We start from the raw sequence: 461,373 nt of genomic DNA, 5'->3' as shown, positions 1-461,373 counted from the left end.
TCGGCTCCTGCCCGGAGCCGGTCGTCGCGCCCCGCAGCAGCGGGCGTAGCGCTGGTCAGGCGAAAGGTCCCGTTCCGGTCAGCCGGTCAGCCCGGCGAGTGCCGGTAGCAGTTCGGCCAGCGCCCGGCCGCGATGCGAGGCCGCGTCCTTCTGCGCCGGGGTCAGCTGAGCCGCGCTGAGCTCACCGCCCTCTGGATGGAACAGCGGATCGTAGCCGAAACCGCCGTCGCCCTGCGGCGCGCGCGCGATGGTCCCCGGCCATTCGCCGCGCACCACGGTCTGCGCGCCGTCCGGTAGCACCAACGCGCACGCCGAGACGAAACGCGCGCCGCGGCGATCGTCGGGAACATCGGCGAGCTGTGCCAGCAGCAGGGCATTGTTGGCGGCGTCGTCGCCGTGCCGCCCGGCCCAGCGAGCCGACAGCACGCCCGGCATCCCGTTCAATGCGTCCACCGCGATCCCGGAATCGTCGGCGATACACGGCAACCCGGTCGCCTCCACCCCGTCCCGGGCCTTGGCCAGCGCGTTCTCCTCGAAGGTCGCCCCGGTTTCGGGCGCCTCCGGATAATCCGGGACATCGTCGAGCCCGACGATCTCGATCCCGGCGACGCCGGCCTCGTCCAGGATCCGGCGCAGCTCGTCCAGTTTCTTGGCGTTACGGCTGGCCAGCAGCACCCGGCGGGTCATTACTTCTTCTTCGCCGGTTCCGGAGCTTCGGGCAGCACGCCGGGATAGGGCAGCGCCAGCGCTTGTTTCTGCACCGCGAACAGTTGCTCGCAGCCCGCCAGCGCGGAATCCAGGAGCTTGTCGAGGGTGGAACGCGGGAAGGTCGCGCCTTCGCCGGTGCCCTGGATTTCCACCAAGGTGCCGGTATCGGTGGCGACGACATTCATATCGACCTCGGCGCGCGAATCCTCTTCATACGGCAGATCCAGCCGGACCCGGCCGTCCACGACCCCGACGCTCACCGCGGCGATCGCGCAGGAGATCGGCTGCGGATCGGCGAGCCCGCCCGCGGCGCCGAGATAGGTGACGGCATCGGCCAGCGCGACATAGGCGCCGGTGATGGCGGCGGTGCGGGTCCCGCCGTCGGCCTGCAGCACATCGCAGTCGACGGCGATGGTGTTCTCGCCGATGGCGGCCAGGTCGATACAGGCGCGCAGAGACCGGCCGACCAACCGGCTGATCTCCTGAGTGCGCCCGCCGACCTTCCCCTTCACCGATTCCCGGCTGCTACGGGTATGGGTGGCGGCCGGTAGCATCGCGTATTCCGCAGTGAGCCAGCCCAAACCGGAGTCGCGCCGCCACGGCGGTACGCCCTCGGTGACGCTGGCCGTGCACATCACCCGCGTCTGCCCGAACTCGACCAGCACCGAACCGGCCGGATGCGTGGTGAAACCTCGGGTTATCCGTACCTCGCGGAGTTCGTCGTCCGCCCTGCCATCGGCTCGTCTCGACACGGGCTCAGCGTAGTGGGGGCACCTCGTGCGTATCCGCCGGGGTCGTAGCGTCCGGTCGCCAACGCCGAGCCGGTACGGGACCCCGCAATCTGCCGACCGCTCGGGGGAGCGTGTCGGCCACGGGCCGGTGGCAGCGGTCCGCGACGGGGCGGAGACCGTTCACGGTGGGGACGTCGCATGATGAGGGCGTCCGTGCCGGGCTTGCGGTCGGCACTGGGGATGCTGCCGCGCGGCGGCGAGACGGGACCGAGCGTGCCGAGCACCGGCGCCGGAGTTACAAGTCGAAGGTCTCGCCCGGTGCCACCGCGTGCACGGGGCCGGTGAATTCGGCCTTTGCCTCGGCGATGACATCTTCGCGGGAAGTCCACGGCGGGATATGGGTGAGGAGCAGTTCCCCGACTCCCGCCGCGGCCGCGATCCGGCCGGCTTCGGTGCCCGAAAGATGTATGCCTTCGGGGCGATTCGCCGGATCGTGGGTCCAGGACGCCTCCGCCATGAGCACATCCGCGCCCTGGGCCAGTTCCTGGACTGCCGAGCAGACGGCGGTATCGCCGGTGTAGACGAAGGTGCGCCCGGCGGCGGTGACGATACGCAATCCGTAGGACTCCGGCGGATGGAACATCCGGCGCGCGGTGATGGTGTGGCCGGGACCGAACTCGACCGTGTCCTGCTCCGCCCACGGACGGAAATCGATCACATCGGACCAGTCGTCGCATTCACCGCCGACCTCGGCCGAAGCATTGCCGATGCGTACCGGAGCGTCCGACGGCCCGCGGACGATGGCCTGCCCGGTGGGCGGGGCGGGGTGGTAGCGCCGCCAGACCAGCAGGCCCGGGAGATCCAGGCAGTGGTCGGCGTGCAGGTGGGTGAGGAAGATATCGACCTCGCCCGGATCGGCGTATCGCTGCAATGCGCCGAGGATCCCCGGACCGAAATCGATGACCACCGGGGACATATCCGGGCCGGTGAGCAGATAACCCGACGCTGGGGAATCCGGGCCGGACACGCTGCCCGAGCACCCGAGGACCGTGAGGCGCATGTGCCCATGCTGCCACGATGTTTCCCGATTCAAGACCGCATCCCCCGAAAATACTGGCCGCATCCGCGGTCACCGGGTTGGGACGGATGTCCCGGTGCGCAGTTGCCGGCGGTGTCGACGTTCATCACTGGAGAGTACCCAGCCGGCAATGAGTCCACCCATTGCCCCGAAAAGGTGTCCCTGCCAGGAGATTCCGTCTTGACCTGGGAGAACGCCCCACAGCAGGGAGCCGTAGAAGGCGAGTACCACCAGGCCGAGCACGATCTGGCCGATCCGGCGCGCGAACCAGCCGCGGCAGATGAGATAGGTGAGCCAGCCGAAGACCAGCGAGGAGGCGCCGATATGCACGGAGTTGGCACCGCCGGTGAGCCAGGTGCCCAACCCGGCGACGATCCAGACGATCGCCGTGGCGGCCAGCCCACGGCCGATACCGGTGGCCAGTGTCAGGAATCCCAGGATCAGCACCGGCAGCGTGTTGCCGATCAGATGATCCCAGCCGCCGTGCAACAGCGGAGCGAAGAGGATGCCGTCGAGCCCGTGAACGACGCGCGGCTCGATCCCCGCGGTGCAATCGATGCAGTAGTCGATGATCGAATCCACCGATTCGATCGAATACAGCAGGACGACGAACGCGGCCATCAGCACCGCGGCGCGCGCCCAGGACCGCCCGGCGGTGAAACGCGGCCGGCCGGCCGGTGCGCCGGGGCCGGACCCGCCGCCGGGAGCCGGTCGGAGCGCCGAAATACGATCGGGGTCGAACGATGCGCCCAGGGGTGCGCCACCGGTCATGACGATCCTCCTCCTCGGCGCACCGAACCCGCTCCGCGCGCCCTACCCCGAGGGTACTGGGTTTGTGGTGCCGCCTCCGGGCACACCGATCGGGGCCCACGGTCGTCAACCATGGAGGCGACGACCCCGCCGGACGGCCGGCGCACGAGGGATCGGAACCCGCGCGCCGGACGCGCCGCAGTAACTCAAGCCCAGAGCTGGCCTTCGAGGCGTTCTTCGGCCTCTTCGAGGGTTCCGTCGTAGGCGCCGGTCGACAGATATTTCCAGCCTGCGTCGGCTACGACGAAGGCGATATCCGCTCGTTTGCCCGCCGCGACGACCTTGCGGGCCACGCCCAGTGCCGCATGCAGGATCGCGCCGGTGGAGATCCCGGCGAAGATACCTTCCTCGAGGACCAGCTCGCGGGTCCGGCGGACCGCGTCGTAGGGGCCGACGGAGAAGCGGCTGGTGAGTACCGATTCGTCGTACAGTTCCGGGATGAAGCCCTCGTCGATATTGCGCAATCCGTAGACGAGTTCGCCGTACCGGGGTTCGGCGGCCACGATCTCGATACCCGCGACCTTCTCCCGCAGGTAACGTCCGGTGCCCATCAGGGTGCCGGTGGTGCCCAGGCCGGCCACGAAATGGGTGATCTCCGGCAGGTCGGCGAAGATCTCCGGCCCCGTGGTCTCGTAGTGGGCGAGGGCGTTCGCGGGATTGCCGTACTGGTAGAGCATCACCCAGCCGGGGTTCGCCGCGGCGATCTCCTTGGCCTTGGCCACGGCCTGGTTGGAACCGCCGGCGGCGGGCGAATCGATGATCTCGGCGCCGAACATGGTGAGCAGCTGGCGCCGCTCCACCGAGGTGTTCTCCGGCATCACACACACCAGGCGGTAACCCTTGAGCTTCGCCGCCATGGCCAGCGAGATCCCGGTATTGCCGCTGGTCGGTTCGAGGATCGTGCAGCCGGGAGTGAGCCGGCCGTCGGCTTCGGCCTGTTCGATCATGCGCAGGGCCGGGCGGTCCTTGATGGACCCGGTGGGGTTGCGGTCCTCTAGTTTGGCCCACAACCGCACCGGCGATTCGCCCTCCCACTGCGGGGACAGATTGCGCAGGCCGACCAGCGGCGTATTGCCGAGCGTCGCGATCAGGGATTCGTAGCGCGCCACCGGACCGTCAGGCTCCGCCCGCGACGGCCGGCAGGATCGTCACCGTCGCGCCTTCGCCGACGGCGGTGTCGAGACCGCCGGAGAACCGGACATCCTCGTCGTCGACGTAGATGTTGACGTAGCGGTTCAGTTTGCCCTCGTTGAGCAGTCGCTCGGCCAGACCCGGATGGTTGGCTTCCAGATCCTCGATCACCGCGGCGAGCGTGGCCCCCTTGGCCTCGACTCGCTTCTCACCCCCGGTGTGGGTGCGCATGATCGTCGGGATGGACACGATGACCGGCATGGGTGCTCCTCGCTTGTTGTCTTCTCGGCAGTCGGTCGGAAGTTTTCGTGTTCAGGCGGTTTGGTAGGCGGCGACGATCCGCACCGGCTCCTCGGTGACCTCGCCGTCGATAATCCGGTAGCTGCGCAGTTCGTGCTGCTGCGGGTCGCGGGTCGAGATCAGGACGTAGTGCGCGCCCGGCTCGGAGGCGTAGGCGATATCGGTGCGGCTGGGATATGCCTCCGTGGCGGTGTGCGAGTGATAGATCACCACCGGTTCCTCGTCGGCGGCGTCCATCGCCCGCCACACTTTCAGCTGCTCACCGGAATCGAATCGGTAGAACGTGGGGGACCGCTCGGCGTTGATCATCGCCACGAATCGCTCGGGACGGTCGGAACCCTCGGGTCCGGCGATGATGCCGCAGGCCTCGTCGGGATGGTCGGCGCGGGCGTGCGCGACCATCGCATCCACCAGGTCGGCCCTGATCACGAGCACAATCGAACCTCTCCACACATCGTCTCGGCTCTCGCCGACCCATCACCCTCGACAACCGTCGAGGATATTCGCCTATTCCCGCCTCGTCGGCGCCGCCTCCGGCGGTGCGGAGTCGACCTTGCAGTGATATCGGTGCGGAAGTTCGGGAGGGAGCAGCCGGCGTGGATCGCGGGGCGCCACGGTGAGCCCCGAGTTCAGCGGCCGAACAGGTCGCTGTAGGACGGGATACCTGCCACCGTCTCCGCCGAGCGGATCGCATCGACGACCGCTCGTTCCACGCAGACCGCGGCGGCCGTGCACAGTTCGTCGAGCAGCGGGAGGTCGCCGGGGAACGTTGCCGGGAGGGCCGGCAGGTCCGGTGGTGTCGCTGTGCCGGTGGCCAGGGCGAAGAACGTATCGCCGTCGAGGGGGGAATGCGCCGGTCGCACGGCCCGGGCCAAACCGTCGTGCGCGGTGGTGGCGAGGCGGCGGCAGCCCAGGGTGTCGAGCGGGGCGTCGGTGGCGACGACGCCGATCGTGGTGTTGAGGACGGTGCTCTTGACCGGGAGCGCGTTGGCCGCGGCCAGTTGTTCCGGAGTGGCCGGTCGCAACCCGGCGAACTCGGGGCCGTCGGTGCCGACGCCCCACGGCAGCCCGGTCCGCGGATCGAAAACCGAGCCGACCGGGTTCGCGACGACCAGCGCGCCGACGGTGACCCCGGCGGCGATACCGTCGGTGTAGTGGATACTCGCACTACCGACACCGCCTTTGAGTGCGCCCGCCTGTGCGCCCACTCCCGCGCCGACCGAACCGCGCAGGAAATCGGGTCCGGCCGCTGCCGCGGCGTGATAACCGAATTCGGCGGTGGGCCGGGTGGACCAATCGCCGACCGGCAGATCGAAGATCACCGCGCCGGGCACGATCGGGACCACGCGGGCCGGATCGGCGGGGTCCATCGGTATGCCTTCGCCGTGTTCCTCCAGCCAGCGCATCACCCCGTCGGCGGCGGCCAGGCCGTAGGCGCTGCCGCCGCTGAGCAGGATCGCGTGCGCCTGCCGCACCGTATTGGCGGGGTCGAGCAGATCGGTTTCCCGGGTGCCGGGGCCGCCGCCGCGTACGTCCACTGCGGCGACCGCCCCGCCCGGCGCGCGGACCACGGTGCAGCCGGTGGCGGCGCCGGAACCGCGGGTGGCATCGGGATCGAGGACGTGGTGGTGGCCGACCAGCAGGCCGGCGATATCGGTGAGCGCGTTACGCGGTCCCGGGACGCCGGTCACGGGGCCATCGCCTGCAGTAGGGAATCCTGCATCCAGGTGAGCCAGTGGTAGACGTCCAGATGCGGGGCGCGGGGGTCGTCGGGCGGGAACTGTTCGGGGGTGTCGGCGTCGATTTCCAGGACCACGCCCAGGGCCAGCCGGATATCGGTGAGGGCGGCGAGCCAGGCGTCGGCCTCCTCCGGCGTCAGCGTGATCTTGCCGCCCTCCTCCGGCACGGTGCGCAGGACGACCCCGGCAGCCGCCAGTTTGTCGTCGATGATCTCCGGTTCGTGCAAACCGCGTAGCGCGCTGTTGAGATCGGCGCGGTCGGCGTCGGGGGAGCCGGGTTCGGCGCGGTGGAAATCGGGGAGCAACCGGGCCAGCCGGGGATCGTCCGGCGGGAGGGTGTTACCGCTGCGCAGACCGGTGAGCGCGGCGAGTTCGTCCTCGGGGGCGGACGCCGCTCGCTCACCCAGCAGGCCGGAAACCGCGCCCACCAGCGAACGCAGCACGCTCGCTTCGCGCGCGTCCATCTCCGACCGCAGCTTGAGACCGCTCAATGAGTTCTTCCGGCTCCATTTACGCACGTCGCTACGGTAACCGTCCGATCAGTCGTCTCGTTGCATGGTCGCCCACAGCCCGGCCGCGTGTAACCGGCGGACATCCTGTTCCATCTTGTCCCGCGAGCCGGACGATACGACGGCTTTGCCCTCGTTGTGCACCTTGAGCATCAATTCGGTCGCCTTGGCTTTGCTGTAGCCGAACAGCTTCTGAAAGATATAGGCGACGTAGTGCATCAGGTTGACCGGATCGTCCCACACCACGGTGACCCATGGGCGGTCCTCGGCCTCCAGGATCTCGGTGGCTTCCACGGCCTCGGGGGTCGCCTGTGCCGCCGACAACGTGGCGCCGGCGGCGCCTACGCGGACCTCGATCGTCCGGGAGCGGGGTGCTGTGTTGCACAAGGCCATGAAACCAAGGGTACGACGCGCGGAGTAATTCACAACACCCGGAGCAGGAACAATACGGCTGCGCCTGGCCGGTGTCGCGCCCGTGCCGGACTCGGGCCCCGCGGCCGGGAAGAGTCCGCCGGATGCGGGGCCCGGGCGGGCGTGGCAGGTGGACTGCGCGCCCGCGGGCCGGGCCTGTTTACAGTGACAACCGTGAACCCGTGCGATACCGCCGGCAGTACCGCTCTGCTGACCGACCAATACGAGCTGACGATGCTGGCGGCCGCGCTGGCCGACGGTTCCGCGGCGCGGCGCTGCACCTTCGAGGTGTTCGCCCGTCGTTTGCCGCACGGCCGCCGATACGGCGTGGTGGCCGGGACGGGCCGTTTCCTCGATGCTCTGGCGAGGTTCCGGTTCGGCGAGGCGGAACTGGCGATCGCCGCCGGGTTCCTGGACTCCGCGACCATCGACTGGTTGCGGGATTACCGCTTCACCGGTGATATCGACGGTTACCCCGAAGGCGAACTGTATTTTCCGGGGTCGCCGATCCTGTCGGTGACGGGGTCCTTCGCCGAATGCGTGGTACTGGAGACCCTCGTGCTGTCGGTCCTCAACCACGACAGTGCGATCGCGTCCGCAGCCGCCCGGATGGTGAGCGCCGCGGCCGGGCGTCGCATGATCGAGATGGGATCGCGGCGCACCCACGAACTGGCCGCCCCGGCCAGCGCGCGGGCGGCGTACCTGGCCGGTTTCCACGCGACCTCGAATCTGGAAGCGGTCCGCCGCTACGGAGTGCCGGGGGCCGGAACCAGCGCGCACGCGTTCACACTGGTGCACAGTGGGCCCGACGGCGCCCACGAGGTGGAGGCGTTCCGCAGTCAGGTTGCGGCGTTGGGCAAGGGAACCACGCTGCTGGTCGATACCTTCGATATCACCCGCGGTGTCGAGCGCGCGGTGGAGGTCGCCGGACCGGAACTGGGCGCGGTACGTATCGACTCCGGCGACCTGGGCGTGCTGGCCCGGCAGGTCCGGCAGCAACTGGACGACCTGGGTGCGGTGCACACTCGCATCGTGGTCTCCGGCGATCTGGACGAATATGCGATCGCGGCCCTGCGTGCCGAACCCGTCGATGCCTACGGGGTCGGTACGCAGCTGGTCACCGGATCGGGCGCCCCGACGGCGGGCATGGTGTACAAGCTCGTCGAGGTCGAGGGGCTGCCGGTGGCCAAACGGTCCAGTCACAAGGAGTCGCGTGGTGGTGCGAAACGGGCGGCGCGCCTGGCCCGGTCCACGGGGACGATCGTCGAAGAGATCGTGTATCCGGCGACCGGCCGGTACCCGGACCCGGGCGAGCTGGGGGTCCGCGAACTACCGGTGCCGCTGGTTCGCGGTGGTGAACTGCTCGACCGGCCGCCGCTCACCGAATCCCGTGAACTGGTGGCCCGCGGTCTGGTGAGTCTGCCCTGGGAGGGCCTGAAACTGTCCGGCGGAGACCCGGCGGTGCTCACCACTTTTGTGGCCTGACCGGCCGGTGCGGGGGAAACTGAAGGTATGGAACGCGCGCTGATCGTGGTGGATGTGCAGAACGATTTCTGCGAGGGCGGTTCGCTCGCCGTCATCGGAGGTGCCCGGGTGGCCGGGCTGATCAGCGAATATCTGCGCGACGCCGAGTACGGCGCGGTGGTGGCGACCCGCGATTTCCACATCGATCCGGGCGCTCACTTCTCCGCGACTCCCGACTACGTCGACAGCTGGCCGCCGCACTGCCGGGTCGGTACTGCCGGCGCGGAATTCCATCCGGAATTCGATACCGGCGCGGTGCAGGAGGTCTTCTCGAAGGGCGAGTACTCGGCCGCCTACTCCGGTTTCGAGGGCGCCGCGTCCGATGGCACGCCCCTCGCCGTCTGGTTGCGCACCCGGGGTATCACCTCGGTGGATATCGTCGGTATCGCCACCGATCACTGTGTGCGGGCCACCGCTCTGGACGCCGCCGCAGCCGGTTTCACCACCCGTGTGCTGCTCGGCCTGACGGCGGGCGTTGCCCCGGCAACGGTCGAATCGGCGCTGGCGCAACTCGGCCGGGCCGGGGTCGAGCTCTCCGGCACGGTCGCCGCCGGCTGAGTCCGGGGCCGGCGTGGTTGGGGCGTGTCGGTGCGCCGGGGCACAATCCGTCTATGACCGCGACCGGGGATGATGTACGCGCCTACGCTCTTTCGCTGCCGGGAACCAGCGAGCAGTTCGCCTGGGGGATGCCGATCTTCCGGGTCGAACGCCGGCTCTTCCTCACCCTTCCCGAAGACGAGACCTCGATGGCGGTGCGCTGCCCGATAGTCGACCGCGACGAATTGGTGGTCGCCGAACCTGCGAAATTCTGGGTCGCGGGCCATGAGACCGGGAACCCGTGGGTGCGGGTCCGGCTGGCCGCGCTCGACGACCATGAGGAGATGCGCGCCATCATCCTCGATTCCTGGCGGCTGGCTGCTCCGGCCGAACTGATCGACGGCCCGCGATGAGGCCGTCCTTTACCCGTCGCTGAACTCGGCGGGCCACCGGGCGTATCCACGACCTTGGAATATGCCGTGCCCGGACATGATCTCGGTGCGCGGGGGACAGGTCTGCGCGGTGACGCCTTGTCTCCATATGCTCGCGCACGTATATTCGTAGACGAGTAAGGAGGCGGGATGGCGAAGAAGCGCAAGGTGGGCAATCTGCTCGCGCTGGCCGTGCTCGCGGTGATGCAGGACGAATCCATGCACCGCTACCAGATCGCCGCACGGTTGCGCGAGTACGGCAAAGACCAGGACATGGACATCAAATGGGGGTCGCTGTACACGGTCGTGCAAAACCTGGCCAAAGCCGGATTCCTCGAGGTGGCGGGCAGCGAACGTGACGGCGCCCGGCCGGAACGGGTGATCTACCGGATCACCGGAGCCGGTCGCGCCGAACTCGTGGACTGGACCCGGGAGCTCATCGCCGAACCGGAGCCCGAACGCGGCCGCTATATCGCCGGCCTGTCGATCCTTGCAGTGCTGCCGCCGGACGAGGTGGCGGACCTGCTGGGCCGCCGGCTCGCGGTGCTGGAAGAGCAGATCGCGCAGGTGAAAAAGGAACTCGGCGATCTCTCCGCGAGCCTGCCGCGCCTATTCCTCATCGAAACCGAGTACGGACTGGCGGTCCTGGAGGCAGAGGCCGAATGGACGCGGGCCCTGCGTGCCGAACTCGTCGACGGCACATTTCCCGGCCAGGCGGAATGGCAGTCATGGCACAGCCGCGGCGGCGTGGATACCGCGCGTGCCCGCGAATACGTGGAAGGGGCTGATACCGACCACTGATTCATGAACCGGGCCCGATGGTGATGCGCCAACACCACCATCGGGACCGGATAACCGTCTCGGACCGTGCCCGCGCAACGCACACCCGGCCGCGAGTTTGGCAGAACACAGGATAACCGGGAGGCGGACGCAGGGGCGATCCGGCAAACAAGCAGTTCGGGCTCGGCTCGGTCCCGCAGCGACCGAGGCGAGCCCCGAACCGGCGCCGCCGGGGCGGCATCGAAAACCCTGCGCCGCCGGTGGCGGCACCGAAACAAGGAGTCCTCCTGTGTCCAGAACAGCAACCGCCCTGGTGATCGGCGGCGGAATCGCGGGGCCCGTCGCGGCCACCGCACTGCGTAAAGCGGGTATCGATGCCCGCGTTTACGAGGCATACCCGGGGCCGGCCTACACGATCGGCAGCGGGCTGGCGCTGGCGCCCAACGGTGTGGCCGCGCTGGATGTGATCGATGCGGGCGACGCGGTCCGCGATATCGCCGTGCCGGTACCCCGTATGTGCCTGTCCGTCGGCGGCAAACTATTGCCCGCACCCAGCCTCCCGGACCAGCCGCCACTGCAACTGGTCGACCGCGGGGAACTGCATCTGGTATTGCACGAGCGGGCCGTGGCGGCCGGCGTTCCGGTCGAATACGGCAAACGCCTGGTGGCCGCCGACCGCACCGCCGAGGGCGTCACCGCACGATTCGCCGACGGCAGCACCGCCACCGCCGATGTTCTCGTCGGCGCCGACGGGATCCGGTCGACCGTGCGCCGCCTGATCGACCCGGACGCCCCGGGCCCGGATTTCACCGGGATGCTCGGTTTCGGCGCCACCGTCGCATGCGATATCGCGACCCCGGCCGAAACGATCGTCTTCGCCTACGGAAAACGCGCCTACTACCTGTATTGGCCGCTGGGCGACGGCCGCATCGGCTGGGGTGCGAATCTGCCCAGCGCAAAGTACCTTTCGCTGACCGAAGCCCGCGAAACCGGACCGGAGCGCTGGCTGGAAATCCTGCGCGAAACCTACGGCGAAGACCATCCGGGCGGCCCGCTCGCCCGGGCGACTACGCCGGAGCAGTTGGAGGTCACCGGCGCACTGCACATCATGCCGCCTGTGCCGCACTGGTATCGGGACCGGATGGTCCTGGTCGGGGATGCGGTGCACGCACCGTCCAACAGTTCCGGACAAGGCGCTTCGCTGGCGATCGAGAGCGCGATCCAGCTCGCTCGCTGCCTACGCGATATCCCCGATCTCGATACGGCGTTCGCCACCTATGAACGGTTGCGCCGCTCGCGGGTGGAGGGTGTGGCGGCGCGGGCCGCGAAGATCAACCACAGCAAAACCCCTGGACCCCTTGCCCGCAAGATGATGCAGCTGATCATGCCGGTGATGGCGCGGACGATGAACCCGGAGAAACTGGCCGGCACCGAACAGCGCTACCGCATCGACTGGGAAAAGACGGCGGTGTGATCGCGTACCACGCAGGAAACCGTCCGGGCCGAGCAGACCGCAGCGCCACGTAATATCGCCGGTAATCGCCGCGGGTTCGGGAGGGATCATGCTGTTTCCGGTAATGGCCGCAGCCGCTGCCCTGCTGGGGTTCGTTCTGCAGGTCGACGTCGGGCCGCCGTGGAGCGTGGGGCCTTTCATCATCTCCGTGATCCTGGTGGTGATGACTGCCGCGGACCTGATGCAACGCGGTCGTAGGTCCCGGCGTGTGCGGAAGGGATCGGCGGCCCGGGGTGGCGTCGGCGTGGGCGCTTGGTCCCTCGGTGATTTCGGTGCCGGCGACGGCGGCGGCGCAGACGGGGGCGGGAGTTGTGGTGGTGGTAGCGGCTGTGGCGGTGGCGGCGGCGGTAGCAGCTGTGGCGGTGGGGGTGGTGGCGGCGGAGGCGAGTGACCTCCGCCGCCGGATCTCAGGACTCGAAGGGAACGGTGTTGCCCGCGGCGTCGCGGGTGCCGCTCACCTTCGCGATGGCCTCCGCCAGTTCGGCGCAGGTCAGCCATCTGCGCGGGGTGGTGTCATCGAGATTGCCGATCGTGTACCACTGCTCGGTTTCCCGGTAGCGGACCAGACCGTAACCGTCGGGGTCGAGGGTGATATCCAGGGCACCGGATATCGTCCCGGCTTCCCGGGTCATGACCGATGTCTTGTTCGGCAACTCGATGACTTCGGCTATTTGAACTCACCTCGTTTTATGCAGTCGTCCACGGCGGTGCGCAATGCCGTCTGTTCGTCCTTGTCGACGCTCAGGCCGTACTTTAGCTTGACCTGCACGTAATGCGAGATATATCCGCACCGGAAACTTCCCGGCGGGAGATAGTCGGCGGGGTCCTGGTCGCCTTTGGACCGATTCGCGGAGGGGTCGGAGGCGATGAGATTCTGCGCATCGTTGGCGATGCGGCGGCGGGTATCGGTATCCAGGTTCTTGGCCCCGGATCGCCAGGCTTCGGCGAGCGGGACGATATGTTCGGCGTCGACACCGGATGATTCGGTGATGAACTTGTAGGGCTTCAGTTTCCCCGTCTTGGCGTCCATGACACCGTAGGTGTCCTGCCAGCCGCCGCCTCTGCCGATCGTCAGATCGCAGGTTTTCGGGTCCAGGGTCACATCGCCGGTGGCGTCGCGCAGCATCATCACCTCGCGGGTGGTGCATTTGCTGTACTGGGCGAATTCGGGGCCGAAGCCGTGTTCGGCGGCGTTGTCGTCCCAGTGCGGGAACTTCTCCCGGCTGTAGCCGGTCATGGCGATTTCCGCTGCGACGGGGAGTTTGTCCAGCGCGGATTGCACATCGGCCGCTGCGGCGCTCGGTGCGTCCGCAGCGCCGGCGGCGGGATCGGTTGTGCTGTCGCGTCCTTCGAGGAAATAGCCGCCGGCCAGGACGATGACGATCAGGATCGGTATCGCGACGGCCGCGAATCTGCGTACCGGGGCGGGGAGTGCGGACAGTAGCGAATTCACCGCGCCACCTCCGCGAATCGGGCGCCGATGGGCGAAACGCCCGATTGTTCACATGTTTTGGGCTTCAACGAAATTCCTTGCCGAGGTGCCGGGATGTGCCGAGCGTCAAGCTACCCCGTCGCTCAGCTAACCCGAAGCTACTCTCGGATGTGAGATTCGGCATAGCCTGTCCACGGCACCATCCCCGAGTCGCCGTGCCGGCGCCGACTCGGGGATGGGCCTGCCACGAACGAGGGCTTGCGTACCGGCGCAATTCGCGGCCCGGTTGTCCGGACCGGGCGCCGCGCCGCCGCCGCGGGGCTTGATGAGGGGGAGTCCCGTGGTCGCCGGTGCGCCGGATGTGCTCGTCGTGACGTCTGTGGGCCGGAAGGTTTCCGGCTCGTGTGTGGTGTGGTGAACAATTCGCCACCGGCTGGTTCCCCCGGCCGGCGCTTCGTGAAAAGCATAGGGAATTCCCATAATTGGGAGCGAGCGGGGGGTGGGTTACTGCTCGGTTCAGCTCGCCGCCTCGTCGTCGGGAACGATCTGGGCGGTCGGCGGTACACCGGTATCGAGGAAGTGGATCAATCGCGCTATCCGGTCGGTGTGCTCCAGGCTGCCCGCGAGCCGGTGCCCGACCAGGGCGAGCGCAATGGCGGTATCGGTGGAATCGCCGGTGCTCGACAGTGCGGTGTGCAGCTTCTGGTTCAGTGCTTGCATCGCGGCGGGCGCATCCTCGCCGGCGGCGCTGTGCCGGCCGGTGGTGACCGCGTGTTCGGTCCGTGCGGTGGCCGCGACGGCGAGTTGGGCCATCGCACCGAGTGGTTCGAGAACCGCTGTGGCGGCGACCGGTTCGGGATGGCTGCGGTACACCTGATCGGCAACCCGGCTGAACAGGTGGCCGATGCGGGAGAGTTCGCCGGCGATCTGGATTGCGGTGACCACATGGCGCAGATCCCGCGCCACCGGCGCCTGGAGTGCCAGCAGGACAACGGTGCGGGCCTCGCAGGCGCTGTACATGGCCTGTAGACGTTCGTCGAGGGCGAAGACCTCGTAGGTCGCGGTGAGGTCGGCCTCGACGAGGGCGTCGGTCATGCGTTCGGCCGCCTCGTGGGTGATGCGGCACATCTGCGTCAGATCCGCGGTCAACGCGACGAGCTCGTTGGTGAACTGAGTTCGCACGGGGGAATTGTCGCCCATTGGGCCGACATCGGTCGAATGATCCGCTTATTCCGTGTGCGAGTTCGCGCGTTGGCCGGTCGGGACGGGCGCGCTTCGCACGATGTAAATTTGGTAGAACCTGTTCTCATTCACCGCAAACGTTCAGGTGGCGTGATACACAATCGGTGGTTGGCTATGCGTAGCGGTGTTTTTTCGTGGCCACTGTCACACTGCCGCAAATTTGTTTGTCACCTCTAGTAACGATTAGCTTGCTCTCCATTGGCATCGATGCCGGACCGGAGAGATTGAGCGCATGAACTTCACAACATTGCGTGCCCCCGTGGCGGTGTACGGATCTCGGCGATGACTCCCGAGAGCCATCCCGCGGCTATCGATACGGACCGGCCCGCCGGCCCCGCCGGACCGCAACCCACTCGCCGGACCGAAACCGCGCGGGAAATCGTCGGCAAGAATTTCTCGGGCACCATCGTGTCCTCGGTACGTACCTTCGGCCGAGGCGTCGGGATGGCCCGGGAATCGGTCGGCGGCGCGGTCTCCGATCTCGCCCGCGGCCGCTTCCAATGGCAGGAAATGCTGGTGCAGGCGTGGCGGCTGGTGACGGTCACTGCCTTCCCGGCCATCCTGATGGCGGTACCGTTCGGCGTGATCGTCTCGGTCCAGGTCGGCAACCTGATCCACAACCTCGGCGCCGATTCGCTGATCGGCGCCACCGGCGGGCTCGGAGTGATCAAACAGGGCGCGCCCCTGGCCACCGGCTTCCTGCTCGGCGGCGCGGGCGCCGCGGCGATCGCGGCCGACCTCGGCGCCCGCACCATCCGCGAGGAGATCGACGCCCTGCACACCATGGGGATCAGCCCAGTGCACCGGCTGGTGATCCCGCGCATGGTAGCGATGCTGCTGGTCGCGCCGCTGCTGAACATCCTGGTGATCTTCGTCGGGATCGTCGCCGGCTATCTGGTGGCCATCGGCGGGCAAGGTGTCACGCCCGGCTCGTACTGGGCCGCGTTCGGCTCCTTCACCACCGCCGCCGATGTGTGGGTTTCACTGCTCAAGGCGGTGATCTTCGGCTTCCTCGTGGTGATCATCGCCTGCCAGCGCGGGCTGGAAGCCAAGGGAGGCCCACGCGGGGTTGCTGATGCGGTGAACGCCGCGGTGGTGCTCTCGATCGTCGCCATCGTGATCGTCAACCTGGTCATGACCCAGGTGACCGCCATGTTCCTGCCCACCAGGCTGGCGTGATGGCGGCGACCTCGTACACCCCCAAGGGGCTCGGATTCCTCGCGCGGTACTTCCGCCGCGGCAGCCGGATCCTGGGCGCGGTGGATTCACTCGGTTTCGCCGTCGTGTTCTGCTGGCAGGTGCTGTCGTCGATTCCGCTGGCGCTGCGTCGCTACCGTGGCGAAACGCTGCGGATCATCACGAATATGACGTGGGGGCGCGGCTCGGTGATCGTCGGCGGCGGGACCGTGCCCATGATGATCGTGCTCGGGCTCGTGATCGGTGCGTCGATCGGGGTCGAATCCTTCGCCACTCTGGACATGCTCGGGATGGGACCGGTCACCGGGATCGTATCCGCCTTCGCGACCACGCGGGAGCTGGCGCCGATCGCGGCCGCGGTGGGTTTCGCCGCGCAGGCGGGGTGCCGGATCACCGCGGAGATCGGGTCGATGCGGATCTCGGAAGAGATCGACGCCATCGAAGCGCTGGGACTGCGGTCGGTGCCCTTCGTGGTGACCACCCGCGTCATCGCCGGAGCCATCGCGATCGTGCCGACCTTCCTGATCGCGCTGATCGGCTCCTACTTCGCCTGCCGCGGCCTGATCACCCTGGTGCACGGCCAGTCCGCCGGGGTCTACGACCACTATTTCTTCCAGTTCATCGCCGGATTCGACATCATCGCGGCCACGGTGAAGGTCGCGGTGTTCGGCATCGTGGTGATCTGCGTGCACAGCTATTACGGATTCTTCGCCACCGGCGGGCCCGAAGGTGTCGGTATCGCCTCGGGCCGTGCGGTACGTGCCAGTTTCGTCGCCATCATCGCCCTCGACATGGTCCTGACGCTCGTGCTGTGGGGATTCAACTCGGCGATCAGCTTCACGGGATAGGGACAGATGCCGAAGTACGGAATGCCCGGGGTCGCCGCCGGTCCGCGTAGTGCGCGGCGGGTCGGCGTGGTGGTCGTCGCGGTGCTCGCGGTGGTCACCCTGGTGGTTTACGGCTACCGGTCGATCACCGGCGACGACGGGTTGCGGGTCGCGTTGCGCACCGAGCATATCGGTGACGGCGTGGTGGCCGGAACGCTGGTGCGGGTGGACGGGGTGCAGGTCGGGGAGGTCACCGATATCGCGCCCGCCGGCCGCGGCACCCAGCAGATCAGCCTGTCCCTCGACGCGAACCGGTTGCACGGGATCGACGACAGCATGGTGGTGGATTACGCACCGGCCAACCTCTTCGGCATCAGCGAGATCGAACTCCGGCCCGGGGCCGGCGGCGCGCCACTGCGCTCCGGTGCGGTGGTGGACCTGACCGGCCGGCGGGCCGCCGATGTGTACGACGCCACCATGGGCGCGCTGCTGCGCAGTATGTCGCAGACCAGCGGCACCGTGTTCACCGCCGATATGGCGCGGGTGATCTCCCAGGCCGCCGCGGATGTCAAGGCGTTCACACCGCTGGCCGAGGCGCTGATCACGGCCGGGCGGGTGATCGCCGAACACCAGTCGATGCCGGCGAATGAACTGGTGGGGCAGTTGGGGCCGGCATTCCAGGGCGGCGGCCAGTTCGCCGGCGCCACCATCGAGGTGCTGGACCAGATCGTGGATATCGAGGTGCTGCGCACGAACCGGTCCGATTTCGACGCCGGAGTGAAAGCCCTGACCAGCGATATCCTGCCCGCCTTGACCGGCACCGTGAACAGTGCGAGCCAACTGTCCGGATACACCGATATGCTCGCGCCCACCTTGAACCTGCTGGCGTTGGCCGTGCCGGATCCGCAGCAGTCGGCTGCCGATCTGCGCGCCCTGCTCACCCGGTTGGGGGTCGCCTTCAAGGAAGGGCCCGACGGGCCGGTGCTCGACCTCGAGGTCGACGTGGACGGAGTCGCGGGAGGGCAGCGATGACCGCGCGGCGCGCCGCCTGGCGGCTGGCCCTGTTCGCCGGGGTGATGGCGCTGGTGCTGGCCCTGGTGATCGGGGCCATCAAACGGCCGGTGGACGGCGAAACCGAAACCCACCACGCCCTGTTCACCGACGCCAACGGTTTGAAAACCGGCGACGATGTGCGGATGTTCGGAGTGCAGGTCGGCAAGGTGGAGGCCGTCACCCTCGACGGCGACCGGGCGAAGGTCCGGCTCACCGTCACCACCGACACCCCCGTCTACGACAACAGCGTTCTGGCCATCCGCTACCAGAATCTCACCGGGCAGCGGTATATCGACCTGCAGCAGCAGCCGAATCCAGGGATGCGTCTCGCCGACGGTGCGGATATCGGCCCCGGACAGACCATCCCCTCGTTCGATGTGACCAGCCTGTTCGACGGCTTGCAACCGGTTCTGAAAACCCTGTCGCCGGAGGCGCTCAACCAGTTCACCGAAAGCATGCTCGCGGTGATCGAGGGCGACGGCGCGGGAATCGGCCCGGCACTCGACGCCATCGGCACGCTCAGCGAATACGCCGAGGATCGCCAGCACGTCATCGGAACCCTGGTGCGCAATATGTCCGATCTCGCCGAGCGGGTGGGCGGCCGGCTGTATCACCTCGTGCCGCTGCTGGCGCGGCTCACCGATATCTTCGAGGCGCTGCAACGCAATGTCGGCGGGCTCGCGGATTTCGCGATGAGCGCGCCGTCGGTCCTGGAACCGGTGGATCGCCTGCTGGCCGCACTGGGGCTGAGCCCGGAGATGGGGCCCGATATCGACGCGATGATCCGCAACCTCTTCCCCGATCCGCAGCAGGCACTCGACACTTTCGGCCGGCTGCCCGGTCTGCTGGCCGCGGTGGATACCGCGTTCCCGCGGACCCCGTCCGGTTTCCGGCCGGAGTGCAGTAAGGGCGAAGCCGAGGTGCCGGCCCCGGTGCGGGTCCTGATCGGCGGGCAGCAGGTGGCGATATGCAACGGATGACCACCACCCGGGTGAAATCGGCGCTCGGCCGCTGGTTCGATCGCGACCAGCCCATCACCGACGAACCCACGAAACTGCGTAGACAACTGCGGTTGGGGATCGCCGGCATCTGCGCGGTGGCGGTGCTGGGTGCGGCGGTCGGCGCGCTGTACGTGCTCCCGCTCGGGAAGAAGACCTACACCGCCGAACTCAGCGAGGCGCAGTCGGTGAAGGCCGGCGACGATATCCGGCTGGCCGGGGTCCCGGTGGGGGAGGTGGAATCCCTCGAACTGGAACCCGATCGGGTGCTGATGCGGTTCACCGTGGACCGGGACGTATTCGTCGGCGATCAGAGTTCGCTGGATATCCGCATGCTCACACTGGTCGGCGGTCATTACGTCGCGTTGTTCCCGGCGGGCGATGCCCCGTTGGGCGACAACCCGATCCCCGCCGACCGCGTCCGCCTGCCCTACAGCTTGATGGAGACGTTCCAGGACGCGACCACACCATTGCGGGAAACCGACGGCGACACCCTGCGCCGTAACCTCGCCGCCCTCGACACCTCCATCGAAGGCGCGCCGGAAACCCTGCGCAGTGTGCTGGACACCGTCGGCAGCTACCTCGACGCCATCGAACGCCAGCGCACCCAGGTATCGAACGCCATCGCAACCGCCGACGAATACGTGACCATGTACGACGGCGCGAAAACCGATCTGGGCCGGTTGATGGACAACGTCAATCTGATGGAGACGGTGCTGCTGGACAAACGCGCCGAACTGCGTCAGGCGCTCAGCTTGCTCAGTTCGGTGGTGCAGCGGGTGACGGCCCTGGCCCCGAGCTGGGATCAGACATTGCAGCCGAAGGTGCAGCAGTTGGCCGATGCGCTGCCCCGGCTCCAGGAATACGGCGACCAGTTGGAGCCGATGATCGCCTCCACGCAGAGCCTGAGCGCGAAACTGCGCGAACTGGTCGGGCCCGGCGGCGGCGTGCAGGTCGACCAGTCGGGGACCACGGTGACCGCGCCCGGACTGGATCCCGGCGCCGTCGTCTGCGTTCCGCTGCCCGGGAAGGTGTGCTGATGCCGAAACGGATGCTCGCCTCGCCTGCGCTGATGTCGATCGCGGGGGCGGTGGTGCTGGTGCTCATGGTGTGCGCCGCCTACGTGGTCGCGTTCGAACCGTTCAAGCAGACCCGCGCCTACTGCGCGATCATGCCCGACAGTATCGGCCTCTACCAGGGCAACCAGGTGTCGATGCGGGGTATCACGGTCGGTGCGGTGACCCGGATAGCCCCGGTGGGCGCGAAGGTGCGGGTCGATTTCGAGGTGGACGCCGATCATCCGGTGTACGCGGGAGCGGGCGCGACCACCGTATCGGACACCGTGGTCGCCGACCGGGAACTGGCGGTGCTGCCGGGTACGAACACCGCCGGCGAACACGATCCGGCGCAGTGCCTCACCAACACCCTCACCCCGAAGAGCCTCACCCAGACGGTGACCGCGCTGGCGGAACTGTCCGATCAGATCGGTGGCACCGAGAACCGGCCGAATGCGCTGGCGGGCGGTCTGGACGCGCTGGATTCGGCCTCGGCCGGCACCGGCCCGCAGATCAACGACCTGATCAACCAGCTGGGCCGGGTCCTGGAATCACCGGATGCCGATATCGCCCATCTGGCCGGGATATTCGACGCCTACGCGTCGGTGTCGAACAAGGTCGCTGAACACTGGGGTGACCTGAAACTGATGCTCACCCGGCTGGGGCCGACACTGCAGATGTCGCATGCCGAACTGCTCACGCCGGGGATCGAGCTGTTCGACGGCCTGCGCGAAATCCTGCCGATGCTCAACGATCTGTCAGTGATCCTGGCGGACCCGCTGATGTCCACCCTGGACAATCTGGTGCCGCTGGTGAAACTGCTTCGCGCCGATGTCGGGTCGCTGAGCGAAATCGTCGCCACCACACCGGTGTTGACCTCGGCGCTGCGCACCGTCACCGATCCGGCGACCGGTGCGCCCGGACTCACCTACGCACCGCCGCGGGTCGCGATACCGCAGCAGCACGCCGAGCAGGTCTGTGCCGCAGTGAACGCGCTGACGCCCGGACGCTGCGCCGGCGCGGCGAACGGCATGGTGGATGTGGATCTGGTGCGACTGGTTCTGGGATCGGCGGGTGCGCGATGACACGGCGAATTTCGTTCGATACGACCCGGCGGATCACCGTCGACCGCACCCGGTTGCGGCGCGGATTGGCGGCCTGCGGGCTCGCCGCCGCCCTTGCCGTCTCCGGCTGCGCGTTCGACCCCTCCGATATCCCCGTTCCCGGCGCCACGGTCACCGGCAGAAGTTATCCGCTGCGTATCGAATTCGCCAATGTACTGAACCTGCCCGCGCGCGCGAAGGTCATCGCCAACGGCGCGCAGATCGGCAATGTGGAAGAAGTCGAGGTTGTCCCCGGCGACGCGACCACCCCCGGGTATGTGGTGGTGGATATCGAGGTCGACGACGAGGTCGAACTCCCGGCCACCACGATCGCGGAATTGCGGCAGAACACTGTGCTCGGCGATATCCACGTCGCCCTCACCACCCCGCCCGACGGCTACCACACCCTGCTGCACCCCGGTGACACCATCACCCGCGACCGCACCACACCATCGGTCCAGCTCGAGGACACGATGGCCGCGATCGCCTTCTTCGTCAACAGCGGAGCGGTCGGGGACCTGCAGGACATCGTCAACCGGCTCAATTCGGTGCTTCCGCAGGATCCGGCGAAGACTCAGCAGATAGCGCAGGTGCTGGCCACGGACGCGGTCGATCTGGCCGCACATCTGGATCAGGTGGATCTGCTGCTGCACGGTGTGGCCGAGAACGCGGTGGTCATGCACGGGATCCAGGACGAGCTGGACAATATTCTGCGCCCCGAATCGGTGCAGCAGATGAACGACGCCACCGCGTCGATCGCCGAGGTGACCGAGATCTTCGGCGGGCTGGGCCCGGTCGGGCAGTCGTTGAGCTGGCTGGCGCCGCTGGCACAGTCCGGGGGTGCGGCCGCGGCGGCTTTCGTCCCGCTGGCCACCGGCGGCCCGCTGGATCTGCGGCAACCGTCGAATCTGAACATGCTGGTCGCGCTGCTGCGGGACAAGATCATCCCGTTCGTGGAGAACGGTCCGAAGGTGGATATCAGTGCTGTCCGTGCGCCGGGACTGTCCACCGACGACCAGGTGAACCGGATCATCGAAACCCTGCGCATGATCGGAGCCGTGAGATGAAACTGGGTCCACTGGCGTCGCTGGGCGGGATCGCGGCCATCACGGTGGTCGGCGCGAGCTACCTGACCTTCGGTGTGGTGCGTGCCGATCCGTTCCGTGACTACCTGAACGCCTCCCTCGTGCTCGAGGATTCCGGCGGTCTCGGTGTGGGCTCACCGGTCCTGCTCACCGGTATCGAAGTCGGCCGCGTAACCTCCGTCGATCGCGTCGCCGACGGTGTGGAAGTGGGTTTTCGGGTACAGGATTCGCACCGGCTGCCCGCCGACAGCGTCGTGACCGTCGAGCATCTGTCCGCGCTCGGCGAACCCTATGTCCAGTTCGCCCCGAAAACCGGCGCGGGGCCTTATATATCCGACGGACAGCGGCTGGAGTCGGAGGATATCCGCAGCCCGCTGTCGATCCCCGAGGCCGCCCGCATGGTGACCCGGACCATGAACCAGCTCGACCCGGAAACCATGGGGTCGCTGGTACGCACCATGAGCGAGGCCCTGCACGGCACCGACGCGGTCCTCCCGGAACTCACCCGCGCCGCCGACCTGCTCGCCGCGACCATCATGTCGCGCGAACCCCGCATCGCCGAACTGCTCGACAACTTCGAAACCGCCGCCGCCGACGCCGAATGGGCGGGCCCCGCCACCTCGGCGGCCGCCACCGAATTCACCCGCTTCGCCGAAGTTCTCGACGATTTCGTGGAATCGGTGGGCCGGGTCACCGGAGCGGAGGGATTTCCGGAGATGTATCTCGAAGAGGGGGGCGTGGTTCCGTTGCTGGAGCGCCTGCGCGCGGTCCTCGACGAGATCGGGCCCGAACTCGCCGCCCTGCAACCGGGCTTGGCCCCGCTCACGGACAGCCTGAACAGCGCCGCGCCCCAGGTGAACATCAGCAGCCTGCTCCAGCAAGCGCTGGCCAGTACGGACGAGGATTCCGTGCAGGTTCGGGTCGGGCTGAAATAGTTTTCGCTGGACCGGCGCGCTGCGTATTCTCCGCTCCGCGTTGCGGACTCACGGGTTACATCTGCTGCGGCGAATTCACCAGGTCCGCGCCGGAGCCGATGCGACCGCTGCGTGCCGGCGGCGAAATCCGGATGCGGCGAACCGCTGGACGCCGGGGTCGTCGAGTAATGGGCCGATATCGCGATGCGCGAATGGGTCTCATCGGCCCCCGCAGACACCGCGGCGGGTCACTGCTGTTCGTGGGCCTCCGGTTCGGGCCGGTCGAGGATGGCCTGTGTTCGGGTGTCGAGATCGCCGAGGGTGGAAAGCAATTGGAGCGCACCGAGTTCCGGGGGTGGTTCGTCGGCCATCTGACGTAACTCGGCCAGCACCGCATCGATATCGTCCTCCGGTGCCGGCCGCCTGCGCGGTGCGACCGGCGTATCGACACGTTGCCACGCGATCGCCTGCTGCCACCACGGATCGCGGACAGCCCACGCCCAGATGGTTTTACGGACCAGCGGCGCGTTATCGGTGTAGAGACGGAAGAACGCGTCGAGATCGCGATGTTCGAGTTCGAAGATCTCGTCCGGCAGGCGGCGGGCCCGGATATGACACATCGGCGCGCGGGTCACCTGCAGGGCGGGATCGCGCGGGTCCGGCGGCGTTTCCAGTATCTCGTCGAGAATGCTCTCGGTGAGATACGGGAGGGTGATATTGCCCGTGGTCACCTGTATCCGGGTGGCGCCGCGCGGGTTGTAGAGGCGGCGGGTCGCGACGTCCAGCACGGCCAGGTCGCGGTCGGCGGTGAGCGCCAGCAGGGCGCGCAGGCAATCGAACCGGTCGCGGACGGTGGCTTCCAGCAGAGCGCCCCGGGCCTCAGGGCGGCGGTGGACCCGTAAACCGGTCCCGGAACGGTGGATCAGGGTGCACACCACACCCACCGCCCGCTCCGGCGGACCGGGCTCGGGTGCTTCTACCAGGGACAGATACCGCTCGTACGCCTGCTCGGCCGAATCGAACGCGGCCGCCGGCAGTACGGCGAATAGAGAACTCACCCGCCCAGTACAGCAAAATATGCGACATATCGCTGGTTCACTTCGAATAAATCCCTGCCGGCCGTATCGGCCCAACGAGATACCACCGCTTCCGCGGCGACCGTGAGCAGAATCCGCTGTGGTGCTCGTGATCTCGGTACCACTCGCCCGCGACGGACCGCAGACGCTGTCGTTCCGAGCCTCCCCTCCGGGGGCGTAACAACAGCGTCGGCATCGGACGTCCGGTGCTGAGTTCGGGACTTGATCGTGGCTGTCGGCGAGGTCCGGGAACCGGAGGGTTCCAGCGGCAGGCACTCACCGGCCAGATCCGAGATGACCTGGCGTATTGCCAGGCCAACGGCTACGAGTTCGTGCTCATCACCGACAATGCCACTACTCTGACCCCTGAACTCCAGGCCCTGGTCGACAAGGGCGAGATCAATCACGTGAGAATGGATTTCCAGAGTTGACGCCCACCGACGACGCCTCCGCGACACGCCTGCTCGCCGGCTACCGGCAGGCCGGCGAGCGCATCCTTCGGCAACCCTCCTCACCGGAATGGTGGATCGAGTTCACCATCTTGCCCGCCGATCCGAACGGTGGAGACCAGCCGCTGCTGCCCACCGCTGACGGATGGTCCAGCCGGACCGGTTCGACACTGTACGGCCAAGTCAAGGCAGCGAAAGACCCCAGCCCGGCACTGGGCGGCGTGGTCCGATGGTGGCTGCCCCGCAGCTACGATGGCTGACTTAAAGTTCAACGCAGGGCCGCCCCCGGCTATCCCTGAACTGCACCTTCATCGTAGGACTGACCACCCGCCGAGTGGCTGTGCGACTTAAATTTCGTCAGATACCGGCGACGTCGGCCAGTTGGCCGATGCCGTAGGTGACGGCCATGGCCAGCGCGCCGCCGAATACTACCCGGGCCACCGCCCGCAGCCGGTTGCTGCCGCCGAGCCAGGCGCTGATCGAACCGGTCAGTGCCAGTGCGATCAGCACCGCGACGATGGTGACCGGGATCCGCGCCGTGGTCGGCGGCAGCAGGATGGCCAGCAGGGGTAGTAGCGCACCCAGGGTGAAGGCCACTGCCGAGGAGAACGCCGCATGCCATGGATTGGTGAGCTCGTCGGGGTTCAGGCCGAGCTCGGCTTCGGCGTGGGCGGCGAACGCGTCGTAGGCGGTCAGCTCTTCGGCCACTTGCCGGGCGGTTTCGGCGGACAGTCCTTTCGCGTGATAGATGGCGGTGAGCTCGGCCAGTTCGTCCGCGGGATCTTCCTTCAACTCCCGGTATTCCTGCGCGAGCAGCGCCGCCTCCGCGTCACGCTGGGTGCTCACCGAGACGTACTCGCCGACGGCCATGGAGATCGCGCCCGCGCTGACCCCGGCGATTCCGGCGGTGAGAATCGTGCTGGTACTGGACGCGGCTGCCGCGACCCCCACCACCAGCCCCGCGGTCGATACGATCCCGTCGTTGGCGCCCAGCACTCCGGCGCGAAGCCAATTGAGCTTGGCCGCGAACCCCGTCTGTGGGGGATATCGGTCCTCCGCTGCCTCGGTCATACCTGAAGGCTATGGCAAAAGCCTCAGGGAGGACCTGTTTACCGGCGTTACTGGGGTACTGCGTACAGGTAGAAAAGAGCGATCGTGACAAGGCCCATCGCCGGGGTGAGGACCCAGGTCTCCACTTTGTTCCCCGTGCGGGAGATGATCGGGACCGCCAGGCGCGGCTTCAACGGCCACAGCAGCGGGCAGCCGCGGTCGGTGAGGCAGTCGCCGACGATATGGATGAGAGCGCCCAGGCCGATGGCGAACGGGAGCCAGTACGGGGAGTCCGGGAGCCAGCGGTCCATCAGCACCGTGCCGCCCGCGGCCAGCAGGACGCACAGGCCCCAGGCGCGGAAGGAATCGCCGCGCGGTGTCAGGTGCAGGGCCCGGATGCCGAAGGCGAGCATGACGAAGATGACGCCGAGGGTGAAATATCTGCCCAGATAGTGCACGCCTGCCCAGGTCGCCCAGCCGGCGAGCAGGACGAACAGTAACCCGTGCGTGCCCTTGCGATGCCCACCGGCGACAGTTGCGACCCCCTTTGCCACCGCATTGCTCAACGGTCCCAGCGAATCCCCGATCGTGCCGCCCGGATGGTCGATATCGGGAAGCAGTGCCGCGCCTGCCGTGATCAACGCACCCAGGATCAATTCGAGCGCGCTGACATCGACAGGCCCGCGCACGAATTCCATCACCGGGACGGGTACGACGGTAGCGGCAGTGGCGAATGCCAAGGCGCCACTGGTGGCATGGGAATGGCCGAGCAAAACATCTCCCGGTATCAAGGTGCGATCGGACGTAGCGATCCAAGTTAGCAATCGATACCGACACCACCGACCGGCGCACGACGCGCCGAAAGCCCGCCGTCACGAGAAACGCCGTGCTGACGGTGATTTCGCGAGAAGGCCCCGGGTATCTCTGTACCTCGGCATCCATCGATGCAATGCTGGCGCGACCGGAACGCGGGTGGAGTGTTCCGCTTTCGGAGGGGGTGTCGAATGCGTGATGGCCGGCCGATTCTGTATCGGGTTCCCGATTTCGAACCGTCGACGGAGCCGTCCGGTGGGTTATCGGATGGGCCACTGCCGGCTGGAACTCGATCATCTGGACTGCCATCGTCGCGAACGCTATCGCCCGGGACGGCAGTGCCGGCATCAATGTCGACGGAGCCCCCGCCGGTGCGGGCGAGAACACGGAGAAGCGGTCGCGAGCCGGGGCCGACGCAGGACGGGGCCGGTGATGCCGTCTCACCCGCCCCGGTGGCGACCTGCGCACCCGCGTCACAACCTGGCGAATGCCGTTCTCGTATCGACCGTAAAACCCTGCGCGCCAATCGCAGCGCACCGGCGGGGATCCGGCGTGCGCACCGCGTCGCGCATACAGTCGGCGATCGCGCCGAACCGAGCGAAGCACGGGAGTTCGTCGCAAAGGCTCTGCGGATTCTCCTGGAGGTCCTGGACCGCCGCCGCCCGGTGGCGCAGCTCAACACCCTGTGCGAGTCCGCGCTGGTGCACACGGTCGGTGTTCTGGTCGCGGGCGATCACACCCCCAGCCGGGCACTGGGCGCCGCAGTACTCATCAAGTTCCAATTGTTCCCGGCCGACGACCACGCGTTCGAGCTGATAGCCATGTACCAGCGCGGCCCCCGGCGGCTCGCCCTCGCCGGCCGGGTCGAGCGCACCGCAACCGGTTGGAAGCTCACCGCCCTACGCCTGACCTGATCTGTGCGCCGGGCGTTACGCTCCGCGGATGGAATTGATCTGGCAGGGGGCCCAGAGCCGTGAATCGTTCTACGAGAACGAGGTCGCACATCGTGATCAGCTCGCCGACGCCGCGCGAAACGGTGAGTGGGACCGCGTCTTCGCGCTGATGACCGAGCCGGAGTATGGGAACTCGACCAGGGTCGGCGGCACGTCCGGGTTCGCGCCGCTGCACCAGGCCGCGTGGCACGGTGCACCCGCTGCGGTCGCCGATCGTCTGGTCGCGTTGGGTGCCTGGCGTACCTTACGCACCTCTGCGGGCGATACACCCGCCGATATCGCTGCCGCCTCCGGTGACAAGTACCTTCAACGCTCGCTGACACCCCGGTTGCACCGCACCACCGCGTCGGCCGTCCTGGCCCAACTCGAGGCGCAACTACACGCCCTCATCCTCGGCCGGGTCTATGAGCTGTGCCGCAAAGCTCGGTACCGGCCGCCGCAATTGGGCCCGCTGCTGGAAGAAGGCAACGACCGGATGTGGGCCCCGGTCCCCGGAATGTACGGGGGTTTCGCCATCGAGTTCGCCGACGACGCCGACGAACTGGTCGTGGACAGCTGGTGCCGGGTCGCCGGAGGGTCCGGACAGCGGCACCGGGTCCGGCGCAACGGTTTCGAACTGATCGAGTCCGGGTTCGTTTAGACCGCGATGAACAATCTTACCCTTCGTAATGTTCGCCGAGCCCGGATTCGCTGTCAGCCGCAAAGCTGGGAACGCCGGATTCGAAGCTCGGCCAAGGGCGGGTTCGCTGGACTGTGCGGGACGGGACCGGAGCACCAGGTCGATTCGCTTACGGATCCGGCTCTTGTCCGACTGTCCGGTATCGTCCGCCCAGCCCACGAGGCGGGGGAGCTTGCTCCGGCGCCGGATAGCCGCTTGTCTCGCTCGTCACAGGACACAGAATGCTATGGAGGGCGTTGGGCGTCATCTGTCTATCCGGAGCCGGGCGGGGATGAGTCGGGTCGGAAGGGGTCGAGATCCCAGGAATCCGTGCGGACCGCCGGGTGGGGGCGGGCATTTGTGGTTGCGGGGACAGAGGTTCGCGCGGCTGCATACCATGAGTGCGCGAGGCTCGGTTGATGGGAGAGCGTGATGAACGACAGTGCGGGCGTGGTGGATCCGAATACACCGAGTATCGCCCGGGTGTACGACTATCTGCTCGGGGGGAAGGACAACTACCCGGTCGACCAGAAGATCGGTGACCATTTCAAGGTCGATCTGCCCGGCTCGGTGGCCATTGCTTTCGGGAACCGGCAGGCGTTGGTGCGGGGTGTGCGGGATATCGCCCGCAGCGGGGTGAAACAGTTCATCGATCTGGGCAGTGGGCTGCCGACCGCGGACAATGTGCACCAGGTGGCGGCGCGATACGTCGACGGGGCGAAGGTCGTCTACATCGACAACGACCCGATCGTGCTGGCGCACGGCCGTTCGCTGCTGGCCACCGACGACCGCACCACGGTGGTCCGGGCGGATGTGCGCGAACCGGAGAAGATCCACAACAATGCCGAGGTGCGCCGGCTCATCGATTTCGACGAGCCGGTGGCGATGGTGTTCAGCGCGATCCTGCACCACCTCAACGACGATGAAGATCCGCGCGGTGTCGTTTCCTATTGGTGCGATCGGATTCCGTCGGGGAGCCAGGTATTCATTTCCCATTTCCGGTCCGGCGGTAATGCGGAGACCGAGGCGGCGGAACAGAAACTGCAGTCGACGTTCGGGCGTGGGCGGTGGCGCACCGACGAGGAAATCCGGGGGCTGTTCGGCGATCTGGAGATCCTCGAACCGGGAATCGTACCGGCGGTGCTGTGGCGGCCGGATACCATCGACGAATCCGATTTGCCGATGAGCAGTATCGGTTCGGCGGCGCGTGAACTGTCGGTATGGGATCAGCTCATATCGGCCGGCTTGGCTCGTAAACAGTGAGTGGGGAGACGATGTATCCAGGAACTGCCGGACGTAGGTATGTGGTCACGGGTTCGGCCTCCGGTATCGGTGCCGCGACCGCTGCCATGCTTCGCGAACGCGGTGCGCAGGTGATCGGCTGCGATATCGACGACGCGGATATCCGGGCCGACCTGTCGACTCCGGCCGGCCGGAAGTCGCTGGTGGACCAGGTCACCGCGCGGGGTCCGATCGACGCCGTGCTCGCCGTCGCCGGTGGCGGCCGGACCGGACTGCTGGAAACGAACTTCTTCGGCGCGGTCGCGACCCTGGAAGGGCTGCGGCCCCTGCTGGCGCAGAGCCCCGCGCCGCGGGCCGTGGCCGTATCGTCCACGTCGGCACTGTCCCCGATGGATGAGCGGGCGGTGCAGATGTGTCTCGACGGTGACGAGGCCGCGGCGGTCGCCTATCTCGATGCCGATCCGTCTCTGGCCGGGCCGGCCGGTGGATACGGTGTCGCGAAACGCGCATTGAATCGGTGGGTGCGCACGGTCGCGCCGGCACCGGAGTGGGCGGGGGCGGGGATCGCGCTGAATATCGTCGCGCCGGGAGTGGTGGATACGCCCGCCGCCGCGTGGATTTTCGCCGATGAGGCCACCCGGGAGGCGGTGGAATCCGCCGCTCCGCAACCGTTCGGGGGATTTCCCGGCCGGCCGGAATGGGTGGCCGAGCTGATCTGCTGGCTGGCCGGTGCGGACAACCGGTTCGTCACGGGTCAGATCGTTTTCGCCGATGGCGGCGGTGAAGCCGCTGCGGTCGGTGACGTGCACTGGCGCTGACCGCACGGCTTCGGTCGCGGCGAAAACCTGGTGCTTTTCCGGCGAGTTGGGGACAGACTCGTCGAATGCAAGCGCGCAGTGTCGGCGAGTTGATCGCCGCATCCGATGGTGAACGGGTGAAGTATCTGCCCTTCTGGGGGCACCAACCGCGTCCGGATGGGAGGGTCGGTGCGAATTGTCTGAGCCAATGGTGGCCGGTGCGGTTCACCGTCGACGGCGTGGATTTTGCGACAGCCGAGCACTACATGATGTGGCGGAAGGCGTTGCTTTTCGATGACCACGATCTTGCGGAAAAGATTGTGGCAGCGCAGCATCCGGGAGCGGCCAAGAAATTGGGGCGCAGTATCCGCGGGTTCTCCGACGAGACGTGGGAACGGCACCGGTTCGGCATTGTGGTGAACGGTAACCTGGCGAAATTCGGTCAGCATGAGGATTTGCGTCGATTCCTGCTGCACACCGGAAACCGGGTGTTGGTGGAAGCGAGCCCGGTGGACCGGATCTGGGGATCGGGTTGACCGCAGACGATCCTCGAATCGAAAGCCCGGCCGACTGGAAGGGGCTGAACCTTCTCGGGTTCGCGCTGATGGAGGCTAGGGAGATGTTGCGGGGCTGACCGGCCGCCGGATCGTTCCCGGGCCGAGCGGCCGTGAGAATCTAGCGGTCCTGATCGCGTGCTGTGGTGAGGTAGGGGCTGCCGGTTTTATCCCGATCCGGGATGTGTTTACGCTGCATGTCCGGATAGCGGCGGATCGGAGGACGGATGACCGGCGGAAACGAGCCGGCGAGCCGGCGGCGGAATTCCGCGGCGACCAGGGCCGCGATTCTGGAGGCGGCGCGGGAATTGTTCGCGGAGCGGGGCTACGAGCGGGCGACTGTCCGTGATATCGCGACCCGGGCGGGGGTGAATCAGGCTCTGCTGTTCCGGTATTTCGGGAACAAGGATGAGCTGTTCCGGTCGACGATGACCGATCGGGGCCGGTCGCTGCTGGAATCCGGGTCCGTGGAGACGTTGCTGGCCCGGTTGCTGGAGCAGGCGCTGGAGCCGGGTGCGGCGGCGGCGCACGGGAGCTGGTTGCAGGCGGCGTTGCGGTCGAGCGGGCACGAGGCGAGTGCGTCGGTGATACGCCGGGAACTGGGGGAGGAGTACATCCGGGCGTTGTCGTCGCTCACCGATGGCGCGGGCGCGGAGTTACGTGCCGACCTGTTGCTGGCCTGGTTGCTCGGTATCGGGATGGTGCGTTCGGTGCTGCGCCGGGAGCCGCTGGCCGGGGCCGATCCTGCGGAGATAGCGGAGTATGTGCTGCGTGCGGCGGGTGTGTTGCTGGAACGCAATGATCCGGGATTCCCTCCGGAATAACGGCTTTGCGTCGTTGACGCGTGATCCCGCACACCTTTACTCTGGCTAAGTAAGCAACTGCTTACATGGTCGGTCGTCCGGTCGCCGGACGCCGCGGAAGGGAGATCGCATGACCGTGAACACCGAGGTGCGCCGCTACCCCTTCGGTGCACCGACTCGTCTCGATATGGACCCGCTCTACGCAGAACTGCGCCGCGAAGAGCCGGTCAGCCGGGTCGAATTGCCCTACGGCGGCCAAGGCTGGCTGGTCACCCGCTACGACGACGTGCGCACGGTGCTCGGCGATCCGCGGTTCAGCCGCGCGGCGACCGTCGGCCGCGAAGACGTCCCGCGCGCCACTCCTGCGCCCGCGCAAGCCGATTCGCTGCTGAGTTTCGATCCGCCCGAGCACAGCCGGTTGCGCAAACTGGTGGCCAAGGCATTCACCGGCCGCCGGGTGGCGGAACTGCGCCCGCGCACCCGGCAGATCGTGGACGAGAAACTAGGTGCGATGGAGCAGGCCGGTTCCCCCGCCGATCTGGTGCAGAGCCTGGCGCTGCCGCTGCCGGTCACCGTGATCTGCGAAATGCTCGGCGTACCGGCCCGGGAACAGCATCGTTTCCGGGATTTCTCCGATGCGATCCTGTCCACCACCGCCTACACCCGCGAGCAGATCGAAGCCGCCCGGGCCTCGCTCGAGGGCTATCTCGCCGAGCAGGTCGCCCAGCGCCGGGAAAACCCCACCGACGACCTGCTCGGCGCCCTGGTCGCGGCTCGCGACAACGAGGACCGGCTGAGCGAGAAGGAACTGGTGAACCTGGGGGTCGGGATCCTCATCGCGGGCCACGAGACCACCGCCAACCAGATCGCGAACTTCACCTACATCCTGCTCACCCAGCGCGAATACTGGGACCAGTTGCAGGCCGACCCGGAGCTGGTCCCGGGCGCGGTCGAGGAACTGCTGCGCCACACCCAGCTCGGATCCGGGGGTGGGCAGCCGCGGATCGCGACCGAGGATGTGGTGCTCAGCGGGGTCACGGTGCGGGCAGGAGACGCGGTGTTCGTGCACACCCAGTCCGCCAACCGGGACGAAGCAGTGTTCGAGGATCCCGAAACACTCGATCTCACCCGGCAGCGCAATCCGCATATCGCGTTCGGGTATGGGGCGCATCACTGCCTCGGCGCGCAACTGGCGCGGATCGAACTGCAAGTCGCGATGGAAGCATTGCTGGAACGGTTCCCGGGGCTGCGGCTCGCGGTGCCGGAGGATCAGGTCCCGTGGAAGTCGGGGTTGCTGGTGCGGGGCCCGGAGAAACTTCTCGTGGCCTGGTGAACCGAGCGCCGTCGGCCGGGCGCTTCGCGGTGTCCCGCCGACGGCCGCAGCGGGGGCGCGCGGCAGCGCTCCTCGAGCTCCGGGCACCCGGTCGTGCTACGTCGCTTCCTGCCCGGGGGAGATGATCATGCGGTGGAAGCACACACGATCCTGTCCAGGTCCGTCGTAATCGGTGTGGATCGGTAGGCCGCCGCACTCCCGATCACCTGCTTCCAGCTCGAAACCCATGGCGCGGTGGAAAGCTATGGATCCGGTGTTGGTGGGCGCGGTGACCGCACGCACTTCCCGGCGGCCGCCCTCGGCGGCGCGCCGGAAGAATTCCTCGTACAACGCGCGCGCGACCCCCTGCCCGCGTAACCGCGGGTCGACCCCGATGAAATGGATATAGGCTTCGTCCTCGTTGTCGGCGGCGTAAAAGCCGACGAGAAACGCTGTGATTCCGGTGCCGTCCTCCCGGACGAGACTGGTGCGGGAAAAGAACTGCAGGAACAACTTGGGTAGTAGCAGCGAAAGCTCGCGGGCCTGTTCCGGCGTGCGTGAGTCTCCCCACCACTGCTGTACGCATTCGACGATCGTCTGGTGATCCGCCAGACGGGCCTGGCGCATATTCGGCATTCCTTGCTCCCTTCGGCTGGAGAATCCGACGACTCCGTACCCGGTCGGCGCGAAGCCGTGACGGATACGTCGCCGCTATGGCCTGTGTGGCGCGCTGGCCTCGTGCCGGCCGTGGTGTCGAACAATCGGTGTGGACTCGGATAGGTGAGGGCCGGGTGCGGTGAATATGCGGTCCAGTTGAGCGTCGATCAGTTCGAGGGCGCGCTCGGGGCTCAGTTGCCCGAGCAGGAGGCGGGTCTGTAATCCTTCCGCGGCCGCGGTCAGGAACATGGCTTCGCCGGCTGCGTCGATTCCCGGGGGCACGTGCCGGAGAGCTTGTCCCCGGGTGAGGAGGTCGGCGACCAGATCGGCCAGTGCCGGTGGAGCCGCGCGGGCCACGGCGGCGAGCTCGGGTTCGGTGAGAAAGCGGACGAAGTAGGCCGCGTACACCACATGTCTGCTGCGTCGTTCCTCGTCCAGCGGAAGCATTTCCAGTAGTACGCCGCGCACGATCGCGCGGATGCCGGGATCCTCGCCCAGGGCTGCCATGCGATCCCGGGCCTGTTCTTCGGCGTCGTTGTTGAGTATTTCCAGTGCGCCGAGCAGCAGTTGGTCGCGGGTGCCGAAGTAGTACTGCAGCAGGCGCGCGGACACTCCGGCTTCGGCCGCCACCTGCCGCAGGGTGACCTGCTCGAGTCCGCCGCGGACGGCCAGCCGCCACACCGCCTCGGCGATCTGGCGGCGGCGTAGTGCGTGGTCGACCTGTCGGGGCACGGGGTTCCTTTTGTCGTTCGGTCCTTCGGCCGGGCAATCCGTTGTGGTGCGATCGTATCAACGATGTTATGGTTCAATCGAACCATAAAGATGGTGCCGCGTCGTATCCGGCGCGTGGGTTCCCGGGCCGAATCGGGTCCGAAGGCGAAAGATGAGGGCGAATGCGTTACGTGACAGTGCTGATCGGTGGCATGGTGCTGCTGGTGCTCGGAGCCCAGGGCGCGATCAGGCTGCTGGCCGATCACGACAATTCCGGGTTGCTGAGCTGGCTGCCCGGCGGTTTCCCGGTTCAACTGCTGGTGTACGTGGTGCTGGCCTGCGTCGGAGTGCCGCTGGCGGGTTGGGGGAGCCGCAAGGCCAAGCAGGCGGGCGTTATCAAGTGATCCGGTACCGGTCCGCGGCATTGGTGCTCGCCGGGCTGCTGGCGGCGGCCGCGGCGGCCGGATGCGGTTCACCCCCCGGCTCGGGCGAGGAACCGCGAGCACCGGTGATCCACCTCGACACGGGCGCAGTGCGCGGAACCGAAGCCGATGGAGTGGCCCGCTTCCGGGGGATTCCCTATGCCGCACCGCCGGTAGGGGAACGCCGTTGGCAGGCACCGCAACCGCCGGAGAGTTGGCGCGGTGTCCGGGATGCGGCGACTTCGGGCCCGGTCTGCCTGCAGCCGGAGGCACCCGAGATGCCGCAGGGCCTCGACCAGAGCGAAGACTGTCTCACTATCGACGTGACAGCCCCGTCCGGAGACAGCGGTGCGGCGGGCCGGCCGGTCCTGGTCTGGATACCCGGCGGCGGTTTCGTCACCGGCGCCGGTTCGATCTACGATCCCGCCCGGCTGGTACGCACCGGCGACCTCGTGGTCGTGACGGTCAACTACCGGCTCGGCGTGTTCGGTTTCTATGCCCACCCCGAACTCCGCGGCAGCAACTTCGGGCTACAGGACCAGATCGCGGCCCTGTCCTGGGTGCGTGACAATATCGCCCGTTTCGGCGGCGACCCCGGCCGCGTCACTCTGGCGGGTGCTTCGGCCGGCGCCATGAGCGCCTGCACGCTGCTGACCGCACCCCCGGCTCGCGGACTGTTCCAGCAGGCGATCGTCGCCAGCGGTTCATGCGGAACCAGCCACCCCGCGGGAGCGTTCGGTGCGGCGGTCGGCGCCATCTCGACATGGCAACCACTGGACACCATCCAGCTCGCGGGCCGGTACCTGGCCGGCCGATTGGGCTGCCCGGATGTGGCATGCCTGCGGGACCTACCGGCGCAGGCTCTGCTGCCGCATACCGGCGGATTCCCGCTGCTGGCCTACGGCACCGAACTCGTCCCCGATGAACCGGCACGCGTATTCGACACCGGAAATCAAGCCGACGTCCCACTCCTCCAAGGCAATACCGCCGAACGAGCACATAGAATTCACCATGGCCGCTTATCCGGAACCGCTCACGGCCGACCGGTATTCCGCCCTGCTGCAAACTGCCTTCGGGCCCGCGGCCGCGGACGTCGAACAACGCTATCCGGCAACCGAGTTCACCTCACCCACCGCGGCGGCCGGGCGGGTATTCAGTGATTACGACTGGATCTGCCCGTCCTGGCGATCCGCCCGGCAGCACAGCACCAAGGCTCCCACCTACGCCTACATCTTCGCCGACGATTCCGCGCCGACCCCCGCCGGAACGCCGCTGCCACCTCACGTCCGACCGGCCACCGCGCACGGCTCCGACCTCTACTACCTGTTCGATTTCCCCACCGGTCCCGCGCTCACGCCCGGACAACAGGCACTCGCCGATCTTCTCGTCGGCTATTGGACCGTGTTCATCCGGTCGGCCGACCCGAACGGCGCCGACCGCCCCCACTGGCCCCCGATGGACGAACACAACGCCGCGATCAGATTCGGCGGCAGCACCCGGCAGGTCGATATGAAGGCCGGACACCACTGTGCACTGTGGGAGTGATCAGGACAGCCGGCCGCGCTGACTGCGTTCTCGGAAGTAGGCGTCGCCGCGGTGCGCTTGCCACTACCGCCGCGAACCGTAGGGCGTTGCGGGGCAGGACGTTGATGTCGGTGAGGCAGTCGCATGGGGCCGGCCTTCGGGGTCTTACGGTGACCGGCGGAGGCATGGAAAGACGACGACTCACCCGTCGTCGTGATCGGTGTCATCCCAGCTCCGCAGGGACTCCAGGACGCGCACGAGTCCGGTGGCGCGTCCGCTGAGCGAGTACCGGACGCGCGGAGGGAAATCTGCCCGGCGGTCCCGGTCGACGATGCCGGATGTGGTGAGCAGGGCCAACCGCTCGGCCAGCACCTTGTCCGATATTCCGGGAATGTCTGCGGAGAGCTCCTGATAGCTGCGTGGCCCGTGGAGCAGGGCCAGGAGCAGATGCGCGGACCACCGCTTGCGCAGTAACTCGATCCCGGTCTCGATCGGGCATCCCGGGCTGCCGGACGCCGGCAGTGGGACCGGACAGCGTCGCTGTACCTCGAGTGCCGGATCCCTCACTGTTTGGTGAGCCACGACATGCCTCCCTAGCTTCGTTGACGGTGATCATCCATCGCCAACACACGTCCGGTGCCAAACCATCCAGCAAGAGAGGTACCCATGGTTACCGAGCCCGAGCCGCAGAAGACCGAGATCGCCGAGGTCGTCGCACGACTCTTCCACGCCCTCGACGACCGGGACTGGGCGACCGTCCACACCGTCACCGCGGAACATATCGACGTCGACTACCCCTCTAAGCAGGGTGGTCCCGAGCGACTCTCCGCGCATGCCTTCGTCACCGGACTGCGCGAATTCCTGCCCGGGTTCGACGAGACGCACCATCTACTCGGGCCGATCGTCGTCGACCGGCCATCTCAGGAGTCGGCCACCGCTCGGTTCCACGCCCGCGTCACCCATCTCGTCGCCGACCAGGATGCCCCACTCTGGACGATCGGTTGCCACTACACCTTCGGCCTGACCTACCTGGACGGTTCGTGGCGGATTTCATCGTCGCGGGTGCGAGTCCTGTACGACGAAGGGAACCGGGATATCGAGCAGCTCGCCCGAGTCCGCGCAACGGCGCCGGGCTGAGCGCGGGAAGGTCAGGACAACCAGCCGCGCTGGTTGCGTTCCCGGAAGTAGGCGTCGTCGGCGTCGATCTCGGCCTGGGAGAGCCCACGTCGTGAGGATGTCGGAGGGGACAGTTCGCGCCGGGGTTGCGCGATGTCCCGGCGGGCCGGCTGCTGCGAGGCGGGTGCGCGGCGGGGTGCTGCTTGCCGGACCGTGCCGATGGCATGCTGGAGTCGCTGGACGATTTCGTCCGGCGAGCCGGGGGCGAGGGTGAACTCTTCGCCGCTGTGTTTGATCAGCAGGTAGCGGCCGTCCTGCGGGAGCAGGTCCATCCAGTGGAAACCGTGCGGGTTACCGGTGGGGCGGGAATCTACGGCCGGCCCGGCGAAGATACCGATCTCGCCGATACCCGACCGCGGCCGGCGCAGGATCTGGTTGATCTGCTCGACCCGCGATATCCGGCTCGGATGCCGGGCGTATTCGATCTGCCCGATATCGGACCGGGCCCCGCGGACCGTCGCGAACCGGCCCGGGGCGCAGCGCGGAAGACAGGCTACGAGCCGGGCCGCCAACTCGTGCGGGGCGCAGGTCTGCAGGTGGATATCGCCGCCGTACTCCTTCGTCGGGCCCGGTGCCTGGACGGCGAGGGTCGCGGAACGGCCGGTGATACCGGCATGGAGCCGCACCACTCGTTCGAAACCCCGGTCGTATGCTCCGTGCACTTCGACCCGGACCTGCGGTTCGAGCAGCACCTGCAACGCCCGGCGCAGATTTTCGTCCGATATCGCGGCGAGCCGCTGCGCCGCCGCCACCCGGGCCTGCTCGTATTCCGCGGCGGTCGGCGGCGTTTCGGTGGGCCCGAGCGGCAGAACTCGGATCGGGTACGGCAACCGGTCACGATCGAACCGGCGCACCGCCTGGATGAACATCTCCCCGTCCAGGCGCCACTGTAGGTCGTTCACCCGCCGATCACCCCGCCCGGAGGCAGTGCCGGTGGCTGGGTGCCGAGCAGTTCGCTACCGCGGTCGTAGATCAGGTAGTCGGGGATTTCGTGCTCGTCGTCCTCGTCCCGGTTGGCGCCGCGCGCACCCGGTGCCATCATGCCGGGCATTCCGGTGCGCCCGGCCCGGCCGGCGGTGTTCGCGGGCGCGGTCGCGGCAGGTGCGCCGACCGGTTTGTTCGGGTTGCCGCCGGGAACCGTCTGACCCGGGATATGCGGGGCGGTGGTTTGCGGGACACCCGACGGCGTACCCGCCGGGATGCCGGGAGTGCCGGGGGCGGTGGGCGACCCGGTCGTAAGCGAGGGGGTCGTCGGGGTCGTCGACTGAGGAGTTGTCGATTGCGGTGCAGTGCTCTGCGGCGTGGTGCTCTGCGGTTCGGCCGACTGCGGTTCGGTGGACTGCGGGTCCTCACCGGTCGGCTGCTGCCCCGGATCCCCGGTATTCGTCCCGGTATCGGTGCCGTTGTTGTTCCCGTTGGTGGTGTCGTTACCCGGCGAAGGGGTGGTGCCCGGGGGTGGTTTGCTGCCGTCGTCCACGGGTTTCACCGGTTCGGGCAGGATCGGGGTCTTGCGGTCTACTTCCTCCGCGCCAGGCTCGTAATAGGTGGTCATCACATGGCGAGCGGTTTCCTGGGCTTCGTCGGCGCGGTACTGCGGGGTTTTGAAAACATCGTCGTCGAGCAAGAAGTTGGTGACGCTGTCCTCCCACGTTTCGTCGTCTGGTTTGCCCACCGAAGCTTTGGCCTGGGCGAGATGGCCTTCGATCAGATCGAGACCGTGTGCGACCATCTGGAAACTTGCGGCCAGTGAGGCCATAGAGGTACTGAATTCCCGGACGCCGTTCACCGCGGCGGTGCCGGATTGCCCGTTCCACCCGGCTTCCAGGTCCTGGTTCACACCATCGAGAAACTGCTTATCTGCGTCGCGCAGCTTGGTAGTCAGATCCCGCCAGGCGGTGGCCTTGTCGTTGATGAGCGCTGAGTTCACCGTCTGGAGCGCATCCCAGATCTGCTGGTGCGTCATGGATCCGAAGCCATCCTCTTCCAGGATCGCCGGTGGCGCGAATTGCCCACTCCATTCACCGAGCAGCCCGGACCATTCCTTGCCGACCGCGACGCGGTCGTCACCCCATTTCTTGTCCTGGTCCTCGATGATCTGCTGGTCGGTCTCTTTGTTCTTCTCCGCCTCGTCGGAGCGCCACCACACCATGATCAAACACCCGCATTGCCCAGGGCACTGGACGTGGACTGATCGGTTTCCTCGAGCCGGCGGGCAGTCAGCTCGAAGGTTTCCTCCATGAGGGACACGATATCGATGGCTGTCTTCAAACGGTTGGCGGCGGAGTCCGCGTCGGCCACCGCCTTGTTCGCGAACTTGTTGCGAAGGTAGCCGGCCGAGCGCAGGCCGCCGAAACCTTCGACATATTGAAGTTGGTCGGTCATGATCAGCAGCTGCTCGAGCTGCGTCTTGTAAGCATGGCACCGGGCTTTGAGCTTGTCGCTGATGTCGGCTTCCATGCGAAGTTCACCACTCTCCGCCTGGGTCTTCATGGTCTGCCACTGCTGCAGCAATGTCGTCTGCTGAGTCTCTGCCACAATGTCCTCCCCGCTTCGATCTCCTGCTGCGCTGGCACGGGATCTCGTACCTCATGCCCACGGATAGTTCAGTCCGGCAGATAGGGCTCGAGTGTCCGAGCATGCTGAACCGCCAGCCCGCAGGGCGGCGACTCGGGGATCGAGTCGCGCTCGCTGTACTGCCAGCTGGCATAGACATTCAGCATCCCCTTCTGCATGGGGAGGCTGACATAGCAGAGGCGAATCGGGTCTTCGTTGCCGACAAGGTGGTAGGTCAGGCCCGAACGATCGTTGATCTGTACCGGTTCGATCCCGGTGACCTGCTTGTTTTCGTACACATCGTCTTGGGTGAACACCGTGGCCCCCACTCCGATGAAGTACGGGCCGTCGTTCGCCTGCCAGGTGCACATCCGCCATGCGGACTTATTGCCGGGTGCGTCGAAAACGCTACTTCGGGTGGCCGGGTCTGCGCCGGTTGCCTGCAGCGCGTCTGCCGACAGTTCCGAGCAGGGGTTCCACTCGACGTGTTGCTCTCCGGTGGTGGTACCCGTGCCACCGGCCGCCGGTTCTCCGTCGACAGCGCCCCCGCACCCGGCGGCCAGCCCGGCCACCGCTACGGCGACCATCACATTCCGCACGCCCCCTCGGCGCTGATTCTTCGCGGTGCGCATGCCCCTCCTGCCCGGCGTGTGAGCGGTCCACACGGATCAGTCTTGACGATACAGGTGGATTGCGGGCCCGGTTCGGCGACAGGATCATGTGTACGCGCTACCGGTGCCTGCCACGCAAGACTGATCGAAAGGCTACTCGCGTGCCCGAGCAGCCAGTTTGGGTCAGTACGAAACGGATGGACCGCACCGGAGAGTAGCTGTGAACGCTGCCCAGTCGTTCATGCTGAAGGCCAAGGTGGGGCCTGCTGGGTTCTTCGAATCTCGGACGCCGACACGGGAACAACCCAGCCAAGCGACTTCGACGCACTCTCCGGCATTGGAGCTATAGGTCGATTTGAACCATGCGGCACCGGCTAGTTCGTCGTTCACTGCTCGTACCTCCTCGCTACCTGTCGAAGCAGGTCCCTTGATTGTCGCTCATCCAGCGAGGCGTCGCGCAACGAGGCATGGATCTGCCGGTATTGCCGTACATCTGCCTGGTCCTCGAAAAACGTAGTGCTGGTGGTGCCCTCAACGTAGACCACCGGCGGTTCCGCTCCGAATTCGGTTCTGTCGGTCGGAAATTCCATGATGGTGTACGGAAGCACAGGCCGGATCTTTCCAGGGAACCCAGCGCTGAACGGCAGTATTCGTACATGCACATTGGCCAGCGTGCTCATATCTGCTATATGACGCAGCTGAGAGGCCATGGTTACCTGTGTTCCAACCCTCGTGTGTATAACACTCTCGTGAACAAGGAACTCCGCGGTGACGGGATTTCGGCGGCGCGTCAGAATTGATGCGCGCCGCATCCGCAGGGCAATTCGGCGCTCGACATCTTCTGATGAATCGCTCGGAAAGTAAGGTGCCTCGAAGGCCCTCGCGTACTCGACGACCTCGAGTAGCCCTGGCACGATCATCGGTTGGTAGAAATACAGCCGTTCGACGCTGGACTCCAGCCCGAGATACGTGTTGAACCCCGTCTTGATCAAGTGACGGTCGCCTATCCACCACGATTTCGTCGCCGATTGCTGGGCGAGGGTCTTGAGCTCGGCGATCTGCTCTTCACCCAGCTCGTACAGTAGGCCGAAACTTTCCACATCCCGCAGTTTTACCTTCTCGTTGTGCCCCTTCTCGATCCGGATGATCGAGGTCTTGCTCATCTCCATTTCCTGCGCGGCCTGTTCCAGGGTGAACCCCATCCCTTGCCGCGCTTCGCGCAGCGCCCGGCCCAGCTGCCGCCGCGGCAGCGTCGAACCGGGCTGATCCTCTCTCGCCACACCATCCCCTTCCTGGGCCGGTCCGGAAAAGCCCAGAGCGTGGTCCGATTCGGACGAATTCGATGTACGGAACGGACAAGCTCCAGGGCCTTCCCGCCGACATGAATTCGACTGTCCCGCTGGTTGATCCATACGGCGCGCCAGGAAGATAACCACATCCCGGCCGACCCGCGAAACCCCTTCGACCAGGAATGATGCCGAAAGTCGAAAATTTCCCTTCCGCCATGGAAGATTCCGCGGTGGAAGGCCCGAGCCGTCGCTGTCGCGTGTGCGGCGCCCCGTGACACCCCGGCGGATCTCAATGCCGCCTATGCTCACGAACATGTGTCACGCCGGGGTTCCTGGCCCATCATCGGTCAGGTCGCGAACTATCAGCACGGTGAGGTCTCCGCTTCGATGAGTACCGAAAGCGCCGAGATCATGACCGCGCAACGCCGTCCCGGCCGGGATTCCGAACGTGTCCCTTTCGAGTTGTTCGCCGTTGCCTTCCTGCTGGATATGCTGCTCCATATCGCCATAGGCGTGGCAGTCGGCGTCTACATCCGGCAATCGGCCGACCTACCGATCTCACCCCTCGTTGCCGGTGTCGCCGCCGGCATCGCGGCGTCGTTCGTGCACCGCACGCTGGTGCAGCGGTTCACTCGGACCACCGCGGGCAAGGCCGTATTCGGTCTCCAACTCCGCCGACTGGACGGCAGCTACCCGAGTCTGGGGCAGTTGGTGAAGCAATGGGTGATCGGCGTCCTGGCGACGATCGGGACTCCGATGAGACTGCTGAACTGACATCTGATGGATGTCTGTGCCGGCCTCGGTGGCGGATCCGATAGGACAGGCTTCCTGTGTTAGCTTGTGCTTCGATACGCTGAGTCGTGAAGAGGGGGAGGCGGGTTGGTGTACTACGGACTTCGTAGCTGCCCCGATAACTTCAACCGGCTGAACGTCTGGGCGCGGTCGTTTCCTGGCTCAGGTGCGCTTCCGGCGATCACCGTCGGGCCGCGATGTATGTCGTAACGAAGAGGTGTGAGATGACGGAAACAGTCAGAGCGGAATCGGCCGAGATTGCGGGGATGGGAGTTCTCCTGGGATCTATCGGAGTCGATCTTCACAATGCCTCGAACTACGTGAACACACATGCAGGACCCTCGGATAAGGCAATGGGGGAGATCCTCGCCGATTTCGTGCCCAAATGCGCTGAACTGCGTGATTTCACTTCGAAACGTTTCGGTCAATTCAGCTCTGTTACCACGACATCCGGTGCGAACCTGAATCGTGCAGCATGGATGTACCACGACCAGGATCAGCAGAACTACGCGGCATTGAATCAGGCGACGACCGAGTATCCGACAACTGCCCCGGCCGGTGCTGATGCTCCCGAGAGCGGTGTCACCGCAGCGTACGTGAACCCGGTGTCCTACACGCAACCCACAGCTATTTCGCTGTCGCCTCCGGACACTCTGGAAGAGGATATCGTTCGCGCGATCGAGGAAAAGACGGGCTGGCTGGGTGACTTCAATCAAGGTATCCGGCAGGCTACCAACAACGAGTGGAGCCCGCTTAATCAGCTGTTCGAGCCGTTGAGTGGGAATTGGAATGAACTCAAGCGGATCGGAGCGGCATACCGGATCGCCGGAGCTGCCCTGGAAGACAGTTCGAAGAACCTCTCCTGGGGCGTCAACAAACTCGGCCCACACTGGGACGGTCGCGCAGCGATCTCATTCGAAGACCACAGCCGAAACCTCAGTGCTGCCCTGGAATGGTGGGGGCCGGTCGGCAGAACAGTCGATTTCGTCATGGTCAAGCTTATTGATGAAGTCAAAAACGGCTGCATTGCCATCGCCAATAAGCTGAAAGATATGCTCGAGGCCGAGGTCGACACGTCGGACGGAAAGTCGCTGATAAAGTTCGCTCTCAAGAAGGTGCCTTTTGTCGGGCCCGCTTACCAGTTCGGTAGCTTGGTCAATATAGTCCTCAGCGTCTGGAATGCGATTAAGCCGATATTGGAAAAGATCAGAAATTTGGTCGCCTCGGCCAAGAACCTGCTGTCCAGCATCACCGGGAGCAAGAGTGGTGAACCAGGCAAGTTCGCGCAGCTCGACGAAACGCTCTCGCCGATCACTCAAACCGCGGTCAACGCTCAACAGGCGGCGATCGTGAGTTCAGATGTCGCGCGTATCGCCGCCGGCGCCGACACTCAACAGAAGGCACCACAACAAGGCTACAACGTCGGTGTCAACCCCTGGGAGAACGGATGATCGACCCGAATCTCGACCCCGAGATCGAAACACAACTGCGCTCGTTCCTGGCTTCTTCCGCGGACTTGGCTACCGCGACCATTCAGCTGGAGAACCTTTCACTCGACGACATCGTGCCGCCGATACGCGTCGACGAGAATTACATGTCGTTACTCGCGTCGGCTCCCTCTGCGTCAGCATCACTGCAGCAGTATGCGGCCCAGGTCGCGGCTGGATATTGCACTTGGCCGGAAATCGAATATCGCCTTGCGGCGGGTCTGCCACCAGAGGTGGTGGAATTGAAGTCGTCGCCGAAATACGTCTGGCAGTGGGGGGTGAGCGAACCGGATTCATCAGCACCGACGGCGAATCCGGCCGGCCCGGCATCGGCGCATACCGAACCACCTGCGCAGCGTCTTGATCGTCGGCGGCGCGCCGAGCCCGAAACAGTCGGCCCCAGCGACTGGCCGGACGAATTCGATGAATACCCCACGCAAAGGAACTGGCTTGTATAAATACGCCCGTCAACCCGGCGCGGTGGTTGTGTTTGCAACTGCGGTTGCGCTTGCCGCGGCAGGATGCGCCAGCGTCGATGATGCATCCGCGCCGGCGTCGAAGACCAGTGCCGATGCGGCAGCCGCCACGACGCCTGCGGCCCCGAGTGTGAGCGCGAGACTGGGGGTCGACCTGTGTACTCTGCTGTCCCCTGACGAGATATCGAACGCACTGGGACGGCAAGGGCTGGTGCCGAAACGCACCGTCGCCGACGGTGCCGGCCACGTGGTTGCAGAATCCTGTGACTGGGGATCCGAGACGGAAGGCTTCATATCTGTGGGGTGGATGGACGAACCGATTCCACAGTGGCAAGAGAACGAATACTCGCGTTTATTCACCGAAGCCACCGGACTTCGGACGACCGTCAACGACTGGGAGGGCAGATTCTGTGCCGTGTACGCTGAAAGGGCGAGCGGAAATATCGGGGTGACAATAACCCCGTCCGAAGAGTATCTGAAAAACCATCCTGTAAGTCCAGAAGATGGTACTTGCAGCCGGAACCAGGGATTGATCATTTCGGTCATTCAACGCGCGCAGGGCGCCTGATAACAGCGATCGAGGTGGACGGCGGGCATTTTTGCAAAGCCCGTCAGCGAGGCTGGCTGGTCTGAGAAGGCGAGATACCCTGCTCATGGGCGAGCGCGGACGTGATGTTCGCTGATCAGAGCAGGGCAACCGCTCGGACGAGGACAGTCTCGCTGGTGCGGATCGGCCCTGATACCGGTCCGATTCGTATGTGTGTGGTGGACGCGGCGTTCCGGTCGCTGGGCCGATGGACCGATCTGATCGGGTTGTCCCGCTGAACCCTTACTGCAGGACCTCCGCAGCGGACGATAACCCGCATGGTGGATCGATGCGGAAGTCCTTCGACAGGGCAACTACGGCAGCCGGTAGGTGGAACCCACAGCGCCGAACTGGGGGAGTGGCGTGCGGTGTGGCAGCGGGATCGGCAGCGGATACGGATCATCCGGCTGCGTAACGTCGCCGACGACCGCACTGTGGTCGCGGTCAGCGATCTGGGGGCCGCACCGGATCTTGCGGATATGCGTGAACGGTTCCCGGAACTGTCCGCGCTGTGGGATGTGGTCCGGCACCAGTTCTGGGTGCGGGGGATCGGCGGATGAGCGCGATCCGGTACCCCGATGACGAGTCCATCGACGAGATCACCGCCCGGTTCCTGCTGTCGATGCCCGCGAGTTTGCTGCCGATGCTGTACGGGTTCCGGTTCGACGGTGACGGTATCGATGCCGAATGCGCCGCCGTCGATCTCACCGGTGACCGGGGCGACGACGAACCCAACCCGATCCATGTGCGGGCCGCGCAGTTGCGGAAAGTGCTGGGGCCGGACATGTTCGGGTTCGGGCTCGTGTTCGTGGTGTGCGGTGATCAGCTCGACGACCGGCGGGAGAACCGGCATATCCCCGGACCGGTGCGGGACGCGGCCCGGCAACTGCCCGGTACCGGTGACCTGATCGTCGCCGTGGTCATGGATGCGGCGGGCCGGCAATGGTGGGCTGTCGCGGACCGCTACCTGATCGAACTGGACCCGGTGCGTATCCACGTGCCCGCCGTGGCGCCGGAGGAATGGCGGATACCCAAGACTCTCGATGCCTCGCTGTGGACCGCCGCTCTCGCGCTCGACGAAACCAACCACCCGCACCTCCTCCGGTAGGCAGAACACCTGAACAGCGGTGACGCACTGACTGTTCGAGATCGCCATCGGTTGCCGGACACCCCATGCGGGACGCCCTCGCGGTGCAGGGCCTACGTATGGCTTACGGTTCGTTTGCCGAGGTGCGGGGATGGTGGTCAGATCCCGGCAGGCTCGCGGACAGCATCGGCGACCGCGGGGCAATCCTTGCGCAGGATCTCGGAGTGGTTGCTGGCGACCTCGGCGCTGATTGTGACGTTCGGGTTGTGCGCGATGATCGGGTCGAGGAGCTTGCGCCCCTGTTCCATCTCATCGTTCTCGCTGCCGAGGCTGTCTCCGGTGGCCAGGACGAACCGTGCCGGGCCGGGCCGGCGGCAGCAGGAACCGCATCTTGTGAAAGAGCTTGCGGATCCGCTCGGCGCCTTCCTCACCGGTCAAGCCGTGCGGGAAGGCATCCACAGTCACCACGTCCAGGACACTGTCGGGGTTGCGGCGGCCGGATCCGCTGTGGGACACCACCGGCGCGGTGTCCTCGACCGGCACCATTGTCTATTTCGCCGCCGGATCGGTGACCAGGTGAAATGCAACTCCCCGAGCGTGGGAAGCGGATACGCGTCGATCGCCACGATGCCGGTCGTAGTGTGTGACCGGTCCGGAAAGTTGATCTCGGAAAGGGCATCCAACAGGTGCGTATTCTCAATCGAGCAACCAGGCTCACCCTTGCAGCAGGGGTAGTTCTCGCCGGATCGCTGGCGGTGGCCGGCCCGGCGAATGCCGACGCGCAGGCATCGTCTCCGATTGGAGCATGCGGCGGCAGTTACCACGAAATCGACCACCACGATATCCCCGGCGCACGCATCCACCTGCTCTACAACGGCACCACCAACTGCGTGGTCACGTGGAAGAACAACCCGGGAACCGCCTCTCGGCTATTCGCGTCCATTGCTAAACAAAACGCCGACGGAAACTTCACCAACTACATCCATGACGATGGCAACTTCACCACTTACGCCGGCCCTGTGAAGGTGAACGCTGCGGGCACGTGCATCGACTGGGGCGGCGGCACCTCCAGTTACACGTGGATGTCAGGCCGGTCACACTGCGGCTGATCGCCGCCGAGTGCAGAGAGGCCCGCACTTCGGCGGTGGATGATGCAACCGCGCTCAGGCCATTTCCGGCACCCGCAGGTGCGCGAGCGGCAATTCGAACTCGCGCACGTCCAGTGCCTCGACTCCGGCCTGCCGCGCCGCGTCCACCCGCAGGGAAGCCGACTGCTCCCGGCAAGCCCGCATCGCCGCCTCGCTCGCATAGCAGGTACACGAGACCGCGCGCCCCGACCGACGGTTGACCAGCAGGCTCGCACTACAGAACCCGTCCAACTGCTCCATCGCGGGCAAGGTGGCGGACTTGTAGACCTCCACGGCCGATTCGAGCCGGCTCGGATCGGTCTTCACCCAGGTCGCGCGCACACATGCCCCTTCGCTCACCCGGCGGACCCGATGCAGTCCGGCGATCTCCCAGTCCTGGATCTGCGCGCTGCCGCCGAACATGGCGAGCGCCTTGTCCCGCACCGGAGCGACCCGGTACTTACTCGCGTCCATTGCGTCCAGGGAATCCCACGAACTGGTGGCGATGGACCGCCCGGTAGTCCGGTCGACCATCAGGGACAACCCCACGCACCCGGGAATCGCCCGCAGTCCGGGCAGCACCTCGTCGCGCACGTACTCGATCCCGGCCTCGACAGCGGAGGGCCGCGCCTGGATTGTGGTAGATCGCGCGAACACGACCCACCCCCTCTCTGCTCGGGGCGGCACCCCGGTGGCGCCACCGGCCCCTTTCACCCTGCTACCCCAGCACCGCACAGACAAGAGGCAGCCGGTCGCCGTTTGACAACTCCAGGGTTCGCAAGCGGTCGCCGGTTCACATATCGACCATCACCCGGTGGAGGATCACGGCCGTCGCCGGAGTGACCACTGCGGCCGGTTTACGCACCCCGGGTCGGGACCGCGTTGCTACCGCGCCGGGTGATCCGCATCCGGCAGGTCGTCGAATTGCGCGCGGGCGCGTTCCACCTCGGGCAGGGTGGCTGTCGCCCAGTTCAGCAGTGCGTCGAGGAGGTCCTGTAGCGATCTGCCCAGCGGTGTCAGGCGGTATTCGACGGCGACGGGACGGGTGCTGGTGACGATCCGCTCGATCATCCCGTTGCGTTCGAGCCGCCGCAGCGCGGTGGTGAGCGATTTCTGTGTCACCACCGGTATGGCGCGGCGGAGTCCGTTGAAGCGCAACGGTCCGTGCTCGCACAGGGCGTCGAGGATCCGCAGCGACCATTTGTCGAGCACCTGATCGAGCAGGTCGCGGTGCTGTTGGGTGAGCTGCGGGGCCCCGGTGGTGGTTTCCGTCATGAAACCTAGTCTCGTTGAAGTTCCCTTCGGGCACCAGGTAGATATCGGATACCTGCTTCCACCAGCGAAAGGGACACCCATGGCAGTCCGGCTTCTCACCCCCGAAGGTATGTTCGCGCCCGTTCCGTATCACCACGTCTCGATCGGCACCGGCACCCGCCACGTGCACGTCGCCGGGCAGATCGCGCGCGACGCCGACGGTAACCCCGTCGCGACCGGTGACCTCACCGGCCAGGTCGCGCACGCCCTGCGCAGTACGGCCCGCGGCCTGGCGGGGGCCGGAGCGACGTTCGCCGATGTCGTACGCCTGCGGTTCTTCGTCACGAACTGGAGCCCGGACAAGTACGACGACTTCGTCGCGGGAATCGACAGCGTCGTCGGCGAACTGGGGATACCCCAGCCGTTACCGCCGCTGTCGGCGATCGGTGTGGACTATCTCTTCGAACCGGATGTGCTGGTCGAGGTCGAGGCGTACGCCGTGCTCGACTGATCTCCGCTACGGGACCAGGACGATTCTGCCGAACACCTCGCCGTCGTCCATCTTCCGATGCGCGAGTGCGGCTTTCTCCAGGGGCAGCGATTCGTGGACGACCGCCCGCAGGTCGCCGCTACCCGCTGCGGCCCACTGGTCGAGTTGTACGGCGCGGCGGGCGGACGGCGCGACCGTGTCCGCGCTGAAGGTCGCGAACGACAGCGATTTCACGAACGAAGCCAGCATTGCCGCGCCGAAATCCGCCGGCGGAAAGCCCGCGACGGCACCGACGGCGACCATACGGCCGTTCGGGGCGAGCTTGTCGAAGAACGCCGGCATATCCGGTCCGGAGATGATGTCGATGATGACGTCGTAACCGGTGGGGGCGTCGGCGCCGTCGCCGGAGCGGTCCAGGACGTGGGTCGCTCCGAGTGCGCGAAGCCGCGCGCCGCGCTCCGCCGAGGAGGTCGTGACGGCTACGGCGCGGGCGCCGCCGCGGGCCGCCAACTGGACCGCCATGATTCCGATACTGCCGGCGGCGCCGCGTATCAGCACGGCTTCCCCGGGAACGAAATGGGCGTGTGCCAAGGCGAAATGGGCCACCATCCCGGAGCTTCCGAGGGTGACCGCATCGGCAGCGGACATATCCGCGGGCAGCGGCAGGATCTCCTCGACCGGGGCGAGAGCCTGTTCCACATATCCGCCACCGCGACCGGTGAACGCCCACACATGCTTGCCGATCCACGAGGCGTCGACACCCTCTCCGACGGCGGTGACGGCTCCGGCGACCTCCGAACCGGGGATATGGCCTTCTTCGATGCCGTAGCCGGCGAGGGTGCCGCGGCGGATCATCGCATCGACACCGCCGACGCCGATCGCCTCGGCGGCTATCGTGACCTGGCCGGGGCCGGGAACGGGAGCCGGGATATCGATGACGGCCAGCCCGTCGGCACTGCCGAACGACTGGATGACGACTGCTTTCACTGTCACTCCTCGGTGTGGGTTCGGTCGGCGAGGAATGGATCGCCCCGCTCGTTTCCGACGCTAACGGACGCCCCCGTCCGTTTAGCTAAAGTGAGAGGGATGCCCGGTCATTTGACTCACTCGCAGCGCTCCGACGCCGAGAACAACCGCGCACGCATCCTCGATGCCGCCCGCACCCTGTTCGCCACCGCGGGGCTGAACGTGCCGATGCGGGAGATCGCGCGGCTCGCAGAGGTGGGGCCCGCCACCCTCTATCGCCATTTCCCGACCAAGGAATCGCTGGCAACCGAGGCATTCGCCGACCAGATGCGTACCTGCCACGCCATCGCCGACGAGGGCCTGGCCGATCCGGACCCGTGGCGCGGCTTCTGCCGCGTCATCGAGCGCACGTTCGACTTGAATGCGCACAGCCGGGGCTTCACCGAAGCCTTCATGTCGACGTTCCCGAACGCCATGGATTTCGCCGCGAGCCGGGAGTACGCGCTGAAATCGATCACCGAACTGGCGCGCCGGGCCAAGGAAACCGGGGACCTCCGCCCCGATTTCGTGCTGGACGACCTGATGCTGATGCTCATGGCGCACCGAGGTATCCAGCCCGGATCGCAGGCCGCCCGCAGCGCGGCTTCACGGCGCTTCGCCGCTTTCGTGATCGAAGCATTCCGCGCCACCCCGGAGTCCGCGCCGCTGCCGCCGGTCCCGCGGTTGACCCCCGCACCAGCGCGCTGACGCAGCCCGTTCCCGGATGCCGAGCCCCTGCGCGGTTTCCTCGACTACCTGTGGACCTCGATCGCGGCGAAGGCGCGGCCGCCCGTCAACCGAGGGCCGCCCCCACCGGCGGGCCGTGGGGTACCGACGCGCGCAGCGATGTGGTGGCCGCGCCGGCCCCGCAACCGCCGGTCCGATCGGGACTTCCGGGTGCCGGTCGGATGCGTGAGTGGTTTCGTAGGCGTTGGCGATCATGGCGGCTTGGAGGTGCCACAGACCTTCGGAATCGGCCGGATCCAGGCCGGTGAGGCGGGCGATGCGGCGCAATCGGTAGTCGACGGTGTTGGCGTGGACATAGAGGGCGCGCGCGGTGCGCTGGCGGTTGCGCTCATAGGCCAGATGTGTGGACAGGGTCTCGAGCAACTCGGGCTGGGGCAGCAGCGGGTCCAGGGATTTCGCCAGGCGGCGCCGGGCCGGGCCCGGCCGGGTGATCTGGTATTCCACGGCGAGATCGGCCATCCGATACAGGCGGGCGGGCCGAACGCCTGAACGAACTCGCCGGGACGCTCGCCCAGCTCCGCCCGGCAGTTCGTCAGGTCGCCGACGAACTACTCGCCCGCGCAATGGACCGCCGCATCCACGCCGACCTGCCCGAGGTCTCCCAGCAGCTGAGCCGCGCCACCCACGCCGAACCGGCGCCCGCCGACGACATCACTACACCGCGGTAGGACGCCGACGCTCGAATACATCCTCCGACAGCCGTCGAGCGGAGGCCGCCGGCGTGATCGTGCTGTGGGGGAGTTCACCCGACGCTCTGTTGCCCGCCGATTAGATAGTTGTCAATATTGACGAATGTCTAATTCGCGGATGTCGGTGTCACCGGTCGAGGGATGTAGTTCCGCGCCCAGGATTCGGGAACCGCTGTCGGCGGCGACGTCGGTGGAGCTGGCGGCAGTGTTCAAGGCTCTCTCGGACCCGGTGCGGTTGCGGCTGCTCAGTTCGATCGCTTCGCGGGCCGGGCAGGAAGCCTGCGTCTGCGACCTCTCCGAAGGTATCGAATTGAGCCAGCCGACGATCTCGCACCACCTGAAGGTGCTGCGCGGGGCGGGACTGCTGACCAGTGAGCGACGCGCGTCCTGGGTGTACTACCGGGTGGTGCCGGAAACACTGCGAAGACTCTCGGAGGTGTTGCTGGTGCAAAGCGGTGCGGCCACCGAGGTGGACGCGTGAGCACCGGCACTGCTCCGGGCGTGGTGGGCGGCCTGTCCACGCTGGACCGGTTTCTGCCCGTATGGATCGGGACGGCGATGGTCGCCGGGCTACTGCTGGGGCGGTTGATACCCGGACTCGGCGACTCTTTGGCCGCGGTGGAGATCGACGGAATCTCGCTGCCGATCGCGATCGGGCTGCTGATCATGATGTACCCGGTGCTGGCCAAGGTCCGCTACGACCGGCTCGACACCGTAACCGGCGATCGGCGGCTGCTGGCCGGGTCACTCCTGCTGAACTGGCTGCTCGGCCCCGCGCTGATGTTCGCGCTGGCCTGGCTGCTGCTGCCCGACCTGCCCGAATACCGCACCGGCCTGATCATCGTCGGGCTCGCGCGGTGTATCGCCATGGTGATCATCTGGAACGATCTGGCCTGCGGCGACCGGGAGGCCGCCGCCGTCCTGGTGGCGCTGAACTCGATTTTCCAGGTCGTCATGTTCGCGGCGCTGGGCTGGTTCTACCTCTCGGTACTGCCCGGATGGCTGGGGCTGGAACAGGTCACTATCGAGGCGTCGCCGTGGGCGATCGCGAAATCGGTGCTGATCTTCCTCGGTATCCCGCTGCTGGCCGGATACCTGACCCGCCGGTTCGGTGAGCGTGCGAAAGGCCGCGACTGGTACGAGACGACGCTGATCCCGCGGATCGGGCCGTGGGCCCTGTACGGGTTGCTGTTCACCATCGTGGTGCTGTTCGCCCTGCAAGGTGAGCGGATCACCGCCCAGCCCCTCGATGTCGTGCGGATCGCGATACCGCTGCTCGCGTACTTCGCGATCATGTGGGGCGGCGGCTACCTGCTGGGCGCGCTCATGGGCCTCGGCTACGAACGGACTACCACGCTGGCATTCACCGCGGCGGGCAACAACTTCGAACTCGCCATCGCGGTCGCGATCGCCACCTACGGTGCCACCTCGGGCCAAGCCCTGGCCGGGGTGGTCGGGCCGCTGATCGAAGTGCCGGTATTGGTCGGGCTCGTGTACGTATCCCTGGCACTACGCCACCGGTTCCGGGATTCCGGCGCACCCGTAGCAGCGGGACCGGATCACCGCGGAACCGAAGCCCGGGCCTGACCCCACTGCTCGACCGAAAGGGACCGCTGCCATGACCACACCCACCGTACTGTTCGCCTGCGTCCACAATGCCGGCCGCTCGCAGATGGCCGCCGGCTTCCTGACGCATCTCGCCGGGGACGCGATCGAGGTCTGCTCCGCGGGCAGTGCACCCGCCGGCACCCTGAATCCCACGGCGGTTGCGGCGATGGCCGAGGTCGGTATCGATATCGCCGGCCGGTCGCCGAAGATCCTCACCGCAGACGCGGTGCAGTCCTCGGACGTGGTGATCACTATGGGTTGCGGCGATACCTGCCCGGTCTTCCCCGGGATCAGCTACCGCGACTGGGACCTGCCCGACCCGGCGGGTAAAGGTATCGAGGACGTGCGGCCGATCCGGGACGAGATCCGCGCCCGGGTCGAAGCGCTCGTCGCCGAACTGCTGCGCGGCTGAACTCAGGCCGTCTTCAGGGGATCGTGCCCCAGGCACATCAACCGATGCCGGAACTGCGCGTCACCGGCCACCGGCTCCAGATCGTCACGGCGTTCCGCGGTGACCGTAGCCACCACGCGGCGCATGACCGTCACATCGTCGGTGGTCAGATCCGTCCGGCGTTTACCGAGAATCGCCAGGACCTGCCGGCCGATTTCGGGCCCGGACCGATCCGGTTCCCGTTCCGCCACCGCGCTCGCCGCTTCCGTGCGCAACCAATCGCCGAGCTCACGCGACGACATATTGACCACGCGGTGGAAATCGTCCCAGAGTTCGTCGTCCACCACTGATTCCGCCATGGGATCCACCTCCTGCCGATCAGCTCCCGCGGTTCTCGCCCAACTCCTCGACCACCGGGTTCGGCGGTACCACGCGTTCTCGTTCGGTCACCGTCGGATGCGCGTGATCGCGACTCTGCGCCGCGCGCTCGGCATCGGTGCGGCCGTCGTCGAGGCTCACCGACTGCAGCACTTCCGCGAGGTTGGCGTACTCCACGGGCGGGATGGCTTTCAACGCCCGCACCGTATCTCCGTCGGCGCCCGCCTCGGTAGCGCAGCGCACCAATCCGTCCTTCTCCGCCGGGAAATCGGCCTCCGAGAGCGCCCGCTGGATCCGTTCCACATCGGTTGTCACCATCACGAACCTTCCCGGGACGCCACCGCGACCCTGTATATATCTCGCTTGCGGCGCGGCAGTACCCGCCTGCGTTGCACGCAAACAGCGCGGGTCCGATATCGCGCCGCCGAGGTCACGGTCGGGTCCGCGCGCTCGGGGTGATCCGGGGGGCTCGCGCATTTCCAGCCGGCGCGGCACGTGGACTGCCGCAGCGGGTCGCCCGCGTACGCCGGTATCGCAACGCCGAATCGCCCGCCGTGGCGGTGCGACCGGCCGGCCGGCAGGGGCGATACCGCCGCGCTGTGCTGGGTCACGCGCGCAATCGCCTGCGACGAAGGCGATCGGGCCGGGGCAGCGCGGCGGGTGTTTCCGAGAGGAGACTCGGGGCATCCGGGGCGCATGGATACCGACAAATCATCCGGAAAGGGCCCCGAGCCCGGGGGCCGCACGCAGGTCGATCCGGGCGACCTGCGGCGACTGCTCGAGGCCGGGGCCGATAGTTGTCTCGTGCTGTCCGAGGGGCGAATGCAGATCCGGGAGGGCGCCCCGGGCGACGGTCTGGCCGTCGTCACGCGTGCGGACCTGATCGCCCAGCTGGGAGAGAGCCCGGCGGAGAACGATCTGGTCACCCAGGCCGCCCTGCTCGACAGTGAGGTCCGCTCGCTCGGCGCCTGACCGGCCCGGCTCAGGACGCCGGGCTCGTCGTCGCAGCGGTGCCGAGGCCGGCCACGAACCAGCCGGTCGCGAGCGCGGCGACTCGGCGTGCGCCTTCGCCGAGGATTCGATTTCCACCCCGAGATGGTTCACGCTGCCGCCCTGCCGGGGGCTCTCGATCAGCACGGGTTTCGGCGGCGGCTCGTCGAGCGCCAAATTTGCATATCCCCGCTTGCGTTTGGCGGGTCCGGTGCCCAACAGGGTCGAGTAGATTCCGGCCGCCTGCTGCTGCCGCTGACCGTCGGCCTTTTCCCGGTTACGCGAAGGCGGCCGAATTACGTGCCGACCACGCGGCGAACGTATGCGGTGCCCGGCCGAGGAGTCGTTCCACGTGCGGGCTCACCTGCCGCAGGGCGGGCGGCGGACTGCCGAGCATGTCCAGGGTGGCTTCCACCACGGGGGCGGGCATGAACTGCAGCATGCGCTCCCGGGCCTGTCCGCGCGACAGTTCGGTGAAGCGCACCGGTTCGCCGAGTGCCACGCCCAGGGCGGCGGCCTGCTGCCGCGGCGAAATCGCTTCCGGGCCGGTGAGTTCGTAGGTTTCGCCGCTGTGGACGTCGTCGAGTAGGACGGTGGCGGCCACCGCGGCGATATCGGCGGGATCGATCACGGGCAGGGCGATATCGGCGAACGGGGCCGCGACCATTCGTTCGCCGCGCACCGATTCCGCCCACTGCAGCGCATTGGAGGCGAAGTTTCCCGGCCGCAAAATCGTCCATTCGAGACCGGAATCCCGCACCGCCGCTTCCGCGTCCGGCGGATGATTCCCGGTGCCGACACCTTGCGAGGACAGCAGCACCACCCGGCGCCCGCCGGCACTGCGGACGGCATCCACAACCTCGCCGAGATCTCCTCCCGCGCCGAGAAATTCACCGGAGGTCAACAGGAATACGGTGCGTGCTCCGGCGAAGGCCGGTGTCAGTTCGTCGGCACGCAGCAGGTCGGCCCGCCGATACTCGACACCGGCGGGAAAATCCGCCGCCGCCGCTGTGCGCGATACGGCGCGGACCTGCGCTCCCGCCGCGGCCAGCGCCTGCACCAGGGGGCGTCCGACATTGCCCGTCGCTCCGGTCACCACGATCATTGCCATTTCCTTTCGACTTCGGTGACGCGACGCTACTATTCGAAAGACAGTAGGTACCTAGAGGAAAGTATTGGGAGTGGGGCGCTATTGTGACCGAAACCACAGCATGGGAACCTGCTGGAGATACCGCTCCGGAGAACGCCTGCCCGATCGCGCCCGTGGTCGATGTGGTGTTCAGCCGCTGGACCACACCGATCCTGTGGGCGCTGCACTATCGCGGGCCGCAACGCTTCGTCGAACTCCAGCGGCTGATCACCACGATCACGCCGAAGGTGCTGACCGAGCGGCTCCGGCAGCTCGAGCGTGACGGACTGATCACGCGCACTTACTATCCGGAGGTTCCGCCCCGCGTCGTCTACGCGATCAGCGAGCTGGGCAGCAGCCTGGCGCCGCTGTTCGCAGCCTTGGTGGACTGGTCGGGCAATCTCGAGAAAGTCGAGCGGGCCCGTAGTTCCTACGACGCCGCCCAGCCGTCGCGGCGAAAACGCTGATCCCGCGCTCCGCGGCGAACATTCGATCGCCTCGCCCGCGCATCCTGCCGCGAGGCTGACGGGCGGGCGGATGATCGCTGCCGATGACTGCGGCCGGCGCGAGGCTGCCTCTTACCGGGCCGGTGATTCCGGTCGGTCGCCGGTGCCGGTATCCGCCTTGGGAATGATGCTGATCATGCCGTTGGGCTCGAGATACGCGCGCGCCACCAGCATAGACGCTCGGCACACCGGACTGTGTCGATCATCCAGCCCTGAATGCCTGGAGAACGGGAGGTGGCGCTGCTGACGTCGAACCGGACGTGCCGCGTCGTCAGTTGTCTGTGGAACAGAGCAGGTGGCCGGCTCGGTGAGCAGTGTGTGGAGAAGATCAACGTGCGTCGCGCGGAAGCCGCTGCCGCAGGGTGGCGGCGCGGAGCGTGAGGTGGTTGCGTTCGGCGAGGTTCTGCGCTTGTGCGGCGGCCTCAACGTAGAGCTGGGCCGCGGCGGCGGTGTCGCCCGCCCGTTCGTGGAGGTAGGCGGCGGACGCGGTGTAGCGGGGGAGTTCCGGGTCGAGTTCGGCGAGTGCGGCGAGACCTGCCTGCGGGCCGTCCGCCTCGCCGACGGCGACCGCGCGGTTGAGCCGGGCGATCGGGCTACCGGTGAGCTCGACCAGCTCGTCGTACCACTCGACGATCTGCACCCAGTCGGTCTCCTCCGCTGTTTGCGCATCGGCGTGCAAGGCCGCGATCGCCGCCTGCGCCTGGTACTCGCCGAGCCGGTCGCGGGCCAGGGCTGCCTGCAGGATGGACACCCCCTCGGCGATCAGGTCGCGGCGCCACAACTCGCGGTCCTGTTCGGCCAGCGGCACCAGGCTGCCGTCCGCTCGGGTGCGCGCCGGGCGGCGGGCGTGATGCAGCAGAAAAAGGGCGAGCAGGCCCGCAACCTCCGGGTCGCCGGTAGTCGCGGCGAGCTGCCGGGCCAGCCGGATCGCCTCCGCGGCCAGGTCGATATCACCGCTGTATCCCTCGTTGAACACCAGATACAGCACCCGCAGTACAGTGCGCAGATCGCCGGGAGTGTCCAGCCGGACCTCGCTCACGGTGCGTTTGGCCCGGCTGATCCGCTGCGCCATGGTGGTTTCGGGGACGAGGTAGGCCCGCGCGATCTGGCGGGTGGTGAGACCGCCGACGGCCCGCAGCGTCAGCGCCACCGCCGAGGTGGGGGACAGGCGCGGATGCGCGCACAGGAAGTACAGCCGCAGCGTTTCGTCCACCGGTACGGCGGGCCCCGGGACCGGTTCCTCGCCGACTCGCAATTCCCGGTTGCGCCGCGCGGTTTCGGAGCGGGCCAGATCCACGAAACACCGCCACGCCGTGGTGATCAGCCAGCCCTTGGGATCGTCGGGTTGCTGCCGTGGCCACGTATCGACGGCGCGCAGCAGCGCCTCTTGCACGGCGTCCTCGGCGGTCGCGAAATCCGCCCCGCGGTGGACGAGGGCCGCCAGGACGCCGGGGATCAGGTCCCGCAGCCGGCCCGCGTCCAGCGCGTCGGTCATCACTCGGTGACGGTCGGCGGGGCGGTCAGGAAGGGGCGCACCTCGAGCCATTCGTGGATCGGCTTCCCGCCCGCGCCGGGCGCCGCCGACAGCTCACCCGCCAGTTCGACGGCGCGTTCGTAGGAGTCGACGTCGATGATCATCCAGCCCGCGATCAGATCCTTGGTTTCCGCGAACGGGCCGTCGGTGACGGGCGGTTTCCCCGCGCCGTCGTAGCGGACCCAGGCGCCTTCCGGGGCGAGAGCCTGACCGTCGACGAACTCGCCGGTGCGCTCCAGCCGATCCGCGAAATCCTGCATGTACTGCATATGCGCTTCGATCTCGGCGGGTGTCCACCGGTCCATCGGCACATCGTTGACCGCCGCCGGAGCGCCGCGGTAATGCTTGAGGAGCAGGTACTTGGCCATGGGATTCTCCCTTCGGATGTCCGACCCTGGTTGGTCGATCACACCTGGGACGGAGCCGTCACGACGTTCTCGACATCCGCACCGAAAATTTCCGGAAATTTTTTCCGAGGCGCTGCACCGACCCCGATCATGCCTCGCTCGGCTGCACGATGACGAACCCGTCACCGTCGAGACGCAGCTGGAACGCCTCACCGGAACCGCCGCGGACCATCGAGCCGAAACTCTGCGATCGATTCAGCGAGGTCTGCAGGTGCGCGCTCCAGCCGACCACCGCATCGGTGTCCACGAAAACCGGCGCCTGGGGATGCACCGGGATGATGATCGGCGTCCCCGCGCATACCAGCCCGAGCCGGCCCTGCCCGGTGAACACGCAGTTGAAAAGCCCGCCGCCGGCCATCCCGACGCCCTGCACCATGCGGATGTCGTATTGCAGGCTCGAATCGAACACCAGGATGTTGCGGCCGTTGATGGTGAGCGCATCGCCGGGCACCAGGTCGACCAGGAAACAGTTCCGGTCGAAATGCGCGAACCACGCTTCGCCCTGACCTCGCACCGACATCAACGGCACTCCCTCGCCCGTGAGCGCGCGCTGCAGGAACTTGCCGACCCCCTGTCCTTTCTTCTCGAATTGCAAGTTGCCGCGGAACGCGACCATCGAACCCTGCCGCGCGAGGCATTCCCCGTTCACGGCGTATTTCAATGCTTTCGCGCTCTGCGCGGTCAACCCGGGTGCGGTCGCGGGCTGGGCCATATGCTCGCCGGCGAAGATCTCACTCTGCATACCCGCGATCCTGCCGTAACTGCCCCCGCCGTGGGCCGGACCGGTGTCCGCGCCGCGCAGGGGCCGGTGTTCGGGCTGGTCGAACCGGTTGTGCCGCCCCCGGCTGTGCGACAGCCGGGGCAGCGGCCACCGGATTTGCGGCCGTCGTTGCCGAGATAGCGCCGCTGCCCGCGAACCGCGTTGTAACGAATTCGCATCAGTAGCCGAAATCATCACGAGCGCACACGTTTAGGAGTGTGACGCCTCGTCGGAGGGTATTCGGTAGATGGTCGCCCTCCGACGGCCGAGTTCGACGATCGAGAGAGTTCGCTATGCCTGGCTTCCTGAAGTACATCATCTTCCTCAACATGCTGAACACACTCGGAGGCATCTACACCACCTGGTGATTCCCGGGCCTCCTACCCCGATCGGTTAGATTGGCGGTTCCGGTGGAGCCGCGCCGGGCGCCCGGAGTGTCGAGGATAGGGGCCGTATGACGAAGACCGCGCTGGTGACGGGGGCATCGTCGGGGATCGGGCGCGCGACTGCGGCGCTGCTGGTGGAACACGGCTATCGCGTGATCGGTACCAGCCGCAACCCGGATTCGCTCGCGGCGTCGGCGCGGATTTCGGGGGTGGAATATCGCGCGCTCGATCTCACCGATCCGGCCGGTATCGAACGGTTCGGGCACGAGCTCGGACCGGTGGATGTGCTGGTGAACAATGCGGGCGAGAGCCAGTCGGGCCCGATCGAGGAACTGCCGCACGACGCCGTCACCCGGATATTCCAGTTGAACGTTTTCGGGGCGGTTCAGCTGACCCAGCTGGTACTGCCGGGAATGCGGGAGCGCGGGTACGGGCGGATCGTCATGGTCGGATCGATGCTCGCGAGTTTCCCGCTGGCCTACCGGTCCTCGTATGTGGCGACGAAGGCGGCGATCAAAGGTTTCGCGGATGCGGCACGGCTGGAGACGGCGCCGTTCGGGGTGTGGATCAGTACCGTCGAACCCGGCTCGATCGCGACCGGGATCGGCGAACGGCGTACGAAATACATCGCCGCGGATTCGGTGTACGCGGCGGATTTCCGGACGATGATCACCCACTTGGACCGCAACGAGCGAGCCGGTACCGGCCCCGACGAAGTCGCCCACACCATTCTCCGGGCGATTTCCGCGCGGAAGCCGAAACCGTTGTACGCCAAGGGCAGCCGGGCGCCGATCGTGTTCCTGCTGCGGCGGCTGCTGCCGGCGGCGGCGATCGAGAAGGTCGTCGCGCGGACGCATGGATTGAAACGCTGACGGCGTGAGCATGCGTTTGTCCGTGGGTTGCGCCATGTGGACGCATACCGCCTGGCCCGCGTCGGGTGACAAACTGCGCAGCTATGCGAGCTGGTGCGATGCGGTGGAGGGCAACACCACCTTCTACGCGGTACCGGCGCGGCGCACCGTGCAGACCTGGGCGCAGCAGACCGGCCCGGATTTCCGGTTCGTGATCAAACTGCCCAGAACTGTCACCCACGAACGCCGCCTCTCGGGCGTGGACGCCGAACTGGCCGATTTCCTGCACACCATGGAACCGCTCGGACCCCGTCTGCACGCACTGTGGGTGCAGTTGCCGGGGACGTTCGGGCCGAACGAGCTCGGGTCGCTGGCCGGGTTCGTCCGGAAGGTTCCGGCCGGGCTGCGGGTCGCGGTGGAGGTGCGGCATCCGGCGTTCTTCGCCGACGGCGACGCGGAGAACCAGCTCGAACGAGTACTGGGAAGGGTCGGCGCGGAATGGGTTCCGTTCGATACTACCGTCCTGTTCGCGGCACGGCCGGCGAGTCCGGCGGAGTACGAGGCGCAGTCGAAGAAACCGCGGTTGCCGCGGCGGATGCGGGCCCTCACCGATACCCCGATCGTGCGGTATCACGGCCGCGACCGCGCCGAATCCACGGTGGCGGGCTGGCGGCCCTGGGTGGAACAGACGGTCGCATGGTTGCGCGAGGGTCGTTCGCCGACGGTCTTCCTGCACACTCCGGACAATGCGTCCGCGCGCGATCTGGCGCGCCGTTTCCACGACGAGGTCCGCACCCACGTCCCGGATCTCGTACCGTTGCCCGACCCGGCCGAGACCGAACCGATGACCCTGTTCTGACGCCGTCACCGGCACACGCTGGTCAGTTCACCGCGAACAACGCCGCGGCGGCAAGCGTTTCGACCCAGAAGTAGAACCAGACCGGATAGAACGCGGCCGGAGCGTCCAGCACCCGCGAGATCGCCCGGCCGGCCGCCATACCGGCCAGCGCGACCGCGACCGCGAGAACGACGCCCCGACCCAGTTCACCGGTTGTCGTCGCGGACCAGACCAGCACGGCGGCGACCGCGAGACCGAATCCGCCGTACACCGCGCGCACCTCGGAACGCGCGGACGGGGTGCCCGCGGTGATACCGAAGGGCCGTACGAGCCGCGCGGGCGCGGCGAGGGCGTAGAGACCCATCCCCGTGAAGAAAAGTCCCGTCGCTGTCAAGACCACCGTCCGCACCATGCCTCCTCGCCGGCTTTCCGTGGCTCGATCATCGCGCACCGTGCGCATGGCCGCTTCCGGAAACGTGCGGTGGCGAGGCTCACCGAAGTGAACAATTGTTCTAGGTCATAGCCGGGTTATATAGCAGGGTATTGCTCTATAAGTGAGCGGATATTCGCACACCGTGGTAGAAATCGGCTGTAGCGAAGGGAAAACCATGCAACCGACCGATAAGCAGCGCGCCGCGCTGGAGATGATCTGCGATACGTTCCTGCCAGGGGACGGGCTGACCCTGCCCTCGGCATCCGAACTGGGCGCTGTGGATACCGTGTTGGCACTTCTGGCGCGCAACCCGCGCGAAGCCGAGACCAAACAACTGGCGACGCTGCTCGACCTGTGGGACGGCCCGCTGACCGGGCTGCTCGCCGGATGGGGTCCGCGGCGCTATTCGAAACTGTCGCAGCAGGACCGGGAGAAGGCGCTGCTGCGGCTCGGCGCATCCCGGCTCGGTGCCGTGCGCGCGGTGTTCCAAGCCCTCAAGCAGGCATCGCTGCTGGCCTACAACGTCACTCCGGGGCCGACCGGCGTCAATCCCCTGTGGAAACACCTGGGCTACGACGCGATTCCCGGCCCGCTCGCGAATGCGCCGCAGCCCGCGCTCGCCCCGCAGCGCATCACCGCACCGACGAGCCTGACCTGCGATGTCGTCATCGTCGGCTCCGGCGCCGGCGGGGGGACGGCCGCCGGTGTGCTCGCCGAAGCGGGTCTCGATGTCATCGTCCTCGAACGCGGGGAGTACTACGACGACAAGGATTTCGGGGCCGGTGAACTCGCCGGTCAGCAGCTGCTCTACTCGCCGGGCCCGCTCGCCTCCAGCGAGGGTCAGCTGGCACTGGTCGCCGGTTCCTGCCTCGGCGGCGGCACGGTCGTGAACTGGAGTACGTCGCTGCCCACGCCCGACCGTGTCCGCGAGGAATGGGCCGCGGTCGGCGCCAGGCAGTTCGCCGACGCCGAGTTCACCGAATCGCTGGATACGGTGCTGCGCCGGCTCGGCGTGAACGAGCGGCGCTCCACCCCGCTGGTCCGGGACAATATTCTGGAACGCGGCGCGCGGGCACTCGGCTGGCCCGTCGACCCCCTGCCGCGCAATGTCACCGATGCCTGCGATGCCGGCGTCGAATGCGGCCGGTGCGGCAGTGGCTGCCGGTTGGGCGCCAAACAGTCGGTGACCAAAACCTGGCTGGCCGACGCCGCCGCCCGCGGCGCGCGGTTGATCGTGGACGCGAACGTGCGGCGGATCGCGGTACGCGACAACATCGCCGAAGCGGTTACCGTGCGCACCTCGGCGGGGGTCGAGTTCGAGGTCCGCGCCCGAGCCGTGGTGGTGGCGGCAGGCGCGATCCAGACCCCTGCGCTGCTGCGCCGGTCGGGCCTGGGTAACAAGAACATCGGCCGCTACCTGCGGTTGCATCCGGCGGCGGCGGTTTTCGGGCTGTTCGACGAAGAAGTGCGACCCTGGGAAGGCGGCCTGCAGACCCGGATCTGCCGCGAGCACGCCGACCTCGACGGCAACGGTTACGGCGTGATCTACGAGACGGGCCCGCTGGCGCCCGGTTCGTCCACCGGATTCATGAGCTGGCAGGGTTCCGAGGACCATCGCCGCGTCATGCAGGATTTCGCGCGCACCAACGCCGTCGGCATCATCACCCGCGACCGCGACTCCGGTGCGGTGAAGGTCGACAAGAACGGTGAACCCACCGTGGACTACCGGATCTCCGACTACGATGCCGCGCACCTGCACACCGGAATCGAAGGCGCCGCCCGCATCCTCGAGGCGGCGGGCGCCACCCGGATCTTCTCCGGGCATCAAGCGGGCGTCTCCTTCGAACCGGGCGTGCGCGGCTCGCTCGGCGAGTTCTCGGCCGCCGCCGAGGCCGCCGGATACGGTCCGGGACGCTGCACGATGGGCGCCCTGCACATCATGGGATCGGCCCGGATGGGCGGCTCGGCGGAGAACTCCGCCACCGACCCGGACGGCGCGACCTGGGATGTGAAGAACATCGTCGTCGCCGACGCGTCCTGCTTCCCGACGTCTTCGGGGGTGAACCCGATGGTGACGATCGAGGCGATCGCGCATATGAACGCCACCCGCCTCGCCGCCCGGTTGTCCTGACCGGCGCCGCGGGAGGTCCGGCCCGATGGTCAGACCTCCCGCAGGCTGCGCGCGATGCTGTGCAGCAGATCGATATCCCGGGCCGGATCGATCGTGGTTTCGAACGGGGGCCGGACCTCCAGCCGGCCGTCGTCGATCAGATCGCCGACGAGAACCTTCGCCAGCGCCAGCGGCAGGCGCAACTGCGCCGAAATCTCCGCCACCGATTGCGCGGTCCGGCACAGCCGGATGATATCGACGTACTCGGGTTCGGTGCGTTGCGGCGCCAGCCCGGCACCCCGGTCCACCACCCTGGTGTCCAGGGTGAGCTCCCGGCGTCCCGTCGTACGTCCCCGCCCGCGGGTCACCGCGAAGAGGCGCACGATGGGACCGTCGTCGTCCTCGTCCCAGGGGTCCTCCGGCCCGTACACGGCTAGCGTATGCCGTTCGGATAGCCACGGACGGGGGCATGGGCGCCGGGCCGGTCGTGGGCGTGCATCGGCGGCCGGTCATGCGGCCCCGGCCGGCCGCGGTCACCCTGATGGGTGCGGGAATCGACACCCAGATGAGCGCCGACCTGCTGGACGGTGCGGTTCATCTCGTAGGCCACCATGCCCAGATCGGCGGAATCGGCGGCCAGCAGCGACAGGCACGCGTTACCCCCGGCCGCGGTGACGAACAGCACCGCCCGGTCCAGTTCCACCACCGTCTGACAGACCCCGCCGGCCCGGAAATGGCTTCCCGCGCTGCGCGCCAGACTGTGGAAGGCCGACGCCATCGCGGCGAACCGTTCGGCGTCGTCGCGGTCCAATCCGGAGGAATGTCCCATCAGCAGGCCGTCGGTGGACAGCAGCACCGCGGAATCGGCATCCGGTAGACCGCGGACCAATTCCTCGAGTAGCCAGCTGAGATCGGTGCGATTGGGGTTGGTCATCGTTCGCCTTCTCGTCTAGAGCGTTCTGGAGCATTGGGATCGGAGTACGGTGCGCGGCGGCCCGAACGGCTCCCGCGCGAGATCGCCGACATCCGGTTGCGGGCCTGCTCCGCGGTCCGGGGGCGCACCACATCCGGCTCCGGATCCTCCTCGCGGGCCGTTTGTTCGACGGCCTTGCGGTTACGGCGCGGCAGCGGCGGCCGGCCGGACCAGCCGGGATGGGCCGCCGGCTCCGCGTGCGGGTCCTGATACCTGATCTCGGAAGTGACGGGGTAGGCGTCCGAACCCAGCGTGCGGGAATCGTAGGGTGCCTCGTGCACCGGAGCAGTGGCGAAGGTGGTCGAGGGCGAGGTGTGGAAGGTGACGGACCCCGCGGACGTCGCACCGGCCATCGCGGGCTCGATCACCGGGGCGGCTTCCAGCGGAGGCGGCCCGCCCGGTTCGGTGAGCGCGGTCGGGATCAGGACGATCGCCTTGATTCCGCCGTACGCCGATTCGGTCAGACGCACCGAGATCCCCTGCCGGGCAGCGAGAGTGGCGACCACGAACAGGCCCAGGCGGGTGTCCCCGGTCAGTGCCGCGACACCGAAGTCCGGCGGTTCGGCGAGCGACCGGTTCCGTTCGGTGATCTCGTCTTCGGCCATCCCGAGACCCTGATCGGCCACCTCGATCGCCACTCCGCGCCCCACCAGGGTGGCCGATACCTCGACCCGGGAATCCGGCGGTGAGAACGCCGTCGCGTTGTCCATCAGTTCGGCGAGCAGGTGGATGAGATCGGCCGCGGTCTTGCCGACGACCCGCATCTCCGGCACCCGCCCGGTGTGGACGCGTGTGTAATCCAGGCTTTCCGCGGCGGCGGCCCGGATCACGTCCCACAGGGAGACCGGTTTACGCCAGCGCCGGCCCGGTTGTTCGCCACCCAGCACGATGAGGTTTTCCGCGTGGCGGCGGGCGCGGGTGGCGAGATGGTCGAGCTGGAAGAGCAGTTCGAGCTGGTCGGCGTTCTCCTCGCGGCGTTCGGCCTGATCCAGCAGCGCCAGCTGGCGATGGACGGCGAGCTGGTTGCGATGCGCCATGTTCAGGAATACCGCGTTGAAACCCGCCCGTGTCTTGGCCTCGGCCACCGCGGCCGATACGGCGGCCAGCTGGGCCCGGTTGAACGCGTCGGCGACCTCACCGAGTTCGTCGGTACCGAAGTCCAGTTGCGCGACCTCGGCGGTGGTGTCCACCTCCGCGCCGTCGTCGAGACGGCGCATCAGGTCCGGCAGGCGGTTGTCGGCCAGATCCAGGGTGTCGTTGCGCAGATGACGCATCCGGGCGATGAAGCGGTTGGCCATCAGCAGCGCGCCGAGGAAAGCCAACCCGGTGAGCAGCAGCACCGCGACACCGCCCAGCAGCGATTTCGCCGCCGTATCGTCGCCCTGTGCCCGGGCGGTGACGTGTGCGTCGTTGCTCTGGTCCTCCCAGAGCTTCAACAGGTCCGCGACGATCTGGCCGGACGCCTGCTGCCAGGCGGCGATATCCATGGGCAGCGGGGCCGGTTCGCCGGTGGAATCCGATTCGTCGGCGGTGCTGTCGCTGTCCGCGGATTCGGTGGCCGACCGGGGGCCGCCGGCCATGATCGCGTCCTGCATGGCGATCACCTGCCGATAGGGCTCGGAATCGGTGATCGCCCGGAGCTGCGCGAGCCGTACGTCTTTGAGGACCGCGCCGGAATACGTTATTTCGCCGCGGAATTCGCCGACATAGCGATTGAATTCGACCAGCTGGGCATCGTTCAGTTCGTTCAGCGTGAGCGCGGCCGCACCCAAAGTATCGGCTTTGGAGAGCGCGTCGGCCGCCCGCAGGGGTTCGACGCCGTAGCCGAGCGATATCGCCACCCCGGCGTCCGGGGCGACCCGGGCAGCCAGCATGGAGGCCCCGATAATCGTTTCGATCACCGCGCTGTAGAAACCGAACGCCTCGGGCCGGGGGATCGTGCCCGCGTCGACAGCGGCCCGGGTGGCGGGGACCTGGGCGAAGAGCTGCTGGTAACCGGCGATTTCGGCTTCGGCGCCGTCGGGGTTGAGCTGCTGTGCCGCATCACCCTTGGCGAAGATCTCCGCGAGCGCGATATCGGACTGACCACGGGCCGCGACCAGCGTCGGGGCCACACTCGTATCGCCGGCCAGCAGCAACAGCGAAAGCCGCCGCTCCTCCGCGAAGGCCCGCACCATCAGAATCGCCGGGCTGGTGGTGCTACTGGCCAGTTCGGCCCACTTCGTCGCGTCCCGCCCGGATCGCACCAGGTAGGCGGCGGCGCCGATACCGATGGTCAGCAACGCGATACTGGTGACGAGCACGATCGCGAGCAAACGGGTACGGATGCCGACCCGCCCTCGAGTGCGATTCGCTCCGGAACGCATTTTCCGCAGGAACGTTCCGGCGAGAGGTAGGCGAAATCCCAACGTAGACCCACTCATTCAGGGTGATGGGCCGACCGGCCGCCGGCCGGCCCATCCCAGCTATCCCGACATTGCGATAATTTCTACTACTTTTTTCCTCGCAATGCGCTTTGTCTGTCTCAGACTCTAGCGAACCCGGTGTACTCGGTGTCGCGGAAGCCGATATGACGGTTGCGCCGGCCCGCCCGGGATCAGCCCCCGCGCAAACTGTTCGCGATCGTCCGGAGCAGATCGAGTCCGGCGGCGTCATCGGGCGTCTGCACCGGTGCCCGCACATTCAGCCGGCCGTCATCGATCAAATCCCCGATCAAGACCTTGGTGAGCGTGAGCGGAACACCGAGTTGGGCCGATATCTCGGCCACCGACTGCGGAACCTGGCACAACCGGACTATTTCCGCGTACTCCGGTTCCGGTCGCCGCAGCGCCAGGCCGGAGCCGGCGTCGGCCACCATGGAATCCAGCGTGAGCTCCGCGCGTTCGCTACCACCCCGGCCGCGGGTCAACGCATACAGACGTACGACCGGGCCGGCGTCCTCCTCGTCCCCGGAAACGTTGTGCGGGCCGCTCATGGCTTCGGCTTGCCGTTCGGCTCGGTACCCGGCAGCCCGCTCACCAGATCCTCCAGCGGCCGGCTCCGGTCAATGCGCGCGGGAACGGTCATCATCACCTTCCTGTCGTGTTCTCTCGGATTCGGCCGCCTCCGGCGGCGTGCTGCGTCCCGACCGTGTACCGCCTTCGATAGCGGCCATGAGATCGCGTGCGTCCTCGGCGCTGCGGGGACGTGGTGCCCCGGTGGCGGGTTCGGCGGAGGGGACCGGTTCGGCGGTTTGCCGGTGCCTGCGGGGCAGCGGGGGCCGGGCGTCCGTAGCGGACTGCTGTGCTGCCTGCTCGGCAGCCGGCCGCGCGGATCCGCTGGGCTGCGTCGAGACCGGCGCCCCGGCGGGTCCGGCGCTGCCGTTCGATCCGGCCCCGTTCGCTGCGCCGCCGTTCGCTCGGGCGTCCGGCGAGCCACCGGCGTTCGTCCCGGCGTCCCTGGAGCCACTGCCGCTCGTACGGGGTTCTCCGGGGTTGCCGTTGTTCGCTCGGCGGGGTGCGGAGTCGCTGTTGTTCGTTCGGGGGTTTGCGGAGCTGCGGTTTTGGACCGGGGTGTCCGTGGAGGCGTTGTTGTTCACTCGAAGGGTTGTGGAGTTGCCGCCGTCCGGCCCGGGACGTGTGGGGCCGTTGTTGTTGCCTTGGGCGGTTGTGGAGTTGCCGTCGCTCGGGCCGGCGTCCGCGGTGCCGCCCGTGGCGTCGGCCGTGGCATCCGCGGGGTCGCCGGCGGCGGGCGTGTTGTGTTCTACTACGAGTTCGGTGGGGATCAGCACGACGGCCTTGACTCCGCCGTACACCGAATCCGACAGCCGCACCGACGCACCGTGGCGGGCCGCCAGCGTAGCCACGACGAAAAGGCCCAGCCGGGTATCGCCGGACAGCGTCGCAACCCCGAAATCCGGTGGCTGCGCGAGCAGTTGATTGGCGGCCACGATCTCGTCGGCCGACATCCCCAGCCCCTGATCCGCGACCTCGATCGCGACCCCGCGGCCCACCACGGCCGCCACGACCTCCACCCGGGACTTCGGCGGGGAGAACGCGGTGGCGTTGTCCATCAGCTCCGCCAGCAGATGGATCAGATCGGCCGTGGCCTGGCCGGTGATCAGCACGTCCGGGGCGCTTCCGGTGTGGATGCGGGTGTAGTCGACGGTTTCCGCCGCCGCGCCGCGGATCAGATCCCACAGCGGGATCGGTTTATGCCACACCCGGCCGGGGTTCTCGCCGCCCAGCACGATGAGGTTCTCGGCGTGGCGCCGGGCGCGGGTGGCCAGATGGTCCAGTTCGAAGAGCAGCTCGAGCTGTTCGGCGTTCTCCTCGCGGCGTTCCGCGCGGTCGAGCAGGGCCAGCTGTTTGTGCACGGCGACCTGGTTGCGGTGGGCGATATTGAGGAAGACCGTGCGGAAACCCGCCCGGGTCCGGGATTCGGCCACGGCCGCCGATACCGCGGCGACCTGGGCCCGGTTGAACGCGTCGGCCACCTCGCCGAGTTCGTCGGTGCCGAAGTCCAGGCGCGCCACCTCGGCGGCGGTATCGATCTCCGCGCCGCTGTCGAGGCGTCGCATGAGATCGGGTAGCCGGTGATCGGCCAGTTCGAGGGTGTCGCTGCGCAGCCGGCGCATGCGGGCGATGAACCGGTTGGCCACGAACAGTGTGCCCAGGAATGCCACCAGCGTGACGATCAGCACCACGATCCCGCCGATCAGCGACAGGCTCGCGGTATCCGTGCCTTCCTCCCGGGCGATGGCGTGCGCGTCGCGGCTCTGGTCCTCCCACAGTTTCAACAGCGCCGAGCTGAGCCGGGTGGACGCTTCCTGCCAGGCCGGCCCGGTCATCGGCAGGGTGGCCGGCCCGGATTGCGCCGTTTCGCCGGTTTCGTAATCGCTTTCGGATGGGAAGGGGCCGCGCAACACCATCGCGTCCTGCATGGCGGTGACCTGCTGCCAGTCCGGGGAGGAGGTGAGGGCGTGCAACTGGTCCAGCCGCGCGCCCTTCAGCACGGAGGCGGAATATGCCGCCTGCGCGCGGAATTCGCCGACGTGGCGGTGGAATTCGAGGAATTGCGCCGGCGTCGCGGTGCCGCGGGCGAGGCTCACGATCCCGAGGGTGTCGGCGCGCGACAGTGCCTCGGCGGCGCGCAGCGGTTCGACGCCGTAGCCGAGGGCGATACCCAGGCCGGCATCGGGCGCGACCCGGGCGGCGATCAGCGACGCCCGGAAAATGGTGTCGATCACGGTATTGAAGAATCCGAACGCTTCCGCACTGGGAACCGCGCGGGCGTCGATGGTGGCGCGGAACCCCGGAACACTGTTGTAGAGCGGGCGGAACGTCTCCAGTTCGGCGGCCGATCCGCCGGGATCGAGCCGCTGGGCCGCCTCGCCCTTGGCGATCGTCGCGGCGAGCGCGGTATCGGAACGTTCGCGCGCCGCCACGAGGGCATCGGCCGCGACCGGATCGCCCTCCAGGTACAGCATCGACAACCGGCGCTCTTCTTCGAAGGTCTCGACCATCGAGATCACCGGCGTGGTGGTGCTACTGATGAGGTTGGCCCACACCCGGGCCGCCAGGCTGTCCTTCACCAGATACCCGGCGGCGCTCACACCGATGATCAGCAGAGTGATATTGGTGACGAGCAGGATCGACAACAGGCGCATACGGATACCGACCCGGCCGCGCGTGACATCTCTACCGGAGCGGAGTGCCCGATTCCACGAGTCGGACAGATGCCGCCGTACAGCCACGATAGATCAACCCGTTCCAGGGCATGCGCAGACGACACCATGGTGATCGGCGCATATCACCCTAATGTTCCCGGCATTACCGTTGTCCGGCAATGCATCAGCTTCGGTCCAAACCATATCGAAGCATGCTGCCGAGACCGAGACGAGTCTCACCGAGCGGCCCGCTGGGGTATTGCGGTGACCCCGGCTACAGGCCGCTTGCCCGCTTCACGCCCGGACCACGGAAACACAGCACCTGATCGCCGTAGCCGGCCAGCGGCCGGGCCTCGGCGGCCTGGCGGATACCGCTGGCGGGCAGCTCGGTGAGTTTCGCGAACATGGTCGCGTTCCCGAAGGCCGAACGGATCTGCGTCTCCGAGGCGTAATCGGCGCCGTAGTCGGCGAGCTTACCGAAATCCAACGGCGCCAACGGCGTATCCAGCGCCACCGGCTCCGCCGGCCGCCCGAGCGCGGCATACTGGGTGGCCGCGCCCTGTTCGTACCAGCACAGCTCGTAGGCCAGGCTTTCGGTGCTGGTCACGCTCACCACCGGCCACTGCCGCGAGAGCCGGCGGGCCAGCGGATTCTTCGCCACCGGTGTGAGTTCCCATTTCAGGCTCTGCACCGCGACCCAGCTTCCCGATCTCCGCTCGATCAGCACGATATCGTCACCGAGTTCGGGGTTCGCGTTCATCTGCGGGTCCCGGGTGCCCCAATGCGCCTTGTCGACGCCGTGCGCGGTATTGATATCCACCGGCTCCGCGCCCGCCTCGGTATAGGCCGCGATGATCGCCGCCCGCACCTGCTGCACCGCGTCGGGCGCCGAGCACAGCACAGCGAGCGCGCCGAACGACGACCCGATCTCCACCGGTTTCGCCGGTTGATCCGGCATCGCGCCCGCCACCAGCGGCTTCAACCCGACCAGTGCCAGATTCCAGTTGATCTCCTCGATCGTCGCCAGATCACCGGCGCTCTGGTAGAGGATCTGCTGCTGGGTCAGATAACCGGCGCGCTCCAGCGTGCGGCATTCGAGTTTGCGCAGCGCGGACTGAGTTTTACCGGTGAAACCGATCTCCTCGATTTTCAGCGCGCGCAGTTGCGCGGCCATCGCCGCAGTGGTGAGCGCGGTATAGCGTTCGCGGTACATCGCCACCGCCTGTTTCCGCTGCCGGCCCACCATCAGCGTGCGCAGCAGCGTGTTCAAGGTGGCGAGGTATTTCCGGGACTGATCCGGATCGGCCGCGAACAAACCGGCCCGGATCCGCACCGCCTCGTCGGTCGCCACGACCGCCGCGCCCGGATCCAGCCGGCACAGCCAGACACCGCATTTCGACAGGCTGTCCGCGCAAGCACCCGCCGCATTCGGATGATCGTGTGCCACCTGGGTATAGGCATTACAGGCGTCACGGATGGTCGAGGTGGCCAGTTCCCGGTGCCCGATCGCGCGGGCCGCCTGCTCCAGCAGCCGCAGCGTGTCCTGCACCTCGTTGGCGAACTCCGCGGTGACCCGGCCCGCGGTGAACCAGCGCAACCGGATCCGCACCGCTTCCTGCGCGGGTTCCAGCGCCCCGGCCACCCGGTTGCGCACCGAACCATCGGTGCTGGTGGCCAGATACGCGGCGGCGAGTTCGGACAGACTGGTGGCCAGCTGTAATTCGGTTTCCGGTGTGCGGTCCCGGGCCGCGATCCGGTCGGTGGCCACCCGGCCCTCGATGGCGATCAGATCCATCGCGATCTCAATTCCCGCATCACCTTCCGCGCACGGTCCCTGCCGACCCCATCGAGTCGCGTGGCCGTAATCCGAGCATTCCTCGAAAGTCTGCCACAGGTACGGCACGATCAGCAGGCCTACCGGGACTTCTCCGGCAACAGACGGTGCGCGCCGCCGACCCGGCGCGCCCGGGTCAGCCGGCGGGAACGGTGGTGGCGCCGATACCGAGATAGAAAAGCGTGATCAGCAGCAGGAACCAGCCCGCGCCCTGCCAGATCGGCCAGGTGCCGCCGCGCCGCCACACCCGGATCGTCTCCACGAACGCCCCGATACCGCCCAGGAACAGCACCGCACCCGGACCGAACAGGACCGCCAGCTGCGCCGGCGTATCGCAGAGCAGCGAATCCGCGTCCCGGCACTGCGTCGTGGCCGACCAGATGGCGGTAGCCGCGCAGACCAGCGCGGCGATACCGAGGACCGTCAACGTGTAGCGCACAGCCCGCCGGAAACCCGTTCCGCTGGACCAGCGCTTCTCCGCATCGTTGATATTCGCCTGCTTTTCTACGTCGTCCGCCATCGCCCAGCCCTCCTGCCCGCTCGTTACCGGACCGGTCTCATCGCCCGCGGTATTGCCCGGATCGCGCGCGGCAAACGTGGCCCCGGGACCGGGGCTTACCGGGGGTGAGCCCAAAGTTGAGCAACTTCCCGGTTGGGCACTGTTATCGCAGGTAAAGAGTTGTTTATCAGGTTGCCGAACGCGAGTTGTCGGGAAGGTCGGGTGACCTGATGCTGGAGGTATGAACGCTCCAGCGCACCGCATGTACGCCGAGTTCCTGCCCGAGCCCTACCGGTCCGATTCCGCGGGCGAACCGGTATCCGACTGGTGGGAATGGAAGGGACGGCGCGTCCATTTGCTGCGCGCCGCGGTAGCCGATGCCCCGGTCCGGGTTCTCGCGATCCACGGCGCCGGTGGCTACTCGGGTCTGCTGTGGCCGGCGGTCGCGCTGGGTTTCCGGGAGAACGTGGATGCCACGGCCATCGACCTACCGCTGTACGGCCGGACGATCGAACCGGCCCCGGGCGGGGTGCGCTACGACGACTGGGTCGACCTCCTGTGCGATCTGGTGCGACAGCAAGCCGAGGTGGACGACCGCCCACTGGTGCTGTTCGGTGCGAGTATGGGCGGGATGCTGGCCTACGAAGTAGCGGCCCGCACCGGCGCGGTAACGCACGTCGTGGCGACCTGTCTACTGGACCCCGCCGATCCGGCGGCGCTCGCGACCGCGACCCGCTGGAACCTGCCGGGCCGGTCGGGTCCGCGGCTGCTGCGGTGGCTCCACCCGGTATGCGGCCGGTTCCGTGTACCGATCCGCTGGATAGCGCATATGGACAAGATGAGCCGTGATCCGGAGCTGTCACGACTGTGCGCGGCCGATCCGCAGGGCGGTGGGGCTCGGGTACCGCTCGGTTTCCTCAGCAGTTTCGCGGACTACCGGCACACCCGTCCGGAGAACTTCACCGCCGCACAGATAACCCTCGTGCACCCTGCCGCGGACGAGTGGACGCCGCCGGAGTTGAGCATCCGGTTCCTCGAACGGATTGCCGGCCGGTCCGAAATCGTGCTGCTCGGCAACTGCGGGCATCTTCCCGTCGAAGAACCGGGGCTCACGCAGCTGGCCGCGGCCGTACGCACGGTCCTCGCCGATGCGGTCCGGTCGGGGCGCTGATACCGGCGGCACCAGCCGTTCGTGGTCCGGTCAGGGCGCTGATACCGGCGGCGCCAGCTGTTCGACCATGGCGACGAGGTCGTCGGTGGTCAACGGATGACGGGGATGTACCCGGTGCACCTGGGCGTCGATCGTGTGCATGAGGATCCGAGCTGTGAGCGCCGGATCGGGGCCACCGCGACGGCAGCGGCGCAGGTGGTAGGCGAGTTCGTTCGCGAGATGATCCTCGAAAGCGTGGACGGCCGCCAGCTCACCGGCCTCCCGTAACGCGATCCGGTGCATCAAGGCGTGCAATCCGGGACGATCCCGGTGCAGCTCGGCAACCACGTCCAGCACCGCGCGAAGTGTCGTTTCGAATGGCGGCTCGGTGGCGCGCAGTTCGTCGAAGACGGCACCCAGCCGCTCCGCGGCCTCGGTGACGTGCCGACGGGCCAGCGCGTGCAGAATCGCCTGCTTGTCCGGAAAGTACTGGTACAGCGTGCCGATCGAGGTCCCGGCCCGCTCGGCGATGTGGTTGGTGGTGGTGGCCAGACCGTCGCGCCCGAACAACTGCGCCGCCGCTTCCAAGAGCGTATCGACGGTGAAACGCGATCTGTCCTGCCGCGGCGACCGCCGTACTCCGTCACTCCTGGGATCGGGAAATGCTCGTCGGCCATCCGGCGTGGGCATCTGTGGTCTCCGGTGTGGGGCAGTGGGCTCACTGCCGATTATCCGGCACCGGGCGGCTCGGAGGTGCGCGAGCCACCCGGTCGCCGGTGCCGGGTGTCTGCCTGGTCGCCGGTGCCGGGTGTCTACGCGGTCGTCGGTGCCGGATGTCTACGCGGTGGCCGGTGCCGGGGTCCGGTGTCCCGAAGTTTCCGATGTTCACAGATACTGGGCGCGTAGCTTGCCCTTGACCAGTTTGCCGGTCGGGGTGCGGGGGAGTTCGTCGGCGAAATCGATCGTGCGCGGGACTTTGTAGTGCGCGATACGGTCGCGCAGATAGTCGCGGAGTTCCGCGGCGAGGTCCGGTCCGGGTTCGGCGCCGGGAGCCGGCTGGATCACGGCCTTCACCGATTCGCCCATCTCCTCGTCCGGGACGCCGATCACGGCCACATCGAGAACCTGCGGATGCAGGGCGAGGGCGTCCTCGATCTCCTGTGGATAGATGTTCACGCCACCGGAGATGATCATGAACGCTTTGCGGTCGGTGAGGAACAGGAAACCGTCGGAGTCGATATAGCCGATATCGCCGGTGGTGGTCCAGGTCGGATGCTGCGAATGGATCGCCTGCTCGGTTTTCGCCGGATCGTTGTGGTAGGTGAACGGCACTTCCTCGCGTTCGAAATAGATCGTGCCGATCTCGCCCACCGGCAGTTCCGCGCCGTCCTCGCCGCAGATCCGGACCGCGCCCAGCCCGGCCGGCCCCACCGACCCAGGCTTGCGCAACCACTGCTCGCTGTCGATGAAGGTCGCTCCGTTGCCCTCGGTGGACGCGTAGTACTCGTGTAGCACCGGACCCCACCAGTCGATCATCTTCTGTTTGACCTCGACCGGGCACGGCGCGGCCGCATGCACGGCCACCCGCAGGCTCGAAACGTCGTAGCGCGCGCGGACGGCCTCGTCGAGTTTGAGCATCCGGACGAACATGGTCGGCACCCACTGGCTGTGGGTGACGCGGTAGCGCTCGATGGCCGCCAGAGCCTGTTCGGCATCGAAACGTTCCAGTACCACCAGCGTCCCTCCGAGCGCGTGCACCACGCCCCCGAACCGCAGCGGCGCCGCGTGGTACAGGGGAGCGGGGGAGAGGTAGATCGTCTCGGTATCGAACCCGTAGAGGGGACCGAAGACGGCGGTGTAGGTGTCACCGGGCGGATCGCCGACCTGCCGGTCCGGTAGCGGATGTTTGATCCCCTTCGGCCGCCCGGTGGTCCCGGAAGAATAGAGCATATCGGCGCCCCGCGGCTGATCGGCCAACGGTTCGGCGGAAGCGGCAGCCAGCGCTTCCTCGTAGGATCCGTGCCCCTCGACCGCGCCGCCGAAAGCCAGCCGGATCTGCACGCCCGGCGTTTCCTCGACGATCTTCTGGGCGGCCTCGCGCAGACCGGCCGACGCGACGAGCGCCCGCGCCCCGCAGTCGTTGACGATATAGCTGATCTCGCTCGGCGACAGATGCCGGTTCACGGCGGTGATGTAAAGCCCGGATCGCAACGCTGCCCAGTAGACCTCGTACACCTTCGGATCGTTCCCGGACAGCAGCGCGACGTGATCGCCCTTGCGCAGACCGGCGTCGTGGAGGTGCCGCGCGAGCCGGACGGAGTTGTCCTCCAGTTCCCGATAGGTCAGCGTCTCACCGGTTTCGGCCAGGATCACCGCGGGTTTATCAGGGAAACGATCGACATGCGCGCCGGGATACATACTGCTCCTCTACGGACGAAGCGATCGGTACACCGACCGCCGAGCCGATATCGGGACCGGCGCCGCGCCGCGGCCCGGACCCCGCCGGACATTCGCCCGGCCAGCGCGACATTAGCGGAAAGTGAACCGCAATTCGGCCGGTACGCCGAAACTCATCGGTACGATCCAGGGTTCGGACAGGAATCGGGTCCCGGGTGCGGCGACGGTGCTACCGGCAACGGATGCCGCCGAGTCCAGCGTGCCGCTGCCGGGAAACGTAGCGATGCAAGCCTGGTCCGTCAGGAGTCGAACGCTTGTGTGTGGCGACCCATCTCCGCGCTTCCGCGGTCCGGCGGGGCCGACCGGCAAGTCCGGACGGCCCGCCTCGAGTGGAGCAGGAACCCGCCGGGCAACTGCTTTGTTCAGGAGGAATCCCGGCTGTTCACGGTGGGAGGAAGGCAATCGGTGCCGGTTACGACGGTCCGGCGAGGAATGTGGTTACCAGGCTGTTGAAGAATTCCGGCCGCTCGCCTTGGACCCAATGCCCGGTAGCTGCTGGAAGGTAGACGTCGCAGTTCGGCATCCGGCGGGCGAGCAACTGCGCCCCGGAGGGTCGGTTCACCCGATCCTCCGCACCCCAGATCACCAAGGTCGGATGCGTGATCCGGCGCAGCCGGGGGTCCCGGGTGAGGTCCATCCGCAGCAGAGTGCGCGGTGCGGAGGGCCCGGACGGGCGGCGCAGCGGCGGGTTCGCGACGACCTCGGGATCCAGGCTCGCGCGATAGCGGAGGTCGATCATCTCGTCGGTGATGCTGCCCGGGTCGTGCACGAGGTATTCACGCATGAAGGTGGCGAGCTTGTCCCGGCTCGGACCGTCACCGCCGTAATAGGCGAGCAGCGCCCGCAAACCCGCGGTCGGCAGCGCCCGGGTGGTGCCGATACCACCCGGAGCGAGCAGAACCAGACGCTCGACCTTGCCCGGCGAATCCATCGCCATCCGCAACGCCGCGGCCCCGCCGTAGGAATTCCCGACCACGTGCGCGCTACGTAGCCCGAGTGTCTCCAGCAGCCCGCTCATGGCGGCCGCCAGATCGCCGAACGGATCGGATCGGTCGAGATACTTGCTCGACCGCCCGTACCCCGGCATATCCGGGACGATCACCCGGAACCGCCGAGCCAGCGCGTCGATGTTGTGCGCGTACGCCGCCGCACCGGACGCCCCCGGGCCGCCCCCGTGCAACAGCAGCACCACAGGACCGGAACCGGATTCGGCGCAGTAGATATCCCGTTCGCCGACCCGCACCGTTCGCCCGCCCTCGATCTCCGTCACACTCGACCTTCCTCCTCGGCGGAACCTGTCGTGAACGCTACGGAAGTCGTGGAAACCCCTGGTGCCGGGGCCGGTGAACGGCATACCCGCTGCGCGCGGAACAGAACATCTCGCCGACGCACCGACCGCGACCACACTCCGTGCCGCACCGATTCGGTGGGCGGATGTCGTGGGCGGTACCGGAGAGAGCAACCTCCGCAAGGCGGCAGACACCGGCGACGCATCGTTGATCGACCTGGCGATGCCTACTTCACAAGACGAGCCCCCTTGGTCTTCCCGGTGGCATTCCCGCCCCGTCCATCCCTGTGTATCCCTCGTAATTTGGAAGCGATCAACCGACGACGATGCGAAACATGTCAACGACTATCTTTATTACTGGAGCCCGAAAATGAATGAAAAACGCCACTTCCGCGTGTGAACATACAGGTCAGGAAGTGTGCTCCCCGCGCATGCGGGGATGAGCCCGGATCACCGAACTCGCCAAAGACGGTAGGGCGGTGCTCCCCGCGCACGCGGGGATGGTCCGTTGCGCGCGCTGGGCGGCTTCCTGTTCGGCGTGCTCGCCGCGCTCGCGGGGATGTCCCAAGACAGCGGTATCCAGGTACATCGTCCGCACGGGCTCCCACATAAAGTAAGATTGAGTCTTACTAAGTTTTCTTCTTACTTTGTGCTGCAAACACATGGTCGGGCCTTTTCGGCAGACCACAAAGATGACCGTGCAGCCACTGCACCTGGCGGACGTGCAAGAGATGACCGCCTTGTCTGCCACTGAAGCCGTGGACGCACTACCGATGACCTGGTCCAGGCTTGGCGATAGCGCGTGTGCGAAGTGCACAGACCATCGCCATGGCGCCGACACCTCGATCGCTCCATCATTCACGGTAGCGCCGGGAAGCGTCGGCGGAGAACGCATCTTCGTTGCCGGTACGCTGCGACGACCGCAGGTTTGACGATAGGCGCGCTGATGGCCGGTGCTGTGATCCCCAGAATGGGATTGTGATGTCCGGCCTGATCCCTCTCGCTGATTGCCCGAGACACTGCCTGGTTAACGCGGCGGCGGCGACGGGCTGGTTTCTTGTGCGTGAGCTCATTTCGGGCAGTTGTCGTACTCGCTGCGCAACTGCTTCTGCAGGGTGATCGCCTCTGGCGTGTAGTAAAGCTCCGGGCTCTGCTCACCGAGATTGTCGGCGTAATCGCAGCCCGCGACATGGACGGAACCCGCGAAGAAAAGGTCGGGATCGGGTCGGCTGGAATCGTTCCATCGCAGAAAGAACGGGTGGGCCGGGGTGACAGCGCTACTTTCGATGAAAGCGGAAAGGTCGGCGTGGACTTGCGTGGAATGAGCTGCATAGACTTGAATTTCGTTGATGTATCCGCCGGATACGGTGACTTTGCCAACCTTCAATGGTGACCGTTCCACAGTGCTACGGGCGCGGGCCTCGTCAGTGGGTCCGAACGGGAAGTCGATCTGCCAGTGGGTGGCGGCGGTTCGAGCTCGAAGACCCGAGGGAGAGTCGGCGGGCGGCAGACCAGTCAGTCGAAACGTCGGTGCGCCCCTGATGGTGGCGAAGACTCGGACTGCTCGATCGCCGAGTACGGAACGGACGGCGTGGAGTACCGCCGCGTCGGTGGCGTCCCCGACCCTCAATACGGCACTGGAAGATACCCGTTTCCAGCTGACATGTCGCGGTGTCGGCATCGCTGCGCGGATCTGCCAGAGGGTCCGCAGGTCGGCTGTGATGGATTCGGGCGATAAGTTTTCCTCGTTTCGCTTACTGGTGTGGTGTTCGAATGTCCAGTCGGCTGCCAGGAGGCGCATATCGCGGCTGTGCCGGGAGAAGTCCGTCCGGAAACTGTGAGCGATCCGTAGTGCGACAGCTTCCGCGTGGGCTGTGGATGCGTCCTTCTGCATCTTCACGCCGAGCGATACGAAAGTTCCGGCAGTGAAATCGTTGCTGTAGGTATCGAATACCTGATAGACCCCGGGCATCTTTTCCACTGCCTCGGCCAGTTCGCGGGCCTCGATCTCACGGTCCGGGGTGAGTGTGCAACCGCCGAGCCCCGTTACGGTGGCCGAGGCGACTACCGCCGCGACCGTGGAGCGCACGACCGTCCGCCGCACCGCTTTCGCTCTATGTGTCGGTATCGCACGCTTCATCCAGTGCATACGTTGAGCATCGCGCCGGTTGCACTGCGGCGAATCCGTGGAAAGCATCACAGTGGATCGGTAGAACTACTCGAGTGTCAGCTGGTATGAGCCGGGCGTCCCGTGCGTGGCCGCACAGGGCATCAAACCGCCTGGACCGCACCGAGTGACATCGCTGCACCCACCGGCTCGACATAATCCGTCCGGCGAAAACGGTGAGCTACGTCAGTCGTCTTTTCAGCTGGTGTCGGCGGTGGCGAAAGGAGTGCCGACGGGGCGGTACGCGGATAGGAGAATCATCATCCAGCGGCGCGGGGACTGCGGTACGGACGGCATTCGAGCAGTAGGAACAGCGGCCGGGTGAAGTTCTTGTTCCACCACGGATCGCTGTCTCGCTCTGCCTGGGTCGGATGGGGCTCTCGCAGGGCTGTGACCGCGAAGCCGGCGTCGGCGAGAAATGCGAAATAGGTTTCCAGGGAATAGAACTGCTGTACCGATGCCGCGGGGGAAAGCTCACCTTGCACCTCGAATCGCTGCTCCACTGTGCGTGTGCCGAAGTAGGAATCCAGCGACAGCCCGCCCGGTGCGGCGCGTTCGGCGCGGGACACATAGAAACAGGGATGCATACCGAGCAGGATCAGCCGGCCCGACGGCTTCAGAACCCGGGCGAACTCGTGGAAGCGCCGGCCCGGTTCATCGATACCGTGCGGCAGGCGGTTCGCCACCACCAAATCCACCGATGCGCCCGCAAGCGGGAGATCGGCGACATCGGCTACGCGATAGGTCGTTGCGGCCGGATCGTGGTCGGGGTGCGTACGCGCCGCGACCACGAATTCGGGACAGGTGTCCACACCGTGCACCTGCCGGGCCCCGCGTCGCACCAGTTCACGCGCGAAATACCCTTCGCCGCAACCTGCGTCGAGAACTACCTGGCCGGCGCAGTCGCCGATCATGTCCAGTAGCGCCGGATCGGTGAGCCGGGTCCGGAACGGATCGCGGTCCTCGCGCACGACCCTGATCCAGAACTCGGCATTCGCCGAATAGGCGTTCGCAATCCGCTCGTCCGCCACGATCACCCCTTGCCCGATTCTGCTGTGGGCTCCATTCTCACCGCACTCGGACCTATCGGGCGGGTGTTCGAATCACGGCCGTACTCCTGGAGGGATTCGAACCCCCAACCAACGGTTCCTGAAACCGCCGCCTCTGCCGATTGGGCTACAGGAGCATGCCCGCCGCGCTACCCACTGCGCCACACCGCGTTGTCCCGGGGCGAACCCGGAATATCATCGCCGAGGTTTCGGCGATATCGCATATCCGGCAGGAGTCGAACCCGCTGGCGTCGGTTTTGGAGACCGGGCCGCTGCCACCAGCTCGGATATCCGCGGAGCTTCGTCTCCGTGATGCTTCTATCATCGCAGGCGGGTCAACCGAATTTCCGGAGACGGATTTCGGGAAAGAACGCGCGCGCGAATATGTTTCGTGCTTGCCGGTACCGGTTACCGGGCGGAGGCCGCCGAACCGGCCTGCAAATCGGTGACGACCACGGGCACGATATCGAGCAGTTCCGGCCGGAACTCACCGCTGAGCGGGCTCACATTGCAGACCGTGGCGACCAGATAGACCCCGCGCGGGATACCGGTGAACGATCCGGTGACCTGGCCGGCGGCGGAAAACTGGACGCGCGGTCCGGCGGTGACGGCGCCGTCGGCGATCAGCCGCTGCAACAGGGCGAAGGCATCGGGTTCGCGGCCGCTGAGCGTATCGACGGCGGCGGGGGCGAGGACGGGCGCGGCGACGGCGGTGTTCACCAGGACGGTCGTGCATTCGCCGGGGATGACGGGGAAGGTGTCGCGCCGGTTCGGGACGCCGGTCACGGTGTAGTCGATCGTGGTTCCCGAAACCGTCGCGGAAAGGGAAATCGCCGGCGCGGCGTCCTGCGCGCCGGCCGTGGCCGGGAAGACCGCGGCGAGTACGGCCAGCACGAAAGCAGCGACGGCCGCGCCGATGCCGATACGGAAGAAGCCGGCCCGCACCATGGATGTCTCCTCTTCGGTCAGGTGCGCCCAAAGCTAGCAGAAAAAGGCTGGTCAGCGTGGTATTCCGGGCGGCTCGGCGGAGTTTTCGCGTTAGCCCGTCTGCGCCGGTCCACCGATCACAGAGAGGCCGGTCTGCTCGCCTACTCTTGTGATAGCAGGCGAACTACTCTTGCGATAGCAGGCTTTCTGGTCTGATGAACGCCGTTGTGGTTCCACGGTGTGAAGTGGACTCACCGCTGCATCGATTAGTCTGGCGGTATGTTCAGCAGCCGCTACCTCGTCAATTGGGTGGTGGCTTTTCTGCTGGTCTGGGGTGCCGCGTTCGGGTCGGTGCTCACTCAGCCCGATACGCGCAGCTTGTTGCTGGCCGGTTTGGTCGCTGTCGTCTCGGTCGCCGTGGCCTACCTCGTGGTGTGCCGGGCCGAAGACCTGCTGTTCGGGCAGTGCCGGACCGTGCGCGGGCCGACCGCCGAGGAGCAGCGGTTACGTGGCGCGTTCCGCCGGCACAGCCATCCCGATGTGGCCGGCCGGCCGCGGCCCAGAGCTCCCGGTCCCCGTGCGGGGACCGTGGTGCCTGCCACTTTCTGAGCGGTCCCCGCTTCCTCGCCTGGTCTATCTGTCCGAGGAAAAACGGGAGTACCCCTGTGTCCGAACCTATTCTGCAGGTCTGTGCGGCCGAACGCCGCTTCGGTGACCTGACCGTCTTCCGCGATGTCGGCTTCACTGTCGCCGCCGGTCGCTGCTGTGCGATCGTCGGTGCCAACGGCGCCGGTAAATCGACCTTGTTGCGCTGCGTACTCGGCCGGGACCGGCTGGACGCCGGCCGGATCACCGTCGACGGTCACGAGGTCGACGAAGCCGATCCGCATTTCCGGAGAACCGTGGCCGCGGTGAGCGGAGAAGACGCCACCTTCGCGCACCTCACTGTGCATGAACACCTGCAACTCGTCGCGATTGCGCATGGAACCACAGACCTGCATCGGGTAGCGAGTCGCGCGCTGGCCGAGGTCGGCTTGACCGCCGCGGCCGACCAGCTGCCGGTCACCCTGTCCAGTGGTCAGCGCCGCAGGTTGGCGCTGGCCTCGGCGTTCGTGCGACCGCGGCGGTTGCTGGTGCTCGACGAACCGGAGCAGCATCTGGACCGTGCGGGTCGAGCCTGGCTGGCGGGCGCCCTCGCCGCGGAGAAGGAAGCGGGTACCGCGATCCTGCTGGTCTCGCACGACCCGGACCTGGTGGCGGCGGTCGCCGACGATGTCGTGGACGGTGACCTGTGGCGCTGACACAAACCTCGCCCGTCGTTCCGGCCGCGCGCGAAATATATGCGCTGCGGCGCGGATTCACTCGAAGGCATGCCGTGCGGGAGAACCGGATGGGCACCGTGGTGCAGCTGGTGCTGGGTGCCTATGTCGTCGGTGGCGTCGTCTGGTGGGCCGCGACCCGGCCCGCCACCTTCGTGGGGTCGGTCCTGTTCACGGCGGAATCGGGGTGGACCGCCGGTGCGTGGGCGTTGTTCGCGGCGGCCGTCAGCGGTGGCCTGTTGCTCGCGCGGGCGTTCGGACCGGTGGGTGCGAGCGCTCCCGATGCCCTATGGTTGCTGTCCACGCCGGTGGATCGGGGCGCGTTGTTGCGCGTCCGGGCCGGTGCGGCACTCGCCGTCGGTGCGGCCGGCGGTACTGCTGTCGGTCGCCTCACGGCGTATATCGCGGGGGCGAACCAGTGGGGGCCGCTGACGGTGCTCGGCTTACTGGCCGGAGTGGTTGTCGTCGCCGTCGCGGTACTCGTCCAGTCGCGCAGACTTCCCGGGCCGGTACTTCCGCTGCTTTGCCGGCTCTTCGCATCGGCCGGTCTCGGGCTGACGGTGGCGGCGACGGTTCAGTGGACGGTCCCGGCGCTCACCACTTGGCCGGTCGTGCTCGTCGCGGCGGTTCCGGCGGCGGGGCTGGCGATATGGGCAGCCGCGAGCTGCCGGCACCTCAGCCGCGCGGATCTCGCTGCCGGAAGCGACCTCACCTCCGGGGCGCAGACCGCGCTGACCAGCTTGGACCCGTCGGTACTAGCCGGAATTCTGGAGGAACGGGCGTGGCGTCGGGTCGGCCGGTCGCCCACCCGGCGGCTGCCGGCCGGGCGTACCGCCGCGCTGCTCCGGGCCGACCTGCTGCGGCACCGTCGCCGACCCTCGGCCTACGCGGTCACCGCGGCGGTGGTGGCGGCCGTCTGGTTCGCGACCGGCATCGGCACCCCGCTGCTCGTCGCGTTCACCGGACTCGGCGGCTCCTTCTGGATTGCGATGCTGTTCAGTGCGGGCCTGCGCGATATCTGCGGCGACCCGGCACTGTGCGCGCTCCTGGGAGCCGGTGACGGTGCGCTCCGGTGGCCGATGCTCATCGTCCCGGCCGCCGCGCTCGGTCTCACGGCTGTCCTCACCGTCCTGGCCACCGGCCCGGCCGTCGCGGCGATCAGCACGATCGCTGCGGCTCTGGCCGCATACCGCATCAGGATACGTTCGGCACTGTCGTACGAGGGGCTGCTGCTGATCACGAGTGCCGGGCCGCTGCCGGTCGACCTGATCCGCCAGTTGATCCGTGGTCTGCCGATTCTCGCGGTCGCGGGCGTACTGCTGGTCTGGGTGATCTGAGCCGGGTGCGATACCGGAACGGCCTCGTCTCGGATGATTCGAGACGAGGCCGTTCTGCTGCCGGTGCCGGAAACTCGGCGCGGGAACGGTTTCAGGCCGGGCCGGGTGTGCCGCCTTGGATGGTGGTGGTGAAGGCGTCCCATTCCGACGGTGTGAAGACAAGGGCGGGGCCGGCCGGGTTCTTGGAATCGCGGACGCCGACCATTCCGCCATCGAGGAAGGCGGCCTCCACGCAGTCCTTGCCACCCGCGCTGCGGCTCGACTTGAACCACTTGGCCCTTGACAGGTCGACGTTCACGCTGAGTACTCCCTTGCTGCTATCTGCCTTATCAGGCGTTTGCTGGATGCAACGTCGAGCGACGATTGCCGGAGGACGTCATGGACGCGACGATACCGGCTTACATCCTTGGCCCGCTCCAGATACATGTCACCCGCATACGACTCGACGTACACGACAGTGGGGGATATTTCGCGACCTCGGCCGTCGTGGCCGAAGTCCAGAATTGTGAACGGACCGGTCGAGATGCCCGCAGGGAACCCCGCAGTGAAGGGGAGTACGGATACCGTCACGTTGGCGGGCATATTCGCCAAGCGGTTCAACTGCTGTCGCATCACCTTCGAACCGCCGACGGCGGTGCGCAGGACCGACTCGTGAACTACCAAATCCACACTGGCGGGCTTGGTTTTGCGTGTTATCAGTGCCTGGCGTTTGGTCTTGAGTTGGATATGCCTGTCCTGGGCCTCCGCGGTGACGTCCGGCAAGTAAATCTGGTCGAGCGTGCGGGCGTAGTCCGGAGTCTGAAAGAGCCCGGACAGCATGTCCGGGCGGTAGATGGTCAATTGCTTGGCCGAGGACTCGAGACCAACGTACAGATCGAAGTTACCGGACATGACATCGTCGAACGCTCGCCACCAACTCTTGCCTGCCGCTTGTTTCGCCAGACTGACCAATCCCGCGACCACTCCGGGATCGTCGATGCCGTAGATGCGGCAGAGCGCTTCGACATCGGGTACTCGGATACCGGTCAGTCCACGCTCGGCGCGGGACAGCGTACTGACCGACACCTGCAATATCGGTGCGACATCTTCGAGGTTCATATTCACCGCTTCGCGGGCCTCCCGCAGGTATCTCCCGAGTTGGCGGCGCGGCAGCGTGGTCGAATTGTCCACGGGCATGGGGATCCTCACTTTGCATATAACGTGATGGCCGTTTGCACTCGGCAAGAGCTTTTGCACGCCAGTGACAACCGCTCTGGCCTTTCGGAGCAGCTTTTGTGCAAATGCAGATCGCGCTTGTGCCGGCTTGTTGTCCAGTGATGTGCTCGGTTTACCCGACAGCCGGGAACCTCGGATCCACAAGCCGCCCACAAGATCCCCATCCCGGGCGCGACTGATTCGAGACAATACCGCGAATCGCCAGGAGTGCGCGCGGAAACGGCGATGTGATGCTCCGGCTGCCGGGCCCGCCGTCCGAATCCCTCCATTCGGAGCCGAGGTGACGGCACCCGATGTAGCGGCCCGCTGTAGCAAACCATTCACTACCGAAAGCCGAGTACTCCGATGACAGAGATACGCGCCCTGCCGTTCAGAGCCCCGGGGAGCCGGGCCATGGCCGCGACGTTGCGACTGCTGCACGCCGGGAAGACCTGGGTCACCGATGATCCCAGAATTCTGCGGCAGATCGCGGATGGCCTGCGAGCGCTCGACCATCCCACACCGCACTGCGGAAGCGAGAACCCTATCGGCGGGTACGCCCACGCACACCAGGTGATGGCCGTTCATGCCGGCCACCGCTGCCCGCGCTACGAAGCGGCACTCGAATACACGGCGAAAGCGCGACCATGACCGGACATCGGTCCGCCCTACGACGGGCGATTGTGTTGCGCAGAGCCGGTTACGACGGCCTGCAACTCGACCGGCTCGTCAGGTCGCATGCCCTCCGAATCGTGTACACGGTGGTCACTGACACGGGGGCGCAACTCGGCGCGCTGATCGCGATACAGCATGCCCTGGAACACGGTGCCGAGGTGATCGTGATCCCGCACCTCACCACCGAAGAGATACAGCGTGACAAGCATTGGCATGCGGTAACCACGCTCGCGGAGCTGGTGACAGCTCGCGGTGTGGTTTCGCGCGGTTCGTACGGCACCGCACATCCAGGTCACGGCAGCGGATGAAGCCGCTGCCCGCCTCTGCGCGGGCCCGCCCACCATGCCGGCGGCAGCGCGGCGGGTGCCGGGGGCGGTACCGTCACCAGACCGTGTACTGGAGCCAGTCGAAGAGAACGGCGAAATCGGACGGCCGCAGTCCCGTTCGGGCGTCCACACAGTGCAGCAGCGCACGGGCAGAGTGATTCGCCGCTACCCATTCCCGGTCACCATCGCCGATCTCGTCGTCGACCCAGATGAACGGCCTGCCCGCCGCACGATGCACCAGCGCGCGGGTCTTCCAGTGCAGGCCGAACCATGCGTCGACTCGATCATCGGTGCTGTCCGGCCGATCCAGTACATCCAATGGGGGCAGGCCGAGCAGCGGGCTCACCGAACGATTGGCGTCGTGCATCCAGGTCGTTGCCCAGATCAACTCACAGGGCAGTGCCGAGAGCAGGGGGCCGAGTGCAGGGTCGAGCCGGGCCAGGAGCGGATTGTTGCTCTCTGCATCAGGTGCCGGATGATTGGGATACCGGTCGCCCGGCTCGCCGAACGGGAGCAGCGGGCCGTCGACATCGAGGAACAATAATGGCCGGTCGACGGGGTCTTTCACCTGTGCAGGGTAACGGGAATCCGGCGAGAATGCGCCCACCTGCCGTTGTCTCGACCCAGGCCGACAGGGGCGGCACGACTGACCGGTTCGCTCTCCCGCACCATGGTGGGCGGGCGCGAACCGGTCGCGGGAAGGCTACGGCTCGTGCGCCGGAAGCGGGGCCCGGCGCGTGCCGGTCAGCGGTTGGCGGTGGCGCCTTCGGGATGCACCGGATGCTTGCCCTCGGCGAATTCCTCGACGATCTTCGCGCAGAACGCGGGCAGATCGTCCGGATTGCGGCTGGACACCAGACCCTGGTCGGTGACCACTTCCTCGTCGACCACGTTCCCGCCAGCATTGCGGATATCGGTCCGCAGGCTGGGGTAGGAGGTGAGGGTGCGGCCGCGCACCACATCGGCCTCCACCAGCGTCCACGGTCCGTGGCAGATCACCCCGACCGGTTTGCCGGTGGCGAAGAAATCGCGGACGAAGCGGACGGCGTCCGGGTCCTGCCGCAGTTTGTCGGGGTTGGTGGTGCCGCCGGGAAGCAGCAGGGCATCGAACTCCTGGGGGCTGCATTCGCCCACCACCCGGTCCACCCGGAAGGTGTCGCCCTTTTCGACGTCATGGTTCATGGCCTGGATCTCGCCCGATTTCAGTGACAGCAGGGTGGTGCTGGCCCCGGCATCCTCCACCGCCGACCGCGGCTGCACGAGTTCGACCTGCTCCACTCCGTCCGCCGCGAGCACCGCGACGCGCTGTCCGGTCAGATTGTGCTGCTGGCCCATACCTGCTCCTTTCCGAGTGTGGTTGCGATCCGCCCGCGAGCTACCCGGGCAGGTGCCGGTGAAACGTGGATTGCCCGGTGTCGTGGGCGCTCGCGGAGCCGGCCGTGGCGTGTGACGAGTACACCGACGGTGGCCGCGGTAACACCGGTATCGGTGATTGAGCGCCGCGGGGCCGGGTAGTCGCCCCGTGTCCGGCGCATCGAGCGCAACGAGAGAAAGGGCATCCGAGGATGAACGTCCCGATCAAGAGCACACTCGACCCGGAACAACAGCGCATCACCGGTGACGCGCTGCGCGCCAGCGTCGTCGACCTGATCGATCTGTCTCTGATCGCCAAGCAGGCACACTGGAATGTGCTCGGCACCCACTTCCGCTCCGTGCACCTGGCCCTCGACGAGCTGGTGAGCGCGGCCCGCGAGTTCACCGATTCCGCCGCCGAACGCGCCACCGCCATCGGCGTGAGCCCCGACGGGCGCGCGGCCACCGTGGCCAAGGAAGCGGCCGGGCTGCAATTCCCCGACGGCTGGCAGCAGGACACCGACGTGATCAATGCGATCGTCGACAACCTGGCCACCGTGATCGGCCGGTTCCGGCAGCGGATCGACGCCACCGAGAAGGCCGACCCGGTGACGCAGGACCTGTTCATCGAGATCGCGGCCCGGCTGGAGCAACTGCACTGGATGTGGCAGGCGCAGCTGTCGACTGCCTGACCACGTGCCGGTCCGGACGGCGGACGGCTGGGAACCGGCCGCCCGCCGATGCCGCTCGCCCGCGGACACGGTGCCGGCGGTAGCGGCTCCTACGCGCTATATGGCAGGCTCGACTGTCCGCGTCGAACACCGCCGCGGTACAGGTAGACAAAGTCGCCGCGGGACCGTGAGTCCGCCGGGGCGCGGTAGTCCCGGTGCTCCGGGGGGACAGGAGAGGCTCTGTGGTCCAGGTTTCCGGGGCGCCGTACGGAGTGAGCGCCGGGCCGGGCAGCACGCTGTGGTTCACCTCGGTGGCGACCGGTGCGGTCGGCCGGTACCGCGACGGCGAGATACAGACGTTTCCGCTGGACAATCCCGACGGGCAGCCGACCGTGATCGTGCCCGGCCCCGACGGGGCCATGTGGTTCAGTGAATTCCGCGGAGACCGCATCGGCCGGATCACCTCGGCTGGGGAGCTGGCCTGGTTCCCGGCCGAATCTCCGTACGGACTCACCACCGGGCCGGACGGCGCGCTGTGGTTCACCGAACTCCAGGCCGACCGTATCGGCCGGTTGGCCGGCGACGGGTCCATCACCCGTTTCCCAGCGGCCGGGATGCCATCGATGATCGTCACCGGTTCCGACGATGCGTTGTGGTACACGCTCAATCAGGGCAACGCCATCGGCCGCATCGAACCTACGGGCGCCACGACTGTGTTCCCGCTGCCCACCGAACAGGCCATGCCGGTCGGGATAACCCCGGGCCCGGACGGTGCTCTCTGGTTTGTGGAGATCGGTGCCGGCCAGATCGGGCGTATCGGCCTCGACGGCGAGATCACCGAGTTCCCGCTACCCGACCGCGCCGCCCGGCCCCACGCGATCATCGCGGGCCCGGACGGCGCCCTGTGGTTCACCGAATGGGCGACCTCGCGGCTGGGCCGCATCACCCTGACAGGCGAGATCACCGTGCGGGAACTGGCGGGTCGGGAACCGCACGGATTGGCGGCCGGCCCCGACGGCGCGCTGTGGGTGGCCATGGAATCCGGCAGCCTGGAACGTGTTCCGCTCTGAGATCGGAACGAGGCTCACGCCGATACGTGTCGGATGTTGTGTTCGCTCAGGTCCGGCGCGTGGCGTGCAACGGTCCGGTAGTCGGAATCGTCGTGTAGGACGGTCAGTCCGTGATGTGCTGCGGTTGCGGCGATCATGAGATCAACTGCGGAAGCACTGCGATGTTCGCCCGCACGTGACATTCGATATTGCACTGCGTCGATCCAGCGATCCGCGTGCTTGGGCACGGAAACCTGCGGGTACACATCGTCGAGCATTTCGCGAATCTCATCGAATTCGGCCGCATTGCGGGCGCTGTACAGGAACTCGGCGCGCTGCGGAAAGCATGAAGCCACTGTGCGGGCGATGATCGCCTCACTCCACGAATCTTGCAGCGTCTTGTCCGACAGGTAGCGCACCAGACCTGAGGTGTCCAACAGGTAGATCACCGGCCGCGGGCGGCCTTCTCGGCGCGGTGCAGTTCTTCCGCATGCCGGACCGCGTCCCAGTCGCGCGCGCGCTCCAGGTGGCGCGCCAGCTGTGCTGCGCGCTGTTGTTGCTCGGCGTAGTACCGCAGAGCCAGGTTCACGGCGTCTTTCTTGGTGCGTGTCCCGGAGAGAGTCATTGTGCGCTGTAGCGCGTCATCGTCGAGATCGATCTGGGTCACCGTCATTGCGCACCTCTTATGGGGGTAATGTTTACTGAAGCATACATGACCCACATATGTGCTGCTGTAACGCCGGTCTCGTCGATAGCAGACGGTCCCTTCCGGCGGCCGTCCTCAGCGGCGGGAGTTGTTCAGGTGGTTCTGCACGTCACCCGGTGTGGGTGGCTCACCGCACTGCATACCGCAGCGCCGCTCGATGGGCACCTGGGAACCATCGGGATAAGTGCAGCTCGCGCTGTCGCAGTTGTAGTCGATGCTGTTCGGGTCCATCGGCAAGGTTTCGGTGTAGTACGACCACGCGAAGGTGCCGGTGCCGGAGACGGGCGAACAGTAGACGGTCGTGCCGTCGGCAAGATGCCCGACCTGCCCCGGCGCCGCACAGTAACTGTGCAGTTCGACCTGTGGATTCGGGCCGTTGTCCGCCTGGACCCGGTCGAGGGTTCCGGGGAGGGCGGCCGCCGGAGCGGCGGCGAAGAAAAGAGCGGCGGCCCCGACGGTCGCGCCGAGAAGTCGGGGGCCGACGCGCTGGAGACAGGTAGTTGGTCTCATGGAAGTTCCGTTCTGTCGAGTTGGCAGAGCCGACCGGTCGGGTCGCCGTATCAGCTATGACGGCCGGCAGTGGCAATGCCCGTTCACCCGGGAGCGAAACATGAATGAGCAGGCTGCACGATCTCGGCCCGCTCGTATCGCACACGACGTGCGTGCACCGTGGGGTTGATGCGAAAGATTCCGGTGGTAACTACCTGAGCGATCAGATGCAGACTGCCGCGCTGCCCAGGGGAACACAGATTACGACCGACCCCGTCACCGGGACGACGGGCGACTGGACCTCGGATGTCGCGGCCGTTGCGGCGGGTGCCGCCATTACCCCGACGGCCAGGGCGAAGGTGGTCGCGGCGAATATTCTGGTGATTCTGGCTGACATGACATTTCCTCCGATTTGCTGAACCGCTGGTGTCACTCGCGCACGGCCTCAGTGTTCGCCGGTGGGGGCACCGATACCAGACAAGGAACCATCAATTTCCGCGTCCGGAATCACGGTTCCGTCGCTGCGCACGCCGGGATAGGTCGCGTCGAGGTCACGTGGACCGCATCCTGACATTCAGGTGCCGGCGGGCGGCGTAGACCAGAGCGCCCAGGGCGACAAGGAGCGTGCCGGTGACAACCGACTGTGCCGGCAAGCCGAAGGCGAGCACCAGGCACCCGGCCGTGCCGACTATCGGGACCAGCCGTCCCGGTCGCCCTTCCGACGGTCGCAGCGTCCAGGCACAGACGTTGGCGATCGCGTAGTACACCAGCACCCCGAACGAGGAGAAACCGATCGCCGCGGTGATATCGACGGTCGCGGCGACGACCGTCACCACCGCTCCGACGGCGAGTTCGGCGCGATGAGGTACCGCGAAACGCGGATGCACGGCCGCGAGAGCGTAAGGCAGATGCCGGTCGCGGGCCATCGCCAGCGTGGTCCGGGAAACCCCGAGGATCAATGCCAGCAGTGACCCCAGCGCGGCGAGAACCGCGGCCGCGCGCACCACCGGTGCGAGCCAACCGGCGCCCGCCGCATCCACCGCATCCGACAGCGGAGCTGTCGCCGCCGCCAACCCGTCCGGGCCCAGGGCCCGCAGTGCCGCGACAGCGACGAGCGTGTACACGACCACGGTGATCGCCAGGGCGAGCGGGATCGCGCGGGGGATGGTGCGGGCGGGGTCGCGTACTTCCGCGCCCAGCGTGGCGATGCGCGCGTATCCGGCGAATGCGAAGAACAGCAGGCCGGCTGCTTGCAGCACACCGCCTACACCGAGTTCGGTGCCGGCTCCCCGGTCCACTGTCGCGGTGTCACCGAAGCCCGCGGCGACGACCACCGCGACGAGTACGGCCAGTACGATCGCGACGATCACCCGGGTCAGCAACGCCGACTTCTGGATACCGCGGTAGTTCACCGTCGTCAGCGCGACCACCGCACCGGCAGCGACCGCATGCGCATGAGCGGGCCAGGCATAGACGCCGACCGTCATGGCCATCGCCGCGCAGGACGCGGTTTTCCCGACGACGAAACACCAGCCCGCCAGATATCCCCAGAACTGTCCGAGCCGTTCGCGGCCGTACACGTAGGTGCCACCCGACGCCGGGTATCGCGCGGCCAGCCGGGCAGACGACGTGGCGTTGCAGTAGGCCACGACCGCGGCTACGGCCAGCCCGAGCAGTAGTCCCCATCCTGCCGCCCGCGCCGCCGGTGCCAGAGCCGCGAAGATTCCCGCCCCGAGCATGGCGCCCAGACCGATCACGACGGCATCGGTCACGCCCAGGCTGCGCCGCAACCCGCCCGGGTCGGCCGCTGCGGAGGTATCGGACACCGTGCTCCCCTTCGCGCTCGGCCGGACCGGAGCGATCGGATCTGTTCGACGCTCGATGGTAGAGCGGGAAATGGGCGCGGGCAGCGTCCGGCGGCGCCTGTTCACCGCCGCGAGCCACCACCGTCACCTGCCCGTTCCGCCCCGGTACCGCCGCCGGGCCGGTCGGTTTCCCCGGCCGAGCGACCGTCGAACGGGCCGCGGATCGCCGATTTCGGCGGAACTTGTGTTGTGCGGGGTGTCGTTCGCCCGGTCCACCACCCGGAGCGGGCAGGGTTTGCCGCAACAGGGCCGGGGTAGCTCCGCGGGCAACGGGGCTTTGGACGCCCGGGCGGACCGAGTAGAGGAGAACGCCATGGCAGCGCCACCATCTCCAGCGAAGCAGCTCACCGCGACCCGGCCGTTTCCGGCGCGGCTCGGGCCCAAGGGCTCCTACCTGTGGAAGATGGTCACCACCACCGATCCGAAGGTTCTCGGGGTGTTGTATCTGGTGACGGCCACGGCCTTCTTCCTGATCGGTGGTCTGCTGGCGCTGCTCATCCGCGGCGAGCTGGCGCGTCCCGGGCTGCAATTCCTCTCACCGGAGCAGTACAACCAGCTGTTCACCATGCACGGCACGATCATGCTGCTGTTCTATGCCACGCCGGTGGTGTTCGGCTTCGCCAATGCGATCCTGCCGTTGCAGATCGGCGCGCCGGATGTGGCGTTTCCCCGGCTCAACGCCTTCAGTTATTGGCTCTATCTGTTCGGTGCCGTCATGGCGACCGCGGGATTCGTCACGCCCGGCGGCGCCGCCGACTTCGGGTGGACGGGTTACACACCATTGAGCACCGAGCAGTTCTCGCCGGGCGTCGGCGGGGACCTCTGGATCATGGGCCTGGCGTTGTCGGGGCTGGGCACCATCCTCGGCGCGGTGAACATGATGACCACGGTGATCTGCCTGCGCGCCCCCGGGATGACCATGTTCCGGATGCCGATATTCACCTGGAACGTGTTCATCACCAGCATTCTGGTGCTGCTGGCGTTCCCGATCCTCACCGCCGCGCTGATGGCGCTCGCCTACGATCGGCACCTGGGCGGGCATATCTACGATCCGGGTGTCGGCGGGGTGCTGTTGTGGCAGCACCTGTTCTGGTTCTTCGGGCATCCCGAGGTGTACATCGTGGCGCTGCCGTTCTTCGGCATCGTCTCCGAGATATTCCCGGTGTTCAGCCGTAAACCGATCTTCGGCTACACCGCGCTGGTTTTCGCCACGGTAGCGATCGCCGGGTTGTCGATGGCGGTGTGGGCGCACCATATGTACGCCACCGGTGCGGTGCTGCTGCCGTTCTTCTCGCTGATGACTTTCTTCATCGCGGTACCGACCGGGGTGAAGTTCTTCAACTGGATCGGCACCATGTGGAAAGGGCAGCTGACCTTCGAAACGCCGATGCTGTTCTCCCTCGGATTCCTGGTCACCTTCCTGTTCGGCGGCCTGTCCGGGGTGATCCTGGCGAGCCCGCCGCTGAACTGGCAGGTGCACGACAGCTACTTCGTGGTCGCGCATTTCCACTACGTACTGTTCGGCACCATCGTGTTCGCGACCTTCGCCGGTATCTACTTCTGGTTCCCGAAACTCACCGGTAGGTTCATGGACGAACGTCTGGGCCGCGTGCATTTCTGGACCACCTTCATCGGATTCCACCTGACCTTCCTGGTGCAGCATTGGCTGGGCGACGAAGGTATGCCGCGGCGCTACGCGGACTACCAGCCCGATGACGGCTTCACCGCGCTGCACACCGTCTCGACCATCGGTTCGTTCGTACTGGGCGCGTCCATGATCGTTTTCGTGTGGAATGCGTTCAAAAGCTATCGCTACGGCGAAGTGGTCACTGTGGACGATCCGTGGGGCGCCGGCAATTCCCTGGAATGGGCGACGACCTGCCCGCCGCCGCGGCACAACTTCTACGAACTGCCGCCGATCCGTTCCGAACGGCCCGCGTTCGAACTGCACTACCCGCATATGGCCGAACGCCTGCGCGCGGAATCCCATGCCGGCCGCGGCAGTAAAGAGGGGGCCGGCGCCGAACTTTCCGCACCACCCGCGGGGCCCGGCGGGGGGTAGCCGGCGACGGACTCGCGTACCCAGGTAACGGAACCGGGTCGCGGCCTGGGCGGCGGTGATAAAGAGCGAGACCGAGATGACCCCACGTTCCGGGCAGCGCCGCGGGCGACTACCGCGGCGCTGCCCGGTCGGGGGAATCGGGTCTGCGAGTTGCGCGGATCAGCCGGCCGCGGGGATGAACGCCTTCAACGGTTCGGACCCGGACTGGTCGTGGCCCCAGTACGCGTCGGCGGTGATCTCCTCGGAGGTGTAGTAACGCTCGTCGACGAGCATGCCGTCGGTGCCGAATTCGAGGTCCCAGCCGCCGGGAGCGCGGACATAGAAGGACACCATCTTGTCGTTCGTATGCCGGCCCAGGGTCGAAGAGATCGAGAACTCCTGGCGGTTGACGCGGTCCAGCGCCTGCCCGACCGCGTCGAGCGTGTCGACCTCGGTCATCAGATGCACCAGGCCGGGTTCCTCCGTCGGCGGGGCGGGGCACAGCGCGAGACTGTGATGGCGCTGGTTGAGGCCGAGGAAACGGACCCGGTTCAGGCCCTCTTCGTCGAGCCGGATCGAGCCGCGCGGCAGGAAGCCCAGCACCTCGGTATAGAAGGCGTACGATTCGGCGAACTTCGCCGTCGGCAGCACCACGTGTCCCAGGCCGTGCGGGCCGGTGACCCAGCGTCCGGCGAACGGAGTCACCACCGGGCTGTGGTCGAGCACCGGACCGTGGAACACCTCGAGCCGGGTTCCGGTCGGATCGTCGAACGCGATGGCCTGCTCGGCGTCGAGATAGGCGCTCTCCTGCCGGGAGAGCACCTCGACGGTTCGTCCCGAATTCTCCACTGCCTCGCGCACCCGCTGCAGCGCGAACTCGTCACGGACCTCCCAGCCGACAGCCAGCGCCTTGTCGGATTCGCCGGGCAGGACCGCGATCCGGGAGCGTCGTTCGTCGACGCGGGCATACAGTCCGTCCGGTTCGGGGCCGGATCCGACGGCCATGCCGAGGCCGTCGATGAGCAATTCACGCCAGCGCGCGATTTCCCGGGTCTGGATTCTGAGGTAGCCGAGCCCTCGTAGTTCAGTCATTTTCCTGGTCCTCGAACAGTGAAGGGATATCAGATCATTGCGCGGAAGGGACCCTGCGGGTCACCGCCGAGCTGAGCGAGAGCCGACGAATGGTAGATGACGCCGGGTACGTGGATGGCGTGCGTCAGGCCGACATGCGCATCGCGCCAGAACCGCTGCATCGGTGTCTTCAGATGCACCGCCGCGCCGCCGGCCCGGGCGAAGACCTCGTCCATCGCCCGCACCGCACGCCAGGCCGCCGAGACCTGGGTGCGCCGGCCGATCGCGCGTTCTTCGAAGCCGACCTCTTCGCCGCGTTCGGTCTTGTCCCAGAACCGGTCGACCGTTTCCAGCAGCGATACGCGGGCCGCGGAGATCTCGGCTGCCGCGTCGCTGATCGCGTACAGGACGTAGGGGTCTTCTTTGATGGGGACGCCGGTGACCTGCACCCGTTCCTTCTGCGCGGCGATATAGCAGGCCAGCGCGCCCTCGGTCATCCCGATCAGCGCCGAGGTGATCCCCAGCGGGAAGATGCACGAGAACGGGAAACGGTACAGCGTTTCGTCGCGGCCCGCGTGCCGCCAGCCGTTGCCGCTCAGCACGATCTCGGAGTCGATGGTGCGGTATTCGGGCAGGAATGCGTCCTTGACGATCAGATCCTTCGAGCCGGTGCCGCGCAGGCCGATAACGTTCCAGCTGTCCTGGTCGATGTCGTAGTCCGACCGCGGGAGCAGCACATGCAGTACCTTGCCGGTGCGGTTACCGTCCTTGTCGCCGACCGCGGCGCCGATCATGACCCAGCCGCAGTGGTCGGTGCCGGACGAGAACGACCAGCGTCCGTTGAGGATGTAGCCGCCTTCGACCGGGACCGCGATACCCATCGGCGCATATGGCGACGCCATCCACATATCGTTGTTCTCGCCCCAGACCTCCGCTTGCGCCTTGGGATCGAAGAACGTGAGCTCCCACGGATGCACGCCCACGATGCCGGCGACCCAGCCGGCCGCGCCGTCCAGCGCGGCGATGGCCATGGTGGTTTCGGCGGCTTCCCGCGGATGTGCCTCCAGACCGCCGTATTCCTTCGGCTGGAGCATGCGGATGACGCCCGAGTCGCGCAGATGTTTCGCGGTGCCGTCGGTCAGCCGCATGAGTTTTTCACCCTCGTCGGCACCGGCGCGGATCTCGTCCGCATGCTGCATGATCTTGTCCAGTACGTCGCCCATAATGCGGCTCTTTCTCGAAAACGCGGCCCCTCGCGGAGCCGGGAACTGTGTGGTGCCCTGTCGCCTGTGAGCACCGTGCGGTCGCGGTGCCCACAAGACTGTCAATGTCGAGGTGACGACACACCGAAGATTCCGTTCAGCGGAATGCCGCCGGACCCGATTTCGCCGCTATCGGTACACAGAGAAGCGGGCACCGCCCAGCGCACACCCGATATCCCGGAAGGATCGCCGTGACCGATACCGCAGAACTGGTCGCTTCCCTGCTCGAACGGGTGCAGGTCCTCGAAGACAAGGCCGCCGTCCACGAAGTGCTGACGGCCTACGGCCCCGCCGTCGACGCCGGTGACGCCGACGCCGTCGGCCGGTTGTGGGCCGAGAACGCGGTGTACGACATCGATATCCGGGTGCTGGAAGGCCGCGACGCGATCACCGAAATGGTGCGCACCGCACCGCATCAGGACTACCTGGCCGAAGGCTGCGGGCACCTGCTGGACCCGATCAATATCCGGGTCGAGGGGGATACCGCGGTGGCGACCTGCCATTCGCTGTTACTGCGCCGGGTAGCCGAGACGGATTCATTCCGGGTGTGGCGGGTCACCGCCAACCGTTTCGAACTCGTCCGGGTGGACGGATCATGGCTGATCCAGCGCCGCACCGCCCGGCTGCTCGACGGCAGCGCCGCCGCGCGGGAACTACTCGGCCGCGCCGGCCGGTGACCGCGCCGGCCGGCGCCTTCGGAGTCGCTGCCCGGTACCCGGGCGACGGATCAGTGCAGAGTGCCCTCGTGGACGGCGCGATCGAACGGTGTCAGCGGGGCCCCGGTACGTAAGGTCGTCGCGAGCGCGGGATCGGCCAGGTGCAGTCGTCCGATGGCGATGAGGTCGAATTCGCCGGATTCGATCCGGCGCTCGACCTCCGCGACATTGTCGACGACCGGCGCGGCTCCTGCGGCGCGACTGTCCCGCAACGGTTTGCCGAGCCCGACACTGCCCACCGCCATGGCGTGCGCACCGGTGAGCTTCTTGGCCCAGCCGGCCAGCGACAGTTCGCTGCCCGGGAACGCCGGTATGTCGAAGCGCCGGATACTGGCATCGAAAACGTCCACACCGGCGTCGGCGAGCGCGCCGAGGAGCACCTCGAGCTCGTCGGGGGTTTCGGCGATCCGGGCGGTGTAGTCCTGCTGTTTGTGCTGGGAGAAGCGGAAGAAAATGGGCATATCGGCACCGACGGCTTCGCGGATGGCCGCGACCACCGCGGCAGGGAACCTGCTCCGTGCCAGGAGGTCGCCACCCCAGCGGTCCGCACGCGTGTTGGTGTCGTGCCACAGAAACGAATCCAGCAGGTAGCCGTGCCCGCCGTGCAAGGCGATACCGTCGAAACCCAGTTCGGTGGCCGCGACCGCCGCGCGCACATAGGCAGAAATCACGTCGGCGAGATCGTTGTCGGTCATCGGCCGGGTGGGTGGTGCGGCGCGCGCGACGTACTCACCGGAATAGGACGTGGTGCCGGCCGTGCCCCACCGGCCGGACGGCCGCATCGGCGTAACGGCCGGGTCGACGTTCGTGCTCATCGCACCCCAGAGCGGACCCACATGCCACAGTTGCGGAATGATCCGGCCGCCCGCCGCGTGCACCTCGTCGACCACCGTCCGCCACCCGGCCAGTGCCTCCGCGCCGAACATGCGGGGGACGCGCCGGTTGTCGACGGCGGCCGGATGGTCGATGGCGACACCCTCGGTGACGATCAACCCCGTCCCGCCGGCGGCGCGGCGCCGGTAGTAGCGGGCGACATCGGGTCCGGGGACCCCGCCCGGCGACGCCGATCGAGTCATCGGCGACATGACGATACGGTTCGCCAATTCCAGGGAACGGACGGTCAGCGGCCGGAACAGCGCGGCGTGGTTGTCGGTCGTCGTGGTCCGAGAGCTTTCCTGAATGCCTTCCACGCTGTCAGCGTATGGTCGCCGAGAGATGGCGTACTGCCTGTTCTCGCTCAATGGAAGCCGATCAGGTGCTCGATCCGGTGGAGGGCTCCCCGCCGAAGCCCTCCACCGGAGCTCACCCGGACTGACCTGTCACCGGAGCGCCTCGTCGCGTTTGGTCTCAGCGACGCCGGGTAGGACGGCGCCATGCTGGTACGAAACGTCGCGGACGGGATACATCGACTGGCCCACGCCGATGTCAATGTCTATCTGATCGAGGACGATGACGGGATCACGCTGGTGGACACCGGGCTGCCCGCGACCTTTCCCCGCATCACCGCCGCGTTGCACGATATCGGCCGCACCCCGGCCGATATCCGCGCGGTACTGCTCACCCACGCGCATTTCGACCACGTCGGCTCGGCCCGGCGGGCCCGCCGAACCTGGCAAACTCCCGTCTACACCCACGAAGGCGACCGGCCGCTGGCCGCCCATCCGTACCGGTACAAGCGGGAACGCAATGTGCTGCTGTATCCGATCAAATACCCGCGCTCGCTGCCGGTACTGGGAAAAATGGCGCTGGCGGGCGCGCTGTTCGTCCGCGGGCTGAACGACACCACTCCTATGGAAGCCGGCATCCGGCTTTCCGTACCCGGCAGGCCGCGGGTGGTGTTCACGCCGGGGCACACCCTCGGTCACTGTGCCCTGCACCTGCCCGAACGCGATACCGTCATCTCCGGCGACGCACTGGTCACGCTGGATCCGTACACCGGCGGCACGGGCCCGCAGATCGTCTCCGGGGCGGCCACCGCGGACAGCCCCATGGCTTTGCAATCGCTGACCGAACTGGCGAACACCGGTGCCCGGTCGGTGCTCCCGGGGCACGGCGAACCGTGGTACGAGGGCATCGCGTCCGCCGCGGAGATCGCGTTGCGCGCAGGCCCGTCCTAGCGAATCGCGGCTGTGCTGGTAGCCGGCTTGTGCCACCGAAGGTCACGGCTTTACGCGCCGTGCAACCACGTACTCCGGCACGCCGGAAAACCGGCCTGTGGACTAGGGTGATCCGGATAAGAGTTCGGCCGGGGACAGTCCCCTATGGCTGATGCGGAGGAATGGTGCCGGGGCCAAGGTCGAATGGGAATCGGCAGCCGATGGTCGGGCGGGTCAGGGAGCGGCGAATCCTCGGGGACGCGATGGCGCTCGTCGAAGCCGGTGGGACGGCAGCGGTTTCGCTGGCCGGTGAACCGGGAATCGGCAAGACCAGACTGTTACAGGAAGCCTGCGATGAGGCTCGCGAACTAGGTTTTCGGGTGCTGGCCGGTCGGGCGACGGAATTGGAGAACGAGATCGCGTACGCGATGATCTCGGAAGCGTTCGAAGACGCGGTGCGCTCACTGTCCGAGCGGAAGTTACTGGATCTGATCCCCGCCGAACTCGCCGAATTGGGCCGGCTGTTCCCGTTTCTCGGCCGTTCGGCCGCAGCTGCCACGGCTGCGGAGCGTTGGCATTTTCATCGCAGCGTGCGGTCGGTACTACAACTACTCGCCGGGCACGCCCCGGTTCTCTTGGCGCTCGACGACCTGCACTGGACCGACCATGCTTCGCTGGAGGTGGTGGCGCATCTCCTGCGCAGGGCCGTACCGGGGTGTCTGCTCGTTCTCACCCATCGCACCGCGCAACTCCCGGCCGGACACGCCGGCGTGCTCGGCCGCGCCTTCCAGGACGGCGCGCTGTCCGCAGTGGAATTGGGTCCGCTTTCCCTTCCCGAGACGGCCGATCTGCTGGGTGACGTGGTGCGCGCCTATCGGCTGCCGGATCTGCACGAGGAGTGTGGGGGAAACCCTTTCTATTTGCAGGAGATGGCCAGGGCGCGGACCAATGCCGCGATACCCGACCCCGCCACATCCGGGCATCAGGTGCCCGCGCTCGTGCAGGCGGCACTGAGACTGGAAATCGAGGCGATGTCCCCGCCCGCGCAGCGGCTGCTGCACGCCGCCGCGGTGGCGGGGGAACCCTTCGATATCGATCTCGCGCTGGGAATCGGGGCCTTGACAAGCTCCGAAACCATCTCGGCGATAGACGAACTCGTGGCGACCCGGCTGGTTCAAGGCGTTGAATCCAGTGCCGGGTTGTACTTTCGGCATCCACTGATCCGGCGTGCGGTGTACGAACAGATCGGATACGGATGGCGGCGTGCGGCCCACGGCCGGGCGGCGACGATCCTCGCCGAACGAGGCGCCGATCCCTCCATTCGCGCTCATCACCTCGAACACAGCAGCGCTGTGGGGGACGAAAAGGCGATATCGGCGCTGGCGGAGGCCGGTCGCAGCGCCGCGCGCCGCGCGCCGCTCACCGCTGCACGCTGGTTCCGGGCGGCGTTGCGGCTCCTTCCGGCCGGGCAGTCGGATGCTCGTGGACTCGACTTGACCATCGCTTTGGCCGACGCGCTCACCTCGGTCGGCCGGCTCCGAGAGAGCCGGGAGGTGCTCGGGCGGGCGGTTGTCGACTTCGCCGAGCAGGCACCCGATGCCGATCGGGCGCGAATGCTGGCGATGCTCGCGGCCACCGAGCAAGGACTGGGAAATCCGGCCGAGGGCCGGCGGTTGTTGAACGCCGCCTTGGACCTGGTGGACCCAGGGAGTGTGGAAGCCGCCTCCTACCGCCTGGAATCGGCCAAAAGCAATATGTTCTGCGGTGACTGGGAGGAGGCCGTGAATATCGCGACCGCGCTGATGGAAACCGCCCGCGGGCATTCCGATCGCCGGCTGTCCCTGCTCGCCACCGCTGCGAACGCATTCATCGCATCCACTCAATTGGATACCCTGCGATTGCGGTTCGGTGTGGAATGTCTGGAAGAATCCGCACGAACACTGAATACGCTCACCGACTCGGAGATCGCGCCGGGCCTCCTCAACGGCTACAACGACGTGATGCTGGCGGCGGTGGTCTTCGAGCGGTGGTCGATGGCGGTGGACCACGCCGACCGCGGGATCAGGCTGTGCCGGGCAACCGGCCATGATCAGCATATGGCCGACCTCCTGCACTTGCAGGCGGTGGCTCAGTTGATGCGTGGGTATCCCGAGCCGGCCCTCGGGATAGTCGAGCAGGCTGTGGAGACCGCCCTGCTCTTGGACAACCCACCGTTGACAGCCATCACCGAAGCGACTCGCTGCTGGGTACTGTCGCTGCTCGGCCGCACCGAGGAAGCGCTTGCCGTGGGCGCTCGCGCGGTCCGGATCGCCGCCGAAGCGCCGCGGGACAAATATTCCCACCATCCGCCGCTGGCGTATGGCGCGGCGCTGATCGAGGCTGGTGAGTACGCACGCGGCCGGGAGCTGATCGTGACCCGGGGCGGCTACGGCAATCTGGGCGATGTCAATCCGACGACGATGTCCCCGTGGATGCGGGCCCTGGTCGACGCCGAAGTGGAACTGGGCGATATCGCCGCCGCCGATCGAATAGCACGGCAGATGCAGGTCGTTGCGGACGCGGCGCCGATGATGGCGGAGCGGGTCGGCGACGCCCTGTACGCGCGCGCACGTGTCGAGCTCGCGCGCGGAAGAGCGCAGCGGGCAGAAGAGCTGATCCGGGAATCGGTACTGCAATACGACCGGAGCGATACGGCCGTCTATGCCGCCAGGGCACGTTTGCTGCTGGGGGAGGTTTTGACCGAGAGAGGCGAAACCGAGGCCGCCGCCAGTGAGTTCGCGCTCGCGCTGGAAGTGGCGATCGAGCGTCATGCGGCCGGAACAGCGACTCGGGCGCGGGCTGCTCGTGCCCGGCTCGACGACACCGTGTCCGCGAGCGATCCCCACCATCTTCCGGCTGTCTCCGTGTTCGACCGGCTGACCGATCGGCAGCGAGAGATCGTCGGACGGGTGGCCCGGGGCATGACGAACCGTCAGATCGCCGCGGAACTGTTCGTCAGCGAGAAGACCGTCGAAGCGCACCTCTCGCGTCTGTTCGCCAAACTGAACGTCTCCTCGCGTACCGCGTTGGCGGCGCTGGCTGTCGCCGATTCCGTCCGGCGCACCTGACGGCTGTTCAGGGATTTCCCTACTTGTTTCGGAGTGTGGGCCGGACCGAAAATTCGAACGACGAAATATCGATGCTGCGGCAATCTGCGGCAGCAATGTGATTCGACGTTGCCGGAAAGGCTCTGACAATGACGGTTACCTCACCGACTTCACTCGCCACCGTTCCGCCCGGCCCGCGCGGAAAAATACGTAATGCGATTGCTTTTCAACGTGCGCCGCTGAAACTGCTGGCCCGAGCCGTGGCCGAATACGGTGACGTGGTCGCCGTCGAGATCCCCCGGATGCCGTTCGTATTGATCAATCATCCCGACCATGTCGATCGCGTCCTGAAGACACACCAGCGCATTTACGATCGTCACGGGCCGATGGCGGAGATGGCGCGCAACTTCTTCGGCAGCGGATTGGCCACAGCCCCCCGGCCGGGCTGGCTCGCCCAGCGACGGCTACTACAACCGGCGTTCCACCGAAAGCACATCACCGGTTTCGGTGGAGTCATGACCGGGACGATCGCCGAGACACTCGACCGGTGGGAATCCGTGCACGCGGCCGGCGGAGCCCTGGATATCGCCCACGAGATGAGCGCCATGACCCTGCGGATCGTGGTCCGCACGCTTTTCGGTACCGAGTTCCCGGAGTCCGCGATCCGCCGGTTCACCGCCGCGGTGGACACCGCGACCCGGGAGCTGGCCGCGTATATGCAGTTTCCGCTGGTCCCGCTGTCGGTCCCGACCCCCGGGCATCGGCGATTCCACGCAGCGATGGCAGTGTTCGACGAGATCATCTACGACATGACCGCCGAGCAGCGCCGGGACGAGAGCGACGACGGCAGCTTGCTGGCCTTGATGATTCAGGCCCGGGATGCCGATACGGGCGAGTCGATGGACGATGCGCGGGTCCGGGACGAAGTGCTCACCATGCTGTTCGCGGGCCACGAGACCAGTGCCAGTACGCTGGCCTGGGCCTGGTACTCGATCGGGCGGCATCCGGAGGTCGAGCAGCAGCTTCTCGACGAGGTCGACCGGGTCCTCGGCGAGCGGACACCGACCATGGCCGACGTGCCCGCGCTCGTCGTGGCCAAGCAGGTGATCCTCGAAACACTGCGGCTGTACTCCCCGGCCTGGCAGACGGTTCGGCAGGCCGGGACCGACGACGAGATCGGTGGGTTTCGGATAGCCGCGGGCACGCAAATTTTCTGGAGTTACTACCTCGTTCATCGTCACCCGGACTTCTGGGACGACCCCGAGCGCTTCGATCCCGGCCGATTCGCCGGTTCGAACGCGATCAACGGTGATATGCCCGGGTTCTACCCGTTCGGCGCGGGTCCGCGTCTGTGTATCGGCAACACTTTCGCTATGGCCGAAATGCAGCTGGCATTGGCTATGACCCTGCAGCGCATGCGGCTGGTGTCCACGGACTCCACCGCAATCCCGGCCCAGGCGGGCCTGACCCTGAAAATGGGACGGCGATTCACCGCACGGCCCGCGATGCGGCCGTCCCGATCCTGATCAGGGCCTCCGTCGAAGGATTTCCACGGTGACCGTTTCGGATCGTGGGCGCCATGCGGGAATGCGAAGAAGCCACCCTGTGGGGATAACCCTACTTGTCCGGCCGATTATTGCTCGAATAGTCTACAGCGCAAAGGGTTACGGCGAACAGGGCGGTTCCCGGGACGAGTTGTCAGTGGCGAATCAGGCGTCCTGAGTGGCATACGTAGTTTCGCCCACGAAAGAGTGAATCGGGTCTCGTTATGTCGAATAAAGTTACCGATACCGCCGTCTCGGATTCGAACACCACAGGATTCCCGGCTGCCTCCCAGGGGGTCGCTGCTGGTCGCGAGGGCGGGCATGGTGGGACCGAGTTCGTGGGCCGGGAGGCGGAGCTGCGCAGGGTCGTGACGCTGGCCCGCGACGGGATGCGACTGATCACTCTCAGCGGCCCGGCCGGAGTGGGTAAGACGAGACTGGCCGAACGGGTGCTGCGCGATCTGGCGCGAACGCCGCGCCATCGCATATATCGAGCGCGTCTGGCAGCGCTGCCCCGGGCCCGCGACGCCGAGGATCTCGCCGGGCATCTGCTGTCCTCGGTATTCGGCGCCACCCGCGCCGTACGTCCGGCGGTGCAAGGTCTGGTCGACGCGTTGACGGCCGCGCCGGGTGATCGTATGGTGCTGGCCCTCGACAATTGCGAACATGTGCTGAACGCGGTGTCGGCGTTGGTCGCCGGACTGCTCGACGCGTTGCCCGCGCTCACGATCATCGCGACCAGCCGGGAATGCATCGGCTGGGCGGACGAGTACATCGTCGCGGTGCCGTCGCTGTCCGCCTCGTCCGCGGTCGAGTTGTTCCACAGGCGGGCCGAGCGAATCGGCCGCCCGATGCCCGGCAATGCCGGCGGATTCGCTGTCTCCGCCGAAATCTGCCGTGCGGTGGAGAACAACCCATTGTTCATCCGGCTGGCCGCTATGCGCTTACTGCATGTATCTCCGGCCGGGCTGCTACGGGAGCTGACCGGCGGCGATGACGACAGAAGATTGCGGTGGTCGCGGTTTGCCGTGGTCGGTGCCGGATCGCGCCATCTGGGTGTAGGGGAGGCGATCGACTGGTCCTACCGGCTCTGCGATCGCTCGGAGCGAACACTGCTCGATCGGATGTCGGTGTTCGCGCCGGTATTCGACGAGGCCGCCGAAGGTTGCGGTGTCGAGTCGGCCGCTGTCGCTGCGATATGTTCCGATGGTGCGGTGGTCGTCGCACAGCAGGTGCCGCGGTTGCTGGAACGGTTGTCGGACAAATCGCTGGTCGGTGTGCGGGTTACCGCGACCGCCGTCCGGTACCACTTGGCCGGCAGCGTACGGCTGTACGCGGCGGAACGCCTCCGCGCCACGGATCCCGGAATGGCGGACGCACTGCCGCGCCGGTATCGCCGCTTCTACCGGGACTGGGTGCGCATTGTGCGGGATACCGGAACGGGGCCGTTCGGCGGGGACGGGAGGACGTGGATCCATGGTGCCGGTGGCGATGTCGTGCGCGCTGTGGCGACAGCACTGCCGGACGCGTCCGAACGGGTAGTGGGGTGGGAGATCGCCGAGGCGATGGCGTCGATTCTGTCGTCCGAGCCCACCACGGCGGATACCGCGTGGGCCGCCGGTTGGACGGAATTGTGCCGTGAGCTGGCGGCCGGAGCGCAGGAAGGTGCCGAGGCACTGCTGCGCCGCCTGGTCTCCGGCACGGCCGGCCCCGGAGATGGAAGCCTCTCACCTGCTACGACGTCATCGCTATGGGACCAACTGACTCCCGCCGAAGTGGCCGTGGCCCTGTTGGCCGCCGGTGGGCTGACCAATCGTGAGATCGCCGAGCGCCGCGGCGCCTCGGTGCGAACCGTGGATGCTCAGCTGGCGGCGGTGCGGGGCAAATTGATGATCACCCGCCGTACCGAGATTCTCGAGCATATGCCCCGGGACCTGGCACGCCCGGCGCACCTCGAACGTCGCCAGTAGTTCCACCGACGGCGGATTCCTTTGCGGCTTCAGAGCTCTGTCCCGACAGCCGGGTGGATCACGGGCCTCCGTGGCGCGCCTATGCGGTCAGGTGCGGGGAGGTGATCCGGCGGGATGTGCAACGAAATCTCGGTGCGCGAACCGATGCCCAGCTTCCGCAGAATGGACACCATATGGGTGTCGATGGTTCGTGGCGAATTCCCGCGGTGCCGTGCTATCGCGGAATTGGACCATCCCGCCGCCGCCAGGACGGCGATATCCCGTTCGGCGGAGGTCAGCTCGGTCCAGCGTGAACCGGTGGCGGTATCGATCGGTCGTGGCCGGGGCTCGAGACGCCGCGTGCCCAAAACCAGCTGCTGGACTTCGCAGAGCTCCGGCCGCAGTTTCCGGCCGGCGTCCTCGGCGTTCAGGTAGTCGGTCGCACCGAGAACCGCTCTGGCGGCGGCGATAGCGGAGGCGGTTTCGGCCAGCATCGGGCCCTTGCCCACCACCGAGTACCCGAGACTGCGCGAATACGTTTCGGCGCCACCCGCGAGGTGGGCGATATGCTCCGCAACCGTTCGGCGGCGCGGGTCGTCGTCCTCGATCTCGGTGAGAAGGACGCGCAGCGCCCACATCCGGATATGCAAACCCCAGATCATGTCCCACTGATGGCCGAGCCGGAGGCGGTGCGCCATGACGATTCTGCCTGTCGACAACGCCTCTGTGACCCGGCCCATTCGTGGCAGCGCGATGACGAGCTCCAATTCGGCGCAGGCCGCATTACTCACCGCGCCTCTCGCAGCGCAGATTCTGATGTTGTCCATGGCGAGCCGGGCGGCGCGGTGCGGAGACCCCAGCAGGCTTTCGGCGACCGATTCGACACAGCGGGCCATGAACGCGCCGAAATCGTCGCCGGCCCGCTCGAGCTTCCGCCGGGCCCGCGACAGGACAGGAATACAGCCGGAATCACCGTGCACATTCAAAAGAACGGTGCCGCAAGCAAATTCCACCGTTCCGGGAAGCCCGAAATCGGTCTCGGGACATTCTTTCCACGGTGGCGCTTCGGCGCCCAGGGTAGCGGCCCGAACACACTCCTCGACCAGCCGATCCGCCCTGTCCCCGGTGTTCTGAACGGCCATGAGCCAGGTCAGCTGCGCCATCGCCGCCAGATCGAGTTCGGTGTGTGGCCTGCCCGACGCTCTGCGCTGTGCGAGTGCCTGCTCGATCCAATACTGGATTTGACGCGTGCGACCGAATATGTAGGGAACTTGCATCATAGTCAGGCTGAGTGCCATGGCGAGGGTGTCGTCGGTATCGTCTTGCGCGAGGCTGTGATCCACCGCGGTGGCGATATCCGGCCACACCGTGCGAACCCAGTCCAGGAGTCTCGATTCGTCGGGTCCGAAATATGCGTGCTGGGCGTCGATCAGCCTGTCTCGGTAATATTTCCGATGCCGGTACGCGAGATGAGCTGTTTCGCCGGACGCGGTCGCGAACCGGCTCCGGGCGTAGACCCGGATGCTCTCCAAGAGAAAATAGTGGGTGCTCTCCGCGGAGCTGTCGGTCGATACCAGCGACCGGTCGGTGAGTTGTTCCAGCAGCGGAGGAATCGATTCGGCGGTGAGGTCCGAAGAATCGGCGCATACGGCGACGACGGCGTGGATATCGACACCTCGGTGTGGACCGGAGGGGTGCTCGGAACCGTTGCTGTCGTGCCCGGAGGCGAAGATGGAAAGCCGCCGCAGCAGAAGTTGCTCGTCGGCGGTGGCGAGATCGAAGGACCAGTCGATGGCGTTGCCCATATCGGTGTGCCGTGGGTCTATCCCGGTGCGCGCGCCGCTGGTCCAGGCCAACCGGCCGTCGGTGTGGTCCCCGGTCAGTTCGCGAAGCACATGGGCGGTGGGCCGGTGGCGCAGCCGCGCCGCGGCGAGCCGGATGTGGAGTGGGTTGTGGTCGACCCGTCGGCACAGGGTCGCGGCCGCCTCGGCGTCGTCGATCTCGCGGCCGACGCGTACGGCGTGATAGCGGAGCAGCGCCAGGGATTCCGCACTTGTCAGCGGCGGTACATGAACCAGGGCCTCGTCCGGCAGACCGAGCCGCTCCTGGCTGGTGGCCAGAACGGTCGACCCGGGTACCGCGTCGGCGAGCGCGGCCACGAGTCCGGTCACGGCGGGAAGAACATGTTCGCAATTGTCGAGGACGAGGACCGGATGGATACCGTCGGCGACGAGGGCGGCCAGCGCGTCACTGATCGTCCGGAACAGAGGCCGATCGGCGGAATCTGCGCCGCCGATCGTGGCGGCGATCTCCCGCTCCACAGGGCCCCCGGTATCGCCCTCGGCGACCAGGCGTGCCAGCGCCACCCAGAAAACCCGGGTGGTGCTGTCTGCGCGCAGCCGGTTGGCCGTTTCCAAGGCGAGGCGGGTTTTCCCTATGCCACTACCGCCGACCAGAGTGATGAGCTCGATCCGCTCGGTGAGCAGGATACTGATCCGCGCCAGCTCAGGGATTCGCCCGACGAAGAAACCCGCTGCCGCGGCCCCGATTCCGTGCTGACCCGGCTTACTGACCACGATGTCTCAGAGTAGAACGCGGGCACCTCGGCGACAATCGGCCATCGGGCTCTCGGCCCTCGGTGACCGGGCTTTCGTTCACTGGTGGGAAGTGTCTTTGGTTCGCCTGGCTACATTGCCGACGAGTTTGTACCTCGCGGCAGGAGTTCGTAGTGAGCCACTCTGATCGGGCCGCAGAGTCTTCGAGGCCGGATACGAGACCGTGCCGAACACACTGGCGTTCGCATTCCACGAACTCGGGCGGCGTCACCGTTCCGCCGGGTACGACCATCGTCTACTCGCCGTACGTATTGCACAACGACCCGAAATAGATTCCCGATCCGGCAAGTTTCGATCCGGACCGCTGGACCCCGGAATACCGGAAGTCGGTAACACGCAGCGGGGCGTTCCAGCCATTCGGTATCGGCAACCGCAATTGCATCGGCGAGCCGTTCGCCTGGCTGGAGGCCACCACGATTCTGGCCACCGTGGTGGCCCGGGTGCGGCTGGAACCGGTGGCCGGTGCCCTTCCCGTCTGCGGGGAGCCTCCTGGACCGGGTTGTGACGATGAACTCGTCTGTCCCGCACGATAGGAGTCCGGTGATGAGCGGCAAAGTATCCGTGTATATCGACGCGCTGGAAAAGGCCGCGAACAGCTCCGGCGGGGCCGGTGAGTTGCTGGGTGCCATCGCGTCGCGACTGCGGGAACGCACCGCCGCCCTACACGGGGCGTGGGGCGACGACAGATACGGCGAGCAGTTCGCCGAGGCATACATTCCGGCGCGGAACGCGCTCGCCGTGGGCGAAGGGGAGAAGCCCGGCGCATTACCGGGCCTGGCGAAGGTCTTCGAGGATATCGCGGATGCGCAGCGAGACGCCGCCAAGGTTCTGCGTCGGCAGGAAGACGATAACCGAGCCGGGTTTCGTGGGAACCAGGGGTAGCTGATGGCCAGTCCTACGGAAGTTTCCACGGCTGCCGAGGCGGGCCCCGACGATGCGCCCGATGTGGGTTTCAACCTCGGTGGACCACGGCAGCCAGAGGACCCGGATGAGCGTACCGACGTGCTCATTCGCCGCATCGCCGGTGAGCTCGCGACAGGGGCCCCGCCCGGGTGGACCCGGTTGCGAGCCGTTTTCGCCCTCACAGTCGCCGAGGAAGCGGCCGAGCTCGTCTACACCGATGGGGAATCCGCGGTACGCGCCCTACCTGCGGACTCCACCGTCCGGCTGGTACGCGAACTGCGCGCGCTCATGGCACATTCGGCCGCCGGTCCCTGGCTGCGCATGGTGCTCGACCAGACGGCCACCGATGCTCCCGAGGTCGTTTACGACTACGGGGACCAGCCATTCCCGCCCGGCCAGCTTTTCCCGGTAGAGGCGTATCTGGCCGACCTCGAGACCTTCCCGCGGTCGCGGCTGCCGACCTGGCTGGCGGCGTACCTGTATCACGACGGACATCAGATCCGCACACCGAAACAGGCCGCCGGCTCGGGGGGTGAGAATGCGGATACCAGCGATCGGCTGCCCCCCTTGCCGGTGCTGTGGGCGCGCTGGGTGATGCTCGCCGCTACCGACGCGGCGGCCGGCGGCGACAACGGCGCTCGGATCGCCCCCTCAGTGGGAATCTACGAGGACGGTGAACGTAACGGCGCCACCCTGTCGCTGCTGTCGGGCGGCCGGGCGGTGCTCTCGGGCGGCCGGGCCGACTGCGCGCGGCTGGCCGCCGCCTACCACGGCGAAGCCGAGTTCCCGGACCTGTATCGCGGCGCGCCGGTGTGGGTCACCGATGATGTGATGAACACGCGGGCCGGTCGCGGATTGCTGACCTTTTGCTATTGGTGGCAGGCCGGGCGGTGGTGGCACGGTGACTCCCCGAAGCCCGGGGCCGCCGAGATCGCCGTCCCCGACATCTGGGCCGAGGACAGCGTGGTCGGCCGGGTGCTCACCGCTGTCGATTCTGCCGCGGTACCCGGCGACTCGGAACTGCGCCTCGCCGCCGAGACCGTGCTCGGAGCGGCCGAATCCGGGCTGGTCACCCGGGATCTGCTGGAGGCGTTGTTCCCCGACCCCGAACGGTTCGATGTGGATTCGGCATTCGTCCAGTTCGACGCCGCAGGTCTGGCGGCGGTGTTGCTGACCCCGCTGCCTGCCGGGGATGCCGTCGATGTGGTTCGGGATTACATTCTGGAGCGCGGGCTGGAGACTCCCGGCTACCCGGTATCCGGACTGGTGGCCGAGCGGGTCAGTGTGGGCTGGATCGTCCAGGTGCCCCCGCCCGAAGGTCAGGTGATGCTCGGGCGGGCGGTGTTCTATGTCGCCGACGACGGGGTCATGGAACGGTCGTCGTCGTCGGTGGCGCCCTCGGCGTATCTGTCCGGATTCGAGATGCGATTCCAGCAGCGGCTCGGCGCGGTGGGCTGAGCATGGCGAAGGAGCACAGATGTCCAATGAACATCTGAAGGGTCAATTCCACGATATCCTCGACGGTTTCCGCCGTTCCATGGATGAAATCGCGGTGATCAAGGCGAAGCAGGCACAGTTGTTCGTCACCGGGTACGCGGAGGATAAACGCGTCATGATCCGGGTCGACGCACAGGGCGAAATCGTCGAAACGCTTTTCGCGGACGATATTTCCGATCTCACCTATGACGAGATAGCCGAGGCCGTCACCGCTGCCGCCCGCGCCGCGCGGGTGGAACTGACCGCACGTTCGGAGGAGATACTGCAGCCGCTGCGGGAGCAGCAGGCGAAGCTCCCGAGCCTCACCGATCTGGTCGCCGGTTTGTCGGAGGCCGGGAACTATGCCCCGGACCCGGCCGGACGTGACAAATCATCGGATGGTCCGGTGGCGGGCGAATCCGGGGTTCGTGAATCGCTGTGGTGAGGTAGGTCGGGCCTGATGGGTGCGACGTTGCCGGAGCCGTTGCAGGTTCTTTTGGGTGTGGTGGGTGGGGCGGAGTGGCCTGCGGGGGATGAGGAGTCGATGTGGGAGTTGGCTCGGGTGTTGCGGGGGGAGGCTGCTGCGTTGGCGGGGGCGTTGGAGGAGATCGAGGGTGCGCGGAAGGCGGCCTCCGATGCTTATCTTTCGGGTGCGGCGCGGGAGGCGATGGAGGGTGTTTTCGGTGAGATCGCGGGGTTTGTGCCGGGGGTTGTGGAGTCGTTGGAGGGGTTGGCGACGAGTGCGCGGGATACGGGGGGTGCGATCGAGACGGCGAAGATTCAGATTTGGAGTTCGCTGGTTTTGTTGGCGTTGGAGTTGATTTTATCGAAGTTTTTTCCGTTGACGTCGGCGGCGCAGGATGCGATGGCGATGGCGGCGACGCGGGTGACGTTGCAGGGTATTGCGCGGTTGTTGTTTGTGAATATCGGTGCGTTGGCGTGGCGGCAGGTTGTTCCGAGTTTGGCGGTGCGGGTGTTGGGTCATGGGTTGTTGGGGGCGTTTATCGGGGTGGGTCAGGATTTGGCGATTCAGAATTGGGAGGTTGCGCACGGTAATCAGAGTGAGGGGGTGCGGGGGGAGCAGGTGCTGGCTGCGGGTGCGGGTGGCTTTCTGGGGGGTGGTCTGGCGGCTGGTTTCGGGTTGGGGTTGCAGAGGTTGTCGTATACCGGTTGGGGTTTGGATAATTTGACGCAGCCCAGGACGTTGGGTTTGCAGATTGTGGTGGGGGGTGTTCTGGGGGGTGTGGGTGGTTGGTTGGGTGGTGGTTTGGTGACGGGGGATTTCACGTTCGATTATCGGATGATCAGTGCGGGGGTGGTGGGCGCGGGGGCGTCGATCGGTACTCATCAGGGTTTGGCGTGGGGTGCGGCGGGTAGGAATGATGGGTTTGTTTATCGGATTGCGAATCGGGTGGGGCCGGTTACCCGGTTGGGAATGATGCTCGGAGTCGATCCGGGTGAGGTTCCGGTGCGGGCACGCACACCCACGACGGTCGGTAGTGATCCGCGTCCGCAGGCCGGGCCCAGTGGTCGGCCCGCATTGGCCGCTCCGGGATTCCGGGAAACCGCGGTGCCCGGGACGGCACCCGGCAATCCGGGAGATGGTCCGCAGGCGTCAGCGGCCCGGACTACCACGGCCCCACGGATTTCCGGTCCTGCCGCACCGGCTGCGAGCCCGGCGGGAGCCACTTCCGCTCCGGTGCGAGCCCACGACTCCGGGGGGCCGTCCGGCCGAACGGCGACGCCCGGAACCGGCCCCGCTTTCACACCCGGTCGCACCGATGCCGGTGTCGCCACTGGCACGCTACGTCCGCACGCGGGTGCGGCCGACCAGTCCGCTACGCCGGGTACGTCGGCCCGGACCGGTGCGGGGCACCCCGACGCGCAGCATCAAACGGGCTCCCGAGCTGGGGAGCCGGGCCGTCTCGCCGGGCCACCGGACACGGCGAAGGAGCAGCCGGCAGCCAACGGCGAAGCCGCCCGGACAGCGGATACGAACGGACACGGACCGGTAGTCGCGGCGGCGCACCAGGACGCCCCGCCGCCACGAACCAGTGATTCGGCCGACGGGCTCACCGCCGCCACAGTGGCCGAGTCGGGACAACCGCGACCCGCCCATGCGGGTGTGCCGCCGGAGGTCGGTGTTCCTGGACAGCCGGGCGCTCCGGCGGAGTCGGGTATGCCACCCAGGCCGGGCTCGCCGCCCGAATCGAATTCCGCGGCCGAACCCGGCATCACCCGCCCCGGCGCTGATGAACCCGGGCGGACCTCGAACGATCCCGGCCGCGAGTCGACCGGTCGGCCGGGCTTCGCCGGCCCGCAGTCCCAAGAGCAGGCTCCGGGAGCTTCTGCACCGGTATCCACCCGGCCGACCGGGGCCGGGCCGACTCCGGGTGAAGGACATCTCGGCCAGTTGCGGGATATGCGGGTGGACGCGGTCGCGGTCGAGGCGGTCTTGCACGAGGCGTTCCGGACTTTGAAGAACGACGGACTCATTCAAGAGACCTATCGCAAGTGGTCGAAGCGCGTGCTCGCGGACGGGCAACGGTCTGGTCGGCAGGTGCTGCCCACAGAGGAAGCTGCAGTCGCTGCGCTGGACAGGGCAGCGCAGCGCGGTGTGACCATGCTGGACCCGGAGTACGCGCTGCTGCAGGCTTGGCGCAGCGCTGCTACCGGCGAACCGGTCGATATCACCGGACAGATCCGCCGGGTGCGTATCGCGGCGAAGCTCGGGATTCAGGAACCGGCAACCTTTGTGCGCGACGATCAATGGGACGATGCGATCCACACGGCGCAACGCCGGATCGACGAAGAACGAGCGGGAATGGGCGAGTCGCCGGACCCGCGTACCACCGCAGAACTCGACGGCCGCCAGGGGCTGGTCGATCTGTTGATCGTTCTCGGTCAGGCCGCCCGGCCCACACTTCTCGACGGCATACCGGTGGACCCGGACCCGGTGTGGTCGGTTGATCGCCTGGACGAACAAACCCCCGGCGGTACGACCTTCACCAGCCCGGTGCTGGAAGGTCGCATCGTGCCCCCGCCGGCTGCGATTTACGCGGGCCCGACACCGGACTCTTCGGGTCCGAGGCGGTCCGGTTCAGGTCCCGCGGTGAGTCGGGTCGATCCGGTCGCCGGCGCAGCGGCCGCCCCTCCGCTCGGCGCCGTTCGGGTGGAACCAGCCGCGCCCGTAGGCGGGGAACCTGTTCCGGTGGGGCGGGGAGATGTGGTCGTGGCTGCCGCGGTGCTGACACATATACCGGACGATCACGGTCGGGTGGGGCCGGTGATGGCAGCTCGGGTCAACGCTGTCGAAACGGTTCAGCGGATGGTAGAGCAACGGGATGAGCAGCTGCCGGTTGCTCTTGCCAGGCTCGGTGACGCGGAGCGAGCGTCTGCCGCGTTGACGGCGGAGAAGCTGAAACACGCGCGGATGGTGCTCAACCCGGTGAAGCCCGATCCGGCTGTCCCGGAGGATCACGAAGCGCTGGCGGAGATTCGCCGGCAGGAAGCCGTGATCGAGCGGTTGACCGAGGAGTTGGCCGCCATCCTGAGCGACGAGGTCTTCCGCGGTCCCGAGGTGGGCGTGGTGCCGCGAAGCGGTCCGGTCGCACGGGTGCTGCACGATCTGTACGAGGGGAGGCCGGTTCTTCCCCGGCGAGCGGACGCGCACGGATTACCGGCCGTGGCACGGATTCTCGAACTGATGCGAGAGAACGGGCAGCCGGGCGAGCGGATATCGCTGGTGGTGTGGCAGGGCAGCGATATCTGGGTCGCGGCTCTGGAGGGCGATACAGTGCTGCGCTTCGACGCGGAGCAGGATTCCTGGGTTCCGTTGGATGCGGGCATGGATCCCACGGGTGCGGAGGGTGTGTTCCTCAACGGGCAGGGGCCGTTCCATCCGGTCGGGTTGGAGGATTCTTCGGCCGCGGCCGGGGACGAAGGGTCCGCGGGGAGACCAGGTGACCGAGAGCCGGGTGCACTGCCTCCCGTCGTCATCGGACCGGATGGTGAGACGCGTTCCGATGCCCGGCCACCGCGGCTGTTGCCCAGCGATGTCCTACTGGTCGGTCGTGACGGGAGGCCGCCCGACCCGGCGGCGGGGACGCCGGTTGTGCGGTCGGACGAGGTGCCGGGCGGGCCCGCTGAGATCCGGGCCGAGTATCAGTTGGTGGCGGATACGGGTGCCGTCCGGCGGGATCAGGCCCGGACCGGTGCCTCGGACCCTGGTTTGGAGGGCTATCCCGTACCCCGGCCCCACGACCATCTGGATGGTTCGGATATACGTGCGAACGCATCGCGTCTGGACTCGGCGGGCCGGATCAGCGCGTTGTATGTGACGCGCAGGGCGGTGGGGGATCGAATTCTCCAGCTTCTCGCGAGCCTCGACATCGGGTGGGCGGGCAACCTGCGGGATCAGTCGGATAGAACCCGGCTACTCGAGCGTTCGAACGCGGTGGCGGACGCCGGAGATCAACCGGCTCGGAGGCAGGGGATCGAAGACCTGCGAGCTGAAGTGGCGCAGCTCGAGGAGATCGATGGGTTGCTCGGGCAATCCCAGGAGATCGGTCGGCGGATCTTTCAGGCCGAGATGGAATACGAGTACTATCGAACCGAATACCGACGGCTCGGCGCGAAGCTCGCGGATTCCGGCGAGCCGAGTGGAAACGATCCCGGAGGACCGCGTTCACGCATCGATGCTCGCGAGCTCGCTGCCGGTATTTCACGACTGCGTGAACTGCGAGAGCTTGCGCTCGATGCCGACGCTCGGGCACGACAGTATGAACGCCATCTCCTCGATGTGCTGGAAGCATATGAGGACTTGTACCGGATCGAATGGTCCCACCTGGACAACCATTGCGTTCCGGTGGCGACCATCGATTTCATCTGGCAATTCGGCGACCGTACTGTGGAGTTCGTAGATTGGGACACCAGTCTCGCCGGTACACCGGACTACATGATCGCCGCCACATTCGGAGCGGTTCTCGAAACCTTTGATGATCTTGCGCATATCACACGAGAGGCGGAATCACTTCCGCCTGGAGGTTCTATTGTCGTATTCGTATCGGGTCGCAATGGCTGGGCACATGTTTATCGCCTGATCAACAATGGTAATGAAGTTCTGATCCGGGATTTTGCAGGATGGCAGACGTATTCGGGAGATTTCCTCGAATCCGATCGGGTCACCAAGGTCTTGGGCATCGTTTTCATGGGAGAAGAGCCGCGGTTCCCGATATCGTCCGAAGCGCGGTCGGCGTTGAGGAGCTTGGCCACAGACGCCGAGGCGATCCTGAAAGAGAAATACGATCTCATTCAGCGTCGCAATGAAATGCGTGAAGATCTCATGAACGGTGTCGTGCCGGTTCGAATCGACCAGCTCCAGCGGATGGAACAGGGGATTCGCGACAGACAGGAACGCCTCGAAGCAATCGGCCGCGATGCGTGGAACTTCATCCGGCAGTCGAAAATACCTGAGCCGGCTGGGGATCCCGTCGCGGGACGAGACGGAGCAATCGGTGGTCGGGACCTGCAGTCGGTGGATCGGGCAGGGGCGCGAGGTGGGCTCCTGGATGGGCAGAGCCTGCCGTTCCGTCCGCTCGGTTCGGGGGGGCCGCGGGTCGAGGCCGGCGATGTGGGGCCCGGATCGAGGCCGGGCGAACAGCCGCCCGATGGTGGCCGCGGGCGTGCGGATGGCGGGTCGGGCGCGCCGCCGCCTCCGGGCCGGCTGCCGGGTGGGGACGACTCATGGCCTCCCGACAGGCTGGTGATCGGGCGGACCGCGGACTTCGACGGTGTCGAGGTGATGGGGGCCAGGCGGGTTTCCGCGGAGACCGTCGTGGTGGTGGAGCGGACGGTTCGGCGTTTGATCGAGATCGACCAGGGTGTGCTGGTGGGTGTGCGGTTCGAGGAGCTGGCGGGGGATGTGCTCGTGGTGGTGCGGGATGGGTGGTTGGTGGTGGACCCGCGGGCGGAGGGCATGCCGTCGGAGCGTTCGGGCAGCGGTTCGTCGTTGCCGCTGCTGTTGATCGAACAGTTCGGGGCCGCATTGATCGCGAAGCGGGACAGTGCTGTCGGTGAGCGGCCGGAAGCCGGCGAGAGGCCGGCAGACCGTGTCGCCGTGCCGCCGCGTGCTCGTCCGGCCGAGGGAAGTGAGGTGGATACGCCGGTTGTCGCCGGGCCGGACAGTGAAGTGCTGACCGAAGCCCAGGAGGACACGCGGAAGGCTCGGGTGGCGCAGGACGCGGGTGTTCCGGTGGAGGGGTATCGGGGCCGGGGGGTGCCGGTGGACACGGTGGAGATGCTGGTGCCGGTGGTGGCGGAGCTGGTGGCTCGGTACCCGGAGGTGTTGAAGGGGGTGCGGTTCGCGGAGTTGCCGGTGAACGACCGGGAATTCTCGACGGCGGTGCTGTTCGACGAGGCGCTCTGGGACGCCCGGGGGGAGGCAGGAGAGCTCCGCGACGGGTGGTTGGTGCTGGACCCGCGGGTAGTGGGCCTGCCGGTGTCGCGGACGGCGGCTGATATGCGGTTGCCGGAGTTCGTGACCCGCCAGTTCGCAAAGCTGTTGATCACCCGCCGGAGTATGGGGCAGCCGGCCGGGGAAGTGGTCGAGGCAACGCGCCGGGGCCTGCGGGACGTGGGGGTGAAGCCGGCGCCGAAAAGGGAGTGGAAGTCGTTCGCGCGGATACCTCTGGAGCAGGCGCTGGAGGAGGCCTTCGTGCGGGTGGAGCGGGACGGGCAGCGGATGGAGGATCCGTCGTTCCCGTACTACCGCGCGCTGGTCGAGGATCGCGACACCCCGGTGGATCTAGGGCGGGAAAGACGGTTGTGGGGTGCGGCCCAGGCAGCGGGTGTGCCCGAGCCGAGCCGGGTGCCGCCCGGACAGTGGCCTGAGGTGATCACCGGGTTGCGTGCCGAGCTCGACAACGCGGCCATGGAGAACGCCGCGCGGGGATTGGATCCGCATGCGTTGAAGGTGGTGGCCGGACTGCACGAGGATAGAGTCGGGCGTTTCGCGGCGTTGTTCGAGCTGGTGCACGGGAGACCCCCGCGGCCGGATGAAGTTCCGCGCTTGGTGGGGGAGTCGGAGCAGGGTAGCCGCCCGGCCGTCCGGGAGGAGCGCGCCCGGCACGGGGTCCCGGAGAATCGGTCGCCGTCCAGGAGCAGTACGTCGATTCCGCCGGTACGCGATCCCGGCGGTGGTGAGGTCGGCGATGCCACGTCTGGCGGCGGTGACGGGCAACGGACCGAGGCGGGAAGCCCGTTGGAGGCACGACCTTTGGTCGCCGCTGATCGTGAAGGGGGCCAGGTTGTCCGGTCAGAGCGGCGCTCCAACAACGTTCTGCTGGTTCGTCGTGATGGTTCGGTGCCTGATGCGGCTGGTGATCGTGGGCCGGGTGCGCCGCTGCCCCCGGGGCGGTTGCCGGGCGGGGATGATTCCGAGTCTTCCAACGGGTTGATTATCGGGCGGACGGCGGACTTCGACGGTGTCGCGGTGGTGGGGGCCAGTCGAGTGCCCGCGGCGATGTGGGATGCGGTGGTGCGCACGGTCGAGGGTTTGATCGCGAACTACCCGGATGTATTGGTGGGTGTGCGGTTCGAGGAACTCGAGCGAGGCGTGCCGGGGGTGGTGCGCGAGGGGGTGCTGGTGCTGGATCCGCGGGCAGCGGAGCCGGTGTCGGAGCTGGTGGTTCGCCTGTTCGCGGATGCTCTGATCGCGCGGCCGGCGCGACCGCGTGGGGGTGCAGGTTCGGTGGTGGAGCGCGCGGCCGGTGAGTTGGCCGGAGAACCGGTTGGGGGGCGCGATGCGGAGGCTTCGTCGGCGGCCGGTGAGCTCGGTGCCAGGGAACAGCTGGTGGCAAGTATCGGTTTTCGGGTCGAAGGATATCAAGACGTTCCGCTCGATGCGCTGCGTGAGTGGGTTCCGATGCTGAACAGGTTGGTCGGGCAGTCCCAGGATGCGACGAAGGGGGTGCTGTTCGAGCTGCCGGCCGAGCCGGGGCACGGTGTGCCGGGGGCCGAGGAAGGGGATGGTGCACCGGCCTTCGTTCGGGCAGGTTGGTTGGTGGTGGACCCCCGGCAGTTGCATGTTCTGCGGTACGCGGAATCGCATGAGCAATTGGCGCGCCGGTTCGAGAGTGAGCTTCGAGCCGACCGGTCGGGGTGGGAGCGACAGGTTCACGGGCTCCCGGACGGGGACGCGGATGCCGTGGCGGAGGTCGGGGATCGGCGGACCGGGACCCAGGGGGCGGAGGATCCGGTCGTCGTGCGCCGTGCCGATGAATCGGCGTCTGGATCCGACGAGCCGGTGGCTGCCGGTGAGCCGGATGTACTTGTCGCGACGACCGTACTGGCGCGGATGGGCGGGGATGCGGGGCCAGTGGGGGGTGTGATGTGGGCGCGATTGCAGGCTGTGGAGGCGGTGCGAAGCTTATGGGAGGCGGGGGATCCGCGGTTTGCGGAGGCGTATGCGCGGCTGCGCCGGATGGAGGTGGTCGCCGGCCGGTTGTCGGCGATGCTTCTCTCCGATGCGCGACTGCTGTCCGAGCCGGGTACGGGGTCGGGACCGCTTGGTACGCGTGCCGAGGTCGCGGCCACTGTGTCGCGGTTGATGATCGAGATGAATGCGTTGCTGGCGAACCCGATATTCACCACCGGTGCCGAGTATTCCGGTGTGAGTTCCGGTGTGGCGATGCGGGTGCTGCACGATCTATGGGGTAGTGCGTTGGTTGTTCCGGACCCGGCGGCCGCCCACGGGTTGCCGGGTGGGCCCGAGCTGATCCCGTGGATGGAACGGATCGGCGCGTCGGCGGTGGTATGGCAGGCCGGCAACGCATGGGTGGCGACGGTTCAAGGGGGACGGGCCTTCCGGTTCGACGCCGAGCAGTATTCCTGGGTCCCGTTGGATGCGGGGGCAGATCTGTCGGGGGCGAAAGGTGTGTTCCTGGATGGGCGGGGACGGCTGTTGGATCCGCCGGGATCGGAAGGGGCGGGTGAGGTAGGAGATGGGGGGCCGCCTGGTGCCGGCCCTGGGAATGGTGGGCTGAGTGTACGACCTCCTTTTGCCGGCGAACCGGAGGCCGCGGGGCCTGCGGTTGTCCGGCTGCGGGACCCGCATGGAGATGTTTCGTTGGTAAGTCGTGACGGTTCGATGCCTGTCACGGGCGGTGACGGCCGGCGGCAGGGACCGGGACCCGCGCCGGACCCACTGTCGGTGGATGATCCGACGCCTGATCGGCTCGACGCGCCGGCCTCCGGTTCCGTGGAGCCGATAGCCGCGGAGCGTGGGAGGACAGCGCCGGCCGAGTCCGAGGAGCCTTCGATCAGGCGCCGGTTGGAAGCTGCGGGGGTCCGGATCGAGGGGGACCCGCAGGTTTGCGCGCGGATGCTCGAGGCGGTGGGCGCGGTAGTGGAGCGATTGGTATTCCGTTATCCCGGGGTACTGCGGGCCCTACTGTTCGGCTCGTTGCCGCAGGACGGTGCCGATGCTGCGAGTATCGCGGGAGAGGGACGGTTGGTGCTGGATCCGCATGCGGTGCCACTGTCGGAGGCAGGCAGGCGAGAACAGGTGACTCGCCGGTTCGGCGCGCTTCTGGCGTCGCATGCGGAGAATGCGGTGCGGCGGGCGCATTCGTTCGCCGACTCGTTGCGGAAGCAGTTGCGGGAAGCGGGTGAGGAACGCGCTGGCCGGAATGAGTGGCGCAGGTATCGCCGGATGTCTTTGCCGGAAGCGGTGGTCGAGGCGTTCGAGTACGTCGAAAAGAATGGCTTCGACCTGGGACACCCGTCAGCGGCCTACTATCGCGCGCTCGTCGGTGATGCGGCATCTGCGCTGGACTTTCCGAGAGAACAGCGCCTGTGGCGGCTCGCTGTAGAAGCGGGAGTCCACGACCCACACCGCCTGAACTCCGCGGGTTTGGCGCGCGAGCTGGTGACATTGCTTGACCGGTTGGACGCGGATTCCGACCGTTTGACCGAGGAACTGCCGAATATGCCCGGCAGTGTGGCCGCGATTGTGGCGGGGATGCACAACGATCGTGTCGAGCGGTACGCGGCCTTGTATCAAATGATCCATGGTATACCGCCGCGCCTGTTCGAAACACCCGCTGAGATCCGAGGCTTCGACAATGCGGCATTCCGGTCCGGTGTTTCGGATGGCGAAGAGTCACCGTGGAAACAAGAAGCCGAAGCGCTGGCGGATGAACGTGCTGCGGATCTCGGAACCCGGACAAGAGCCGAGCTGCTGGTGCTCGCGAGTCTGTTCATCGACAAGAAGCACTTGGATATTGCTGTTGTCGCCGGCCAGGCCCGGCCCGAACGACTATACGGACTCAGAGAATGGGCAGGGTTTCTGGACGCGCTCGCCTACGCCCGCGCTCACCGGGGCCGGGATCTGTCCGTGCCCTTCCTGCTCGAGCTCCACCGCCGACTGACGCCGGCGTACGAGTCGCAAATCGGCGGTGTGTTGACTGATTCCGATCGTTACGCGCTGATGACAGAGCCACTGACCGAGCAGCAGAAGCTGGCGCTCGATGCCAATCCCTACGTTTCCTTCAACAGCAGGTACAGGCTGGACGGCGCCCAGGGCCGGTTGATCTATCCCAACTTCCCGCTCGAGAACACGGCGCTGCCCGGCAGCGACCGGCAGGAATCCTTCCTGCAGGCATTGTGCGATTGGTACAACGGTGTTCGTCGAGGGGCAGGCGATCCCTATGCGATCGCCGCCGCTCTGCAACGAATCCTCATATCTGTGCATCCGTTCGGAGACTTCAACGGCCGACTGTCGCGGATCGTCATGAATTGGGCGTTGGAGAACGCGGGTTTGCCGCCCAGCGCACTCTACGACACGAATTCGGATCTTTTTGTATCGCCGCAGGAGTGGGCCGCTGCCGTGCGTGCCGGAAGCATGCGGTACGAACGTCTCTTGTCCAGGGCTCGTCTGCTCGGACAGGATGCCGATCTTGTCCAACTCTTCGGCCTCGAGGATCTGCACCGGCGATACCGGCATTTCGATGGCCGGATCGCACCGTTCACGGAGGGAGACAATCTATACGGAGTGCTGGAACGCCTTTACCGCGATCTGGATGAATTCTTCGTCGAGCCCGAGGTGCATACCCGGAGGGAGACAGCCGAGCAGCCGGCTAACTCGCCGGAAGAACTGCTGCGTGGCGAACTGCGCGCGAAACTGGCCGCCGTCGATCGGTCCAGCGTCGATAGCCTGATCGCCGCGTTCTTCGGGGGCTATCCCCGCGACGAGGTAACCGATTTCTACGATGGCCGACGCTCCGGATTCAAGAGCCGCGAAGTGCTGCGGGCACAGATGACGGTGGCGGAGACGAACGGGCTTCGCGCCTTCTACTTGTCGGCCGATATCGCGAATCTCGGTGGCCTGAATTTATTCGCGTCGTTGCGCGGCGAATCGGCCAATGCGCACTTCCGCGCGATCACTGATATTTTCCGGTCGGTTCTCGAGGAGTCCGGGGCCGCGGTGGTGCCGATGCGCGTCGGGGGCGATGAGCTCGCCGCCGTGCTGGTCGGTCTCGACATCGCGACGGTCGAGGCGTTGCGCACGGAGACCGAACGGCGTGTCGCCGAATACGCTCGCAGCAACGGACTGTCTGATATCGAGCACCCGAAACACCCGGGCCGCCCGGCCTATCGAGGTGTCGGTATGTACCTCGGGTACGCGGAGATTCTGCCCGGAGCGAGCTTGGGCAGCGTATTCGACGCGGCGGATCTCGGAGTGGACCGCAGCAAGAACAGCCGCCTGCAGCAGTACAACGCGGAGACACCGGGACGGGTGGTGTGGTCCGGTAGGACCGATAATCCGCAGGTGCCGGAGCAGAACCAGGCGCCGGGCACCGCGGACCGCCCGAACAGCGTCGAGCCGGAAGCTATCCGATCACGACCTGTTCGCGTCCGGTATCCATCGCCGGACGAGGTGCGCCGTGACGAGCTGCGGACCGAACTCGCCGCTGTCGACCTGGATTCGGACGAAGCGGTGCTGGATGTGCTGTTCGACGCCGGTGGAATCGACGAGGTTTCCCAGTTGCTGGACGGTCGTGCTTCCGGGGTCAAGACCGCGGAACTGCTTCGGATGCTCGACTATGTGGCGAGGACGGGTGACTCGGCTCACGTAATTGTCGCGAAGATGTGGAACCTCGGGGGCCTGAACCAGCATTTCGCGAACCAGGCCGAGGTCACCAACCATCATTTCCGGCGGATCGCCGAGATCTTCCGGACAGTGGTCGAGGAAGCGGGCGGCTGGGCCGTGCCGATGCGGCTCGAGGGACCCCGGCTGGGCGCGAATGTGGCCGGGATCGACCCCGCTCGCATCGCGTCGGTCGCCGCGACCGTGGAGCACAGAGTCCGCGAGTATGCGCGGGAGCACGGGTTGGCGGATATTCCGCATCCGAAGAATCCCGAGGACCCCGGCCGCCGTGGTGTCCGGCTGCACGTCGGGTATGCCGAGGTCCGGCCGGGCGGTAACGTCGCCGAGACATTCGAGTCCGCGGAGCGCAGGCTGTCGAACGGCACCCGGGATGCCGTGGCCCGAAGTGCGGCGGTGACAGTCGTTGTCGATGAACGGCTTGCCAGGGCACCGGGCGCCGAGGTGCGCTCGGGCCAGGTGATCCGTTATCCCGGCGGCTCGTTGGCCGTTGTCGCCGAACCAGGTGATCATCTGCGCGCGCTGGCACGGGCCGCACGTCGTGATCCGGATGTCGCGCGAGCGCTGGCGGATGAATCCGTGCCGCTCGTCCAGGTGGAGGTGCCGCTGTTCGACGGTGGGCAGCCGCGCACATCCTCGTTGGACCGGGCCACTCTCGGGCCGGTCGAAGAGCCGGCGAGGACGGCTGCTGCGGATCTGCTCCCGGCACCGGAACTGCCGTTGCGTGATCGGCTGGCCGCGCTGGCCGATCTGGACCCCGCCCACGCCCGGGTAGTGCTGGAGGTGGTCCGGGGTCAGGTCCGCGATGTCCTGAGCGAGCGTGTGCGGGAGGCGTTCGCGATGCTGGGATCTGCCCCGCCGCGGTACTCCGTCGGTGATCGGGGCGAGGTGACCGATCCGGTATCTGCCCATCCGCGAGAGGTACTGGCTGCGCTACGGATCGCCGGAGTTTCCGACCACATGTATGAGGCGGTCGCGCGGTCGTTCGCCGAATTGCGGGCGGTCGATCAGCGTATTGCATGGGCAGACGCGGATCTGGTGGACTGGGTGCGCAGTGTGGGAAATTCTCCCGGACCGGTGGTGTTCCGGCGGCCACCCGCTGATTTCGCAGTGTGCGGGCAACTGGCTGTGGTGGCGCGTAACGCCTGGTATCACGATGTGCCGGGCAGCGTGGCAGTGCGGTTGCCGGATACCTCACAGAATTTCGCCGAGCCGATCGAGCCGGCGGGGTTCAGTTGGCTGGTCGGAGGGCATGCCAAGTATCTGGTGGGTGGGTTGGCCGAAGCGGCGGCGTTGGTGTCGGGGGCGGCAAAGGGACAGGATTTCCGGTCGATGGATCCGGCGGTCCGAGCAGGTAACTCAGGGCGGGCTGTGCTGGTGGTGCGGTCGGGGGCGGATGAGGGGAAGGCGGCTTTCGTCGTCAACGACGAGGGCACGATCAAGCTGATCGACCTGCAGAACGGAACCAGTACGACGCTCGGGGAGGAGGTGAACGGGGAGGGGGTATGGCACGGCGTCGAGCTGGACTCGATCGGCAATCCGGTGGACCCCATCCGTTGGCAGTCCCCGGACGATGACCGAGCTGTGCCTCCGGCCGAGGCTACCGCTGTCGAGGCCCGGGTCCTCGACAGACGGTTGCGGTTGCAGGTCGGTATCGGTGGGGATGGGAATCCTGCTTCGGACGGCACCGGTTACGGCAATAAACAGCCGACTCCGGCGCAGCTCGCGGCCGTTCGCGAGGGCATCCTCGCGCTGGGGAATGATATTCCCGAGAACGCGAGCCGAGAGCAGTTGTACGACATCTTGTCGGCGATGCTGACCGAGCATCAAGCGGAGGCCGTGCGGGTCCGCGAAGCCTTTGACCATCGGTTCTACTCCCAGACGGCGTACCGCGACCTGAAGTCGAGGCTGGGATTATTGGATGATCGTGTGATCGCGATCCGCAAATTGATACGCCAACTCGAAGGCGCACCCGTAACGATGGTGAGGCCGCGGGATTCCGCGCGGTGGGAGGCCGATTCGGTCGGCAATGTGACGTTCGCTTATCGGATCCGGGAAGCGATCGCCGGGGCCGAACCGATAGTGGAGATCCTGAAACACCCCGAAACCGACGATGCCGCCCGAGTAGATGTGCTCACTTTCGAGGACGGGTGGAAAGTGATTCGCAAGCATGTGCCGGGCGACGATGGTTCCGACAGCCGGCACGGGCGAATTTGGAAAGACGCCGAGAAACTGGCATCGCTCGTCGGTGAGGCTGTCGGCGCCCGTGTTCCCGCTGTGCACATCGTGGACCAGGTCGTTTTCATGGAATATATCGAAGGTCCAAGTGCTGCCGCCGCTTGGCTGGAGGTGGCGGGCCCGACGCGTCCATACGCGGCCGACAGCCGACAGATCGCCTGGCCCTACGCCCAGACGGCCGATGGAAGGCGAATCGGCCTATTGGACGAACTCATCCACAACGACGACCGCATCGCGGGCAACTGGATCATCAGTGGGGCCGGTCGATTGTTCGGTATCGATCACGAGCTATCTTTCCAGCACGGCGGCTACAGCCTCTTCGCCGATCGGATGCGGGTATTCGTATCCCTTTTCGGGCCGAAGTGGATGGACCCGCTCGGATCGGTCGGCGACTACTTTCCCGAAATCCGCGAACGACTCGAAGAGCTGCTACCTGATTTCGAGGATTACGGCCGAACTGGTTGGCACCGTGGCATTCTGGAGCTTCTGGACGCTCTGGAGGAGAGCGCGATCGATCGTGGCCGGCAACGGCTCGCGTGGGAGTTGGACCGTGACGGGGCCCGAGCATCCCTGGATGCAGCCCTGAGTAAGCTGCCCGAGGCGAGTCGACCGGACAATGCGCCGGCTCGATTGGAAGGTGTTGTTCAGTGGGCCCGTGCCAACGGCGCCCAGCAGGCCGTGGTCCATGAGCTGTCGGAAGCCGTCGCCGTGTACGAGGAGATCGTTTCTCGCATCGCGTCGTCCGATCGGGAAGCCGCGACGAGGCTCGTCGAACTCGACAACTCCGATGCACCGATTCTGAGCGCGGTCGAGTCCGAGGCCGAGAATGGAATAGCGCTGGGGCCTGCCTATATTCCGGGTAATCCGCTCGACGGAATGCATCTTCCGGATGATGCGAACTGTTTCGTACTGACCGGGTTCGCTGTCAACGATTTTTACTATTTTGTGCGAGAGGGCGTCCGCGCCATCGACAATTTGTCGATCGAAGTCGATTCCGCGGGCCTGCCTTTCGAGCTTGTGGAATGGTTTACGGGTGGCCGAACCGAGGATCTCGGCGATGTCCGTCAGGGGCGAGCACGGATTGCGAGAAGGCTGCTCGGAGGGCTGGACGATCTCCCCGATGGATGGCCGCATACGGGAGCAACCGACAGTATCGATGCCGGGACCAGACGTATGAACGCCATGCGCGGCATGATCGTAGTCGAGACACGCCGGGTCGAGCACGGGGTCATCCCTGGGCATGCGTACTTCGTGGGAAACCGCAATGGCGTCCTGCGGACTTACGACTTCGGCGGCCGGTACATCGGTGAGTTCGACCCCGGCAGGATCGATCCGGCCGTTGTGTCGGTGCACGTCGTCGAATTCACGAAACGCGGCGACCCTGCCGAGCCTGTGTTCGTCGATGGCGACGGTAGACCGGTTCGTCCGGTGGATGTCGGACCGGAAACTGTGATCCCCGAGGCTCCGGCTGATCCTGGTTCGCGACCAGGGGATGTCGGAAGCCTGCCTCCGGACAGCGACCCGGTCGGGCACCAGCTGGACCGACTCGACAGGCATTGGTCGGGTCTGGTCCGGCAATTGCCCGCGGCGCACCAGGCGCTGTTGAGCCGGATCTTCGCTCTCGATCCCGACGTGCAAGGTCCTACGCTGGACTATCTCAACGAAGTGCTCGCGGGAGATGGACTCGATCCGTCGTTTTTCACTCACGAGATCGCGGTTCTCGACCTTGTGCTGGCGATGCGCCCATTGCCCGAAGCCGTGGTTGTCTCCACCACCCTGGAAGTGAATCCGTTCGGCCGGATCGAGGGTCTGCAGAGCACCGAGACGGTGCTCACCGGATACCTGCGGACGGTACTGGGCATTGTGCCGTACGGCGACGACACGAATCCCTACCACCTCGAGATCGCCGTGCCGGCCGGTACACCCGCGTTGTTACTGGGTCCCCTTTCCCCGTTGGGCCGCTACTTCCCGGAGATCGTGCTGGGGCGTGATCTGGTGCTGCGGATAGACGCCGTGGATGATCGCGGTAATGGTTCGTGGTCGATTCGCGCGACCGTGGCTCCGCCCGTGGTCGCCGATTCACCGTCGAACTATCCGGTCGGGGCGATTCACCGGAGAGATGGTGGTATCGGAATCGATCTGGCCCCCCAGCTGGTCGAACAGGCTCATCCTGCGGTCGAAAGCCTGATTCGGGCGGATCCGTCGGTGGTCGATGTCCGCTGGCTCGGGATCGGACTGGCCTGGATCACCCGGTCGGGAGAAGGCCCGGTCATCGCCGTCGTGGCTCCCGAGCACACCCATATGAACGCGCTACGTGCTGCGGTCGTGAACATGCCGGAACAGTTCGCGCGGCTGGGACGCGAACGCATCCTCGCTTGGGAGGACAGCGGGGCGAAACGCGATCTGGTGTGGCATGTGCGAATTGATCCGGACGGGTCGGCGGCTTTCGCCGATTCGATCGATATCGACACATTGTTTCGGCTGGCGACGACCGCGGATATGGCTTCGGCACTGGTGGCGGACTTCCTCTCCGGGAAAGACACAGGAGCCATTTCGGGCCGCATCGATGACTGGCTGCTGCTGTTGCAGAGTCGCGAGACCTTGGGACCGGTCGTCGACGCTGTCATGTTCGTCGGGCCGGAGGGGTTCGCACTGCTGCCCACCGCTCACTGGAAACTGCTGGAGTACACCGACGACCATCCGCTGCCCGCGCACCATCCGGCAAGCACTCTGCGCAGGCTGGCTCGCCTCGACTACCCGCTACCGGGGTACCCGCCGGAGCCCGGGGCCGAATGGCAGCGGACACATGGCAGTCGGCCGCTTGCCTCGGTGGTAGTGCCTCTCGATGTGCTGCGTTTCGCTGTCGTGGTCGAACAGGATCCGGTCAGCAAGAAGTGGTCGTTGCACGAAGGCCCCGCCGGGCCCGCCCAGGAGGCCCTGGTAGATCGCCTGGGCGATGAGTCCGCCGATAGCCCGCAGGGCATGGCGAGACTGGTCGCGGAACATCTGAACGGTGGCAGGCTGGCAAGTGCCATGCCTCGGTTCCGTGGGCCGCTGCGGGATGTGGCCCCTGCCGCGCCGGGGACGATACCCGAGTCCGCCGAGCGGTCCGATACTGCGAGCAGCCCGGGAGAAGGAGCGATCGTACGGCTGGCGCTGGACACGCTGGCCGAGGAATACGAGAATTCCGGCGGAGCGGAATCACCGTCGGCGATCGTATCCTTGCGGAGGTTCGATTCCGCGGCGGCCGTGGTCGATCGGGTAGACGGCACGCAGCTGATCATCGTCGGTGCGGTCGAGGGGCGGCATGCGGAAACCATGCGCGACCTGATCAGGCGGCACAGCAACGAGTTCCGGTGGCTGCAGGACGCCCAGGGCGAGGTCCGCCATCTGCTGGTCCGGCCGGACGGCGAACCCGTCTTCCTCGATCCGTCGGTCTCGGACGGGCGGATCCGAATCCCTGAACCGCATCAGGTCCACGAAGCCATGGTCGCGGCATACCTCCGTTCGAAAGACGTCGTCGGGATCGGGATCGATTCTTGGGTGTGGCGGTCGCTTCCCGTCGAATTCTTCGTACCGAAATCCGGCTCGGTGGAAGGATTGCCCTCCGGCTTCCTTGCCCCTGATGCCCTGTGGCGCGCGATCGCGGTCGGCGGTGACGTTCCACCCGACCACACGTCAGCGCGAGTGCTGCGGGACCTCGCAGACTTCCGGCTGCGGATTCCGGCGCCGCCCGTCCGGGAGTTCTCGATCATGGGCCCCGTGGAACTCTGGGTGGTGACGGGTGCGCTGCGCTTCCCGGTCGTCGTGGAGTATATAGAGGGGGGCCGGTGGCGTCTGGACCCGCAGTCACGCGGAATCGCCCAGGACGCGCTGGTCGGAGAGTTCGGGAACATCGTTGCCCGGGATCCGGCGAAGCTGATGGAGAGGCTGGCGGCCGAGCTGGTCGGCGGTCGGGTCAAGGCCGCCCCGGCCGAGCATCCGGGGAGCTGGCCCGCATCCGCATCCCGGCCGGAGCGGGTGGCCGAACTCGAGCACAGCATCGGGCTCTTGGCCGACGCTGTTTCCCCTTCGTCGCCCGAGCTCGTCGCGGACACCTATGGGTCGCTCGCCGGCCGGCTCGAAGCCGAGTTGGCGACCCTGTCCGGAGCTCAGCTGATCGAGCGCCACTACTCGGTGCGGCGGCGCCATGGCGAGGCCGTAGCTCGCTACCGCGAGGTACTGCGGGTACTGGAGTTGCCGGACGAGGTGCTTCTGCTGGACCTGACCCGGGACGACTCCGGCGGCGAGCGAGTGCTCGCGGAACTGCGCGACCGGCTGCGCACGATCGAAGCGGCGCTGCGGGCCGCCGAGCAGTCCGGACGGTATCGAGAGCTGGCCCGGCAGGCCGATATCGTCGGGTGGTACCGGGCCGAGTATCCGCGCTCAGGCTTCGCGGAACCGTACTGGTTCCCAGGCCAGCAGGTGGCTCTGATCGCGGCGGCGAATTCCATGCGAGTTGCCGTCGTGGCGGTGGAGGGGTATCACGCGGTCGCGGAGCAGCGGTGGCGCGAGGCGGTCGATCCGGCGGCGCTGGAGAATCTCGCCAGCGGGTATTGGGTGGTGGACTGGCTGTCCATCCGCCCGGACGAGACCGGCGAGCGGGTCGACCGATTGGACCGGATCTGGCGGGAGGCTTCCGGGTTCGATGCGATGGCGCCCGCGATCGGTGTGGCTCGGCTGACCGCCGAAGCCGAGGCGCTGCGGGCGAAGATCGATATGCTCGAAGGTCCGCTGGAGCAGCGATACCGGACCGTCCGGGAACCGGTCCTGATCCAGCAGAGGTTCGCGGAGCTGGCCGCCCGGTCCGGCGAAAACACGGATTCCGGAACCGCTGGTGCGGACACGGGGGCCGGCGCTCCCGCGCACCACAACGCGGCGGTGGCGGCCGTGGTCGACGCGCTGGTGGTCGTGGTCGGGGGAGCGGCCCAGGTGGTAGCCGGGCAGGTGCTGCGTATCTCCGATGAACAGGGTTCGCTGAGCGTGATCGCCGAACCCGGAGATCACCTGCGTGCGCTGGCGCGGGCGGCCCGTAGCGACCCGGCGATCGCGCGGGTGCTGCAAGGGGCTCCCGCTCCGATCGTCTGGGTGGAAGTACCGGTCGATGGGACGGCCGAACGGCGCGTAACCGTCACCGACGGTCCGGTAGCCGCGCCTTTCGGCCGTCCCATCGACCGGTCCGCCGAGACTTTCTTCCCACCGGACGCGGGATCGCTGCGGGATCGGCTGGCCGCACTGACCGACCTCGATCCCGTCCATGCCCGGGTTGCGCTGGAAGTCGTGCGGGGGCAGATCAGTGATGCGCTCTCGGTCCGGCTGCGGGAGGTGTTCCCGGCTGCCTCCCAGTACGCGATCGGCGACCGCGGCGAAGTGGTGGACGTGGTGGCCGCGCAACCGGCGCGGACGCTGGAGGCCATGCGGCGTATAGGTGTCCCGGAGCATATCTACGCGGCGGTCGAGGCGGGTTTCGCCGAGCTCCGTGCTCTCGAAAGACACATCGCCTCGGTGGAAGCGGATCTCGCGGTGTGGCTGCGCGGCGCGGTGAGTTCATCCGGGCCGGTGCGGTGGGGGCAATCCGCGTTGTTCCGCGAGCCGCCCGCCGGCTTCAACCTGTGCGGGCAGTTGCTGGTGGTGGCGCATAACGCGTGGTATCACGACGTTCCGGGGAGCCGGCCGATGCGATTGCCGGCGACGCCGGTCGATCCGGGCGAGACCATCGCACCGCCGGCTTTCAGCTGGATGATCGGGGCACACGCGGAGTCGCTGCCTCGCGGGTACGCCGAGGCCTTGGAGTGGGTATCGGGCGCGGAGCCGGGCCAGGACCACCGCTCGGTCGCCCCGGAGGTGCGGACGAGCTCGTCCGGGCGCGGCATGATCATGTTCGAGGACGGTGGCGGGGAGACGGCAGCATTCCTGATCGTCAACGATGCGGGCACGGTGCGCGTCATCGATCTGGGCGCCGGCTACATCGGCCCACCGGCAGATCCGATCGATACGAGCGGCCGGTGGCACGGCGCCAGGCTGGACCGGCGCGGTGTGCCCGTCGATCCCATCGCCTCCGACCTCGCCGTGGAGCTACCGGTGGTCGACAAGACATTCCGGTTGCTGGAAGGAATCGGTGGGTCGGCCGGGAAAGATCCAATCGGTACCGGAGACAGCGGCATTCCCGCCGAGACCGCAATGCCGTACCCGGCGTCACCGCGCGATACGGTCGCTGTCCCCGATACGTCCGGCGCAGTCGAATTCGATTCGCCCGAATCGGTGCGGGCCTATGCGGACGAGCACTGGGGTCACGGCGCCGAACACCGGAGGCTACTGGATATCTACATCACCGAGGGCTCGGCGATAAACCGCTACCTGCGCGGTGACACCGGATGGCGCGATTCCACGATGAAGCCGTGGGCGGCCGCAGACGTCGACGCTATCGTTGAGCAGCTGCGCTCGGTGATGGCACCACTTCCCGACGCGGTGGTGGTGCGGCGCTATGTCGATGCCCGGTTCATTTCGGGTCTTCGCCGCGGCGACATAGTGCCCGAGTCGGCGTTCATTTCCACCATTGCCGACCCGGAGCCGCCGTTCTTCCTCGAACACAGCACCGGCATACTGACTTTGACAGTTCCGGCGGGAGTCCCGGTCGCTTTTCTACGCAATGGGTTCAACGAACTGCTGCTGACCGACGGGCTGAGCTGGCGTGTGATCGACTCTGTGACCAGCGACGACGAGACGGCGGTGCAGGTACGCGGCATCGTCGACTGGGACCCGCCACCGGTTGAGCCGCCGGTGCGCCACGGGAAACCACCGGAACCGGACACCGGCGCGGTTCATGATCATGAAACGCCTGTAGCCGAGCCGGCCACGGGCGTAGCCGACCGGCCGGTGGCCGCTCCCGCACCACTGAGTCCGCAGCGCGCGGAGGCAGTTCGCGCGGGCATCGCCGGGCTCGGGGAGCAGGTGCGCGCCGACGCCGGTCGCCGGGAATTGCGGGAGACGCTCGAAGCGATGCTGAGCCGGGAACAATCGGCCGCCGTGCACCTCGCGGACAGCTATGACCGGGCAGAGGTGCGGGCCGATGAATACATTGGCTCGATCTACGCCATGGACGACCGTGTGGCCGAAATACGCAGGCTGCTTCGTATGGTGGGGGTGGACGTCGCCGACGAGATCCAGCGGTCGTTGATTCCCCGGCCCGCGGATCATGAGCCGAGCGATATTCCGTTCGCCGATCGTCACCTCGAGGCGAGGGCACAGTCGGAGCCGACGGTGACCGTGCTCAAGCTGCCTGGGGACGGTCAGCTGTTCCGTGTCGAACTGCACACCTTCGACGATGGCTGGCAGGTGATTGCGAAAGTCGTCCACAGTGAGCCCGCCGCCGATCCGGAACGCCTCCGGCGTGATCTCGACGCTGAAGAGCTCGGGGCTCTTGTCGGCCGGACCGTGGGAGGTCCTTTCCCACGCGTTCATCGCATGGACGACGCCCTGTATATGGAATTCGTCGACGGGCCGGATGCGCTCGCGGCATGGAAAGCGGTCGCCGGCCCGACCCGATTGTTGGGGGGCACGGACGAAGAGATCGCGTTTCCTTACCTCAATTCCGCGGATGGCCGGCTGATCGGATTCGTGGACTGGCTCATCGGGAACGGCGACAGGAATGCCGCGAACTGGATCATCAACCAGTGGGATCGAATAGTGGGCATCGACCATGAAATGACATTCGGTTACAGACGGCTATACAGCTATTTCGCCGTGGGAATGAAGGCGCATCTGCCACTTTTCGGACCGGACTGGATCGATCCGGTCGCTCCCATGCGGGACTTCGCCGGCATGCGACAACGGCTCGGCGGACTGCTTCCGGAGTTCGAAGCCCGCGGGCGCGGCGACTGGCACCGGGCGATGATGGCCCGGCTGGACGAGCTCGAACGAACCGCCGTCGATTACGGTCGGTTGAGACTGTCCTGGGAACTCGAACATGCGGAATCTCGTGCTCGGGTCGAGGATTCGCTGCGCCGGGCGACTGCGGACCTGCCCGGGCGTCGCGTACTGCTGGCCGAGGCGATGGTGGCGCCCGAGTACACGATGCAGCGTTTGCGCACGGGCGGGATCCCAGGAGAACTGATTGCGGAACTCGCGGGCAATATCGGAGAGTACGGGAAGTCGACCGATCGGATCGAACTCGCGGATGGTGAGGCTGCCGGCCGCCTGCGTACCGTTGAGGCGGAAACCTACGCGCTCCACCGCATCGGAGACGAGCGGCGCAAGGGAGTAGAACTGGCTCCCGGCCATGTCCTCGGCAATCCTCTCGATGGCATGCACCCTCCGAACGACGCGAACTGTGTGGCGCTGGCCGGATTCGCCATCAACGACTTCTACCATTATGTGCGAAACGGGCGTCGAGCCATCTCGAATCTAGCGATATCGGTCGACCTCGATGGCTTCCCTTTCGAGGCGGTTGAATGGGTTATGGGCGGAAGGCTCGAAGGGTTCGCCGATGTCCGACAGGCCCGTGTGCGGATCGCTCGGCGATTGTGGTCCGGTAACGACGATCTACCCGATGGCTGGCCGGACGCCGACCCGGACGACGGTATCGATGCCACGACAAAAAGCAACAATCGTATGCGAGGCATCCTGGTCATCGAGGAAAGGCTTGTGGAAGGAAAGGCCGTTCCCGGGCACGCATATTTCGTCGGGAACCGAAACGGCGTACTTCGGCTGTATGACTACGGCACCCGCTTCATCGGTGAATTCGACCCGCGCAGAAACGATTCGCGGGTGGTGTCGATTCATGTGATCGAATTCCTGCCCACCGGTGATCCGGCCGATCCCCTGTTCGTCGATGCCGAGGGTCGACGAGTCCACCCGCTGGAAGCCGATCCCGATGCCGCGCTGCCTGCTCCACCGGTTTTCCGGTCGCCTCGTGTGCGGAAGCTGCTCGATATCGGAAGCCCACCGCCCGAAGGGTTCGAGACGACCGGGGTTCCGGATGGTCCCGAAGGCGACACCGGCCGTGGCGCCGAGCCGCTGATACGGCAAGGTCGGCCGACCGTCGACCTCTCGATAACCGATCCCAACCCCATGGAGATCGTGCTGCACAAGCTCGGCGAGCGGGTGGCCGACGTATCGGTGCTGATCGACCGGGGAGCCGGGATCGCCGCGCTCGGCGCCGAGGTGCGGGCGGGACAGCGTCGCTCGGTACTGGTGCCCGAGGACGCGCTGCGGTACCTACGGGAACAACCGGGGTGGTCGGCTCCGCGGGACGGCGAAGGCGCGCGCTTGGTGAACGACTCGTTGTCGGCAACGACTAGATGGGACGGCGGCCCACGGCTTTCGGATGCGCTGGCGCGTTCGTGGCAGCAGCCGGGCGGGCTTCTCCGAATCGCGAGCCTGCCCGACGTCTACGCGGTACTGCAGGAACGCGGCCGGCCGCAGGACCTTCTGTTCGCCGGGGATATCCGGGCGCACCTGCACGATCCCCGGCGGGCCCCCCTGCCGCCGCATATCCTCGCCCGGTACATGGACATGATGCGTGCGATCATGTCCGAGGCCGCGCTGGCCCATCCCGATGCGGACGTGGCGATCCGGCTGGCGGCCGGCGGATTGCACACCACCTACACCCTTTACGGGGAGCCCGATATCGGGCGTTTCAATCAGATCATCGGCGGCCTGGAGCAGCCCAGGTTTCTCGTTCCCGCTGCTTACCACAACGGCTTCGGCCTGCTCGCGGACGGGGCGGTGCTCCAAGCGCAGTTGCGCCGTATCGGCGCTCGTCCGGATGAGCAGTTGGACGCGGCCGCCGCCGACACCGCCAGCGACGCCGTGTACGGATTCGGTCGCCGTAGCGATAATCCGCTGGGATACGACGAGCTGCTTTCGGCACGGCTGCTGCGCGCCCAGGCGCTGGCCCTCGGCTATCCGCGGGAGCGAGCCGATCGCCTGTACAACATGGTGATGGGGTCGGGTTTCGATCAGGCGACAAAGCGGCAGGTCGGCAAATACGACCCGGATCCGCTGGTGCAGGGCGTCACCGCGGTCGATCTGTTCACCCTCGTGTCCACCTGGGCCATGGAGGACGCGCTGGCTATCGCCGTCGAGGACCTGACCTCGGCGCGCTTTTCGAAGGATCGGGTGCTCGGACAGGTTCTGGCCGAGTACAACCTGAGGATCCGCTCGCTGGAAGAGGCGATGGCAATTCTGGACACGTACGGCGACTACCGTCCGATCATCGACGGGGAACGGTCGGAGAAGACGCTGCGGCGACTGTTCATCGAACGCCTGCTCGGCAACCAGGGTTTCACGTTGGCACACGAGTTTCCGCCGACCTGGCAGCTCGTGGACCCCCGACTGCGTCAGATCAACGCCATAGCATCGAAGGCTTTCGCCGACGCTCTCGCCCGCACCGATGCTCGTGGACGCCCGATCTTCTCCTTCGTCCAGGTGCTGCGGACGGCGAAGGAGTTCGGCCACCGGATGGAGCAGTTGTTCGGACCTTATGGGTTCGAGCGTGTATAGCCCGCACTGACTCCCGGTTTGTTCCCGGCTGTGGGGAGTGAGCGTGCGGGGGTCGGGAAGATGAATTCGAGGCTCGGGTGCAGTGAGGTGGATTCTGGATGGCCGGTGGTGGGACGACCTGGCAGGGCCTGGTGGGCAGTGCCGCGAACGGCGAGATCCTCATCGACGAGGAGGTTTTCAACAAGCTGAACTCCGCGGTGTACGACCTCGTCGGTTGGATACGCGGGGTGCAGGAGATGGCGCGGGCGGTGCCGATTCAGCAGGTGAGCCCGTTGCCGGACGGCGCCGATGTGGCCCGGACCTTCGGCGTCAAGACCGCGCGGGGGCTGGCCGATGTGCTCGACTCCCATCTCACGGTGCTCACCGATATGGCTGATACCTTGCGCGCTGTCGGAACCCATTACCGATACACCGAATACCTTTCGTCGGATTCGCTGAGCAAGACCATCATGCACATGCCGCTACCCGAGGGCGTGCGGGACGTGCTCGTAGCACCGGAGAAGTCGTTTCTGCGGGACGCCGACACCGAGAAGGTCGAGGTGGGGTGGGTCGATCCGCAATCCATGACGTTCGACGAGCTGTTCGAGCTCGGAGCCGGAATAAACACAGTTTCGGTGAACGCGACCTCGGAGCTGTGGACCACGATGGCGGCGACATTGCGTAACTCGTTCGGCGTGTTCGATACCGCGGTCGGGTCGAAACAGGACCAGTGGCGTGGGGAAGGGGGCGATCGGGCGTTCGCGGCGGCGCGCCGATACGCCGACGACGTGAACAACCTGCTCGACGCCATGTCCGGGATCGTGGCCAAACTCGATGACGCGAGGGACGCGCTCGGGCAGACCGCCGGCGCGATGCCGCAAACGACCGATGTCGACGAACTGGTCAAATTCACGATGACGCCGGTCTACCAGTCCTTCATGCAGGCGCTGTACACCGGACCGCTGGGGGCGGCGGTCCAGCTGCCGAAACTCCCTCAGCCCACGTCGATGATCTCCGGAAACGGCGGTTCCCCGCCTCCGGGGGCGCCGCCCAGTGGGCCGGGCGCCGACCTCACCGACAACGACCGGCCCGGTGCCGGCCCGCGACCGGGGCGCGACGACGATATCGTCGGCGATATCGCCGAATTCGGCCCGGACGGACCCGCCGATCCCGATGCGAGTCCACCCGTCGACGGCGCCGATCCGCTGCCCGCCGACGACCTGCCCGGGCCTGGGGCCAGTACCCCGGGCGACCTCCCGGACGCCGGCCCGGTGTTCGGAGATTCCGTGGGAACTCCCCGTTCCGGGGATCTCGGCGATCCGGCGAATCCCGGTGCCGGAAATCTCGGGAACCCCGCCGGCGACCTCGGCCCGGCGGAACGCGGACTCGATCCGTCCGGGCCAGGTCCGCGAACCGGCGACCAGCCGGGATCACCGGTCGGGCCCGACTCATCGGTCGGGGGCCCGGGTGTCGCGCCGTATCTCGGTGGACCGGGCCCCACGCAGGCCACCGGCAATCCGTCGAATGCGCGGCCTTTTCCAGGCCGGGTCGGCGCTACCGGGCCGGGTTCCGGTAGCGCGGCACCCGCCCGGGCCGCCGAGCCGGTGCAGCGCCCGGCCGCGGCCCGCCCCATGGCCCGGGCCGGAATCGGCCCGGACGATGCGGTGCGGGCCGGCTCGCGCAGTGGGGTCCCCGGTGGGCCGGGCGCGTCCGGACCGGTGGCGGGCCGCCGCCGCGACGGCGAGGACGAGCAAGAACACAAATCCGCGGATTACCCGGAATCCGAAGAACCGTTGAACGAGGCGATCGGTCAGCTGCCACCGGTGTACCGGCCGGTGATCGACCGATGAGCCGGACATGGGCACTGACCGCGCTCGAGTTCGTGGTTTCCTGGGAGAGGACGGGCGAGCAGTTCCTGCCCGAACCGCTGTTCTACATCTCCGAAACCCGTCTGCTCGCCGACTCCGAACGCCGGAAGCGGGCGACCGCAGAGGAACTGCGGGCCCGCGGAGGCGGGCTGCCCGAGCCGGTCCTCGCCTGCCTGGCCCACCCGGATCTGCGGATCACCGTGGTGGGCGCGGATCGGCGCGCATCCGGCGAACCGAGCCGTCAGATACGGATGCTGGGCGTCCGGCAGGGACCCACCGGATACCTGGTGACCCAGTTACCGGGCGAATCGGCCCGCCGGGGCGGGGGTTTCCGCATCACCGAAGGTGACGCCGTGGAATTGGCGACGCAGGTGGTCACGGCCCTGCCCGCTGCCGCCCCCGGCCGGCGCGGTGAGATCGTGTTGCCGAGGGTGGGTTTCGAGCTCGATACGGCCGTACGAACGCGCGGCAACCGGTTCTTGCGACTACCCACCGCGTCGGAGGGCACGATCGATGTGGTCCAGGGCAGTTCGCGCTACGGTCCCCGTGGCATCGCCCGGCGGACCCTGCGCTGGCGCGATGTGGTGGACGACGGCCGTTACGCACTGGCCGGAGAGCGACCGGATGCCGCTACAGCGGTAGACGCGAAAGTCCTGACCGCAGCGGTGAACAACGCGGTCGCGCAGGTCGTGGCGTCCATTCGCGACGAGCGGACCTGAACGCCTTTCTCGCCCCCGCCTCCACGTTATCCCCTGCTGTGGGAAGTCTCATTGCCCCCGCTGGAAGCATGAAAAGCAAACGTTCACTGACCAAGGAGTGTGGGCGATGGGCGGGTCGATCGGCACCTGGAACTTCGACTATCTCGAGTTCGCTGTGCGCTGGGAGGGCCTGACCGGGGAAGGGCTGCCGAATCCGCTTATCATCACCACCGACATCGAATCCCACGATGCTTATATGACTGCCCGTCGGCGTGTAGCCGCAGAGATCAACACGCAGGACGATCCAGAGCTCGATGCCGTTCTTCTCGCGTTGACCCGGCCCGAAATCGTTGTGGAGATATTCGGAATCACAGCGCCGGATACCGGTGACGAGCGGGCGATTCGCGTTTATGCGGCGAGCGCCGGGGGGCGCTGCTTCACCGTGCGGCAGCGCCCGGGGAAGAGTATCTTTCACGCGGCCGGCTTCACCGTATCCGAGCACAACCCGGCTGCCTGGGCAGCGGATATCGTCGGCTTTCTCCCCGCCCTGGGGCCCGGTCGGCAAGCGATGGTTCCGCTTCCCGACCCTGACGGGCCGCAGGACATAACTGAAGGGATCGATTACGGCTACGGACGATCGGAATTCCGGGACTCGTTCGATGACAGCGCGACGGAGAACCACTCGGGTTACCTGGACAAACCGATCACCGGAGCGGGTTCGATCGATGTGATTCAAGGGCGTTCGATATTCGGTCCCGCTGGTCGGGGCCGGCGTGCCGTCGGCTGGCGTGATCTCGCTGACGATGGTCGCTACACCATCGTCTACCGGGCTCCCTGTGCGGCCAGGGCCGCCGATACCGCATCGTTCACGGCGCTGCTGACCGATGAAATCGAGGAGATTCAGTTGCTCGTCGACGACGAACGACGGAGTGTCCACGGATGACCCGCTTCCTGTGGGCGGAGCCGGCGGCGGGGGCCGACGATGGCCGGTAATCGAGATGGCCTGCAGCAGCTCGTACAGCAGGCGAAAGCCGCCAACCAAGGCAGTGGCAAGAACATAACGTTCGACCCGGGAGTAGGCCCGAAAGCTATTCATGCGCTGGAAGGGGCGAGTGCAGCACTGGAAACCATCGTCCGGAACGCGGGACAATTGAAGGTGCAGCAAGCCGAGTTCGGTAATATTTCAGGATTCGCCGGCCAGGAACTGAAGGGGATGTTCGTCGAGGAGAAAAAACGACTCGTCGACGGGCTCGAGGATTTGGGTGTCGCATTCGAACGTATGCAGGATCTCTTCTTTTTCACGAGCAAGGAATATCAGAGGACCGAAGCGGATTCGGCGAATGGCTTCAAATTCGAGGATAGTGTGCTCGACGATAATAAGAAGGCGTACAGATACGATAGTAAAGAACTGTCGGACCTGGTAGAGGGGCGGCGGTTCGCCTCCTCCGACATAGGAGCGTCGGGAGATATCCTCAAGGATAAACCGGAGAGCGGCGTCGAAGTGCGAAACGTAAAGGACGCGTCGTTGCTGCCGCCGAAGGACGCGATGATGCCGGTGCCGCTGGCCCAGTTGGCGGATACGATAAACCATGCACCGCTGGAGGCGGATTCCCGTCTGTGGTTCTCGATGTCTCAGCAAATGACGAAGCTGGCCGGGCAATTCACCGAAGATATGAACGGTGCCCTGAAGTTTTGGGAAGGGCGTGGTCAGCAGGGCGCCGTCGAAGCAATTGAGTCCTATATCGCGCATATGAAGGGCTTGACTCGAAGTATGACCAGTATGGGTGAGGTTCTCGCGTACACCGCCGGATGGCTCTGGGCCACCTGGAAGAATATGCCGGCAACTGGTGAGCCCGTTGATACCTCGCGTTCTGGGCGCACCAGAGAAAAGGTGTACGAGACCAACGGTGGCGACGGTGGTGAGCGGGGCGGGCGTAGTGTGCAAAAATCGTTGTCGGTAATTCGGATCGACTATGAGAACCTCTACCGGAAACCGATGGCTGCTTCATGGGTTCCGGTAGTCCCGGAGTACCGCAGGAAACCCGGCGCGGGGCCGCAGAAACCAGGCGATCAGGATCCGAAGAACAGCCCCGGAGACAAGGAAAACCCCGCTCCCGGCGCGAATCCGGGAGGAAACCCGGGCGCTGGTCCGACCGCTGGGCCCGCAGCTCCCCCTCAGCCCACGAACCCAGGCCCGACCGGGCAGAACGAAAAGCTGGACAAAGCCTTCGGCAACGTGGACACGGCCGCCAAGGACCTGCAGAAGAACTTGGACAAGATCGAACAGGGCGCCACACAGATTCAGAAGGGCCAGACGGCTATCGGCGACGGCGCCCAGCTCATCGCGCAGGGTAACCAGCTGAAACAGCAGGCTGCGCAGATGCGGGCGGCCGGGCGGATCCAGGAGGCCGATGCGTTGACGGCGCAAGGGCAGCGGTTGATCACCCAGGGGAGGGAGAAGGTCGACGACGGGCGGAAGCTGGTCACCGCAGGGCAGCGGGATATGAAAACCGGCCTGGCCGAGACCAAGAAGGACGCGAAGGAACTCGCCCGCGCGGAGAAGGCGCTGCGCGAGGCCGGAAAAGACTTGCCCGCCGAACAGCGGAAGTCCGTCGATCAGGCTGTCGACAACGCCGAGAAGTTCCGCGGATCCACGGTTGAGCAGGCCGAGAAGCTCACCGAGGATTACATCGACGCCGGTGATCAGCTCCTGAAGGACAGCAAGGATCTGCTGGACAACCCCGACCGGACGGAACCTGCCGCCACTGCGATCCCCGGCTCTGCCGCCGATCCCGCCGCGACCCCGGCACCCGGCGCGACCGCCGATCCCGCAGCGCCGCTCGCCCAGCCCGCGCCGACCGCGGACCCGGGAGCCACCCCGGGCGCGCCGCCCGCCGCGCAACCGGCGGCCGCCGTCCCGAATCCGGGCGACCTCGGTCTCCAGAACACCGCCCCCGGCACGACACCCGTGGCCGCACCGACCGACCCCGGCCTCACCAACCCCGCCGCGACACCGGCGAATCCCACCGCAACACCGCAGGCCGGTCCCGTGACCCCCGGCACCGGGCAGAACCCGTTGAGCCAGCTCGCCGGAGTGGCGCAGCAAGTGGGCAGTTTCGTCCAGCAGGCGGGACAGGGGCTGACCAACCTGATCCAGGCAGGCGCCATCCCGAACATGCCGCTTCCCGCGGTGCCCGATATCCCGGCCGCCCTGCGGGATCTCGGCGGGGGCGCGCCCCCGGGCGGGCTCGGCGGCGGCGGTGGGGCGCCGGGTGCGGGCCCCGCCGGGGTGCCCACCGGGCAGCCGCTCGCACCGGCCCGCGAGTTCGGGCCGAACATACCGGTCCAGACCAGCACTCAGGCCACCGGAGTGGAACCGCGAGCCGGAGTTCCGTTGGGAGCCCAGCAGCCGATGATGGGATCACCGGGTGCGCCGGGCGCGGGTGCGGGCGCAGGGCAGGGTGGTCAGGACGGCGAGCACAAGCGGCCGAAGTTCCTGCAGTCCACCGAACATCTCGAGGAAGCGCTGGGCGAGGCCCCGGCCGTGTACAAGGCGGTGATCGATCGATGAATCCGCCCGAACCCGAATACTTCACCGGCTCGGCGACCTCACGCACCGGCCTGGTCACCGTGCAGACCACGGAACTGGGTCTGCCCACCGCGATCTCGGTCTACGAGGTGGCACTACGCGGTGATCCGCATGTGCTGGCCGACGAGATCAAACGGCTGTGCCGGCAATCCGCCAACCGTGCGCGCCTGGCACGGCGCAACGCGCTGGTGGAGGCCGGTGCCGACCGTGAAGTGCTGGACCGGCTCGGGTTGCCCACGGCTGCGGAGGTCGCGCTCGCGGAGGAGGCCGACGAACAATACGGCGGCTACGACCCGGGTAGCTGGGTGCGGGGGTCCTATGGCTGAGCAGGCGAGTGTTCCGGGAAATGAGATCGATGCCGTGCAGGCGCGGCTGGTCCGGCACGCGGAGCGGCTGTCGGCGCTGCGGGATGAGCTCGCGGCGATCCGGGTGGCCGAGACGAGCGACGGGGGCGCGGTGACGGTGGTGGTCGACGGTAACGGCGCACTGGTGGATCTGACGCTGTCGGGGGCGATTGCCCGGATGCCGGCCGCCCGGTTCGAGCGGCAGCTGGTGGCGGCGGCTGCCGCCGCGGCCGAACGCGCTTTCGGAATCCAAGCGGCATTGATCGATTCGTTCAACAACACCGATTCGTTCGACGACACCTAGAAGAGGTCGACCATGAATGACATTCGCATCGTTCCCGATGCTTTCCGGCAGTACGGTTCCGTGAACGCGACCCAGGCGGTGACGGTGACGACCGCGGGCGCCGTGGACCAGGCGGCCACCATCGCGGCGGCGGCCCCGGTGTTCGGGCCGATCGGCGCGGATTTCCTGGCCGTGTTCGCGGCGGCGCAGGCCAATCACGTCCACGCGGTCGGGCAGCTGGCGGGGGTGCATGCGGCCGCCGCGGCCACCGCGGGGATTGCCGCGACGGCGGTGGAGATCACCGAAGCCGGGTCGGCCACGAGTTTCACCACCCTGCAGGCATGAACGCGATGCCCGCGCCGCTGGACCCGGCAGTGGCGGAGGTCCTGCGCCGGTCACCGGTGGGCCCGCTGGGCGGGCAACCGGTCGAGCAGGTGCTGGCAGGTCTGGGTGTCTCTCTCCCGCAGTTTCCGCCGCTACCGCCGTTACCCGGGTTGCCGCCGACGCCGGCGCTGGATCCGGTGGCATTGCTCGCGCCGATCACCGATATGCTCGGCCAATTCGGCTCCGGCCGGCTCGACCTGCTGGGCGGGGTGAACCCGCAGACGGTGCTGTCGCAGATCGTGAGCGGCCTCTCCCAGGTCGTCTCGCTGGGTTCGTCGGCTATCGGGCTGCTGTCCGGGCTGGCTGGGCAGGCGACCCAGGCGGCGGCGACCAAGAGCACTCAGGCGCAGTCGGACGCGGTGGAGATCTCGGCACAGGCGACGCAGATCAACACCATCGTGTCCGAGGCTGCGGCGGCGGTGCTCACCGGTAACGCGCAATTGGCGGCGATCGCGGCCAAACTCGCCACCACGACGGCGATGCTGGCGGCGGTCCCGGGCGGGCAGCCCGCAATCGCGGCCGCGGCGGCCACGGCGGCCGCCGAATCGGCGGCGGTGGTGGCGCAGGTTCGCTGTGTCCTGGAAGCCTGCAAATGCCAGATGGAGGCCGCCGGGCAACCGGTCGCGGTGACGAGCGCTCCGAATACCACGGCGGCCGGTGGTGGGCAACAAGGGTTGCAGCAGATCATGCAGGTGGTGCAACCGGTGGCCGGTTTGGTGCAGCGTGGCGTGCGGGAGGCCGAGCGGATCGCGGGCGGGCAGCACCCGCCTCGGGCGGCCGGCGACACCTCGAGCCCGTTGGCGCCGTACAGCGCCGGGACCGCTGTAGCCGGTGGTCTTGCGGCCGCAGGCGGGAACGCCACTTCGCCCGGATCGCGCACTGTGGCTGTACCGCGACCGTTCCAGCACAACGTCCTGCGGGCGAGTATGCCGATCCAGGCGGACATGGCCGCCGGAACCGGTACCACCAGCGCGGCGGTCCAGGAAAGCCGCACCAGCCAAGCGATGAACTCGGCGTCCATGATGCCGCTCGCAGGTCCGATGGCCATGGGTGCGCGGGCCGGGGATCCCGGTGAGGAACAGGAACATCGTCCTGTTGTCGCGGCCCGCGGCGAGGAGGTGAACGACACAGCGTTGGATTCGGCGACACCGGTGATAGGTGCAACCGACGAATTGTCCGAGCCGCCCGATCGAGCCCTCACATTGTGAACACCGGCCGATCGCGCATCAAAAACTATCCGCATACATCGAACATCCAAGGAAAGGAAGTGGAGAGATGACTACTCCCAACGAGACGGATCTGCTTCACGACAGCGTGGCGGTCGACAACGCGAAAAACGACATGTCGTCGTTCGTTGTCGACGCGATCCGCATCACGGCACGAAATCTGCAGGCCGATGTCGAGGCCTCGGCGCCGTCCTGGGCGGGCGACGCGCGCACGGCGTTCGTCGAATTCCAGAATCGGCTGAACGCCAGCATCGTCAATTTGAACAGCAGGCTGGACGAACTGACTGTAACCATGGGAACAGGAACGAAAAAGGTGCTGGCTCAGGAAGTCGACGCCTCATCGATGTTCACGAACTTGGCTCAGCAGGCCTGACCGGAGATTCCGAGTACACCACCGACGACAGGACGACAATGGCTGCAAATGATGGATTGACCCACTACAACCACGCGGGCATCGACGCGCTGGTTCAGATGTTGAACGGGCACTACGACGGCTTGACCCGGCACGAACAGTCGGCGAGAGACTTCGACAAGAAATTGATGGAGGTGTGGGGTGGCCAGGGCCATGCCGGTTACCAGCGCGCGTTCACGAACATGATGGCATCGCTCAACGAAATCCAGCAGGTGCTCGCGAAAGGTACGAGCAAGGTGGTCGAGGCGCAACTCGGAATGAGGCAAACCGACCAGCAGATCGCGGATATGTTCGAGCCTCTGTGAATTCGGGCAATTCGAACGGGCCCGTTCCCAGGAAGGGGCCCGTTCGCACGACCGCACTTCGAGGAGTGACCTCTTGCCTGCCCAACTGACCACCCGCGCCCAGGTCAACGGATACCGCTTCCTGCTGAAGCGGATTCAGCACGCCCTGGTGCGCCGGGATGTGCGGATGCTGCACGATCCCATGCGCGCGCAGATCCGGTCGATGGTCGTCGGGCTGGTGTTCGCGGTGCTGATCGTCGCCGGCTGCGCCATCCTCGGGCTGATTCGGCCACAGGGGCAGGTGGGGAACGCGAAGATCGTGACCGGTAAGGACACCGGTGCGCTGTTCGTCATGGTGGATGGCACTCTCCATCCGGTGCTCAATGCGGCGTCGGCGCGGTTGATCACCGGATCCACCGAGAAACCGGCGTCGGTCAAGGAATCCAAACTGGCCGAGTTCCCGCGCGGGCCGCTACTGGGTATCCCGGGTGCTCCCGTCGCCCTGCTCGGGTCGGCGTCGGACTCGCGGAATTCGCAGTGGAGTCTCTGCGAATCGACCACCCCGGTCGGCGGGCTGTCCCGGATCGTGGTGGCGGGCGCCCCGCGTCTCGACGAGACCATACGCCCGCTCTCCGGCGACGAAGCCGTGCTGGTGTCGGCGGCCGGTAAGAACTACCTGCTGTGGGACGGTCGCAGCGCCGAATTCGACCCGGGTAACGACGCGGTGACCCGGGCGCTGGGGTTGCGGTCGGGAACCCGGTTCCGGGAGGCCGGGGTGGGGCTGCTCAATGCCACTGCCCCCGTGCCGCCGCTGACCCCGCCGGTTATCGAGCGGGCCGGGCAGCCGGGACCGGTGCCGGGCACCACCATCGGTTCGGTGATCAAAGTGGCGGGGCCGGACAGCGCCGAACTCTACGTCGTGGTCGCGGGCGGCGTACAACGGATCACGCCGTTCACCGCCGAAGTGATCCGGTACGCGGATTCTCAGGGATTGAGCGAGGTTCCGGCGGTGCCGCCGGATGCGTTGCGCGGTGTCGCGGTGGTGGAGGAGTTGCCGGTGGGCCTGTTCCCGGCGACCCGACCGCGGATCGTTTCCCCGGACGTCCCGGTCGTGTGTGTCGCCTGGTCCCGGGCCGATACCGCGCAGACGGCGACACTGCGGTTGCTCACCGGGCAGATCTGGCCACTGCCCGACACGGCCGTACCCGCGGTCGCGGCGAGTGCCGGATCCGATACCGATCGTATCGATGCGGCCTATATCCGGCCCAGTTCCGGCGAATTCGTTCAGGTCACCGGGAACCTGCCGGACAGTGCGCGCCGGGGCGCCCTGTACTACATCGCCGATACCGGAATTCGTTACGGCATACCCGATCTAGCCACCGCGGAAATCCTCGGGCTGGGGCGGGAGCCGGCCCCGGCACCCTGGCAGATAGTCGGGCAGCTCGTCCCGGGCCCGTCGTTGAGCCGTGCCGCGGCGCTGGTGGCATACGACTCGCTCGCACAGGAATAGATGAAATGAACAATGTGCAAGAGGCCGCCGGTCCACCGGACCTGGAGCCGGTTGCGCTCAGCGAACCGGAATTGCGCCGGGTCTCGGTGATCGGCGGGAACACCCAGGTCGACCTGGGGTTACCGGCCACCGTGCCGCTGGTCGCGTTCATCGGTGAGCTGGTGGCGGTGCTCGAATCACGCAACGCCCCACCGGCCGAACCCGATGAGAACGCGCCGCAGGCGGCCGAGCACTGGACGCTGGGCCGGCTCGGGCAGCCACCGATCTCACTGGACGCGACCCTGGCCGAAGCCGAAGTGTTCGACGGTGATCTGCTGATGCTGCGCGCGGTGCGGTCGAAGGAGCCGCCGCCGCTGTTCGACGATGTGATCGACGCGGTCGCTCGGTTGACCGAGAGCGCGTTCCGGAACTGGAACGATACCGCGGCGCGCTGGCTCGGACTCGCCGTGGCGCTGCTGTCCACCGCGATGGCGATGGTGCTGTTCGCGACGTGCGCGGCACGGATCGCGTCGGGTGCGACAGCGATAGCTACCGGTGTCGCGGCGTTCGTGACGGCGGTGATCGTCGCGCGGCGGCACACGGTGCCGGGCGTCGCGGCGGCGCTGCTGCTGTGCGCGCTGGTGCTCTTCGGACCCGGTGTCGCGCTGCTGGTGCCGGGTGAAGTGGGTGGTCCGCACGCGCTGCTGGTATGCGCGTCCAGTGTGGTGGTGGCGGTGGTGATGTACCGGCTCACCGGGGCGGCCGCCACGATCGTGGCGGCGGCCCTGACGCTCGCGGTGTTCGGCGGGGTCGCGGCCGCAGTGCTGGTCTTTGCGCACGTCGATCCGGTGAAGATCGCGGCGGGTGGGGTGGCGGCGGCGCTGACCTTCGTCACGCCTACCGCTCAGCTGTCCCGGCTGGCGGCGAAACTGCCGGTGCCGCCGGTGCCCACCGCGGGCGGGGTGATCGACCCGGCCGATCACGAGCCCCGGCCGACCATCGAAGGTATCGGCGCGATCGGCGCGACCGCCCTGCCGTCGGCGAGCGGCCTGTCCGAGAAAGCGCGAGCCGCCAACCGGTTCCAGTCCGGGATGATCATCGGGGCGACGGTGGCGACCGGTGTCAGCGCATTCGTCGCCGCCGACCCGTTCGGGTCGCGTGAGTGGCAGGGCGTCGCCCTCGCCGCGATCGTGGGTGTGGTGCTGATCCTGCGCGGTCGCGCCTATGCCGATCTGATCCAGGCGGGGGTGCTGATCGGGGGCGGCTCGGCCACCTTGATCGCGCTGATGTTCGGCCTCGGTATCGGTGCCGGTGACGTGGTGCTCCCGCTGGCCGGCGCGCTGCTGGCGCTGGCGGCGGGTGCGCTCTTCCTCGGTGTGGTGGGACCGTCGACGGATCCGTCTCCGCTGGTCCGCCGGGCGGGGGAGTTGTTCGAATACGGGCTCATCGTCGCGATGCTGCCGCTGGTGGTCTGGATCATGGACCTCTACGCCCTGGCCAGGAGCATATGAGACGCCTTCGTGCGCGGGGCCGGTGGCGGGCCCTGGTGACCGTGCTGGCCTGTGCGATCCTCGCCCTCGCCTGGCCTGGCGCGACCTCAGGCCCGGCGCGCGCGATACCGCCGGCCATCGACCCTGCCCTACTACCTCCGGCCGGCCCGCCCCGGTCCCCGGAACCCGCGAAACAGGCGACGGTATGTCAGCGGTTGTCGCTGAGCGGGCCGCCACCGCGGACGGCGCCGCCGGCCCAGCGACCCCTCGATCTGCCCACCGCCTGGCGTTTCTCCCGGGGTCGTGGGCAGATCGTCGCCGTGATCGATACGGGCGTCACCCGCCACCCACGGCTGCCCCGTCTCATACCCGGTGGCGATTATGTGGCCGGTACCGACGGGACCGAAGACTGCGACGGGCACGGAACGCTGGTCGCCGGGCTGATCGCCGGACAGCCGAGCGCGGACGACGGGTTCACCGGGGTGGCGCCGGAGGCGGCGATCTTGGCGATTCGCCAGGTCAGTCTTGCATTCGAGCCCGCCGACTACAACCGCCGCGGGCTACCCGGCCAACTGGTGGCCGGTGGTTTCGGCACCACCGCGACTCTGGCTTCGGCGATCGTGCACGCGGTCGCTCTGGGGGCGACGGTGATCACGGTCCCCACGGTGGCCTGTGCCGCTGCCGGAACCGATCTGGCCGACGGGGCACTGGGCGCGGCGGTGCGATTCGCCTACGACCGCAATGTGGTGGTTGTCGCGGCGGCCGGCGATCTCGGCGACTCGGGTTCGTGCCGGACGCAGAACGACGAGACCGGGCTGGGCGCGGTGCGCACGGTCGCGAGCCCGGCGCACTTCACACCGTATGTGCTCTCGGTGGGTGCGATGGACGGCGGCGGCGCCGCGGCGGCATTCTCTCTCTTCGGTTCCTGGGTGTCGGTCGCCGCACCCGGCCGCGGAATCATCTCGCTGGACAGTGCCCCCGGTTCGGGTGGACTGGTGGATTCCGTGCCGGCGCGCGACGGTGTCCATCCGATCGAGGGCACGGGATACGCCGCTGCCTATGTCGCCGGTGTGGTGGCGCTCGTCCGGTCCCGATACCCGGAACTCACGGCAGGAGCAGTTATGGAACGGGTGATCAGAACGGCGCATTCGCCCGGTCCCGGCCGCGACAACCGGCTCGGTGCCGGGCTGGTCGATCCGGTGGCGGCACTGACGGCGCGACTACCCGAACGCGATGTGCACGAGGGCGCGGCCGAAGGCAGTCCGATCGCGGCGCCGGAGCCGCCGCCCTGGCGGGATCCGTGGCCCGTCCGGATCGCGCTGATCGGCACGATCGTATGCCTCGCAGGTTTGGCGGCGGGGCACGGACTGAGTCTGCTCTACCGGCGAGGTGAAGGAAAGAACGCTGATGAGTGAACCGAGCGCCCGGACACGACCCGGGCACACACTGCCGGGTGCGGAATGTGGGTGGCGGTGAACAACGACGGTATCGAGGGTTTCGTGCGGCAGGCGCGGATCGCGCCACCGCGGGCTCCGGGCGGTGATCTGGTGCTCAACCCGCCTCCCGAACTGCCGCGGCCCGTCCCGGGCAAACTGCTGATGAAACTGCTGCCGGTGGTCATGATCGTGGCCGTCGTCGGCATGATCGCATTGATGTTCGCCACGGGCGGGCGGGGCGTCCTGAGCAACCCGCTCATGATGATGTTTCCGATGATGATGCTGATCTCCGTGGTCGGGATGTTCGCCGGCGGGATGGGGCGCGGGGGCGCCAAGGGCGCGGCCGAGCTGAACGAGGACCGTAAGGACTATTTCCGCTACCTTTCGCAGCTGCGCAAGGATGTGCACAAGATCGCGGTCGAGCAGCGGGAGTCGTTGCTGTGGAGTCATCCGGACCCGGCCGATCTGCGCGCGCTGCTCGGCACCCGGCGGATGTGGGAACGCCGGCCTGGTGATCCGGATTTCGGGCACGCGCGGATCGGGGTGGGCAGTCACCGGATCGCGACCAAACTGGGCCGCCCGGAAACCGGCCCGCTCGAAGACCTCGAGCCGGTGTCGACGGTGGCGCTGCGCCGGTTCGTGCGCACCCACTCGGTGGTGCACCACCTCCCGACCGCGCTGTCGCTGCGCGCTTTCCCGGCGATCAACGTCGAAGGTGACCGCACCCGGACCCGGGCGCTGATGCGCACCCTCCTGCTGCAGCTGTGCGCCTTCCATGGAGTGGATCACCTGGCAGTGGCCGTCGTGTGCGCCGATCCGGATGGTCCGGAATGGGCGTGGGCGAAATGGCTGCCGCAGATCCAGCATCGCGAACTGCGCGACGGTATGGGCTCGGCACGCATGATGTACCACTCGCTGGCCGAACTGGAGACCGCACTGGCCGATGACCTGCTCGAACGCGGCCGATTCATGCGTAACGCCACCCCGACCCCCGGCCGCATGCACCTGGTGACGATCATCGACGACGGGTTCGTCAACGGCACCGAACGAATGGTCGCCGAATCCGGGATGGATTCGGTCACCGTACTGGATCTGACGGCGCCACCGGCCGGGCTGGCCGTACGGCGCGGACTGCAACTCGTCGTGACCGACGCCGGCATGCTGGCGGCGAAATCCGGACCAGATACCGAAGAGTTCGCGGCCTGTGATGTGGTATCCATCGCGGCGGCCGAGGCTTTCGCGCGCGCGCTGGCCCGCTATCGGATTGCGACGGCGGCGCAGTTGGTGAGCCTGGACGACCGGCGCGCCGACCCGGGATTGATGTCGCTGCTGCGGATCCCGGACGCGAGCCGGATCGACCCGCGGGTGGAGTGGCGGCCGCGTAACGCCCGCGAGCGGTTGCGGGTACCGATCGGTGTCACCCCCGACGGCATGCCGGTGGAGATCGACATCAAGGAATCCGCGGAGAACGGAATGGGTCCGCACGGGCTGTGTATCGGCGCCACCGGCTCGGGCAAATCCGAATTCCTGCGCACGCTGGTCTTGTCCATGGTCACCACCCATTCGCCGGATCTGCTGAATCTGGTTCTGGTGGACTTCAAGGGTGGGGCGACCTTCCTCGGCCTGGATCCGCTCCCACATGTGGCGGCGGTGATCACCAATCTCGAGGACGAACTGGCGATGGTCGACCGGATGCGCGACGCCCTCGCCGGTGAGCTGAACAGGCGGCAGGAGTTGCTGCGCTCGGCGGGGAACTTCGCCAATGTCACCGAGTACGAGAAGGCGCGCGCGGCCGGCGCGCAGCTCGATCCGCTTCCCGCGCTGTTCATCATTGTCGACGAATTTTCTGAATTGCTCTCCCAGAAACCGGATTTCGCGGATCTGTTCGTGATGATCGGCCGTTTGGGGCGGTCACTGCGAGTGCATCTGCTGCTGGCGTCGCAGCGGCTGGAGGAGAACAAACTCCGCGGCCTCGACAGCCACCTGTCCTACCGCATCGGTTTGCGGACCTTCTCGGCGAGCGAATCCCGCCAGGTACTCGGTATCACCGACGCCTACCACCTGCCCGGTGTGCCCGGGTCGGCCTATCTGAAAACCGATGCCGACGATCCGCTGCGTTTCAACGCGACCTATGTCTCCGGACCGTACACCCCGCCGCTGGGCGCCCGCCGGACAGCGGAACGGGTGGAGGGCCGGCAATCGGTCGAGGTGTTCACGGCCGCGCCGGTGGTTGTCCGCGAGCGCATCGAACAGACCGCGTCCGGCACTGTCGAACTACCCGATCTCGACGAGTTGGAGGCGATGCTCGCCGACGACGCGCCGCCGCCGTCGGAGCGCACCCTGTTGCAAGTGGTGGTCGAACGGCTGACCGGATACGGCCGGCCCGCGCACGAGGTCTGGCTGCCACCGCTGGACGTTTCGCCGACGGTGGATATGCTGCTTCCTCAGCCACATTGGCGCACACCAGAGAACCGCACCGGCGATCTGCGGCTGGCGATCGGCGTGGTGGACAAGCCGTACGAGCAGAAGCGCGACACCCTCACCATCGATCTGTCCGGAGGCCAAGGAAATGTGGCCGTGGTGGGTGGCCCCCAGTCGGGGAAGTCGACGACATTACGCACCATCATCATGGCCGCCGCCGTGACGCATACCCCGCGACAGGTGCAGTTCTACTGCATCGACCTGGGTGGCGGTTCTCTGGCCGGGCTGGCCGGGCTACCCCATGTGGGTTCCGTCGCGAGCCGGCTGGAGGTCGATCAGGTACGTCGCACGGTGGCGGAGATGACCACATTGCTCCGGCAACGGGAACAGCGGTTCCTGGCCCTCGGCGTCGAGAACATGGCTGCTTACCGCCGGCGGGCCGTGGACGGTGCGCAGGGCTCTCGGCGCGCCGCGGCGTCGGCCGAGGAAGACCGGTTCGCCGACGTGTTCTTGGTGATCGACGGCTGGGGTGCGTTTCGTGAGGAGTTCGAGGCGCTGGAGGGCGCGGTGAACACGATCGCTGCGCAGGGGCTCTCGTTCGGTGTGCACGTGGTCCTCTCGGCGGCCCGATGGCTGGAGATCCGCCCGGTGGTCCGGGATCAGATCGGCACTCGGATCGAACTCCGGCTCGGCGACCCGTCCGATTCGGAGATGAACCGGCGGGCCGCGGTGCACGTCCCGGTGGGGCGTGCGGGGCGGGGCCTCACCGCCGAAAGCCTGCACCTGCTGATCGCTTTGCCCCGGCTGGATTCCGAGGTGGACCCGGAGACGCTACCCGACGGGGTGGAAGCGGCTCGGACGCAACTCATAGAGCTTTACGGTGACAGCGGCGCGCCGACCGTGCGGATTCTGCCGGCGCGGGTAGACCGGACGAAGGTCGTCGCGGATGCCGAGGCCGCCGATATGGGCCTGTCCTGGACTCGGGTGCCGATAGGTCGTGCCGAATCCGAATTGCAGCCGGTGGTGATCGATTTCCACGCGCAACCGCACCTGATGATCTTCGGCGATGTCGAGGCCGGGAAAACCATGGTGTTGCGCAATATCATCACCGGGATCGTCGAGCGCTCCACCGCAGAACAGGCCCGAATCATTCTCGTGGACTACCGGCGCACCTTGCTCGGAGTTGTCGAAGGCCGCCATCTCGCCGGGTACTCGACCTCGTCGCAGACATCGATCGGGATGCTCGCCGAGGTGGCCGGTTATCTGTCGGATCGCCTACCGGGCGCCGATATCACGCCGCAGCAACTGCGCGACCGGAGTTGGTGGACCGGCCCGGAGATCTATGTGATCGTCGATGACTACGATATGGTCTCCTCCAACAATCCGCTGGTGGCGTTGCTGGAATATCTTCCGCAAGCGCGTGATATCGGTTTGCATGTGATCGTCGCCCGGCGTGCGGGCGGCGCGGCACGCGCGCTCTACGATCCGGTCCTCGGTGTGCTCAAGGACCTGTCCGTGGACGCCCTGCTGATGAGTGCGCCGAAAGACGAAGGGATCCTGCTCGGCGATTTCCGGTCCACCAGATTGCCGCAGGGACGGGCTGCGTTCGTCTCCCGCAGCCGTGAGACGGAGATGGTCCAGCTCAGTTACCTGCCGCCGGCGCAGTAGCCACCGATCCGCCGGCCCGGGCGGATCGGTCCGACCGAGGTGTCGTCAGTTCACTGTCGCCAAGACGATGTCGAGCGCTTTGCGCATATCCTCGGCTTCGATGCGCATCAGCTGGTCGGCGTCCAGATCGGCCAGCGCCAGCAGGTCATCGGCGTTGCCTCCGGCGAGGCGGAACTCGCGCTCCTCTTCGGCCGCCTCGATGATATTGCGGATGAACCGTCCGTTACCGGCGATATCTATTCCCCGGCGCGCCGATCCGCTCTGGTCGATCCGTTCCTGTTCATATAGTGCAGAACACGCCTGCACCACCAGTTCGAGGGCCGCTTCGGAGACGGTCGAATCCCGTTTCCCGGCGATCACCTGGCCGATGCGGCCCAATTCGTCCGGCGTGTAGGAGTCGAACTTGATGCGTTTGGCGAACCGTGACGCGAGCCCGTCGTTGGAGGCCAGGAACCGCTCGATCTCCCGGTCATAGCCGGCGATGATGACCACCAGCCTGTCCCGGTCGTTCTCCATCCGGGCCAGCAGCGTGTCGATGGCCTCTTGCCCGAACGCGTCGCCGCCGGACAATCCCGTCTGGACCAGCGTGTAGGCCTCGTCGATGAACAGCACCCCGTCCATCGCGCTGTCGATCAATTTCGATGTCTTGATTGCGGTGCTACCCAGATGCTGCCCCACGAAATCGCGACGGGTGGCTTCCACCACTTTGTCGGTTTTCAACAACCCGAGGCCGCAGTAGATCTTCGCGACGACCCGCGCCACCGTGGTTTTCCCCGTGCCCGGTGGGCCGGTGAATGCCAGATGCTGGCCGCGTGATGCGCTGGCCAATCCTTTCTCTGCCCGGACCTTCGCCAGAGCGGCTGTGGATTGCAGCTTCGCGACCTGAGTCTTCACCGCTGCCAGGCCGATCTGTTCGTCGAGTTCGGCGCGCGCCTCGGCCAGGATGTTGCGAGCCCGGTGCTCGTATGCCTTGCGCTCGAGATGGTCGCGGGACGGCGCGGATTCCGGGTCCCAGCGGTCCGCCCGGCTGTCGATCTGTTCCCGGCTGGTGATCGTGAGGCGGAAGGATGTATCGCCCAACGCGGCGGCGTTGGCGCCGAAATCGGGCGCCTCCGAGTAGACCTGCTCGAACAGGTTCCGGGCCTCGTCCTCCTGGGACTGCTCCCGCAGACACAGACCACGGCAGTACATGGCGGCGGTGCGGGCCGCCGGAACCGGGCCCGCCTCGGCCATCTCCAGCCGGCGGATCGCTTCGCCGAAGAGCCCGAGCTGGGCACATGCCGAACCCACCATTATGTGGGCGCCCGCTGCCATATAGGGGTCGTCCCATTCCGCCGATCCCGCCAATACGGTCATGACATCGGACCACCGTTGCGTGGTGTAATGCAGATGCGCCCGCACATACGCGCAAACGCGGGCGTCGATGCGCCGTTCCGGCCCGGCCGGTTGGGTCACGCGGTGCTCGTCGAGCTGATTCAGCAGTCGTTCGGCTTCGTCGTATTCACCCTCGGTGATCAACTGGTTCGCCTGGGCCAACCAGATTTCGACGTAGGTGGCCAGCGGGTAGTCGATATAGGCCCCGATGACGAAGCGGCCCGCCAACTCTCGCGGCCGCAAGCCGATCCGGCGCTGTTCCCGGAACAGGGTGGCCCCGCTGGTCCGGTGCAGGTTGAACAGGACCTCGCGGGTCACTTCGCCCGCCGCGGCGCGGCCCAGCCAGGCATCGCACATATCCGGATCCCACTCGGTTACGCGGGTGAACGCCCTTTTCGCGTAGTCGAGATCCCGTGTCGATTCCCGCCCGTCCACGACGAGTCCCAAGGAAAGGACGCCCGCGTCGAAAACTTGCTGCACCTGTCGGATGCCGGACATTCTCGGAACTCCCTGCGTTTGGCCGCCGTCTGAAAATCGTACGGAGATCGTCACGGAGAGTTCCCGCTGGTGGGAAAGCCGCCCGTTCCGGGTTTCTTCGGGACGCACGTAGGTATTTTTCTACTTAGGTTCCTCGTTCAGTTCGCCGATGCGCACGATTGCCCGCTGTTTCCAGAATCGTTCTGTCGGATGAGTGAGCAAGGACAGATGTGATGAGGGATGGGTCGAGGAAGCCGCGGCGTCCGCCCTGCGCCGATAACCCGGCTGGGTGGGACCTCGATGCCGGTAGCCCTCGTGATTGGCGAGAGGCGGTTCGGATCTGCGCGGACTGTCCGTTGCGGGCCCCGTGTGCCCGGCGGGCGGCCGCGCTGGTCAACGAGGGCTTCCCGCCCAAGAGCATGATCTGGGCCGGCGTGGGCTACGACTCGGAAGGCGGCTGTGTAGCGGATCTGGGGGCCTACCGCAGTAGTCCGCCGTTTATCCCGGTGCGCGACGAAGGGGGCATCCGGATCAGCCGCAGACCGTCGGATCAGGACTCGGCGCCCAGAGCTGTCGAGCGAGTCGATGCCCGGCCGGATCCGGTACGGCACATGCGCCGGATTCTGCTGCGGCCTCGGTTCGCCGCCGACGCCGGGCGCGAACAGGAGCGCGATGAGATATATACGTGCCCGACGGAGTCTCCGGAGTCGGCGGGAGCACGGTCGCGAAGGTAGGCGTTGTCGATACGCGCCCGGAGCCGTTCGGGCACGGCTGCTCCCTCCGCGCAGTGGGTCGGGCTGCGTATACCGACATCGAGTGGACGCAACCCCATAGCCCCGTCTGGCCGGCACACGGATCGCAGGCGCGGCGAGATCGGCCAGGAGATTCCCTCTGCTCCAGCACCACCGCGCGACGGCCAGAGCCTCGGCGCTGCCGTCTCCGGCTCGACCGGCGGCGGTCACCACTGGAGATGCTGAAGACACCCCCTGGGTATCGAGCCGGGGGTAGATTGCGGCCGGCATGTTGCCGCAGCTCAGCGACGTGAGGATGGGGCGAGGGCGATCGCAGATCCGCCAGGTGGTGTTCGAGTGGCGCTTGAACACCTTGCGGCCCGAGTGGGTGCGTTCACCGCCGTTCTGTGCGCGAGGGGGGACTTGAACCCCCACGTCCGTGGACACCAGAACCTAAATCTGGCGCGTCTGCCAATTTCGCCACTCGCGCTTGATGGTACGACCGTCCAAACTCTACCGGGCCGGGGCGGGATCGCGAAGACGTGGGCCGGAGTTTCGTACTGACCGGTAACCCGACCTGCGATTATAACGATACGATAAACCTCAATATGAGGGGTGCTCATGTTTCGCCGTGGTAAGTACGCGCCCTCACCTGCGAGTTCAAACATGAGGGTGGATCATGTTTCGCGTGATTCTGGTACAGATGTGCCTGAATACCGGCCGGTAAGTGGCGCGCGGGGCGGCAAACGTGAGGGTTCCCTCATGATTTTGTGGAATCCTCGCTCATATCAGGCCGTCGAGCGTGGGATTCCGCGCGCGGCCGGGAGCCGGGGACGTCTCCGCAGACCTGTCGCCACGAGAGAAAGTCGAAGCGTCTTGACGATTAACGAGAGCACCGCGTCCGGTCCCGGATACCGGGCGAACGCGACCGCGGGCCGGACTGTCTCCGAGACGAATCGCACGCCACTGCTGGACCAGTTGCGCGCAGGCACCCCCTACGCCCTGGCCTTCGGCGGGCAAGGGGCCAGCTGGCTGGGGGAACTGTCCGAAATCGCCCGCGACGCGGCGCTGGAGCCCGAGCTGACCACGCTGGTCAACGAGGCCGCCGCGCTGCTGGAGCCGGTCGCCGATCAGCTGCTCACGGTGCGCCCGGTCGGTTTCGACCCGGTGGCCTGGATGCTCGAGGACGATCTCGCCGACGACGAAGCCGACGCCTCCGGCGCGCCCTCCGAGCGGGTGCTGCGCTCCGCGGCCGTGTCGATGCCGGGTGTGCTGCTGACCCAGCTCGCCGCGCTACGCGCGCTCCGGTTACAGGGGCTGGACCCGGCGGAGTTCGCGCCGGTATCGATCGTCGGCCATTCGCAGGGGCTGCTGGCCGCGACCGCGGTCAAGACCTGCGGGCAGCGCGACGCGGAAATGCTGGCCATCGGTCAGCTCGTCGGCGCGGCGGCGGGACTGGTCGCACGCCGGCGTGGGCTGATGCCGGTCGGTGACCGCTCGTCGATGGTCGCGGTATCCAATATCGACCCCGACGAGCTGCGTGCCGTTCTCGCCGAGGTTTTCGAAGACGTCGACCCGCTGGCCGCGGCGGTGCTGTCGATCCGTAACGGGCGGCGTCGTGTAGTGCTCTCCGGCACCCCGGATGCGTTGCTGCGGGTCCGGCAGCGGTGCGAGCAGTTGCACGCCGAACAAGACCGCGAGCGGGCCGCCAAACAGCGCGGCGGTGCCGTGTTCGCGCCGGTGTTCGAGGACCTGGATGTGGATGTCGCATTCCATCATCCGGCGCTGGGCGACACCGTCGATCTGGTCTCCGGCTGGGCCGCGCAGTGCGGGCTCGATACCGAACTGGCCGGGCAGATGGCGCGCGACATCCTGGTGGAACCGGTCGACTGGGTGGCGACCGTCGACGAGATCGTGGGCGCGGAGGCGGAGTGGATCCTCGATCTCGGCCCCGGCGATCTGCTGTCGCGGGTCAGCGGCAGTGCCCTGAAGGGCAGCGGTGTCGGCATGATCGCCGTGGCGACCCGCGCCGGGCAGCGCAATCTGCTCACGCCGGGCGCGACGCCGGAGGTGGCGCAGCCGTGGACGGCCTTCGCGCCGAAGCCGGTGCGGCTGCCGAACGGGCGGATCGTGGTGGAGACCGCGTTCACCCGGCTCACCGGGCGGTCGCCGATCCTGCTGGCCGGGATGACCCCGACCACGGTGGACGCGAAAATCGTCGCGGCGGCCGCCAATGCCGGGCACTGGGCCGAACTGGCCGGCGGCGGCCAGGTGACCGAGCAGATCTTCGCCGATCGCGTGGAAGAACTGAAGCAGCTGCTGCACCCGGGCCGGCAGGTGCAGTTCAATTCGCTGTTCCTGGACCCGTACCTGTGGAAACTGCAGCTGGGCGGTAAGCGGCTGGTTCAGAAAGCCCGCGCGGCGGGCGCTCCGTTCGACGGTGTGATCGTCACCGCCGGTATCCCGGAGCTCGAGGAAGCCGTCGCGCTGATCGAAGAACTGACCGAGGTGGGGATCAGCCACGTCGCGTTCAAACCGGGCACCGTCGCGCAGATCCGCGCGGTGCTGCGGATCGCCGGTGAGGTGCCGGACTATCCGGTGATCATGCATATCGAGGGCGGTAAGGCCGGTGGGCACCACTCCTGGGAGGACCTCGACGATCTGCTGCTCGAGACCTACGCCGAACTGCGCACTCACGGAAATGTCGTGGTCTGCGTCGGCGGTGGTATCGGCACCCCGGAGCGGGCCACCGAGTACCTGACCGGCGCCTGGTCGGCGGCACACGGCTATCCGGTGATGCCGCTGGACGGTGTTCTGGTGGGCACCGCGGCCATGGCGACCCTCGAGGCGACCACCGCCCCCGAGGTGAAGCAGTTGCTGGTGGACACCCCGGGAACGCCGGATTGGGTCGGGGCCGGAACCGCCAGTGGCGGAATGGCTTCGGGACGCAGCCAGCTGGGCGCCGATATCCACGAGATCGACAATGCCGCCTCGCGGACCGGTCGGCTGCTCGACGAGGTCGCCGGTGACGCGGATGCGGTGGCGCAGCGGCGCGCGGAGATCATCGCGGCCCTGAACGCGACCGCGAAACCGTATTTCGGCGATGTGCCGGCCATGACCTACCTCGCCTGGCTCGAACGGTATGTGGAGCTCGCGGTGGGGCAGGAATGCCGCGCGGATTTCGATTGCGGGTCCGATCTCGGAGACGCGATCGCCGCCTCCACCCGTTCGGTCTGGCTGGATATCAGCTGGCGCGACCGGTTCGCGGAGATGCTGCGCCGGGCGCAGGCCCGCCTCGCGCCGGCCGATCGCGGTGCTATCGACTCCCTGTTCCGGGACGAGGATCTGGAGGACCCGGCCGCCGCGCTCGCGCGGCTGGCGGAGCAGTATCCGGCGGCCCGGCAGACGCTGCTGCACCCGGCCGACGTGCCGTTCTTCATCGCGCTGTGCAAGACGCCCGGTAAACCGGTGAACTTCGTTCCCGTGGTGGATCAGGATGTGCGGCGCTGGTGGCGTTCGGACTCGCTGTGGCAGGCCCATGATCCGCGGTACTCGGCCGATCAGGTGTGCGTTATCCCGGGCACCGTCGCGGTCGCCGGGATCACCCGGGTCGACGAGCCCGTCGGTGAACTGCTGGACCGGTTCGAACAGGACGCTGCCTACGCGCTGGTGCGCGACGGTGTCGTACCGGCGGCCGTCGACGCGCGCCGGGTCGCCGCGGTGACCAGCGGCCCCATCGACGTGGTGCTCGCGGCACCGGATATGAACTGGTCGGGCCGGGCGACGGTGAACCCGGTGCACCGGCTGGGCGATCTGCACGAGTGGGTCGTGGACGAGAAGGGCGCGGTGCATCCGCCGACCGGTGCCACGCTCGTGGAGACCGAGGGCCCCGAGGCCGAACACTCGTATGTGGAACTGGCCGTTCCGCTCGCCGCCGGCCACAGTGTCCGGATCCGGATCACCGTGCCGGTATCGGTGTACAACGGCGGGGCGCCGGTGGTGACCGAAACCGACGCCGACGCCGCCATGTCGGCCCTGCTGGCCGTCGCCGCCGGGCAGTCGCTGCCCGAGGTGAAGGGCAATATCGCGCACGTCAACCTGGCCTGGACGCCGGACCTGATCGCCGACCACGCCGGGGTCACCGGGGCCGGGCTGCCGGCGAATCTGAGCACCCTGGGCCGCACCGTGCCGGACGTCCTGGTAGGCGCGTGCTGGCCGGCGGTATTCGCGGTGCTCGGCGCGGCACGCACCGAAGCCGATACGAGCGTGATCGAAGGCATGCTGGACCTGGTGCATCTGGACCACCAGGTCGAACTGCTGCGCGAACTCCCCGATGCCACCAGCATTCTCGTGGTGCGCGCCGAATCCGGAACCGTGCTCGACACCGACCTCGGCCGCGTGGTCGAGGTGAATGTCACCGTCGGCGAGATGCGCGACCAGGGGCTGGACGTGGTGCCGCTGGCCCGCCTCGCCGAACGGTTCGCCATCCGCGGCCGCACCGGCGCGGGCGAGCTGACCGATCCGCCGCGGGCCGCGGGCACCGTGAGCGCCGACGCCGGCGAGACCCCGCGCCGCCGCCGCCGGGACGTGACCATGGTCGCGCCGCGCAGTATGGCCGCGTTCGCCGCGGTCTCCGGCGACCACAACCCCATCCACACCAGTGATGCGGCCGCGAAACTGGCCGGTCTGGGCAGTCCGATCGTGCACGGTATGTGGCTGTCGGCCGCCGCCCAGCACGCGGTGTCGGCGGTGGATCCGCAGGCTTCGGTGCCGGCGCGCACACTCACCGCCTGGACCACCCGGTTCCTCGGGATGGTGCGGCCGGGCGCCGAGATCGACGTACGGGTCGAGCGGGTCGCCGTCGACGCCGGCGCGGAGATCATCGAGGTGTCCTGCCGGGCCGGCGGGGATCTGGTGATGACCGCGACCGGGCGCACCGCCGCGCCCAAGACCGTGTACGCGTTCCCCGGCCAGGGCATCCAGAACAAGGGCATGGGCCTCGACGCCCGCACCCGGTCCAAGGCCGCCAAGGCGATCTGGGACCGCGCGGACAAGCACACCCGGGAAGCGCTCGGCTTCTCCATTCTCGCGGTGGTGCGCGACAACCCGACCTATCTGAAGGCGCGCGGTGTCGAACATCGGCACCCGGACGGTGTACTGCACCTGACCCAGTTCACCCAGGTCGCGATGGCCACCCTCGGTGTGGCGCAGGTCGCGGAGCTGCGCGAAGCCGGTGCCTTCGTGGAGGGCTCGCTGCTGGCCGGGCATTCGGTCGGTGAGTACAACGCGCTCGCCGCGGTCGCGGGAGTGCTGCCGCTGGAGGCCGTGCTCGAGGTCGTGTTCCAGCGTGGATCGGCCATGCACGAACTGGTGCCCCGGGATGCGCAGGGGCGCAGCGACTACCGGATGGCCGCCATCCGGCCCTCGCAGATCGGGCTGCCCGACGACGAGGTGATCGGTTTCGTCGCCGGGGTCGGCGAGGCGGCCGGGGAATTCCTCGAGGTGGTGAACCTGAACCTGCGTGGTTCGCAGTACGCCATCGCCGGCACCGTGGCCGGTCTGGACGCCCTGGAAGCCGAGATCGAACGGCGCCGTGCGGAATTCGGCGGGAAACGCGCGTTCATTCTGGTGCCCGGTATCGATGTGCCGTTCCATTCCACCGTGCTGCGCAAGGGCGTTCCGGAATTCCGCAGCAAACTCGAACAGCTGCTGCCGGCCGAACTGCATCCGGAGGTCCTGGTCGGGCGCTACATCCCGAACCTGGTGCCGCGGCTGTTCTCGCTGGAACGGGAATTCATCGCCGAGATCGCCGGTCTGGTGCCGTCGGAACCGCTGGCCGCGGTGCTCGCGGACTTCGACTCCTGGTCGCAGCGGCCCAGCGAACTGTGCCGGGTGGTGCTGATCGAACTGCTGGCCTGGCAGTTCGCCAGCCCGGTGCGGTGGATCGAAACCCAGGATCTGCTGTTCGGCGAACTCGGTGTGGAGCGGTTCGTCGAGGTCGGCCTGGGCGCCACTCCGACGGTCGCCAACCTGGCGAGCCAGACGCTGAAGCTCCCCGATTTCACCACCGCCACCGTGGAAGTCCTCAATATCGAGCGGGAGGCAGCGGTCGTCTACTCGACCGATACCGACCCGGCGCCCGTGGAGGAGCCGGTGGAGGAGGTCGCCGAAGCGCCCGCCGCGGCTGCTGCCCCGGCGCCTGCGCCCGCGGCCGCCGCCCCGGCGGCCGCCGGGGGACCACGGCCGGACGATATCGCCTTCACCGCGGCGGATGCGACCAGGGTGCTGATCGCGCTGTGGACCAAACTCCGCCTCGACCAGATCGGGCCCGTCGACACCATCGAGGGTCTGTGCGACGGTGTGTCCTCGCGGCGTAACCAGTTGCTTGTCGACCTGGGCTCCGAGCTCTCGCTCGGTGCCATCGACGGTGCCGCCGACGCCGATATGGGCGCGCTCTCCGCGACCGTGGAACGGCTCGCCCGCACCTACAAGCCGTTCGGTTCGGTGCTCAGCGATGCCATCGGCGATCACCTGCGCAAGGTGTTCGGGCCGTCCGGTAAACGCCCGGCCGCGATCGCCGAACGGGTGAAGAAGGTCTGGGAGCTCGGTGACGGCTGGGCCAGCCATATCACCGCCGAGGTCTCGCTGGGCACCCGCGAAGGCGCCAGTGTGCGCGGCGGTGATCTGGGCGGTCTCGTTTCCGGGACGCTCTCCGACGGTGCGTCCGTGGACGCCGCCATCGACGCCGCCGTCCAGGCCGTCGCGGCCCGCCGCGGGGTAGCGGTTTCGCTGCCCGCGGCCGGCGGCTCCGCCGGTGGGACCGTGGACGCCGCCGCGCTCGGCGAATTCACCGAACAGATCACCGGCAAAGACGGTGTGCTGGCTTCGGCCGCCCGCCTGGTCCTCGAGCAGCTCGGCTTGAACGAGCAGGTCTCCGCGGCGGAAACCACCGACGACGGCCTGGTCGATCTGGTATCGGCGGAACTCGGCTCGGACTGGCCGCGGCTGGTCGCGCCGGCCTTCGACGCTCGCAAGGCCGTACTCATCGACGACCGGTGGGCCACGGCCCGCGAGGACCTGGCCCGGTTGTGGCTGGGAGACGACGCGGAAACCGCGCAGCAGCCGGTGGACGGGTTCCGCGGTGTGGGTGAAGCCGTTGCCGCGCAGGCTGACTGGTGGCGGCAGCGGGCCGTGCACGAAGCCCGATCGGTACTGGCCGGGCACTACGAGCGGATCGCGACCGCGGCCCGTGACGAAACCGCCGCCGGCGAGTGGGCCGGCGAGATCGCGGTGGTCACCGGCGCCAGCAAAGGCTCCATCGCCGCCGCGGTCGCCGGGCGCCTGCTCGGCGGCGGCGCGACCGTGATCGTCACGACCTCCCGGCTCGACGACAACCGGCTCGGTTTCTACCGCGACCTCTACCGCGCGAACGCTCGCCAGGGCGCCGCGCTGTGGGTGGTCCCGGCGAATATGGCCTCCTACACCGATATCGACGCTCTCATCGAGTGGGTCGGCACCGAACAGGTCGACAACGCCGGTGGCGCGAAGATCAAAACCAAGGACGCGTTCACCCCGACCCTGCTGTTGCCGTTCGCGGCGCCGCGGGTCGCCGGTGATCTCGCCGATGCCGGCGCCCGCGCCGAAATGGAGATGCGGGTCCTGCTGTGGTCGGTCGAACGGCTGATCGGCGGACTGTCCAAGCTGGGCGCCGATCACGATGTCGACGCGAAACTGCATGTGGTGCTGCCCGGTTCGCCCAACCGCGGCCTGTTCGGCGGTGACGGCGCCTACGGTGAGGCCAAGGCCGCACTGGACGCCGTGGTCGCCAAGTGGCGGGCCGAGAAGTCGTGGGCGGCGCGGGTCACCCTGGTGCACGCGCTGATCGGCTGGGTCCGCGGTACCGGGCTGATGGGCCACAACGACCCCATGGTCGAGGCCGTGGAGAAGGCCGGTGTGCAGACCTGGTCGACCGGCGAGATCGCCGACGAACTGCTGAAATGGGCCACCGAACGGGCGCGTGCGGTGACCGCCGACGGCCCGCAGCAGATCGACCTCACCGGCGGGCTGGCCGGTGCGAAGCTCGATCTACCCGAACTGGCCCGGCAGGCGCAGGAGGCAGCGGACGCCGAGACCACCGAGGTCACCGCGGAATCGGACAGCCCGCGGATCGCCGCGCTGCCCGCGCCGCCGACCCTGACCTCGGCGCTGCCGGTTCCCGAATGGGGCACGGTGACCGCCGATCTCACCGATATGGTCGTGATCGTCGGCGCCGGTGAACTCGGGCCGTACGGTTCGGCGCGTACCCGTTTCGAGATGGAGGTCTCCGACGAACTGTCGGCGGCCGGCGTCCTCGAACTGGCCTGGACCACCGGCATGGTGGCCTGGGAGAACGATCCGAAACCGGGCTGGTACGACACCGAATCCGGCGACTACGTACCCGAAGCCGAACTGGCCGAGCGTTACCACGACGCGGTGGTCGAGCGCTGCGGGATCCGGCGGTACGAGGACGACGCCGCCATGGTCGACAACAGCAGCCCGCTGATGACCTCGGTGTTCCTCGACCAGGACCTGTCGTTCACCGTCGGCAGCGAAGCGGAGGCCCGCGCCTTCCACGCGGCCGCACCGGAGCATACGGTGATCACCCCGGTCGCCGACTCCGGCGACTGGACGGTGACCCGTAAGGCGGGGACCGAGATCCGCGTGCCGCGACGCGCGAAACTCTCGCGTACCGTCGGCGGCCAGATCCCGACCGGCTGGGATCCCACGGTGTGGGGTATCTCCGCCGATATGGCGTCCTCGATCGACCGGGTCGCGCTGTGGAATATCGCCTGCACCGTCGACGCGTTCGTCGGGTCCGGGTTCAACCCGTCCGAACTGATGAGCTGGGTGCATCCGAGCCTGGTGGCCAATACGCAGGGCACCGGTATGGGTGGTATGTCGTCGATGCGCTCGCTCTACGTCGACAACCTGCTCGGAGAGCCGCGGCCGAACGATATCCTGCAGGAAGCGCTGCCGAACGTGGCGCTGGCGCATGTGGTGCAGTCCTATGTGGGCAGCTACGGCGCCATGGTGCATCCGGTGGCCGCCTGCGCGACGGCCGCGGTATCGGTCGAAGAGGGCGTCGACAAGATCAAGCTCGGCAAAGCCGAGGTGGTCGTGGCCGGCGGGTTCGACGATCTCGGCATCGAGGGCATCGTCGGCTTCGGCGATATGTCCGCGACCGCGGATTCGGCGGCCATGAGCGCCAAGGGAATCAGCGACCGCTACTTCTCCCGCGCCAACGACCGCCGGCGCGGCGGGTTCGTGGAATCGCAGGGCGGTGGCACCGTACTGCTGGCCCGCGGTGATGTGGCGCTCGAAATGGGTCTTCCGGTGCTCGGTGTGGTGGCCTACGCGCAGTCCTTCGCCGACGGCGTGCACACCTCCATCCCGGCGCCCGGTCTCGGCGCGCTCGGTGCGGGCCGAGGCGGGCGGGAATCCCGGTTCGCCGCGGAACTGCGCAAACTCGGTGTCGGCCCGGACGATATCGCGGTGGTCTCCAAGCACGACACCTCCACCGCGGCCAACGATCCGAACGAATCCGAACTGCACGAGCGGCTGGCCGCGGCGATCGGCCGGTCCGACGGCGCCCCGCTGTTCGTGGTCTCGCAGAAGAGCCTCACCGGGCACGCCAAGGGCGGTGCGGCTGCTTTCCAGTTGATCGGCCTGTGCCAGGTGCTGGAAAACGGTGTGGTGCCGCCCAACCGCAGCCTCGACTGCGTGGACGACAAGATGCGTGAATACCCGCATCTGGTGTGGTTGCGCGAGGCGCTGCGGTTCGGCGACCGGTTCCCGCTCAAGGCCGGCCTGGTCACCTCGCTCGGCTTCGGGCATGTCTCCGGTCTGCTCGCGGTGGTGCATCCGCAGGCTTTCGTCCAGGCGATCGAACCGGGTCGGCGCGACGAGTACCAGCGCCGGGCACAGGAGCGGCAGCTGGCCGGCCGGCAGCGCATCGTCGAGGCGATGTGCGGCGGCGCCGCGCTCTACGAGCGTCCGGCCGACCGGCGGTTCGGTGGCGACGGTACCCCCGCCGCACAGATCCGCGGATTGGAAGCCGATGTGCTGTTGTCCGAGACCGCTCGCCTCGGTGACGGCATCTACCAGGTCGACGGCGCAGGTTGCGAGACCGGTCGATTCGTCGGCGGCGATACCGATGCCGCCGCGGCCGGCACACCGTAGGCTGCGCGACTGTGACCATCCTCGGAATCGGCTTGGACTTGGTGACCATCTCCGAGTTCACCGAACAACTGGAACGGGCCGGAACGACCATGCTCCGGGAAAGTTTCACCGCCGGTGAGCGGCGTTACTGCCAGAGCAAGGCCACCGATCCGGCCCGCAGTTACGCGGCGCGGTGGGCGGCGAAGGAGGCCGTGCTCAAAGCCTGGGCCTCCTCCCGCTTCGCCCGCCGCCCGCAGATCGGGGACAACCCGTACCCGCTGATCGAGGTGGTGAACGACGCCTGGGGCCGGCCGAGCATCAAACTGCACGGCCTGGCCGCAGAGTTCCTGCCGCGGGTCCGGGTGCACCTATCGCTCACTCACGACGGGGACACCGCAGCCGCCATGGTCGTGCTGGAGGATCCGGGTGAACTGGCCGACCTGATCGAAGGACGGTCGCCGGAGAACTGAGCAGGAAACAACGAAAGGCCCGGAGCGCCCGCTCCGGGCCCTTTCCGTATGCGCTGGTCCGGGTGTCCGGGCTCGGCTGTCCTAGTGCAGAATCAGGCATATGGCACGGACTCTGCCCGTCGGCGAATCGCTGCTGGTGCGTAGGGATTTCATCGACGATGATGCGTGGGCCGAAACCCTCGCGTCGGTCATCGCTTCCTACGACGAAGACACGATGACAGAACTGACACCCGTCGACGACGTGACCCTCGACGGGCTGAGCCCCGCCGAGCTGGCGGATCTGGTCGGTGACCGGGCCTATATGTTCCTCGCCGACACCACCACGATGACCGACCCGAGCACCCGTTACCGGCAGTCGATACCGGAGGGGGCGGCGAGCCGGTATTCCGGATCGCTCCGGTCGCTGTGGCCGAGGTCGAGGTCAACTTCTTGCTCGGCAACATGGACTTCGAGGACTACGCAGACGGCGTCGACGACGACGGTGTTTTCCGCGGCTTCGATCGGTGAACGCGGCCGGCGGGTGGTTCAGCCTTGGCTGGCGGTGCGGGATTCCTTTTCCGCCACCAGCAGATAGGCGACCATGAGTCGTTTGAGCTCGGCGACGGCATCGGCGTGGCTCTGCTCGTCCTGTACCGAGAAATTCAGCATCGAATACACCACGTGCACCAGCACCTCGGCCATCATGGTGCGCCGGGCGCGGGGAGTGCGCGGGGTGAGCGGGCGCAGCATCTGCGATACGACCTCGGCGAATTCCTTTTCGTGGATCGCGCCGGTGGCCCGCGTGGACGGGGTGGACTGCATGGCCAGCCAGACCTCGCGGCGGGACGGGTCGGTCATCCACAGGCTGGCCAGATGATCGACGAACTGGTTCATATGCCGTAACCAGTCCAGCGACGGGATCTCGCCGTGGAAATCGGCCAGCTCCTGCGATACCGCGACCAGGTCCTGCCGGTTCAGTTCGCAGACGATGACGTACTTGTTGGCGAAGAACTGATAGAGCGTGCCGATCGGGACTTCCGCCCGGGCCGCGACCTCTTCACAGGTGAACGATTCGAAACCCACCTCGACCAGCAGTTCCCGGGACGACTGCAGCAGCGCGTCGAACTTCCGCTTACTGCGCTCCTGGGTCGGACGCCGCCGCGGCATGAGTTCCTGCGGATCGTCCTGCAGTTCCAATTCCAGCGCAGGGTCCGGACGCCGTTTCACTGTGGCCTCCGTACGTACGTTCACATGTCCCAGGCTAGCGGTATGCCGAAGGTGGTGGTGGGAGAGTACGGGAATGTGACGGTGAGTCTGTCATGTCTCACCACCGCGCCACCGCCGATCCGGGGCCCGCAACACCGCCGGCTGATGTCGCGGCCGCCGGCTCGGCGGCGGAGCCGGGTCAGTTCCGGGTCTTACGGTGGAAGAGGACCAGTGCTGTGCCGTAGGACACCACGGCGATGGCGCCCCACCAGACGATCGCCAGTATCGCGCTGTCGCCGATGGGGGATCCGACCAGCAAACCGCGAAGGGTTTCGATCACCGGTGTCACCGGTTGGTGTTCGGCGAATCCGCGCAGCCAGTCCGGCATGGTCTCCGGTGGAACGAAGGCGCTGCTCACGTAGGGAATGAACATGGCGAAGATGGTGAACCCGTTGGCGGCCTCCGGACTACTGGCGAGCAACCCGAAACACGCCGACATCCACGACAGCGCCACCACCACCAGGGCCAGCAGCGCGGCGGCGGCGAGCCAGCGCAGCGGGTCGGCGGTCGGCCGGAAGCCGATCGCGAGTGCGACGATCACCACTACTGCCGTGGCCAGGGTATTGCGGAGCAGGCTTTCGGTGATGTGTCCGGTGAGGAAGGACGATCGGCTGATCGCCATGGTGCGGAAGCGGTCGACGATTCCTTCGGCGATATCGACCGAAACGCTGATCGCCGTGGTCGAGGCGCCGAAACAGGCGCACATGAGGACGATCCCGGGTACGACGTAATCGACGAAGGCACCGCCGACGTCCATGGCGCCGCCGAAGACGTAGACGAACATGAGCAGGATCATGATCGGCAGCGCGAGGGTACTGATCAGCGCATCCGGACTGCGCAGCGTATGACGGAGATTGCGGGCCGTCATGGTTACCGCGTCCTGTGCGGCGTAGGTGAGGGTGGTCACGCGAGTGGCTTTCTGTGAGTGGGGGTATGCGCGGGCGCGCTATGCGGCCGGTACGGCCGCGGCCGGCCGGCTGGTCAGTGCGAAGAAGACATCGTCGAGATCCGGGGTGTGCACGCTGAGCCGTTCGACGGTGATCCCGAGCGCGGCGAATTCGTCCAGCAGGTGCTTGAGATGGGAGACCTGCCCGTCGGACGGCACCTGCAGGGTGAGTTCGTCCGGATCCGTTTCGGGGAAACCGGTCGCGCGGGCCGCGGCGGCCAGGTGCGCGTGGTCGGCGAAACGGAACAGGATATGGCCGCCGGGGGTGAGCTGTTTGAGTTGGGCCGGGGTGCCGTCCGCGACGATCCGGCCGTCGTGCAGTACCGCGATCCGGTCGGCCAGTTGGTCGGCTTCCTCGAGGTACTGGGTGGTGAGGAAGACCGTTACGCCGTCGTCGACCAGTTCCCGGATGACCTGCCAGAGTTCGCGGCGGCTGCGCGGATCCAGGCCGGTGGTGGGTTCGTCGAGGAAGACCACCTCCGGCCGGCCCATCAGGCTCATGGCGAGATCGAGGCGGCGGCGCATACCGCCGGAGTAGGCGCTCGCGGGCCGCCCGGCGACCGCGGCCAGATCGAAGCGCTCCAGGAGTTCGGTGGTGCGCCGGCGGACTTCCGGCCGGCCCAGGTGCAGCAACCGCCCGACCATGTGCAGGTTCTCGGTGCCGGTGAGGACTTTGTCCAGCGCGGCGTACTGGCCGGTGACCCCGATGGCGGCCCGGACCCGGTCCGGTTCCTGCGCTACGTCGTATCCGGCGACCCGGGCGGTTCCGCTGTCCGGCCCGGTCAGGGTCGCCAGGATTCGCACCATGGTGGTTTTCCCGGCGCCGTTGGGACCGAGTAGGGAGAACACCGATCCGCGGTCGACATCGAGGTCGATACCGGCGAGAACCCGGTGATCGCCGAAGGATTTCTCCAGACCGGTGAGGGAGATGGCGGGTGGGTCGATCATTGCGGCTCCATTCCGATAACCGTGTGTCCAATAAACTGTATACGGCATATATTCTGCTTAGATGGTACACAGTTGAAAGCGGGATGCAACAGCGGTGTGGAGACCTGGTGGGGTAGGAAGAAGTTCGGTGCCGTCATCAGGCGGACGGTACGAACGGGACCGCCGTCCGGCGGACGTGGCCTGACAACGGGAAGGATCCAGATCGATGCCGAGTGCAGCGGACCACCGTCCGGAGGTGGCGACCCAGCACGGTCCAGGGGCCGCAAGGGACACCGAACGGCCGCTACCGAAATCGATCGAACTCATGTGGGGCCTGGCGCCGGAAGGAACGCGCGGGCCACGGCGCGGGTTGAGCCTGGAACAGATCGTCGACACCGCCATCGAACTCGCCGACGAGGAAGGGTTCGCCGCACTGTCGATGAACAAGGTCGCCGAGCGCCTCGGTTTCACCGCGATGTCGCTGTACCGCTATGTCGACAGTAAATCCACGCTGGTGGAGATCGCGCTGGACCGGGTCCTGGGAACGCCGCCGCAGGCCGCGCCCGGCACTCCATGGCGGACGGTGCTACATGAGTGGGCGTGGGCGGAGTACCGCTTGATCACCAAGCACGCGGGCTGGCTCAGTGTGCGAATGACCGCACCCCCGCTGGGGCCCAACAACATGGCCTGGCTGGAGGCCGGCCTGTCCGCGCTCGGGCAGACCCGCGTGCCGGAACCGATCAAAATGCAGCTGGTGGTGAACCTGACACTGTTCGTGATCGGGCGGGTCCGCCTCGTCGCCGAAATCGACCCCGCCAACCCGGAATCCGACGGCGATTGGGACATTCTCGAACGCGTGATCGACCCCGAACGCTTCCCCGCCGTCACGGCGGCGATGCGAGCCCAGGCATTCGAGCAGGAGGACGGAAGCTGGGAAGACTTGTTCTTCGAACGGAGTCTGGGGTTGCTGCTCGACGGCTACGAACGCTTGATCGAGTCGTACGACTGATCGCCGGAGAGAGCAAGTTCCGCCGGATCGCGCTCGTCTATGTACCGAGTAAGCGCGATCCGATCCCGGGATGCGCACCGGAATCCGCGGTGCCCTGGAGCCGGCGGACTACGGCGGGCCTCGATCCGGCGCCTCACGGTCGCAGCAAATCGGCGCTGCCCGAAGTGAGCCCGGCTGTGACGGATCGGCGACGGGCGCGCTCACGCGGGCGCCGGACAGACGAGGCGCCGGCGGATGCTGCGCTGTATCCGCGACTACACCGAAAGGTCGCGACGTAGTTTGGCGACGTGACCCGTAGCACGGACGTTGTACTGGGCCACTTCGATTTTGCCTTCGGCGTCGACGAGGAAGGTCGACCGGATGACTCCGGTCACTTTCTTGCCGTACATGGTTTTCTCGCCGAACGCGCCCCATTCCGTGAGGACCTTGCGTTCCGGGTCGGACAGCAGCGGAAAGGTGAGCTGCTCGTTGTCCCGGAATTTGGCGAGTTTGGCCGGTTTGTCGGGGGAGATCCCGATCACGTCCAGCCCGGCGGAATTCAGCTCGCCGAGATTGTCCCGGAAATCGCAGGCCTGTTTGGTGCAGCCGGGGGTGCTCGCCGCGGGGTAGAAGTACACCACGACTTTGCGGCCGCGGTAGTCGGCCAGCGATACCTCGTTGCCGTCGGCGTCGAGGAGGGTGAAATCGGGTGCCGGATCGCCGGGGGCGAGTCGATGGTTATCGGTCACCCTCGCACCGTAACCGAACCTTGTGACTCCCGGATCCGGCCTCGGCGGGGGTCTGCGGTCGCTGCGAGGCACCACCGGAGGTCCCGGGCGGACGGCAGCCGGCGACCTGCCGGGCCGGGTCGAGCCGACAGCTGCCGGGGTGACCACGGATACACTCGTGCCCGAACCCTGGCGCGCCGCGGTGACAACCGCGACCCAGGGGTGATCATCGGCCGCCGGTGGGCGCGGCAGACCAGGTACAGGAGGCGTGAAGGTGGCAAAGGATACCGAGCGGATCGAGCAGGAGATCGAGGCCGCGCGGGAGCGATTGGCCAGCACTCTGGACGAGATCGCGGTGCGGGCCGATCCGCAGCGGATCGCCGAGGGCACCAAACAGCTGGCACTGGCCAAGGTGAACGAACCCAAGGTGAAATACAGCCTGATCGGTGTGGGCGTGCTGCTCGCGGGCGCAGTGTTGTTCAAGATCCTGCGCTGAACACCGCAGACGACAACGCCCGGTGACGGAAATTTCCGTCACCGGGCGTTCGTGCGCAGTGGGGTTCGATTCAGACGGTGGGGCAAGCGAACCCGTCGCCGTCCGGATCCAGGTGCGGTCCGAACCCGGGCTCACCGCGGAAGATCGGCGCCCGACCCGCGGCGCGCGCTTCGTCACAGTTCTTGAAGGCACCGCCGGCTGAACCGGTCTGTGTCAACTGCGCCGAACCGGTGGCACCGAGCAGGGCATCCACCGTCGAAGAGCCGGTGCCCGCCAACGGAGGGAGGGCCTGTGCGGAACCGGCGCCCACGACGGGAGCGGCCAGAAAAGTCAGCCCCGCGGCGGCGGCGCTGACATAGAGCTGGCGTACGTTCATGAATTCCTCTATGTCTGCTGGGGGGTTGATCATGCGTCCGAATGGAGAACGCGCGGCTACCACTGTTGTGAGGGACGCCTCGGTTGTCAACTCGTATGGCCTGGATAAGACAAGGAGAAATCGCGTTCGCAGCGGGGTACTCCCCGGATGCCGCGACGAGGTGCGCCGCGGTGGCGGAGCCTGCCGGTGCAGCGGTGGAATTCGCCGGAGACCACACATTGTGATAGGGATGCATGCTATGTCCGAGGCTCGCTCTTCGCTGCTGTCAATCGACCCACACAGGGCCCGGCGGAGAAGTCGATAGGTCGGAGAGAGCAGTTGTTGCGAATCAAAGACCGTGACGCAGCCGCGCCACCCCCGGCAGCGCAGCCCGGCGCCACCGCCCGCTCGGCCGATTACCGGCTCGACCTCGACGGGCTCCGCGGTATCGCTATCGCTCTGGTAGTTGCCTTCCACATCTGGTACGGCAAGGTTTCCGGCGGCGTCGACATCTTCCTGGTGCTGTCCGGGTTCTTCTTCACCGGTATGTTGCTGCGTCGGGTGGAACGTACCGGCCGGGTCGACGCGCGGCAGGTCGCGACGCGTACGGTGCGGCGGCTGCTGCCCGCGCTCATGGTGGTACTCGCCGCAGTGGCCGTCGCGACCGTCGCCACCAAGCCCTACTCGACCTGGGCCGATATGTCCGGCCAGACCATGGCCTCGGCCCTCTACTACCAGAACTGGTACCTCGCGCAGGCCGCGGAAAGCTATCTGGCCGCCGACCCCTCGGTGAGCCCGCTGCAGCATCTGTGGTCCATGGCGGTCCAGGGACAGTTCTATGTAGCCATCGTCGTGCTGCTGGCGCTGGTCGCGTGGGTGTGCCGGCGCTTCGGCGCGCCGGGCGCGGTACGACCCGCGATCGTGGCGCTGTCGGTGCTGCTGGGCGCCGCCTCGTTCGTCTACGCCGCCGTCTGGATGACGGTCTCGCAGGAATGGACCTATTACGACAGCGCCGCCCGCGCCTGGGAGTTGCTCGCCGGTGCCCTGCTGGCGGCCGCGCTGCCATGGCTGCGGCTCGGCGCCGGCCGGATCGGCCGGTCCCTGGCGGCTTTGCTCGCGGTCGGCGGTATCGTCGCCGTACTGGTGTGCGGTCTGTTGTTCGACGGCGCCCGCCAGTTCCCCGGGCCGGCTGCGCTGTTCCCGGTGGGCGCTGCGATCGTCTTGATCATCGCCGGAATTCCGACCGAGAGTGGGCGACAGCCGATCGTCAACCGGTTGCTCGCCACCCGGCCGATGGTCGAACTCGGCGCCATCGCCTATTCGCTGTACCTGTGGCACTGGCCACTGCTCATCTATTACCTGGTGCAGACCGGGAAACCGCATGCGGGATTCGACGGCGGACTCCTGGTCATCGGTGCCTCGCTGGTACTCGCCGTGGTCACCAACAAGCTCATCGAGGAGCCACTGCGCGTGCGCTCGGGCGCCGCTGTGACGACTCCCGTCTGGCGGCGCCGTATCCCCGGCGTCGCGGTGAGCCTGGTCGGGGTGCTGGTACTGGGTGTCTGCGTTTCCTGGCAGGTGGTGGTCGCGCGGACACCCTCCGAGCCGGTGGAGGCGCTGCCGGTGAACGAATACCCGGGTGCGGAAGCGTTGTTCGCCGGTGCCGAGGTGCCGGTGGCGAAGCTGCGGCCCTCGATCCTGGAGGCGTCCAACGACCTTCCCGCGCCCACCCGCGACGGCTGTATCTCCGACTGGTTCAACAAAGAGGTGACGACCTGCACGTACGGGGACCCCAACGGTTCCCGCACCATCGCCATGGTCGGCAACTCTCATGCCGAGCACTGGATGCCCGCCATGGACGCGCTGGCCAAGGTCCACGACATCAAAGTGATCGTGTACCTGAAGATGGGCTGCTCGCTCAATATTCGCGACGACGCCCAGTATCGGGGCCTGGACATCTCCGACTGCCGCGATTGGTCCCGCGCGGTGATCGAGCTACTGGCCGCCGACCCGCCGGACTGGGTCTTCACCACCGCCACAGCCCCGATCTGGCCGAGCGGGGGCGATGCGGTGCCCGCCGAATACCTCGACGTGTGGGCAGCGCTGGCCGAACGCGGTCTCGACGTTCTCGCCATCCGCGATACGCCCTGGCTGCGCAGCCCGACCGGGGTGCGCTACAGCGCCGTGGACTGCCTGGCGGCCGGCGGTGACAGCGCGACCTGCGGTATGCCCCGCGCGGCGGCGCTGGCACCGGTGAATCCCGCGATCGTGCACGCGGCGGCGTTCCCGAATATGCGCCTGCTGGATCTCACCGATTCGGTCTGCGGTCCCGAGATCTGCCGAGTGGTGGAAGGCAATGTGCTGGTGTATCACGACGAGCACCACCTCAGCGCCAGTTACGCGCGCACCCTCGCCCCGGAGTTGGAGCGGCAGATAGGGATCGCCACCGGCTGGTGGTGAGCCGGATCATCGACCGGCGGCGAGGTGCGGGCCCGGCGTGGTGAGGTACGCGCTCTACCGGTGTGGTGAGCGCTCTCAATTGCTGGGGCGACTCTGGCCACCAGCCGGTGGCGAGCAGCAGGCCAGCCTTCCGCAAGTCCCTTCACCAAGGGGTTATCGGGGGCTTGACCCACAGCAGTTTCTCGTCACGGTGCGGTCGTCGCGCGGCCGGGTGATCGGGATTACGTTCGGCCCAGGCGGCTTTCTCGTCCAGAAGCCGGGCCACCGACCGCCAGGTCTCCGCGGTACTCGGCGGGTTGACCCCCGCCGCGCGCGCCAGCTTGCGCTGCACCTGCGCGGGCAGTTGAAGTAGTTCGGAACCGGTGATTTCCCGGTCCCACAGATACCCGGCCAGTTGCCGTGCCTTGGCGGCTCGACCGGCCTCAGCGGCCGGGGAGTGCGCGTAATCGGCCATACACAAGTGTAAGTGGGCCGCGGACAGCACTGCGCGGTGCCGTGTTCGCACACGACACCGCGCACCCACGCCATTGTGGGGTTCCCCTGGCCACCCTCGCGGACAGTGGTACGCGCCGTTGCGTCCACGATGTGCCCACACCGATGACCAAGCTGTAGGCGGCGCAGATAACTCAGTACGCGCTGTTGACGTTGTCCATGGAGCCGTACTTGTGGGCGGCGTAGTTGCAGGCCGCGACGATGTTCGAGACGGGGTTCCAGACGTCGAACGGGGTGCCGGGCACGTGGTAGGCGGCGAAGGTGGGGTCGATCACCTGGAGCAGCCCCTTGGACGGGATGCCCGCGATGGCATTCGAGTCCCAGAGATTGATGGCTGCGGGGTTGCCCGAGGATTCGCGCAGGATATTGCGCTGGATGCCCTCGTAGCTGCCCGGGATGCCGTTCGCATGCATGATGTCGAGGGCCTGGCGGATCCAGCCGTCGAGGTTGTTCGGGTACACCGGGGCAGGGGCCGGCGCAGGGGCTGGTGCCGGTGCGGGGGCGGGTGCCGGTGCGGGGGCGGGTGCCGGCGCGGGAGCAGGTGCCGGTGCGGCGGCGGCCGGTTCCACGTGCGGTGCCGGGGCCGCAGCGGCCTCGGTCACGGTTGCGGCCGGTTTCTGCTCGGCGACCATGGCGATCTTGCTGGGGGCGCTGTTGTCGGCCATGGAGACCGCGGAGGACGCGGTGACGGCGACGACGCCGGCGCTGGCGAGCACGAAGCCCATCGCTTCGCGTTTGGTGCGACGGCGCAGGCTGGAGAAACGGTGGTTGGACATGAGCGGATTCGGTTCCTTGATCGGTCTCGGGATCCGGCCCGGTTCGGGCAGCACGGATCTTCGGCGGCGACTTCTGGGTCGCGACCGGAAAAACATGACTGTGCTGTTGTCGGGTTTTGTTGTGTGACACCGAACACAGGCCGGTTCGGGTCCGGAAGGCGCATCCGCGGTGCCGGGTGGTTTCCCGGGCCGCCGCGCCGGCGGATCTCCACCTTCGGGCGGAGTAGAGTTGTTCGGGTTCGGCCGTCGCCATACCGTCTGCGGTATTCATCTACGGCGCTGTGCCGGGTTGGTCCGGCCGGTTGTTTCCAAACCCGGCGTTCACAATCTCGCGGAGCAGTCGAACCTCAGGTCGTTTCCGACCGGATCTCAGAATGGTCACGGTAGGTGAACGGCAGGTGAACGAAACCTGAGAAAAAGCCCAGGACGATCTTGAATCGTGAAATGAACGCGTTCCAGTATCGCGTCGACCTGGGGAAATGCGGTTAAACCTCATGTGGTGTACGACACAAAACTTTTGCCGATACACCCTCGATTCAGCTCCTCGTGACGGTTCCGTAACGGGAAACCTGCCGGCTGCGGCAGCGCCGCCCCAGGCATCCGGGCAGGTGGAGACCGTTCGCCGCGCATCTGCCGCCGGGGGTGGTAATCGCCGGGTACGCAATGGTGTGATGAGGTCCGGCAGGCCCCGGGCCCGCGCCGGAGCCCGGACGAATATCGGAAAGAGAGCCCGCGATGGACTCGACGACGAGTTACCCGCAGTTGTTCAGCCCGCTCCGGCTGGGGACCACCACCCTGCGGAACAGGGTGGTCATGGGATCCATGCACACCGGCCTGGAGGACCGGGCGTGGGATATCAACCGCCTGGCCGCCTACTTCGCCGAACGAGCACGCGGCGGAGTCGGGTTGATCATCACCGGCGGCTACGCCCCGAACCGCACCGGGTGGCTGCTGCCGTTCGGCGCGAAGCTGACCAGCCGCACCGAGGCCTATCGGCACCGTATCGTCACCCGCGCCGTGCACGACGCCGGCGCGAAGATCGCTCTGCAGATCCTGCACGCGGGCCGCTACGCCTACGTACCGGGCAGCGTCTCCGCCTCTTCGATCAAAGCCCCGATCAACCCGTTCCGTCCGCGCGCGCTGTCGGACCGCGGGGTCCGGCGCACCATCGACGATTACGTGCGCTGCGCCGAACTGGCTCGATTCGCCGGTTACGACGGGGTCGAGATCATGGGCGGCGAAGGTTATTTCATCAACCAGTTCCTCGCGCCGCGGACCAATGAACGCACCGATCGCTGGGGTGGTTCGGCGGCGAACCGCCGCCGGCTGGCCGTGGAAATCGTGCGCCGGACCCGCGCCGCTGTCGGCCCGGACTTCCTGATCATCTTCCGGTTGTCGATGGCCGAACTCGTCGAGAACGGGCAGAGTTTCGCCGAAATCCTCGAACTGGCGCGGGAACTGGAGTCCGCGGGAGTCAGTGTGCTCAATACCGATATCGGCTGGCACGAGGCGCGCGTGCCGACGATCGTCACCTCGGTACCGCGGGCGGCCTTCGTCGAATTCACCGCCAAGATCACCGCGGCGGTCGATATTCCGGTATGCGCGTCGAACCGGATCAATATGCCGGAAATCGCCGAGGAGATCCTGACCCGTGGCGACGCCCAGCTGATCTCGATGGCCCGGCCGCTGCTGGCCGATCCGGAATGGGCGAACAAGGCGGCCGCGGGCCGCGGGGATGAGATCAATACCTGTATCGCCTGTAATCAAGCCTGCCTCGATCACGCATTCCAGCGCCGGACGGTGTCCTGCCTGCTGAACCCGCGGGCCGGTCACGAAACCGAACTGGTGCTGGCGCCGACGCGGCGGAAGAAACATATCGCGGTGGTGGGTGCCGGGCCGGCGGGGCTGTCGGCCGCGGTGAATCTGGCCGAGCGCGGGCACCGAGTCGAGTTGTTCGAGGCGCTGGACCGGATCGGGGGGCAGTTCGATATCGCCCGGCGTATCCCCGGCAAGGAAGAATTCGACGAATCCATTCGTTATTTCACCCGCAAGCTCGAGGTCACCGGAGTGGAGGTGCACCTGAACACGCCGGTCACCGCGGCCGCATTGATATCCGGTGGGTACGACGAGGTGGTACTGGCAACGGGGGTGCGTCCGCGGGTTCCCGAGATCCCGGGGATCGACCATCCGATGGTGCTGTCCTATGCGGAACTGGTCCGGGAGCAGAAACCGGTCGGGGCGCGAGTCGCCGTGATCGGAGCCGGCGGCATCGGCTTCGATGTGAGCGAATACCTCACTGTGGAGGGCCATCCCACGCTGAAGCCGGACGAATGGAAACTGGAGTGGGGGGTGGACGCCGACGACGAACAACTGCGGGGGCAATTGAGCACACCGCGGCCGGCTCCGGCGGCGCGTGAGGTCGTCCTGTTGCAGCGCAAGGACACACCATTCGGCAAAGGGCTGGGCAAGACGACGGGCTGGGTGCATCGGGCCGCGCTGAAAGCCAAAGGGGTGCAGCAGATCGGCGGGGTCAACTACGAGCGGATCGACGACGAAGGGGTCCATATCAGCTTCGGGCCGCAGCGGGCACGGCCTCAGGTGATCCGGGTCGACAACGTGATCGTCTGCGCGGGCCAGGAATCGGTACGCGACCTCGAATCGGAACTCGCCACCGCCGCAATCCCCGTGCACGTGATCGGCGGGGCGCAGCTGGCCGCCGAACTGGACGCCGAACGCGCCATCGATCAGGGCACGAGATTGGCTGCCGAGCTGTAGCCCGCGGCGGCGCGGACCGCATCGTGAAATAGCCTTTCCCCGAAGATGAATGCGCGGTAAGGTCTCGTCCTTGTGTCCGGACGAGGTGGGGTGAGGGTGCTCGGGGCCGTGGCCGATTTCTGGGGATATGCGACCGTCTACCGGCGGCTGCTGGTGGCCGGTTTCCGGCGGCAGTGGCACTACAAACTGGCCATGTTCGCCGGACTGTTCACCAACTCCGTCTTCGGGTTCGTGCGCGCGTCGGTCATGGTCGCGGCCGTCGGCGCCACCGGCGGATTCGGCGGGTACGACGCCGGCAGCATCGGCGCCTACGTGTGGATCTCGCAGGGCATGCTCGGCGCCCTGCAGTTCTTGTCCACGGAGCACGAACTCGGTGAGCGGATCCGCTCCGGGGATATCGTGGTCGATTTCCTGCGGCCGGTGGATGTCCAGCTCAGCAATCTCGCCACCGATATCGGGCGAGGTGTCTGCGCTCTCATCCCGCGCCTGGTGCCGAGTCTGGTCATCGGTTCGCTCACCTTCGGCCTGGTGCTGCCGGGTACGCCCGGCGCATATCTACTCGGCGCGCTGAGCCTTCTGCTGGGGATCGCAATTTCCTGCCTGGCGCTGTTCGCATTGACCACTGCGGGTTTCTGGGTGGTGGAAACCCGCGGAATCAGAACCCTCTATCAGACCTGCGGGCCTTTTCTCGCGGGGCTCTTCGTGCCGGTGCACGTCTTCCCGGACTGGTTGAAGACATTCGCCAACGCGACGCCGTTCCCGTCCATGTTGCAGGTGCCGGTAGATGTGCTGTCCGGCCGGGTCACCGGCTGGTCCGCGATGCAGGTGGTGGGGACACAGATCTTCTGGCTGCTGGCAGTGGGCGCGCTGGGACGCGTGCTGCTGGCGGCGGGCCGGCAGAAGATGGAGGTCCAAGGTGGTTGAGACCGCAGTTCCCGCCACGTCCCGGCGGCCCGGGCCGGCCGGTTCCCGCTGGGCGCCCTACGCCGCGGTACTGAACTCGCGGATCCGGGCGCAACGCTCGTACCGGCTGTCCTTCGCCGGCGAAATTCTGGCGGCGACGCTGCTCGGTCTCGTGGAATTCGCCGAGGTGTGGCTGATCTTCCGGCAGGCGAAGGTACTGGGCGGCCTCGATATGGATGCCGCGCTGTTGCTGTTCGGCCTGAGCAATCTCGCGTTCGCCTCGGCCCAGCTCGTCTGCGGTCACCTGGACAAACTGCCCGTCCTGATCCGGCTGGGGCTGCTCGATATCTACCACCTGCGTCCGCAACCGGTGCTGTTACAGCTGATCACCAGCGATTTCTCACTGCGCCGGCTGGCCCGGGCCGGGGTCGCCCTGGTGGTCCTGACGGCCGGGTTGGTGCGCAACGATATCGAATGGTCCGCGGGTGCGGTACTGCTGCTCTCGCTGACCGTCATCTGTGGAGCGGTCCTCTTCGCGGGCCTGTTCGTGGTGGCCGCGGGCTGCCAGTTCTTCCTGATCGACGGTGCGGAACTGACCAACAGCTTCACCTACGGCGGGTCCTTCGCGGCGACCCAGCCCGCCTCGGTATTCCCCACTCCGTTGCGGATCCTGTTCTGCGTCGCGATACCGGTCGCGTTCACCGCCTACTTCCCGACGCTGGCCGTGCTGGGACTACCGGGTCCGGCCGGAATGCCTGCCTGGCTCGCCTGGTGTGTACCGCTGGCGGCGGGCTGGGCGTGGCTGCTGGCGGCGGTGATGTGGCGACTGGGCACCCGGCACTATCAGAGCGGCGGTGGATGAGATGGGAGAACGGTGATGACCGGCGCGGAGTCGATCGTCGATGTCGAGGGTCTGACGCGGCAGTTCGTCCGGTATCGGCGTGACGGGAAGTGGCGGCCGCCCCGGCGCGAGGTGGTCACGGCCGTGGACGCCATGAGCTTCCGGATCGAGCGGGGCGCGGCGGTCGGCTATATCGGTGCCAACGGGGCCGGGAAATCGACCACGATCAAAATGCTCAGCGGCATCCTCGTACCCACGTCCGGCACGGTACGAACGTGCGGATTGGAGCCGATCCGGCGACGCCGCGAACTGGCCGGCCGGATCGGCGTGGTATTCGGGCAGCGCTCCCAGCTGTGGTGGGATCTCCCGCTGCGCGAATCGTTCACGATCCTGGCCGCCATCCATCGCTTGGATCCGGCCGCCGGCCGGTCCCGCACCGCGGAACTGGTCGAACAACTGGAAATGGGCGATACCCTCGATACCCCCGTCCGGCAGTTGTCGCTGGGGCAGCGGATGCGCGCCGAGGTCGCGGCAGCGCTGTTGCATTCCCCCGAGCTGATCGTTCTCGACGAACCGACCATCGGGCTGGATGTGCTGTCCAAGCAGCGGCTGCGTGAATTCCTACGGGCCGAACGGCTGGAACGGGGCACCACACTCTTGCTCACCACGCACGATATGGGGGATATCGAGCGCCTCTGCGACCGCGTACTGGTGGTGGATCACGGCCGGCTCGCCTACGACGGATCGCTGCCCGGCCTGGGCGCGATGGTGGGCGCACAGCGGGTCCTGGCCGTGGACCTCATGGTGCCGTCGCCGCCGCTACGCGATCTGCCGGGGGTGCAGCTACTGGGCCACGAAGCCGAGGGGATGCGGCAGCGACTCGCCTTCGACGCCGACACCACCACCGCCGCCCAGCTACTGGCCGAGGTCTCGGCCCGCGCCGAGATCCGCGATCTGTCCATCGAAGAACCCGATATCGAGGACATCGTGCGACGGCTGTACGAAACCGCACGCTGAAAACGGCTGAGGCGCCGGTCCCGCGGGACCGGCGCCTCAGCGCTGTGGTGTTTCGTTCCTATGAGTGGTCGCCGTTCCGTTACCGCCGGCGCCGCGGCGTTCTCACATCTCGGCGTTGCCGGCTTTCCATTCCGGCCAGGGGATGTTCCAGTCACCCAGACCGTCCACGCCGGACAAGGTGCCGCCCACCGTGTTCTTCACGATCGCGATATCGCCGCGTTTGGCGTTGTTGTACACCCACTGGGCGTCGGCCGGGCTCAGGTTCAGACAGCCGTGGCTGGTGTTCGTATTGCCCTGGGCGCCCAGCGACCACGGCGCGGAATGGAAGAAGATCCCGCTATAGGACATCCGGGTGGCCCAGTCGACATCGGTGCGGTAGCCGTCGGGGGAGTTCACCGCGACCCCGTAGGTGGAGGAGTCCATCACGATGTGCTCGTGCCGGTCGGCCAGGATGTAGATCCCGTTGTCGGTGGGGGTGTCGTCCTTACCCATCGATGTGGGCATCGTCCGGATGACCTGGCCGTTCTTCTCCACCGTCACCATCTTCGTGTTGTCGTCGGCGGTGAAGACCACCGCGTCACCCACCACGAAATGCGAGTGGATATCGTTCTGGCCGTACAGCCCGTTGCCGAGATCCTTGCCGTAGACGTTCACGTCGATGTTCACCCGGGTGCCGGGCGCCCAGAAATGCTCGGGCCGCCACCGGACCTCGCGGTTGTTCACCCAGTAGAAGGCGCCCTCCACCGCCGGTTCGGTCGTGATGGTGATGGCCTCCTGCGCGGCCTTGCGGTCGGGGATGTTCTCGTCGAACTGGATCGCGACCGGCTGGCCGATACCGACCACCTCACCCTCGCCCGGGTTCAGGTACGGCTTGGTGACATTGCCGGGGGCCGTGGTGGTGAAGCTCATACCCGCGGTGGATTCGCCACCGAGACCGATGGACCTGGCCTGCAGGCGGTAGGTCTTGCTGTAGCCGAGGGGTTCGGTGGTCGACCAGCTGCGCCCGTCCTCCGAGAGCTGCCCGGCCACCGGCTCGTTCTCCGGATTGAGCAGCGCCACATCGGTGAACAGGCCGTCGCTGATCTCGAACTTCATCGGGCTCGCCGGGGAGACGCCGATATCGCCGTCCTTGACCGGGGCGACCAGCTTGGGCTTGATGAGTTCGGTGATGGGGTTGCGGTCGATGGCTACGGTGCCCTCCGCCGCCTCCGACGAGGAACACCCGGTCAACACCATCGCCAGTAAGGCGACCAGGACCATCGGTCCGAAAACCCAACCGATCGGCCTGCGCCGACCACCTATACGCATATCAACCCCGTTTCAAGTCCCGGCGCACCCGCTACGCGCCGATGGCTTCGGATCCGACCGATTACCTGCTCACCTCGACCCACCGCAGCGGCGGGATCGGTCGAGACCACGTCCAACATTGTGCCAGCCGTGCCGAAGTGATCCCAACCGTCGAGCATCGCTTCCGGCTCCGGTGGCCCACCTACACATAGGCTTCGGCCTGCCGTTTGTTACGGCGTCGTCCGGCTCACACCGGCCCGACTCGATATCGATTTCACTTCTGCGGCCCGGGCCTGTTAATGTCTGTCCCGCACCGCACGACGGGGCACGCGCCATTAGCTCAATTGGCAGAGCAGCTGACTCTTAATCAGCGGGTTCGGGGTTCGAGTCCCTGATGGCGCACCACCACTACATTCTCTGGGCAGTGTGTTCGCCCGCCTCGGCGTTCGGGCAGGAGCCAAGCCCCATTTCTCACCTTTGTGGCGGCTGTCTGCCGAACCCCGTAGGTCCACGGGCCCGTGCCCCTGCACCGCGGGCGTACCCCACGCGATAAGCCAAATCCACCACCGCCTCAACGTTTTCGCCGACGACGAACGTGCGTACCGATACAACGCCGGTGTGGAATACGCCACAAGGACACCGCGCCGGGCGTAACTGATTTGCATCACCTTCGATCCCGGACGGTGGCCGGACCGTTCGCTGTTCGAGCCCGGGGCCGGTGCACCGGCTTCCACTACTGTGCTCAGCATGAGCGAGCCGGGTCCGGTGACGGTAGTGGAGCGTGACTACGCCGGTCCCCGGCTTCCGTGCCCGACAGGAGCAGCATGAGCATCGTAGAGGCCCCGGCAGGGCGGGCGAGGGTGGTCGCATGGGGATTGTGGGACTGGGGATCGGCCGCCTTCAATGCCGTGATCGCGACGTTCGTCTTCGCCGTCTACCTCACCGACAGCGTGGGCGATGATCTGCCCGGGGATATATCCGCCAGCGCATGGCTGGGCTGGGCGCTCGGGATCGCCGGCTTGCTGGTCGCACTGACCGCGCCGGTAATCGGTCAGCGTTTCGACGCGACCGCGAATCGTAAACGTTCCCTGGCGATCATGACTGCGATCGTGGTCGGCCTGATGGCCGCCATGTTCTTCGTCCGTGACGATTATCACTATCTGTGGCTGGGGTTGGTGCTGCTGGCGCTCGGCCACGTCTTCTTCGAGCTCTCGACTGTGCCCTACAACGCCATGCTGCGCCAGGTGTCCACGCCGGACACTGTCGGGCGGGTTTCCGGTTTCGGCTGGGCAATGGGTTACTTCGGCGGAATCATCCTGTTGTTGATCTGCTATTTCGGGTTCATTGCCGGTGACGGCGACGAACGTGGCCTGTTGGGGGTCGGCACCGAGGACGGGTTCAACATCCGGCTGGTGCTGGTACTGGCGGCCGTCTGGTTCGCGGTGTTCGCGCTGCCGGTGTTCTTCGCGGTCCCGGAAGTGCGCCGGACCGGCGCCGACCCGGGTGCCGCCACCGCGGGATTCCTCGCCTCCTACCGGGTGCTGTGGCGCGATCTGCGCGAACTGTGGGTGCTGGATCGCCGGGTGATCTGGTTCCTGCTCGCCAGCGCGGTCTTCCGGGACGGACTGGCCGGCGTTTTCGCCTTCGGGGCGGTGCTGGCGGTGCAGGTGTACGGGATCAGCGATTCCGATGTGCTGCTGTTCGGTATCGGCGCGAACGTGGTCGCCGCACTGGGTGCGATCGTGGCCGGCCGGTTCGACGACTCGGTCGGGCCGAAGCGGGTGATCGTGGTTTCCCTGGCGGCCGCGGTGGTGTGCGGAACGGCGCTGCTGTTCGTATCCGGTCCCACCATGTTCTGGGTCTTCGGATTGGCGCTGACACTGTTCGTCGGCCCGGCGCAGGCCTCCGCCCGCTCGTTCCTCACCCGGCTGACACCACCCGGGCGGGAAGGCCAGCTGTTCGGCCTCTACACCACCACGGGCCGGGCCGCTTCATTCCTGTCGCCCAGCCTTTTCGGGCTGTTCGTCTGGGCGTTCGGCGCGGATCGGGCCGGGATCGCCGGGTTGCTGGTGGTGCTCTGTGCGGGGCTGATCGCGGTACTACTGGTCGCCGCGCCCGACGACAAGGACAGCGCGGGGGCCACGCCCGCGCCGGTTGTGTGAGGGAAAGGCGTCAGGGTTTCCAGACGCCCATGCCGAGGGCGATGAGCCGGACCTGCGCGATCGTGCGCTCGATGATCGGCTGCTGTTCGCGCGGCGGAGCGGAGACATAATCGGCGATACCGTCGGTCACGGTCGCGACCAGCAGATCGGCCGCCACCTCCAGATCGTCCGGGGACCAGGAATCCAGTGCCGGCACCCGGGACAGGTCGGCCACGAGTTCCCGCACGATCAGTTGTAGTTCGAGCGCGATCGCCGAACGCAGGGGCGCGCTACCGCCGCGCTGTTCGCGGATGAGGAAACCGAACAGTTCCCGTTTTGCGGTGACCTCGCCGAAGACGAAGCGAACGGTTTCCGACAGCCGCGCATCCGGTGTCCGGCGCAGTTGCCGCAGGGCCAGCCGCAATGCCTGCACACCTTCGTCCACGAGTGTGGCGCCGAGGTCTTCGAGCGAGGCGAAATGCCGGTAGAAGGCGGTGGGCACGATACCGGCCGAACGGGCGATCTCGCGCAGGCTCAAGGCGCCGAATCCGCGTTCGGCGGCGAGCGCGAGCGTGCCGTCGAGCAGGGCCTGCCGGGTGCGCTCCTTGCGCTCGACGCGGCTCGCTCCCTGATCGGTCATTTCAGTGAGCATACAGCCGTTCACCATTCGATCGTCTCCATCTTGTCGTCCGCGTCACACCGATTCCTGGTTGACAGTTCCGTCGGGGTATCCGGCACACTAGTTGAGTGTACATTCGTGCACCGAAACTGATCGAAGTTTCGTGACGCGACCGACAGACAGGGACGGAGAACTCCGATGGCCCTCCTCGACCTGGTACAGACCCTGACCACCCCGCACCCGGTGGACCGGTACCTGGAACTGGTGCGCCCGATGCTCACCGTCCGCGATATGCGGGCCCGGATCGTCGGCGTCGACCGGTCGGTACCGGGCACGCTGTCGCTGAGCCTGCGCCCGACCCGGCAATGGGACGGACTGCTGGCCGGCCAGTTCGTACAACTGGGGGTGGTGATCGACGGTGTCCGCCATGTCCGCTGCTATTCACCGGTGAATTCCCAGCACGATCGGCGCCGCCGGCTCGATCTCACGATCCGGGTGCACCCACACGGCCTGGTCTCGCGCCACCTGCACGAACACGCCGAACCCGGAATGATCCTGGACCTCGAATCTGCCTCCGGGGTGTTCCACCTGCCGCCGCGCCGGCCGGGCCGGATACTGCTGATCAGCGGCGGCAGCGGGATCACCCCCGTGCTGTCGATGCTGCGCACGCTCGCCGACGAGGAGTACCCCGGCGAGGTGGTGTTCCTGCATTACGCGCGGTCGCCGGAGCTGGTACCGCACCGGGACGAACTCGCCGCAATCACTGCCGCCCACCCGAATATCTCCGTGGAATGGCGGTACCCGGAACGGGACGGTTGCGGTTTCGACCGCGGCGAACTCGTCCGGGTGGCGCCCTGGTTCGCCGCGGCGGACACCTTCCTGTGCGGTCCACCGCCCCTGATGGAATCGGTGCGCGAGCTATTCACCGCCGAAGGGCTCAGTGAACGACTGCACACCGAGGAATTCGTCGCGACCACGGCCCCGGTCGACACCGCCGAAGTATCCGGGACCACCACGTTCTCGGCCAGCGGGGTCACCGCCGAGAACGCCGGGGCGTCGCTGCTCGAGCAGGCCGAAGCGGCCGGGCTCAGCCCGGAGTACGGCTGCCGGATGGGGATCTGCTTCTCCTGCACCTCGGTGCGGCGCAGCGGCTGTACCCGCAATCTGCGCACCGGTGACCTGGAAACCGACCCCGACCAGCCGATCCAACTCTGCGTCCAGGCCGCCGTCGGCGACGTGGACATCGAAATCTGATTTCGCGTAGACGCCGCGTGCACACCGGAATCGCCATCTGAAACGAAGGGGAGACAGATGACCATCCTCACCGAGACCAAGGACGGACCGCTGGTCCTCGCGCCCGATCAAGTCGCCGAGATCGGCCGCACCCTCGACGAACTGCGCGACCGTATCGTCGCCGACCTGGGCGAGCGCGACCGCGAATACATCTACAACATCATCAAGGCGCAGCGCGGGTTCGAGATCGCCGGGCGCGGGCTGATGTACCTGGGTTTCCTGCCGCCGTTCTGGCTGGCCGGCGTCGCCGCGCTGAGCGTGTCGAAAATCCTGGACAATATGGAGATCGGCCACAACGTGATGCACGGCCAGTTCGACTGGATGCGTGAGCCGAACCTCAATTCGCGGGTGTTCGAATGGGATACGGTCTGCCCGGCCGACCAGTGGAAGCATTCGCACAACTACATGCACCACACCTACACCAATATCCACGGCCGCGACCGGGATATCGGCTACGGGGTGCTGCGGATCGACGAGGGCCAGGATTGGCAGCCGTACTACCTCGGCAACCCGCTGTACGCGTTCCTGCTGATGGTGTTCTTCGAATGGGGCGTGATGCTGCACGACCTCGAAGCCGACAACATCGTGAAGGGCAAACGCACCTGGGCAGAGCTAAAACCGCTGATCAAGGGGCAGTTGCGTAAGTCGGGGCGGCAGGTGCTCAAGGATTATGTGGCTTTTCCGCTGCTGTCCGGGCCGCTGTTCCTGTCCACCCTGGCCGGTAATGTGACGGCCAACCTGGTGCGTAACCTCTGGGCGTACTCGATCATCTTCTGCGGGCATTTCCCGTCGGGTGTGCAGAGCTTCACCGAAGAGGAAACCGTGGACGAGACCCGTGGCGAATGGTATGTCCGGCAGATGCTCGGCTCGGCGAATATCACCGGCAGTCCGCTGTTCCACATCATGTCCGGCAACCTCTCGCACCAGATCGAGCACCATCTGTTCCCGGATCTGCCGGCCAACCGGTACCCGGAAATCGCGCCGGAGGTGCGGGCGCTGTGCGAGAAGTTCGGCCTGCCCTACAACACCGGGCCCCTCGGCAAGCAGATCGGTTCGGTCTGGGCCAAGATTTTCCAACTGGCCCTGCCGCCGCAGATCCAGGAATCCCGGTTCGCCCGTTTCCTGCCCGCTGTCCTGCGGAAACGCGAAGAACCCGGTGTTATCGTGATGCGTCAGCAGAGTTCAACCGAAGCGGGCGTGTGATGATCGGCAAATTCGAGGCCAACAAGGATCTGATCCAGGAACTCACCTCCTCGGGCGCGCGCCGGGTCGGCAATATCGCGGGCATCATCACCGGCACTGTCGCCGAGGTCACCCGGGAGATCGGTGAGTGGATCACCGACGCGATCGAGATGAACGAGGCCGCCGCGGCGGCCCGCCGTGATTCGGGCACCGAGACCGGCCGGGATTCCACCGCCCACACCGCGGACTCAGATGGTTCCGCGGCGTCGGCACAGCCGGTTACCGAGGTCGTGGACGCCGATATGGTGGAGGCGGAAATCGCCGATCCCGGCCGTCCCGGCAAACACTTCTGATCAGGTCCGACGACCGCCCGGTGGGATAATTCACACCGGGCGGTTACCCATGGGCTAACCTCTGGTCTCGTGCCCGCCTATGTTTCCTCCCCGGAGCTGACCTTCGGATTCCTGTTCGCGCTGGAGGATCCCGAGCGGATCGCCGAGGTGGTGCGCGGCCTCATGGAGCGGAAAACGGTATCGGTCTTCCGGCTCGCGCGGCTGTCCGACGACGCCGGACCGCCGGAACGTTATGTGGTGAACTGGTCCGCGATCCCGCAGATATCCATCACGACCGACGCCCCCGATGCCGAAGTCCTGCGCGCCGAGCGGGTGATGCTGGTCAACGCGTTCCTGGGGGAGGGCGGCGAGGTCCGGTTGTACTCGGCCGAGGGGCGAACCCCGGAGTGATATGGGCCTACCCCGAGGGTGACACGGGCGTACGCCCGGGGTGACTCGGGTACATACCCGGTGGCATGGGCGTTCCGCCGGGCAACATGGACGGGTAGCGGCCGACATGGGCGACGCGCCCGGGACATGGACGGTAGCGGCCGGCAGCGGCAACGTGCGGGGCCACATGGGCGACGTGCCGGGCGAATGTGCGGGTAGCGACCGAGATATGGGCGATATCGCGCGACGTGGGGTTCTGCGGGGTGATCCGGGCTGCTGTGCCATGGGGCCGCGGGCGCGCGCCGGGGGACACGGGCGGCAGTCGGCTTCATCGGCGCATGAGCGGCGATGAGGCGGGTATGTGCCGGGAATACCGCCGCTCGAGCGACGAGTCGCCGATATCTCGCTCCGGCGAAGCGCCGGCCGTACCGAACCCGGTGTGGCACCGACCGAAACCCGGTGCGGCGGCTGTCGCTTTCCGGGCGGGACCGGCTGTCGTCCCGTGACTGGTGGTGATCGGCCGTTATCGAACTGTAGCCTTGTTCGGGGGTTCGAACGAGGCGATGGGCAAGGAGTTGGACGCTGTGGAGAACGTATTACGGCTGTTGATCGTGCTAGGGGGCACGCTGGCCGTGACGATCGCGATCGGCTGGGCCATCGACCGCGGGCTGCGGTACTGGTCGGTCCGGCATCCGAAGACCCCGATCCCCGGCCTGCTGCGCCGGGTGCAACTGCCACTGCAATTGTTCCTCGGATTCGCCGCCCTCCGGATGACCTACCCGTTGGCGGATCTGCATCTGCGGCAGGACACGGTGATCCTCAGTGTCCTGGCCACGATGGTCACCATGTCGGCGGTATGGCTGGTGGTGCGGATCGCCGACGCCATCGCCGACGGCCTGCTCAACACCTATTCGCGCCGCGCGCGCGATCCCCGCCGGGTGCGCCAGCTCAACACCCAGTTCACGCTGATCCGGCGTATCGCCAGCACGGTGCTGGCCATTGCCACCGCCGCGATCGCCATGCTGGTGCTGTTTCCGGAACTGCGCGTTCTGGGTACGTCGCTGCTGGCCTCGGCCGGCATCATCGGCATCATCGCCGGTGTGGCGGCCCAGTCCACGCTGAGCAATCTGATGGCGGGCCTGCAGATCGCGTTCGGTGATTCGGTGAAGATCGGCGATACGGTCGTGGTCGAGGGCGAGATGGGCACGGTCGAAGAGATCACGCTGTCGTTCCTGACCGTGCGGGTCTGGGACGACCGCCGGCTCACCATGCCGGTGTCGTATTTCAACAGCAAACCGTACGAGAACTGGTCGAAGGGCGGCACCGAGATGACCGGAACGGTTTTCCTGCACCTGGACCACAGCACGCCGGTGGCCGAACTGCGCGCGCATCTCTACGAGTACTTGAGCGATCACCCGGACTGGGACGGTCGCAGCTGGAACCTGCTGGTCACCGACAGCACGCCCACCGGTATCGAGGTGCGCGCGTCGATGACGGCACGTGATCCCGACGCAGTGTGGTCGCTGCGGTGCGCGGTCCGGGAGGAACTGATCGGCTGGCTCAACGAGAACTATCCGGGTGCGCTGCCCCGGCTGGCCGCGCTCGACGGGCTCGATGTCACGGCTCGGTAGCGCCGAGCCCGGCGGGCGCTGCGAACTCCTTCACGAGTAGATCTCGATGGCGTGTCTTTGTTCCACGTTTATCGCGAAACGGTGTGTTGTACCTCACAATTGAGGTACGGCCGCGCCGAATTCGGGCGGGCCGGGCCAGCACTCTCGAAGGAGCCCGATCGCTATGTCTGCTCCCGCCGGTTATCCGGTCCGTGTCCGCGGGGATCTCGATCCCGCGCTGTCGCGCTGGATGTGGATCGTCAAATGGATCCTCGCCATACCGCACTACATAGTTCTGTTCTTCCTGCACATCGGTTATGCGGTGGTGACGGTGATCGCGTTCTTCGCGATCCTGATCACCGGCCGATACCCGCGGGCGCTGTTCGATTACAGCGTCGGTGTGATCCGCTGGTCCTGGCGGGTGAGCTATTACGCCTGGACCCCGGCGGGCACGGACAAGTACCCGCCGTTCGCGTTAGCGGCCGACGACGACTATCCCGCGGACCTCGATGTCGATTATCCGCCGGCCCTGCATCGCGGCCTGGTGCTGGTGAAATGGTGGCTGCTGGCCATCCCGCACTACCTGATCATCGGTGCGATGACCGGGACCGCCTGGGTGGTGGGCGATGAGACGGACAGTATGGCCGGTGCGGCGGCCCTATCGCTGATCGGCGTGCTGACCTTGGTGGCGCTGGTCGGCCTGCTCTTCGTCGCGCGGTATTCCCAAGGGCTGTTCGATTTCTTGATGGGCGTGAACCGGTGGATGCTGCGGGTGCAGGTCTATTCGTCGCTCCTGCGCGACGAATACCCGCCCTTCCGGCTCGATCAGGGCGCCCGCGAGCAGGTGCCGCCGACCATCGTCGACACGACCAAGCCCGAAGGCTGACCAGGAACCGCGGTAATGCAGAAGCACGCGGGCCTGTGCGCACTCGACGCAGTCGCGTGGATTCGATGCAGTAAGGGCCGGGTCGAAGCTGCTGCTTGCGACCCGGCCCTTTCAGGGTGAGTGACGGGACTCGAACCCGCGACAGCCAGGATCACAACCTGGTGCTCTACCAACTGAACTACACTCACCATTGCCGGTTTGCACCGGCGGCCTAGATACTAGCGCGTTCACCCCACTGATAGCCAATCGGTTTCCGGCGTGGCGGTGACCAGGGCCTATATCGACTCGTCGGCCGCGGCCGCGATCTCCTCCGCCGACCGGGCACTGACCTCGGCGGCGACGGCGGTGATCTCCGCCGTCGACGGCCCCGGTGCGGGAACGAACACCGTGCGCCGGTAGTACTCGAGTTCCCGGATGGACTCCCGGATATCGGCCAGCGCCCGATGGGTCAGCCCCTTCTCGGGCTGGCCGAAATAGATACGCGGGTACCAGCGGCGGCACAGTTCCTTGATCGAACTCACATCGATCATCCGATAGTGCAGATGCTGATCGAGCAGCGGCATATCCCGCGCGATGAAGCCGCGGTCGGTGGCAATGGAGTTACCGGCCAGCGGGACCACACCCGCGGTGGGCGCGTACTGCTTGATGTAGTCGAGCACCTGCTGTTCGGCCTCGGCGAGGGTCACGCTGGATTTGCGGACCTCCTCGGTGAGGCCCGAACGGGCGTGCATATCGGCGACCACCTGCGGCATGGCGGCCAGCGCCGCATCGTCGGCGTGGATGACGATATCCACGCCGTCACCGAGGACGTTCAGTTCGCTGTCGGTTACGAGGGCAGCCACCTCGATGAGCTTGTCGGTGACCAGATCGAGACCGGTCATCTCACAATCCATCCACACCACTAATTTGTCGGACACCCGTCCCACCCTAATCAGCCCGGCTGTCCGTGCGGTGCAATCGCGGTGGTCACGATCTGTGAACGACCTCCGGTGGGTCGTTCGTCACCCACCGAGTTTCTTGTAGAAGGCGCCCGCGACCGGAGCCGTGAGCGAGCGCGGGCCGTAGTTGCCGGCAGCGCTCATACCCTTGCCGATCAAACCCGGGATCACCCGTGTTTTGTTGCGGGCCAGCCCGTCGATCGAAATCCGTGCGGTGTACTCGGCGGAAACCCACAGGAAATCCGGGACCATCCGGTCGACGAGCGAGGCGTCGGCAGGGTCGGGCGCTTCGGTGCGGACGGGGCCGGGTGCCAGGAGCGTGACGTGCACCCCACTACCTTTGAGTTCCCCGCGCAGGGATTCGGTGAAGGTGTTCGCGAATGCCTTGCTCGCCGCGTAGGTGGCGTTGTTCGGAATAGGCATATTGCCCGCTGCCGAACCGCTGACCAGGATGCCGCCGGCGCGGCGCGCCAGCATGGCGGGCAGCACCGCGAGGGTCAGATCCTGCACCGCGACCGCGTTCAGTTCGAGCTGAGCGCGCTCGTAATCGGGATCCAGGCCGGTGATCGGCCCGAAGGTCGCGATACCGGCGTTGTTGCACAGAATCGAGATATCGCGCCCGGCCAGCTCTTCGCTCAACGGCGCCCGCTGGGCCCGGTCGGCCAGGTCGACCGCGCGGACCTCCGCGGTGATGCCATGGGTGCGGGTGAGCCGATCAGCGAGTTCGTCGAGCAGTTCACTGCGGCGGGCTACCAGAATGAGTGAATAGCCGCGCCGGGCGAGTTCGGCCGCCAGCGCGGTTCCGATCCCGGACGAGGCCCCGGTCACAACGGCGCGGCTGTCGGCGGTAGGCGAAGGCAAACCCATTCGCACACCCTAGGGCAATATCCAGGATTCGTTCCTGTGGGGGCAGGGCGCGACGATACCGATCCGATCCCGGGGCCTGATCCGCACCGCCGGCCGCTCGCTCGCCGGGGTCGTCGGGCTGGTGAACCGGCAGCTATTCGACTTTTCCGGGAAATTCGGGATAACTGAAATATTTTCGATTCACAGGCGTGGAAAGTAATCCGAGGCCGTATGTTCGAAGTTTTCGTACCGGACGGTTTGGTGTGGTGTGGGTCTCGCTGGAACATTATGTGAATTCAAGTATTTCACAGTGCCGGGCAACCTGCCGGGCAACCGCGTGAAGTGTCGCGGTGCCGGGCGGCGACGGCCCACGAGGCGAGCCGTGTGCCACCACATTCTCGAAATTCTGCCGTTGCTGGACCGGCGGCATCGCGTGACTCGGAAATTCTTCTTCGAATTGTCAAACGTCGTCGAGTTCTGGTTGATTTACTGATCAGAGGTCGAAGTAGGTGATCGAATGTCCTGTATGACGACGAAAAGTCACACTATGGCGTGCCTGCCTCCAGGGGGCCGTTGACGTGACCGAGACCACTGGTCCCACCCTGCGCACTTCCAGACCCGTCCGGGGAGCGGAGCCGGGCACGCGGCAAATGGGATACCGCGACGCGGGCCGCGGCCCGCGGCTCCGGGCGTCGCTGACCACCGGTGACGATCTACTCGCACGAATTCCCGACAGTGATGTCGCTACCTTTCGCGCCGATGCCCGCCGCTACCTGACACCTTCGGAATTCGCGCGGGTCGACGCCCTGTACACCCAGGGGCTCGAAGCAACCTGCCGGTGGTTGACCGCCCGCAGCGGTAGACCCTGCCGTCACGACCTCGAGTCCCGGTCCGGCCCGAGCTGGTTCGGACCCGACGAGGTGGCATGGGCCGAACGGATGCGGGCCGTGCTGCGGCCGCGTCCCGTGGCACAGCGGTTTCCCGCAGCCCGTGGGGTGAGACCGGTCGACGAATGGCTGGACATTCTAGGGCTCTACCGCTTTCTCGGCGGTTTCGTCGCGGGCAGTCCGGGGCGGGGGCACACCGTGGTCCGGTTGCGCGGCGCCCAGGCGGCCTTCCTGCTGCACGGTATGCGCTTGGAGCTACCACCCGACCTCAACTACTCGGTCGGTGCCGGGATGTCCACCGTGCGGCTGGACACCGGAACCGTCGAACGGATCCGGGCCCGGATCGCTGATCCGGTCGATGCCGCCGCGCTGGCGACGATGCTGTTCACCGGCGCCACCGCGGTGGAGCTGGGGTGCGTGCCCCGCGCGGCGTTGACCGGTGACACACTCGTGTTCACCGGGCCGATCGGCTACTCCCGGGCAGCCGATGTGTATGTGTGGGTGGTTCCGCCCTCGGCTCGGGCCTTGCTTCAGGAGGCGTGCGACCATCAGGCAACCCGCACGGAGTCGCGGTCGAAACTGTTCGCCGGTGCGGTCGGCGCTGCCGGGGGCCGGCTCCGTGATACCGCGGCGCGCTGTGAGATCGCTCTCCCGGAATCGCACCATTGGCACCGCAGCTGGATTCGCCAGGCGGGGCTGCTGCGTGGGCAGGAACAGCCCGAGTATGTGCGCAATACCGACCTGCTGTTCGGGTTGCGGCTCGTTCCGCAGCCCGGGGCGGCGCACGGCGAATAACCCGGCGAAATCCCGAAAACCTGAAACCGCGGTCGATCTCACGTGTTTGTGCCGGGCCCAGGTGGGTACACCCACTCCGACTGGCCCGAACAGCTCAGTCGGGTGGGTGGAGCGCCCCCGGCAGGAATCGAACCTGCGACCTAGGGATTAGAAGGCCCTTGCTCTATCCAACTGAGCTACGGAGGCAGTGTTTCCACCATGGCGGACAACGGCCGCGCTGTCCAGCCGAAAAGTGTAGCGATCGATCCGATCGTTTGTTTTGGGCTGCCCGAAAACGGCCCCGCCGGGCCCGTCGGGCTCCGCCGAACTACTCTCGAAGCTATGTCGTCAGTCCAGGCCCCCGCCGTCGAACCCGCCGCCGAGGCAGGTCGGCCGGGCGGATCGGCGGTGGTGACGGGCGCGCTGACGGTGGTTGCCGCAACATCGGCGGCATTGGTCGCGATCCTGGTGGTGAGCGCCTCGGCGGCGCAGGCCCTCAGCCTGCTGGGAATCCCCGACCCGGGTCCGCTCACCACCTACGGTCTGCCCGCCGTGCGAGCCCTCGCCGACCTGTTCGCGGCGCTCACCGTGGGCGCCCTGCTCTTCGCCGCCTTCCTCGTCCCACCGCAGCGCAGTGGACTGCTCGATACCGGCGGCTACCGCGCGGTACGGCGGGCCTCGGGCCTGGCCTTCGCCTGGGCGGTCTGCACCGCGCTGCTGGTTCCCCTCACGGTCTCCGACAGCACCGGCCGGCCGGTGACCGAGGTCCTGGCACCACAGGAACTGTGGGGCGTGATCGACCAGATCGAGCTGGCCGGAACCTGGCGGCTGACGGCTTTCGGCGCATTTGTGCTGGCGATCGCCTGCCGGCTTGCGTTGCGCTGGGGGTGGACACCGGTTCTGTTCGCCGGATCGGTCGCGGTGATGATGCCGCTGGCGCTCACCGGTCATTCGTCTTCGGGCGGGGCGCACGACGTGGCCACCAACAGCCTGATCCTGCATCTGATCGCCGCGGCGGTCTGGGTGGGCGGCCTGGTCGCGCTACTCGTGCACGCCCTGCGCGACGGCACCCACACCGACCTCGCCGCCCGCCGCTTCTCACCGCTGGCGGCGGTCTCGTTCGTGGTACTCGCGGTGAGCGGTGTCGTGAACTCCTGGGTCCGGGTGCCCGTGGACGAACTGTTCACCAGCGCCTACGGCCGTCTCGTACTCGCCAAGGCCGCGGCTCTGATCGTGCTCGGCGTGATCGGGTACTTCCAGCGGCGCTCGGCGCTGCCGGCGCTGGCCGCCGAACCAGGCAACCGGCTGGCGCTGGTCCGGTTCGCGGGCGTGGAAACGCTGATCTTCGCCGCGACCATGGGCCTCGCGGTCGGGCTGGGACGGACCCCGCCACCACCGCCGACCAGTGTGCCCACCCCGATCGAAGTGGAACTCGGGTACGAGCTGGCCGGTCCGCCGACCGTCGCCCGGCTGCTGTTCGATTGGCGATTCGACCTGATCTTCGGCACGCTCGCCATCGTCCTCGCAGTGCTGTACCTGCTGGGCGTGCGCCGGTTGCGGGCGCGCGGCGACAACTGGCCGGTGGGCCGGACCGCGGCCTGGCTGCTGGGTTGCGCCGTGCTGCTGTTCACGACCTCGTCCGGTGTCGGCCGCTACGCGCCCGCGATGTTCAGCGTGCATATGGGCGCGCATATGGCGCTGTCCATGCTGGTGCCGATCCTGCTCGCGCTCGGCGGAGCGGTGACCCTGGCATTGCGCGCGCTGCCACCGGCAGGGCGCAGCGGAGCGCCGGGGCCACGGGAGTGGATTCTGGCGGCCGTGCACAACCCGGTCTCACGCTTCCTCACCCACCCCATCGTGGCTGCCGCGGTGTTCGTGGGCGGTTTCTACGCTCTGTACCTGGGCGGCATATTCGACGCCTTCGTCGATTCGCATGCCGCCCACCTGCTGATGAACGTGCACTTCCTGCTCAGCGGTTACCTCTTCTATTGGGTGGTGATCGGTATCGACCCGAAGCCGCGTCCGGTGGAACCGCTCACCAAACTCGCCATGGTGTTCGGCTCGCTGCCGTTCCACGCCTTCTTCGGTGTGGTGCTGATGGGTATGAGCACCGTTCTGGGCGGCTGGTTCTACCGCAGTCTCGGTCTGGACTGGAACTCCGACCTGCTCGGTGATCAGCGCACCGGTGGCAGTCTGGCCTGGGCCAGCGGCGAGGTGCCGCTGGTGGTGGTGATGCTGGCACTGCTGATCCAGTGGTCGCGCAGCGATGCCCGGCTGGCGCGCCGCACCGACCGGGCAGCGGAACGCGACGACGATGCGGAACTGGCCGCGCACAATGCCATGTTCGCCGAATTGGCCAAGCGAGATCGGGCAATGAAGTAGATGACCGAGCAGAAAACCCCGCTGACACCCCTGCAACCGTTGCGCCGCATCTACCGGTCCGATGTGCGCGCGGCCCGGCGGCGGCTGGGCCGGCACATCCGTAAGACGCCGGTGTTCCACACGGTGGTCCCGGGGCCCGGCGGGCCCGTGCCGGTCACCTTGAAACTGGAGTATCTGCAGCACGGGGGCACGTTCAAGGTGCGCGGCAGCTACAACGCGCTACTGGCGGAGCGGGTGTGTCCCGAAGACGTCGTGATCGCTTCCGGGGGAAACGCCGGGATCGCGGCGGCGCTGGCCGCGGCGGGTATGGGTAAATCCTGCACGGTGGTGGTGCCGGAATCGGCACCGCATACCAAGGTTGCGGCGATGTGGTCGCACGGTGCGGAGGTGCGCTGGCACGGAACCACCTATGCCGAGGCATATCAGCACGCGCGGGAGATCACGGCCGAACGCGGTGCACTCCAGTTGCATGCCTACGATCTGCCCGCGGTCGTGGCGGGTGCCGGCGTGATCGGGCTGGAACTCGAGGAGCAGGTGCGCGGACGTCCGCCTGTTCTGGTCGCCGTCGGGGGCGGGGGCCTGGTCGGCGGGATCGCGGCGGCAGCCGGCCGGCGCCGGGAGGTCGTCGGTGTGGAGCCCGAAGGTATCCCGACCATGCATGCGGCGCTGGCCGCGGGCAAACCGGTCGATGTCGAGGTCGCAAGCATTACCGCCGACGCCCTGGGGGCCTCGCGGCTGGGGGAGATCCCGTTCGATATCGCCCGCCGTTACGGGGTGCGCTCGGTGCTGGTCACCGACGATGCGATCACCGAGGCCCGGGACTTTCTGTGGCGCGAGTTCCGGATCGTGGTGGAACTGTCCGGGGCGGTGGCATTGGCGGCGATTCTCAGCGGTGCCTACGTTCCGCCGGAAGGTCAGCGTCCGGTGATCGTGCTGTGCGGGGCGAATACCGAGCTACCGGTGCTCTGAAACGAAACTCCGGACTGCCGATATCCCGCGGCAGCAGCCTCGTCGCCGCCGGTCTCGACGCAGCCGTCGGGATCGCGATGACCTTTCGAGTGCCGGAAGCGCCCGATCGCCGGTGCTCGGCTGGGGACGCGATCGGTTCTCTTGCGGCTTGCGGGGGATGTGGAACAGGGCTCGGCTTCGGCGCAGTCCGAGTAAGGGTCGCGATTTCCACAATCTCGACGGTGACGGGCACTTGTCCACAGATACCGGTTCCGGCCGCCGGGACTGCCTGCGGACGGGCAGGATGAATTCATCTTCCGGAATTCGGGGGCGGGCATTGCCCGGTGGCGCCGGGCTCGACGAAGGGGTGAACTCGTGTACGAAACTCTGGCGACAGTGGTGGGTACGGTGGTGACCGAGCCGGTCAAACGCGATCTCGCGAGCGGCGAGCAGATGCTGAGCTTCCGATTGGCCAGTACCGCGCGCCGGCTCGACCGGGAATCGGGTGAATGGGTGGACAACGGGATGCTGTTCCTGACGGTGAGCTGCTGGCGGCGACTGGTGGCCGGCGTCGACGCCTCCATCCACCGCGGCGATCCGGTGATCGTGCAGGGGCAGCTGCGGTCGAACGAGTACCGCACCCGTGACGGCGCCGAACGCCGGGACCTGGAGATGCGGGCCCATACCGTAGGGCCCGACCTCACCCGCTGCACCGCCCAGGTGGTGCGCCGGCGCACCGGGTATGCAATGGTGACCGGGAATAATCCGGCCGATCCGGACGCTGGGACGGCCGGAGACGGGGTGGCGGGGGAGCAGGACCATCCACTGGGGGAAGAGTCGGCATCCGGCGACCGGCCGGTGAACGCCGACGTGTGAAACCGCATCGATGTTTGACGGATAGGGTGATCGCCATGGCTGAGTTCATCTACCAAATGAAGAAGGTTCGTAAGGCACACGGCGACAAGGTCGTGCTCGACGATGTCACCTTGAACTTCCTTCCCGGCGCCAAAATCGGCGTCGTCGGCCCCAACGGCGCCGGTAAATCCAGCGTGCTGAAGATCATGGCCGGATTGGATCAGCCGAACAACGGCGAAGCCTTTCTCGCGCCGGGCGCCAGCGTGGGCATCCTGCAGCAGGAACCGCCGCTGAATGAAGAGAAGACGGTCCGCGGCAATGTCGAGGAGGGGCTCGGCGAGATCAAGGTCAAACTCGACCGGTTCAACGAGATCGCCGAACTCATGGCCACCGATTACTCCGACGAGCTCATGGAAGAGATGGGCAAACTCCAGGAGGATCTCGACCACGCCGATGCCTGGGATCTGGACTCGCAGCTCGAACAAGCGATGGACGCGCTGCGCTGCCCGCCGCCGGACGAGCCCGTCACCAATCTCTCCGGTGGTGAGCGCCGCCGCGTGGCGCTGTGCAAACTGCTGTTGAGCAAGCCGGATCTGCTGCTGCTGGACGAGCCGACCAACCACCTCGACGCGGAGAGCGTGCTGTGGCTCGAGCAATTCCTGGCGCAGTATCCGGGTGCGGTTTTGGCCGTCACCCACGACCGGTACTTCCTGGACAATGTGGCCGGCTGGATTCTCGAGCTCGACCGCGGCCGGGCCATCGGCTACGAGGGCAACTACTCCACCTACCTGGAGAAGAAGGCCGAACGCCTCGCCGTGCAGGGCAAGAAGGATCAGAAGCTGCAGAAGCGGCTGAAGGAAGAGCTCGCCTGGGTGCGCTCCGGTGCCAAGGCCCGCCAGGCCAAGAACAAGGCGCGGCTGGGTCGCTACGAGGAGATGGCCGCCGAGGCCGAGAAGATGAAGAAGCTGGATTTCGAGGAGATCCAGATTCCGGCCGGTCCACGACTGGGCAGTGTTGTGGTCGAGGTCGAGCACCTGGACAAGGGCTTCGGCGATCGTCAGCTGATCAAGGATCTGTCGTTCACGCTGCCCCGCAACGGGATCGTCGGTGTGATCGGGCCGAACGGCGTGGGTAAGACGACCCTGTTCAAAACCATCGTCGGCCTGGAGGAACCGGACAGCGGCACGGTGAAGGTCGGCGATACCGTTCAGCTGAGCTACGTCGACCAGACCCGCGCCGGTATCGACCCGAACAAAACCGTCTGGCAGGTGGTTTCGGACGGCCTCGACTATATCGAGGTCGGCCAGCAGGAGATGCCGTCGCGTGCCTACGTGAGTGCTTTCGGGTTCAAGGGTCCGGATCAGCAGAAGCCGGCGGGTGTGCTCTCCGGTGGTGAACGCAACCGCCTGAACCTGGCCCTCACCCTGAAGCAGGGCGGCAACCTGATCCTGCTCGACGAGCCCACCAACGACCTGGACGTGGAAACCCTCGGATCGCTGGAGAACGCGCTGGAACAGTTCCCGGGCTGCGCCGTGGTCATCTCCCACGACCGGTGGTTCCTGGACCGTACCTGCACGCATATCCTCGCGTGGGAAGGCGATGCCGACAACGAGGCCAAGTGGTTCTGGTTCGAGGGCAACTTCGAAGCCTACGAGGCCAACAAGATCGAACGCCTCGGCCCGGAAGCCGCACGGCCGCATCGGGTGACGCATCGCAAACTGACCCGCGGGTAACGCCGCAGTCGTTTCCCGCCAGCCGGGTGCGGGGCTACCCTCGGGGCGGCATCGGTATGTCTTCCGAAAAATCCGCGTCCAAGGGAGTGGGAAATGACGGTCTCGTCCGAATTGTCCAGCGAGGCTTGGGTTGCCGAACTGCCGGACAACCTCCGAGCCGGTATCCACGCTCTGGAGGAGGGGTACTTCCGGCATGTGGGCACCGACGAGGCGGACTGTGAGATCTCCAGTGCCGAACTCACCTTCCGTGCCCATCTGGCGCTGGCCCTGACCCGGCAACCGGGTCAGGGCTCGGTACGGGTCCATCACCCCGACGACGGCTCCGGGCTGGGGGCCGCGGTGCAGATCGTGACCGACGATATGCCGATGCTCGTCGATTCGGTCACGGCATTGCTGGCCCGGCTGGGCGGTACGGTGCGCGAGGTCATCCATCCCATCGTCACGGTGGAACGCGACGCCGACGGCCGGCTTCGGGCGGCCCGGCCGCACGATGCCGACCCCGCACGCACCGGCTCGGGCACCGGCCGCGAATCCTGGATCCACCTGCAGTTGCATCCGGCGACCAGCGCCGAATTACTCGACGAGATCGCCGCCGCCGTACCCGGGGTGATCGGCGACGTACGGCAGGTGAGCAACGATACCGACGCGATCCACGCCGTGCTCCACGATCTCGCGGCCCGACTGGACGAGGCCGGCGATACCGTCGTCACGGCGGACGCCGATATCGCGCCCTCCGATTGTGCCGGGCTGCTGCGCTGGATGGCGGCCGGGAACTTCACCGTGCTCGGATACGCCCGATACCGCACCGAAGCCGGCGAATCGGTGCCGGTGCCCGTGCCGGATTCCGCACTCGGGGTACTGCATCCGGGCACGGGTATCGGCTTCCAGGTGCCCGTCGGCACCGGGGCGCCGCGGCTGCTGCGGATGACCCAGGGCCTGGTCCCCGTCACCATGCAGCGAGCGGTCTACCCGTTCTTCATCGGTGTGGCCGATATGAACGGCGCGGGCGAGGTCCGCGGCGAGCACCTGTTCATCGGGGTCTTCACCGTGACGGCGCTGCACGAGAACGTCCTGGACATCCCGGTGGTGGGCACGCGGGTGCGATCGGCCATCACCGGTAGCGGTTTCGACCTCGATTCGTTCTCCGGTCAGGCGATGCTCGAGGTCATGCAGGGTTTCCCGCGCACCGAACTGTTCGCCTGCGATGCGGCCACCCTGCGGCGTATCGCGGCCGCGGTACTCAATGTGGGGCTGCGCCGGCAGGTTCGGCTGTTCCTGCGGGTCGATCCCTACGGCCGCTTCGTCGCGGCGATGGTGTACCTGCCGCGGGATCGCTATACCACCGCGGTCCGGCTGGAGATGCAGGACATCCTGGTCCGCGAACTCGGCGGCGCCTCCATCGACTACTCGGCCCGCGTGAGCGAAAGCGAGCTCGCCAGCGTGTATTTCACCATCCGGCTGCCCGGTGTCGATACCGCCGAACCGGTCCGGGTGTCCTCGGCGGAAGAGATCTCCGAATCCGAACGGTTGCGCATCCAGAACCTGCTCGGTGAGGCGAGCCGCACCTGGGACGACCATCTCAACGACGAGGTGAGCGCCTCGACCGTACTGGACCCGCAGATCGTGCGCCGCTACTGCGAAGCGTTCCCGGACGGCTACAAACAGGATTTCAGCGCGCGGCGGGCCCTGGCCGATATCGACCGGCTGGAACGGCTGCGGACGGGCAGTATCGACCAGCATCTCTATCGGGTCGCCGACGCACCCGCCGGATCGTGGCGGTTCACGCTCTATATCGGCGGCTCCGGGATTTCGCTGAGCCAGGTACTGCCGGTGCTCCAGAGCCTCGGGGTGGAGGTACTCGACGAACGGCCCTATCGGATCCGGCGGGAAGCCGACGGTATCGGCACCGCCGGCGAACGGTGGATCTACGATTTCGGTCTGCTGGCGAGCGCGGAGTTGTTGCGCGCGGCCCTCGATCAGGATCTCGACGCCGAACTGCTGGAGGTCGCACCGGGTCCGCGGGCGTCCGCCGCGGCGGTCGGAGTCCGCGACCGATTCACCGAGGCGTTCGACGCCATCTGGTACGGCCGGGCCGAAGCGGACGGCCTCAACGAGCTCGTCCTGCGTGCGGGGCTCACCTGGCGCGAGGTCGCCGTTCTGCGGACCTACGCGAAATACCTGCAGCAGGCGGGATTCCCCTACAGCCAGGTCAATATCGCCCGCGTCCTGCACACCTACCCGGACACCGCGCGGCTGTTCGCGCGGTTGTTCGCCGCCCGGTTCGACCCCGACCGGTATTCGGCCGAGGAGGCCGACCGGCTCGAAGAGCAGGTGCGGGAGCGGATCGACCAGGTGGTCAGCCTGGACGCGGACCGTATCCTGCGCGCCATACTGGGGCTGATCCTGGCCACCCTGCGCACCAACTACTACGTCACCGACGCCGACGGTGCGGTCCGGGACTTCATCTCGGTGAAGGTCGAACCGCAGGAGATCGCCGAACTCCCGCAGCCGCGGCCGAAGTACGAGATCTTCGTGTATTCGCCGCGGGTGGAGGGGGTGCATCTGCGGTTCGGTGCGGTGGCGCGGGGCGGTTTGCGCTGGTCGGACCGGCTGGAGGATTTCCGGACCGAGATTCTGGGTTTGGTGAAGGCGCAGGCGGTGAAGAATGCGGTGATCGTGCCGGTGGGGGCAAAGGGTGGTTTCGTGGTGAAACGGCCGCCGGCCGCCACCGGGGACGCCGCCGCCGATCGGCAGGCCCGGATGGCGGAGGGCGTCGAATGCTATCGCACCTTCATCTCCGGTCTGCTGGATATCACCGATAATGTCGACCTGGCCGGAGGGCAGGTACTGCCGCCGGAGCGGGTGGTGCGCCGAGACGGTGACGATACGTATCTGGTGGTGGCGGCGGACAAGGGTACTGCGTCGTTTTCCGATATTGCGAATGATGTGGCGGGGCGGTATGGGTTCTGGTTGGGGGATGCGTTCGCATCGGGTGGTTCGGCGGGATATGACCACAAGGCGATGGGGATTACGGCCCGGGGGGCGTGGGAGAGTGTGAAGCGGCATTTCGCGGAGTTGGGGGTGGATACGCAGTCGCAGGATTTCACGGTGGTCGGTGTGGGGGATATGAGTGGGGATGTGTTCGGTAACGGGATGTTGTTGTCCGAGCATATTCGTTTGGTGGCGGCGTTCGATCACCGGCATATTTTTCTGGACCCGGATCCGGATGCCGCGGGGTCGTTTGCCGAGCGGCGGCGATTGTTCGGTTTGGCGCGGTCGAGTTGGGCGGATTATGATCGGTCGCTGATCAGTGCGGGTGGCGGCGTCTACGATCGCACGGTGAAATCGGTTCCGATATCTCCGCAGGTGCGCGCGGCGCTGGGACTGCCTGCGGAAACCGTTTCGCTTGCGCCGCCGGAATTGATTCGCGCCGTTCTGCAGGCGCCGGTGGATCTGTTGTGGAACGGCGGTATCGGTACCTATATCAAGGCGAGCACCGAAACGAATGCCGATGTCGGCGACAAATCCAACGACGCGGTCCGGGTCGATGCGAACCAATTGCGGGTGAAAGTCGTCGGCGAGGGTGGGAATCTCGGAGTCACGGCATTGGGTCGTATCGAATTCTGTCGCGGCGGCGGCAAGATGAATACCGATGCGCTGGACAATTCCGCCGGTGTCGATTGCTCCGACCACGAGGTCAATATCAAGGTGCTGCTCGACGGTGTGGTGTCGGCGGGAGAACTCGATATCGCCGACCGTAATCCGCTGCTCGCGGAGATGACCGACGAAGTCGCGCAGATGGTGTTGCAGGACAATATCTCCCAGAACTACCTGATGGGAATCTCGCGAGCCGAATCGGCGCAGATGCTGAATGTGCATCGGCGGTTGATCGAAGAACTGGAGAACAGCCGGGGCCTGGACCGGCAGCTCGAGGCATTGCCGGCCGATACCGTGCTGAAGCGCCGGCTCGAGGAAGGGGCCGGGCTCACCTCTCCCGAACTCGCCAATCTGCTGGCCCATGTGAAACTGGCGTTGAAAGACGATCTGCTGGCCGGGGATCTGCCCGACAGTGCGTTCTTCGGCGCCCGGCTCCCCGACTACTTCCCGACCCCGCTGCGCGAGCGGTTCGGTGCCGCGATCAAGAAGCATCGGCTGCGCCGGGAGATCGTCACCACCATGATCGCCAACGAGGTGGTGGATCACGGTGGCCTCACCTACACCTTCCGCCTCGGCGAGGAGATCGGCGCCACCGCCACCGATACGGTGCGTGCTTTCGCGGCCGTCACCGAAATTTTCGGGCTGCACGAGATCTGGGCCCGGATCCGCGCCGCCGATACCACGGTCGGTGTGCGCGATCAGCTCGAACTGGAAACCAAACGAACCCTGGACCGGGCCTCGCGGTGGCTGCTCACCAATCGTCCCCAGCCCGTCGCCGTGGGCGCGGAGATCAACCGCTACCGGGTGGGTATTCGCGAACTGGCACCCAAGGTGCCCAGCTGGCTGCGCGGGCACCATGTGACGACACTGACCGATCACGCCGCCGATCTCGTCGCGCACGGGGCGCCGCTGGATCTGGCCACCGAGGTCTTCGGGCTGCTGCATCTGTTCCCACTGCTCGATATCGTCGATATCGCCGATATCACCGACCGCTCCGGTGACGAGGTGGGTTCGCTGTACTACGCGTTGAACGAGCACCTCAAGATCGACTGGCTGCTCGAGGCGGTGAGCCACCTGGAACGCGGCGATCGCTGGCATGCACTGGCCCGGCTCAGCCTGCGCGACGATATGTACAGTTCGCTGCGCTCGCTCACCCTCGATGTGCTCTCCGGCGGCGACCCGGAGGAGAGCGCGGACGAGAAGATTGCATACTGGGAGTCCAAGAATCAGTCCCGGCTCGGTCGTGCCCGCGCGGCGTTGGCGGAACTGTTCGAGTCCGGAACCCACGATCTCGCCACGCTGTCGGTTGCGGCGCGGCAGGTGCGCAGCATGGTGAGTGGGGTGGGTGCCCAATCGGAGGTACCACGGTGACGAACGCTGTTTCTGGCAACGGAGCCGGTGCCGAGGCGGCCACGGCCGCCCCGGTGCCGCGCTTCCACACCGCCGTCCATGTGCGCTGGTCGGATATGGACGTGTTCCAGCACGTCAACCACGCCCGCATGGTGACGCTGCTCGAGGAAGCGCGGATCCCCTGGCTGTTCGAGGAGGATCGCCCCACGGTCGCGCTGCGCAACGGCTGCGTACTGGCGGATCTGCACGTCAAATACCGCGGCCAGTTACGGCACGAGGACACTCCACTCGATATCGCCATGTGGATCGAGCAGTTGCGCGCCGTGGATTTCACCGTTGCCTACGAGGTGCGGGCGGTGGGTGCGGCGCCCGGCTCGCTACCGGCGGTTACCGCCACCACTCAGCTGGCGGCGTTCGACATCGAAACCCAGCGTTTGCGCCGGCTGACCGGGGCCGAGCGGGAATATCTGGCGCAATGGATGGACGCATGAGCGCATCGGGCACGGACGGGGTGGCTACCGCGGTGCCGGGCCCCCGGTGATATCCGACCAGCGGGTCCTGTCGGTTCCGGACCCGGCAGAGCGCGAGAATCTGGCCACCTTCCTCACCCGGGCTCAGCGGCTGGATCCGGCGGCGGTGGTGCGGTTGCGCCGGCGCGGCGAGGGGCTGGTGACCGCTTGGGTCGCCACCGGGTTCGAAGCGCTGGCCACCCGCACGATCGGCGCCGAACTCATGGTCGACGATGCGACGGTCGGCGCCGAAACGGTACTGGCCGCCCTGAACGCTCCCGGCCCGATCGACCTCGGCTACTCGCTCGATTCGGCCTGGCGCGGCGCCCTGCCGCCCGTCACGGGCTTCGGCCATATCGACGATCTGCCCGCCCGGACTCTGGTGGAGCTGGCCGAACGGGGAGCCGATCTGGCCAAGGAACACGGATCGAATCACGGGCCGCCGGCCTCGCTGCTCGACCAGACGGTGATCACCGTCTCGGCCGGTGAGGACGAGGTACTGATACCGATGCGGGTGGTCTTCGCGCTGACGTCCATGGATTTCATCCCGCATTCGGGAGACCGCGCGGAGGCGAACCGGATTCCGCCGGGGGAGTCGGTCCGCGTCCGCGCGACCAGAACGTGGATCCGCCTCGACGCCCGTTACGGTTCCGTCGCCCGGCGCAGGAACCGAGGGCTTTCGCTGACCCCCCGATAACGGCCTTCTGCACAGTGCGGGCACCACAGCAAGGTCCGCTTTGATTCGGCTATCGACCGCGCTGTGCTCGTAGAGCGTCGGCGCGGAGTTCTGAGTGGGCGACACGTCCGGTTCCGCCGCGACGGCGTCGAGCGTGAGGCACCATCGGCAATGGTCCGGCTCACCCGGAACTGAACGCGCCCGGTCCGGAGCCGGCGGGATGGCAGCTCGCTCGAGGACCGGCCGATCCGTAACGTGTGCTCCGGATATGCCCCGGGATGACGCGCACGTCCGCACCACGGCGGCTTCGGAATTGCGGTCCCTGGTTCGGTGGGCAGCCTCGAGCTTGTCGGTCTGCGACGGTGCGAACGCAACCGTGTACGCCCGCGCACACGGTTGCCCACGCCGCAGCCGGAGTGCCCTCGAGTCCGGCTCAGACGCGGCTGCCCATGCTCAGGGGAGTGCTCTCGGGCACGCCCCGCCGGGCGCACCGGAGCCTGTGCGGTATGCCGGGACTACGCCGCACCCTCGCCGAGGTACTGCAACCAGACCGGATCGAGCTCGTTGACCGTGGACAGCAGGCGCCAGTGCGGACCTTTCGGGGAGATCAGGGGTGCTCGTAGGGTCCAGCCCAGTTCGCTGAGCAGTTTGTCGGCCTTGCGGTGGTTGCAGGGGGCGCAGCTCGCGACGCAGTTCTCCCAGCTGTGCTCGCCGCCGCGGCTGCGCGGGATGACGTGGTCGATCGTTTCGGCCTTACCGCCGCAGTAACCGCAGCGGTAGTGGTCGCGCTGCATGAGGGCGGCGCGGGTCATGGGGACCCGGGCGCGGTAGGGGACACGGACGTAGGTGCGCAGGCGGATGACCGACGGGATGGTGACGGTGGCGCCGGCGGAATGCAGGACCGGGCCGGTGGGATCGTGATGGACCGCGTCGGCCTTATCGCAGACCAGCAGCACGATGGCGCGGCGGGCGGTGAGCGCGGTGAGCGGTTCGTAGGTCGCGTTGAGCAGCAGGACGCGGCGTTTGACCCAGCTGATCGGCTGGGTGGAATGGAGTTTGGCGGCGGGTTCGCCACGAGTACGGGCGGAATCGATATCGGCTGCGGTCGCGGATGTGTTCCGGTTGACCGCATGATCGGACAGCAGTTGCAGCGGAGGAGCCCCCGACCCACGAGCGTGGACGTCGGCGGGCTTCAGTTGTCGGTGGCGTATCGCCTCCGGTGATCGGGCGCCGGTCCGTTGCTTCATGTCGACCCCAAATTCTGCGTTTCAAGATCATGTGGTATCTCGCCGGGAGACAAGACCCAGTTGACCATGGAAAGCCCCGGAGTGCACGGTTATTTTGCACAATGGCTGGTTAACTGTCGCTGAAGCGACGTTCCAGGTAAACCGCCACGGGGATGCGCCGGGGAGCTGTCGACTCTGCCGGGTATGTCGCAGAACACGTACTCCGTCGACGGTGAGATATTCGCCCGGCGGCCGCCCGCGACATGCACCCGGGCCCGGCGATCGACCGCGGGTGTGTACCGCCGGATCTGCAAGCCCGCGACGACGCGGGCACAATGGACGGCGCATCCAGCGAAACGAGAGGTTCATGACTTCGGGTATTCCGGCTGCCGGCGATCCGGCCGGCGAACAGGCCACGATCTCCTTCTACGACGCCGTCGGCGGCGAGAAGACCTTCCGTCGGCTGGTGGCGGCGTTCTATCGCGAGGTCGCCGCCGACGAGATCCTGCGGCCGATGTACCCCGAACAGGATCTCGGCCCGGCCGAACGCCGCCTGCGGATGTTCCTGGAGCAGTACTGGGGCGGCCCCCGCACCTACTCGGACGAACGCGGCCATCCGCGACTGCGCATGCGGCATATTCCCTATGAGATCGGCCCCGTACAGCGCGACGCCTGGCTGCGCTGTATGCGGATCGCGGTCGCCGAGATCGAACCCGAGATCCTCGACGACGCCCACCGCCGCCAGCTGCTCGACTACCTCGAAATGGCCGCGAACTCCTTGATGAACACCGCCTGGTAACCCGGTCGCCCCCACCGCAGGGCGATCAGGCAGCCGTTGCCGCTGTACGCCACCCACACTGTGGCGTCGAGCCTTATGCAGCGTTTCCATGAGAAGACGACGCATCCAGCCGTGCCGCCGAGTCCAGCGCGATATTCAACGCTGCAACCCGAAATCCTGACGCAACCAGCGGCGGCGCCGAGTTCAGCGAGGCCCACACAGGGTTCGGCCCGCGTGGTGCTTCAGCCCTCGATGCAATGCGGCGCAGCCGCGAGTATCGAGGGCTGAAGCACCACCCCAAGGGGCCGAACCCCCCGCGCGCCTGCGCGCCGACAACCCAGCACACCACCGGTGCACCATCTACTACAGAGGATCGTCTACCTTTATCAGTGTGAGCATTCTCGAGACAGTGGCGATTTTCGCCGGTATCCCACTGGGGATCTACCTCATAATCGCTGGTTTGTCGTATCTCGGTAAGCCGCTGCCCGGTGAGAAGCCGGTCCACTTCGATATGAGCAAGAAGTGGACCTCCGCGCCGGTGCTGTGGAGTGCTACCGATGAGGTCACCGGGCACGGTCATTCCTATGATGCCGGTGAATCGTCGCATGGTTCGCATGTGGCGTTCGACGCCCTCGAATCCCCCCAGGAAGCGCTGATCGGAGGCCGGGCAAGTGGCAAGTACTAAGTGGCCCGCGGTGGTCGAGTCCGAACTGCCGCGCGGGTACGCGATCACCAGCAGCGGTCGGGTTTCCGGGGTGCACGAGGCCGGTGACGTGTTCAAGGAGGCGCCGTTCGACAACGACGAGCGGCTCGCGATGGACAATGTGCTCACCGAGGCCACGCGTGCCACCAAGGTCCGGTTCAACGTCTACATCGGCGATCTCGGCCCCGATGCCGGTGCCACGGTGGACGCACTGTTCCCCACCACTCCGGAGGCGGCCCGTTCGGTGCTCATCGCCGTCTCCCCGAACGACCACGCCGTGGAGGTCCGTTCCGGCCGGGATGTGGCCGATCGTGCCAACGACCGGGTATGCCAGCTCGGTGTCACCGCCGCGCTGAGTTCGCTGCGGCAGGGCGAGTTGATCGACGGTCTCGTTTCGGCGGTCCGGGTGATGGCGGCAGCCATCGGTCGCTGACCTTCCGGGAGCGCTCGCTACCGACGTACGACGGCGCGGCCACCTTTCGGTGGCCGCGCCGTCGTACGTTTACGGTCAGGAGATATCGAAGGCGCGAGCGCGCAGCGAGCGTTCGATCCCTGCTTTTCCTTCGAGCACCAGCCGCCGCAGGGCGGGCGGGTGGTCGGCAGCCAGGAATTCGTCGGCGCGGGCGACCGCTTCCGCGCTGATCGCCCAGGCGGGGTACAGCCCGATCACCACGGTCTGCGCGACCTCGCTGGAGCGGCGTTCCCATACCGCGGGAATTTCGGCGAAATACCGTTCCACGAAGGGTTGCAGCAGGGCGTCCTGTCCGGCGGGAGCAAAGCCGTTGACGATGGAGCGCGCGGTGATATTCGGCACCGAATCGTCTTCCATCACTGTCGCCCAGGCCGAGGCTTTCACGTCGGCAATCGGGCGGGCGGTGGCCGCGGTGGCGGCCTGCCGGCGGCCGGCGGCGGTTGCGTCGTTGCGCAACTCCGCGTCGATGGCCGGCGTGGCATCCGCGCTGTCGGTATCGATCTCCCCGGCCGCGGCGAGCGCGGTGAGCAGCCGCCAGCGCAGGTCGGTATCGACGGTGAGCCCGGGCAGGCCCACCCCGGCCGGGTCGCCGTCGAGCAGTTCGCGCAGGACCTCGGTATGCCAGGGCGACAGTTTCGCGCCGGTGAGGGCGTTGACGAACGCCAGCTGGTGGTCCGAGCCGGCATCGGCTTCGCGGGCGAGTTCCAGCAGGCGGTTGGCGTAATCCTGCCAGCCGGTGGTTTCGGCCCAATCCGGATCGGCGTAGCTGCGCAGGGCGGTATTGGCCTGCATGAGCAGCCGCTGTACCACCCCGATCTCGGATTCCGCGCCGATCCCGCGCTGCACCAGCGCCACGAAATCGCGCGCCCGGAACTCGGCCTGCCGGGTCATTTCCCAGGCTGCCGACCAGGCCAGCGTGCGGGGCAGCGGTTCGGCGATATCGGCGATGTGGTTGATCAGGACATCGAGCGAATCGGGGTCGAGGCGGACCGAGCAGTAGGTGAGATCGTCGTCGTTGATCAGCACGAACTTGCCGCGCGGTACGCCGACGAGCTCGCTGATCTCGGTGCGTTCGGCGGCGGCGAGGTCGAGTTCGACCCGTTTCGTGCGGACCAGTTTCCCCTCCTGCTCGTCGTAGACGCCGATGGCCAGCCGATGCACGCGCCGCTCACCCGCGCCGGGGGCCGCGCCCTCCTGGATCACGGCGAACGAGGTGAACGTGCCGTCGGCGCCGACCTCGAAATCGGGTCGCAGAATGTTGAGGCCGGTGGTCTTGAGCCACTGGGCGCCCCAGTCGGACAGGTCGCGACCGGAGGATTTCTCCAGGGCCGCCAGCAGGTCGTCGAAGGTGGCGTTGCCGTAGGCGTGCTCGGCGAAATAGGCGCGCAGGCCGGCCAGGAACGGTTCCAGCCCGACATAGGCGACCAGCTGTTTGAGCACACTCGCGCCCTTGGCGTAGGTGATGCCGTCGAAATTGACCTCGACCGCGGCCAGATCCGGGATATCGGCGGCGATCGGGTGGGTGGAGGGCAGCTGGTCCTGCCGGTAGGCCCACGATTTCTCGACATTGGCGAAGGTGGTCCAGGCGCTGGTGTATTCGGTGGCCTCGGCCTGGCACAGCACCGACGCGAAGGTCGCGAACGATTCGTTGAGCCACAGATCGTCCCACCACTTCATGGTGACCAGATCGCCGAACCACATATGCGCCATCTCGTGCAGAACGGTTTCGGCGCGGCGCTCATAGGAAGCGCGGGTGACCTTGGACCGGAAGACGTAGTCCTCCAGGAACGTCACCGCACCGGCGTTCTCCATCGCACCGGCATTGAATTCGGGCACGAACAACTGGTCGTACTTGCCGAAAGCGTAGGGGACGCCGAAGTTCTTGTGATAGAAACCGAAGCCCTGTTTGGTCTCGGTGAACAGCCGATCTGCGTCCATGAAATCGGCGAGCGAGGCGCGGCAGTAGATTCCGAGCGGGATGCTGCCGTGGTCGTCGGTGTAGGTATCGGTCCATTCCGCGTACGGACCGGCGATCAGCGCGACCAGATAGGTACTCATCAGCGGTGTCGTGGCGAACCGGTGCCGGCCGCCCTCGACGCTACCCGCGCCGTTGGAGATCACCTTCCAGTCGCTCGGGGCGGTGACCTCGATATCGAAAGTGGCCTTGAGATCGGGCTGGTCGAAGCAGGCGAACATCCGCTTGGCGTCCGCGGTCTCGAACTGGGAGTACAGGTAGACCGCGCCGTCGGCGGGATCGACGAACCGGTGCAGGCCCTCGCCGGTATGCGAATACTCGCAGTCGGCCTCCACCACGAGTTCGTTGCGTTCGGCCAGGTCGGGCAGGAGGATACCGGTCGACTCGTCGTATTCGGCGATATCGAGGGGTTTGCCGTTGAGCGCGGCCGAGCGGATGCCGCGGGCGACGATATCGATGAAGGTTCGTGAACCGGGCTTCGCTGTGAAGGTGACCGTACTGCGCGAGAAGAACGTCTGTTCGCCCGGTTTTCCACCGCTGTGGTTATCGGGGATGAGCGAGGGCCCTCCGTGGTTACGCTCCGCTACCGCCTCCGGGCCTGACTCGCTCATCCCGTCGGTCAGGTCGAGGTCGATGCGGTAGTTCTCGACCGAGACGACTCCGGCGCGTTCGATCGCCTGTTCGCGGGTGAGGTTCGGTGCGGACATCGGGCTCCTTCGAGGACACAGAGGTACGGGCACGAGCGCTGTCCACAATGCCACGTCGGTAAGGTTTGCTTGCAGTGAAGCCATTCGACTCGACGCCGGTCGAGGACCAGAAGATCGGAGCCGCAACCGTGAAGCATGTGCACGCCGGAAAGGTGCGCGACCTGTACACCGACGGTGACACGCTGCTGCTGGTGGCCTCGGACCGGGTCTCGGTGTACGACGTTTCGCTGCCCACGCCGATTCCGGACAAGGGCGCGCTGTTGACCCAGCTGTCGAACTGGTGGTTCGACTTCTTCGCCGATATCCCCAACCATGTGCTGTCCACCACCGATGTACCGGCGGAATTCGCCGGCCGGGCGGTGCGGGTGAAGCCGTTGAAGATGGTGCTGGTGGAATGTGTGGCGCGCGGATACCTGGTGGGGTCGGGGTGGAAGGAGTACCAGCGCAGCGGTTCGGTGTGCGGGGTGGCGCTACCGGCGGGCCTGCGCGAAGGTGACCGGCTGCCCGAGCCGATCTTCACACCCACCACGAAGGTCTCCGACACCGGTCACGACGAACCGATGACCTTCGACCAGGTGGTCGCTCAGGAGGGCCGCGAGATCGCCGAGCAGCTGCGCGACCGCACCCTCGATCTGTACGCCCGAGGGGCGGCGCATGCCGCCGAGCGGGGCGTCATAATCGCCGACACCAAGGTCGAATTCGGATGGGACGGCGACGTTCTCACCCTCGGAGACGAACTGCTGACCTCCGACTCGTCGCGTTTCTGGCCGGCTGCCGAATGGCAGCCGGGCCGTCCGCAGCCTTCGTTCGACAAACAGTTCGTCCGGGATTGGGCCACCTCCACCGGCTGGGACAAGGAACCGCCCGGCCCGCAGATCCCAGCCGATATCGTCGCCGCCACCAGGGACAAGTACGTCCAGGCCTACGAGCTGATCACCGGCCGCACCTGGTGAGGTGAGCACCGGGTCGCCGCCGGAAGAAACCGCGAGATTCCCGTCAGGCTGTTTGCGGGCGTGTGATCAGAGCGGGGCCGAGGTGTCGGCCAGCCGGTCCGGGTCCACCGGGTCGCCGGAGAGGATGAGTTCTTTGATGCGGTCGCCCACATCCCAGATGTTCACGTTCATCCCGGCCAGCACTCGCTGCTGCTCGTCCAGCCAGAACGCCACGAATTCGCGGCCGCCGAGATCGCCGCGTACGACAACCCGCTCGTAGTCGCCGGGGGCGGCGAAACCGGTGTATTCCATACCGAGGTCGTACTGGTCGGTGAAGAAGTAGGGGAGGCGGTCGTAGCCGGCGGCCTTACCGAGCATGGTCCGGGCGGCCGCTGCGGGCTGATTCAGCGCGTTCGCCCAGTGCTCCACCCGGATACGGCGGCGCAGTACGGGATGGTCCTGTTCCGCGATATCGCCGATCGCGACAATGTTCGGGTCGCTGCTGGTGAGTCCGGCGTCGACGAGAACGCCGGTGCCGGTGAGCAGGCCGGCCGATTCCGCGAGTTCGGTACGGGGGCGCGCGCCCACCGCGACCAGGACGGCGTCGGCATCGAACGTTGTACCGTCCGCCAACTGCACGCCGCTCGCCCGGCCGTCGGAAACAGTGATCTGCTCGACCCGCGCCTCGAACCGGAACTCGACGCCGTGCTCCCGGTGCAGGTCGGCGAATACCTCGCCCATCTCCGGCCCCAACGCCCCCAGCAGTGGCGTGGCCGCCTCTTCGACCACGGTGACGGCCACCCCGGCCGCGCGCGCCGCCGCGGTGACCTCGAGCCCGATCCAGCCCGCCCCGACGACCACCAGTCGGCGCGCGGTGCCGAACAGTTCGATCAGCGCATCGGATTCTTCGACCGTGCGCAGGGTGTACACGCCGGGCGCTTCGACGCCGGGGACGGGCAGCGACCGGGATGCGGCGCCGGTGGCCAGGGCGAGTTTGTCGTAGGGCAGGGTCGAACCGTCCGGCAGGGCGACCGTGCGGGCGGCCCGGTCGACGGCGGTGACCTCGGTACCCAGCAGCAGTTCCACATTGTGGTCCCGGTACCAGGCGGCGTCGGCGACGGTGAACTCGTCCAGGGTCTTCTTTCCGGCCAGGTACTCCTTCGACAGCGGCGGACGTTCGTAGGGCAGCCGGTTCTCCGCGCCGATGAGGGTGATATGGCCGTCGAAATCGTTGCCCCGCAACTCCTGTGCCAGTTTCGCGCCGGCCAGGCCGGCGCCGACGATCACGAAACGCTGTGCAGATGTCATGGACAGGACTCCCTTGTCGTGAGTTGTTCCAGCGACGATCCGAACCTCTGCGGCCAGCCTACTGACGCCGCCGGCCGATGATCGGCCGGATCGGGAACGAAAACGGCGCGGCGGCGGTTGCTCGGTGAGAAGCCGGGGCTGCGGCGCAGCGCCTGTCGACGATCGAGGGAGAGGAACCGTCCGTGACAGATACGGCCGATAAGAAGGACCTTGCCGAATTCTGGTTCGACCCACTGTGCCCGTGGTGCTGGATCACCTCCCGCTGGATTCTCGAGGTCGCGAAGGTTCGCGATATCGAGACCCGTTTCCGTGTGATGAGCCTGGCGGTGCTCAACGAAGGACGCGATCTGCCGCCGGAGTACCAGGAGTTGATGGCGAGCGGATGGGGCCCGGTGCGGGTCGCGATCGCCGCCGCCCAGCAGCACGGCGACGATATCCTGCCGGCGCTGTACACGGCCATGGGCACCCGGTTCCACGACCGCCGGTCCGAGTTCGAGAAGGACGGCGATCTCCGGGGCACCTTCGCGGCGATCCTCGCCGACGCGCTCGCCGAGGTCGGGTTGCCGGCCGAACTGGCGGCAGCCGCGGACAGCGGCGACTACGACGAGGCCCTGCGAGCCAGCCACCACGCCGGGATGGACAAAGTGGGCCCCGATGTCGGTACGCCGACCATCCATGTCAACGGTGTCGCGTTCTTCGGTCCGGTGCTCTCGCGGATTCCGCGGGGCGAGGAGGCGGGCAAACTCTGGGACGCGGTGGTCACACTGGCCGCCTACCCGCACTTCTTCGAGTTGAAGCGCACCCGGGACGAGGATCCGCAGTTCGACTGATCAGGCTGGTGACCGATTCCCCGCTTCCGGGCCGGAGTCGGTCACCGGGCCGCGGTCAGCGCGGGGTTTTCGACATGGTCACCGGCTCCCCGCCGGGTGGCCCCGGCGGGGGCACCGGGGTGAGTGGCCGGGACCTCGGTCCGGGCCGCCAGAACAGCCGGCCATGGCTGCTGCGGTCGCGCAGTGCCCACATCCGCCAGGTGAGTACCGGATGGGATGCCATGGCGTTCACCATCCAGACGAAGAAACCGCGTTCCTGGGCGGCCCGGTCGGCCATTTCGTCGAAACCCACCGCGGTATTGAGGTATTTTCCGGCCGCCAGGGTGCCCATCGCGGCCGCCGCGCCTTGCGGCCGATGGCAGTAGCCGTGGTTGTCGGCGGTGTACTCCTGCGACCGGATCAGCGAACTACCCAGGATCGGCAGGAACGGGACGAGGAACATCCCCAGCTGCCGCCAATAGGACGCGTGCCCGGCCGCGATATGACCGACCTCGTGACCGATGATGAACGCGAGCGCGTCCGGTTCGCGGGCGGCGCCGCTGATCTCGAACAGGTCGCTGTAGACCACCACGTACCGGCGGAATCCGTGGCCCGAGGCGAACGCGTTGATCTGCCCGTTCCCGAGTACGACGTAGGCGTCCGGTGCGGCGGCCATACCGAACCGGGCCGCGGCTTCCTGCACCATCCGGTAGCCCTCGGGGAACTGGGTCGGTGACATCTTCACGCCGTTGACCCGCTGCTGCGAATAGTTGAGCCCGCGGCCGAACCAGATCAGCAGGGGCGCTCCCACGAGGAACAGGATGTACTCGTTGACGGCGCCGAGGGCGAGCAGCAGAAAGGCCAGCAGATAGGCCGTTGCGGTGAACAACACCACAACGGTCAGCAGCGGGATCTCCCAGCTGTGCCGGGCGGGCATACCGAACGGCGACAGTCCACGCGGTTCGTGCGCCGGTCCCGGCGGTGGGGGATAAGCGGCCGGTAGGGACGCCGGAACGCCCGGACGGCCGGTGAGCCACGGGTAGGGGCCGGGTTCCGGCGGATTCGCGGCCCAGTCCGGCCCGGACCCGGACGGTTGCTGTGGGTCGTGCGGCTGCATACCCCGACTCTAAGGGGATTCTCGCCTTCGTCCGGCCGGGCAGAGACGGCCGACGGGCTCCGGTGGTGTGGCCTGCCCGCCGTCATCGGCCGTTTCCGGGCCTGACACAATCGCGGCATGCGCGTATACCTGGGTGCCGATCACGCTGGTTTCGAATTGAAGAACGCTGTCAAGGACCATCTCGAGAAGGCTGGTCACGAGGTCGTCGACTGTGGCGCTCTCGTCTACGACGCTCTCGACGACTACCCCGCCTTCTGCATCGAGGCGGCTCGTCGCACCGTCGCCGACCCCGGCAGTCTGGGACTGGTTTTCGGTGGGAGCGGTAACGGCGAGCAGATCGCCGCGAACAAGGTGCCCGGTGCGCGGTGCGCACTGGCCTGGAGTGTGGAAACCGCGCGGCTGGCCCGCGAACACAACAACGCCCAGCTGATCGGTATCGGTGGCCGGATGCATTCGCAGCAGGAGGCGTTGGAGATCGTGGACGCCTTCGTGGCGACCCCCTGGTCGGAGGAAGAGCGGCACCAGCGTCGGATCGATATCCTCGCCGCCTATGAGAAGACCGGCGAAGCGCCCGCGCTGCCTGCCTCCTGACGCGAGTGCCCGAGGGACACACGCTGCACCGGCTCGCCCGCCGGCACGAACGGCGCCTGGCCGGTGCGGTGGTGCGGGTGTCGAGCCCGCAGGGGAAGTTCGCGGCGGGGGCGGCCCGGGTCGACGGGCGCACCCTGCTGCGGTCGCAGGCGTGGGGCAAACATCTGCTGCACGAGTACGAGGGCGAACTGTTCGTCCACATCCATCTGGGGCTGTACGGGGCGTTCACCGAATCCGGTGTTCCGATGCCGGAACCGGTAGGGCAGGTCCGGATGCGGATGTACGGGCCCGGCCGTGACGGATCGGGGTTCGGTACCGATCTCCGCGGGCCGACGGCCTGCGAAATCCTGGCGCCGCCGGAGGTCGCCGCGCTCGTCGCCCGGCTCGGTCCCGACCCACTGCGGCCCGACGCCGATCCGGACCGGGCGTGGGCGCGGATCAGCCGCTCCCGGCGCAGTATCGGCTCCCTGCTCATGGACCAGGGAGTGATCGCGGGGGTCGGCAATGTGTACCGTGCGGAAGTGCTGTTCCGGCACGGTATTTCCCCGGCGCGACCCGGCGCCGAGATCAGCGCGGGCGAATGGTCGGCGCTGTGGGCGGATCTGGTCGAACTGATGCGGGTCGGGGTGCGCCGCGGAAAGATGCACGTGGTGCGTCCCGAGCACGATCACGGTGCGCCGTCCTATGCCGCGGACCGGCCCCGGACCTACGTCTACCGGCGAGCTGGCGAGCCCTGCCGCTGCTGTGCCGCGCCGGTGCGGCACAGCGTGCTGGAGGGCCGCAACCTGTTCTGGTGCGCCGGATGCCAGCCCGGCTGAGCCGGTCCGTTCGTCCCGTTCAGCCGGCCACCGCGGTATCGACCGCATCGCCGCCGGACTCGGCGCCGACATAGCGGCGTCCGCCCGCGGTTTTCGCCGAGTACATGGCCAGGTCGGCGCGGCGCAGCAGTTCGGCGAGCTCGGCGCGGTCCGCCGGTGGCGAATACGTGGTGCCGACGCTGGCCGACACCGGTACCGGCCCGGCCGCTGTCCACACCGAATCGTTGAGCGCGAGCACGATATTCGCGGCGAGTTCGGCGACGTTGTCCTTGTCGAGACCGGCGGCCAGTACGAACTCGTCCCCGCCGTAGCGGCAGACCACGGTGCCCGGCGGTGCTACCGCGCGCAGGCGTTGCGCGAGTTCGACCAGTACCTCGTCGCCGACGGCGTGGCCGTAGTTGTCGTTGATCTGCTTGAACCGGTCCAGATCCACCACCAGCAGCCCGACCCCGCGCTGCGGGTGATCGGCCATCTGCCGGACCCGTTTGCGTAGCAGGGTGCGGTTGGCCAGTCCGGTGAGCGCGTCATGGGTGGCTTCGTGTTCGAGCCGCTGCTGGAGGGCGGCGAATTCCCGGACCCGCTGTGTGGCCTCGTCGGAGAAGTTCTTCTTCTGCTGCGCCAGCGCCAGCTCCTGCAATGCCTGGGCGTAGCTATCGATGGCCTGGCTGGCCACCAGTGGCCACTGGGTCGCCACCAGGGAGCCGCGCGGGCCGGCGGGGAAGCCGAGCAGGGTGCGGGTCACCAGGGCGAGCATTCGGACCTGGTGCAGTGGTTCCGCGCACAGCCGTGCCCCGAGCCGGCGAGCGGCGCGAATCGGGAACGGATCGGACACCGTGAGCTCGAGCAACTGCTCGAGGATTTCGACGAGAACAGGTTCGATCTCGGCCGCGGTGATATCGGCATCGGGCTGGGCGCCCGCCGCCAGGGCCCATTCACGGGCGGTGGAACGGATGGGTGGCCGGTGCTCAGCAGGCATCGCGATCACCGCAGGCGGAGGTAATAGCGCCGCGAACGCGCGGCTCGGCTGCCGGGACCGCCCGGCTCTGTCGTACTGCTGTGCGGATGGTCGACCTTGTCGGGTGCACGCCACCGCCCCCTTTCCAGATACCCCGTCCGGCAAGAAGATCGTAGCAAGATGGTGGGGCCCGGTGACCTGTGTTCTAGAACAGGTTCTCGAACCCCGGAACAACAGCAATCTCTGGCATATCGCCCGGAATCCGCCTGCGTTACACACTTTCGGAGGAATTTTTCCTGGCACGGCGGTCGCCGGCTACCGGACCGTGTGGTCGATCGTGCCGGTTCGGGCTCGCCGGTTCACCGTCGGCAAGGGCTTCGGAACGGCGCGCCGGAACCCGGAACGGGGGCTGATTGGCGAAAAGAAAGTGGCATTCGGTACAGTCGCTCATGCACACGGTATCGTGGCGATCCCACCGCTGCCGTATGCATGCGGGTGTAGTTCAATGGTAGAACCTCAGCCTTCCAAGCTGATGGTGCGGGTTCGATTCCCGTCACCCGCTCTCCGAGACCGGAAGCCGCCCCTTCGGGGGTACTACGGGGTGTGGCGCAGCTTGGTAGCGCACCCGCTTTGGGAGCGGGTGGTCGCAGGTTCAAATCCTGTCACCCCGACATCTCTCGTGCCCATGCCCCCGTATCGGTCTTCGGCGGCTCAGCCACGTGCCCGGAACGGCTGCTTTCCGTTGGGCGCCGCGTCCCGGCGGATGGGGTAGGCGCGGGCCGGCTCGGGAGTTTCCACGGGTAGTTCGGCGCGGCGGCCGAACGCCTGGTCGATCAGCTCCGACGCGGCGCGGGTGACGATGAGGCGTGCGATGGCGAGATCGGTTTCCAGTTTGGTGCGGTCCTTGATATTTCGTTCGGACTGCTCGTAGCTCTTTCCGGCGAGGATATGGAAGATCTCGGCGGCGTACCGGTCGGCGATGCGATCGCAATCGGCGCGGAGGCGTTCGATGAGCTGGAACGTGGCGTTGGGAGGCAGGCCCGCATCGTCGAGGCGGGTGGCCAGATCGCTGCATCGCGGGTTGGTGACCCGGTAGACGTCGAACGGGTCGTCGCTGGCGGCAAGTGCCTGCTGTACGTATTCGGGTAGTTCGTAGGCCGGCTCCTCGGGCTCCGGCTGAGCCGGATGCTCCGGTGACGGGCGAGCGGAGGCGCTGGGGTTCTGATCGGTGACGCCCAGGACGTCGGCGAGGCCGTCACCGCGGTCCCAGGCGGCGAGCAACTCGCGGATACCGTTGAGTTTCATACCGCGGCCCAGCAATCGGCTGATGGTCTGCAACCGGTTCAGATGGTCCGATCCGTAGTAGCCGATACGTCCTCGGACATCGGGAGAGGGCAGCAACCCACGCTCGTGGTACACGCGGACACTGCGCACGGTGGTCTCGGCGGCCCGCGCCAGCTCGTCGATCGTGTACTCGGATTCGCCAGGCATACCTATAGGAAACCACAGTCGGGCCCGTAGTAGAACGGGACGTAATAAAACGCACCGCTATCCAACGGTCTAAACGTCGGAAAATTTGTCAACGTCCCGTTAATTGACGGTAAGCAGTCTTGTTAGCGGCCGAAGAGTGTTCTACGCTACGTGATGTAGCTGACACCAGCTGGTTTCCGGGGACTGTTGAGCAGCCCTGACGATCCGCCCGACCAACGGGACACGTAGGGGTTCATCCGGCGTGCCCTCGGCAGTTCCGGAGACGGTTATGACTATCACATCCACTTGTTCGCTCAGCGTGGTCTCACCTCGCTCGTCCAACCCTGCGCCGGCTCCGGCCGTGCCTGCATCCGGATCGAGGGGATCTGCGCAACATCCACCCTGTGCGGCGTTGCCGGACAGTTGGGATCTGGACTCGGGAAATCCGGAAGCGTGGCGTACAGCAATACGCACCTGCTATGGATGCCCTCTTTTCGATCAATGCAGCCGGCTTGCGCAGTCACTCATCGAGCGGGGCGATGCACCGCGAGCCATGATCTGGGCGGGCATCGCCTACGACAACTCGGGAAATATCATCGAGGATCTGGAGCGGCATCGCGCGGTTCCGGTCGACCACAAACGGCCGATGCGGATCATTCGCAATGGTCCCCGCCCGGCCTCGCACCAGCCCGCGGCGCCCGCGCCCAAGCGGCATATCGTGCTGGGCCGTCCGCTTCGACCGACCGAAACCATCGGTGCTTGACTATATTGCGGAGAAATTGCGTCCCTAGCACTGGTGGTTGCAGATGACAGTTCTGGCGTTGGAGATCGGTCCGACCCGGTTCGCGGCGATCGAGATCGCTGACGACGTCGGCCCGGAAGAAGTGAGACAGATCCCGATTCCGGAGAGGCAGGCATGGGAGCGGACCCGGGACCTGGTCCTGGAGGTTGCGGCGGGCCGGGACCTCACCGCGATCGGCATCGCCTCCGCCGGCCCCATCGATATGTCTTCGGGTGTCGTCGCCCCCGCGCACGTGCGGGACTGGCAGAGCGGGTTTCCGCTCGTGGAATCCGTGCAGAAGCTGTTTCCGGGCGCGCAGGTGGCGATGGCGCTCGACGGCGTCTGTCTTTCCTTGGCGGAACGGCATTTCGGCGGAACGCGGGAGGTCATGGACTCCCTCGCGATCTATATCTCCGAGACGATAATCGGCGGTGCGATGGTCGGCGGGTTCGTCGTGGTGGGACGCACCGGTAATGCCGGCCAGGTCGGGCACGTCCTTGTTCCGGGCTTCGACGATCCGTGCGCCTGTGGTGGCCGCGGCTGCCTCGAAGCCGTCGCCGGCGGTGGCGCGATGGTCCGCTGGGCGAATGGCGAGGGCTGGCCCGGCGCTTCGGTCGACGCCCTGGTGGCCGCCGCGCAGTCGGGTGAGCCGGTCGCGGTGAGCGCGATGGAGCGGGCGGGTACAGCGCTGGGCCGGGCGATCGCCTCGGTGGCCGCACTTCTGGATATCGACCGGGTGGTGGTCGGTGGACCGGTGGCCGCGAAGGGGTCGGCGTTGTGGAAGCCGCTGCAGAGTGCCGTCGCGATGCACGCGCGGCTACCGTCGCTGCCCGGGTTGCGCGCGCTCCCCTCGGAACTCGGCGATCTGGGCCTGCTGGCCGGTGCCGGTGTCCTGGCGCTGAGTACTCAGCAGCAACAGCAGAGTTGACGTTCGGCGCGGATCGGGAGTCGTCTAGTTCCGCGCCTGTCGGCCTGTCCTGCTCGGCTCGGCCGTTGCTCGTCTGTCGCGTATAGGCCGGTGACGCCGTACTGGTCGGAGGCGTCGCGGTGGATTGCCCACCGTCGCGCCTACCGGCTGATAGTTGGCAAATCGATTGTGTTACCCATGGTTTCATGATATTGCTGAACGCTCCCGCGCGTTCGTTATCGACGACGCTCCGGGTTTGCTGGAAGTCCAGCTCGGAATTTCAAAGGCACTGTTGAACGTGCCGCTGAATAACGGTACATTATCTCCTGCGGGCGTTGTCTCATTCGGGACACGCACCGCGGTGAGGCTGGACGCACGCGATGAGAGGGCGCGCAGTGATCCCCTGGGTGACGGTCGAAACATTGGCGCCGGAAGGTTTTTCGGTCGCCTCGGTGGGGGGTACTGCGCGCGATTTCGCCGATTGGCGCCGAGTGCTGCAGCGGCAACTCGCGCGGACCCCCGCGCTGTACGACGGGCTGACCACCCGGGATATCACCGAAGTCCTGCGGATATCGGTGGAGCAGGCAATCGATGTGGACCGGGCCTTCGCCACCAAAGCGGGACCGCACCGGTTGCTCGCCCGGCCGGTTTTCGGGCCCGCCGGCGATGTGCACGCGGTCCAGTGGTGGGCGGGCCCGGCCGCCGGACCGGCGCTGCCGCCCCCGACAGCGGTGGGCGCGACCTGGGAGCTGGACAGTCAGACTCTGGTGCAGCCGCCGGGTATCGCGACGCTGTCGGGGATGGCGCCGGAGGAGTACGCGCCGCGGATGTCGATCGCCGAATTCTTTCACCGGGTCACCGGATTCGATCGGCACGCGGAAGTGCTCGACCTGCTCTACCGGCCCGAGCCCGGCGGAAAACTCCAATTCGAGGCATCGATTCTGCGACCGGCCCGGCGAGCCACCCGGTGGCGGATCACGATACGGGCCCGGGACGACGAACGCGGTCGCGGCGCCTGGTGGCTGATCGAGGACATCACCTCCGACGAGGACCCGGCGGTATGGCCCACGCTGGAAAGCGTCGGGTTGCGGGAAGCACACCGGCGCGCCGGTAATCACCTGGCCGTTGTCCAGTTGGCTCACACGAGTATCTCGCATTGGCTGACCGATCCGGCTCCGTGGATGCGCTGGGACTACCTGTTCCGGCCGGTGGACGTTTTCCACCCCGGCGACCGGCTCCGGCTGGTGGAGCAGCACACCCGGGTGCGGGCCGGTGAGAGTGCCGAAACGACGATCCGCACGCTCAACTACAACGGCGGCTATACGCCGACCTCGTTGCTGCTCTACCCGTATCCGGGGTTCTCGAACCGGGAGTTGGCGATAGCGCATATGACACGGGCGGGAGAGGAGATCCCGGCGGCGGAGAACGGCGCGGCCGGGGGCGCCGGGGGGTGCGGCCCTGTCGGGTACGACGATCAACTGCGGCACTGGCTGGCCGTGCGGCCGCAGCACAGTTCGGTCAACTGACGATGCTCAGGTCCCCAGTGGTGGGAAGTGTTGGGTCGTTCGGGTCCTGGCGGGCTACCTACCATTTCGGGAGTGAGGACTGGGGCTGCCGGAAGCGCCGATTCGGGCGAGGCGCTGCTGCGCCGTATGACCGCGCGGCGCCGTCGTGACAACGCGGTCGTCGTGGTGCTGGCGGTGCTCGCCGTCCTCGGTGGTGGGCACGCCGTCTACGACTTCTTCGTGCCGGCCCCGCAACCGCCGGGAGACGAGGCCATGGTCACCGTTTCCGGGCATGTCCGGCTCGCCGGCGCGTTCGCCGAGGAGTTCGTCGAAACGTACCTGGCCGCCTCGTCCGGCGATCAGGAGACGCTCGCACGTTTCATCGACGGCACCCGGGAGATCTCGCTCCCCAAAACGGGGCAGCAGGTGTCGGATCCAATCGTCGTCTATCAAACGCGCACCTTGGTCCACGGCACGGTGCAGGTCTGGTCGGTGACGGTGTCGGTTCGCGTGGGCCGGAACGGAATCCGCCAGTACTACCGGGTGCCGGTCTCGGTATCGGAAGGCAGCCTGCGGGCGCTCACACTGCCCGCGGCGGTGGAACCCCCCGGGATCGGTGCCGATCTGGCCCAGGCGTATTCGGCACCGTGCGGGGAGGAAACCGCGCTGGCGCAGGTGGCCACCGGATTCCTGGGCGCGTATCTGGCAGGTAAAGGAGATGTCGCCCGCTACGTGACGGTGAACTCCGGTATCGCCGCATTGCAACCTGCCCAGTTCTCCGATATCGCTGCCGTATCGGTGAGCGCCGAAGACAACCACTGCGGTACCGAGGGCTCCACCGCTCGTGTACTCGCCACCGTGACACCGAAAGCGACCACCGGTAGCGCACCGACGCTGGCCTATCCGCTCACGATGGTGCGCGGCGAAGGCCAGTGGCAGGTTCAGGCGATCGATATGCTGCCCGCGCTGCGTGAGCCGTTGTCGGTCGTCGCGCGGCAGGGGGAGGAACCAGGTGCCGCGGACGCCACCCCCACGCCGACGACCGTCGCGCAGATCCCGCCGGCCACCCAGAACTGAAATCGAGGCGACACCATGACCAACATCACCAATATCCTGTACGGCTTCTTGGTTGCCTTCCGGTTCGGGGGGATAATCGTGGTCACCATGGTGGCGATGGGCGTCCTGGTCTCCGAGGCCGCGAAATCCAAGCTTTCGCCGGCGAAGATCGTCGGGGTGACCTTGTCGGGGCTGCTGGCAGCGGTGGCCTTCTGGATGCTTCCGACGTTGGTGAACTATGCCCGCAGCGACGCGAATATCATCGTCCCGGATCATCCGGTCGGTGGCTATCGATGACCCAAACCCAGGTCGTGAAGGTCTTCACGCCGATCAAACGTGTTCCCATCGTGATCGGCAAGGCTCAGAACGGCCAGAAGTTACCGTTCGGGCCCTATACCCTGCCGCAGGTGGCGGGGGTGGCCGTCGCCCTGTTGATCAGCGCGGTGGCGGCCATGACCCTGCCGGCCAATCCGGCGATAACCTTCCTCGTAGGCCTCGCGTTCACTGTCGTGATCGGTTTCGGGCTGGGCCTGATCCCGTACACCGGGGTGCGGTTGACCTCTCGCGTTTTCTGGGTCGGGCGGCTGATATTCGATCCGAAACCGGTCTCGGCATCGGGTATGCCGGTGACCGCCGAATCGGGCCGGCTCACTTCGTTCATCGAGGAGACCGTAGTGGTCATCCTGCCGGAAAGTGCTTCGGCCGCGCGCGCCGCCCCCAGCGCCGATCCCATGGCGACTCCGTTCCAGCAGTTGTTCGAGCGGCGCCGTGTCTCGGACCGGGACGAGCAGCCCGGCTCGTCCTCGTCCGGACGAGTTCTCGCGCCGGCCGCCCCCGCGTCGTCGAACTGGCGATCGATGACCACCGGTAACGGGGTGAAGGTCAAGAGCATCAGAGAGCGAGCAACGAACGGAGCCAGAGGTTAGATGGGGTTCAACCGAGACCTTCAACCCACCGCTGCCATCCGCGGGCATCTGCAGTTCACCCATGCGGGCCTGGTGACGGCTACCTACTTCATCAATCCTCTCGGCTATGGGCTGCGTAAGGCCAGTGACAAGTTCGATGTGAAGATGGCGCATCATGCGCTGATCAACAACTTGCCCAACGGTTCGCTGCTGCTGGGTATCCAGGCGCGCCAGAACACCATCGATGTCCTGAGCAAAATGGTCGAGGGCATCGATCTCGACGAATGCGAAGACTATGCCGACGAGGTGGTCGCCTCGTTCGAACGGGTGCGCGCTATCAATCCGCTGACACGGATCTATCTGCTGTCGATTCCGGTGGGTGCGGCCGCGACCAGCGGAATTTCGGCCTTGTCCCGGATGTGGCGGGGGAGTACCACCACCATCGATGCCACGGCGCTGTCCCGGGCGGATCTGGAGAAGTACGACGAAGAGGCGAACGAGATCCTTTCCCGGATCGGGTACGACTTCGAGCCCACCCCGGTACCCGCGGCGATGTTCCAGTGGCTGTGGGAGCACTATCTGGCGCGAGGTGCCGTCAACGATCCGGTAGCCCCCACACGGATCGGCGCTCTCGATGACGCGACCGCCGCCGTTTTCCGGTCGGCAGCGCTGGACGAAGGGGCGCGTGCCGACGAAAATCGCCGGCTGCGGCCGTCGTTCGTGCCGGTGATCAAAATTGTGCAGCCCGATTCCGGTTACCGTCCCTCGTATCAGGCGATGCTCACCCCGCGGTCGTTCCCCTACGGCGGAATGGCCTTTCCGGGCGGCAGCGAATTCCTCACGGTGCTGGAAGGGCTCGGCGATGTGACCGTCGATTGGGGTATGCGGGTTTCCACCAAATCCGCCGACGCCGTGCTCAAGAACAACGAGATCAACCTGCGCCGGCTCGGTGAGCAGATGGACCAGCGCGACCAGGAAGTCTCCTTCGCGCAGAACACGTTGATGTCGAAAGCGCAGATGCTGGGCGAATACAACCAGCATTTCGAGGTGAACGGCGGTGAATCCGAGGTCTCTTTCACCACGGTCATCGCCGTCGGCGGGGCCACGCAGGATGCAACCATGGACGCGGTCAACATCCTGCGCCGGCGTTACAAACGGTTCCAGGTGGAGATGACCGCACCGGTCGGCGCGCAGGTGGATCTGTGGTCCATGCTGGTGCCCGGAAGTCCGCCCCGGCGAGCGTTCGACGATTTCGCACATATCGTCCCCTCCGATATGTGGGCCGGTTTCGTGCCGTTCACCACCAATCAGATCGGCGACGACAGCGGGCCCGTGATCGGGATCAATCTGCTGTCGGGCAATTTCGAGCCGATTCACTTCGGGATCATGGAAGCGGCGTTGCACGATCTGTCCGCTTCGTTCGCGGTTACCGGAGAGCTGGGATCGGGTAAATCCTACTTCCTGAAATTGATCGCTGTGCTCGTACACGATATGGGCGGCCAGTTCCTCGCGATCGATCGCAGTCAGGTCGGAGAGTGGGAACATTTCGCCGCCTCGATCGACGATGCGGTCATCATCGACCTCGCGAACCCGTCGGTATCGCTGGACCCGTTGCGGCTGTTCGATCCCCGGGTGGCGGGCGAACGCACACTCGATTCGGTGCTGCCGCTGCTGGATCTCTCTCCCACCTCCGGATCCGGTGCCGCCATCAGCGGCCTGCTCTCACCGAAAGGAATGGAACAGCATCGCATCCGCAGCCTGCTCGACCTGTACAAGGTGGTCTGCCGGTTGCGGGACGAACCGGGCGAACTGGACGAATACGCGGACCTGGCAGCGCGTCTCGGCACCATCGTCGAACGCGTTCCGGTGCTGTTCGACCCGAATCTGCGACCGGTGCGCCTCGACGCGGCCGCCACGGTGGTGCGCAGTCATAAACTGGCATTGCCGAGCGCGGAGGAACTCACCACCCCGCACCTGTACAACCGGCTACCGCTGACCAAACGCCTGGGCACCGCCCTGTACGAACTCGTGGGCGTCACCGCGCGCGAGGCGTTCCTCTCCGACAACGGCCGATTCGGATTGTTGGTCGGCGACGAGGCACATCATTTCACCCAGACACAGGTCGGGTCGGCGGTCACCTCGGATTTCAGCCGGGACGGACGTAAGCATCTGGCGGCCATCGGCTTGGCCTCGCACGATCCGGCCACCGACTTCCAAGGGGCCGCGCACAATCTGATCCCCAACCGGTTCGTGTTCCGGCAACGTGACGAAACTCTGGCCCGCAACAGTCTCGAATGGCTCGGAGTGGACCTGGAAGAGGCGCCGTTCCTGCTGTCGATTCTGCGCGAAGAGACCTCGCCCCCGGTCGGAGTGGGCCGGCAGGTGCCCGAAGAGCGCCGCGGCGAGATGTTCATGCGGGACGCGTTGAACCGGATCGGCCGCGGTAAGGTGCTCGGCCCCGCTCGGCCGGACAGGGGCGCGGCCATCACCAGTACGCCGACTGCCACGGGCCATGCCGAGCGAGAGCCGGAGGTGGTGCGATGATCGGCCCGGTGACGCATCCCGGTTGTCGCTCCAGCGCCTACTAGCCGGGCGGGAGTGCAGCCGTGCCGTCGATAACAGGAGATAGTGGGCGCGACCGGAAGTTGCTGGTCCTGCTGATAGTGGGTTCGGTGACCTGTGGGTGCTGCCTGTTCAGCCCGCTGATCGCGCTGGGGAATATGTTCAGCCACGGCGCGAACGATTTCCGTAATCAATGTGACAGTGCGCTCGGCCCGGACCCGTCCGTCACCGTCACCGCGACCACATCTCCGGTCCGGACATCCGAGCCGGCCGTTACGCAGTCCGCTCTCCCGAGTACCAACCCGTACTCTTCGATGACCCTGGATCCGCGCGATCGCGATATCCCCGACCGCTACCGGACCTGCGTCACGGCCATGCGTTCCGCGCCCTACCAGCGACCCGATGCGATTCAGACGCCGAACTCCGGCGCGGCCGTGGCCTGCGCCCAGCACCTCGCGCTCCGCTACGCGAACGAGGGGTCCGGTGATCCGGCGGCCCTGGTCCGTGATGTGGTCTACGCGGCTTCCGCCGCGGCACTGACGGGGCAGTGTGCTCCGGGGGCCGCCCCGCCGGGGTCGGATTCCGCGCCCAGCGGGTGCGGCGACCCCGGCGGGCCGCGGCGCGCGGTGTTGCTCCCGGAAACAGTGGGGCGCCAGGCGTATTGCGGACAGCAGGTCGCGGCCACTGCCGTCACCGCTGGGGACCTGGTTTTCTGGGACTACCGTGAGAATGCTGCTACACGTGTAGGGATCGCGGTGAGCGCGGGCGAGATGGTGACCGGGGAGCCCGGAAGCGGACGCTTCTTCCGGGTGCCGCTTCCGGACACCGGTGGTACCCGGTTCAAACGGGTGTTGGGTGGTGAGCTATGACGAGCGCCGAGGCCGGTCCGCTGGCAGCGGAGGCGGAGCCGGAGGATGACGCCCATCCGGTGACCGGGGCCGATGCCGAGGAGACCCTCTGGGGTTCCCCGTGGTCCCCGAACGATGGCCGGCGGCGGAGGAACGGCAACAGTTCCGGTCCGGCACCGGGACCCTCGGCCGCGAATTCCACGCCGCAGAACGTAGCTGCTCCGGGCACCGCGGCGCCGCCGGGCGCGGTACCTGTTTCCGGCGCCCGGACGCCGGGAACAGCCGTATCAGCGCCCGGAACACCCGGTCCGCAGGCCGGGCCGGGGGCCCCCGCTTCACCCGCACCGGCCGCAACGCCGCCGCCGGCGGAACATCGGCCCGCGGAGGAGAGAGAGCCGGAGAACGGTGGTCTGCCGGTCGATCCGGAGATGCTGTCGACCATGGCGCCGATGGCGCTCATGGCCGGCGCGGGTCTGCTGCCGATCCTCGGCTCGGCGCTGGCGGGGCTGCTGGGAGGCGGTTCGGGCGGTGGACAGCCGGCGGCCGAAGGACAGATGTCACCGGAGGCGCAGAAGGCGCTCGAAGCCCTGGATCTGCTGGCCGAAGTGTACGGCGACGGGCCCACCGACGACCCCCAGGTCAAGAAACTACGCGAGGAACTGGGCCTCACCGAAGAGTCGTCGGACGGCTCGTCTCCCGGATCGACCGGTGCATCGGGGGAGACGGCGCGGATGGTCAAGGCGCGCCAGTTGTTCCAGAAGAATGCCGCCACGGCGTTCAACAATCTGGACAATCAGCTCGCCAACTACATCAAGCGGCTGGCCGGGGACAATTCCGTGGACAAGAAGGCCGTCACCTCCCTGATCCGGGAAGTGAACGTGGCGCTCGCGGAACTCGGGCCGCAGGCCTACACCAAAGAAGGACAGCAAAAGGTCCGCGAGATCCTCACCAGGGCGCTGAAGAAAGCACACGGCATCGTTTCGGGCGGCCAGACCAATGCGAACGAAACCGCCGCGGCAATCGACAAACTGACCAACCAGTACCTGTACAACATCGCCGGGCAGGATGTCCCGAAAGGATATATGAATCTCGGCGGCACCGGCGGTGGTGGCACCACCGTGGGGGCGGGCGGGTCCGCGCAGGCACGCAAGGCTGTCGAGGTGGCGCTCGCCCAGATCGGTGATCCCTATGTATGGGGTGCCGAAGGGCCGAACAATTTCGACTGCTCGGGCCTGACGCAGTACGCGGCCAGGGCCGCAGGAGTCAGTATTCCGCGCGTGGCGGCCGACCAGTATCGCTCGCTCCCCAAAGTGCCTCCCGGGCAGGTCCAACCCGGTGATCTGATATTCCCCTCCAGCAGTTTCAAGAGCGACGGCCCCGGTCACGTGATGATGTACATCGGTGACGGCAAGGTGGTGCACGCGCCGCGAACCGGCGACGTCGTCCGGGTGGCTGCCTTGCCCTCCAGCTACCAGGCGGCTCGCTGGGCATAGCGGCTCCGGCCTTCCTGGGACGGCATTCCGGGCCGGCCGTGCGGAGCCCCGGTCCGGGAACTTGTCTCCGGTCCGCGGCCGGCCTCTCGCCGCCTTACGGATCCCAGGGGTCCAGGCCCATATCCGGATGCAGGTGATCGAGGTTGGCCATGCGGCCGGTCCACCGCATGAGTTCGCGGCGGTTGGCGTCGGTCGGGCTGATGCGGTGCCGCTCCGCGGCATTGTAGAAGCCGTTAGCGACTTCGGTGCCGATCGCCCAGCGGGTATCGCGGCCCACCGTGTTCCATTCGTCGGGGGTGATCGCACGCCGCAGGTTTACATCCGAATCCCAGTTCCGGCGAACCCGGTTTATGAACCCTTGGTCGAGCACGGCGCCCGGCGCCGGGGCACGGGTATGTCGCCTGAAGTTGGTACCGGCGATCACCGCCCACGAAGCAAACGCGTTGCGCGCGATGGGGTCTTGGTCCAGATGGTTCTCGACCGCGTTCGCTGTGGCGATCGCTTTTTGGAGCGGCAGGAAGCTGAACGTATTCTTGGACGTCGTGGCCCCCTGCACCGCCCGCGCCCGCTGCACCTGTTCGATCTCGTAATCGGTGTGGCCGAACAGCTGCAAGATCGCCGGCCAGTGGGCTTCGGGCACGTTGCTGTCGCCGAGTCCGTCGATGGCATTGGCCAGCCCCCAGACCGTGCCCGCGTGGTTGCCCTCGCGCCGCATCGCCTTATCCATCCAGTTGGTCCGGCTGCCCTGGGCCCACATATGCCCTTGCAGCCGGGCCTGGGCGGACTGGTAGTTCGCGAGGTCGGATAGTTTCTTGCTGCGTGCCAGCGGATTCAGTGGGTTGGGCGTGCGCATGGCCAGCCACCCGACCAACGGCGAGGCGTTGACGGTGTTGAGCGCAGCCAGTGCCGCGAGGCCGCCGATACCCCCGCCACCGCCCGGAAGCTGGGCTCCGCCCATACCCAGCGCGCTTCCGCCGCCGCCACCGCCGCCACCGCCCGAGCCGCCTTGGATGGCCAGGGAGAACCGATTCGCGACCCAGTTGTTGCCGCGTTCCAGGCTCCGGTTGAGTCTGCGCACCTGCGAGATCGCGATGAGTTCGACCGCGCAGGCGATGACGATCACCGACATCACCTGGCCTTGGGCCTGATCGAACACATTGCCGAGAAACAGCACGTAGACGCCGAGAAAGACGGTGAAAGCCGCCATTTTCGCGGCGGCGATGAACGAATCGACGACATTGCGGACCAGGAAGGTCTGCGTGGGCCCATAGATGAATCCACCGGCGGCGAATCCGAAGATCGCCATGAAACCGTGGTAGATCGTGTCGAGGGCTGCTTTGGTGACCTTCAGACCCAGATACACCGCGAAAAGCATCAGCAGCGTGCTGCAGATCAACAGGATGAGCCCGGTTCCGAGCTGGCCGACACTGGGATGGGTTGCTTTGTGGTGCGCCGCGCCGTCACCGCAGTCGTCCATGGCGTCCTTGACGTCACCGCCCGACAGCATGCTCGAGGTCCACGCGGCCTCACAGGCTCCCGTGTTGTCGACCACATGCCCGAAATTCCACACCTGCACCGGTCTACGTGCGAAGTTATCGGCCAGATCATGCTGCATGATGCTGACGAGTTGCTGCGGATTCGGGTTGCCGTTGCCGTTCAGTCCGGCCGCCACCGAAAGCCCGACATCGCGGCCCTGGACCAGCAGCCCGTCCGACGACAACACGTCCTCCAGCGGAGCCGCCAGGAAGATCGGGCCGAGCACCGCCACGCCGAGCATGGTGATCACCTGCATCGTCGCCTTGGTGGGCAGACCACGGGCAATGAACCATGCGACGAAGAACGCGCCTACCGTCGCGGCGGTGGTCAGCACGATGGGCGTGGCGATCTGCCGAACCAGCGCCTGTGCGGTACCGCTGAGCGCCGAGGCGAACATATCCAGCCATTCGAAGCTGAAGGTGAAGGTGATAACCCAGATCGCGGAGGTGACGATGGCCATGTAGCCGACGAATTCGATACTCAGCAGGGTCCACAACACGGTGTTGGCCGGATTGAGGATACCGCCCTTATCGGTGTCGAATTTGTAGCTGGCCAACGGGACACCCTGCGAATCGCGCACGTTCATCCAGCTCAAGCCGTCGATCTGGGACACTCCGCTGCCTGGTTGCGCCGTCGCGACCACCACTCCGACGAGTGCCGGGAAAATGACGAAGGCAGTCAGCAGCCCGAGTATCCACAGTGTCCTGCGACGCCAGGGCCGGGCCTCGAGCCAGGTGCGCCAGCGGAGGACGAGCACGTCGGGATACCACGAGGACGGATCCGCGTTCGTATCCCTTCGCGGCTTCTCCGTCATCGACCTGGTGTCGAGCGAGTCGGCGCTGTAACTGTCTCGTGTGGAACCGGGAACCGGTGGAGGAACCGGCACATTCCGGGTGGTGGAGTCGGAATGATCGAGGTCCGGCGGAGGTGCAGTCGGTGTGTTGCTCAACGATCCACGACTTTCACCGGCCGTCGAAGAAAGCCGCTGCGGGCAGTCCCTCCGAGATGTTCCAGTTCGGCGCAACGGAGGATCATCCGGCCTTCCTCCTGTTCGGTCGCAGTTCCTATCCATCGGGCCGAGTCGGCTCCAAGCGCTGTGGTTGGTCCCGAGACATGTATTTTTGCGCGCCACGCGCGGACCCGGTTCCCTGTGATGGGAATCCTTGAGAATAAGGGCGAGATCGGGAAGGAGTCTCGAGTGTCGGGAAACGCTGTTCCGGAGTCAGTTCGGCCTTCGATGACGATTGTCCGTATTGTGGACGCTCCCGCCCTCGAACTGATCATGGGTAGGTGACCCGGTGGGCCTTTTCGATGCCGTCGGCGGTTGGGTCGGCGACAACTGGGACACTCTTGCGGTAGGCGCGGCGAGTGTTGTCGGGTTCGCTGTGGGGGGGCCGCTCGGCGCGGCTGCTGCGGGAGCCGCTGTCGGCGGGCTTTCCGCCTGGGCGCAGGGCGAAGATATCGGCGCTGCCATGGCGATGGGAGCGCTGGGCGGGGCGCTGGGGGGAATCGGGGGTGCCGCTTTACGAGGTGGGCTTTCCGCGGCCGGACGGACGGCGATCAGCAACTTCACGAGGCGGAGCGGCACCGCGCTGGTTCGAGGACGAATGGGCGGCGGAGGTCTGTTCCGGGGCTCGGGCGGGGGCTATTTGAGGTCGGTCCGCCGGCAGCTACCGAACAGAGGGATGGGTTCGCTGGGTGCGGGGGTCGGCGCGAGTCTCTTCTATTGGCAGGAGACGGTCGATTTCGGCGGTTCGGAGGGCGCCGAGCAGCCGGCGGTCGGAGATATCCCGGTGTCACCGATCGGTTCGGAGCAGAAGCCGGAGCGGATGCCCGATATTCTCATGCCGGATCCCACCAAAGCCCGGTGGCCGGAAGGTCTGACTTTCAGCGAGCCCATGCAGCAGAATTATCGGACACTGCCGGACCTCTACAACGGGATATGGAAAAGTTTCGGCAAGGATCCCACCGAATCGAGCTTGCCCGATGAATTGGCATTGCCGGGAAAGATTGCCGACCCGGAAAAGGCCGGAATACCGAGTTATACGCAACGCGTCCAAGACCTGGAGATCGGGTTCGAGAATCTGCGCAGTTCCGATGATCAGGTCGCGAAAGCGGTCAAAAGAACGGTTGAGTACTGCGATGCAGGTAAGAATGATATTCGCAGCTCGGTGAGTGCTGTGGGCAAGTTCGCGGTGATTCATCCGCAGAACGTCGAAAGGATCAGCGCCGTTCATCAGAGTACCGCCGGTGCAGAGATTCCGGTATTCGGTTTCCCGGAAACCTATGGTGCCGATGGCAGTTTTACGGAGGACTCGTATACGTTCTCGATCATCGAGGGGGCATACGCGGGTGCCGAATCGATCATGGGGGCATACGCGGAACTGTTCGCAGCGTTGGCGGCGGAAACGAAGCCACCGGAAGAACCGAAGAAACCGGTAACTCCCACAACCCCCACCACCCCCACTATTCCCACCACCCCCACGGTGCCGACCATCCCGACCGCACCGACCACGCCGACCACACCCGGACTCGATCCCTCGACCGTGAAACCGCCGACACCCATCGACCTGGGCGGCGATGCCGACGACACCGCGCCGGGTTCGGCGGCGGACAAGGCGGATCAGGCCGACAAGGCGGCACAGCAGCAACTGGAGCAACTGGGCCGGGACGCCGCGGCGGCCCGCACCGCGGCCACACCCGCCGCCGCCATGCAGGGTACGGCCGGTTCCGGGCTCGAATCGATGATGCTCCCGATGATGATGCAGGCGATGATGGGCGCCATGGGCGCGAAGCAGCAGCGTGCCCAGGTACCCGACGAACCCCGGCGTCGTCGTCGCGAGGACCAGGTCCCGGCGCAGGCACCGGCGGCCGCGGCGATGCCCGCTGTCGCACCTGCCGCGCCACCGGCCTCGGCGGCGCCGGCCGGCGCTCAGTCGCCGGCGGCGCGGCCGCCCGTACCTCCGGCCACCCAGGGGCCGGCCACGACGGGCAAACCGCCCGCCCACGGCGAGGGCAATGTCGTCTACACCTTCCCCGACGGACGGACCCAGGAAGTTTCGGCGGTGGTCGCGCAGGCGCTGGACGCTGCGTTCGGAAACGCCGCTGCGACCGATGCCAAGGAGGCATACGCGAATACGAAGGTCACGTGGACGGATGACAAGGAGATCGGGACACGGGTCGATCCACATCAGTTGATGACCGGCGATGTCGGCGTCTGGGAGGACCGGACGGCGCTGTTGGTCGTGTTCGGCACCGATACCAGCGGCACGCTCGAAGCCGTGGTGGACGGCCAGTTGCAACCGGTGGCCGGGGCGGCCGATATGCGCGACGGAAACGGCGAATTCGGGAATTTCGTCGGCTTCGTCCACCCGCCGGGAATCGAGAAGTCCGAGGCGGGGGCCGCGGCTGCCGCCGAGTCCCCGGCGGATCTTCCGCCCGAACAAGTCGTCGCGTCGGCGCCTGCCTAGGAGGTTCGCATGGACTGGGGAGGGTTTGTAGTCGATGTAGCGGTCGGTGGCGTCACCACCCTGGGCTTGGCGGCGATGAAGGGGACGCCGATCGGCTGGGGGGTTTCCATCGTCGGCGGGGCGGTCGGCGGTGTCGCCGGTCAGTGGTGGGACGACGGTGGGCCCACGCTGGAAGGCACCTTCAAGGGCGCCTTCAGTGGCGCTGTCGGTGGACTTCTGGGCTTCGGGGCCGGCAAGGCTGTCGGTAAAGTCATCGGCAAATGGTCCGACAATGCGGCCAAGAAAGTGAACGACGCCGGCAATCCGGATGTCATCAAGTCCGCGACGGAGGGCGTAGACCAGGCGAAGGCGGCCAAAAAAGCTCTCCAGGACGAACTCTCCGATGTCGACTACAGGCTGAGACAACCCGGGCTGAAGGGCAAGGAGAAAAACAATCTACTGGCCGAAAAAAGAAGGCTGGAAGCCGAGCTCCGGCCGGGTGGGCCCGCCGATCGTGCAATAGCGGATGCCAAAGCCGAGTTGCGGAAGGTCAAACGGGACAACCCCGGCATCAAAGATGCCGTCGACAAGGCAAAAGCTAACCAGAAAAAAGCCGACTGGTGGAAGGAAAACCTGCGTTATCCGCAGGCCACCCTGGTCGGTCTCGGCTCCGCTCTTGCGCGCGGGGGTATGAACATCTACAACAGTTCGGGCGGTGACGGCGGTTCCGGGCCACCGAACGGCAACGCGGAAACCCCGCCCGGCGAAGAAACTGTCGAGCTCATGTGGTCGGGCCTGGCCGCCGCCAATTCCGCCGGCCTCTTCGGGAAGCCGCCCTTTGTCGCCGATCCGTCGATCCAGGCGCAGGGTAGTGGTTTCCTGGCTCATCCGGTCAAGTTGAACCGCGCCATTGCCACCTGGTATGGCGGCCCGGCAAATTCTTTTGCTACCTCTCTCGCTGAGAACTACAAGATGTTCGGAGATCTCGAGAAGAAGGAAGACCTGAAGGAACCGACCCCTATCCGGACGCTTGCGGTGCCTGCCGGTGTGAGCTCGGGGAGTGCAGGCGGTCAGGGATACTCGCACGCTGTCCAAGCGTTGAACGGGTCGGCTACCGCGCTCAACAAGGCGCAGTCCGACTTGGCCACGACACTGAAGGATGTCGAGGAGATCACCCGGACCGGGCAGGAGAACATCGCGAACCTGATCAGCGGCGTGAACGCTGTCATGCCCTCGATCCCGGCCGGTGATATCGACGCGTCCTTTTTGACTCTGCTGAGTCAGGCGATCAGCGAAGCGGCGGGAATCATGAACGATGGCGCCGCCTCCGCCGAACTTGCGGCCAGGACCATCGGGAATCCGAATCTGAATGCCAATCCGTCCGGCACCGATCTGGCCAATGCGATCGGCCGGATCGGCAGTGGTCTCGACAATCCGGCGCTCTGGCCCGACAGCAACGCAGTGCCGACGCCTACCGACATCGACAAGCTCATGCCCAAAGATATCGATGCCGACCTCGGTAAGAATCCGGCGCTGGACAACGCGATCGATCGCTTGGAGCGGGCCTCCGCTCCGATCGAGGCAACCCCGGCAGGATTGAATCCGGCCGCGGCCGTTCCCGCGGCCAATCCCGGGGCGAACATGATGGGCTCGCTGATGAGCTCGATGCTGCCGATGATGATGCAGCAGATGATGATGCGGAATATGGCCGACAACGATTTGGCGGGCCGCCGGGCCGATCTCGATCCGTCCCGTTACGACCGTGAGCGGGCGGCGACCGCGCCGGCCCCTGTCGCTCCGCCGGTGGGGACCACGCCGTGGTCCGCTCAGCAGGCCGCCGCTACGCCGTCCGCGGCCGCGCAGCCGCAGACGCAGGCTCAGCCGCATACGCAGACCGGCCCCTCTTCGGGTGCGACTTCATCGCAGACCGGCGGCCGGCCGCCGCGTACGCCGGGTGAGGACGGCAGCGTGGTGTACTCCTTCCCGGATGGGCGGACCCAGAAGGTATCCCCAACAGTGGCAAAGGTGTTGGACAAGGCGTTCGCCAATATCAAGGGCACGGATGCTCAGGAGGCCTACGCCGAGACCGAGGCGAAGTGGACCGACAGGAAGGAGATCGGGACGCGTGTGGACCCGTTCCAGTTGATGACCGGCGATGTGGCGACCTGGGACGATCGCACGGCTGTACTGGTGGTGTTCGGGTCCGCCGAAGAAGGCACACTGGAAGTGATCGTCAACGGGGAAATAGAGCCGTTCGCCCCGGAGATGTCGGACAGCACTGGTGAGTTCGGCCAGTTCACCGGCTTCGTGCACCCACCGGGGATCGAAGTCGGCGGCTCGAAGGACACCAGCAGCGACGGCGCCGCGCCCGCCACCGGCGACCAGCAGGCATCACCTCAGTCCGGTGATCCCGCGGTGGCTGCCGTGCCCGTGTGATCGGCCGATGGTGGAAAGGAGACAGCTGTGGCGCTCAATGTCGACCTCGGTGAGCTGACGGCGGTCGCGGCCCGGGCTGCCGATATGGCCAGGACGACCGGTGCCGCGCTGCCACGTGAATGGGTTCTTCCCGCAGGCGCCGATCCTATTTCCGCCCAAGCCGTCCCGCGGCTGAACGCCCAGGCCGCCGGATTGTTCAACGGTGTGCTCGGTGTCCTGAACGAGGTGCAGAAGTTATCGCACAATGTCGGCGCCGCCGCGGTGAAGTACGCGGCTGCCGATACCGAGGGTGCGCGCACGATCGGCTCGGGAGATACCACCGAGGCGGCCAACCCGGTCCCGCAGATCGAACAACTGGGATACCGGCGGGTGCCCGAATCCCTGAGCAATATGACCAGCGTCACGGGTGACCCGCTGGTTTTCGCACAGCAGTTGCACAGTGGTCCCGGCCCGGGGCCGGCGCGCCGGTTCGCCGATTCGGTCCGCGCGTTCACCGCCGAGAACGTGACCACCGCCCGCGGTGATATGGACAGCGCCGCGTCGACCATGCAGCACTGGACACCGGTCGGTAGTGATGTCGCCGAGAAACTGACGAAGTACCGGGGGTGGCTCGACGAACTCGGCAACGGCCTGACGCTGCTGGCCGACAGCGCCAGCGCCTACAGTGATTCCTTCGCCAATGCGAAAGCCAAACACCCGACGCCGGAGGAGATCATCGCCGCGCGTAAGAAGCTCGTACGCGCCATGCGTTCGAAAGACGAGATCGGCACCCAGGCCGCGCTGGCCGAATTCCAGGAACAGAACGCGCGTTCGGCCGAGACAATCGGCAGCTATTCGGCCGAAACGGGGGTCGCCACCGCGACCGGGGAGCAGGCCGGTGCAGGGCAGGCCGCGGCCGGTGCGGGGCAGGGCGGCGACAGCAGCGCGCTGATGCAGATGATGCCCGCGCTGATGAGCATGATGAGCACGGGAATGAACGGCCTGCCGCTCACCGAGGAGATCTCCGACGACTATTACGACGACTACTACGACGATTACGGCCTCGGTGATCTCGGTATTCCGTCCGGGTCGCCCGGCGGCGGCGTCCCCTCGCTTCCCGGTGTGCCGAGTCCCGCGGAGGTCGAATCTGTCACAGTGGGGCCGATGCCGATGACGGCCGCTGCGGGGCTGGGCACCGGCTCGGGGCTGGCCTCGGCACCCCGGGTGCCGGTCATGGAGTCCGCGTCGTCGTCGACGACATCCGCCCCGTACGGACGCAGCAGCGGAATGCCGTATATGCCGATGATGCCGATGTCGCCCGGAGCGGGTGGCGGCGCGAACGGCAACGAACGCAACCGGGTGGTCGCCTGGCATCCCGATCGGTTGATGTACGTGGACGATACGCCGCATACCGAGCAGGTGATCGGTGAACGTCCCACCATCGCACCCACCGTGACATCCCCGACCCCCCCGCCGCCCAACCAGGCGCCGACCCGTTCCGGAGGTTCCGCATGAGCAATATCCATCCCGATGTGCAGGCCGCCCTGGACGCGGCCCGTGATCTCCGGCATCGGATCGCGGATATGCGGGAACAGATCGATTCGGTGCGGGCCCGCCGGCCCTCGCCCAGCGGAACCGTTATTCCCGAGGTGGACGCGATGGGCCGGCTCACCAGCCTCTACCTGGCGCCCGGCACCGCCGCCCGATACACCGGCACCGAACTGGTCGACGAGATCATGGCGGCGATCCGGGAGAGCACATCGGACGCTGCCCTCCAGTACCGGACGATCATGGAGACCTCCCTCGTAGACGGCGAGAAGGCATCCGCCGACGGCGTGCGCACTTCGGAGGCCGTCTCGTGACGGGACCGGTCGTAACCGACGACGGCGACGTCTCGGCCGGTGATGCGTTCGGCTGGCTGCATGAGGAAGGGCTGGCCAGACTGGCCGCACTGGGCCAGGCGTCCGGTCCTGCCGCCGCGTTCACGGTGGACGTGGCAACCGGCATGGTGACGATGTTCCCGGTGACGGGCGCCGATTCCGCGGCCCGGGCGGCAGACGATCTACCTGCCGCCGCGGAGAACACCGGCCGCCTGGTCGCCGTCGGGCTGACCTCGGCGGGCGCCCTGCTGGTGGTGGATCTCAGCGGGTCGCTGATGGTCGCTCTCAACGGTGACCGTCCGGAACTCGCCGCCCGGTCCTGGGTGACCCAATTGCTGTTGAACCCCGATATCACCCTCACCACCAACAGTTCGGCGGTCGCGCTGGGCGCGAGCCCGCGCTGCCGGAAAAGTTTCATCCCGGGCGGAGGTGGCGACATCATCAGTGTGGACGACGGCACGCCGCCGGTCACCACGATCGCGATGAACTCGGATCTGGAGGGGTCGGACTATCTGGAGCGGTCCCCGGACGGTTCCGGGGAAATGTATCTGGGCCCCAGATACTGGCAGCTGAGCCATGTGATGACCATTGCCGACGGACCGTGGGCGGCGCTCGCCGCCACCCTCGACGAGGCCGGAAAGTAGCGCCGGGCCCGGCCGGCAGACTGTGGAGACCATACGATGACCGATACCTACGACGACTACGAACTCGATCCGGAAGAAGCGGATGTTCCCGCCGCTCCCCGGAAAACGATCTACGAGGTCTTCAATCCCGAAGGCACGGTCGGCGTCGCCTGCGACCGGGACGGCGAAGTGGTGGGTATGCACATCACCGACGAGGCCCGCGAGAACGGCGATGTGTGGCTCGCGGCCGAAATCGTCGCCCTCGCCAAACTGGCCCATATGCAGTCCCGGGTCGGACTGCGCCGCGAGATGGAGGCCAAGGGCACCCGCCCCTACACCATCGACTCCTTCGGTTTGCCGACCGAGGCGGCGTATCGGGCGCTGGAGAACGAGACCTTCGGGACCCGGGCGCACTGAGGGGCCCGGCCGGCCGACGACAGGAATCGCAATGATCGATACGGACGACCCCGACGATGTGATCGCGGCCGGTGGCAGGTTCACCACGGAGATCACCTCGACCACAGGCGATGTCGGACGCATCGTCGACGATATGGTCGTGCACAGCAAGGCCGGCTCGCCCCTCGACCGGGCACTGGTGGAGAAGCTGACCTGGGTACAGGGAACGTTCGAGAACGCTGTGCGCGACACCGAGGGGCAGGCCCGGACCACGCTGGATGCGACGGTGCTCGGAGCGACGGTGCTCGCAAACGCCGATATCGACGGTAGCGTCGTCGTGCGTCGCGCCGAAGTCTGAGCGCGGAACCGGTGCACCCCGAGCAGCAGAGTCCGTACTGGGACCGGATCGTCGGCGACGACTGGCCGGAAATCCCGCCTGCCGCATGGAATGCGCTGGAGACATCGGCCCGGGACGGTGCCGCCGCGTTGAACACCGGCAACGCCGGGGCCGCCGCACGGGGTTTCGACGATTCCGTCCGGTCCGCCGAATCCCTGGAGCCGGTTCGCGATGCGATGGCCGCAATGCGGCACAAGCCGCAAGCCTTTGCCGACGCGCTGTACGCGGCGGCCGACACCTTCGGCGATTTCGCGGAACTGACCCGGCGGACCCGTAATCAGATCCTGGACGTAGTCGCCGCCGCGACCGACCGGATTCAACGCGAAACCCACGGCGACAACAACGACGACGGCGAAACAGGCGACCAAGCCGAAGCCGACACCGATGCGGCGACCACCGAACGCATAGTTACCCAGGCACGCGCCGATGTGGTCGATATCGTCGACGCCGCGCTGGCAGCGGTGGGCCCGCAGGGACTGCCGTCGCTCGACGATATCGCCGAAGCCCTGGGGCAGCCCGGCCCCTGGAAGACCGGAGTCCCGCCCGCCCCGCCACAGCGGGACAGTCCACCGGTGAACCCGGACGGCCCGCCCGGGCCGCCCGGGCCGGAAACCGGCGACGCGCCGGTGCTGCCGGTGGTCACTCCGGTGCTCCCGGCTCCGGGACACAACGAGATCCCGGACTTCCCACCGGCCGGCGATCTCTCTCCGGTCTCCGACACCCCGGGCGGGACCGATCCCGCGGAGACTCCCGGCCGGGTTGCGGAAGTTTCACCGACCGGCCCGCAGCGGCCCGTGATCGCCGCCGTGCCGCCCGCCGGGCCGGTCACCCCACCGGCGGTGTATGCCGGCGATACCGATCCGGGAGTCGGTGGACCGGCCCGCCCGGTCGCGTATTCAGGTGATTCGGAACCGGGCCGGCAGGGTCCGTCGTCGTCCTCCGCGAGTGGGGACGGGGCCGACGCGGAGAGCCGGACCGGCCGAGACGGTGACGACACCGGTGAGACCCCTGCGGACGCTGCCGGCAGTTCGGTCGAGGACGCGGGGCCGGTGATCGGCAGATCCACGCCCACGCGAACCGAGCCCGGGAACTCCGAATCGCCCACCGCGCCGACGCCGATCCTGCCGCAACTCATCGGTCCCGTCGCGGGCGCCGGCGGCTCCGCTGCGACCGCGCCGGCGGCACAGGCGTCCCGGGCTTCCGGCCCGCCCGCGGAGGCGCCCCGCGTGTTTCCGGCGGCGGCCGCCAAGGCGCCGGTCGCACCGGGCGCCGGCTCGTCGGGAATTTCAGCGCCCGCTACCGGGAAACCCGCGGCACCCGCCCGCGAGGGCACACCGGCCACACCGGGCCGAGATGCGGAGAAAGGAAAGGACGGTGCCGATCTCGTCAAGGACGCGGTCGGCGCGATGATCGCCGCATCGGCCGCACCGACTTTCGTGCTCGGCGAGCGGGTGGACGGCGATCTCGCCCTGGCCCGGACGCTGCTCGGCGGTATTCGCGCGGCCGTGGACTCGTGGCTGGTCGGCGTGGACTGGGCGGTTTCGGTGATGCGGCACCAGAGCGGAGTCAGCGCTTTCGTCACTTCCAACGAAGGTCGCGGCTGGCTGCCCACACATCTGTATCTGCCGCGCGAGGTGTCCACGCCGTGGCTGTGGTCGGTGGCGGAGAACTCGGGCTGGGAAGGGGTGGCCGACCCCGCCCGGATACTCGCCGAGTTCGCGCTGGCCTGGGGGCAGAAATCCGGCGCCAAACTTTCGGCGCTCGTATCATCGCAGCCGTTCGACCCCGAATTGCGGCGGCAGCTGGGCGATACCGCGACCGCGGGGTCGGTGCCGGCGTCCACTCAGATGGATCTCGCCACACCCTCGGACAGCACTCTGGACCGGCTCGGGATCACCGGATCGCAGCGGTTGATCGACCGGGCGGCCAAGGTCACGGACGGCTCTGTCGCATTGCGCTGTCTCCAGTTGGCGGTCGATGCTCATCTCCGCGTGGCGGATGTGGGGACGGACGCGATGGAATCGGTCGGCGCACCGGAGATCCGGCTCCGGATCCTGCGGGCGATCAGGAAGGGCAGGGAATTTCCGGCCGGTTGGTGGGAAGAGCTACAGGACGCCGACGATCTGCTCGCGGCCACGGCGATTTCGCATCGGCTCGATGTGCGTCAGATCGGGGTGGGCGAACTACGTCCGGACAGCGCCGACAGCGCAGGCGGATCCGCGACAGCCGTACTGCGTGACCTGGTATTCCAGCGCCGCTGCAACGAGCTCGTGCTGCTGCTGGCGGAAGAGGTGACCCGCCAGACCCTTCGAGACGCCGTATACGCCCACGCGCAGATCCTTGCCCATCCACAATTCGGGCGCCCCACCGTGGAACCCGCCCCGGCTTCCACGGTGATCTCCGCGCACGGTCCGCGGTGACGGCATATCCGACGCGCTCGTCACCGGCTTCCCTCGTTTGGGAAGCCTTGACAATAAGGGGAGACGGTGGCGGGAAAGGATTGATGGAGCATGCCGGAGCGGCTGGAAATCGAACCTGCGGTACTGCGCCAGCTTGCCAACCAGCACGATCAGGTCGCCAGAGACACCCGCGAATGGGCCAGACCACCGTACGAATGGCTCGCCAACTTCGAACCCACCTACGGCAAGATCGCCAATCCGGTGAAGGTCGCGCTGGAGAAGTACTACGACGCCCGGCAGCGCGCCGGGGAAGCCCTGGCCCGCGAACACGAGCAGACCGCCGCAAACCTGCGCGCATCCGCCGACTCCTATGAACTGGCAGACCAGAGCGGCGCGACGGATATCAGCCGGGGCGGAGACGAGTTCACCGATACTCCCGGGCCGGTTCCGAACACGCCGGTGAGTACCACCATGAATCAGCCCGTCGGCGCACCGGGTGACAACACCCTCGGCTCGCGGGCCCCCGGCCTCGACGGCACAGCCGTACCCGACGGTGCCACGCCGGCGGGTGTCGCACCGGGTTCCGGATCGGCTCAGCCGACCGCCGCGAACGGGGCCGGCGCGCCGACCGCCCCGCTCGGCTCCGCCGCGGACACGTCGGGCGCGAACAATACGACCTCACCGGCCGCCCCATCCGCCGCGGCGGCCGCGGCGGCCACTGCGCCGCCCGGCACCACGGCGCCGGTGGGCGGCTTGCCCCCCGTTGGCGCGGGCGGTTTGCCCGGGGGTTCCCTGGGCGTCCCCGGTGCGGGCGACGACCGGCCGGCAGGCCGGGCGGCCACCGCGGCCGGCGACGGGATGCCGATGCCGGCGGCCACGACACCGTTCGGCTCCGCGGTCAACGCCGCGAAAGATCGTGCCGCCGAACCCGATTACGTGGTCGCCGAGGAGGTCAGCGAGGATCTGATCATCGCCCGCACGCTTCTCGGCGCCGTTCTCGCGGCCGTGGAATCCTCCGTGGGCACGGCCTGGGCGGTTTCGGTGATGCGCGGCCCCGCGGGCGCCGGAATCTTCATCACCTCCAACGAGGGTCGCGGATGGCTGCCCGCGGGTCTGTATCTGCCCCGCGAGGTATCGACCCCCTGGCTCTGGGACGAGCTGCTGCGTACCGAGGATTCGCCCGGTTCCCCGTGGGAAGGCGTCTCCGATCCTGCCCGCATCCTGGTGGAATTCGGTTTGGCCTGGGGCGGGAAAGCCAACGCGACACTCGCCGCGCTGGTGTCTTCGGGACCCATCGACCCTGGCCTGCGCGCGCATCTCGCCGACGTCCCCATGGAAGGGATGGTCGGCCCGTCCTACGACGTCGATCTACGCGTGTTCACCCCCGACACGGTCGACCGGCTCGGACTCACCGGCTCGGTCCCGGCAATCGAAGCCGTTGCGGCCCTGCCCGACGCCCAGGTCCGGGCCCGCTGCCTGGAACTCGCTGTCGACGCCCAAACCCAACTGGTCCGGTCGGTCGCGGCTCCCGCGGAAAGTGTCGGCGTCCGCAGCGTCCGCGATCGGATACTGGCCCGGCTGCAGGACGGCGGCGAGGTCCCGCGGGAGTGGTGGTCGGAATTGCGTGACGCCGACGACCTGATCGCGGCGGCCATGATCTCCCGCCGAGTGGACGTCGGCCGGGTGAGCCTCGGTGACCTCCGCGTCGACGACGAAGCCGCCATCCTGCGCACCCTGGCCTGGGAACGCCGCTGCAACGAACTGCTCCTCGCGCTGGAACAGGAGGACGACAGCCGGCAGGTGCTGCGCGACGCGGTCTACGCACACGAACAAGTTGTGCAGCATCCCGCATTCACTGCTGCCCCGGCACCGGTTTCGGTGGGGACCGAGGAGCGGATCGACGCGCCCGTGGCCTCGGGAACGGTCTCTGCACCCGACAACGCGGTGTCTGCGCCGGTGATCACTTCCGGCCCGCCGTCGGGCGTTATGGCCCCGCTGTCGACGAGGCCCGACGGCAGTGGACCGGCATGACTGCGGGCCTACCGGAGCAGCCGTGACCACGGATACGGCTCAGTTCGCTGGTGCTTACTTGGCCGAAGTCGCCACAAAACTGGGTCTGCCGGAAGACCATGGCACGATCCGCGCGGTACTGGACCGTGCCTGCGGTGGGCAATTGGCTGCCCATGGTCCGGACGGTCGCCGTGCCAGCACTCTTACTGCCTCGGGTGTCCCATTCGAGGTCAGTGTGACCGGGGGTGGCGGAACATTTTCGCCGGCGATCCGGTACGTCACCGAAGCAGCTACGCAGGAAACGGAATTCGGTAAAAGACTTGCCTTCCAGTTGGATGCCATCGACGATCTCGTCACCTGGTTGCCGAACGGCGATGAAACCTCGGCGAAAATGTTGCGGTCGTTCGTATCGACGCTGTATCCCGATACCGCGGATGTCACGCGGCAGCATCGCTCGCCTACCTGGCTGGGAATAGTGCATCACGCGGCCGATCCCCAGTATGTGGCGCGTGTGAAGGTTTACGCTGGCCTCAATGCCGTGCCGGGCGCGCTGGAAAGTTTACGTCGCCGAGTACCGGGATTCGCCGGTCTGGCAGCCATGGCGGACGACGAAAACCTCTTTGTACCGGCCGGCGCGGCGCTCGAGATCGACGCATACGGTGAAATCAACCACAAAATCTATCTGCGCACCGCAAGACGTGATGCCGCGGTGCCGATGCGGCTTGCTCGCGTTTTCGGGGAATCGGTGTGGGAAGCGCTGTCCGAGTTCGCTCGCTGCGGCATCGAGTCGGCCGAACTGTACCGTTACCGATTCTTCGTATGCTGTGCCCGGCGATCCGGTGAATCTGTGCTCGGCCTCCACTTGGTGGCCGGGCGACGTGACGATCTCACACCGGTAGTGAGACAGCTGGCGAAACGACACCACGGCACGAGCGCAGCAGTTGACGCGCTTGCTCGCACCGCCGAGTCACTCGGCGGGACTTGGCGGTACACGGCTGCTGGACTCAGCGCTGGGGCCGGTTCGGGCACCATCAAGCTCAACGTCTATGGCACGCCCACATCGCGACCGGGCTAGCGCCGTTCCCGATGCAGCGTTGAGCGTCATGGCATTGCACAGCCCATGTGGTCGGAAGTGACACCGACGGCGGCGAAACAGGCGGTGGAGAATGAACACAGTACACAGCATTGCGCCGGCGGACCTGTCCAAGGCGATAGCAGCGGCCTGCAACTTCCTCGTGGAACAACAGGATCCGGACGGGCACTGGCGGGATTATGAACTGGTTCCCGGAAGATCCGAATCCTGGATGACCGCCTGCGTAGGCGTTGCGGTGAGTACGGCCTACAAAGCCGGTGTCTCCGGTGGCGATTGCAACGCCGCTGTCGACAGAGCGGCTGTCGTACTGAAAGATACGCGGCGACGCAGCGGCTGGGGATACAACACCAAGACCGCGTGCGATGCCGACTCGACATCATGGGTGGTTCGATTCCTCGTCATGCGCGATATCGATCCGGGACCGAGTCCGCTCTTCGACCGTTATCTCACATCGTTGGGCGGAGTCCGTACCTTCCCGTCGCCCCGTGCGCACGGGTACTGGGCGGATGAACACGATGAAGTGGCTCCCATGGCCGGTTCGGCGCTGCTTGCCCTCGGCGATGACGACCGAGCGGCACGTATCCGCTCACGAATTCTGTCCCGCTACCGAGATCACGGGGTATGGCTTCGTTTCTGGTGGGATTCGAAGGCCTATGTGTCGGCACAGAACCTGACGTTCCTGGCGCGTACCGGTGGGATACCCGATCGGATCGCTTCTGCGGAACAGAGACGTTTGCAAGCCTCGCTCGATCGCGTCGAACGCGGCGGCGGGTCATCGTTCGATATGTCTCAAAGCCTGCTGTGTGCGTTTCGGTTGGGAGCGCCCGAGGCTGTTTCCCTACTCTGCCGTGGACTGCTGGCCAATCAACTCGCCGACGGTGGCTGGACCGCCTCGCCAGGACTGCTGGTCCCGGACCGGTGGGATGTTGACGTGCCCACTGAGACATTCGTCGACGACCGCCGACTCTTCAGTACTGCGATGTCGGTGATCGCCTTGCTGGAGGTGACGGCGGCTATCGACTCGAACAGGAATGAGGAACTATGAGAGAGATCCATCCCGATGTCGTAATTGCCCGCGACGCGACGCGTGAGCTACGACATCGGATCGCCGATCTCCGGGACAAGGTCGAGAATATCGTTGCGCGCCGCCCGTCGCCCAGCGGATTGGTAATACCCGAGGTCGACGCGTTCGGCCGGTTACGCGATCTGTACTTTGCGCCCGGAACCTGTGCTCGGCTCGACAACGACGAACTGGTGGCCGACATCATGGCCGCCATTACTGAGAGCGCCCGGGACGCCCGGCACCAGTACTACACCGTGATGAGCGACCGGAGTGCCACGCGGCCGTTGGCCCAGGTGATGGCAGAACGTCGCGCTGCGCTCGATTCGGCTGCCACATCCCCAACAGTGGGAACGAAGAACAATGAGCAGGAGATAGGTGGCGGGAAGGACTGACGGGGCATGCCCAACTACCTGCATCTCGAGCCGGATGAGCTGCGCAGAATAGCGGAACAACACGCGGCGGCCGCCGAGCATGTCCGCAAGTGGGGTGAGATTCCCTGGGACTGGCTCAACGATTTCCAGCGAACGTTCGGAACTATCGCCGATCCGGTGTGGGGAGCGCTCAAAGACTACTATCGGCGGCGCTACGACCGGGCCGAACGCCAGGCGGAGAACCATGAGCGCACGCGAGATAATCTGCTACTTGCAGCGCAAGCCATGGAGGAGGCGGACCGGAACTCGGGGGGAATCGTCACTGGAGCCGGCGACTTCGAGGGCGTAACTCCGCGTAGCGGAGGTTCACCGGCAACTGGTACCGACGTTGCTCCGCCCATGATGCAGTCAGGCATCCCCGCTCCTGTACCACCGATGGGGTCGGCTGGTGGGACCCAGAGTTCGACTGCTCCGACGGAGAACGGCAGTCGGGCCGTTTCGTCGACCGGGCCGGTCTCTGCGGTGCCCGCAGCCCCGCAAAGCACGGGATATTCCAGTGCATCCAGGGTGCCGATTTCGGTGCCACCACCACGGAACAGTTCCGGGTCGCCCCAGCTCGAGGCGACCGCGCCGCCCGGCACATCCGGGTCGGCACCGGCTGTGCCGCACGCAGACACTGCCGCGCCTGTCGGCCCTGCTTCGTCTGTCGCCTCCGCCGGGGCCGGCGCAGGATCTGTGCCTCCACCCGTGCCGGGCAGCGCGGTCCCGACATCCGTGCGCCCCCTCATCGACGATCCCCGGCCTGCTCCGGCAGGATCGGTACGCCGTCGGCCCATGCCCTTGGCGAGCGGACCCCTTGCGGTGGCGGGTCGCGGGACTCGGGGTGCACCACAATTGGTTGTCGGCGCGAATGCCGACGATGATCTCATGCTCGCTCGCTCTCTTCTCTCGTCCATCCTGGCGGCTGTCGCAGATTCGGAACCTGGGCTGGGGTGGGCGGTTGGTGTGTTGAGAGCCCGTGCCGGGCAGATCGTCGTCGTGTCCTCCACCGAAGGTTTGGGCTGGCTGCCTTCGGGGCTGTTCCTTCCGGCGGAGGTAACTGTTCCTTCGAAATGGGCAGGCGTCTTCGGCCCCTCTGTGCAGGATGCACTCGTGGCCTCGGAGGGGATTGTCGACCCGGCTCGGGTCTTCGGTGAGTTGAGCGCGGTTATTCCCGGGAAGAGCAGATTCAGGGTCAGCGCTTTGGCGTCTTCGGCTGTCGTCCCCGACAACGTACGCGCGGCTCTTGGGGATCGAGCGGTCATTGAGGGGGAGATATCGGCCGCCGAGCCCGTTATCGACCTCACCACGCCCGCACCTGGACTGGTCGACAGGTTCGAGTTGGCCGGTTCGGAAGCCTTGCATCGGAGGCTGTCAGCAGTCGCGGAATCGGATATACGGGAAACTTGTATGGCACTGGCCAGTGCGGCACACGACCGGGTATGCGATGTTCTTCGCGATACGGACCAGCAAACAGTAGAGCACCGCGCGCAGCGCCGGACTATTCTCGATACTTTGCGGGCCGGCGGTGTGGTGTCACCGGCCTGGGTAGACGATATGCGTGCGACCGATGCCATGATGGCCGCTGCACAACGCTCGCGACGCGTAGATGTGTCGCATTTGCCGATCGGTACCCGCACCGAGATTCCTGGAACGGAGATCGTGCGCCGCATGTTCTTCGAACGGCGCGCGGACGAACTGTTGATGCTGCTCGCGGCTGGGGAACCCGATCAGCGACTGCTTCGCGAAGTATTCTATGCATACGGACAGATAACCGAGCATCCTGGGTTTCCGTCGGAAGAAGCTACTGTCCCGGTGGAATCCCGCGTGTCAGAAGTTTCCGATGTTCGCCGAGGTAATTCAGTATCCGCCCAACCTGCCGTGGCCGCTCCGCCCCGCATCGAGTCAACAATCGTCGAAGATGTCGGGCCGAAAGGTTCCGAACTGCAGAGGAGTACGTAATGGGTGCTGGAGTCACGCTTGCCGATGAAATCGAAAAAGAGCACGATGATACCGGCTGGAATGATATCGACAACGATAAAGTCGATGAGCACCTCGATAAAATCAAGGAATTGAACTCGACTGAATTCAATGCCTTTTTCGAAAGGCTTCCCGAGGAGACCCGAAATGAGCTTTTGAACAGTGCGGACGGTGGGGACCGAAATCTGCACACCACCGATGAGTACCGTGAGATCTATAATGCACTGAAGAATGGAGAAGACAGAGAAAAATATGTACAGAAATTGCAAACAGAGGAAAAGAAGGTCGAAAACGATGATTTCGCCAACGGTGCCGGTGGACAGGCGCCGCTAGGGGAGGGTGAGTATCTCGTAGACAAGGACGGCAACGGGCTTGTCAGCTTACACATACCCCGGGGTGCGACTCCCATGCTCACGGAACTGGTGGAAGATACCCAATTCGCGATGCAGGAGGGGCTGAAATCCCTGGGCTCCGGTGACCCGGAATCATGGTTGAAGTTCGGTTTCACCAATATGCTTGCCGGCTCGGATATCGAATCTGCGGACGGCTGGTCGAACGTAATCAATCAACATGCTCAAAAGAAAGGTGAACTCGACGAACGCGCCACGGAGTATACGCAGAAGCATAAAGATGTGGAAATTCATACGTGGGAAACGAAGGTTTTCAAAGACGAGCTCTGGAAACAGCTTCTGAATATCAAGGACGGGCTGAACAATGACCGTCTGAAGCTGGATCTTGCAGCGGTGGGGTACGAAAAAAGAGATGACAATCGCATCATCTTGACCGGGGACATCGAGAACTATGATCCCAACAAGGAGGACGACAAGCCCGGCGGGTATACGAACATGCCGGTGAATGGGGCGAACGGCGAGCGCGTGCTCTACCGGAAGAACGTGCAGGGCGACGCGATGACTGCGGAACGCGGATTCAAAGGGGAGGATGATCCGAGCAAGGAAGGGGAGGAACAATTCTATTATCTTACTCCCGAGGCCGAGTGGCACTTCTACGTCCAACATATCGATCAAGCTGCCGAGGACTGGGATAAGAAGTACAGGGCTGCGCTCGAACGTATGCAGCGGGGAGCGCATATGATCGACGACGACAAAGGGGGCGACGAAGACAAGGACGGTAAGGGTACTTACGACGACGGCTACAAAGCCGGACTGGAAGCCGGTCGTAAAGAGAACCCCGGCCCGACCACTCCCGGCCCGACCACCCCCGGCCCGACGACACCCGGCCCGACCACACCGGGAGCCACGACCCCAGGAGCGAAAACTCCAGGCGCAGAAGAGACACAGGACTTCAGCAAGACCTTCGACGACCTGCTCGGTAAGGAAGACCCTGCCGACGGCACCGGAAACGAAACCGGTAAGGACGGCAAGGACGGTAAGGGTGGGTCTGCGCTGGAGCAAGTGCTGCAACCCATTCGCGATGCGATCACCGGTTCCGGCGCGACCGGTGCAACCGCGGCCGGTGCGCCGGCCGGCGACGGCGGTATGGGCGTCATGATGCCGATGATGATGATGGGCATGATGTCGCAGATGATGCAGCAGGCCATGCAGCAGCAGAAGCAGGACGAGGCTGCCGAGCGGGATCGGGAAGAGCGCGAGCGCGAGGACGAAGAGCCTCAGTCGGCTCCTGCGCCGAATGCCGGCCCGGCGCCGGCCGCGCCGGCTGCGCCGCCGCCGGGTACCACCGCGCCGCCCGTCCAGACGGATACGCCGCCCGCACCCCCGGCGCCGGATACACCGAAGTCCATGGTCGATATGAAGCTGCCGGACGGGAGTTCGCAGCGGGTGTCGTCGGTGGTGTCCGAGGCGATCAACCGGGAGCTGAACAACCCGAACGGTAGCGACGCCCGGGCGGCGTATCAGGGCACGCCCGGCGAAGCGACGGCTGGTAGCCCGTGGGTTTCGGTGGAAAGTTCCGCGGTCGCCACCGGCGATATCGCGCAGTGGGAGAACCGGTCCGCGCTCGTCGTGGTCACCGATTCCGGTTTGCAGGCCATTGTCAACGGGCAAATGGTGCCGCTCGACCCGCACAACCCACCGGACGGCGGGCAGGGCGGTTACGGCGAGTTCCGTGGGTTCTTCCATCCGAGTGGAGCCGATATCAGCGGAACGAACGAAACCGCCGTGGGCGCAACCCCACCGGAGCCACCGGCGATAGCCACCGCCGCGCCGCCGGCCGCGGCCGCCGCACCGCCCGCGGTGCCGCCGCCGGCCACCATGGAGGTCCGCTGATCTGTAGGACGACGGATTACGGAGTTGTGCGGCAACTGATCGGTGCGCTGGAGGGCGATCCAGCCGGGCGGCGACGGTGCAATCGAGCCGAATGCTCAGCCACCGCTCCGAGTGCTTGTGCAGCAGGAAGCCGGGATCGGCTGCGAGCGTGACACTGTATGACGGCTGTCGCGCCGATCGCCGGACGAACAATCGGGGTGCGGCGCCGGCGTTGGTTTCGACGGCGAATACCGTGGAATGACGTCGAGTGCTGCGCGCCGGCCGGAACGCGCGACGGTTCGCCTCCCTCCTTGCGGGCAGGCCGAAAGCAGTGGTCTGCGCTGCCGCCGACTTCCTGGCCGGTGCTACCTACCTGCGGTACCAGCGCCCGCGAGGTTTGCCGATCTGCGGTCGAGGGGATTCGGCGTCCGTCATTGCAGGTCGGCCGTACCGGCTCGGCAGCCCGGGCGTTCGTACCGACCCGCTGCTGCCCGCGCGGGTGTAGTTCGGATGCGCGCTCGCCGCGCGTCGAGGGGCGGCACGGGTCGAGCAGTTCGTCGTGTTCGCCGGGGCCCAGGCGTGGCGTCGTGGTCGCGATCCGTGCCGCGCAGGTGGTTATCGCATCGCGTGCCGGTGGAGTGGCGGCCGTAGCGGGCGAGGTAGTGGACGGCCATGGCGTCTTGCCGGCCGGATGGCACGGACTTTCATCCGCGCGGCAGCGCCCGGGCGAACGGGACGCGGCTGTGGGCCGGCGATCAGGCCTGGGCCTGTGGGGAAGCTTCCTGCGGTGCTTGTTCGTTGCCGTTCGGGCCGGCGGGCGCGGGATGGTCGTTCGGCGCCGTGGCACCGTCCGGCGGTGCGGTCGGGTCGATGGGTTCCGGTGCTGCCTCGTCGGTGGCCGACTGCTCGCCTTCCTCGCCCTCTTTCTTCTCCGGATCGAGTAGTTCGGGCAGTAACTGGGTGGCCAGCGGCATGAGCGACATCGGCAGCATGGCGAGCATGGGCAGCATGGAGCCGAGCCCGCCCATGGCGCCTGCCGCACCCGCGCCGCCGGCCGCGCCGCCGGCTCCGCCCCCGCCGGTGGACGGTTTGCCGTTGCCGCCGGACCCTTCACCACCGTCGCCCGCCATTTCGGAGCTGAGGTCGGAAACCGCGATGACCTTGTCGTAGACGAGATCCACCGCGGTGGCGGTCAACTCCAGCAGTTGCATCTCCATGGGCGGTTTCAGCTTCGCGCTGCCGACCTTGGTGAGTACCCCGTTCAAACGCTCGACGATATCGATGATCGTCTTCAGGGTCCGGTCCTGTTCGGCGGCCATGACGATCGATGTATCGATCACCTGGTTGTCCATGACGAGTAGCGAGGTCTGTTTGGCGTCGACCTTGGTGAGGGTGTCCTGGTACGCCTCTTCGGCTTTCCCTTTGCCCAGGGTTTCGCGCGTGACCTTGCTCAGCAGATCGCCGACCTCCGGGGGTGGTGTGGGCATACCGCGGCCGAGCAGGTCGACCGCGGTCTGGATGGCGGCCTCGGCCATGGCGAGGTAGGAGATCAGTGCCTCGGATGCTCCGGGTGGCCGTACCAGATCGACTTCCCAGTACTTGCCTTCACTGCCCTTGTCACCGAACTCGTCGTTCTTGTCGGTGGTGCTGACGGTCTGTGCGGGCGGACTGTCCTTGTCTCCCGGTTTGTCGGTGCCCTCGCCTTTGTCGCCGTCTTCTTTGTCGTCGTTCTTGCCGCCACCGTCGTCGGATGGCTTTTCCTCTACCCGGGCTTTCTTCGGCTCGGGCGGGCCGGGTGCGGGTTCTTTTTCCGGCTCGGGCGCGGGCGGATGACGATCGTCGCCGGGGGGCGGCGGACGCCGCAGTTCGGGGTCGGGGGAGCCCGGCCGGCGATCGGTATCGGCCTGAGTCGCCATGCGCGGACACCACCTTCCTCGGACTTCCTGCAAGTCATTGTCTTGCCTTCCCGAAATTGGGAATGAACCGCGCGTAGTGTCGGGGCGTGCTGCCGCATAGTCGAAGCAGCCCGCGCAGGGGAGTGGCGGCCGGGCTGCAAGGATGGCGAGTCCGGGGAGCGGGAGGTGGTCGGTCGTGAGCGAGAGCAGGGCGGGCGAATGCCCATGCTGACCGATGATGTGAACAGTGTGCTGAAGAACTTGCTGGGTCTTTACGGGGACGGGCAGCCGTCGGAGCGGGCCATGGCGTCGCTGGCGCAATCGATGGCCGCGGATATGAGTTTGCAATCGACAGGTGGTTTCGCGTCCGGCTATACGAATTTGCAGACAGCGCACAAATCTCTGGTCGAATTGCAGACCGGCCGGGAGGGGATCGTGCACCGCGCGGTGGCGGATTCGGGCGGTGCGACGCTGACCGGCCGCGGTGCGCTGAGCAATCAGATCGCTGATCTGCAAACCAGGTTCCAGGCGATAGCCGCTATCGCCGATACGCGGTTCAGCGGCCCGGCACTGCTGGAATCGGCGCACAGTACGATCACCAGCGCCACCCGCCAGGTGAACGCGGATGTGGATGCCGCGCGTCAGCAGGCTTCCCGGATCATGCCGCCGGTCGCACCGCGGGCGCGGGCGCACCGGACCGAGCCGGTCCGTCGTCGTCGCCGTCGTCGTCCCCGGTATGTCATGGGCCGGTCCCGCAAGCCGCGGGTCCGGGTGCCGTCCGACCGCACGGCCGGTGGGCGCGCTGTGGGGGCGGCACATGAATGGCTGGGCACACCGTATGTCTGGGGCGGTGGTGGTTCCGGCGGCCCGTCGGGGGGCGGTTTCGATTGTTCGGGGCTCACGCAGTACGCGGTGGCCCAGGCCACCAACGGGGAAGTCGTGCTGCCGCGCACCACCTACGAGCAGATCTACGCCGGCGAACGTGTGCATCCGCGGGATGTGCGACCGGGTGATCTGGTGTTCCCGGCCGGTTCGTTCAGTTCGCGAGGGCCGGAGCATGTGCAGTTGGCAGCCGGCAACGGGATGGTGATCGAGGCGCCGTATTCCGGGTCGACGGTGAAATATTCGCAGATGCCCAGCAGTGCGGTGATCATCCGCGTCATGTAGGCGGGCGACCGGACGGGGCGGGAACCGGTTGCTGATCACCCGGAATTCCGGCGAGCCACGCCGGCTCCGGTGTGCCCCGCCGTCGGCCGTGGGGAATAAGGGCGGCCGGTGGGTCGCTGCTTCCACCGGCCGCCTTCTTCGGTAGATCGTCAGGGATGAGGGACCGACGATCTACCGATAAGGTACCATGGAATAACGAGCCGTTCAATGACGGTAAGTATTAGCTTTCTCTTATGTTCGACGGGGGTATGCGTAAGCATTCCCAATTTTGGGGAGTTTTTCCCGAGGGTGCATGCCTACGCTGCCTTATCGTGCATTTCAGCTAGGAGCGGCGGAAGGGAAGTCCGAGGTGTCAGGGGCCGAAGACGCGTTCTACACGGGCGTTCAAAGTTTGGGGTTGGTCGCCGGTGGAGTGCGGAACGAGCAGAGTGCTCTGGCAGCTTTCACCGCCGCGACGAACCTCGATCCGGATATGTGTGATGCCTGGCTCGGCCGGGCCATGGCCGGTGATGTCAGCTCCGAAGTGATCTACGGCGCCTATCGCTCGGTGCACAATCTGTACCGCGACCAGCAGCGGGCCGGTCTGGTCGATCGGGCGTTGTGGTGCCAGGTGGAAATCGGCATGTACGGCCTCCGGGTCGCCATGGCGGACCGGGATCAGATCTCCATCGCGCAGGCGGCGGCCTACGCCGACAGCGGCGAATGGCAGGAAGCCGCATCGATACTGGACGAACTGCGCGGGGAGGATGTCGCGGATTTCGTCCGGATGTCCCTGCACTACCGGACCGGCCGCTGGCCCGATGTCATCGACGCCCGTACGGCAAAACCGGTGATCGAGGACGGGCTGCTCGATATCGCAGCAGAACTCATGACCGCGAGCGCCATGGCGCACCTCGGTCGTTTCGGGGAAGCGTTGCCGCGGGCCCAGCGCATTGTCGAGGACAGTCGTTCGGGGAATCTGTCCTATATCTGGGCCGACGCCCACTATCTACTCGGAATGGTCCTGCGGCACAACGGTGACCTGGATTCGGCGGACAAGATCCTCAAAGGGTTGCAGGGTTCGGGCCTGTGGCCCGACCGGCCGCAATGGCAGCAGGCGGTCCGGGACAAGAACTTCCGGCTGGAGATCACCACCCCCGCGGTGATCGCCTCCCGGACCGATCGGTGGGACCCCAAATCCGGCGACGATCCCGCCGAAGTGGCCGCGAATGCCGCCAAGGAGGAACGCGACGCCCTGCTGTCCGAAGCCTCCGATCTGCTGCAGGCCCAGATCGGTATGGATTCGGTGAAAGAGCAGGTGGACCGGCTCAAATCCGGTGTGCTGATGGACCAGGTCCGGGCCAAGCGCGGCCTCGCTGTGGATTCGCGGTCCAATCACCTCATCTTCTCCGGTCCGCCCGGTACGGGTAAAACCACGATCGCGCGGGTGATCGCCAAGATCTTCGCGGGCCTGGGCGTGGTCGAGAACGCCGATGTCATCGAAGCATCCCGCAACGATATGGTCGGTACCCACCTCGGGCATACCGCGCCGAAAACCAATGCGCTGATCGATTCCGCACTCGGCGGCGTGCTGTTCATCGACGAGGCCTACACCCTGATCCAGGAAGGTCTCTCGGGCGGTGACGCGTTCGGTAAAGAAGCGGTCGACACCCTGCTGGCCCGGATGGAGAACGACCGCGACAAACTGGTGGTCATCATCGCCGGGTACGAAGAGGAGATCGATCGGTTCCTCGCCTCGAACGACGGCCTGTCCTCCCGTTTCACCAAACGTATCCGGTTCCCCAGTTACGGCCCGGACGAACTGGTGCAGATCGCCGACCATATCGCGGGGAAAAAAGACTCGCTGCTTTCCGATCAGGCGCGCGAAGTGCTGCGCGACCGCTGTCTCGAAATGTCACAGCAGAGCCGCAACGGCCGCCGGTTGATCGATCTGGCCGGCAACGGACGGTTCGTACGCAATGTGGTGGAGGCGGCCGAGGCCGAACGGGACTTCCGGTTCACGCGCGGTCAGGTCGATATCGCCTCGTTGACCAATGAGGAATTGATGACGGTGGATGCCTTCGATATCACCGCGGCACTCGCGGGGCTGGCCCCGGCCGCGAAATAGATTCACGCTCCCGCCGAACGCGCCGATGCGTTCGGCGGGAGTGATTCTGTCCAGGGGACAGGCGTTTCCCGCTGGTTTGTGGCCGATATCGGCGGAAGGGACAGCTACCGGTGGCACGTTTCCGGGTGGTGACCAAGCACCAGGTATCGGGCTGGCGTTTCATGCTGCACCGCATCGAACACGCGCTGGTGCGCCGAGACGCGTCCATGATCGACGACCCGCAGCGTGGCCGCTCGACGGCCCTGCTCGTCGGTGTGGTGCTCGCTTGTGTCTGTGTGGCCGGGGCGGCGGTGCTGGCGTTCTTCAAACCGTCCAAGCCGGTGGGAGACTCGCGGATCGTCGCGGACAAGGACACGGGTGCCTTGTACGTGCGGATCGGTGAACGCCTGCATCCGGCACTGAATCTGACCTCGGCCCGGCTCATCGTGGGGTCGCCGGCGAATCCCCAGGAGGTGCCCGCCGCGGAGATCGGCAAGTTCCCGCGCGGTCCCTGGGTCGGTATTCCGGGGGCTCCAGGGCAGATCGTGGATTCCGCCGAACGGGATTCCGAGTGGACGATATGCGATACCGCGCGTACCGGTGCCGCCGCGCCGGTGAACCCGAATACGGGTTTGCCGACACTGGCGCGGTCCGCGGTGCATTCCACCGCGATCGGCGGTCCGCTCACTGTCGACGGCGACGCGGTGCGGGAGCTGACCGGTCGCGATGCGCGGTTGATGCGGATGGACAACACGACCTGGCTGGTTTACAACGACCCCGCGCAGGGCGTGGTGAAGGCCGAGATCAATCTGGCCGATTCGCCGGTGATGCTGGCGCTGGGCATCGACACCTCCGATCAGGTGGTCGCCGCGTCGAAAGGGCTGATCGGTGCGATTCCCGAGGTCGCGCCCATCCGGGTTCCGGAGGTGCCCGGGGCGGGGCAGACGATCTCGTTGAATTCGGTTATCGATGTGGTGGTGGGTTCGGTGGTCACGGTCGCCATACCGGATCGGCCGGCCACCTACTATCTCGTCTCCAGTTCCGGGCTGGTTCGCGTCTCGCCGGTGCTGGCCTCGATCGTGCGCAACGCCGATTCGCACGGGGCGGTCGCGACGACCACCATCGGCCCGGATATCGCGGCGGCGAATCTGCGGCCCGGTGATTGGCCGGGTACCGGGACCTATCCCACCGAACCGGTGCAGATCATGGACCCGGTGCGGATGGGTATCACGTGCTATCACTGGTCGCGTACCGGTAATGATCCCGATGCGCACACCCGGCTGCTGATCGGCAGGCAGCTGCCCTTGGCGAAGGAAGAACAGTCGCGAACGGTCGACCTGGTCACGGCGCCGGCGTCTCGGGGCAATACCGCCGATTCGGCGTATCTGCCGCGGGATACGGGCAAGTTCGTGCAGGTGACGGGGGCAGAACCCGGATCGCCGCTGCGGGAGTCGCTGTTCTGGATTTCCGACAGCGGGGTGCGTTACGGGGTCGCGATCGAGAACGGTGCGGAAGCCGGTTCCGACCAGACTTTGCGCGCCCTCGGATTCAAGCAGCCGGTGCGGGCGCCGTGGTCGGTGGTTTCACTCTTCGCCGTAGGGCCGACGTTATCGGTGAAGGACGCGCTCATCCAGCACGACGGCATTCCGCCGAACCTGCTGGGGGCCCGAATCAGTGGAGGTACCTCGTGAGCGCGACTCGCCGTTACGTCCGGCCGGCCCGCGCGGTTCGCGGTCCCGCCGCGCCCGCGGTGACCGAGCTCCGGTTGCAGCCGCCCACGGAGTTGCCGCGGCCGGTCCCGATGTCGAAGTTCAAGATCATCCTGCCGATCATCATGGTCACCGCCATGATCGGCATGGTCGCGATGATGTTCAGCAGCGGCCGCACGATGTCGCCGATGATGCTGTTCTTCCCGCTGATGATGGTCGTCTCCATGTTCGGCATGCTGGGCGGTGGCCTGGGTGGCGGCGGCGGCAACGCGACCGGAACTTCGGCGGGCCTCAACGAGGAGCGCAAGGATTACCTGCGCAGTATCACCGAGAATCGGAAAACGGTGCACGAGGCCGAAGCCGAACTGCACGAATACCTGAAGTACACCCATCCCGGGCCGATCGGGCTCGGCCGGCTTATCGGCGGCAAACGGATGTGGGAGGTCCAGGTCGCCAGCCCGCAGTACCTGCGGGTGCGGATCGGCCGCGGCCGGATCGCGAACCAGGTGCGGGTGATCGTCCCGGAGGCGGCCCCCACCTCGGACCTCGACCCCGTGGGCGTGGTCGAGGTGACGCGTTTCGCCAAGGCGTACTCCACGGTGGGCGGGATGCCGGTGGCGATCAATCTGCTCTCCACACCACTGGTGGGGATCGACGGCGACCCCGACAATGTGGCGGGACTGGTCCGGGCGATGATCGCCGAGATAGCGGTCCTGCACGGACCGGATCAGGTAGGGATAGCCGCGGTGTTGGCAGAACCGGACGCACCCCGCTGGTCGTGGCTGAAATGGTTGCCGCATACCCAGCATCCCGAGGACAACGATGCCATCGGCACGGTGCGAATGGTGTACCGCAGTGTCGCCGAATTGCGGACGAAGGCACTGGCCCGGCTCAACCGGGGCCCTTTCTCCGCCAACGCGGAGCCGTCGTTGGACAAGAAGCACTACATCCTCATCGTCGATGTGGGCGGTTCGGCCACCGAACGTGATATCTCCGGGATCGACGGCTGCACCTGGTTGCGGATCGGCCCGATGGAGCAAGCGTTGCCGCGGTCGCTGCGATTCACCGTCGCCGCGGACCGGACGCTGAACGAGATAACGACGCGGGGAACCCGCTTGGTGGGCCGGGCCGACACCCAGTCGCTGCCCGAGACAGCGGCGCTCGTCCGCCAACTGTCCCCGTTCCGGCTCTCGACCGTCGTCGAGGCGGTCGCCGCCGAGCAGGCAAGCGCCGGAACCTCCTGGGAAGAAATGGTCGGTATCGCCGACCCCGGCAATATCCGTGTCGATCTGCAATGGCCGCGCCGGCGCGATACCGATCGCAGCCGGCTCAATATCCCGTTCGGCCACGATCCGACCGGCCAGGTCGTCCACCTCGATATCAAGGAATCCGCCGAAGAAGGTATGGGCCCGCACGGAATGTGTATCGGCGCCACCGGGTCGGGCAAATCGGAATTCCTGCGCACCCTGGTGTTGTCCGCCATCGCCCACCATTCACCGGATCAGCTCAATCTGCTGCTGGTCGACTTCAAAGGTGGTGCGACATTCCTCGGCTTCGATCGGCTGTCCCATGTGACCGCTGTCGTCACCAATATGGAAGAGGAAGCCGATCTCGTCACTCGTATGGAAGACGTCATCAACGGCGAGATGGCGCGTCGCCAGCGGATTCTGCGCGACGCAGGCAATCTGGCCAGCGTCGCCGACTACGAACGGGCCCGTGAGCAGGGGGCTCAACTCGAACCGCTGCCCACGCTGCTGATCATTCTGGACGAGTTCGCCGAACTGCTGGAACAGCATCCGAGCTTTTCGAAACTGTTCGTCGCCATCGGCCGGTTGGGCCGCTCGCTCCGTATCCATCTGCTGCTGTCGTCACAGAAGGTTCCGGCGAACCGGATGGGTGAGCTGGAAGCGCACCTGTCCTACCGTATTGCCCTGCGTACCAATCAGACCAGCGACTCCCGCGACGCGATCGGCACGGCCGACGCCTACCACCTGCCCAAGAAGCCGGGCTCGGGCTATCTGCGGGTGGGGGCCGGTGACCTCCAGCGCTTCCAAGCGGCGTATGTCGGTGGCCCGTACTCACCGCCGGCGCAGACCTCGGCGGTGAGTGCCCAGCGTGCCCGGCGTCCCGGTGGCGGTTATCGCCCGCCGCAACGGTTCACCTCCGAATTCATCGCCGATATCCGGCCCGCGCAGCCGGTGGTCGAAGCGGTTCCCGAGACCCGGGAACCGGAGTCGGAGAATGACGCCGTGACCGTTATGGAAACCGCGCTGACGCAGTTCGCCCGGCACGGTCGCCCCGCACACAAGATGTGGCTGCCGCCGCTCGGAGTGCCGGCGACGCTGGACCGTCTCGTTCCGGCCGTGGAACAGGGGGCGCTACATCTGCCGTGGGCCATCGTCGACAAGCCGCGTCAGCAGCGACAGGACGTCTGGGCGGTGGACCTGTCGGCTGCCGGTGGGCATGTCGCGGTGGTGGGTGGCCCGCAATCCGGAAAGTCGACGGCGTTGCAGACCCTGGTCACGGCAGCGGCGCTGACCCATACTCCGGAGCAGGTCCAGTTCTATTGCATCGACTTCACCGGTGGCCTGTCCGCGCTGCGGAATATGCCACATGTGGGTGCGGTCGCCTCCGCGCGCGACGTCGATCGCATCCGCCGGACATTCGCGCTGGTGAAGAATCTGATCGCGGCGCGGCAGACCCTGTTCGACGATGTCGGGATCGATACGATGCGCGAGTTCCGCCGCCGTCGGCTCACTGCGGAAGGCGCGGCCGACCTGGCGAGACGCGGGGATGCGCACGGCGACGTCTTCCTGGTGGTCGACGGCTGGGATATCGGCTTCGCGGTGAACGGCCCCTTCTACGACGAGTACATGCCTACGCTGGAAGCCATTGCGGTCCAGGGTCTCAACTACGGCGTCCATCTCGTGGTCGCGAGTTCGCGGTGGGCGGCGATCCGTCCGGCTGTGAAGGATATGCTCCAAACCCGCCTGGAAATGCGGCTGGGTGATCTGACCGATACCGCGTTCAGCGGGCACCGCAATGTCGTGGCCTCGATTCCGCCGAACCGGCCGGGACGATGCGTATCCAGTGAGGCCCTGCATATGCTGACCGCGTTGCCGCGCGCCGACGGCGACCCCGACCCCGAGACGGCGGGTACGGGACTGGCGACGGTGATAGAACAACTGCGCCGGACCTACGGGGAACGTCGTGCACCGGAAGTCCGGCTGCTTCCCGGCCAGGTTTCCCTCGCCCGGATCCTGGAACATGTTCCGGCCCCGACGAATCTGGCGGAGAAGCTGCGGGTGCCATTCGGAGTACGCGAAAGCGATCTCGCGCCCGCGGTGATGGACTTCGGTCTTTCTCCGCACCTGGTTGTGCTCGGCTCCAGCGGCTGTGGGAAATCCACCCTGGTTTCCGCGCTACTGGAGTCGATCACGCTGCGTTTCACTCCCGAGGAGGCGCGAGTTCTGCTGGTCGACTACCGGCGCCGGCATATGGATATAGTCCCGCCCGAACAGCTGATCGGCTATCTCACCAGCGCCCGGGATCTGGCCGAGGGCCTGCCCGCGTTCGCCGCGAAGATGCGGGGCCGCCGGCCGCCGGCCGGGGTCACGGCGCAGCAGTTGCGGGAACGTTCCTGGTGGAGTGGGCCGGAGATCTTCGTGGTGATCGACGACTACCATATGGTCGCTCCGCGCGGGCAGCTCAATCCGCTGGATCCGATCAAGGACCTGATCGTCGACGGCCGGGACACCGGTCTGCACATCATCGCGTCCCGCAATATCGCACAGGCGGATTCGGCGATGTACGACAGTGTTCTCGGACAGGTGAAGAACCTGAACAGTTCCGGCGTGATCATGGACGGTTCGCGGCTGGACGGAATGCTCATCGGTGATGTGAAGGCCACCAAACAACCGGTCGGCCGCGGCATCTTCGTCGAGCCGCTGAGCTCGTCGAAGGATCTGATCCAGGCGGCGTGGACACCGGAATGAAACGAATTCCACTGTGGCGTGCCCAAAGGTGGGAATAGCTTAGCGTTCAATATGAAACTGCTCGAACTGATGAGTGGGCAGCGATCCTCAGGAGGCCTCCATGGTTGCATTGTCAGTTCTCGAAGGACAACTTCCCAAGATCAGCGCCAAACTCGGAGTCGACCAGTCGACGCTCGCGGGTTACGTGACCGGTCAGGCGCCGAAGGCCGCGGCCATGCCGCCGGGCCCGCATGTGCCGGGCATGCTGCAGTCGACGGCCCTCCAGGCCATCACCCTGGCCTTCCTGCCGAATCTCGGGATCGGCGGCATCGAGCACACGCTCGGTAGCCAGACTCTGGTGCCCGCGGATATCAGTTATGAGGTGAGCGACGAGGTGTGCGGGAGTTCGGTCAACACCGCCGGATCGAGGTTCGGTTGCTCCTAGTCCTGCTGTAGCGAGCACAGGGTCGTCATGCCGTTCGTCGACTATTTTGCGAACAGTCCGCTGGCCAATTGGTTTCAGTTGTTCAGCGGTCCCGGCGTTGCGCCGCTGAAAGGCGCCGCGGACGCGTACGCGGAAATCGCGAGGGCTTTGGCCCGGGCGGCGAGCGGGACGGACAGCTCTACCGTGGATATGGCGAATTCCTGGGAAGGGCTGGGATCCGAACGCGCGCAAGCGGCGTTCCGGAACCATTCTTCCTGGGTTCGCGACCAGGTCGATCTCGCCGCCCGTATCGCCCGTATCGCCGAGGACTCGGCATATGACCACATCCAGGCGAAGCGGTCCATGCCCACCCTGGCCGAAATCCTCAAGGCCATGGTCAAACGGGCCCAGGCGCATACGGCGATGGCTACCGCCACTGCCAGTGGGGTGGGCGTCGTCGGACTGGGGGTGGCGGCGATGATGGTGGCAGAAGCCGAGATCGACTACATGATCCTGCGTCTGCGCGCGGCCGAATCCATGCAGCGGTACGAGATCCAGGCAACCGGGACGGTCAAGGAACTGCTCGCCATCCCGATCGAGCCGCCCCCACCGATTGTCAACGGACCGGGCGCGGGAACTCAGCTGTTGAACGGTTCGGGGCCGCTGGATCACACCGGGGTGCTGAACGAGCTGTTGCAGAACGGCCCCGATACCGGCAGCGATACCGGTGGTGGCCCCGACTCCGGCCCCGGCCCGGGGCCGCAGGACAGCACAGGACCGGGTGGCGACGGGGTGTCCGATCCGACGACCACCCCATCCGATCCCGTGTCCAACCAGATCACCGACCCCGGCCAGAACATGCCGCCCGAGCTCACCGACTCGATGATCCAGGACCTGGTCAACCATTCGGATCCGAGCCGGATCGACCCGGAACTCTTCGGCCAGGACAGCCTGTTCGGTACTTCCTCGACCTCGCCGACACTCACGGCGATGGGCGGTGGAATCGGCAGCTTGGTGGGCCTCGGGATGGTCGGTGGCGGCCTCGGGTCGATGTCGGGCGCGGCCACCGGTTTCCGGATGCCGGCCAACTGGAAGCCCGGGACCGGAACGGCATTCGGCGCCGGCACCGGGACGGCATCGACGGCCCCGGTGGGACGCCCCGCTTCCCGGCCGGGCGTCAGCGCGCCGACCGCGCGGATGCGACGACGCAGAAAGGAGGATGAGGACAAGCCGGGCAAAGTTTTCGCACCCGGCGAACACGTCGACGTGCCGGTGCTGGAACGTCCACCGGCCATCGGCGTCATCGAGTACGAACCCGACGACGAGCTCATCGTGGACGACGACACGGAGTCGTCGCTGGTGGGAGTACTCGAGCGGCTCGACGGTGACGATCACGACGCGCGCCGGCCCGAGCCGCACTGAGCACGCCCCTTCGCTATCTGAAGCGAAGCGGTTCTTCATCCTCCTCGGAAGGAAAGAATTATGAACTGGACAACTATCGATCCAGAGCAGATGTACTCATCTGCCAACCACACGGCCGCCTGCCTGGGCGAGCTCGAGAGCCACCTCAAGGCATTGGTCGGTACGCAGGACGAGTTGCAGGCAGCGGTTACCGGTGCTACCGGTACGGCGATCTACAACGCGCTCGGCAATTCGTACCAGCGAGGTGTCGAGCTGGCCAATTTCCTGCAGAACATCGTCGACAATATGCAGAATGCCGGCGTAAAGCTCGACGGCGCCGACCTCGATGCGCAGGGCATGATCAATTTCGAGATGGGGGCGGACGGTGCAGTGGATGCCGGGGTAGGCACCGGCACCTGGGACAACTGGACGCAGAACGACGACGGTACCCGCTCGGCGGTAGTCGAGCAGGTCGATACCAAGTCCTGGGCCTGAGTGGCACCGGGCATTACCGGCACAGTAAGGATGGAATCCCATGGCAATTAAATTCAACTACGGTGAAGTCGAGGCTTCGACCGGCCGGGTGTCGGCGATAATCGAAGGTATGAATCAGAACATCGCCAATATGCGCCAGCTGAAAACCGCGCTCCTGGAAGGCTTCCAGGGTTCGGGTGCCGAGGGCTACACCGACGTCACCAACGAACTCGAGGCTAAGCTGAACGCTTATGAGGGTGCTCTGGCCGGTCTGAACGGCAAGATCGTCCGGACTTCCACCAAGGGCGGCGACATGGACGTCGTCGACATCTCGGTAGGGTCCATGTTCCGGGCATGACCTCGGCCGATTCAGTTCGGGATACTCCGCGGACCGGATCGGAGCCCGTGATCGCGGGCGACCGATACGGACCGGAATCGGAGACAGGTCCGACTTCGGTCGACCTGAACGTCGATGCCGCCCTCGTTCTCCAGAACATGGTCGGCATCGACTCCTATCCGGCCGTTCTCGCCATCCTGCCGAATATTCCCGATATCGCGGTTCGGGACAAGGTGCATGCGGTCGTCACCGATCAGCTCACAGAAGCGGGCATCGTCGAGGACGGCCGGGTGCATCCGGCGATCGCATCCTGGCTGCACAGTTTGCACCGCCCGGATATGGAACTGGCGGTGCGGGTCATGGACAACGGCAGCGCCGGCCACGAGCCGACGATGCTGCGCATATCGCTGGTTCGCGACGGCGACAGCCATGTACTGGCGATCCGCTGTGACGACCATGTGGTGATTCAGCCGGTGTTCCACCAGGGCCGCCGGCTGAATACCCACACCGCCGTGGTGAAATCGGCTCTGGGTGACTACCCTTTACTTCAGTTCGAGCCGGTTTCGGCGCCGGTAGAGGAACTGCAGGCCGTTCCGGACGATGCGGAGGAGCGGCGGAGAGTGTTGTGTGAACTGGGCGCGACCCCGCGCGCAGCGGGCGTTATCACCCGGGCGATGGCCGAGGTGGTGCGCCGTGCCGAGATCGTCATGATCGAACACCGCGACGGCGGTTCGGGATCGATACACACCCGGGCGGGTGTGAACGTTCTGGACACCATGACCGGTCGCCTGATCGTGAACCCCCGCGCCGCTATGGACGGACAGCTATGGTCGACCTTCCAACCGGGCGACGATGCCGCGATCGAGGCGGGTATCGACGCCCTGATCGACCTGCTGCCCGGCCGGAGTTGGTTCGATACGTCCCGTACCCCGTGACGTCCCTGAGCTCGACGAGAGGACGACGATTATGAACCGAGTGTCGGCAACGAACGGTCATCCGGCCGCGTCCGCGTTGACGCAGGGGGGATACGACGCCTACTTCGCGCAGGTCGAGCAGAGCGGCGACGAAACCGCCGACGCGACCGTCGCCGGCACGGAAGCCGCGGCCGGGCAGGATCGCAGCACGGCCGGCCCGGCCGCTGCCGTCGCCCCGCCGCAGGATTCGGCATCGGCACCGCAGACGGCCGGCGGGTCATCGCTCGACCTGGGGCGGACGGAAGCCCCGGCGCCGCCCCCGGTTCCGGGGCAGACGGTTCCGCAGGCGGAAGCGGGGCCGGGCGTGGACCCCGGTCGCTCCCGAGTTCCGCAGCCGTCCGGCGAAACACCACCGGCCGCACCCGGCCCGGGTATTCCCGGCTCCCCGGTGGTCGGCGCTGTGCCGACTGCCGCGGCCCCGGGCGGCCCCGCAGCCACCGGCGCCGCACCGCCACCGGCCGATTCGTCCGAGCAGTGGCAGGGTGCTCCGGCTATGGGTGCCGGGCACACCTATGCGAGTCCCCGGTCGCATGCGGAAACCCAGGGCGGTCAGGAACAGGTGGCACCGCAGGGGTATCGCACCCATGGTGCGCCGGCCGGCGCGAACAATAATTCCGCGCATGTGCTGGAACGGATCTCCCGGTCCGGCTACGACAACCGATCCGCGGTCCTGCCGCCCACTCTCGCCTCGCCCGAGCTGCTGGCCGATATCGCCGCCGTGCGCCAGGCCCATCTGCGGTCGAACGCCGGTGTGCGGGGGGCGTTGAACAAGGTCGGGTTCAGCTTCGGGCTCTCGCCTGCCGAGCAACGCGCCGAGGACCGGCGCAACCGGGTCCGCCGCGCACTCACCACGCCTTATCAGATCGCGGTGGTGAGTGTGAAGGGCGGTGTCGGCCGTACGACGACAACGGCCGCCCTCGGCTCCACATTCGCGAAAATGCGCCCGGACCGGGTGGCCGCGGTGGACGCCAACCCCGACTTCGGCGACCTGTCGACTCGTACCGTGCGCCATCCCTACGGGCTGACGCTGCGGGATCTCGCCACGGCCTCCCACGCCCTGGATTCGTTTTCTTCCGTCCACGCCTATACCGCGGTCAATGCCGCGGATCTCGCGGTTGTCGCGTCGCCGTGGAACAGCGATGCCACCGCTGCGCTGTCCGGCACCGAATACGGGATCGCCGTGGAGACTTTGCGCAAGCACTACAATTTGCTGCTGGTCGATTGCGGAACCGGAGTTCTCGATTCGGCGACGGATATGGTGCTGCGTTCGAGCGACGCGGTGCTCGTCGTCACCCCGGCGACCGTGGGCGGGGTGACGGGTGCGGTCGCGACGCTGAACTGGCTGAGCTCCCACGGTTTCGATCACCTCATCGCCGCATCGATGGTGGCTATCGTCCATCATCAGCCGGTGAAACCGACGGTGGACGTGGAGGCGATCGAGAAACTGTTCGCCAGTGCCCAGCGGCCCACCTGCCGGATACCGTTCGACACGCATCTGGCGGAGGGCGGTGAGGTCGACCTGAGGATGCTCGAGAAAGAAACTGCCTTGGCTTTCGAAGAACTGGCTGCCGGTCTCGCCGACGATTTCCCCGGTTACGAAGTTGGTCCCGCCGGCGCTGGAGGACGACTGTGACAACGGTCCAGACCGCCGCTCCTCCGGCCGCCGCAGGCGGCGGCGGTCCGGCCTCGGCGGAGGTCGCCCGGGCGCGAATCGCCGTGATGGTGGCGAGCTACCAGGTCGACGTCGTGGTGCCGACCAAATTCACCATCGAAACCTTCATCGACGATCTGATCGGTGTGCTGTCCGCGGCCATCGACGACGACGAGGTGGATTTCACTCCGCCGACCGGCCAGTGGAGCCTGGCCCGCCCCGGCGAGCAGCCGATGCCGCGGTGGCGCAGCCTGGCCGATCACGACATCGTCGACGGCACCGCCCTGATGCTGGCCACGGTGGAGTCGGCCGAGGTGTTCACGCCGGTCGTGGAGGACATCACCGACGCGCTCGCGTTGATCAACGAGCGGGAGTTCACCGAATTCGACGCCGATACCGCCGCCGTGGTGGGCCTGGGTGTGCTGGGGGTCGGCGCGGTGGCTCTGGCAACTCTGCTGTCGTGGATGTGGACGGAGACCGGGTCACTGCTGTGGTGCGGGCTACCCGCGCTGCTGTTCGGGATACTGTGCTGGGCCGGTGCCTTCGTCGCCCGCAACCGCGGCGCGGCCGAGCGGATCTCGCTGGGGCTGGCCCTGACTTCGGTGCCGCTGCTGTTCGCCGGCAGCGCCATGCTCGTACCACCCGCCTACGGGGAGCCGGGTCCGTTCGCGCCCGCGAATATCGCCGCGGGCGCGGTGGTGGTGGCCGTCGCCATGGTCGGGCTGATGCGGGCGACCGGGTCGGGTATCGCCACCTTGATGGCGGTTACCGGGCTCGGCGTCGTGGTCGCCGCGGCGGTACTCCCGCTGACCTATTCGGACCTGCTGGTCCGGCAGGTCGCCGGCGGTGCGGTGTTCGTGGGCCTGGTCCTGTTGAGCCTCGCTCCGCGTATCGCCGTGGCGATCGCGCGTATCCGGCCACCAGATCTGCCGGATCCCGGCAGTGAAGTCTCTCCGGCCACCCTCACCGATATCTTCGACGCCGCCGCCACCCCGGAGGGGGATCTGGACGCGGAAGCGTCCGCCGAGGCCGAACAGCGGCGGCGCAACCACGAGAACGGTATCGAGAGCCGGGCACGCCTGGCAGTGACCAGCCTGCGCGGGCTCGTCACCACGATATCGGCGTTGCTGGCGGTTTCGACCGTGATCTGCGCCGTGGTCAGCCCCGGCGGGATCCGGGAGATCATCATGGGTGTCGCCGTCGCCGGTCTGCTCGCCATGCGGTCGCGCTGGTATCCCGACCGGGTACAGGCGATTGCCTTGGTCTGCGGGGCGACCGTGGTCGTTCTGGGTATTGCCGCGGTCCTGGTGGGTCACTATGAGACGCCGTATGCCCGTTTGATCGTCGTACTGATCGTGGGGATCATCGCGGGCGGCGCCTGCGTCGCCGCGCTCCGTCTCCCCGGTAAACGGCTGAACCCGGTGACCAGGCGCGTAATCGACATCATCGAATATCTGCTCATCGTCGTCGTTCCGATCATCGCCTTCTGGATCATGGGCGTGTACACCGCCATGCGGGGGCTGTGATGAAATTCGGCAGGGCCGTGATCACGGCGCTGACCGGCCTGGTCGTGCTCACCACCGCGGCGCCGGCGCTGGCCGTGCAACCGCCGGAGGTGGTCGTCGGGCCGCCACCGGAGGACGGACCGCCCGGCCCGGAGCGTCCGACCGAACAGGACAAGGGCTGTCTCGCGACGGGGGTGCTGCCCGATACCGACCTGTCCCGGGTGCCGCCGCCGGAATTGGCACTGGACCTGGGTCGGGCCCGCTCGCTCAGCCGGGGCGCGGGTGTCACTGTCGCGGTGCTCGATACCGGCGCGTCGCCCAACCCCCGGCTACCCAATCTGGTCGGCGGCGGCGACTACGTCGCGGCCGGTGGTGACGGGCTTTCCGATTGCGACGCCCACGGCACCCTGATCGCCGGGATCATCGGGGCCGCGGCCGATCCGGCCGACGCATTCAGCGGAGTGGCGCCGGAGTCCCGGATCATCTCCATCAGGTACCGGTCCGGTGCCTTCCGGCTGCAACGCGCGTCGGCCGACCAGCGGGAACAGGCGGCCATGGAGATCAGGGCCATGGCGCGGGCCATCACCCATGCCGCCAACCAGGGCGCCAACATCATCGCGGTCCCCGTCCCGGTCTGTGTGGCGGCCGATGCGGGTATCGACCAGGGAATGCTCGCTGCGGCCATCGGTTACGCGGTGCACGTGCGCGGTGCGTTGATCGTCGCGGGAGCTGGCAATACCGGCGGCGGCCAGTGCCGGCAGAATCCGGAGATCGATCCCGGCCGGCCCGGGGATCCGCGGAACTGGGCCGGTGTCGAGACGATCTCGACACCGGGATGGTTCAGCCCCGCGGTGCTGACGGTGGGGTTCACCACCGCCAACGGTGCGGTGACCGACGAAACACTCACCGGTCCCTGGGTTTCCGTGGCGGCGCCCGGGACCGGGATCGAATCGCTGGGGCCCGGCGGCGGCGGACTCATCAACGGGGTCGGTGCGCCCGGCAAGCTGGTGCCGGTGGGCGGCTCGTCCTTCGCGGCAGCCTATGTCGCCGGTGTCGCGGCGTTGCTGCGTTCCCGGTTCCCGAACGAGACGCCCGCCGAGATCGCCGCCCGATTGCAGGCCAGTGCGCACGCACCCGCCCGGGGAATCGATAATGCGGTGGGCGCCGGGGTGATCGATCCGTTGCGCGCCCTGAGCTACCGAACCCCACCGGAACCGCCCGCGGGGCTGTTCCAGGCCCAGGTGCTCGAATTGCCGCCGCCGGAGCGCGCCGCGGACCGGAAACCGGGATTGGCGGCGGCCACTGTCATCGTGGTGGCGGTTCTGCTCGGTGCGGGAGCCGCGTACTGGGGCGGCACCCAGCGGGGGGCACGGTGAATGTGCCCGATCGGCGGGTCGCGGGTGTGGAACGCGGCCCCTTCGCCTGTGCCGTGGTCGGAGGCAGTGTGGTGGCAGTCGGATTGACCCCGCAGACGCCGCTGTGGGTCGGCGCGGTGGTCTTCGGATTCGTGATCCTGTCGGTGACGGTGCGGATACGCGGCCGGACGCCGGTGCGCTGGGTGCTCGACTGGGCCGATTTCCGGCGTGGCCGTACCGGACGGGTAGCGGAGCTGACCGGTCTGCCGCCTATCCGGGAGGTCCGAGTACCCGCGGGGGTCTGCGGTATCCAGGAGGACGGCGACGTCATGGTCGCGGTGATCCAGCTGGCGCCCAACCTGGACCTGCCTACCGTGATCGCCGAGCAGACGGTGTACACCGAGGACACGGTAGGTGCTGCCGCGCTGCTCCCGATGCTCGACCAGTACGGGATCGCGGTCGATATCGATATCGTCACCACCGGTCAGCGAGTGCGTTCCGCCGGTAGTTACAGCATGCTCTACGACCAGCTGATCGGCCCGAATCCCGTGGTGGGCAATCGGCTCACCTGGCTGGTGGTACGACTGGACCAGCAGCGGAACCTGGCCGCGCTGGCCAAACGCGGTCCTTGCTCGGTGGTGGCGCCGAAGGCGCTCGCCACAGCCGCGCATCGCATCGCGGGCCGGTTGCGCGAGCGCGGGGTCGCGGCGCACGCGTTACCCGCCGACGCTTTGACCGATGCGCTCCGGGCCTTGCACGCCGGTGTCGAACTCGACGAGATCCGGGAGGCGTGGCACTGCCTGCCGACCGCGGTGCCCGGCCGTTTCGTCACCAGTTTCGGGATCGACTGGCAGCGCCTGGACGAGGTCACGCTCGACGACTGCTGGACCTGGAGCAACGGGCGTACGACTCTGGTGGTGAGCCTTTCCGGATTGCACGACGGGCCGCGTGCGGTCGTGCGCTACGTCGGGCCCGCGATGGAAGATGCGCTGCCCGACTATCTGCGCCGGCTGCCCGGGCAACAGCTGGCGGCTTTCCGGGCGACACTGCCCACCGGAACTTCCGTACGCGACCTCACCCGGGACGAGCGCGCCATCGCGGCCGCTCCCGATGAGATCGCGGCGGGTCTGTCCGTGCCGATCGGGCCGAACGGCCAGATCCTGGGCGCCATCAGCGGTCAGCCGCGGCACCGGCTGGCGATGCCGCTGTTCGATCCCGCGCGCTACAACCCGCGCCGTCGTTCCGTGGACGTCCACGCGGAGCTGCAGGTTGCCCAGCAGATCATTCTGCGGGCGACGGTAACGGGCGCCGATATCGAGGTTCATACGAGCCGGCCGCAACGTTGGCAGCATCTGGTCACCGCGGTCGGCGACCCGCGGTCGCTGTGGCTCGCCGGCGAATCCGGTGACGAGGAGCGGAGTTCGAACCCCGATGCCACGATCGCCGTGTTCGACCAGGTACCGGTGCAGGGCACTGCAGCACCCACCGCGGTATCGATCAGCGATCCCGGTGGGCGCCGGAGTCGTTCGGCCGATCTGGCCATCGAACAGGTCGGGGAGACGAGCCTGGACGTGAGCATCCCGATGCGGACGGTGCGGGTCGACCTCATCGAACCGCGCGGGGAAACCCGCTATCTCGATTTCACCGAACCGAGGCAGCAGATCACACCGCCGTCCGTTTCGGCCGGCGCCACCACGCCGCTTTCTCGACCTATCGGGCGACGGGCCCAGTGATTCGGACGGACAGGTAATGTCGTTCATTGTGACACCGGAGGATTCTCAGTCGGGGGTCGACGCTGTCGAGCACCCGGGTAATGGAGGCGAGCTGACTCCCCGGCGGGCCGCTGCGGCGGTCTTTTCGAGTCGATTATCGGAGTTGATCGCCGAATCGGTGGTGTCCACCGAGGACGGGTCGACCCGGTCGCTGACCCTGTACTCGCTGGCCCAGCATCTGGAACTGGCCTATCCGGACGTTCCGGTTTCCCAATCCGGCCTGTATCGGCTGATCCACGGCGATGCGATTCCGCGCTTGGATCTGATCATCGCACTCGCTCGGGTATTCGATGTGCCACCGGAGTATTTCGTCCGGTAGCCCCCGGAGGTTCCCGCGCCCGGTTGTGTGTTCTCGGGCGCGGGAATAGCGGGCCGAGTGCGAGGGTGGAAAGCGGCTACCATCCGGCTATGCCCGACGCGGATCCGGGAGATCTATTTCTCCGCCATCGTGGTGCGATTCTCGACGCGCTGCTGTCCGATCCGTATTTCGGCTCCCCGGAGATAGAAGTCGGCGGGGAGAGCGCGGCCGATCCAGTGGAAGGTATTGCCGCGGTTTCCGCACCGTCGGGTGTTTCGGCGCCGCCGGTGGACGATTCGCTGTTCGTCTCACCCGAATCCGCTCCGCGGGAGCGGCCCGCCCCCGACGCTGCCGAGCTGCCGGACGACGAGCCGGCGGAAGCCGTGTCGCCACGGCGGTCTTCGGTGGGCCCCTCGGCCAGTGAACGGATCAATGCGCTGCTGAGCGGGCAGACGCCCGCTGCCGCCGACGGTTTCGGACCGGACTACGCGCAGGCTGCTGCCGACCGGATCAACCGTGAGGCCCAGGACCGGCAGGAGAGCACGGAGCAGTCCGCGTCGACGGCTCCGGCCGGGAACGAGAAGACCACGCCGCAGCAGATGGTGCAGGAGGTCACCACTCAACTCCGCAAGCCCAAGGTGGCGCTGGCGGTGGCCGCGGTGGTGGCGCTGCTGATCGTGGTGCTGCTCGTGTTCACGGGCGGGGGGAGCGAGGAACAGACGCGGCCGCTCGCCGTGGCTCCCGCGCCCACCTCCGCCGCGCCACCCCCCGATGTGGCGGAAACGGGTGGCACCATCACTGTGAAAGGCGCCGAATCGTATTGCCCGACCGGCAGTACCGACGGAATGGATGCCTTCTCGGGCGAGCCGGACAAGGCGTGGTCGTGTGTCCGGGCGTACAAGGTGGACGGCCAGATCCTGCGTATCGACCTCGGCAAGGAATACAAGGTGGATTCGATCGGGATCGTGCCGGGCTGGGATCATGTCGGCAGTGACGGGACCGATCAGTGGACGAAATTCCGCACTGTGAGCCGGGTGTCCTACGAACTCGACGACGGGGACGAGGAAACGGAAGCGACGATATTCACCCAGGATACGTTGGATCAGCGGTCGCTGGTGGTGACCCCGATCGATCCGCCGGTGACCGCGAACGAGATCGTGCTCACCGTGCTGAAGTCCAGCGGTGAATCGTCGGTCAATACCGTGGCGATCTCCTCGATCGTGATCACCGGGCAATAGGAGGTATCGGCGGTGGCCGGGCTGAGCTGTCGATACTGCGGTCATCCGGTGGACGGTGCGCTGTGTGTGTACTGCGGCGCGCCGGCGCCTGTGCCGGGCCGGACAGCCGCTTCGCCGGATGTGTCCCCCGGTCCGTCCGCACCTCACAGCAAGCCGGGGCACGACCGCGTTCCGGATCCGAGGACAGTGGCCGGTTCCGTCCTGGGCGCCATCCGTTCGCGGCTGGTACCGGAAGCGGAAGGTCTTGTACGCACACCGCATCCGGCCTGGCAGTGGAGCGCTGCGGGTGGGGTGCTGGTGATCGTCCTGGTGCTGCTCGCCTTCTTGATGATCCGGTCATGTTCGTTTTCGCTTCCGCCGGGCGGATTCACGGATCCGGGCCTGTTGAACGGCCCGGGCCCGGCGTTGCCCGGCTCGCTGGCGTCGGCGGCTTGCGAGCCGCGTGATCCGGCGACCGGTGTCGAGCGGTGTGTCGTATCGGCCGGTGATCCGTTGCTGTCCGGCGGTATCACCGACGGACGGGAGCTGGTGTTGCGTGTGCAGGTTCTCGCGCCGGCGGAGCTCACTCAGACTGTCCGGCAGTGGCGGTCGGCCGGCGGCAGTGTGGTGTCCGACGGTCCGGTCTTCGTATCCATCAGCGCGGCGTCGGCTGTGCTGTACGCGGATACCGGCTCGGGTCTGCGTATCGATACCGGCACTTTCGCCGACAAGGCGGCGGCGCAGGCGTTCCTGTCTCGCTCCGGGTTGCTGGAGTAGTCGCGAGGGACCGCTGCCAGTCGTTTTGGGTGGTAGCCGGGGCTACGCTTTTGCTCGCTGATGATGTACCGTTAAATAACGGTACATTGGACTCCGGTTGGATTGGCGACATATCCAGTGAGGGAAAGTGCAGGTGTCGAGGTGACCACAGTGCAGCAAACGGTTTCGCAGAAGCGGTTCCGGGGCGATCCGAACGAACTCGAATCGGCCTACTTCCGGTGGAGTAGATCCGAAACGGCGACGTGGGCGATCGCCGACCGGGCCGAGCGCATCCTCCAGCATCATTTCGAGCTCGCCGCGCAACGGGCGCCAGGGCATATCGCGACCCGTCTCTACCGGGCGGGTGACCCCAGCGGACTGGGTGTGGCATTGCAGATCGTCAACGACGATATGCCGCTGCTGGTCGAATCGGTCACCTCACGATTGAATCAGCTCGGCGCGGCCGTAACCGGCGTGGTACACCCCGTCTTCGAGGTCACCCGCGATACGCGAGGGCTGCTGCGCGATATCGCACCCCGGGCCGCCGACGGCCGCACGGCGCAGACATACCCCGCAACCGCCGAATCCTGGATCCATATCGAACTGGCCACCCCGATCCCCGACGAACTGCTCGACCGCGTCGAGCGCGAGATACCGCAGCTGCTCGCGGGCCTGCGCGCCGTGGACGAGGACACGCCCGCGATGACCGAAGCTCTGGTCGATGTCGCCGAGCGTCTCGAGCGGACCGCCGGTGGTGGTGACGATATCGATTTCACCGATTACGCCGACCTGCTGCGCTGGCTCGCCGACGGGCATTTCACGGTACTCGGATATACCGGACGCAAGGTGTATCCCGCCCTGGTGGATGTGGACGCCGACGCGGTGGCACAGGCGATCCCCGATACCGGTCTCGGCGTGCTGCGCGCCGGATCGGCCGCCGATATCCAGATCCCGGCACCGGGGCCCAGCGATCAGGCACTGCGGGTGACCACCGGCTCGGCGGATTCCACAGTGCCGGGAGCGTCGAATCTGTACTTCGTCAGCGTTGTCGAGAACACCGATGTCGCCGGGGGAGAACGGCCCGGCGAAGAGGTGCCGCCGCCGCCCTACCATGAGCACATCTTCGTCGGCACACTCACGGTTACCGCGTTGCACGAGGATATCCTGGATATTCCGGTGATCTCGCGCCGTGTGCACCAGGTGATCGAAACGGCGGGTTTCGATCTCAACTCGTTCTCCGGTCAGGGCATGCTCGAGGTGATGCAGAGCGTCCCGCGCGCCGAACTGTTCACCGCTGATTTCCGTCGCCTGTTCGAAACCGTATCCGCGGTCGTGAACCTGGGGCTGCGCCGTCAGGTCCGGCTGTTCCTGCGTGAGGATCCCCGCAGCGGTGCGGTGTACTGCCTGGTCTACATGCCCAACGACCGGTACTCCAACCAGGTACGTCTCCGTATGCAAGACATCCTGCGCTGCGAGTTCCAGGGGCAGCGGATCGGCTATTCCGCCCGCGTCACCGAATCCGATCTGGCGGTCGTCTACATCACCGTGCATCGTGATACCGGCACCCCGCCGGCCGATCTCTCCGAAGAGAACCGGCAGCGCATTCAGGACCTGCTGTTCGCCACCACTCGCACCTGGGCGGACCGGCTGGAGTCCGCCGCCGGCGGCTCGCCGGACCTTTCCCGGACCACGATCCGGGAATACGCGGCCGCTTTCCCCGCCGGCTATCAGCAGGAATTCGAACCCGAACGAGGGCTTCGCGAACTGCGCAGGCTCGAACAGCTCGAGGAAGGCGCCATCGGCACGGCGCTGTATCGCGACGCCGGCGCCGCGGAAGGAACCTGGCGTTTCGTGCTCTACGTGGCGGGCGAGGGTATTTCGTTGAGCCGGGTGCTGCCGGTCCTGCACAGTCTGGGCGTCGAGGTCGTCGACGAGCGGCCCTATCCACTCGTGCTGGGCGACGGCCGGCGGCGCTGGATCTACGACTTCTCGTTGCGCGTACCGGCGGAGCTGCTGCGCGATGTGCTGGACAACGGTCCGGCCGATCTGGGGGATTCCGTACCCGGCGGCGACCGTTCCGGCGACGGATTGGCGCAGCGATTCCAGGACGCCGTCGAAGCGATGTGGTTCGGCGCGGCAGAGGTCGACGGGCTCAACGAACTGGTGCTGCGTGCGGGTCTGCGTTGGCGGCAGGTGACGATGCTGCGTGCCTACGCCAAATACCTGAAGCAGTCGCGATTCGGGTACGGCATCGCGGCGATCACCCGGGTACTGCTGGCCAACCCGATGACGGTGCGCGGATTCGTCGAGCTGTTCGAGGCGTACTTCGATCCCGCGGCGGCCGAGGACGCGGCCGCACGGGCCCGGGAGACGACGCGCCGGCTCGAGGCCGAGATCGATGCGGTGACGGGGCTGGATACCGACCGGGTCCTGCGCGCGGTATTGGCACTGATCTCGGCCACGCTGCGCACCAGCTATTTCCGCGACGACGAACACGGCGAACCGCTGCCCTACCTCTCGATGAAATTCGATCCGCAGCGGATCGAATTCCTGCCGCAGCCCCGCCCGCGGTACGAGATCTTCGTGTACTCGCCCCGGATGGAGGGTGTGCATCTGCGGTTCGGGGCCGTGGCCCGCGGCGGACTGCGGTGGTCGGACCGGCTGGAGGATTTCCGGACCGAGATTCTCGGACTGGTCAAGGCTCAGGCGGTGAAGAACGCGGTGATCGTCCCGGTCGGCGCCAAGGGCGGTTTCGTCGTGAAACGCCCGCCCGCGGCCACCGGTGACCCGGCCGCGGATCGGCGCAACCGCCAGGCCGAGGGTGTCGCCTGCTACCGGATGTTCATCGCCGGCCTGCTCGATATCACCGACAATCTCGACCGGGTGACCGGCGCGGTGCTGCCGCCGGCGAGTGTGGTTCGCCGCGACGGAGACGACGCCTATCTCGTCGTAGCCGCCGACAAGGGCACAGCCACCTTCTCCGATATCGCCAACGAGGTGGCCGCCGGGCACGGCTTCTGGCTCGGCGATGCGTTCGCCTCGGGTGGCTCGGTCGGCTACGACCACAAGGCCATGGGAATCACGGCCAGGGGCGCGTGGGAAAGCGTCAAACGACATTTCGCCGAGATGGATATCGACACCCAGGCCGAGGACTTCACCGTCGTCGGGGTCGGGGATATGAGCGGTGACGTTTTCGGCAACGGCATGCTGCTCTCCGAGCACATCCGGCTGGTGGCCGCGTTCGACCACCGGCATATCTTCCTGGACCCGGAACCGGACGCCGCGCAGTCCTACCGGGAACGCGAACGTCTTTTCGGATTGACCCGGTCGAGCTGGGCCGACTACGACCGGTCGCTGATCAGCACGGGCGGCGGGGTTTTCGACCGGAGCGCCAAGGCGATCACCATAACTCCGGAAATGCGGCAGGTACTCGGGCTCGACGCCGATATCACCAAACTGTCTCCGCCGGAAGTCATTCGTGCCATCCTGACCGCGCCCGTCGATCTGCTGTGGAACGGTGGAATCGGGACCTACATCAAGGCGAGCAGCGAGTCGCACGCGGACGTCGGCGACAAATCCAACGATGCGGTCCGGGTGAATGCCGACGAGCTGCGGGTCAAGGTGATCGGCGAGGGCGGTAACCTCGGCGCCACCTCGCTGGGCCGGATCGAGTACTGCCGAAACGGCGGGCGGATGAACACCGACGCACTGGACAACTCGGCCGGTGTGGATTGCTCCGACCACGAGGTGAATATCAAGATCCTGCTCGATACCGTGGTTTCCAGTGGGGAACTTCCGGCTGCCGAGCGTAACCCGTTGCTGGCCGCGATGACCGACGAAGTCGCGACGCTGGTGCTGCGTGACAACGTGTCGCAGAACTTCCGGATGGGATTGTCGCGGACGACCGCCCGGGCGCACGCGGCGGTGCACCGCCGCGTGCTGACCGCTCTGGAGAACCAGCACGGACTCGACCGCCGGCTCGAGGCATTGCCCGCGGATGCGGAGATGAAACGGCGTATCGCCGCGGGTTCCGGTCTCGCATCGGCCGAGCTGGCGACCTTGATGGCCCATGTCAAGCTGGCGCTCAAAAGCGATGTGCTCGCCGGTGACCTGCCGGAGAATCCGGCCTTCACCGCGGTGCTCGCGCAGTATTTCCCGACCCCGCTGCGTGACCGCTTCGCCGCGGCCATCGATCGGCACAGGCTGCGCCGCGAAATCATCGCCACGGTAGCTGTCAACGAATTGGTGGACTATGGCGGTCTCACTTTCGCCTTCCAGCTCACCGAGGAGGTCGGGGCAACGACCGAGGACGCGCTGCGCGCCTTCACGACCGCCGTCGACATCTTCGGACTGCGGCCGATCTGGGCGCGGATCCGGAGTACCGCGATGCCGACGGCCGTACGCGACGAACTGGAACTGGAAGCCGGGCGCACCCTGGCGCGCGCGGCTCGCTGGCTGCTGCTCAACCGGCCACAGCCGATCGCCATCGGTGCCGATATCGCCCGGTACCAGGCGGGCGTTCGCGAGCTCGCGGGGCGGATGCCGCAGTGGCTCCCGCAACATCTGGACACGGAACTGGCGCAGCGTTCGGCGGAACTGGTGGAGCGCGGTGCGCCTGCCGATCTGGCCGGCGAGGTACTGCGGCTGATCCACCGGTTCCCGCTGCTCGATATTCTCGATATCGCCGATATCGCCGGCCGTGAGCCCGCGGAGATCGCCGGTCTCTATTTCGCGCTGAGTTCGCACTACCAGATCGAACGGCTGCTCACCGCGGTCGGCGATGTGGAACAGGGCCAGCGCTGGCCCACGCTGGCCCGGCTCGCGGTGCGCGATGATCTCTACGAATCGCTGCGGTTGCTGACGCTGGATATCGCGGTGGCCAGTGAACCCGGCGACGCGATCGGTGAGACGATCGACTACTGGGAATCGACCAACCGCTCGCGACTGACCCGGGCCACCGCCTCACTGGCCGAGATTTTCGCGGGCGAGAGTTACGATCTGGCGACTCTTTCGGTGGCGGTTCGGCAGGTGCGCAGTCTGGTGGGCGGTGCCGACCCGGGTGCCGTCGCCATGGCCGGAACCTCCTGACCGATATTGACGGCGACGGCCGGGCGAACAGTTCGCCCGGCCGTCGCGTCGTTTCTACTTCCCGCCGACCGCGGTTCCGCAGGAGGCGCAGAAGCGCGCCGCCGTAATCAGTTCGGCGCCGCAACCGTGGCAGTGGACGCCGGTAGCGGTCAGGTTCGTGCCGCAGTCGACGCAGAACTTCGCGCCGTCCGGGTTGACCGTCCGGCAGCGCGGGCAGGACGGCCGGATGCTCTCGGGGATTGCGGGTTGCTCGCGGGATTCGGCCGCGGGTGGGGGTGGCTGCTCGCCGGGATAGTGTTGCAGCGCGTTGATTCCGAGTGCCGCGCCGAGGAATCCGCCTTCGTTTCCGTGCCGGGCCAGGCCCTGCCCGGCTCCCAGCGCCAACTCGCCGGCGGCGTACTGGCGGAAATCGCCCGCCAGCCGGATATAGGTCACGTCCTTGGCCAGCCGCTTGAGCCGGTCGGTGTCTTCGGGGGCGAGTGTGATGTCGAAGTTCCCGAGGCGGGGGATCCGTAACCCGTACTCGTAGAGCACCGTGTTGGTGTGCTCGATCACCGCGGCCTCGATATCGGGTAGATGACCGGAAAGCCCCAGTATCGGCCAGCGGCCCTGCGAAATCCCGCGGGTGACGGCGATCTTCATGGATTTGAGCAACAGGGCGCGGCACCAGGACCTGACCGCGACGGGATCGTCGAGATCGGTGGTGCCGGTGAGCGAGGTGACCAGCACGGCCGGATCGCGCATGGCGAGGGCATGTTCGCCGTACACCCGTAGCGTGACCACCTGCTCGCTCACCGGATCGGTGATATCGGCGAGCCGGCCACCGAACTCGAGGCCGGTGAACTCCCGGGTGGAGACGAAATACAGTTCCGCGCGGTAGAAGTTGCCGCCGGAAAGCGTATCGACGAGCGCGCCCAGCACGGGCAGTTGGTCGGCGTCGATGCGGTGCCGTCCCGGCCCCAGCGCTCCGATGACCTGTCCGGATTTGACGAACAGGGCGATTTCGTCGGCGTTGACGATGGCGCGTGAGTAGCGCCGGATATTCACGTCCGGCCACTTGTACACGAGTTGGTTCTTACCGGTTTCCGGGACGGCGATGAACTCGCGTTCGAACCAGGCCATGTGGTGCTCCTCGGGTGGTGTCGCAATCGAGCGTATCGACGTTCAGCGGCGCAATCAATCGGGTACCAACCCTGCTGGGACCTCGGGTTTCACGAAAACCGCTGGAATCCATTGAAATACAAGAGTGGCTACCTATTGATCGTGCCGCTGTCTAGCGGTACATTGCTTGCAGACATGATCTGCGCCACTCGAAAGGCAACATGATGACCACTGTTCAAGAGCCTCGGGGACAGCAGGCGCCGGCGGACAGCCTGCACGCCGAAGACGCGGGCTACCACAAGTCCCTGCGCCCACGGCAGCTCCAGATGATCGCCATCGGTGGCGCCATCGGCACCGGGCTGTTCCTCGGTGCCGCCGGCCGCCTCCGCGAGGCCGGACCGGGTCTGTTCCTGGTATTCGCCGTCTGCGGCATCTTCGTATTCTTCATACTGCGTGCCCTGGGGGAACTGGTCCTGCACCGCCCCTCCTCGGGCTCGTTCGTCTCCTACGCTCGCGAATTCCACGGGGAGAAGCTGGCCTTCTCGGTCGGCTGGATGTACTTCTTCCACTGGTGCATGACCGGCATCGTGGATATCACCGCGATCGCCACCTACGTCCACTTCTGGGGCGCGTTCGAGGTGATACCGCAATGGACGATCGCGTTGATCGCGCTGGCCATCGTGGTCGCGATCAACATGATCTCGGTGAAGTGGTTCGGTGAACTCGAGTTCTGGGCAGCGCTGATCAAGGTCGTGGCCCTCGTCGGCTTCCTGATCCTCGGCACGATTTTCCTGGCCGGCCGCTTCGAGATCGACGGCCAGTCCACCGGGCTCAGTGTCATCAGCGATAACGGCGGCTGGTTCCCGACCGGATTCCTGCCGCTGATCGTCGTCACCACCGGTGTGGTCTTCGCCTACGCCGCGGTGGAACTCGTGGGTACCGCGGCCGGTGAAACGGAGAACCCCGAGAAGATCATGCCGCGTGCCATCAACTCGGTGATCGCCCGGATCGCAGTGTTCTACGTCGGCTCGCTGATCCTGCTCGCCCTCCTGCTGCCCTACACCGTCTTCACTGCCGGTGAAAGCCCCTTCGTGACCTTCTTCTCCAAGATCGGCATCCAGGGTGCGGGTTCGATTATGAACCTGGTGGTGCTGACCGCCGCGTTCTCCAGCCTGAATGCCGGCCTCTACTCGACCGGCCGCATCCTGCGCTCGATGTCGATGAACGGCAGTGCGCCGCAGGTCGCCGGCCGGATGTCCAAGAACGGCGTGCCTTACGTCGGGATCCTGGCCACAGGCGCCATCGCGCTGATCGGCGTGGGACTGAACGCCTTGGTGCCCGAGCAGGCATTCGAGATCGTCCTGAACGTTTCCGCGCTGGGCACCATCTTCTCGTGGGCCGCGATCCTGCTCTGCCAGCAGAAGCTGTACCGCTGGTCCCAGGAAGGCAAGGTGACCCGGCCGAAGTTCCGGTTGCCCGGTGCCCCGTACACCAACTACGCGACCTTGGCCTTCCTGGCCGGTGTCGTCCTGCTGATGCTGTTCAGCGATGAAATCGAACAGCGGGCAGCGGTGATCGCGATGGTCGTGGTCGGCGTTCCCGCCCTGGTCGGTGGCTGGTTCCTGGCCCGCAAGCGGGTCGCCGAACTGGCCCAGCAGCACAGTGTCGCCGCCGTGGCCCCGGCTTCTTCGCCGGAACCCGATACGACCGTCCGGATCCTGGACGAGCCCGACGACAAACGGTAGACACGGATACGACTGACTTCCCCGGGCGCCCCGCGTCCGGGGAAGTCCCATTCCCAGAGAAGGGAACCTCGAATCCACCCGGCCCGGGTACCGGGATAACAATGGACTCTCGGTTCCCCAGTGGGTTTGAGAGGTCGTGCATGCCAGAGCATCCCAGCTCATCCGAACGTCCGCTTCCGCCCTGGTCGAAGCGGCGGATCCGGGGCGCCGCGATGCCCAGGCGGGCGGCGCACACCTGGTCGACGCGCCGCACCACGGGCGGCGACGGGCCGCAGCGCAACCCGGCGGAATCCGACCTCACCCGCGCTGCCGAAGAACTACTCGCCGGATCGGCCCAGAGCCAACCCCGCAGCCCCACCGACGCCGCCGCTCCTCCCGGCACGGGTGGTGTTTTCGTGCCGGTGACCGTGGGCTCGGTCCCGGCCACCGCCACCCCGCCGGAATCAGGCCCGCCCCCGCCGGCGCCCGAGCTGAGCGAGTTCGACCGCGCCGTCGCCGCTCTCACCGGCGACGATATCGCCCGGCTGAACAGCCTCGGCGGACCGGACGACGACGATCTCGACGAACTGCTGCTGGCCGACGACGAGGACGACCCCGACGATTTCGATCCCTTCGCCGGCTTCGAAGACGATCCGCCGTCGGGCCGTAATTCCCGTTCCCGTCCCAGCGTGCGCCGCCTCGGCGCCGGACTGGTGGTATTGCCGCGGGTGGACCCGGTCGATCCCGGGACCGCGGTGCTCGAGGATCCGGTAGTACCCGAAGGTAAACGCTTCTGCTGGAAATGCCAGGCCCCCACCGGTCGCTCCGGGCCGGAGGGCCCGGGTTCGGCGACCGGGGAATGCGCGCAGTGTGGTTCGGCCTACAACTTCCTGCCCGCGCTGTCGGCGGGGGAGGTGGTGGCCGAACAGTATGTGGTCAAAGGATGTCTCGCCCACGGTGGTCTCGGCTGGATCTACCTGGCCGTCGATACGAACGTCAGCGACCGCTGGGTGGTGTTGAAAGGCCTGCAGAACCCACAGGATTTCGAAGCGCATGTGGTGGCGCTGGCCGAACGGCAGTTCCTGTCCGAGATCACCCACCCCGGCGTGGTCAAGATCTACAACTTCGTCAAACACCGATCCCGCCGCGAGGTGGCCGACGGCTACATCGTCATGGAGTACGTGGGCGGGCGATCCCTGAAAAAGCTTCTGGACCTGGCCGGGCCGAACGGTATTCCGGTGGCCGAAACGCTGGCCTACCTGATGGAGGTCTTGCCGGCGCTCGACTATCTGCATTCGCTCGGGCTCGCCTACAACGACCTCAAACCGGACAACATCATGGTCACCGACGAAGAGGTCAAACTCATCGACCTCGGCGCGGTGGCTGCGATGGAGTCCTACGGAAGTATCTACGGCACGCCCGGATATCAAGCGCCCGAGATCATCGAAACAGGCCCCACCGTCGCCTCCGATATCTTCGCGGCCGGACGCACGCTGGCCGCTCTCTTCCTGGACCTGAGCAAGGACGCGGGCGGCAACCCCCGCACCGAGACTCCCACACCGGAGCAGTATCCACTGCTGGCGACTTACCCGTACCTGCACCGGTTGCTGATCCGGGCCACTCATCCCGACCCGTCCCGCCGGTTTCCCTCCACCTACGCCATGTACTGCCAGATGGCCGGGGTGCTGCGGATGGTGCTGGCCGCCGACACCGGCCGAGAACACCCACAGGCGTCGGTCGAATTCGGCTCGCTGCGTGGCGATTTCGGTATCGACGCGCTGATCGGGCAGACGGACGGGATGGTCGACGGCGTGCATCGCAGTATGGGGCTGGACGCCGCCGCGGTGGTGGCGGCGCTGCCGATCCCGCTGGTCGACGCCGACGACCCCAGCGTCGAACTGGTCACGCCGCTGCTGTACGGCGATGCGCGCCAGACTCTCGACTCGCTGCGGCAGACCTCCGAACGTATTGCGGCGGGCACCATCGACGCCCCGGAGACGTTCGAGGTCGAGGGTGCGCTGGCCGCGGTCCGCGCCCATCTGGACCTGGGCGATCTGGAGTCGGCGCGGGCGCTGCTCGAAGTGCTTCGTCCCCGGGAGGCGACCGATTGGCGGATCGAATGGTTCACCGGCGTGGCCGCGCTGCTGGAAGGCTGCTACGAGCACGCATATCTGCACTTCGACGAGGTGCACACCATGCTGCCCGGCGAGATCGCGCCCGCGCTGGCGCTGGCCGGTACGGCAGAACTGGTGTTGCAATCGTCGGCAGACCCGGCGGATTCCGAACGCTGGCACCGCGCGGCCGAAAATTTCTATCGGCTGGTGTGGCGCACCAACCACGGGGTGGTGAGCGCTGCCTTCGGCCTGGCGCGCCGGCTGGCTGCGGACGGCGCACCCCTGGAGGCAGTGCAGGTGCTGGACGAGGTCCCCGATACCTCACGCCACTACACGACCGCGCGGATGACCGGCAGTCTGGTGCTGGTGTCCCGGCCGCACCGTGACATCACCGAGGTCGACCTGATGGAGGCCGGCACCCGGCTGGAGATCGCCGACGAGCCGCGGGTTTTGCAGATGCAGGTCGTGGTGGTCGGCGCCGCGCTGGAATGGTTGCGGTCCCGGATGCGCCCGGCCGCGGCCGATACCACCCTGCTCGGCTACCCGCTGACCATCCCGGGATTGCGCGGTGGCCTGGAGTCGCGGTTGCGGGCTCTCGCGCGCACGGCGCCCGATCGGTTGCATCGCTATCGGCTGGTGGATCTGGCCAACACCGTCCGGCCACGCACCCGGTGGTGAGGTCAGGAGGATCCGGGCAATCGCCGGCGCCGCACCGTCACCGGCACCAACGGTGCCGAAACCAGGAGTACGACGAGCAGGACCAACCACAGCCAGCCGCCGAATACGAGTGCCAGGACGAGCGCGGAAGCTGCCGTACAACCCGCCATGACAGCGAAACCGGTGGTGGGATCTGCGGGCCGTACCGGTGCGGACGGCGGGACGGCGCCGGGAAGATCGGTGAACAGGACCGCGAGCTCCGGTGTGGTGGTCGCGGCCGCCGCGGCGGCCGCACGGTCTTCGTACTCGGTGAGTGTCAGGCGTCCCGCACCGAGATGCTCGGCGAGCTCGCGCAGTGCACGTTCGCGCTCCCCGACGGTGATCCGTGCCCCCGGTAGCTCACTCATACCCGCAGCATAAGGCGATTTCGGCGGTTTCGTCCGGGTCGGGATTCGCCACTGCCGGGAAGCCGCGCCCGGCCCGGGAACAGCAGTTCCCATATGTGGGGACTAATTACGCTGACCTACAGAATCAGGGGTAGAGGAGTTGTCTATGTCCACCGTGACCCAGTACCGGCGTCCGGCGGCCGAAGCGTGGGATTGGCAGTTGCTCGGTTCCTGCCGTGGCTTGGAACCGACGGTGTTCTTCCATCCGGAAGGGGAGCGCGGCCGGGCCCGCGCCGCCCGGGTGCGCCGGGCGAAGCAGATCTGCGATGCCTGCCCTGTTCTCGATCGTTGCCGGAATTACGCGCTGGCGGTGGGTGAACCGTACGGCGTTTGGGGTGGAATGTCGGAAGACGAACGACGCGCCTATACCCAACGTACCGTCGATCGGCGAGCGACGAACTAGGGAAACTTACGCCAACAAGCGTTGAATCGGACCTTTCAGTCGTGTCCGACGCAGGTCGTGATCATTTCGATGTGGTTTCCTTGATGTATGGCTGCTGGTGTGGAGTACACGATCGACGAGCTGGCGCGCGCCGCCGGTACGACCGTGCGCAGCCTGCGGGTTTATCACGAACGGGGAGTTCTGCCCCCGCCGCAGGTCAAGGGGAGAACGGGTTATTACAGCCCCGAGCACCTCAATCGGGTGCGCACGATCAGCAGGCTGCTGGATCGCGGGATCAAGCTGAACGGGATCAAAGAGCTGCTCAAGGCATGGGACCGCGGTGACGACCTCGGCGATATCCTGGGCGTCGGCGCATTGCTGGGCGGTGCGGAATCCGGTGAACCGGCCGCGGGCGGTCAGCAAGCCGACACGGAGACGATCCCGGCAACCGAACTGCAGGAACGCTACGCTGCCGTCCCCAACGGCCTCGCCCGTATCGTTGCGGCCGGTTTGTACGAACCTGTGGATGCCGCCACTTACCGGCCCGCCGACAAGCAGTTGATCCGGGTGGCCGAACAACTGGCTGCGGCCGGGATTCCCGATGCCGAAGTGCTCGGTGAGCTCGAACGGATGCGAACCGAGTGTGACCGGATGGCGCGCCGTTTCGTCGATCTCTTCCATCGCACGGCGTGGCAGAAGTACCAGGACTCCGAGCGCACCGCCGACGACCTGGCCGAACTGACCGGGCAGTTACAACTGGCACGTACCTTGCCCGGCAAGGCGGCCTCCGAACTGGTGACCAGGTTCGTTGCGCATTACATCGCCAGCGACAGCGAGCTCGCCGAACTTCCCGGCGAGGGCTGATACCTCGCGGCTGGAACCGGTTCCCAGCGGCGGCGACAGAATCAGTCCAGGTCGCCGGGCGTGGTGGACGAAGCTGTATGGGCGCAGCCCCTCGGCATCGTGGCGGAGCACCGGCCGGTTGCGGATCTCGTTCCAGTCTTGCCGTATCAGGGTGGGTTCGCGGGTTCGCCGGGACAGGTCAGCGGCAGGCGTAGAAGTAGGGCTTGTACGCACAGATATCGTGCATGACCCCGTCGCCGTCGTAGGTTTCGCCGCGCTGTGCCGGGATCGCGTGCACGGGCTCGCTGCGATTGCTGGTGTCGGCGGGAATCGCGTGGGTGTCGTTGTATGTGCCGTTACCCGGGTGTGAATCACCGCGGGTGCTGTGGCCGACGTCGGCCTGGGCGGCCGTTGCCGTCAGGGTTGCCGGTGCGAGGACGAGTGCGCCGGTCAAGGCGGCCGCCGCGGCCATTTTCTTTACCAGTCCGTAGGTGCGGGCGATGGTCATGATGGTTTCCGTTCCGTCGGGCGGTATAGAACTTCTACGGCGAATCGTCGTGTGTGGGTCCGTAGTTTTATGTGCCGCTGTTTAACGGTACGGTACACGAGTGTTCGGATATATGCGGGGTTATTTCCCGTGATTGGGAAGGGCTGGGCGAGGCCCGGGCTCCCGCCGAAGGCCGCTGTGCCGATGCTGGAGGCGCCAGTGGGCAACCGGGGCACGCGCCACGGAAAAGAATGCCGCGGCCGTGAACACCTAGAGTCGCGGATCGACCGGTTCGGATTCGAGGGCCAGCACCGCGAACACTGCCTCGTGCACCCGCCACAGCGGATCCCCGGCCGCGAGACGATCCAGCGCTTCCAAGCCCAGCGCGTACTCACGCAGCGCCAGCGCACGCTTGCGGCCCAGCCCCCGGGACCGCAGCCGCCGCAGGTTCTCCGGTTGCAGATATTCGGGGCCGTAGACGATCCGCAGATACTCCGGCCCGCGACACTTGACCCCCGGCTGTACGAGCCGGCCCGCCGGTGCGCCGGTCTCCCGCCTTCCCGGCACGACCGAGCGTTCCCCGATCGAGTCACGGCCGCTCGGCCGGCGATCACTGCCCGATTCCACCTCGCAGGCCGCCTCGTCGTCCACATGGTCTGCGGGGCCGGCGTCGTCCATGGTGGTCGCGGTGCCGGTATCGCTCCGGCTGCCCGTGTCCGCGGCGCGGGCGCGGGATTTCGCAGTCGTGTGCACCAGGGCATCCACCGGTTTGACCACCATGCCTTCGCCGCCGTTCCCGGTCAGCGAAAGCCACCACGCGGTGGCGGCCTCCGCGCTGCCGGGATCGGTGAGGTCGACGGTCATCCGCCGGGTGGCGGTCAGCAGCTCCGGATCGGCGGCGACCAGGCGGTCGAGCAGACTCAGCTGCCAGTGATGGTCGCGGGTGGCGTAGTTCGCGCCCTCACCGGCCAGTAGTCCGAACGGCGCCACCTGCAACCCGGCGAGTCCGTCGACGGGGCGGCAGTAGTGCCCGTAGGCGCGGGTGAAAGCCTCGATATCGGCGGAGCGGCCGGACATCCGGGCCCGGAGCCGGTCGACATCCTGCCCGCGGGCGGCCACCGCCGCCAGCACCTCGGAGGCCGTATCGACCGAAGCCCGCGCCGCCGCGCCGACCGCCGCGTACTGGTTGCGCAGCAGTTGTTCCGCCTTCACCGACCAGGGCATGATCTCGGTGTCGAGCAGGAGCCAGTCGGTATCCAATTCATCGAACAGACCGGCGGTTTCGGCGGCCGCGCGGATCCGGGCGAGTACGGCTTCGGTCCGGGACGGTTCGTCGAAGAACGGCCGTCCCGTGCGGGTGTAGATCATGCCGGTGCCCGGTACCGCCCCGAACCTCCGGGCCGCGGACTCCGCATCGCGAGCCAACAGGATCACCGCTCGCGACCCCATATGCTTCTCCTCGCACACCACCCGCGTCACGCCCTCGCCACGGAAGTATTCGAACGCTTCCGCCGGGTGCTCGAGGTAGCCGGTCAAGTCGGACGTGGCGCACGGAGCCATGGTCGGCGGTAGATAGACCAGCCAGCGCGGGTCCACGGCGAACCGGCTCATCACCTCGAGTGCCGCGCTCGCGTTCTCCTGCTGGACCGTGACCCGTCCGTGGTGGCGAGTGTCGACCACGCGGCGGCCGAGCACATCGTCGAGGTCGAGGATGCCGGGATCACGGTTGGTGAGCCCGTCCGCCGCTGCGCCGGCGACCGGCGCGAGCGGCCGGATCGGTTCGTACCACACCTGTTCGGCCGGTACCGAGACCGTCTCCCGCTCCGGATATCGTAGCGCCGACAGCTGTCCACCGAAGACCACGCCGGTGTCCAGGCACAGAGTGTTGTTCACCCACCGCAGGTCCGCGACGGGGGTGTGCCCGTACAGCACGGTCGCCCGGCCGCGATACTCCTCCGCCCACGGGTAGCGCACCGGCAGCCCGAACTCGTCGGTTTCCCCGGTGGTTTCGCCGTACATGGCGAAAGACCGGACCCGTCCGGAGGAACGGCCGTGATACTCCTGCTTCAGGCCCGCGTGCGCCACCACCAGCTGTCCGCCGTCGAGTACGTAGTGGCTGACCAGACCCCGGCAGAACTCCAGCGCGGCGGCACGGAACCCGTCGTTCTCGGCCGCGAGCTGAGCCAGCGATTCGGCGAGTCCGTGAGTCGGTTTCACTTTCCGGCCGGCCAGCGCGCGCACCAGTTTGTTCTCGTGGTTACCGGTGACGCACAGTGCGTCACCGGAGGCGACCATACCCATCACCAGACGCAGCACTCCCGGTGTGTCGGGGCCACGATCGACCAGGTCGCCGACGAAAACCGCGGTCCGGCCCCCGGGGTGGCGGGCGCCCACCGCCCGGCCGGCCTCGTCGCGGTCGATCAGGTAACCGAGAGTGCCGAGCAGGGTTTCCAGTTCCGCGCGGCAGCCGTGGATATCGCCGATCACATCGAACGGCCCGGTGAGATCGCGGCGGTCGTTCCACAGGCGTTCGTCCACGATCCGCGCCGCGGCGATCTCATCGGCGCCGCGCAGGGTGTGGACCCGCCGGAACCCCTCGCGTTCCAGTCCGCGCAGCCCCCGCCGCAGCTCACGTTGCTGGCGGTGCACCACGTGGGCGCCCAGCGCGGCGCGGTCCGGCCGCCGCGCGTTCCGTTCCAGACATACCGAGTCGGGGACGTCCAGCACGATCGCCACCGGCAGCACATCATGATTCCGGGCGAGCGCGATGAGCTCCTTGCGGGCGCCCGGCTGCACATTGGTGGCATCGACCACGGTCCGCAACCCGCGCCGCAACCGCACCCCGACGATATGGTGCAGCAGCGCGAATGCCTCCGGTGTCGCCGACTGGTCGTTCTCGTCGTCGCTCACCAGTCCGCGGCAGAAATCGGAGGAGATCACCGCGGTCGGCGGGAAATGGGTACGGGCGAAGGTCGATTTGCCCGATCCGGTGCAACCGATGAGCACCACCAGGCACAGATCCGGTACGGCGAGATCGGTCACTGTGAGTCTCCTTCGGCTGCGGTGCGGGCGCGGGTGAACACCGCGAGCTGGGTCGGCGGTCCGACCTCGGGATCGGGGTTGCCGACCGGTTCGAACCGCACTGCGTAGCCGTAGTTATCGGCGACCCGTTCCGCCCACGACCGGAATTCCGCCCGGGTCCATTCGAAACGGTGGTCGTTGTGCCGGAATGTGCCTGCCGGCAGCGTCTCGTACCGGACGTTGTATTCGGAATTGGGTGTGGTCACCACGACCGACTGCGGTGCCGCCGCCCCGAAGACGACGTACTCGACCACAGGCAACCGTGGCAGATCGATATGTTCGATGACCTCCATCAGCACGGCCGCGTCGAACCCGCGCAGGGTGCTGTCGGTATAGGTGAGCGATCCCTGCCGCAATGTGAGTCTGCGCGCGACCCCGTCCGGCAGGCGATCGAGACGCAATCGGCGACGAGCGATCGACAGCGCCCGGGTGGAGACATCCACGCCCACGATCTCTTGGAAGTAGCTGTCGGCCAGCAGCTCGCGCAGTAGCGCGCCTTCGCCGCAGCCGAGGTCGAGGACCCGGCCGGCACCGGCATCCCGCAGCGCGGCGACCACCGCGGCCCGCCGCTGCACCGCCAGCGACGGCTCGGGCTGCTCGCCGTTCCCGTCGGTGGTATGAGGTGTCATGGTGTCCGGTTCGGCCACTGCCTCGCTGGTCTGCGGGGCCTCGTCGACTGCGCCGAGCTCTTCCGGGTCGGAGTCGTCGAGTTCGGCCAGCCGGGCCAGCGCCGTGCGGACCAGCGACTGACGCCGGGCCAGATAACGGCGGGTGATCCAATCGCGCTCCGGGTGGGCCGCCAGCCAGGCGCCGCCGGCCCGAAGCAGTTTGTCGACCTCGTCGTTGTCGAGCCAATAGTGCTTGGCGCCGTCGAGGACGGGCAGCAGCACATAGAGGTGGTTGAGTGCGTCGGCCAGTCGCGCCGTTCCCGTCAGCACCAGGCGGAGATGGGCCGAATCGCCCCATTCGGGGAAGGCCGGATCGAGGGGCAGCGGTGTGGCGTCGACCGACCAGCCGAGCGGGGCGAAGATCCGTTCGGCGAGTTCGGGTCCGCCCCGGCAGCCGAGGGCGGGAAGTTCCAGCCGCAACGGCAAGGGGGTGCGGGCCAGTTCCGGGCGCTGGGGGCAGTCACCGCGCAGGGCGCTGCGGAAAACCGTGCCGATCGCCACCGACATCAGCGACGAGGCGGCATACGGCCGGTCGTTCACATACTGGCCGAGAGCGAAGGACTGCGGCCCCCTGGCACGGCCGCGGACCAGCCGCACCGGGTCCACTTCCAGCAGCAGCGCCGCCGTGCAGCGATCCGCGGTGGCCTGCGGGTAGAGCATATGCGCGGTGCCGTAGGACAATCCGAATTCCTGCACCCGCTCGGGGTTCTTGTGCAGCAAGAAGCCGAGATCGGTTGCGGGCGTGGCGCCGTCCGCTTCCCGGGTGCAGGTGATCGTCAACAGCATGCTGTGATCGTTGCCGAGTCGCACCGGCGCGGCAAGGCAGTTTCCACGCGACCCCGTTGCCGCTGGACGTGCCGTCGGGCGGGGGCGGCTACTCGGGCCAGCGCCAGTTCGCCACCTCGGGAATATCCTCCCCGTGCCGGCGAGTCCAGGTCCGGGCTCGTAGCCGGGCGTCCACCATGTCCTGGCGCAACCCGGCCGCCTGCTGCCGTAGCGCCGGCACCCGATCGATCACATCCATCACCAGGTGGTAGCGGTCGAGATCGTTGAGCATGACCATATCGAAGGGGGTTGTGGTGGTGCCCTGTTCCTTGTAGCCCCGGACATGCAGACCGCTGTGGTTGGTGCGGCGGTAGGTGAGCCGGTGGATCAGCCACGGATATCCGTGGAAGGCGAAGATCACCGGGGAATCCCGGGTGAACAGGGTGTCGAATTCGCTGTCGGGCAGCCCGTGCGGATGTTCCTCGCTCGGCAGCAGCCGCATCAGGTCCACCACGTTCACCACCCGCACCCGGAGCCAGGGCAGTCTCTCGCGCAGGATCGAGGCCGCGGCGAGAGTTTCCAGGGTCGGGACATCGCCGGCGCAGGCCAGCACCACATCCGGGGTGGTGGCGGGTTCGTCGCGGTTGCCCGCCCACTCCCAGATTCCGATACCGCGGGCGCAGTGCAGCGCGGCATCGGTGGCCGACAGCCAATCCGCCTGCGGCTGTTTACCCGCCACCACCACGTTCACGTAGTGCCGCGAGCGCAGGCAGTGGTCGTAGACCGACAGCAGCGTATTCGCGTCCGGTGGCAGATACACCCGCACGATCTCGGGTTTCTTGTTCAGCACCACATCGAGGAAACCGGGATCCTGATGGGTGAAGCCGTTGTGGTCCTGCCGCCAGACATGCGAGGACAGCAGATAGTTCAGGCTCGCCAACGGGCGCCGCCATGGCACCTCGGCACTGGCGTCGAGCCATTTGGCGTGCTGGTTGAACATCGCGTCGACGATATGGACGAAGGCCTCGTAGCAGGTGAACACACCGTGCCGGCCGGTCAGCAGATATCCCTCCAGCAGACCCTGGCACATATGCTCCGACAGCACTTCGATCACGCGGCCGGTGCGGTCCAGTTTCATATCGTAGGGGCCGATCTCGGCCTGCCAGTTGCGGCCGGTGACCGTGAGAATGTCCTGTAACCGGTTGCTGGCCAGTTCGTCGGGGGCGAAGGTCAGGAAGTTGTCCGGATTGAGTTCGGTGACGGCGCGGAGCCAGCCTCCCAGGACGCGGGTCGCTTCGTGGCTGGTGCGCCCGGGCTCGGGAACATCCACCGCATAGTCGCGCCAATCGGGTAGCCGCAGGTCGCGGACCAGTTCGCCGCCGTTGGCCACCGGGTTCGCGCTCATCCGCTTCGCCCCCACCGGCACCAGCCGGCGCAATTCCGAAACCGGAGTGCCGGCCTCGTCGAACAGCTCCTCCGGGCGATAGGACCGTAGCCACTGCTCGAGCACCGCTCGATGCCCGGCATCCTGGCGGGCCGCGGGCAACGGCACCTGATGCGCGCGGAAAGTGCCCTCCACCGGTTCGCCGTCGACCTGCGGCGGCCCGGTCCAGCCCTTGGGGGTGCGCAGCACGATCATCGGCCAGTGCGGGCGGGCGGTATCGGTCCCGTCGCGGGCGGCGCGCTGGATCTGCGCGATCCGCTCCAGGCAGGCGTCCATGGCGGCGGCCAGATCCTGATGGACCTGTGCGGGTTCGCTGCCGGCGACGATCAGCGGTTCGTACCCGTTGCCCCGCAGCAGCGAACAGAGTTCGTCTTCCGGGATCCGCGCCAGCAGGGTCGGGTTGGCGATCTTGTATTCGTTCAGCGCCAGAATCGGCAGCACCGCGCCGTCGCGGGCCGGGTTCAGGAACTTGTTCGCATGCCAACTGCCCGCCAGCGGCCCGGTTTCGGCCTCCCCGTCACCTATTACGCAGAACACCGTCAGATGCGGGTTGTCCAGTGCGGCACCGAACGCGTGCAGTAGCGAATAGCCCAGTTCGCCGCCCTCGTGGAACGAGCCGGGTGTTTCCGGCGCGCAGTGGCTCGGCACCCCGCCGGGGAAGGAGAACTGCGCGAACAATGCTCGCATGCCCTCCGCGTCGCGCGGTACATGGCTGTAGAGCTCCGAATAGGTACCTTCCAGCCAGGCGCACGCATTCGGCCCCGGCCCGCCGTGCCCGGGGCCGGCCACGAACACCGCGTCCAGATCGCGTGCCGTAATCGCCCGGTTGGCGTGCACCCACACCAGATTCAGCCCCGGCACGGTACCGAAATGCCCGAGCAGCCGAGGTTTGACGTGTTCGGGTGCCAGCGGTTCGCGCACCAACGGATTGGCCATCAGATAGATCTGCCCGACCGACAGATAATTGGCCGCCCGCCACCACGCGTCCAGGGTTTCCAGCTCGTCCGCGTCGAGCGGACCCCGCGCCGCCGCGGACAGCACATAGGGGCGGGGAGCGATCGATTCGCCCCCGTCACCACCCATATTGTCGGCAGCGGTATCCCCACCTGCACTTGCCAACTGCGTCATACGCCGAACCTCCTGGAGGTCGTGGTCGCGCCGGGCAATCCGCACGCGGGTGCGGACGTCACCAACGATAGCTGGCGGTGTGCCGACTCAGGGCCGGTTCCCGCGTGCGGGCCGCGGTAGCGAGATCTGTGCGTTTGCACCCGCGGCATACCCGCGAAAACGGCCGATAACCGAGAGGCCCGCCGAGGGGGCTTCGCGCGCCGCCGGTCGCACACCATAAGCTCGGCGGATGCAGATATTCGGCAGGATCATCGCGGTCGCCGCTGTCGGAGCGGCCGCGTTCGGGCTCAGCGGATGCGGTTCGGGCCAAGCTTCCGAGACCACCGCCACGACATCGGCGGCCGCGCCGATGAGCGCCCCCGCCCAGGGTGCGCCGACCGCGTCCAACGGCCGCGAATGCACCGCCGACGACATCGGCGTCACCGGTGGCTTCGGTGAGGTACCCGAGATCACCGTCCCCGACGACTGCGATCCGCCGAAACAACTGGTGGTGAAGGATCTGGTTCCCGGCTCGGGGCCGGGCGCGGCCGCCGGCGATCAGCTGACGATGAACTATGCCCTGGTCACCTGGTCGGACAAGCAGAAGCTGGATTCGTCCTTCGATCGCGGTGAACCCTTCGAGCTGACCCTGGGCTCCGGCATGGTCATCCCCGGCTGGGAGCAGGGACTCGAAGGTGTCCAGCAGGGCGCCCGCCGGTTGCTGATCATCCCGCCGGATCTGGGCTACGGCGCCGGCGGCAACGGGGTGGCGCCGAACGAGACACTGGTCTTCGTCACCGACGCCGTGGCCGTACCCCAGGATTGAGCCGCGCTGGTGGGCCCGGGTGCGCTCCGGGTCCCCGCTGCCGGGAGCCCGCCAACCGCCTCCCGGCGTGCAGCCCACCCGACCCGGTCAACTACCCTGGTCGGGATGCGTATCCCGGGCGCGTGAAACCGCAGGTGCTCGCCGTTCCGGACGGTACGCGGGCGGCGCGTACCCGCGTACTGTCGCCAGACCACGCGCCACCACCGGGTGCCGGTACGGATAACGTGCCGGGCCAGGTCAAGACGAACCGACGAGAACAAGGAGCATGTCCGTGAAGAGCACCGTCGAGCAGCTGAGCCCGACCCGGGTCCGGATCAATGTCGAGGTGCCCTTCGAGGAGCTGAAGCCGGACTTCGATCGCGCCTACAAGGCCCTGGCCAAGCAGGTGCGTATTCCCGGCTTCCGTCCGGGCAAGGCGCCGGCCAAGCTGCTCGAGGCGCGCCTGGGCCGCGGCGCGGTGCTGGAGCAGGTCGTCAACGATGCGCTGCCCGGCCGCTACAGCGAGGCCGTGACCACCTCCGAGGTGAAGGTCATCGGGCAGCCCGAAATCGAGATCACCAAGATCGAGGACGGGCAGGAGCTGGCGTTCACCGCCGAGGTCGACGTCCGCCCGGAGATCGTGCTGCCCGAGGACTACAGCAGCATCGCCGTCACCGTCGATGCCATCGAGATCACCGACTCCGACATCGACGAGCAGTTGCAGTCGCTGCGCCAGCGGTTCGGGACCCTCGTGGGCGTCGAGCGCGCGGTACAGGACGGCGATTTCGTCTCCATCGATCTGTCGGCCACCGTGGACGGCGAGGAGGTCCCCGAGGCGGCGACCACCGGGCTGTCGCACGAGGTCGGTTCGGGTCAGCTCATCGAGGGCCTGGACGAGACCCTGCAGGGGATGTCGGCCGGGGAGTCCAAGGAATTCACCTCCACCCTGGTCGCCGGCGACCACGCCGGTAAGGAAGCCGTTATCACCGTGACCCTCGGTTCGGTGAAAGAACGCGAACTGCCCGAGGCCGATGACGAATTCGCCCAGCTGGCCAGCGAATTCGACACCATCGACGAGCTGAAGGCCGATCTGCGCACTCGCGTCGAGCGGAACAAGAAGGTGCAGCAGGCCGGCGAGATCCGCGACCAGGTGCTGGAGAAGCTGCTCGACACGGTCGAGGTGCCGCTGCCCGAGGCCGTGGTCAAGGCCGAGATCGACGCCGTGGAGCACGACGCCGTACACGGCTTCGACCACGACGAGGAGAAGTTCGCCGCGGCGCTCGAGGCCCAGGGGTCGAGCCGCGCGGAATTCGATGCCGACACCAAAGAAGCCGCCGAGAAGTCGGTGAAGACCCAGCTGCTGCTGGATGCCGTCGCCGAGGCCGAGGGCACCCAGGTCGGGCAGGAGGAGCTCACCGAGCGCATCCTGTTCCAGGCCCAGCGCTACGGGATGGCGCCGGAGCAGTTCATCCAGCAGGTGCAGCAGGCCGGCCAGCTGGGCGCGGTGTTCGCCGACGTCCGCCGCGGCAAGGCGCTGGCCGAGGTCGTCGGTAAGGTGACCGTCACCGACTCCGAGGGCAACACCGTCGATACCGACGAGATGTTCGGCAGCCCCGAACCGGCCGCCGACGAGCCCGCCGAGGAAACCACCGCGGACACCGCGGACAAGGAGTAGCCCCGGCAAGCAGTACGGATCGGAAGCCCTGGGACCAGAGGCGGTGTCGGCAATCCAGAGACAGAAGAGAACCATCCCCCTGTCCCCGGTATGCCCCGCCCCGGTTCTCAGGGCTTCCGTCGTCCACAAGATATTGCGCTATGAGCGAAGTGGGCAGGGATCGGGAGTTCGGTCACGCCCCGTTTCGTTAATGTTTGTGACAGCAACGAGCCGGCGAGAGAAGGCAGGTATCCGTGACAATCAACCAAGCCGAGGTCATGACAGCTCCGACCGCTGGGCTCAATCTCAGCGATTCCGTGTACGAGCGCCTGCTGCGTGAGCGCATCATCTTCCTCGGTACCCAGGTCGACGACGACATCGCCAACAAGATCTGCGCGCAGATCCTGCTGTTGTCGGCGGAAGATCCCACCAAGGATATTTCGCTCTACATCAACTCGCCGGGTGGTTCGGTGAACGCCGGGATGGCCATCTACGACACCATGCAGTTCGCGGAATGCGATATCGCGACCTTCGGTATGGGCCTGGCCGCTTCGATGGGGCAGTTCCTGCTCACCGCGGGTGCGAAGGGTAAACGTTTCGCGCTGCCGCACACCCGGATCATGATGCATCAGCCGTCGGCCGGTATCGGTGGTTCGGCCGCGGATATCGCGATCATGGCCGAGCAGTTCGCCTACACCAAGCGTGAGCTGAACGAGTTGCAGGCGATGCACACCGGGAAGCCGGTCGAGCAGATCAACGCCGACGCCGACCGCGACCGCTGGTTCACTCCCCAGCAGGCGCTGGAGTACGGCTTCATCGACCAGGTGATCACCAGTGCGCGCCAGGCGGGCGGCACGGGCAACTAGGACGTCGTGCGCGCAGCCGCCGCGGCGGTGGCCGCGATCGGTGTTCAGCGGACAGCTCACTCATAGACTTGGAGACGAATATGGCCAATCCGAACGTTGCACGCGCCGGGCTGGGCGGCATCGCCCCGGCGGGCGCGCAGTCGCGCTACATCCTGCCGTCGTTCATCGAGCATTCGAGTTTCGGCGTCAAGGAATCCAACCCGTACAACAAGCTGTTCGAGGAGCGCATCATCTTCCTCGGCGTGCAGGTCGACGATGCTTCGGCGAACGACATCATGGCGCAGCTGCTGGTGCTCGAGTCGCTGGATCCCGATCGGGACATCACGATGTACATCAACTCCCCGGGTGGTTCGTTCACCTCGTTGATGGCGATCTACGACACCATGCAGTACGTGCGCGCCGATGTGGCGACCGTCTGCCTCGGGCAGGCGGCCTCGGCGGCGGCGGTGCTGCTGGCCGCCGGTACCCCTGGGAAGCGGGCCTGCCTGCCGAACGCGCGAGTGCTGATCCACCAGCCGTCGGTCGAGGGCGGTATCCAGGGGCAGGTGTCGGATCTGGAGATCCAGGCCGCCGAGATCGAGCGGATGCGCCGGCTGATGGAGACCACGCTGGCCCGCCATACCGGCAAGGACGCGGACACCATCCGCAAGGACACCGACCGCGACAAGATCCTGACGGCCGAGGAGGCCAAGGAGTACGGGATCATCGATACGGTGTTCGACTACCGGAAGCTCAGCGCGCAGAAGTGAGCGCGCCCCCGGGCCCGGCATACCGCGATCGGCCGCGGTATGCCGGGTCGGCCTGGTAGCGGGACCCGGCCGCGCCGCTACGGCGCCGAATGTGCGACACGCCCCGCCCGTCGACGCGGTGTAAATCGCGGGACGGCACCGTATCCGCGTGAAACCTCGCACAACCGCGATGAGAAACCTGCCCGAGTTGTCGACCTCGATCGCACACACCGGGTACGGTCAAACCCAGGGACCTGTGTTCCCGGTTGACAGCACCGCCCCTTCGATCCGGGTGATTTTGCCGGATTTCGCTCCACTGTGGGCGCGGCCGGCTGACAGCTGGACGGATGGTTGCACGCGAACAAGGAAGTAGGGACCCACACGATGGCGCGCATCGGCGACGGCGGCGATCTGCTCAAATGCTCGTTCTGCGGGAAGAGTCAGAAGCAGGTCAAGAAGCTCATTGCGGGACCAGGGGTGTACATCTGCGACGAGTGCATCGATCTGTGCAACGAGATCATCGAGGAAGAGCTGGCCGAATCGAGCGAGGTCAAGCTCGACGAGCTGCCGAAACCGGCGGAGATCCGGGATTTCCTGGAGAATTACGTGATCGGCCAGGACACGGCCAAGCGGACGCTCGCGGTGGCGGTATACAACCATTACAAACGTATTCAGGCCGGTGACAAGGGCCGGGATGCGCGCGGGGAAAGCGTCGAGCTGGCGAAATCCAATATTTTGATGCTCGGCCCCACCGGTTGCGGTAAGACCTATCTGGCGCAGACGCTGGCCAAAATGCTGAATGTGCCGTTCGCGATCGCCGATGCCACCGCACTCACCGAGGCCGGTTATGTCGGTGAGGACGTGGAGAATATTCTCCTCAAACTCATCCAGGCCGCCGATTACGACGTCAAACGCGCGGAGACCGGCATCATCTATATCGATGAGGTCGACAAGATCGCGCGTAAGAGCGAGAATCCGTCGATCACCCGGGATGTTTCCGGTGAAGGTGTGCAGCAGGCCCTGCTGAAGATTCTGGAGGGTACGCAGGCGAGCGTGCCGCCGCAGGGTGGTCGTAAGCACCCGCATCAGGAATTCATCCAGATCGATACGACCAATGTGCTGTTCATCGTGGCGGGTGCGTTCGCCGGTCTGGAGAAGATCATCTCCGATCGCACCGGCCATCGCGGGATCGGTTTCGGCGCCGAGGTGCGGTCGAAGGCCGAGATCGATACCACCGACCATTTCTCCGAGGTGATGCCGGAGGATCTGATCAAATTCGGTCTGATCCCCGAGTTCATCGGCCGGTTGCCGGTGGTCGCGTCGGTGACGAACCTGGACAAGGATTCGCTGGTGAAAATCCTGTCCGAACCGAAGAACGCGCTGGTGAAGCAGTACATCCGGTTGTTCGAAATGGACGGCGTGGATCTCGAGTTCACCCGCGACGCGCTCGAGGCCGTGGCGGATCAGGCCATTCTGCGGGGCACCGGGGCGCGCGGGTTGCGCGCCATCATGGAAGAGGTGCTGCAGCAGGTGATGTTCGATATCCCGAGCCGCGACGATGTGGCCAAGGTCGTCGTCGACGCGGATACGGTCAACGACAATGTGCTGCCCACCATCGTCCCGCGTAAGCGCGAGCGGCCGGAGCGGCGCGACAAGTCGGCCTGACGTCCGACCGCAACCGTTCCGAGGCCGGATCCGGCTCCACCGGCGGTGCGTGCGCTGTATGGTCGTGGCCACTCGACATTCGTGCGATGTAGGAGCGGTGATGGCGACACAGCTGCTTACCGGGGGTTTTCGGCGCGAGCGATGTGATGACAGCGCGGTGCCCGCACGGTTCGGCCGGGCGGGCGCCGTTTTCTGTATCTCCGCTGCCGCGCTGGCGGCCGCCGTACTGGGCGCCGTGCCGGCTGCCGCGACTGTCACCCAGGTGAGTGTTACCCCGGATATGAATGTCGGGATCCGCACCAACTACGGCACCGGCTGCAGCTACACCTTGATGGCCCGGCTCAGCGAGGCGGTGACTCCGGTGACGTTCTACGACAACGGGGTTCCGATCGCCACGGTGCCGCCGGCCGGGGGCGGGCTGGCACTGATCGACTGGGTGCCCGCCTACGAGGGCGACCACACCCTGCAGGCGGCCCAACCGGGTGGCGGCCCCGCCCCGTCGGTGCAGGTGTTCGTCGGCCGCGGCGCGCATATCGGTTATGCGTGCTGGGTGATCTGACCCGCCGCTTCCGGGCCTGACCCGCTCAGGCGGTGTATATGGGGCCTGGGCGGGGGTCCTGCGTGGTTACGCTCCGCTGCCGCCTCCGGGCCTGACCCGCTCAGGCGGTGTATATGGGGCCTGAGCGGGGGCCCTGCGTGGTTACGCTCCGCTGCCGCCTCCGGGCCTGACCCGCTCAGGCCCAGGGGACCCGGCAAGAGTCGGTGCTGAAGCCCTGGGCGGTGATGCCGAGTGCGTGGTAGTTGCGTGCCCGGGAGTTCTCCAGGCCGATCTGGTAGGTCAGTTCGATGACGCCCGCTTTACCGAATCGGCGCTCCAGATCGGCGACCTGTTCGTCGGTGACGGTCATCGGGGTCGCGGTCATCGAGTCGGCGTAGGCGATGGCGGCCCGTTCGTCGTCGGTGTAGTGGGGGGAGGTCCGGTAATCGTCGATATGCCGGAGGCGGTCGATATCCAGGCCGTCCAGGCGCTGCAGCATGGTCCCGAAATCCACGCACCAAGAGCAGCCGATCGTCCAGGCAGTGCGGTAGACGGCCAGTTCGCGGACAGCGGCCGGCAGCTTGGTCGAGACGCGTTCGGCTATGAGTTCGTGTACGCCGGCGGCGGCCAGGATTCCGGGGTGGTGGGCGCTGACCGCGAACGGTTCGGGAACCTCGCCGACCTTGCGCCGGGCGAACCGGTACATGACCTTGGTCAGCAGACCGGCGTCCTTGGGGGCGAGCGCGGGGATACGAGTAGTGCTCATCGGGTCTCTCCTCGTCCGGGTGAATGCTTCTACTACCTGGACGAGATACGGTCCCGCGGCGTGACGCCCGGGGCGCCCACGGTACCGGCCGGGCGCGCGGAATCTCGACGAGTTCCGGGCGCGTGATGGGGCCGGGCCGGCCGTGGGCAGCCCCGGGGTCGGCGATCCGGCGGCTCAGCGCAGTAGAATCGCCGGATCGCCGCTCATTCGGGCTCGACGGCCATATCGTCGGCGCTCCAGTAGGCGCGCATCCTGGTGATCCGGCCCTCGGCGTCGAATTCCATGACATCTATCGGGCTCAAGGTCATCCGCTGACCGCCGGCCTTGGTGATCAGCGTGAACACGAAGGCGGCGTGGTTGCCGGCGATCCGCACGGTTTCCGGCGCGAGCGAAGTTTCCCGTTCGAGGCTCGTGATGATGTCGTAGAACCCCCGGATGGCGTCATGGCCCTGTTTCGGGTCGGTGCCGATGGGGTCTTCGATCACGGCATCCGGCGCATACAGCGCGACGATATCTTCGGTGGGTCCCGAGCCGACCAGTTTCACGTACTGCTCGACTACGTCGCGGATCTCGCGTGCCATCACCACTCCTAGAATTGGAACGTGTTCTAGGTTCGGCAGCGTAGCAGCCCGGTGCCGACCCGGCATCGGGAACGGTCCGGCCGGTCAGGTGCCCATTTCCGCGACCGTGCTCGGATGGTGAGGAGAAATACCTGATCAGAGCGCATACCTCGCGCGCCGGGCGGGTATCGTCGCTGACCCCTCGGTTCGCCGTTGAATCGCCGCCGCGCAAGCAATGCGTCTGCCCGGAATTTCGCTGGGGAGCCGGCGGGTGTTACGTGTTCCAGACCCCGAGCCGCCACATTCCGGGGTGGCCGTGCGGCGGAAACTCGGGTGTGTCGCGCGGACTTCACTCAGAAATCATTGCTATGACTGCTGGTCTGGCCGGTGTGTCGGCGGTTCGGTGTCGGTATTGTGATGTTGAATCGACCCCGATCAACCAGATGTTCGAGCGACGAGTGAAAGCGGAGGAGATATGGCACTGCCAACGATGACCGCGGAACAACGCACGGAGGCTCTGGCCAAAGCGGCGGCGGTGCGCAAGGCGCGCTCCGAACTGATCGGTCAGGTGAAAGACGGCAAGGTTTCGGTTGCCGACCTGCTGCGCAAGGCCGATAGCGATGAACTGGTCAAGAAGACCAAGGTCGTGGCTGTGATCAAGGCGCTGCCGGGCGTCGGGCCGGTGAAGGCCGCCAAGCTGATGGATCAGGCGGAAATCCCGGAGGATCGCCGGATCGGCGGTCTGGGTGCCCGCCAGCGGGCGGCGCTGCTGGAGGCGCTGGCCAACTAGGAGAGGAGCGTCCGATCGTGGGCGCTCCGAACTCCGGCCGCGGCCGAGCCGGTCGTCGTCCGAAACGACCGGCATGGCCCGGCGGCCGGAGGCGTAGGTATGTCGCCGTCGCCATTCGACGAGGCGGAGAAATCGGCCCGCGTGGCGGCGCACCGGGGGATGCGGCCGCCGGGGATGTGGGCGCGGAAGGCGGATGGCGCGGGTTGAGCCGTCACCGGCGGGTTCGCCGAGTCAGTAGGGCTTCCACGCCGTCCAGGATGCGCTCGATTCCGAATTCGAGGGCGGCATCGCGCTGATGTGTCGATCCGGTCGGCCGCCCCGATGCCGGGTGGTCCGATATTGCCTCGATCACCCGCGGGAATCGGTCGCCCGCCATTTCCAGGGCCGCGGCCATTGCCCCGGTGAATTCTTCCTCGGTGACTCCGGGGCCCACCAACTGTTGTGCGAGGCTGCGCACGTGCCCGTTCAGCACCACGAGGGTGTCCAGCCGCTCTGGGCCGGTCAGTGCGATATCTGCCATCGCGTCCAGGGCGGCTTCGGTCCAGTGGAGTTCGTTGGGGCCCACGGGCCGGGTGCCGGCGAGCAGTTCCATCACCCATGGATGTCGCCGGTATCTCTCGAAACTTGCGTATGCCCAGGACTGCAGCCCGCTCCGCCACGGTTGCGGGCCCGAAGCATCCAGCTCCGGTAGGCCGGCCAGCGCTGCCTCCGTCATCAGCGCGGTGAGCTCGGTCTTTCCCGGTATGTGGCGGTACAGCGACATCTTGGTGTAGCCCAGCCTGTCGGCGAGCTTCTGCATGGACACCGCGGCCAGACCTTCGGCGTCGGCCAGTTCGACCGCCGCGGCCACGATCGCCGCCCGGGACAGCGTTGGTTTCGGTCCACGGGTGGGGCGCCGGTCGGTTCCCCAGAGCAGTTCCAGCACGGTCGGGATCGCCATCGGATACCTCTCGAAAACTCGTTTGACGTGAAACTGTGTCTACCATACGCTGAATAGCGTCCGACGGAAACAGTAGCTGGCGGACGCATATTCAGGATGGAGATCTTCATGCAGAACCGCACCGTTCTCGTCTCCGGCGCGAGCATCGCCGGCCCCGCGCTCGCCTACTGGTTGGACCGCTATGGATTCGATGTCACGGTGATCGAACGCGCCCCGGCGCTGCGCCCGGGCGGACAGGCCGTCGACTTCAAAGGTTCCGTACAACGCACGGTGCTCGAAGGGATGGGAATCTACGACGAGATCCGGCGGCACAGTACCGGCGCCACCGATACGATTTTCGTCGACGCGGACGGGCGGGAACGAGCGCGGATGTCGGGTGATTTCACCGGCGGTGAGGTGGAGATCCTGCGGGGCGATCTGGCCGCGATCCTCTACCGGCGCACGGTCGAGCGTTGCAGCTATGTGTTCGGTGATTCGATCAGTGCGTTACGCGAAACCGAGCGCGGTGTCGAGGTCGAGTTCGAACACGGTGCCGCACGTCGCTTCGACCTCGTATTCGGTGCGGACGGCATCCACTCCCAGGTGCGCCGCCTGGTTTTCGGTCCGGAAGCGAAGTTCGTCCAGCATCGCGGCTACTACTACGCCATCGCCGGAGACGCGCCCGCCACCGGCGGAGGCGGCGGGCCGCGCCGGCGCGTGGCCTATGCGCACAGCGCTCCCGGCCTGCTCGCGGTGCGCGGCGGCCCGAAGGCGCGGCAGATGTATATGTTCGCCGCCGGCCAACTCGAGTTCGCCGACGAAGCCGATCAGCGCCGGATACTCACCGAACGGTTTGCCGGGATGGGCTGGCAGGTGCCGGAAATGCTCGCAGAACTGCCCGATCACGATGACTTCTACCTGGACGCGATCGCCCGCGTGCGGATGTCCCGCTATGTCTCGGGGCGGGTGGCCCTGGTCGGGGACAGCGCCTACGGCAATACGCTCGGCGGATTCGGCACCGGCTCGGCGGTGGTCGGAGCCTATGTGCTGGCCGGTGAACTCGCCCGCGCCGGAGGTGAGTACGGCACCGCCTTCGCCCGCTACGAGGAGATCCTGCGCGCCTATGTGAAGATCGGGGGTAACAGCAACGCCGGCCGTTTCCTGGCGCCCAAGACGGGTTACGGGTTGCGCCTGCGCGATTGGTTCCTGGGATCGCGCCTGTTCGATCTGATGGACAAGTACGCCTCCGACGCTACCGACGATATCGACCTCGTCGATTACCCAGCCCTCGAAATGCGCTGATACGCAGTGCGCACCGAACCGGCTGCACCGCATTCGGTGGCCGGATCACCCAGTGCCCGGCTTCGCGCGGTCCTTCGCTACGCCGGCGAGAGCCGGCGCGGAGTTCCACGGCGAGCTACCGATGGCGAGCGACCGTGGTGGCTCGTGCGGGAAGGGCTACGCACGCGCGGCATCATCCTCCTCGGCGGGGGTATCGGACGGGTACCTGCTGCCGGTGAAGTGGGCACCCGGCCGCGTAGGCGGTGATGACATTCCGGGCGAACGGCCGGGGTGCAGTGCCGTACCGGCCACTGACCGGCCGGATGTACCGCTTCGGTCCGGGAGCCGCGCCTACCTATCCACCGGGCTGTGCCCACATCAGATACGGACGATCGAACCCGCGACCCGTTCCGCGCCGGTGTAGATGTTCATCGTGTCGCCGCGGACGAAACCGGCCAGGGTGAGCCCGGAATCGGCGGCGAGATCCACGGCCAGCGAACTCGGGGCCGAAACCGCCGCGAGGATCGGGATACCGGCGAGGACCGCTTTCTGCGCGAGCTCGAAAGAAGCGCGACCGCTGACGACCAGCACGAGATCCGATGCCGGAATCCGGTTTTCCCGCAGCGCCCAGCCGATGACCTTGTCGACGGCATTGTGCCGGCCGATATCCTCCCGCACGACCACGGGATCACCCTCGGCGGTGAACAGGCCCGCGGCGTGCAGACCGCCCGTGGCGTCGAAAACCGTCTGCTGCCTGCGCAGGACGTCCGGGAGGCCGGCCAGGACCGCGGCCTCGATCAACGGTTGCGCGGGTGGGAGCGGGTGGCGGCTGCGCTGCCGGATCTCGTCGAGGGCGGTTTTCCCGCACAGGCCGCAGGCGCCGGTGGTCAGGAACGGGCGGTTCGGCACGACCATGGGGCCGGTGGGGTCGATATCGAGAACGTTGTAGGTGTTGCGGCCCTCGTCGTCGGTGCCGGCGCAGTAGCGGGCGGTGCGGATATCGGCCGCTTCGGCGATCAGCGATTCGGCGAACAGGAAACCGTGCACCAAGTCGATATCGTTGCCGGGGGTGCGCATGGTGACGGCGAGCGATTCCCCGCGCACCCGGATTTCCAGGGGCTCTTCTACGGCCAGGGTATCGGGACGGGTGATCTCGCCGGCCGGGGTGATCCGTCGCATCCGGCGTCGCGCGGTGACCCGGCTCATTCCGGGCCGGACCGATGCCCGGGGTCCTGCGGGCCGGGCCGATGGATATGGGGTTCGAGCCGGATCACGACGGCCTTCGATACCGGTGTGTTCGAGCGCGCCGCCACATGGTCGAGCGGCACCAGGGGATTCGTCTCGGGGTAGTACGCCGCGGCGTTTCCACGTGGTGTGGAGTACTCGACCAGCCGGAACCCCGTGACGCGACGTTCGACACCGTCGGTCCACTCCGCGACCAGATCGACCAGATCGCCGTCCAGAAAACCCAGTTCGGCGATATCGCCCGCGTTCACCAGCACCACCCGGCGGCCGTGGTGGACACCGCGATAACGATCGTCCAAGCCGTAGATCGTGGTGTTGTACTGGTCGTGGCTGCGCAGCGTCTGCAGGACCAGGCGGCCCGGCGGCACCGGCACCCAGGACAGTTCGTTCACCGCGAAGTTGGCTTTTCCGGTGGCGGTGCGGAATTCGCGGGTATCGCGCGGCGGATGGGGCAGCACGAAACCGTTGCGCTGCCGGACCCGGTTGTTGTAATCGGTGCACCCGGGGACGACGCGGGCGATGGCATCGCGGATCAGGTCGTAGTCGCCGCGGAAACGTTCCCACGGCACGGGATGCCCGGGCCCCAGCAGTTCGCGGGCCAGTTCGCAGACGATCGCGACCTCGCTGCGCAGTTCGTCGCTCACCGGGGTGAGCCGGCCGGTGGACAGATGCACCATCGACATCGAATCCTCCACCGACACCTGCTGGCGCCGGCCGTTCTGGATATCCAGATCGGTGCGGCCCAGCGTCGGCAGGATCAGTGCGGTGGCGCCGTGTACGACGTGGCTGCGATTGAGTTTGGTCGAAACCTGCACCGTGAGCGCGCAATTGCGAAGCGCGGCCTCGGTGACGGTGGTGTCCGGGGTGGCAGCGACGAAATTACCGCCCATCCCGAAGAACACCCGGGCCTTCCCGTCGCGCATCGCGCGGATGGCGTCGACGGTGTCGTAGCCGTGGGTGCGGGGGCTGGTGATCGCGAACTCGTCGTCCAGGGCGGCGAGGAACGGTTCGGGCATCCGCTCCCAGATACCCATGGTGCGGTCGCCCTGGACATTGGAGTGGCCGCGCACCGGGCAGACACCCGCGCCCGGTTTGCCGATCATGCCCCGCGCCAGCAGCAGATTGGTGGCTTCCTCGATGGTGGCGACCGCGTTCTTGTGCTGGGTGAGACCCATCGCCCAGCAGACGATGGTGTTGCGGGAGCGGGCCAGCCGGTCGGCGGTGCGGGCGAGTTCGTCGGGGGTCAGACCGCTCGCCTCGTACACCGTGTTCAGGTCGACCGCGCGGATATGACGCTCGTAGTCGGCGAATCCCGCGGTATGCGATTCGATGAAGTCACGGTCCAGGACGGTGCCCGGGGCCTCGTCCTCCGCCTCGAACAGTAGTTTCGCCAGACCCTGGAACAGCGCCATATCGCCACCGAGACGGATCTGCAGGAAATCGTCGGCGATATCGACACCGGTGGTGAGTCCGCGGATGGTCTGCGGATCGCGGAAACCGATCAGCCCGGTCTCGGGCAGGGGGTTGACAGCGACGATCTCGGCGCCGGCTTTCTTCGCGTCGGCCAGCGCACTCAGCATGCGCGGATGGTTGGTGCCCGGGTTCTGGCCTGCTATCAGGATGAGATCGGCGGCGGCGAAATCGTCGACGGTCACCGAACCTTTGCCGATCCCGATGGAACCGGTGAGTGCGGTACCCGACGATTCGTGGCACATATTGCTGCAGTCGGGCAGGTTGTTGGTACCGAAACTGCGGACCATCAGCTGGTAGAGGAACGCGGTTTCGTTCGCGGTCCGGCCCGAGGTGTAGAACACGGCCTCGTCCGGGGAGCCCAGTACCCGCAACTGTTCGGCGATGACCCGGTAAGCGTCGTTCCACGCGATCGGGCGGTAGTGGGTATCGCCGGGCCGCAGCACCATGGGGTGGGTCAGCCGGCCCTGGCGGCCCAGCCAGTACCCGGATTTCCCGGCGAGGTCGGCGACCGAATGTTCGGCGAAGAACTCCGGGCCGACGGTGTTGCGCGTCGCCTCCTCGGCGACCGCTTTCGCCCCGTTCTCGCAGAACTCGGCCGGGCGGCGGTGCCCGCTGGGCTCCGGCCACGCGCACCCGGGACAGTCGAATCCGTTCACCTGGTTGACCCGGGCCAGCGTGCGCGCGGTGCGGACAACGCCCATATCGGCGACCGCCCGCCCCAATCCGACCCCTACCGCCCGGACCCCGGCCGCCTGCGCCTTCGGCGGGGTGACGGTGAGTGCGGATTCGTCGATATCGTCGGTGGGGCCGTTGCGGTGCATACCGCCATTGTGCCCGTGCGGGCGGGACACGGGCCCGGGCATACCGCTCAATCGGCGGGCGCGGTCTCCGACCGGTAGGTGAGGACCTGTTCGCTGATGCGGATCCGGCCGCCGGGCGGTAGTTCGGTCGGTGCTTGACCGATGCGGGTCCAGCGCGGTTCATCGGGGGTCGAGACGAAGGTGCCCGCCGCGGTGCCGGCGTCGCGCAGGTAGACCTTGCCGGCGTCCACCGTGAGGTAGGCGTGGACGCGCGAGATATGCCGGTCGCGCTGCAGTACCAGCGGGGCGGCGGTCTTGCGGCGTATCGATTCGTCGACCGAGGGACCGCGGCCGATGACGTATGCCCGGTCCAGCGGGTAGTTCGTACCGTCCTCGGCGACCAGTACGGCCGCAGTGCCGTCCTGGTTGTCCGAGCCGTTGTGAGTGGCGTGCGCTCGCGGTTTCGCCGGTTCCTTACGGAGCCGGATGGGATCCTGCACCGGCCGCGCCGGTGCCGCGGACCAGGCTCGGGTGCCGGGTAGCGGCTTCGCCGGGTGGGCGGTCGCGAGGCCCGTACGCGGCCCGGAATCGGCGGCCGATACCGGGTCGGCGGCGGCCAGGCCGGCGGGTGCCGTGGCGGGCGGTTCCCCGGCGACCCGTTTCGGTGCCGCCGCTGCTGCGCGGTGGCCGGGTTTCTTGCTCCGGCGGACCGCCGCGTGGATCACGAAACCGCCGCCGGGTACCACCCCGGCGCGCAGATCGGTCCGGGGGTACGGGGTCACCTGGGCGTCGGCGCCCGGCCCCACCGAGAGGGTGCGGACCGGATCGCGCACGATCTCGTCCACCCAGGTGAAAGCCCGCGCCCCGACCAGCCGCCGGGACCCTTCCGCGCCGGAGATCAATGCCGATACCGGGCCACGCAGCAGTACCAGGGTGCCGTCGGCGGTGGGGGCGACCAAACCGAACGGGGGTGGTTCCGAACCGGTCCCGAAGACCACCGCCGCCAGCCGCTGCGCGATCGCCGCACCGGGATGCTCCACATCCGCCACCGCCTCGACGGCACCGAGTATCCGTTCGGTGGATGCGTTGGCACCCACCAGATAGATCACGACGTCACCGAAGCGCGCGACCAGGCCCTCACCCGGCGCGATACCGATGGTGGACGTATCGATACGCACTCCCGGCTCCTTCCTCAGACCACCGCACCAGCATAGATGCGAACCTGTTACCCGGCCGGAGACCGACCTGTTTCGGTTCGTCCCCGGTCCCGCCCCGGCGCGGTATCCGGTTACCGGCACTGTGCGCTTGCGGTGCTCGGGGCGATGTTCGGACTCGACGCGGCACTCGAACTGCCCAGTACCTGCTCGCCTACTGCGGCTACTCGTCCTGCGCCCGCCGCCGCGACGGTTCTCGTGGGCGTTGCCGGAACCCTGTTTCCGGCCGCGTGCACCGGAGGCGCTGTCGCTGGTCGTCATCGCATCGGTATCAGTGGTGTACACGGGAGCGTCCCGCGAGGTGGTCCGGCCGTCCTGGGCGCCGAATCCGCGGCGGTGGGTATCGCACAACAAGCGCAGCAGGTACCGTTCGCGGGTCGCGACACTGGGCGAGGAGTGTGCATGATCCGCGAGGCAACCGCCACGGACATACCCCGGCTGCAGGAAATCGAGGTCCGGGCCGGGGAACCGTTCGCCGCGGTGGGCATGGATGCGGTGGCCGGGGACGAACCGCTGTCCGCGGCGGTTCTCGGGGAGTTCGTGCTGGACGGCCGGGCCTGGGCATGGGTATCCGGCGGGGTGGCGGTGGGGTATCTGATCGTGAGCGTCGTCGATGGGAACGCTCATATCGACCAGGTGTCGGTGCTGCCGGAGTACCGGGGACAGCGGATCGGGCGGCGGCTCATCGACCGGGCGGTCCGCTGGGCCGCGGAGCGCGGGTTGCCGGCGATCACGCTGACCACGTTCGTCGAGGTCGAGTGGAACGGCCCCTATTACGAGCGGCTGGGTTTCCGCTATCTCGACGAGGCCGCCGAGACGCCCGGTCTGCGCGCGACGCGGGCCGCGGAGATCGCGCACGGGCTGGATCGCTGGCCGCGCGCCTGTATGACCGCTTCCGTGCCGGAGTGGGGCTACGCCGCGCCTCATTCGGAATAGGCGGCCACCATCGCCTCGGCGGTGGTCCGGGCCGCGGCGCGGTCCTCCGCTACCAGGCCGATCCGGGTGCGGCGGTCCAGGAGATCGTCGGCGTCCAAGGCGGCTTCCTGGGTGAGGGACCAGGCGAACTCCGCTGCCAGCACATCCGCTCCCGGCGCCACCGGAGCGGCGAGTTCCGGGTCGGTCGCGGCCAGGGCCGCCACGGCGGGCGCTTCGGCGCCGTAGCGTTCGATCAGCAGTTGCGGGGCGCGCAGGTGATCGCGGGCCGCGCCGGTGACCGCGCCGGCCAGCGGTAGATCGGTTGTCCGGCACGGCCCGGCGGTGAGACCGGACTGCGCTACCGCGGTATCGAGGGCGTCCTGTGCCATCTTGCGGTAGGTGGTGAGTTTGCCGCCGACCACGGTGACCACACCCGACGGGGAAGTGAGAACCGCGTGTTCGCGCGAGATATCGGCGGTGCTGTCGCCAGCGGTGCGCAACAGGGGGCGCAGCCCGGCATAGGAGCCGCGGATATCGCTGTGGGTGAGCGGTATCCGCACCACCGTGTTCACCGTGTCGAGGAGGAAATCGATTTCGGCGGCGGTGGGCCGGGGTTCGTCGGGGACCGGACCCGGCGCGTCCTCGTCGGTAAGGCCGAGATAGACGCGGCCGTGCGGTGCGGGCAGGGCGAAGACGAAACGTCCCACCGAACCCGGAACCGGGATGGTGAGTGCGGCGGTGAGGCCGCCGAAGGCCGCGGCATCGAACACCAGATGGGTGCCTCGGCTGGGTCGCAGTTCGATACTCGGATCGACCTCGTCGGCCCAGACTCCGGTGGCGTTGACGACCGTCTTGGCACGGACGGTGAGGGATTCCCCGGTCCGGGTATCGCGGAGGGTGGCCGCGTCACCGGTTACAGCTTCGGCGGCGACGCGGGTGAGTACGGTCGCGCCGTGCGCGGCAGCGGTCCGCGCGAGTGCCACCACGAGCCGGACGTCGTCGACCAACTGCCCGTCCCACGCCTGTAGTCCGCCGCGTAGGCCGTCCCGGCGTACGGTCGGGGCCAGGCGTAGTGCCTCGGCCCGGGTCACCCGGCGCGACCGGGGAAGCAGTGTCCCCGGTGTACGTGCGCCGGCGCGCAGTAGATCGCCGGCCAGGAAACCGGCGCGGATCAGCGCGCGGGAGGACATCCCGATCCCGGGTAGTAGCGGTACCAGTTGAGGTAGCGGTCGCACCAGGTGGGGAGCGTTGCGGCGGAGCAGGATCCCGCGTTCGACCGCGCTCTCGTGCGCGATTGCGACCCGCCCGCTCGCCAGGTAGCGCAGGCCGCCGTGGACGAGTTTGGAACTCCAGCGGCTGGTGCCGTGTGCCAGATCGTGTTTCTCCACCAGCAGTGTGCGCAGGCCGCGCGCGGCCGCGTCGAGGGCTACGCCGGTGCCGGTCACTCCGCCGCCGATGACCAGTAGGTCGACGGTGGGGTCGTCGCCGAGGGCGGTGAGTTCGCGGCTGCGCCGGCGGGCGTCGAGCGCGGCACCGGTGGGATCGGAAGGGCTGGTGACCATGGTTTCGTGGCACGGGTGCCCGCTGGTGCGGGCCGGCGGGATCGCGAATGTTCGCGTCCCGGTCGGGCCGTGCGCTACTCCTTCCTGAATGGTGGGGCCTCGGGCGCGAGGTACGCGTCGAGGGCGTGCCGGAGTTCGGTGTCCATTGCCGGTCCGTCGAGCAATCCGGCGACCGTGGCCGCCGATTGGACCGCCGACTGGGCGATCAGCAGCAGCATCGCGGCCAATTGCGCCGGGTCGCCGGGGCGTACCGATCCGTCGGCCTGCCCTTCGCGGATGCCGGTGCCGAACAGGTCGAGCAGTTCGCGCTGGTTGCGGCCCAGCCGGCCGAAGACATAGGTGAGCATGAGGTCGGTATCGGTGCGGAAGATCTTGCCGAACAGGGCGTTGGATCGCACCTGCGCTGCGCCGCCCACGACGCCCGTGACCAGCCGGGTACGTGCGTCGCCGGTTTCCGGCACGGCCGCCGCGATGATCGTGCGCAATTCCCGCACCAGCAGTTCGCCGATGAGCGCGCGGCTGTCGGGCCAGCGCCGGTAGACGGTGGGCCGGCTGACTCCTGCCCGGCGGGCGACCTCGGCGAGCGTGGTTCGCCGGACCCCGAATTCCGCGACACAGTCACGTGCGGCGTCCAGGATGAGCCGGTCCACGGAACCGGCGTCCTCGGGGGTTGCGCCAGTGGGCACGGGGCGCGACCTCATCTCTGTTCGTTCGTTACTGCTTGACATTCTATGTCAAACTGTAACGCATGACCACTGGGCAAGGCGACACCTCCGAAGAATCGGCCGCGGCCGCAGCACGTCCCGATATGGTTTGGGACGCCTGGGGAGTTCCCGCCGGGCACACACCGTTGCCGGAACAGATCCGCGGTCTGCTCGGCCAGGTGTTCGGCGTCTCCGGGCCACCGGCGATACGTCGTGATGAGGGCGATGTACCGCTCCGGCCGCCGGTCCTGTCCGCGGACCGGCGGGCCGGACTCGCGCAGGTGGTGGGGGATGAGCACGTATCCACCGAACACGCCGCCCGGCTGCGGCATGCCGGCGGCAAAAGCACTCTCGACCTGTTGCGGCGCCGTGCCGCAGGCCCCCAGGACGCCCCCGACGCAGTGGTCTTCCCGGCCGATCACACGCAGGTGGCCGAGATTCTCGGCTACTGCTCCGAACAGGGCATCGCCGTCGTGCCGTTCGGCGGCGGAACCAGCGTGGTCGGTGGACTCGACCCGGTGCGCGGCCGTTTCGAGACGGTGATCGCCCTGGACTTGCGCCGCCTCGACGCGTTGCTGGACTGCGACCCGCTCTCCGGAACCGCGACCTTCGGCGCGGGCGTCACCGGACCGCAGGCCGAACAACTGCTCGCCCCGCACGGACTTTCGCTCGGACATTTCCCGCAGAGTTTCGAATTCGCCAGTATCGGCGGTTTCGCCGCGACCCGATCATCGGGGCAGGCCTCCGCGGGATACGGCCGGTTCGACGATATGGTCCAGCGGTTGCGGATCGCGACACCGACCGGGACGGTGGAACTGGGCCGGGCGCCGGCCTCAGCTGCCGGACCGGATCTGCGGGAACTCTTCGTCGGATCCGAAGGGGCTTTCGGGGTGATCACCGAGGTCACCGTCAGGGTGCATCCCGTCCCTGCGGTCACGGCCCATATGGCCTGGTCGTTCCCGGATTTCGGCGCCGGTGCCGCCGCGTTGCGCGCAGTGGTGCAGGCCGGTGCGGCACCCACGGTGCTGCGCTTGTCGGACGAAGCGGAAACCGGTCTGAATCTGGCCCGATCCAAAGATATCGGCGGTGCACCGGTTTCCGGATGCCTGGCGGTGACCACTTTCGAGGGCAGCGCGGCCCATGTCGCCGCGCGCAGCGCCGAGGCGGCCGAACTCCTGCGCGCCGCGGGCGGTACCGAGTTGGGGCCCGATCCCGCTCAGGCGTGGGAACACGGCCGTTTCGCGGCACCCTACCTGCGCGATGCCCTGCTCGACGCCGGAGTGCTGTGCGAAACCCTGGAAACCGCGACCACCTGGAGCCGGCTGGCCGAACTCAGAACCCTGGTCACCACCGCGCTCACCGAGGCATTGACCGCCCAGGGCACGCCCGCGCTGGTCATGTGCCATATCTCCCATACCTATCCGACCGGCGCCTCGCTGTACTTCACCGTTGTCGCGAAGCTCCTCGACGATCCGATTCCGCAGTGGCAGAACGCCAAACGAGCTGCCGGGGACGCCATCGCCGCCGCCGGCGCCACCATCACCCACCACCACGCCGTCGGCGCCGACCACCGCCGGTGGCTACCGGACGAGATCGGCGAGCTGGGGGTGCGGATACTGCGGGCGGTGAAACGCGAAATCGACCCGGCCGGGATCCTGAACCCCGGCACACTGCTGCCTTGACCGAGTCCGGCGGCCGCGGAGTGGTTCTCCGCTGGGTGTGAGTGATCGCCGTGCCGGGACCGCATCGAATCGGGCGCGGCCATCCGGAGCTCCGTACGGACCCGGACCGGCCGCCCCGGCAGGTCAGGCGGCGAACCGGATTTCCCGCAGCTGATCGATACCGGGGCGGTCCAGGACGACGATCGACTCCGGCTGCGGCTGTGGACCCGTCCCGCTTTCCACCTGGTCCAGCAGGCGTCTCCAGCGTCGTACATGCCAGTTGAAGGAGGCCCGGCCCACCCGTCGCCCGCGGGCGTGCTGCCCGTCCAGGGCGATCGCGGCGGGGACATCGAGTAGCACCAGATGCAGTTCGCGGCCGCGCCGCGCGGCCCAGCTGGTCAGCATGTGCCGGGTGAATGCGACGGTGCCGCAATCGTGGACCACCACCGGACCCGAATGGTCGCGCAAGGCCAGCCAGATCCGGCGGAAATGCACCAGATGCACCATCGGGCGCCACAGCGGATAGGGCAACCAGGCCAACCGGTGCCGCCACGAGTTCCGGGCCTGGATCGAATCGAGTACGAGCGAACCCCCGGGGCCGTTCGGTGCCTGTTCGGCTTCGGGTTCGGAGCCGAACAGTTTGCGCAACGCGGTGCTTTTGCCCGCACCGGGGATACCCGCGAAAATCACCGTGGCCGTCGGTGGATACCGCAACTCCCCGGTGCGGAGGCCCCGCAGGTCAACTACTCCCCGCGGGTGCACGGCATCCGAATCCGATGCGGGGAATACGGATTCGGGTGGGTACAAGGGGACCGAGTCGAGCGGAGGGTTCACATCGTCCAGGGTCCCCAGTGCAACCGATTTCGGCAACAGTATCCCGGTCGCCGCCCCCCGGCGGCGTACGGTCGGGATCCCTTCCACCCTGGTTCTTCCTCCGCTGGTTCTCCGCGACGCCGTACCTTTCCGGGGATCCGGAATCGAGACGCACCACCGGCCTCGGGTGAACCGAGTCCGGTCGTGGGTGGATGTCCGGGTGGTGCGCAGTATGGGCCGGGCGGCCGGGAAGAACCGGAGTGTAACGGATTCGGCGGTATCTGCGATGTCTTGCTGACAACTCCGTGTCCCGGAGGGGGCGGGATCGAAAAACGATTGAATGCCAGCAGAATTGGGAATCTTCATGAAACGTTGCCTGGTGACCGTATTCGCTTGTGCCGCAGTAGTTCTCGGCGTGAGCGGGTGTGGCGGCGACTCGGAATCGCACGACGATCACGCGACGACCTCCAGTGTAGCTCCGACCAGTACGGCAACGCCGTCGAGCAGTGCGTCGACCACTCCGGCGCCGCACAGCCCGGCGCCGGAGGCGCCTCCGGCCGTGGAGCCGCCGCCGGCGCAACCGCCGGTCGAGGAGCCGGCGCCGCAGCCTCCCGCGCCGGCGGCGCCCGCTCAGCCCGAGGCCGCCCAACCGGAACCGGCCCAGCCCGAACCCACACTCACCCTGCCCGATTTCGATCCGCAGGCCGGCTACTGACCGACGGGAAAGTCGTGATTCGCAGTTTTCTTCGGCGTCGAGGTGGGATTGTCGGCGCTGCGGTGGCGGCCGTACTCACCGCGACCGTCATGTACACCCCGGCGGCTGCGGCGCCGGTCGAAAACGGCCGTCCGCCGGGCAAGTCCCTGGTAGTGCTCGGTGACTCGTTCACCGCGAACTACCCGAAGCTGTTCTCGGGGACCAAGGAGTGCCTGCACGCGCCTACCTCGTGGCCGTCACAGCTGAGCCGGCGGATGGGTCTTGCGGGTACACCGGATTTCGTGGATGCGTCCTGTAGTGGATCCACGATCTCGTCGGGACAGGGCTGGTGGCTGGTACACGAGGTGGCCGAGGCGGTGAAACAGCAGGCATTCGGGCCGGAGACCGACGTCATCGCCATCCAGACCGGAATGAACGACGTCTGGTCCAAAACCAATTTGTCGTCGCTGATCACATCGTTGCAGCCCTGCGTGTTCAACTTCGTCGACGGGTGCGGGCTGGAGGCGGCCGATCAGGGACGGTTCCCCGACTACCGGAACGTCACCGGTCAGCTCTACGCCAAGCGCATCCGTGAGGTGATCACCTATTTGCGCTTCCACGCGCCGAATGCGCGGATCATGCTGGTCGGCTACCCGGAATTGTTTCCCGCCGGCCAGGAGCACGTATGCGTGAACGTGCTCGGCGCCGGACATGTCGTGCAACCGCGGGGCCGTGCGGTGACCGAATACCTGGACCGCCTCGACGACGCGCAACGCGAAGCCGCGGAGTTGCTGAAACTCGAGTTCGTCGATATCCGCTCGGTGACCGCGGGGCACGGCCTGTGCTCGGATGAGCCGTGGCTGAACGGTTTCTTCGATCCCGCGGCCGACGAGGCCGGGATGCCGTTCCATCCCTCGGCACACGGCGATGCGGTGACCGCGGAGGCAGTGTACGAGCGGATCCACCGGTGAGCACGGCGCCGGCCCGGGTCGCGTCCGGGCCGGACTTCCTCGACGCGGCGGCGGTGCGGCCGTCGCTGCCCTCGCTGACGGGGGCACGCTGGTGGGCGGCGTTCGCCGTGTTCGTGCTGCACGCCCTGGTGTTCCTGCCGGTGTACCCGTTCCAGAAGTCGGAGTTGTTCCGGCAGATCCATCAGCTGATGCCGATGCAGCTGGGCGCCGCGGGAGTGACCTTCTTCTTCGTCCTGTCCGGGTTCATCATCTACTGGTCGTTCCGGCCGGGGAGCTCGGTGCCGTGGTTCTATTGGCGCCGGGTACTGAAGATCTATCCGACCCATCTGGTCGCGGCGGCCGCGTTCATCCTGGTGGTGAGCGTTCCCTTGACGCGGCCGGTGGTCTGGGCGCCGAACCTCGCCCTGGTCCACACCTGGGTGCCCAAGTGGACAACGGTCGGTGGACTCAATGTGCCGTCCTGGTCGCTGGCTGCCGAAATACTGTTCTACCTGAGCTTTCCGCTCCTGTTGCCGTTGGTGCGCCGGATCGGTAGCCACCGGGTGCCATGGGCGATGGCAGGGATGCTGGTGGCCATCCTGCTGCTGCACACCGCGTACTACCTGTGGGTGCCCGGGCCCAAGGGGATCGCGAACACCTTCGCGCCGCGGCTGATACCGGGGGAGGCGTCGCCGTATTACGAACTGCATGCCGCGCCCATCTGGTTCGCGCAGTCCGATATCCCGGTGGCCATGTCGTATTGGCTCAGCTACAACTTCCCGCTCTCGCGGCTGCCGGAGTTCTTCCTCGGGGTACTCGCCGCGCGACTGGTGCTGGAGGGCCGCTGGCGCAACACCCGGCTGACACTGCCGGTGATCGCGCTGGTGATCGCATACGCGGCGACCTGGGTGGTGCCGCCGAACTATAAGATGTCGGCGCTGCTGCTCGCGCCGATGACGGCCCTGGTGGCCACACTGGCCGCGCGTGACCTGGCCGGGATCCGGGGGTTCTCCGCATCGCCGCGGATGGTCTGGCTCGGCAATATCTCCTTCGCCTTCTATCTGATCCAGTTCCCGGTGATGGCGCTGATCACCCGATTCCTCATCGGAGGAAAACAGTTCGGGCCGATGGGCTGGCTCGGATTCGCCGGGCTGAGTCTGGTCGTGTCGATGGTGGCGGCGGCGGCCATCTATCACTGGCTCGACGAGCCGCTGATGCGCCGCTTCTCCGGTCGCCGCACCGCGGCGCGGGAGAAGCCCGCCGGATGAAGCCGCCGATACCGCGCCCCGGGCCGCGCCGGGTTTGTGACGGATCTGAGAATCCCGGTGCTCAAGCTGAGAATTGGTTATGGATTCGCGGCGCGGCCGTGGATCGGCGGTAGGCTTATCGATGTAGGCGGAGCCTTCGGTGTCCCTCATCCACCGAAGGCTCCGCCTTCGGCTTTTTCGGAGGAGCGTCGGAGTGGAGAACGAGACCAAGGGGGCCCCGAACCCGCGCTGCCGGAGGCGGCGCGAATAGACACAGCACCCGCGGTGCCGGAGCCGGTGCCGATAACACTAGAATTCTGGCGTGACCAGCGCAGCCCCTGACAACACGCGTAATCGTGCCGATGCCCTCCCCAAAAGCTGGAATCCCGGCGAGGTGGAGGCCGACCTGTACGAACGCTGGGTAGCCGCCGGTTACTTCACCGCCGACCCGCAGAGTTCCGCGCCCGGGTATTCGATCGTGCTGCCGCCGCCGAACGTCACCGGCACCTTGCACATGGGTCATGCCCTGGACCACACGCTCATGGACACCCTCGCCCGCCGCAAGCGGATGCAGGGCTATGAGGTGCTGTGGTTGCCGGGGATGGACCATGCCGGTATCGCGACCCAGTCGGTGGTCGAGAAACAGCTCGCGGCGGACGGGAAAACCAAAGAGGATTTCGGCCGCGACCTGTTCGTGCAGAAGGTCTGGGACTGGAAACGTGAATCCGGCGGTGCGATCCAGGGGCAGATGCGTGCCCTGGGCGACGGCGTCGACTGGTCGCGCGACCGGTTCACTATGGATGAGGGCCTGTCGCGGGCCGTGCAGACCATCTTCAAACGGCTGTTCGACGCGGGACTGATCTACCGGGCCGAGCGGCTGGTGAACTGGTCGCCGGAACTGCGTACCGCCATCTCCGATATCGAGGTCAAGTACGACGAGGTCGAGGGCGAACTCGTGTCGCTGCGGTACGGGTCGCTCGACGATGCCGAACCCCACGTCATCGTCGCCACCACCCGGGTCGAGACCATGCTCGGTGATACCGCGGTCGCGGTGCACCCCGACGATCCGCGTTACCGGGATCTGATCGGCACCACCCTCGAACATCCCATTACCGGGCGGCAGATCCCGATCATCGCCGATTCCTATGTCGATCCGGAGTTCGGTTCCGGCGCGGTGAAGATCACCCCGGCGCACGATCCGAACGACTTCGAGATGGGGCTGCGGCACAACCTGCCCATGCCCACGATCATGGATGAACGCGGCCGGATCGCCGGTAGTGGGACCGAGTTCGACGGTATGGACCGTTTCGAGGCCCGGGTGAAGGTGCGCGAACGGCTGGCCTCCGAGGGCCGGGTCGTCGCCGAGAAGCGTCCCTACATTCACAGTGTCGGTCATTCCGAGCGCAGCGGCGAACCGATCGAACCGCGGCTGTCCATGCAGTGGTGGGTGAAGGTCGAGGCACTGGCCGAGGCCGCCGGCGACGCCGTGCGCAACGGCGATACGGTGATCCATCCGGCGAGTCAGGAACCGCGCTGGTTCGACTGGGTCGACGATATGCACGACTGGTGCATATCGCGCCAACTGTGGTGGGGCCACCGCATCCCCATCTGGTACGGCCCCGAGGGCGAGGTCGTCTGTATCGGCCCCGACGAGGAAGCCCCCGAGGGCTGGGTGCAGGATCCCGATGTCCTGGATACCTGGTTCTCCTCCGGTCTGTGGCCCTTCTCCACCATGGGCTGGCCGGACGCGACGCCGGAACTGGCGAAGTTCTACCCGACCAGTGTGCTGGTCACCGGCTACGACATCCTGTTCTTCTGGGTCGCCCGGATGATGATGTTCGGTACCTTCGTCGCCGGCGATGCCGCGGTCACCGCGGGCAAGGGCGCCGAGTATCAGGTGCCGTTCAAGGATGTGTTCCTACACGGCCTGATCCGCGACCAGTACGGCAAGAAGATGTCGAAATCGCGCGGTAACGGTATCGACCCGCTGGACTGGATCCGCGACTACGGCGCCGACGCGCTGCGGTTCACCCTGGCCCGCGGCGCCCAACCCGGCGGTGATCTATCGGTCGGTGAACCGCATGCGCTGGCCTCGCGCAGTTTCGTCACCAAGCTGTTCAACGCCACCAAGTTCGCCCTCATGAACGGTGCCCGCATCGGCGACCTCCCGGCCCGCGACGCGCTCACCGACGCCGACCGCTGGATCATCGACCGGCTCGACGCGGTGCTGGTCGAGGTCGACGCCGCGTTCGACGCCTACGAGTTCGGTAAGGCCTGCGAGGCGCTCTACCACTTCGCCTGGGACGAACTGTGCGACTGGTACCTCGAACTGTCCAAGGTCCAGTTCACCGAAAGCGAGGCACGCGCCGAATCGACCCGTGTCGTGCTCGGCACCGTGCTGGATTCGGTGCTGCGGCTGCTGCACCCGGTGATCCCGTTCGTCACCGAATCGCTGTGGCAGGCGCTGACCGGCGGCGAATCGGTGGTGATTGCGCAGTGGCCGCGGACGACCGGTGTGCCGGCCGATACCGGGTCCGCGCAGCGGATCGCCGATCTGCAGCGGCTGGTCACCGAGATCCGCCGGTTCCGCAGCGATCAGGGTCTCAACGATAAGCAGAAGGTCGCCGCGCGGGTGCTGGGTCTGGATACTGCCGGGCTGGCCCGGCTGTATCCCGAGGTCGCGAATCTGGGCCGGCTCACCGAACCGGGTGCCGACTTCGGCGCGACCGCGTCGGTGGAGGTGCGGCTGAGCACCACCACGGTGACGGTCGAGGTGGATACCTCCGGCAGCGTGGATCTGGTGGCCGAGCGTCGCCGCCTGGAGAAGGATCTGGCCGCCGCGCAGAAGGAGCTCACCGGCACCGAAGCCAAACTCGGCAACGAAGCGTTCCTGGCCAAGGCACCGCAACAGGTGGTGGACAAGATCCGGTCCCGGCGCGATATCGCGGCGGCCGAGGTGGAACGGATCGGGGCCCGGCTGGCCGAGCTGAGCGCCGAGTGAACGACCACGAACCGAACCCGGAACCGGAGCCGCAGCACGGCGGCGCCCGGCTCGGCACCGGTCCGTCGCCGGTGGAACTGGCGGAGATGGCGCTGGTCGAGGCCGAACTCGATCGGCGCTGGCCGGAAACCAAGATCGAGCCGTCGCTCACCCGTATTTCTACGCTGATGGATGTGCTGGGCTCCCCCCAGCGCGGCTACCCGGCCATCCATATCGCCGGCACCAACGGCAAAACCTCGGTGACCCGGATGATCGACGCGCTGCTGACGGCGCTGCACCGGCGAACCGGCCGGATCACCAGCCCGCATCTGCAGCTGGCCACCGAGCGGATCGCTGTCGACAACCGGCCGATATCGCCGGCGCACTACGTGGAGCTGTATCGCGAACTACAGCCCTATGTCGAGATGATCGACGCTCAATCGGCCTCCGCGGGCGGCCCGCCGATGAGCAAGTTCGAGGTGCTCACCGCCATGGCCTACGCGGCGTTCGCCGAGGCGCCGGTCGATGTGGCGGTGGTGGAGACGGGGATGGGCGGCAGCTGGGACGCCACCAATGTGATCAACGGCCAGGTCGCCGTGATCACCCCCATCGGCCTGGACCACACCGATTACCTGGGCCCCGATCTGACCTCCATCGCCAAGGAGAAGGCCGGGATCATCAAACCCGCCCCGGAATCCCTGGTGCCCGTCGACAATGTCGCGATCATCGCCGAGCAGGACCCGGAAGCCATGGATGTGCTGCTGCGCCGCGCCGTCGAGGTGGACGCGGCCGTCGCGCGGGCCGGTGCCGAATTCCGGGTCGCGAGCCGCCGGATCGCTGTGGGCGGTCAGCAACTCGAGCTCCAGGGGCTCGGCGGCGTCTACGACGAGATCTTCCTGCCGCTGCACGGCGAACACCAGGCCCACAACGCCGCCCTCGCGCTGGCCGCGGTGGAGGCGTTCTTCGGGGCGGGGTCGCAACGCCAGCTCGATATCGACGCGATCCGCGCGGGCTTCGCCGCGGTCACCAGTCCCGGCCGGCTGGAGCGGATGCGCAACGCGCCCACCCTGTTCATCGACGCCGCGCACAACCCGGCCGGTGCCGCCGCGCTGGCGGCCACGCTCACCGCCGAATTCGACTTCCGCAAACTGGTCGGGGTCGTCGCGGTGCTCGGTGACAAGGACGCGGCCGGGATCCTCGCCGCGCTCGAACCCGTTTTCGATGAGATAGTCGTCACCACCAACGGGTCTCCGCGCGCGCTGCCGGTCGATCGGCTCGCCGATCTGGCCGTTCAGCGCTTCGGCGACGAACGGGTGGTCACGGCACAGAGCCTGCCCGATGCGCTGGAAACCGCCGTCGCCCTCGCCGAGGAAGTCGGGGAGGGCGGGGAGATGGTGTCCGGTGCCGGCGTGGTGGTCACGGGGTCGGTTGTCACCGCCGGGGCCGCCCGCGCGCTGTTCGGCAAGGACCCGGCGTGAGAATGTGGTCAACGGCCGCGGTTCGGGACCTTTCGGTCTGGAACCTTCCCTCCTCCGCTTCGCTCCCCGCTCCGTCGGCCCGGGCCCGAGGGGGCACCGAACCAGGCCCGCACTGCTGGAACCCTGCAGCAACAGCATTCGTGACGCGGCGCCAACGATAAGGACGCATGATGAGTGAGAGCGAACCGAAGGGAACCGAACCGGTTCCGTCCGCACCCGATCCGTGGAAGGGACTGCGCGGGGTGATGGCGGGGGCACTGGTGCTCGAGGCGATCACGGTGCTGCTCGCCCTGCCGGTGGTCGCCGATATCGCCGGCGGTGTCACCTGGGTCTCGGGAACCTACCTGGTGGTGCTCGCCCTGATCATGATCGCCGGGGCCGGACTGCAGCGGCGCTCCTGGGCCATACCGTTCAACCTGGGCCTGCAGGTGCTGGTCCTGGTCGGTGGCATCTTCCATATCTCGATCGCGGTGATCGGCGTCGTTTTCCTCGTCGTGTGGGGTTTCATCCTGGTGCTGCGGTCCGATGTCAAACGCCGGATGGAGGCGGGGACACTGCCCAGTCAGCGGATGGGCGGAACTTCCTAGCCGGGTCGGGCCTGCCCGTTGCGATGAGCCCTGGAGGGCTTACCTGCGGCCCTGTGCGGACTGCGGTTGGGGGCGGTTCGACCGCGCCCATTAGGCTGGCCGCGTGACAGAGCAGACATTGATTCTGATCAAGCCGGACGGCGTGGCGCGCGGTTGTGTCGGCGAGGTGCTGAGCCGGGTCGAGCGCAAGGGCCTGAAGATCGCTGCCCTCGAGCTCAAGCAGGTGAGCGAGGAGCTGGCCGGCGAGCACTACGCCGAACATGCCGACAAACCGTTCTACGGATCGCTGATCGAATTCATCACCTCGGGCCCGGTGGTCGCGGCGGTGCTGGAAGGTCCGCGCGCTATCGCCGCCTTCCGGCAGCTGGCCGGCGGCACCGATCCGGTGGAGAAGGCCGCACCCGGCAGTATCCGCGGTGATCTGGGCCTCGAGACACAGTCGAACCTGGTGCACGGATCGGACTCGCCCGAGTCCGCCAAACGCGAGATCTCCCTCTGGTTCCCCGAATTCCCGCTCTGAACACTGCCCGGTAACGGGCTTTCCGGATCCGTGCGAGTGCCTCGCGCAGCGCCATGGCGAACACCTGGCGCACGGTGTGGGATACTGGTACTTGGTTGCGCCCGACACAGGGTGCGACCGGATGACACTGCGGAACGATGCCGCCATCGCTGCCGCGGACGTAGAAGCCGGAGACCTCGGCTGCGTCTGCCCGGCGCGCTGGACGAGTGCTCGGACCGCGGCGTTCAGCCATATGCCAGGCGCCGCGTGGCCAGTTAGCCCGACCGACGTTCGATAGTGGAGATAACCGGGCACGCGGGGCGAGACCATTGACCTCGCGCCAACCGCGCGAGGCGGACGGAAAGCGTCCCCGCGACGGCCGCGTCACTCGTAGAGGAACGCGCCCGGGGGCCCGAGGAGACTTCGTGGCCGATCAAGAGCCGCTGGACACAACATCACAGGACGACGATCACTTGCCGGAGCGAATCCGAGTGCACGCCCTTGCCAAACGCTTGGGCGTGACCAGCAAACGCATCCTGGCCAAACTCAGCGAACTGGGGACCGAGGTCCGCAGCCCGCAGTCGAGCGTGGACCGGGCCGTCGCGGAATCGGTCCGCGCATCGTTGACCACCCCCAACCTGACCCCCGCCGAACCCGGCCTGTTCGAGCCGGCCGCCGTCCCGCAACCGGGTACGGCGGGGCCGGAGGGGACCGCTGACAAGACATCCGGTGACGCCGGAACGGACGCGTCCGGGGTCGGCGCCGAGACCGGCACCGCCCGTGGGGACCGGCCGCCGGCACCGGACGGTGGGGCCGGGCAAATTCCTGGCATCGGGACGGAAACCGTGGCCGCGGGCGCGGCGGTCTGGGAACCGGAGGAACCGGCCGCACCCGATGTGGTGGCCGCCGGTACCGGGCTCGCGCCCGATCCCGCGACCGGCAGTGCTCCGGTCGTCTCCGGCCCGGAGACGACCGCCACCCCCGGCGAGCAGGGCCTGTCGGAATCGGGCGCCGACGATTCCGGTGCCGGGGAATCCTCGGTGCCGGGTAGCGCCTCCGCGACCTCCGGGACGGCCGCCACCTCCGATGCCGCCGAAACCGCCAGTGCAGCCGATACCCGTATCACCGAATCCGGTGTCACGGCCGAGCTCGGCGGGGCCGCTGGACCAGCCGGAACCAGCGGGCCCGGTGAGAAGACAGCAACCGGAGAAACGGTGCAGGGCGACCGCGCCGCCCAGCCCGCAACGGCTGCCGATATTGCCACCGGTTCCACAGAACCTTCCCAGTCCGCGGGAGCGACCTCGGTATCCGTCTCCGCGACGGTTTCCACGAGCGCGCCCCTTTCCCCGGCCACGCCGCCGCCCGCGTTCACCGCCGCCGCGAATCTGTTCGCGAGCCCGGTACCCGAGGAACCCGTCTCGGCCGAACCGGTCGTCTTCGAAAGCGCGGTCGTCGCGGCCCCGCTGTTCCTCTCGCCGGACGCGGCCGCCGCCGAGGATCTGCGGCGCCGCCGCAAGGCCGAACAGCAGGCGGAGCAGCAAACCGAACGGCAGGCCGAGCAGGAGCCGGCCGCGGACAGCGAAGCCGATAACGATACCGGGGACGACCAGTCCGAACAGGGCGGCGATTCCGACGATCAGCCGCGCCGCCGCCGCCGGGGTCGCCGCGGCCGGGGCCGGGGCCGCGGAGAGCAGGCGTCCGAGGGCGACGGCGACAACGATTCCGACGAGGCCGAGCCCGCCGAACCGGCGGAGACCTCCGCCGAGACCGAGGACAAGTCGGCCGCGGGCGACGAGGCCGACCAGGAGTCCGGCGATACCGGCGAGGAATCCGAGGGCGGCTCGAGCCGTCGCCGGCGGCGTCGCCGCCGCCGGAAGGTGGCCGGGGAATCGGGCGAGGCGGCCGAATCCGCCGAGGACGATCCGCCGAATACGGTCGTGCACGAACGCGAGCCGCGGAACAAGACCCGCGTCCGCGCCACCGTGGACGAGGTCCAGGGCATCACCGGTTCCACCCGCCTCGAGGCCAAACGGCAGCGCCGGCGCGACGGCCGCGAGGCCGGCCGGCGCCGCCCGCCGATTCTCACCGAATCGGAATTCCTGGCGCGGCGCGAATCGGTCGACCGGGTGATGGTGGTGCGGGAGAAGGAGTTCCCCGGCCATCCGTCGGCGACCCAGGTCGCGGTGCTCGAGGACAACATCCTGGTCGAGCATTTCGTCACCAGTACCGGGTCGGCGTCGATGGTGGGCAATGTGTACCTGGGCAAGGTGCAGAACGTGCTGCCGAGCATGGAGGCCGCGTTCGTCGATATCGGCCGGGGCCGCAACGGTGTGCTCTACGCCGGTGAGGTGAACTGGGAGGCCGCCGGGCTCGGCGGTAAGGAACGCAAGATCGAACAGGCGCTCAAACCCGGCGATCAGGTGCTGGTGCAGGTCAGCAAGGATCCCGTTGGGCACAAGGGCGCCCGGTTGACCACCCAGATCAGCCTCGCCGGCCGTTTCCTGGTGTACGTGCCGGGCGGCACCTCCACCGGGATCAGCCGCAAACTGCCCGATACCGAACGCAAACGTCTCAAGGAGATCCTGCGTGAGATCGTGCCCGCCGATGCGGGCGTGATCATCCGGACCGCCTCCGAAGGCGTCAGCGAAGCGGAACTGACCCGCGATGTGGAACGGTTGCAGGCCACCTGGCGTAAGGTCGCCGCGGCCGCCGAGGGCGAATCGAACGCCCCGAAGACCCTCTACGAGGAACCGGACCTGCTGGTGAAGGTGGTCCGTGACCTGTTCAACGAGGATTTCTCGAAACTGGTGATCGAGGGCGAACGCTCCTGGAACACGGTCGAGAAATATATCGGCACCGTCGCCCCGGATCTGCTCGCCCGGGTGTCCCGGCACGAGAACAACGGGATCGATGTTTTCGAGGCCTACCGGATCGACGAACAGCTGGCCAAGGCGCTGGACCGCAAGGTATGGCTGCCGTCCGGCGGCACCCTGGTGATCGACCGGACCGAGGCGATGACCGTGGTCGATGTGAACACCGGCAAGTTCACCGGCTCCGGCGGCGGCAACCTCGAGGAAACCGTCACCCGCAACAACCTCGAGGCCGCCGAGGAGATCGTGCGGCAGATGCGGTTGCGCGATATCGGCGGCATGATCGTGGTCGATTTCATCGATATGGTCCTCGAATCCAACCGCGACCTGGTGCTACGCCGGCTCACCGAGGCACTGGGCCGGGACCGCACCCGCCATCAGGTCTCCGAGGTGACCTCGCTCGGCCTGGTGCAGATGACCCGCAAGAAGCTCGGCACGGGTTTGGTGGAGGCATTCTCCACCACCTGCGAGCACTGCCACGGCCGCGGCATCCTGGTGCACAGCTACCCGGTGGAAACGGGCGGCGGCGACGAGGCTTCGGGCCGGGGTCGTGAATCGGGTTCGCGGCGGCGGCGCAACCGCGACAAACCCGCGCCCGCAGCCACGCCGGCGCCGGCGGCCGAGGTCTCGGAAGAGGATGCGGCAGCGAAACGGGCCCACCCGGTGGCGCTGGCCATGGCCGCGCATCAGTCGGAGGACGCGGCGGACGAGGCGGCGACAGCCGCGGATCAGGTTGCGACCGGCGAGGTTGCGGCCGAGGCCGGGGAGAAGGCAGCAACGGAGGCCGACGACGCCGACCGGGCCGGCACCGCGGAACCGCGGCGGCGGCGCACCCGGGTCCGGCGTTCCGCCGGTGCCGCGTCGTCTGCGGAGCGTTCTGCTGCCGAGTCGAACGGCAGCGCAATGCACGCGGTATCCGAAACGAGTGCCGCGGACAGCGCCGAAGCTGCCGGCGATACGACCGGAGCTGCCGGCGATACGGCAGACGCCACTACGGATGCGGCCGGCGCTGCTACGGACTTCGCCGGGGCTGCCGCGGATACGTCTACGGAGGCAGGCGGACCGGGTACCGGTACCGCTGCGTCGATGACGGCGCGCGATACGGCCACCGGCAGCGCGGCGACCGCTGCGCCGGAAGCGGCCGAGTCGACAGCTCATGCGGATGTCGATGGCTCGCCGGATACCGAACCGGTGACGACGGAAGTTGCCGCCGGTGATGCCGCGGCACCGGATACGTCCGGCACCGCGTCCGCCGGCGGACACGGTCTCGGCACGCCGATTGCAGCGGACACCGTCCGCAGCGGTGCTCCGGAACCCACTTCCGCTCCGAATGGCGCCACGGCCGCGGCGAACGGCACGGCGACGACGGATGTGACAGCCGATACCGGGGGAGAGTCACCGGTTGCCGGGGCGCCGGCCGCGGAGAGCGCTTCCGGCTCCCGGGCCCGGCGGCGTCGCGTCGCCAGGTCTACGTCCGCTCCGGCGGCCGACAGTTCGGGTGCGGTTTTCGTGTTGTCCGCCGAGGAGCAGCCGTCGGCGCCAGTCGCCGAGTTCGCGGCCGAGCCTGCGGAGGCCGAAGTTCCGGTCCGCCGGGTGCGGCGTCGTGCGGCCGGGCGCCCGGCCGGACCGCCGGTCGACGAAGACAACTGAGTCGAGGTGAACGTGCCCGGTCCGGCTTCGGATCGGGCACTTCGCTGTATGCCGGAGGCTCCTTGCCCGCAGCCTGGTATCCGGCGCGGCGACGCGGTGATCGATGGCCGGGAGGGGACCGGTTTGGTCGGGGCAACCGGCATCGGGTAATCTTGGCAGTCGCTGCCCGGTGACAGCATGTGCTGTTCCGTGGCCGGTTCCCGATACCGAGAGCCACCAGATGCCGGGGCGGCGATGATTACCAGACCAGTCGTGCGGTGGATCCCGGTGCACTCCGAGAGACAACCGTGCGAACGAGTGCCGAGCACTATAGGAAGAAGGGCAGCCGACCGATGGCAACGTACGCGATCGTCAAGACCGGCGGAAAGCAGTACAAGGTCGCGGTCGGTGACCTGGTGAAGGTCGAGAAGATCGAGGGTGCGCCGGGCACCTCTGTGGCACTGTCGCCGGTCCTCGTCGTCGATGGCGCCGAGCTGACCACCACGGCGGACAAGCTCGCGAAGGTTTCGGTTTCGGCCGAGGTCGTCGAGCAGACCAAGGGCCCGAAGATCCGCATCCACAAGTTCAAGAACAAGACCGGCTACCACAAGCGCCAGGGTCACCGTCAGCCGCTGACGGTCCTGAAGGTCACCGGCATCAAGTAACCACTCGCAGGGCTTTGGTCCCGCGCTGAAGGAGTATCAGCAATGGCACATAAGAAGGGTGCATCCAGCTCCCGGAACGGCCGCGATTCCAATTCCAAGCGGCTCGGCGTGAAGCGCTTCGGCGGGCAGACCGTCAAAGCCGGCGAGATCTTGGTGCGGCAGCGTGGCACCCACTTCCACCCCGGCGTCAACGTCGGCCGCGGCGGGGACGACACCCTGTTCGCGCTGGAGGCCGGTGCCGTGACGTTCGGCAGTAAGCGTGGTCGCAAGACCGTCAACATCGTGGTCCCGGAGCCGGTCGAAGCCTGACCGGCTGACGACTCCACCACAGCGAGCGGGTCAGGGTGATTCACCCTCGACCCGCTTTTCGCGTTTCTACGGTCCGCCGTAGCTTTCCCGGGGCGGCCCCGGTACCGGGCGCCGCGCCTTCCCGACCTTCCAGTTCCCGAGGAGGATGATCCGGCCATGGCCAAGTTCATCGACCGCGTCGTTCTTCATGTCAGCGCCGGTAAAGGCGGCCATGGTTGTGCGTCGGTACACCGGGAGAAGTTCAAGCCGCTCGGCGGGCCCGACGGCGGTAACGGTGGTAACGGCGGGGATGTGGTCCTCGAGGTCGACCCCAATGTGCACACCCTGCTCGACTTCCACTTCCACCCGCACGCGAAGGCCGGGAACGGTAAACCCGGCGAGGGCGGGAACCGAGACGGGAAGAAGGGGTCGGAACTGCTGCTGAAGGTTCCGGACGGGACCGTGGTGGTGGATACCGACGGTGAGATCCTGATGGATCTGGTCGGTGCCGGCAACCGGTTCGTGATCGCGAAAGGCGGTCGCGGCGGGCTGGGGAACGCGGCGCTGGTATCCCGGGCGCGGAAGGCTCCCGGGTTCGCGCTCCTCGGCGAGGAGGGCGAGGTGCGCGATGTGGTGCTGGAGCTCAAATCCGTCGCCGACGTGGGTCTGGTCGGGTTTCCGTCGGCCGGTAAGTCGTCGCTGGTCTCGGTGCTCTCCGCCGCGAAACCCAAGATCGCCGACTATCCGTTCACCACACTCGTCCCGAACCTGGGAGTGGTGAATGCCGGTGACACCACCTTCACCATCGCCGACGTTCCGGGATTGATCCCCGGCGCGAGCGACGGTCGCGGTCTCGGCCTGGATTTCCTGCGGCACTTGGAACGCTGTGCGGTACTCGCCCATGTGGTCGATCTGGCGACCATGGAACCGGGCCGCGATCCCCTCTCCGATATCGACGCGCTGGAAGCCGAGCTCGCCGCCTACAATCCGGCGCTGCGCGGCGACGCGAGCCTCGGTGATCTGGCCGACCGGCCACGGGTGGTGATCCTGAACAAGGCCGATGTACCCGACGCCGAAGACCTCGCCGATCTGGTGACCCCGGAATTGCGGGAGCGGGGATGGCCGGTGTTCCGGATCTCCGCGGTCAGCCATGCCGGTTTGCGCCCGCTGACCTTCGCTCTCGCCGAACTGGTGCAGCAGTATCGCGACGCGCATCCGAAGGCCGAGCCGAAACGTCCGGTGATCCGCCCGGTAGCGGTCGACGATTCCGGATTCACCGTGGTGCCCGATCCCGACGAACCGGGTGGTTTCGTGGTTCGCGGTACCCGGCCCGAACGCTGGGTCCGCCAGACCCAGTTCGACAACGACGAAGCCGTCGGCTACCTCGCCGACCGGCTGGCCCGGCTCGGCGTGGAAGACGAACTGGTCCGGCTCGGTGCCGAACCCGGTGCGCCGGTGACGATCGGCGATGTGACCTTCGACTGGGAACCGCAGATCACCGCCGGCGCCGATATCGTGCCCACCGGCCGCGGCACCGATATCCGGCTCGAACAGACCGATCGGGTCAGTGCGGCCGAACGTAAGCACGCCTCACGGGTGCGGCGTGGACTCGTCGACGAAGAAGACAGGGAGTAGGCAGGTGAGCCTGGGCAGCCGCGGAACAGGGGCACGGCCGTGACCCAGTTGCCGCTAGAACTCAGTGACGCGCGGCAGGCGATAGCCGGGGCACGGCGAGTCGTGGTGAAGATCGGTTCCTCCGCGCTCACCAGCCTGCAGGGTGGTCTGGACAACGACCGGCTGGATCGGCTCGCGGACGCTATCGAGGCGCGGATGCGAGCCGGGTCCGATGTGGTGGTGGTGTCTTCCGGCGCGATCGGTGCCGGGCTGGCGCCGCTCGGGCTCAGCCGGCGGCCGCGTGATCTCGCGACCAAACAGGCCGCGGCCAGTGTCGGTCAACTCGCGCTCGCGCATGCATGGGGAACCTCGTTCGCCCGCTACGACCGCACCGTGGGGCAGGTGCTGCTCACCGCCGGCGATTTCGGCCGGCGCGAGCACCACCGCAACGCGCAGCGGACCCTGGACCGGTTGCGGTCGCTCGGGGCGGTCGCGGTGGTGAACGAGAACGATACGGTCGCCACGGAGGAGATCCGGTTCGGTGACAACGACCGCCTCGCCGCGCTGGTCGCGCACCTGGTGGGGGCCGACGCTTTGTTCCTGCTCTCCGATGTGGCCGGGCTCTACGACGGCGACCCCCGGAAGGGCGATGCGAATTTCATCGCGGAGGTGCGCAGCAGCGCCGACCTCGACGGCGTGATCGCCGGAAGCGGTGGAGTGCTCGGCACGGGCGGAATGGCCTCGAAACTGTCCGCCGCGCGGTTGGCCGCGGACGCGGGTGTACCGGTGCTGCTGGCGGCGGCGGCGGAGGCGGCGAGTGCGCTCGGAACCGGGACCGTCGGTACGGCGTTCGCGGCCCGCCCGGTGCGTTTGTCGGCCCGCCGGTTCTGGGTCCGGCACGCCGCCGACAGTCGCGGCGCCATTCTCATCGACGCCGGGGCCGTCACCGCGGTGGCGCATGCCCGGCGTTCACTGCTGGCCGCCGGGATCGTCGGGGTACGCGGCCGGTTCCACGGCGGCGATGTGGTGGATCTGATCGGCCCGGACCGCGCGATCGTCGCCCGCGGCGTGGTGGAATACGACGCGGCCGAACTCGCCACCATGCTGGGCCGCTCCACCCGGGAACTGCCGGACAGTATGCAACGTCCGGTGATCCACGCCGACGATCTCGTGAAGGTCTGACCCACCCGCCGGACAGCCCGTCGCCCCGGCTCAGGAAACACGCCCCAGATGGTCGGCGGTGCGGGTGGTTTCCGGTAGCCGGTAGCGGGGTGCCAGGCGCAGGACCAGATCGCAGGCCGAATCGAGGGTGTAGCGGTGGCCCACCGAGACGTAGACCGGTTTGATCCCGCGCTGCGTGCGCAGGACGCGGCCGACGATCTCACCGTCGGCGGTGACCGGGCTGCAGTCGCCGCGGTCGGGCCCGGGGGCGCTGAACCGGCCGTAGGAGTTCTTCGCGACACCGATACTCGGCAGGCCGGTGAGGACACCGAGATGCGCGGCCAGGCCGAATCGGCGAGGATGGGCCAGCCCGTGGCCGTCGCAGACGAGCACATCGGGTTCGACGGTCAGCTCCTGCAGCGCCCGGGTCAGGGCGGGGATCTCACGGAATGCGAATAGACCGGATATATAAGGAAACTCGATGCGTTCCCGGACCACGGCCTCATCGAGCACCGTCAGCGATTCGGCATCGAGTACCGTCACCACCCCCACGGCGATATCCGGATCCCGATAGGCCACATCCAGCCCGGCCACCCGCCGTACCGGCCCGTGAGCGTCGCCGACCACGACCCGTGCCCGGAGCCGCTGCTGTATCGCGACGGCCTCGTTCTCGGTCACCACCCATTCGTGCATCTGCCGCACCCGAACCATCCCCGGAGCCTAATCCGCGCATACCGCACGAACGTATTCGCGGACCGGGTACGGCGGGCGGCAGCCGGCGGCACACCGGCGACCGGGGCGTGCACGCGGAGTGGGGACACCGAGACGCGTTTCTCGTCGCACGCCGGGTGGTTTCCCGGTTGGGGACCATCGGGATACCGGGGCCGGTGTGGATGTCGAGGAATCCGGTGAACGATGGTCGTGATTGCGAGACCGGTGCGGCCGCGAGGGTGGTGCCTGCTCAGCCGGGGAAAGGGTCCACAACCCCGTAGTCGCGTAGCCGTTCGACGGCGCGGTCGTCGGACAGTTCGGCGCGGGCCTCGGGATGTTCGTGGTAGAAGCGGATCAGCCAGTACGTTCCTGCCGCGCCGATCGAGAGCTTTTCCGCGTGTATCCGTTTGGTGCGGGTGCGGCCGGGACGCCGGCCGGGGGATTCGATCCGGATGGTGCCCTTGGAGTTGTTACGCGACTCCACGGCGACCAGTTCCACAGCGGTCCAGCTCACCCGGTTCCCGATGGAGGTCTTCGTGGGCACCACGATATGCATCGGCGTGAGCACCAGGCGGCGGATCTCCGGCCGCCGCGCGTAGACGGCGAGGTATCCGAGCAGTACCACCGCGACCGCGATCGCGAGCCACGGAGAAACCGGCAACCGCAGCGTGAGGTTGTCGGTCAGCACCCCGATTCCGTAGATCGCGCAGAGCGCCGCCGGGCTCAGGAAGCAGAGCACCAGTGCGATCTCGTAGCCGAGTGAGCGGCGCACCACCAGCGCGCCGCGATCGCTGGCGAACCGCGCGCCGTCGACCCGGATGCGGGACCGGCCCCGCGAGGTCGCGGAGATCATCGGCAGGAACGAGGCCACCCAGACGGTGGCCGCGATATGCAGGGCGGTGCGCAGCGGCTCGCCGGAGTCGAGAGACAGTGCGGACTGGGCCGCGAGGAAGGTGGCCAGGATGGCCACGAGGAAGACCGCCGGGTAGGTCAAGCCGTTGAGGTTGCCGCGTAGTTCCCGCGGCGGCGGGAAGAAGCCGCTCGGCGGGACCTGCCGTGGATCCGCCTGCATCCCCGGACCTGCCTGGGCTTCAGGCGGTTCGGTGGACAGCGTGCTCGGCTGGGATGTCATCGGTACTACCTGTACTCCAGGGTTGCTTCGGGTGCCTGTGATGATATCGGCAATCGCCCGGCAACTCCGCCTTGTGCGCCGGCGGTGGCGTCTGTGCGCCATAGGCTGCCCGTTCGACGGTGATCGTCCCTGGCCGCGGCACCGCTCGTGCCGCGGCCGGGGGCGATCGGAAACGCTGCGCCGGTTCAGTTCTCGGTGCCGGTGCCGGCCACCGCGACCTCCTTGCGCGGCCGGAGCCGGTCGATCGCCGCCACGATCACCAGCGAAATCACGCCCCATACCGCGAATGTCGTCAGATGGGACCCGACGATATCGGCATCGAAGTACAGGATCGAGCGCACCGATTCCACCGCGGCCGGCATGGGCAGCACATCGTGCAGGACCCGGAACATCTCCGGTTCCATATAGATCGACATGGCGCCGTTGGATGCGGGAACGCCCAGGAACATCAGCACCGCGATCACCGGGAGAATGGCGAGCATGCCCAGCAGTCGTACGAAAATTGTCGTGAACAGGGCCGTACTGAATATCGCGACCGCCCCCACGCCGAGCAGTGGCAGGAAATGCCCGTGTACCGCGCCGGTGATCGGGCCCGCGATAACCCAGACCACGGCCGACATCGCCAGTGCCCAGCCCACCAGTAGCGGGAGCAGGGTGCGCAGCCCCATCACCATCGGCGCCGCCGTCGAGCCGACGACGATGATCAAGAAACCGGCCATGATCCAGCCCATCGCCAGATACATGCTGACCGAGCCCATCGTGTCGGTATCCGCGAGCGCGGTGACGTTCTCGATCTCCAACGGCATCTGCTGACCCGCCGCGACCTGACCGAACACCGTCTGCACCACCTGCTGCTGGCTCATCCCCGCGGCTTCGTTGGTGATCAGGGTGGCGTGCGGGGTCTGCGCCGACGGCAGGATGTAGGCGGCGGAGACCGTGCGGTCCCGGACGAGTTCGCGGGCCTCGGCGCTGTCGGTGAGGCCGCGCAGATCGAACAGGCCGGCCATGTTCCGATCCAGGCCCTGCACAACCTGACCGGCCATTTCCGGGGTAGGCGCGACGACCGCCACCGGCATTTCCTCGGGGGCCGGCTGATACATCGCCCCGAGCATGGTGGTCATCATCATGGCCACCATGGCGAACGGGAAGAACGCCAGCAGGGCGTAGTGCACCGGGGTGCGCGGCCGCGGGCCGGGGAGCAGGGATTCGACAGTGCGCGCGGGCGGTGCGGCATCGGGGTTGCGGCGCCGTTTGATCGCGTCGATCCCGAGTGTGGCCAGTAGTGCGATGACGGCGCCGGCTGCCAGCACGAGCAGATGGCCGCCCAGTCCGTTGCCGCCGAAGAAGAGCGCCGAACGCAGCGCCTCACCGGTGGCCGGAGCAGGCAGGAAACTGTGCAGGATCGGGTAGAGCGACGGCAGCGTGTACACCGACATGCCGAGGTTGGATGCCGGAACACCCAGCACCATCAGGAAGAGCATCCCCACCAGTACGGCCATCGGGCCGAAGATCCGGGTCAGGAACAGCTGCACCGAACCCACCGCGAAGACGGCGAGCCAGCTGATACCCAGTACTTCTGCGGTATGACCTCGGACAGCGCCCAGAATGGGGTCGGCCACCGTCCACACCAGTCCGGCCAGGAGCGCGGACCAGCCCGCGAGCAGCGGTACGAATCGGCGCAACCGCAGCAGTTCCGGCGCGGAGGACAGCATCAGGCTCAGCGGCATGTACCCGGCAAGCATGAGCGCGGTGGTCATGAACATCACCGCAAGTCCGGCGGTGTCGTGCGCTGGTAGGGGTGCGAGGTCTTCGGCTCGGTGCTGCAGCTCGCCGGCGACTACCTGGGCGGTGAGAATCTGGCCGACACTGGTGGCCTGGGATGCGCCGGCGGCGCTCGCCGTATAGACGGTGGCAGTGCCGTCGGGCCCGGCGGGCAGCGTGACCGCGCCGGTGACTTCGCGCGTGAAGACCAGGTCACGGGCTTCGGTATCGCTGCCGACGACGCGCACGTCCACGGCATCGCCCGGACCGGATTCCAGCGCCGTCGCGAACTCGGCTGCCCCCGCACCGGCGACGGCGACGGGCATATCGTTCGGCGCCGGCGCATGCATCGCGGCCAGGTAGCCGGTGATCATCATGGACACCATCAGGAACGGGAAGACGAACATGCCGACGACGCGGCCGATCTTCTCCTTTTTCGCCCGCGCCGGCTCGTCTTGTTCCGTTTTGTCGAGCTCCGGGCCGGTTGGCGGGCTGTCGTTTTCGGTCGGCGCAACGGTCACCGCGGCACTCCTCGCTGTGGGCAGATACGAACCCGCGGGTTCGGTACAGGATCGATGGGTTCTCCGGCGGCGGGGCAGCATCATCGATTCCCTCGAACCGCGCACCCGGTATTGAGTCCAATTTACGCCACTTGGCTTAAAATGGCGGCATCGGAGTGCTGTGAGCCTGATCGCAACCGCATGGGGGAGGTGTGGCGGCAAGATGGGTCTGTCGGCAGGCACACTTCACGGCAGAAGGATGGAGAACAGTGGGACGGCGCGGTGAACTGGCCAGGCAGGCCCTCCTCGACTCCGCCGAGGAACTGTTCGCCACCCACGGCATCGACTCGGTATCCAACCGGCGCGTCGCCGAACACGCGGGCCAGTCCAACCACTCGGCCGTGAATTATTACTTCGGCGACCGCGACGAACTACTCCGCGCCCTGGTGGAACGGTATCGGGAACCGGTGCGCCGGATTCGTGCCGAGCTGTTCGCCCGACTTCCGGCCGACCCGAGCCTCACGGAAAACCTGCAGTGCCTCATCCTGCCGGTCACCGGCCATATCGGCGCCCTGCCCGCCCCGACCTGGCGCGCCCGGCTCCAGCGTCAGCTCGCCATGACACCGTCCACCGCCGCCATGCTCGTCGAATCGGCCCGCGAGGACGACATATCCGACCGCGTCATCGCACGGATCCACGAATCCCTGGCAGCCGTTCCGGCTCCGGTGCGGGCCGGCCGTGAGCGGATCGTCGGCCGCATGATCATCGATATCTGCGCCGAATACGAAACCCGGATCAGCGAGGGGTCGCAGCCCGCCGAATGGACCGCACTCGGATACTTCCTCACCGACGCCTGTGCCGGCCTGCTCAGCGCTGCGGTGAGTCATTCGGATTTCACCGGGCTCTAGGCAGGAACCCGCCCACCACCGGCAAGAGGAATACGGCGCAGACACCTGCCCGGCCGGGGAAATGCGCCCGGAGCTCAAGCAGGCCCTGCCCGACCACTGACTGCCCGCTCCACTGGGCGGGTTGCCGGGTGTCGGGGTTACATCCGGTCGGCGGACCGGGTTCGCCGCATCCGGAGCCGATATGCGGCGCTGTCCCCCACCGTGGCGTGGGCGTCATCTCGTCGCCACAACGCGGCGACCGGGCGGGGCGGCGCAGCCGTTCACGGTGACGAGGCCACCTGCGCCGGCACACTCGTCCGGCCGGACGCCGACAGGCCCCCGGGCGGGCCGCCCGGAGCAAGGCCGGACGGCCCGGGGCGATCGGAACTACGCCGCCGGGTTCTGTTGCATGCCTCGATACCGGACTCGGTCACGTCCCGCGGGCGAAATCGGCCAGCAAAGACGGCACCGCGGCGTCGAAACCGGCGATATCGAGCATTCCGGCATCACGCGGATCGGCGATGGTGAAATTGCTCGCGGTCATACCGACCACCACCAGCTCGGCCCGCGGATTGATGTGCTCGCGGTAGCGGCTCAACGCCTGATGCGGGTGCTCCTTCCCGGCCCAGGTCTCGTTATCGGTGAGGACCACGAAAACGTCCACATCGATACCGTGTTCGAGCGCGTAGCGCATGGGCAGCGAGCAATCCGTACCACCGAACGGCAGGTTCGAGACCGCGCGGATCGCATCGTCGAGGCGCTGCCGCGGGCTGATATCGACCGGGTGCAGCCCGGCGTCCCGGTTACTCGCACCACCGCCGCGTGCGGTGAAACCGACGATCCGGTGGTGCTTTTCGGTCGTGGCGGTCACCAGCGCCAGCGCCGCACTCGCCTCCCGTGCCGACAGCGGCAGACCCGATATCGGGGCGGTCATCGAGCCCGATACGTCCAGCGCGAGCAGATAGCGCTTCCCGGTGGGCTCCACCGTCCGGAACGCCGCATAGAACGCCGCGTCCAGGGCATCGACGATCGGCTGTGCGGGTGTCCAGGTGCCGCGTCCACGTACGCCGCGTCCGGCGGCGTAGGTGCGCAGCGCGACCAGCACGTTCACCGGGTGCACCCGTCCGCGCCGCAATCGCTGCGGATCGGCCAGTTGCGCGGCCACCGCCCGGGTGCGCGCCCCGAGCGGGTCCAGTAGTCCGAGGCCGGTGAGCCGCGGCAGCTGCCGCATGAGCGCGGTCTGCGCAAGACCGTTGTCCAGCAGCGCTTCCCATACCGCGGGTTCGGCCAGTGCCGGATCAGGCAGCATCTCCCACGTCAGCCGGTACTCGCGGATCAGCGCCGGGATCGCGGCGACCTCGGCGGTCCGCGCCCGGTGCAACCCTTCCACCAGCCGCAACCCGTCCAGGGCGGGTTCGCGTCCGCAGATCCAATCGAACAACCGCCGACGTTCGTCCTCGGTGGTTTCCGGGTGCGACAGGCGCAGCAGGTCGCGGTGTGTCCAGCCTTCCCGCTGCCGGTACTTCACGGCCTGGTAGGCGATGTCGTCGATCGGCCGGCTCGTGTACCAGTGCGCGACAGCGCGGCGCAGGCCGCGACCCCAGCCGCGGAACTGCTCGATATAGCGCGCGAACAGGAACAGATGCGTTCCGGTGCGCGCCACCAGGGGGAGCGCGTCCAACGCGGTGCGCCGGCCTTCGGTATCGCCCAGCGAGGCCGCGGCGGCGAGCGCGAACAATGCGGGATTCTGCCGCGGCGCCCGGCCGGACACCGAGATCTCGACGATCTCGGCGACCAGCTCCGCGGTGCGTTCCTGCGCGAATTCGACGACTACAGCGGCGTTTTCGCGAGTGAGTTCCCGCGCGTCGGCATAGTAGGTGCCACCGTCGGTGCCGAGGGTGAGGAACCGGCGCAACCGCACCTGCGGGGTGACTTCGAACGTATGGCCGCCCGCGTTGTTCGGCACCTGCCGGGTATCGGCCTGTTCCCGCTGCGCTGTGCTGCGCAGATCGATCCGTGCGAGTGCGTCCATCGGCTTCCCCTTCCTTCGGCCCGGGTGTCCGGGCATGCGGGGAGACGGGCGTGCCGGTCTCCGCCGGGATGATCTACCCGAAAGCTGACCGGCAGCTGCCGGCCCTTCCCCACTGTGTCGGTGCGCGCGGAGAACGGGCATGGTGGTGCGGACCGGATCGTGTACCCGGTTTCCCGGGCACACTCAGGATTCGAACCCGTATATGCCAGATAACCGGCCGGCTTCGGCCCGTTCTCGTTGCGCGGCACGTCGAGCGGGTGGGCGTGGTGGTGTGACCGGAAGTCCACGGCTCTATCGACTGAGCTACGCGCCCATACGGGACGCGGCGGGATTCGAACCCGCGACCTGTGGATCCGAAAACCGATTCACGCCGGCCCACCCGCCTGTGTGCCGTGCCGGGAACTGTACGCAATCGGACGCGATGCGCTCCACCGAATTTCCGCGAACGCGAGATCCGGGGGGAGAAGATCGGCCAGTACACGGCCGTGGCGACCAGCGGGCCGCGACACGACCGATCGCAGGGCGGGTGGGCGTGGTGGTGTGACCGGAATGCCGACTGCTCTACCAGCTGAGCTACACGTCCATGAGCGGACGTGGCGGGATTCGAACCCGCGACATGCCGATTAGAAAGGTAACCGATCGACTCCGGCCCACCCGCTGCGATGTGCCGTGCCCGGAACTGTACGCAATCCGGTCCGGTGTGCTCCACCGATTATCGGGGTACCGACGGGGGAGTCCGGTGTCGGCGCGTGCTCGGCATATCCGTTCGGCGCGGTACGCCGGCACGGGGCAGGTCCCGGCAGTGGCCGGCCCCAGCGGTCTGCCGGACGGGACTCGGCCGGTACCGCGTACCGATGCCTCCGAGCTCGGCTGACTCCGTCGACGGTCCCGCCCCTGCGTGCACGGTGAAGTTCTCGCACCGGTCGGCAGCAGTGGGTGGGCGGGTGCCCGGCGACCGGGAGCGATCTCGGCGGACCCATAGTGAACCGGCCGGTGCAGGGTGCGATCCCATGCACCGGGTGACCGTAGCGACGGTGCCGGCACCATGAACTCGGTGGAATTGTCAGCGGTCGCTCGGAAGCGGCGAGGTGGCTGCTCGGCGGTAGCGGATGGCGGGAACACCGTCCTCGACGGTGACGGAGGCGCGAACACCGTAGACCTTGTGCACGAGGTCTTCGGTCAGGGTTTCGGCGGGAGGTCCGTGGGCGGCTACCCGGCCGCGGTCCAGGACCAGCACGTAATCGCAGAACATCGCGGCGAGGTTCAGATCGTGCAGGGCGACCACGGTGGTGATGGGCAGTTCGGTGACGAGATCGAGGATTTCGAGCTGGTGGGCGATATCGAGATGATTGGTGGGCTCGTCGAGCAGCAGTTCACCGGGTTCCTGGGCGAGGGCGCGGGCTATCTGGGTGCGCTGCCGTTCGCCGCCGGAGAGGGTGCGCCAGGTGCGGTGCGCGTGTTCGCCGAGCCCGGTCGCGCGTAGCGCCCTGTCGATCGACTCGTCCTCTCGCGGATCGGTCCCGAACAGGTCGCGGTGCGGGATACGACCCAGGCGCACGACATCGCGGACGGTGATATCGACCTCGGTGTGCGCATGCTGGCCGACCAGCGCGACCCGGCGGGCCAGCGGGCGGCGGCCGAGCCGTTGCAGGGGCGTGCCGTCGAGGGTGACGGTGCCGCGGTCGGGTCGCGAGATTCCGGCGAGCAGCCGCAGCAGCGAGGATTTACCGGATCCGTTCGGCCCGAGTAATCCGACCGTCTGCCCCGGTAGCGGACGGATATCGATATCGTCGACGACCAGGGTTCCGCCGCGGGTCCACGACAGGTGGGTACCGCTCAGTGTCATGAGAGCACCTGCCTCCTGTGGTTCGCCGGTCGCCCGCGGTGTTGCGGCGGGGTCATTCGGTGCTCCGGGTACGGAAAAGCAGCAGCGCGAACGCCGGGACCCCGATCAATGCGGTGACCACCCCGACCGGCACCTCCTGCGGAGCGAAAACGGTGCGCGCCAGCGCGTCCACCCAGACCAGCAGCACTGCGCCGAGAACGGCGCAGACCGGCAGCAACCGGCTGTGCCGGGGGCCCACCAGGAACCGGGCGGCATGGGGGAGTACCAGGCCGACGAAACCGATTGCGCCGGCTGCGCTCACCAGCACCGCGGTCATCAGGGCGGTGATGACGAGCAGCAGCAGCCGGGTCCGGCCGACCGCGATACCCAGCGTCGCCGCGGCCGACGACCCGAAGGTGAACGCGTCCAGCGCGGAATGCCGCCACCAGCAGAGCGCGAAACCGGCGGCGCAGACCAGCGCGGTGACCGTGACGTCGGTCCAGCTCGCGCCCGCCAGCGAACCCAGTAGCCAGAACAGGATGCCGCGGGTGCGCTCGGCATCGGCGGAGGACAGCACGATGAACGAGGTGAGCGCGGAGAACAACTGGGTGCCCGCGACCCCCGCCAGCACCACTTTGGCCGCGCCGCCGCCCGCACCCGCCGCCAGCAGCAGCACCAGGCCGAACGAGACCAGCGCACCGGCCAGCGCGCCGGTCGACAGCGATATCAGACCGCCGCCCACGCCCAGCACCGCCACGACCACGGCGCCGGTGGACGCGCCGGAGGAGATGCCGAGGACGAACGGGTCCGCGAGCGGATTGCGCAGCAGCGATTGCATGATGGCCCCGCAGACGGCCAATCCGGCGCCGCAGATCGCGGCGAGCAGGGTCCGTGGCAGCCGCAGTTCCCAGACGATGCCTTCCCGGATCGTCGACACTTTCGAGGTGCCGATGCCGAGCTTGTCGAACAGCACGCCGTAGACATCGCCGATCGACAGCTCCGCGGGACCGATGGTGATCGTGAAAGCCATCGAGACCACCAGCACCGTCAGCCCGAGCAGCACCAGCGCGGCCGTCGCGGGCGCGCGCGTGACCGGGGCGGACGGTGCTGTCTGCGGGCTCACGAACCGTAGCCCCACCGCTCCAGGGCATCGGCGACCTTCTCGATACCGTCGACCGTGCGGATCGACGGATTCAGATCCGCGCCGTTGACGACGATGTAGCGCTTGTTCCGGACGGCGTCCAGGCGCGCGGTGACCGGGTTCGATTCGAGGAACGAGATCTTGCTGTCCAGGGCGTCGCCGGCCAGGCTGCGCCGGCTCAGATCGGCCAGTACGAGCGCGGTCGGGTTGCGGTCGAGCACGGTTTCCCAGCTCACCTGCGGCCATTCGTTGGTGGTGTCGTCGAAAATATTCTTCGCGCCGACCGCGTCGGTGATGATGCCGGACGATCCGCAGCATCCCGCCATATACGGCGTGGAGGTGTCGGCGAACCAGTACGCCAGCGAGACATCCTGAGCGGCGATCCGGCCGACCGCGGCATCGTGGCGGTCCCGCAGTTCGGTGACCAGCTGTTCACCGCGTTCGCGCACATCGAAGATCGCCGCGAGTTCGCGGACCTCCTTGTACACCGAATCCATGGTCAGCGGTTCGGTGCGGGCACCGTCGGCGTTCACGCTGACATCGGTTTTGCCGTCGCAGTCGGTGGGCGACAGGTAGGACGGCACGCCCAGTTGCGCGAACTGGTCCCGGTCGGCGACCCCACCGGTGCCGAGGGTGCCGCCGAAGGAAGCCGCGACGAAATCGGGCTCGGTATCGAGTACCACCTCGAACGAGGGGGCGTTGTCGGCCAGCCGGGGGACCTTCGCGTTCTCGGCCCCCAGATTCTCGCGCACCGGATCGGTCCAGGTCGCGGTGCCCACCATCCGGTCGGCCAAGCCGAGTGAAAGCATGATCTCCGCCGACCCCTGGTTCAGGGCGACCGCACGCTGCGGGGGAGCGTCCACCGTGACCTCCACCCCGCAGTTGTCGATCGTCATCGGGTAACCGTCCGGGGCAGCCGCGTTGTCCATGATGGTTCCCGCTTCGGTGGCCGAACAGCCGGTCAGGGCGGCGACGGACAGAACGGCGGCGATGAGTAGTGGTAACGACCGCATCAGGGCGTCGACTCCTTGCGTCTGGGCCTGTGCGCGAGGCCGGCGTCGGCGCGGCGCGTGAACGATCGGACTTCACCTGTACGGGTGTCACCGTTGCGCGCCAGTCCCGGACTCCCACCGGGTTCCCTCACCACGCCGCAGGCCGCAATGCGGCCGCAACCATGCTATCCGACGCCTGACTGGACGTACGACCAGGGCGAATTATCGGGTCCATCTCCGGGGGATCGGCCACTCGTACCATTATCCGGTACCATCAGAGGAGGACCCGGAGAGGAGGCCGCCGATGACCAGCATGTCCGCCAGTGAAGCGCGCGCCAGCTTGTACCCACTCATCGAACAAGTGAACGACGACGCTGTCGCCATTCACATCACCAGCCGTAAAGGCAATGCCGTGCTGATCTCCGAGGACGAGTACAACTCCCTCCGCGAGACGCTCTACCTGATGCGCTCCCCGGCCAATGCCGCACGCCTCGCTGAGGGCATCGCCCAACTCGAGGCCGGTGAGTCCGTCGAGGTGAGCATGGACGACCTTGCGAAAGATATCGAGTGAAGGTCACCTTCGCGAAGGTTGCATTCGAAGATCTGGGTCACTGGATCGCGACCGACCGCAAGATGGCGCTGCGCATTATGCGACTGATCGACGATATCGGTCGCGACCCGTTCACCGGGCTGGGTAAACCCGAGCCTCTGAAAGGCGATAAATCAGGGTACTGGTCGCGCCGGGTCAACGACGAACACCGCTTGGTCTACGCGATATCCGGCGACAGCATCCTGATCGCGCAGGCCCGGTACCACTACTGACGGCTGAGCGGAACAGTACGGCGAATCGTCCGATCGGAGGACGCGGACCGCGGGCACGGATACCTACTGTCGACTTGTGGAGACGACGACGCAGACCCGGTCGCCGATCGGTGCCGCAAGCATCTTCGTGGTACTCACCGCGGTCGCGATGTGGTGGATATTTCTCATCGACGGCGTCGGCGCGCTCATGGTCCCTGAGTACACCCGCGGCGCGCATATCGTCCGAGCGCTCGGTGCCACCCTGTTCGCCGTCCCGCTGATTGCGCTCGCCTTGCGATATCCGGTCCGCCGCAGCTGGGCGGATATCGGACTGGAGCGGGCCGGTGCCGGACTGCGGCAGTTCGCCGCCGGGGCGGGGTACTGGCTGGTTCCCGCGGCCACGGTTCTGGCAGTTGCGGTCGCGGCCGGGTGGACCGAGATCACCGTGCGGGCCTCCGCCGTCGAAACCGCCGGTGTGTTGCTCGGCCTCACGGTGCTGGTCCTGCTGTACGAAGCGATTCCCGAGGAACTGGTCTTCCGTGGATTCCTGTACACCGCGCTCGCCGGGCGCTGGTCGCCGGCATGGTCGGTATGCGGGCAGGCGGTGCTGTTCACGGTATTCGGCGTGGTGATCGGCGCGGCGGCTTCCAGCGATCGGATCGTTCTGTTTGTCGTGTTCGCGGCGCTGCTGGGTGCGTTGCGCGCGGTAACCGGCAGCCTGTGGACATGCATGGGTTTCCATACGGCATTCCAGGTAACGGCCCAGTTGCTCGTCGGTGATCACTGGTCGCAAGCCGAGCTCGCCGACCCCGACGGCACCATCTCGGCACTGGCCTTCGTCGCGGTCCCGTTTCTCATCACAGCGGCTCTGCTGTGGTGGCGAAACTCGCGTGCTCGCCGCGGTACCGGTGCCCGAACGTGATGGCGATTTCCTGCCAGCGTCCATGCCGTCGATCGCGTTTGCTCGAAGTACATCAGCAAACGCGAAAGGAACGAAATGGCAGAGAACATCGTGGTGATCACCGGCGCGACCCGCGGAATCGGCCGGGCGACCGCCACCGCCTTCGCCCGTAAAGGCTACCGAGTGGTGGTGACCGGGCGGCGCACGGAAGCCGTGGACGCCGTGGTGCGCGAACTGCGGGACGAAGGGCTCGCGGCCGAAGGCGAGCTGCTGGATGTGTGTTCGGTCGACAGCGCCCGCTGCCTGGCCGAATCCCTCGGTGAGCGGCACGATCACATCGACGTACTGGTGAACAATGCCGGGATTCTGCCCGAGGCGACGGCATCCGGGACGGTGAACTTCGCCCACCCCGGCGCATTCACCGAAACCCTGATGACCAACACCTTCGGCCCCGCCAACGTGATCGAGGCCCTGCTGCCGCTGGTCCGGCGCGCTCCGTCCGGCCATATTGTGAACGTCTCCACCGAGATGGGATCGCTGACTGCGCAACGTGACCCGGAATCGGCCTACTACTCGATGGTTGTGCCCGGGTATCAGGCGTCGAAAGCCGCCCTGAACAGCCTCACCGTGGGCTTGGCGAAACTACTCGCCGATACACCGGTGCGCGTGACCTCGGTCTGCCCGGGTTTCGTCGCGACCGAACTGGCCCCGGCCTCCGCGGACGCACCGACCGTGCCCGACGACGCGGCACGGATCATCCTGTCCGCCGCGGAATCCGCCGATCCGTGCCATAACGGCGCTTTCGTCGGCGCGGGCGGCCCGATCCCTTGGTGATCAGCCGGAGGCCCGGCAGGCGTCCATGATCCGATCCCGGGCGAAGGCCGAAAACGACTGCACTTCCGCCCGGCGGCCGGTCCACTCGTCGGCCACCTCACCCAGGTAGCCCGCGCGGGCGAAGCGCAGTACCGCGGCGTGCTCGGCGGGCAGCCGGGGTATGAGCGTCTCGGCGGCATCCGCCTTGGACAGCACGGTGCCCGACTCGGCCGTTACCCACATCCGCGCGAGGGTGAGCACGACATTGCGCTCGTCGCCCGGGCTTCCGGCGATCAACTCCGGTAGCCCGGCGACGATCGCGCGGATGCGGTCGCGCGCCGGAACCGGTTCCAGGAGTTGCACGGCGGGCGGACCGGACAGCACCGACGAGCGATCGCGCACCATGGTGGCGAGAATCGTCAGATCCGGGTCTTCGGCGGGGGCGGACAGGTACCCCTGTTCGAACTCCGCCCGCAGCCATTCGCCGTAGACGAAATCCGCACGCGGTGGGAAGCGCCACGGCACCAGGTCGTCGCGGACCACCACCGTGAGCTCCACCGGCCGGGCCGGACCCGACCGCGGCCAGCGGCCGGATAGGCGTAACAAGCCGTCGGCCAAGGCCTTCCGGGCAGTGTCGTCCAGCGATCTGTCGACGACGGCGAACAGATCGATATCGCTGTCGCGGCGTAAGCCGCCGGCCACCGCCGAGCCGTAGAGATACAGCCCGACCAGGCTGTCACCGAGGGTGTCCGTGAGGACCTCGGCTATCGGGGCTGCTTCGGTGATCGGATCCGGTTGTGCTCCCACCTCCTCACCATAGGCACACCGGCGGACGTTTCCGGAATAGAAATCCTGCTTACGGTGGATCGCAGATGGGGGTTGTCACGGAGGCGGCCGGGCCCTGTGGTGACATAGGTTCGGTGTTATCCCCGGCGTGCGCGGGATCGCGTGGGGCCGGGTGACCGGCCAGGAGAGTGAGGTGCGGTGTGAGTGCCATCGATACGGCCGTTGCCGATCACGGTGTGGAACCGGATCCGCCCGTCACGGAAAAGGCCGTGGCGGTGCGCTGGCCGTTGATCGCGCGGGTGGGGTTCCGTTTCGGCGTCATCTACACGGTTCTGTTCTGCGTCATGATCGGACAGGTCGTCTTCGCTCTCGTCGCGGTACTCGATGAGTGGCTGCCCGACACCGCGCCGATGTGGCCGCTGCAGCAGGCCGCGCCGGTGCTGGAATGGGTCGGGCGGACGGTATTCGGGATCGAAGCCGTATTCCAGCCGAACTCGGGCAGCGGTGATCAGGCCGCCATCTGGGTGATGCTGTTCTGCATCGCGGTCGTCGCCGCCGCGGTGACCCTGGTCTGGTCGGTGCTCGACCGCCGCCGTCCGGCCTATCCCCGGCTCGCCGCCTGGTTCCTGACCGGGTTGCGACTCTGCCTGGCCGGGCAGATGCTGTTCTACGGTATCGCCAAGGCGATACCGAGCCAGATGCCGCCGCCGTCGCTGACGACGCTGCTCCAGCCGTACGGGCAGCTGACACCCATGTCGGTGCTGTGGTTACAGGTCGGCAGTTCGCCGGTCTACGAAATCCTGCTCGGCGTCGCCGAACTCACCGGCGGCCTGCTCCTGCTGCTGCCGCGCACCGCCACCCTGGGCGCGATGCTGAGTGTGGTGAGCATGGCGCAGGTGTTCGTGCTGAACATGACCTTCGACGTACCGGTCAAAATCCTGTCCTTCCACCTCCTGGTCTTCTCGCTGGTGCTGCTCGCCCCGCAGGCCCGCCGGTTCGCCGATTTCTTCCTGCTGGCCCGCCGCGCCGAACCCGCGGTCCAGCCACCGCTGTTCACCACCGCCCGCGCCAACCGCTACGCGACCTGGGCGCAGGCGGCATTCGGTGTCTGGCTGATTGCCGGAACGACGTGGATCGGCTGGGCCAGTTGGCAGGAATTCGGCGGCGGCGCACCGAAACCGGAGCTCTACGGTATGTGGGAGGTCACCGAATTCCGGGTCGACGGCGAACCGGTGCCGCCGCTGCTGACCGACGAGACGCGCTGGCAGCGGCTGGTGATCGAATTCGAGGGCGCGGTTACCGTTCAGGGAATGGACGGACGCCTGATGGTGGTTCCGGCGGAGTCGGATCCGGCCGCGCACACCTTGGCCGTCGTCACCGATCCGGGCACCGAAGAACCACCGGCCACCTTCTCCTACACGCGCCCGACCCCGGAACACCTCCAGTTGGAAGGTGAACTCGACGGCCGGCCGACCCGAATCGAGCTGAGCGCGGTCGATCCCGGCGCCTTCCCGTTGAACGGCGACGGATTCCACTGGGTGCAGGACTATCCGAGCGCGGGATAGCGATCGATCGCCGGGCCGTTGTGGCGTGAGAAAACGGCCGACCCGGGCCGCGATCTGCGCAGGGGCTTGCCCGTCGATCGAACGGGCACGACCGCATCCGGCGATGACTACCAGGAAAACTGTGTGCGGACGGCACCTACCCGACGCGGTAGGCTCTCGACGGTTCTGATCTTCGAGGGGGAATTGTGCTCCGGTGGTTCGTTCTGATCGGTGTCCTGGTGGGGGCGGTCGCGTGTGGTTCCGATGCGCAATCGCCGACCGGTGGTGTCGATGACCTGTGGGTTACCGTCCCGCAGAACGGTGAGCAGTTGCAGCAGGTTCGGCAGCGCACCCGCGCGCTCGACGTCTGCGCCCTGCTGCCGCGGGAGGAACTGGCGACCGTGGGCGAGGTAGTCGTGCGTACCACGGGCCCGGGGGCTTGTGAGGCGACTGCGGGCGAGGAAACCACGGTGATCTGGAGTGTGGAGGTCGATGCCGTCACCGGTGCGACCGAGATGCCGTACGGAAGGACCAGCACGGTGGGGGATACGTCCGTGTGGACGGTGTCGGATCGGGATACCAGGCCGGACGCCGACCCGGCCGAGCTCACCGAACGAACCTGCTCGGCTACCGCGCGGTACCCGTCTACCGCGAGCTTCTATCTACAGGCCACCACACCGCCGGAAACCGATCCCTGTCCGATTGTCGAAAAGCTGCTGCCCACCGCCCTGACACAATGGGCGGCCGAGCCCGCGCAAGGAAGCTCGCCCGATACGGAGGTCACCGCGCTCACCGGTCAGGATCCGTGTGCCGTGCCCCGGACGCTGGACGGTGCGGCACTCGATGACGCACAGACACTGTGGACCTGCTCGTTCACCTACCGTGGGGACGAAATCCTCATGGAGTACAAGTATCAGCCGATCATTGCGGGTGTGGAAAGGGAGGTCGAGTTCACCGTTGCCGGAAACCCGGTCGACCGCTACGACGCCGGAGACGGTCACCTGACCTACAACGCGGTGGCCGGAGCGCCGGTTGCGGTGGAAGAGGCTACGTACTCGAACGGCCGGGAACCGATGGTCTCCGTCCATGGCAGCGACGCCGCTGTTTTGGAAGAAGTGGTCCGGCTGGTAGTCGAACAACTCCCGCAGCCGTGATCGCCGGGTCCTCAGGCTCCCGGATGCCCACCGGTTCCGTCGTCCCGGGCATTGGCTGAGGGATTATCGGGCTCCGGGACGCAGCGGGTAGTCCTCGGAGTCGGAGAAGTTCCTCGATCGACTCTGCGGTCCGCATTCATGTCGGGCGATCGAACTGGTCACGGCCCCGCCTTCCACTGCGCGGGGGATGATCCGGGCCGACGATTTTTGCTGGGACGGTGTAGCCCCCTCGGCGGTCGGAGTGCGATGACCGTTAAGTGCCGGTCACCGGTGGCGATCGCAGGTCTCGTCATCGCCGACGCGGTGCTCGCTTCCGAAGAATTCATCGCTTTCGCGTCGAATCTCGGCGTAATCGACCGCAGGCAGATTCCGATGTCGCTCGATGAGTTCGCCGGCAGTGAGTGCGTGTCGCCGTGGAACAGGACGCACCTCGGCGACTTCGACGCCGTTGCTAGTTACCCGGACGGTTTCACCGGCGGCGACGGCGTCCATGATCTGCGCCGAGCTGTTTCGGAATTCGCGTTGGGTGATCGTCGGCATGAGTGCGAATGTAGTCGTCGATAGCACAGTGGTCTGCATGGGCTTGTGCGGGTATGGAGAATCACAGTTCTCCTGGGATGACGCCTGGTTGGTCGGGGGCACGCCGGCCCGGGACCGGGCCGGTGATGCCAGGTTGGCCGGCGGGGTCGGAGAGTGGAGCCCCGGATGAGGTCTGGCCGGAAGGCGGCGGTGGTGGGGCGGGGCCGGGGTCGTTCGGTACTGGAGGCGCTTCGGCGGCGGGAGGTTGCGCGGGGGCAGGAGGTGCCGGAGCGGGCGGGGTTTCGGGTGGTGCCGGAGCGGGTGAGTGTTCGGTTGGTGCCGGAGCTGGGAGGGGGGCGGGGGATGGGTTGTCGGTGGGGGCCGGAGTCTCCGGTGGGGGCGTCTGCCCTTCAGGACTCGGTGCGGGGGCCGGCTCGGTGGGCGGTGGTGCGGGGATGGTGCCCGGCTGATCAGGCGGCGGTTCGGGGTTCGCGTCGTCCGGTGTGGTGCCGGTGGACGACGGTTGCGCGGGATCGGAGGTGAGCTGCGGGGTGGTGATGGGCGGAGACAGTGGGGGCAGGGCCCCGGGCGGCGGAGGTGGTTCGGGGAGAGCCGGTACACCGCTGCCGGCGGTGGTGTAGGCGGGTTTGTAGACCATGTTCATGGTGAGGACCGCCTCTTGGCGCAGGACTTCCTGCACCATGTCGGCGTCGATCACCTTCGCGGCTTCCAGTAGGCGGGCCAGCGCGCCGACGGGGCCGGTGTCGCCGGGCGGGACCACCGCGATCTTCACCGCCTCCGCGGCGGCGGCCACCGCGCCGAGGCGCAGCCCGACCTGGCCGACCACTCCGGCGAGTTCTTCGATCGATTCGGAGAAACTGCGGGTGCAGGCTTCGGCGGCGTCGGCGGCCTCGCCTTCCCATTCGGCCTCGTTCATGACCAGGTTCGCGTTTGCGCGGGTGAGCGGGAAGGTGCTCTGCAGGGTGGCGGCGGCGTGCATCCAGGTGCCGGAGAGGCGGAGGATCTCGCCGGCGTCGATCTGCTGGGTGGCCTGGTAGATGTCCTCGTGGCGCATGGCTTCGAAATGTTCCATGGCGCTGATGTAATCGGGGTCGCTCCCGGTCATCTGGCCTCCTTCGGCGGGAGTGCATGCGAGGTGCGGAGGTAGCGGATCATCGGGGGATCCTCGCTTCGACGGCGCGTACCGCCGCGGCGTTCGCGGCGTCGGCTTCCTCGTACAGGCCGCCGCTGAGCAGGAACGCTTCCTTCATGCGGTAGGCGGCTTCGATGTAGTGGTCGAGCAGGGCCGCCGTATCGCGGGCTTTGTGACCGAAACCGGCCTCGAGTTGCCGGGCGGAGATCAGGCCGCCGAATCCGTGTGGGTCGGCCGCGTCTTCGAGGCGTTGCCTGAGCTGGATCAACTGGTCGGCCTGCTTGTCGTAGAAGTCGGCGCAGCGTCGCGCCGCCTCCGGATCGAATTTGACGGTTCCCGCATGAGCTGCCTGGCGGAACCGGACGATCTCGGCTCGACTGTCTTGGATTTGCATGACTCGCGCACCCCTCCGTCGGTCACGCTCAGCCTAATGGGTACCGATGGGCCGGCCCACCCGTAATCCGCGTATGACCGACCGGGTACGGGCGTGCGCCCGGACGCAACCCGAGACGGGATCCGCGGGTTCGCGGGAGACCGGGGATCAGGCGGGGATTCGTTTTTGCAGGTGCACCGCGAGTTGTTCGGTGGAGGCGGGCACGATGTGCACGGTGTCGTCGGCTTTGAGCAGATAGCGGCCGTCGTTCTCCAGATCGAGCCACGTGTAGTGCACCGCGGGGGGTGGTTTCGGCCGGTCGAGGTGTGGCTCGATCCGGATATGGCCCTGGGCGGTGTGCGGTGCGCTCAGCAGTTTGCGGATCGGGGCGGCGGCGCGTTCCTCTTGGACAACGGTTTCGGTATCGCGCACCGCCGCGGTGGATGCCGTGCGTGCGGGATGACGTCCGGCCCGGGATTTCGGGAGCAGTGCGGCGAGCCGGGTGCCGAGTTTGGCGCTGTGACCGATGGACAACCGGATGGTGCCGCCGAATTCCGCGGTACGGCCCGGCTCCTGCACCGCGAGGACGGCGCGGTCGTAGACGACGCAACCCAGTGCGCGTAGTTCCCGGCCCGGTTCGGCGGCGCCGCCGATGGCGATCACACGGGTGTGCGGGTCGGCGAGAATGCGCAGGCAGGTATCGCGGTCGGGGTCGGGCGGCAGACGCCGGGCGAGTTCGGCGTAGAGCGCCCGGGCGTCGCGCTCGGTGCGCGGGGATTCGAGGACACGTAATGGATAGGGGAGCCGGTCCAGGTCGGCTTGGCGCCATACGTGCGCGAATTCGTCGGGGGTCAGGCTCCAACTCACGCGGAATCACATCCTCACCGATACCTGCGCGGGCTACAACAGCCTAATAGGTGTCGCCGGGCGGGGCGCATCGGCACTGGTTGTACCGGCGGAGCGAAAAGATGGTATGCCGTGGCGGCAGGTGCCGAGTGCACCGGTCGGGCGGCCGAATATCGCCGCCACATCGACCGAGGCCGGGCCGGGGTGCAGTCGGAGCGATGCCCGTCGGACGTACGGAGATCGCCGGCCCGGGCATCGGCCCGGGGCCGGGGCCGGGGCCGGGGCCGTGAGTTTGTGGGCTAACACAACGCCCGATCGGACGATACGCAGGGTGTCCCTGGGGTTTACTCGTGCGGAACGGGCAACAATGTGCCGCCGCGACAGGCGGGGTTGGAGGTCGGTTCTTGCGGGTGCTCTCAGCGAACGACACCGAGGCGGATATCGCGGCACTCGGCGGAGGTAAGGCGCGGGGGCTGTATGCGCTGGAGGCGGTGCAGGCGCGCGTGCCGGAGTGGCTGGTGCTGGGTGCGGATGTGTTCGCGCAGTTCGCGGCCGGGGCGGGAGTGGATGAGCTGATCGGTGAGTTCGCCCGGGCCGAAGATATGGATACGGCGCTCGGGCTGGCCGGGCGGATACGGGCGGAGATCGCGTCGGCCGCGGGGGCCTTCGACGACACCGGGTTACGGGAGCTGGTGCGCACCGCCCACGTTCGCCTGGGCGGTGGTGCGCTGGCGGTGCGCTCGTCCGTGGTGGGAGCCGACCTCGATGCGGATTCTTTTGCGGGGCTGTTCGGTTCGTACCTGAATATCGGTGCGGCCGAGCTGTTCGAGCGGGTGCGGGATTGCTGGGGCTCCGGTTTCTCCGAGACGGTGGTCCGGTACACGTTCGCGCGAAATCTCCCGCCGGTGACCGGGATCGGCGTGCTGCTGCAGCGGTTCGTCGCGGCCCGGGCGAGTGGGGTGTTGTTCACCCGGAGCCCGGTGGCCGGTTCCGGCGACGAGGTGGTGGTGAACGCTGTCTACGGCCTGGGGCAGGGCTTGGCCGCGGTGGACGCCGATACGGTGGTGGTGGACCGGGCGGGCACGGTCGTCGCTCGGGTCACCGGCGGTAAAGAGGTCGAGTATCTGCCCGCGGACGGGTCGGGGCTCGAGGCGGTGGCGCAGCCGCACAGGTCAAGGGTCGTACTCGGGGACGAGGACGTCGCGCTGCTTGCCGGCCGGGGCCGGGCGCTGGCCGATGTGCTGGGCGGACCGCGGGATATCGAATGGGCGATCGATGCCGAGGGTCTGTGGTTTCTGCAGGCGCGGCCGATCACCGCACTGCGCGATGCGCCGGACCGGGCCGACCAGCAGGGGAAGCCGGACGGGCTGCACGCTGCCGGCTACCGATCCGGGCATATCGAACACCCCCGGGCAGTGCTACCTCGCGGAAACGAGACGGCCGCGGCGGTGCTCCGCGGCGCGGGCGAACCGGTGACGCCCGACGAGCCGCGAATATGGACCAGCGCGACCGGATTCGAATGTTTCCCGGGCCCGGTCTCACCGCTGACCTACACGATGGCCGCCGATATCCACGGTCGAGTGCACCGGGGCTTCGCGCAGTCGCTCGGTGTACCGGAAGAACAGATACGGCAGATGCTTTCGTGGACCCCGTACCTGTTGGGCTTCTTCCACGGCCGCGTGTACGCCAATCTGCTGCACTGGTATCGGACCGCGGGGATCGCGCCAGGGTACTCGCTGGCTCGCCCGGCCCTCGCGGCGGCGCTCGGCGTGGGCGACCCGCTCCCGGGCGATCACGCGAAACCCCTGTACCCCTTCATCTTCGACAACGGATGGCAGCGGATGTGGGTGCGTGCCCGGACCGCCGTCGCCTACTTCCACCGGGTACTGGCGATCGATGCGCTGATGCACGAGTTCTGCGCCGAGTTCTCCCGCCTCTACGACCGCTACGAGGCGATGGAATACGTCCACGGGGAACAGGCGTACGCCGAGTACCGGCGCCTCGACCGCGACCTCGTACTGCGGTGGGGACCGACGCTGGTGCTGGACACGGTCCAGCTCACCTCGACCGGCCTCATGCTCATGCTGACGAAAGCCTTCCTGCCGGACGCGCCGGAATACCTCGTGGACGCGCTCGTGGGGCCGCGCGCATACCCCGGATTCGACCCGGACGCCTATCTCGACGCACACCTGCGGGGAGTCCGCCGGTCGCTCTACGACCGGGTGCGCGCCAGAACCGCCCGTTACTCGGCGTACCGGGAACAGTTGCGGTCCTGCCGGACCCGGGCGTTCGGGATCGTCGAACGGATGATCGCGGTGATGGGCCGCGATCTCGCCGCGCGCGGCATCATCGGCGACGCCGCCGATATCTTCTCGCTGACCGTCGACGAACTGCGCAACTGCTACGACCGGGTTCCGATGCCCGATCTGGCCGACCGGATCACGGCACGTGCACTCGCCCGGACCACCGGTGCGGATCTGGTGGCGCCGGCGCGCTTCGCAACGATCGGGCCCCGGTTCACGGATACGGAACTGGCGGAACAGGGCTGGACCTTGCGTGCCGATCCGCCGCCCGCCGGGCCCGGTGATGTGCTGGCCGGATCACCGGCGGTGACCGGAGTGGTCGAGGGGATCGCGGTGCTGGTGGACGAACCGCGCGATCCGGCCGGCGGGATACTCGTCGCCCACCGCGCCGATCCGGGGTGGATGGCCGCGTTACCGTCGGCGGCGGCGTTGGTGACCGAATGCGGTGGCCCGCTCGCCCCACTGGCGACCGTCGCCCGTGAACTCGGTGTACCGGCGGTGCTCCAGGTGCCGGGCTGCGGCCGGAAATTGCGGACCGGAATGCGGATCCGGGTCGACGGCGCGGCGGGGACGGTGACGGTGCTTTCCGGAGGAGGACACGGCGATGGAACCGGATGAACGAGTATCGGCGGTCCGCGACCCGATGGCCACCGAGTCCGGTGCACTGACCGGCCTGCTGTCCGCGCTGACGCCGCAGCCGGAGAAGGTGGCCGCCTACCACTGCGACACCTATGTGCTGGAGTGCGTGGAACAGCTGGCGCGGTTGCGGATCGACGCCGCCGGTTTCGCGGTGCGCCATTCGCTCGTGCTGTTGAAACCGGACGCGATCGTCGCCCGGGCGGTGGATCCGGCACTGAAATGGCTTTCCGAGAACGGTTTCCGGGTCGTCGCTGCGGCAACCGTCTCGGTGAACCGGCATCTGGTGCGTGCGCTGTGGTACTACGCCTGGAATATCGCCTCTCCGGAGCGCCGGCGGCTGGCCGATCTGCTGGCGGCGGTTTCGGACTGCCTGCTGCTGGTGGTGAGCGCGGCCCACGGTGACCTCCCGGTCGCCGTGCGGCTCACCGAGGCCACGGGCCCGGCCGATCCCCGGCAGCGCAAACCCGGGCAGCTGCGCCACCGGCTCGGACAACGCAGCGCACTGCTGAATCTTGTGCACACCCGGGACGACCCCGCTGATGTACTGCGCGAACTCGCGATCTATTTCGCCGAGAAACAGCGCGCGGAGGTCGTCACCCGGGCCTATACCGGCGCCGATCGTGCCGAATCCGCGCGCGAACTCGCCGACGCTCTGTATGCGCGCACCCCGTGCCGGTCCTTCGACCCGGCTGTCGCCGTAGACCGGATGCTGCGTGATCTCGAACGGGCCGGCGCGCCCGTACCGGCCGATTTCGATGCCGACGACGAAGCCGCCTGGGCGGGCGTACTCGGCCGGGCGCTGGCCGCCGGACGGGATATCGACCCGTGGTCGGCGGTGGTGCTCGGTTCCCGGGTCCTGCCCATGCGGGCGGTGGCCGGGTCGCCGGCGCTGTTGCCGGTGACCGCCGCGGATTGGCGGCGGAAAGAAGTATGAGGGCGCTCGCGCCCTGGTCTGCCGCCACTGGTTCTCGGCCCGTCGCGGTGCCCTGAGCCGTATACCTCTGGCGTGCGGGCCGGCCTGCGAGAATGCCGCAGTGTATATCGCGATCGGCTTGGTGGTTCTGGTGGCTTCGGCCGCACTGGTGGCTGCGCTGGCCCGGGCCGCGGGGTATCCGAGCCGCTGGCGTTGACGCTGGCCGGAGTGGCCGCCTCCTATCTGCCGTTCGTTCCGCAGGTGCACCTGGAACCCGAGATCGTGCTGCTGGGGTTGCTGCCGCCGCTGCTGTACACCGCGGCGCTACGCACTTCACTGGTCGATTTCCGGGCCGAGATCGGCACCATCGCCCTGTTGTCGGTCGGGTTGGTGCTGTTCAGCACGTTCGCGGTGGCGGCGGTTGTGTGGTGGCTGCTGCCGGTGCCGTTCGCGGTGGCGGTGGCACTGGGAGCGGTGGTCGCCACGGCGGTTGCGCGGCGGATCGGGATGCCGCGGCGGACCGTCACCCTGCTGGAGGCCGAGTCACTGTTCAACGACGCGACCGCGCTCGTGGCCCTGCGCACGGCGAGCGCTGCCGCTGCGGGCACGGTATCGCTGTGGCAGGCGGGCGGCTCGGCCATCGGCTGCTGTGAATTCTCGCCCGGGAACCATACGGCCGGGCATTTCGCCGCTACCGGTCATCCGGGGATCCGCAGCGTCGAACCAGGGGAGGCATGGCGCTGGTGCTACCGCGATGACCTGATCGGATGACGGACCGGCCGGACGCCGGGCCGGTTGCGAGCCGCCGCACGCCCGGCCCGGAGACCGGGCGCTGTCGGTGGGCTCGGGCAGTATGGGCCCATGACGACCGCACCGGGCAGCACAGTGGGCGAGGCCGGCGAACTACGGCAGCATGCGGAGGCGCTGCTGCGCGAACTGGCGGGGCCGGCCGCCCGGTTACGCGACGATCAGTGGGTCGCGATCGAGGCCCTGGTGGTGGCCAAACGCCGGGCGCTGGTGGTGCAGCGCACCGGCTGGGGTAAATCGGCGGTGTACTTCATCGCCGCCAAGCTGTTGCGCGCACAGGGGCGCGGGCCCACGGTGATCGTTTCACCGCTGCTGGCGCTCATGCGCAACCAGGTTGCCGCCGCTCGCCGCGCCGGGGTGGTGGCGGCCACCATCAACTCCGGCAATGTCACCGAATGGGACGAGATCCATCAGCAGGTCGCCGCCGGGGCGGTCGATGTGCTGCTGGTCAGCCCGGAGCGGCTCAACAATCCCGACTTCCGCGATCAGGTCCTGCCCCGGCTGGCCGCCGACGCCGGACTGGTCGTCATCGACGAAGCCCACTGTGTCTCCGATTGGGGTCACGATTTCCGGCCCGATTACCGGCGTATCCGAACCCTGATCGCCGATCTCGGCACCGATGTGCCGGTGCTGGCGACCACCGCCACCGCCAACGATCGGGTGGTGACCGATGTCGCCGGTCAGATCGGGACCGACACCCTGGTCCTGCGCGGCAGCCTGGACCGCGAATCGCTGCATCTGTCGGTGGTCCGGTTCGATGACGCGGTGGAACGCACCACCTGGCTCAGCAGCCACCTCGACGAGCTGCCCGGCTCCGGCATCGTCTACACCCTCACCGTCGCGGGTGCCCACGATCTCGCCGATGTGCTCGGCTCACACGGCCACCGGGTCGCCGCCTACACCGGCCAGACCGATCCGGCCGAACGCGAAGCGCTCGAGACCGCGCTGCTGGACAACGAGGTCAAGGCCCTCATCGCCACGTCCGCGCTGGGGATGGGCTTCGACAAACCCGATCTGGGTTTCGTGGTCCATGTGGGCGCGCCGTCGTCGCCGATCTCCTATTACCAGCAGGTCGGCCGCGCGGGACGCGGCACCGAACGCGCCGAGGTGGTACTGCTGCCCGGGCCCGAGGACACCCGGATCTGGAGCTATTTCGCCTCGGTGGCGTTCCCCCGCGAACATGTGGTCCGCTCGGTACTGGAAGCGCTCGACCACGAACGCCCGCAGTCCACGGCCGCCTTGGAACCTCTGGTCGAATTGAACCGGTCCCGCCTGGACATGGTGCTGAAGGTGCTGGATGTCGACGGTGCCGTACGCCGGGTCCGTGGCGGCTGGCTGGCGACCGGTCAGCCCTGGGCCTACGACGCCGACCGCTACGAACGCCTGGACGCCGCCCGCACCGCCGAACAACAGGCCATGCTGGACTATCAGCGGATCACCGGTTGCCGGATGGAGTTCCTGCGCCGCCAGCTCGACGACCCGGCCCTCCTCGCCGCTGCCCCCGGCGCCGGCGCCTGCGGCCGCTGCGACAACTGCACCGGTAAGCATCGCGACACCACCGTCGATAACCAAGCCGTCGCCGCTACCCGGGCCCGGCTGGACCGTCCCGGATTCGACCTCGCACCCCGCAAACAGTGGCCCACCGGTATGGCGAAACTCGGTATCTCGCTGTCCGGAAAGATCACCGAAGGCGCGGAAACCGGCCGGGTGCTGGGCCGGCTCAACTCCTTGGGCTGGGGCCGCCGACTGCGCCCCGTCCTCGACGGACCCGACGGGCCGGTTCCCGACGACGTGGTGCAGGCCTGTATCCCCGTACTACGGGAATGGGACTGGGCCGTGCGGCCCACCGCGGTGCTCGCCCTGGAATCACCGGATCATCCCGTGCTCACCGCCTCCCTGGCCGAACGCCTGGCCGATATCGGTCGTCTCCGGCACCTGGGCACGCTGCACCTGCGTCCCGATCACCCACCGGTATCGGCGGTCAACTCCGCACACCGGGTCGCCGCGCTGTACGACTCGTGGGAGATCCCCGACCTGTCCGCCGCGGACGGCCCGATCCTGCTGGTCGACACGCTCACCGATTCCGGCTGGACCTTCACCGTCGCCGCCTGGACCCTGCGCCGCGCCGGAGCCCCCGCGGTTCTGCCGTTCGCCCTGGCCACCCCGACCTGACAGGTGCGCCGGTGGCCCGTCCCGCCGCAGGAGTCGCTGCGGCCCCTCGGTGGCCGCGTCGGCGGCGCTCAGGAATCCGCGGGGTCCTCGTCGAGATCGACCTCGTCACGGTCTGCCCAGTCGATCAGCCGGGTGAGGTCGAAGACCGCGTCGTCGATACCGGCGTGCAGATCGCCCAGTTCGCGGTAGCGGGCGGGGACGGTGGCGATGGTGAAATCGCGGGGATGGATATCCGGTATCTCGTCCCAGGTCACCGGGGTGGATACGGTGGCGGCCGGGACACCGCGGACCGAATAGGCGGCGGCAATGGTGTGGTCGCGGGCGTTCTGGTTGTAATCGACGAACAGCAGTTCGGGATCGCGGTCCCGGCGCCACCAGGTGGTGGTCACATCGTCGGGTGCGCGACGTTCGACTTCTTTCGCGAAGGCCAGCGCCGCCCGGCGCACCTGCTGGAAACCGTGTTCCGGCGCGATCCGGACATACACATGCAGCCCGTTGCCACCGGAGGTTTTCGGCCAGCCCACGGCGCCGATCTCGTCGAGCACCTCGTGCACCACCCCGGCCACCCGCTGTACCCGCGGCCACGGGCAGTCCGGCATCGGATCCAGATCGATGCGCCACTCGTCTGGGCATTCGGTATCGGCCCGGCGCGAGTTCCAGGGATGGAATTCCACCGTCGACATCTGCACCGCCCACACCACATCGGCGAGTTCCCGTACACAGAGTTCGTCGGCGTACCGGTTGTAGCGGGGGAAGAACACCCGCACGGTGGGCACCCATTCCGGCGCCCCGGCCGGTAGCCGTTTCTGGTGCACCTTGTCACCGGCGAGGCCCTTGGGGAATCGGTGCAGCATGCACGGCCGGTCCCGCAGCGCGTTGACGATACCGTCACCCACGCTCAGGTAGTACTGCACCAGACCCAGCTTGGTGGCGCCGCTTTCCGGGAAGTACACCCGGTCGGGGTTGGTGATCCGCACCGTGTGATCCCCGACCTCGAGTTCCACCGCCGTGCCGGCACTGCCGCTCATGGTTCGAACGATAGCGCCGGGCTTCGCCGTCGGCCGATCGACGCGCATGGGTGTGCCACGGCGGTCACCATGGTTCGGCGGTGCCGGACACCGGCAACCGGTTCACGCCTGTGTCCAGTGTGCTTGCTGAGCTGTATGAGCACGTTCGCCGTTGGGTTCCTCCGTGACGAGCCGGTCGGAGTGGAGGGACGTGCCGCCCGGGGACTTCGTGATCAGGCTGCCGAGCAGCGCGAGGCAACGGTCCGAATCGGATCCGGGTTCGGCGTGGTATGCGATGAGTAACTGCCCCTGCGCGCCGCTCACCGCGAAACTCTCGTACGCCAGCGTCAGCTCCCCGACCATCTCGTTGTGGAACTGTTTGACCCCCGACGTTTTCGCCCGGACATCATGACGGGCCCACAGCCGGCGGAATTCGTCGCTTTTGAGCGAGAGTTCGCCGACGAGTTCGGTCAACCGGGGATCGTCGAGGTCGGTGCCCGCAGTCGCCCGCAGGCTCGCCACCGTATCCGCCGCAATCCGGGACCAGTTCGGGAACACCTCGCGGGCGCGTGGGTCGAGGAACACCATCCGGACTTGGTTGACTCCCGGGACCGAACAAGCGTTCACCGCGGCGGCCAGTGGGTTCGCGGCCAAGACGTCCAGGTGCCGGCCCAGCACCAGCGCGGGGGTGTGCGACCACGCATCCAGCAACCGCAGCAGGCCGGGACTCACCCGTTCCGGGCGTCGCGGTGTACGCGGCCGCGTCGCGGCGGGCCGGGCCAGCTCCCGCAGGTGGGCCGCCCCTTCCTCGTCCAGCGAGAACACCCGGGCGAGTGCCGTGACGACCTGTTCGGACGGATGTTTGTCGCGACCCTGTTCGAGGCGCACGTAGTAGTCGGCGCTCACCCCCGCGAGCATCGCGATTTCTTCGCGCCGCAAGCCCGCGACCCGGCGCCGGCCACCGCCGGGCAGGCCGAATTCTTCCGGCCGGACCAGTTCGCGGCGGGCCCGCAGGAACGTTCCCAGGCGGTTGTCCGAATTCATGTGTTCAGCGTAGGCGCGGGGCGGGCGGGCTGGGTGGCCCCGCGACTACCAGGAAATCCGCGACCTGGCAGCGGCCGGGCCCGGGGCCGAGTGTTGTGGACATGACGAACAACGGGAATCTGAACGGCCGGGTCGCGGTGGTCACGGGCGCTTCCAGCGGAATCGGTGCCGCCACCGCGCGGCGATTGGCTGCAGCCGGTGCCGAGGTCGCGCTGCTGGGCCGGCGTAAGGAACGTATCGAGGAATTGGCGGCCGAGATCGGCGGTGCCGCGGTGGCTGTTGTCGCCGATGTGGCGGACCGGGATTCGGTGCGCGATGCGGCCGCCACGATCCGGGCGGCGCTCGGACCGGTGGATCTGGTGGTCGCGAACGCGGGCGTCATGCTCGGCGCGCCGTTCGAATCCGCGGAGGTCGGGGAGTGGGAGCAGATGGTCGGTACCAATGTCACCGGGTTGCTGTACACAGCGCGGGCTTTCATCGACGATCTGCTGGCGGCGGCGGGCGGCGGCCGACGGGCCGATCTGGTGCTGGTGGGGTCGATCGGCGGGCACGCGATCTTCCCCGAGTATGCCGTCTACTGCGCCACCAAGGCGGCGGTTGCGCATCTGACCCGCAATATGCGGGCGGAATACGGGCCCCGGGGCGTGCGGGTGAAGAGCATCGAACCCGGTTTCGTGGGAACCGAACTCGGTGCCGGGATGAGCTGGGCGGCGCAGCGGGAGCAGTTGGACGAGTGGCGCTCGTCGATGACGATCCTGGAGCCGGACGATATCGCCGAGGCGATCGCCTTCGCGACCGCGGCTCCGGCGCGGCTCAATATCGCCGAACTGATCCTCGTGCCGACCCCGCAGGGCTGATCGTCGCCGGGGGCGCTGTTCGCCTACCCGGCACGGGGATCGGCACGGACGGCGCGCGGCCTTGCCTCGTCGGGGTGCCGGCCGCGGTGGTCCGTACCCGCCGCGCCCGGTGCGCCGCGCGGTCTTGTTCCGGAGCCGGCGGGGACCGCTGCGCTGCACGGCCTTGCCCGGCCGGAAAAGGGCCGGGCAAGGCCGCGTGGCATCGGTGGCTCAGTGGCTGCGGCCCGCGATCTCCGGGGTGGCGGCCGCGTGCGGCTCGGCTTCTGCGCGACCGCCCGATATCGATGGCAGCGCCTGTGCCACCCAGAGCGCGACAGCGAAGTACACGATCTGCTCGGGAATCCGGAACCACAGTGGTGTGGGTGGTTCGCCGTTGAGCGGTATGTCCTCGACCGCCGCGTAGATATTCGCCGGCACCATGACGACCAGCAGTGCGGCGAGTCCGAGCCCGGCCCAGCGGCGGGTGCCGGCGAACAGCAGGCCGGCGGCGCCCGCCAACTCCAGGACACCGGTTGCGTACACGGCGAATTCCGGGAACGGGATCGCGCTGGGCACCATAGCCGCCAGGTCGCTGTGGCTGGGCATGACGGTTACCGAATCGGGCATGAAATGCGCCAGCCCGGTCATGGTGAACAGGAAGGCCAGCCCGTGCGCCGCGGCGACGCGCCAGGTGGCGAAGCGGCGTAGACCGACCAGGCCGAGCAGGCGGAGGACGAGTGTGGGGACGACGAACATCATGAGTGTGCCGAACATGGCGGTTCCTCTGGAAGGAGATTCGGGCGGGCCCGAATGATTGTTGTTATCGACTGATAAATAAGAGTATGCATCGGATGATAACTAGTCAACGGGATTGCTCGCTGACTCGGCGCGAGCGGCCCGGATGCTCGGCTCGTATCGGCACAACAGCAACCGTCCGATCGGTCACCCCGGAAGAGGTGACCGCTTGCCTGTGCAGGTCGAAGAGAGGCCCGTCGGCGTGCGCGGGCAACGCTGCGACGTACGCGCAGACGGCTGGGCCGACCGGTGGCCGTTCATGCCGGCCGACTCGCGGCGGCGGGTGGCCAGTTGTACGGGTCGGGTCGATGGCGACGGACAATGGCTGCCGACCGAGTACCGACCGGCCCCGAGGAGTGCTGGATGACCGAAATCGTCGAGCGGAATCGTGGTGATCTGGAGGCTGACCGCCGGTTTTCGGGACGAACCCCGCGCGCGATCGCGGCGACCGCGGCCGCGCTGCTGCTCACACCGGTGGCGCTCGGTATCGCAGCCAACGGCGCTGTCCTCACCGGCAGATGGTGGGATGCCACCGATCGCTGGCTGGCGCCGATCCAGTCCGTGCTGGGCGCGGCGCTGCTACTGGTCGTCGCGGCGCTCGCGGTCGCCGTGCCGGGAGCGGCCATGGCCGCGGGGCTGGTGTGGGGAATCCTGCCCGGCGTGGTCCAGATCGTGATACCCGAACGCACCTACCGGCTGGTCTCGGCCGTTCCCGGGCTGCCCACGGATCTCGATCATGCGCTGTACAGCTGGCTGTCCGGCGGGGTGGTGCTCATGGTCGGTGTGCTGCTGTTCGGCGCTGGGCTCACCGCCGGTCTGCTGCGCCGTCGGCTCGCCGGGTGAGCCGGACTCCGGGGCCCGGCTGCCCGAAGAACAGCAGCCCGGGATACAGACGTCCACAGTGGCCTCGACCACCGGGTATGCGGCGGACCGGCCGGCAGGCCCGCCGCATATTCAGCCCTTCACACAGAGCACCTGGCGCAGGGTGGCCACCACATCGACCAGATCGTGCTGGGCCTCGATCACCTCGTCGATGTTCTTGTAGGCCGCCGGGATCTCGTCCAGGACACCGGCGTCCTTACGCGACTCCACCCCTTCGGTCTGGGCGACCAGATCCGCCACACTGAACTGCCGCTTGGCGGCATTGCGGCTCATCCGCCGGCCCGCACCGTGCGATGCCGACTGGAACGACTCGGGGTTGCCTTTACCGCGTACCACGTAGGAGCGAGTTCCCATCGAGCCCGGGATGAGCGCCATATCGCCCGCCCCGGCGCGGACCGCGCCCTTACGAGTCACCAGCATGGGGACACCGTCGATGTTCTCCTCCGCCACATAATTGTGGTGGCACGAGATAGGCGTATCGAACCGGACCTCGCGGGTGGGGAACTGCTTGCGCACCGCCTCGCACACCAGCGCCAGCATGACCGCGCGGTTGCGGGCCGCGTACTCCTGCGCCCAGGTCAGGTCGTGCCGGTAGGCCGTCATTTCCGGGGTGTTCGCCAGGAACACCGCCAAGTCGCGATCGACCAGGTTCTGATTGTGCGGCAGCTCGCGGGCCACCGCCATATGCCGTTCGGCGATTTCCTTGCCGATATTGCGGCTGCCGGAATGCAGCAGGATCCACACCTGATCGTCCTGATCCAGGCAAACCTCTATGAAGTGGTTGCCCCCGCCCAGCGAACCCATCTGCTTGTGCGCCTTGGACTCCCGCGGTGCCACGGACTCGTCGAGGTCGTCGAACGCCGACCAGAACCGATCCCAGCCGGTACGCAGCGTCGGGGTAGCGACACCGGACGGTCCCGGTGCCAGTTTGCTCACCTGCACCGGCTTCTTGTGGGCATTGAAGCCCACCGGTACCGCCGCCTCGATCGCCGAGCGCAGGGCGCGCAGGTCGTCGGGCAGATCGGCTGCGGTCAGATCGGTGCGCACGCTCTCCATACCGCAGCCGATATCGACTCCGACCGCTGCCGGTGCGACCGCGTCACGCATGGCGATCACCGAGCCGACGGTGGCGCCCTTCCCGAGGTGCACATCCGGCATGACCCGGACGCCGTGCACCCATTCCAGCCGGGCGATATTGCGCAGCTGTTGCAGCGCCGCCGCATCGATCTCGCTCTCCTGGGCCCACATCAACGTCCGCGCCCGGGTACCGGACAGCTCGACCGGAAACATTGTCTCGATCCTTCCGTTCACGGCGGACCGTTTCCCGCCGCCATACTTCACGGTAGGCCGCGCAGCGCGGGCGCACATCCGATTATTTCGAGGTGCCGGCCGGTATGGTCGCCGGGCCGGGAACGGTGCCGCGATCGCTTCGCCGGAAACGGATTCAGCCGGGCAGGGCAGCCTCGATCTCGGTGCGCCACGGAATCGACGCGCTGGCACCGAGCCCGGTAGTGGCCAGTGAGCCCGCGGTGCAGGCGAAGCGCAATGCGGTGGCCGGCCCCTGCGCCCAGCGCACGGCGAGTGCTCCGGTGAATGTATCGCCCGCGCCGGTCGTGTCGACGACCTCGACCGGGGGACCCGCGGCGGTGGTCTCCGCGCCGTCGGGGCCGCGATACCGGGCACCGTGTGCGCCGAGCGTGACCACCACGTGCGGTACCCGGTCGAGCAGTCCGCCCAAGTGTTCGGCCTCACCGGTGTTCACTACGGCAACGTCCACGTGCGCCCACAGTTCGTCGGAAAGATGCTGCACCGGCGACGGGTTGAGGATCACGGTGGTGTCGTGTGCGCGTGCATGGCGGGCCGCGGCCGTCACTGTCTCGAGGGGTACCTCGAGCTGGCAGACGAGGATATCGGCGGCGGCGATGGCGGTGCGGTCCGCGGCGGTCAGGTCTGCTACCGCGGTATTGGCGCCGCCGACCACGATGATGCTGTTCTCCCCGGAATCGTCGACCACGATCGTCGCGATACCGCTCGGCCCGTCGAGCACCCGCAGCCCGGTGGTGTCCACGCCGGATTCGGTGAGCACGGCGCGCAGCCTCGGGGCGAAGACATCGGTGCCGATCGCGCCCAGGAACATCGTCTGCCCACCGGCCCGGCTCGCCGCGATTGCCTGGTTGGCGCCTTTACCGCCGGGCACCATCGTGAAACCGCGGCCGAGCACCGTTTCACCGGGTGCGGGGCGGGCCGCGGTGGTGGTCACCAGATCCATGTTGATACTGCCGAGCACGGCGATCAGTGGCGTGGTCACGGGGAGAACGTAACGTGTGAGCACCGATGAAATCCGGTTTTCCCGGTGCGTAGGCTGTATACCTATGACGGCAGCAGAGACCACCGCTGAGTTCGATATGCGTGAGGCCGTGCACGAGGCGGCACGCCGGGCGCGGGTTGCGTCCCGGGTGCTCGCCCAGCTCACCACGGCCCAGAAGAACGAGGCGCTGCACGCCGCGGCGGACGCGCTGCTGGCCGCCGCGGATTCGGTGCTGGAAGCCAACGGTGAGGATCTGGTGGCCGCCAAAGCGGCCGGTACCGAGGATTCGCTGCTGGACCGATTGCGGCTCACCGCGGACCGGATAGACGGGATCGCCTCGGGCTTGCGCCAGGTGGCCGCCCTGCCGGACCCGGTGGGTGTGGTGGAACGCGGGTCCACCCTGCCCAACGGGCTCGAGATCCGGCAGGTCCGGGTACCGCTCGGAGTGGTCGGCATGGTGTACGAGGCGCGGCCGAACGTCACCGTGGACGCCTTCGGGCTCGCGTTGAAATCGGGTAACGCGGCGCTGCTGCGCGGGTCGTCGTCGGCGGCCCGGTCGAATGCGGCGCTGGTCGAGGTGCTGCGTTCGGCGCTCACCGGCGCAGGTCTCCCGGCCGACGCCGTCCAACTGCTGCCCAGCGAGGACCGCTCCAGCGTGACCCACCTGATCCAGGCCCGCGGCCTGGTGGACGTGGTGATCCCGCGCGGCGGCGCCGGCCTCATCGACGCGGTGGTCCGCGACGCCCAGGTGCCGACCATCGAAACCGGTACCGGCAACTGCCACGTCTACGTGCATTCCGGCGCCGACCTGGATATGGCCGAGGAAATCCTGATCAACGCCAAGACCCGCCGGCCCAGCGTGTGCAATGCCGCCGAGACCGTGCTGATCGACGCGGCCATCGCCGAAACCGCCCTGCCGCGGCTGGGCAAGGCCCTGGCGGACAAGGGTGTCACCCTGCACGGCGACCTCGACGGCATGACTCCAGCCACGGACGAGGATTGGGCCCAGGAGTATCTGACCCTCGATATCGCCGTGAAGATCGTCGACGATCTGGACGCAGCCGTCGACCACATCAACACCTGGGGCACCGGCCACACCGAAGCCATCGTCACCGGCGAACTCGCGGCGGCCGACGAGTTCGCCCGCCGGGTCGACGCGGCAGCGGTCATGGTCAACGCTTCCACGGCCTTCACCGACGGCGAGCAGTTCGGCTTCGGCGCCGAAATCGGTATCTCCACCCAGAAACTGCACGCCCGCGGTCCGATGGGGTTGCCGGAACTCACGTCGTCGAAATGGGTCGTCCGGGGATCCGGGCAGATCCGTCCCGCGTAGAACCACCCCGCCGCACCGACGCGCGACCTGGGCTCGCACCCGTGAGCCGTGCTCTCGTGTCATAGGTGGTGACTCCACTATCGCCGACGAGTCCACCGAACTGCGGTTCGTCGCCCCTGTACAACTCGAAGGTCTCGGCATACACCACACGCAGCGATCGAGGCCGACCCGCTGTCCGGGAGGGGCGAACCAGGCCTCATCTCCGGTGAACCGGGACGTTGCAGGGTCGAACGCCCCGGCTCGCCGGCCCGGCAATTCGTCGGTCGTGTGCCGCTGGGCCGTGCACGCGGACTCGTCCGGCAGCCCGGCTCGGCGGTGAGCTGAGTCTCTTGGCTCCGGGGGACGAGGTCTGCCGGCCGGGGGCCCGGTAGCGTGGGATGGGCAGAGTTCGACGGAAGGACGCCCCATGGAGCCCGCGAGTTCCCCCATCCCGCCGGTTCAGGAGCCGATCTTCGCGTCGGTCGATGATGTGCAGGTCCGCCTCGCCGAAACCGGCTATCTGGCCGACAAGGCGACAGCGACCTCGGTTTTCCTGGCCGATCGTCTCGGTAAGCCGCTGCTCATCGAGGGCCCGGCGGGGGTCGGCAAAACCGAGTTGGCGCGGGCGGTGGCACAGACCTCGGGCGCGGAACTGGTGCGGCTGCAGTGCTACGAAGGCGTGGACGAGGCGCGAGCGCTCTACGAGTGGAATCACGCCAAACAGATCCTGCGCATCCAGGCCGCCGGTGAGAACGATTGGGCCGCCACCAAAGCCGATGTGTTCACCGAGGAATTCCTGCTGTCGCGGCCGTTGCTCACCGCGATCCGGCGTTGCGACCCGACCGTGCTGCTCATCGACGAAACCGATAAAGCCGATGTGGAGATCGAGGGGCTGCTGCTCGAAGTGCTCAGCGATTTCGCGGTCACCGTCCCGGAACTGGGCACCATCACCGCCGACCGGAAACCGTTCGTGGTGCTGACCTCCAATGCCACCCGGGAGCTGTCCGAGGCGCTGAAACGACGCTGCCTGTACCTGCACCTGGATTTCCCGGACGAGGATCTGGAGCGGCGCATCCTGGCGAGCCGGGTGCCGGAACTCCCGCAGGCCGTGGCGGCGCAACTGGTGCAGATCGTGCATGTGCTGCGCGGTATGCAGTTGAAGAAACTGCCGTCGGTGGCCGAAACGATCGACTGGGCGCGCACCCTGCTCGCGCTCGGGCATACCGGCCTCGACGATACGACGGTGCGCGAAACCCTCGGCGTCGTACTGAAACACCGCAGCGACCACCAGCGTGCGCTGGCCGAGCTGAAACCGGTCTGATCATGGCGGTGACCGAGGAACCGCCACTGGCCCCGCACGGACTGCCGGGGCACCTGGTGGGGTTCGTGGCGGCGCTGCGGGCGCGGGGGATCCCGGTCGGTCCCTCGGAAACGGTGGACGCGGGCCGTGTGCTTTCCGTACTCGACCTCATGGACCGGGAAGCCGTGCGGGAGGGACTGGCGTGCGCGCTGCTGCGGCGCACCACCCACCGCGCCACCTACGACGGCCTGTTCGATCTCTGGTTCCCGGTCGCCATCGGGGAGCGCGACGCCGCCGCGGAGATCGAACTGCCGTACCGCGAAGACGGCCGGCTCGACGTTCCCGCGTTGCGGCAGATGCTGGCCGAAATGCTCGCCGACGAGAACTCCGGCGGCGCGCAGGCGCTGATGGCCGCGCAGCTGGTGGAGCAGCTGGGGCAATACCAGTCGGCGCGCGGCGCGTCGTTCTCGTCGTATCAGGCGCTCAAGGAGATTCAGCCGCAGACTGTGCTGGCGCAGATGCTGGCCGGGATGACCACCCCGGATATGAGCGATTTCGAGACCGAGATCGCGCGCCGGACGGCACGCGGCCGGATCGACAACTTCCGGCGGACGGTGGAGGCGGAGACGCGGCGCCGGGTGGCCGAACGGATCGGCCGGGAGCGGGTCGCTTCGTACGGGGTCGCGCGGCAGGCCGAGGACGTGGATTTCCTGCGTGCTTCGCAGAACGAGCTGGCCGAGTTGAAGCGCAGTACGCAGCGTCTCGCGCGGATCCTGGCGTCCCGGCTGGCGGTCCGCCGGCGGCATGCCCGGCGGGGCGAGATCGATCTGCGGAAAACGCTGCGTAAATCCATGTCCACCGGTGGCGTCCCGATCGACCTGGTGAACCGCAAACCGCGGCCCGGCCGCCCGGAGCTGGTGCTGCTGTGCGATGTGTCCGGTTCCGTCGCCGGGTTCAGCAATTTCACGTTGTTGCTGGTGAGTGCCCTGCGCGAGCAGTTCTCCAAGGTGCGGATCTTCGCCTTCGTCGACCACACCGACGAGGTGACCCGGTTCTTCGACCCGCACACCCAGCTCGACGAGGCCATGCAGCGGATCTTCGCCGAGGCCGATATCGTCGGCTTCAACGGTCACTCCGACTACGGCAGCGCGCTGACCAGCTTCGCCGGCGGATTCGCCGACGCGGTCACCAGCCGGAGCTCGTTGCTGATCCTCGGTGACGCCCGCACCAACTACCGCGACCCGGAACTGTCCACCCTGTCCGAGCTGGTCGCCGTCGCCAAGCACGCGCACTGGCTCAACCCCGAACCGCGCCAGAACTGGGGGTCCGGCGATTCGGCCGCCGACCGCTACCAGCAGGTCATCGAAATGCACGAATGCCGGTCCGCGTCCCAGCTCACGGCCGTGGTGTCGCGGCTGCTGCCGGTCTGATGCGATACCTCCGCCTTCGCTTCGGCCTCCGCGTCCGCGGGCATGCCCGATAGACGGAAGATACCGCCTGAGGCCGACCCGTTAAGCTCGACACTCATGCGCGGAACAGGCCAGGGCGGACCCAAGCTGGGGGTGATGGGTGGCACCTTCGACCCCATCCACCATGGGCACCTGGTCGCGGCCAGCGAGGTCGCGCACCGGTTCGACCTCGACGAGGTCATCTTCGTCCCCACCGGCCAGCCCTGGCAGAAATCGGGCCGGCGGGTCAGTCCGGCCGAGGACCGCTACCTGATGACGGTGATCGCCACCGCCTCCAACCCGCGGTTCTCGGTGAGCCGCGCCGACGTGGACCGCAGCAAGATGACCTACACGGTCGACACCCTGCGCGATCTGCACGCCCAGCACCCGGGCGCCGAACTGTACTTCATCACCGGGGCGGACGCGCTGGCCAGCATCCTCACCTGGCAGGATTGGGCGGAACTGTTCGAGCTGGCGAAATTCGTGGGCGTCAGCCGGCCGGGGTACGAGCTGAATATCGATCATCTGGCCGACCATCTGCGCGGTATGCCCGACGATGCGGTCACGATGATCGAGGTCCCCGCGCTGGCCATCTCGTCGAGTGAATGCCGTCGGCGCGCGGCCGAGGGCCGGCCCGTGTGGTACCTGGTACCGGACGGGGTCGTGCAATACATATCGAAACGGCACCTCTACGTGCCGGCGCAAGCGGAAGGTAATGGAAGCGTGAACCGAGGACCAGGGGGAACCACACCATGACTGCGACAGCCCAGGCAGTGCAGATGGCGACCGTCGCCGCGTTGGCCGCGGACGAGAAACTGGCCGCCGATGTGGTGGTGCTCGACGTCTCCGAGCAGTTGGTGATCACCGACTGTTTCGTGATCGCTTCGGCGCCGAACGAGCGCCAGGTCAACGCCATCGTCGATAATGTCGAAGAGAAACTGCGCGCGGCCGGGCACAAACCCGTTCGCCGGGAAGGGACCCGCGAGGGCCGCTGGGCACTCCTGGACTATGTCGATGTGGTGGTGCACATCCAGCACAACGACGAACGTAATTTCTATGCGCTGGAACGGCTGTGGAAAGACTGCCCCGTCGTTCCGGTCGAGGGGATCGGTGTGCCGGAGGCCGCCGATGAAGAAAGTGCTGGAGATACCGAGTGACTCAGAAAACCGGTGTGCGCACCCTGATCCTGTTGCGCCACGGGCAAACCGAATGGAACGCAAGCGACCGGATGCAGGGGCAGATCGATACCGATCTCACCGACCTGGGACGGCGGCAGGCGAAGGAGGCCGCGCGGGAGCTCGTCTCGCACAAGGCGATCGGCCTGGTGTCGTCCGATCTGAAACGGGCCTACGAGACCGCGCAGGCGCTGTCGGAGCATTCCGGCCTGGAAGTGATCCGGGAGCCGCGGCTGCGCGAAACCCACCTCGGTGACTGGCAGGGGATGGGCGATGTGGAGGTCGATTCGCTCTATCCGGGCGCGCGCCTGGAATGGCGGATGGACGCGACCTTCACCCCGCCCGGCGGCGAATCGAAGCTCGAGGTAGGCGCCCGGGCGCTGCCGGTGGTGCAGGAATTGTTCGCCGAGCGGCGGGATTGGCCGGGCGCCACTATGATTCTCGTGGCGCACGGCGGGCTGATCGCCGCGCTCACGGCCGCATTGCTCGACCTGCCGCCCCAGAACTGGCCGGCCCTCGGTGGCCTGGCCAATGCCAGCTGGGTGCAGCTGAGCAGCCACGGTCCGAGCATCGAGAAGCCCGGCTGGCGTCTCGATGTGTGGAACGCAGCGGCGAAAGTAGCACCCGATGTCATCTGAAGACCTGAACCGGCAGATTCCGGACGAACTGTTCCAGCGGGTCTCCGCGAAACCGGAACGCGCGCTTCCCGATGCGCTGTTCGGCCCGGCGACCGAGCCGCAACAGGACGAGAACGCCGAGAGTGCCGACGGCGACGATATGCGTAAGGCAGTCTGATCATCAGGAGGGTCGCGCAGTGACAGGCAGGTCGGAGGATACGAGCCGGCCGGAAACGACCGGGCCCGTCCAGGGGTCGGTCGATCCGCACCCCATGCCGGTAACCGGCTCGCCCGCGGACCACACCGACGGCGCTGCCGCAACCCTCCCGCTCGGCGGAGCCGCGGCCGGAGACCCGGTGCGCCGGCGGCCGGTATTGCTGGTGATCGCCGATTCGCTGTCCTATTTCGGGCCCAAGGGTGGTTTGCCCGCCGATCATCCCCGGATCTGGCCGAATCTGGTGGCGTCCGAACTCGACTGGGATGTCGAACTGGTGGCCCGTATCGGCTGGACCTGCCGCGACGCTTACTGGGCGTTGATCGGCGACCCCCGAGTCTGGGCGGCCGTACCGCATGCCGGTGCGGTGGTTTTCGCGGTGGGCGGTATGGATTCGCTGCCCTCGCCGCTGCCCACCGCGCTCCGCGAACTGATCCGCTATATCCGGCCTGCCGGGCTTCGCCGGGTTGTGCGTTCGGTCTACCAATGGGTCCAGCCCAGGGCCTCGAAGCTGGGCAGCCGGGTCGCGCTGCCGCCGGAGGTCAGCGTGGACTACCTGGAACAATGCCGTACGGCGCTGGCACAGCTGCGGCCCGAGCTGCCGATGGTGGCGGTACTGCCGTCGGTGCACGACTGCGACGCCTACGGGCGGGTGCACCGCGGCCGGGAACCGGCGGTGCGGGCACTCGAGAGCTGGTCGGCGCGTACCGGTGTGCCGCTGGTCGATCTGAAGGCCGCCGTGCACGACAACATCTTCTCCGGCGACGCGAACCCCGACGGTATCCACTGGGGGTGGGACGGGCATTCCGAGGTCGCCACATCGATGGTGAAAATACTGCGCGAGGTGGGATGAGCTGTGGCGGTCGTGATCGTCACCGATTCGTCCGCCAGCCTGCCCGCGGACCTCGTCGGTGAGCTGGGTATCGATATCGTGCCCTTACATGTCCTGGTCGGAGATACAACGATCCGCGAGGGTGTCGACGACCTCGATATCGACTACACCGCGGACGCCGTCAGCACCTCCGCACCGTCTCCGGGTGAGCTCCGCGACGCCTATACCGCGGCACTGGCGCGCAGCGGCGGCGACGGCGTGGTCGCGGTGCACCTGTCCCGGCAGCTGTCCGCCACCTGGGAGTCCGGGCGGCAGGCGGTCCGGGATATGGGCGCCGAAGAGTCCGTGCGACTGGTGGATTCGCTCGGCGCGGGCCTGGCGACCGGGCTGCCCGCGCTGGCTGCCGCCCGATCGGCCGCCGCGGGTGCTTCACTGGGCGCCGTGCACTCCGCCGCCGTCACGGCGGCGGAGAGCTCGCACACCTTCATCCTGGTGAATCGCACCGAACAACTACGCCGCGGTGGGCGGCTCAGTACCGCGGCCGGATTCTTTGCCAGTGAATTGGTGAGCAAGCCGATCCTGCAGTTGGTGCAGGGCAGACTGGAGTTGCGGGAGAAAGTACGCACCCGGTCGAAGGCAGTCGTGAAACTGGTGGCTGCCGCTGCCGCTGCTGCCGGATCCGGGGAAGCCGTTGTGGGGGTACAGCATCTGGATGCGGCCGATGCCGCGGAATCGGTGATCGCTCAGCTACGTGAACGCCTACCACAGGTCCGGGAGATCCTGACGGCGGAATTCGGGCCCGCACTCGGGGTGCATCTCGGGGTCGGGGCGGTCGGCGTACTGGTACTACCCGGCGGGTGGGGCTGAGCCCCGGCACAGTTGTGCACGGCGGCCGAGACCTTGCCCGCGGGCCGGTCGACGCCGACTCGTCGCAGGCGGTGACGGCGTCTTCCAGCGCGAGCCCGGGAGCGGTCCGTCCGCCCGTTACCGTGTCTGCAGCGCCGGAACGGTCGGCATTGTGGCTGCCCGGGAGCGGAATCCGCGGGGCCGGCTGCTGGATTTCGCACCGACTGGTCGGGCCGTTCGTCGAGTGGGGCCGGAGGCATGTGATGTCGCCCGTGCGGTAGGGCCCACCGAATTCGGGCCTTTCCACCCCGGTCGGCTGTCCATCGGCCGGTGAGCGGGGTTGTCCACAGCGCAGGGTTGTCCACAGGCTTGTCGAGTTGCCTGGTCGGGATGGAAATTCGATACCGCCGCGGGCCTAGCGTCGCAAGCATGGCACGACAAGACGAGCGGGAACGGGTACACCGGCAGCTGGGCGGATACATCGGCGGCGGCCGGCGCGACGATTCCGGGATCGATGCGCCGCACCCGAATACCGCACTCACCGACGATGACGACGGTGTCCGCACCCCGCGCTGGCTCGACGCCGGGCCCGATGCACCCACCTGGCGGGAACGCCTGATACCGCCCCGATTCCGGGACGCGCGGCTGGACCCGGGCCGCCGCGGGGTGGTGACCATGGCGGGGGTGGGGCTGCTCGCCTTCCTGGTCACACTGGTGGTGGTGTTCTGGGAGCGCCCCGTCGCGGCGCCCGTACCGCCGCTGCCGGCCGCCCATCCCGCCGCGCTCCCGGCCGCGGTGCCGGCCGCGGTGCCGGTGTCCGCCACCGCGCCGGCCGCACCCGGGACAGCGCCGGACCCGCCGCCGGCCGAGCTGGTGGTGAGCGTGGTGGGTCTGGTGCACGAGGCCGGTCTCGTCCGGCTACCACCGGGAGCCCGGGTCGCCGACGCCCTCAGCGCCGCCGGTGGTGTACTCACCGGTGCCGACCTGACCGGGCTCAACCTGGCCCAGCGCCTCGCGGACGGCGATCAGATCCGGGTCGGCCCCGCCGATACCGCGTCCCCGCGGCCGGGCAGCGCCACGGTGAGCGGCGGAAAAGCAGCGGCGGCAGCCCCGGACGCCGCCGGTACGGCGTCCACTCCGGTGAACTTGAACACCGCTACCGAATCCGATCTCGACGCGCTGCCCGGTGTCGGCCCGGTCACCGCGAAGGCGATCATCGCCTGGCGGGAGACGAACGGGCGGTTCAGCGACGTGGAACAACTGGCCGAGGTCGACGGTATAGGCCCGGCCCGGCTCGCCCGGCTCCGGGAAGTGGTGACGGTATGACCGAGTCCGGCGGCACGGGGCCCGGCCCCCGGAGGCCGGCGCGAGCGGGTGGTGCCTCGAGTGGCAGAGCGGGGCAAGGGCATCGGTGGTTCGCGCGGGTCTTTGCCCGGATCCAGCGGTGACCGGCACGGGCCGTGCCGGCAACGCGGATCGGGACGACCCGCCGGCCGGCGGCGCCGATGGTGTTGCGCGGGTGCTGGATGCCCGGCTGCTGCCGGCCGCCCTGGTGTGCTGGACGGCAACGATTTCGGCTGTCGCCGCGGGATGGCTGGTCGGGGTCGCGGTCGCGGTCGGCCTGACGTCGGTGGCAATGGCTTCCTGGGCCCTGTTGTGGGCAGGAGTAGCACACCGCAGTGAGCGTTACCGGGTGATCGCGACGACGGTATTCGGTGCTGCCGTGCTCGGTGTGGGGTTTGCGCTGGCGGGTGCCTGGCGCGAGCATCACGTGGATGTCCATCCGCTCCGGGCGGTACCGGACGAGGTGACAGTACATGTGGTGGTCACCCCGTCCGACGACCCGAAACCTGTGCGGAGCAGCGGGACCGGGGCCGGTCGGCTGTGGGTGGTGCGTGCCGGACTGCGCGAGTTCGGCTATCGCGACGAGATCGTCCGGGCGGGTGGATCGGTGGTCGTCCTGGCCGCCGGTCCGCGCTGGGGCGAACTGCTGCCCGGGCAGCCGATCGAATTCCGGGCCCGCACCGCGCCCCCGCGGCACCACGATCTGACGGTCGTCACGCTGCACCCGGTCGGTCCACCGGCCGCTGCCGGGCCATTGCCGTGGTGGCAGGACCTGGCCGCGGGAGTGCGCGCGGATCTGGCCGCCGTCGCCCGGCCCGCGCTCGCGCCCGACGCGGCCGGGCTGCTTCCTGCGCTGGTCGTGGGAGACACCTCGGGCCTGTCCGATCGAGTCCACGAGGATTTCGTCGCGTCCGGATTACAGCATCTGTGTGTTGTCAGTGGCGCGAATTTTTCTGTGCTCCTGACCGTGGTGCTGGCGGTGACCCGGATACTGACCTGTGGTCCGCGCCTGAGCTTCTGCGTGACTGCGACCGCACTGGTTTTCTTCGTCGTCATCGCGCGGCCCGATCCCAGCGTGCTGCGGGCCGCTGCCATGGGGTCGGTCACCTTGCTCGCCCTGCTGACCGGTCGCCGCAAACAGGCGTTGCCCGCACTGTGTGCCGCGGTGATCGGGCTGCTCGCCCTGTGGCCATCCCTCGCGGTGCAGGCGGGTTTCGCGCTCTCGGTCCTGGCGACGGGTGCCTTATTGCTGCTGGCGCCGAGCTGGGCCGACTTTCTCCGGGGCCACGGCTGGTGGCGCTTGCCCGCCGAACTCGTTGCCGTTGCCACCGCGGCCTTCGTCGTCACCACACCGATCACCATCGCCCTGTCCGGCAAAGTCAGCATGGTGGCGGTGGTCGCGAATATCCTCGTGGCGCCGGTGATCGCACCGGTCACCGTTCTCGGGGCGGCAGCCGCAGTGGTATCCACCTTCTGGTATCCGCCCGCGGAGCTGCTCCTGCACCTCACCGGCCCACCGCTGTGGTGGCTGTGCACCGTGGCCACCGAAGCGGCAGACGTCCCCGGCGCGCTGCTCACCGTGCCCGGGGGGACATCCGGCGGGGTGTTCGCCGCCGGCGTGGCGGCCGGTGGGATCGTGGCGCTTCGTATCGCGCGGCTTCGCCGATACCTGGCGGCCACCGCACTCGGCGTTGCTACCGTCTACCTCCCCCTGCTCCTGTGGGCACACTGGTGGTAGCGGTCGCTTTCGTCCGGATAACGGGGCGGATCTCGATCTCGAGGTTCGTACCGTACGGCTGCACCCGGAGGCGGGGCCCCGGCGAGGTCGATCCCGGGAACGGTCGGGGGCGCGCCGTACGATCGGAGCCGTGAGCGAGCGAGCGGCGGTGCACCTGGTCCTGGGGGAAGAAGAACTGCTGATTCAGCGGGTGATCGCGGGAGTGACGGCGCTGGTGCGGGCGGGCGCCCCCGACCCGGACTCCGTCCCGGTCGACCGGTTGCGTGCGGGCGATGCCAGTAGTGCGGAGCTGGCGGAGCTGCTCAGTCCTTCGCTGTTCGCCGAGGACCGGGTGATCATTCTCGAATCGGCGGATCAGGCCGGTAAGGAAGCCGTGGCCGTGATCACCGAGGCTGTAGCGGCCCCGCCAGAGGGGGTGGTGCTGATGGTGGTGCATTCCGGGGGTGGCCGGGCCAAGGGGCTGGTGCCGGTTTTACGGAAGGCCGGAGCCGAGATTCACGAATGCGCAAAGCTCACCAAAGCCTCCGAGCGCGCCGAGTTCGTCCGGGCCGAATTCCGGGCGGCCGGAGCGCGGGTTTCCGGCGAGGTCGTACAGGCGGTGCTGGACGCGGTGGGATCGGAGCTGCGGGAGCTGGCGGCCGCCTGTTCGCAGCTGGTCGCCGATACCGGTGGGAAGATCGACCTCGCCGCCGTGCGGCGGTACTACTCCGGCAAAGCGGAAGTTTCGGGTTTCGAGGTCGCGGATCTGACCGTCGCGGGGAATAGGGCCGGTGCGGTGGAGGCGCTGCGCTGGGCGCAGGACCGCGGGGTTCCGCATGTGGTGCTGGCGGACGCGCTGGCCGATTCCGTGCATACGATCGCCAAGGTCGGCTCGGCGGGGCGCGGTGACCCGTTCAAACTGGCGGGACCGCTGGGGTTGCCACCGTGGAAGGTGAAGAAGGCGCAGGCTCAGGCGCGCGCCTGGTCGCCGGCCGCGATCGGCTCCGCGCTGCAGGTCGTGGCGACGCTGAACGCTGATGTCAAAGGTGGGGCCGCGGATTCCGGGTTCGCGCTCGAAGACGCCGTACTGAAACTGCTGGCGCTACAGGGACGTGACTGAGCGCCGCGACAGCCGAGCCGCCTGGGCCGTGACGTGAGCATCGACCGCGGGGTCGAAGCCGGCGGGCGGTGAAGTCGGGGCTGTGGCGCCGAAAGCTGCCGAGCGAGGGCTGTGGCGCCGAAGCCGCCCGGTAACCGGGCCGGGCAATGGCGCTGAAACCGCCGGGCTGTGAGGGGCTGCGGTATCGGACGTATCGGACCCGGGGTCTCGCGGGGAGATGGTGGAGAAGACCATCGCGTGGCCCTCCGGGCGGGTCGAAGTTAATCGACCGAGCTGAGTTCCAGCGCTTCCTCCGCAACTTCTTCGAAGCGCCCTTCCCACTCTTCGTAGACGGGGGTCTCCTCGTCTCGGGTGACCATCCAGACGACGACCTGGCTACCGTCGTCGTCGGCGGGGACCAGCACATTCTCGATTTTCACACCGATACCGAGTACCTCGGCGGCACGGATGACGCCGGGCAGATCCTCGGCTTGGACGACCGATTGGTTCGCATACAACATAACCATGGGCGGCATGCTACGACAGGGGAGCGACATCCGGACGAGCGCCATCCGGTACTGCCTCGGAAAACATACGCTGACCGAGCCCTGGCACACCAAAAGCCGCCGTGGTCGTCGAAGTCCCGGCGGCTTTGTGCGAAGAGTTCGTCTCTGTCAGAGCTTGTTCAGCGCGAGCGCCATCGCCGACTTCTTGTTCGCGGCCTGGTTCGCGTGGATGACGCCCTTGGAGGCGGCCTTGTCGAGCTTGCGGCTCACGAACTGGAGGCGCGCGGTGGCGGTCTCCTTGTCGCCGGCCGCGGCGGCCGTGCGGAAGGCGCGGATATGGGTGCGCAGCTCCGACTTCACCGACTGATTGCGCTGGCGCCGCGCTTCGTTGGTGCGGATCCGCTTGATCTGGGATTTGATATTGGCCACGCCGGTATCCTCTGGTTCCTGTCTGGTTCGGTCGGAAAGTCTGTATGCGCGTACCAGCCCTGATTACAGCCGGCCCGGATTGCCCGGGCACGGGGTACGGCAATGCCGAGTGGCCAGGTTACCAGCAGGGCGCTGCGCCGCGAAATCGTGGGTGCGTTGCAACACCGTGACCTGGCCGTATGTCGTTGTGAAGATCGTTCGTGCGGCGTAAGGTGCCGAGCAGTTCGGCCATTGTTTCGCAGCACGACCCAGGTTTCCCGGTGCGCGCCCCGGCGGGGCGGCGACCCTCTCGGAAGGTGGCGTCATGTCCCCCACTGCGCAGGAACGAGAAGCTGTACTCGAAGGTGCCGAGCCCGCGGATCTCCCCGATACGAGGAAATGGATGGCCGAGGCGCTCGGCACGTTCGTCCTGGTGATGGGCGGTGTCGGCACGGCCGTTCTGGCCGGTGAGAAGGTGGGGCCGCTGGGGGTGGCACTGGCGTTCGGCCTGTCGCTGCTCGTATTGGTCTATGCGATCGGGCCGGTTTCCGGCTGTCATGTCAACCCCGCGGTGACCGTGGGGCAGCTCCTGATGGGCAGGGTTTCACCGAGGACCGCGGTGGGCTACATCGTTGCCCAGGTGGTGGGCGGTCTGCTCGCCGGTCTGGTGCTGTTCGCGATCGCCAAGAATCTGCCCTCCTACGACCGCGCGGTCTCGGGGCTGGGCGCCAACGGCTGGGGTGGGCACAGCCCGTCGGCGGTCACCGGTCCCGCCGGTGAGGTGGTGATCCAGGAGGGCTACGGGATGGCCGCGATGATCATCGTCGAGGTGATGCTGACCGCGCTGCTCGTTTTCGTCGTGCTGGCCGCAACCGACCGGATCTCGGAGATCCCGCAGGCCGGTCTGGCCATCGGTTTCACCCTCGCGCTGATCCACCTGATCTCGATTCCGGTCGACAACACCTCGGTGAACCCGGCCCGCAGCCTGGCCGTGGCGCCCTACCAGGACGGCGCGATGGGCCAGTTGTGGGCGTTCATCCTGTTCCCGCTGATCGGTGGTGTGCTCGGCGCGCTGCTGTACGGGCTGCTGTTCGGGCGGTCCCGGGAATTGGAGGCCTGATCCGGCGGCGCCGGGCCCGGTTCAGCTCCAGTGGAACTCCCGGACCAGGCGGTGTGCCACCCGGTCGAACAGTGTGCGCGGCAGGATGGCGCCCTCCCGGCGGATACCGTCCTCGGGGACGTCGAGAACCCGATCCAGCCGGACCCAGCTGGCGCGGCCTTGATGATCCCAGGTGCCGGCGCCGATACCGACCCATTCGGGATCGTGGTCGCGCTCCGGGTTCGAGCTGAGCATCAACCCCAGCAGCGTGCGCCCGTCCCGGCCCACCACGAGCACCGGCCGGTCCTTGCCGTTGTCCGGGTCCTCCTCGAAGGGCACCCAGGTCCATACGATTTCGCCGGGGTCGGCGCGGCCGTCGAGCCGGGGTGCATAGACCACCCGGCGGGCGCGCTGCGCGGTCGGGACCGGTGTGGAGGCCGCCGGGCGGACGGGGATGCCCTTGGGGCCGGTCACCGCGCGCTGGGCGTGGCGAGTGGTGCGGGTGCCGCCCCGGACGAGTAGCGCTTCCATCAGTCGCGGTGCCTGCCGGCGGACGAGCTTCGGGCCCTGCTGTATCGCGATCGCGGTGAGCTGCTTGCCGAGACTGTTCCAACTGCGGGGCATCTCAGGAGGATAACGGCACGGATGGCCGTCGGAGTACCGCTGCGGGCGGGGGCCGGGGGACCGGTGACCCGGCTCACCATGGGACGATGGTCGTCAGTACGCCCGATACCCATGAGGAGTGGAGTGCCCGCCAGCTTCGCCGATACGACGTTCACCGATCCGTCGCGGATCCGGAACTTCTGCATCATCGCGCATATCGATCACGGTAAGTCGACGCTGGCCGACCGGATGCTGCAGCTCACCGGGGTCGTCGAGGAGCGGCAGATGCGCGCGCAGTACCTCGATCGGATGGATATCGAACGCGAGCGCGGTATCACCATCAAGGCCCAGAACGTGCGGTTGCCGTGGACGCCGTCGTCCGGTGCGCATGCGGGTGAGGATTTCGTCCTGCATCTGATCGATACCCCGGGCCACGTCGACTTCACTTACGAGGTCTCGCGGGCGCTGGAGGCCTGCGAGGGTGCGGTTCTGCTGGTGGACGCCGCGCAGGGCATCGAGGCTCAGACGCTGGCGAACCTGTATCTGGCGCTGGACAAGGACCTGGAGATCATCCCGGTCCTCAACAAGATCGATCTGCCGGCCGCCGATCCGGAACGTTACGCGGCCGAACTGGCCCATATCGTCGGCTGTGAGCCCGAGGATGTGCTGCGGGTGTCCGGCAAGACCGGAGTGGGCGTGACCGAACTGCTGGACCGGGTGATCGACCGGGTGCCGCCGCCGGTCGGCGACGCCGACGCGCCGGCCCGGGCGATGATCTTCGACTCGGTCTACGACACCTATCGCGGTGTGGTCACCTATGTCCGTGTGGTGGACGGGAAGCTGACCCCCCGCGAGAAGATCAAGATGATGTCCACCGGCGCCACGCACGAGCTGCTGGAGATCGGGATCGTGTCCCCGGAACCGAAACCCACGCAGGGGTTGGGCGTCGGTGAGGTGGGTTACCTGATCACCGGGGTGAAGGATGTGCGGCAGTCCAAGGTCGGCGATACCGTCACCTCCGCACGCAACGGCGCCGGCGAACCGCTCACCGGATATCGCGAACCGCGGCCCATGGTGTATTCCGGGTTGTATCCGGTGGACGGCTCCGACTATCCGGATCTTCGGGATGCATTGGACAAACTGCAGCTCAACGATGCCGCGCTCACCTACGAGCCGGAGACCTCGGTGGCGCTCGGCTTCGGTTTCCGCTGTGGCTTCCTCGGGTTGCTGCATATGGAGATCACCCGGGAGCGATTGCAGCGCGAATTCGGGCTCGACCTGATCTCCACCGCGCCGAACGTGGTGTACCGGGTGGTGATGGAGGACGGTACGGAACACACCGTGACCAACCCCTCGTACTGGCCGGAAGGCAAGGTACGCCAGGTTTTCGAACCGGTGGTGAAGGTCACCATCATCGCGCCCAGCGAGTTCATCGGCGCGATCATGGAGCTGTGCCAGTCGCGACGCGGCGACCTCGGCGGGATGGACTATCTGTCCGAGACCCGCGTGGAGTTGCGCTATACCTTGCCGTTGGCCGAGATCATCTTCGACTTCTTCGATTCGCTGAAATCGCGCACCCGCGGGTACGCCTCGCTGGACTACGAGGAAGCCGGCGAACGGGAATCGCAGCTGGTGAAGGTGGATATCCTGCTGCAGGGTGAGGCAGTGGACGCGTTCAGCGCCATCGTGCACCGCGACGCCGCCCAGGCCTACGGGCACAAGATGACCACCAAACTGCGTGAGCTGATCCCGCGCCAGCAGTTCGAGGTGCCGATCCAGGCGGCCATCGGATCCAAGATCATCGCCCGCGAGAACATCCGCGCCATCCGCAAGGATGTGCTGGCCAAATGCTACGGCGGCGATATCAGCCGTAAGCGCAAACTGCTGGAGAAGCAGAAGGAAGGCAAGAAGCGGATGAAGACCATCGGCCGGGTGGACGTTCCGCAGGAGGCGTTCGTGGCCGCGCTGTCCTCCGACGCCCAGTCCGATAAACCGAAGGACAAGAAGTAGCTGCGGGTTTCCGCTGCCCCCGGCCCCGCCCGGATATCTGTCGATAACGAAAATGTGACAGCCGTAGATGTCGACAATAGGCTGATGACGGATCGACGGTGGTGCGGTCGCCGGCGCACGCGAGAGTGGAGTTATGGAATGGCGAGTGATCTGCCGTTCGACGACGAAGACGAGGTCGCCGAACGAGGCGGTGACGCCGCCTATCGTATTGCCAGCGCCACCGCGCGAGTTGCCCGCGGCGGCGCCTATGTGACCGGTGGCGCGCTGGTTGCCGCCAACGGCGGCGGGGTCCCGGCGTCGCCCGGTGAACTGGACAGTCGCAATGCCGGGTGGGCCCACAATGTCGACCCGGATCCCGATGTGCCCAGCCCGGTGGTGACCTTCCCGGACCCGGAACCGGTTGCGCCGCAGGAGATGCCGTTCGGCTCGCCGGGGGACGCGAGCGTGACGATGCCGCTGCCGCACGGAACTCTCGATATCCAGGTCGGCCGTCCCGGGGAGTTCGGTTTCGACGATCTGGAGTCCTACACCGCGCCGTACATGGATGAGGTGCCGGGGCTGGAGCTGACTCCCGGCGGTCCGGACGGTGATCCCCCTGGGATCGGTTTCGTTCCCGGCACACCGGGAACCGGTGTGCCCGAATCGAATATTCCGAGTCTGCCGGAGTTCGGCAGTCCGGACGCTCCCGGGGGCATCCCGGGGTTCGACGATCTTCCCGGCCTGGGCGGTGATATCCCGGGTCTGGGCGAGGATTTTCCCGGTCTGGGGAATGAAGGGCCCGGTGCGCCCGGAGGTTTCGACCTACCGGCACCCGGCGACGCCTTCAAAACCGATATCTTCGACCTGCCCGGGTTCGGCCTGAACCCGGCCGGGCAGGTGAAGTCGGTGGCGCAGTCCGACGAATCCGGGCCGTCCGGCTGGGACTTCGGTTTCTCCGATCTGCCCGGTGGTGCGCACACGACCGCGGCCGCAGGCGGCTCCGGCGGCGACGATGCCTGGTTCGAATTCTCCCTGAATGCCGACGTCGCCGGGGGTGGCGGGATCGCGCTCGGTGGAATCGGCGGGTCGGTGCGGGTCGAATCGGATATGGATGTCGATATCTCGGTGGGCCCCGGCGGTGTCCGGGTCGACAGCGACTGGGATTTCGGGATCACGGCCGAAGATGCTTTCTCGCTCGACGATCAGCTGGATCAGTACACCGGCTGGATGCAGGCCGGTGCCGGCACCGCGGAGTCGGCTGCCGGGGCCGGACAGCCCGGTGTCGCGGAGCCCGGCCGTCCGGCGGATGTGGACGCGGCGGTCCAGCGCGACGCCTCGGTTGCGGTGGACGGCAGTACCGGTACCGGAACGGGCGCGGCCTCCGCGCAGAACGCCGCGGGCAGCGCCGGTCCCGTCACCTCCGGGATGTCGGTGGTCCCGGCCGCCGCCCCGGCTCCGCTGCCGAGTGCCCCCGCACCGATGGCCGTCGCTCCGGTCGCGCCGCCCGCTCCGGTGGCGATCGCTCCGGTGGCTCCGGTTGTCCCGGCGCCGGTTCCGCCGCCGGTGGCGCCCGCTGCCGTCGCACCCGCGGTACAGCCGGTCGCGGCCACCCCGTTGCAGACGACGGTGCAGCCCGATGCGGCGACCAGCCCGGTGGCGCATGTTTTCCAGCCCCCGGCGGGGCCGTCGCCGTTGACGGCACCGGCGGCCCAGCTGCCCGATCTCTTCCACCGGCTGCCGCAGCCGGTGGAAGCGGAACCGCCCACCGAACCGACGCTGCCCGGGGACACCACCACGGTCCTGCCGACCACCACGGCGCCCGTGACGACCTCCGACGGTGTGACCACGACACCGGGCGCCACCACCACCGGCCCGGACGGCTCCACGACCACCGGCCCGGGCGCAACCACCACCGACGGCAGCACGACGTCGGTGGACGGCAGCACGACGGTGCTGCCGGGTGGCACCACCTCGCCGCAGGGCAGTACGACTTCGCCGCAGGACAGTACGACCTCTCCGCAGGGCGGTACCACCTCGCCGGACGGATCGACCACCACACCGGAACTCACCGAGCCGACCGAGACCGGCGGTTCGTCGCCGACGAGCAGTTCCGGGGAACCGACCACCGGCACCGAGGGCTCCTCGGCCACCGGCGACCCCGGCGGTGTGAGCACCACCGTGCCGGATTCGTCGACCGGGGAGGCCGGTAGCACCACCGAACCCATCGGCGGCGACACCGGTGCGCCGGGTACCGGCGGCCAGACTCCGGGCGCGACGCCGTCCACCGTCGACCTGCCCACACAGCAGCTCCCGACGGCGGATCAGCCTGCGCCGCAGGTGCCGACCGCGGAGCAGCCGCAGGTGCCGACGGTGAGCGTGCCCAGCCAGCAGCCGAGCATGCCCGACGCGCAGGTGCCGACCATGCCGCAGCAGCCGATGCCTACACCGTTGCCCGCGCCACAGGTCGAGCCGATCGCCGGGCACGGCGCCGCGGTCGTTCCGTACGATGTGCACGGGGTCGCCACGGCCACGCCCTACACCGATCACACGGTGCTGGGTTTCGCCGGCGACGAGTTGATCGGTGGTCTGTCGGCGGGTTTTGTGCCGCATACTGTGGCAGTGGCCGAAGACGCGGTTCCCGACCCAGCCTTCTGGGTATATTTCTGACGGTTCACGGCCGATCCCGGATTCGAATCCGGTCGGGTGGGCGGGGGTGAACGGCCGAGCGTGGCCGCAGGACGTGTTGTGACCGAGAGCGAAGGAGCAGGGCTTGTCTGCCGTAGCCGGACCGCAGGCCGCCACGGTGAAGAATCCGGATGTGATGGCCCCGCTCATCCAGATCATCGACGAGTTGCGGGATGTTTCCCGCACCGCCAGCCGCAACGATCTCCGGGGCCGGCTCGGTATGGTCCGGGCCCGGGTGGCCGATACCCGGGTGCGGCTGGTGGTGGTCGGTCCGCCGAAGAGCGGGATGAGCACCCTGGTGAACGCGCTGGCGGGAGCGCCGGTCAGTGCGACCGACAGCCCGATCAGTGTCCCGGCGATCGTCGAGTACGGTCCCGAAGCCACGGCCACCCTGGTCCGGCGGGAGGGCGGTGGCCGGGTCCGGCGCCAGCCGGTGGACCCGCTGAACCCGGCGCCGGCGTTATCGGCCACGGGGGTGATCCGCGCCGACTTCACCCATCCGAGCCCGCTGCTGGCCGAGGGGATCGTACTGATGGACGCGCCGGGCGCGGCGATGCAGGACAGCACCACCTGGTCGATGATCGCCGCCGCCGACGCGGTGCTGTATGTGAGCGATGCCGATACCGCGTACAACCGGGATCAGATCGCGCATCTGCGGCGGATCGGGCAGATCTGTCCCACGGTGATCTGTGTGTTGAACAAGATCGACCGCAATCCGCACTGGGCGCAGGTGCAGGAGCTCAACCGGGAATTGCTCGACGAGGCCGGGCTGGGCTTCGCGGTGGCGCCGGTGTCGGCGCAACTGCACCATCAGGCGCAGCGGGCCGGGAACCAGCAGCGCGCGGTCGAATCCGGGGTACCGCAGTTGGTGGAGCATCTGCGCGACTATGTGGTGGCCCATGCCGATGCCATGGCCGTGAAATCCGCGGTCCGCGATATCCAGCTCGTGGGCGACCATCTCGGCGTGGTGCTGCGTACCGAAGCCGATGCGCTGCGCGATCCGCGCCGGCGCGCCCATGTCACTCAGCAGTTGGCCACCGCGCGGGACCAGGCCGACCAGTTGCGGCAGCGCACCGCGACCTGGCAGGTCACGCTCGCCGACGGCAGTACCGAACTGATGGCCGATATCGAGCACGATCTGCGGCATCGGCTGCGTGCCCTGGTGCGCGACGCCGAAACCGAGATATCGGAAATGGATCCGGCCGCTCGGTGGAAGCAGTTCGGCACCGAGCTGGAGGGCCGGATCGCCGAAGCGATCGCGGAGAATTTCGAGACCGCCAACTACCGCGCCGAGGAGCTGGGTGAACAGGTCGCGGCGCGGTTCCCGGCCGAGCACCGCCGCCCGGAGTTACCGGATATCCGCCCGCGGTACGCGTCGGATCTGCTGACCGACGTCGCGTCGCTGGAACCGTTGCAGAGCGCGAAAGCGAGTGTCACCGAGCAGTTCCTGTCCGCGCTGCGCGGTTCCTACGGCGGCATTCTGATGGTGGGCCTTGCCACCAGCCTGCTCGGGATGTCGCTGGTGAACTGGTATTCGGCCGGTGCGGGTATCTTGCTCGGCCTGCACGCCCTGTGGGAGGACCGCCGGGCGCGCCGGTTGCGCCGGCAGACCGAGGCGAAGGCGGCGGTTTCGCGGCTGATGGACGATGTGGTCTTCCAGGTCGGCAAGGAGTCGCGGACCCGGCTGCGAGAAGTGCAGCGGGTACTGCGGGACCATTTCACCGATATCGCCACCGATGCGTTACGCGCGGCGGATGAGGCGTTGCGTGTGGCCGAGGAAGCGGGGGCACAGTACGGCGACCGGGGCGCCGAACGCCTCGCCCGGCTCGATACCGATATGGGGAAGTTGCGCGATCTGCGGCAGCAGGCGGACAGTATCGCCGCCGCCTGACGGCGACTGTCACCCCATTCGGCCGGTATCGCGAGGCCGGCTGCGCCACGGGGTGCCGCCGGTTTTGTCGTGCGCGGGCCGGAACGTGCCGGCCGGTTCCGCGCTTTCGGCCCGGATCAGGTGAGTGACGGCATTGATGAGCGCGAGATGGGTGAAGGCCTGCGGGAAATTGCCGAGCTGGCGGCCGGTGTGCGGGTCGATTTCCTCGGCGTAGAGCTTGAGCGGCCCGGCATGGGTGAGCAGGCGTTCGCACAGGACGCGGGCACGCTCGACCTCCCCGATTTCCACCAGCGCCGAGACCAGCCAGAACGAACAGATGGTGAAGGCGCCCTCGACGCCCGACATTCCGTCGTCGGTGGATTCGGTGCGGTAACGCAGCACCAGCCCGTTCTCGGTGAGTTCGTCGGCGATACCCAATACGGTGGCGCGCACCCGTGGATCATCGGCAGGAAGGAACCGGGTCAGTACCACCAGCAGAAGTGAGGCGTCCAGTGTGGAACCGCCGTAGACCTGGGTGAACCGGCCGCGCTCGTCCACCCCGTTTGCCAGGATATCGGCCCGGATCTCCGCTGCGATCTCGTGCCATTTGCGGGCGATTGCCGCCTGGCCGTGTAGTTCGGCCAGGCGGGCGCCCCGGTCCAGTGCGACCCAGCACATCACCTTCGAGGAGGTGAAATGCTGTGGTTCGCCCCGTACCTCCCACAGCCCGCGGTCGGGGTCGCGCCAGTTCGCGATGGCGGCGTCGACCTGGCGTTTCAACATGGGCCACAGTGTCTCCGGCACATGCTTACGCGATTTCACGTGCAGGTACACCGTGTCCAGCATGGTGCCCCAGATATCGTGTTGTTTCTGGTCGAAGGCGCCGTTGCCGATACGTACCGGCCGGGAGTGGCCGTAGCCGGAGAGATGATCGAGGGTCGATTCGGGGAGATGGCGTTCGCCGCCGATCCCGTAGAGCACCTGCAGCGGAACCGGTTCGCCGTCCGGCCCGGTGGTGGCGTCGTGCAGGAATGCGAAGAAATCGTCGGCTTCGCGGTCCAGGCCGAGGGTGTAGCTGCCCCAGAGAGCGAAGCTGGAATCGCGTACCCATGAGTAACGGTAGTCCCAGTTGCGCTCCCCGCCGGGCGTTTCCGGTAGTGAGGTGGTGCCGGCGGCCATCAGTGCGCCGGTGGGGGCGTAGGTGAGACCTTTCAGGGTGAGTGCGCTGCGTTGTAGATAGCGGCGCCAGGGATGGTCGGGAAAATCGCCGAGGGTTATCCACTGCCGCCAGCATTCGATGGTGGTCCACATCTTGCCGGCGGCCTCGTCGAACGTGCGGGGGGCGGGCAGTTCGGACCAGGTGAGCGCGACATAGGCACTGTCGCCCTCGGTCATCCGGGTGCGGGCGCGGGCTTCGCGGCCCTGCAGGCCCAGGCGCAGGTCGGTGGTGAGTACCAGACTCGGCCCGGCGGTCGGATCGTCGGCGCAGACCGCGGTGGCCTCCTCGTACACCTTGCCGGTGTACTCCCAGGAAGCCATCTGCCGGTGGTAGTCGAAGGACGGTTCGCAGTTCAGTTCGAGTTCGACGGTGCCGCTCACGCATTTGACGGTGCGCAGCAGCATATGCTCGGCATCCCAGTCGGTCGGAGTGCGCCGGTGCGTGCGGCTGCGCTGCTCGGTGCTGTGCCACGGGCCCAGGACCAGCGCATCGCGCACGATCAGCCAGCCGGTCGCCGTCTGCCAGGTGGTTTCCAGGACCATGCCGCCCGGTAGATAGCGGCGGGCCGCGGGAACCGAATGACCGTAGGGGCCCAGCCGGAAATGACCGGCGCTGCGATCCAGCAGGGCGCCGAACACACTCGGCGAATCGGGGCGGGGGATGCACATCCACTCCACCGCCCCGCTACTGGCGATCAGGCAGGTCGTTTCGCAGTCGGAGAGAAAGGCGTAATCGTCGATGGCCGGGAAGTTGTCCTGGCGACGCGGCGCGGCCGGGTGGGTGCCCGGCAGTCCGCTCGCCGGTGCTGCTTGCTCGGGGCTCGGCATACAACCCATGATGTGTGGCCGAGCCCCGAGTTGCCACCTCCGATTACCCGGTGCGCCGGATGCGGGCGAGCCAGGCCACCAGTTCGACCTTGCCGGTGGCGTCGACCGTCAGGTCACCGAGCTGGTCGGCATTGGATTCGGTGACGCGTCCGTAGTAGCGGTCCGGTCGCAGGTCCGCCAGCTCCCAGCCCGGTCCGGTGAAAGCGTCGCGGATGAGGTCCGCCCCGATCCGCGGCCCGAACCCCGGTTCGGTATCGGAGAGCGCCAGCAGGTGCACATATCCGCCGGGTGCGCACAGCCGGTGCAACGCGCGGACGTAGGCGGCGCGGGCCGCCTCGTCATCGCAGAACACATGGAACAGGGCGCTGTCGACGATCGTGTCGAAGGCGCCGAGCGGGTTGTCCGCCGAATCCGCGAGCGCGACCATATCGACCACCTCGAACCTGGCTGCGGGCTCGCCCTTGGCCGCGGCATTGCGCCGCGCATAGGCGACGGCGCTGGGGGAGAGGTCGACGCCGAGCACGTCGTAGCCCGCGGCGGTCAGTGCGATGGTGTGCTCACCGGCGCCGGTTCCCGGGTCGAGGGTGCGGCCGCGGATCCGGCCGGAGCGTTCCAGGGCGACGATCGCGGGCTGTGGTTCGCCGATGATCCACGGCGCGGTGTCGTTGTCGTAGGCGGAGTTCCATACCTCGGTGGCCTGAGTCATGACCTCAGCCTGCAACCTCGAGCGCGCTCGAGGTCAAGAAATGGGCGGGCCGGGTCGGGCAGGAGATGTCCGGCCGTGCCGGGTGGGCAGGGGTGTGCGGCCGGTGTTCTACGCTGGTCGGCGTGGAGCGTATTGCCGGCTGGTGGGACGGGTTCGAACTGTGGGTGGCGGGATTGCCGTTCATCCCGCAGTTCCTCGTGGTGCTGGTAGGTATGGTGCCGATCAGTTTCGGTATCGCCTATCTCATCGACCGGGCAGTGCGCCTGGCCGCCGGGGTACTGGGCCACGACGAGATCGACGGTGACCGCGAGACCGGAAGCGAGGTCGGCTGATGCCGCGTTCCCGAGTACAGCTCGCACTGGCCGCGCTGCTGGTGCTGGTGGTCATCGCCTGGTTGTTCACCCTGTGATCCGCCCCGGTGGCCGCGGGTCCGCACGAGCTCGGCGCGGATTCGGCGCGGAAAGGTCCACGATGTCGCGTACCGGTCGTCCGGCGGCGCGCCACCGGCTGTTCGCCGCGCTGGTGGCCTTACCCGTAGTGCTGAGCGCTTGCGCGGGCGGTTCGAGTGACGAGGTCGGCGGCGGCGGCGCCGACGGCAGCGGCGGTACGGTCGATCTGTACGCGTACGCGATCCCCAAGCCCGGGTACGACGAGGTCGTGCCAGCCTTCAACGAGACCGAGGCGGGGGAGGGAGTCGAGGTGCGCCAGTCCTACGGCGCCTCCGCCGACCAATCCCGCAAGATCGCCCGCGGCGCCCCCGCCGATATCGTGAGTTTCTCCCTCGAACCCGATATCACCCGGCTGGTGGACGCCGGGCTGGTGGATCCGGACTGGAACGCCGACGCCACCCGTGGTATCCCGTTCGGTTCGGTCGTCACCCTCGTGGTGCGGGCCGGTAATCCGAAGAACATCCGCGGCTGGGACGATCTGTTGCGCGAGGATATCGAGCTGGTCACCCCCAATCCGTTCAGCTCCGGTTCCGCTAAATGGAATCTGCTCGCGCCCTATGCCGCGGCGAGCGATGGGGGCCGCGATCAGCAGGCCGGGATCGACTTCCTGAATCAGATGCTCACCCGGGTGCGGGTCCAGCCGAAATCCGGCCGGGAGGCCACCGAAACCTTCCTACAGGGCACGGGCGATGTCCTGATCAGCTACGAGAACGAGGCGATCTTCGCCGAACGGCACGGTGATCCGGTCGAACATATCGTGCCGGAGTCGACGTTGCGGATCGAGAATCCGGTCGCGGTGCTCGAACACGCGCAGCATCCGGAGAAGGCGCTGGCATTCCGCGATTTCCTCTACACCCCCGCCGCGCAGCGGGCCTGGGCCGAGGCGGGCTTCCGGCCCGTCGATCCCGGGATCGCCGCCGAGTACGCCGAAGTGTTCCCGGAACCGGCCACGCTGTACACCGTCGCCGATCTCGGTGGGTGGGAAACGGTGGAGGCCGAACTGTTCGCTCCCGAGTCCGGCGCCATCGCCATCGCCTACGAGAACGCGACCGAGTAACCGGGTGACCCGGACCACACGCGATACTCGATACTCGTGACCGAACACAGCCCCGGCACCGAACCCGCGCCTGCCGCGGCCGCGGTGCGCGACGAACCCACCCGCCGCCCGCTCGGCTCCTGGCTGCGGTTCACCGGTTCGGTGGGCCCGCTCGGTATCGCCACCGCGATGCTGTGGCTGAGCGTGATCGTGCTGCTGCCGCTGGCCGCACTGACCTTCAGTGCCTTCGACGACGGCTGGTCCGGATTCTGGGATGCGATCACCGATCCGCTCGCACTGGCCGCGTTGCGGGTGACCGTGCTCGTATCCCTCGTGGTGGCGTTGCTCAACGTCGTCATGGGCACGCTGATCGCCTGGGTGCTGGTGCGCGACGACTTTCCCGGTAAGGGACTGGTCAATGCCCTGATAGATCTGCCGTTCGCGCTGCCGACCATCGTCGCCAGTATCGTGCTGCTCGCGCTGTACGGACCCCAGAGCCCGATCGATATCCACCTCAACGCCACCCAGCCGGGGCTGGTGGTAGCGCTGGCCTTCGTCACCTTGCCGTTCGTGGTGCGGTCGGTGCAGCCGGTGCTGATCGAGGCCGATCGCGAGGTCGAGCAGGCGGCGCTGTCGCTGGGTGCGGACAACTGGACCACGTTCCGGCGGATCGTGCTGCCCACCCTGGCGCCCGCGATCATCAGCGGCGGTGGCCTGGCCTTCGCCCGCGCGATCGGGGAGTTCGGGTCGGTGGTGCTGATCGGCGGCAACATCCCGCGCGAAACCCAGGTGGCCTCGCAGTACATCCAGCAGCAGATCGAAATCGACCGGCCGGTGAACGCGGCGGCGGTATCGGTGGCGCTGCTGGTGATCGCGTTCGTCGCCCTGCTGGTGCTGCGGGCATTCGCCGAACGGACGGCCCGGAAGGAACGCGAGGCCCGATGAAACTGTCCACACCCAGCCGGGTGAGTCTGCGGGTGCTGGCGCTCGGCTATCTGTTCGTGCTGCTGGTGCTGCCGCTGGGGATCATCCTGTACCGGGCATTCGAGCACGGCATCGGCGCGTTCATCGACCAGATCAGCACCCCGGCCGCCATCTCCGCGTTCAACCTGTCCATGATCATCCTGATCATCGTGGTGCCGGTGAACGTGATCCTGGGCGTGGTGATCGCGCTGGCCCTGGTCCGCGGCAACTTCCCGGGCCGGCGGTTGCTGCAGGGGCTGGTGGATCTGCCGTTCGCCGTCTCGCCGGTGGTGGTCGGTGTCGCGCTGATCATGCTGTGGGGTGTGGGCGGCTGGTTCGGGGTGATCACCGAATGGGGCTTCCGGGTGATCTTCGCCCTGCCCGGGATGGTGCTGGCGACCATCTTCGTGACCATGCCGTTCGTGGTGCGCGAAGTGGAACCGGTACTGCACGAGATCGGCGACGATCAGGAACAGGCGGCCGCGACCCTGGGCGCCTCCCGCTGGCAGACCTTCTGGCGGATCACCGTCCCCGCCATCCGCTGGGGCCTCACCTACGGTGTGGTGCTCACCGTCGCCCGCGCGCTCGGCGAATTCGGTGCGGTGATCATGGTGTCGTCCGGTTTCCCGGGAGTATCGCAGACGCTCACCTTGCTGGTGCACGAACGCTATATCAACGATCACAACGATTTCGGCGCCTACTGCGCCGCCGTCCTGCTGATGGGGCTCGCACTCATCACCCTGCTATTGATGACGCTCCTGGAACGTAAACGGAACGTGTCGTGATGCGCTACCTCCGCCGCCGCGGACCGCGTGAACCAGCTTCGAAGGAGATTTCGTGACCGTGCACGCCGGAGGCCGCCCATGATCACCGTGACCAATGCGCGCAAGAACTACGGTTCTTTCGCCGCCCTCGACGATGTCAGCCTGGAGATCCCCTCCGGTGAGCTGACGGCTCTGCTCGGCCCCTCCGGTTCCGGGAAGTCGACCCTGCTGCGGTCGATCGCCGGGCTGGAGAACCTCGATTCGGGTGTGGTGACCATCAGCGGTCGCGATGTGACCCGGGTGCCGCCGCAGAAACGCGATATCGGGTTCGTCTTCCAGCACTACGCGGCGTTCAAGCATATGACGGTCCGCGACAATGTCGCCTTCGGCCTGACCATCCGCAAACGGCCCAAGAACGAGATCGCCAAACGGGTGGACGAGTTGCTGGGGATCGTAGGGCTCGACGGGTTCCAGCACCGGTATCCGGCGCAGCTCTCCGGTGGCCAGCGCCAGCGGATGGCGCTGGCGCGGGCGCTGGCCGTCGATCCGCAGGTGCTGCTGCTGGACGAGCCGTTCGGGGCGCTGGACGCCAAGGTGCGCGCGGATCTGCGCAGCTGGCTGCGCCGTCTGCACGAAGAAGTGCATGTGACCACCGTGCTGGTGACCCATGACCAGGAGGAAGCGCTCGACGTCGCGGACCGGATCGCGGTGATGAACGCCGGCCGGATCGAACAGGTCGGCAGTCCCGAAGATGTCTACGACCGGCCGGCCAGCGAATTCGTCATGACCTTCCTCGGTGCGGTGGCGCGGTTGAACGGCCACCTGGTGCGGCCGCACGATATCCGCGTCGGCCGGGATCCGAGTATGGCGCTGGCCGCCTACGAGGGGACGGCGGAATCGGCGGGGGTCACCCGGGCGACGATCGAACGGATCGTGCGACTCGGGTTCGAGGTCCGGGTGGAGATGCGCAATGCGGCGACCGGTGACCTGTTCGTCGCGCAGGTGACCCGCGGCGATGCCGAGGCGATGCGGCTGGCCGAGGGGGAGACCGTGTACGCCCGCGCGACCCGGATCCCGGACCTGCCGGTCGCGTAGGACTGTCCCGCCCCGTTTCGGGGGTGCAGACGCGCGCACCGTCGAGGTCGATCGCCGGGCGGGGCTTCGGGCCGGCGCTGCCGCGGATGCGGATGGTGCTGGGGCCGGCGATGTATTCCGTGTGATCGCGGCTGTGCTGATCGGGCGTATGGTCGTCGGTCCGATGTCGAGGTGATGCGAGTGTCCGTGCGGGCCGTGTTCCATCGGCGAACCGAACGGTCAGCTGTAACCGCAGCTTCTCGGGGAGCTCGGAGCGCGGGTCGGGGGCGGGTGGCCGCTCCTGCCGGCAGAGTGCCGGCTCCGCTGCTCGAAGTGTGGGCTGACCTGGCCTGATGTCGTGGTCTTTTCGATCGTGATCCCATTGCGTGAGTGGTCGTGTTGACGTACCTCGCTTTAGCTGTAACTATGGGAAACAGTTAAGCCGGAATCATTGACGAGAGGCATGACGATGACGTCTTCAGCCACCACGGTCTCCGACGACCAGTTGGTCGCTCAGGCCCAGGAGTACGCGGAAAAGCTGCTGCTGCTGTCGGAAGGCTCGGTCAACCGGCATTTCGACCCGTTCGAAGACATCGACTGGGACCACCCGGACTTCGACGTGAACGCGCGGCCGGAACGCTGGATCCTGCCCGTTTCCGCCGACACCCTCGGCCGGCACCCCTGGTACCAGGCGCTGTCGCAGGAACAGAAGATCGAACTCGGCAAGTACCGCCAGGCCAATGTCGCCAAGGTCGGCCTGCAGTTCGAGGCCATCCTCATCAGCGGCATGATGCAGCACGTTTTCGGGCTGCCCAACGGTGACCCGGAGTTCCGCTACTGCTCCCACGAGATGATCGAGGAGCACAACCACACCCTGATGTTCCAGGAGATGGTGAACCGGATCGGTGTCGACGTCCCCGGTATGGGCCCGCTGGTCCGGCAGCTGCGGCACCTTGCGGTACCGGTCGCGGTGGCCTTCCCGAACCTTTTCTTCATGGCCGTGCTGGCCGGCGAAGAACCCATCGACCACATCCAGAAGGACATCCTGCGCTCCGGCGAGGAAGTGCACCCGATCATGCGCGGTGTGATGGCGATCCATGTGGCCGAGGAGGCGCGGCACATCTCCTTCGCGCACGAATTCCTCAAGCAGCATGTACCGGAATCGTCGCGGCGCAACAAGTTCGTCCTGTCGCTGGCCATGCCGGTGATCATGTGGATCCTGGGCCGCGCCATCGCGACCCCGCCCAAAACCTTCTTCGCGGAATTCGATATCCCCGACAGCGTGCGCAAGGAACTGTTCTACGGTTCCGCCGAAGCCAAGCAGACCTTCAGCGACTACTTCGGTGACGTCCGCGCCCTGGCGCACGATATCGGCCTGATGAACCCGGTCGCCAAGCGGGTCTGGAAGATGCTGGGAATCGCCGGGCACACCACCCGGTACCGTTCCGAACCGCTGCGCGCCGTGCCCGGCGCCGCCGCCTGAGCGACGGGTCCACTCGATGCCCTACGTCGTCACCCAGTCCTGCTGTAGCGACGCCTCCTGCGTCTACGCCTGCCCGGTCAACTGCATCCACCCGACCCCCGACGAACCGGATTTCCGGACCGCCGAGATGCTCTACGTCGACCCGGCCGCCTGCGTGGACTGCGGCGCCTGCGCCTCGGCCTGCCCGGTGGACGCCATCACCTCGTCGAAGAAACTGACCGAGGAACAGAAGCCGTTCATCGAGATCAACGCCGATTTCTACCGGCAGTCGCGGCCCCGCCCGATTCTCGCCCAGCCGGTACCGGCACCGCCGATCGATACCGCCGGCCGCGGACCGCTGCGGGTCGCGGTGGTCGGCTCCGGGCCCTCGGCCATGTATGCAGCCGATGAACTGCTCACCCAGCCGGACGTGCGCGTGACCGTATTCGACCGGCTGCCGGTGCCCTACGGCCTGGCCCGCTACGGTGTGGCACCGGATCACGGGAAGACCCGTAAGGTCGCCGATCTGTTCGATGTGATGTCGCGGCAGCCCGGGTTCGGGTCGTACTTCGATATCGAGATCGGCAAACATATCTCGCACGAAGAACTGCTCGCCTACCACCATGCCGTCGTGTATGCGGTCGGCGCTTCCGCCGACCGCAAGCTCGGCATCCCGGGGGAAGGTCTGGCCGGAAACGTCTCCGCCACCGATTTCGTGGCCTGGTACAACGGGCATCCCGATCACGTCGACCACGAATTCGACCTGTCTCAGCGCCGAGTGGTCGTGGTCGGCAACGGAAACGTTGCTCTCGACGTGGCCCGGATCCTCACCATCGATCCGGAAACCCTGGCCGGCAGCGATATCTCGCCGATCGCGCTCGAAGCGTTGCGGCGCAGCGAAGTACGTGAGGTCGTGGTGCTGGGCCGGCGCGGTCCCGCCGAATCGGCCTTCACCGTCCCGGAGTTCGTCGGGCTGCTGGGCGCCGATGTGGATATCGCCGTCGAGGGCGATCTGCCGCCGCTGTCCGGCGACCTGCCGTATCAGGTGGAGCAGAAGCTGAAATTACTGCACCGGGTGGCCGACCGGCCGTTCGGGCAGCGCCGGCGGATCGTATTCCGCTATCAGAGCGCACCGAGCCGCATCCTCGGGCCCGACGCGGTGACCGGCATCGAAGTGGACCGGACCGAGCTGGTGGCGGGAGACGACGGCCGGGTCCGGGCGGTCGCCACGGGTGATACCGGACTCCTCGAGACCGGATTGGTGCTCACCTCGGTCGGCTATCGCGGGGTGCCCACGCCCGGCCTGCCGTTCGACGAACAGCGCGGGATCATCCCGAACCGGGCCGGCCGGGTCCTGACGGGTGCGGCCGGCGAGGTGCTCACCGGCGCGTACGTCACCGGCTGGATCAAACGCGGTCCCACCGGATTCATCGGCACCAATAAATCCTGTGCCCAGGAGACCGTGCAGCAGCTGGCCGGTGATTTCAATACCGGCCGGCTGGCCGAGCCCGCGGGGACCGCCGACGGGTTCGACCGGCTGCTGCGGCAGCGCCGGCCGCAGGTCCGGGCCGCGGGTGCGGTGGCCCGCACCGCCGAGCCGGTGCGCCGCTTGTTCGCTCGCGCCTGAGGGCAACCCGTCGTCTTCCGCCCGTCCGGTATCACACCGGGCGGGCGGTCTTCGTTTGCGTGGCGCGAATTCCTCCGTGGTAGCAATTGATTGGTTACCGGCCGGTAGTCACGCCGTGCCGGGCCTCCGGATGTCATCAGGGCTTGCGGGCGGACAGTTCGGCGGACAGGGGCATGTCCTCGCTTATTTGCGGTATATCCCCAGTTCAGAACTGATTTCGGCCGCGACGGACAATTGAACTGCCGGTTTGTTTCAGTGCCGGTATTCGGGGAGTTGTTCTGTAACTTCATCTTTCATCGCCGATAATTCGATTAATTCCAGCCGTTGCAGCTAACCTGTGGTCGCTGTTTGGAAAACGACCGCGCCCATGGCTTTTTCGCAGGACGTGGTCTCGGTGCGTTGACGGGATGGCAAATGACTTCTGGGCTGGGTATAAGCATCGGCACGGTGAACGTTGTCTCGGCGCGGGTCGGCGAACACGGAACCCGGCCGATCGTGCGGACACGGCGGACGGCGGTCGGATTCGACGACCGCGGGAGCGCGAGACTCGGCGGTATCACCCGATTCTCCACGGCACTCAGCGAATTCGCCGACCTGGGACGCGACCCGGAATCGGTCTACGTCGACGGCCGGATCTGGTCGCCGGCCACCATCTTCGCCTCGGTCGTGCAGGGGCTTGTCGCCGCCGAACCCGCCCCCGCTGTGGTTGCCACCCATCCGGCCGGATACAGCGACAAACAACTCGGCCTGCTCCGGCAGAGCCTCGACCTCGCGGGTGCCGGGCATGTCCAACTGGTTCCGGAACCGGTGGCCGCCGCGCAATGGCTCGATACCGAACACGGCCCACTGGACACCGGATTCGTCCTGGTCTACGACCTGGGCGGCAACAGCCTCGATATCGCGGTGGTACGCACCGGCCCGGACTGGCCGGATCATCCGATCGTCGGGAAACCGGTGCGCTCCTACGATTTCGGTGGCCGCCCGCTCGGGGCGATGATCGCCCGGTGCGCGGGTGACCGGGCGATAGGTCCGGCCGAACCCGATACCGGCACCGTCTCGCTGATGTCCTTCGTCGATCCCGAAGGGCTGCGCCGCGAACATATCCGGGATTCGCTCGAGGTGGTGCGCGGTGCGGTGCGCTCGGCCGGGGTGGCACTGTCCGATATCGACCGGATCCTGGTGGTCGGCGGTGCGGCTCGCCCGCCGCAGGTCGCCGAAACCCTCGCCGAACTGGACATACCGGTGACGATAGCCGCCGATTCGGCGCACTGTGTGGCGCTCGGCGCCGCCGCCATGGCCGCGGAAAGCGTTCCGCTGGCCGCCTCGTCGCGGGCCGCGCACGCCCCGATCTTCTCCGGGGCCGCCGTATTCTCCGCGGTCGCCATGTCCGCGGCCACCATCCTGGGCAACGGTGCCGCCGATACCGTGGTGCCCGAGCCGGACCGGTTGCCGCTGCAGACTCCCGGCGCGGTGCTGTACGAAATACACGGCGAGGCGCAGGTGGAACGCTCCGGCGCGGGATGGAGTGTGTCCTATGCTCCGCTGACCACCGGGCCGCGTATCGCTCCCGCCGGGGTGTCGCGACCGTACGGCCCGCCCATGCCCGGGCCCGCGGTGGCGCCGGCACCGGATCGGAAGGGCGACCGTAGCGACTCGCATACCTCACCCCGTGACCGCCACGCCGACAACCGATCCCCCTACAGCGATCCGGCGCGGTTCCAGAATCCGATTCCCTTCCAACGCCCCGATATCCCGGCGCGGCCCGAGCCGGGACCGGCGGAGCCGGAAACCCCGGGCACAGAACTACCCGGTGTGCCCGATCCGGGCGATCCGCCCGTTCTCGATCCGCCCGGCGACCGGCCAGGTGGAGAAACCGATGAACCGGAACAGGGTCCGGACAACGGTACCGGCGGGGTCCCGGGACTCCCCGATATCGGCAACCCCGGAGTACCGGGGGTACCGGGGGGGAACAGGCCCGGTGGCGAGAACTCGCCGGGCGACGGATGGTCGACGCCGGGCGGTGCGGGCGATTCCTCGGCACCGGGGCCGGAGGACGACGGAACCGGCACCGGAAACCCGGGCGGTGTCGGTGCGGGTGATCCGGGTGGTGTCGGCACGGGTGGCTCGGGTGGTGTCGGCTCGGGTGATCCGGGTGGTGTGGGCACGGGTGACTCGGGTGGTTACGGGGCAGGCGATTCGGGCGGATACGGCACTGGTGACTCGGGCGGATACGGCACTGGTGATTCGGGTGGTCTCGGCCCGGGTGGTTTCGGCTCGGGCGGGTCCGGTATGGGTGACTCGGGTGGTTTCGGCTCGGGCGGTTCCGGTATGGGTGATCCGGGTGGTTTCGGCTCGGGCGGTTCCGGTATGGGTGATCCGGGTGGTTTCGGCTCGGGCGGGTTCGGTGCGGGTGACTCGGGTGGTTTCGGCTCGGGTGGTTTCGGTGCGGGCGATTCGGGTGGATACGGAGGGGGCGGTTTCGGCGGCGGTCCGGGCGGGTTCACTTCCGGGAAATCCGATTCGTCCGGCGGTTCCCACAGCGATTCCGGTGGGTTCGGCGGCGGTTTTTCCAGTGGCCGCGGCGGCTCGGATTCCGGCGACTCCGATTCGTCGAAGGGGTCGAAATCCCGGGGTTCGGAGTCCGGCGGCTCCAGTTCCTCCGGCAGTGACGGCGGATCGTCCCGGAGCAAAGGTTCACGCGGGAAGTCCTCGGGCGGGGGTTCCGACAACTGACCGTGCCCGCCGTGCTGCGGACGGAATCGGCAAGCTGCGCGACCAGGCTGCGCTCGAGATCTCGCACGATCGAATCATGCGGGGTGCTGTCGATCTCGAGGAGATCGCTAGTTCGTGACCATGAACGAACTGGTCGACGGCGCGAACATGTGGCAGCGGGAACCGGCTGATCAGCCATCCCGAGCAGGCAGCGGACCGGAGGGGATCCGGGAAAATCCGGTGACGGGTACGCCTGTTCGCGAGAGAATCGACGGGTGGATGTCGACGGGGGCCCGCCGCGGCTGATCGCGTTGGATGTGGATGGCACGTTGCTGAAAACCGGTGCGCCGGTCACCGATCGGGTAGCGGCAACGGTTCGTGCGGCGGTTGCGGCGGGTGCGCACGTCGTGGTGAGCACCGGGCGGACCGCGGTGACCACCCGGCCGGTGCTGGCCGAACTGGGTCTCGTGCGCGGGCACGCCATCTGTTCGAACGGCGCGGTGCACATCGATATCGAAGCGGCCGAACCGACCGCGGTGCACACTTTCGATCCGCGGCCGGCGGTGACGGCGCTGCGGGAACTGTTCCCCGATATGGTCTTCACCGCGGAACAGGTGGGGAAGGGATTCTGGGCGACCGGCATGAGCCCCGGGGAGTACTACGCGGGCGGAGAGTATGTGGTGGTCGATCATCACACGCTGTGCAGCGTGCCCACGCCCCGGCTGAACTGCTGGTGGCCCGAGGGGTCGGTGCCCGAGATGCGCGGTCTGCTGCAAACCCTGGCCGTTCCGGATATCAGTTGGGTCTACGGCGAGTTCGGCCCTTGGCTCACGATCTCCCGTCGCGGCGTGTCCAAGGGCTGGGCGTTGGAGCGGCTGCGCCGGGCATTGGACATTCCACGCGAGGCCACCCTGGCCATCGGGGACGGGTTCAACGACCGTGAGATGTTCGCCTGGGCCGGGCATTCCGTCGCCATGGCGAACGCGCCCGTCGAACTGCACGAGATCGTCGACGAGGTCACCGCCGATGTCACGGCCGACGGGGTGGCCGCCGTCCTGGAACGCTGGTTCTGAGCCTCGAGCGGCGGCAGCATCGCACCGGCGCGCCCCGGTCCGACCGGTGACCCGGCGCAGTACCCGGTCACATCGACCGCCCCGCCCACCGCCGGCGAGTTGACTCCGCTACGACACCGCGTTCGGCGATCCGGATCGGCAGGACTGCCCGAGCGAATCGCGCCCGGACGTCCTGGGCGAATCACGCGCGGACGGGTACTTCGAAAAGAATTACCGATGACGAAGATTTACACCGAGCAGAACTTCGGTGCAGGGAGATCGCCGGGCCGGGAGTCGGCGTCAGCGGTCCCGGGGCGGACCGCCGACGGCAGGCCGAGTCCGAGAAAGACGATCCGACCGGTGCGCAGTTATTCCGGTGCTTGCCCTTAACCGGGTCAGGCCGAGAGAGGAAGGTTCCCGGCCGCCGCCGCGTCGTAGCGGTTCCACACCACTTCGGCGAGTGCGGGATCCGGCCCCAGCACCGCGGCGTGCGGCAGGCCGGGGTCCTCGGCCAGCAGGCGGTCGGTGAGCAGGCCGGGGGCGAGGAACCAAGGGGTGACCAGAAGTTTTCCGGCGCCGCGTGCACGTAACCGCCGCACGGCGCGCGTCAGCGACGGTTGGGCAGTGACGAAACATACTTCCGTCCGGTAGCCGGTCTGCGTGGCGAATCGGCGCGCCAGGCGGGCAGTAGTGCGGTTCGCGGCCGCCGACGACGATCCGACTGCGGCCAGGGCGACCCCCACGTTGTCGTCCGGTGTGGTCCACCCGTGGGCCGCGCAGACCGCGTCGACCCGGTTGTGCAGTACTGAGACCAGCCGCGGGTCCGCGCCGAGAACATCGGCCTGGACGACCTGGAGGCGCCGCTGCCGGGCCGTCGCCTCCGCCAGCAATCCGGGCAGGTCCACCCGGGCATGGAAAGCACTGCCCAGCAGCAGCGGGACCACCACGGCGCGGGTTTCGCCGGACCCGGCCACCGCGTCCAGAACCTGCCCGACCGAGGGCGCGTTCAGGTCCAGGAACGCCAGATGCGCGGGCACATCCGGACGGACCGCGCGCACCTGGTCCATGAGCGCGGCGACGGTGGCGGCAGACCGGGGATCCCGGCTGCCGTGCGCCACCGCTACCAGCGTGGGTGCCGGCATCAGGCTTCGGTTCCGACCTCTACCGCGCTGAGCACGTCCCCGACCAGTCCGGCCGCGAGGGTGTTGCCGCCCGCGGGATCGATCAGCAGGAAGCTGCCGGTGTGCCGGTTGGTGCGGTAGTCGTCGGTCGCGATCGGTTCGGCGACGCGCACCGAAATGCGGCCGATATCGTTGAGCGACAGCGATTCCGGATTCGGGTCCGCGGTCAGGCGCTGCTCGTCGAAACGCTCGGTCAACGTGCCCACGATGGCCTGCGTGGTACGGGTGCCGTGTTTGATCAGCAGCCGGGCGCCGGGGCGCAGGGGTTTGTCGCCCAGCCAGCAGACCGTGGCATCGAAGGTATCGACCGGTTCCGGGGCGTCGCCGGGGGAGGCGATGGTATCGCCGCGGGAGATATCGACCTCGTCGGCCAGGATCAGCGTGACACTGCGCCCGGCCTGCGCGACCGCGAGTTCCCCGTCGGGGGTGTCGATCCGTTCCACGGTGGTGCGGATACCGGAGGGCAGGACCACCACCTCGTCACCCGGCGCCACCGAACCCGCCGCGATCTGGCCCGCGTACCCGCGATAATCGGGGTATTCGGGGGTACGCGGCCGGATCACGTACTGCACCGGGAACCGCAGGCCCACCGCGTGCGCGCCGGAATTGTCGGCGTCCACCGGGATCGATTCCAGATGCTCGATCAGCGACGGGCCGCTGTAGTACGGGGTCTTGTCCGAACGGGTGGCGATATTGTCGCCGTGCAGCGCGGAGACCGGGATCTCCAGCACATCCTCCTCCGCCCAGCCGAGAGTGCGGGTGAGCTGGGAGAACTCGGCGGAGATCTCGGCGAAAACCTTGGCGGCCGCGGCCTGCCGGCCCTGTTCGCTGGGTTCGTCGCCACCGATGAGGTCGATCTTGTTCACGGCCAGCACCAGTTTCGGCACGCCGAGCAATGCCAGCACCGCGGCATGGCGGCGGGTCTGCTCGATCACGCCTTTGCGGGCGTCCACCAGCAGGATCACCAGTTGCGCGGTGGACGCGCCGGACACGGTGTTGCGGGTGTACTGCACGTGACCGGGAGTGTCGGCCAGGACGAACGAACGCTTCGGCGTCGCGAAGTACCGGTAGGCGACGTCGATGGTGATGCCCTGTTCACGTTCGGCCCGCAGACCGTCCACCAGCAGCGAGAGGTCGGGAGTGGACAGGCCCTTGTCCACCGAAGCCCGGGTCACCGCGTCGATCTGGTCGGCGAGCACGGACTTGGTGTCGTAGAGCAGACGTCCGACCAGGGTGGACTTGCCGTCGTCGACAGAACCGGCGGTGGCCAGCCTCAATAGGTCGGACATATCAGAAATAACCCTCTCGTTTGCGGTCTTCCATGGCGGCTTCCGAGACTCGGTCGTCACCACGGGTGGCGCCGCGTTCGGTCAGCCGGGAGGCGGCGACCTCGGCCAGAATGGCCTCGTTATCGGCGGCGTCGGACAGGATGGCGCCGGTGGTGGAACCGTCGCCGACGGTGCGGTACCGCACCGAACGGGTCTCCAGGACCTCGTCCTCGCGGGGGCCGCCCCAGCTACCGGGGGTCATCCACATCCCGTCGCGCTGGTACACCGGCCGCTGGTGCGCGTAGTAGATGGTGGCCAGTTCCACGTTCTCGCGGGCGATATAGCGCCAGATATCGAGTTCGGTCCAGTTCGACAGCGGGAACACCCGCACATGCTCACCCGGTGCGTGCCGGCCGTTGTACAAGTTCCACAGTTCGGGCCGCTGCCGTTTCGGATCCCACTGCCCGAAGGCGTTGCGCAGCGAGAAGATCCGCTCCTTGGCGCGGGAGCGTTCCTCGTCGCGGCGGCCGCCGCCGAAGACCGCGTCGAACCGGTTCTCGCCGATGGCGTCCAGCAGGGGCACGGTCTGCAGCGGGTTGCGGATACCGTCGGCGCGTTCGGTGAGGCGGCCGTCGGCGAGATAGTCCTCCACGGCGGCCACATGCAACCGCAGGCCGTACTTCTCGACCACGTGGTCGCGGAATTCGAGCACCTCGGGCAGGTTGTGACCGGTGTCCACGTGCAGCAGCGCGAACGGCAGCGGTGCCGGCCAGAACGCCTTCAGCGCCAGATGCAGCAGGACGGTGGAGTCCTTACCGCCGGAGAACAGGATCACCGGCCGTTCGAATTCACCCGCGACCTCGCGGAAGATATGGATAGCTTCCGATTCCAGCGCGGCCAGGGTGTCGAAATCCGAGAGGCCGACAGTGCGTTCGGTGATTACGTCGGTCATGATGCGTGCAACCCACATTCGGTCTTGGCGAGCCCGGCCCAGCGGCCGCTTCGCGGATCGGAACCCGGCTCCGGCTTCCGTGTGCACGGAGCGCAGCCGATCGACGGATACCCCTCCTCCACCAGGGGATTGACGAGAATCGAATGCTTTTCGATGTAGTCCTGCATCTCGTCGTCGGACCACGGCGCGATCGGGTTGATCTTCACCAGCCCGAAACCCTCGTCGAAGGAGATGAGCGGAGCGTTCGCGCGGGTGGGTGCCTCCACCCGGCGGATACCGGTGACCCACGCGTTGTAGGGCGTCAGCGAATTGCGTAGCGGCACCACTTTGCGCAGCCGGCAGCATTCACCGGCGTCCCGGGCGAACAGGTCCTTGCCCAGCAGTGCGTCCTGCTCGTCGACAGTGTGCTCGGGGCGCACGTTCACCACGTTCACCCCGTACACCGCTTCCACGGCGTCGCGGGTGCCGATGGTTTCGGCGAAGTGGTAGCCGGTGTCGAGGAACAGCACGTCGACCCCCGGACGGACCTGGGCCGCCAGCTGCACCAGCACCCCGTCCTGCATATTCGAGGCGACGATATAGCCGCTGCCGAAGTTCTCGTCGGTCCAGCGCAGCAGTTCTTCGGCCGAGGCGTCCGGGCCGAGTTCGGCCGCGCCGCGTTCGGCCAGGGCCCGGAGTTCGTCGGCGCTCAGTTTGGCCGGCAACAGTTTCTGCTCGGTTGTCACAGTGGGTTCTCCCGTCACCACGCTTGCGGATTTCATCGCAGATCGGCTTCCTCGGCACGAACAGCCCACTGCGCGAACCGTTCACCGTCCTCGCGGAGTTTGACGAAGTTGCGCACGACGCGCTCGATGTAATCGCCGAGTTCGGCGCTGGTCACCTTGTGCTGGCGCAGTTTGCGGCCGAAGCCGCTGTCGAGGCCGAGGCTGCCACCCAGGTGGACCTGGTAACCCTCGACCTGATTGCCGCCGCCGTCGTCCACCAACTGGCCCTTGAACCCGATATCGGCGATCTGGGAGCGGCCGCAGGAGTTGGGGCAGCCGTTGATATTGATCGTGATCGGCACGTCGAGCTGGGCGTTGATATCGGCCAGCCGCTGTTCGAGCTCAGGTGCCAGCACCTGGGAGCGGCGGCGGGTCTCGACGAAGGACAGTTTGCAGAATTCGATACCGCTGCAGGCCAGCAGATTACGCCGCCACGCCGACGGCCGCGCCTGCAGGCCCAGCGGTTCCAGTTCGGCGATGAGCTGTTCGACCTTGTCATCGGCGACGTCGAGGACGATCAGCTTCTGGTACGGGGTGAACCGGGCCCGATCCGATCCCACGCGTTCCATCGCGTCGGCGATCTGCGTCAGCACGCTGCCGGAGACCCGGCCGGCGATGGGGGAGAAGCCTACGGCATTGAGACCGTTGCGCAGCTTCTGCACGCCCACATGGTCGATCGGCCGGCTCGGCTTCTCCGGCGCGGGACCGTCGATCAGCTTCCGTTTCAGGAATTCGTCCTCGAGGACCTGCCGGAACTTCTCGATTCCCCAGTCCTTGACCAGGAACTTCAGCCGGGCCTTGGTGCGCAGCCGGCGGTAACCGTAATCGCGGAACAACGCGACCACGGCCTCCCACACCTCGGGGACCTCGTCCACCGGCACCCAGGCGCCGACCCGCTGCGCCAGCATCGGGTTGGTGGACAGGCCGCCGCCGACCCAGAGGTCCAGGCCGGGCCCGTGCTCGGGATGGTTCACCCCGATGAACGCGACATCGTTGATCTCGTGCACCACGTCCTGCTGGCCGGAGATCGCGGTCTTGAACTTGCGCGGCAGATTGGAGTACTCCGGCTTGCCGATATAGCGGCGCACGATCTCCGCGATCGCGGGCGTCGGGTCGACGATCTCGTCCAGTGCTTCCCCGGCCAGCGGGGAACCGAGCAACCCACGCGGGCAGTCGCCGCAGGCCTCGGTGGTGTGCAGGCCCACGGCCTCGAGGCGGCGCCAGATCTCCGGGACGTTCTCGATTTCGATCCAGTGGTACTGCAGGTTCTCGCGGTCGGACAGGTCGGCGGTATCGCGGGCGAATTCGGTGGAGATCCCGCCCAGGGTGCGCATCCGTTCGACGCTCAGCGCCCCGCCGTCGGTGCGCACCCGCATCATGAAGTACTTCGCCTCGAGCAGATCGGCGTTCTCATCACCGGTCCAGGTGCCGTCGTAGCCCTGCTCGCGCTGGGTGTACAGACCCCACCAGCGGAAACGCCCGCGCAGATCACCCTTGTCGATGCTGTCGAACCCGTTCTTGGCATAGATGTTCTCGATCCGGGTGCGGACATTGAGCGGGTTGTCGTCCTTCTTGGATTGCTCGTTCGGGTTGAGCGGTTCTCGGTAGCCGAGCGCCCACTGGCCCTCGGCGCGACGACGCACCGGCTTACCGGTGCGAGCGCGGGTAGGGCGGGCGGGGGCCTCGCCTTTTGCCGGGGTCTCGGCCTTCGCGGGGGTGGCGGCGTCGGTGCTCGACGTCATGAAGTCGCTCCTGCTGGGTATGGCTTACGTCCGTGCTGAGGGCGCGAGGGACTGACTCGCACCCGCGGTGTCAGCGGGCCGAAATCCTGGAATCGGAAATATCGCCGGAAGAACCGGGACAGGGCGCAGCTGAGCTACCGGGCGGAACCGGGCAGACAACAGGCGCTGCAGACACGCTTGTAATCGACGTGGCGACGGGCCACAAGTCGAACTCCGGAAGCGCGCATGCGACCCATTGTGCCATGCCGTGTCGCGCGATCCGACGGTCCTACCAGTATTTCCCGTGAACCACCGGGAAATCCCCTGGTTCCGTCCGTCTATATGTGACGGTCATCATATTTGCTTGACGGGTAATCGCCTCCGGCGCGGCGGCAGGGGTTGACCTCGAGATACCTCGAGGTTGCAGGCTCGGCGTATGAGTACCGAAGCAGACCCGTCCGCCTACGCACCGGCCGATACCGAAACCGCGATCGCGGCGATCTATGCGGTCGTCGACGCCGTCGCCCGAGCCCAGGCACAGGAGGACGTCGACCGATTCGCCGCGCTGTTCCGCGCGGACGCCCTGTGGACCACCGGCCACGGCAAACGCCTGTACGGGCAGCCCGCGATCGCGGAGTTCACCGCCCAAGTGTTGCCCGGCGCCACCGCCCACGGCCGGGCCACCTACGAGGTCGAGCACATCCTGTTTCTCCGGCCCGATGTGGCCGCGGTCAAGGTACGGCAGCGCTACTACACCGGCGACGGCGCCCTGGACAGTGAAGGCACCCCGCTGTACGTGATGACCGAGGAGAACGGGCGCTGGATGCTCACCGCCAACCAGAACACCCCGGTTATCGCAGGCTGAGCCGCGGCCCGGCACACTGGAACGATGACTCCGCCCGCCACCGTGACCCCGCACAGCGACACCGCTCCGGTGCTGCGCGATTTCGGTGGCGGGCCGTTCGGTGTCTACGTCCATGTGCCGTTCTGCGCGACCCGCTGCGGATACTGCGATTTCAACACCTACACCGCCGGCGAACTGGGCACTTCCGCCTCCCCGGAATCCTGGTCGGCCGGGTTGCGCCGGGAACTCGCGGCCGCGGCCGGACGGTTCGCGGAACTACCCAGCGCCACCCCACCGGTTGCGACCGTCTTCGTCGGCGGCGGCACACCGTCGCTGCTCGGCGCGGAGGGGCTGGCGGGCGTACTCGACGCGATCCGGTCCGAATTCGACCTGGCCCCGGACGCGGAGGTGACCACCGAATCGAATCCGGAATCGACCTCCCCCGAGTTCTTCGAACGCATCCGTGCGGCCGGGTTCACCCGCGTCTCGCTGGGGATGCAGTCGGCGGCATCCCATGTCCTGGCGGTTCTGGACCGCACGCATACGCCCGGACGCGCGGTGGCCGCCGCCCGGGAAGCCCGAGCCTCCGGGTTCGACCACGTCAATCTCGACCTGATCTACGGCACCCCCGGGGAACGCGACAGCGACCTCGACGCCAGCCTGGACGCCGTACTGGATGCCGGTGTGGACCATGTGTCGGCATACTCGCTCATCGTCGAAGACGGCACCGCCCTGGCCCGCCGGGTACGGCGCGGCGAACTCCCCGCACCCGACGACGACGTCCTGGCAGCGCGCTACGAACGCATCGACGCCCGCCTCGCCGCCGCGGGTCTCACCTGGTACGAGGTGTCGAACTGGGCAACCGATGATGCCGCCCGCTGCCGCCACAACCTCGGCTACTGGGACGGCGGTGACTGGCTGGGCGCGGGCCCGGGCGCACACAGTCACGTCGGGGGAGTCCGCTGGTGGAACGTGAAGCACCCGGCCCGCTATGCCGACCGCACCGTCACCGGCGGCCTGCCCGCCGCGGGCTGGGAAGCTCCCACGGCCGAGGACCGCTACTTGGAGCGGGTCATGCTCGCCCTGCGCCTGCGCACCGGCCTGCCGCTGTCCGATCTCGATTCCCCGGGCACAGTCGCCGCGCGAGAGGTTGTTGCCGACGGTTTGGCGTCGATACGCGACGACCGCCTGATCCTGACCGACCGCGGTCGCCTATTGGCAGACGGCGTGGTCCTGAAGCTGCTCGGCTGAGTGCTTGCCCACCCCGCTCGGTGCGCTGATCGCCGGCGGGTGATCGAGGCAAGTTATTCGAAGAGCGTCGAGTACAGGAGCATTCCCGCGAAGACGGTGAACAGCACCCCGATAACGCATTGGAACACCATGTAGAAGCGGCGACCGGGAAAATGCTCCCGCGGCTGCGGACCGAGCGCGCCGGCGAAAATCTTCGACAACGGTGACTGATAGTGCGTGCGGGTCAGATGCCGGTCGCGTACCGGAATCATGGCGTCCGCGAACCCGCGTTCCAGCCACGGCGCACCGATGACGAGGCGCATCTGCGCCCACACCGACGGGTAGGTACTGACTCGGACGTGATGGAGTCCGGGTGCGACCGGAATGAAATTCGCGCCCCACGAGGTGTCCGGGATCCTCTGTCCGTTCACTGTGATCCGCGGTTTGCACGCCAAGTAGGCGTAGGGCAGGAACGTCCACCGGTAGAACGACGCGTCGACGACGATGCCGGTCTCACCGGGCTCCGGAACATACTCGGGCATAGGTGTTTGCGGATCATGGCGGTACGGCAGGATGAAATCGGGCGGCAGCATAGTGCCCAGATAGGGCTGTCCGGGCGTGACCGGGCGGGGTGCCGGCGCTCCGGGAAAGGGATGCGCGGTGTGCTGCCCCGGCGGTGGGGTGAGCGGTGGCCGGTGCCGGTCTGCTGGGGTGTACATGAGCGTCCTGTATGCGGGAGTTGCCGAAGGAGTCGGGCGGTCGTGGGAGGGCGCGGTGCAGCCCAGCTCTCGTCTCTGTACTGCGGATATGCCGGAGACAGCGGTGGCCGCGGACATCCGGGGATTACGCGGGGGCCCCTTCGGGCGCGAGCAAAGTCTCGAGAATGGCGAGGAGGGCTTCCTTGTAGGGGCCCATATCCGTCAGCACTTTTTGCATCTTGGTGATCAACGTGGAGACTTTCACCGTCTCCGCCGCGATGCGGGTGGTCGCCTGAACAGCGACCACCGGTGCCGCCGTGCCACCGGAGAGTGCCAGCTCGATGGTCCAGCTGAAGAGTGCACCGTACAGCGCGGTGAGAATGCTGTGCACCATCGTTCGCACCGCATCGACGATTTTCGCGGTCTTCTCCATAATGGTCGCCAGCGCGGCAGCCGCACCGCCCGCCGCACCGATCTGATCGAGCAGGGTGGTCGCGTAATTGCGGTAGGCGATCGCGGTCTGCCCCGACCAGGTGGCGATTTCGCTGTCGATAGCGGACTGCCAGTCGGCACGGACGGCCGTGAGTTCCTTCGAGATCTCCGTCCACGTGCCCGCGTACGCTTCGACCATGTCCGGGTTGCCCATCAGTGAATCGAATGCCTTGCGCAGTGGTTCGACATGTTCGAGCATCCACGAGGCGATCTGGGTGCCGACGAAAGCAAGTGGGTCTTCGCTGATGCCGGCAGCCGTCGCGCCGACCCCGATCGCGCCGAGCGCGGAGTCCAGATAGGCGCCGTTGTTGAGATCCGAGACGATTTTCCACGCGTCGTAGGCGATGGTGCCCTCGAGAATTCCCCAGGGCCCTTCCTCGCCGGCCAAGCCGACGTTGTGGTGGAGAAAGGCGTCTTCCTGGAAATACTCTTCGCGGTAGTTGGTGCCTTCGACGACCAGTTCGTTGCCCTCCGGGGGCGCTTCGTCGTCGAAACCCGGCGTGTGTTCGTTCAGCCAATCCCCGATCTCGGTGGCCATCTAGAGTCCCCCCTTCGAATTCTCGATCGCTGTCTGCAACCCCTCGAGTGTTTGTGCGAAGGTGCCGTCTGTGCCCTCGAACGAGTCCGCGTCGGCGTTCAATTTCCCGGGAACTCCGGCGGCCTTCTCGGCCACCTTGCGGATCGCGGCCACCGTCGAAGCGTGATTATCGGACAGGATCCAATCGACGATCGGGCGCGGTATGGCGCCGTAGGCGTCATCGGCGGCGGCGATATAGCTCGCGGCCTCGAGCGCGGCGGTCGTGCGGGCCATCAAGCTCTGGACGCTGTCCGCATGCTTGCGCAGGCTTTCCGGGTCGACCTGCAAGGGGGGCGCTGCTTCGTTCGTCATCGTCGCTACCTCAGACCAGCCAGGACTTGTTCCGGTAGTACTCGCCTTCTTCGTCTTCGACATCGGGGATCAGCGATGTCGGAGTCGCGGGCGGCGGGGGCGGCGGCTGGTTGCGGCCCGGAGCGGGCGGTGTGGGTGGCGGGGGCGCCGGTGCGGGGTGCGTGGGCTCGGGCCGGGCAGATGCCGGGCGCGAGGCCGCCGGCCGGTTCGGCTGCGGTTCGTTCGGAATAGGTCCCGGACCGGCCGGTCGGTTCCAGGAGGGGGCGGGGTTCGGCTGGTCCGACCATATGGGTGCCGGCGCAGCGGACCCGGGCTGCGGCGGCGTGCTCTGCGGAGCCGAGGGCGCCGGGTGGGGAAGCCCCGGGGTGGTTGCGGGGTCGGCGAGGCGGTCGGCGAACTGCTCGATGATGGTGGCGCCGATCGGGTCGTCGCCGACCACCTCGTGGACCGTCGCCGTCACTTCGCGGCCCAGCGCGGCGCGGGCACGCGACAGGCAGGCCATCACGTCGGTGGACAGTGCGGCCGGGTTTCTGCGCCGGATCCCGTCGGTGAATCGGATATCGGTCGGCACGCCGTTGCTGTCGACGGTGACCCGGACACTGTTGTCGCCGGAGGTCTCGGTCACCGACAGTTGCGCGAGCCGGCCCTGGAGTACTTGGAACCGCTGGGCTTTCTGCTGCATCTGCTCGGCCCACCGGGCCAGGCCGGCAGCCGTTACCGATGGGTCGTCCGACACCGAAATCCCCCCTGGGTATTGGATTCTGCTGCGATCAGGGGGGACGTTATCACGGTCACCCGGCGGCTGTGCCGGGGTGGACGGGCCGCGCGGACTTAGACTGAGTGGTGAGCCCGGGTGTCCGAGCTGGGTTCGGAGAAGTCGGTGCGCCGCCGGCCGGCAACGACGGCGTACAGCACAGCGAGGAGGTGGGGTCGATGTCGAGCACCGAGGATCGGCGCTTCGAGGTCCTGCGGGCGATTGTCGCCGACTACGTCGCCACCAAGGAGCCGATCGGCTCGAAGACCCTGGTGGAACGGCACAACCTGGGCGTCTCCAGTGCGACCGTGCGCAACGATATGGCGGTCCTGGAGGCCGAGGGATACATCGCCCAGCCCCACACCAGCTCGGGGCGGATCCCCACCGACAAGGGCTATCGGCAGTTCGTGGACCGGATCGCCGAGGTGAAACCGCTGTCGGCGGCCGAGCGCAAGGCCATCATGCAGTTCCTGGAATCGGGGGTGGACCTCGACGATGTGCTGCGCCGCGGCGTCCGGTTGCTGGCCCAGCTCACCCGGCAGGTCGCGGTCGTCCAGTATCCGACGGTGTCCGCGTCGACGGTGCGCCACCTCGAGGTGGTGGCGCTCAATCCGGCACGGTTGCTGCTGGTGGTGATCACCGATACCGGCCGGGTCGATCAGCGCATCGTGGAGCTCGGCACCGTCGTCGACGACGAGGACCTCGCCGCGCTGCGCGGCATGCTCGGGGCGGCCATGGACGGTAAACGGCTCGCCTCGGCCTCCGCCGCGGTGGCCGAACTGCCGGAGCAGGCGCCGCCGCAGCTGCGGGATGTGCTGATCAAGGTTTCGACGGTGCTGGTGGAAACCCTGGTCGAGCATCCCGAGGAGCGGCTCGTGCTCGGTGGCACCGCCAACCTCACCCGCAATGCCGGCGATTTCGGCCTGCACGGTTCGCTGCGTACCGTCCTGGAAGCCCTCGAGGAGCAGGTCGTGGTCCTCAAACTGCTGGCCGCCGCCCAGCAGCCCGGGATGGTGACGGTGCGGATCGGCGAGGAGACCCAGGTCGAGGAGATGCGCGGCACTTCGGTCGTCACCACCGGCTACGGGGCCGCGGGTGCGGTTCTCGGCGGTATGGGGGTGCTCGGCCCCACCCGAATGGATTACCCGGGAACCATCGCCTCCGTCGCTGCCGTTGCCCGCTATATCGGCGAGGTGCTCGCCGAACGCTGAGGCGTGCGGACCCCGCGCGCCGCAGGCGCGCCATCGGACACTGTTACGCTCGGATATTCAGACGGCTAAAGTTGAGTCGACCCGACTTAGATCACGGCCGGGCGGCTACCGAATCCAACAGGAGTCATACGGCCGGCCGGGTGCGGCCGGGGCCGTGGACAGCGACCAAGGACTAAGAGAACTCAAGTGGCACGGGATTACTACGGACTGCTCGGTGTCGGCAAGGACGCCTCCGACCAAGAGCTCAAACGAGCGTACCGGAAACTGGCTCGCGAACTGCATCCCGACGTGAACCCCGACGAGGCCGCGCAGGCCCGGTTCAAAGAGGTCTCCGCGGCGTACGAGGTGCTGTCGGATCCCGAGAAACGCCGCATCGTCGATATGGGCGGCGATCCGCTGGACGCCGGCGGCGGAGCCGGTGGTTTCAGCGGTGCCGGGTTCGGCGGCCTGGGCGATGTGTTCGAGGCATTCTTCGGCGGGATGAGCGGTGGCGCCGGGGGCGGCGCACGCAAGGCCCGCGGCCGCGTCCAGCCCGGTGCCGATTCGCTGGTGCGCACCCGGCTCAGCCTGGCCGAATGCGCGGTCGGTGTGACCAAACACCTCACGGTCGACACCGCCATCCTCTGCGACCTCTGCAAGGGCGCGGGCACCAACGGCAATTCCAAACCGGTGCGTTGCGAAACCTGCGGCGGTGCCGGTGAGGTTCAGTCGGTACAGCGCTCCTTCCTCGGACAGGTGCTCACCTCCCGTCCCTGCCCGACCTGCCGCGGCGCCGGGGAAACCATTCCCGACCCCTGTCACAAATGCGGTGGCGACGGCCGGGTCCGGGCCCGCCGCGAGATCGCGGCCCCGATCCCGGCCGGGGTGGCCAACGGGATGCGGGTGCGGCTGGCCGCGCAGGGCGAGGTCGGCCCGGGCGGCGGTCATGCCGGTGATCTGTACGTCGAGATCGTGGAGCAGCCGCACGACGTGTTCGTCCGCGACGGCGACGATCTGCACTGCACGGTCCGGGTCCCGATGGTGGACGCCGCCCTCGGCACCACCGTGGTGATCGACACGATCCTGGACGGGCCCACCGAGCTCACCATCGCTCCCGGAACCCAGCCGGGCGAGATCTCGGTGCTGCGCGGGCACGGTATGCCGCGGCTGCGTTCCAGCGCGCGGGGCGATCTGATGGCGCATCTGGATATCGTCGTGCCTACCAAACTGGACGGTAAACAGGCCGATCTGCTGCGCAAGTACAAGGGTCTGCGCGGCCGGGACAAGGCCGAGGTGATGTCGGCGCAGTCCGAGCACAACAGCGGTCTGTTCGCCCGGTTGCGCGCCTCCTTCAGCGGACGCTGAGCCGATGGCCGCCCCGACCGTCTTCTATCTCGACGAGATCCCGGAGCCGGGCGGTATCGCGGTACTGGACGGCCCGGAGGGCCGGCATGCCGCGACGGTACGCCGGATCCGGGTCGGCGAGGCGATCAGTCTCTCCGACGGCCGCGGTGTGGTGGCGGAGACGGAGGTCGTCGCAGCGCAGAAACACCGGCTCGAACTGCTGGTGCGCGACCGCGGGCGCGCCGAACCGGTGTCCCCGGCGGTGACGGTGGTTCAGGCGCTGCCGAAATCCGAGCGTTCGGAACTGGCGGTCGAGTTGATGACCGAGGCCGGAGCGGATGTCGTCATCCCGTGGCAGGCGGCCCGCTGTGTCGCCGATTGGGAGGCCAAGGCCGATAAAGGCGTGGCGAAGTGGCGGGCGGCGGCCCGGGGCGCGGCGCGCCAGTCGCGCCGGGCCTATATCCCCGAGGTGACCGCCCTGCACCGCACGCCCGAAGTGGTCGACGCGGTGCGCGCGGCGAAGGCGCAGGGTGCGGTGGTTGCCGCATTGCACGAATCGGGGACCGGCGCCTTCACCGGTCTGCCGTGGTCCGCGGCTGCGGCGATCATGGTGATCGTCGGCCCGGAGGGCGGCCTCGACGACGCGGAGTTGACGGCGCTGGCCACCGCCGGTGCCGATGTGGTGCGGCTGGGGCCCACTGTTCTGCGCACGTCCACGGCGGCAGCGGTGGCGCTGGGCGCCCTCGGTGCGCTCACCTCCCGCTGGTGACGTTCCGGTGAACTCGGCGCGTACGACCGGTTCTGCGGGGTGCGGACCGCCGTAATTCGGGTGGGACCTGTCGGGTCCGAGAGTTAGACTCGGGGGCAGCGATACCGTTCGCGAGCAGAGCAAACAGTGCGCCTCACCCGCGCCTGTCGAGACCGGAAAGCAGGCCATAGCCACTACGTGCGATCACAAGGCGATATCGGCGATCAGAATCCCTCCGCGGCCGACAACGGCGCCTCCGGGCCCGCGGTCCGCACTGTCCGTTCCAGTATCGAGCTCGCGCCCGAGTCGGTGTTCCCTTTCCTCGGTTCGGCCGATGCGAATCTGCGTGAGCTCGAGAACTTGTTGTCCGCCGATATTCATGTCCGCGGCAATCTCGTCACCCTCACCGGTCCGGCCGCCGAGGTGGCGCTGGCCGAACGCGTCGTCGAACAGTTGGTGGCGCTGACCGGCCGTAACCGGGCCATCACCCCGGAAGCCGTGCGGCATACCGTGACCATGCTCACCGACGGCAGTGCCGAATCGCCGGCCGAGGTGCTGAGCCTGGATATCCTGTCGCGGCGCGGGAAGACCATCCGCCCGAAGACGCTGAACCAGAAACGCTATGTGGATGCGATCGACGAGAATACGATCGTATTCGGGATCGGCCCGGCCGGTACCGGCAAAACGTATCTGGCAATGGCGAAGGCCGTCCAGGCGCTGCAGTCCAAACAGGTCAATCGCATCATCCTCACCCGCCCGGCCGTCGAAGCCGGTGAACGCCTGGGCTTTCTCCCAGGCACGCTGAACGAGAAGATCGATCCGTACCTGCGCCCGCTGTACGACGCCCTGCACGACATGATGGACCCGGAAGCCATTCCGAAATTGATGGCGGCCGGCGTTATCGAGGTCGCGCCCCTGGCGTATATGCGTGGCCGGACCCTGAACGATTCGTTCATCATCCTGGACGAGGCGCAGAACACCACCGCGGAACAGATGAAGATGTTCCTGACGCGGCTGGGGTTCGGGTCGAAGATCGTGGTGACCGGCGATGTGACGCAGGTGGATCTGCCGCACGGCGCGCGGTCGGGTTTGCGGGCGGCCAGTGAGATCCTCACCCGGATCGAAGATATTCATTTCGCCGAACTCACCAGCAGCGATGTGGTGCGGCACCGGCTGGTCTCCGACATCGTCGACGCCTACGAGAAATTCGAGGCCGAAATGCGTCCGCCGGTGGGGCCGCCGCATATGTCCGGGAACAGGGCGCAACGGCGGGCGGCGGGCCGGGCGGCGCGGCAGTAAGGACTCCCGCCACGTTCGGTTCGTGGTGCGGCCCGCATCCGAGGTGTTGCGTCGCACTCGCACAGGTCGTGCGCGGGCGTCGGATAGGTGGGCGCCGACGCTACCCATTAGGCTGACCAGGTGAGTATCGAGATCGCCAACGAGTCGGGTATGGACGTGCCCGAGGAGGACCTTGTCGGTGTCGCGCGCTTCGTGATCGGCCGGATGGATGTGCACCCGGCGGCCGAGCTGTCGATGGTGCTGGTCGATCTCGACACCATGGCCGACCTGCATATGCGCTGGATGGATCTACCGGGGCCCACCGATGTGATGTCGTTCCCGATGGACGAACTCGAGCCCGGCGGTCGCCCCGACAGCCCGGAGCCCGGGCCTTCCATGCTCGGCGATATCGTGCTGTGCCCCGAGTTCGCCCTGGACCAGGCCGCCAAGGCCGGGCATTCGCTCGATCACGAACTCGCCCTGCTCACGGTGCACGGCGTACTCCATCTGCTCGGTTACGACCATGCCGAACCGGCCGAGGAGAAGGAGATGTTCACCCTGCAGGCCCGGCTGCTGGAGCAGTGGTACGAGGAGTTGCGGGAGGAGCAGCGCCGTGCCGAGCTGGCCGCGCGCGATGCCCGGCTGCTCGACAAAACGGGGTTCGTGGCGCCGGAAGAGGGCCGAACGCGGCCGGGTGACGCGCACGCGTGAACGAGATGATCCTGTTGTTGCTCGCCGTGTTGCTCTCGGCGGTGGGCGGGGTTTTCGCCGCCGTGGATTCGGCGCTGAACACCCTGTCGGTCGCCCGCCTCGACGATATGGCGCGTGGCGACCGGCCCGGAGCGGTGCGGTTGAGCCGGATCGTGGACGACCGGCCGCGCTATGTGAACCTCATGGTGCTGCTGCGCATCCTGTGCGAGATCAGTGCGACGGTGCTGCTGGCCGCGGCGCTGACCCGGTTCCTGGACGGTGCCTGGGCGCTGCTGGTCACCGCCGTCGTGATGGTGCTGGTCTCCTATGTGGTGATCGGGGTGGGCCCGCGCACGCTGGGCCGCCAGCACGCGTATTCGATCGCACTCACCGCGGGACTGCCACTGCAGTTCATCGGTGCACTGCTGGGCCCGCTGAGCCGGTTGCTGATCCTGCTCGGTAATGCCCTCACTCCCGGTAAAGGTTTCCGGAACGGGCCGTTCGCCTCCGAGATCGAACTACGCGAAGTGGTCGATATGGCGCGTGAACGCGGGGTGGTCGCCGACGACGAGCGCCGGATGATCCAGTCGGTATTCGAACTCGGTGATACCACCGCCCGGGCGGTGATGGTGCCGCGCACCGAAATGGTGTGGATCGAAGCCGATAAATCGGTGGCGCAGGCGATGTCGCTGGCGGTGCGCAGTGGGCATTCCCGTATTCCGGTGATCGGGGAAAACGTCGACGACATCCTCGGCGTGGTGTATCTGAAGGATCTGGTGCCCTACGCCGATCGCGGGCGCAGTGTGCGGGTGCGCGAGGTGATGCGCGACGCGGTGTTCATGCCCGATTCCAAAGCGCTCGACGATCTGCTCGACGAGATGCAGCGCCGGCGCAACCATATGGCCCTGCTGGTGGACGAGTACGGCGGTATCGCCGGGCTGGTGACCATCGAGGATGTGCTCGAGGAGATCGTGGGCGAGATCGCCGACGAATACGACACCGACGAGACCCCGCCGATCGAGGAGCTGGAACCGGGCCGCTATCGGGTGTCGGCGCGGCTGCCGATCGCCGATCTGGGCGAGCTGTACGGGTTGCCGATCGGTGAGGAAGAAGTGGATACCGTCGGCGGTCTGCTCGCGTACGAACTGGGACGGGTGCCGCTGCCGGGCGTGGAGGTCGTCGCGCACGGGCTCGAACTACGCGGTGAGGGCGGTGCGGACGCCCGCGGACGGGTCCGGGTGCACACCGTGGTGGTGACCCGGGCGCCGGAACAGACTACGGAAACCGATGCGGAGCCGGACCGGGACCGCCCGTCCGCCCGAACCGACGAGGGAGCAGGCCATGACTGAACTGGACGCCGAGGACAACAAACTGCTGGTGCTGGCGCGGGGAGCGCTGGGGCGGACCGGCGGTGGCGCGGGCGCGGCGATCCGCGATACCGACGGCCGCACCTACGCCGCGGGTGAGGTGGGGTTGCAGGCGTTGCGGCTCACGGCATTGCAGTCGGCGGTGGCGGCGGCGATCTCCAGCGGTGCGGAGGGATTCGAGGCAGCTGTCGTGGTGGGCGGTAAGTTCGCCGATGCGGGGGTAACGGCGGTGCGTGAGGTGTCCGCGGGGGCGCGGATCGTCTTCGCCGACACCTCGGGTGCGGTTTTCGATATCGCCGAGGGCTACGAGGCCACCGATGCCTGAATCCGGTGAGCGGGAATTCCGGTCCGGTTTCGTCTGTTTCGTCGGCCGCCCGAATACGGGTAAATCGACGCTGACCAACGCCCTGGTGGGGGCGAAGATCGCGATCACCAGTTCGCGGCCGCAGACCACCCGCCATACCATCCGGGGGATCGTGCACCGGGAACACACCCAGTTGATCCTGGTGGACACTCCGGGCCTGCACCGGCCTCGCACGCTGCTGGGGCAGCGACTCAACGATCTCGTGCGCGATACCTATTCCGAGGTCGATGTGATCGCGCTGTGTATTCCGGCGGACGAGAAGATCGGTCCCGGGGATCGCTGGATCGTGCAGCAGGTGCGGCAGATGGCGCCGAAGACCACGCTGCTCGGGGTGGTCACCAAGATCGACAAGGTCGGCCGGGATCAGATCGCGAAGCAATTGCTCGCGGTGTCCGAACTGCTCGGCCCGGATACCGATGTCATTCCGGTGTCGGCCGTCAAGGGGGAGCAGGTCGAGTTGCTGGTCGATCTGATCGCGTCGAAGATGCCGCCGGGGCCGGCGTTCTATCCCGACGGTGAGCTCACCGACGAGCCCGAGGAAACCCTGATGGCCGAGCTCATCCGGGAAGCCGCACTGGAGGGGGTGCGCGACGAACTGCCGCATTCGCTGGCGGTGGTGATCGAAGAGGTGCTGGCGCGCGAGGAGCGCGAGGACATGCTCGATGTGCACGCGTTGCTGTACGTGGAGCGGCCGAGCCAGAAGGCGATCATCATCGGAAAAGGCGGCGCGCGCCTGAAAGAAGTCGGCACCAACGCGCGCAAACAGATCGAACATATCCTCGGCACCCGTATCTACCTGCATCTGCACGTGAAGATCGCCAAGGATTGGCAGCGCGACCCGAAGCAATTGGGCAAACTCGGCTTCTGAGCCGGGCGGCCGAACCTGCGATGTCGCAGCGGGTTTCGGTTTCCTCGAAATGAGGCCGGCGGAGACGTGCCGAACTCGTCGCCGCCGATGGGTGCGTCGGAGCCGGGCCCCGCCGAGCCGTGACTGCCGACTTCTTTTCGACGCCGAATGTTGGCTCAGGCTTCGGCTTGCTCGGGTAGCGCCGGTTGGACTAGGCCGATATGCTTCGGCCCAGTACCCGAAACCATCGGAGCGAAACCACTTTTGATCCGACGATTCGGTAACGGGGCACGATGGGGTGTCGGATGCGGGCTCGGCGTCGAGCCGGCAGGAGTTGGCGCGAGCGGGGGTACCCGGCTTATGTATGAATCGGTGGTTGCGGGCCGTCCGGGTCGGCCCGGACCGGCGGACCGGCGGCATTGGACGCTCCCTGCGCTGGCACTGGCGATATCGGTAACGGCCGGTGTCGGGCTGGTCGCCGGCGCCATGCTCTCGGTGGCCCCGGCCGACCGGATGCTCACGGCCATATGGATTTCCGTCGCCGTGGTCACCGCTTGCACCGCCGTCACCACCGCGGTCTACGTGCGCGGCCTGTTCGTGGCCGAACAGCAGCGCCGGGCGGAAACGGCGCACCTGCTGTCCCGGGCGGAGGCCCGGGTCGCGGCCGCCGAACAGGCCGTTGCCGTGGAGAAGGAGGCCACCGCGGCCAGTGAGCGGCGCCGTTCGGCGGCCATCGCGGCATTGGCGAACGCATCCGGCCGGATGCAGTCCATGACCACCAGCATGCTCGCCGAACTGCAGGACCTGGAACATCGATACGCCGACCAGGCCGTACTGGCCGATCTGCTGAAACTCGATCACGCCACCGCCCAGGCCGGTCGGCTGGCCGACAGTATCGCCATACTCAGCGGCGCGCGCACCGGCCGCCGCTGGGCGAAACCGATCGTGATGGAGCGGGTGCTGCGCGCGGCCATCGGGCGGGTCGGCGGCTATCAGCGAGTGCGGATGCGGGCGATCGCCGATATCGCGATCGCCGGGCACGCCGCCGAGGGGGTTATCCATGCCCTGTCCGAACTGGTCGACAACGCCTGCCGTTTCTCGCCCCCCACCACCGAGGTGCACATCTACGCAGCGGAGATCCCGGCCGGCGTGGTGGTGACGATCGAGGACAGCGGGCTGGTGATGAGCGAAACCTCGCTGCGCCGCGCGCAGAACACGGTATCGGGGACGGCGGACGAGACAGAGGGGCTCTCATCGCTCAACGGCACCCGGTTCGGGCTGGCGGTCGTCGGCCGGCTCGCCCGCAAACACGGTCTCACCGTGAGCTACCGGCCGTCGGCCATCGGCGGTACCGCGGCGGTCGTGATGATCCCTCGCGACCTCACCGCCCGCATCGAACCGCCGGCCACCCCGGCACTGCCGGCCGGGCATTCCGCGGGGCAGTCCGGGTTGCCGCCGGGGCTGCCCACCGGGGCCGGTCCGTTCGGACCGGTCTCCGATACCGGTTCCGGCTACGCGACCGTCCCAGGGCCCGTCGATGGGTCCGCGGATACCGGGGTGTACCACCGCAGCACCGGCGATCCGGATCGGTCGCCGTACACGTCGGGCCGCCATCAGGTCACGCAGTACACCTCGGGACAGTTTCCGGCAGTGATACCGGAGATCTCGGCGACCACCACAACCGCCCTGCCCAAACGCCGCCGGGGCAGCACCCTGGCCGCCGCCCACCCCGAAGGTCTGCCCGACCGGTCCGGCCGCGACTCCGCCGCCGGTTCCGCACCGGAGGACACGGCCGCAAACCTCCGATCGATGCCTTCGGCCATGGGGGCGTTCCAACGCGCGGTCACCGGTCGGGCGGAGGAGGATTCCCAGCCCTTCGGCGGGCCTATCCGGCTGCCCGGCGACGGCGCCGCGCAGCCGGCGCGTCATTCCACGACAACCGACTGGGAGAACGATCGATGACGATGACATCGGATCCGGCGCAGCTGGATTGGCTGCTACAGCGCCTGCTGAGCGAAACCGCCGGTGCCCGGCACGCGGTCCTGCTCGCCGAAGACGGTATCCAGCTGTGCCATACCGCCGGATTGTCGATGGATCAGGCCGATCGGCTCGCCGCCATCGCCTCCGGCGTGCAGGCCCTGGCCGGTAGCGCCTCCGCGGAGTTCGGCAACGGCCGCGGCGGGGTGCGGCAGTCGATGACCGAGTTCTACGGCGGGATCCTGTTCATCGTCGGCGCCGGTGCGGGCGCCCAGATCGCGGTCCTGGCCGATGACGACGCCGACGCCGGCCTGGTCGGCGCGCAGATGGCGGCGCTGATCGAACAGGTCGGGGAGTATCTGTCCGCACCGCCGCGGGGGAGCAGAGCGAGACTGCTGTGAACCGCCCCGGCCGCGACGACGAACCCGACCGTTTCTACACCCTCACCGGCGGCCGTGCCGCCCCCACCACCGAAGAATTCGATCCCGTCACCCTGGTGGTCAGTGAATGCGCGCCCGCACCGGCGATGCAGCGCGAACACGTGGCCATCCTGACCATGTGCCGGCAGCCGACCGCGGTGGTGGAGATCGCCGCCGAATTGCGGCTGCCGATCGGTATCGCGGCGGTTCTGGTCGCGGATCTGCTGCACACCGGCAAAGTCACCGTGCGCCATCCCGAACTCGCCGCGGGACCCTACGGCGACACATTCGATATCGACATGCTCGAGAAGGTGCTAGTTGGACTCCGTAGCCTTTGACGACCGCCCCACTCGTGCCCGCGCGCCGCTGGCCGGTTCGGTGCGGCACGGACTGAAAGTCGTTGTCGTCGGCGGCTTCGGGGTGGGAAAGACGACCATGGTCCGCTCGGTGAGCGAGATCCAGCCGCTGGATACCGAAGCGGTGATGACCGATGCCGGTGCCGGCGTGGACGACCTGTCCGGAGTGACCGGAAAATCCACCACCACGGTCGCCTTCGACTTCGGGCGGATCACCCTGTCCGGCGAATACGTGCTGTACGTGTTCGGCGCACCCGGACAGGAACGGTTCTGGTTCCTGTGGGACCGGCTGTTCACCGGCGCGCTGGGCGCGGTGGTGCTCGTGGACCCGCGGCGGATCAGCGATTCCTGGTACGCCATCGACCGGCTCGAATATCAGGGCACACCGTTCGTGGTCGCGTGCAACTCTTTCGAGCCCGTCCCGTCCCCGCTGGATGCGGTCCGCGACGCCCTCGACCTCGATCCGCACGTTCCGTTGTTCGGCTGCGACGCGCGCTCCCGGGAATCGAGCAAACAGGTGCTCATCGGCCTCGTCGAACATCTCATCGAACGGCAGGCCCGGGCGGAGGTGCGACCGTGACGGGTACGGAGTACAACGTGGGTGTGCCGGCCGCGAGTTGCCCGGCGGCGCAACCGGGTGCGGTCCGGCTCGACGGCCCCGGATTCCACACCGACCCCGCACTGCTCTACACCCGGATGCGGGCCGGCCACGGCCCGGTCGTGGCGGTGGAACTCATCGGCGGGATCCCCGCGTGGCTGGTGATCGGGTACCGGGAACTGCATCAGGTCACCACGGACGGTTTGTTGTTCCCGCGCGATTCGGCGCTGTGGAACCAGTGGCCGGCCATTCCGCCGGATTGGCCGCTGCTGCCGATGGTGGGCCGCCCGCAACCGGGGATCTATTTCACCGCCGGCGCCGCGCACGCCCGCCATGTGGCCCTGGTGGAACCGGCCCTGGAATCGGTGGACCCGTTCGCATTGCGCAGCGCCTGCGAGCAGTTCGCCGACGGCCTGATCGACCGCTTCTGCGGTCGCGGCCACGCGGATGTGGTCACCGAATTCGCCGAACTGCTTCCGGTGCTGACCCTGGCGTGGATCCTGGGCGTACCCGAGTCCGACGGTCCGTATCTGGCGCAGACCATGCAGACGCTGTGTGACGGCGGCCCCGAGGCTCCCGCCGCCTACCAGCGTTTCGTCGAGTACATGCAGAAGTTGCTGGCGCAGAAGAAACTCCAGCCGGGCCGGGATCTGGTGTCGCGCATGCTGGCCGATCCCGCATCGTTCGCGGACGAAGAATATGTATTGAATATGCAGTCGGTCACCGCGGCCGGGCATCTGCCGACCGCCGACTGGATCGGCAATTCGATCCGCCTCATGCTGGTCGATGATCGGTTCGCCGCCGCGTTCGGGGCGGCCCGGCACAGTATCGGGCAGGCCATGACCGAAGTGCTCTGGGAAGATACGCCGACCCAGATCCTGGCCGGCCGCTGGGTGGCGCGCGATACCCGGCTCGGCGAGGTACTGGTCCGCCGTGGCGATTTGGTGCTGCTCGGCCTGGCCGCCGCCAATTCCGATCCGCATATCCGCCAGTACACCGGTGACGGCGCCGACCCGGCGCATTCCGGCAACGCCGCACATTTCGCTTTCGGGCACGGCGAATACCGCTGCCCCTTCCCGGCCCAGCAGATCGCCGAGATCATCGCCCGCACGGGTATCGAGGTCCTGCTCGACCGGCTACCCGATCTCGACCTGGCGGTTCCCGCCGAATCCCTGGTCCGCCGGCCTTCTCCCTTCCTGCGCGGGTTCGCCTCTCTCCCAGTCCGTTTCACACCTGTTCCCGCCGTTGGAGGTGGCTCGTGAGCCAGCAATGCCCGCATACCGCGGCCCTGACCATCGACCCCATGGTCGCCGATCTGGCGGGGGAGACCCGCACGCTGTGCGAGGGCCCGGAAATCACCAAGATCGACCTGTTGGGTGCCCCGGCGTGGACGGTCACCAGGCACAACTTGGCGCGGCAACTCCTCGGCGACACCCGCCTGGTCAAAGACCACACGCAATGGAATCTGTGGCAGTCCGGTGCGGTGACCCGGGAATGGCCGCTGATCGGCATGATCGACGCGGGCCGCTCCATGTTCACCGTCGACGGGGCCGAACACCGCCGCCTGCGTATCAAGACCACCCGCGCGCTGGCGCCGCGCCGCCTGGGCGCACTGCGGCCCAAGATCGAACAGTTCACCGCCGAACTCCTCGACGATCTGGCAGCGGCCGGCGCCGGCGGCGTGGTGGACCTGAAGCAGGTTTTCGCCTACCCGCTGCCCATGCGGGTGATCAGTGAACTGATGGGGGTTCCGCGCACCGATCACACCTACCTGCTCGAGTCGTACAAGAAGTTCTTCTCGCTGCTCACCCCGCACGACGAGCGGATGCGGATCTTCACCGAACTCGACGACTACTACACCGGCCTCATCCGGGAGAAGACCGCGAACCCGGCCGACGACCTCACCTCCGATTTCATCCACGATGTCGCCGATGGCGAAACCCCGCTCACCGAGGAAGAAGTGCACGGCAACCTCAAGGCGCTGGTCGCCGCGGGACACGAAACCACCGTCAGCCTGATCGTCATGACCACCCGCGCCCTGCTCGGTCACCCGGAACAGCTCGCCGCGATCCGGGCCGGGGAACGCACCTGGGAGGAAGCGATCGAGGAGACACTGCGCTGGGACGGTCCCGTCATCCACCTGCTGATGCGTTTCGCCACCGAGGACATCACTGCCGGCGGTGCCACCATCGAGAAAGGCGACGGTGTGGTCATGTCCTACCGCGCCATCGGCCGCGACCGGACCCTGCACGGCGCAGACGCCGACACCTTCGATATCACCCGCCCGACCGCGAACCGCAATATCTCCTTCGGTTACGGCCCGCATATCTGCCCGGGCGCCGCCCTGGCCCGGCTGGAGGCCGCCATCGCCCTACCCGCCCTGTTCGACCGTTTCCCGAACCTGCGCGCCGATATCTCCCTCGCCGAACACGGCAACCTGCCCGTGCTGACCCAGAACGATCCCGCGCCCTTCCCGGTCCATCTCGGAACCTAGAGCGCCCCGGCACGTCCGGCAGCCCGCGTCGTGGCAACATGCCCGGGTTTCCGGCCGACGCCGAATTCGGCTCGGTCGATGAGGTGACGAGTTCGGCGAAGCTTTCGCCCGGCCGGCCGCGCCGCACGCCGGCCCGAACCCGCGATGCCGGGGCGGCGCCAATAGACTGACCCGCGTGCAGTTGTACAGGGACCATGCGGTGGTGCTGCGCCAGCATAAGCTGGGCGAAGCCGATCGCATCGTCACACTGCTGACCAGGCAACACGGAGTGGTACGGGCGGTGGCGAAGGGGGTGCGCCGGACGAAGTCGAAGTTCGGGGCGCGGCTGGAGCCATTCGCCTATGTCGATATCCAGCTGCACCCCGGCCGCAGCCTCGACACGGTGACCCAGGTGCATACCGTGGAGGCATTCGCGACCGCGATCGTCGCCGATTACGGTCGCTACACCACCGCCTGCGCGGTCCTGGAAACCGCCGAACGCCTGGCCGGGGAGGAACGCGCTCCCGTCCCGCGGCTGCACACCCTCACCGCGGGCGCTCTGCGCGCCATCGCCGCCGGGGAACGCCCGCACGAACTCGTCCTCGACGCCTTCCTGCTGCGTGCCATGGACTACGCCGGCTGGGCCCCCGCCATCGACGAATGCGCGCGCTGCGCCACTCCCGGCCCGCATCGCGCGTTCCATATCGGTGCCGGCGGCGCGGTCTGCGTGCATTGCCGACCGGCCGGTGCCGCCACTCCGGCACCCGCGGTTTTCGATCATCTGCTGGCCCTGCGGCACGGCCGCTGGGACCGGGTCGCGGATATCCCGGAATCGGCTCGCCGCCAGGCAGGTGGCCTGATCGCCGCCCATCTGCAATGGCATCTGGAACGTGAACTACGCACTCTTCCCCTGATCGAGCGCTCTGTCCAGTGACTTTCCCCATCCGCGGTGAGCCCACCGTTCGCACGGATACACTGCGCTGATGGCCGAGGAACTCAGTACGCCCGAGCGCGTCCACGCGTATCTCGCCAGGGTACTCGGAACCGACCGCCGATTCCGGATCCTCGAATGCCGTTTCGGCTGGGTGTGTCGGCCTGTGCTGTCGGAAGCAGAGGTGGAGCAGGGCCGCGGACTCGGGATGGGCAACTATGTCGTGAACAGTGCCAGCGGCGTGGTGACGGCGCACCGCAGCCTGCCGCCTGTGCTGATCGGCGAAGAATACGATCGAGCTGTCGCGGCCGGTGAGCCTGTTCCGGGTTATCAGGTGTACCCACCTGCACAGTGACCGCAGCACTCGGCGCACGCGCTCGCGCGCTCTCGAGGTCGGGCGTTATGGGTTCTGCTCCGTCGGCCGCTCGGCGCGGACGGCGGAGGGGCTGCGTCCGTAGCGTTCCCGGAATGCCGAGCTGAATGCGCTGACCGAGGAGAATCCACACCGGTAGGCGATATCGGTGATGGTCGGGGGCCGCGGCCCCGGACTGCGTAGGTACGCCATGGCACGGGTCAGACGTTCTTCCTTGATCAACCGCCGCGGGCTGGTTCCGGCTTGCTGCAGGGCTAGCTGGATCTGGCGTACCGACCATCCGAGCGCCTGCGCGACGACATGCCCGTCCAGGCCGGGGTCGAGCGCGTGGGCGCGTACGTAGCGGCGGATACTCGCTTCCACGTCGGCGAGATGGGGGCGGGCTGTCGGAGCATTGTCGCCGACCAGCAGCATGCATACCAGCTCGACGAGACGATCGCAGACCGCGTCGAATTCGCCGGCGGTGAATTCGTGTCGTTGGGTGAACAGTCCGCCGGCCATATCGCTGACAACTCGTCCCAGGCCGGTTCGGAAATCGATGTGGTTGAGCGCGACAGCCGTGTCGCCGATTCGTATGTCGATCTCGCGGCGAGGGATGGTCAGGGCGAATCCCGCCGAGTCCGGGGGCTGATGGATCCCGATCGGCTTCGCCATAGTGAACAGGGCCGCGTCTCCGGGTTCCGCGGATATCCTGGTTTCGCCGACGTCGAGTCGGATAGGGCCGTATACGGGGAACAACAGCCGGTAGTCGTCGTCGGGGTCGGCGCGGATATGCGCGCGCGTCCGCCGGTACACGATCGGCCGGGACTGCCATCCGACCAATTGGTAGGTGGCACTACGTTGCCGGACCGCCCGGCCCGCGAAATCGTCGCGCCGGTAGTCGTCCGCGCCGAGGCGGCATTGATAGACGGTCAGGAGGTCGAGCCAGTAGTCGATCCGTTCCGCGCGCGCGATATCCCGCGTATCCGTGTTGTCCACGAGGTAGTTGTCGTCGGTCGAGTTCATGATTCGGTGCGGATGCTGGAGGGAGCCCGGCCGTAGCGTTCCCGGAACGAGGAGCTGAAAGCACTGACCGACGAGAAGCCGAGGCGGTGGGCGAGTTCGGTGACGGTCATATCCCGATAGCCGGGGTTGCGCAGGTATTCCATTGCTCTGGCGAGACGTTCCTCTTTGATCAGCCGGCGCGGTGTGGTGCCCGATTGCTGTAAAGCGAGTTGTACCTGACGTAGTGACCAGCCCAGTGCGTGCGCAACGGCGTGCCCGTCCAGTGTCGGATCGTCGGCATGCTCGCGGACGTAGCGGCGGATACCGGCTTCGAGCTCGGCCAGATGCGGGCGTTCGGTGGGGGTGTCGCCGGTCTCCAGCAGGCACAGGAGTTCGACGGCCCGGTCGCATATTGCGTCGAACTGAGGGCCGGTGAGGTTGTGGCGCTCGGTGAACAGGCCGGTGATCATTTCGCGGACCACTCGTCCGAGACCGGACCTCAGATCGATACCCGTGATGATCGGGCGGTCGCTGTCGAGCCGGCGGTCGACCTCGTTGCGTGGAATGGTCAGTCCGAGGGCGACGGTCGTAGCGTCTTGGCCCAGCCGGAACGGCTCGGACATAGGCGCGACCGCTGCCCAGCCGGTGCCGAAGGTGGCATCGATATCGGGGGTGCTCAGCTGGAGTGCGCCCCGGGCCGGGAACATCAGCCGATAGTCATGGTCGGGATCGTGCCGGATATTGCGCGGGCTGCGACGATACCGCGATTCATCGGACCGCCAAGCAACCAGTTGATAGGAACTCGTCCGTTGTCGCTCGGCATGCGCACGGAAGGTGCGTCGTCTACCGCCCTCGAAGGTCAGCGCACATTGGTAGTCATCGATGATGTGGACCCAGTAGTCGACCTGCTCTCCCTCTTCGACATCTTGAGTGTTCGTCGAGTCGACGATGTAGGCGTTGTGTGTCATCCCTGTTGTGTCTCGTCCGCCGTGGTCCTGCGTACAGGCTAACGGACGGGGTGTAATGCCGGTATTGTCCCGAATGTGCGCATTGTTGTAATTTCTGTGCGCGAGAGAAAAAGCCGTGGCATCGCGACGGATCTATCCTCACGATGGTGATAACCGGCGAACCGGCGCGGACCGATGAGATGCTGCTCGAACAGGTCGACACCCTGCTGATGGCGTTCGGCGTCCGGCGGGAGCGAATGCGCGAACTACTCGATGATCTGGATCGGCTGCGGGTCGAGGCGGTTTCGGATGATGGCCTGGTACGCGTCGTCGTCGACGCCGACGGTGCTGTCGTCCGCACCGAGGTCGGTGCCGCAGCGCTGACCGGCCCGTCCGAAGCTCTCGGGGCCGCGTTCACCGAAGCCGCCCGCGAAGCTGCCGCCGCTGCCCGCGGCCGATGTGCGGAACTGCTCGCGCTGTTGGGATCCCACGTGCCGGTGGCAGGTGCGGAGGCGGCATTGCGGTAGCCCGGTCGTGGTGGAGATTCGGGCCGCGCGCACAACTGTGCGCCCCGCGGCAATTTTCGTGCGCTCCGGTGTAACGCCACGCAGCGCTCGTCGTCCTAGGGTTCCGGTATCGCAGGGATGCCGCCCGTTGGCCGGGCCGTCTCCGCAACCGATCCGAGAGGAGGGCACTTGAGGATGCAGGACCATTCCCCACTGCATGACGCACTCCGCGATCAGATCGATCAGCTGACCACCGCGTTCGAATCGCAGCAGAAACAGCTGGCCGAGATCAGGCAGCAGTTGGCCGTGTACCGAGTGGCGGCCAATTCATCCGACGGTCTGGTGGAGGTGACCGTGGACGCCGAGGGGACAGTAGTGCAGACCAGAGTGACTGCCAAGGCGATGCGCAGTACCCCGCAAAAGCTGGAGTTCGCAATAACCGAGGCGGCCCGTGCGGCCGCGGCCGCGGCCCGGGAGCACCACGAATCTGTGCTGTCTCCACTGTTGAACGAGGCCGATGCGGCGCCCGACCTTCCGGACCTTTTGCCGGGGGCGGCGAGTTTCAGCGAACTCCGGGAGTCCCTGCTGGGCTGGGGTGCCTCGGTGGAAGAGGTAAGACCGTACGGGCCGTCTGGTTCTTCTCATGTGCGGTGAGCGGGACCACCGACGAATACTGTTGATGCCTCGAGCTTTGCCGAGAAGCCCGGAAGGGAAGCTTCGAGGAGTCTGACATGGGCGGTTCATTATCGGTCGACCTTGCCGGGCTCCGCGCCGCGGCCGCGGGGCAGGGCGATATCGCCGAACGAGCCATGCTCGTGGCCGCGGAATTGAAAGCCGCTATCGCGAGCGTGGGTGCGGCCTGGGGTTCCGACAAACCGGGGAAGACCTTCGAGGAGTTCTATCTGCCGAGTTCGGAGCAGGTCGTCGAGGTATTCGATCAGATGGTCTCCGTCCTGGACGAACTCGGTACGGGTTTGGTCGAAACCGCGGGCGCGTTCGAAGCCAGGGATCTCGATTCCGGTAACCACATCAGTCCTCGCGACCCGTTCACCTGGAACCCGGTCACGGCCGAGCCCACGGCGGCGTCACCCGGATTCGTGCCTGCCGGAAGACCGGCCGAGCGCGTCGGGTCGCTCGTTCCGGAGCAGCGTGAAATGCCGCCGTCCTCGGCCGATTCGGCGGAGCCGCCCGGCGACGGCCGTACTGTCGCCGCGGAACCGGACCGGGATCGGCAACCGGACTCCGAGGACGCACAGCATCCCCGACTGCCGGAGAGCGCCGGTCCGGAAATTCCAGGTCCGGAGCAGACAGGACAGGTGCCGGTGGTGCCGCCGGCCGGTCCCGCGAACCAGCGAACACCGGAAGGGAAACCGGCCGAACCGCACTCAGCTGTCCGCCCGGCAAGCGCATCGATATCACCGGCAACCGGAAACGGTGGACAGACCGGGGCGACCCCGTGGTCCAGCGCGCCGCCGAAGGACGCAGGAAGTCCGCCGAGGCGAGCGGTTTCCGCGCCGCAATCACCGAGCCGGGCGGGCGAGCCGCTGCCGCCCCGGCCGGTGGCGCCCCAGCCCCCTCCACGCCGGAAACCGGAGCAATCTGCTCCGGCCCGACCCGGGCAGCGAACTGGGTCCAAAGCTGCGCCGGGCAAGCCGGAGAAAGCTCGTCCGGCCACGCGCCCGGAGCCGGTACCCGCACGGGCCACGACGCCGGAAGCACTGCGGATCGCGTATGAGATGGCAGCTCGGCACGGCCTGAGTACGGTCGGCTTCGAATCGGCCGGGATCGGCGAACCCGCGGTCCGGGAATTGGCCGCTGCCCTGGACCAGGTGCTCACCACCCATCATGTGCTCGACCTCCGGGTGGTGGAAATCGCGGACATCTCGGACGGTTCGACAGCGTGTATTCGCTGGGACCGCGTGGGCGGCGACGAAGGGCCCGTGGCCGATGCCGCCCGACTTGTCCTCGACCGCGCGAAAATCGTTGAGCCGCTCCCAGAGCCCACCGGGGAGACCGTGCGACGAGTGGCCGGCCCGATCCACGCGGCGGTGATCCGCGAGCTGGGCCGGGCCTTGGACGCCATGGGCGGGCACGCCGCGCAGCGCAGGGTTCAGCGCACGCTGATCCGTTATTTCGTCGAGAACGCCGACCCGCAGGCACCCCGGAAGTCGCTGGGCCGTTTGACGGCCGACTACCGGAAGTGGCGGCACACCCTTCCGGGCGCGGGGGCAGACATACGGGAATTCGACCCGGCGGCGCTTCTGGTGGAAGCGTTTGCCGAGGTCGTCACGGGGCCGCCCGCTCCCGGCAGTGCCGCTGCGTCACTGCACCGACTGCTTGTCGAAACAGCCGCCGGCGCTCGGTGACTCCCGCCCGGGAACCGCCGATATGACCCTTGTCCTGCCGCCTTTTCTCCCGCCGATGCTGGTGACCTTGGCGGCCGGCCATTTCCCGGAAGGCGATGAGGATGTCCTGCGCCACGATCTCGCCGACGCGGCATGGGACTACACGAAGACACAGCTGAACGTACTCGCCGACCTCCAGGCCGAGCAGGCACAGGCAGTCGCGGCGTCGGTCGTCGGAGAGGCCGGATCCGCCGCGGCCGAGAGAATGCGCGCTGCGGAGCAGAATCTGCGCGATCTCGCGGATTTCTGTGCAAGCCTTACCGAGCATGTGAAGACCGCCGCCCGCGATATCGAGTTCGAGAAACTCGTGGTGATCTTCACACTGTGCATACTCGCCGTGCAGCTGGCGTTGGCGGCGGCGTTTCCGGGTGGTGCTCTGGTAGCGCTGGCGCGGTGGATCACCGCGAAGAAAACCATTCAATCCGTCTACCTTCAACTGCTGGCGCGATTGGTGCTCAACGGGGCCGATATCGTCGGATCACAGCCGCTACTGGCAATACTGATGCGCGGCGGCGGGTCCGGCGCAATACAGGGCGGTGGGGCCGACCTGGTGGCACAGTCCTTACAGATCGGCGCCGACACCCGCGATATCGTTGACCGGCAGCAATTGCTCGTCACGACAGCAGCCGGGTTCGCCGGCGGAGTCGCCGGTGATGTAGCGGCTCGCTGGATGCAACCGCTGACCGAGGCCATGGGGCAGTTGGCCGGATCAGCTGTGGGCCGGAAAACCCAGTGGATGGTGGAACTGGCCGTCTCGGCCGGTGTCGGCGGTGCCGCGGGTGCGGTGGCCGGCACCGGCACGGCCGTGTTGATGGTGGGTGGCGATTTCGGCGATATCGAGCTGGCCCAGACGATGTACCAAGGTATCGGTGAAGGGCTTATCGGAGCCGCAGGATATGCGCTCCGGCCCCCGGCGACCCCGCTGCCAGGGCCCGTCGAGCAAGCATCGGTCGTGCCGGAGCTGTCCCAAGCGCTCGGCAACCACCGTGATTCGTACCCGCTGATCAGCTCGGAACCCGGAACCGAGTCGATGGTGAGTGGGGGCGTCTCGGGATCGGTTCCTCCGCTCGCCGTGCCGGAGCACAGCGTTCCCCGTTCAGCGGCGCCGGCATCGCATGATGTGAGCATTCCGATACCTGTGCACACGCCCCTCGCAATGGATATCGACACTCCAGCGGATTCGCCGACGGCGACTGCTTCGCGGTCCGAAAGTCTTTCGGCTGGAGAGATTTCGGACGAGTCGGCGGCCGCGGCGGCTGATTCGTCGCCGGCGGCACGGCAGGAGAGTACGCAGCAGCCTGCCCGACCGGCCGTGGTGGAGGGCGATCCGAATATTCGCGGAACGGCCGAGCAGTTACGTGACGGTGCTGCGGACCGGCCGCTCGATGCGCGGGCAGCAGACAGCGTCGCGACGGAACTCGCCACCCGGCCTCCGCTCGCGGAGCCGATTCAGGCGACCGCTTCGGAAACCGCGATTCCGCAGCGGGATATGCCTGCAGTGCCGCCGGAGCCGCGGGCACCCGACAGCACCGCGGACCGGCCGGAAATGTCACGTGATGTATACGAGTCCCAACCCGCAGCAAAAGGCGATCAGGTCGCTCCGCAATATGGGTATGCCACGCAGGAAAGCTCCGACGGGCTTGTGCTGCCCGTCGGTGTCGGCGAAGCATCGAATCCAGCGTCGCGGCCCACCCCGGCTGCCGTGCGGCCGAATCAGGGCCGGACGGCGGACTCCGCCGCCAGGACCGGCGGCACGAAGGAGAGCGATCATCCTCCCGCGCAGGCGGACACGCCTACCGAGGCCACTCCCACAGTCTTCGCTCCCCAGGATCGCACTCGGCAAAGGCCATCGAGCGACAGTGCTTCCGCCGCGGTCAGGCCGCCCGACCGCACCGAACCATCACCGGCAGCCGACCGCGGCCCGGACGATGCCGCCGCCCGGGATGATCTGATCACGTCCTCGCCCGAGGATGTGAAACTGTCCGCTGCGGTCGGCGAGTTCGACCCTCGGGGCGACGATGCAACAGCTTCCGGTGCCGACGATCCGGGTGACCAGGCGAATGGAGAAATCGGGGGCCGCTTCGACGAGTTCCGCACAGCCCCGGACATTGCGCCCGCCGACAAGTACGCCCCACTCGAAGACAGGGCGCATCTCGTCGCCGTACAGGATGCGCTGCGCGGCCCGGACGGTCGTACTCGCGTCCACGCCGATCCCTCGAAAAACCGCTACGGTCGGCTGATCAACGACGGCGGCATCACAAAACGGGGCCGCTCGAACAACTGCGTACAACTCGGTATCGACGCGATTCTCTCCTACTACGGGCGTTCTGCGGTCAGCCTGCCACGGATCGTCCGGCCGCGACCCGCCAACGGCAACGAGGACGTTCCCCTCGGGGAGCCGTGGAAGCGTCTCGAGGAATGGACAGGTCAGCTCTTCCGGCCTCCGTCCGATGCGGTGACCGTTGCGGACCAGTTCGATCACCTGCATGCCGAGGTAGCCCGGATGGGGCCGGGCTCAGCGGCCTTGGTTCATGTGCGTTGGGAGACGCCGGCCGTCGATGAAGAACCCGCCCAGCGCGACGGACACATTCTCGAGCTCGTCTACCCGGAGGGTGCTGCGAAGCCGGTGTGGTGGGACGCGCAGTCGGGTGAAACCTGGGATAGCCCACCGAGCGTCTGGATCGAACACAGCGACGACCTCTTCTACATTCCGATCACCCAGGAACAGGGTGCCGATCTCGCCGCCGCCGCGAGCCCGGACGAAGCCCGGTACGACTCGAATATCGGCCGTGGTGCAACTGTCCGATGGGCGCCGGATACTGTCCTGGCGGAGAACAGGAGAGGATCGTTCGCTCTGGCCGCAGGTCGTCCGACCGGGGCCTCCGGACAAGCTCGGGGTGGTGACGGAGCTCGACAGAAGCCGAATTCGGATGGTCCCGAGAACCTCTCGCAGCCAACGGATATCGGCGCACTGCCCGAACCTGCCGACTACTCTCCCACCTACTCCGGGTTCGGCCGCTGGCTCCGAGATGCTGTCGGCGGACTCGGTATGGACGAGGTGCAATTTGCCGCCGCGGCGGGCGTGAACACAGAGGTTGTACACAGATGGCTCGACGGCAGCGGACACCCGAGTCCGGCTGTAATGCAGCGTTTGCGTGACGATTCGGGCCTGCCTGCCGATACGCTGCAGGCCGCTGTCGAGCGTTTCGGCCTGCGTGATTCCAGCGGCACTCTTTACCAGCTGGATACGACATTCGACGCCGCTCTGGATCCGCGCCGGTTCTCGGAGACCGGTGCGAAGCTCGGTAACTGGCTGCGAGCGACAATGGACAACCGCGGCAAGACCGCTTCGGATCTCGCGCAGGCACTGGGAGTAAGTGTTCCCACGGTGGAAAAGTGGTTGCGCAACGAATCACCCCCGAATCTCGAAAACCAGCGCCGGTTGCGTGAGAATCTCGGAATTCCGGGTGATATCTGGGCGATCGCGCTAGAAGAGTTCCGTATTCGAGGAGAGGGGGCTCGGCCGGCCCGGAGCCGGCGTCCACCGGAAACCGGCGAACCCGGCCCCGAGCAGCCCATGCATGGCCTCGATGAACGCAGGGCCGAAGGTCCCGCGACCGAAACAGTGGCCAGCATCCGGGATATCGACGCGAGCAATGCGAATACGGTGCGCACCATGTTGGGCCTGTGGCTGACCTCCTGGACGCCGGACCCCCAGTATGTTCGCGAGATCGCCGATGCCGTGGCCGCAACGGTGGCTGCCACCGCAGGCTCTGTGGAACTCGTCGTCACATCACCGGGCCCGGCCGGAGAGAGCGGTCTACGGGATATCGCAGTGATCGAATCGTTCACGGGAACGGTCGACAGTCGATCCGAGACAGTATGGCGGCTGTCTCGGGAACCGAGTGTGGTGGAGCGAGCCGTCGCCGAAGCAGGGCACTCGCCCCTTGCCTGGGAGATAGGACACGGGCGCGACGCACGTGACGCACAAGCCGAGGACACCGAAGTGGACCGGCAGGAGGCCCGGGTTCGGAAACAGCTACGCGCCGAGCATCCTTGGATGACGGCTGATCAGATCAATGCGGCCGCCGCGATGTTCGCAGAGACATATGCGCGAGGTTTGGTCGATTCGCCGGATCCCGCGGGCCGGGTGACAATCGAGTCGACAGCCGAAGGCCCCCGTGGCCGGGGTATGCGTCTGACAGTCGAGACTACTCTGTCCGAAGGACGCGCAGTACATCTGTCACCGTGGTACGGCGACCGCCCCGCTACCGAATCCGCGGGTTCTGGCAGTCCGGCAGCAGCAGGGCCCCACTTTCTGGCCCGAGCCGATGCGAACGGCCGCAGTGTCGAACTGGGCACGGAGAGCCGGACCGTAACTCACTGGTTCGAAATCCATCACGGCAGTGCACGGCAGGCGCTTACGGATGTGGGGCCGTCCCCCACGAGCGGTTCCGATCGGCCGCCCTATCGCGGCCTACCCGAACCCGGAGGTAGCGGCATATCGCGCCGGGACCCGAATATCTCGGACGAAAGGGAGACAGGCGGCGGTGCCGTGGGCTTGCCGGGAACAGACCCCGGCGCAGGAAACCTGGGCCCGCCTCGTGACGATGGCCCACCGTTCTCGCAGCCCGATTCCGGTGCCGGTGAGACTTCCGATCGCGGCGTTGCCCCTGGACCGCCGAATGTCTCCGACGATGCGGCGGGCGGTCGATCGGGTCGGGGCCCGGGCGTCGGCGAGGGGTCGCCCGCCCTAAGGACCGCGCAAGCCCGGACACTGCGCATGTCCTGTCGGACCCGCGCACCGGAAGGGGGAGTAGCACTCGTTGTGGACGGACGCAACCGTTCCGAGAACACTGTCGACCGACCTGCCTACCAAGCCCGGCGATTCGATATCGACGGATCACCGGTGGTGGTCGCCGATGTGTTCGTCCATCTCACGCCGAACCTCACAGCCTCCGCTCATGAGAAAAATGCAGTGCTGGGCAATGTCCGGGTAGCGGTCGACAAGATACTCAATGCCTCGCCGGCGGCGCGGCTGCCGTCCGGTGAACGGTTGGTGATCGACGTAGTCGATACGGAAGAGCCCGCGGACGGCCATTTGCTGGTGTGGTATGGACAGCCGGGGTCGGGCCCGGACTTGTGGACCAGCGACGACGATGCCCGCGTGATTGTCGACAGGGTGCGGCGACAACTGGGCCTGCCCATTACGCCCGCCGGGGACGAGCCCGGCTTCACCGGCGACGACATGCACACTCTGGCAGAAGATCTCGCCGCCGCCGCGGCTGGGCGAAACGATTCGTTGTCCGCTACGCGGGTGATCGGTCCGGGTGGTCTCGGGCTTCTCGAGAAACGCGGCCATCAGGAGAGGGTGGAGGAAGCGCTCCGCGAAGGCGACCGGTACGCCGTATGGGCGGACCCCATGGAGAACCCCTACGGGAAACTGATCAACGCCGGCGGTTTCGGGCAACCCGGTCGCAACACCAACTGTGTCGACTGTGTGGTGGCGGCCCTGGACTCGTTTTTCGGCCGCCCCACAGTGGCGTATCCGCGCTGGATCGATCGGGCTGTCTCCCTGGATACAGCTGTGGGCGAACACCGAGGCGCTCAACGCATCGCTGGAGCGGTCGGGCGAGAGTGGTACGTACCCGAACCGGACTCCGGGACAGTCCGGGATCAGCTCGAAGAGCTGCATCGGCAAGTCCGTCGAAGCGGCCCGGGTACAGCGGCCATCATCAGCAACAGATGGCGTGAGGACGACGGTGAGCCGGGCGCGAGCCATGTGTCACTGCTCGTGCATCCGAAGGGGGAATCGGGCCCGGTCTGGTGGGATCCGCAGAGCGGCGAGTTGAGTCGCGAGGTTCCCGAAAAGCTGGCTGAGCATTCGCTGTCGGTGAAGGCCATCACGGTGCCACCCGGAGCGGATCCGTTCAGCGGCCGAAATACGGATACGTCCGTGTCACATTCACCAGAGTACGTGCGTGACGAGCGCGTACTTTCCGAGAAACCGGATTCCGCCCCGGTGCCGCCTGAACCTTTCAGCGAAGAGGTTCCGGTGGTGTGGGAGGACGACGTGGCGGTCGTCCGGCTCAGGCCGAGGCCGGTCGAACCCGTGAGAGTCGAAGACTCGGAGGGGCATCACTCGGGCAGTGATCACGCTGATGCATTCCCGTCGAGTTCCGACCTCGGGCGACCCGACACGATCGTTTTCGATTCGGCCGAATCGGTACGTGCTTATGCGCAGGAACACTGGTATGACGGTACCGAAAACCATAAGCTGTTGAATACTTACGTCACCGAGGGCTCGGCGATCAACCACTACCTGCGCGGAAACCCCGATTGGCGGAATCACACTCGAAGGCCCTGGTCGGAGGCCGATGTCGATTCCATCGTGGAGCAGATCCGCGTGATGATGAAGCCGTTGCCGGATGCGGTGGTGGTGCAGCGCAGGGTGAAACCCAATCGTTTATCCGCTCTCCGCGAGGGGGATACGGTGGAAGAGTCGGCGTTCCTGTCGACCACGCCGGATCCGAATGTGCCGGTTTATCTCGAGCATATGCCCGGTGTACTTCACTTGACGGTCTCGGCCGGAACCCCGGTTGCCTTCCTGCGAAACGGGGACGATAACGAGATACTGCTGCCACCGGGCATTCAGTGGCGCGTCACCGACATAGTGGAGACGGATGAGAACGTGCGAGTGCACGGTGTCGTCGGCGGTGCCGAAGAAATAACGAATACGCCGGATCCCGGCGGATCATCCTTCCCGGGCCCTGCTGAGCATTCTTCGTTCGGAGACTGGCTGAAGAGTGTCAGGTCGCATTTTGGATTAAGCCCGAAGATGTTCGCCGTAGAGGTAGGAGTAGCTACTCGCACTGTTTATAATTGGGAGTCCGGCAGAATACCTCGGCACGGTCACCTGTTGTTGATAGATCGGCTGGAAAGGATGCCGTCCGGGGCGCTGCAGGGCGCGCTGGATCATTTCGGGGTCAGGGATAAGACAGGTAATGTCGTCCAGTTGGATTCGAGTCACCTGTTTTCGAATCATGGCAGGTACGATTCGTTCGGTTCGTGGCTCCAGCGCGTCCGCGAAGACCACCTGGGTATGACTGCTTCGCGGCTGGGCGCACGGATAGGAGTCGCTGCGTCGACTGTGAATTACTGGGAGGCGGGCGAAGTACCCGGTCGCCGGAACTTGTTGGCGTTGGACAAGCTCGAGGGGATGCCTTCCGGAGCGTTGCAGGCAGCCTTGGATCACTTTCGCATCCGCGATACCGACGGAAATCCGGTGCAGGTGTATCCGGGTCGTGGTTTGAAGGATTTCTCCTACTTTCCTTCTTTCAACGACTGGCTGGCCGGTGTGCGAGTTCGCCTGGAGTTGACTCAGGCGGAGTTCGCCGCCGAGTTGGGTGTGGGTGTTATGACGGTGATTCGTTGGGAGTCCGGCAGAATACCGCGGCACGGCCATCTGTTGTTGATAGATCGGCTGGAAAGGATGCCGTCCGGGGCGCTGCAGGATGCGTTGGATCATTTCGGGGTCAGGGATAAGACAGGTAATGTCGTCCAGTTGGATTCGAGTCACCTGTTTTCGAATCATGGCAGGTACGATTCGTTCGGCTCCTGGCTCCAGCGCGTTCGCGAAGAACATTTGAATACAACGCAAGATGCTCTCGGAGAAGTGATCGGGGTGACCGGCTCGGTTGTGAGGGACTGGGAATCGGGCAAGATGGTCGATCGCAGTAACTTGTTGGCATTGGACATGCTCGAGGGGATGCCTTCCGGGGCGGTTCAAGCGGCGTTGGATCATTTCCAGATCAAGGATAGTTCGGGGAAGGTAGTCCAGCTCTACGATGTGGTGATCGGTGACTCCGATTCGGTGGCGCGTGTGGTGCCCTCCCCGGAAATTTATGCACCTGATGACTTCTCTTCCTGGATGGCAGACAGTATTTCTGCGTTAGGGATGAGTTACAGGGATTTCGCCGATGCTGCGGAAACTCGGTCCTGGAACTTGAATACTTGGATAAAACGCGGAATGAAACCGAGAACAGACGCTTTCTTTCTTTCGTTGCATCGCAATATCGGGGTTCCGCTAGAGGTTCTTCAGCAAGCTGCGGACAGATTCGGCTTGCCCGGTCGCGATGGAGAGTTTTACCTACCGGACCTCGATGATCCCGACCCGCGGGAACATCCTTTGAACCGTTGGCTGCGGAAGACGAGGCAGTTTCATGGACTGACAAAGGAGGAACTAGCGAACCGTATCGGTGTGCAGCCTCTGGAGATTCGGCTTTGGGAAGGTGATTCCGCCACACGGCCGACCATGCGTAATCTTCGCAAATTTTGTCACGCGGTAGGCGTGCCGGCAGAGTTGATACGTTCGGCGATCGAAAATTATTACACAGGGCAGGGTGGGGCCCTGGGGCGAGAAGATCGCGATACCCAAGAAGTGGAGGATTTATTCTGGTCCGTCCTTGTTGCTGCCCCCGCTTCTTCCCATGAGGCATTTATTCGGGACCGTATCTTCGAAGAATACAAGTGGCAGAAGTCCGATGGTGAATATGTTTCGATCGAGGAGATTGTTCGGAGGGCTGTCGGCCGGGCAACCTGGGTCTCTGGCGATGGGGCGAGAGCGGAGGACGTGGCGCAGGATCTCCGAGAAGTTATTCTCGATAGAATTACTCTACACAACCCCTTGCGTGGAACCTTCGTGGCCTACGCCGTCGGTACCGCCAAATCTTGGTTGAAGGGAGAGTATTTCCGGTTCATGTATCCCGATCTGTCAAGCGCGGATAGGGACCGTGTGGCACGGGTCAGCGGTGCGGTTTCAAGGCATTCCGAAGGCGATGGAGCGGTGCCCGATGCCCGGGAATTGGCTGCTGAGTTGGGGATGCGGCACGAGGATGTCGAAGCGGCGTTGCAGCTGATGCATGGACGCGGAAGCGCCTCGGGCGGACTGGCTTTCGAGGATGGGCGAACACGTCAGCTGGATGTCGATGTCGATGCGTTTCGGCGGGTCGAGTTGGATACGGTTGTCCGTGAAACCATGGCACAGGCTCTGGAAAGGGAATTTCCCGGCGATGACCGCGTGAAAGATTTGGTAGAACTCTGCTTCATACACCAAATTCCTGTGACGGAATCCGCGGCTCACCTGGGTATGCAGCCGGATATGGCAGCGCGAATTCTGGCCGAAGCTCGGATCGCGCTTCGCGGTGCCTTCGCTGATCAAGATCCCCACGACAGCGCCGATCCGGATGGTTTCTCGAACCCCGGCGCCGGATACGACATCGGTGAGCCACCGAGTGGACAGCCGACCACTGATGATTCGGCCGGCCCCACAGCGCAACCCCGAACCTCGGCAGGTGATGCGTCCTGGCGCGGGTCGACTCCGTGGAGCCGGAAGATGCTTGCGAGCCCGGGGGAGCAGGTGCCCGGGTCCGAGAGTCACGCGGCGATAGCCGGAGTGCCGGCCGAACCGGACGACACCCCGCGGGTTTCGACGACTCGGGGTCGCTCGTATACGGTGCCGGATCTGTCTGCGGTCGCACCGCTCGGGGAGTTGCTTCGCGTTGATCCCGAAGTTGCCGATGATCACGAGCTGACCAGTGCGTTGAAGGGACTCGAGCAGCAGTACGGGCCTTACCGGTTGACCGATATCGCCGCAATGTATATGTCGCCGGTGAAAATCGGCGGTTATCCCAGCTCGGGGATCTACATGTCGGGTCGTATCGTAGATGAGAACGGGACTGAGGTCGGTTTCGTGCAACGCAATTTCGAAATCGACGAAAATGATGCAATTGTGGCAAATCACGAACTTTTCAAGTTGGAAGAACATGCGCGACGGAAGGGGTTTGCCGGTGTGTTCTCGACGGCCATCGAAAACTATTATCGCAGATGTGGAGTGGACCGAATCGGTCTGCTCGCCGCCGACGAGGACGGGGGACTGGTCTGGGCGAGGGCGGGGTATGACTGGGACCCTGACCAGATCGATGAGTGCATCGAGGACATCGGCATACGGATCGCCGAGGTGCGAGCGGTTTCGACGCCCCGCGATCAGCAGGTTCTGGACGAGATACTGGAAAGGTTGGAAGGTCCTGTCGAGGATATGCCTACACCACGAGAGATCGTGCTGTTGTCGGGAGACGACCCGAAGCTCGGCGAATCGGTGATGAAAGGTTCGGTATGGCACGGCATGAGAAAGCTGTGAAGGTATCGCCCGAGGTGCGCGAATTCATCCGGCAACGCAGTAAGGCCATGGGCGATCAATTCATGGAATTCGTTGAGGATCGCGAACTCGATATCGATATGGAATCGTGGCCGGCCGCCGACCGGCTGGAGTTCGAGGCTCGGTCGCGCCTGCTGGTCGAACAGTGGCGGACCAAAGCAATGGAGCTTCGGCGACCGGGCAACTGACTCGTGCAGTCGAGAAGTAGCGCCGGTTCGGCGGGTGCATTCCGGCAGTATGGGACCGCGCGAAATGATCGGGACTTCGTCGGGCAGGATGGTGTGCGTGATCCTGCGTCGTGACCCCACCGGTTCGGACGTATCCGCGTCCGCGACCGCCCGCACCATCCGACCGCCGTCACCCCACCCTTCCGGGGCCCGTCCGCCGGAGATCCCTGCGGAGCTGGTGCCCAGGCATGTCGCGCTGGTGATGGACGGCAACGGTCGCTGGGCGCAGGAGCGGGGGCTTCCACGGACAGCGGGGCACGAGAAGGGCGAGGCCGTGCTCATGGACACCGTCGAGGGGTGTATCGAGATCGGGGTGAAGTGGCTGTCGGCGTACGCGTTCTCCACCGAGAATTGGCGGCGCAGCCCTGAGGAGGTGCGTTTCCTCATGGGCTTCAACCGCGATGTGATCCGGCGGCGGCGAGACGAGATGCACGAGATGGGGGTGCGGGTGCGCTGGGCGGGGCGGCGACCGCGGTTGTGGCGCAGTGTGATCAAGGAGCTCGAGGTCGCGCAGGAGCTCACGCAGGACAACACCGTGATGACCCTGACCATGTGCGTGAACTACGGTGGCCGTGCCGAGATCGCCGATGCCGCCCGGGAAATCGCGCGGCGGGTGGCGGCAGGCGAGGTGGACCCGGAGAAGGTGAACGAGGCCATGCTCGCCCGGTACATGGACGAACCCGATATGCCCGATGTGGATCTTTTCCTGCGGCCCTCGGGGGAATACCGGAGTTCGAATTTCCTGATCTGGCAGTCCGCGTACGCGGAGTTCGTCTATCAGGACACCTTGTTCCCGGATTTCGACCGCCGCAACCTGTGGGATGCCTGTATGGAGTACGCGCGGCGGGATCGCCGGTTCGGTGGTACCAAATGACCTCCGATGCGGATTCCGGTGCCGTGACCTCCGAGATCGAGCTGAAGGCGCGCGCCGGCGCCGGCCTGGGTCTACACGATATCGATGTCCGGGTCGATACCGATGGGTCGCTGCGTTTCGATTTCCAGGGCGCGCTGTGTTCGCTGAGCGCGTTCACGCTGACACCCGGTCTGGAAGTGCTGTCGCTGACCTGTGTGCTGGCCTGGGATCGCCCGCTCAAACCGCAGTTGCACAAGCGGGTGGCCGAGCGTAATGCCGCGCTGCAGTTCGGGTCGATCGCCGTGATCGCGCACGGGAAGCTCGCCGATGTGATCCTGCGCTACACCTTCCCGGCGGCAGGGCTGGACGATCAGGCGCTGACCACCATGCTGTTGCTGGTGCTCAGCGGTGCGGGTGAGGCGCGTCAGGGTTTGCTGCCCTGATCGCCGGATCGATCCGGTGGTCCGTAGGGCAGGAGCGTGGCGACGCCGCGTATGTACTGATCCCGGTCCACCTCGCCGATGATCAGGTGCTGTAGGACATAGCCGGGTAGCAGACCGAACAGTGCGGCCGTAACGGCGTCGAGGTCTGCGTCGGCGGGGAGCCAGCCCTGCTCATGCATCCGTTCGACGTAGGCGCGCCACATCGCCCGGATACCGGTCATGGTCCGGCGTACGGGTTCGGCGGCGTTGTCGTCGATCAAGGCCAGTGACCAGGCCTGCGGGGCCAGCCGTAACCGGCCTTCCGGGCCGGTTTGGGCGTCGATCCAGGTAGTCAGATGGGCTACCAGTTCTGCCGGGGGCGGGAGGGGGTCGCGGCGGATCACCTCTTCCATCCGGGCGCGGATATCGCCCGCGGCGGTGGAGGCCAGCGCGACCACCAGTTCGTCCTTGCCTTTGAAGTAACGGTAGACGGCCCCGGCCGACAGGCCCGATTCGTTGAAGACGTCCTGCATGGAGGTCTGGTGGAACCCTTTGCGGACGAAGCAGATCCGGGCGGCGTCGAGTATCTGCTGCCGGCGGCGTTCCAGGTGTTCGTCACTGACTCGGGGCATACCCCAAACTAAAACGAATATTCGTTCTTGACAAGTTGCGGCACCCGATGGGACGGTGGGCTCATCGTTAAAAAGAACGAGCCTTCGATTTCTGGGAGAACGTCATGAACGTCATCCAGCGCGCCGTGGCCATCGGGCTGGGCGCGGCCCTGCTCCAAGCGCTGATGCTGATCGCCTTCGCCTGGCCGGCGACCAATATCGCCCCGCGCGACCTGCCGCTGGCCGTCGCGGGGCCGCAGGCCGAGATGGTCGAAACGCGGTTGGCCGGGCAGAGTCCGGGTGCCTTCGAACTGACCGTCGTGCCCGACGAGGCCGCTGCCCGGGCGGCCATCGGCGACCGCGAGGTCTACGGCGCGATCGTTACCGGCAACGGGGCGCCGCGGATGCTGGTCGCCTCCGGTGCGAGCCCGGCGGTGGCCCAGCAGCTGACCCAGATCGGTCAGCAGATGTCCGGAACGCCGCCCGTGCAGGTCGAAGATGTGGTCGCCGGTGACCCCGACGATCCGCGTGGCGCCGGTTTCGGTGCCATGGCCTTGCCGCTGGTGATGGCCGGAATCGCCGGGGGAGTGCTGCTGACCCTGTTGATCCCCTCGGCGACCGGGCGGATCGCGGGGGTGTTCACCTTCGGTATCGCGGGCGGTCTGCTGAGCATGCTGGTCACCCAGACCTGGCTGTCCATCGTGCCCGGGCCGTATCTGGAGCTGTCCCTGGTGGCCGGCCTGGTCTCGTTCGCCGTCGCCGGCGCCGTCACCGGTCTGGCCACCGTGATCGGTCGCGCCGGGATCGGGATCGCGGCCCTGGTGATGCTGCTCATCGGCAATCCGTTCTCCGCCGCAACCTCGGCGCCGGAACTGCTGCCGCAACCGTGGGGGACGATCGGCCAGCTGCTGCCCCCGGGCGCCGCGGCCTCACTGATCCGTTCGGTCGCCTTCTTCGACTGGGCGGGCGCGCAGGGTCCGCTGCTGGTGCTGATCGGCTGGGCTGTGCTGGCGCTGGTGCTGCTCGGCGCCGGAGTCCTGCGGGACGGCCGTCGTTCCGAATCCGTGGAGGATGCGGGGGCGGTACCGGTCCCTGCCTGACCCGGCTTTTCGCGAACGATGCGGCCCGCTGTCCGGTCGACGGACAGCGGGCCGCGTTTGTGCGGTATCACCCGCTCGGGTGGGTCAGCCGCGGACCTCGGCGCAGGAGTGGCAGGTGCCGAAGATCTCCAGCGTGTGGCTGACCTCGGTGAACCCGTGATCGGCCGCCGTGGCGGCGGCCCACTTCTCGACGGTCGGCCCCGCAACCTCGACCGTCCGCCCGCAGTGCCGGCAGACGAGATGGTGATGGTGCCCGTTGGAGCACTGCCGATACACCGACTCCCCGTTGTCCGTGCGCAGCACATCCACCATGCCGGCGTCGGCGAGCGATTGCAGGGTGCGGTAGACGGTGGTCAACCCGATACCTTCGCCGCGCCGGCGTAGCTCGTCGTGTAGCTCCTGGGCCGACCGGAACCTGTCGATATCCTCCAGGAGCGCAGCGATCGCATTACGCTGCCGCGTGGTGCGAATGCCGACTGCTTTCTGTCTGGCGGTCCCTTTCGCGGTGACCAGGCTCTCGGACACGAATTACCCTTCTTCTTCGGCGTGCGCTACTGCATCGACCACGATATGCGCCAAATGGTCGTCGACGAGTTCGTAGAGGACCTCCCGGCCCGAACGCTCGCCGTGTACCACCCCGGCCGATTTCAGAATCCGTAGATGCTGGCTGACCAGCGGCTGTGTGACCCCAAGGGCATCCACCAGTTCGTGCACACAGCGCGGCGACTCCCGCAGTTGTAGCACGATGGCGATGCGAACGGGGGCGGCCAGCGCGCGCAGCAGCTCACCGGCGTTCTCCAGCACCGTCCGGGCCGGGATCGGGGCCGGTGCGGGGGAGCGGTAGGGGTTGTGGGCGGCGGCTACGGTATCGGTTGTCATGGTCCACTCCTTATTGGAAACCGGTTCCATTTTGATATGCATGGATATGCATGTCAAATGCCCACGCCGATGCGGGTCCGAAATCCCATGACGGTGCCGGCCCTCGGCGATACCTCCGCCTCCGCTCCGGTCGTGCGCGGACTGCGGATGGGCTGCGCCCAACCGTGCCCATTAGGCTGTAACCCGATCGCCGGTCACGCCCGGACAACTACCGGCAGCCGCGATCACGTGTGCCCGATCCGGGCAGCGTAACTACTGGCGATTACGTAGTGGATGGAGAGTTCTCGCGTGGCACCCAAGTCGAAGGTGGACACCGTTGCCAACCTCGCCAAGCGCCGGGGGCTGGTGTACCCGTGTGGTGAGATCTACGGCGGTACCAAATCGGCGTGGGACTACGGTCCGCTGGGCGTCGAACTCAAGGAGAACATCAAAAAGCAGTGGTGGCGCTCCATGGTCACCAGCCGCGAGGACGTGGTGGGCCTCGACTCGTCGGTGATCCTGCCCCGGCAGGTCTGGGTGGCCTCGGGGCACGTGGAAACCTTCACCGACCCGCTGGTGGAATCCCTGCACACCCACAAGCGCTACCGTGCCGACCATCTGCTCGAGGCCTACGAGGCCAAACACGGTCGCCCGCCGGCCAACGGCCTGGCCGATATCAACGATCCGGAAACCGGCCAGCCCGGCAAATGGACCGAACCGCGTAACTTCTCCGGCCTGTTGAAGACCTATCTCGGCCCGGTGGACGACGAAGAGGGCCTGCACTACCTGCGCCCCGAAACCGCGCAGGGCATCTTCGTCAACTACAAGAACGTCGAAACCACCGCGCGTAAGAAGCCGCCGTTCGGTATCGCCCAGATCGGTAAGAGCTTCCGCAACGAGATCACCCCCGGCAACTTCATCTTCCGCACCCGCGAATTCGAGCAGATGGAGATGGAGTTCTTCGTCAAACCGGGCGAGGACGCCGAATGGCACAAGTACTGGATCGATACTCGTTTCTCCTGGTACACCGACCTCGGTATCGACCCGGAGAACCTGCGCCTGTTCGAACACCCCAAAGAGAAGCTGTCGCATTATTCGGCCGGGACCACCGATATCGAGTACCGGTTCGGTTTCACCGGCGGCGAATGGGGTGAACTGGAAGGTATCGCCAACCGCACCGATTACGACCTGGCCACCCACGCCAAACACTCGGGTGTCGACCTCAGCTACTACGACCAGACCGCCGAGGAACGCTATATCCCCTACGTGATCGAACCCGCGGCCGGTCTGACCCGGTCACTGATGGCCTTCCTGGTCGACGCCTACGCCGAGGACGAGGCCCCGAACGCGAAGGGCGGCGTGGACAAGCGCACGGTGCTGCGGCTGGACCGGCGGCTCGCCCCGGTCAAGGCCGCCGTGCTGCCGCTGTCGCGGAACGCCGATCTCACGCCGAAGGCCAAGGATCTCGCCGCGCGGCTGCGCCGGAACTGGAATATCGAATTCGACGACGCCGGCGCCATCGGCCGCCGCTACCGCCGCCAGGACGAAATCGGTACCCCGTTCTGCATCACGGTCGATTTCGACACCCTCGAAGATCAGGCGGTGACGGTCCGGGAACGCGACTCGATGTCCCAGGAGCGGATCGCCCTCGACCAGGTGGAGGGTTATCTGGCGCAGCGGCTGCTCGGCTGCTAGCGCGCGATCTGCGACGGAGTGCCGGCGCGGTTCGCGGACTGTCCTGCGGTCCGCTCTGCCGCGCCGGCCTCCCGCGGTTCACACAGGGGAGGTGCGAGTGCGTCAGCGCCGGGGTGGGTTGGTGCTGTCGTAACGCGTCACATCCTTGTTCTTCTTGGCCAGCCCGCCCAAACCGAGCAGGCCCAGGAGCCCGAGCAGGCCCCACAGGCCGGTCTTGTCACTCTCCTTCTCATGGTCGTTGTCCATGTTGCCCTGTGCGATCGCCGGTGGTTGCGGCTGTTCCAGCGGATCGGCCGCGACAACGCCCACTCCGCCGAAAGTCAGAACGAGGGACGATAGAGCGACTGCAACGGTCTTTCGCATGAACCTCTCCTTATCCTCGTTGGGCGGTAGCCGCAGTACCCTGCGCAGATCAGAACAAACCGGCCGGTTCACGTCTGTGTCTCGCCGACGGCTGCCGTCCGGTCCCGGAGCGGGCATCCTGCCGGTCCTCGCTAGCATCGGGGTGTGATCACCATCGAAACGACCTACACGGGCCACGTCGAATCGGGTGGCGCGGCGCAACGCCGGGAGGTGCCGGGCGCCCGGGTCACCAAGATGTCGGTCGGCCCGATGGACAACAACACTTATCTCGTGCAGTGCGCCGCCACCGGCGCGGCACTGCTCATCGACGCGGCCAACGACGCCGAGCGGATCGTCGATCTGGTCGGGCAGGCCGCCCCGGACGGGATCGGTCTCATCGTCACCACCCATCAGCATCCCGACCACTGGCAGGCCCTCGCCGCCGTCGCCGAAGCGACCGGCGCGCCGACCGCCGCGCATGCGCTGGACGCCGAACCGCTGCCGGTCACTCCACAGCGATTGCTGGCCGAGGGAGACAGCGTCACCGTCGGCGACCTCACGCTCGAGGTCATCCATCTGGTCGGGCACACCCCCGGCTCGGTCACGCTGGCCCTGACCGACGGGTCCGGCCGGACTCATCTGTTCACCGGGGACTGCCTTTTTCCCGGCGGTATCGGCAAGACCTGGCGCCCGGAGGATTTCACCACCCTGCTCGACGGCGTCACCAGCAAGCTGTTCGGCCGCTACGGCGACGATACGGTCGTCTACCCCGGCCACGGGGACGACACCACCCTCGGCGACGAACGGCCCCAACTGGCCGAATGGAAGAGTCGCGGCTGGTGATCAGCTACCGGCGGCCCGGCCGTGGTGTGGCCGGGCCGTAGTGCCGGTTCCGGTCAGGCCAGGGCGACGAGCTGCTGCCGCAGCCAGGTCAGTGCTGTGGCACTGCCGGCGACCCGGTAGTGCGGGTAGCTCTGGTGGATACCGGATTTCACGAAATCGTCGATCTGCTGTTTACGCTCCTCGTAGGCTGCGCCGTTGAGCTGGTCGTGCAGCAGGCCGAGCCCGCCCGCGGCGAGCGCGTCGTTGAGCAGTTCGAGGCCCAGCGAGTGATAGTTGCCGAACTGGGCCGGGTCGGCATTCGACACCTGGGCGAAGAACCCGGCGATCCGGGCCGCGAAATCACCGTCGGGGGTGGAGCAGTACAGATCGCCCACCGCGCAGAAGGTGTAGGTGCGGTTGCTCAGCCAGCCGAAGCCCGTCAGCCGCGGGCCGCCGGCACCGGCGCCTGGTACTGCCGGACCGATCAGGTTGTCGGTGGGGGAGCGGCGCGGGTCGGCGATCAAACCGACCAGGGCGACCCGATCGGCGGCGACAACGCCCAGCCCGGTGCCGATTTCGGCGGCGAGGTCACCGGCGGCGTCGGCTCCCTGGCTGTAACCCAGCAGCGCGAACCGGGTGCCGGCGCAGCGCCGCGCGACCTCGGAGATCAGGCCGCGGGCATCGTCGACGGCTTCGTTCTTGGACCGGCCGTAGACCTCGCCCTCCCACGGGAACGCGGTCGCCGCGTAGGCGACGTAGTCGGTGTATGCGCCGTTGGGCAGGCCGTCGGTGACAGCGGCGAGCATTCCCTTGCCGGGGTCGTCGTTCGAGGTCTCCCAGGTTCCGGGAATCGCGACCACATACAGGCCGGGGCAATGGGCCGGGGCCGCATGGGCAGTCGTCGTGGCCACCGCGGGGGCGAGGACAGCGGCGAGGCTTATCGCCAGTCCGGCTGCGGCGTTCTTCCATCCAGGCATCGTGTACTCCATATGCTCACCGAGACGGCCACGGGCCGTTCACCTGTTCCCAGGATTCCCAAAACAGTCCAAAGGCATGCCGCATCATTGCGGCTCGACGCATAAGTAAGGGCGGATCCGTGGTCCCCGGGGAACGGCTGGTGACGCAGCAGATCTCGCCGACGAACAGCCAATCACAAAATGTTCGTATCGGCAGCACAATCTACCGGTGTTCGATCCCGATCCATGGGATATTCACCGTACGACAACGGCCCGTCGCCGAAATTGTCCGTTCCATCCGGTTTTCGGGTGCAGTCGCGCCTGTTCTCGGCCGGTGGGCCGGCTCGGGACCTCGGTGGCCGTCGCCCGAGTCGGGCCGGTAGGGCCCACCAGCTTTCGATCGGTTCCGGACCGGCGTCGAACTCGCAGCCGCACACCGGACCTCGAGACGGCGGCTCCGACAGCGGTATCCAGAGTTTGCCGCGGCCGTCCCTTCGACTTGATCGGCGACCACGGTACTGCGTCCGGTGATCCGTAGCTTCGGAACGGCTTTCACCACGATCTCGTCGGCGGGCACCCGGACCGGCACCGGTCCGTGCCGGGCGGAATCTGCGACACTCGACATGACGCCACCGCTGACACGGTGAGAGGGTCGAACGACCTTCGCCCTCGTGAAGAAAGGCGTCGTGACACCGGCGCGCCACTCATGCTCGCCCGTTCCGGCGGAATCCGATAACGATTCGGGTGACAACACCGGCCCGATATTTCCGATACTGGACGGGTTCCGGCGCTGCTCGAGTGTGCCCTGACGGATATCCCCGCGTATTCCCGACCCCTGAACAGGGAGAACGGTGCCGCGGCTCCTGTGCATCGGCGGCTTCCGGGCCGAGGTGCGCGCTGCTCGGCCGCCGGAACCTGCCTGGCAGACTTGTCGATGTGAGTTGGGCACCCGCGCGCACACGACCGGCCTCGCGTACCGATCCCCGGCCCGGGCGCGGGTTCGGCGCCGCGATCCTGCGCTGGACGGGCCGGTTGCTGAGCGGCGCCGTGGTGGTGGGGCTGGTGCTGCTGTTCGGGACGGCGGTGCGGGTATGGCAGGTCGCGCGGATCGAGGACTACACTCCGGCTGACGCCATCGTGGTACTCGGCGCCGCCCAGTACTCGGGAACCCCGTCCTCGGTGTTCGAGGCCCGGCTGTACCAGGCCGAGCGGCTGTATTCGCAGGGCGTTTCGGATCTGGTGATCACGGTCGGCGGGAAACAGGAAGGCGACCTCTACACCGAGGCGGCGTCGGGGAAGATGTATCTCACCGACGCCGGTGTGCCGGCGGACGCGGTGCTGGCCGTGGAGACGGGGTCCGACACTCTGCGCAGTGTCGAGGCGGTGGCGGCGGCGATGAAGGAACGCGGGCTCGAATCCGCCGTCCTCGTGAGCGACCCCTGGCATTCCCTGCGCACCCGCACCATGGCCCGCGACGCCGGACTCGAAGCGTGGACCGCGCCCACCCGCACCGGCCCGGCCGTGTACACGCGCGAATCGCAGGCGCACGGTATCGCCCGGGAGACCGCTGCGCTGCTCTGGTATCAGCTCACCCATTTCTCGGCGGACGAATTCAGCTACACCGCCGGTCAGTGACACTTCACCGGCCGGTGCCGCCGGACACCCCGGAATGTCATTCCTCGGTGGCAGACTTGGTGCGATGACCTATACCGAGCACGACCGAGAACGCCTGGTCACCGAGGCCCCGAAAACGGCCGGCCTGGTCGGCGGCGGGGCCGAGGCCGGCAACGGGCACCGCAGCGAATTCGCGCGCGACCGTGCCCGGGTGCTGCATTCGGCCGCGCTCCGGCGCCTGGCCGATAAAACGCAGGTCATGGGCCCCCGTGAGGGCGACACCCCGCGTACCCGGCTCACTCACTCCCTGGAGGTCGCCCAGATCGGTCGCGGCATCGCCGACGGTCTCGGTTGCGACCCCGATCTGGCCGAACTCGCGGGTCTGGCGCACGATATCGGCCATCCGCCCTACGGGCACAACGGGGAGAAGGCTCTCGATATCTTCGCCGCCGAACACGGCGGTTTCGAGGGCAATGCCCAGAACCTGCGCATCCTGACCAGGCTGGAACCGAAGGTTCTCGATTGCTATGGCCACAGCGCCGGCCTCAACCTCACCCGCGCTGCCCTCGACGCCTGCATCAAGTACCCGTGGCAGCGCACCGAACCCGGCGGCAAATTCGGCGCCTACGAAGTGGATGCCGACCGGCTGGCCTGGGTGCGCAAGGACGCCCCGGAACGCCGGCCTGCGCTGGAATGCCAGGTGATGGACTGGTCCGACGATGTCGCCTACTCGGTGCACGATGTGGAGGACGGGATCATCGCCGGCCGTATCGACCTGCGCGCACTGACCGACCCGGTGGAGCGGCTGGCACTGGCCGAGCTGGGACATGTGCAGCATCGCGCGTTGTCGGTCGACGATCTGGTGGCCGCGGCGCAGCGGCTGTCGGAGCTGCCGGTGGTCGCCGATGTGTTCCACTACGACGGCACGTTGCGCAGTTCGGTCGCGTTGAAGCGGCTCACCAGCGAACTCGTGGGCCGGTTCGCGAACGCCGCGGTCGTCACCACCAAGGAGGCCACCGCTGGTCCACCGGCCCGGTACGCCGCCGATCTGCTGGTGCCGCCCGTCGCCGCGGCCGAGGTCGCGATGCTGAAGACCGTCGCCCTGCGCTACGTCATGTCCGACCCCGACCACAAACTGCGCCAGGCCGCCCAGCGGGACCGCCTGATCGCCGTGGCGGAACATCTGCTGGCCGCCGGACCGGCCGCGCTCGACCCCCTCCTGCAACCGTGGTGGGACGCCGCCGCCGACGACACCGCCCGGGTGCGGGTGATCGTCGACCAGATCGCCTCCTTCACCGAGAGCCGGCTCGAACGCGTCGCCGCGCAACTGTGAATCACCGGTGAGTTCGGGCACAGGGTGCTCGGGTTCCGGGCCGGGCCGGCTGGCATAGACTCGTTCGCGTGACCGGACGAATACCAGCTCGCGATATCACCGCCATTCGGGAGCGCGTCCGGATCGAAGACGTGGTGGGCGAGTACGTGGCCCTCAAACGCGGCGGCGCCGATTCGATGAAGGGCCTGTGCCCGTTCCACGACGAGAAATCGCCGTCCTTCCATGTCCGCCCCAACCACGGCCTTTTCCACTGCTTCGGGTGCAACGAGGGCGGCGATGTGTATGCCTTCATCCAGAAGATCGAGCACATCGGTTTCGTGGAGGCCGTCGAACAGCTCGCCGACCGGATCGGTTACCGGATCAACTACGAGGGCGGCGGCACCTCGGTGCAGCGCGACCGCGGTACCCGCTCCCGGCTGGTCGCCGCCAACGCTGCCGCGCACGAGTTCTATATGTCCCGGCTGCGCGGTCCCGACGCCACGATGGCCCGCAAATATCTCACCGACCGCAATTTCGACGAGGCCGCCTGGACCCAGTTCGGCTGCGGTTACGCCCCCGACGGCTGGGACACCCTCACCAAACACCTGCAGAGCAAGGGGTTCGACTTCAAGGAACTGGAGGCCGCCGGGCTGTCCCGGCAGGGCCGCCGCGGTCCGATCGACCGCTTCCACCGGCGGCTGCTGTGGCCGATCCGCAATCTCGGCGGCGATGTGATCGGTTTCGGTGCCCGCAAACTCTTCGAAGACGACACGATGCCGGGCAAGTACGTCAACACCCCGGAAACGTTGCTGTACAAGAAGTCCCAGGTGCTGTTCGGGCTCGACCACGCCAAACGGGAGATCGCGAAGAGTCATCAAGCCGTGGTCGTCGAGGGCTACACCGATGTGATGGCCATGCATCTTGCCGGCGTGAAAACCGCCGTCGCCGCCTGCGGCACCGCATTCGGCGACGACCATCTGGGAATCCTGCGCCGCCTGCTCATGGACGACAACTTCTGGCGCGGTGAGATCATCTTCACCTTCGACGGCGACGCCGCCGGCCAGGCCGCCGCCCTGAAGGCTTTCCTCGGGGATCAGAAAGTGGCCGGGCAGACCTATGTGGTGGTGTCCCCGGACGGCCAGGATCCGTGCGAGATGCGGCAGCATTCCGGTGATGCCGCCCTGCGCGATATGGTCGCCCGCCGCGAACCGCTGTTCGATTTCGCGCTGCGCCAGGAGATCGCCAAACGGGAGGACAGCCGCACCCGCGCCCTGACCTACGACAGCCAGGTCGAGGTGATGCGCTGGGCGGTGCCGATCGTCGCCCAGATCAAGGACCACGGTCTGCGTAAACGCTATGCCACCCAGCTCGCCGAATGGACCGGCTGGCAGGATCCGCAGCTCGTCTACCGCCGGGTCGACGAGGAAGCCCGCAAACTGCGCGGCGCCGCGGCCGTCCCCACCCGCGCACCCCGCGCGGAACACACCGGCCTCACGCCGCCGGCCGCCCGCCCCGACCCGCGCGACCCGGTGCTGAACTCCCAGCGCCAGGCCCTCGCCGCGGGCCTGCAATACCCGGAAATCGCGGGACCGGCATTCGACGCCCTGGAAACCGACGCCTTCACCCACCCCGCCTATATCGCCGTCCGCACTCTCATGGCCGAAGCCGGTGGCGTCTGCTGCGGGCTCTCCGGCGCGGATTGGATCGGCGCGATCACCGACCACACCGACGACCTCACCCTGCGCGCACTGGTTTCGGAACTGGCGAGTGAACCGCTACCGGTGAAAACCAGCGACGATATCCCGCGCTTCGTCAACGGCGTTCTTGCCAGCGCCCAGGCCGGGTTGGTAGGGCGCCAGATCGCGGAACTGAAATCCCGCCTGCACCGCGTCTCGTCCACCGACGACCCCGACACCTATATGGCGTTGTTCGGCGATCTGGTCGCCCTCGAGCAGTACCGTAAAAGCCTGCTCGAGCAGGCCATGGGCAGTGGTGACTTCGCCGCCTGATACCCGCGGCTCGGATCGGCCACGTGCAGACGTATGGCAAGCGGGGTGCGGTGCCGCTACGCCGTCCTCGGCCGAGCCCGCGCGCAGGTACGGAATTCGGCCTAACGCCGCCGTAGCTGATCGTGCGGCACCATGACAGTCGTGCGCTCGTCCAGCGGCTCCATGGGTTCCAGCTTGGGCTGGGTGCTCAACTTCTCCGATAGCTTCTGCCGGCTCACCAGCACCAGCTTGCGCGTCACCGGGCTGCCCGCGACGGCCCGCGCACTCGCACTGATCTGCTCATAGCGCGCCCGCCCGGCCTTACTGCCCAGCACATAACCGGCAGCGATACCGATGATCAACCGCAGCATCTTGGGTCGAGCTCCTCCCAGTAGTCCGTGCCGCCCCATCCTGCCCGACCGCACCTGCACGTGTCGATCCGACTCCACCACAGACCCGCCGCTCGCCCCCGCTTTCCTCGCGTTCTGTGACCTCGACCCCGCGATTTGGGCCCGCGCCCACCCATACGCTAGAGTTTCACCTCGGTCAGCCCGGTACGGGCGAGACCACCGAGCAATCCCCTATAGCTCAATTGGCAGAGCAGCCGACTGTTAATCGGCAGGTTACTGGTTCGAGTCCAGTTGGGGGAGCAGAAAACGCAGGTCAGGCCGACTAATTTGGCCTGACCTGCTTCTTTCTTCGGTGTATAGCCAAGAATATGCCAAAATTTCCGGGCCGAACTTCCAATCAATTGAATGCCTTGGCGGTCACCGATGCCCAGATTCGGTAGGTGCGGTTCGATCGGTCTCTTTCACGCGGTGGGGGTGCTCAGCGGGGGGACGGGTTCTGCTCAGATCGAGGCGCGTCCGAGTTGCCAGAATGCCCTTTCAGACCTTCTCTACCCGCACAGGCCGACCCGCCAGAAGTTGCTTCAGGTCGTCGGTGTCGGAGGTGAAGACGGTGGTTTCGGACCCGCTGGCGAACTCTCGCTCGGCGACAGCTGCGAGGACGGCGTCGATGGCGTATTTGTGCCCGTGTAGTCCGGCGTTCCGCAACATGTCCCGCGCGGATGCGATTACGTGGTCATCGGTGTGTACCACGCGGATTCGTGACAACGTCCAACTCCACAGGGCCTGCTTGGATCCGTCTCGCGGGTTCCACGCTTCCAGCGTGGTCAGTGCTGACGTGACGATCGGGATATCGAGTTGCGGTGCGGTTTTGATGAGCGCGGCGATCTCCCGGTCACCCTGGACTGCCTTGGCCAATGCCTCGGAATCGAACACGAAGACACGTTGCCGTGGCTGATGCGCTGCCGCTCGTCGTGCCCGGTTCACGCGGCACTGCCGGGACCTGCGCCGTGTTCGTCATGCCATTCGTCGAGCGCGGCGATCCGATCGAGCGCGGCCTGCTGCTCTTCCTCCGACAGTGGACCGTATTCTTCCTCGATCTGTTCGGCCAGCTCCCGCAGCCGGTCCATGGCATCGCGATGTGCGGCAGCGGCAGCGATGTAGCCGGACACTCCCCGCGAGTCGACCCGGCCCTTGATCGATTCGACGAGTTCTTCCGGCACGGTGACGGTGATCTTCCGGGTTGCCATACTTTAAGTATGGCACATGGGTGGTGTTCTCTCCGGTCGATCCCGTTTGAGGCTGTGGCCAGTGGGGCGAGGCTATTGCAGAATCGGTGAGCCGTCGGGTTGCGGCAGTAATAGAACACGTCCGGTTGGCCCGGCGCCTGCCGCACACAGGTCGGCACGCCAACTCGGACCGTCGACGTGCCGGGGTCGTGTGCACGCGGCTGGCCAGTCGGATGCCGCGACGGCGACAGAGTCGAAAACGTCGAATTCGACCCTTCCCCAATTCTCGCCAAAAATTCCGGCCACTACGGAGAACCTTCGTACACGAACCCCCAGGTCGAATCGACACGTTGTCCGTTCCTACTTGGCCCATAAGCAGAGGTGCCCGCCGATATTCGGGGTCTGACCAGCACGCCGGCGGGAGCTCGTAACGGCAGGTTACTGGTTCGAGTCCAGTTGGGGGAGCAGAAACTACAGGTCACGCCGATTTTCCGTTGGGAAAGCCCGTGCTCCCATGTCGGCGGATATGCCATATCCACGGAGTTTCCCTCGATCCGGCAGTGATGCGCTCTCACAGCGGACCACCGGGCGTGAACCTCGGGACCGACGCTATTCCTTCCGACCAGACGGCGCTGTCGGCCAGGAGCGGAATGGGCGATCCGTGTCCGGACCCGTGCGTGAGCGATTGTCAGGCCATGACGCCGGCGGTCAGCGCATCGATGGTCAGGTCCAGTACCTGTGGGTAGGCGGCGCCGAACTCTTCGGCGTGTATGACCAGTAGTAAGGCGCTGCGGAGGGCGCCTACCACCACCCAGGGGTCGTCGCCGACGATATCGCCGGCCGACTGTTTTGCCGCGATGAACTCGGCCAGCTCGGTCATGCCGTTGCTGCCTGCGGCGGCGACCGCTTCGGGAGTCAGTTTGCGTTGCAGCAGGGCCATCTCGTCCGGGTGCGACATCAATCTGCGGTACAGCGGGTCTTCGGCCAGCACCTCGACCACCGCCCGCAGGTAGCGGCGCAACGCATCGACGGTGTCGTGTCCCTGGTGCAGCCCCTGGTCGATGGTTGCCTCGCGTACGCGCTGGGCATGGGTCAGCAGCAGGTCGAGATACAGGGCCTCTTTGGAATCGAAGAAGGCGTAGAAGGTCGACTTCACGATCCCGGCGTCGGCGACCAGTTCCGCCAGCGATGTCTTCTTGAGCCCGACCGTCGAAAACAACCGGTGCCCCGATGCGCGCAACGCTTCGGTGATGTGCGCGCGTTCCTGCGCGGTGAACGCTACGGGCAAACCGACCTCCTACGGTAAAAACGAACCGATTCAATGTTTTCATGCTGGGTTCCGGCGCGCGGAACGGGCCGCGCGTCATCGAACCGGCGCGAAGCCCGCAGTGAATCGCTGGGTTCCGCGCCGGTTCGGGTTTCATGGCGAATGCTGTCTTCTGTGCGCTACATCAGGCCGATTCGCGCGTCGCCGGGGAATTCTTCCCAGAGCAGTCGTTCATCCTCGTAGGGTGCCTTCGCTACGCGCCAATCGTCGCCGATCAGCATGGTCTCGCGGGCGGCGCCGTAGGTCGGCCAATACCCGATGCTCGCGCACGACGGATCGCCGGTCGCCGCGAAACTTGTCCAGGCATCCTGCATCCGCTCGGCCAAGCGGTCGGCGACCGGGCCTTCCCCGTTGAACACCTTGGCTTTTTCGTCGGTGTAGGTGCCGAACAGGAAACCCAGTTCCAGAGCGTGCGCTGCCCCCAGTCGCCCGCCCATCGCGGGCGATTCGTAAGTGAAGACGAAGTGGTAGCCGGGGCGGCGCCGTTCGCCGAGGGCTTCGGAGAGTTTGATCGACGGATAACGCAGCACCCGGTCGGTCTCGATGGCGAACATCACATCGGTCGGGCTCGCCGGTAAGCCACGCCTGGTGCGGAGGTCGGTGTAGGCGGCCATCATTCGTTCTGCTTCGTCGCCGAGGAAGACGCGGCACGCGGCGAGCGCCTGGGCGTAATACAGCTGTAGTGGTGGTTCGGAACCCAAGGCCAACCGGGTCTCGTCCAGGGTGGTGCCGACCATGACCGAGATATCGTCTGCGGCGCCACCGCGCACCGCATCGTAGGGGCGCATGGGAAGAAAGTCGCCGTCGACGACCGGGTTGAAGTGCATTCTGCCCGAGTTCGGGTCCTCCTGTTTCATCCGGCCGAGCAGGTCGGTGGAGGCCTGGACCAGCCGTGCCGGTTCCACTTCCCGGAGTGTGTCGGCATCACGGGGGTCGATGCCGAGGATGTCGAGGAACAACTCGCTCATCCGGTTGGCATTCTCGATGGTCTGGGACGAATGGGTAGCGGTGCTGTGCAGCGCGGCCCGTCGGAACAGCCCCTGCGCCGGAGTGATTGCGAGCAACGCGGCCACTTCGATGGATCCGGCCGATTGGCCGAAGATCGTGACATTGTCCGGATCGCCCCCGAAAGCGGCGATATTGTCGCGTACCCAGGTCAGTGCCGCGATCTCGTCCATCCGGCCCTCGTTGCCGGTGGATGGGATCGCGCCGCCGGTGAGGTCGGTCAAGCGGAGGTAGCCCAGGGCGCCGAGCCGGTAGTTGATGGTCACCACGACCACATCTCGGGTCGCGGCGAGCGTGGTGCCGTCGTAAAGCGGTTGCGATCCCGACCCGTATTCCAGCCCACCGGAATGGATCCAGAACAGGACGGATCGCTCCGCGTCGTCGAGGCCGGGGGTCCACACATTCAGATACAGGCAGTCCTCGCTGTGTATGCCGGGAACGTCCAGGATGCCCTTGTGGATCTCCGACGGCGGCAGCGGGTGCTGATGACTGACCGGCCCGAAGGCGCGCGCCGGTCGCACACCGTCCCACGGCTGGACCGGTTGCGGTGCCCGCCAACGTAGTTCGCCGACCGGCGGCGCGGCATAGGGTACGCCGCGGAAGGCATTGACACCGTTGCATGATTCGCCCTCGAGCTTGCCGCAGGTTGTCGAGACAATGACCGATTCGGTCGACACAGGTCTTCTCCTTCGCCGATGTTCAGCACGCACTGAACCGGTGGTGTGGGGGTGGGGTTGAGCGGCTCGCTCGTCGTTCGATCGGAATGCCTGAGCCGCACCGTGTTTCGGATTCGAGATGTCAGCTTCGGGGTGTGTCGGCGCGGGTGGCGCTGTCATAGATGGCGACGAAGCGGTCGATCTGCCACAGCTGGGAAATGAAGACCAGTGTCCAGCCGAAGACGGTGGGCCAGAACTGGACGCTCACCAGCCCCCACACGATGAGCGGCAGTCCCACCCCGGCGATACCGATGATCGCCGAGATCGCGCGCCGGTGCGGTTCGGCGGCCGGTGCCTTCTCCGTCCACAGGCGCTCCCCGTAGATCCCCTTCTCGTCCCAGCGGTTCGGAACATCGATGGGCCGGAACATTCGGGTATTGGCGAACATGAACGCGACACCGCCGACCAGGACGGCCGGTGTCCACCAGCCCAGCACATCGCGCAGGTAGATCGCGGCGAGCATGACCGCGAACGCGGCCATCCGGCTCCACACACTCCACGGGTTGGCGTGTTTGCGCCAGTTCTCGTCGTTGAGGCCGAAGGTGTTCGCGGTGATCTGGGTGGTGCTCATGGTTCCTACTCCTCGCTCGCGGGCTCTCCGTCCGCCTGAAACCATAAAAACACTTTGGAGTGTTTGTTTTCAAGCCCCTGGTCGGCAAATCACTCTTGTGCAAGCAGGTGCAGCGATGACGCTGCTGGCTCTCCGCCCCACCTCGGGTTTTTCGCATGGTGTT

At 67.2% G+C, this 461,373-nt stretch carries 388 protein-coding genes, 9 tRNA genes and 3 pseudogenes; 250 read left to right on the top strand and 150 right to left on the bottom strand.

Annotated features, from left to right (window positions below; genetic code table 11):
* Positions 1-78 precede the first annotated feature (78 nt).
* The 10 genes from rdgB to clpS all read right to left on the bottom strand — a co-directional run bounded on the left by rdgB (position 79) and on the right by clpS (position 7,399).
* Entirely contained in the window at positions 79-687 is a 609-nt protein-coding gene (rdgB, locus tag IU448_RS21450) for an RdgB/HAM1 family non-canonical purine NTP pyrophosphatase (RefSeq protein ID WP_195057422.1), read from the bottom strand.
* Positions 687-1,460 (bottom strand): ribonuclease PH, encoded by a 774-nt coding sequence (gene rph, locus IU448_RS21445; RefSeq protein ID WP_195057421.1) that lies wholly within the window; start codon positions 1,458-1,460, stop codon positions 687-689. The genes rdgB and rph overlap by 1 nt, the downstream gene beginning before the upstream one ends.
* Before the next feature lie 274 nt (positions 1,461-1,734).
* Positions 1,735-2,499 (bottom strand): cyclic nucleotide-degrading phosphodiesterase, encoded by a 765-nt coding sequence (locus IU448_RS21440; protein ID WP_195057420.1) that lies wholly within the window; start codon positions 2,497-2,499, stop codon positions 1,735-1,737.
* 69 nt (positions 2,500-2,568) lie between these two features.
* Positions 2,569-3,288, bottom strand: a complete 720-nt coding sequence (locus IU448_RS21435) for a rhomboid family intramembrane serine protease (protein ID WP_195057419.1) — start codon at positions 3,286-3,288, stop codon at positions 2,569-2,571.
* A 185-nt stretch (positions 3,289-3,473) separates the two neighbouring features.
* Positions 3,474-4,436: a PLP-dependent cysteine synthase family protein gene (locus IU448_RS21430; RefSeq protein ID WP_195057418.1), complete on the bottom strand. Its 963-nt coding sequence runs from the start codon at positions 4,434-4,436 to the stop codon at positions 3,474-3,476.
* A gap of 7 nt (positions 4,437-4,443) precedes the next feature.
* Positions 4,444-4,719, bottom strand: a complete 276-nt coding sequence (locus IU448_RS21425; RefSeq protein ID WP_195057417.1) for a MoaD/ThiS family protein — start codon at positions 4,717-4,719, stop codon at positions 4,444-4,446.
* 51 nt (positions 4,720-4,770) lie between these two features.
* Entirely contained in the window at positions 4,771-5,193 is a 423-nt protein-coding gene (locus tag IU448_RS21420) for a Mov34/MPN/PAD-1 family protein (protein ID WP_195057416.1), read from the bottom strand.
* 194 nt (positions 5,194-5,387) lie between these two features.
* Entirely contained in the window at positions 5,388-6,449 is a 1,062-nt protein-coding gene (locus tag IU448_RS21415; protein ID WP_195057415.1) for a P1 family peptidase, read from the bottom strand.
* Positions 6,446-7,015: a DUF2017 domain-containing protein gene (locus IU448_RS21410; protein WP_195057414.1), complete on the bottom strand. Its 570-nt coding sequence runs from the start codon at positions 7,013-7,015 to the stop codon at positions 6,446-6,448. The genes IU448_RS21415 and IU448_RS21410 overlap by 4 nt, the downstream gene beginning before the upstream one ends.
* 21 nt (positions 7,016-7,036) lie before the next feature.
* Positions 7,037-7,399 carry an ATP-dependent Clp protease adapter ClpS gene (gene clpS, locus IU448_RS21405; RefSeq protein WP_062979355.1) on the bottom strand — a complete coding sequence of 121 codons (363 nt, stop codon included), beginning with the start codon at positions 7,397-7,399 and terminating at the stop codon, positions 7,037-7,039.
* A gap of 192 nt (positions 7,400-7,591) precedes the next feature.
* Between clpS and IU448_RS21400 the strand changes: the two genes are divergently transcribed.
* From IU448_RS21400 to IU448_RS21375, 6 genes are all read left to right on the top strand, one after another.
* Complete coding sequence (locus IU448_RS21400) at positions 7,592-8,902, top strand: nicotinate phosphoribosyltransferase (RefSeq protein ID WP_195057413.1); 1,311 nt, start codon at positions 7,592-7,594, stop codon at positions 8,900-8,902.
* A 27-nt stretch (positions 8,903-8,929) separates the two neighbouring features.
* Entirely contained in the window at positions 8,930-9,499 is a 570-nt protein-coding gene (locus tag IU448_RS21395) for an isochorismatase family protein (protein WP_195057412.1), read from the top strand.
* Positions 9,500-9,552: 53 nt separating this feature from the next.
* Positions 9,553-9,891, top strand: coding sequence for an MmcQ/YjbR family DNA-binding protein (locus IU448_RS21390; RefSeq protein ID WP_195057411.1), 339 nt, complete (start codon positions 9,553-9,555; stop codon positions 9,889-9,891).
* A gap of 168 nt (positions 9,892-10,059) precedes the next feature.
* Positions 10,060-10,710 (top strand): PadR family transcriptional regulator, encoded by a 651-nt coding sequence (locus IU448_RS21385; protein WP_195057410.1) that lies wholly within the window; start codon positions 10,060-10,062, stop codon positions 10,708-10,710.
* A gap of 268 nt (positions 10,711-10,978) precedes the next feature.
* A complete protein-coding gene (locus IU448_RS21380) occupies positions 10,979-12,163 on the top strand; it encodes an FAD-dependent monooxygenase (RefSeq protein ID WP_195057409.1) in 1,185 nt (394 codons plus the stop codon).
* Positions 12,164-12,251: 88 nt separating this feature from the next.
* Positions 12,252-12,593, top strand: coding sequence for a hypothetical protein (locus IU448_RS21375; protein WP_195057408.1), 342 nt, complete (start codon positions 12,252-12,254; stop codon positions 12,591-12,593).
* Between the two features lie 16 nt (positions 12,594-12,609).
* Here IU448_RS21375 and IU448_RS21370 read toward each other — a convergent pair whose 3' ends face one another.
* From IU448_RS21370 to IU448_RS21360, 3 genes are all read right to left on the bottom strand, one after another.
* Positions 12,610-12,834 (bottom strand): hypothetical protein, encoded by a 225-nt coding sequence (locus IU448_RS21370; protein ID WP_195057407.1) that lies wholly within the window; start codon positions 12,832-12,834, stop codon positions 12,610-12,612.
* A gap of 35 nt (positions 12,835-12,869) precedes the next feature.
* Positions 12,870-13,655: an HNH endonuclease family protein gene (locus tag IU448_RS21365; protein WP_324188659.1), complete on the bottom strand. Its 786-nt coding sequence runs from the start codon at positions 13,653-13,655 to the stop codon at positions 12,870-12,872.
* Positions 13,656-14,150: 495 nt separating this feature from the next.
* Positions 14,151-14,816 carry a phosphate signaling complex PhoU family protein gene (locus tag IU448_RS21360; protein WP_280457122.1) on the bottom strand — a complete coding sequence of 222 codons (666 nt, stop codon included), beginning with the start codon at positions 14,814-14,816 and terminating at the stop codon, positions 14,151-14,153.
* A 342-nt stretch (positions 14,817-15,158) separates the two neighbouring features.
* Here IU448_RS21360 and IU448_RS21355 point away from each other — a divergent pair, with 342 nt between their 5' ends.
* From IU448_RS21355 to IU448_RS21320, 8 genes are read left to right on the top strand one after another with little or no spacing between them, the layout of a single operon-like run.
* Positions 15,159-16,055 (top strand): ABC transporter permease, encoded by an 897-nt coding sequence (locus tag IU448_RS21355; protein WP_195057405.1) that lies wholly within the window; start codon positions 15,159-15,161, stop codon positions 16,053-16,055.
* Positions 16,055-16,921 carry an MlaE family ABC transporter permease gene (locus IU448_RS21350; protein ID WP_195057404.1) on the top strand — a complete coding sequence of 289 codons (867 nt, stop codon included), beginning with the start codon at positions 16,055-16,057 and terminating at the stop codon, positions 16,919-16,921. Before IU448_RS21355 ends, IU448_RS21350 begins: the two co-directional genes overlap by 1 nt.
* Before the next feature lie 6 nt (positions 16,922-16,927).
* A complete protein-coding gene (locus IU448_RS21345) occupies positions 16,928-17,932 on the top strand; it encodes an MlaD family protein (RefSeq protein WP_195057403.1) in 1,005 nt (334 codons plus the stop codon).
* Entirely contained in the window at positions 17,929-18,933 is a 1,005-nt protein-coding gene (locus tag IU448_RS21340; RefSeq protein ID WP_195057402.1) for an MlaD family protein, read from the top strand. The genes IU448_RS21345 and IU448_RS21340 overlap by 4 nt, the downstream gene beginning before the upstream one ends.
* Positions 18,921-19,991, top strand: a complete 1,071-nt coding sequence (locus IU448_RS21335) for an MCE family protein (protein ID WP_228813695.1) — start codon at positions 18,921-18,923, stop codon at positions 19,989-19,991. The genes IU448_RS21340 and IU448_RS21335 overlap by 13 nt, the downstream gene beginning before the upstream one ends.
* Complete coding sequence (locus IU448_RS21330) at positions 19,991-21,091, top strand: MlaD family protein (RefSeq protein ID WP_195057401.1); 1,101 nt, start codon at positions 19,991-19,993, stop codon at positions 21,089-21,091. The genes IU448_RS21335 and IU448_RS21330 overlap by 1 nt, the downstream gene beginning before the upstream one ends.
* On the top strand, positions 21,088-22,176 hold the full coding sequence (locus tag IU448_RS21325; protein ID WP_195057400.1) for an MlaD family protein: 1,089 nt from the start codon (positions 21,088-21,090) through the stop codon (positions 22,174-22,176). Before IU448_RS21330 ends, IU448_RS21325 begins: the two co-directional genes overlap by 4 nt.
* Positions 22,173-23,129 carry an MlaD family protein gene (locus IU448_RS21320; protein ID WP_195057399.1) on the top strand — a complete coding sequence of 319 codons (957 nt, stop codon included), beginning with the start codon at positions 22,173-22,175 and terminating at the stop codon, positions 23,127-23,129. The genes IU448_RS21325 and IU448_RS21320 overlap by 4 nt, the downstream gene beginning before the upstream one ends.
* A gap of 227 nt (positions 23,130-23,356) precedes the next feature.
* On the opposite strand, the gene IU448_RS21315 is transcribed toward IU448_RS21320, so the two are convergent.
* On the bottom strand, positions 23,357-24,166 hold the full coding sequence (locus tag IU448_RS21315) for a hypothetical protein (protein ID WP_195057398.1): 810 nt from the start codon (positions 24,164-24,166) through the stop codon (positions 23,357-23,359).
* A gap of 224 nt (positions 24,167-24,390) precedes the next feature.
* Between IU448_RS21315 and IU448_RS21310 the strand changes: the two genes are divergently transcribed.
* Together IU448_RS21310 and IU448_RS21305 are read left to right on the top strand one after the other, a co-directional pair.
* Positions 24,391-24,615, top strand: a complete 225-nt coding sequence (locus IU448_RS21310) for a putative toxin (RefSeq protein ID WP_228813693.1) — start codon at positions 24,391-24,393, stop codon at positions 24,613-24,615.
* Positions 24,612-24,893 (top strand): hypothetical protein, encoded by a 282-nt coding sequence (locus IU448_RS21305; protein ID WP_195057397.1) that lies wholly within the window; start codon positions 24,612-24,614, stop codon positions 24,891-24,893. Before IU448_RS21310 ends, IU448_RS21305 begins: the two co-directional genes overlap by 4 nt.
* A 97-nt stretch (positions 24,894-24,990) precedes the next feature.
* On the opposite strand, the gene IU448_RS21300 is transcribed toward IU448_RS21305, so the two are convergent.
* Together IU448_RS21300 and IU448_RS21295 are read right to left on the bottom strand one after the other, a co-directional pair.
* Positions 24,991-25,704, bottom strand: a complete 714-nt coding sequence (locus tag IU448_RS21300) for a VIT1/CCC1 transporter family protein (RefSeq protein WP_195057396.1) — start codon at positions 25,702-25,704, stop codon at positions 24,991-24,993.
* A 47-nt stretch (positions 25,705-25,751) separates the two neighbouring features.
* Complete coding sequence (locus IU448_RS21295) at positions 25,752-26,456, bottom strand: metal-dependent hydrolase (protein WP_195057395.1); 705 nt, start codon at positions 26,454-26,456, stop codon at positions 25,752-25,754.
* Between the two features lie 492 nt (positions 26,457-26,948).
* On the opposite strand from IU448_RS21295, the gene IU448_RS21290 reads away from it, so the two are divergent.
* From IU448_RS21290 to IU448_RS21260, 7 genes are all read left to right on the top strand, one after another.
* Complete coding sequence (locus IU448_RS21290; protein WP_195057394.1) at positions 26,949-27,410, top strand: Rv3235 family protein; 462 nt, start codon at positions 26,949-26,951, stop codon at positions 27,408-27,410.
* Positions 27,411-27,438: 28 nt separating this feature from the next.
* Complete coding sequence (locus IU448_RS21285) at positions 27,439-28,089, top strand: ankyrin repeat domain-containing protein (protein WP_195057393.1); 651 nt, start codon at positions 27,439-27,441, stop codon at positions 28,087-28,089.
* A gap of 450 nt (positions 28,090-28,539) precedes the next feature.
* A complete protein-coding gene (locus tag IU448_RS21280) occupies positions 28,540-29,370 on the top strand; it encodes an SAM-dependent methyltransferase (protein ID WP_195057392.1) in 831 nt (276 codons plus the stop codon).
* A gap of 11 nt (positions 29,371-29,381) precedes the next feature.
* Positions 29,382-30,167, top strand: coding sequence for an SDR family oxidoreductase (locus IU448_RS21275; RefSeq protein WP_228813690.1), 786 nt, complete (start codon positions 29,382-29,384; stop codon positions 30,165-30,167).
* Positions 30,168-30,232: 65 nt separating this feature from the next.
* Entirely contained in the window at positions 30,233-30,682 is a 450-nt protein-coding gene (locus IU448_RS21270) for an NADAR family protein (protein ID WP_228813688.1), read from the top strand.
* 245 nt (positions 30,683-30,927) lie between these two features.
* Positions 30,928-31,524: a TetR/AcrR family transcriptional regulator gene (locus IU448_RS21265; RefSeq protein ID WP_195057391.1), complete on the top strand. Its 597-nt coding sequence runs from the start codon at positions 30,928-30,930 to the stop codon at positions 31,522-31,524.
* Positions 31,525-31,633: 109 nt separating this feature from the next.
* Positions 31,634-32,836, top strand: a complete 1,203-nt coding sequence (locus tag IU448_RS21260) for a cytochrome P450 (RefSeq protein ID WP_195057390.1) — start codon at positions 31,634-31,636, stop codon at positions 32,834-32,836.
* Positions 32,837-32,932: 96 nt separating this feature from the next.
* Here the strand turns inward: IU448_RS21260 and IU448_RS21255 are convergent, their stop codons facing one another.
* Together IU448_RS21255 and IU448_RS21250 are read right to left on the bottom strand one after the other, a co-directional pair.
* Entirely contained in the window at positions 32,933-33,451 is a 519-nt protein-coding gene (locus tag IU448_RS21255; protein ID WP_195057389.1) for a GNAT family N-acetyltransferase, read from the bottom strand.
* Positions 33,452-33,526: 75 nt separating this feature from the next.
* Positions 33,527-34,204, bottom strand: a complete 678-nt coding sequence (locus IU448_RS21250; protein WP_195057388.1) for a TetR/AcrR family transcriptional regulator — start codon at positions 34,202-34,204, stop codon at positions 33,527-33,529.
* Between the two features lie 161 nt (positions 34,205-34,365).
* Between IU448_RS21250 and IU448_RS21245 the strand changes: the two genes are divergently transcribed.
* Genes IU448_RS21245 through IU448_RS29085 form a run of 3 tightly spaced genes read left to right on the top strand, consistent with a single transcriptional unit; the run spans position 34,366 to position 36,150 of the window.
* The gene (locus tag IU448_RS21245; protein WP_195057387.1) at positions 34,366-34,587 is read left to right on the top strand and encodes a hypothetical protein; all 222 of its coding nucleotides are present in this window, start codon (positions 34,366-34,368) and stop codon (positions 34,585-34,587) included.
* Positions 34,584-35,765 carry a carboxylesterase family protein gene (locus IU448_RS21240; RefSeq protein WP_195057386.1) on the top strand — a complete coding sequence of 394 codons (1,182 nt, stop codon included), beginning with the start codon at positions 34,584-34,586 and terminating at the stop codon, positions 35,763-35,765. Before IU448_RS21245 ends, IU448_RS21240 begins: the two co-directional genes overlap by 4 nt.
* The gene (locus IU448_RS29085) at positions 35,662-36,150 is read left to right on the top strand and encodes a carboxylesterase family protein (RefSeq protein WP_324188666.1); all 489 of its coding nucleotides are present in this window, start codon (positions 35,662-35,664) and stop codon (positions 36,148-36,150) included. Before IU448_RS21240 ends, IU448_RS29085 begins: the two co-directional genes overlap by 104 nt.
* Before the next feature lie 180 nt (positions 36,151-36,330).
* Here the strand turns inward: IU448_RS29085 and IU448_RS29080 are convergent, their stop codons facing one another.
* Positions 36,331-36,711: a winged helix-turn-helix transcriptional regulator gene (locus IU448_RS29080; RefSeq protein WP_195057385.1), complete on the bottom strand. Its 381-nt coding sequence runs from the start codon at positions 36,709-36,711 to the stop codon at positions 36,331-36,333.
* Positions 36,712-36,795: 84 nt separating this feature from the next.
* Here IU448_RS29080 and IU448_RS21230 point away from each other — a divergent pair, with 84 nt between their 5' ends.
* Positions 36,796-37,266 (top strand): nuclear transport factor 2 family protein, encoded by a 471-nt coding sequence (locus IU448_RS21230; RefSeq protein ID WP_195057384.1) that lies wholly within the window; start codon positions 36,796-36,798, stop codon positions 37,264-37,266.
* A gap of 11 nt (positions 37,267-37,277) precedes the next feature.
* Here IU448_RS21230 and IU448_RS21225 read toward each other — a convergent pair whose 3' ends face one another.
* The 6 genes from IU448_RS21225 to IU448_RS21200 all read right to left on the bottom strand — a co-directional run bounded on the left by IU448_RS21225 (position 37,278) and on the right by IU448_RS21200 (position 41,749).
* Positions 37,278-38,207, bottom strand: coding sequence for an ESX secretion-associated protein EspG (locus tag IU448_RS21225; RefSeq protein WP_280457141.1), 930 nt, complete (start codon positions 38,205-38,207; stop codon positions 37,278-37,280).
* Positions 38,204-39,454, bottom strand: coding sequence for a WXG100 family type VII secretion target (locus IU448_RS21220; RefSeq protein ID WP_195057383.1), 1,251 nt, complete (start codon positions 39,452-39,454; stop codon positions 38,204-38,206). Before IU448_RS21220 ends, IU448_RS21225 begins: the two co-directional genes overlap by 4 nt.
* A 2-nt stretch (positions 39,455-39,456) precedes the next feature.
* A complete protein-coding gene (locus IU448_RS21215) occupies positions 39,457-39,840 on the bottom strand; it encodes a hypothetical protein (RefSeq protein ID WP_195057382.1) in 384 nt (127 codons plus the stop codon).
* A 68-nt stretch (positions 39,841-39,908) separates the two neighbouring features.
* Positions 39,909-40,490 (bottom strand): DUF3558 domain-containing protein, encoded by a 582-nt coding sequence (locus IU448_RS21210; RefSeq protein WP_195057381.1) that lies wholly within the window; start codon positions 40,488-40,490, stop codon positions 39,909-39,911.
* A gap of 162 nt (positions 40,491-40,652) precedes the next feature.
* On the bottom strand, positions 40,653-40,859 hold the full coding sequence (locus tag IU448_RS21205; RefSeq protein ID WP_195057380.1) for a DUF397 domain-containing protein: 207 nt from the start codon (positions 40,857-40,859) through the stop codon (positions 40,653-40,655).
* Complete coding sequence (locus tag IU448_RS21200; RefSeq protein WP_195057379.1) at positions 40,856-41,749, bottom strand: helix-turn-helix domain-containing protein; 894 nt, start codon at positions 41,747-41,749, stop codon at positions 40,856-40,858. Before IU448_RS21200 ends, IU448_RS21205 begins: the two co-directional genes overlap by 4 nt.
* A 324-nt stretch (positions 41,750-42,073) precedes the next feature.
* On the opposite strand from IU448_RS21200, the gene IU448_RS29075 reads away from it, so the two are divergent.
* From IU448_RS29075 to IU448_RS21170, 6 genes are all read left to right on the top strand, one after another.
* Positions 42,074-42,532 carry an RDD family protein gene (locus IU448_RS29075; RefSeq protein WP_195057378.1) on the top strand — a complete coding sequence of 153 codons (459 nt, stop codon included), beginning with the start codon at positions 42,074-42,076 and terminating at the stop codon, positions 42,530-42,532.
* Between the two features lie 371 nt (positions 42,533-42,903).
* Positions 42,904-44,001 carry a hypothetical protein gene (locus IU448_RS21190; protein ID WP_228813685.1) on the top strand — a complete coding sequence of 366 codons (1,098 nt, stop codon included), beginning with the start codon at positions 42,904-42,906 and terminating at the stop codon, positions 43,999-44,001.
* Positions 43,998-44,495 (top strand): hypothetical protein, encoded by a 498-nt coding sequence (locus tag IU448_RS21185; protein WP_195057376.1) that lies wholly within the window; start codon positions 43,998-44,000, stop codon positions 44,493-44,495. The genes IU448_RS21190 and IU448_RS21185 overlap by 4 nt, the downstream gene beginning before the upstream one ends.
* On the top strand, positions 44,488-45,081 hold the full coding sequence (locus tag IU448_RS21180; RefSeq protein WP_195057375.1) for a DUF3558 family protein: 594 nt from the start codon (positions 44,488-44,490) through the stop codon (positions 45,079-45,081). The genes IU448_RS21185 and IU448_RS21180 overlap by 8 nt, the downstream gene beginning before the upstream one ends.
* A gap of 296 nt (positions 45,082-45,377) precedes the next feature.
* Positions 45,378-45,659, top strand: coding sequence for a hypothetical protein (locus IU448_RS21175; RefSeq protein ID WP_195057374.1), 282 nt, complete (start codon positions 45,378-45,380; stop codon positions 45,657-45,659).
* A complete protein-coding gene (locus IU448_RS21170; protein WP_195057373.1) occupies positions 45,656-46,207 on the top strand; it encodes a hypothetical protein in 552 nt (183 codons plus the stop codon). Before IU448_RS21175 ends, IU448_RS21170 begins: the two co-directional genes overlap by 4 nt.
* A gap of 137 nt (positions 46,208-46,344) precedes the next feature.
* Here IU448_RS21170 and IU448_RS21165 read toward each other — a convergent pair whose 3' ends face one another.
* Complete coding sequence (locus tag IU448_RS21165; protein ID WP_195057372.1) at positions 46,345-46,494, bottom strand: hypothetical protein; 150 nt, start codon at positions 46,492-46,494, stop codon at positions 46,345-46,347.
* A gap of 1 nt (position 46,495) precedes the next feature.
* A complete protein-coding gene (locus tag IU448_RS21160) occupies positions 46,496-46,732 on the bottom strand; it encodes a hypothetical protein (protein ID WP_195057371.1) in 237 nt (78 codons plus the stop codon).
* A 140-nt stretch (positions 46,733-46,872) separates the two neighbouring features.
* Here IU448_RS21160 and IU448_RS21155 point away from each other — a divergent pair, with 140 nt between their 5' ends.
* Positions 46,873-47,295, top strand: coding sequence for a hypothetical protein (locus IU448_RS21155; protein ID WP_195057370.1), 423 nt, complete (start codon positions 46,873-46,875; stop codon positions 47,293-47,295).
* A gap of 54 nt (positions 47,296-47,349) precedes the next feature.
* Here IU448_RS21155 and IU448_RS21150 read toward each other — a convergent pair whose 3' ends face one another.
* Complete coding sequence (locus IU448_RS21150; RefSeq protein ID WP_195057369.1) at positions 47,350-47,970, bottom strand: antibiotic biosynthesis monooxygenase; 621 nt, start codon at positions 47,968-47,970, stop codon at positions 47,350-47,352.
* A 228-nt stretch (positions 47,971-48,198) separates the two neighbouring features.
* Complete coding sequence (locus tag IU448_RS21145) at positions 48,199-48,588, bottom strand: winged helix-turn-helix transcriptional regulator (protein ID WP_195057368.1); 390 nt, start codon at positions 48,586-48,588, stop codon at positions 48,199-48,201.
* A gap of 79 nt (positions 48,589-48,667) precedes the next feature.
* On the opposite strand from IU448_RS21145, the gene IU448_RS21140 reads away from it, so the two are divergent.
* Entirely contained in the window at positions 48,668-49,078 is a 411-nt protein-coding gene (locus IU448_RS21140; protein WP_195057367.1) for a RidA family protein, read from the top strand.
* Between the two features lie 6 nt (positions 49,079-49,084).
* Here IU448_RS21140 and IU448_RS21135 read toward each other — a convergent pair whose 3' ends face one another.
* Positions 49,085-50,044 (bottom strand): zinc-binding dehydrogenase, encoded by a 960-nt coding sequence (locus tag IU448_RS21135; RefSeq protein WP_195057366.1) that lies wholly within the window; start codon positions 50,042-50,044, stop codon positions 49,085-49,087.
* A gap of 99 nt (positions 50,045-50,143) precedes the next feature.
* Here IU448_RS21135 and IU448_RS21130 point away from each other — a divergent pair, with 99 nt between their 5' ends.
* Positions 50,144-50,770, top strand: a complete 627-nt coding sequence (locus IU448_RS21130) for a TetR/AcrR family transcriptional regulator (RefSeq protein ID WP_195057365.1) — start codon at positions 50,144-50,146, stop codon at positions 50,768-50,770.
* Here IU448_RS21130 and IU448_RS29600 read toward each other — a convergent pair.
* Positions 50,669-51,268, bottom strand: a complete 600-nt coding sequence (locus IU448_RS29600) for a PucR family transcriptional regulator (protein WP_195057364.1) — start codon at positions 51,266-51,268, stop codon at positions 50,669-50,671. The two genes, IU448_RS21130 and IU448_RS29600, sit on opposite strands and share 102 nt — an antisense overlap.
* Positions 51,269-51,616: 348 nt before the next feature.
* Here IU448_RS29600 and IU448_RS21120 point away from each other — a divergent pair, with 348 nt between their 5' ends.
* The 3 genes from IU448_RS21120 to IU448_RS21110 are packed head-to-tail and all read left to right on the top strand — an operon-like array spanning position 51,617 to position 53,518.
* A complete protein-coding gene (locus tag IU448_RS21120) occupies positions 51,617-51,979 on the top strand; it encodes an ArsR/SmtB family transcription factor (protein WP_228813683.1) in 363 nt (120 codons plus the stop codon).
* On the top strand, positions 51,976-53,085 hold the full coding sequence (gene arsB, locus IU448_RS21115; RefSeq protein WP_324188658.1) for an ACR3 family arsenite efflux transporter: 1,110 nt from the start codon (positions 51,976-51,978) through the stop codon (positions 53,083-53,085). Before IU448_RS21120 ends, arsB begins: the two co-directional genes overlap by 4 nt.
* A 31-nt stretch (positions 53,086-53,116) precedes the next feature.
* Positions 53,117-53,518, top strand: coding sequence for an arsenate reductase ArsC (locus IU448_RS21110; RefSeq protein ID WP_195057362.1), 402 nt, complete (start codon positions 53,117-53,119; stop codon positions 53,516-53,518).
* A 2-nt stretch (positions 53,519-53,520) separates the two neighbouring features.
* Here the strand turns inward: IU448_RS21110 and IU448_RS21105 are convergent, their stop codons facing one another.
* Entirely contained in the window at positions 53,521-53,856 is a 336-nt protein-coding gene (locus IU448_RS21105) for a DUF3140 domain-containing protein (RefSeq protein ID WP_195057361.1), read from the bottom strand.
* 19 nt (positions 53,857-53,875) lie between these two features.
* Positions 53,876-54,193 carry a DUF2795 domain-containing protein gene (locus tag IU448_RS21100; protein WP_228813681.1) on the bottom strand — a complete coding sequence of 106 codons (318 nt, stop codon included), beginning with the start codon at positions 54,191-54,193 and terminating at the stop codon, positions 53,876-53,878.
* A gap of 378 nt (positions 54,194-54,571) precedes the next feature.
* Here IU448_RS21100 and IU448_RS21095 point away from each other — a divergent pair, with 378 nt between their 5' ends.
* Positions 54,572-54,847 (top strand): hypothetical protein, encoded by a 276-nt coding sequence (locus IU448_RS21095; RefSeq protein ID WP_195057360.1) that lies wholly within the window; start codon positions 54,572-54,574, stop codon positions 54,845-54,847.
* A 57-nt stretch (positions 54,848-54,904) separates the two neighbouring features.
* On the opposite strand, the pseudogene IU448_RS29065 reads toward IU448_RS21095, so the two are convergent.
* Positions 54,905-55,099 (bottom strand): annotated as a pseudogene (locus IU448_RS29065) (glyoxalase/bleomycin resistance/dioxygenase family protein); the annotation flags it as partial.
* A gap of 43 nt (positions 55,100-55,142) precedes the next feature.
* A complete protein-coding gene (locus IU448_RS21090; protein ID WP_195057359.1) occupies positions 55,143-55,970 on the bottom strand; it encodes an NAD(P)H-binding protein in 828 nt (275 codons plus the stop codon).
* 89 nt (positions 55,971-56,059) lie between these two features.
* On the opposite strand from IU448_RS21090, the gene IU448_RS21085 reads away from it, so the two are divergent.
* A complete protein-coding gene (locus IU448_RS21085) occupies positions 56,060-56,461 on the top strand; it encodes a winged helix-turn-helix transcriptional regulator (RefSeq protein ID WP_195057358.1) in 402 nt (133 codons plus the stop codon).
* Between the two features lie 367 nt (positions 56,462-56,828).
* Here IU448_RS21085 and IU448_RS21080 read toward each other — a convergent pair whose 3' ends face one another.
* The 3 genes from IU448_RS21080 to IU448_RS21070 form a co-directional block, all read right to left on the bottom strand.
* Complete coding sequence (locus tag IU448_RS21080; protein WP_195057494.1) at positions 56,829-57,995, bottom strand: RNA polymerase sigma factor; 1,167 nt, start codon at positions 57,993-57,995, stop codon at positions 56,829-56,831.
* Positions 57,995-58,402, bottom strand: a complete 408-nt coding sequence (locus IU448_RS21075; protein WP_195057357.1) for a YciI family protein — start codon at positions 58,400-58,402, stop codon at positions 57,995-57,997. Before IU448_RS21075 ends, IU448_RS21080 begins: the two co-directional genes overlap by 1 nt.
* A gap of 127 nt (positions 58,403-58,529) precedes the next feature.
* Positions 58,530-59,183, bottom strand: a complete 654-nt coding sequence (locus tag IU448_RS21070) for an AIM24 family protein (protein ID WP_195057356.1) — start codon at positions 59,181-59,183, stop codon at positions 58,530-58,532.
* Between the two features lie 472 nt (positions 59,184-59,655).
* Between IU448_RS21070 and IU448_RS21065 the strand changes: the two genes are divergently transcribed.
* Positions 59,656-60,459, top strand: coding sequence for an SDR family oxidoreductase (locus IU448_RS21065; protein WP_195057355.1), 804 nt, complete (start codon positions 59,656-59,658; stop codon positions 60,457-60,459).
* A 10-nt stretch (positions 60,460-60,469) separates the two neighbouring features.
* Positions 60,470-61,297 carry a DUF72 domain-containing protein gene (locus IU448_RS21060; protein WP_195057493.1) on the top strand — a complete coding sequence of 276 codons (828 nt, stop codon included), beginning with the start codon at positions 60,470-60,472 and terminating at the stop codon, positions 61,295-61,297.
* A gap of 22 nt (positions 61,298-61,319) precedes the next feature.
* Here IU448_RS21060 and IU448_RS21055 read toward each other — a convergent pair whose 3' ends face one another.
* Entirely contained in the window at positions 61,320-61,688 is a 369-nt protein-coding gene (locus tag IU448_RS21055) for a DUF4345 family protein (protein ID WP_195057354.1), read from the bottom strand.
* Positions 61,689-61,884: 196 nt separating this feature from the next.
* Here IU448_RS21055 and IU448_RS21050 point away from each other — a divergent pair, with 196 nt between their 5' ends.
* Positions 61,885-63,840 carry a GMC family oxidoreductase gene (locus IU448_RS21050; RefSeq protein ID WP_195057353.1) on the top strand — a complete coding sequence of 652 codons (1,956 nt, stop codon included), beginning with the start codon at positions 61,885-61,887 and terminating at the stop codon, positions 63,838-63,840.
* Between the two features lie 29 nt (positions 63,841-63,869).
* On the opposite strand, the gene IU448_RS21045 is transcribed toward IU448_RS21050, so the two are convergent.
* The 7 genes from IU448_RS21045 to IU448_RS21015 all read right to left on the bottom strand — a co-directional run bounded on the left by IU448_RS21045 (position 63,870) and on the right by IU448_RS21015 (position 72,793).
* Positions 63,870-64,250 (bottom strand): DUF742 domain-containing protein, encoded by a 381-nt coding sequence (locus IU448_RS21045; protein WP_195057352.1) that lies wholly within the window; start codon positions 64,248-64,250, stop codon positions 63,870-63,872.
* Positions 64,251-64,252: 2 nt separating this feature from the next.
* Positions 64,253-64,753, bottom strand: coding sequence for a roadblock/LC7 domain-containing protein (locus tag IU448_RS21040; RefSeq protein WP_195057351.1), 501 nt, complete (start codon positions 64,751-64,753; stop codon positions 64,253-64,255).
* A complete protein-coding gene (locus IU448_RS21035) occupies positions 64,750-67,095 on the bottom strand; it encodes a nitrate- and nitrite sensing domain-containing protein (RefSeq protein WP_280458576.1) in 2,346 nt (781 codons plus the stop codon). The genes IU448_RS21040 and IU448_RS21035 overlap by 4 nt, the downstream gene beginning before the upstream one ends.
* Before the next feature lie 293 nt (positions 67,096-67,388).
* Positions 67,389-67,766: a DUF742 domain-containing protein gene (locus IU448_RS21030; protein ID WP_195057349.1), complete on the bottom strand. Its 378-nt coding sequence runs from the start codon at positions 67,764-67,766 to the stop codon at positions 67,389-67,391.
* A 69-nt stretch (positions 67,767-67,835) separates the two neighbouring features.
* The gene (locus IU448_RS21025; RefSeq protein WP_228813679.1) at positions 67,836-70,439 is read right to left on the bottom strand and encodes a nitrate- and nitrite sensing domain-containing protein; all 2,604 of its coding nucleotides are present in this window, start codon (positions 70,437-70,439) and stop codon (positions 67,836-67,838) included.
* Positions 70,440-70,713: 274 nt separating this feature from the next.
* Positions 70,714-72,234 (bottom strand): hypothetical protein, encoded by a 1,521-nt coding sequence (locus IU448_RS21020; RefSeq protein ID WP_195057348.1) that lies wholly within the window; start codon positions 72,232-72,234, stop codon positions 70,714-70,716.
* A 175-nt stretch (positions 72,235-72,409) separates the two neighbouring features.
* Entirely contained in the window at positions 72,410-72,793 is a 384-nt protein-coding gene (locus tag IU448_RS21015; RefSeq protein ID WP_195057347.1) for a hypothetical protein, read from the bottom strand.
* A 220-nt stretch (positions 72,794-73,013) separates the two neighbouring features.
* On the opposite strand from IU448_RS21015, the gene IU448_RS21010 reads away from it, so the two are divergent.
* Positions 73,014-73,943, top strand: a complete 930-nt coding sequence (locus tag IU448_RS21010) for an alpha/beta hydrolase (protein WP_195057346.1) — start codon at positions 73,014-73,016, stop codon at positions 73,941-73,943.
* 30 nt (positions 73,944-73,973) lie between these two features.
* Here the strand turns inward: IU448_RS21010 and IU448_RS21005 are convergent, their stop codons facing one another.
* The 8 genes from IU448_RS21005 to IU448_RS20970 all read right to left on the bottom strand — a co-directional run bounded on the left by IU448_RS21005 (position 73,974) and on the right by IU448_RS20970 (position 81,831).
* Positions 73,974-74,612 (bottom strand): TetR/AcrR family transcriptional regulator, encoded by a 639-nt coding sequence (locus tag IU448_RS21005; protein ID WP_195057345.1) that lies wholly within the window; start codon positions 74,610-74,612, stop codon positions 73,974-73,976.
* A 195-nt stretch (positions 74,613-74,807) separates the two neighbouring features.
* Complete coding sequence (locus IU448_RS21000; RefSeq protein WP_195057344.1) at positions 74,808-76,340, bottom strand: acyl-CoA synthetase; 1,533 nt, start codon at positions 76,338-76,340, stop codon at positions 74,808-74,810.
* Positions 76,341-76,791: 451 nt separating this feature from the next.
* Positions 76,792-77,649: an alpha/beta fold hydrolase gene (locus IU448_RS20995; RefSeq protein WP_280457708.1), complete on the bottom strand. Its 858-nt coding sequence runs from the start codon at positions 77,647-77,649 to the stop codon at positions 76,792-76,794.
* Positions 77,650-78,736: 1,087 nt separating this feature from the next.
* Positions 78,737-79,648: a hypothetical protein gene (locus IU448_RS20990; protein WP_195057342.1), complete on the bottom strand. Its 912-nt coding sequence runs from the start codon at positions 79,646-79,648 to the stop codon at positions 78,737-78,739.
* 446 nt (positions 79,649-80,094) lie between these two features.
* Entirely contained in the window at positions 80,095-80,865 is a 771-nt protein-coding gene (locus IU448_RS20985; RefSeq protein ID WP_195057341.1) for a class I SAM-dependent methyltransferase, read from the bottom strand.
* A gap of 81 nt (positions 80,866-80,946) precedes the next feature.
* Positions 80,947-81,020: transfer RNA gene (locus IU448_RS20980), tRNA-Leu, on the bottom strand.
* An 84-nt stretch (positions 81,021-81,104) separates the two neighbouring features.
* Positions 81,105-81,174 (bottom strand) — tRNA-Trp (locus IU448_RS20975).
* A gap of 117 nt (positions 81,175-81,291) precedes the next feature.
* Positions 81,292-81,831 carry a hypothetical protein gene (locus tag IU448_RS20970; protein WP_195057340.1) on the bottom strand — a complete coding sequence of 180 codons (540 nt, stop codon included), beginning with the start codon at positions 81,829-81,831 and terminating at the stop codon, positions 81,292-81,294.
* A 258-nt stretch (positions 81,832-82,089) separates the two neighbouring features.
* Here IU448_RS20970 and IU448_RS20965 point away from each other — a divergent pair, with 258 nt between their 5' ends.
* The 3 genes from IU448_RS20965 (at position 82,090) to IU448_RS20955 (ending at position 84,466) form a co-directional block, all read left to right on the top strand.
* The gene (locus IU448_RS20965; protein ID WP_195057503.1) at positions 82,090-82,419 is read left to right on the top strand and encodes a DUF6412 domain-containing protein; all 330 of its coding nucleotides are present in this window, start codon (positions 82,090-82,092) and stop codon (positions 82,417-82,419) included.
* A gap of 56 nt (positions 82,420-82,475) precedes the next feature.
* A complete protein-coding gene (locus IU448_RS20960; RefSeq protein ID WP_324188656.1) occupies positions 82,476-83,111 on the top strand; it encodes an ABC transporter ATP-binding protein in 636 nt (211 codons plus the stop codon).
* Between the two features lie 89 nt (positions 83,112-83,200).
* Positions 83,201-84,466 carry a DUF6297 family protein gene (locus IU448_RS20955; RefSeq protein ID WP_195057339.1) on the top strand — a complete coding sequence of 422 codons (1,266 nt, stop codon included), beginning with the start codon at positions 83,201-83,203 and terminating at the stop codon, positions 84,464-84,466.
* 91 nt (positions 84,467-84,557) lie between these two features.
* On the opposite strand, the gene IU448_RS20950 is transcribed toward IU448_RS20955, so the two are convergent.
* Positions 84,558-84,764 carry a DUF397 domain-containing protein gene (locus tag IU448_RS20950; RefSeq protein WP_195057338.1) on the bottom strand — a complete coding sequence of 69 codons (207 nt, stop codon included), beginning with the start codon at positions 84,762-84,764 and terminating at the stop codon, positions 84,558-84,560.
* Positions 84,761-85,642 carry a helix-turn-helix domain-containing protein gene (locus tag IU448_RS20945; RefSeq protein WP_195057337.1) on the bottom strand — a complete coding sequence of 294 codons (882 nt, stop codon included), beginning with the start codon at positions 85,640-85,642 and terminating at the stop codon, positions 84,761-84,763. Before IU448_RS20945 ends, IU448_RS20950 begins: the two co-directional genes overlap by 4 nt.
* Positions 85,643-86,026: 384 nt before the next feature.
* Here IU448_RS20945 and IU448_RS20940 point away from each other — a divergent pair, with 384 nt between their 5' ends.
* Positions 86,027-86,311, top strand: coding sequence for a hypothetical protein (locus IU448_RS20940; RefSeq protein ID WP_195057336.1), 285 nt, complete (start codon positions 86,027-86,029; stop codon positions 86,309-86,311).
* A gap of 110 nt (positions 86,312-86,421) precedes the next feature.
* Positions 86,422-86,643, top strand: coding sequence for a hypothetical protein (locus tag IU448_RS20935; RefSeq protein ID WP_195057335.1), 222 nt, complete (start codon positions 86,422-86,424; stop codon positions 86,641-86,643).
* A gap of 73 nt (positions 86,644-86,716) precedes the next feature.
* On the opposite strand, the gene IU448_RS20930 is transcribed toward IU448_RS20935, so the two are convergent.
* Positions 86,717-87,229 carry an HAD domain-containing protein gene (locus IU448_RS20930; RefSeq protein WP_195057334.1) on the bottom strand — a complete coding sequence of 171 codons (513 nt, stop codon included), beginning with the start codon at positions 87,227-87,229 and terminating at the stop codon, positions 86,717-86,719.
* Between the two features lie 176 nt (positions 87,230-87,405).
* On the bottom strand, positions 87,406-87,996 hold the full coding sequence (locus IU448_RS20925) for a type 1 glutamine amidotransferase domain-containing protein (protein ID WP_195057333.1): 591 nt from the start codon (positions 87,994-87,996) through the stop codon (positions 87,406-87,408).
* A gap of 230 nt (positions 87,997-88,226) precedes the next feature.
* Here IU448_RS20925 and IU448_RS20920 point away from each other — a divergent pair, with 230 nt between their 5' ends.
* Positions 88,227-88,706 carry a Dps family protein gene (locus IU448_RS20920; RefSeq protein ID WP_195057332.1) on the top strand — a complete coding sequence of 160 codons (480 nt, stop codon included), beginning with the start codon at positions 88,227-88,229 and terminating at the stop codon, positions 88,704-88,706.
* Positions 88,707-88,927: 221 nt separating this feature from the next.
* On the top strand, positions 88,928-89,755 hold the full coding sequence (locus tag IU448_RS20915) for a virginiamycin B lyase (RefSeq protein WP_324188655.1): 828 nt from the start codon (positions 88,928-88,930) through the stop codon (positions 89,753-89,755).
* A gap of 14 nt (positions 89,756-89,769) precedes the next feature.
* Here IU448_RS20915 and IU448_RS20910 read toward each other — a convergent pair whose 3' ends face one another.
* The 3 genes from IU448_RS20910 to IU448_RS20900 all read right to left on the bottom strand — a co-directional run bounded on the left by IU448_RS20910 (position 89,770) and on the right by IU448_RS20900 (position 90,950).
* A complete protein-coding gene (locus IU448_RS20910) occupies positions 89,770-90,183 on the bottom strand; it encodes a PIN domain-containing protein (RefSeq protein WP_195057330.1) in 414 nt (137 codons plus the stop codon).
* On the bottom strand, positions 90,180-90,407 hold the full coding sequence (locus tag IU448_RS20905) for a type II toxin-antitoxin system VapB family antitoxin (protein ID WP_195057329.1): 228 nt from the start codon (positions 90,405-90,407) through the stop codon (positions 90,180-90,182). The genes IU448_RS20910 and IU448_RS20905 overlap by 4 nt, the downstream gene beginning before the upstream one ends.
* Before the next feature lie 108 nt (positions 90,408-90,515).
* Positions 90,516-90,950, bottom strand: a complete 435-nt coding sequence (locus IU448_RS20900) for a hypothetical protein (protein ID WP_195057328.1) — start codon at positions 90,948-90,950, stop codon at positions 90,516-90,518.
* A gap of 104 nt (positions 90,951-91,054) precedes the next feature.
* Between IU448_RS20900 and IU448_RS20895 the strand changes: the two genes are divergently transcribed.
* Entirely contained in the window at positions 91,055-91,348 is a 294-nt protein-coding gene (locus IU448_RS20895; protein ID WP_195057327.1) for a hypothetical protein, read from the top strand.
* Between the two features lie 132 nt (positions 91,349-91,480).
* On the opposite strand, the gene IU448_RS20890 is transcribed toward IU448_RS20895, so the two are convergent.
* Positions 91,481-92,755 (bottom strand): APC family permease, encoded by a 1,275-nt coding sequence (locus IU448_RS20890; protein WP_195057326.1) that lies wholly within the window; start codon positions 92,753-92,755, stop codon positions 91,481-91,483.
* A 352-nt stretch (positions 92,756-93,107) separates the two neighbouring features.
* Here IU448_RS20890 and ctaD point away from each other — a divergent pair, with 352 nt between their 5' ends.
* The gene (gene ctaD / locus IU448_RS20885; RefSeq protein ID WP_195057325.1) at positions 93,108-94,856 is read left to right on the top strand and encodes a cytochrome c oxidase subunit I; all 1,749 of its coding nucleotides are present in this window, start codon (positions 93,108-93,110) and stop codon (positions 94,854-94,856) included.
* A gap of 159 nt (positions 94,857-95,015) precedes the next feature.
* Here ctaD and bphC read toward each other — a convergent pair whose 3' ends face one another.
* Together bphC and IU448_RS20875 are read right to left on the bottom strand one after the other, a co-directional pair.
* On the bottom strand, positions 95,016-95,927 hold the full coding sequence (bphC, locus tag IU448_RS20880) for a biphenyl-2,3-diol 1,2-dioxygenase (RefSeq protein WP_195057324.1): 912 nt from the start codon (positions 95,925-95,927) through the stop codon (positions 95,016-95,018).
* Between the two features lie 29 nt (positions 95,928-95,956).
* Positions 95,957-97,129 carry an acyl-CoA dehydrogenase family protein gene (locus tag IU448_RS20875; RefSeq protein WP_195057323.1) on the bottom strand — a complete coding sequence of 391 codons (1,173 nt, stop codon included), beginning with the start codon at positions 97,127-97,129 and terminating at the stop codon, positions 95,957-95,959.
* A 230-nt stretch (positions 97,130-97,359) separates the two neighbouring features.
* On the opposite strand from IU448_RS20875, the gene IU448_RS20870 reads away from it, so the two are divergent.
* Complete coding sequence (locus tag IU448_RS20870; RefSeq protein WP_195057322.1) at positions 97,360-97,845, top strand: nuclear transport factor 2 family protein; 486 nt, start codon at positions 97,360-97,362, stop codon at positions 97,843-97,845.
* Positions 97,846-97,895: 50 nt separating this feature from the next.
* On the opposite strand, the gene IU448_RS20865 is transcribed toward IU448_RS20870, so the two are convergent.
* Positions 97,896-99,074: an NADH:flavin oxidoreductase gene (locus IU448_RS20865; protein ID WP_324188654.1), complete on the bottom strand. Its 1,179-nt coding sequence runs from the start codon at positions 99,072-99,074 to the stop codon at positions 97,896-97,898.
* Positions 99,075-99,257: 183 nt separating this feature from the next.
* Here IU448_RS20865 and IU448_RS20860 point away from each other — a divergent pair, with 183 nt between their 5' ends.
* The 4 genes from IU448_RS20860 to IU448_RS20845 all read left to right on the top strand — a co-directional run bounded on the left by IU448_RS20860 (position 99,258) and on the right by IU448_RS20845 (position 106,580).
* Positions 99,258-100,001, top strand: coding sequence for an MBL fold metallo-hydrolase (locus IU448_RS20860; protein ID WP_195057321.1), 744 nt, complete (start codon positions 99,258-99,260; stop codon positions 99,999-100,001).
* Between the two features lie 161 nt (positions 100,002-100,162).
* Entirely contained in the window at positions 100,163-103,087 is a 2,925-nt protein-coding gene (locus tag IU448_RS20855; RefSeq protein ID WP_324188653.1) for a helix-turn-helix transcriptional regulator, read from the top strand.
* Between the two features lie 128 nt (positions 103,088-103,215).
* A complete protein-coding gene (locus tag IU448_RS20850) occupies positions 103,216-104,592 on the top strand; it encodes a cytochrome P450 (RefSeq protein ID WP_195057319.1) in 1,377 nt (458 codons plus the stop codon).
* A gap of 242 nt (positions 104,593-104,834) precedes the next feature.
* Positions 104,835-106,580 carry an ATP-binding protein gene (locus tag IU448_RS20845; protein WP_195057318.1) on the top strand — a complete coding sequence of 582 codons (1,746 nt, stop codon included), beginning with the start codon at positions 104,835-104,837 and terminating at the stop codon, positions 106,578-106,580.
* A 29-nt stretch (positions 106,581-106,609) separates the two neighbouring features.
* On the opposite strand, the gene IU448_RS29595 is transcribed toward IU448_RS20845, so the two are convergent.
* Positions 106,610-109,135 carry a LuxR C-terminal-related transcriptional regulator gene (locus IU448_RS29595; RefSeq protein WP_195057317.1) on the bottom strand — a complete coding sequence of 842 codons (2,526 nt, stop codon included), beginning with the start codon at positions 109,133-109,135 and terminating at the stop codon, positions 106,610-106,612.
* 311 nt (positions 109,136-109,446) lie between these two features.
* Here IU448_RS29595 and IU448_RS29780 point away from each other — a divergent pair, with 311 nt between their 5' ends.
* From IU448_RS29780 to IU448_RS20800, 8 genes are all read left to right on the top strand, one after another.
* Positions 109,447-109,707 (top strand): cytochrome P450, encoded by a 261-nt coding sequence (locus IU448_RS29780; protein ID WP_195057490.1) that lies wholly within the window; start codon positions 109,447-109,449, stop codon positions 109,705-109,707.
* A gap of 10 nt (positions 109,708-109,717) precedes the next feature.
* Complete coding sequence (locus tag IU448_RS20830) at positions 109,718-110,056, top strand: hypothetical protein (protein WP_195057316.1); 339 nt, start codon at positions 109,718-109,720, stop codon at positions 110,054-110,056.
* A 3-nt stretch (positions 110,057-110,059) separates the two neighbouring features.
* Positions 110,060-111,535, top strand: coding sequence for a hypothetical protein (locus IU448_RS20825; RefSeq protein WP_228813675.1), 1,476 nt, complete (start codon positions 110,060-110,062; stop codon positions 111,533-111,535).
* Between the two features lie 19 nt (positions 111,536-111,554).
* The gene (locus tag IU448_RS20820) at positions 111,555-111,998 is read left to right on the top strand and encodes a YbaB/EbfC family nucleoid-associated protein (protein WP_195057315.1); all 444 of its coding nucleotides are present in this window, start codon (positions 111,555-111,557) and stop codon (positions 111,996-111,998) included.
* A 1,977-nt stretch (positions 111,999-113,975) separates the two neighbouring features.
* Positions 113,976-136,499 (top strand): Fic family protein, encoded by a 22,524-nt coding sequence (locus IU448_RS20815; RefSeq protein ID WP_267467211.1) that lies wholly within the window; start codon positions 113,976-113,978, stop codon positions 136,497-136,499.
* 98 nt (positions 136,500-136,597) lie between these two features.
* On the top strand, positions 136,598-138,328 hold the full coding sequence (locus IU448_RS20810) for a hypothetical protein (RefSeq protein WP_195057313.1): 1,731 nt from the start codon (positions 136,598-136,600) through the stop codon (positions 138,326-138,328).
* Positions 138,325-139,065 (top strand): ESX secretion-associated protein EspG, encoded by a 741-nt coding sequence (locus IU448_RS20805; protein ID WP_195057312.1) that lies wholly within the window; start codon positions 138,325-138,327, stop codon positions 139,063-139,065. The genes IU448_RS20810 and IU448_RS20805 overlap by 4 nt, the downstream gene beginning before the upstream one ends.
* Before the next feature lie 154 nt (positions 139,066-139,219).
* Entirely contained in the window at positions 139,220-139,987 is a 768-nt protein-coding gene (locus tag IU448_RS20800) for an ESX secretion-associated protein EspG (RefSeq protein WP_195057311.1), read from the top strand.
* A 240-nt stretch (positions 139,988-140,227) separates the two neighbouring features.
* Here IU448_RS20800 and IU448_RS20795 read toward each other — a convergent pair whose 3' ends face one another.
* Positions 140,228-140,794 carry a hypothetical protein gene (locus IU448_RS20795; protein ID WP_195057310.1) on the bottom strand — a complete coding sequence of 189 codons (567 nt, stop codon included), beginning with the start codon at positions 140,792-140,794 and terminating at the stop codon, positions 140,228-140,230.
* Positions 140,795-141,280: 486 nt separating this feature from the next.
* Here IU448_RS20795 and IU448_RS20790 point away from each other — a divergent pair, with 486 nt between their 5' ends.
* The 11 genes from IU448_RS20790 to eccCa (IU448_RS20740) all read left to right on the top strand — a co-directional run bounded on the left by IU448_RS20790 (position 141,281) and on the right by eccCa (IU448_RS20740) (position 154,070).
* Positions 141,281-142,615: a hypothetical protein gene (locus IU448_RS20790; RefSeq protein WP_195057309.1), complete on the top strand. Its 1,335-nt coding sequence runs from the start codon at positions 141,281-141,283 to the stop codon at positions 142,613-142,615.
* Positions 142,612-142,959, top strand: a complete 348-nt coding sequence (locus tag IU448_RS20785; protein ID WP_195057308.1) for a hypothetical protein — start codon at positions 142,612-142,614, stop codon at positions 142,957-142,959. Before IU448_RS20790 ends, IU448_RS20785 begins: the two co-directional genes overlap by 4 nt.
* A complete protein-coding gene (locus IU448_RS20780; protein WP_195057307.1) occupies positions 142,952-143,281 on the top strand; it encodes a YbaB/EbfC family nucleoid-associated protein in 330 nt (109 codons plus the stop codon). The genes IU448_RS20785 and IU448_RS20780 overlap by 8 nt, the downstream gene beginning before the upstream one ends.
* A gap of 12 nt (positions 143,282-143,293) precedes the next feature.
* A complete protein-coding gene (locus IU448_RS20775; RefSeq protein WP_195057306.1) occupies positions 143,294-143,605 on the top strand; it encodes a type VII secretion target in 312 nt (103 codons plus the stop codon).
* A complete protein-coding gene (locus tag IU448_RS20770; RefSeq protein ID WP_195057305.1) occupies positions 143,602-144,852 on the top strand; it encodes a hypothetical protein in 1,251 nt (416 codons plus the stop codon). The genes IU448_RS20775 and IU448_RS20770 overlap by 4 nt, the downstream gene beginning before the upstream one ends.
* A gap of 67 nt (positions 144,853-144,919) precedes the next feature.
* Positions 144,920-145,243, top strand: coding sequence for a WXG100 family type VII secretion target (locus IU448_RS20765; protein WP_195057304.1), 324 nt, complete (start codon positions 144,920-144,922; stop codon positions 145,241-145,243).
* 38 nt (positions 145,244-145,281) lie between these two features.
* Entirely contained in the window at positions 145,282-145,587 is a 306-nt protein-coding gene (locus tag IU448_RS20760) for a WXG100 family type VII secretion target (RefSeq protein ID WP_195057303.1), read from the top strand.
* 73 nt (positions 145,588-145,660) lie between these two features.
* The gene (gene eccB, locus IU448_RS20755) at positions 145,661-147,076 is read left to right on the top strand and encodes a type VII secretion protein EccB (RefSeq protein ID WP_195057302.1); all 1,416 of its coding nucleotides are present in this window, start codon (positions 145,661-145,663) and stop codon (positions 147,074-147,076) included.
* A gap of 5 nt (positions 147,077-147,081) precedes the next feature.
* Entirely contained in the window at positions 147,082-148,566 is a 1,485-nt protein-coding gene (gene eccD, locus IU448_RS20750) for a type VII secretion integral membrane protein EccD (RefSeq protein ID WP_195057301.1), read from the top strand.
* Complete coding sequence (gene mycP, locus IU448_RS20745; RefSeq protein ID WP_195057300.1) at positions 148,563-149,960, top strand: type VII secretion-associated serine protease mycosin; 1,398 nt, start codon at positions 148,563-148,565, stop codon at positions 149,958-149,960. Before eccD (IU448_RS20750) ends, mycP (IU448_RS20745) begins: the two co-directional genes overlap by 4 nt.
* Before the next feature lie 51 nt (positions 149,961-150,011).
* The gene (eccCa, locus tag IU448_RS20740; protein WP_324188652.1) at positions 150,012-154,070 is read left to right on the top strand and encodes a type VII secretion protein EccCa; all 4,059 of its coding nucleotides are present in this window, start codon (positions 150,012-150,014) and stop codon (positions 154,068-154,070) included.
* Between the two features lie 45 nt (positions 154,071-154,115).
* Here the strand turns inward: eccCa (IU448_RS20740) and eccA (IU448_RS20735) are convergent, their stop codons facing one another.
* Positions 154,116-155,942: a type VII secretion AAA-ATPase EccA gene (gene eccA, locus IU448_RS20735; protein WP_195057298.1), complete on the bottom strand. Its 1,827-nt coding sequence runs from the start codon at positions 155,940-155,942 to the stop codon at positions 154,116-154,118.
* 1,118 nt (positions 155,943-157,060) lie between these two features.
* Positions 157,061-157,142: transfer RNA gene (locus IU448_RS20730), tRNA-Leu, on the bottom strand.
* A 386-nt stretch (positions 157,143-157,528) separates the two neighbouring features.
* On the opposite strand from IU448_RS20730, the gene IU448_RS20725 reads away from it, so the two are divergent.
* The 3 genes and pseudogenes from IU448_RS20725 to IU448_RS20715 all read left to right on the top strand — a co-directional run bounded on the left by IU448_RS20725 (position 157,529) and on the right by IU448_RS20715 (position 167,826).
* On the top strand, positions 157,529-166,870 hold the full coding sequence (locus IU448_RS20725; protein ID WP_195057297.1) for a type I polyketide synthase: 9,342 nt from the start codon (positions 157,529-157,531) through the stop codon (positions 166,868-166,870).
* A gap of 11 nt (positions 166,871-166,881) precedes the next feature.
* Positions 166,882-167,319, top strand: coding sequence for a holo-ACP synthase (locus IU448_RS20720; RefSeq protein WP_033246001.1), 438 nt, complete (start codon positions 166,882-166,884; stop codon positions 167,317-167,319).
* Positions 167,320-167,419: 100 nt separating this feature from the next.
* A pseudogene (locus IU448_RS20715) lies at positions 167,420-167,826 on the top strand (DUF6924 domain-containing protein).
* Positions 167,827-167,844: 18 nt separating this feature from the next.
* On the opposite strand, the gene IU448_RS20710 reads toward IU448_RS20715, so the two are convergent.
* The 3 genes from IU448_RS20710 to IU448_RS20700 form a co-directional block, all read right to left on the bottom strand.
* A complete protein-coding gene (locus IU448_RS20710) occupies positions 167,845-168,465 on the bottom strand; it encodes a TetR/AcrR family transcriptional regulator (RefSeq protein ID WP_228813833.1) in 621 nt (206 codons plus the stop codon).
* 238 nt (positions 168,466-168,703) lie between these two features.
* Complete coding sequence (locus IU448_RS20705; protein WP_195057487.1) at positions 168,704-169,432, bottom strand: ABC transporter permease; 729 nt, start codon at positions 169,430-169,432, stop codon at positions 168,704-168,706.
* Positions 169,433-169,510: 78 nt separating this feature from the next.
* Positions 169,511-170,458: an ATP-binding cassette domain-containing protein gene (locus tag IU448_RS20700; RefSeq protein WP_195057295.1), complete on the bottom strand. Its 948-nt coding sequence runs from the start codon at positions 170,456-170,458 to the stop codon at positions 169,511-169,513.
* A gap of 205 nt (positions 170,459-170,663) precedes the next feature.
* Between IU448_RS20700 and IU448_RS20695 the strand changes: the two genes are divergently transcribed.
* Positions 170,664-171,446 carry a TetR/AcrR family transcriptional regulator gene (locus tag IU448_RS20695; protein WP_228813671.1) on the top strand — a complete coding sequence of 261 codons (783 nt, stop codon included), beginning with the start codon at positions 170,664-170,666 and terminating at the stop codon, positions 171,444-171,446.
* Positions 171,447-171,700: 254 nt separating this feature from the next.
* On the opposite strand, the gene bcp is transcribed toward IU448_RS20695, so the two are convergent.
* Entirely contained in the window at positions 171,701-172,174 is a 474-nt protein-coding gene (bcp, locus tag IU448_RS20690) for a thioredoxin-dependent thiol peroxidase (RefSeq protein WP_195057294.1), read from the bottom strand.
* A 253-nt stretch (positions 172,175-172,427) separates the two neighbouring features.
* Here bcp and IU448_RS20685 point away from each other — a divergent pair, with 253 nt between their 5' ends.
* Positions 172,428-172,649 (top strand): DUF3618 domain-containing protein, encoded by a 222-nt coding sequence (locus tag IU448_RS20685; protein ID WP_195057293.1) that lies wholly within the window; start codon positions 172,428-172,430, stop codon positions 172,647-172,649.
* A gap of 70 nt (positions 172,650-172,719) precedes the next feature.
* Here IU448_RS20685 and IU448_RS20680 read toward each other — a convergent pair whose 3' ends face one another.
* Positions 172,720-173,058: an excalibur calcium-binding domain-containing protein gene (locus IU448_RS20680; protein ID WP_416383030.1), complete on the bottom strand. Its 339-nt coding sequence runs from the start codon at positions 173,056-173,058 to the stop codon at positions 172,720-172,722.
* Positions 173,059-173,343: 285 nt separating this feature from the next.
* Between IU448_RS20680 and IU448_RS20675 the strand changes: the two genes are divergently transcribed.
* A complete protein-coding gene (locus IU448_RS20675) occupies positions 173,344-175,464 on the top strand; it encodes an acyltransferase family protein (protein ID WP_416383029.1) in 2,121 nt (706 codons plus the stop codon).
* A 142-nt stretch (positions 175,465-175,606) separates the two neighbouring features.
* Here the strand turns inward: IU448_RS20675 and IU448_RS20670 are convergent, their stop codons facing one another.
* Entirely contained in the window at positions 175,607-175,918 is a 312-nt protein-coding gene (locus IU448_RS20670) for a hypothetical protein (protein ID WP_195057291.1), read from the bottom strand.
* Positions 175,919-176,090: 172 nt separating this feature from the next.
* The gene (locus IU448_RS20665; RefSeq protein WP_195057290.1) at positions 176,091-176,732 is read right to left on the bottom strand and encodes a transglycosylase SLT domain-containing protein; all 642 of its coding nucleotides are present in this window, start codon (positions 176,730-176,732) and stop codon (positions 176,091-176,093) included.
* Between the two features lie 735 nt (positions 176,733-177,467).
* On the opposite strand from IU448_RS20665, the gene IU448_RS20660 reads away from it, so the two are divergent.
* The 4 genes from IU448_RS20660 to IU448_RS20650 all read left to right on the top strand — a co-directional run bounded on the left by IU448_RS20660 (position 177,468) and on the right by IU448_RS20650 (position 182,268).
* The gene (locus IU448_RS20660; protein WP_195057289.1) at positions 177,468-179,507 is read left to right on the top strand and encodes an NADPH-dependent 2,4-dienoyl-CoA reductase; all 2,040 of its coding nucleotides are present in this window, start codon (positions 177,468-177,470) and stop codon (positions 179,505-179,507) included.
* A gap of 90 nt (positions 179,508-179,597) precedes the next feature.
* The gene (locus tag IU448_RS29055; RefSeq protein ID WP_324188651.1) at positions 179,598-180,431 is read left to right on the top strand and encodes an ABC transporter permease; all 834 of its coding nucleotides are present in this window, start codon (positions 179,598-179,600) and stop codon (positions 180,429-180,431) included.
* Entirely contained in the window at positions 180,424-181,272 is an 849-nt protein-coding gene (locus IU448_RS20655; protein WP_324188650.1) for an ABC transporter permease, read from the top strand. The genes IU448_RS29055 and IU448_RS20655 overlap by 8 nt, the downstream gene beginning before the upstream one ends.
* Before the next feature lie 15 nt (positions 181,273-181,287).
* The gene (locus IU448_RS20650; RefSeq protein ID WP_195057287.1) at positions 181,288-182,268 is read left to right on the top strand and encodes an ABC transporter ATP-binding protein; all 981 of its coding nucleotides are present in this window, start codon (positions 181,288-181,290) and stop codon (positions 182,266-182,268) included.
* A gap of 102 nt (positions 182,269-182,370) precedes the next feature.
* Here the strand turns inward: IU448_RS20650 and IU448_RS20645 are convergent, their stop codons facing one another.
* Entirely contained in the window at positions 182,371-183,576 is a 1,206-nt protein-coding gene (locus IU448_RS20645) for a L,D-transpeptidase (protein WP_195057286.1), read from the bottom strand.
* A gap of 308 nt (positions 183,577-183,884) precedes the next feature.
* Here IU448_RS20645 and IU448_RS20640 point away from each other — a divergent pair.
* Positions 183,885-183,960 (top strand) — tRNA-Lys (locus tag IU448_RS20640).
* Positions 183,961-184,379: 419 nt separating this feature from the next.
* The gene (locus IU448_RS20635; protein ID WP_195057285.1) at positions 184,380-185,717 is read left to right on the top strand and encodes an MFS transporter; all 1,338 of its coding nucleotides are present in this window, start codon (positions 184,380-184,382) and stop codon (positions 185,715-185,717) included.
* 10 nt (positions 185,718-185,727) lie between these two features.
* Here the strand turns inward: IU448_RS20635 and IU448_RS20630 are convergent, their stop codons facing one another.
* Complete coding sequence (locus IU448_RS20630) at positions 185,728-186,336, bottom strand: TetR family transcriptional regulator (protein ID WP_228813668.1); 609 nt, start codon at positions 186,334-186,336, stop codon at positions 185,728-185,730.
* 177 nt (positions 186,337-186,513) lie between these two features.
* Here IU448_RS20630 and IU448_RS20625 point away from each other — a divergent pair, with 177 nt between their 5' ends.
* The 6 genes from IU448_RS20625 (at position 186,514) to IU448_RS20600 (ending at position 192,008) form a co-directional block, all read left to right on the top strand.
* Complete coding sequence (locus tag IU448_RS20625) at positions 186,514-187,569, top strand: ferredoxin reductase (protein WP_195057283.1); 1,056 nt, start codon at positions 186,514-186,516, stop codon at positions 187,567-187,569.
* Between the two features lie 57 nt (positions 187,570-187,626).
* Positions 187,627-188,811 (top strand): fatty acid desaturase family protein, encoded by a 1,185-nt coding sequence (locus IU448_RS20620; RefSeq protein WP_195057282.1) that lies wholly within the window; start codon positions 187,627-187,629, stop codon positions 188,809-188,811.
* Entirely contained in the window at positions 188,811-189,143 is a 333-nt protein-coding gene (locus IU448_RS20615) for a hypothetical protein (RefSeq protein ID WP_195057281.1), read from the top strand. Before IU448_RS20620 ends, IU448_RS20615 begins: the two co-directional genes overlap by 1 nt.
* Before the next feature lie 69 nt (positions 189,144-189,212).
* Positions 189,213-189,533 carry a hypothetical protein gene (locus IU448_RS20610; protein WP_195057280.1) on the top strand — a complete coding sequence of 107 codons (321 nt, stop codon included), beginning with the start codon at positions 189,213-189,215 and terminating at the stop codon, positions 189,531-189,533.
* Positions 189,534-190,096: 563 nt separating this feature from the next.
* The gene (locus IU448_RS20605) at positions 190,097-191,143 is read left to right on the top strand and encodes a mechanosensitive ion channel family protein (RefSeq protein ID WP_195057279.1); all 1,047 of its coding nucleotides are present in this window, start codon (positions 190,097-190,099) and stop codon (positions 191,141-191,143) included.
* A 163-nt stretch (positions 191,144-191,306) separates the two neighbouring features.
* Positions 191,307-192,008, top strand: a complete 702-nt coding sequence (locus IU448_RS20600) for a DUF4389 domain-containing protein (protein ID WP_195057278.1) — start codon at positions 191,307-191,309, stop codon at positions 192,006-192,008.
* A gap of 115 nt (positions 192,009-192,123) precedes the next feature.
* On the opposite strand, the gene IU448_RS20595 is transcribed toward IU448_RS20600, so the two are convergent.
* From IU448_RS20595 to cmrA, 3 genes are all read right to left on the bottom strand, one after another.
* Positions 192,124-192,196: transfer RNA gene (locus IU448_RS20595), tRNA-His, on the bottom strand.
* Positions 192,197-192,283: 87 nt separating this feature from the next.
* Positions 192,284-192,925 carry an oligoribonuclease gene (gene orn / locus IU448_RS20590; protein WP_195057277.1) on the bottom strand — a complete coding sequence of 214 codons (642 nt, stop codon included), beginning with the start codon at positions 192,923-192,925 and terminating at the stop codon, positions 192,284-192,286.
* An 84-nt stretch (positions 192,926-193,009) separates the two neighbouring features.
* Positions 193,010-193,813: a mycolate reductase gene (cmrA, locus tag IU448_RS20585; RefSeq protein WP_195057276.1), complete on the bottom strand. Its 804-nt coding sequence runs from the start codon at positions 193,811-193,813 to the stop codon at positions 193,010-193,012.
* A gap of 557 nt (positions 193,814-194,370) precedes the next feature.
* Between cmrA and IU448_RS20580 the strand changes: the two genes are divergently transcribed.
* On the top strand, positions 194,371-195,474 hold the full coding sequence (locus tag IU448_RS20580) for a hypothetical protein (protein WP_195057275.1): 1,104 nt from the start codon (positions 194,371-194,373) through the stop codon (positions 195,472-195,474).
* 112 nt (positions 195,475-195,586) lie between these two features.
* Here IU448_RS20580 and IU448_RS20575 read toward each other — a convergent pair.
* Positions 195,587-195,660: transfer RNA gene (locus IU448_RS20575), tRNA-Arg, on the bottom strand.
* A gap of 135 nt (positions 195,661-195,795) precedes the next feature.
* Between IU448_RS20575 and IU448_RS20570 the strand changes: the two genes are divergently transcribed.
* The 7 genes from IU448_RS20570 to IU448_RS20540 all read left to right on the top strand — a co-directional run bounded on the left by IU448_RS20570 (position 195,796) and on the right by IU448_RS20540 (position 207,584).
* On the top strand, positions 195,796-197,835 hold the full coding sequence (locus IU448_RS20570; RefSeq protein ID WP_195057274.1) for a cytochrome c oxidase assembly protein: 2,040 nt from the start codon (positions 195,796-195,798) through the stop codon (positions 197,833-197,835).
* Positions 197,836-198,804: a threonine/serine dehydratase gene (locus tag IU448_RS20565; protein WP_195057273.1), complete on the top strand. Its 969-nt coding sequence runs from the start codon at positions 197,836-197,838 to the stop codon at positions 198,802-198,804.
* 354 nt (positions 198,805-199,158) lie between these two features.
* Positions 199,159-199,659 carry a single-stranded DNA-binding protein gene (locus IU448_RS20560; protein ID WP_195057272.1) on the top strand — a complete coding sequence of 167 codons (501 nt, stop codon included), beginning with the start codon at positions 199,159-199,161 and terminating at the stop codon, positions 199,657-199,659.
* A gap of 35 nt (positions 199,660-199,694) precedes the next feature.
* Positions 199,695-201,371, top strand: coding sequence for an energy-dependent translational throttle protein EttA (gene ettA / locus IU448_RS20555; RefSeq protein ID WP_195057271.1), 1,677 nt, complete (start codon positions 199,695-199,697; stop codon positions 201,369-201,371).
* Positions 201,372-201,464: 93 nt separating this feature from the next.
* Positions 201,465-206,399 (top strand): NAD-glutamate dehydrogenase, encoded by a 4,935-nt coding sequence (locus IU448_RS20550; protein WP_195057270.1) that lies wholly within the window; start codon positions 201,465-201,467, stop codon positions 206,397-206,399.
* 53 nt (positions 206,400-206,452) lie between these two features.
* Positions 206,453-206,869, top strand: coding sequence for an acyl-CoA thioesterase (locus IU448_RS20545; RefSeq protein WP_280456887.1), 417 nt, complete (start codon positions 206,453-206,455; stop codon positions 206,867-206,869).
* A gap of 46 nt (positions 206,870-206,915) precedes the next feature.
* On the top strand, positions 206,916-207,584 hold the full coding sequence (locus IU448_RS20540; RefSeq protein WP_195057269.1) for a hypothetical protein: 669 nt from the start codon (positions 206,916-206,918) through the stop codon (positions 207,582-207,584).
* A 494-nt stretch (positions 207,585-208,078) separates the two neighbouring features.
* Here IU448_RS20540 and IU448_RS20535 read toward each other — a convergent pair whose 3' ends face one another.
* Positions 208,079-208,810, bottom strand: a complete 732-nt coding sequence (locus tag IU448_RS20535) for an HNH endonuclease (protein WP_195057268.1) — start codon at positions 208,808-208,810, stop codon at positions 208,079-208,081.
* Between the two features lie 346 nt (positions 208,811-209,156).
* Here IU448_RS20535 and IU448_RS20530 point away from each other — a divergent pair, with 346 nt between their 5' ends.
* The 3 genes from IU448_RS20530 (at position 209,157) to IU448_RS20520 (ending at position 210,703) form a co-directional block, all read left to right on the top strand.
* Positions 209,157-209,588: a globin gene (locus IU448_RS20530; protein WP_195057267.1), complete on the top strand. Its 432-nt coding sequence runs from the start codon at positions 209,157-209,159 to the stop codon at positions 209,586-209,588.
* 370 nt (positions 209,589-209,958) lie between these two features.
* Positions 209,959-210,252 carry a hypothetical protein gene (locus tag IU448_RS20525; RefSeq protein WP_033247364.1) on the top strand — a complete coding sequence of 98 codons (294 nt, stop codon included), beginning with the start codon at positions 209,959-209,961 and terminating at the stop codon, positions 210,250-210,252.
* Positions 210,239-210,703: a DUF5130 domain-containing protein gene (locus tag IU448_RS20520; protein ID WP_280456880.1), complete on the top strand. Its 465-nt coding sequence runs from the start codon at positions 210,239-210,241 to the stop codon at positions 210,701-210,703. Before IU448_RS20525 ends, IU448_RS20520 begins: the two co-directional genes overlap by 14 nt.
* A gap of 75 nt (positions 210,704-210,778) precedes the next feature.
* Here the strand turns inward: IU448_RS20520 and pepN are convergent, their stop codons facing one another.
* Positions 210,779-213,424, bottom strand: a complete 2,646-nt coding sequence (pepN, locus tag IU448_RS20515) for an aminopeptidase N (protein WP_195057266.1) — start codon at positions 213,422-213,424, stop codon at positions 210,779-210,781.
* Positions 213,425-213,552: 128 nt separating this feature from the next.
* Here pepN and IU448_RS20510 point away from each other — a divergent pair, with 128 nt between their 5' ends.
* Positions 213,553-214,377: a phosphoribosylaminoimidazolesuccinocarboxamide synthase gene (locus tag IU448_RS20510; RefSeq protein ID WP_195057482.1), complete on the top strand. Its 825-nt coding sequence runs from the start codon at positions 213,553-213,555 to the stop codon at positions 214,375-214,377.
* A 66-nt stretch (positions 214,378-214,443) separates the two neighbouring features.
* On the opposite strand, the gene IU448_RS20505 is transcribed toward IU448_RS20510, so the two are convergent.
* Entirely contained in the window at positions 214,444-215,664 is a 1,221-nt protein-coding gene (locus IU448_RS20505) for an NAD(P)/FAD-dependent oxidoreductase (protein ID WP_195057265.1), read from the bottom strand.
* A gap of 182 nt (positions 215,665-215,846) precedes the next feature.
* Between IU448_RS20505 and IU448_RS20500 the strand changes: the two genes are divergently transcribed.
* Complete coding sequence (locus tag IU448_RS20500; RefSeq protein ID WP_195057264.1) at positions 215,847-216,494, top strand: DsbA family protein; 648 nt, start codon at positions 215,847-215,849, stop codon at positions 216,492-216,494.
* Positions 216,495-216,549: 55 nt separating this feature from the next.
* Here the strand turns inward: IU448_RS20500 and IU448_RS20495 are convergent, their stop codons facing one another.
* On the bottom strand, positions 216,550-217,590 hold the full coding sequence (locus IU448_RS20495; protein WP_228813666.1) for a M48 family metallopeptidase: 1,041 nt from the start codon (positions 217,588-217,590) through the stop codon (positions 216,550-216,552).
* A gap of 117 nt (positions 217,591-217,707) precedes the next feature.
* Between IU448_RS20495 and IU448_RS20490 the strand changes: the two genes are divergently transcribed.
* Positions 217,708-218,181, top strand: a complete 474-nt coding sequence (locus IU448_RS20490) for a ribose-5-phosphate isomerase (protein WP_195057263.1) — start codon at positions 217,708-217,710, stop codon at positions 218,179-218,181.
* 5 nt (positions 218,182-218,186) lie between these two features.
* Positions 218,187-218,999 (top strand): Fpg/Nei family DNA glycosylase, encoded by an 813-nt coding sequence (locus IU448_RS20485; protein WP_195057262.1) that lies wholly within the window; start codon positions 218,187-218,189, stop codon positions 218,997-218,999.
* Between the two features lie 19 nt (positions 219,000-219,018).
* Here the strand turns inward: IU448_RS20485 and IU448_RS20480 are convergent, their stop codons facing one another.
* Positions 219,019-219,975: a GGDEF domain-containing protein gene (locus IU448_RS20480; protein ID WP_195057261.1), complete on the bottom strand. Its 957-nt coding sequence runs from the start codon at positions 219,973-219,975 to the stop codon at positions 219,019-219,021.
* Between the two features lie 470 nt (positions 219,976-220,445).
* Here IU448_RS20480 and IU448_RS20475 point away from each other — a divergent pair.
* A tRNA-Gly gene (locus tag IU448_RS20475) sits at positions 220,446-220,516 on the top strand.
* Positions 220,517-220,551: 35 nt separating this feature from the next.
* Positions 220,552-220,625, top strand: a tRNA-Pro gene (locus IU448_RS20470).
* A gap of 40 nt (positions 220,626-220,665) precedes the next feature.
* Here the strand turns inward: IU448_RS20470 and IU448_RS20465 are convergent.
* Positions 220,666-221,445 carry a MerR family transcriptional regulator gene (locus IU448_RS20465; RefSeq protein WP_195057260.1) on the bottom strand — a complete coding sequence of 260 codons (780 nt, stop codon included), beginning with the start codon at positions 221,443-221,445 and terminating at the stop codon, positions 220,666-220,668.
* A gap of 391 nt (positions 221,446-221,836) precedes the next feature.
* Between IU448_RS20465 and IU448_RS20460 the strand changes: the two genes are divergently transcribed.
* The 9 genes from IU448_RS20460 to IU448_RS20420 all read left to right on the top strand — a co-directional run bounded on the left by IU448_RS20460 (position 221,837) and on the right by IU448_RS20420 (position 231,481).
* A complete protein-coding gene (locus IU448_RS20460; RefSeq protein ID WP_195057259.1) occupies positions 221,837-222,187 on the top strand; it encodes a hypothetical protein in 351 nt (116 codons plus the stop codon).
* A 43-nt stretch (positions 222,188-222,230) separates the two neighbouring features.
* On the top strand, positions 222,231-223,133 hold the full coding sequence (locus IU448_RS20455) for an ROK family protein (RefSeq protein ID WP_195057258.1): 903 nt from the start codon (positions 222,231-222,233) through the stop codon (positions 223,131-223,133).
* 359 nt (positions 223,134-223,492) lie between these two features.
* Positions 223,493-224,638, top strand: coding sequence for a GAF domain-containing protein (locus tag IU448_RS20450; RefSeq protein WP_228813664.1), 1,146 nt, complete (start codon positions 223,493-223,495; stop codon positions 224,636-224,638).
* Between the two features lie 72 nt (positions 224,639-224,710).
* Positions 224,711-225,694, top strand: a complete 984-nt coding sequence (locus tag IU448_RS20445; RefSeq protein ID WP_280458813.1) for a conjugal transfer protein — start codon at positions 224,711-224,713, stop codon at positions 225,692-225,694.
* A gap of 15 nt (positions 225,695-225,709) precedes the next feature.
* Complete coding sequence (locus IU448_RS20440; protein ID WP_195057257.1) at positions 225,710-225,970, top strand: hypothetical protein; 261 nt, start codon at positions 225,710-225,712, stop codon at positions 225,968-225,970.
* A complete protein-coding gene (locus IU448_RS20435; protein WP_195057256.1) occupies positions 225,967-226,599 on the top strand; it encodes a hypothetical protein in 633 nt (210 codons plus the stop codon). Before IU448_RS20440 ends, IU448_RS20435 begins: the two co-directional genes overlap by 4 nt.
* Positions 226,600-229,122: an ATP-binding protein gene (locus IU448_RS20430; protein WP_195057255.1), complete on the top strand. Its 2,523-nt coding sequence runs from the start codon at positions 226,600-226,602 to the stop codon at positions 229,120-229,122.
* Positions 229,123-229,184: 62 nt separating this feature from the next.
* On the top strand, positions 229,185-230,009 hold the full coding sequence (locus IU448_RS20425) for a hypothetical protein (protein ID WP_195057254.1): 825 nt from the start codon (positions 229,185-229,187) through the stop codon (positions 230,007-230,009).
* A 407-nt stretch (positions 230,010-230,416) separates the two neighbouring features.
* A complete protein-coding gene (locus tag IU448_RS20420; RefSeq protein ID WP_195057253.1) occupies positions 230,417-231,481 on the top strand; it encodes a C40 family peptidase in 1,065 nt (354 codons plus the stop codon).
* 94 nt (positions 231,482-231,575) lie between these two features.
* On the opposite strand, the gene IU448_RS20415 is transcribed toward IU448_RS20420, so the two are convergent.
* Complete coding sequence (locus IU448_RS20415; RefSeq protein WP_195057252.1) at positions 231,576-233,831, bottom strand: hypothetical protein; 2,256 nt, start codon at positions 233,829-233,831, stop codon at positions 231,576-231,578.
* An 871-nt stretch (positions 233,832-234,702) separates the two neighbouring features.
* Between IU448_RS20415 and IU448_RS20410 the strand changes: the two genes are divergently transcribed.
* The 15 genes and pseudogenes from IU448_RS20410 (at position 234,703) to IU448_RS20345 (ending at position 253,375) form a co-directional block, all read left to right on the top strand.
* A complete protein-coding gene (locus tag IU448_RS20410) occupies positions 234,703-236,487 on the top strand; it encodes a hypothetical protein (RefSeq protein WP_195057251.1) in 1,785 nt (594 codons plus the stop codon).
* Positions 236,488-236,496: 9 nt separating this feature from the next.
* The gene (locus IU448_RS20405) at positions 236,497-238,902 is read left to right on the top strand and encodes a hypothetical protein (RefSeq protein WP_195057250.1); all 2,406 of its coding nucleotides are present in this window, start codon (positions 236,497-236,499) and stop codon (positions 238,900-238,902) included.
* A 27-nt stretch (positions 238,903-238,929) separates the two neighbouring features.
* Positions 238,930-240,396, top strand: coding sequence for a PPE domain-containing protein (locus IU448_RS20400; RefSeq protein ID WP_195057249.1), 1,467 nt, complete (start codon positions 238,930-238,932; stop codon positions 240,394-240,396).
* Positions 240,393-240,743 carry a hypothetical protein gene (locus IU448_RS20395; protein ID WP_195057248.1) on the top strand — a complete coding sequence of 117 codons (351 nt, stop codon included), beginning with the start codon at positions 240,393-240,395 and terminating at the stop codon, positions 240,741-240,743. The genes IU448_RS20400 and IU448_RS20395 overlap by 4 nt, the downstream gene beginning before the upstream one ends.
* Positions 240,740-241,405 (top strand): hypothetical protein, encoded by a 666-nt coding sequence (locus tag IU448_RS20390; RefSeq protein WP_195057247.1) that lies wholly within the window; start codon positions 240,740-240,742, stop codon positions 241,403-241,405. Before IU448_RS20395 ends, IU448_RS20390 begins: the two co-directional genes overlap by 4 nt.
* A 36-nt stretch (positions 241,406-241,441) precedes the next feature.
* A complete protein-coding gene (locus tag IU448_RS20385; RefSeq protein ID WP_195057246.1) occupies positions 241,442-241,801 on the top strand; it encodes a hypothetical protein in 360 nt (119 codons plus the stop codon).
* Between the two features lie 31 nt (positions 241,802-241,832).
* Positions 241,833-242,138 (top strand): hypothetical protein, encoded by a 306-nt coding sequence (locus tag IU448_RS20380; protein ID WP_195057245.1) that lies wholly within the window; start codon positions 241,833-241,835, stop codon positions 242,136-242,138.
* Between the two features lie 11 nt (positions 242,139-242,149).
* Entirely contained in the window at positions 242,150-244,597 is a 2,448-nt protein-coding gene (locus IU448_RS20375; protein ID WP_195057244.1) for a hypothetical protein, read from the top strand.
* 90 nt (positions 244,598-244,687) lie between these two features.
* Positions 244,688-246,607: a type VII secretion target gene (locus IU448_RS20370; RefSeq protein ID WP_195057243.1), complete on the top strand. Its 1,920-nt coding sequence runs from the start codon at positions 244,688-244,690 to the stop codon at positions 246,605-246,607.
* A gap of 22 nt (positions 246,608-246,629) precedes the next feature.
* Positions 246,630-247,661, top strand: coding sequence for a hypothetical protein (locus IU448_RS20365; protein WP_195057242.1), 1,032 nt, complete (start codon positions 246,630-246,632; stop codon positions 247,659-247,661).
* A 160-nt stretch (positions 247,662-247,821) separates the two neighbouring features.
* Positions 247,822-248,724, top strand: coding sequence for a hypothetical protein (locus IU448_RS20360; RefSeq protein WP_195057241.1), 903 nt, complete (start codon positions 247,822-247,824; stop codon positions 248,722-248,724).
* Positions 248,721-249,134 carry a hypothetical protein gene (locus IU448_RS20355; RefSeq protein WP_195057240.1) on the top strand — a complete coding sequence of 138 codons (414 nt, stop codon included), beginning with the start codon at positions 248,721-248,723 and terminating at the stop codon, positions 249,132-249,134. The genes IU448_RS20360 and IU448_RS20355 overlap by 4 nt, the downstream gene beginning before the upstream one ends.
* Positions 249,135-249,140: 6 nt before the next feature.
* Positions 249,141-249,419, top strand: a pseudogene (locus IU448_RS29775) (type VII secretion target); the annotation flags it as partial.
* A gap of 588 nt (positions 249,420-250,007) precedes the next feature.
* Positions 250,008-251,114, top strand: coding sequence for a DUF5632 domain-containing protein (locus IU448_RS29050; RefSeq protein WP_228813660.1), 1,107 nt, complete (start codon positions 250,008-250,010; stop codon positions 251,112-251,114).
* On the top strand, positions 251,114-253,375 hold the full coding sequence (locus tag IU448_RS20345; RefSeq protein WP_195057238.1) for a hypothetical protein: 2,262 nt from the start codon (positions 251,114-251,116) through the stop codon (positions 253,373-253,375). Before IU448_RS29050 ends, IU448_RS20345 begins: the two co-directional genes overlap by 1 nt.
* A gap of 734 nt (positions 253,376-254,109) precedes the next feature.
* Here IU448_RS20345 and IU448_RS20340 read toward each other — a convergent pair.
* Complete coding sequence (locus tag IU448_RS20340) at positions 254,110-255,270, bottom strand: hypothetical protein (protein ID WP_195057237.1); 1,161 nt, start codon at positions 255,268-255,270, stop codon at positions 254,110-254,112.
* Between the two features lie 198 nt (positions 255,271-255,468).
* Here IU448_RS20340 and IU448_RS20335 point away from each other — a divergent pair, with 198 nt between their 5' ends.
* From IU448_RS20335 to IU448_RS20255, 17 genes are all read left to right on the top strand, one after another.
* Positions 255,469-256,416, top strand: a complete 948-nt coding sequence (locus tag IU448_RS20335) for a C40 family peptidase (protein WP_195057236.1) — start codon at positions 255,469-255,471, stop codon at positions 256,414-256,416.
* Between the two features lie 412 nt (positions 256,417-256,828).
* Positions 256,829-258,523 carry a type VII secretion AAA-ATPase EccA gene (gene eccA, locus IU448_RS20330; protein ID WP_280459265.1) on the top strand — a complete coding sequence of 565 codons (1,695 nt, stop codon included), beginning with the start codon at positions 256,829-256,831 and terminating at the stop codon, positions 258,521-258,523.
* 128 nt (positions 258,524-258,651) lie between these two features.
* Positions 258,652-260,193, top strand: coding sequence for a type VII secretion protein EccB (gene eccB, locus IU448_RS20325; RefSeq protein ID WP_324188649.1), 1,542 nt, complete (start codon positions 258,652-258,654; stop codon positions 260,191-260,193).
* The gene (gene eccCa / locus IU448_RS20320; protein WP_195057233.1) at positions 260,190-264,206 is read left to right on the top strand and encodes a type VII secretion protein EccCa; all 4,017 of its coding nucleotides are present in this window, start codon (positions 260,190-260,192) and stop codon (positions 264,204-264,206) included. The genes eccB (IU448_RS20325) and eccCa (IU448_RS20320) overlap by 4 nt, the downstream gene beginning before the upstream one ends.
* 100 nt (positions 264,207-264,306) lie before the next feature.
* Entirely contained in the window at positions 264,307-264,630 is a 324-nt protein-coding gene (locus tag IU448_RS20315) for a hypothetical protein (RefSeq protein WP_195057232.1), read from the top strand.
* A 27-nt stretch (positions 264,631-264,657) separates the two neighbouring features.
* Positions 264,658-266,031 (top strand): PPE domain-containing protein, encoded by a 1,374-nt coding sequence (locus tag IU448_RS20310; RefSeq protein WP_195057231.1) that lies wholly within the window; start codon positions 264,658-264,660, stop codon positions 266,029-266,031.
* A gap of 60 nt (positions 266,032-266,091) precedes the next feature.
* Positions 266,092-266,505, top strand: a complete 414-nt coding sequence (locus tag IU448_RS20305) for a WXG100 family type VII secretion target (RefSeq protein WP_195057230.1) — start codon at positions 266,092-266,094, stop codon at positions 266,503-266,505.
* Between the two features lie 40 nt (positions 266,506-266,545).
* Positions 266,546-266,842 (top strand): WXG100 family type VII secretion target, encoded by a 297-nt coding sequence (locus IU448_RS20300; protein ID WP_195057229.1) that lies wholly within the window; start codon positions 266,546-266,548, stop codon positions 266,840-266,842.
* 47 nt (positions 266,843-266,889) lie between these two features.
* On the top strand, positions 266,890-267,756 hold the full coding sequence (locus IU448_RS20295; protein ID WP_324188648.1) for an ESX secretion-associated protein EspG: 867 nt from the start codon (positions 266,890-266,892) through the stop codon (positions 267,754-267,756).
* Between the two features lie 40 nt (positions 267,757-267,796).
* Positions 267,797-269,428 (top strand): AAA family ATPase, encoded by a 1,632-nt coding sequence (locus tag IU448_RS20290; RefSeq protein ID WP_280459267.1) that lies wholly within the window; start codon positions 267,797-267,799, stop codon positions 269,426-269,428.
* Entirely contained in the window at positions 269,425-270,972 is a 1,548-nt protein-coding gene (gene eccD / locus IU448_RS20285; protein ID WP_324188647.1) for a type VII secretion integral membrane protein EccD, read from the top strand. Before IU448_RS20290 ends, eccD (IU448_RS20285) begins: the two co-directional genes overlap by 4 nt.
* Positions 270,972-272,327, top strand: coding sequence for a type VII secretion-associated serine protease mycosin (gene mycP / locus IU448_RS20280; protein ID WP_195057227.1), 1,356 nt, complete (start codon positions 270,972-270,974; stop codon positions 272,325-272,327). The genes eccD (IU448_RS20285) and mycP (IU448_RS20280) overlap by 1 nt, the downstream gene beginning before the upstream one ends.
* On the top strand, positions 272,324-274,039 hold the full coding sequence (gene eccE / locus IU448_RS20275) for a type VII secretion protein EccE (protein ID WP_280459270.1): 1,716 nt from the start codon (positions 272,324-272,326) through the stop codon (positions 274,037-274,039). The genes mycP (IU448_RS20280) and eccE overlap by 4 nt, the downstream gene beginning before the upstream one ends.
* Positions 274,040-274,055: 16 nt before the next feature.
* On the top strand, positions 274,056-274,397 hold the full coding sequence (locus tag IU448_RS20270) for a helix-turn-helix domain-containing protein (RefSeq protein ID WP_228813656.1): 342 nt from the start codon (positions 274,056-274,058) through the stop codon (positions 274,395-274,397).
* An 89-nt stretch (positions 274,398-274,486) separates the two neighbouring features.
* Positions 274,487-275,614, top strand: coding sequence for a discoidin domain-containing protein (locus IU448_RS20265; RefSeq protein ID WP_195057226.1), 1,128 nt, complete (start codon positions 274,487-274,489; stop codon positions 275,612-275,614).
* Positions 275,615-275,800: 186 nt separating this feature from the next.
* Entirely contained in the window at positions 275,801-276,370 is a 570-nt protein-coding gene (locus tag IU448_RS20260) for a hypothetical protein (RefSeq protein ID WP_195057225.1), read from the top strand.
* 141 nt (positions 276,371-276,511) lie between these two features.
* Positions 276,512-281,437, top strand: a complete 4,926-nt coding sequence (locus IU448_RS20255; RefSeq protein ID WP_324188646.1) for an NAD-glutamate dehydrogenase — start codon at positions 276,512-276,514, stop codon at positions 281,435-281,437.
* Between the two features lie 54 nt (positions 281,438-281,491).
* Here IU448_RS20255 and IU448_RS20250 read toward each other — a convergent pair whose 3' ends face one another.
* Positions 281,492-282,559 (bottom strand): SPFH domain-containing protein, encoded by a 1,068-nt coding sequence (locus tag IU448_RS20250; RefSeq protein ID WP_195057224.1) that lies wholly within the window; start codon positions 282,557-282,559, stop codon positions 281,492-281,494.
* A 203-nt stretch (positions 282,560-282,762) separates the two neighbouring features.
* Here IU448_RS20250 and IU448_RS20245 point away from each other — a divergent pair, with 203 nt between their 5' ends.
* Entirely contained in the window at positions 282,763-284,283 is a 1,521-nt protein-coding gene (locus IU448_RS20245) for an amino acid permease (RefSeq protein ID WP_195057474.1), read from the top strand.
* Positions 284,284-284,495: 212 nt separating this feature from the next.
* Positions 284,496-287,054, top strand: coding sequence for a serine/threonine-protein kinase (locus IU448_RS20240; protein ID WP_195057223.1), 2,559 nt, complete (start codon positions 284,496-284,498; stop codon positions 287,052-287,054).
* Positions 287,055-287,056: 2 nt separating this feature from the next.
* On the opposite strand, the gene IU448_RS20235 is transcribed toward IU448_RS20240, so the two are convergent.
* Positions 287,057-287,440, bottom strand: coding sequence for a DUF1707 SHOCT-like domain-containing protein (locus IU448_RS20235; protein WP_195057222.1), 384 nt, complete (start codon positions 287,438-287,440; stop codon positions 287,057-287,059).
* A gap of 145 nt (positions 287,441-287,585) precedes the next feature.
* On the opposite strand from IU448_RS20235, the gene IU448_RS20230 reads away from it, so the two are divergent.
* Both IU448_RS20230 and IU448_RS20225 read left to right on the top strand, forming a co-directional pair.
* Positions 287,586-287,882: a WhiB family transcriptional regulator gene (locus tag IU448_RS20230; RefSeq protein WP_195057221.1), complete on the top strand. Its 297-nt coding sequence runs from the start codon at positions 287,586-287,588 to the stop codon at positions 287,880-287,882.
* Between the two features lie 87 nt (positions 287,883-287,969).
* The gene (locus IU448_RS20225) at positions 287,970-288,725 is read left to right on the top strand and encodes a MerR family transcriptional regulator (protein ID WP_195057220.1); all 756 of its coding nucleotides are present in this window, start codon (positions 287,970-287,972) and stop codon (positions 288,723-288,725) included.
* Positions 288,726-288,903: 178 nt separating this feature from the next.
* On the opposite strand, the gene IU448_RS20220 is transcribed toward IU448_RS20225, so the two are convergent.
* From IU448_RS20220 to IU448_RS20200, 4 genes are all read right to left on the bottom strand, one after another.
* Entirely contained in the window at positions 288,904-289,212 is a 309-nt protein-coding gene (locus tag IU448_RS20220; RefSeq protein ID WP_195057219.1) for a hypothetical protein, read from the bottom strand.
* 249 nt (positions 289,213-289,461) lie between these two features.
* On the bottom strand, positions 289,462-292,233 hold the full coding sequence (locus IU448_RS20210) for a polynucleotide kinase-phosphatase (protein WP_324188645.1): 2,772 nt from the start codon (positions 292,231-292,233) through the stop codon (positions 289,462-289,464).
* A complete protein-coding gene (locus tag IU448_RS20205; RefSeq protein WP_195057218.1) occupies positions 292,230-293,726 on the bottom strand; it encodes a 3' terminal RNA ribose 2'-O-methyltransferase Hen1 in 1,497 nt (498 codons plus the stop codon). The genes IU448_RS20210 and IU448_RS20205 overlap by 4 nt, the downstream gene beginning before the upstream one ends.
* Before the next feature lie 88 nt (positions 293,727-293,814).
* On the bottom strand, positions 293,815-296,277 hold the full coding sequence (locus tag IU448_RS20200; protein ID WP_195057217.1) for a phosphoketolase: 2,463 nt from the start codon (positions 296,275-296,277) through the stop codon (positions 293,815-293,817).
* A gap of 229 nt (positions 296,278-296,506) precedes the next feature.
* On the opposite strand from IU448_RS20200, the gene IU448_RS20195 reads away from it, so the two are divergent.
* The 6 genes from IU448_RS20195 to IU448_RS20170 all read left to right on the top strand — a co-directional run bounded on the left by IU448_RS20195 (position 296,507) and on the right by IU448_RS20170 (position 302,533).
* Positions 296,507-297,082 carry an FKBP-type peptidyl-prolyl cis-trans isomerase gene (locus IU448_RS20195; RefSeq protein ID WP_195057216.1) on the top strand — a complete coding sequence of 192 codons (576 nt, stop codon included), beginning with the start codon at positions 296,507-296,509 and terminating at the stop codon, positions 297,080-297,082.
* 271 nt (positions 297,083-297,353) lie between these two features.
* Complete coding sequence (gene tig, locus IU448_RS20190; protein ID WP_195057215.1) at positions 297,354-298,736, top strand: trigger factor; 1,383 nt, start codon at positions 297,354-297,356, stop codon at positions 298,734-298,736.
* 257 nt (positions 298,737-298,993) lie between these two features.
* Positions 298,994-299,581 carry an ATP-dependent Clp protease proteolytic subunit gene (locus IU448_RS20185; RefSeq protein WP_195057473.1) on the top strand — a complete coding sequence of 196 codons (588 nt, stop codon included), beginning with the start codon at positions 298,994-298,996 and terminating at the stop codon, positions 299,579-299,581.
* An 80-nt stretch (positions 299,582-299,661) separates the two neighbouring features.
* Positions 299,662-300,330, top strand: a complete 669-nt coding sequence (locus tag IU448_RS20180) for an ATP-dependent Clp protease proteolytic subunit (RefSeq protein WP_195057214.1) — start codon at positions 299,662-299,664, stop codon at positions 300,328-300,330.
* A 363-nt stretch (positions 300,331-300,693) separates the two neighbouring features.
* Positions 300,694-301,974, top strand: coding sequence for an ATP-dependent Clp protease ATP-binding subunit ClpX (clpX, locus tag IU448_RS20175; protein ID WP_058856531.1), 1,281 nt, complete (start codon positions 300,694-300,696; stop codon positions 301,972-301,974).
* A gap of 157 nt (positions 301,975-302,131) precedes the next feature.
* On the top strand, positions 302,132-302,533 hold the full coding sequence (locus IU448_RS20170) for a hypothetical protein (RefSeq protein WP_195057213.1): 402 nt from the start codon (positions 302,132-302,134) through the stop codon (positions 302,531-302,533).
* 175 nt (positions 302,534-302,708) lie between these two features.
* Here IU448_RS20170 and IU448_RS20165 read toward each other — a convergent pair whose 3' ends face one another.
* A complete protein-coding gene (locus tag IU448_RS20165; protein WP_195057212.1) occupies positions 302,709-303,278 on the bottom strand; it encodes a carboxymuconolactone decarboxylase family protein in 570 nt (189 codons plus the stop codon).
* A 203-nt stretch (positions 303,279-303,481) separates the two neighbouring features.
* Entirely contained in the window at positions 303,482-303,859 is a 378-nt protein-coding gene (locus IU448_RS20160) for a nuclear transport factor 2 family protein (protein ID WP_195057211.1), read from the bottom strand.
* 454 nt (positions 303,860-304,313) lie between these two features.
* Between IU448_RS20160 and mihF the strand changes: the two genes are divergently transcribed.
* On the top strand, positions 304,314-304,628 hold the full coding sequence (gene mihF / locus IU448_RS20155; protein WP_033244686.1) for an integration host factor, actinobacterial type: 315 nt from the start codon (positions 304,314-304,316) through the stop codon (positions 304,626-304,628).
* A gap of 211 nt (positions 304,629-304,839) precedes the next feature.
* On the opposite strand, the gene IU448_RS20150 is transcribed toward mihF, so the two are convergent.
* Positions 304,840-305,568: a TetR/AcrR family transcriptional regulator gene (locus IU448_RS20150; protein WP_195057210.1), complete on the bottom strand. Its 729-nt coding sequence runs from the start codon at positions 305,566-305,568 to the stop codon at positions 304,840-304,842.
* A 108-nt stretch (positions 305,569-305,676) separates the two neighbouring features.
* Here IU448_RS20150 and IU448_RS20145 point away from each other — a divergent pair, with 108 nt between their 5' ends.
* Positions 305,677-306,849, top strand: coding sequence for an FAD-dependent monooxygenase (locus IU448_RS20145; RefSeq protein ID WP_195057209.1), 1,173 nt, complete (start codon positions 305,677-305,679; stop codon positions 306,847-306,849).
* A 357-nt stretch (positions 306,850-307,206) separates the two neighbouring features.
* Here the strand turns inward: IU448_RS20145 and fdhD are convergent, their stop codons facing one another.
* The 3 genes from fdhD to IU448_RS20130 are packed head-to-tail and all read right to left on the bottom strand — an operon-like array spanning position 307,207 to position 311,524.
* Positions 307,207-308,034, bottom strand: coding sequence for a formate dehydrogenase accessory sulfurtransferase FdhD (gene fdhD, locus IU448_RS20140; protein WP_195057208.1), 828 nt, complete (start codon positions 308,032-308,034; stop codon positions 307,207-307,209).
* Positions 308,031-310,367 (bottom strand): FdhF/YdeP family oxidoreductase, encoded by a 2,337-nt coding sequence (locus IU448_RS20135; RefSeq protein WP_195057207.1) that lies wholly within the window; start codon positions 310,365-310,367, stop codon positions 308,031-308,033. Before IU448_RS20135 ends, fdhD begins: the two co-directional genes overlap by 4 nt.
* Positions 310,368-310,414: 47 nt before the next feature.
* Positions 310,415-311,524, bottom strand: coding sequence for an FHA domain-containing protein (locus IU448_RS20130; RefSeq protein WP_195057206.1), 1,110 nt, complete (start codon positions 311,522-311,524; stop codon positions 310,415-310,417).
* 438 nt (positions 311,525-311,962) lie between these two features.
* On the opposite strand from IU448_RS20130, the gene IU448_RS20125 reads away from it, so the two are divergent.
* The gene (locus tag IU448_RS20125) at positions 311,963-312,496 is read left to right on the top strand and encodes a GNAT family N-acetyltransferase (RefSeq protein ID WP_195057205.1); all 534 of its coding nucleotides are present in this window, start codon (positions 311,963-311,965) and stop codon (positions 312,494-312,496) included.
* On the opposite strand, the gene IU448_RS20120 is transcribed toward IU448_RS20125, so the two are convergent.
* Together IU448_RS20120 and IU448_RS20115 are read right to left on the bottom strand one after the other, a co-directional pair.
* Positions 312,484-314,037: a glycerol-3-phosphate dehydrogenase/oxidase gene (locus IU448_RS20120; RefSeq protein WP_195057204.1), complete on the bottom strand. Its 1,554-nt coding sequence runs from the start codon at positions 314,035-314,037 to the stop codon at positions 312,484-312,486. The two genes, IU448_RS20125 and IU448_RS20120, sit on opposite strands and share 13 nt — an antisense overlap.
* Positions 314,038-314,111: 74 nt before the next feature.
* The gene (locus IU448_RS20115) at positions 314,112-314,723 is read right to left on the bottom strand and encodes a TetR/AcrR family transcriptional regulator (protein WP_416383028.1); all 612 of its coding nucleotides are present in this window, start codon (positions 314,721-314,723) and stop codon (positions 314,112-314,114) included.
* 122 nt (positions 314,724-314,845) lie between these two features.
* Here IU448_RS20115 and IU448_RS20110 point away from each other — a divergent pair, with 122 nt between their 5' ends.
* Complete coding sequence (locus tag IU448_RS20110) at positions 314,846-316,423, top strand: FAD-binding oxidoreductase (RefSeq protein WP_195057472.1); 1,578 nt, start codon at positions 314,846-314,848, stop codon at positions 316,421-316,423.
* Between the two features lie 123 nt (positions 316,424-316,546).
* Here the strand turns inward: IU448_RS20110 and IU448_RS20105 are convergent, their stop codons facing one another.
* A complete protein-coding gene (locus IU448_RS20105) occupies positions 316,547-317,236 on the bottom strand; it encodes a hypothetical protein (protein WP_324188644.1) in 690 nt (229 codons plus the stop codon).
* Between the two features lie 538 nt (positions 317,237-317,774).
* Between IU448_RS20105 and IU448_RS20100 the strand changes: the two genes are divergently transcribed.
* The 12 genes from IU448_RS20100 to proB all read left to right on the top strand — a co-directional run bounded on the left by IU448_RS20100 (position 317,775) and on the right by proB (position 333,898).
* Positions 317,775-317,930, top strand: a complete 156-nt coding sequence (locus IU448_RS20100) for a hypothetical protein (protein WP_195057202.1) — start codon at positions 317,775-317,777, stop codon at positions 317,928-317,930.
* A 62-nt stretch (positions 317,931-317,992) separates the two neighbouring features.
* Complete coding sequence (locus IU448_RS20095) at positions 317,993-318,880, top strand: SGNH/GDSL hydrolase family protein (protein ID WP_195057201.1); 888 nt, start codon at positions 317,993-317,995, stop codon at positions 318,878-318,880.
* Positions 318,877-320,127: an acyltransferase family protein gene (locus tag IU448_RS20090; RefSeq protein ID WP_195057200.1), complete on the top strand. Its 1,251-nt coding sequence runs from the start codon at positions 318,877-318,879 to the stop codon at positions 320,125-320,127. The genes IU448_RS20095 and IU448_RS20090 overlap by 4 nt, the downstream gene beginning before the upstream one ends.
* 301 nt (positions 320,128-320,428) lie before the next feature.
* Positions 320,429-323,107, top strand: a complete 2,679-nt coding sequence (locus IU448_RS20085) for a valine--tRNA ligase (protein ID WP_195057199.1) — start codon at positions 320,429-320,431, stop codon at positions 323,105-323,107.
* Positions 323,108-323,178: 71 nt separating this feature from the next.
* On the top strand, positions 323,179-324,564 hold the full coding sequence (folC, locus tag IU448_RS20080; RefSeq protein ID WP_416383034.1) for a bifunctional tetrahydrofolate synthase/dihydrofolate synthase: 1,386 nt from the start codon (positions 323,179-323,181) through the stop codon (positions 324,562-324,564).
* Between the two features lie 170 nt (positions 324,565-324,734).
* Positions 324,735-325,151, top strand: a complete 417-nt coding sequence (locus tag IU448_RS20075) for a DUF4233 domain-containing protein (protein WP_195057469.1) — start codon at positions 324,735-324,737, stop codon at positions 325,149-325,151.
* 103 nt (positions 325,152-325,254) lie between these two features.
* Positions 325,255-325,671, top strand: a complete 417-nt coding sequence (gene ndk / locus IU448_RS20070; RefSeq protein ID WP_195057198.1) for a nucleoside-diphosphate kinase — start codon at positions 325,255-325,257, stop codon at positions 325,669-325,671.
* A 404-nt stretch (positions 325,672-326,075) separates the two neighbouring features.
* Complete coding sequence (locus IU448_RS20065) at positions 326,076-330,170, top strand: translation initiation factor IF-2 N-terminal domain-containing protein (protein WP_195057197.1); 4,095 nt, start codon at positions 326,076-326,078, stop codon at positions 330,168-330,170.
* 332 nt (positions 330,171-330,502) lie between these two features.
* Positions 330,503-330,814: a 50S ribosomal protein L21 gene (gene rplU, locus IU448_RS20060; protein WP_058856967.1), complete on the top strand. Its 312-nt coding sequence runs from the start codon at positions 330,503-330,505 to the stop codon at positions 330,812-330,814.
* Between the two features lie 42 nt (positions 330,815-330,856).
* On the top strand, positions 330,857-331,123 hold the full coding sequence (rpmA, locus tag IU448_RS20055; RefSeq protein ID WP_033244700.1) for a 50S ribosomal protein L27: 267 nt from the start codon (positions 330,857-330,859) through the stop codon (positions 331,121-331,123).
* 156 nt (positions 331,124-331,279) lie between these two features.
* Positions 331,280-332,737 (top strand): GTPase ObgE, encoded by a 1,458-nt coding sequence (obgE, locus tag IU448_RS20050; RefSeq protein WP_195057196.1) that lies wholly within the window; start codon positions 331,280-331,282, stop codon positions 332,735-332,737.
* Between the two features lie 39 nt (positions 332,738-332,776).
* Complete coding sequence (proB, locus tag IU448_RS20045) at positions 332,777-333,898, top strand: glutamate 5-kinase (protein WP_416383027.1); 1,122 nt, start codon at positions 332,777-332,779, stop codon at positions 333,896-333,898.
* 30 nt (positions 333,899-333,928) lie between these two features.
* Here proB and IU448_RS20040 read toward each other — a convergent pair whose 3' ends face one another.
* The 3 genes from IU448_RS20040 to IU448_RS20030 all read right to left on the bottom strand — a co-directional run bounded on the left by IU448_RS20040 (position 333,929) and on the right by IU448_RS20030 (position 338,002).
* Positions 333,929-334,588 (bottom strand): endonuclease V, encoded by a 660-nt coding sequence (locus IU448_RS20040; RefSeq protein ID WP_195057195.1) that lies wholly within the window; start codon positions 334,586-334,588, stop codon positions 333,929-333,931.
* 250 nt (positions 334,589-334,838) lie between these two features.
* Positions 334,839-335,720 carry a hypothetical protein gene (locus tag IU448_RS20035; RefSeq protein WP_195057194.1) on the bottom strand — a complete coding sequence of 294 codons (882 nt, stop codon included), beginning with the start codon at positions 335,718-335,720 and terminating at the stop codon, positions 334,839-334,841.
* A gap of 185 nt (positions 335,721-335,905) precedes the next feature.
* On the bottom strand, positions 335,906-338,002 hold the full coding sequence (locus IU448_RS20030) for an ABC transporter permease (protein WP_195057193.1): 2,097 nt from the start codon (positions 338,000-338,002) through the stop codon (positions 335,906-335,908).
* Positions 338,003-338,250: 248 nt separating this feature from the next.
* On the opposite strand from IU448_RS20030, the gene IU448_RS20025 reads away from it, so the two are divergent.
* Positions 338,251-338,889, top strand: coding sequence for a TetR/AcrR family transcriptional regulator (locus IU448_RS20025; RefSeq protein WP_195057192.1), 639 nt, complete (start codon positions 338,251-338,253; stop codon positions 338,887-338,889).
* Between the two features lie 409 nt (positions 338,890-339,298).
* On the opposite strand, the gene IU448_RS20020 is transcribed toward IU448_RS20025, so the two are convergent.
* From IU448_RS20020 to IU448_RS20005, 4 genes are all read right to left on the bottom strand, one after another.
* Positions 339,299-340,900, bottom strand: a complete 1,602-nt coding sequence (locus IU448_RS20020; RefSeq protein WP_195057191.1) for a TROVE domain-containing protein — start codon at positions 340,898-340,900, stop codon at positions 339,299-339,301.
* Positions 340,901-341,963: 1,063 nt separating this feature from the next.
* Positions 341,964-342,746: an ABC transporter ATP-binding protein gene (locus IU448_RS20015; RefSeq protein WP_195057190.1), complete on the bottom strand. Its 783-nt coding sequence runs from the start codon at positions 342,744-342,746 to the stop codon at positions 341,964-341,966.
* A 52-nt stretch (positions 342,747-342,798) separates the two neighbouring features.
* Positions 342,799-343,755, bottom strand: coding sequence for a FecCD family ABC transporter permease (locus IU448_RS20010; protein ID WP_195057467.1), 957 nt, complete (start codon positions 343,753-343,755; stop codon positions 342,799-342,801).
* An 89-nt stretch (positions 343,756-343,844) separates the two neighbouring features.
* On the bottom strand, positions 343,845-344,879 hold the full coding sequence (locus IU448_RS20005) for an ABC transporter substrate-binding protein (protein ID WP_195057189.1): 1,035 nt from the start codon (positions 344,877-344,879) through the stop codon (positions 343,845-343,847).
* 283 nt (positions 344,880-345,162) lie between these two features.
* On the opposite strand from IU448_RS20005, the gene IU448_RS20000 reads away from it, so the two are divergent.
* From IU448_RS20000 to IU448_RS19985, 4 genes are all read left to right on the top strand, one after another.
* Positions 345,163-345,429, top strand: a complete 267-nt coding sequence (locus IU448_RS20000) for a type II toxin-antitoxin system Phd/YefM family antitoxin (protein ID WP_195057188.1) — start codon at positions 345,163-345,165, stop codon at positions 345,427-345,429.
* Complete coding sequence (locus IU448_RS19995; RefSeq protein WP_195057187.1) at positions 345,426-345,680, top strand: Txe/YoeB family addiction module toxin; 255 nt, start codon at positions 345,426-345,428, stop codon at positions 345,678-345,680. The genes IU448_RS20000 and IU448_RS19995 overlap by 4 nt, the downstream gene beginning before the upstream one ends.
* Positions 345,681-345,756: 76 nt before the next feature.
* A complete protein-coding gene (locus tag IU448_RS19990) occupies positions 345,757-346,581 on the top strand; it encodes a CPBP family intramembrane glutamic endopeptidase (protein WP_195057186.1) in 825 nt (274 codons plus the stop codon).
* Between the two features lie 75 nt (positions 346,582-346,656).
* A complete protein-coding gene (locus tag IU448_RS19985; protein ID WP_195057185.1) occupies positions 346,657-347,394 on the top strand; it encodes an SDR family NAD(P)-dependent oxidoreductase in 738 nt (245 codons plus the stop codon).
* Here the strand turns inward: IU448_RS19985 and IU448_RS19980 are convergent, their stop codons facing one another.
* A complete protein-coding gene (locus IU448_RS19980; protein WP_280458673.1) occupies positions 347,395-348,180 on the bottom strand; it encodes an aminoglycoside adenylyltransferase family protein in 786 nt (261 codons plus the stop codon).
* Positions 348,181-348,359: 179 nt separating this feature from the next.
* On the opposite strand from IU448_RS19980, the gene IU448_RS19975 reads away from it, so the two are divergent.
* On the top strand, positions 348,360-349,724 hold the full coding sequence (locus tag IU448_RS19975) for a DoxX family protein (RefSeq protein ID WP_195057184.1): 1,365 nt from the start codon (positions 348,360-348,362) through the stop codon (positions 349,722-349,724).
* A 185-nt stretch (positions 349,725-349,909) separates the two neighbouring features.
* On the top strand, positions 349,910-350,857 hold the full coding sequence (locus IU448_RS19970) for a hypothetical protein (protein WP_195057183.1): 948 nt from the start codon (positions 349,910-349,912) through the stop codon (positions 350,855-350,857).
* 264 nt (positions 350,858-351,121) lie between these two features.
* Here IU448_RS19970 and IU448_RS19965 read toward each other — a convergent pair whose 3' ends face one another.
* From IU448_RS19965 to IU448_RS19950, 4 genes are all read right to left on the bottom strand, one after another.
* A complete protein-coding gene (locus IU448_RS19965; protein WP_228813778.1) occupies positions 351,122-351,349 on the bottom strand; it encodes a hypothetical protein in 228 nt (75 codons plus the stop codon).
* A gap of 109 nt (positions 351,350-351,458) precedes the next feature.
* Positions 351,459-352,502 (bottom strand): hypothetical protein, encoded by a 1,044-nt coding sequence (locus IU448_RS19960; RefSeq protein WP_195057181.1) that lies wholly within the window; start codon positions 352,500-352,502, stop codon positions 351,459-351,461.
* Between the two features lie 46 nt (positions 352,503-352,548).
* On the bottom strand, positions 352,549-352,923 hold the full coding sequence (locus tag IU448_RS19955) for a hypothetical protein (protein ID WP_195057180.1): 375 nt from the start codon (positions 352,921-352,923) through the stop codon (positions 352,549-352,551).
* A 147-nt stretch (positions 352,924-353,070) separates the two neighbouring features.
* Positions 353,071-353,769 (bottom strand): ESX secretion-associated protein EspG, encoded by a 699-nt coding sequence (locus IU448_RS19950; protein WP_195057179.1) that lies wholly within the window; start codon positions 353,767-353,769, stop codon positions 353,071-353,073.
* Between the two features lie 389 nt (positions 353,770-354,158).
* Here IU448_RS19950 and IU448_RS19945 point away from each other — a divergent pair, with 389 nt between their 5' ends.
* From IU448_RS19945 to IU448_RS19930, 4 genes are all read left to right on the top strand, one after another.
* The gene (locus tag IU448_RS19945; protein WP_195057178.1) at positions 354,159-356,669 is read left to right on the top strand and encodes a PEP/pyruvate-binding domain-containing protein; all 2,511 of its coding nucleotides are present in this window, start codon (positions 354,159-354,161) and stop codon (positions 356,667-356,669) included.
* Entirely contained in the window at positions 356,656-357,624 is a 969-nt protein-coding gene (locus tag IU448_RS19940) for a nucleoside-diphosphate kinase (RefSeq protein ID WP_228813649.1), read from the top strand. The genes IU448_RS19945 and IU448_RS19940 overlap by 14 nt, the downstream gene beginning before the upstream one ends.
* 207 nt (positions 357,625-357,831) lie before the next feature.
* Complete coding sequence (locus IU448_RS19935) at positions 357,832-358,374, top strand: cation:proton antiporter (RefSeq protein WP_280458676.1); 543 nt, start codon at positions 357,832-357,834, stop codon at positions 358,372-358,374.
* 90 nt (positions 358,375-358,464) lie between these two features.
* Complete coding sequence (locus tag IU448_RS19930; RefSeq protein ID WP_195057177.1) at positions 358,465-360,582, top strand: RecQ family ATP-dependent DNA helicase; 2,118 nt, start codon at positions 358,465-358,467, stop codon at positions 360,580-360,582.
* 68 nt (positions 360,583-360,650) lie between these two features.
* On the opposite strand, the gene ligD is transcribed toward IU448_RS19930, so the two are convergent.
* Both ligD and IU448_RS19920 read right to left on the bottom strand, forming a co-directional pair.
* The gene (gene ligD, locus IU448_RS19925) at positions 360,651-361,610 is read right to left on the bottom strand and encodes a non-homologous end-joining DNA ligase (protein ID WP_195057176.1); all 960 of its coding nucleotides are present in this window, start codon (positions 361,608-361,610) and stop codon (positions 360,651-360,653) included.
* A gap of 102 nt (positions 361,611-361,712) precedes the next feature.
* Entirely contained in the window at positions 361,713-362,633 is a 921-nt protein-coding gene (locus IU448_RS19920; protein ID WP_195057175.1) for a helix-turn-helix transcriptional regulator, read from the bottom strand.
* A 101-nt stretch (positions 362,634-362,734) separates the two neighbouring features.
* Between IU448_RS19920 and IU448_RS19915 the strand changes: the two genes are divergently transcribed.
* On the top strand, positions 362,735-363,490 hold the full coding sequence (locus tag IU448_RS19915) for an SDR family oxidoreductase (RefSeq protein ID WP_195057174.1): 756 nt from the start codon (positions 362,735-362,737) through the stop codon (positions 363,488-363,490).
* 210 nt (positions 363,491-363,700) lie between these two features.
* Here the strand turns inward: IU448_RS19915 and IU448_RS19910 are convergent, their stop codons facing one another.
* Entirely contained in the window at positions 363,701-364,243 is a 543-nt protein-coding gene (locus IU448_RS19910; RefSeq protein ID WP_195057173.1) for a hypothetical protein, read from the bottom strand.
* A gap of 384 nt (positions 364,244-364,627) precedes the next feature.
* Here IU448_RS19910 and IU448_RS19905 point away from each other — a divergent pair, with 384 nt between their 5' ends.
* Positions 364,628-365,107, top strand: coding sequence for a hypothetical protein (locus tag IU448_RS19905; RefSeq protein ID WP_195057172.1), 480 nt, complete (start codon positions 364,628-364,630; stop codon positions 365,105-365,107).
* Between the two features lie 111 nt (positions 365,108-365,218).
* On the opposite strand, the gene IU448_RS19900 is transcribed toward IU448_RS19905, so the two are convergent.
* Together IU448_RS19900 and IU448_RS19895 are read right to left on the bottom strand one after the other, a co-directional pair.
* Positions 365,219-366,436 carry an RtcB family protein gene (locus IU448_RS19900; protein WP_195057171.1) on the bottom strand — a complete coding sequence of 406 codons (1,218 nt, stop codon included), beginning with the start codon at positions 366,434-366,436 and terminating at the stop codon, positions 365,219-365,221.
* Between the two features lie 154 nt (positions 366,437-366,590).
* A complete protein-coding gene (locus IU448_RS19895) occupies positions 366,591-367,454 on the bottom strand; it encodes a ribokinase (RefSeq protein ID WP_195057170.1) in 864 nt (287 codons plus the stop codon).
* A gap of 64 nt (positions 367,455-367,518) precedes the next feature.
* Here IU448_RS19895 and IU448_RS19890 point away from each other — a divergent pair, with 64 nt between their 5' ends.
* The 12 genes from IU448_RS19890 to holA all read left to right on the top strand — a co-directional run bounded on the left by IU448_RS19890 (position 367,519) and on the right by holA (position 379,379).
* The gene (locus IU448_RS19890; RefSeq protein ID WP_195057169.1) at positions 367,519-368,787 is read left to right on the top strand and encodes a glutamate-5-semialdehyde dehydrogenase; all 1,269 of its coding nucleotides are present in this window, start codon (positions 367,519-367,521) and stop codon (positions 368,785-368,787) included.
* A 406-nt stretch (positions 368,788-369,193) separates the two neighbouring features.
* A complete protein-coding gene (locus IU448_RS19885; RefSeq protein ID WP_195057168.1) occupies positions 369,194-370,087 on the top strand; it encodes an AAA family ATPase in 894 nt (297 codons plus the stop codon).
* Between the two features lie 2 nt (positions 370,088-370,089).
* Positions 370,090-371,496 carry a vWA domain-containing protein gene (locus tag IU448_RS19880; RefSeq protein ID WP_195057167.1) on the top strand — a complete coding sequence of 469 codons (1,407 nt, stop codon included), beginning with the start codon at positions 370,090-370,092 and terminating at the stop codon, positions 371,494-371,496.
* Positions 371,497-371,592: 96 nt separating this feature from the next.
* Positions 371,593-372,270 carry a nicotinate-nucleotide adenylyltransferase gene (nadD, locus tag IU448_RS19875; RefSeq protein ID WP_228813645.1) on the top strand — a complete coding sequence of 226 codons (678 nt, stop codon included), beginning with the start codon at positions 371,593-371,595 and terminating at the stop codon, positions 372,268-372,270.
* On the top strand, positions 372,267-372,671 hold the full coding sequence (gene rsfS / locus IU448_RS19870; RefSeq protein WP_195057166.1) for a ribosome silencing factor: 405 nt from the start codon (positions 372,267-372,269) through the stop codon (positions 372,669-372,671). Before nadD ends, rsfS begins: the two co-directional genes overlap by 4 nt.
* The gene (locus tag IU448_RS19865; RefSeq protein WP_195057165.1) at positions 372,668-373,327 is read left to right on the top strand and encodes a histidine phosphatase family protein; all 660 of its coding nucleotides are present in this window, start codon (positions 372,668-372,670) and stop codon (positions 373,325-373,327) included. The genes rsfS and IU448_RS19865 overlap by 4 nt, the downstream gene beginning before the upstream one ends.
* Positions 373,317-373,484: a hypothetical protein gene (locus IU448_RS19860; protein ID WP_195057164.1), complete on the top strand. Its 168-nt coding sequence runs from the start codon at positions 373,317-373,319 to the stop codon at positions 373,482-373,484. Before IU448_RS19865 ends, IU448_RS19860 begins: the two co-directional genes overlap by 11 nt.
* Before the next feature lie 19 nt (positions 373,485-373,503).
* On the top strand, positions 373,504-374,373 hold the full coding sequence (gene octT, locus IU448_RS19855; RefSeq protein WP_280459119.1) for a diglucosylglycerate octanoyltransferase: 870 nt from the start codon (positions 373,504-373,506) through the stop codon (positions 374,371-374,373).
* A 3-nt stretch (positions 374,374-374,376) separates the two neighbouring features.
* Complete coding sequence (locus tag IU448_RS19850) at positions 374,377-375,219, top strand: DegV family protein (RefSeq protein ID WP_195057163.1); 843 nt, start codon at positions 374,377-374,379, stop codon at positions 375,217-375,219.
* 408 nt (positions 375,220-375,627) lie between these two features.
* On the top strand, positions 375,628-376,524 hold the full coding sequence (locus tag IU448_RS19845) for a ComEA family DNA-binding protein (RefSeq protein ID WP_195057162.1): 897 nt from the start codon (positions 375,628-375,630) through the stop codon (positions 376,522-376,524).
* Between the two features lie 118 nt (positions 376,525-376,642).
* Positions 376,643-378,280: a ComEC/Rec2 family competence protein gene (locus tag IU448_RS19840; RefSeq protein ID WP_195057161.1), complete on the top strand. Its 1,638-nt coding sequence runs from the start codon at positions 376,643-376,645 to the stop codon at positions 378,278-378,280.
* A gap of 130 nt (positions 378,281-378,410) precedes the next feature.
* A complete protein-coding gene (holA, locus tag IU448_RS19835) occupies positions 378,411-379,379 on the top strand; it encodes a DNA polymerase III subunit delta (protein WP_195057160.1) in 969 nt (322 codons plus the stop codon).
* Between the two features lie 260 nt (positions 379,380-379,639).
* On the opposite strand, the gene IU448_RS19830 is transcribed toward holA, so the two are convergent.
* Both IU448_RS19830 and rpsT read right to left on the bottom strand, forming a co-directional pair.
* Positions 379,640-379,885 (bottom strand): hypothetical protein, encoded by a 246-nt coding sequence (locus tag IU448_RS19830; RefSeq protein ID WP_195057159.1) that lies wholly within the window; start codon positions 379,883-379,885, stop codon positions 379,640-379,642.
* 147 nt (positions 379,886-380,032) lie between these two features.
* A complete protein-coding gene (gene rpsT, locus IU448_RS19825; protein WP_195057158.1) occupies positions 380,033-380,293 on the bottom strand; it encodes a 30S ribosomal protein S20 in 261 nt (86 codons plus the stop codon).
* Positions 380,294-380,597: 304 nt separating this feature from the next.
* Here rpsT and IU448_RS19820 point away from each other — a divergent pair, with 304 nt between their 5' ends.
* Positions 380,598-381,392 (top strand): aquaporin, encoded by a 795-nt coding sequence (locus IU448_RS19820; RefSeq protein WP_195057157.1) that lies wholly within the window; start codon positions 380,598-380,600, stop codon positions 381,390-381,392.
* A gap of 21 nt (positions 381,393-381,413) precedes the next feature.
* On the opposite strand, the gene IU448_RS19815 is transcribed toward IU448_RS19820, so the two are convergent.
* Positions 381,414-381,995, bottom strand: coding sequence for a type II toxin-antitoxin system PemK/MazF family toxin (locus IU448_RS19815; RefSeq protein ID WP_195057156.1), 582 nt, complete (start codon positions 381,993-381,995; stop codon positions 381,414-381,416).
* Between the two features lie 111 nt (positions 381,996-382,106).
* Between IU448_RS19815 and lepA the strand changes: the two genes are divergently transcribed.
* The 3 genes from lepA (at position 382,107) to IU448_RS19800 (ending at position 388,539) form a co-directional block, all read left to right on the top strand.
* Positions 382,107-383,984, top strand: coding sequence for a translation elongation factor 4 (lepA, locus tag IU448_RS19810; RefSeq protein ID WP_195057155.1), 1,878 nt, complete (start codon positions 382,107-382,109; stop codon positions 383,982-383,984).
* Positions 383,985-384,122: 138 nt separating this feature from the next.
* Positions 384,123-386,630, top strand: coding sequence for a hypothetical protein (locus tag IU448_RS19805; protein WP_195057154.1), 2,508 nt, complete (start codon positions 384,123-384,125; stop codon positions 386,628-386,630).
* Positions 386,631-386,733: 103 nt separating this feature from the next.
* Complete coding sequence (locus tag IU448_RS19800; protein WP_195057153.1) at positions 386,734-388,539, top strand: GTPase; 1,806 nt, start codon at positions 386,734-386,736, stop codon at positions 388,537-388,539.
* A 9-nt stretch (positions 388,540-388,548) separates the two neighbouring features.
* Here the strand turns inward: IU448_RS19800 and IU448_RS19795 are convergent, their stop codons facing one another.
* Complete coding sequence (locus tag IU448_RS19795; RefSeq protein ID WP_416383026.1) at positions 388,549-390,573, bottom strand: glycoside hydrolase family 15 protein; 2,025 nt, start codon at positions 390,571-390,573, stop codon at positions 388,549-388,551.
* A gap of 34 nt (positions 390,574-390,607) precedes the next feature.
* Positions 390,608-391,270: a class I SAM-dependent methyltransferase gene (locus IU448_RS19790; RefSeq protein ID WP_195057151.1), complete on the bottom strand. Its 663-nt coding sequence runs from the start codon at positions 391,268-391,270 to the stop codon at positions 390,608-390,610.
* A gap of 122 nt (positions 391,271-391,392) precedes the next feature.
* Between IU448_RS19790 and IU448_RS19785 the strand changes: the two genes are divergently transcribed.
* From IU448_RS19785 to IU448_RS19745, 9 genes are all read left to right on the top strand, one after another.
* Positions 391,393-391,602, top strand: a complete 210-nt coding sequence (locus tag IU448_RS19785; protein WP_195057150.1) for a hypothetical protein — start codon at positions 391,393-391,395, stop codon at positions 391,600-391,602.
* Positions 391,603-391,741: 139 nt separating this feature from the next.
* Positions 391,742-392,776, top strand: a complete 1,035-nt coding sequence (locus IU448_RS19780; protein ID WP_195057149.1) for a sulfate ABC transporter substrate-binding protein — start codon at positions 391,742-391,744, stop codon at positions 392,774-392,776.
* Positions 392,777-392,860: 84 nt separating this feature from the next.
* Positions 392,861-393,700: a sulfate ABC transporter permease subunit CysT gene (gene cysT / locus IU448_RS19775; RefSeq protein WP_324188664.1), complete on the top strand. Its 840-nt coding sequence runs from the start codon at positions 392,861-392,863 to the stop codon at positions 393,698-393,700.
* Positions 393,697-394,503 (top strand): sulfate ABC transporter permease subunit CysW, encoded by an 807-nt coding sequence (gene cysW / locus IU448_RS19770; RefSeq protein ID WP_195057148.1) that lies wholly within the window; start codon positions 393,697-393,699, stop codon positions 394,501-394,503. The genes cysT and cysW overlap by 4 nt, the downstream gene beginning before the upstream one ends.
* Before the next feature lie 78 nt (positions 394,504-394,581).
* Positions 394,582-395,577, top strand: coding sequence for a sulfate/molybdate ABC transporter ATP-binding protein (locus IU448_RS19765; RefSeq protein ID WP_195057147.1), 996 nt, complete (start codon positions 394,582-394,584; stop codon positions 395,575-395,577).
* A gap of 442 nt (positions 395,578-396,019) precedes the next feature.
* Positions 396,020-397,039: an AurF N-oxygenase family protein gene (locus IU448_RS19760; RefSeq protein WP_195057146.1), complete on the top strand. Its 1,020-nt coding sequence runs from the start codon at positions 396,020-396,022 to the stop codon at positions 397,037-397,039.
* A 16-nt stretch (positions 397,040-397,055) separates the two neighbouring features.
* Positions 397,056-398,645, top strand: coding sequence for an FAD-dependent oxidoreductase (locus IU448_RS19755; RefSeq protein ID WP_195057145.1), 1,590 nt, complete (start codon positions 397,056-397,058; stop codon positions 398,643-398,645).
* A gap of 414 nt (positions 398,646-399,059) precedes the next feature.
* Positions 399,060-401,378, top strand: a complete 2,319-nt coding sequence (locus IU448_RS29430; RefSeq protein WP_195057144.1) for an Hsp70 family protein — start codon at positions 399,060-399,062, stop codon at positions 401,376-401,378.
* A gap of 254 nt (positions 401,379-401,632) precedes the next feature.
* Complete coding sequence (locus tag IU448_RS19745) at positions 401,633-402,430, top strand: HAD family hydrolase (protein WP_195057143.1); 798 nt, start codon at positions 401,633-401,635, stop codon at positions 402,428-402,430.
* Between the two features lie 374 nt (positions 402,431-402,804).
* Here the strand turns inward: IU448_RS19745 and IU448_RS19740 are convergent, their stop codons facing one another.
* The 6 genes from IU448_RS19740 to IU448_RS29770 form a co-directional block, all read right to left on the bottom strand.
* Positions 402,805-403,551, bottom strand: coding sequence for a sirohydrochlorin chelatase (locus IU448_RS19740; protein ID WP_195057142.1), 747 nt, complete (start codon positions 403,549-403,551; stop codon positions 402,805-402,807).
* Positions 403,551-404,879: a sulfate adenylyltransferase subunit 1 gene (locus IU448_RS19735; protein WP_195057141.1), complete on the bottom strand. Its 1,329-nt coding sequence runs from the start codon at positions 404,877-404,879 to the stop codon at positions 403,551-403,553. Before IU448_RS19735 ends, IU448_RS19740 begins: the two co-directional genes overlap by 1 nt.
* A gap of 1 nt (position 404,880) precedes the next feature.
* Complete coding sequence (gene cysD / locus IU448_RS19730; protein WP_195057140.1) at positions 404,881-405,828, bottom strand: sulfate adenylyltransferase subunit CysD; 948 nt, start codon at positions 405,826-405,828, stop codon at positions 404,881-404,883.
* Positions 405,807-406,571, bottom strand: coding sequence for a phosphoadenylyl-sulfate reductase (locus IU448_RS19725; RefSeq protein WP_195057139.1), 765 nt, complete (start codon positions 406,569-406,571; stop codon positions 405,807-405,809). The genes cysD and IU448_RS19725 overlap by 22 nt, the downstream gene beginning before the upstream one ends.
* Positions 406,568-408,316, bottom strand: a complete 1,749-nt coding sequence (locus IU448_RS19720) for a nitrite/sulfite reductase (protein ID WP_228813641.1) — start codon at positions 408,314-408,316, stop codon at positions 406,568-406,570. The genes IU448_RS19725 and IU448_RS19720 overlap by 4 nt, the downstream gene beginning before the upstream one ends.
* 134 nt (positions 408,317-408,450) lie before the next feature.
* Positions 408,451-408,543: an Ms4527A family Cys-rich leader peptide gene (locus tag IU448_RS29770; RefSeq protein WP_357054283.1), complete on the bottom strand. Its 93-nt coding sequence runs from the start codon at positions 408,541-408,543 to the stop codon at positions 408,451-408,453.
* Between the two features lie 188 nt (positions 408,544-408,731).
* On the opposite strand from IU448_RS29770, the gene IU448_RS19715 reads away from it, so the two are divergent.
* Both IU448_RS19715 and hemW read left to right on the top strand, forming a co-directional pair.
* Entirely contained in the window at positions 408,732-409,160 is a 429-nt protein-coding gene (locus IU448_RS19715) for an SgcJ/EcaC family oxidoreductase (RefSeq protein ID WP_195057138.1), read from the top strand.
* A gap of 24 nt (positions 409,161-409,184) precedes the next feature.
* Entirely contained in the window at positions 409,185-410,390 is a 1,206-nt protein-coding gene (gene hemW, locus IU448_RS19710) for a radical SAM family heme chaperone HemW (RefSeq protein ID WP_195057137.1), read from the top strand.
* Positions 410,391-410,443: 53 nt separating this feature from the next.
* Here the strand turns inward: hemW and IU448_RS19705 are convergent, their stop codons facing one another.
* From IU448_RS19705 to IU448_RS19690, 4 genes are all read right to left on the bottom strand, one after another.
* On the bottom strand, positions 410,444-411,088 hold the full coding sequence (locus IU448_RS19705) for a hypothetical protein (RefSeq protein ID WP_195057136.1): 645 nt from the start codon (positions 411,086-411,088) through the stop codon (positions 410,444-410,446).
* A 124-nt stretch (positions 411,089-411,212) separates the two neighbouring features.
* Positions 411,213-412,097: a WXG100 family type VII secretion target gene (locus IU448_RS19700; protein ID WP_195057135.1), complete on the bottom strand. Its 885-nt coding sequence runs from the start codon at positions 412,095-412,097 to the stop codon at positions 411,213-411,215.
* Positions 412,098-412,448 carry a type VII secretion target gene (locus tag IU448_RS19695; RefSeq protein WP_195057134.1) on the bottom strand — a complete coding sequence of 117 codons (351 nt, stop codon included), beginning with the start codon at positions 412,446-412,448 and terminating at the stop codon, positions 412,098-412,100. It lies immediately after the preceding gene.
* Between the two features lie 10 nt (positions 412,449-412,458).
* On the bottom strand, positions 412,459-413,184 hold the full coding sequence (locus IU448_RS19690) for a YbaB/EbfC family nucleoid-associated protein (RefSeq protein WP_195057133.1): 726 nt from the start codon (positions 413,182-413,184) through the stop codon (positions 412,459-412,461).
* Positions 413,185-413,381: 197 nt separating this feature from the next.
* Here IU448_RS19690 and hrcA point away from each other — a divergent pair, with 197 nt between their 5' ends.
* The 16 genes from hrcA (at position 413,382) to IU448_RS19610 (ending at position 428,139) form a co-directional block, all read left to right on the top strand.
* Positions 413,382-414,413: a heat-inducible transcriptional repressor HrcA gene (gene hrcA / locus IU448_RS19685; protein WP_195057132.1), complete on the top strand. Its 1,032-nt coding sequence runs from the start codon at positions 413,382-413,384 to the stop codon at positions 414,411-414,413.
* Positions 414,414-414,599: 186 nt separating this feature from the next.
* Positions 414,600-415,757, top strand: a complete 1,158-nt coding sequence (dnaJ, locus tag IU448_RS19680) for a molecular chaperone DnaJ (protein ID WP_195057131.1) — start codon at positions 414,600-414,602, stop codon at positions 415,755-415,757.
* Between the two features lie 4 nt (positions 415,758-415,761).
* Positions 415,762-416,505 carry a 16S rRNA (uracil(1498)-N(3))-methyltransferase gene (locus tag IU448_RS19675; RefSeq protein ID WP_195057130.1) on the top strand — a complete coding sequence of 248 codons (744 nt, stop codon included), beginning with the start codon at positions 415,762-415,764 and terminating at the stop codon, positions 416,503-416,505.
* A gap of 177 nt (positions 416,506-416,682) precedes the next feature.
* Positions 416,683-417,783: a PhoH family protein gene (locus IU448_RS19670; RefSeq protein ID WP_280458718.1), complete on the top strand. Its 1,101-nt coding sequence runs from the start codon at positions 416,683-416,685 to the stop codon at positions 417,781-417,783.
* Between the two features lie 120 nt (positions 417,784-417,903).
* Positions 417,904-418,473 carry an rRNA maturation RNase YbeY gene (gene ybeY / locus IU448_RS19665; protein ID WP_195057129.1) on the top strand — a complete coding sequence of 190 codons (570 nt, stop codon included), beginning with the start codon at positions 417,904-417,906 and terminating at the stop codon, positions 418,471-418,473.
* 5 nt (positions 418,474-418,478) lie between these two features.
* The gene (locus IU448_RS19660; RefSeq protein ID WP_195057459.1) at positions 418,479-419,801 is read left to right on the top strand and encodes a hemolysin family protein; all 1,323 of its coding nucleotides are present in this window, start codon (positions 418,479-418,481) and stop codon (positions 419,799-419,801) included.
* Positions 419,794-420,144 (top strand): cytidine deaminase, encoded by a 351-nt coding sequence (locus IU448_RS19655; RefSeq protein WP_195057128.1) that lies wholly within the window; start codon positions 419,794-419,796, stop codon positions 420,142-420,144. The genes IU448_RS19660 and IU448_RS19655 overlap by 8 nt, the downstream gene beginning before the upstream one ends.
* The gene (gene era, locus IU448_RS19650) at positions 420,137-421,051 is read left to right on the top strand and encodes a GTPase Era (protein ID WP_195057127.1); all 915 of its coding nucleotides are present in this window, start codon (positions 420,137-420,139) and stop codon (positions 421,049-421,051) included. The genes IU448_RS19655 and era overlap by 8 nt, the downstream gene beginning before the upstream one ends.
* Positions 421,052-421,390: 339 nt before the next feature.
* Complete coding sequence (locus IU448_RS19645) at positions 421,391-422,992, top strand: ATP-binding protein (RefSeq protein WP_195057126.1); 1,602 nt, start codon at positions 421,391-421,393, stop codon at positions 422,990-422,992.
* Positions 422,989-423,408: a roadblock/LC7 domain-containing protein gene (locus IU448_RS19640; protein WP_228813639.1), complete on the top strand. Its 420-nt coding sequence runs from the start codon at positions 422,989-422,991 to the stop codon at positions 423,406-423,408. The genes IU448_RS19645 and IU448_RS19640 overlap by 4 nt, the downstream gene beginning before the upstream one ends.
* On the top strand, positions 423,405-423,764 hold the full coding sequence (locus IU448_RS19635) for a DUF742 domain-containing protein (RefSeq protein WP_195057125.1): 360 nt from the start codon (positions 423,405-423,407) through the stop codon (positions 423,762-423,764). Before IU448_RS19640 ends, IU448_RS19635 begins: the two co-directional genes overlap by 4 nt.
* On the top strand, positions 423,745-424,362 hold the full coding sequence (locus tag IU448_RS19630) for an ATP/GTP-binding protein (RefSeq protein WP_195057124.1): 618 nt from the start codon (positions 423,745-423,747) through the stop codon (positions 424,360-424,362). Before IU448_RS19635 ends, IU448_RS19630 begins: the two co-directional genes overlap by 20 nt.
* Positions 424,359-425,642: a cytochrome P450 gene (locus tag IU448_RS19625; RefSeq protein WP_267467174.1), complete on the top strand. Its 1,284-nt coding sequence runs from the start codon at positions 424,359-424,361 to the stop codon at positions 425,640-425,642. Before IU448_RS19630 ends, IU448_RS19625 begins: the two co-directional genes overlap by 4 nt.
* Positions 425,639-426,874, top strand: a complete 1,236-nt coding sequence (locus IU448_RS19620; RefSeq protein WP_324188643.1) for a cytochrome P450 — start codon at positions 425,639-425,641, stop codon at positions 426,872-426,874. Before IU448_RS19625 ends, IU448_RS19620 begins: the two co-directional genes overlap by 4 nt.
* A 175-nt stretch (positions 426,875-427,049) precedes the next feature.
* Positions 427,050-427,787 (top strand): DNA repair protein RecO, encoded by a 738-nt coding sequence (recO, locus tag IU448_RS19615; protein ID WP_195057123.1) that lies wholly within the window; start codon positions 427,050-427,052, stop codon positions 427,785-427,787.
* A 49-nt stretch (positions 427,788-427,836) separates the two neighbouring features.
* On the top strand, positions 427,837-428,139 hold the full coding sequence (locus IU448_RS19610) for a hypothetical protein (protein ID WP_195057122.1): 303 nt from the start codon (positions 427,837-427,839) through the stop codon (positions 428,137-428,139).
* A 45-nt stretch (positions 428,140-428,184) separates the two neighbouring features.
* Here IU448_RS19610 and IU448_RS19605 read toward each other — a convergent pair whose 3' ends face one another.
* Positions 428,185-429,162, bottom strand: a complete 978-nt coding sequence (locus tag IU448_RS19605; RefSeq protein ID WP_195057121.1) for a helix-turn-helix domain-containing protein — start codon at positions 429,160-429,162, stop codon at positions 428,185-428,187.
* Positions 429,159-430,109, bottom strand: coding sequence for a helix-turn-helix domain-containing protein (locus tag IU448_RS19600; RefSeq protein ID WP_195057120.1), 951 nt, complete (start codon positions 430,107-430,109; stop codon positions 429,159-429,161). The genes IU448_RS19605 and IU448_RS19600 overlap by 4 nt, the downstream gene beginning before the upstream one ends.
* A 143-nt stretch (positions 430,110-430,252) precedes the next feature.
* On the opposite strand from IU448_RS19600, the gene IU448_RS19595 reads away from it, so the two are divergent.
* The 7 genes from IU448_RS19595 (at position 430,253) to IU448_RS19565 (ending at position 444,738) form a co-directional block, all read left to right on the top strand.
* Positions 430,253-430,615 carry a YbaB/EbfC family nucleoid-associated protein gene (locus tag IU448_RS19595; RefSeq protein ID WP_195057119.1) on the top strand — a complete coding sequence of 121 codons (363 nt, stop codon included), beginning with the start codon at positions 430,253-430,255 and terminating at the stop codon, positions 430,613-430,615.
* Positions 430,616-430,789: 174 nt separating this feature from the next.
* The gene (locus tag IU448_RS19590) at positions 430,790-431,248 is read left to right on the top strand and encodes a YbaB/EbfC family nucleoid-associated protein (RefSeq protein ID WP_195057118.1); all 459 of its coding nucleotides are present in this window, start codon (positions 430,790-430,792) and stop codon (positions 431,246-431,248) included.
* Positions 431,249-431,325: 77 nt separating this feature from the next.
* Complete coding sequence (locus tag IU448_RS19585) at positions 431,326-432,960, top strand: WXG100 family type VII secretion target (RefSeq protein ID WP_195057117.1); 1,635 nt, start codon at positions 431,326-431,328, stop codon at positions 432,958-432,960.
* Positions 432,961-432,982: 22 nt separating this feature from the next.
* Positions 432,983-443,197, top strand: a complete 10,215-nt coding sequence (locus IU448_RS19580) for a toxin glutamine deamidase domain-containing protein (protein WP_195057116.1) — start codon at positions 432,983-432,985, stop codon at positions 443,195-443,197.
* On the top strand, positions 443,173-443,403 hold the full coding sequence (locus IU448_RS19575) for a hypothetical protein (protein ID WP_195057115.1): 231 nt from the start codon (positions 443,173-443,175) through the stop codon (positions 443,401-443,403). Before IU448_RS19580 ends, IU448_RS19575 begins: the two co-directional genes overlap by 25 nt.
* Before the next feature lie 97 nt (positions 443,404-443,500).
* Complete coding sequence (locus IU448_RS19570) at positions 443,501-444,316, top strand: isoprenyl transferase (RefSeq protein ID WP_416383025.1); 816 nt, start codon at positions 443,501-443,503, stop codon at positions 444,314-444,316.
* Positions 444,313-444,738 (top strand): hypothetical protein, encoded by a 426-nt coding sequence (locus IU448_RS19565; protein WP_195057114.1) that lies wholly within the window; start codon positions 444,313-444,315, stop codon positions 444,736-444,738. The genes IU448_RS19570 and IU448_RS19565 overlap by 4 nt, the downstream gene beginning before the upstream one ends.
* Here the strand turns inward: IU448_RS19565 and IU448_RS19560 are convergent.
* Entirely contained in the window at positions 444,720-445,349 is a 630-nt protein-coding gene (locus tag IU448_RS19560) for a TetR/AcrR family transcriptional regulator (RefSeq protein WP_195057113.1), read from the bottom strand. The two genes, IU448_RS19565 and IU448_RS19560, sit on opposite strands and share 19 nt — an antisense overlap.
* A 104-nt stretch (positions 445,350-445,453) precedes the next feature.
* Between IU448_RS19560 and IU448_RS19555 the strand changes: the two genes are divergently transcribed.
* Entirely contained in the window at positions 445,454-446,428 is a 975-nt protein-coding gene (locus tag IU448_RS19555; RefSeq protein ID WP_195057112.1) for a hypothetical protein, read from the top strand.
* A gap of 84 nt (positions 446,429-446,512) precedes the next feature.
* Here the strand turns inward: IU448_RS19555 and IU448_RS19550 are convergent, their stop codons facing one another.
* Positions 446,513-446,953 (bottom strand): Fur family transcriptional regulator, encoded by a 441-nt coding sequence (locus IU448_RS19550; RefSeq protein WP_280457455.1) that lies wholly within the window; start codon positions 446,951-446,953, stop codon positions 446,513-446,515.
* Positions 446,954-446,956: 3 nt separating this feature from the next.
* Positions 446,957-447,307: an ArsR/SmtB family transcription factor gene (locus tag IU448_RS19545; RefSeq protein WP_195057111.1), complete on the bottom strand. Its 351-nt coding sequence runs from the start codon at positions 447,305-447,307 to the stop codon at positions 446,957-446,959.
* Between the two features lie 288 nt (positions 447,308-447,595).
* Here IU448_RS19545 and IU448_RS19540 point away from each other — a divergent pair, with 288 nt between their 5' ends.
* Positions 447,596-448,981, top strand: coding sequence for a glycine--tRNA ligase (locus IU448_RS19540; protein ID WP_280457454.1), 1,386 nt, complete (start codon positions 447,596-447,598; stop codon positions 448,979-448,981).
* Positions 448,982-449,083: 102 nt separating this feature from the next.
* Here IU448_RS19540 and IU448_RS19535 read toward each other — a convergent pair whose 3' ends face one another.
* Positions 449,084-449,344: a WGxxGxxG family protein gene (locus tag IU448_RS19535; protein ID WP_195057109.1), complete on the bottom strand. Its 261-nt coding sequence runs from the start codon at positions 449,342-449,344 to the stop codon at positions 449,084-449,086.
* A gap of 144 nt (positions 449,345-449,488) precedes the next feature.
* On the opposite strand from IU448_RS19535, the gene IU448_RS19530 reads away from it, so the two are divergent.
* A complete protein-coding gene (locus IU448_RS19530) occupies positions 449,489-450,166 on the top strand; it encodes an MBL fold metallo-hydrolase (RefSeq protein ID WP_280457453.1) in 678 nt (225 codons plus the stop codon).
* A 53-nt stretch (positions 450,167-450,219) separates the two neighbouring features.
* Here IU448_RS19530 and IU448_RS19525 read toward each other — a convergent pair whose 3' ends face one another.
* On the bottom strand, positions 450,220-451,122 hold the full coding sequence (locus IU448_RS19525; RefSeq protein WP_195057108.1) for a cutinase family protein: 903 nt from the start codon (positions 451,120-451,122) through the stop codon (positions 450,220-450,222).
* 915 nt (positions 451,123-452,037) lie between these two features.
* On the opposite strand from IU448_RS19525, the gene IU448_RS19520 reads away from it, so the two are divergent.
* From IU448_RS19520 to dnaG, 3 genes are all read left to right on the top strand, one after another.
* Positions 452,038-452,736, top strand: coding sequence for a YdcF family protein (locus IU448_RS19520; RefSeq protein ID WP_280457452.1), 699 nt, complete (start codon positions 452,038-452,040; stop codon positions 452,734-452,736).
* 34 nt (positions 452,737-452,770) lie between these two features.
* A complete protein-coding gene (locus IU448_RS19515; protein ID WP_195057107.1) occupies positions 452,771-454,048 on the top strand; it encodes a deoxyguanosinetriphosphate triphosphohydrolase in 1,278 nt (425 codons plus the stop codon).
* A gap of 68 nt (positions 454,049-454,116) precedes the next feature.
* Positions 454,117-456,036, top strand: coding sequence for a DNA primase (gene dnaG / locus IU448_RS19510; RefSeq protein ID WP_195057106.1), 1,920 nt, complete (start codon positions 454,117-454,119; stop codon positions 456,034-456,036).
* Positions 456,037-456,137: 101 nt separating this feature from the next.
* On the opposite strand, the gene IU448_RS19505 is transcribed toward dnaG, so the two are convergent.
* The gene (locus IU448_RS19505) at positions 456,138-456,386 is read right to left on the bottom strand and encodes a hypothetical protein (protein WP_195057105.1); all 249 of its coding nucleotides are present in this window, start codon (positions 456,384-456,386) and stop codon (positions 456,138-456,140) included.
* Positions 456,387-456,592: 206 nt separating this feature from the next.
* Here IU448_RS19505 and IU448_RS19500 point away from each other — a divergent pair.
* A tRNA-Asn gene (locus tag IU448_RS19500) sits at positions 456,593-456,665 on the top strand.
* A 237-nt stretch (positions 456,666-456,902) separates the two neighbouring features.
* Here IU448_RS19500 and IU448_RS19495 read toward each other — a convergent pair.
* From IU448_RS19495 to IU448_RS19475, 5 genes are all read right to left on the bottom strand, one after another.
* The gene (locus IU448_RS19495) at positions 456,903-457,298 is read right to left on the bottom strand and encodes a hypothetical protein (protein ID WP_228813636.1); all 396 of its coding nucleotides are present in this window, start codon (positions 457,296-457,298) and stop codon (positions 456,903-456,905) included.
* Between the two features lie 47 nt (positions 457,299-457,345).
* Positions 457,346-457,612 (bottom strand): hypothetical protein, encoded by a 267-nt coding sequence (locus tag IU448_RS19490; RefSeq protein ID WP_195057103.1) that lies wholly within the window; start codon positions 457,610-457,612, stop codon positions 457,346-457,348.
* A gap of 667 nt (positions 457,613-458,279) precedes the next feature.
* Positions 458,280-458,879 (bottom strand): TetR/AcrR family transcriptional regulator, encoded by a 600-nt coding sequence (locus IU448_RS19485; RefSeq protein WP_195057102.1) that lies wholly within the window; start codon positions 458,877-458,879, stop codon positions 458,280-458,282.
* A gap of 158 nt (positions 458,880-459,037) precedes the next feature.
* Positions 459,038-460,600 (bottom strand): carboxylesterase/lipase family protein, encoded by a 1,563-nt coding sequence (locus IU448_RS19480; RefSeq protein WP_195057101.1) that lies wholly within the window; start codon positions 460,598-460,600, stop codon positions 459,038-459,040.
* Between the two features lie 121 nt (positions 460,601-460,721).
* Complete coding sequence (locus IU448_RS19475) at positions 460,722-461,210, bottom strand: DUF6653 family protein (protein ID WP_195057100.1); 489 nt, start codon at positions 461,208-461,210, stop codon at positions 460,722-460,724.
* Positions 461,211-461,373: the final 163 nt, after the last annotated feature.

The sequence above is a fragment of the Nocardia flavorosea genome (assembly GCF_015477805.1).
In the GTDB taxonomy this organism is placed as follows: Bacteria; Actinomycetota; Actinomycetes; order Mycobacteriales; family Mycobacteriaceae; genus Nocardia; species Nocardia flavorosea_A.
Note: the sequence above shows the minus strand (reverse complement) of the source record. Positions and strands in the feature narration are given on the sequence as shown.

Bases quoted from the DNA above. Each gene is read 5' to 3' on its own strand.
- rdgB (WP_195057422.1), bottom strand. From the start codon at position 687: ATGACCCGCCGGGTGCTGCTGGCCAGCCGTAACGCCAAGAAACTGGAC.
- IU448_RS21440 (WP_195057420.1), bottom strand. From the start codon at position 2,499: ATGCGCCTCACGGTCCTCGGGTGCTCGGGCAGCGTGTCCGGCCCGGAT.
- IU448_RS21435 (WP_195057419.1), bottom strand. From the start codon at position 3,288: ATGACCGGTGGCGCACCCCTGGGCGCATCGTTCGACCCCGATCGTATT.
- IU448_RS21425 (WP_195057417.1), bottom strand. From the start codon at position 4,719: ATGCCGGTCATCGTGTCCATCCCGACGATCATGCGCACCCACACCGGG.
- clpS (WP_062979355.1), bottom strand. From the start codon at position 7,399: ATGGCCTTGTGCAACACAGCACCCCGCTCCCGGACGATCGAGGTCCGC.
- IU448_RS21395 (WP_195057412.1), top strand. From the start codon at position 8,930: ATGGAACGCGCGCTGATCGTGGTGGATGTGCAGAACGATTTCTGCGAG.
- IU448_RS21390 (WP_195057411.1), top strand. From the start codon at position 9,553: ATGACCGCGACCGGGGATGATGTACGCGCCTACGCTCTTTCGCTGCCG.
- IU448_RS21385 (WP_195057410.1), top strand. From the start codon at position 10,060: ATGGCGAAGAAGCGCAAGGTGGGCAATCTGCTCGCGCTGGCCGTGCTC.
- IU448_RS21375 (WP_195057408.1), top strand. From the start codon at position 12,252: ATGCTGTTTCCGGTAATGGCCGCAGCCGCTGCCCTGCTGGGGTTCGTT.
- IU448_RS21370 (WP_195057407.1), bottom strand. From the start codon at position 12,834: ATGACCCGGGAAGCCGGGACGATATCCGGTGCCCTGGATATCACCCTC.
- IU448_RS21355 (WP_195057405.1), top strand. From the start codon at position 15,159: ATGACTCCCGAGAGCCATCCCGCGGCTATCGATACGGACCGGCCCGCC.
- IU448_RS21350 (WP_195057404.1), top strand. From the start codon at position 16,055: ATGGCGGCGACCTCGTACACCCCCAAGGGGCTCGGATTCCTCGCGCGG.
- IU448_RS21345 (WP_195057403.1), top strand. From the start codon at position 16,928: ATGCCGAAGTACGGAATGCCCGGGGTCGCCGCCGGTCCGCGTAGTGCG.
- IU448_RS21340 (WP_195057402.1), top strand. From the start codon at position 17,929: ATGACCGCGCGGCGCGCCGCCTGGCGGCTGGCCCTGTTCGCCGGGGTG.
- IU448_RS21335 (WP_228813695.1), top strand. From the start codon at position 18,921: ATGCAACGGATGACCACCACCCGGGTGAAATCGGCGCTCGGCCGCTGG.
- IU448_RS21330 (WP_195057401.1), top strand. From the start codon at position 19,991: ATGCCGAAACGGATGCTCGCCTCGCCTGCGCTGATGTCGATCGCGGGG.
- IU448_RS21325 (WP_195057400.1), top strand. From the start codon at position 21,088: ATGACACGGCGAATTTCGTTCGATACGACCCGGCGGATCACCGTCGAC.
- IU448_RS21320 (WP_195057399.1), top strand. From the start codon at position 22,173: ATGAAACTGGGTCCACTGGCGTCGCTGGGCGGGATCGCGGCCATCACG.
- IU448_RS21300 (WP_195057396.1), bottom strand. From the start codon at position 25,704: ATGACCGAGGCAGCGGAGGACCGATATCCCCCACAGACGGGGTTCGCG.
- IU448_RS21285 (WP_195057393.1), top strand. From the start codon at position 27,439: ATGGAATTGATCTGGCAGGGGGCCCAGAGCCGTGAATCGTTCTACGAG.
- IU448_RS21280 (WP_195057392.1), top strand. From the start codon at position 28,540: ATGAACGACAGTGCGGGCGTGGTGGATCCGAATACACCGAGTATCGCC.
- IU448_RS21275 (WP_228813690.1), top strand. From the start codon at position 29,382: ATGTATCCAGGAACTGCCGGACGTAGGTATGTGGTCACGGGTTCGGCC.
- IU448_RS21270 (WP_228813688.1), top strand. From the start codon at position 30,233: ATGCAAGCGCGCAGTGTCGGCGAGTTGATCGCCGCATCCGATGGTGAA.
- IU448_RS21265 (WP_195057391.1), top strand. From the start codon at position 30,928: ATGACCGGCGGAAACGAGCCGGCGAGCCGGCGGCGGAATTCCGCGGCG.
- IU448_RS21260 (WP_195057390.1), top strand. From the start codon at position 31,634: ATGACCGTGAACACCGAGGTGCGCCGCTACCCCTTCGGTGCACCGACT.
- IU448_RS21255 (WP_195057389.1), bottom strand. From the start codon at position 33,451: ATGCCGAATATGCGCCAGGCCCGTCTGGCGGATCACCAGACGATCGTC.
- IU448_RS21245 (WP_195057387.1), top strand. From the start codon at position 34,366: ATGCGTTACGTGACAGTGCTGATCGGTGGCATGGTGCTGCTGGTGCTC.
- IU448_RS21230 (WP_195057384.1), top strand. From the start codon at position 36,796: ATGGTTACCGAGCCCGAGCCGCAGAAGACCGAGATCGCCGAGGTCGTC.
- IU448_RS21220 (WP_195057383.1), bottom strand. From the start codon at position 39,454: ATGGTGTGGTGGCGCTCCGACGAGGCGGAGAAGAACAAAGAGACCGAC.
- IU448_RS21210 (WP_195057381.1), bottom strand. From the start codon at position 40,490: ATGCGCACCGCGAAGAATCAGCGCCGAGGGGGCGTGCGGAATGTGATG.
- IU448_RS21190 (WP_228813685.1), top strand. From the start codon at position 42,904: ATGGGGGAGATCCTCGCCGATTTCGTGCCCAAATGCGCTGAACTGCGT.
- IU448_RS21185 (WP_195057376.1), top strand. From the start codon at position 43,998: ATGATCGACCCGAATCTCGACCCCGAGATCGAAACACAACTGCGCTCG.
- IU448_RS21175 (WP_195057374.1), top strand. From the start codon at position 45,378: ATGGTGGATCGATGCGGAAGTCCTTCGACAGGGCAACTACGGCAGCCG.
- IU448_RS21170 (WP_195057373.1), top strand. From the start codon at position 45,656: ATGAGCGCGATCCGGTACCCCGATGACGAGTCCATCGACGAGATCACC.
- IU448_RS21165 (WP_195057372.1), bottom strand. From the start codon at position 46,494: ATGGAACAGGGGCGCAAGCTCCTCGACCCGATCATCGCGCACAACCCG.
- IU448_RS21160 (WP_195057371.1), bottom strand. From the start codon at position 46,732: ATGGTGCCGGTCGAGGACACCGCGCCGGTGGTGTCCCACAGCGGATCC.
- IU448_RS21145 (WP_195057368.1), bottom strand. From the start codon at position 48,588: ATGACGGAAACCACCACCGGGGCCCCGCAGCTCACCCAACAGCACCGC.
- IU448_RS21140 (WP_195057367.1), top strand. From the start codon at position 48,668: ATGGCAGTCCGGCTTCTCACCCCCGAAGGTATGTTCGCGCCCGTTCCG.
- IU448_RS21130 (WP_195057365.1), top strand. From the start codon at position 50,144: ATGCCCGGTCATTTGACTCACTCGCAGCGCTCCGACGCCGAGAACAAC.
- IU448_RS29600 (WP_195057364.1), bottom strand. From the start codon at position 51,268: ATGGCCGATCTCGCCGTGGAATACCAGATCACCCGGCCGGGCCCGGCC.
- IU448_RS21120 (WP_228813683.1), top strand. From the start codon at position 51,617: ATGTCGGTGTCACCGGTCGAGGGATGTAGTTCCGCGCCCAGGATTCGG.
- IU448_RS21110 (WP_195057362.1), top strand. From the start codon at position 53,117: ATGACCACACCCACCGTACTGTTCGCCTGCGTCCACAATGCCGGCCGC.
- IU448_RS21105 (WP_195057361.1), bottom strand. From the start codon at position 53,856: ATGGCGGAATCAGTGGTGGACGACGAACTCTGGGACGATTTCCACCGC.
- IU448_RS21100 (WP_228813681.1), bottom strand. From the start codon at position 54,193: ATGGTGACAACCGATGTGGAACGGATCCAGCGGGCGCTCTCGGAGGCC.
- IU448_RS21095 (WP_195057360.1), top strand. From the start codon at position 54,572: ATGGATACCGACAAATCATCCGGAAAGGGCCCCGAGCCCGGGGGCCGC.
- IU448_RS21090 (WP_195057359.1), bottom strand. From the start codon at position 55,970: ATGATCGTGGTGACCGGAGCGACGGGCAATGTCGGACGCCCCCTGGTG.
- IU448_RS21080 (WP_195057494.1), bottom strand. From the start codon at position 57,995: ATGACCGACGCGCTGGACGCGGGCCGGCTGCGGGACCTGATCCCCGGC.
- IU448_RS21075 (WP_195057357.1), bottom strand. From the start codon at position 58,402: ATGGCCAAGTACCTGCTCCTCAAGCATTACCGCGGCGCTCCGGCGGCG.
- IU448_RS21070 (WP_195057356.1), bottom strand. From the start codon at position 59,183: ATGCAGAGTGAGATCTTCGCCGGCGAGCATATGGCCCAGCCCGCGACC.
- IU448_RS21065 (WP_195057355.1), top strand. From the start codon at position 59,656: ATGACGAAGACCGCGCTGGTGACGGGGGCATCGTCGGGGATCGGGCGC.
- IU448_RS21060 (WP_195057493.1), top strand. From the start codon at position 60,470: ATGCGTTTGTCCGTGGGTTGCGCCATGTGGACGCATACCGCCTGGCCC.
- IU448_RS21055 (WP_195057354.1), bottom strand. From the start codon at position 61,688: ATGGTGCGGACGGTGGTCTTGACAGCGACGGGACTTTTCTTCACGGGG.
- IU448_RS21050 (WP_195057353.1), top strand. From the start codon at position 61,885: ATGCAACCGACCGATAAGCAGCGCGCCGCGCTGGAGATGATCTGCGAT.
- IU448_RS21040 (WP_195057351.1), bottom strand. From the start codon at position 64,753: ATGACCAACCCCAATCGCACCGATCTCAGCTGGCTACTCGAGGAATTG.
- IU448_RS21030 (WP_195057349.1), bottom strand. From the start codon at position 67,766: ATGAGCGGCCCGCACAACGTTTCCGGGGACGAGGAGGACGCCGGCCCG.
- IU448_RS21025 (WP_228813679.1), bottom strand. From the start codon at position 70,439: ATGCGCCTGTTGTCGATCCTGCTCGTCACCAATATCACTCTGCTGATC.
- IU448_RS21020 (WP_195057348.1), bottom strand. From the start codon at position 72,234: ATGGATCTGATCGCCATCGAGGGCCGGGTGGCCACCGACCGGATCGCG.
- IU448_RS21015 (WP_195057347.1), bottom strand. From the start codon at position 72,793: ATGGCGGACGACGTAGAAAAGCAGGCGAATATCAACGATGCGGAGAAG.
- IU448_RS21010 (WP_195057346.1), top strand. From the start codon at position 73,014: ATGAACGCTCCAGCGCACCGCATGTACGCCGAGTTCCTGCCCGAGCCC.
- IU448_RS21005 (WP_195057345.1), bottom strand. From the start codon at position 74,612: ATGCCCACGCCGGATGGCCGACGAGCATTTCCCGATCCCAGGAGTGAC.
- IU448_RS21000 (WP_195057344.1), bottom strand. From the start codon at position 76,340: ATGTATCCCGGCGCGCATGTCGATCGTTTCCCTGATAAACCCGCGGTG.
- IU448_RS20970 (WP_195057340.1), bottom strand. From the start codon at position 81,831: ATGGTGCGGGCCGGCTTCTTCCGTATCGGCATCGGCGCGGCCGTCGCT.
- IU448_RS20965 (WP_195057503.1), top strand. From the start codon at position 82,090: ATGTTCAGCAGCCGCTACCTCGTCAATTGGGTGGTGGCTTTTCTGCTG.
- IU448_RS20955 (WP_195057339.1), top strand. From the start codon at position 83,201: ATGGGCACCGTGGTGCAGCTGGTGCTGGGTGCCTATGTCGTCGGTGGC.
- IU448_RS20945 (WP_195057337.1), bottom strand. From the start codon at position 85,642: ATGCCCGTGGACAATTCGACCACGCTGCCGCGCCGCCAACTCGGGAGA.
- IU448_RS20940 (WP_195057336.1), top strand. From the start codon at position 86,027: ATGACAGAGATACGCGCCCTGCCGTTCAGAGCCCCGGGGAGCCGGGCC.
- IU448_RS20925 (WP_195057333.1), bottom strand. From the start codon at position 87,996: ATGGGCCAGCAGCACAATCTGACCGGACAGCGCGTCGCGGTGCTCGCG.
- IU448_RS20920 (WP_195057332.1), top strand. From the start codon at position 88,227: ATGAACGTCCCGATCAAGAGCACACTCGACCCGGAACAACAGCGCATC.
- IU448_RS20905 (WP_195057329.1), bottom strand. From the start codon at position 90,407: ATGACGGTGACCCAGATCGATCTCGACGATGACGCGCTACAGCGCACA.
- IU448_RS20900 (WP_195057328.1), bottom strand. From the start codon at position 90,950: ATGAGACCAACTACCTGTCTCCAGCGCGTCGGCCCCCGACTTCTCGGC.
- IU448_RS20895 (WP_195057327.1), top strand. From the start codon at position 91,055: ATGAGCAGGCTGCACGATCTCGGCCCGCTCGTATCGCACACGACGTGC.
- ctaD (WP_195057325.1), top strand. From the start codon at position 93,108: ATGGCAGCGCCACCATCTCCAGCGAAGCAGCTCACCGCGACCCGGCCG.
- bphC (WP_195057324.1), bottom strand. From the start codon at position 95,927: ATGACTGAACTACGAGGGCTCGGCTACCTCAGAATCCAGACCCGGGAA.
- IU448_RS20875 (WP_195057323.1), bottom strand. From the start codon at position 97,129: ATGGGCGACGTACTGGACAAGATCATGCAGCATGCGGACGAGATCCGC.
- IU448_RS20860 (WP_195057321.1), top strand. From the start codon at position 99,258: ATGCTGGTACGAAACGTCGCGGACGGGATACATCGACTGGCCCACGCC.
- IU448_RS20855 (WP_324188653.1), top strand. From the start codon at position 100,163: ATGGTGCCGGGGCCAAGGTCGAATGGGAATCGGCAGCCGATGGTCGGG.
- IU448_RS20850 (WP_195057319.1), top strand. From the start codon at position 103,216: ATGACGGTTACCTCACCGACTTCACTCGCCACCGTTCCGCCCGGCCCG.
- IU448_RS20845 (WP_195057318.1), top strand. From the start codon at position 104,835: ATGTCGAATAAAGTTACCGATACCGCCGTCTCGGATTCGAACACCACA.
- IU448_RS20830 (WP_195057316.1), top strand. From the start codon at position 109,718: ATGAGCGGCAAAGTATCCGTGTATATCGACGCGCTGGAAAAGGCCGCG.
- IU448_RS20825 (WP_228813675.1), top strand. From the start codon at position 110,060: ATGGCCAGTCCTACGGAAGTTTCCACGGCTGCCGAGGCGGGCCCCGAC.
- IU448_RS20820 (WP_195057315.1), top strand. From the start codon at position 111,555: ATGTCCAATGAACATCTGAAGGGTCAATTCCACGATATCCTCGACGGT.
- IU448_RS20815 (WP_267467211.1), top strand. From the start codon at position 113,976: ATGCGGGTGGACGCGGTCGCGGTCGAGGCGGTCTTGCACGAGGCGTTC.
- IU448_RS20810 (WP_195057313.1), top strand. From the start codon at position 136,598: ATGGCCGGTGGTGGGACGACCTGGCAGGGCCTGGTGGGCAGTGCCGCG.
- IU448_RS20805 (WP_195057312.1), top strand. From the start codon at position 138,325: ATGAGCCGGACATGGGCACTGACCGCGCTCGAGTTCGTGGTTTCCTGG.
- IU448_RS20795 (WP_195057310.1), bottom strand. From the start codon at position 140,794: ATGCGCGATATAGGACTCAATTGCTTCGACGGCGCCCTGCTGACCACG.
- IU448_RS20785 (WP_195057308.1), top strand. From the start codon at position 142,612: ATGAATCCGCCCGAACCCGAATACTTCACCGGCTCGGCGACCTCACGC.
- IU448_RS20780 (WP_195057307.1), top strand. From the start codon at position 142,952: ATGGCTGAGCAGGCGAGTGTTCCGGGAAATGAGATCGATGCCGTGCAG.
- IU448_RS20775 (WP_195057306.1), top strand. From the start codon at position 143,294: ATGAATGACATTCGCATCGTTCCCGATGCTTTCCGGCAGTACGGTTCC.
- IU448_RS20770 (WP_195057305.1), top strand. From the start codon at position 143,602: ATGAACGCGATGCCCGCGCCGCTGGACCCGGCAGTGGCGGAGGTCCTG.
- IU448_RS20765 (WP_195057304.1), top strand. From the start codon at position 144,920: ATGACTACTCCCAACGAGACGGATCTGCTTCACGACAGCGTGGCGGTC.
- IU448_RS20760 (WP_195057303.1), top strand. From the start codon at position 145,282: ATGGCTGCAAATGATGGATTGACCCACTACAACCACGCGGGCATCGAC.
- eccD (WP_195057301.1), top strand. From the start codon at position 147,082: ATGAACAATGTGCAAGAGGCCGCCGGTCCACCGGACCTGGAGCCGGTT.
- mycP (WP_195057300.1), top strand. From the start codon at position 148,563: ATGAGACGCCTTCGTGCGCGGGGCCGGTGGCGGGCCCTGGTGACCGTG.
- eccA (WP_195057298.1), bottom strand. From the start codon at position 155,942: ATGTCCGGCATCCGACAGGTGCAGCAAGTTTTCGACGCGGGCGTCCTT.
- IU448_RS20710 (WP_228813833.1), bottom strand. From the start codon at position 168,465: ATGCCGCGGCGGCGTCCGACCCAGGAGCGCAGTAAGCGGAAGTTCGAC.
- IU448_RS20705 (WP_195057487.1), bottom strand. From the start codon at position 169,432: ATGACGGCCCGCAATCTCCGTCATACGCTGCGCAGTCCGGATGCGCTG.
- IU448_RS20700 (WP_195057295.1), bottom strand. From the start codon at position 170,458: ATGATCGACCCACCCGCCATCTCCCTCACCGGTCTGGAGAAATCCTTC.
- IU448_RS20695 (WP_228813671.1), top strand. From the start codon at position 170,664: ATGCCGAGTGCAGCGGACCACCGTCCGGAGGTGGCGACCCAGCACGGT.
- IU448_RS20680 (WP_416383030.1), bottom strand. From the start codon at position 173,058: ATGATCAACCCCCCAGCAGACATAGAGGAATTCATGAACGTACGCCAG.
- IU448_RS20670 (WP_195057291.1), bottom strand. From the start codon at position 175,918: ATGGCCGATTACGCGCACTCCCCGGCCGCTGAGGCCGGTCGAGCCGCC.
- IU448_RS20665 (WP_195057290.1), bottom strand. From the start codon at position 176,732: ATGTCCAACCACCGTTTCTCCAGCCTGCGCCGTCGCACCAAACGCGAA.
- IU448_RS20660 (WP_195057289.1), top strand. From the start codon at position 177,468: ATGGACTCGACGACGAGTTACCCGCAGTTGTTCAGCCCGCTCCGGCTG.
- IU448_RS20650 (WP_195057287.1), top strand. From the start codon at position 181,288: ATGACCGGCGCGGAGTCGATCGTCGATGTCGAGGGTCTGACGCGGCAG.
- IU448_RS20645 (WP_195057286.1), bottom strand. From the start codon at position 183,576: ATGCGTATAGGTGGTCGGCGCAGGCCGATCGGTTGGGTTTTCGGACCG.
- IU448_RS20635 (WP_195057285.1), top strand. From the start codon at position 184,380: ATGAGCATCGTAGAGGCCCCGGCAGGGCGGGCGAGGGTGGTCGCATGG.
- IU448_RS20630 (WP_228813668.1), bottom strand. From the start codon at position 186,336: ATGACCGATCAGGGAGCGAGCCGCGTCGAGCGCAAGGAGCGCACCCGG.
- IU448_RS20625 (WP_195057283.1), top strand. From the start codon at position 186,514: ATGGCCCTCCTCGACCTGGTACAGACCCTGACCACCCCGCACCCGGTG.
- IU448_RS20620 (WP_195057282.1), top strand. From the start codon at position 187,627: ATGACCATCCTCACCGAGACCAAGGACGGACCGCTGGTCCTCGCGCCC.
- IU448_RS20615 (WP_195057281.1), top strand. From the start codon at position 188,811: ATGATCGGCAAATTCGAGGCCAACAAGGATCTGATCCAGGAACTCACC.
- IU448_RS20600 (WP_195057278.1), top strand. From the start codon at position 191,307: ATGTCTGCTCCCGCCGGTTATCCGGTCCGTGTCCGCGGGGATCTCGAT.
- cmrA (WP_195057276.1), bottom strand. From the start codon at position 193,813: ATGGGTTTGCCTTCGCCTACCGCCGACAGCCGCGCCGTTGTGACCGGG.
- IU448_RS20570 (WP_195057274.1), top strand. From the start codon at position 195,796: ATGTCGTCAGTCCAGGCCCCCGCCGTCGAACCCGCCGCCGAGGCAGGT.
- IU448_RS20565 (WP_195057273.1), top strand. From the start codon at position 197,836: ATGACCGAGCAGAAAACCCCGCTGACACCCCTGCAACCGTTGCGCCGC.
- ettA (WP_195057271.1), top strand. From the start codon at position 199,695: ATGGCTGAGTTCATCTACCAAATGAAGAAGGTTCGTAAGGCACACGGC.
- IU448_RS20550 (WP_195057270.1), top strand. From the start codon at position 201,465: ATGACGGTCTCGTCCGAATTGTCCAGCGAGGCTTGGGTTGCCGAACTG.
- IU448_RS20535 (WP_195057268.1), bottom strand. From the start codon at position 208,810: ATGAAGCAACGGACCGGCGCCCGATCACCGGAGGCGATACGCCACCGA.
- IU448_RS20530 (WP_195057267.1), top strand. From the start codon at position 209,157: ATGACTTCGGGTATTCCGGCTGCCGGCGATCCGGCCGGCGAACAGGCC.
- pepN (WP_195057266.1), bottom strand. From the start codon at position 213,424: ATGTCCGCACCGAACCTCACCCGCGAACAGGCGATCGAACGCGCCGGA.
- IU448_RS20505 (WP_195057265.1), bottom strand. From the start codon at position 215,664: ATGACATCTGCACAGCGTTTCGTGATCGTCGGCGCCGGCCTGGCCGGC.
- IU448_RS20495 (WP_228813666.1), bottom strand. From the start codon at position 217,590: ATGCAGCCGCACGACCCACAGCAACCGTCCGGGTCCGGGCCGGACTGG.
- IU448_RS20490 (WP_195057263.1), top strand. From the start codon at position 217,708: ATGCGCGTATACCTGGGTGCCGATCACGCTGGTTTCGAATTGAAGAAC.
- IU448_RS20480 (WP_195057261.1), bottom strand. From the start codon at position 219,975: ATGCCTGCTGAGCACCGGCCACCCATCCGTTCCACCGCCCGTGAATGG.
- IU448_RS20465 (WP_195057260.1), bottom strand. From the start codon at position 221,445: ATGCCTGGCGAATCCGAGTACACGATCGACGAGCTGGCGCGGGCCGCC.
- IU448_RS20455 (WP_195057258.1), top strand. From the start codon at position 222,231: ATGACAGTTCTGGCGTTGGAGATCGGTCCGACCCGGTTCGCGGCGATC.
- IU448_RS20450 (WP_228813664.1), top strand. From the start codon at position 223,493: ATGAGAGGGCGCGCAGTGATCCCCTGGGTGACGGTCGAAACATTGGCG.
- IU448_RS20440 (WP_195057257.1), top strand. From the start codon at position 225,710: ATGACCAACATCACCAATATCCTGTACGGCTTCTTGGTTGCCTTCCGG.
- IU448_RS20435 (WP_195057256.1), top strand. From the start codon at position 225,967: ATGACCCAAACCCAGGTCGTGAAGGTCTTCACGCCGATCAAACGTGTT.
- IU448_RS20430 (WP_195057255.1), top strand. From the start codon at position 226,600: ATGGGGTTCAACCGAGACCTTCAACCCACCGCTGCCATCCGCGGGCAT.
- IU448_RS20420 (WP_195057253.1), top strand. From the start codon at position 230,417: ATGCTGTCGACCATGGCGCCGATGGCGCTCATGGCCGGCGCGGGTCTG.
- IU448_RS20415 (WP_195057252.1), bottom strand. From the start codon at position 233,831: ATGACGGAGAAGCCGCGAAGGGATACGAACGCGGATCCGTCCTCGTGG.
- IU448_RS20410 (WP_195057251.1), top strand. From the start codon at position 234,703: ATGGGTTCGCTGGGTGCGGGGGTCGGCGCGAGTCTCTTCTATTGGCAG.
- IU448_RS20405 (WP_195057250.1), top strand. From the start codon at position 236,497: ATGGACTGGGGAGGGTTTGTAGTCGATGTAGCGGTCGGTGGCGTCACC.
- IU448_RS20395 (WP_195057248.1), top strand. From the start codon at position 240,393: ATGAGCAATATCCATCCCGATGTGCAGGCCGCCCTGGACGCGGCCCGT.
- IU448_RS20385 (WP_195057246.1), top strand. From the start codon at position 241,442: ATGACCGATACCTACGACGACTACGAACTCGATCCGGAAGAAGCGGAT.
- IU448_RS20380 (WP_195057245.1), top strand. From the start codon at position 241,833: ATGATCGATACGGACGACCCCGACGATGTGATCGCGGCCGGTGGCAGG.
- IU448_RS20370 (WP_195057243.1), top strand. From the start codon at position 244,688: ATGCCGGAGCGGCTGGAAATCGAACCTGCGGTACTGCGCCAGCTTGCC.
- IU448_RS20355 (WP_195057240.1), top strand. From the start codon at position 248,721: ATGAGAGAGATCCATCCCGATGTCGTAATTGCCCGCGACGCGACGCGT.
- IU448_RS20345 (WP_195057238.1), top strand. From the start codon at position 251,114: ATGGGTGCTGGAGTCACGCTTGCCGATGAAATCGAAAAAGAGCACGAT.
- IU448_RS20340 (WP_195057237.1), bottom strand. From the start codon at position 255,270: ATGGCGACTCAGGCCGATACCGATCGCCGGCCGGGCTCCCCCGACCCC.
- IU448_RS20335 (WP_195057236.1), top strand. From the start codon at position 255,469: ATGCCCATGCTGACCGATGATGTGAACAGTGTGCTGAAGAACTTGCTG.
- IU448_RS20315 (WP_195057232.1), top strand. From the start codon at position 264,307: ATGGTTGCATTGTCAGTTCTCGAAGGACAACTTCCCAAGATCAGCGCC.
- IU448_RS20310 (WP_195057231.1), top strand. From the start codon at position 264,658: ATGCCGTTCGTCGACTATTTTGCGAACAGTCCGCTGGCCAATTGGTTT.
- IU448_RS20305 (WP_195057230.1), top strand. From the start codon at position 266,092: ATGAACTGGACAACTATCGATCCAGAGCAGATGTACTCATCTGCCAAC.
- IU448_RS20300 (WP_195057229.1), top strand. From the start codon at position 266,546: ATGGCAATTAAATTCAACTACGGTGAAGTCGAGGCTTCGACCGGCCGG.
- mycP (WP_195057227.1), top strand. From the start codon at position 270,972: ATGAAATTCGGCAGGGCCGTGATCACGGCGCTGACCGGCCTGGTCGTG.
- IU448_RS20270 (WP_228813656.1), top strand. From the start codon at position 274,056: ATGTCGTTCATTGTGACACCGGAGGATTCTCAGTCGGGGGTCGACGCT.
- IU448_RS20265 (WP_195057226.1), top strand. From the start codon at position 274,487: ATGCCCGACGCGGATCCGGGAGATCTATTTCTCCGCCATCGTGGTGCG.
- IU448_RS20250 (WP_195057224.1), bottom strand. From the start codon at position 282,559: ATGGCCTGGTTCGAACGCGAGTTCATCGCCGTCCCGGAAACCGGTAAG.
- IU448_RS20245 (WP_195057474.1), top strand. From the start codon at position 282,763: ATGACCACTGTTCAAGAGCCTCGGGGACAGCAGGCGCCGGCGGACAGC.
- IU448_RS20240 (WP_195057223.1), top strand. From the start codon at position 284,496: ATGCCCAGGCGGGCGGCGCACACCTGGTCGACGCGCCGCACCACGGGC.
- IU448_RS20235 (WP_195057222.1), bottom strand. From the start codon at position 287,440: ATGAGTGAGCTACCGGGGGCACGGATCACCGTCGGGGAGCGCGAACGT.
- IU448_RS20230 (WP_195057221.1), top strand. From the start codon at position 287,586: ATGTCCACCGTGACCCAGTACCGGCGTCCGGCGGCCGAAGCGTGGGAT.
- IU448_RS20225 (WP_195057220.1), top strand. From the start codon at position 287,970: ATGGCTGCTGGTGTGGAGTACACGATCGACGAGCTGGCGCGCGCCGCC.
- IU448_RS20220 (WP_195057219.1), bottom strand. From the start codon at position 289,212: ATGACCATCGCCCGCACCTACGGACTGGTAAAGAAAATGGCCGCGGCG.
- IU448_RS20205 (WP_195057218.1), bottom strand. From the start codon at position 293,726: ATGCTGTTGACGATCACCTGCACCCGGGAAGCGGACGGCGCCACGCCC.
- IU448_RS20200 (WP_195057217.1), bottom strand. From the start codon at position 296,277: ATGACGCAGTTGGCAAGTGCAGGTGGGGATACCGCTGCCGACAATATG.
- IU448_RS20195 (WP_195057216.1), top strand. From the start codon at position 296,507: ATGCAGATATTCGGCAGGATCATCGCGGTCGCCGCTGTCGGAGCGGCC.
- IU448_RS20185 (WP_195057473.1), top strand. From the start codon at position 298,994: ATGACAGCTCCGACCGCTGGGCTCAATCTCAGCGATTCCGTGTACGAG.
- IU448_RS20180 (WP_195057214.1), top strand. From the start codon at position 299,662: ATGGCCAATCCGAACGTTGCACGCGCCGGGCTGGGCGGCATCGCCCCG.
- clpX (WP_058856531.1), top strand. From the start codon at position 300,694: ATGGCGCGCATCGGCGACGGCGGCGATCTGCTCAAATGCTCGTTCTGC.
- IU448_RS20165 (WP_195057212.1), bottom strand. From the start codon at position 303,278: ATGAGCACTACTCGTATCCCCGCGCTCGCCCCCAAGGACGCCGGTCTG.
- IU448_RS20160 (WP_195057211.1), bottom strand. From the start codon at position 303,859: ATGGCACGCGAGATCCGCGACGTAGTCGAGCAGTACGTGAAACTGGTC.
- mihF (WP_033244686.1), top strand. From the start codon at position 304,314: ATGGCACTGCCAACGATGACCGCGGAACAACGCACGGAGGCTCTGGCC.
- IU448_RS20150 (WP_195057210.1), bottom strand. From the start codon at position 305,568: ATGGCGATCCCGACCGTGCTGGAACTGCTCTGGGGAACCGACCGGCGC.
- IU448_RS20145 (WP_195057209.1), top strand. From the start codon at position 305,677: ATGCAGAACCGCACCGTTCTCGTCTCCGGCGCGAGCATCGCCGGCCCC.
- fdhD (WP_195057208.1), bottom strand. From the start codon at position 308,034: ATGAGCCGGGTCACCGCGCGACGCCGGATGCGACGGATCACCCCGGCC.
- IU448_RS20135 (WP_195057207.1), bottom strand. From the start codon at position 310,367: ATGCACCGCAACGGCCCCACCGACGATATCGACGAATCCGCACTCACC.
- IU448_RS20125 (WP_195057205.1), top strand. From the start codon at position 311,963: ATGATCCGCGAGGCAACCGCCACGGACATACCCCGGCTGCAGGAAATC.
- IU448_RS20120 (WP_195057204.1), bottom strand. From the start codon at position 314,037: ATGGTCACCAGCCCTTCCGATCCCACCGGTGCCGCGCTCGACGCCCGC.
- IU448_RS20110 (WP_195057472.1), top strand. From the start codon at position 314,846: ATGGTTTGGGACGCCTGGGGAGTTCCCGCCGGGCACACACCGTTGCCG.
- IU448_RS20075 (WP_195057469.1), top strand. From the start codon at position 324,735: ATGAGTGAGAGCGAACCGAAGGGAACCGAACCGGTTCCGTCCGCACCC.
- rplU (WP_058856967.1), top strand. From the start codon at position 330,503: ATGGCAACGTACGCGATCGTCAAGACCGGCGGAAAGCAGTACAAGGTC.
- rpmA (WP_033244700.1), top strand. From the start codon at position 330,857: ATGGCACATAAGAAGGGTGCATCCAGCTCCCGGAACGGCCGCGATTCC.
- obgE (WP_195057196.1), top strand. From the start codon at position 331,280: ATGGCCAAGTTCATCGACCGCGTCGTTCTTCATGTCAGCGCCGGTAAA.
- IU448_RS20040 (WP_195057195.1), bottom strand. From the start codon at position 334,588: ATGGTTCGGGTGCGGCAGATGCACGAATGGGTGGTGACCGAGAACGAG.
- IU448_RS20035 (WP_195057194.1), bottom strand. From the start codon at position 335,720: ATGACATCCCAGCCGAGCACGCTGTCCACCGAACCGCCTGAAGCCCAG.
- IU448_RS20020 (WP_195057191.1), bottom strand. From the start codon at position 340,900: ATGGACGCACTCGCACGGATCGATCTGCGCAGCACAGCGCAGCGGGAA.
- IU448_RS20015 (WP_195057190.1), bottom strand. From the start codon at position 342,746: ATGACACTGAGCGGTACCCACCTGTCGTGGACCCGCGGCGGAACCCTG.
- IU448_RS20010 (WP_195057467.1), bottom strand. From the start codon at position 343,755: ATGGCTTTCACGATCACCATCGGTCCCGCGGAGCTGTCGATCGGCGAT.
- IU448_RS20005 (WP_195057189.1), bottom strand. From the start codon at position 344,879: ATGCGGTCGTTACCACTACTCATCGCCGCCGTTCTGTCCGTCGCCGCC.
- IU448_RS20000 (WP_195057188.1), top strand. From the start codon at position 345,163: ATGACCAGCATGTCCGCCAGTGAAGCGCGCGCCAGCTTGTACCCACTC.
- IU448_RS19985 (WP_195057185.1), top strand. From the start codon at position 346,657: ATGGCAGAGAACATCGTGGTGATCACCGGCGCGACCCGCGGAATCGGC.
- IU448_RS19965 (WP_228813778.1), bottom strand. From the start codon at position 351,349: ATGGACGCCGTCGCCGCCGGTGAAACCGTCCGGGTAACTAGCAACGGC.
- IU448_RS19960 (WP_195057181.1), bottom strand. From the start codon at position 352,502: ATGACCGGGAGCGACCCCGATTACATCAGCGCCATGGAACATTTCGAA.
- IU448_RS19955 (WP_195057180.1), bottom strand. From the start codon at position 352,923: ATGCAAATCCAAGACAGTCGAGCCGAGATCGTCCGGTTCCGCCAGGCA.
- IU448_RS19940 (WP_228813649.1), top strand. From the start codon at position 356,656: ATGGAACCGGATGAACGAGTATCGGCGGTCCGCGACCCGATGGCCACC.
- IU448_RS19930 (WP_195057177.1), top strand. From the start codon at position 358,465: ATGACGACCGCACCGGGCAGCACAGTGGGCGAGGCCGGCGAACTACGG.
- ligD (WP_195057176.1), bottom strand. From the start codon at position 361,610: ATGAGCGGCAGTGCCGGCACGGCGGTGGAACTCGAGGTCGGGGATCAC.
- IU448_RS19920 (WP_195057175.1), bottom strand. From the start codon at position 362,633: ATGAATTCGGACAACCGCCTGGGAACGTTCCTGCGGGCCCGCCGCGAA.
- IU448_RS19915 (WP_195057174.1), top strand. From the start codon at position 362,735: ATGACGAACAACGGGAATCTGAACGGCCGGGTCGCGGTGGTCACGGGC.
- IU448_RS19910 (WP_195057173.1), bottom strand. From the start codon at position 364,243: ATGTTCGGCACACTCATGATGTTCGTCGTCCCCACACTCGTCCTCCGC.
- IU448_RS19905 (WP_195057172.1), top strand. From the start codon at position 364,628: ATGACCGAAATCGTCGAGCGGAATCGTGGTGATCTGGAGGCTGACCGC.
- IU448_RS19900 (WP_195057171.1), bottom strand. From the start codon at position 366,436: ATGTTTCCGGTCGAGCTGTCCGGTACCCGGGCGCGGACGTTGATGTGG.
- IU448_RS19890 (WP_195057169.1), top strand. From the start codon at position 367,519: ATGACGGCAGCAGAGACCACCGCTGAGTTCGATATGCGTGAGGCCGTG.
- IU448_RS19885 (WP_195057168.1), top strand. From the start codon at position 369,194: ATGGAGCCCGCGAGTTCCCCCATCCCGCCGGTTCAGGAGCCGATCTTC.
- IU448_RS19880 (WP_195057167.1), top strand. From the start codon at position 370,090: ATGGCGGTGACCGAGGAACCGCCACTGGCCCCGCACGGACTGCCGGGG.
- nadD (WP_228813645.1), top strand. From the start codon at position 371,593: ATGCGCGGAACAGGCCAGGGCGGACCCAAGCTGGGGGTGATGGGTGGC.
- rsfS (WP_195057166.1), top strand. From the start codon at position 372,267: ATGACTGCGACAGCCCAGGCAGTGCAGATGGCGACCGTCGCCGCGTTG.
- IU448_RS19860 (WP_195057164.1), top strand. From the start codon at position 373,317: ATGTCATCTGAAGACCTGAACCGGCAGATTCCGGACGAACTGTTCCAG.
- IU448_RS19845 (WP_195057162.1), top strand. From the start codon at position 375,628: ATGGCACGACAAGACGAGCGGGAACGGGTACACCGGCAGCTGGGCGGA.
- IU448_RS19830 (WP_195057159.1), bottom strand. From the start codon at position 379,885: ATGGTTATGTTGTATGCGAACCAATCGGTCGTCCAAGCCGAGGATCTG.
- IU448_RS19820 (WP_195057157.1), top strand. From the start codon at position 380,598: ATGTCCCCCACTGCGCAGGAACGAGAAGCTGTACTCGAAGGTGCCGAG.
- IU448_RS19815 (WP_195057156.1), bottom strand. From the start codon at position 381,995: ATGCCCCGCAGTTGGAACAGTCTCGGCAAGCAGCTCACCGCGATCGCG.
- lepA (WP_195057155.1), top strand. From the start codon at position 382,107: ATGAGGAGTGGAGTGCCCGCCAGCTTCGCCGATACGACGTTCACCGAT.
- IU448_RS19805 (WP_195057154.1), top strand. From the start codon at position 384,123: ATGGCGAGTGATCTGCCGTTCGACGACGAAGACGAGGTCGCCGAACGA.
- IU448_RS19795 (WP_416383026.1), bottom strand. From the start codon at position 390,573: ATGGGTTGTATGCCGAGCCCCGAGCAAGCAGCACCGGCGAGCGGACTG.
- IU448_RS19790 (WP_195057151.1), bottom strand. From the start codon at position 391,270: ATGACTCAGGCCACCGAGGTATGGAACTCCGCCTACGACAACGACACC.
- IU448_RS19780 (WP_195057149.1), top strand. From the start codon at position 391,742: ATGTCGCGTACCGGTCGTCCGGCGGCGCGCCACCGGCTGTTCGCCGCG.
- cysW (WP_195057148.1), top strand. From the start codon at position 393,697: ATGAAACTGTCCACACCCAGCCGGGTGAGTCTGCGGGTGCTGGCGCTC.
- IU448_RS19765 (WP_195057147.1), top strand. From the start codon at position 394,582: ATGATCACCGTGACCAATGCGCGCAAGAACTACGGTTCTTTCGCCGCC.
- IU448_RS19760 (WP_195057146.1), top strand. From the start codon at position 396,020: ATGACGATGACGTCTTCAGCCACCACGGTCTCCGACGACCAGTTGGTC.
- IU448_RS19755 (WP_195057145.1), top strand. From the start codon at position 397,056: ATGCCCTACGTCGTCACCCAGTCCTGCTGTAGCGACGCCTCCTGCGTC.
- IU448_RS29430 (WP_195057144.1), top strand. From the start codon at position 399,060: ATGACTTCTGGGCTGGGTATAAGCATCGGCACGGTGAACGTTGTCTCG.
- IU448_RS19740 (WP_195057142.1), bottom strand. From the start codon at position 403,551: ATGCCGGCACCCACGCTGGTAGCGGTGGCGCACGGCAGCCGGGATCCC.
- IU448_RS19735 (WP_195057141.1), bottom strand. From the start codon at position 404,879: ATGTCCGACCTATTGAGGCTGGCCACCGCCGGTTCTGTCGACGACGGC.
- cysD (WP_195057140.1), bottom strand. From the start codon at position 405,828: ATGTGGGTTGCACGCATCATGACCGACGTAATCACCGAACGCACTGTC.
- IU448_RS19725 (WP_195057139.1), bottom strand. From the start codon at position 406,571: ATGAAATCCGCAAGCGTGGTGACGGGAGAACCCACTGTGACAACCGAG.
- IU448_RS19720 (WP_228813641.1), bottom strand. From the start codon at position 408,316: ATGACGTCGAGCACCGACGCCGCCACCCCCGCGAAGGCCGAGACCCCG.
- IU448_RS29770 (WP_357054283.1), bottom strand. From the start codon at position 408,543: ATGCGCGCTTCCGGAGTTCGACTTGTGGCCCGTCGCCACGTCGATTAC.
- IU448_RS19715 (WP_195057138.1), top strand. From the start codon at position 408,732: ATGAGTACCGAAGCAGACCCGTCCGCCTACGCACCGGCCGATACCGAA.
- hemW (WP_195057137.1), top strand. From the start codon at position 409,185: ATGACTCCGCCCGCCACCGTGACCCCGCACAGCGACACCGCTCCGGTG.
- IU448_RS19705 (WP_195057136.1), bottom strand. From the start codon at position 411,088: ATGTACACCCCAGCAGACCGGCACCGGCCACCGCTCACCCCACCGCCG.
- IU448_RS19700 (WP_195057135.1), bottom strand. From the start codon at position 412,097: ATGGCCACCGAGATCGGGGATTGGCTGAACGAACACACGCCGGGTTTC.
- IU448_RS19695 (WP_195057134.1), bottom strand. From the start codon at position 412,448: ATGACGAACGAAGCAGCGCCCCCCTTGCAGGTCGACCCGGAAAGCCTG.
- hrcA (WP_195057132.1), top strand. From the start codon at position 413,382: ATGTCGAGCACCGAGGATCGGCGCTTCGAGGTCCTGCGGGCGATTGTC.
- IU448_RS19675 (WP_195057130.1), top strand. From the start codon at position 415,762: ATGGCCGCCCCGACCGTCTTCTATCTCGACGAGATCCCGGAGCCGGGC.
- IU448_RS19660 (WP_195057459.1), top strand. From the start codon at position 418,479: ATGATCCTGTTGTTGCTCGCCGTGTTGCTCTCGGCGGTGGGCGGGGTT.
- IU448_RS19655 (WP_195057128.1), top strand. From the start codon at position 419,794: ATGACTGAACTGGACGCCGAGGACAACAAACTGCTGGTGCTGGCGCGG.
- era (WP_195057127.1), top strand. From the start codon at position 420,137: ATGCCTGAATCCGGTGAGCGGGAATTCCGGTCCGGTTTCGTCTGTTTC.
- IU448_RS19645 (WP_195057126.1), top strand. From the start codon at position 421,391: ATGTATGAATCGGTGGTTGCGGGCCGTCCGGGTCGGCCCGGACCGGCG.
- IU448_RS19640 (WP_228813639.1), top strand. From the start codon at position 422,989: ATGACGATGACATCGGATCCGGCGCAGCTGGATTGGCTGCTACAGCGC.
- IU448_RS19610 (WP_195057122.1), top strand. From the start codon at position 427,837: ATGGCCGAGGAACTCAGTACGCCCGAGCGCGTCCACGCGTATCTCGCC.
- IU448_RS19605 (WP_195057121.1), bottom strand. From the start codon at position 429,162: ATGAACTCGACCGACGACAACTACCTCGTGGACAACACGGATACGCGG.
- IU448_RS19600 (WP_195057120.1), bottom strand. From the start codon at position 430,109: ATGACACACAACGCCTACATCGTCGACTCGACGAACACTCAAGATGTC.
- IU448_RS19595 (WP_195057119.1), top strand. From the start codon at position 430,253: ATGGTGATAACCGGCGAACCGGCGCGGACCGATGAGATGCTGCTCGAA.
- IU448_RS19590 (WP_195057118.1), top strand. From the start codon at position 430,790: ATGCAGGACCATTCCCCACTGCATGACGCACTCCGCGATCAGATCGAT.
- IU448_RS19585 (WP_195057117.1), top strand. From the start codon at position 431,326: ATGGGCGGTTCATTATCGGTCGACCTTGCCGGGCTCCGCGCCGCGGCC.
- IU448_RS19580 (WP_195057116.1), top strand. From the start codon at position 432,983: ATGACCCTTGTCCTGCCGCCTTTTCTCCCGCCGATGCTGGTGACCTTG.
- IU448_RS19575 (WP_195057115.1), top strand. From the start codon at position 443,173: ATGGCACGGCATGAGAAAGCTGTGAAGGTATCGCCCGAGGTGCGCGAA.
- IU448_RS19565 (WP_195057114.1), top strand. From the start codon at position 444,313: ATGACCTCCGATGCGGATTCCGGTGCCGTGACCTCCGAGATCGAGCTG.
- IU448_RS19560 (WP_195057113.1), bottom strand. From the start codon at position 445,349: ATGCCCCGAGTCAGTGACGAACACCTGGAACGCCGCCGGCAGCAGATA.
- IU448_RS19555 (WP_195057112.1), top strand. From the start codon at position 445,454: ATGAACGTCATCCAGCGCGCCGTGGCCATCGGGCTGGGCGCGGCCCTG.
- IU448_RS19545 (WP_195057111.1), bottom strand. From the start codon at position 447,307: ATGACAACCGATACCGTAGCCGCCGCCCACAACCCCTACCGCTCCCCC.
- IU448_RS19535 (WP_195057109.1), bottom strand. From the start codon at position 449,344: ATGCGAAAGACCGTTGCAGTCGCTCTATCGTCCCTCGTTCTGACTTTC.
- IU448_RS19525 (WP_195057108.1), bottom strand. From the start codon at position 451,122: ATGCCTGGATGGAAGAACGCCGCAGCCGGACTGGCGATAAGCCTCGCC.
- IU448_RS19515 (WP_195057107.1), top strand. From the start codon at position 452,771: ATGTCATTCCTCGGTGGCAGACTTGGTGCGATGACCTATACCGAGCAC.
- IU448_RS19505 (WP_195057105.1), bottom strand. From the start codon at position 456,386: ATGCTGCGGTTGATCATCGGTATCGCTGCCGGTTATGTGCTGGGCAGT.
- IU448_RS19490 (WP_195057103.1), bottom strand. From the start codon at position 457,612: ATGGCAACCCGGAAGATCACCGTCACCGTGCCGGAAGAACTCGTCGAA.
- IU448_RS19475 (WP_195057100.1), bottom strand. From the start codon at position 461,210: ATGAGCACCACCCAGATCACCGCGAACACCTTCGGCCTCAACGACGAG.